This is a genomic window from Flavobacterium ammonificans (assembly GCF_020886115.1).
In the GTDB taxonomy this organism is placed as follows: Bacteria; Bacteroidota; Bacteroidia; order Flavobacteriales; family Flavobacteriaceae; genus Flavobacterium; species Flavobacterium ammonificans.
Genome location: NZ_AP025185.1, coordinates 1 through 461,373, shown reverse-complemented (window position 1 = coordinate 461,373; position 461,373 = coordinate 1). Strand labels below are relative to the sequence as shown.

The 461,373-nt window shown below is 33.9% G+C and carries 398 protein-coding genes and 13 tRNA genes (1 of these 411 only partly in view); 230 read left to right on the top strand and 181 right to left on the bottom strand.

The window, feature by feature from the left end; translation table 11 throughout:
* A protein-coding gene (locus LPC20_RS02050; RefSeq protein ID WP_229326002.1) for a helix-turn-helix domain-containing protein crosses the window boundary here: on the bottom strand, window positions 1–450 show its beginning. 768 nt of this gene lie to the left of the window's left edge; the window shows 450 of its 1,218 coding nt (coding positions 1–450); the start codon lies at window positions 448–450; its stop codon lies off the left edge, out of view.
* Window positions 451–555: 105 nt separating this feature from the next.
* Here LPC20_RS02050 and dusB point away from each other — a divergent pair, with 105 nt between their 5' ends.
* Entirely contained in the window at window positions 556–1,548 is a 993-nt protein-coding gene (gene dusB, locus LPC20_RS02045; protein ID WP_229327112.1) for a tRNA dihydrouridine synthase DusB, read from the top strand.
* Window position 1,549: 1 nt separating this feature from the next.
* Here dusB and LPC20_RS02040 read toward each other — a convergent pair whose 3' ends face one another.
* Together LPC20_RS02040 and rbfA are read right to left on the bottom strand one after the other, a co-directional pair.
* Complete coding sequence (locus LPC20_RS02040; RefSeq protein WP_229326000.1) at window positions 1,550–2,749, bottom strand: ABC transporter permease; 1,200 nt, start codon at window positions 2,747–2,749, stop codon at window positions 1,550–1,552.
* Between the two features lies 1 nt (window position 2,750).
* A complete protein-coding gene (gene rbfA, locus LPC20_RS02035; RefSeq protein WP_229325998.1) occupies window positions 2,751–3,143 on the bottom strand; it encodes a 30S ribosome-binding factor RbfA in 393 nt (130 codons plus the stop codon).
* A gap of 209 nt (window positions 3,144–3,352) precedes the next feature.
* Here rbfA and LPC20_RS02030 point away from each other — a divergent pair, with 209 nt between their 5' ends.
* From LPC20_RS02030 to LPC20_RS02015, 4 genes are all read left to right on the top strand, one after another.
* Window positions 3,353–6,505 (top strand): UvrD-helicase domain-containing protein, encoded by a 3,153-nt coding sequence (locus LPC20_RS02030; RefSeq protein ID WP_229327111.1) that lies wholly within the window; start codon window positions 3,353–3,355, stop codon window positions 6,503–6,505.
* 162 nt (window positions 6,506–6,667) lie between these two features.
* A complete protein-coding gene (locus tag LPC20_RS02025; protein ID WP_229325996.1) occupies window positions 6,668–7,324 on the top strand; it encodes a hypothetical protein in 657 nt (218 codons plus the stop codon).
* Between the two features lie 188 nt (window positions 7,325–7,512).
* Window positions 7,513–8,949, top strand: a complete 1,437-nt coding sequence (locus LPC20_RS02020; protein WP_229325994.1) for an OmpA family protein — start codon at window positions 7,513–7,515, stop codon at window positions 8,947–8,949.
* 63 nt (window positions 8,950–9,012) lie between these two features.
* Complete coding sequence (locus LPC20_RS02015) at window positions 9,013–11,778, top strand: PD-(D/E)XK nuclease family protein (protein ID WP_229325991.1); 2,766 nt, start codon at window positions 9,013–9,015, stop codon at window positions 11,776–11,778.
* Here LPC20_RS02015 and LPC20_RS02010 read toward each other — a convergent pair.
* From LPC20_RS02010 to LPC20_RS02000, 3 genes are all read right to left on the bottom strand, one after another.
* Complete coding sequence (locus tag LPC20_RS02010) at window positions 11,775–12,566, bottom strand: alpha/beta fold hydrolase (protein ID WP_229325990.1); 792 nt, start codon at window positions 12,564–12,566, stop codon at window positions 11,775–11,777. The two genes, LPC20_RS02015 and LPC20_RS02010, sit on opposite strands and share 4 nt — an antisense overlap.
* 142 nt (window positions 12,567–12,708) lie before the next feature.
* Window positions 12,709–14,001, bottom strand: a complete 1,293-nt coding sequence (locus tag LPC20_RS02005; protein WP_229325988.1) for an aminopeptidase P family protein — start codon at window positions 13,999–14,001, stop codon at window positions 12,709–12,711.
* A 28-nt stretch (window positions 14,002–14,029) separates the two neighbouring features.
* The gene (locus LPC20_RS02000) at window positions 14,030–15,391 is read right to left on the bottom strand and encodes a hydroxymethylglutaryl-CoA synthase family protein (protein WP_229325986.1); all 1,362 of its coding nucleotides are present in this window, start codon (window positions 15,389–15,391) and stop codon (window positions 14,030–14,032) included.
* Between the two features lie 349 nt (window positions 15,392–15,740).
* On the opposite strand from LPC20_RS02000, the gene LPC20_RS01995 reads away from it, so the two are divergent.
* From LPC20_RS01995 to LPC20_RS01985, 3 genes are read left to right on the top strand one after another with little or no spacing between them, the layout of a single operon-like run.
* Window positions 15,741–16,568, top strand: a complete 828-nt coding sequence (locus LPC20_RS01995; protein WP_229325984.1) for a succinate dehydrogenase cytochrome b subunit — start codon at window positions 15,741–15,743, stop codon at window positions 16,566–16,568.
* Between the two features lie 19 nt (window positions 16,569–16,587).
* Window positions 16,588–18,597 (top strand): fumarate reductase/succinate dehydrogenase flavoprotein subunit, encoded by a 2,010-nt coding sequence (locus tag LPC20_RS01990; RefSeq protein ID WP_229325982.1) that lies wholly within the window; start codon window positions 16,588–16,590, stop codon window positions 18,595–18,597.
* A 7-nt stretch (window positions 18,598–18,604) separates the two neighbouring features.
* Complete coding sequence (locus tag LPC20_RS01985; protein ID WP_229325980.1) at window positions 18,605–19,366, top strand: succinate dehydrogenase/fumarate reductase iron-sulfur subunit; 762 nt, start codon at window positions 18,605–18,607, stop codon at window positions 19,364–19,366.
* Between the two features lie 57 nt (window positions 19,367–19,423).
* Here LPC20_RS01985 and LPC20_RS01980 read toward each other — a convergent pair whose 3' ends face one another.
* Window positions 19,424–19,984, bottom strand: coding sequence for a hypothetical protein (locus LPC20_RS01980; RefSeq protein ID WP_229325979.1), 561 nt, complete (start codon window positions 19,982–19,984; stop codon window positions 19,424–19,426).
* Window positions 19,985–20,057: 73 nt separating this feature from the next.
* Here LPC20_RS01980 and LPC20_RS01975 point away from each other — a divergent pair, with 73 nt between their 5' ends.
* Window positions 20,058–20,822: an amidohydrolase gene (locus LPC20_RS01975; protein ID WP_229325977.1), complete on the top strand. Its 765-nt coding sequence runs from the start codon at window positions 20,058–20,060 to the stop codon at window positions 20,820–20,822.
* A gap of 74 nt (window positions 20,823–20,896) precedes the next feature.
* On the opposite strand, the gene LPC20_RS01970 is transcribed toward LPC20_RS01975, so the two are convergent.
* Entirely contained in the window at window positions 20,897–22,567 is a 1,671-nt protein-coding gene (locus LPC20_RS01970; RefSeq protein ID WP_229325974.1) for an Ig-like domain-containing domain, read from the bottom strand.
* A gap of 138 nt (window positions 22,568–22,705) precedes the next feature.
* Between LPC20_RS01970 and mce the strand changes: the two genes are divergently transcribed.
* The 8 genes from mce (at window position 22,706) to LPC20_RS01930 (ending at window position 28,870) form a co-directional block, all read left to right on the top strand.
* Window positions 22,706–23,110, top strand: coding sequence for a methylmalonyl-CoA epimerase (mce, locus tag LPC20_RS01965; RefSeq protein ID WP_229325973.1), 405 nt, complete (start codon window positions 22,706–22,708; stop codon window positions 23,108–23,110).
* A 119-nt stretch (window positions 23,111–23,229) separates the two neighbouring features.
* Window positions 23,230–23,303: transfer RNA gene (locus LPC20_RS01960), tRNA-Ile, on the top strand.
* Window positions 23,304–23,443: 140 nt separating this feature from the next.
* Window positions 23,444–24,334, top strand: coding sequence for a hypothetical protein (locus LPC20_RS01955; RefSeq protein WP_229325971.1), 891 nt, complete (start codon window positions 23,444–23,446; stop codon window positions 24,332–24,334).
* Window positions 24,335–24,415: 81 nt separating this feature from the next.
* Window positions 24,416–24,703 (top strand): helix-turn-helix domain-containing protein, encoded by a 288-nt coding sequence (locus LPC20_RS01950; protein ID WP_229325969.1) that lies wholly within the window; start codon window positions 24,416–24,418, stop codon window positions 24,701–24,703.
* Window positions 24,704–24,814: 111 nt separating this feature from the next.
* Window positions 24,815–26,005 carry a virulence-associated E family protein gene (locus LPC20_RS01945; RefSeq protein ID WP_229325967.1) on the top strand — a complete coding sequence of 397 codons (1,191 nt, stop codon included), beginning with the start codon at window positions 24,815–24,817 and terminating at the stop codon, window positions 26,003–26,005.
* Window positions 26,006–26,450: 445 nt separating this feature from the next.
* On the top strand, window positions 26,451–26,825 hold the full coding sequence (locus LPC20_RS01940; protein WP_229325965.1) for a plasmid mobilization protein: 375 nt from the start codon (window positions 26,451–26,453) through the stop codon (window positions 26,823–26,825).
* A 239-nt stretch (window positions 26,826–27,064) separates the two neighbouring features.
* Window positions 27,065–27,595, top strand: a complete 531-nt coding sequence (locus tag LPC20_RS01935) for a hypothetical protein (RefSeq protein WP_229325963.1) — start codon at window positions 27,065–27,067, stop codon at window positions 27,593–27,595.
* A gap of 279 nt (window positions 27,596–27,874) precedes the next feature.
* On the top strand, window positions 27,875–28,870 hold the full coding sequence (locus tag LPC20_RS01930; RefSeq protein ID WP_229325961.1) for an FRG domain-containing protein: 996 nt from the start codon (window positions 27,875–27,877) through the stop codon (window positions 28,868–28,870).
* 141 nt (window positions 28,871–29,011) lie between these two features.
* Here LPC20_RS01930 and LPC20_RS01925 read toward each other — a convergent pair whose 3' ends face one another.
* The gene (locus tag LPC20_RS01925; protein ID WP_229325960.1) at window positions 29,012–29,332 is read right to left on the bottom strand and encodes a hypothetical protein; all 321 of its coding nucleotides are present in this window, start codon (window positions 29,330–29,332) and stop codon (window positions 29,012–29,014) included.
* 456 nt (window positions 29,333–29,788) lie between these two features.
* Between LPC20_RS01925 and LPC20_RS01920 the strand changes: the two genes are divergently transcribed.
* From LPC20_RS01920 to LPC20_RS01900, 5 genes are all read left to right on the top strand, one after another.
* The gene (locus LPC20_RS01920; RefSeq protein ID WP_229325958.1) at window positions 29,789–31,357 is read left to right on the top strand and encodes a type I restriction-modification system subunit M; all 1,569 of its coding nucleotides are present in this window, start codon (window positions 29,789–29,791) and stop codon (window positions 31,355–31,357) included.
* On the top strand, window positions 31,341–32,564 hold the full coding sequence (locus LPC20_RS01915; RefSeq protein ID WP_229325956.1) for a restriction endonuclease subunit S: 1,224 nt from the start codon (window positions 31,341–31,343) through the stop codon (window positions 32,562–32,564). Before LPC20_RS01920 ends, LPC20_RS01915 begins: the two co-directional genes overlap by 17 nt.
* Window positions 32,565–32,591: 27 nt before the next feature.
* On the top strand, window positions 32,592–34,799 hold the full coding sequence (locus LPC20_RS01910) for an AAA family ATPase (RefSeq protein WP_229325954.1): 2,208 nt from the start codon (window positions 32,592–32,594) through the stop codon (window positions 34,797–34,799).
* A gap of 395 nt (window positions 34,800–35,194) precedes the next feature.
* Window positions 35,195–36,643 (top strand): ATP-binding protein, encoded by a 1,449-nt coding sequence (locus LPC20_RS01905; protein WP_229325952.1) that lies wholly within the window; start codon window positions 35,195–35,197, stop codon window positions 36,641–36,643.
* A gap of 184 nt (window positions 36,644–36,827) precedes the next feature.
* Window positions 36,828–40,016 carry a type I restriction endonuclease subunit R gene (locus LPC20_RS01900; RefSeq protein WP_229325950.1) on the top strand — a complete coding sequence of 1,063 codons (3,189 nt, stop codon included), beginning with the start codon at window positions 36,828–36,830 and terminating at the stop codon, window positions 40,014–40,016.
* Between the two features lie 205 nt (window positions 40,017–40,221).
* On the opposite strand, the gene LPC20_RS01895 is transcribed toward LPC20_RS01900, so the two are convergent.
* Window positions 40,222–41,439, bottom strand: a complete 1,218-nt coding sequence (locus LPC20_RS01895; protein ID WP_229325948.1) for a site-specific integrase — start codon at window positions 41,437–41,439, stop codon at window positions 40,222–40,224.
* A gap of 546 nt (window positions 41,440–41,985) precedes the next feature.
* Between LPC20_RS01895 and LPC20_RS01890 the strand changes: the two genes are divergently transcribed.
* Entirely contained in the window at window positions 41,986–42,564 is a 579-nt protein-coding gene (locus LPC20_RS01890) for a hypothetical protein (protein WP_229325946.1), read from the top strand.
* A gap of 178 nt (window positions 42,565–42,742) precedes the next feature.
* Window positions 42,743–44,515: an erythromycin esterase family protein gene (locus LPC20_RS01885; RefSeq protein ID WP_229325944.1), complete on the top strand. Its 1,773-nt coding sequence runs from the start codon at window positions 42,743–42,745 to the stop codon at window positions 44,513–44,515.
* A 422-nt stretch (window positions 44,516–44,937) separates the two neighbouring features.
* On the opposite strand, the gene LPC20_RS01880 is transcribed toward LPC20_RS01885, so the two are convergent.
* Both LPC20_RS01880 and LPC20_RS01875 read right to left on the bottom strand, forming a co-directional pair.
* On the bottom strand, window positions 44,938–45,612 hold the full coding sequence (locus LPC20_RS01880) for a hypothetical protein (protein WP_229325942.1): 675 nt from the start codon (window positions 45,610–45,612) through the stop codon (window positions 44,938–44,940).
* 70 nt (window positions 45,613–45,682) lie between these two features.
* Window positions 45,683–46,273, bottom strand: a complete 591-nt coding sequence (locus LPC20_RS01875; RefSeq protein ID WP_229325940.1) for a riboflavin synthase — start codon at window positions 46,271–46,273, stop codon at window positions 45,683–45,685.
* Window positions 46,274–46,334: 61 nt separating this feature from the next.
* Between LPC20_RS01875 and pdxA the strand changes: the two genes are divergently transcribed.
* From pdxA to mtgA, 8 genes are all read left to right on the top strand, one after another.
* A complete protein-coding gene (gene pdxA / locus LPC20_RS01870) occupies window positions 46,335–47,399 on the top strand; it encodes a 4-hydroxythreonine-4-phosphate dehydrogenase PdxA (RefSeq protein ID WP_229325938.1) in 1,065 nt (354 codons plus the stop codon).
* A gap of 66 nt (window positions 47,400–47,465) precedes the next feature.
* The gene (locus LPC20_RS01865; protein WP_229325936.1) at window positions 47,466–48,008 is read left to right on the top strand and encodes a YceD family protein; all 543 of its coding nucleotides are present in this window, start codon (window positions 47,466–47,468) and stop codon (window positions 48,006–48,008) included.
* Window positions 48,009–48,017: 9 nt separating this feature from the next.
* Window positions 48,018–48,212, top strand: coding sequence for a 50S ribosomal protein L32 (gene rpmF, locus LPC20_RS01860; RefSeq protein ID WP_031455170.1), 195 nt, complete (start codon window positions 48,018–48,020; stop codon window positions 48,210–48,212).
* 171 nt (window positions 48,213–48,383) lie between these two features.
* On the top strand, window positions 48,384–49,382 hold the full coding sequence (locus LPC20_RS01855) for a beta-ketoacyl-ACP synthase III (RefSeq protein WP_229325934.1): 999 nt from the start codon (window positions 48,384–48,386) through the stop codon (window positions 49,380–49,382).
* A gap of 23 nt (window positions 49,383–49,405) precedes the next feature.
* Window positions 49,406–49,894, top strand: a complete 489-nt coding sequence (accB, locus tag LPC20_RS01850; RefSeq protein ID WP_229325932.1) for an acetyl-CoA carboxylase biotin carboxyl carrier protein — start codon at window positions 49,406–49,408, stop codon at window positions 49,892–49,894.
* 97 nt (window positions 49,895–49,991) lie between these two features.
* Window positions 49,992–51,338, top strand: a complete 1,347-nt coding sequence (gene accC, locus LPC20_RS01845; RefSeq protein ID WP_229325930.1) for an acetyl-CoA carboxylase biotin carboxylase subunit — start codon at window positions 49,992–49,994, stop codon at window positions 51,336–51,338.
* A 206-nt stretch (window positions 51,339–51,544) separates the two neighbouring features.
* A complete protein-coding gene (locus LPC20_RS01840; protein ID WP_229325928.1) occupies window positions 51,545–52,012 on the top strand; it encodes a hypothetical protein in 468 nt (155 codons plus the stop codon).
* A 22-nt stretch (window positions 52,013–52,034) separates the two neighbouring features.
* Complete coding sequence (gene mtgA / locus LPC20_RS01835) at window positions 52,035–52,712, top strand: monofunctional biosynthetic peptidoglycan transglycosylase (RefSeq protein WP_229325926.1); 678 nt, start codon at window positions 52,035–52,037, stop codon at window positions 52,710–52,712.
* A gap of 34 nt (window positions 52,713–52,746) precedes the next feature.
* On the opposite strand, the gene LPC20_RS01830 is transcribed toward mtgA, so the two are convergent.
* Window positions 52,747–52,820 (bottom strand) — tRNA-Ala (locus LPC20_RS01830).
* 127 nt (window positions 52,821–52,947) lie between these two features.
* Between LPC20_RS01830 and LPC20_RS01825 the strand changes: the two genes are divergently transcribed.
* The 3 genes from LPC20_RS01825 to LPC20_RS01815 are packed head-to-tail and all read left to right on the top strand — an operon-like array spanning window position 52,948 to window position 54,972.
* The gene (locus tag LPC20_RS01825) at window positions 52,948–53,709 is read left to right on the top strand and encodes an enoyl-CoA hydratase/isomerase family protein (RefSeq protein WP_229325925.1); all 762 of its coding nucleotides are present in this window, start codon (window positions 52,948–52,950) and stop codon (window positions 53,707–53,709) included.
* A gap of 44 nt (window positions 53,710–53,753) precedes the next feature.
* On the top strand, window positions 53,754–54,206 hold the full coding sequence (locus tag LPC20_RS01820) for a 6-pyruvoyl trahydropterin synthase family protein (protein ID WP_229325923.1): 453 nt from the start codon (window positions 53,754–53,756) through the stop codon (window positions 54,204–54,206).
* A gap of 10 nt (window positions 54,207–54,216) precedes the next feature.
* Window positions 54,217–54,972: a UDP-2,3-diacylglucosamine diphosphatase gene (locus LPC20_RS01815; protein ID WP_229325921.1), complete on the top strand. Its 756-nt coding sequence runs from the start codon at window positions 54,217–54,219 to the stop codon at window positions 54,970–54,972.
* A gap of 9 nt (window positions 54,973–54,981) precedes the next feature.
* Here the strand turns inward: LPC20_RS01815 and LPC20_RS01810 are convergent, their stop codons facing one another.
* The 8 genes from LPC20_RS01810 to LPC20_RS01775 all read right to left on the bottom strand — a co-directional run bounded on the left by LPC20_RS01810 (window position 54,982) and on the right by LPC20_RS01775 (window position 62,197).
* Complete coding sequence (locus LPC20_RS01810; protein ID WP_229325919.1) at window positions 54,982–55,344, bottom strand: DUF2200 domain-containing protein; 363 nt, start codon at window positions 55,342–55,344, stop codon at window positions 54,982–54,984.
* A 23-nt stretch (window positions 55,345–55,367) separates the two neighbouring features.
* Window positions 55,368–56,027, bottom strand: a complete 660-nt coding sequence (locus LPC20_RS01805) for a hypothetical protein (protein WP_229325917.1) — start codon at window positions 56,025–56,027, stop codon at window positions 55,368–55,370.
* A gap of 132 nt (window positions 56,028–56,159) precedes the next feature.
* Window positions 56,160–57,431, bottom strand: a complete 1,272-nt coding sequence (locus LPC20_RS01800) for an MFS transporter (protein ID WP_229325915.1) — start codon at window positions 57,429–57,431, stop codon at window positions 56,160–56,162.
* Window positions 57,431–59,119, bottom strand: a complete 1,689-nt coding sequence (gene recJ, locus LPC20_RS01795; RefSeq protein WP_229325913.1) for a single-stranded-DNA-specific exonuclease RecJ — start codon at window positions 59,117–59,119, stop codon at window positions 57,431–57,433. Before recJ ends, LPC20_RS01800 begins: the two co-directional genes overlap by 1 nt.
* A 19-nt stretch (window positions 59,120–59,138) precedes the next feature.
* Window positions 59,139–59,483 (bottom strand): HopJ type III effector protein, encoded by a 345-nt coding sequence (locus tag LPC20_RS01790; protein ID WP_229325911.1) that lies wholly within the window; start codon window positions 59,481–59,483, stop codon window positions 59,139–59,141.
* 12 nt (window positions 59,484–59,495) lie between these two features.
* Window positions 59,496–60,551 carry a flavin monoamine oxidase family protein gene (locus LPC20_RS01785; RefSeq protein WP_229325910.1) on the bottom strand — a complete coding sequence of 352 codons (1,056 nt, stop codon included), beginning with the start codon at window positions 60,549–60,551 and terminating at the stop codon, window positions 59,496–59,498.
* Complete coding sequence (gene rsmI / locus LPC20_RS01780) at window positions 60,552–61,265, bottom strand: 16S rRNA (cytidine(1402)-2'-O)-methyltransferase (protein ID WP_229325908.1); 714 nt, start codon at window positions 61,263–61,265, stop codon at window positions 60,552–60,554. It lies immediately after the preceding gene.
* Window positions 61,266–61,297: 32 nt separating this feature from the next.
* A complete protein-coding gene (locus LPC20_RS01775) occupies window positions 61,298–62,197 on the bottom strand; it encodes a hypothetical protein (protein ID WP_229325906.1) in 900 nt (299 codons plus the stop codon).
* Between the two features lie 191 nt (window positions 62,198–62,388).
* On the opposite strand from LPC20_RS01775, the gene LPC20_RS01770 reads away from it, so the two are divergent.
* Window positions 62,389–62,979 (top strand): thymidine kinase, encoded by a 591-nt coding sequence (locus LPC20_RS01770; RefSeq protein WP_229325904.1) that lies wholly within the window; start codon window positions 62,389–62,391, stop codon window positions 62,977–62,979.
* 149 nt (window positions 62,980–63,128) lie between these two features.
* Here LPC20_RS01770 and rpoN read toward each other — a convergent pair whose 3' ends face one another.
* From rpoN to LPC20_RS01755, 3 genes are all read right to left on the bottom strand, one after another.
* Window positions 63,129–64,595, bottom strand: coding sequence for an RNA polymerase factor sigma-54 (rpoN, locus tag LPC20_RS01765; RefSeq protein WP_229325902.1), 1,467 nt, complete (start codon window positions 64,593–64,595; stop codon window positions 63,129–63,131).
* Window positions 64,596–64,679: 84 nt separating this feature from the next.
* Window positions 64,680–66,113: an asparagine--tRNA ligase gene (gene asnS, locus LPC20_RS01760; RefSeq protein WP_229325900.1), complete on the bottom strand. Its 1,434-nt coding sequence runs from the start codon at window positions 66,111–66,113 to the stop codon at window positions 64,680–64,682.
* A gap of 171 nt (window positions 66,114–66,284) precedes the next feature.
* The gene (locus LPC20_RS01755; RefSeq protein WP_229325898.1) at window positions 66,285–68,705 is read right to left on the bottom strand and encodes an efflux RND transporter permease subunit; all 2,421 of its coding nucleotides are present in this window, start codon (window positions 68,703–68,705) and stop codon (window positions 66,285–66,287) included.
* Window positions 68,706–68,895: 190 nt separating this feature from the next.
* Between LPC20_RS01755 and LPC20_RS01750 the strand changes: the two genes are divergently transcribed.
* A complete protein-coding gene (locus LPC20_RS01750) occupies window positions 68,896–71,166 on the top strand; it encodes a cation:proton antiporter domain-containing protein (protein WP_229325896.1) in 2,271 nt (756 codons plus the stop codon).
* Here LPC20_RS01750 and LPC20_RS01745 read toward each other — a convergent pair.
* The 3 genes from LPC20_RS01745 to pyrH form a co-directional block, all read right to left on the bottom strand.
* Window positions 71,155–73,641, bottom strand: coding sequence for a DUF5686 family protein (locus tag LPC20_RS01745; protein WP_229325895.1), 2,487 nt, complete (start codon window positions 73,639–73,641; stop codon window positions 71,155–71,157). The two genes, LPC20_RS01750 and LPC20_RS01745, sit on opposite strands and share 12 nt — an antisense overlap.
* A 93-nt stretch (window positions 73,642–73,734) precedes the next feature.
* Entirely contained in the window at window positions 73,735–74,298 is a 564-nt protein-coding gene (frr, locus tag LPC20_RS01740; RefSeq protein ID WP_229325893.1) for a ribosome recycling factor, read from the bottom strand.
* A gap of 82 nt (window positions 74,299–74,380) precedes the next feature.
* Window positions 74,381–75,088, bottom strand: coding sequence for a UMP kinase (gene pyrH / locus LPC20_RS01735; protein ID WP_229325891.1), 708 nt, complete (start codon window positions 75,086–75,088; stop codon window positions 74,381–74,383).
* 155 nt (window positions 75,089–75,243) lie between these two features.
* Between pyrH and LPC20_RS01730 the strand changes: the two genes are divergently transcribed.
* Entirely contained in the window at window positions 75,244–75,837 is a 594-nt protein-coding gene (locus tag LPC20_RS01730) for a thioredoxin family protein (RefSeq protein WP_229325888.1), read from the top strand.
* 17 nt (window positions 75,838–75,854) lie between these two features.
* Here the strand turns inward: LPC20_RS01730 and LPC20_RS01725 are convergent, their stop codons facing one another.
* The 6 genes from LPC20_RS01725 to LPC20_RS01700 all read right to left on the bottom strand — a co-directional run bounded on the left by LPC20_RS01725 (window position 75,855) and on the right by LPC20_RS01700 (window position 79,108).
* Window positions 75,855–76,187, bottom strand: a complete 333-nt coding sequence (locus LPC20_RS01725) for a type II toxin-antitoxin system RelE/ParE family toxin (RefSeq protein WP_229325886.1) — start codon at window positions 76,185–76,187, stop codon at window positions 75,855–75,857.
* Window positions 76,163–76,327, bottom strand: coding sequence for a hypothetical protein (locus tag LPC20_RS01720; RefSeq protein WP_229325884.1), 165 nt, complete (start codon window positions 76,325–76,327; stop codon window positions 76,163–76,165). The genes LPC20_RS01725 and LPC20_RS01720 overlap by 25 nt, the downstream gene beginning before the upstream one ends.
* 55 nt (window positions 76,328–76,382) lie before the next feature.
* On the bottom strand, window positions 76,383–77,090 hold the full coding sequence (gene truB, locus LPC20_RS01715) for a tRNA pseudouridine(55) synthase TruB (protein WP_229325882.1): 708 nt from the start codon (window positions 77,088–77,090) through the stop codon (window positions 76,383–76,385).
* A gap of 5 nt (window positions 77,091–77,095) precedes the next feature.
* Window positions 77,096–77,905, bottom strand: coding sequence for an undecaprenyl-diphosphate phosphatase (locus LPC20_RS01710; RefSeq protein WP_229325880.1), 810 nt, complete (start codon window positions 77,903–77,905; stop codon window positions 77,096–77,098).
* Window positions 77,906–78,151: a DUF3098 domain-containing protein gene (locus LPC20_RS01705; RefSeq protein ID WP_229325878.1), complete on the bottom strand. Its 246-nt coding sequence runs from the start codon at window positions 78,149–78,151 to the stop codon at window positions 77,906–77,908.
* Between the two features lie 81 nt (window positions 78,152–78,232).
* Window positions 78,233–79,108 (bottom strand): cell division protein FtsX, encoded by an 876-nt coding sequence (locus tag LPC20_RS01700; protein WP_229325876.1) that lies wholly within the window; start codon window positions 79,106–79,108, stop codon window positions 78,233–78,235.
* Between the two features lie 195 nt (window positions 79,109–79,303).
* Here LPC20_RS01700 and leuS point away from each other — a divergent pair, with 195 nt between their 5' ends.
* Window positions 79,304–82,171: a leucine--tRNA ligase gene (leuS, locus tag LPC20_RS01695; protein ID WP_229325874.1), complete on the top strand. Its 2,868-nt coding sequence runs from the start codon at window positions 79,304–79,306 to the stop codon at window positions 82,169–82,171.
* A gap of 104 nt (window positions 82,172–82,275) precedes the next feature.
* On the opposite strand, the gene LPC20_RS01690 is transcribed toward leuS, so the two are convergent.
* From LPC20_RS01690 to LPC20_RS01680, 3 genes are all read right to left on the bottom strand, one after another.
* Window positions 82,276–82,746 carry an Lrp/AsnC family transcriptional regulator gene (locus LPC20_RS01690; RefSeq protein WP_229325872.1) on the bottom strand — a complete coding sequence of 157 codons (471 nt, stop codon included), beginning with the start codon at window positions 82,744–82,746 and terminating at the stop codon, window positions 82,276–82,278.
* A gap of 242 nt (window positions 82,747–82,988) precedes the next feature.
* Window positions 82,989–83,738, bottom strand: coding sequence for a uroporphyrinogen-III synthase (locus LPC20_RS01685; protein WP_229325870.1), 750 nt, complete (start codon window positions 83,736–83,738; stop codon window positions 82,989–82,991).
* A gap of 13 nt (window positions 83,739–83,751) precedes the next feature.
* On the bottom strand, window positions 83,752–84,423 hold the full coding sequence (locus tag LPC20_RS01680; RefSeq protein ID WP_229325868.1) for a DUF4271 domain-containing protein: 672 nt from the start codon (window positions 84,421–84,423) through the stop codon (window positions 83,752–83,754).
* Between the two features lie 105 nt (window positions 84,424–84,528).
* On the opposite strand from LPC20_RS01680, the gene LPC20_RS01675 reads away from it, so the two are divergent.
* The 3 genes from LPC20_RS01675 to LPC20_RS01665 are packed head-to-tail and all read left to right on the top strand — an operon-like array spanning window position 84,529 to window position 87,065.
* Window positions 84,529–85,254, top strand: coding sequence for a polyprenol monophosphomannose synthase (locus LPC20_RS01675; RefSeq protein ID WP_229325866.1), 726 nt, complete (start codon window positions 84,529–84,531; stop codon window positions 85,252–85,254).
* A gap of 12 nt (window positions 85,255–85,266) precedes the next feature.
* The gene (locus tag LPC20_RS01670; protein ID WP_229325864.1) at window positions 85,267–86,607 is read left to right on the top strand and encodes a dihydroorotase; all 1,341 of its coding nucleotides are present in this window, start codon (window positions 85,267–85,269) and stop codon (window positions 86,605–86,607) included.
* 5 nt (window positions 86,608–86,612) lie between these two features.
* Window positions 86,613–87,065: a DUF4296 domain-containing protein gene (locus LPC20_RS01665; protein ID WP_229325862.1), complete on the top strand. Its 453-nt coding sequence runs from the start codon at window positions 86,613–86,615 to the stop codon at window positions 87,063–87,065.
* 33 nt (window positions 87,066–87,098) lie between these two features.
* Here LPC20_RS01665 and LPC20_RS01660 read toward each other — a convergent pair whose 3' ends face one another.
* Entirely contained in the window at window positions 87,099–90,380 is a 3,282-nt protein-coding gene (locus tag LPC20_RS01660) for a glycosyltransferase family 117 protein (RefSeq protein ID WP_229325860.1), read from the bottom strand.
* Window positions 90,381–90,606: 226 nt separating this feature from the next.
* Between LPC20_RS01660 and LPC20_RS01655 the strand changes: the two genes are divergently transcribed.
* Window positions 90,607–90,677, top strand: a tRNA-Gln gene (locus LPC20_RS01655).
* A gap of 33 nt (window positions 90,678–90,710) precedes the next feature.
* On the opposite strand, the gene LPC20_RS01650 is transcribed toward LPC20_RS01655, so the two are convergent.
* Window positions 90,711–91,712 (bottom strand): NAD-dependent epimerase/dehydratase family protein, encoded by a 1,002-nt coding sequence (locus tag LPC20_RS01650; RefSeq protein WP_229325858.1) that lies wholly within the window; start codon window positions 91,710–91,712, stop codon window positions 90,711–90,713.
* A gap of 224 nt (window positions 91,713–91,936) precedes the next feature.
* Here LPC20_RS01650 and tyrS point away from each other — a divergent pair, with 224 nt between their 5' ends.
* Window positions 91,937–93,232, top strand: a complete 1,296-nt coding sequence (gene tyrS / locus LPC20_RS01645; RefSeq protein WP_229325856.1) for a tyrosine--tRNA ligase — start codon at window positions 91,937–91,939, stop codon at window positions 93,230–93,232.
* 135 nt (window positions 93,233–93,367) lie between these two features.
* Here tyrS and LPC20_RS01640 read toward each other — a convergent pair whose 3' ends face one another.
* Window positions 93,368–94,711 carry a deoxyguanosinetriphosphate triphosphohydrolase gene (locus tag LPC20_RS01640; protein ID WP_229325854.1) on the bottom strand — a complete coding sequence of 448 codons (1,344 nt, stop codon included), beginning with the start codon at window positions 94,709–94,711 and terminating at the stop codon, window positions 93,368–93,370.
* A 188-nt stretch (window positions 94,712–94,899) separates the two neighbouring features.
* Window positions 94,900–95,283 (bottom strand): DUF3127 domain-containing protein, encoded by a 384-nt coding sequence (locus LPC20_RS01635; protein WP_229317761.1) that lies wholly within the window; start codon window positions 95,281–95,283, stop codon window positions 94,900–94,902.
* A gap of 163 nt (window positions 95,284–95,446) precedes the next feature.
* Between LPC20_RS01635 and LPC20_RS01630 the strand changes: the two genes are divergently transcribed.
* Window positions 95,447–96,601, top strand: a complete 1,155-nt coding sequence (locus tag LPC20_RS01630) for a sensor histidine kinase (protein WP_229325852.1) — start codon at window positions 95,447–95,449, stop codon at window positions 96,599–96,601.
* 21 nt (window positions 96,602–96,622) lie between these two features.
* Here the strand turns inward: LPC20_RS01630 and LPC20_RS01625 are convergent, their stop codons facing one another.
* Together LPC20_RS01625 and greA are read right to left on the bottom strand one after the other, a co-directional pair.
* A complete protein-coding gene (locus LPC20_RS01625) occupies window positions 96,623–97,012 on the bottom strand; it encodes an HIT family protein (protein ID WP_229325850.1) in 390 nt (129 codons plus the stop codon).
* A 10-nt stretch (window positions 97,013–97,022) separates the two neighbouring features.
* Window positions 97,023–97,499 carry a transcription elongation factor GreA gene (gene greA / locus LPC20_RS01620; RefSeq protein WP_229325848.1) on the bottom strand — a complete coding sequence of 159 codons (477 nt, stop codon included), beginning with the start codon at window positions 97,497–97,499 and terminating at the stop codon, window positions 97,023–97,025.
* A 168-nt stretch (window positions 97,500–97,667) separates the two neighbouring features.
* Between greA and LPC20_RS01615 the strand changes: the two genes are divergently transcribed.
* Window positions 97,668–98,081, top strand: coding sequence for a Rieske (2Fe-2S) protein (locus LPC20_RS01615; RefSeq protein WP_229325846.1), 414 nt, complete (start codon window positions 97,668–97,670; stop codon window positions 98,079–98,081).
* Window positions 98,082–98,120: 39 nt separating this feature from the next.
* Here the strand turns inward: LPC20_RS01615 and LPC20_RS01610 are convergent, their stop codons facing one another.
* The 5 genes from LPC20_RS01610 to LPC20_RS01590 all read right to left on the bottom strand — a co-directional run bounded on the left by LPC20_RS01610 (window position 98,121) and on the right by LPC20_RS01590 (window position 102,898).
* Window positions 98,121–100,256 carry a TonB-dependent receptor gene (locus LPC20_RS01610; protein WP_229325844.1) on the bottom strand — a complete coding sequence of 712 codons (2,136 nt, stop codon included), beginning with the start codon at window positions 100,254–100,256 and terminating at the stop codon, window positions 98,121–98,123.
* 272 nt (window positions 100,257–100,528) lie between these two features.
* Window positions 100,529–100,933 (bottom strand): alternative ribosome rescue aminoacyl-tRNA hydrolase ArfB, encoded by a 405-nt coding sequence (arfB, locus tag LPC20_RS01605; RefSeq protein WP_229325841.1) that lies wholly within the window; start codon window positions 100,931–100,933, stop codon window positions 100,529–100,531.
* A gap of 71 nt (window positions 100,934–101,004) precedes the next feature.
* A complete protein-coding gene (locus LPC20_RS01600) occupies window positions 101,005–101,634 on the bottom strand; it encodes an AAA family ATPase (protein ID WP_229325839.1) in 630 nt (209 codons plus the stop codon).
* The gene (pnuC, locus tag LPC20_RS01595) at window positions 101,586–102,218 is read right to left on the bottom strand and encodes a nicotinamide riboside transporter PnuC (protein WP_229325837.1); all 633 of its coding nucleotides are present in this window, start codon (window positions 102,216–102,218) and stop codon (window positions 101,586–101,588) included. The genes LPC20_RS01600 and pnuC overlap by 49 nt, the downstream gene beginning before the upstream one ends.
* A 2-nt stretch (window positions 102,219–102,220) precedes the next feature.
* On the bottom strand, window positions 102,221–102,898 hold the full coding sequence (locus LPC20_RS01590) for a 4'-phosphopantetheinyl transferase family protein (protein WP_229325835.1): 678 nt from the start codon (window positions 102,896–102,898) through the stop codon (window positions 102,221–102,223).
* Between the two features lie 244 nt (window positions 102,899–103,142).
* On the opposite strand from LPC20_RS01590, the gene ahcY reads away from it, so the two are divergent.
* On the top strand, window positions 103,143–104,459 hold the full coding sequence (gene ahcY / locus LPC20_RS01585) for an adenosylhomocysteinase (protein ID WP_229325833.1): 1,317 nt from the start codon (window positions 103,143–103,145) through the stop codon (window positions 104,457–104,459).
* A gap of 156 nt (window positions 104,460–104,615) precedes the next feature.
* On the opposite strand, the gene rpmA is transcribed toward ahcY, so the two are convergent.
* Both rpmA and rplU read right to left on the bottom strand, forming a co-directional pair.
* Entirely contained in the window at window positions 104,616–104,876 is a 261-nt protein-coding gene (gene rpmA / locus LPC20_RS01580; protein WP_007805051.1) for a 50S ribosomal protein L27, read from the bottom strand.
* A gap of 25 nt (window positions 104,877–104,901) precedes the next feature.
* Window positions 104,902–105,345, bottom strand: coding sequence for a 50S ribosomal protein L21 (gene rplU / locus LPC20_RS01575; RefSeq protein ID WP_229325831.1), 444 nt, complete (start codon window positions 105,343–105,345; stop codon window positions 104,902–104,904).
* Window positions 105,346–105,599: 254 nt separating this feature from the next.
* Between rplU and LPC20_RS01570 the strand changes: the two genes are divergently transcribed.
* Entirely contained in the window at window positions 105,600–106,925 is a 1,326-nt protein-coding gene (locus LPC20_RS01570; RefSeq protein WP_229325829.1) for a M16 family metallopeptidase, read from the top strand.
* 8 nt (window positions 106,926–106,933) lie between these two features.
* Window positions 106,934–108,982, top strand: a complete 2,049-nt coding sequence (locus LPC20_RS01565) for a M16 family metallopeptidase (RefSeq protein ID WP_229325827.1) — start codon at window positions 106,934–106,936, stop codon at window positions 108,980–108,982.
* A 49-nt stretch (window positions 108,983–109,031) separates the two neighbouring features.
* Here the strand turns inward: LPC20_RS01565 and LPC20_RS01560 are convergent, their stop codons facing one another.
* Complete coding sequence (locus LPC20_RS01560; RefSeq protein WP_229325825.1) at window positions 109,032–109,898, bottom strand: DMT family transporter; 867 nt, start codon at window positions 109,896–109,898, stop codon at window positions 109,032–109,034.
* A gap of 96 nt (window positions 109,899–109,994) precedes the next feature.
* Between LPC20_RS01560 and LPC20_RS01555 the strand changes: the two genes are divergently transcribed.
* Window positions 109,995–110,372: a heavy-metal-associated domain-containing protein gene (locus tag LPC20_RS01555; RefSeq protein ID WP_229325823.1), complete on the top strand. Its 378-nt coding sequence runs from the start codon at window positions 109,995–109,997 to the stop codon at window positions 110,370–110,372.
* A gap of 47 nt (window positions 110,373–110,419) precedes the next feature.
* Here the strand turns inward: LPC20_RS01555 and gldD are convergent, their stop codons facing one another.
* From gldD to mutY, 3 genes are read right to left on the bottom strand one after another with little or no spacing between them, the layout of a single operon-like run.
* Entirely contained in the window at window positions 110,420–110,980 is a 561-nt protein-coding gene (gene gldD, locus LPC20_RS01550) for a gliding motility lipoprotein GldD (protein WP_229325821.1), read from the bottom strand.
* Between the two features lie 24 nt (window positions 110,981–111,004).
* Window positions 111,005–111,418, bottom strand: coding sequence for a single-stranded DNA-binding protein (locus LPC20_RS01545; RefSeq protein WP_229325820.1), 414 nt, complete (start codon window positions 111,416–111,418; stop codon window positions 111,005–111,007).
* 31 nt (window positions 111,419–111,449) lie between these two features.
* Window positions 111,450–112,481, bottom strand: a complete 1,032-nt coding sequence (gene mutY, locus LPC20_RS01540; protein ID WP_229325818.1) for an A/G-specific adenine glycosylase — start codon at window positions 112,479–112,481, stop codon at window positions 111,450–111,452.
* Between the two features lie 134 nt (window positions 112,482–112,615).
* On the opposite strand from mutY, the gene LPC20_RS01535 reads away from it, so the two are divergent.
* Together LPC20_RS01535 and LPC20_RS01530 are read left to right on the top strand one after the other, a co-directional pair.
* On the top strand, window positions 112,616–112,906 hold the full coding sequence (locus LPC20_RS01535; protein ID WP_039112429.1) for an HU family DNA-binding protein: 291 nt from the start codon (window positions 112,616–112,618) through the stop codon (window positions 112,904–112,906).
* Window positions 112,907–113,296: 390 nt separating this feature from the next.
* Window positions 113,297–114,841: an Rne/Rng family ribonuclease gene (locus LPC20_RS01530; protein ID WP_229325816.1), complete on the top strand. Its 1,545-nt coding sequence runs from the start codon at window positions 113,297–113,299 to the stop codon at window positions 114,839–114,841.
* 166 nt (window positions 114,842–115,007) lie between these two features.
* Here LPC20_RS01530 and LPC20_RS01525 read toward each other — a convergent pair whose 3' ends face one another.
* Complete coding sequence (locus LPC20_RS01525) at window positions 115,008–115,451, bottom strand: nucleoside deaminase (protein ID WP_229325815.1); 444 nt, start codon at window positions 115,449–115,451, stop codon at window positions 115,008–115,010.
* Window positions 115,452–115,488: 37 nt separating this feature from the next.
* Between LPC20_RS01525 and LPC20_RS01520 the strand changes: the two genes are divergently transcribed.
* Both LPC20_RS01520 and LPC20_RS01515 read left to right on the top strand, forming a co-directional pair.
* Window positions 115,489–117,261, top strand: a complete 1,773-nt coding sequence (locus LPC20_RS01520; RefSeq protein WP_229325813.1) for a 1-deoxy-D-xylulose-5-phosphate synthase — start codon at window positions 115,489–115,491, stop codon at window positions 117,259–117,261.
* 19 nt (window positions 117,262–117,280) lie between these two features.
* On the top strand, window positions 117,281–118,222 hold the full coding sequence (locus LPC20_RS01515) for a DUF3078 domain-containing protein (protein ID WP_229325811.1): 942 nt from the start codon (window positions 117,281–117,283) through the stop codon (window positions 118,220–118,222).
* Here the strand turns inward: LPC20_RS01515 and LPC20_RS01510 are convergent.
* The 4 genes from LPC20_RS01510 to LPC20_RS01495 all read right to left on the bottom strand — a co-directional run bounded on the left by LPC20_RS01510 (window position 118,219) and on the right by LPC20_RS01495 (window position 121,531).
* Entirely contained in the window at window positions 118,219–119,199 is a 981-nt protein-coding gene (locus LPC20_RS01510) for a LuxE/PaaK family acyltransferase (protein ID WP_229325809.1), read from the bottom strand. The genes LPC20_RS01515 and LPC20_RS01510 overlap by 4 nt on opposite strands.
* Before the next feature lie 80 nt (window positions 119,200–119,279).
* Window positions 119,280–120,269: a glycosyltransferase family protein gene (locus tag LPC20_RS01505; protein ID WP_229325807.1), complete on the bottom strand. Its 990-nt coding sequence runs from the start codon at window positions 120,267–120,269 to the stop codon at window positions 119,280–119,282.
* A gap of 5 nt (window positions 120,270–120,274) precedes the next feature.
* Complete coding sequence (locus tag LPC20_RS01500; RefSeq protein ID WP_229325805.1) at window positions 120,275–121,096, bottom strand: UDP-2,3-diacylglucosamine diphosphatase; 822 nt, start codon at window positions 121,094–121,096, stop codon at window positions 120,275–120,277.
* A gap of 102 nt (window positions 121,097–121,198) precedes the next feature.
* Window positions 121,199–121,531 carry a T9SS type A sorting domain-containing protein gene (locus LPC20_RS01495; protein ID WP_229325803.1) on the bottom strand — a complete coding sequence of 111 codons (333 nt, stop codon included), beginning with the start codon at window positions 121,529–121,531 and terminating at the stop codon, window positions 121,199–121,201.
* Between the two features lie 259 nt (window positions 121,532–121,790).
* On the opposite strand from LPC20_RS01495, the gene LPC20_RS01490 reads away from it, so the two are divergent.
* Complete coding sequence (locus LPC20_RS01490) at window positions 121,791–122,135, top strand: toxin-antitoxin system YwqK family antitoxin (RefSeq protein ID WP_229325801.1); 345 nt, start codon at window positions 121,791–121,793, stop codon at window positions 122,133–122,135.
* Window positions 122,136–122,212: 77 nt separating this feature from the next.
* Here LPC20_RS01490 and LPC20_RS01485 read toward each other — a convergent pair whose 3' ends face one another.
* Together LPC20_RS01485 and LPC20_RS01480 are read right to left on the bottom strand one after the other, a co-directional pair.
* Complete coding sequence (locus LPC20_RS01485) at window positions 122,213–123,373, bottom strand: hypothetical protein (protein WP_229325799.1); 1,161 nt, start codon at window positions 123,371–123,373, stop codon at window positions 122,213–122,215.
* A gap of 166 nt (window positions 123,374–123,539) precedes the next feature.
* The gene (locus LPC20_RS01480) at window positions 123,540–126,308 is read right to left on the bottom strand and encodes a TonB-dependent receptor (protein WP_229325796.1); all 2,769 of its coding nucleotides are present in this window, start codon (window positions 126,306–126,308) and stop codon (window positions 123,540–123,542) included.
* Window positions 126,309–126,511: 203 nt separating this feature from the next.
* Here LPC20_RS01480 and LPC20_RS01475 point away from each other — a divergent pair, with 203 nt between their 5' ends.
* The 6 genes from LPC20_RS01475 (at window position 126,512) to LPC20_RS01450 (ending at window position 131,589) form a co-directional block, all read left to right on the top strand.
* Window positions 126,512–127,195, top strand: coding sequence for a response regulator transcription factor (locus LPC20_RS01475; protein WP_229325794.1), 684 nt, complete (start codon window positions 126,512–126,514; stop codon window positions 127,193–127,195).
* Window positions 127,196–127,261: 66 nt separating this feature from the next.
* Complete coding sequence (locus tag LPC20_RS01470; protein ID WP_229325793.1) at window positions 127,262–128,332, top strand: sensor histidine kinase; 1,071 nt, start codon at window positions 127,262–127,264, stop codon at window positions 128,330–128,332.
* 91 nt (window positions 128,333–128,423) lie between these two features.
* Window positions 128,424–128,705: a hypothetical protein gene (locus LPC20_RS01465; protein WP_229325790.1), complete on the top strand. Its 282-nt coding sequence runs from the start codon at window positions 128,424–128,426 to the stop codon at window positions 128,703–128,705.
* Between the two features lie 90 nt (window positions 128,706–128,795).
* On the top strand, window positions 128,796–130,436 hold the full coding sequence (locus LPC20_RS01460; protein WP_229325788.1) for a SulP family inorganic anion transporter: 1,641 nt from the start codon (window positions 128,796–128,798) through the stop codon (window positions 130,434–130,436).
* 33 nt (window positions 130,437–130,469) lie between these two features.
* Window positions 130,470–131,105 (top strand): carbonate dehydratase, encoded by a 636-nt coding sequence (gene can / locus LPC20_RS01455; protein WP_229325785.1) that lies wholly within the window; start codon window positions 130,470–130,472, stop codon window positions 131,103–131,105.
* 4 nt (window positions 131,106–131,109) lie between these two features.
* Window positions 131,110–131,589 (top strand): hypothetical protein, encoded by a 480-nt coding sequence (locus LPC20_RS01450; protein ID WP_229325783.1) that lies wholly within the window; start codon window positions 131,110–131,112, stop codon window positions 131,587–131,589.
* Window positions 131,590–131,645: 56 nt separating this feature from the next.
* Here the strand turns inward: LPC20_RS01450 and LPC20_RS01445 are convergent, their stop codons facing one another.
* The 3 genes from LPC20_RS01445 to LPC20_RS01435 all read right to left on the bottom strand — a co-directional run bounded on the left by LPC20_RS01445 (window position 131,646) and on the right by LPC20_RS01435 (window position 134,032).
* Window positions 131,646–132,899: an aspartate kinase gene (locus LPC20_RS01445; RefSeq protein WP_229325781.1), complete on the bottom strand. Its 1,254-nt coding sequence runs from the start codon at window positions 132,897–132,899 to the stop codon at window positions 131,646–131,648.
* Window positions 132,900–132,909: 10 nt separating this feature from the next.
* On the bottom strand, window positions 132,910–133,389 hold the full coding sequence (locus LPC20_RS01440) for a GNAT family N-acetyltransferase (protein ID WP_229325779.1): 480 nt from the start codon (window positions 133,387–133,389) through the stop codon (window positions 132,910–132,912).
* Window positions 133,390–133,600: 211 nt separating this feature from the next.
* Entirely contained in the window at window positions 133,601–134,032 is a 432-nt protein-coding gene (locus LPC20_RS01435; RefSeq protein ID WP_229325777.1) for a TerB family tellurite resistance protein, read from the bottom strand.
* 170 nt (window positions 134,033–134,202) lie between these two features.
* On the opposite strand from LPC20_RS01435, the gene LPC20_RS01430 reads away from it, so the two are divergent.
* On the top strand, window positions 134,203–134,796 hold the full coding sequence (locus LPC20_RS01430; protein ID WP_229325775.1) for a HupE/UreJ family protein: 594 nt from the start codon (window positions 134,203–134,205) through the stop codon (window positions 134,794–134,796).
* A 2-nt stretch (window positions 134,797–134,798) separates the two neighbouring features.
* Entirely contained in the window at window positions 134,799–135,230 is a 432-nt protein-coding gene (locus LPC20_RS01425; protein WP_229325773.1) for a deoxycytidylate deaminase, read from the top strand.
* On the opposite strand, the gene LPC20_RS01420 is transcribed toward LPC20_RS01425, so the two are convergent.
* The 3 genes from LPC20_RS01420 to LPC20_RS01410 all read right to left on the bottom strand — a co-directional run bounded on the left by LPC20_RS01420 (window position 135,231) and on the right by LPC20_RS01410 (window position 136,726).
* Window positions 135,231–135,854: an FAD-dependent oxidoreductase gene (locus tag LPC20_RS01420; RefSeq protein WP_229325771.1), complete on the bottom strand. Its 624-nt coding sequence runs from the start codon at window positions 135,852–135,854 to the stop codon at window positions 135,231–135,233.
* A complete protein-coding gene (locus LPC20_RS01415) occupies window positions 135,847–136,044 on the bottom strand; it encodes a hypothetical protein (RefSeq protein WP_229325769.1) in 198 nt (65 codons plus the stop codon). Before LPC20_RS01415 ends, LPC20_RS01420 begins: the two co-directional genes overlap by 8 nt.
* A gap of 100 nt (window positions 136,045–136,144) precedes the next feature.
* Entirely contained in the window at window positions 136,145–136,726 is a 582-nt protein-coding gene (locus LPC20_RS01410) for a MarC family protein (RefSeq protein WP_229327167.1), read from the bottom strand.
* A gap of 158 nt (window positions 136,727–136,884) precedes the next feature.
* Here LPC20_RS01410 and LPC20_RS01405 point away from each other — a divergent pair, with 158 nt between their 5' ends.
* From LPC20_RS01405 to aat, 4 genes are all read left to right on the top strand, one after another.
* On the top strand, window positions 136,885–137,451 hold the full coding sequence (locus LPC20_RS01405) for a DUF3109 family protein (RefSeq protein ID WP_229325767.1): 567 nt from the start codon (window positions 136,885–136,887) through the stop codon (window positions 137,449–137,451).
* Window positions 137,452–137,718: 267 nt separating this feature from the next.
* Window positions 137,719–138,696, top strand: coding sequence for a ribonucleotide-diphosphate reductase subunit beta (locus tag LPC20_RS01400; protein ID WP_229325765.1), 978 nt, complete (start codon window positions 137,719–137,721; stop codon window positions 138,694–138,696).
* 110 nt (window positions 138,697–138,806) lie between these two features.
* Complete coding sequence (locus LPC20_RS01395) at window positions 138,807–141,233, top strand: ribonucleoside-diphosphate reductase subunit alpha (RefSeq protein WP_229325763.1); 2,427 nt, start codon at window positions 138,807–138,809, stop codon at window positions 141,231–141,233.
* A gap of 125 nt (window positions 141,234–141,358) precedes the next feature.
* Window positions 141,359–141,994, top strand: coding sequence for a leucyl/phenylalanyl-tRNA--protein transferase (gene aat, locus LPC20_RS01390; RefSeq protein WP_229325761.1), 636 nt, complete (start codon window positions 141,359–141,361; stop codon window positions 141,992–141,994).
* A gap of 131 nt (window positions 141,995–142,125) precedes the next feature.
* Here the strand turns inward: aat and LPC20_RS01385 are convergent, their stop codons facing one another.
* The 6 genes from LPC20_RS01385 to rplM form a co-directional block, all read right to left on the bottom strand.
* Entirely contained in the window at window positions 142,126–142,686 is a 561-nt protein-coding gene (locus LPC20_RS01385) for a DNA-3-methyladenine glycosylase I (protein ID WP_229325759.1), read from the bottom strand.
* A 1-nt stretch (window position 142,687) separates the two neighbouring features.
* Window positions 142,688–143,344 carry a queuosine precursor transporter gene (locus LPC20_RS01380; protein WP_229325757.1) on the bottom strand — a complete coding sequence of 219 codons (657 nt, stop codon included), beginning with the start codon at window positions 143,342–143,344 and terminating at the stop codon, window positions 142,688–142,690.
* A 114-nt stretch (window positions 143,345–143,458) separates the two neighbouring features.
* Window positions 143,459–144,283, bottom strand: a complete 825-nt coding sequence (gene tsf / locus LPC20_RS01375; RefSeq protein ID WP_229325755.1) for a translation elongation factor Ts — start codon at window positions 144,281–144,283, stop codon at window positions 143,459–143,461.
* Between the two features lie 110 nt (window positions 144,284–144,393).
* Entirely contained in the window at window positions 144,394–145,188 is a 795-nt protein-coding gene (rpsB, locus tag LPC20_RS01370; protein WP_229325753.1) for a 30S ribosomal protein S2, read from the bottom strand.
* A gap of 240 nt (window positions 145,189–145,428) precedes the next feature.
* Window positions 145,429–145,815: a 30S ribosomal protein S9 gene (gene rpsI, locus LPC20_RS01365; protein WP_229317674.1), complete on the bottom strand. Its 387-nt coding sequence runs from the start codon at window positions 145,813–145,815 to the stop codon at window positions 145,429–145,431.
* On the bottom strand, window positions 145,815–146,270 hold the full coding sequence (rplM, locus tag LPC20_RS01360; protein WP_229317673.1) for a 50S ribosomal protein L13: 456 nt from the start codon (window positions 146,268–146,270) through the stop codon (window positions 145,815–145,817). The genes rpsI and rplM overlap by 1 nt, the downstream gene beginning before the upstream one ends.
* Window positions 146,271–146,572: 302 nt before the next feature.
* Here rplM and LPC20_RS01355 point away from each other — a divergent pair, with 302 nt between their 5' ends.
* The 4 genes from LPC20_RS01355 to LPC20_RS01340 all read left to right on the top strand — a co-directional run bounded on the left by LPC20_RS01355 (window position 146,573) and on the right by LPC20_RS01340 (window position 152,253).
* The gene (locus LPC20_RS01355; protein ID WP_229325751.1) at window positions 146,573–147,601 is read left to right on the top strand and encodes a LacI family DNA-binding transcriptional regulator; all 1,029 of its coding nucleotides are present in this window, start codon (window positions 146,573–146,575) and stop codon (window positions 147,599–147,601) included.
* A gap of 793 nt (window positions 147,602–148,394) precedes the next feature.
* The gene (locus tag LPC20_RS01350; protein WP_229325749.1) at window positions 148,395–148,712 is read left to right on the top strand and encodes a hypothetical protein; all 318 of its coding nucleotides are present in this window, start codon (window positions 148,395–148,397) and stop codon (window positions 148,710–148,712) included.
* Window positions 148,713–148,773: 61 nt separating this feature from the next.
* Window positions 148,774–149,598, top strand: coding sequence for a GLPGLI family protein (locus LPC20_RS01345; protein WP_229325747.1), 825 nt, complete (start codon window positions 148,774–148,776; stop codon window positions 149,596–149,598).
* A 108-nt stretch (window positions 149,599–149,706) separates the two neighbouring features.
* On the top strand, window positions 149,707–152,253 hold the full coding sequence (locus tag LPC20_RS01340) for a hypothetical protein (RefSeq protein ID WP_229325745.1): 2,547 nt from the start codon (window positions 149,707–149,709) through the stop codon (window positions 152,251–152,253).
* 66 nt (window positions 152,254–152,319) lie between these two features.
* On the opposite strand, the gene polA is transcribed toward LPC20_RS01340, so the two are convergent.
* Window positions 152,320–155,148, bottom strand: a complete 2,829-nt coding sequence (gene polA, locus LPC20_RS01335; protein ID WP_229325742.1) for a DNA polymerase I — start codon at window positions 155,146–155,148, stop codon at window positions 152,320–152,322.
* 142 nt (window positions 155,149–155,290) lie between these two features.
* Here polA and LPC20_RS01330 point away from each other — a divergent pair, with 142 nt between their 5' ends.
* The 5 genes from LPC20_RS01330 to infB all read left to right on the top strand — a co-directional run bounded on the left by LPC20_RS01330 (window position 155,291) and on the right by infB (window position 161,703).
* Window positions 155,291–156,526: a metallophosphoesterase gene (locus tag LPC20_RS01330; protein ID WP_229325740.1), complete on the top strand. Its 1,236-nt coding sequence runs from the start codon at window positions 155,291–155,293 to the stop codon at window positions 156,524–156,526.
* Window positions 156,527–156,600: 74 nt separating this feature from the next.
* A complete protein-coding gene (locus LPC20_RS01325) occupies window positions 156,601–156,897 on the top strand; it encodes a thioredoxin family protein (RefSeq protein ID WP_229325738.1) in 297 nt (98 codons plus the stop codon).
* A 216-nt stretch (window positions 156,898–157,113) separates the two neighbouring features.
* The gene (rimP, locus tag LPC20_RS01320) at window positions 157,114–157,578 is read left to right on the top strand and encodes a ribosome assembly cofactor RimP (RefSeq protein WP_229325736.1); all 465 of its coding nucleotides are present in this window, start codon (window positions 157,114–157,116) and stop codon (window positions 157,576–157,578) included.
* A 13-nt stretch (window positions 157,579–157,591) separates the two neighbouring features.
* On the top strand, window positions 157,592–158,839 hold the full coding sequence (gene nusA / locus LPC20_RS01315; protein ID WP_229325734.1) for a transcription termination factor NusA: 1,248 nt from the start codon (window positions 157,592–157,594) through the stop codon (window positions 158,837–158,839).
* A gap of 89 nt (window positions 158,840–158,928) precedes the next feature.
* The gene (gene infB / locus LPC20_RS01310; protein WP_229325732.1) at window positions 158,929–161,703 is read left to right on the top strand and encodes a translation initiation factor IF-2; all 2,775 of its coding nucleotides are present in this window, start codon (window positions 158,929–158,931) and stop codon (window positions 161,701–161,703) included.
* Window positions 161,704–161,757: 54 nt separating this feature from the next.
* Here the strand turns inward: infB and LPC20_RS01305 are convergent, their stop codons facing one another.
* Window positions 161,758–162,147 carry an SPOR domain-containing protein gene (locus LPC20_RS01305; protein ID WP_229325730.1) on the bottom strand — a complete coding sequence of 130 codons (390 nt, stop codon included), beginning with the start codon at window positions 162,145–162,147 and terminating at the stop codon, window positions 161,758–161,760.
* 217 nt (window positions 162,148–162,364) lie between these two features.
* Between LPC20_RS01305 and LPC20_RS01300 the strand changes: the two genes are divergently transcribed.
* The 10 genes from LPC20_RS01300 to queG all read left to right on the top strand — a co-directional run bounded on the left by LPC20_RS01300 (window position 162,365) and on the right by queG (window position 175,753).
* Window positions 162,365–163,684 carry a c-type cytochrome gene (locus LPC20_RS01300; protein WP_229325728.1) on the top strand — a complete coding sequence of 440 codons (1,320 nt, stop codon included), beginning with the start codon at window positions 162,365–162,367 and terminating at the stop codon, window positions 163,682–163,684.
* A gap of 29 nt (window positions 163,685–163,713) precedes the next feature.
* The gene (locus LPC20_RS01295; protein WP_229325726.1) at window positions 163,714–166,767 is read left to right on the top strand and encodes a TAT-variant-translocated molybdopterin oxidoreductase; all 3,054 of its coding nucleotides are present in this window, start codon (window positions 163,714–163,716) and stop codon (window positions 166,765–166,767) included.
* A gap of 38 nt (window positions 166,768–166,805) precedes the next feature.
* Window positions 166,806–168,206, top strand: a complete 1,401-nt coding sequence (nrfD, locus tag LPC20_RS01290) for an NrfD/PsrC family molybdoenzyme membrane anchor subunit (RefSeq protein ID WP_229325724.1) — start codon at window positions 166,806–166,808, stop codon at window positions 168,204–168,206.
* The gene (locus LPC20_RS01285) at window positions 168,199–168,723 is read left to right on the top strand and encodes a DUF3341 domain-containing protein (RefSeq protein ID WP_229325722.1); all 525 of its coding nucleotides are present in this window, start codon (window positions 168,199–168,201) and stop codon (window positions 168,721–168,723) included. The genes nrfD and LPC20_RS01285 overlap by 8 nt, the downstream gene beginning before the upstream one ends.
* A gap of 8 nt (window positions 168,724–168,731) precedes the next feature.
* The gene (locus tag LPC20_RS01280) at window positions 168,732–169,277 is read left to right on the top strand and encodes a c-type cytochrome (RefSeq protein ID WP_229325720.1); all 546 of its coding nucleotides are present in this window, start codon (window positions 168,732–168,734) and stop codon (window positions 169,275–169,277) included.
* A gap of 27 nt (window positions 169,278–169,304) precedes the next feature.
* Entirely contained in the window at window positions 169,305–170,714 is a 1,410-nt protein-coding gene (locus LPC20_RS01275) for a quinol:cytochrome C oxidoreductase (protein ID WP_229325718.1), read from the top strand.
* Window positions 170,715–170,734: 20 nt separating this feature from the next.
* Window positions 170,735–171,889 carry a cytochrome c oxidase subunit II gene (locus tag LPC20_RS01270; protein ID WP_229325716.1) on the top strand — a complete coding sequence of 385 codons (1,155 nt, stop codon included), beginning with the start codon at window positions 170,735–170,737 and terminating at the stop codon, window positions 171,887–171,889.
* Window positions 171,890–171,919: 30 nt separating this feature from the next.
* Window positions 171,920–173,704 carry a cytochrome c oxidase subunit I gene (locus LPC20_RS01265; RefSeq protein ID WP_229325714.1) on the top strand — a complete coding sequence of 595 codons (1,785 nt, stop codon included), beginning with the start codon at window positions 171,920–171,922 and terminating at the stop codon, window positions 173,702–173,704.
* 92 nt (window positions 173,705–173,796) lie between these two features.
* A complete protein-coding gene (gene ruvB, locus LPC20_RS01260; RefSeq protein ID WP_229325711.1) occupies window positions 173,797–174,819 on the top strand; it encodes a Holliday junction branch migration DNA helicase RuvB in 1,023 nt (340 codons plus the stop codon).
* A gap of 10 nt (window positions 174,820–174,829) precedes the next feature.
* Window positions 174,830–175,753 (top strand): tRNA epoxyqueuosine(34) reductase QueG, encoded by a 924-nt coding sequence (gene queG / locus LPC20_RS01255; RefSeq protein WP_420827836.1) that lies wholly within the window; start codon window positions 174,830–174,832, stop codon window positions 175,751–175,753.
* Window position 175,754: 1 nt separating this feature from the next.
* Here the strand turns inward: queG and LPC20_RS01250 are convergent, their stop codons facing one another.
* The 4 genes from LPC20_RS01250 to LPC20_RS01235 all read right to left on the bottom strand — a co-directional run bounded on the left by LPC20_RS01250 (window position 175,755) and on the right by LPC20_RS01235 (window position 180,912).
* Window positions 175,755–176,777 carry a LacI family DNA-binding transcriptional regulator gene (locus LPC20_RS01250; protein WP_229325710.1) on the bottom strand — a complete coding sequence of 341 codons (1,023 nt, stop codon included), beginning with the start codon at window positions 176,775–176,777 and terminating at the stop codon, window positions 175,755–175,757.
* 301 nt (window positions 176,778–177,078) lie between these two features.
* The gene (locus tag LPC20_RS01245) at window positions 177,079–177,960 is read right to left on the bottom strand and encodes a carbohydrate kinase family protein (RefSeq protein ID WP_229325708.1); all 882 of its coding nucleotides are present in this window, start codon (window positions 177,958–177,960) and stop codon (window positions 177,079–177,081) included.
* A 2-nt stretch (window positions 177,961–177,962) separates the two neighbouring features.
* Window positions 177,963–179,291 carry a sugar porter family MFS transporter gene (locus LPC20_RS01240; RefSeq protein WP_229325706.1) on the bottom strand — a complete coding sequence of 443 codons (1,329 nt, stop codon included), beginning with the start codon at window positions 179,289–179,291 and terminating at the stop codon, window positions 177,963–177,965.
* A 46-nt stretch (window positions 179,292–179,337) separates the two neighbouring features.
* Window positions 179,338–180,912 carry a glycoside hydrolase family 32 protein gene (locus tag LPC20_RS01235; protein WP_229325704.1) on the bottom strand — a complete coding sequence of 525 codons (1,575 nt, stop codon included), beginning with the start codon at window positions 180,910–180,912 and terminating at the stop codon, window positions 179,338–179,340.
* A 488-nt stretch (window positions 180,913–181,400) separates the two neighbouring features.
* Here LPC20_RS01235 and LPC20_RS01230 point away from each other — a divergent pair, with 488 nt between their 5' ends.
* From LPC20_RS01230 to LPC20_RS01120, 23 genes are all read left to right on the top strand, one after another.
* Entirely contained in the window at window positions 181,401–184,394 is a 2,994-nt protein-coding gene (locus LPC20_RS01230) for a SusC/RagA family TonB-linked outer membrane protein (RefSeq protein ID WP_229325702.1), read from the top strand.
* Between the two features lie 12 nt (window positions 184,395–184,406).
* On the top strand, window positions 184,407–185,942 hold the full coding sequence (locus LPC20_RS01225; RefSeq protein ID WP_229325700.1) for a RagB/SusD family nutrient uptake outer membrane protein: 1,536 nt from the start codon (window positions 184,407–184,409) through the stop codon (window positions 185,940–185,942).
* A gap of 194 nt (window positions 185,943–186,136) precedes the next feature.
* A complete protein-coding gene (locus LPC20_RS01220) occupies window positions 186,137–189,436 on the top strand; it encodes a CRTAC1 family protein (protein WP_229325698.1) in 3,300 nt (1,099 codons plus the stop codon).
* Entirely contained in the window at window positions 189,429–192,683 is a 3,255-nt protein-coding gene (locus LPC20_RS01215; RefSeq protein WP_229325696.1) for a VCBS repeat-containing protein, read from the top strand. Before LPC20_RS01220 ends, LPC20_RS01215 begins: the two co-directional genes overlap by 8 nt.
* 5 nt (window positions 192,684–192,688) lie before the next feature.
* Window positions 192,689–194,047, top strand: coding sequence for a vanadium-dependent haloperoxidase (locus tag LPC20_RS01210; RefSeq protein WP_229325694.1), 1,359 nt, complete (start codon window positions 192,689–192,691; stop codon window positions 194,045–194,047).
* Between the two features lie 13 nt (window positions 194,048–194,060).
* Window positions 194,061–194,972 carry a GyrI-like domain-containing protein gene (locus tag LPC20_RS01205; RefSeq protein WP_229325692.1) on the top strand — a complete coding sequence of 304 codons (912 nt, stop codon included), beginning with the start codon at window positions 194,061–194,063 and terminating at the stop codon, window positions 194,970–194,972.
* 137 nt (window positions 194,973–195,109) lie between these two features.
* Window positions 195,110–196,417, top strand: a complete 1,308-nt coding sequence (locus tag LPC20_RS01200) for an MFS transporter (RefSeq protein WP_229325690.1) — start codon at window positions 195,110–195,112, stop codon at window positions 196,415–196,417.
* A gap of 27 nt (window positions 196,418–196,444) precedes the next feature.
* Window positions 196,445–197,383: a carbohydrate kinase family protein gene (locus tag LPC20_RS01195; RefSeq protein ID WP_229325688.1), complete on the top strand. Its 939-nt coding sequence runs from the start codon at window positions 196,445–196,447 to the stop codon at window positions 197,381–197,383.
* Window positions 197,384–197,445: 62 nt separating this feature from the next.
* A complete protein-coding gene (locus tag LPC20_RS01190; protein WP_229325686.1) occupies window positions 197,446–197,871 on the top strand; it encodes a CBS domain-containing protein in 426 nt (141 codons plus the stop codon).
* A 124-nt stretch (window positions 197,872–197,995) separates the two neighbouring features.
* Window positions 197,996–200,266, top strand: a complete 2,271-nt coding sequence (locus LPC20_RS01185; protein ID WP_229325685.1) for an NADP-dependent malic enzyme — start codon at window positions 197,996–197,998, stop codon at window positions 200,264–200,266.
* 31 nt (window positions 200,267–200,297) lie between these two features.
* Window positions 200,298–200,879, top strand: a complete 582-nt coding sequence (gene ruvA, locus LPC20_RS01180; protein WP_229325683.1) for a Holliday junction branch migration protein RuvA — start codon at window positions 200,298–200,300, stop codon at window positions 200,877–200,879.
* A gap of 24 nt (window positions 200,880–200,903) precedes the next feature.
* Window positions 200,904–208,067 (top strand): T9SS outer membrane translocon Sov/SprA, encoded by a 7,164-nt coding sequence (sov, locus tag LPC20_RS01175; RefSeq protein WP_229325681.1) that lies wholly within the window; start codon window positions 200,904–200,906, stop codon window positions 208,065–208,067.
* A gap of 76 nt (window positions 208,068–208,143) precedes the next feature.
* Window positions 208,144–208,524, top strand: coding sequence for a glycine cleavage system protein GcvH (gcvH, locus tag LPC20_RS01170; protein ID WP_229325679.1), 381 nt, complete (start codon window positions 208,144–208,146; stop codon window positions 208,522–208,524).
* Window positions 208,517–208,921, top strand: coding sequence for a VanZ family protein (locus LPC20_RS01165; protein WP_229327165.1), 405 nt, complete (start codon window positions 208,517–208,519; stop codon window positions 208,919–208,921). Before gcvH ends, LPC20_RS01165 begins: the two co-directional genes overlap by 8 nt.
* Window positions 208,922–208,945: 24 nt before the next feature.
* The gene (locus LPC20_RS01160; protein WP_229325677.1) at window positions 208,946–210,085 is read left to right on the top strand and encodes an MFS transporter; all 1,140 of its coding nucleotides are present in this window, start codon (window positions 208,946–208,948) and stop codon (window positions 210,083–210,085) included.
* Between the two features lie 81 nt (window positions 210,086–210,166).
* Window positions 210,167–211,069, top strand: coding sequence for a heme o synthase (cyoE, locus tag LPC20_RS01155; RefSeq protein WP_229327164.1), 903 nt, complete (start codon window positions 210,167–210,169; stop codon window positions 211,067–211,069).
* 3 nt (window positions 211,070–211,072) lie between these two features.
* Window positions 211,073–211,654, top strand: a complete 582-nt coding sequence (locus tag LPC20_RS01150; protein WP_229325675.1) for a cytochrome c oxidase subunit 3 — start codon at window positions 211,073–211,075, stop codon at window positions 211,652–211,654.
* A 43-nt stretch (window positions 211,655–211,697) separates the two neighbouring features.
* Entirely contained in the window at window positions 211,698–212,675 is a 978-nt protein-coding gene (locus LPC20_RS01145) for a cytochrome c oxidase subunit 3 (RefSeq protein WP_229325673.1), read from the top strand.
* An 18-nt stretch (window positions 212,676–212,693) separates the two neighbouring features.
* Window positions 212,694–213,044: a cytochrome C oxidase subunit IV family protein gene (locus LPC20_RS01140; protein WP_229325671.1), complete on the top strand. Its 351-nt coding sequence runs from the start codon at window positions 212,694–212,696 to the stop codon at window positions 213,042–213,044.
* Window positions 213,045–213,117: 73 nt separating this feature from the next.
* Window positions 213,118–213,759 (top strand): hypothetical protein, encoded by a 642-nt coding sequence (locus tag LPC20_RS01135; protein WP_229325669.1) that lies wholly within the window; start codon window positions 213,118–213,120, stop codon window positions 213,757–213,759.
* Window positions 213,760–213,768: 9 nt separating this feature from the next.
* Complete coding sequence (locus tag LPC20_RS01130; RefSeq protein ID WP_229325667.1) at window positions 213,769–214,452, top strand: SCO family protein; 684 nt, start codon at window positions 213,769–213,771, stop codon at window positions 214,450–214,452.
* Between the two features lie 2 nt (window positions 214,453–214,454).
* Window positions 214,455–215,000 carry a DUF420 domain-containing protein gene (locus LPC20_RS01125; RefSeq protein ID WP_229325665.1) on the top strand — a complete coding sequence of 182 codons (546 nt, stop codon included), beginning with the start codon at window positions 214,455–214,457 and terminating at the stop codon, window positions 214,998–215,000.
* 4 nt (window positions 215,001–215,004) lie between these two features.
* A complete protein-coding gene (locus LPC20_RS01120) occupies window positions 215,005–215,241 on the top strand; it encodes a hypothetical protein (RefSeq protein WP_229325663.1) in 237 nt (78 codons plus the stop codon).
* A 2-nt stretch (window positions 215,242–215,243) separates the two neighbouring features.
* Here the strand turns inward: LPC20_RS01120 and LPC20_RS01115 are convergent, their stop codons facing one another.
* Entirely contained in the window at window positions 215,244–216,641 is a 1,398-nt protein-coding gene (locus LPC20_RS01115) for a DUF4403 family protein (RefSeq protein WP_229325661.1), read from the bottom strand.
* A 181-nt stretch (window positions 216,642–216,822) separates the two neighbouring features.
* Here LPC20_RS01115 and LPC20_RS01110 point away from each other — a divergent pair, with 181 nt between their 5' ends.
* From LPC20_RS01110 to tsaB, 3 genes are read left to right on the top strand one after another with little or no spacing between them, the layout of a single operon-like run.
* Window positions 216,823–218,187, top strand: a complete 1,365-nt coding sequence (locus LPC20_RS01110) for a TolC family protein (protein WP_229325659.1) — start codon at window positions 216,823–216,825, stop codon at window positions 218,185–218,187.
* 6 nt (window positions 218,188–218,193) lie between these two features.
* The gene (locus tag LPC20_RS01105; RefSeq protein ID WP_229325657.1) at window positions 218,194–219,474 is read left to right on the top strand and encodes an efflux RND transporter periplasmic adaptor subunit; all 1,281 of its coding nucleotides are present in this window, start codon (window positions 218,194–218,196) and stop codon (window positions 219,472–219,474) included.
* Window positions 219,475–219,480: 6 nt separating this feature from the next.
* A complete protein-coding gene (gene tsaB / locus LPC20_RS01100) occupies window positions 219,481–220,155 on the top strand; it encodes a tRNA (adenosine(37)-N6)-threonylcarbamoyltransferase complex dimerization subunit type 1 TsaB (protein WP_229325655.1) in 675 nt (224 codons plus the stop codon).
* On the opposite strand, the gene LPC20_RS01095 is transcribed toward tsaB, so the two are convergent.
* Window positions 220,133–222,154, bottom strand: coding sequence for a thioredoxin domain-containing protein (locus tag LPC20_RS01095; RefSeq protein ID WP_229325653.1), 2,022 nt, complete (start codon window positions 222,152–222,154; stop codon window positions 220,133–220,135). The two genes, tsaB and LPC20_RS01095, sit on opposite strands and share 23 nt — an antisense overlap.
* Before the next feature lie 52 nt (window positions 222,155–222,206).
* Entirely contained in the window at window positions 222,207–223,106 is a 900-nt protein-coding gene (locus LPC20_RS01090) for a NifU family protein (protein WP_229325651.1), read from the bottom strand.
* 117 nt (window positions 223,107–223,223) lie between these two features.
* On the opposite strand from LPC20_RS01090, the gene LPC20_RS01085 reads away from it, so the two are divergent.
* Together LPC20_RS01085 and LPC20_RS01080 are read left to right on the top strand one after the other, a co-directional pair.
* On the top strand, window positions 223,224–224,207 hold the full coding sequence (locus LPC20_RS01085) for a PorP/SprF family type IX secretion system membrane protein (RefSeq protein WP_229325649.1): 984 nt from the start codon (window positions 223,224–223,226) through the stop codon (window positions 224,205–224,207).
* An 18-nt stretch (window positions 224,208–224,225) separates the two neighbouring features.
* Window positions 224,226–224,741, top strand: a complete 516-nt coding sequence (locus LPC20_RS01080) for a gamma carbonic anhydrase family protein (protein ID WP_229325647.1) — start codon at window positions 224,226–224,228, stop codon at window positions 224,739–224,741.
* Between the two features lie 7 nt (window positions 224,742–224,748).
* Here LPC20_RS01080 and murI read toward each other — a convergent pair whose 3' ends face one another.
* From murI to LPC20_RS01040, 8 genes are all read right to left on the bottom strand, one after another.
* On the bottom strand, window positions 224,749–225,525 hold the full coding sequence (gene murI / locus LPC20_RS01075) for a glutamate racemase (protein ID WP_229325645.1): 777 nt from the start codon (window positions 225,523–225,525) through the stop codon (window positions 224,749–224,751).
* A gap of 108 nt (window positions 225,526–225,633) precedes the next feature.
* The gene (locus LPC20_RS01070) at window positions 225,634–226,131 is read right to left on the bottom strand and encodes an OmpH/Skp family outer membrane protein (RefSeq protein WP_229325643.1); all 498 of its coding nucleotides are present in this window, start codon (window positions 226,129–226,131) and stop codon (window positions 225,634–225,636) included.
* A gap of 20 nt (window positions 226,132–226,151) precedes the next feature.
* Complete coding sequence (locus LPC20_RS01065; protein ID WP_338083183.1) at window positions 226,152–227,357, bottom strand: OmpH/Skp family outer membrane protein; 1,206 nt, start codon at window positions 227,355–227,357, stop codon at window positions 226,152–226,154.
* A 34-nt stretch (window positions 227,358–227,391) separates the two neighbouring features.
* Complete coding sequence (locus LPC20_RS01060) at window positions 227,392–230,061, bottom strand: BamA/OMP85 family outer membrane protein (protein ID WP_229325641.1); 2,670 nt, start codon at window positions 230,059–230,061, stop codon at window positions 227,392–227,394.
* A 7-nt stretch (window positions 230,062–230,068) separates the two neighbouring features.
* A complete protein-coding gene (locus tag LPC20_RS01055) occupies window positions 230,069–230,809 on the bottom strand; it encodes an isoprenyl transferase (RefSeq protein WP_229325639.1) in 741 nt (246 codons plus the stop codon).
* Window positions 230,810–230,811: 2 nt separating this feature from the next.
* Entirely contained in the window at window positions 230,812–231,498 is a 687-nt protein-coding gene (gene porG, locus LPC20_RS01050; protein WP_229325637.1) for a type IX secretion system protein PorG, read from the bottom strand.
* Window positions 231,499–231,624: 126 nt separating this feature from the next.
* Window positions 231,625–232,509: an NAD kinase gene (locus LPC20_RS01045; RefSeq protein ID WP_229325636.1), complete on the bottom strand. Its 885-nt coding sequence runs from the start codon at window positions 232,507–232,509 to the stop codon at window positions 231,625–231,627.
* Between the two features lie 23 nt (window positions 232,510–232,532).
* On the bottom strand, window positions 232,533–233,192 hold the full coding sequence (locus LPC20_RS01040; protein WP_229325634.1) for a CBS domain-containing protein: 660 nt from the start codon (window positions 233,190–233,192) through the stop codon (window positions 232,533–232,535).
* A gap of 114 nt (window positions 233,193–233,306) precedes the next feature.
* Here LPC20_RS01040 and LPC20_RS01035 point away from each other — a divergent pair, with 114 nt between their 5' ends.
* From LPC20_RS01035 to serB, 7 genes are all read left to right on the top strand, one after another.
* Window positions 233,307–234,020, top strand: a complete 714-nt coding sequence (locus LPC20_RS01035) for a pyridoxine 5'-phosphate synthase (protein ID WP_229325632.1) — start codon at window positions 233,307–233,309, stop codon at window positions 234,018–234,020.
* A gap of 137 nt (window positions 234,021–234,157) precedes the next feature.
* Entirely contained in the window at window positions 234,158–234,919 is a 762-nt protein-coding gene (locus tag LPC20_RS01030) for an alpha/beta fold hydrolase (RefSeq protein ID WP_229325630.1), read from the top strand.
* Window positions 234,920–234,928: 9 nt separating this feature from the next.
* On the top strand, window positions 234,929–235,273 hold the full coding sequence (locus tag LPC20_RS01025) for a phage holin family protein (protein WP_229325628.1): 345 nt from the start codon (window positions 234,929–234,931) through the stop codon (window positions 235,271–235,273).
* A gap of 114 nt (window positions 235,274–235,387) precedes the next feature.
* Complete coding sequence (locus LPC20_RS01020) at window positions 235,388–236,713, top strand: trigger factor (protein ID WP_229325626.1); 1,326 nt, start codon at window positions 235,388–235,390, stop codon at window positions 236,711–236,713.
* Between the two features lie 122 nt (window positions 236,714–236,835).
* Window positions 236,836–237,507, top strand: coding sequence for an ATP-dependent Clp endopeptidase proteolytic subunit ClpP (clpP, locus tag LPC20_RS01015; protein ID WP_229325625.1), 672 nt, complete (start codon window positions 236,836–236,838; stop codon window positions 237,505–237,507).
* A gap of 97 nt (window positions 237,508–237,604) precedes the next feature.
* Entirely contained in the window at window positions 237,605–238,837 is a 1,233-nt protein-coding gene (clpX, locus tag LPC20_RS01010) for an ATP-dependent Clp protease ATP-binding subunit ClpX (RefSeq protein WP_229325623.1), read from the top strand.
* A gap of 156 nt (window positions 238,838–238,993) precedes the next feature.
* The gene (serB, locus tag LPC20_RS01005) at window positions 238,994–240,229 is read left to right on the top strand and encodes a phosphoserine phosphatase SerB (protein WP_229325621.1); all 1,236 of its coding nucleotides are present in this window, start codon (window positions 238,994–238,996) and stop codon (window positions 240,227–240,229) included.
* 59 nt (window positions 240,230–240,288) lie between these two features.
* On the opposite strand, the gene LPC20_RS01000 is transcribed toward serB, so the two are convergent.
* Window positions 240,289–241,800, bottom strand: coding sequence for a GH3 auxin-responsive promoter family protein (locus LPC20_RS01000; RefSeq protein WP_229325619.1), 1,512 nt, complete (start codon window positions 241,798–241,800; stop codon window positions 240,289–240,291).
* A gap of 198 nt (window positions 241,801–241,998) precedes the next feature.
* Between LPC20_RS01000 and LPC20_RS00995 the strand changes: the two genes are divergently transcribed.
* A complete protein-coding gene (locus LPC20_RS00995) occupies window positions 241,999–242,793 on the top strand; it encodes a DUF2797 domain-containing protein (RefSeq protein ID WP_229325617.1) in 795 nt (264 codons plus the stop codon).
* Between the two features lie 44 nt (window positions 242,794–242,837).
* Here the strand turns inward: LPC20_RS00995 and sppA are convergent, their stop codons facing one another.
* On the bottom strand, window positions 242,838–244,598 hold the full coding sequence (gene sppA / locus LPC20_RS00990) for a signal peptide peptidase SppA (RefSeq protein ID WP_229325615.1): 1,761 nt from the start codon (window positions 244,596–244,598) through the stop codon (window positions 242,838–242,840).
* Between the two features lie 124 nt (window positions 244,599–244,722).
* Between sppA and folK the strand changes: the two genes are divergently transcribed.
* Window positions 244,723–245,862, top strand: coding sequence for a 2-amino-4-hydroxy-6-hydroxymethyldihydropteridine diphosphokinase (folK, locus tag LPC20_RS00985; RefSeq protein WP_229325613.1), 1,140 nt, complete (start codon window positions 244,723–244,725; stop codon window positions 245,860–245,862).
* Window positions 245,863–245,864: 2 nt separating this feature from the next.
* Here folK and LPC20_RS00980 read toward each other — a convergent pair whose 3' ends face one another.
* The 3 genes from LPC20_RS00980 to LPC20_RS00970 form a co-directional block, all read right to left on the bottom strand.
* A complete protein-coding gene (locus tag LPC20_RS00980; RefSeq protein WP_229325610.1) occupies window positions 245,865–247,997 on the bottom strand; it encodes a T9SS type B sorting domain-containing protein in 2,133 nt (710 codons plus the stop codon).
* A 36-nt stretch (window positions 247,998–248,033) separates the two neighbouring features.
* On the bottom strand, window positions 248,034–248,570 hold the full coding sequence (locus LPC20_RS00975) for an RNA methyltransferase (RefSeq protein WP_229325608.1): 537 nt from the start codon (window positions 248,568–248,570) through the stop codon (window positions 248,034–248,036).
* Window positions 248,571–248,637: 67 nt separating this feature from the next.
* The gene (locus LPC20_RS00970) at window positions 248,638–249,066 is read right to left on the bottom strand and encodes a DUF1573 domain-containing protein (protein WP_229325606.1); all 429 of its coding nucleotides are present in this window, start codon (window positions 249,064–249,066) and stop codon (window positions 248,638–248,640) included.
* Between the two features lie 161 nt (window positions 249,067–249,227).
* Here LPC20_RS00970 and mutS point away from each other — a divergent pair, with 161 nt between their 5' ends.
* The 4 genes from mutS (at window position 249,228) to LPC20_RS00950 (ending at window position 252,582) form a co-directional block, all read left to right on the top strand.
* Window positions 249,228–251,834, top strand: a complete 2,607-nt coding sequence (gene mutS, locus LPC20_RS00965; RefSeq protein ID WP_229327163.1) for a DNA mismatch repair protein MutS — start codon at window positions 249,228–249,230, stop codon at window positions 251,832–251,834.
* Window positions 251,835–251,979: 145 nt separating this feature from the next.
* Window positions 251,980–252,055 (top strand) — tRNA-Gly (locus LPC20_RS00960).
* A 12-nt stretch (window positions 252,056–252,067) separates the two neighbouring features.
* Window positions 252,068–252,153, top strand: a tRNA-Leu gene (locus LPC20_RS00955).
* An 81-nt stretch (window positions 252,154–252,234) separates the two neighbouring features.
* Window positions 252,235–252,582 carry a DUF1508 domain-containing protein gene (locus LPC20_RS00950; protein WP_229325604.1) on the top strand — a complete coding sequence of 116 codons (348 nt, stop codon included), beginning with the start codon at window positions 252,235–252,237 and terminating at the stop codon, window positions 252,580–252,582.
* A gap of 105 nt (window positions 252,583–252,687) precedes the next feature.
* On the opposite strand, the gene LPC20_RS00945 is transcribed toward LPC20_RS00950, so the two are convergent.
* Entirely contained in the window at window positions 252,688–252,870 is a 183-nt protein-coding gene (locus LPC20_RS00945) for a hypothetical protein (protein ID WP_229325602.1), read from the bottom strand.
* Window positions 252,871–253,041: 171 nt separating this feature from the next.
* On the bottom strand, window positions 253,042–254,268 hold the full coding sequence (locus LPC20_RS00940; protein ID WP_229325600.1) for a 3-deoxy-D-manno-octulosonic acid transferase: 1,227 nt from the start codon (window positions 254,266–254,268) through the stop codon (window positions 253,042–253,044).
* 155 nt (window positions 254,269–254,423) lie between these two features.
* On the opposite strand from LPC20_RS00940, the gene LPC20_RS00935 reads away from it, so the two are divergent.
* The 3 genes from LPC20_RS00935 (at window position 254,424) to LPC20_RS00925 (ending at window position 256,872) form a co-directional block, all read left to right on the top strand.
* On the top strand, window positions 254,424–255,557 hold the full coding sequence (locus tag LPC20_RS00935) for a DegT/DnrJ/EryC1/StrS family aminotransferase (RefSeq protein WP_229325598.1): 1,134 nt from the start codon (window positions 254,424–254,426) through the stop codon (window positions 255,555–255,557).
* Between the two features lie 20 nt (window positions 255,558–255,577).
* Complete coding sequence (gene galE, locus LPC20_RS00930; protein WP_229325596.1) at window positions 255,578–256,591, top strand: UDP-glucose 4-epimerase GalE; 1,014 nt, start codon at window positions 255,578–255,580, stop codon at window positions 256,589–256,591.
* A gap of 86 nt (window positions 256,592–256,677) precedes the next feature.
* A complete protein-coding gene (locus LPC20_RS00925; RefSeq protein ID WP_229325594.1) occupies window positions 256,678–256,872 on the top strand; it encodes a hypothetical protein in 195 nt (64 codons plus the stop codon).
* 317 nt (window positions 256,873–257,189) lie between these two features.
* On the opposite strand, the gene LPC20_RS00920 is transcribed toward LPC20_RS00925, so the two are convergent.
* From LPC20_RS00920 to LPC20_RS00880, 9 genes are all read right to left on the bottom strand, one after another.
* Window positions 257,190–257,864, bottom strand: a complete 675-nt coding sequence (locus LPC20_RS00920; RefSeq protein ID WP_229325592.1) for a peptidoglycan DD-metalloendopeptidase family protein — start codon at window positions 257,862–257,864, stop codon at window positions 257,190–257,192.
* Window positions 257,865–257,945: 81 nt separating this feature from the next.
* Window positions 257,946–258,818 carry an ACP S-malonyltransferase gene (gene fabD / locus LPC20_RS00915; RefSeq protein WP_229325590.1) on the bottom strand — a complete coding sequence of 291 codons (873 nt, stop codon included), beginning with the start codon at window positions 258,816–258,818 and terminating at the stop codon, window positions 257,946–257,948.
* Window positions 258,819–258,914: 96 nt separating this feature from the next.
* On the bottom strand, window positions 258,915–259,631 hold the full coding sequence (locus LPC20_RS00910) for a pirin family protein (protein WP_229325588.1): 717 nt from the start codon (window positions 259,629–259,631) through the stop codon (window positions 258,915–258,917).
* Window positions 259,632–259,643: 12 nt separating this feature from the next.
* Window positions 259,644–259,967: a DUF6370 family protein gene (locus tag LPC20_RS00905; RefSeq protein WP_229325586.1), complete on the bottom strand. Its 324-nt coding sequence runs from the start codon at window positions 259,965–259,967 to the stop codon at window positions 259,644–259,646.
* A gap of 18 nt (window positions 259,968–259,985) precedes the next feature.
* On the bottom strand, window positions 259,986–260,240 hold the full coding sequence (locus LPC20_RS00900) for a Txe/YoeB family addiction module toxin (RefSeq protein WP_229325583.1): 255 nt from the start codon (window positions 260,238–260,240) through the stop codon (window positions 259,986–259,988).
* Complete coding sequence (locus tag LPC20_RS00895) at window positions 260,237–260,491, bottom strand: type II toxin-antitoxin system Phd/YefM family antitoxin (RefSeq protein ID WP_229325581.1); 255 nt, start codon at window positions 260,489–260,491, stop codon at window positions 260,237–260,239. Before LPC20_RS00895 ends, LPC20_RS00900 begins: the two co-directional genes overlap by 4 nt.
* A gap of 63 nt (window positions 260,492–260,554) precedes the next feature.
* On the bottom strand, window positions 260,555–262,417 hold the full coding sequence (locus LPC20_RS00890) for a peptidase U32 family protein (protein WP_229325579.1): 1,863 nt from the start codon (window positions 262,415–262,417) through the stop codon (window positions 260,555–260,557).
* Window positions 262,418–262,643: 226 nt separating this feature from the next.
* Window positions 262,644–263,831 (bottom strand): pyridoxal phosphate-dependent aminotransferase, encoded by a 1,188-nt coding sequence (locus tag LPC20_RS00885; protein ID WP_229325577.1) that lies wholly within the window; start codon window positions 263,829–263,831, stop codon window positions 262,644–262,646.
* 61 nt (window positions 263,832–263,892) lie between these two features.
* Window positions 263,893–264,990, bottom strand: a complete 1,098-nt coding sequence (locus LPC20_RS00880; protein ID WP_229325575.1) for a fatty acid desaturase family protein — start codon at window positions 264,988–264,990, stop codon at window positions 263,893–263,895.
* A 107-nt stretch (window positions 264,991–265,097) separates the two neighbouring features.
* On the opposite strand from LPC20_RS00880, the gene rsmG reads away from it, so the two are divergent.
* The gene (gene rsmG, locus LPC20_RS00875) at window positions 265,098–265,727 is read left to right on the top strand and encodes a 16S rRNA (guanine(527)-N(7))-methyltransferase RsmG (RefSeq protein ID WP_229325573.1); all 630 of its coding nucleotides are present in this window, start codon (window positions 265,098–265,100) and stop codon (window positions 265,725–265,727) included.
* 160 nt (window positions 265,728–265,887) lie between these two features.
* Here rsmG and pruA read toward each other — a convergent pair whose 3' ends face one another.
* From pruA to LPC20_RS00860, 3 genes are all read right to left on the bottom strand, one after another.
* Window positions 265,888–267,513, bottom strand: coding sequence for an L-glutamate gamma-semialdehyde dehydrogenase (gene pruA / locus LPC20_RS00870; protein WP_229325571.1), 1,626 nt, complete (start codon window positions 267,511–267,513; stop codon window positions 265,888–265,890).
* A 164-nt stretch (window positions 267,514–267,677) separates the two neighbouring features.
* Complete coding sequence (gene apaG / locus LPC20_RS00865) at window positions 267,678–268,064, bottom strand: Co2+/Mg2+ efflux protein ApaG (protein ID WP_229325569.1); 387 nt, start codon at window positions 268,062–268,064, stop codon at window positions 267,678–267,680.
* An 81-nt stretch (window positions 268,065–268,145) separates the two neighbouring features.
* A complete protein-coding gene (locus tag LPC20_RS00860; protein WP_229325567.1) occupies window positions 268,146–269,411 on the bottom strand; it encodes a type IX secretion system plug protein in 1,266 nt (421 codons plus the stop codon).
* Window positions 269,412–269,582: 171 nt separating this feature from the next.
* Between LPC20_RS00860 and LPC20_RS00855 the strand changes: the two genes are divergently transcribed.
* A complete protein-coding gene (locus LPC20_RS00855) occupies window positions 269,583–272,396 on the top strand; it encodes a M16 family metallopeptidase (protein ID WP_229325565.1) in 2,814 nt (937 codons plus the stop codon).
* Window positions 272,397–272,461: 65 nt separating this feature from the next.
* Here the strand turns inward: LPC20_RS00855 and LPC20_RS00850 are convergent, their stop codons facing one another.
* The 13 genes from LPC20_RS00850 to LPC20_RS00790 form a co-directional block, all read right to left on the bottom strand.
* Window positions 272,462–273,232: a class I SAM-dependent methyltransferase gene (locus LPC20_RS00850; protein ID WP_229325563.1), complete on the bottom strand. Its 771-nt coding sequence runs from the start codon at window positions 273,230–273,232 to the stop codon at window positions 272,462–272,464.
* An 81-nt stretch (window positions 273,233–273,313) separates the two neighbouring features.
* Window positions 273,314–273,688 carry a GxxExxY protein gene (locus LPC20_RS00845; protein WP_229325561.1) on the bottom strand — a complete coding sequence of 125 codons (375 nt, stop codon included), beginning with the start codon at window positions 273,686–273,688 and terminating at the stop codon, window positions 273,314–273,316.
* Between the two features lie 66 nt (window positions 273,689–273,754).
* Window positions 273,755–274,573, bottom strand: coding sequence for a type I methionyl aminopeptidase (gene map / locus LPC20_RS00840; RefSeq protein ID WP_229325560.1), 819 nt, complete (start codon window positions 274,571–274,573; stop codon window positions 273,755–273,757).
* A gap of 32 nt (window positions 274,574–274,605) precedes the next feature.
* Window positions 274,606–275,994, bottom strand: a complete 1,389-nt coding sequence (locus LPC20_RS00835) for a TolC family protein (RefSeq protein WP_229325558.1) — start codon at window positions 275,992–275,994, stop codon at window positions 274,606–274,608.
* Window positions 275,995–276,006: 12 nt separating this feature from the next.
* Window positions 276,007–277,353, bottom strand: a complete 1,347-nt coding sequence (locus LPC20_RS00830; protein ID WP_229325556.1) for an HlyD family secretion protein — start codon at window positions 277,351–277,353, stop codon at window positions 276,007–276,009.
* A 5-nt stretch (window positions 277,354–277,358) separates the two neighbouring features.
* Entirely contained in the window at window positions 277,359–279,023 is a 1,665-nt protein-coding gene (locus LPC20_RS00825) for a peptidase domain-containing ABC transporter (protein ID WP_229325553.1), read from the bottom strand.
* Between the two features lie 6 nt (window positions 279,024–279,029).
* Complete coding sequence (locus LPC20_RS00820; protein WP_229325551.1) at window positions 279,030–279,701, bottom strand: TetR/AcrR family transcriptional regulator; 672 nt, start codon at window positions 279,699–279,701, stop codon at window positions 279,030–279,032.
* Between the two features lie 2 nt (window positions 279,702–279,703).
* Window positions 279,704–280,414, bottom strand: a complete 711-nt coding sequence (locus tag LPC20_RS00815; protein WP_229325549.1) for a DUF2490 domain-containing protein — start codon at window positions 280,412–280,414, stop codon at window positions 279,704–279,706.
* A 7-nt stretch (window positions 280,415–280,421) separates the two neighbouring features.
* Window positions 280,422–281,117: a TerC family protein gene (locus LPC20_RS00810; RefSeq protein ID WP_229325547.1), complete on the bottom strand. Its 696-nt coding sequence runs from the start codon at window positions 281,115–281,117 to the stop codon at window positions 280,422–280,424.
* A gap of 11 nt (window positions 281,118–281,128) precedes the next feature.
* Window positions 281,129–281,761, bottom strand: a complete 633-nt coding sequence (locus tag LPC20_RS00805) for a leucine-rich repeat domain-containing protein (protein WP_229325545.1) — start codon at window positions 281,759–281,761, stop codon at window positions 281,129–281,131.
* Between the two features lie 139 nt (window positions 281,762–281,900).
* Window positions 281,901–283,418 carry a 2,3-bisphosphoglycerate-independent phosphoglycerate mutase gene (gene gpmI, locus LPC20_RS00800; protein WP_229325543.1) on the bottom strand — a complete coding sequence of 506 codons (1,518 nt, stop codon included), beginning with the start codon at window positions 283,416–283,418 and terminating at the stop codon, window positions 281,901–281,903.
* A gap of 120 nt (window positions 283,419–283,538) precedes the next feature.
* Window positions 283,539–285,959: a DUF5916 domain-containing protein gene (locus tag LPC20_RS00795; protein WP_229325541.1), complete on the bottom strand. Its 2,421-nt coding sequence runs from the start codon at window positions 285,957–285,959 to the stop codon at window positions 283,539–283,541.
* Between the two features lie 76 nt (window positions 285,960–286,035).
* A complete protein-coding gene (locus LPC20_RS00790; RefSeq protein WP_229325539.1) occupies window positions 286,036–286,485 on the bottom strand; it encodes a GNAT family N-acetyltransferase in 450 nt (149 codons plus the stop codon).
* A gap of 168 nt (window positions 286,486–286,653) precedes the next feature.
* On the opposite strand from LPC20_RS00790, the gene LPC20_RS00785 reads away from it, so the two are divergent.
* Together LPC20_RS00785 and LPC20_RS00780 are read left to right on the top strand one after the other, a co-directional pair.
* Window positions 286,654–286,726 (top strand) — tRNA-Gly (locus LPC20_RS00785).
* 48 nt (window positions 286,727–286,774) lie between these two features.
* Window positions 286,775–286,847, top strand: a tRNA-Gly gene (locus tag LPC20_RS00780).
* Between the two features lie 268 nt (window positions 286,848–287,115).
* Here LPC20_RS00780 and pepE read toward each other — a convergent pair.
* On the bottom strand, window positions 287,116–287,823 hold the full coding sequence (gene pepE, locus LPC20_RS00775) for a dipeptidase PepE (RefSeq protein WP_229325537.1): 708 nt from the start codon (window positions 287,821–287,823) through the stop codon (window positions 287,116–287,118).
* A 135-nt stretch (window positions 287,824–287,958) separates the two neighbouring features.
* Between pepE and LPC20_RS00770 the strand changes: the two genes are divergently transcribed.
* A complete protein-coding gene (locus LPC20_RS00770) occupies window positions 287,959–288,684 on the top strand; it encodes a carboxypeptidase-like regulatory domain-containing protein (protein ID WP_229325536.1) in 726 nt (241 codons plus the stop codon).
* A gap of 204 nt (window positions 288,685–288,888) precedes the next feature.
* On the opposite strand, the gene LPC20_RS00765 is transcribed toward LPC20_RS00770, so the two are convergent.
* Window positions 288,889–290,712, bottom strand: coding sequence for a hypothetical protein (locus tag LPC20_RS00765; protein WP_229325534.1), 1,824 nt, complete (start codon window positions 290,710–290,712; stop codon window positions 288,889–288,891).
* Window positions 290,713–290,759: 47 nt separating this feature from the next.
* Entirely contained in the window at window positions 290,760–291,455 is a 696-nt protein-coding gene (locus tag LPC20_RS00760) for a hypothetical protein (protein ID WP_229325532.1), read from the bottom strand.
* A 284-nt stretch (window positions 291,456–291,739) separates the two neighbouring features.
* Here LPC20_RS00760 and LPC20_RS00755 point away from each other — a divergent pair, with 284 nt between their 5' ends.
* From LPC20_RS00755 to LPC20_RS00740, 4 genes are all read left to right on the top strand, one after another.
* Window positions 291,740–292,243 (top strand): DUF6702 family protein, encoded by a 504-nt coding sequence (locus tag LPC20_RS00755; protein ID WP_229325530.1) that lies wholly within the window; start codon window positions 291,740–291,742, stop codon window positions 292,241–292,243.
* Window positions 292,244–292,301: 58 nt separating this feature from the next.
* Complete coding sequence (locus LPC20_RS00750; protein WP_229325528.1) at window positions 292,302–294,545, top strand: M1 family metallopeptidase; 2,244 nt, start codon at window positions 292,302–292,304, stop codon at window positions 294,543–294,545.
* A 106-nt stretch (window positions 294,546–294,651) separates the two neighbouring features.
* Complete coding sequence (locus LPC20_RS00745; RefSeq protein ID WP_229325526.1) at window positions 294,652–295,053, top strand: twin-arginine translocase TatA/TatE family subunit; 402 nt, start codon at window positions 294,652–294,654, stop codon at window positions 295,051–295,053.
* Window positions 295,053–295,619 carry a phosphatase PAP2 family protein gene (locus LPC20_RS00740; RefSeq protein ID WP_229325524.1) on the top strand — a complete coding sequence of 189 codons (567 nt, stop codon included), beginning with the start codon at window positions 295,053–295,055 and terminating at the stop codon, window positions 295,617–295,619. Before LPC20_RS00745 ends, LPC20_RS00740 begins: the two co-directional genes overlap by 1 nt.
* On the opposite strand, the gene LPC20_RS00735 is transcribed toward LPC20_RS00740, so the two are convergent.
* Window positions 295,596–296,237, bottom strand: a complete 642-nt coding sequence (locus tag LPC20_RS00735) for an O-methyltransferase (RefSeq protein ID WP_229325522.1) — start codon at window positions 296,235–296,237, stop codon at window positions 295,596–295,598. The two genes, LPC20_RS00740 and LPC20_RS00735, sit on opposite strands and share 24 nt — an antisense overlap.
* Window positions 296,238–296,343: 106 nt before the next feature.
* On the opposite strand from LPC20_RS00735, the gene rlmN reads away from it, so the two are divergent.
* The 3 genes from rlmN to LPC20_RS00720 all read left to right on the top strand — a co-directional run bounded on the left by rlmN (window position 296,344) and on the right by LPC20_RS00720 (window position 299,336).
* Window positions 296,344–297,384 (top strand): dual-specificity RNA methyltransferase RlmN, encoded by a 1,041-nt coding sequence (gene rlmN / locus LPC20_RS00730; protein WP_229325519.1) that lies wholly within the window; start codon window positions 296,344–296,346, stop codon window positions 297,382–297,384.
* A 63-nt stretch (window positions 297,385–297,447) separates the two neighbouring features.
* Window positions 297,448–298,425 carry a polyprenyl synthetase family protein gene (locus tag LPC20_RS00725; RefSeq protein WP_229325517.1) on the top strand — a complete coding sequence of 326 codons (978 nt, stop codon included), beginning with the start codon at window positions 297,448–297,450 and terminating at the stop codon, window positions 298,423–298,425.
* 134 nt (window positions 298,426–298,559) lie between these two features.
* Window positions 298,560–299,336, top strand: coding sequence for a response regulator transcription factor (locus tag LPC20_RS00720; protein WP_229325515.1), 777 nt, complete (start codon window positions 298,560–298,562; stop codon window positions 299,334–299,336).
* Window positions 299,337–299,671: 335 nt separating this feature from the next.
* Here the strand turns inward: LPC20_RS00720 and LPC20_RS00715 are convergent, their stop codons facing one another.
* Both LPC20_RS00715 and LPC20_RS00710 read right to left on the bottom strand, forming a co-directional pair.
* Window positions 299,672–300,028, bottom strand: coding sequence for a response regulator transcription factor (locus LPC20_RS00715; protein WP_229325513.1), 357 nt, complete (start codon window positions 300,026–300,028; stop codon window positions 299,672–299,674).
* Between the two features lie 10 nt (window positions 300,029–300,038).
* Entirely contained in the window at window positions 300,039–302,369 is a 2,331-nt protein-coding gene (locus LPC20_RS00710) for a PAS domain-containing sensor histidine kinase (protein WP_229325511.1), read from the bottom strand.
* A 235-nt stretch (window positions 302,370–302,604) separates the two neighbouring features.
* On the opposite strand from LPC20_RS00710, the gene dnaG reads away from it, so the two are divergent.
* Complete coding sequence (dnaG, locus tag LPC20_RS00705) at window positions 302,605–304,581, top strand: DNA primase (RefSeq protein ID WP_229325509.1); 1,977 nt, start codon at window positions 302,605–302,607, stop codon at window positions 304,579–304,581.
* A gap of 40 nt (window positions 304,582–304,621) precedes the next feature.
* Here dnaG and LPC20_RS00700 read toward each other — a convergent pair whose 3' ends face one another.
* Together LPC20_RS00700 and nadE are read right to left on the bottom strand one after the other, a co-directional pair.
* Window positions 304,622–305,251, bottom strand: a complete 630-nt coding sequence (locus LPC20_RS00700; protein WP_229325507.1) for a response regulator transcription factor — start codon at window positions 305,249–305,251, stop codon at window positions 304,622–304,624.
* Between the two features lie 88 nt (window positions 305,252–305,339).
* The gene (gene nadE / locus LPC20_RS00695) at window positions 305,340–306,146 is read right to left on the bottom strand and encodes an NAD(+) synthase (protein WP_229325505.1); all 807 of its coding nucleotides are present in this window, start codon (window positions 306,144–306,146) and stop codon (window positions 305,340–305,342) included.
* A 188-nt stretch (window positions 306,147–306,334) separates the two neighbouring features.
* On the opposite strand from nadE, the gene gldB reads away from it, so the two are divergent.
* Window positions 306,335–307,291, top strand: a complete 957-nt coding sequence (gene gldB / locus LPC20_RS00690; RefSeq protein WP_229325503.1) for a gliding motility lipoprotein GldB — start codon at window positions 306,335–306,337, stop codon at window positions 307,289–307,291.
* Window positions 307,291–307,626, top strand: coding sequence for a gliding motility protein GldC (gldC, locus tag LPC20_RS00685; RefSeq protein WP_229325501.1), 336 nt, complete (start codon window positions 307,291–307,293; stop codon window positions 307,624–307,626). The genes gldB and gldC overlap by 1 nt, the downstream gene beginning before the upstream one ends.
* A gap of 60 nt (window positions 307,627–307,686) precedes the next feature.
* On the opposite strand, the gene yihA is transcribed toward gldC, so the two are convergent.
* The gene (gene yihA, locus LPC20_RS00680; RefSeq protein WP_229325499.1) at window positions 307,687–308,307 is read right to left on the bottom strand and encodes a ribosome biogenesis GTP-binding protein YihA/YsxC; all 621 of its coding nucleotides are present in this window, start codon (window positions 308,305–308,307) and stop codon (window positions 307,687–307,689) included.
* Between the two features lie 20 nt (window positions 308,308–308,327).
* Window positions 308,328–309,101, bottom strand: a complete 774-nt coding sequence (locus LPC20_RS00675; RefSeq protein ID WP_229325497.1) for an alpha/beta fold hydrolase — start codon at window positions 309,099–309,101, stop codon at window positions 308,328–308,330.
* 301 nt (window positions 309,102–309,402) lie between these two features.
* Here LPC20_RS00675 and mraZ point away from each other — a divergent pair, with 301 nt between their 5' ends.
* From mraZ to LPC20_RS00575, 20 genes are all read left to right on the top strand, one after another.
* The gene (mraZ, locus tag LPC20_RS00670) at window positions 309,403–309,876 is read left to right on the top strand and encodes a division/cell wall cluster transcriptional repressor MraZ (RefSeq protein WP_229325495.1); all 474 of its coding nucleotides are present in this window, start codon (window positions 309,403–309,405) and stop codon (window positions 309,874–309,876) included.
* Entirely contained in the window at window positions 309,851–310,759 is a 909-nt protein-coding gene (gene rsmH / locus LPC20_RS00665; protein WP_229325493.1) for a 16S rRNA (cytosine(1402)-N(4))-methyltransferase RsmH, read from the top strand. Before mraZ ends, rsmH begins: the two co-directional genes overlap by 26 nt.
* A gap of 9 nt (window positions 310,760–310,768) precedes the next feature.
* Window positions 310,769–311,116 carry an FtsL-like putative cell division protein gene (locus tag LPC20_RS00660; protein ID WP_229325491.1) on the top strand — a complete coding sequence of 116 codons (348 nt, stop codon included), beginning with the start codon at window positions 310,769–310,771 and terminating at the stop codon, window positions 311,114–311,116.
* Window positions 311,107–313,107 carry a penicillin-binding protein gene (locus tag LPC20_RS00655; RefSeq protein WP_229325489.1) on the top strand — a complete coding sequence of 667 codons (2,001 nt, stop codon included), beginning with the start codon at window positions 311,107–311,109 and terminating at the stop codon, window positions 313,105–313,107. The genes LPC20_RS00660 and LPC20_RS00655 overlap by 10 nt, the downstream gene beginning before the upstream one ends.
* Window positions 313,104–314,567 carry a UDP-N-acetylmuramoyl-L-alanyl-D-glutamate--2,6-diaminopimelate ligase gene (locus tag LPC20_RS00650; RefSeq protein WP_229325487.1) on the top strand — a complete coding sequence of 488 codons (1,464 nt, stop codon included), beginning with the start codon at window positions 313,104–313,106 and terminating at the stop codon, window positions 314,565–314,567. Before LPC20_RS00655 ends, LPC20_RS00650 begins: the two co-directional genes overlap by 4 nt.
* A 5-nt stretch (window positions 314,568–314,572) precedes the next feature.
* The gene (gene mraY, locus LPC20_RS00645; RefSeq protein ID WP_229325484.1) at window positions 314,573–315,802 is read left to right on the top strand and encodes a phospho-N-acetylmuramoyl-pentapeptide-transferase; all 1,230 of its coding nucleotides are present in this window, start codon (window positions 314,573–314,575) and stop codon (window positions 315,800–315,802) included.
* Window positions 315,803–317,137, top strand: a complete 1,335-nt coding sequence (gene murD, locus LPC20_RS00640; protein WP_229325482.1) for a UDP-N-acetylmuramoyl-L-alanine--D-glutamate ligase — start codon at window positions 315,803–315,805, stop codon at window positions 317,135–317,137.
* 26 nt (window positions 317,138–317,163) lie between these two features.
* A complete protein-coding gene (locus tag LPC20_RS00635; RefSeq protein ID WP_229325480.1) occupies window positions 317,164–318,465 on the top strand; it encodes an FtsW/RodA/SpoVE family cell cycle protein in 1,302 nt (433 codons plus the stop codon).
* A gap of 10 nt (window positions 318,466–318,475) precedes the next feature.
* On the top strand, window positions 318,476–319,564 hold the full coding sequence (gene murG, locus LPC20_RS00630; protein WP_229325478.1) for an undecaprenyldiphospho-muramoylpentapeptide beta-N-acetylglucosaminyltransferase: 1,089 nt from the start codon (window positions 318,476–318,478) through the stop codon (window positions 319,562–319,564).
* 37 nt (window positions 319,565–319,601) lie between these two features.
* Complete coding sequence (gene murC, locus LPC20_RS00625) at window positions 319,602–320,951, top strand: UDP-N-acetylmuramate--L-alanine ligase (RefSeq protein WP_229325476.1); 1,350 nt, start codon at window positions 319,602–319,604, stop codon at window positions 320,949–320,951.
* Window positions 320,938–321,660, top strand: a complete 723-nt coding sequence (locus tag LPC20_RS00620) for a cell division protein FtsQ/DivIB (RefSeq protein WP_229325473.1) — start codon at window positions 320,938–320,940, stop codon at window positions 321,658–321,660. Before murC ends, LPC20_RS00620 begins: the two co-directional genes overlap by 14 nt.
* Before the next feature lie 6 nt (window positions 321,661–321,666).
* Complete coding sequence (gene ftsA / locus LPC20_RS00615) at window positions 321,667–323,046, top strand: cell division protein FtsA (protein WP_229325471.1); 1,380 nt, start codon at window positions 321,667–321,669, stop codon at window positions 323,044–323,046.
* A 54-nt stretch (window positions 323,047–323,100) separates the two neighbouring features.
* Window positions 323,101–325,041, top strand: a complete 1,941-nt coding sequence (ftsZ, locus tag LPC20_RS00610) for a cell division protein FtsZ (RefSeq protein ID WP_229325469.1) — start codon at window positions 323,101–323,103, stop codon at window positions 325,039–325,041.
* 214 nt (window positions 325,042–325,255) lie between these two features.
* A complete protein-coding gene (locus LPC20_RS00605) occupies window positions 325,256–325,705 on the top strand; it encodes a GatB/YqeY domain-containing protein (protein WP_229325467.1) in 450 nt (149 codons plus the stop codon).
* Between the two features lie 88 nt (window positions 325,706–325,793).
* Window positions 325,794–325,867 (top strand) — tRNA-Arg (locus tag LPC20_RS00600).
* A 125-nt stretch (window positions 325,868–325,992) separates the two neighbouring features.
* Window positions 325,993–327,306, top strand: coding sequence for a TolC family protein (locus tag LPC20_RS00595; RefSeq protein ID WP_229325465.1), 1,314 nt, complete (start codon window positions 325,993–325,995; stop codon window positions 327,304–327,306).
* 38 nt (window positions 327,307–327,344) lie between these two features.
* The gene (locus tag LPC20_RS00590) at window positions 327,345–328,427 is read left to right on the top strand and encodes an efflux RND transporter periplasmic adaptor subunit (RefSeq protein WP_229325463.1); all 1,083 of its coding nucleotides are present in this window, start codon (window positions 327,345–327,347) and stop codon (window positions 328,425–328,427) included.
* A 73-nt stretch (window positions 328,428–328,500) separates the two neighbouring features.
* Window positions 328,501–331,692: an efflux RND transporter permease subunit gene (locus LPC20_RS00585; RefSeq protein ID WP_229325461.1), complete on the top strand. Its 3,192-nt coding sequence runs from the start codon at window positions 328,501–328,503 to the stop codon at window positions 331,690–331,692.
* A gap of 133 nt (window positions 331,693–331,825) precedes the next feature.
* A complete protein-coding gene (locus tag LPC20_RS00580; RefSeq protein WP_229325459.1) occupies window positions 331,826–332,077 on the top strand; it encodes a hypothetical protein in 252 nt (83 codons plus the stop codon).
* A 16-nt stretch (window positions 332,078–332,093) separates the two neighbouring features.
* Window positions 332,094–332,279, top strand: a complete 186-nt coding sequence (locus tag LPC20_RS00575) for a YgaP family membrane protein (RefSeq protein ID WP_229325457.1) — start codon at window positions 332,094–332,096, stop codon at window positions 332,277–332,279.
* A gap of 53 nt (window positions 332,280–332,332) precedes the next feature.
* Here the strand turns inward: LPC20_RS00575 and LPC20_RS00570 are convergent, their stop codons facing one another.
* Window positions 332,333–332,962, bottom strand: a complete 630-nt coding sequence (locus LPC20_RS00570) for a Crp/Fnr family transcriptional regulator (protein WP_229325455.1) — start codon at window positions 332,960–332,962, stop codon at window positions 332,333–332,335.
* A 228-nt stretch (window positions 332,963–333,190) separates the two neighbouring features.
* Here LPC20_RS00570 and LPC20_RS00565 point away from each other — a divergent pair, with 228 nt between their 5' ends.
* A complete protein-coding gene (locus tag LPC20_RS00565; protein ID WP_229325453.1) occupies window positions 333,191–334,630 on the top strand; it encodes an NADP-dependent isocitrate dehydrogenase in 1,440 nt (479 codons plus the stop codon).
* Window positions 334,631–334,704: 74 nt separating this feature from the next.
* On the opposite strand, the gene rpe is transcribed toward LPC20_RS00565, so the two are convergent.
* The 5 genes from rpe to LPC20_RS00540 all read right to left on the bottom strand — a co-directional run bounded on the left by rpe (window position 334,705) and on the right by LPC20_RS00540 (window position 339,642).
* Window positions 334,705–335,364 carry a ribulose-phosphate 3-epimerase gene (gene rpe / locus LPC20_RS00560; RefSeq protein ID WP_229325451.1) on the bottom strand — a complete coding sequence of 220 codons (660 nt, stop codon included), beginning with the start codon at window positions 335,362–335,364 and terminating at the stop codon, window positions 334,705–334,707.
* A gap of 143 nt (window positions 335,365–335,507) precedes the next feature.
* Window positions 335,508–336,371, bottom strand: a complete 864-nt coding sequence (locus tag LPC20_RS00555; RefSeq protein ID WP_026707723.1) for a sigma-70 family RNA polymerase sigma factor — start codon at window positions 336,369–336,371, stop codon at window positions 335,508–335,510.
* 163 nt (window positions 336,372–336,534) lie between these two features.
* A complete protein-coding gene (locus LPC20_RS00550) occupies window positions 336,535–338,670 on the bottom strand; it encodes a polyribonucleotide nucleotidyltransferase (RefSeq protein ID WP_229325449.1) in 2,136 nt (711 codons plus the stop codon).
* 142 nt (window positions 338,671–338,812) lie between these two features.
* On the bottom strand, window positions 338,813–339,082 hold the full coding sequence (gene rpsO, locus LPC20_RS00545; RefSeq protein WP_229325447.1) for a 30S ribosomal protein S15: 270 nt from the start codon (window positions 339,080–339,082) through the stop codon (window positions 338,813–338,815).
* Between the two features lie 104 nt (window positions 339,083–339,186).
* Window positions 339,187–339,642, bottom strand: a complete 456-nt coding sequence (locus tag LPC20_RS00540) for a GAF domain-containing protein (RefSeq protein WP_229325445.1) — start codon at window positions 339,640–339,642, stop codon at window positions 339,187–339,189.
* 130 nt (window positions 339,643–339,772) lie between these two features.
* On the opposite strand from LPC20_RS00540, the gene LPC20_RS00535 reads away from it, so the two are divergent.
* From LPC20_RS00535 to LPC20_RS00520, 4 genes are all read left to right on the top strand, one after another.
* On the top strand, window positions 339,773–340,177 hold the full coding sequence (locus tag LPC20_RS00535) for an HYC_CC_PP family protein (RefSeq protein WP_229325443.1): 405 nt from the start codon (window positions 339,773–339,775) through the stop codon (window positions 340,175–340,177).
* A 71-nt stretch (window positions 340,178–340,248) separates the two neighbouring features.
* Window positions 340,249–342,258, top strand: coding sequence for a TonB-dependent receptor plug domain-containing protein (locus LPC20_RS00530; RefSeq protein ID WP_229325441.1), 2,010 nt, complete (start codon window positions 340,249–340,251; stop codon window positions 342,256–342,258).
* A gap of 45 nt (window positions 342,259–342,303) precedes the next feature.
* Entirely contained in the window at window positions 342,304–342,663 is a 360-nt protein-coding gene (locus tag LPC20_RS00525) for a heavy-metal-associated domain-containing protein (protein WP_229325438.1), read from the top strand.
* 84 nt (window positions 342,664–342,747) lie between these two features.
* Window positions 342,748–343,419 carry a DedA family protein gene (locus tag LPC20_RS00520; protein WP_229325437.1) on the top strand — a complete coding sequence of 224 codons (672 nt, stop codon included), beginning with the start codon at window positions 342,748–342,750 and terminating at the stop codon, window positions 343,417–343,419.
* A gap of 75 nt (window positions 343,420–343,494) precedes the next feature.
* Here the strand turns inward: LPC20_RS00520 and LPC20_RS00515 are convergent, their stop codons facing one another.
* The 8 genes from LPC20_RS00515 to miaB form a co-directional block, all read right to left on the bottom strand.
* Window positions 343,495–345,873, bottom strand: coding sequence for a hypothetical protein (locus tag LPC20_RS00515; protein ID WP_229325435.1), 2,379 nt, complete (start codon window positions 345,871–345,873; stop codon window positions 343,495–343,497).
* A gap of 238 nt (window positions 345,874–346,111) precedes the next feature.
* Window positions 346,112–347,737, bottom strand: coding sequence for a chaperonin GroEL (gene groL, locus LPC20_RS00510; RefSeq protein WP_229325433.1), 1,626 nt, complete (start codon window positions 347,735–347,737; stop codon window positions 346,112–346,114).
* 62 nt (window positions 347,738–347,799) lie between these two features.
* Window positions 347,800–348,075 (bottom strand): co-chaperone GroES, encoded by a 276-nt coding sequence (locus LPC20_RS00505; RefSeq protein ID WP_229325431.1) that lies wholly within the window; start codon window positions 348,073–348,075, stop codon window positions 347,800–347,802.
* A gap of 134 nt (window positions 348,076–348,209) precedes the next feature.
* A complete protein-coding gene (gene secG / locus LPC20_RS00500) occupies window positions 348,210–348,518 on the bottom strand; it encodes a preprotein translocase subunit SecG (protein ID WP_229325429.1) in 309 nt (102 codons plus the stop codon).
* A gap of 2 nt (window positions 348,519–348,520) precedes the next feature.
* Window positions 348,521–349,342: a tetratricopeptide repeat protein gene (locus tag LPC20_RS00495; RefSeq protein WP_229325428.1), complete on the bottom strand. Its 822-nt coding sequence runs from the start codon at window positions 349,340–349,342 to the stop codon at window positions 348,521–348,523.
* A 98-nt stretch (window positions 349,343–349,440) separates the two neighbouring features.
* Window positions 349,441–349,944: an LptE family protein gene (locus LPC20_RS00490; RefSeq protein WP_229325426.1), complete on the bottom strand. Its 504-nt coding sequence runs from the start codon at window positions 349,942–349,944 to the stop codon at window positions 349,441–349,443.
* A 45-nt stretch (window positions 349,945–349,989) separates the two neighbouring features.
* On the bottom strand, window positions 349,990–351,249 hold the full coding sequence (locus LPC20_RS00485) for a sigma-54 interaction domain-containing protein (protein ID WP_229325423.1): 1,260 nt from the start codon (window positions 351,247–351,249) through the stop codon (window positions 349,990–349,992).
* Window positions 351,250–351,342: 93 nt separating this feature from the next.
* Window positions 351,343–352,788: a tRNA (N6-isopentenyl adenosine(37)-C2)-methylthiotransferase MiaB gene (miaB, locus tag LPC20_RS00480; protein ID WP_229327162.1), complete on the bottom strand. Its 1,446-nt coding sequence runs from the start codon at window positions 352,786–352,788 to the stop codon at window positions 351,343–351,345.
* A gap of 272 nt (window positions 352,789–353,060) precedes the next feature.
* Between miaB and topA the strand changes: the two genes are divergently transcribed.
* From topA to LPC20_RS00445, 7 genes are all read left to right on the top strand, one after another.
* On the top strand, window positions 353,061–355,580 hold the full coding sequence (gene topA / locus LPC20_RS00475) for a type I DNA topoisomerase (RefSeq protein WP_229325422.1): 2,520 nt from the start codon (window positions 353,061–353,063) through the stop codon (window positions 355,578–355,580).
* A gap of 3 nt (window positions 355,581–355,583) precedes the next feature.
* Window positions 355,584–356,735, top strand: a complete 1,152-nt coding sequence (locus LPC20_RS00470; RefSeq protein WP_229325420.1) for a formimidoylglutamase — start codon at window positions 355,584–355,586, stop codon at window positions 356,733–356,735.
* Window positions 356,736–356,842: 107 nt separating this feature from the next.
* Window positions 356,843–358,246 carry a T9SS ring complex lipoprotein PorK/GldK gene (porK, locus tag LPC20_RS00465; RefSeq protein WP_229325418.1) on the top strand — a complete coding sequence of 468 codons (1,404 nt, stop codon included), beginning with the start codon at window positions 356,843–356,845 and terminating at the stop codon, window positions 358,244–358,246.
* A gap of 37 nt (window positions 358,247–358,283) precedes the next feature.
* A complete protein-coding gene (gene porL, locus LPC20_RS00460; RefSeq protein ID WP_229325416.1) occupies window positions 358,284–358,919 on the top strand; it encodes a type IX secretion system motor protein PorL/GldL in 636 nt (211 codons plus the stop codon).
* 50 nt (window positions 358,920–358,969) lie between these two features.
* A complete protein-coding gene (gene porM / locus LPC20_RS00455; RefSeq protein ID WP_229325414.1) occupies window positions 358,970–360,508 on the top strand; it encodes a type IX secretion system motor protein PorM/GldM in 1,539 nt (512 codons plus the stop codon).
* Between the two features lie 37 nt (window positions 360,509–360,545).
* On the top strand, window positions 360,546–361,436 hold the full coding sequence (gene porN / locus LPC20_RS00450; protein ID WP_229327161.1) for a type IX secretion system ring subunit PorN/GldN: 891 nt from the start codon (window positions 360,546–360,548) through the stop codon (window positions 361,434–361,436).
* Window positions 361,437–361,526: 90 nt separating this feature from the next.
* Window positions 361,527–362,576 (top strand): NAD(P)/FAD-dependent oxidoreductase, encoded by a 1,050-nt coding sequence (locus LPC20_RS00445; protein WP_229325412.1) that lies wholly within the window; start codon window positions 361,527–361,529, stop codon window positions 362,574–362,576.
* A 2-nt stretch (window positions 362,577–362,578) separates the two neighbouring features.
* On the opposite strand, the gene LPC20_RS00440 is transcribed toward LPC20_RS00445, so the two are convergent.
* Window positions 362,579–362,962, bottom strand: a complete 384-nt coding sequence (locus LPC20_RS00440) for a DUF983 domain-containing protein (protein ID WP_229325410.1) — start codon at window positions 362,960–362,962, stop codon at window positions 362,579–362,581.
* A 64-nt stretch (window positions 362,963–363,026) separates the two neighbouring features.
* Here LPC20_RS00440 and LPC20_RS00435 point away from each other — a divergent pair, with 64 nt between their 5' ends.
* Window positions 363,027–364,934 (top strand): ABC-F family ATP-binding cassette domain-containing protein, encoded by a 1,908-nt coding sequence (locus LPC20_RS00435; protein WP_229325408.1) that lies wholly within the window; start codon window positions 363,027–363,029, stop codon window positions 364,932–364,934.
* Between the two features lie 43 nt (window positions 364,935–364,977).
* On the opposite strand, the gene LPC20_RS00430 is transcribed toward LPC20_RS00435, so the two are convergent.
* The gene (locus tag LPC20_RS00430) at window positions 364,978–366,129 is read right to left on the bottom strand and encodes a peptidogalycan biosysnthesis protein (protein ID WP_229325406.1); all 1,152 of its coding nucleotides are present in this window, start codon (window positions 366,127–366,129) and stop codon (window positions 364,978–364,980) included.
* A gap of 172 nt (window positions 366,130–366,301) precedes the next feature.
* Between LPC20_RS00430 and LPC20_RS00425 the strand changes: the two genes are divergently transcribed.
* Window positions 366,302–366,460 (top strand): lmo0937 family membrane protein, encoded by a 159-nt coding sequence (locus tag LPC20_RS00425; protein ID WP_229325404.1) that lies wholly within the window; start codon window positions 366,302–366,304, stop codon window positions 366,458–366,460.
* Between the two features lie 17 nt (window positions 366,461–366,477).
* Window positions 366,478–366,708 (top strand): YtxH domain-containing protein, encoded by a 231-nt coding sequence (locus LPC20_RS00420; protein WP_229325402.1) that lies wholly within the window; start codon window positions 366,478–366,480, stop codon window positions 366,706–366,708.
* Between the two features lie 149 nt (window positions 366,709–366,857).
* On the opposite strand, the gene LPC20_RS00415 is transcribed toward LPC20_RS00420, so the two are convergent.
* From LPC20_RS00415 to LPC20_RS00395, 5 genes are all read right to left on the bottom strand, one after another.
* On the bottom strand, window positions 366,858–368,327 hold the full coding sequence (locus LPC20_RS00415) for a magnesium chelatase ATPase subunit I (protein WP_229325400.1): 1,470 nt from the start codon (window positions 368,325–368,327) through the stop codon (window positions 366,858–366,860).
* A gap of 16 nt (window positions 368,328–368,343) precedes the next feature.
* Window positions 368,344–369,462 (bottom strand): vWA domain-containing protein, encoded by a 1,119-nt coding sequence (locus tag LPC20_RS00410; RefSeq protein WP_229325398.1) that lies wholly within the window; start codon window positions 369,460–369,462, stop codon window positions 368,344–368,346.
* Between the two features lie 343 nt (window positions 369,463–369,805).
* A complete protein-coding gene (locus LPC20_RS00405; protein WP_229325396.1) occupies window positions 369,806–370,495 on the bottom strand; it encodes a nucleotidyl transferase AbiEii/AbiGii toxin family protein in 690 nt (229 codons plus the stop codon).
* Entirely contained in the window at window positions 370,488–371,009 is a 522-nt protein-coding gene (locus LPC20_RS00400) for a hypothetical protein (protein ID WP_229325394.1), read from the bottom strand. The genes LPC20_RS00405 and LPC20_RS00400 overlap by 8 nt, the downstream gene beginning before the upstream one ends.
* 161 nt (window positions 371,010–371,170) lie before the next feature.
* A tRNA-Met gene (locus LPC20_RS00395) sits at window positions 371,171–371,243 on the bottom strand.
* 118 nt (window positions 371,244–371,361) lie between these two features.
* Here LPC20_RS00395 and era point away from each other — a divergent pair.
* The 3 genes from era to LPC20_RS00380 all read left to right on the top strand — a co-directional run bounded on the left by era (window position 371,362) and on the right by LPC20_RS00380 (window position 374,673).
* Complete coding sequence (era, locus tag LPC20_RS00390; RefSeq protein WP_229325392.1) at window positions 371,362–372,243, top strand: GTPase Era; 882 nt, start codon at window positions 371,362–371,364, stop codon at window positions 372,241–372,243.
* 166 nt (window positions 372,244–372,409) lie between these two features.
* On the top strand, window positions 372,410–373,720 hold the full coding sequence (gene der / locus LPC20_RS00385) for a ribosome biogenesis GTPase Der (RefSeq protein WP_229325390.1): 1,311 nt from the start codon (window positions 372,410–372,412) through the stop codon (window positions 373,718–373,720).
* Between the two features lie 161 nt (window positions 373,721–373,881).
* Window positions 373,882–374,673 (top strand): SDR family oxidoreductase, encoded by a 792-nt coding sequence (locus tag LPC20_RS00380; protein ID WP_229325388.1) that lies wholly within the window; start codon window positions 373,882–373,884, stop codon window positions 374,671–374,673.
* Between the two features lie 41 nt (window positions 374,674–374,714).
* Here LPC20_RS00380 and LPC20_RS00375 read toward each other — a convergent pair whose 3' ends face one another.
* The 8 genes from LPC20_RS00375 to LPC20_RS00345 all read right to left on the bottom strand — a co-directional run bounded on the left by LPC20_RS00375 (window position 374,715) and on the right by LPC20_RS00345 (window position 381,464).
* Window positions 374,715–377,285, bottom strand: coding sequence for a TonB-dependent receptor (locus LPC20_RS00375; RefSeq protein WP_229325386.1), 2,571 nt, complete (start codon window positions 377,283–377,285; stop codon window positions 374,715–374,717).
* A gap of 221 nt (window positions 377,286–377,506) precedes the next feature.
* The gene (locus LPC20_RS00370; RefSeq protein ID WP_229325384.1) at window positions 377,507–377,920 is read right to left on the bottom strand and encodes an RrF2 family transcriptional regulator; all 414 of its coding nucleotides are present in this window, start codon (window positions 377,918–377,920) and stop codon (window positions 377,507–377,509) included.
* A 55-nt stretch (window positions 377,921–377,975) separates the two neighbouring features.
* The gene (locus LPC20_RS00365) at window positions 377,976–378,773 is read right to left on the bottom strand and encodes a TPM domain-containing protein (RefSeq protein ID WP_229325382.1); all 798 of its coding nucleotides are present in this window, start codon (window positions 378,771–378,773) and stop codon (window positions 377,976–377,978) included.
* On the bottom strand, window positions 378,773–379,210 hold the full coding sequence (locus LPC20_RS00360) for a TPM domain-containing protein (RefSeq protein WP_229325380.1): 438 nt from the start codon (window positions 379,208–379,210) through the stop codon (window positions 378,773–378,775). Before LPC20_RS00360 ends, LPC20_RS00365 begins: the two co-directional genes overlap by 1 nt.
* A 19-nt stretch (window positions 379,211–379,229) precedes the next feature.
* Window positions 379,230–379,823 carry a LemA family protein gene (locus LPC20_RS00355; RefSeq protein WP_229325378.1) on the bottom strand — a complete coding sequence of 198 codons (594 nt, stop codon included), beginning with the start codon at window positions 379,821–379,823 and terminating at the stop codon, window positions 379,230–379,232.
* A gap of 51 nt (window positions 379,824–379,874) precedes the next feature.
* Window positions 379,875–380,153, bottom strand: coding sequence for a GldL-related protein (locus tag LPC20_RS10740; RefSeq protein WP_420827828.1), 279 nt, complete (start codon window positions 380,151–380,153; stop codon window positions 379,875–379,877).
* Between the two features lies 1 nt (window position 380,154).
* The gene (locus LPC20_RS00350; protein ID WP_229325376.1) at window positions 380,155–380,487 is read right to left on the bottom strand and encodes a MerR family transcriptional regulator; all 333 of its coding nucleotides are present in this window, start codon (window positions 380,485–380,487) and stop codon (window positions 380,155–380,157) included.
* Window positions 380,487–381,464 (bottom strand): M23 family metallopeptidase, encoded by a 978-nt coding sequence (locus tag LPC20_RS00345; protein WP_229325374.1) that lies wholly within the window; start codon window positions 381,462–381,464, stop codon window positions 380,487–380,489. Before LPC20_RS00345 ends, LPC20_RS00350 begins: the two co-directional genes overlap by 1 nt.
* 196 nt (window positions 381,465–381,660) lie before the next feature.
* On the opposite strand from LPC20_RS00345, the gene alaS reads away from it, so the two are divergent.
* Both alaS and LPC20_RS00335 read left to right on the top strand, forming a co-directional pair.
* A complete protein-coding gene (alaS, locus tag LPC20_RS00340; protein WP_229325372.1) occupies window positions 381,661–384,297 on the top strand; it encodes an alanine--tRNA ligase in 2,637 nt (878 codons plus the stop codon).
* 132 nt (window positions 384,298–384,429) lie between these two features.
* On the top strand, window positions 384,430–385,383 hold the full coding sequence (locus tag LPC20_RS00335) for a GSCFA domain-containing protein (RefSeq protein ID WP_229325370.1): 954 nt from the start codon (window positions 384,430–384,432) through the stop codon (window positions 385,381–385,383).
* On the opposite strand, the gene ilvA is transcribed toward LPC20_RS00335, so the two are convergent.
* The 3 genes from ilvA to LPC20_RS00320 all read right to left on the bottom strand — a co-directional run bounded on the left by ilvA (window position 385,384) and on the right by LPC20_RS00320 (window position 387,509).
* Complete coding sequence (gene ilvA / locus LPC20_RS00330; RefSeq protein ID WP_229325368.1) at window positions 385,384–386,628, bottom strand: threonine ammonia-lyase IlvA; 1,245 nt, start codon at window positions 386,626–386,628, stop codon at window positions 385,384–385,386. It lies immediately after the preceding gene.
* An 89-nt stretch (window positions 386,629–386,717) separates the two neighbouring features.
* Window positions 386,718–387,278 carry a DUF4136 domain-containing protein gene (locus tag LPC20_RS00325; protein WP_229325366.1) on the bottom strand — a complete coding sequence of 187 codons (561 nt, stop codon included), beginning with the start codon at window positions 387,276–387,278 and terminating at the stop codon, window positions 386,718–386,720.
* 51 nt (window positions 387,279–387,329) lie between these two features.
* Complete coding sequence (locus LPC20_RS00320) at window positions 387,330–387,509, bottom strand: C1orf53 family protein (protein WP_229325364.1); 180 nt, start codon at window positions 387,507–387,509, stop codon at window positions 387,330–387,332.
* Window positions 387,510–387,611: 102 nt separating this feature from the next.
* Between LPC20_RS00320 and LPC20_RS00315 the strand changes: the two genes are divergently transcribed.
* The 7 genes from LPC20_RS00315 to LPC20_RS00285 all read left to right on the top strand — a co-directional run bounded on the left by LPC20_RS00315 (window position 387,612) and on the right by LPC20_RS00285 (window position 394,172).
* On the top strand, window positions 387,612–388,508 hold the full coding sequence (locus tag LPC20_RS00315; protein ID WP_229325362.1) for a 1-aminocyclopropane-1-carboxylate deaminase/D-cysteine desulfhydrase: 897 nt from the start codon (window positions 387,612–387,614) through the stop codon (window positions 388,506–388,508).
* Complete coding sequence (locus LPC20_RS00310; RefSeq protein WP_229325360.1) at window positions 388,501–389,304, top strand: glucosaminidase domain-containing protein; 804 nt, start codon at window positions 388,501–388,503, stop codon at window positions 389,302–389,304. Before LPC20_RS00315 ends, LPC20_RS00310 begins: the two co-directional genes overlap by 8 nt.
* Before the next feature lie 18 nt (window positions 389,305–389,322).
* On the top strand, window positions 389,323–390,609 hold the full coding sequence (hemL, locus tag LPC20_RS00305; RefSeq protein ID WP_229325358.1) for a glutamate-1-semialdehyde 2,1-aminomutase: 1,287 nt from the start codon (window positions 389,323–389,325) through the stop codon (window positions 390,607–390,609).
* Between the two features lie 216 nt (window positions 390,610–390,825).
* Complete coding sequence (locus LPC20_RS00300; protein ID WP_229325356.1) at window positions 390,826–391,191, top strand: hypothetical protein; 366 nt, start codon at window positions 390,826–390,828, stop codon at window positions 391,189–391,191.
* 124 nt (window positions 391,192–391,315) lie between these two features.
* On the top strand, window positions 391,316–392,110 hold the full coding sequence (locus LPC20_RS00295; RefSeq protein ID WP_229325354.1) for an MbnP family protein: 795 nt from the start codon (window positions 391,316–391,318) through the stop codon (window positions 392,108–392,110).
* Window positions 392,111–392,127: 17 nt separating this feature from the next.
* Entirely contained in the window at window positions 392,128–393,207 is a 1,080-nt protein-coding gene (locus LPC20_RS00290) for a cytochrome-c peroxidase (protein ID WP_338083180.1), read from the top strand.
* An 11-nt stretch (window positions 393,208–393,218) separates the two neighbouring features.
* Window positions 393,219–394,172 (top strand): transporter, encoded by a 954-nt coding sequence (locus LPC20_RS00285; protein WP_229325352.1) that lies wholly within the window; start codon window positions 393,219–393,221, stop codon window positions 394,170–394,172.
* Between the two features lie 63 nt (window positions 394,173–394,235).
* On the opposite strand, the gene LPC20_RS00280 is transcribed toward LPC20_RS00285, so the two are convergent.
* The 4 genes from LPC20_RS00280 to lysS all read right to left on the bottom strand — a co-directional run bounded on the left by LPC20_RS00280 (window position 394,236) and on the right by lysS (window position 398,452).
* Window positions 394,236–395,276 carry an alpha/beta hydrolase gene (locus LPC20_RS00280; RefSeq protein ID WP_229325350.1) on the bottom strand — a complete coding sequence of 347 codons (1,041 nt, stop codon included), beginning with the start codon at window positions 395,274–395,276 and terminating at the stop codon, window positions 394,236–394,238.
* 7 nt (window positions 395,277–395,283) lie between these two features.
* On the bottom strand, window positions 395,284–395,691 hold the full coding sequence (locus tag LPC20_RS00275) for a cupin domain-containing protein (RefSeq protein ID WP_229325347.1): 408 nt from the start codon (window positions 395,689–395,691) through the stop codon (window positions 395,284–395,286).
* Between the two features lie 126 nt (window positions 395,692–395,817).
* On the bottom strand, window positions 395,818–396,696 hold the full coding sequence (locus LPC20_RS00270) for a helix-turn-helix domain-containing protein (RefSeq protein ID WP_229325345.1): 879 nt from the start codon (window positions 396,694–396,696) through the stop codon (window positions 395,818–395,820).
* Window positions 396,697–396,742: 46 nt separating this feature from the next.
* Window positions 396,743–398,452, bottom strand: a complete 1,710-nt coding sequence (gene lysS / locus LPC20_RS00265) for a lysine--tRNA ligase (RefSeq protein WP_229325344.1) — start codon at window positions 398,450–398,452, stop codon at window positions 396,743–396,745.
* Window positions 398,453–398,749: 297 nt separating this feature from the next.
* Between lysS and LPC20_RS00260 the strand changes: the two genes are divergently transcribed.
* Together LPC20_RS00260 and lipB are read left to right on the top strand one after the other, a co-directional pair.
* Window positions 398,750–399,475 (top strand): hypothetical protein, encoded by a 726-nt coding sequence (locus LPC20_RS00260; RefSeq protein ID WP_229325342.1) that lies wholly within the window; start codon window positions 398,750–398,752, stop codon window positions 399,473–399,475.
* Window positions 399,476–399,574: 99 nt separating this feature from the next.
* Window positions 399,575–400,279: a lipoyl(octanoyl) transferase LipB gene (gene lipB, locus LPC20_RS00255; RefSeq protein ID WP_229325340.1), complete on the top strand. Its 705-nt coding sequence runs from the start codon at window positions 399,575–399,577 to the stop codon at window positions 400,277–400,279.
* An 80-nt stretch (window positions 400,280–400,359) separates the two neighbouring features.
* Here lipB and LPC20_RS00250 read toward each other — a convergent pair whose 3' ends face one another.
* The gene (locus tag LPC20_RS00250) at window positions 400,360–400,959 is read right to left on the bottom strand and encodes a ribonuclease HII (protein WP_229325338.1); all 600 of its coding nucleotides are present in this window, start codon (window positions 400,957–400,959) and stop codon (window positions 400,360–400,362) included.
* Window positions 400,960–401,153: 194 nt separating this feature from the next.
* Here LPC20_RS00250 and LPC20_RS00245 point away from each other — a divergent pair, with 194 nt between their 5' ends.
* From LPC20_RS00245 to LPC20_RS00215, 7 genes are all read left to right on the top strand, one after another.
* Window positions 401,154–404,195, top strand: coding sequence for a SusC/RagA family TonB-linked outer membrane protein (locus LPC20_RS00245; protein WP_229325336.1), 3,042 nt, complete (start codon window positions 401,154–401,156; stop codon window positions 404,193–404,195).
* An 11-nt stretch (window positions 404,196–404,206) separates the two neighbouring features.
* Window positions 404,207–405,754 carry a RagB/SusD family nutrient uptake outer membrane protein gene (locus tag LPC20_RS00240; protein WP_229325334.1) on the top strand — a complete coding sequence of 516 codons (1,548 nt, stop codon included), beginning with the start codon at window positions 404,207–404,209 and terminating at the stop codon, window positions 405,752–405,754.
* A 222-nt stretch (window positions 405,755–405,976) separates the two neighbouring features.
* Entirely contained in the window at window positions 405,977–409,111 is a 3,135-nt protein-coding gene (locus LPC20_RS00235; RefSeq protein ID WP_229325332.1) for a SusC/RagA family TonB-linked outer membrane protein, read from the top strand.
* 18 nt (window positions 409,112–409,129) lie between these two features.
* Window positions 409,130–410,569 carry a RagB/SusD family nutrient uptake outer membrane protein gene (locus tag LPC20_RS00230; RefSeq protein ID WP_229325330.1) on the top strand — a complete coding sequence of 480 codons (1,440 nt, stop codon included), beginning with the start codon at window positions 409,130–409,132 and terminating at the stop codon, window positions 410,567–410,569.
* Between the two features lie 113 nt (window positions 410,570–410,682).
* A complete protein-coding gene (locus LPC20_RS00225) occupies window positions 410,683–412,644 on the top strand; it encodes a putative porin (RefSeq protein WP_229325328.1) in 1,962 nt (653 codons plus the stop codon).
* An 87-nt stretch (window positions 412,645–412,731) separates the two neighbouring features.
* Window positions 412,732–414,021 (top strand): DUF2851 family protein, encoded by a 1,290-nt coding sequence (locus LPC20_RS00220; protein WP_229325326.1) that lies wholly within the window; start codon window positions 412,732–412,734, stop codon window positions 414,019–414,021.
* A gap of 12 nt (window positions 414,022–414,033) precedes the next feature.
* Complete coding sequence (locus LPC20_RS00215; protein ID WP_229325324.1) at window positions 414,034–414,261, top strand: PspC domain-containing protein; 228 nt, start codon at window positions 414,034–414,036, stop codon at window positions 414,259–414,261.
* A 50-nt stretch (window positions 414,262–414,311) separates the two neighbouring features.
* On the opposite strand, the gene LPC20_RS00210 is transcribed toward LPC20_RS00215, so the two are convergent.
* A complete protein-coding gene (locus tag LPC20_RS00210; protein WP_229325322.1) occupies window positions 414,312–415,889 on the bottom strand; it encodes an APC family permease in 1,578 nt (525 codons plus the stop codon).
* Between the two features lie 196 nt (window positions 415,890–416,085).
* Between LPC20_RS00210 and LPC20_RS00205 the strand changes: the two genes are divergently transcribed.
* The 19 genes from LPC20_RS00205 (at window position 416,086) to LPC20_RS00115 (ending at window position 433,628) form a co-directional block, all read left to right on the top strand.
* Window positions 416,086–416,973 (top strand): ComEA family DNA-binding protein, encoded by an 888-nt coding sequence (locus LPC20_RS00205; RefSeq protein ID WP_229325320.1) that lies wholly within the window; start codon window positions 416,086–416,088, stop codon window positions 416,971–416,973.
* Between the two features lie 36 nt (window positions 416,974–417,009).
* The gene (locus tag LPC20_RS00200; RefSeq protein ID WP_229325319.1) at window positions 417,010–418,179 is read left to right on the top strand and encodes an acyl-CoA dehydrogenase family protein; all 1,170 of its coding nucleotides are present in this window, start codon (window positions 417,010–417,012) and stop codon (window positions 418,177–418,179) included.
* Between the two features lie 73 nt (window positions 418,180–418,252).
* A complete protein-coding gene (gene rpsU, locus LPC20_RS00195) occupies window positions 418,253–418,447 on the top strand; it encodes a 30S ribosomal protein S21 (RefSeq protein ID WP_229317267.1) in 195 nt (64 codons plus the stop codon).
* 71 nt (window positions 418,448–418,518) lie between these two features.
* Window positions 418,519–419,415, top strand: a complete 897-nt coding sequence (locus tag LPC20_RS00190) for a tyrosine-type recombinase/integrase (RefSeq protein ID WP_229325318.1) — start codon at window positions 418,519–418,521, stop codon at window positions 419,413–419,415.
* Between the two features lie 32 nt (window positions 419,416–419,447).
* Window positions 419,448–419,750, top strand: a complete 303-nt coding sequence (hpf, locus tag LPC20_RS00185; RefSeq protein WP_229325316.1) for a ribosome hibernation-promoting factor, HPF/YfiA family — start codon at window positions 419,448–419,450, stop codon at window positions 419,748–419,750.
* A 91-nt stretch (window positions 419,751–419,841) separates the two neighbouring features.
* Window positions 419,842–419,915: transfer RNA gene (locus tag LPC20_RS00180), tRNA-Thr, on the top strand.
* Between the two features lie 35 nt (window positions 419,916–419,950).
* Window positions 419,951–420,031 (top strand) — tRNA-Tyr (locus tag LPC20_RS00175).
* A gap of 177 nt (window positions 420,032–420,208) precedes the next feature.
* A tRNA-Thr gene (locus tag LPC20_RS00170) sits at window positions 420,209–420,280 on the top strand.
* Between the two features lie 57 nt (window positions 420,281–420,337).
* Window positions 420,338–421,522, top strand: coding sequence for an elongation factor Tu (gene tuf, locus LPC20_RS00165; RefSeq protein ID WP_229317261.1), 1,185 nt, complete (start codon window positions 420,338–420,340; stop codon window positions 421,520–421,522).
* A gap of 61 nt (window positions 421,523–421,583) precedes the next feature.
* Window positions 421,584–421,654: transfer RNA gene (locus LPC20_RS00160), tRNA-Trp, on the top strand.
* Between the two features lie 16 nt (window positions 421,655–421,670).
* Complete coding sequence (gene secE, locus LPC20_RS00155; RefSeq protein ID WP_229325315.1) at window positions 421,671–421,868, top strand: preprotein translocase subunit SecE; 198 nt, start codon at window positions 421,671–421,673, stop codon at window positions 421,866–421,868.
* 11 nt (window positions 421,869–421,879) lie between these two features.
* Window positions 421,880–422,431 (top strand): transcription termination/antitermination protein NusG, encoded by a 552-nt coding sequence (nusG, locus tag LPC20_RS00150; protein WP_229325313.1) that lies wholly within the window; start codon window positions 421,880–421,882, stop codon window positions 422,429–422,431.
* Window positions 422,432–422,498: 67 nt separating this feature from the next.
* Window positions 422,499–422,936, top strand: coding sequence for a 50S ribosomal protein L11 (gene rplK / locus LPC20_RS00145; protein ID WP_066324992.1), 438 nt, complete (start codon window positions 422,499–422,501; stop codon window positions 422,934–422,936).
* 13 nt (window positions 422,937–422,949) lie between these two features.
* Entirely contained in the window at window positions 422,950–423,639 is a 690-nt protein-coding gene (rplA, locus tag LPC20_RS00140) for a 50S ribosomal protein L1 (RefSeq protein WP_229325311.1), read from the top strand.
* Between the two features lie 22 nt (window positions 423,640–423,661).
* Window positions 423,662–424,156 (top strand): 50S ribosomal protein L10, encoded by a 495-nt coding sequence (gene rplJ / locus LPC20_RS00135; protein ID WP_229325309.1) that lies wholly within the window; start codon window positions 423,662–423,664, stop codon window positions 424,154–424,156.
* 81 nt (window positions 424,157–424,237) lie between these two features.
* Entirely contained in the window at window positions 424,238–424,609 is a 372-nt protein-coding gene (gene rplL / locus LPC20_RS00130; protein WP_229325307.1) for a 50S ribosomal protein L7/L12, read from the top strand.
* Between the two features lie 258 nt (window positions 424,610–424,867).
* Window positions 424,868–428,680 carry a DNA-directed RNA polymerase subunit beta gene (rpoB, locus tag LPC20_RS00125; protein ID WP_229325305.1) on the top strand — a complete coding sequence of 1,271 codons (3,813 nt, stop codon included), beginning with the start codon at window positions 424,868–424,870 and terminating at the stop codon, window positions 428,678–428,680.
* Window positions 428,681–428,946: 266 nt separating this feature from the next.
* Entirely contained in the window at window positions 428,947–433,257 is a 4,311-nt protein-coding gene (rpoC, locus tag LPC20_RS00120) for a DNA-directed RNA polymerase subunit beta' (RefSeq protein ID WP_229325303.1), read from the top strand.
* A 71-nt stretch (window positions 433,258–433,328) separates the two neighbouring features.
* Window positions 433,329–433,628 carry a DUF3467 domain-containing protein gene (locus tag LPC20_RS00115; RefSeq protein WP_229325301.1) on the top strand — a complete coding sequence of 100 codons (300 nt, stop codon included), beginning with the start codon at window positions 433,329–433,331 and terminating at the stop codon, window positions 433,626–433,628.
* 41 nt (window positions 433,629–433,669) lie between these two features.
* On the opposite strand, the gene LPC20_RS00110 is transcribed toward LPC20_RS00115, so the two are convergent.
* Window positions 433,670–435,259: a peptide chain release factor 3 gene (locus LPC20_RS00110; protein ID WP_229325299.1), complete on the bottom strand. Its 1,590-nt coding sequence runs from the start codon at window positions 435,257–435,259 to the stop codon at window positions 433,670–433,672.
* Between the two features lie 411 nt (window positions 435,260–435,670).
* On the opposite strand from LPC20_RS00110, the gene LPC20_RS00105 reads away from it, so the two are divergent.
* From LPC20_RS00105 to LPC20_RS00085, 5 genes are all read left to right on the top strand, one after another.
* On the top strand, window positions 435,671–437,104 hold the full coding sequence (locus LPC20_RS00105) for a peptidylprolyl isomerase (protein ID WP_229325297.1): 1,434 nt from the start codon (window positions 435,671–435,673) through the stop codon (window positions 437,102–437,104).
* A gap of 84 nt (window positions 437,105–437,188) precedes the next feature.
* Window positions 437,189–438,142 carry an AAA family ATPase gene (locus LPC20_RS00100; RefSeq protein WP_229325295.1) on the top strand — a complete coding sequence of 318 codons (954 nt, stop codon included), beginning with the start codon at window positions 437,189–437,191 and terminating at the stop codon, window positions 438,140–438,142.
* 264 nt (window positions 438,143–438,406) lie between these two features.
* A complete protein-coding gene (locus LPC20_RS00095) occupies window positions 438,407–441,178 on the top strand; it encodes a bifunctional aconitate hydratase 2/2-methylisocitrate dehydratase (RefSeq protein ID WP_229327160.1) in 2,772 nt (923 codons plus the stop codon).
* A gap of 259 nt (window positions 441,179–441,437) precedes the next feature.
* Entirely contained in the window at window positions 441,438–442,907 is a 1,470-nt protein-coding gene (locus tag LPC20_RS00090) for a C40 family peptidase (protein ID WP_229325293.1), read from the top strand.
* A 135-nt stretch (window positions 442,908–443,042) separates the two neighbouring features.
* A complete protein-coding gene (locus tag LPC20_RS00085) occupies window positions 443,043–444,452 on the top strand; it encodes an APC family permease (protein ID WP_229325291.1) in 1,410 nt (469 codons plus the stop codon).
* 77 nt (window positions 444,453–444,529) lie between these two features.
* Here LPC20_RS00085 and ald read toward each other — a convergent pair whose 3' ends face one another.
* Complete coding sequence (gene ald / locus LPC20_RS00080) at window positions 444,530–445,642, bottom strand: alanine dehydrogenase (protein ID WP_229325289.1); 1,113 nt, start codon at window positions 445,640–445,642, stop codon at window positions 444,530–444,532.
* A gap of 209 nt (window positions 445,643–445,851) precedes the next feature.
* On the opposite strand from ald, the gene LPC20_RS00075 reads away from it, so the two are divergent.
* A complete protein-coding gene (locus tag LPC20_RS00075) occupies window positions 445,852–446,313 on the top strand; it encodes an Lrp/AsnC family transcriptional regulator (RefSeq protein WP_229325287.1) in 462 nt (153 codons plus the stop codon).
* Window positions 446,314–446,409: 96 nt separating this feature from the next.
* Here the strand turns inward: LPC20_RS00075 and LPC20_RS00070 are convergent, their stop codons facing one another.
* Window positions 446,410–447,858 carry a glyceraldehyde-3-phosphate dehydrogenase gene (locus LPC20_RS00070; RefSeq protein ID WP_229325285.1) on the bottom strand — a complete coding sequence of 483 codons (1,449 nt, stop codon included), beginning with the start codon at window positions 447,856–447,858 and terminating at the stop codon, window positions 446,410–446,412.
* Window positions 447,859–448,014: 156 nt separating this feature from the next.
* Window positions 448,015–449,415, bottom strand: a complete 1,401-nt coding sequence (locus LPC20_RS00065; protein ID WP_229325282.1) for a Do family serine endopeptidase — start codon at window positions 449,413–449,415, stop codon at window positions 448,015–448,017.
* A 129-nt stretch (window positions 449,416–449,544) separates the two neighbouring features.
* Between LPC20_RS00065 and dapF the strand changes: the two genes are divergently transcribed.
* From dapF to LPC20_RS00045, 4 genes are all read left to right on the top strand, one after another.
* A complete protein-coding gene (gene dapF, locus LPC20_RS00060) occupies window positions 449,545–450,327 on the top strand; it encodes a diaminopimelate epimerase (protein WP_229325280.1) in 783 nt (260 codons plus the stop codon).
* Window positions 450,328–450,336: 9 nt separating this feature from the next.
* A complete protein-coding gene (locus tag LPC20_RS00055) occupies window positions 450,337–450,864 on the top strand; it encodes a GNAT family N-acetyltransferase (RefSeq protein ID WP_229325278.1) in 528 nt (175 codons plus the stop codon).
* Between the two features lie 18 nt (window positions 450,865–450,882).
* Window positions 450,883–451,923, top strand: coding sequence for an endolytic transglycosylase MltG (gene mltG / locus LPC20_RS00050; RefSeq protein WP_229325276.1), 1,041 nt, complete (start codon window positions 450,883–450,885; stop codon window positions 451,921–451,923).
* A 234-nt stretch (window positions 451,924–452,157) separates the two neighbouring features.
* A complete protein-coding gene (locus LPC20_RS00045) occupies window positions 452,158–452,790 on the top strand; it encodes a peptidoglycan-binding protein LysM (protein WP_229325274.1) in 633 nt (210 codons plus the stop codon).
* Window positions 452,791–452,849: 59 nt separating this feature from the next.
* Here the strand turns inward: LPC20_RS00045 and scpA are convergent, their stop codons facing one another.
* The 8 genes from scpA to dnaA form a co-directional block, all read right to left on the bottom strand.
* Window positions 452,850–454,976 (bottom strand): methylmalonyl-CoA mutase, encoded by a 2,127-nt coding sequence (gene scpA / locus LPC20_RS00040; RefSeq protein WP_229325272.1) that lies wholly within the window; start codon window positions 454,974–454,976, stop codon window positions 452,850–452,852.
* 45 nt (window positions 454,977–455,021) lie between these two features.
* The gene (locus LPC20_RS00035) at window positions 455,022–456,386 is read right to left on the bottom strand and encodes a methylmalonyl-CoA mutase subunit beta (protein WP_229325270.1); all 1,365 of its coding nucleotides are present in this window, start codon (window positions 456,384–456,386) and stop codon (window positions 455,022–455,024) included.
* A gap of 38 nt (window positions 456,387–456,424) precedes the next feature.
* A complete protein-coding gene (locus LPC20_RS00030) occupies window positions 456,425–456,751 on the bottom strand; it encodes an FtsB family cell division protein (RefSeq protein ID WP_229325268.1) in 327 nt (108 codons plus the stop codon).
* 128 nt (window positions 456,752–456,879) lie between these two features.
* Window positions 456,880–457,491: a uridine kinase gene (udk, locus tag LPC20_RS00025; RefSeq protein ID WP_229325265.1), complete on the bottom strand. Its 612-nt coding sequence runs from the start codon at window positions 457,489–457,491 to the stop codon at window positions 456,880–456,882.
* A 152-nt stretch (window positions 457,492–457,643) separates the two neighbouring features.
* The gene (locus tag LPC20_RS00020; protein WP_229325263.1) at window positions 457,644–458,525 is read right to left on the bottom strand and encodes an SDR family oxidoreductase; all 882 of its coding nucleotides are present in this window, start codon (window positions 458,523–458,525) and stop codon (window positions 457,644–457,646) included.
* A 90-nt stretch (window positions 458,526–458,615) separates the two neighbouring features.
* A complete protein-coding gene (locus LPC20_RS00015; RefSeq protein ID WP_229325261.1) occupies window positions 458,616–459,338 on the bottom strand; it encodes an SAM-dependent methyltransferase in 723 nt (240 codons plus the stop codon).
* A 32-nt stretch (window positions 459,339–459,370) separates the two neighbouring features.
* Window positions 459,371–459,838, bottom strand: coding sequence for a low molecular weight protein-tyrosine-phosphatase (locus LPC20_RS00010; RefSeq protein ID WP_229325259.1), 468 nt, complete (start codon window positions 459,836–459,838; stop codon window positions 459,371–459,373).
* Between the two features lie 7 nt (window positions 459,839–459,845).
* On the bottom strand, window positions 459,846–461,273 hold the full coding sequence (gene dnaA, locus LPC20_RS00005) for a chromosomal replication initiator protein DnaA (RefSeq protein WP_229317207.1): 1,428 nt from the start codon (window positions 461,271–461,273) through the stop codon (window positions 459,846–459,848).
* Between the last annotated feature and the right edge of the window lie 100 nt (window positions 461,274–461,373).

The following is a 461,373-nucleotide window of genomic DNA, read 5'->3' as shown; positions in this document are numbered from 1 at the left end:
CTTTTGATACCAGTATTCAAAATCTTTGTCTATTCCATCTTCATAGAAAAAATAACCCTCAAAAATATATTTATCATAAACCCAGATGGCAAATGTGTATATTAGGTAAAGAGTACCAGGAAATAAATGAGCCGTTTCTTTTTTAGAAAACCTAAAATAAGGATTTAATAAACTTTGTGTATAAAAAAAGATAATCGGACCAATAAAGAATAAATGTTGAAATGGTATATAAAATAACAAATCTCTATATGGTTGATTATCATACCACCCAGCAAAACCAAGCATCCAAGGTGCAATGTATAGGCTGCATAGAAAAATAAATAAACTTAGCCAATAATCAGATTTATTTTCGTTTTTAATTGCCTTAGAAAGTAATAAAGCACTATAAATTATTCCATGTGTGAATGAAATAAGTAAAACCGAACTGTAAAACCCAAATTGGAAGAGCATATAGATTTTTTCGTAAAATTAATTATTAATCTCAAATGAAGGTTAGGCTAGGGTTTAAATTTCATAACTAAATTATCTTAACTATCTTTGCAAAAAAATAGCACCTTGATTAAGATTGGCAACATAGAATTACCTGATTTTCCTTTACTACTTGCGCCCATGGAAGACGTGAGCGATCCGCCGTTTCGTAGATTGTGTAAAACACACGGCGCCGATATGATGTATTCGGAATTTATTTCTTCAGAAGGGTTAATTCGCGATGCGATCAAGAGCCGTCAAAAACTCGATATTTTTGATTACGAGCGTCCAGTTGGGATCCAAATTTTTGGTGGCGATGAAGAAGCGATGGCAATGTCGTCTAAGATTGTTTCGACTGTTAACCCCGATTTGATTGATATTAATTTTGGTTGCCCTGTAAAAAAAGTGGTCTGCAAAGGCGCTGGAGCAGGTGTTTTGAAAGATGTGGATTTAATGATTCGGTTAACCAAAGCCGTAATTGATAGTACCGATTTACCTGTAACCGTAAAAACCCGTTTGGGTTGGGATGAAAATTCTATTAATATTGATGAGGTAGCTGAGCGTTTGCAAGATATTGGTGTACAAGCTTTGTCTATTCACGCGAGAACAAGAGCTCAAATGTACAAAGGCCATTCGGATTGGTCGCACATTGCCCGAGTAAAAAACAATCCTAGAATTACAATGCCTATTTTTGGAAACGGAGATATTGATTCTCCAGAAAAAGCCTTGCAATATAAAAACGAATACGGTATTGACGGCATTATGATTGGTCGTGCCGCTATTGGTTATCCTTGGATTTTTAACGAAATCAAACATTACTTTAAAACCGGCGAACACTTACCAGCACCTACCGTTATTGACCGAGTGGAAGCGGCTCGAAACCATTTAATTTGGTCGATGGAATGGAAAGGCGAACGATTGGGTATTGTAGAAATGCGTCGTCATTATACGAATTATTTCAAAGGCATTCATTCTTTCAAAGACTACAAACAAAAATTAGTTACTACTGATGAGGCAGAAGATTTGTTTAGCGTGATGAAAGAAATTGAAGAGGTGTATGCGGGTTATGAGTTTGTGTAAATTAATCCAATAACTTCTTACTCACACGGCTACTCGCAATTAAAGATGCGATAAATCCAAGCGAAATAATCGTTCCTAAAACAATCAAAACATTTTCTACAGTAAACACTACTGGATAGGCTAAAGTAGGCGTAATCATAATCAACTGAAATTGTTGTTGCAATACCACAATTCCAATCCCTAAAATGAGTCCGATTCCTCCCCCAAAAACACTCAACAAAGTGCCTTGCAGCAAGAATATTTTACGTAAATCTTTAATTTCGACACCCAAGTTGAATAAGGTTTTCAAGTTGCCTTTTTTGTCCAAAATCATCATAATGAGCGCACCAATTAAGTTGAAAAGCGCCACTACGATTACCAAAGTAAAAATTAAATAAACCGCAATATTTTCGGTATTCAGCATTTTATAAAGCGATTCGTTCAGTTGCGCTCTGTTTTTTACCGTGATCGTATTTTTGAAAATAGATTGTAATTGTTCTATAATAACTTTTTCATTGGCTCCTTTCTCAATTTTGATTTCCAATCCCGATACTTGGTTCGGCTGGTATTCTAACAATTCTTGGGCAAGACCCAAATCAGCAAAAACATATTTGGAATCCAAATCTTCGTTGACGGTATAAATCCCAATCGGCAATAAATCCGATTGATTGAAAGCTTGTTCTGGATTTTCGATAGCGCCTTTTCCGGGTTTTGGAACAAAAACTTCTAGCGGTCTGTTGAAGTCCAATAATCCCATAGAGAATTTCTGGGCAATGCCGTAACCCACCACTACTTGATTCGTGTTTGGAGCGAGCCATTGTCCGTTAAAAAGATTTTTTTCAATGGGGTTGACTTTGGTAAACAAACTGTCAATTCCTTTTAAGTAGGTTACTTCTTGTTTGCCGTCAAAGGTAAAAAGCACCCGTTCTTCAATAATTTTGGAATAGGAAACAAGTCCGTCAATTTGTTTGATTTGATGCTCTTGTTCGGGTGTAATCAAAATGGATTTCCCTAAAGTAGAATTGAGTTTTAAATCGGGGTCCATCGCATTGGTAAACGAAAGACTAAATTCTTTTAGTCCGCTAAATACCGACAGCACCACAAAAAGAGCTAGTGCGCCAATAATAATTCCCATACTAGCAATTCGATTAATGATGTTAATAGCATTGTTTTTACTAGTACTGATGCTGTATCGTTTGGCTATATAAAGAGGGAAGTTCAATTTAAGATTGTCTGCGTTTTTCTAAAAGTTCTCTGTTTTCAATTGGGTTATCTCTGTTGGCTAATGCCTTGTCAATTTTTTCGATATAATCCAAAGAATCGTCAATAAAGAAAACTAAGTTGGGCACTTTACGCAATTGTAAACGCACACGTTGCGATAAATCGTGTTTAATTAAAGTAGAATTCGACTTGATTGCCACTAAAGTTTCTTTGGCTTTCTCCTGCGGGAAAATACTTAAATATACTGTGGCAACAGACAAATCTGAAGTCACTGCGACTTTGGATACGGAAATAATCAAATTGGTTATTCCATTTTTTCTCACTTCACCTTGTAGGATATCCACCAAATCTTTTTGGATAACGCCACCTATTTTTTTCTGTCTATTTGTTTCCATGATGCAAAAATACTACTTTTAAACTTTATTCGAACAAATTTTAAATCGAACCAAAATTCCGAGAAGCTAATCCTGCTTTAAGCTATATCTTTTTATTGAGGACTTCGGGTGCCTCAGTCTTCAATAAAAAGGATGCCGCTTCTCCCGAAACTTCGGGAAGGGCTAGGAGTTTCGTTTTCAGTACCCGAATACAATTATAAACCCAAATGATGCAAAGACACTCCTTTTCGATTTACGACGCCTCAGCCGGTTCTGGAAAAACCTATGCCTTGGTCAAAGAATATTTAAAAATCATCTTGACTTCGCCCAAAAATGATGCATATCGAAACATTTTAGCCATTACGTTTACCAACAAAGCGGTACACGAAATGAAAAGCCGAATTGTGGGAAGTTTGTCCGAATTTGCTAAAGAAAATCCATCTTCAAAGGCGCAAGATTTAATGCAAGATTTGTCAGTGGACACAGGACTTTCCATTGCCCAAATTAAAACCAAGTCACAACAGATCATCAAGCACATCATTCATAATTATGCTGCTTTTGACATTTCAACTATCGATAAATTTACACATAAAGTGATTCGTGCTTTTGCACACGATTTGAATTTACCCATGACGTTTGAAGTGTCATTGGATACCGAAAATTTATTGATTGAAGCCGTAGATGCTATTATTGCAAAAGCAGGCGAAGACGAAATTTTGACTAATTTATTAGTCGATTTCACTATGGAAAAAACCGACGATGATAAATCTTGGGACATTTCCCGTGAAATTTTAGAAACCGGAAAATTAGTTCTGAATGAAAACAATCGAAATGAAATCACCCATTTTCAAGATAAATCGATTACTGAATTTCTCGAAATCAAGAAAAAACTAACGGCTGTTTGTGAGGATTTAGAAAAAGAAACCAATGTTTTAGGTGACGAAGCGGCCGCGCTTATTGAACAAAAAGGCATTGACGTAAAATCGTTTTCAAGAGGTACTTTTCCCAATCACATTGCAAGCATTCAAGCTGGGAAATTCAATCCCAAAAATAAAATGTTCAAGGAAGTGGACGATGTTGCCATCAATAAAACAGCAACTGATCGCGCAATTATTGAAGCTATTATTCCTGATTTGTTAGCTATTTTGTCTAAAGTCTATGCCTTATTTGAAAAGATTTATTTTTATAAAGCGTTCTTAAAAAACATTACGCCTTTGTCGTTGTTGAATACAGTCAGTAATGAATTGGCTAAAATTCAACAAGAACAAAATATTTTATCCATTACCGAATTCAATGCGTTAATTCATAGAGAAATTCAAAACCAACCGGCTCCTTTTATATATGAACGTTTAGGCGAACGCTACCGTCATTTTTTTATTGACGAATTTCAGGATACTTCCGAGATGCAATGGCAAAATTTGATTCCGCTTATTGATAATGCGCTTTCCGGTCAAGACGAATATGGAGTTAAAGGGACTTTGATGATTGTGGGCGACCCCAAACAATCTATTTACCGCTGGCGTGGCGGAAAAGCAGAGCAATTTATTGAGTTGAGTAAAGATGAAAATCCATTCAACAACCCAGATAAGAAATTAACTCAATTGGAATACAATTACCGTTCGTATTCCCAAATTATTGAATTCAACAACAGCTTTTTTAAATTAATGGCTAATGAATTTCAGCATCCTGATTACAAAGATTTGTATGAAAATCACAGTCATCAAAAAGTAAATTCCAAAACAGGCGGCTATGTCAATATTTCGTTTCTTCCAGACACATCGGAAACAGAAGAAGAAGCATTGGACAAAACCGAAATGTATGTGCAAGCTACTTTGGAGACCATAAATAAGGTACTTGAAAAAGGTTTTGAATATAAAGATATTGTCATCTTGACCCGCAAACGCGGACAAGGAATTGCAGTGGCAAATTATCTAACAGAGCAAGGTGTTCCTCTATTGTCGTCTGAAACTTTGATGATTCAAAATGCGACCGAGGTACGATTTATTATTCATTTATTAAGATATTTAAAAAATAGTACTGATGTAGATGCCAAAGCTCATTTCTTACATTATTTGGCTTTGCACGCTCAAGAACAACTACCAGTACATGATTTTATTGCTAAAGGCAAAGTGTTGGCTCAAGAAACCGAATTTGAAAATTGGTTGTTGCAATTTAATTTGGATTTATCCTTTCAAAATCTCCGAAAAAAATCCCTATACGAAGCAGTAGAAATTATAGTAAGTAAATTTATTTCACCAGCGCTTCGTACTTCTAGTTATGTGCAATATTTTATGGATATCGTATTAGAAAGAGACATTCGCAATCAGGCAGGTGTTGCTGATTTTCTGGATTTTTGGGATAAAAGCGCTGAGAAATTCAGCATTCCGTCACCCGAAGGTACCAATGCTGTACGAATTATGACCATTCACAAATCCAAAGGATTGGAATTTCCAGTGGTAATTATGCCTTTTGCTGAGGAAGATTATAGTCGAAAACCTAAAGATAAATTGTGGTTGAATGCCGAGGAAGAAACGGTTGGTTTGCCAAAAGTTTTAATTGACAATAGCACTGCCGTAGAAGGGTTTGGAGAGGATGCATTAGAGTTATACACTATTAAAAAGCAAGAAGAATTATTGGACAATATTAATGTGTTGTATGTTGCTTTGACCCGAGCTGAAGAGCAATTGTATATTATTTCAAGTAAAAATTTATCTAGCAAAGGCGAAGTGCCAAAGAATAATATGTGTGCTTTTTTTATCAATTATTTAATAGCGCAAGGTTTGTTTCAAGAGGATCGATTCGAATATGAGTTGGGGAACTCAGCAAAATTATCTTTAGAAGAAAAACACGAAGATAGCACTAAAACTATTCCTTTTGTGGCAGAAGTTTTAAACCCTAAAAATATCAAAATAGCAAAACGAGAATCTTTAATGTGGGGCACCCATCAACAAGAAGCTATTGAATATGGGAATGTGATTCACGAAATTTTATCCTTTGTAAAAACTAAAAATGATGTTGAACTTGCTATTACCAAAGCCCTTGAAAATGGGTTGATACAATTTAGCCAAAGAGACATTGTCCTACAAACAATCTTAAGTATTGTAGAACATGAGTCGTTATCGAATCATTTTGCAGAAGGAAATCAAGTATTAAATGAGCAAACTATCATTCAAAAGGAAGGACAATCCATCAAACCCGATCGAATGGTGATTGATTCTAACAATAAAGTTTTTCTTTTGGATTATAAAACAGGCGCTTCCAATCCGAAATATAAAATACAATTGGAAAATTACCAAAAAGCTATTGAAGATATGGGCTATAAAGTAATTCAGAAAGCATTAGTGTACATTGCAAAAGATATAACAGTTGAATTTGAGAATTAATTTATTATCAAGGAATCCATTTTTTTCCGAATTACTTTTAAAGAATAGCTTATTGTATAGAAGAATTATTGTCAATTGTTTTGATATTCTAAAATTTGATTCTACTTTTGTTAAAAATTTTAAAATAAAGCACAAATTATTATTAATTAATTTAAAATAACTATGAAACATTTAAACAAAATTGTAACGGCTGTATTGCTTGTAATTGGATTAAATTCTTTTGCACAAGACAGTAAAAATCCATGGGCTGTATCTTTTGGGGCGAATGCTATTGATACAAGAACAAGTGCAACTGGAGGAAACAATTGGTTGGATTACCACGTGTCACATCCATTTGCAGTTAAGCAAAATTGGAACATGCTGCCAACAATTTCTTACATTGGAGTATCGAAGTATATTGGAGACAACTTTAGTTTTGGTTTTTCAGGATCTGCTAACAAAATGAGTAAATTTGTTACCCTTAATCCAACATCACCAGAAAGAGATGCTAGAAATTATGTTGTTACTAATCCTGGAGATCTTTCTTATTTTGGATTGGACACTTTCTTGAAATATAGTTTTCAAAGTTTGATTAAATCAAAATCATTTGAGCCTACTGCTTCATTTGGAGCTGGATATTCTTTCCTAGGAGATTCTAGTTATGGAACTCTAAATACAGGTATTGGTGTAACTTATTGGATGACAGAGAATTTAGGTTTTGAATTAGCTTCAACTTACAAAAAATCTTTTGGGGAAAGAGCTATAGCTGAAATGCCTGATTCACCTTCATTTTTACAACATTCTTTTGGTTTAGTATTTAAGTTTGGAGAAACTAAGTAAGTAAATTAATATAATTTTTAAAAAACTCTAGTCGAAAGGCTAGAGTTTTTTTATGTAGAAAAATTGCTACCTTCCACAAAGTATTTAATTTCAATGATTTAGCACTACATTGTGGATTGAAATTTTGTAGTTAAATAATTTTATAGTACTTTTGATACAATTAACTAAAGTAATTTAAAAAATCAAGTATGAAACATTTCAACAAAATTGTAATTGCTATTTGTATGATTTTGGGTTTAAGCTCAAATGCGCAAGACAGTAATAATCCATGGGCTATCTCTTTTGGGGCAAATGCCATTGACACAAAAACAGGAGCTGATGGCGGCCACGAATGGTTAGATCGTCATTTTTCACAACCTTTTGCAGTTAAAGATAACTGGAATATTTTGCCTACAATATCGTATATTGGAGTTTCTAAATATATTGGCGACAACTTCACTTTTGGAGTTTCTGGTACAGTAAATAAGATTAGTAAATTTGTGAATTATAATCCAACAGCAGTTGGTGCAGATTCACGTGGTTATTTAGTATCTAATCCAGGCGATTTAGCGTATTATGGACTTGATGCTACTGTTAGATACTCATTCCAGTCACTAATCAAATCTAAAATAATTGATCCGTCTCTTTCAGTAGGTGGAGGATATTCATTTTTTGGAGATGCTAGTTTTGGTACTATTAATACAGGAGCTGGAGTTACATTTTGGGTAACAGAAAATCTTGGAATAGAATTAACTACAAAATATAGAAAATCCTTTGGAGAGAGAGTTGTTCCTGGAACCGCTACTCCTGATGCTCCATCATTCTCTCAACATACTGCTGGTTTAGTTTTTAAATTTGGTGGAACAGATACGGATAACGACGGAATCTATGACAAAGAAGACGCTTGTCCAGATGTTGCTGGTTTGAAACAATTCAACGGATGTCCTGATACTGACGGAGATGGAATTGTAGACGGAAGTGATGCTTGTCCTGAAGTTGCTGGTTTAGCTGCTTTGAACGGATGCCCAGATGCTGATGGTGATGGAGTTACTGATGCAAATGATGCTTGTCCACAAGTTGCTGGTTTGGCTTCTTTAAAAGGATGTCCAGATGCTGATAAAGATGGAGTTGCTGATAAAGATGACAAATGTCCATCTGTTGCCGGTCCTAAAGAAAATGCAGGTTGTCCTTGGGCTGATACTGACAAAGATGGTGTAGCTGATAAAGATGATGCATGTCCAGAAGTTGCAGGTCCTGCTAGCAACAAAGGATGTCCAGAAGTAACCGCAGCTGACTTAGATAAAGTTAGTGCAGACGCTAAAATGATCTATTTCAATAGCGGAAAAGCTACTTTCAGATCAGAAGATGTTCCAGTAAAAATTGAATCAATTTCTACTTTATTGAAACAATATCCTACAGCTAAATTTAGTATTGAAGGACATACTGATAGTGATGGTTCTGATGCATTCAACCAAAAATTATCTCAAGAGAGAGCAGACGTAGTTAGAAATGCTTTAATCGAAAGAGGTATGAAAGCTGAAAATTTATCTGCTGTTGGTTATGGAGAAAGCAAGCCAGTTGCAACAAATAAAACGGCTGCTGGAAAAGCTAAAAACAGAAGAACTGAAGTAGTATTACAAAAATAATATACTTTAAATATTTTTTAGAAAACGTCCTGATTTATCAGGGCGTTTTTTTATTTTTATAGAATGACAAATACTTCTTTTTTAGATAAAATTGCAGCAGTGCTTATTGACAATTATTCGGATAAATTATCCAATACAGTTGTTATTTTGCCTAATAAGCGAGCTAAGGTTTTTTTAATTGAGGCTATAAAGAATCAGCTAAGCCAAACAGTGCTTTCGCCTGAAATAATTAGCATTGAAGATTTTATTCAAAATATTGCCGGAATTCGTTCTGTGGATACTATCGAACAGTTGTTTGAGTTTTACGAAGTGTATTTGTCAATTACACCTACTGCTCAACAACAGTCTTTTGAATTGTTTGCCAATTGGGCCAAAACACTTTTACAGGATTTTAATGAGATTGATCGTTATTTATTAGAGCCACCTCATGTTTTGTCCTACTTAAAGGATATTGAAGATATTAAAAAGTGGGGAATTGAGGTTGAAGATAAAACACAGTTACTCGAAAACTATATTGATTTTTGGAAGTTATTACCCAACTATTACCAATCTTTATACGATCATTTACTTTCAAAAGGGATTGGTTACCAAGGATTGATTTACAGAGAGGCGGTTAAGAATTTAATTCATTTTTTAAATACCGTTCAAAATAAACAATTCATTTTTGCAGGATTTAATGCTTTAAATGCTGCCGAAGAAAAAATTGTTCAAGAACTCTTAGCCGTAGGTCAAGCCAAAATTTATTGGGATGCTGATCAAACTTTTCTGAACGACCCGTATCACGATGCAGGGCTGTTTTTACGCCGATTCAAAGAAAACTGGAAGCATTATAAATCACATCCATTTGAATGGATTGTAAACGATTTTTCTGGAACTAAAAATATTCAGGTAATCGGAACTCCAAAGTCAGTAGGACAAGCTAAAATTGCAGGGAGTATTTTGGAACAAACCATTCTAGAAAATCCTGATAAATCCTTAGATAAAGTTGCGGTAGTTTTAGGTGAAGAAAGTTTGCTGGTTCCGTTGTTGTATTCGTTACCGGCCTCGGTTGGCGCATTAAATATTACGATGGGGTATTCGGCAAAGAATAATCCCGCACAGATTTTGGTAGCCAAATTATTTAAAATGCACACCAATTCGTTGTCGAGAAACAACAAGGGATATGTGTTCTATTACAAAGAGGTTTTGGATGTTTTGACTCATCCTTTAGTGGAACCCTATGCGCAAACGCGTGAATTAGTGCAACTCATTAATGAGTATAATTATACCTTCATTACGCACCAAAAGTTATTGGATTTGAATCCAAATCCGAGTGAATTATTTTTAATGTTATTCAAAAAATGGGAGACGGGTGCCATTCCTGTTTTGGAAACCATTATTAGTTTGTTACAGACTTTGAAAAATAATTTAAGCAACGATAATGAAGAGGAAAAGATAACAAAAGCATTTGTTTTTGCTATTTTCAAAGTGATTAATAAATTGATTACGTACTATTCAAAACACCAACATATTGATAAGATTGAAACGCTATACGCCATTTATAAACAAGTGATAGATGTTGCTGAGGTTTCGTTTGAAGGAGAACCTCTAAACGGCTTACAAATTATGGGGGTTTTAGAGAGTAGGGTTTTGGATTTTGATACGGTTATTGTCACGTCTATGAATGAAGGTAAATTTCCTGCGGGGAAATCGTCCAATTCCTTTATTCCGTATGATGTGAAACGGGAATTAGGTTTGCCAACATTCAAAGAAAAAGATGCTATTTATACCTATCATTTCTACCATTTGCTGCAACGAGCGACTAACATTTATTTGTTATACAATACTGAAAGTGAAGGCTTGGATGCTGGCGAAAGAAGTCGATTTATCACCCAGTTGGAGGTAGAAAGACAAGCCAATCATAATTTATCGCAAGAAATATACAATGCAGTTTTGCCTGAGACAGCATATCTGCCTATGGAAGTCCCAAAGTCAGAATCTGTGATGTTGCGATTAAAAGAAATTGCACAAGCGGGTTTTTCTCCTTCAGCATTGACGGGTTACATCAGGAATCCGATAGATTTTTATTTTCAAAAAATTCTTCGCATTCGAGAAGTGGAGGAAGTGGAAGAAAGTATTGCTTTGAATACCTTAGGAACTATTATTCACGAAACCTTAAAAACGCTTTATGAACCTTTCATTGGAAGGTTGATTTCTGAATTTGATATACAAAATTGTTTTAAGCAAGTTGATACCGAAGTATTGAAACAATTCAAATTGGTATATAAAGAAGGCGAAATTAAGAAAGGACGCAATTTGTTAGCTTTTGAAGTGGCAAAACGCAATGTGTCAAACTTCTTGAAAGTTGAGTTGGAAACCATTAAATCGGGTGACAAAATCCAAATTATTGCTTTGGAACAAACCTATGAACGACTGTTAGAACATCCTAAATTACCTTTTCCGGTTTTGATTAAAGGGAATGTAGACCGAATCGAAAATCGTAACGGAACCATCCGAATTATCGATTATAAAACAGGAAAAGTAGAAAAAGGAAGTGTTGCTTTGTCCAGTTGGGACGGCCTGACTGAGGAGATAAAAAACGATAAAATTATTCAGGTTTTAGCCTATGCTTTTATGTTTCAAAATGAAGTGAAAGGTTTGCCAATAGAAGCTGGAATTATATCGTTTAAAAACTTAAAAGCGGGTTTTCTGCCATTCAATTTTAAAACAGGAAAAGAAGCTACCTCCATCATCACCCATGAAATTCTAGACGATTATTTGGAACAAATTGTGTTGTTGCTCACCGAAATTTTAGAAGAAACGATTCCTTTTGTAGAGAAAATCAATTAGGATTTCACCGATTTAAAAAATTGCAATAATTTGTCCTGTAAAGCTTCTTGATTTTCAATGTGCGACATATGTCCGTCTGGGAAACTCAACAATTGAACTTGCGTCTCCTCAATTTGTTCTTTCGTTTCCTCGTAATGTAAAACAGGATCTTTTTTGCCCAAAACCAATAATTTCGGATAAGGAGTTAAATGCAATAAAACTTCTCGGTCGATACGGATTTTCATCCCTTCTAATGAAGCAACAATACCTTGAAGCGGAGTTTTTAAAGCTTCTTGTTTGACGTTGTTAATTGCCTCCGAAAGACGTTCTCTGTTGTCTTCGCTAAATAAATTTGAGATGGATAACGAAATAAAATTTTGAAACGATTGTTTTACCGCTTTAATAGCACGATCCCGATTGGTTTTACGTTCGTCACTATCGGCTCTGGAAGTTGAGTTTAATAACACTAGACCTTTTACCGCATCTGGATACAATTCGGCGAAAGCCAAAGCAACATAACCACCCATAGAATGACCTACAAGGATCACTTTTCTTAGACGTAATTCAGAAAGAATTTCATGTACTACATCGGCGTTGTTTTCCATAGAATGAACGTAGCCCATACATTCCGTTTCACCATGACCCAATAAATCAATGGTGATGACACGAAATTTTTTGCTCCACTCAGGAATAAAAGTATCCCACATTTTTTTGTTTTCCAAAAACCCATGCAATAAAACTACAGCCGTTCCTTTGCCTTGGTCGGTGAAGCTAATGGTAGTGTTTTTAAAATGAAGCGTTTTGGTCATACTTTTTAAAGAAGCACAAAATTAGTCATTAAGGCTAAAGTTGTTATAACACAGATTGAAGAAATTATACTAATTTTTATAATTTCTCCAATCTGCGTTTAAAACATAGATGGTTTATTAATTGATCTAAGACAATTGCTGCTTAAGCGTTCATCAAACTTTCAATTTCCTCTACTTCAATTGGAATATTGCGCATCAAGTTGAACGGCGAACCCTTCTCTTGTATTGCTACATCATCTTCTAAACGAATACCAAAACCTTCTGCTGGAATGTAAATCCCTGGTTCTACAGTAAATACCATATTGGCCTGCATTGGCTCGGTTAAGATTCCGTAATCGTGTGTGTCCAATCCCATGTGGTGTGAAGTCCCATGCATAAAATATTTTTTATAGGCAGGCCAATCAGGATTTTCGTTTTGCACATCGGCTTTGTCAATTAACCCCAAACCTAATAGTTCAGACGTCATTACTTTGCCCACTTCAATATGGTATTGTTTCCACAAAGTGCCTGGAGTTAGCATTTGAGTAGCTTCGTTTTTGACACGCAAAACAGCATTGTAAACTGCTTTTTGTCTTTCGGTAAAACGACCCGAAACTGGAATTGTTCTGGTCATATCACTCGAATAATTTGCATATTCTGCTGCAACGTCTAGTAATATCAAATCACCCGCTTTACACGCTTGGTTGTTCTCGATATAGTGCAATACATTGGCATTATTTCCCGAAGCAATGATAGGTGTGTAAGCAAAACCTTTGGAACGATTGCGAAGGAATTCGTGCGCAAATTCGGCCTCGATTTCATATTCGGTTACGTCAGGTTGAACAAAAGATAAGACTCTTCTAAATCCTTTTTCGGTAATGTCGCAGGCTTTTTGGATTAACTCCAATTCTACATTTTCTTTTACCGAACGAATGCGTTGTAATATTGGATTGCTTTTAGCTACAGCATGTGCAGGGTATTTCTCTTTCCACCATTTTACAAAACGGGCCTCACGAGTTTCGGTTTCAACTGTGGCGCGATAGTGTTCGTTGGTGTTAATGTAGATGGTTTCAGAATGTGTCATCAATTCAAACAACACTTTTTCAAATTCAGTTAACCAATACACGGTTTTAATTCCAGATATTTCAAAAGCACGTTCTTTGGTTAGCTTTTCGCCTTCCCAAACGGCTATATGTTCGTTGGTTTCTCTTAAGAAAAGCATTTCTCTTTGGTGCTCGTAAGGTGCATCTGGAAAAAGCAACAAGATACTTTCTTCTTGATCCACACCACTCAAATAAAATATATCGCGGTGTTGTGCAAATGGCATGGTACTATCGGCACTGATAGGGTAAATGTCGTTCGAGTTGAAAACTGCTACACTTTTTGGCTTCATTAGAGCCGTGAATTTAGCGCGGTTTTTTATAAATAAATTGCGGTCTATTGGATGGTATTTCATAAAAAATAGAAATTATTAGATTACAAATCTAATCAATCCATTTGTAATATCTAGCACCAATTAAATTTGGATTTTCATTTTCTATACGATCTAAAACCCATTCGTTTTTAGGAGTTCGAACACTTTGTTTTTGTTCTTTTTTATGGAGTTTTTCGTAAGTAGTAAAGTCAATTTCATGGCTTACTTCCAATGTTTCAAACAATTGTGGTTTGGCTACAGCCAATTGCCAATCGGGTTGAATCGTACCTTCAAAAACTTTGGATTTTGAGCCACTTCCGTAGGCTAAGAAACCAAATTTCTTTCCTGAAATTGGTGCGTTTGTATTGGCAAAATGCGCCAAAGTAGACAGGAATCCCATGAAAATGGAACCTGTATATAAATTCCCAATTAGTGATGAAGCGATTTCGGCAGGTTGTAATTTTTGTGTTACAAAAGCACGATACTCATCTGATTTGCTTACTTCTTTCAATTTGTTTTGGTAGTCAGTAGGAGCTTCATTACCTGAAAGAATTGGAGTAGCGGCATCTAGCGCAAAAATTTCAGTCAACATGCGGCGTCCTTGAAACGAATACGGCAAGTGCATGATGATGCTTTCCCAAGTATTGTAAATTGTTTCGGTAGTGTTTTTTAATTTTTTGAATGAAAAATATGCATTGCGTGTACGATCCATATAGCATTGGTTGGAATATTGTCCGTCAAAAACCGGTTGATCTTTGTGAATTTCGATTTCGGCTTCTAAATTATTAAACCAAGTATCATTGGAGTTATTGCCCGTTATAGCTTCTTTAGAAAGAGTTCGGTAGGGCTTGAAAAAATCAAAAACCCCTTTGGTACTGGTTGCCCATTCGTTTTCAAACGCAATTATTTTAGGATTTGAAGTCACTAACATCGCTACAGCTCCTGCACCTTGAGTGTATTCGCCTGTCGAATTCAAATCGTATTTAGCAAAATCAGTGGTAACGACAATGGCTTTTTTATTTGGATTGAGTTGTACGAAGTCCAAGCAGTTTTGTAAAGCATCCACTCCGCCAATACAGGCAAAAGTAAAATCGACCACATCGCATTCGGCTAAAATTCCTTCACCAAATTTTTGCTCCATCAAGGCAATTAAAAAGGAACTAATGGGTTTTGAACTATCTATCGCACTTTCAGTACCGACATAAATTCTGGAAATTTCGTTTAGATTGATTTGGTTTTCTAAAACTAATTTGGTTAAGGCATTGGCACCGAAAACAACAGTATCTTGATGTACATCGGGCAATGTCATTTTAAGTAGGCCTAGCCCTTTTTCTAGTTTTTCGGGTTCAATATTTCGTCCTTTTGCCAAAGATTTTATCGGTAAATGTACTTGAGCAACGTCAAAAGCAATAGCGTCAATTCCTGTTTTCATTAGTTTTTTTAGTTTGTGTAAATTTAAAATTAGGGACTCAAAAAACAATTGTTTTTAACTATTAAAATCAGTGGTTTTATAATTTTTACGGATAATAAAATTAAAAGTAATTTAAACTACTAAATCTATAATTTTAGGCGCTTTCATTGCTGTATTTATAAGAATTATTAATTTAGATAGTTTTGTGAAATGTTTATGTATTGATAGGATTTAAGTCTTATTTTTATTGATTTGTTAGTATATTTTATAGAACACTTTAAAATCATTATAAATAAGAACGAAAAGGTTGTAGTTGAATTTGATTTCTCCTATTTTTGTACAACTTTTAATAAAATTTATATAAATTATTATGGCAAAATCTGCAATTCTTAAGTCTTCTATTGCTAAGAAATATTGGATGGCTTTTACAGGTTTATTTTTATGTGTGTTCTTATTAGGGCATTTAGCAGGGAATCTTCAATTAATATTTAGTGACGCATTACACTTTAATCAGTATGCGTTGTTTATGACGACCAACCCCGCTGTAAAAATTTTATCTTACGTTACCTATATTTCTATTTTATTCCATGCTATCGATGGAATTGTTTTAACTATTCAAAACAAAAAAGCAAGACCTGTTGCTTATGCGAAAACAGATGGTTCTTCCAGTTCATTTTCTTCAAGAAATATGGCGGTTTTAGGAACTATTATTTTGGTTTTTATAGTAACGCATATGGTCAATTTTTGGGCTGTAATGCATTTTGATAAAAATATGCCGTTGCAAACCATTTCGATTGGTGTTCAAGGCCAAGAGCAGGAGTACTATTTAACTACTGACGGAGGTTATCTTCCAAAAGCTCAAGTAGATCAAAAAATGATTAAGATTGAAAACAGAACTGAATTCTTTGATGCTGCTGCCAATGTTAAAATTAAAGAAGGATATAAAGATTTGCACAAAATTACTGTAGCGTTCTTTAAAGATCCAAAAACAGGATTGATTGCTACTATTTTATATGTTTTGGCAATGTTTACTTTAGCATTCCATTTATTACACGGATTTCAAAGTGCGTTTCAATCGATTGGTTTGAATAGTCCTAAATATACGCCAACAATCAAAAAAGCAGGAGTTTTATTTTCAATTATTGTTCCGCTATTGTTTGCTATTATTCCTGTTTACATTCACTTTTTCTTAAAATAAATCAACATCAGAAGATATTATGAAGTTAGATTCTAAAATACCAGAAGGTCACATTTCACAAAAATGGACTGATTATAAAGATCATTTAAAATTAGTTGCTCCAAACAATAGACCAAAAATTGATATTATTGTTGTAGGAACTGGTTTGGCAGGTTCATCTGCTGCGGCATCGCTTGCAGAAATGGGTTACAATGTTAAAGCATTTTGTTTCCAAGATTCACCACGTCGTGCGCACTCTATTGCAGCACAAGGAGGAATCAATGCAGCGAAAAACTATCAAAATGATGGAGATAGTATCTATAGATTATTTTATGATACCATTAAAGGTGGAGATTATAGAGCACGTGAGGCTAACGTTCACCGTTTAGCTGAAGTATCTGGAAATATTATTGACCAATGTGTAGCACAAGGGGTTCCTTTTGCAAGAGAATATGGCGGAATGTTAGACAACCGTTCTTTTGGAGGAACACAAGTACAACGTACTTTTTATGCTGCAGGTCAAACAGGACAACAATTATTACTAGGAGCTTATTCCGCTTTATCAAGACAAATAGGTTTAGGACGTGTTGAAATGTTCAATCGTCACGAAATGTTAGACTTAGTAAAAGTAGACGGAAAAGCTCGTGGAATTATCGCTCGTAACTTGGTTACAGGAGAAATCGAAAGACATTCAGCTCACGCAGTAGTAATTGCTTCTGGAGGATATGGGAATGTTTATTTCCTTTCTACTAATGCGATGGGAAGTAACGTTACAGCAGGATGGAAAGTGCACAAACAAGGGGCTTTGTATGCCAATCCTTGTTATGTTCAAATTCACCCAACCTGTATTCCTGTTCACGGAACTAACCAAGCTAAATTGACTTTGATGTCAGAGTCTTTGCGTAACTCAGGTCGTATTTGGGTACCTAAGAAAAAAGAAGATGCAGAAGCGGTAAGAGCAGGAAAGTTAAAGCCTTCAGATATCGCTGAAGAAGATAGAGATTATTATTTAGAGCGTAAATATCCTTCTTTTGGAAATTTAGCGCCACGAGATATTTCTTCAAGAGCCGCAAAAGAAGTGTGTGACGAAGGAAGAGGTATTGAATCGAACGATACTAATGAAGGGGTATTTTTAGATTTCTCTTCTGAAATTCAAAACAAAGGAAGACAAGCGGCTTTCGCCAAAGGAAATCATAACCCAACAGCGGAAGAAATTACTACTTTAGGAAAAGAATGGTTGAAAGAAAAGTACGGTAACTTGTTTACGATGTACCAAAAAATCACCGATGAGAATCCATATGAAACGCCAATGAAAATCTATCCAGCGGTTCACTATACTATGGGTGGTGTTTGGGTGGATTATAACTTACAATCTACTATTCCAGGATGTTTCGTTGCTGGAGAAGCTAACTTCTCTGACCACGGAGCGAATCGTTTAGGAGCTTCGGCTTTGATGCAAGGTTTGGCTGATGGTTATTTTGTATTACCTTATACAATCTCAAATTATTTAGCAGATGATATTCGTACAGGTAAAATCTCAACTGACTTACCAGAATTTGCTGAGGCAGAGAATAGAGTGAAAGAAACAATCAACCAATTCTTGAATAATAAAGGTTCTAAATCAGTGGATCATTTCCACAAACGTTTGGGATTAATTATGTGGAATAAAGTGGGTATGAGTAGAAATGAAGCAGGTTTGAAACAAGCAATTGAAGAAATATCAGCTTTGAAAGCAGAGTTCTACAAAGAAGTAAACGTACCGGGAAGTGCAGACGAGTTAAATCCACAATTAGAGAAAGCACTTCGTGTAGCTGATTTTATTGACTTAGGATTATTGATGGCTATGGACGCGCTACAACGTAACGAATCTTGTGGAGGTCACTTCCGTGAAGAATACCAAGATGCCGAAGGTGAAACACTACGTGATGATAAAAACTTCTCATTTGTAAGTGCTTGGGAATACAAAGGGGACGATATTACGAAGGCGGAGCTTCATAAAGAAGAATTGAAATACGAGTTTATCAAAATTGCAGCTAGAAATTATAAATAATAGAATTATGTCTTCAGCAAAAAACATCAATATAACCCTTAAAATTTGGCGTCAAAAAGACTCTAAAGCAAAAGGACAATTAGAAACGTACAAATTAAATGACGTTTCTACAGCAAGTTCATTCTTGGAAATGTTAGACCAATTGAACGAGCAATTAATCAATGAAGGAACAGAACCAATTGCATTTGATCACGACTGTCGTGAAGGAATTTGCGGTATGTGTTCGTTATTCATCAACGGACGTGCTCACGGACCCGATTCAGGTGTAACTACTTGTCAATTGCACATGCGTATGTTCAATGATGGCGATACTGTTTTTGTAGAGCCATGGAGAAGTAGAGCGTTCCCAGTTATTAAAGATTTAGTAGTAGACAGAAGTGCATTTGATAGAATCCAACAAGCGGGTGGTTTCGTATCTGTAAATACTTCTGGAAATACTATTGATGCAAATGCAACGCCAATTCCTAAAGAAGATGCAGATAAAGCGTTTATGGCAGCAGCTTGTATTGGTTGTGGAGCTTGTGTAGCAACTTGTAAAAATGGTTCAGCGATGTTATTTGTTGGTGCTAAAGTATCTCAATATGCATTATTACCACAAGGTAAAGTAGAAGCAACCACTCGTGTATTGAATATGGTACGCCAAATGGACGAAGAAGGTTTCGGTAACTGTACGAATACAGGAGCTTGTGAAGTAGAATGTCCTAAAGGAATTTCACTAGAGAATATTGCTCGTATGAATAGAGAATACTTGGTAGCAAGTGTAATCTAACTCAATACCGCTTACAATAAAAAAACGCATTCCGTAATTGGGATGCGTTTTTTGTTATTAGTCTTTCCAACCCCAAGGCGCGGGAGGATTCGGAACTGTTTTTGTCAAATCAAAATGCACTGTAAATAATCGATCTGAGCCTATGCGTCTCAGATTATAAGTAAATGAAGTTTCGCTTAGAGTAATCCACCAAACATTAGCAGCAGCATTTGGGATAGTGTTATACGTTTCCTGGTCTGCTGGAAAAATTTGTACCGAAGCCGAACCTGGATTTGTACTCGTACCGCCATATTGTGTTACTTTATCTTCTGACCCATCTTCATGACGGTGATCGTGTTTTAATTTGATTCGGTTGTTTTCTAATGTTAGCACCCATGTCCTAGATCTATCTTCACCAACAAAAAACGGAATTCGGATGGTTTTTGCATCACAATTTCGAACGTGCATAACGAGTTTTTTATCCTTAAAAGTGTCGTTGTTTCCTTCTTTCACTTCTCCTTCAAATGATTTTCCGCATTGTTTTTTTAGGTTTTCAAAAAATAATTCAGCACCTGATTTTTCTTGAGCAGTAAGAAATACAGTGCTTAACATTAGTAAAGCCAATAGTGTTTTTTTCATAGTGTAATTTTTTACTAATATAAGTAAGTTTTAGTTAGGTGACATTTCTTATTTTTATAGAAAATAAAAAAGTATGAAAGTAGCAGTCATTCAATCGCCATTGGCTTGGGAAGACCCACAATCCAATAGAAATTATTTCGAAGCCAAAATCAAGGGAATTGCCTCGGATGTCGATATAATTGTACTTCCTGAAATGTTTACATCTGGATTTACCATTAATCCTCAAGTTGTAGCCGAAACTATGCAAGGCGAAACGATTTTATGGATGCAATCTTTGGCGAAAGCCAAAAACTCTGCCATTACAGGCAGTTTAGTTATAGCCGAAGGCGCTACTTTTTATAATAGAATGGTGTTTGTTTTTCCTACGGGCGAAATCCAACAATACGACAAACGCCATTTGTTTACTTTGGCAGATGAACATAAGGTATATACGGCGGGAACACAAAAAAAAATCATTAACTATAAGGGATGGAGAATATGTCCGCTTATTTGTTACGATTTGCGTTTTCCTGTTTTCTCACGCAATGTCGAGAATTACGACTTACTGATTTATGTAGCCAGTTGGCCAAAAACCAGAATTGCCGCTTGGGATACTTTATTAAAAGCGCGCGCTATAGAAAATATGAGTTACACTATTGGCGTGAATCGTTTGGGAGTTGACGGTAATAATTTAGAATACCTTGGACATAGCCAAGTAGTTGATTATTTAGGGAATTCAGTACTAGAACCTCAAAAAGAGGAGGGTGTTTTTATTGCGGATTTAAAGAAAGAAGCGATGTTGGACACACGAAAAAAATTAGATTTTCTTAAGGATAAAGATACATTTGAATTAAAGTAAATTCGGATTTAAATACTACCGCAAATCACATAGCATGAAAAATTTGCGAATTTGCGGTTTATTTTAGCTCTTAATTATTTACGATTGGTATCTGTTTTCTTTTTCTCCGTTTTCTTTTTTGGTTCTGGAGCGTACGGAATACTTAAATCAAAAGCTTGCACGACATCCCAATTAGCCCGAACTTCTACCTCTTTGGAGAAGTAAATAACTTCTTCTGCGTATTGTTTTGCCAAGAAATTTCCTGGATCGTATTGCTTATTTTTATTGTCGTCATATATAGCACGCAAAGTATATTTAGCCGGCTGAATCAAGCTAAAATCTAGTGTAGTCTCTTTTTCAGTAAAGTTTGAAACGATAGTTTCGCCTTTGTCATTAGTTAATTCTACAAGAACAGGAAAGCGTTTCACGTTTTGAAGATTAACAATCAAATTACCATAGTTTTCTAAGGAATTAACATTGATTTTAAAATCCAAACTATCATTCACTTTATCGAATAAGTCAGTTACTGCTCCGGGTGATAATTTGAATTGGTAGGCCTCATCTGCTTCCCGTTTAAAATTCAAATAGAGTAATTGATGGAACTCATCGTATTCAGTGGTAAACGGGATGGCTTTTGACAGATTGTTTACTAAGCTCATTTTGCTTTTGTCAAATTGGACTAGTGGTGTTGCGCTTTCAAGAGCAAAACGTTCTTTAGGATTCAAGCTACCTTGTTGGTGTATCTTGATATCCAAAGTATCTTTTTTGAGTTCTCTGTATTTGAAAGTAAAACTATTTTTATATTTATTTTGTGTCACTTCCATGGTTAAAGAGTCAGCTTTAATAGGGCGGTACCAAACCTGTAATGAGTCTTTTTTAGGAAATTGAGTGATTATAGTTGGTATGATCTGGCCTTTATTTTTTAAAGTAATGCTGGGTCTATTTTCTTTTAGTTTTAAATTCCCTTCATAAGCCATAAGTAAACGATTTCCAGATGCTAGTGAAGGTTTGAATGCTTTAAATGGCAAATTCTCTTTGAATAATTCCAATTCGAAAACCGTATCATTCGGCACTGAAATGAATTGTTTCAAAAACCCAATTTTATCTTTTTTTGAATCGAATTTATTGTTGGAATTGTAATCCTTCATCGCGACCAAAAGGTATTTACCTGCTTTCAGATTTTCCAAACGAAATATCTTTAAACTGTCTAACGTATTGGTAACATAACGCGGCGTTTGTTTGTAAACAATTGAGTCGTTATAATTGGCATTTACATCATACAACATAACAGAAACAAAGGACTCTACTTCTTTGAAGTAAGCGTCTTTTACTTTGCCACTAATAGCGAGAGAGTCGATTGTTTTTCCAGTAGAAAAGACATATTTAAATTGGTTCAAGGCATTTCCCTCGTTGTTATCTGTAATTCCTTGACCAAAGTTAAAACTGTAGGTTGTATTCTCTTGTAAGGTATCTTTGATTGCAATTGTGATAATTTTACTTGCGGTACTAGGTAAAATCAAGGGCTCATTTTTCATGGGCGGCGAAATAATAAGCTGCTTTTTCAAGTCCTTTAACTTGATGAATTCATCAAAGGTTAATTTAATGGTATTGCCTTTAAATTCGGTAGTAAAGTTTTTTGGAAAACTGGCTTTCAATACTGGAGCAATAGTGTCTTTTGCACCGCCAGTAATGTTCCCTCTTTTGGCACAACTAGCCAGAAGAACTAACAATAAAGCAATACAGTAATTTAAAAAGGACTTGCCCATAACGAATTGAAAATTTGATGGCACAAAATAACAACTATATTTAATGGAATGGAAACTTTTTAGCGAAATATTATGGGGTTGTGATTCGGAATTTGGTTTGGAATTCTGTATTTTTAAACCGAAATAGAAGTCAATACCATGAGAAAAATAGAACATATCGGAATTGCAGTAAAAGATTTAGACGTTTCTAACGCGCTTTTTGAAAAGTTGTTTGGCGCACCAGCCTACAAAGCGGAAGAAGTTGCAAGTGAAGGCGTAACTACTTCGTTTTTTATGAACGGACCTAATAAAATCGAATTGTTAGCAGCGACTAATCCGGATAGTACAATAGCAAAGTTTATTGAGAAAAAAGGCGAAGGTATCCATCATATTGCGTTCGACGTAGAAGATATTGTATCTGAGATTGCCCGACTGCAAAAAGAAGGGTTTGTGGTATTAAATGAAACACCTAAGAAAGGTGCCGACAATAAGTTAGTAGCCTTTTTACATCCCAAAAGCACCAATGGCGTCTTGATTGAATTGTGTCAAGAGATTCCGCAATAGTAACCTCACAATCAGGAGGTTTCTTGTAGACCCCAATAGAATTAGTTAGTTTTTTTAAAACTGCTTTAAAAATAGTTGCGGCAAATTAAAAATAGTAGTAATATTGCACACTCTTAACCGGTCCTATAGCTCAGTTGGTTAGAGCACCTGACTCATAATCAGGTGGTCCCTGGTTCGAGCCCAGGTGGGACCACTAGTTAAACAAAGCCCTTGCAAATTTGTAAGGGCTTTTTTGTTTGTTTTTGACGAACATTTGACGAACATTTGAGTTGTCCTAAGTAAATAAAAAAACACGTTTTTCTTCTTATATTTGACTTTGTAAATTTTATACTTATGCCCTCAACAATCTCCTTTGCAATATATGTTTATATATTAGCCTTAATTGTACTATTCGAAATTTGTAATTTCTTAATTTTTTTTATTATACCGTCCAAAGTAAATAAATTGTACAAAGATGAAAGCCTTTTTATTTCACAATTTAATAGAAAGATTCTCGTAACAAGAGGATTGTTTTGCATTTCATTCGTAGCCCTATTTATAGTGGCCCTATTTTTTATGAATCAAAGTTCAAATAAGTATATACATTTTGTAGGGTTTGTTATTTTTATAATTTTCAATACCCTTTTGATTTCTAGCCGAAAAAAAGAATTAAGTAAATCAATTTATAAATGTGAAACAGAGAACACTACTTTTGAACGAAATACTGACTATGCTGATACTATTGTAGTTAATGATAAACATATAGAAATGGGTGATATTATGTATAATCCAAATAAAAGTTCAAAGACAAACTCTTCGATAAGTAATTCAAGCGATAATCGTTCTAGTAAACTTCTCCAAAATGTTCAAAATCGTTCAATCATACCCGCATCTATTTCTGATAGTGAAATTCTGAATAAGTACAATTACTTAAAAAACAGTTATGGAATTTTTTGTATTGAAGACGACTTCAGGAATATGCTTAAGGGTCAAAAAGTAAATGAAAAAATAGTGTTTTTAGATAATAATAAACTAGAGACAAAACTGTCTATAATTGAATATTTGGCTGTCTTAAATTTTATTGTTGATGGTAGTTTTGAAGCTATTAAAAGTAATGAAAAATTAATATATTGGATACACGAAAATTTCAATTTAGATAAAATAAAGAAAGGAAAGTTGACTTCAAAAAACATTTCAGACTTTAAAGACAGTCTTAAAACTGAAAAAAAAAGTAATTTTAGGTAATACTGCGTTACGTTTGGGAATCTTATTTTTTTTCTATTGCTTATAGTTTCCTTTGCTTCATAATTTTAAACAAAGAAAATCATGAGCAATTTCCAAATCGAGGAAAAGTTATTCCAAATCGAGAATAGTATTTCCAAATTAAACATCGCAGTTAAAACTATTCTTTCTTCAGAGGAGGCAGCTATTTTTTTGGGACTTACCCCATCGTATCTCTACAAGCTTACGTCTTCACGCAAGATCAAATTCTACAAACCGTTAGGAAAATTAAATTATTTCAAAAAAGAGGATTTAGAACAATTTTTATTACAAAATCCATCGGATTCTTCGGACAAACTTGAATCAGAAATATTTAATCATTGGAAAAAATAAAAAAAAGGTGTACCGACTTCGACATCATTTACACCTTATTAATTTTTTAAATTTTCAATAACTTGAAATACTCTGCAAATATAGAGTGTTTTCAACAATAATTATATTTCAATGAAGAAAAACATTCAAGAACTGTATAATACTAATACAGTTTCAAATACAATATTTGATAAAATCACCAATTATATTAACAACAAGTACAGGATTCGATTTAACATGATTTCACTTGATTATGAAATCAATCTAATTGACCAATCATTATGGGAGTCTTTAAACCTATATTCTTTATTAATAGAATTGAATAAAAATGGAATTGAAGTTAACTACAACAAATTAGAAATTTTTATTAAAAGCAATTTAATTGAACGTTACAATCCCATAAGAGAGTTTTTTCTTGAATTACCCAAATGGGACACAAAAGTCGATCATATAGAAAATTTGGCTTCTTATGTTACAACAAATGACAATAATGCTTTTGTGTATCATTTTAAAAAATGGCTTGCCAGAGCAGTTATTTGTGCAATGGAAAAAGACAAAATAAACAAGCATTGTTTAGTGCTTGCGAACGGGGACCAACATTCGGGTAAGTCCACCTATATTCAAAACTTAATACCTAAAAAACTATCTAGCTACATAGCAGAGGATATTGGTATGGACAAAGATTCGCGAATTAAAATGTGTAAAAATTTAATTATCAATTTGGAAGAACTCTCCGTTATTGGAAGAACAGAAGTGAATTTCTTAAAATCATTAATTAGTAAGGTTTTTATAAATGAAAGGTTACCCTATGAAAGGCGAGCCGAAAATCTTCCTAGAATTTGTTCATTTATAGGATCAACCAATATGGTTGATTTTCTTACTGATGAAACAGGTTCAGTTCGTTGGATCATATTTGATGTAATTGGAAGAATTGATTTTGACTATTCTAAAAAGGTTGATATAGATAAAGTTTGGTCGCAGGCCTACTATTTAGCTTATTTAGACAAACAATTCGAACCTGAGTTAACACAACAAGATATAATTGAAAATGAACTAAGAAATGAGCGCTATACTTCTTTTACTATTGAACAGGAGATGGTGTTAAAATATTTCGAGAAATCGGATGATTTAGATTATTTCAACACTCCTACTGATATAATGACTAAGCTTTTACCATTAGGTCTTAAATTAAGTAGAGAGAAGATTGGTAAAGCCTTGTCGGGTTATAGGTTTAAGCGAATAAAGCATCCTAAGAAACAAGTTTATGGATATTTAGCACAACCAAAATTTCATTCTAGTCCCTTTGATCTTAATAATCAATAATTCAATTTATAACCTACCTAACTTACCTACTTACCTAAACCCAGTAAAAATGGGAACAAATATTAGGTAAGTTACATTTAAAAAACCTACCTATCTTACCTAATAAAGAATAAAATCAGCAGGTAAGATAGGTAAGAAAAGGTAAGTGTTAAAACGGCAGTTGTATACTGTAAAATATAGATTAGGTAAGTAGGTAAGTACAAAATAGAAATACTTACTAAAAATAATTTTTATTCCCTTTTGTTCATATATACTTTAGTCAATTTAACATTGAAAAGAATAAACAAAAGGGGAAATAAATTTTTTGTTTTGAATTTAGCGAGGTGTGTTTGTATGCCGTGAAAAACCTTTCAATCTTCGATTTTATATTTTCACGGCATACAAACGCCTCGCCCTTCGGGAATAAAAAACTCCGAAGTCGTTTTTTTAATTTAATAAATAATTTATGTACAAAGGCGGCCGTCCCAACAAAGAAATAAAAAGAACTAAAGAGAAAAGAGTTTTATTTACAGAAGATGAATTCGAACAATTAAACAAGATGTTTAAAGATTCCATTTATCATAGTGTTAATGAAATGATACGAGATATTTTATTGAAAAAGGAATATAAAGTTGTTACACTAGATAATGAATTGAGAGAAGAAAGAAATATTATAATTGGAGAATGTAGGAGAGTTGGAAACAACTTCAATCAATTAATTAAAAATTTTAATCAAAAGAAGTTGGATTATTTCACTGATAAGGATATACATTTTTTAAAAATCAATATAGAACAGATTAAAATGCTATTTGGAAAGATTGAAGAAAATATTAAGAGGTAGCAGGGTATTAGCTACTATCAATATATAAAAATCAAAATCTCAATAAGCGGTATTACTAAATTTTAAAATGTCTTTACTATTAAATAAATTTAATATATTTGTTTTGCCCCTGTAACTGCAATAGACCCAAGTTTATTCCTCTTACGGATTTTAATGTCATATACAAATACTTACAATTGTTTGAAAATACTCTTTTGTATGATATTCATATAGTTGGAAAGTTACTTAAAATAGGAGAAATGAACGATTTCGAATTTTACAAATATATTTACGATAGAGAGTTAAATAGAAGGTCAAAATTGGATGAATCTATCAACATTATTATTGGTGTAATTTCTTTATTAGTTGGATTTGTCTCATATTTTTTTTCTAATGATTTTTTTTTCAAACACATAGAATGCAATATAACATTGTGGATTTTATTTTCAATTACTGTTTTATTCATTGCTTTAAGTATTCTATTTCTCGTAAAATCATATAATAATTATCTACGAGGTTTTAACTATCCAAATATTGCCAATTTAAAAAAAATTAGAGAATATCAAAAAATCACTATCCCAGGATATAATCAAAAAGTTGATAAAGAAAATATAATCACTTTTGAGGATGAATTAATAAATAGATTGATTCGAATTGCAGATGAAAACACAGAAATTAACGACAAACGAGCTTATGATTTATATCTTTCAAAAACATTAATTATTTCAACTTTAATAATTTTATTTATAATCTCGATAATTTTAATAACTAAAAACACTCAATTATGTTAGACGACGAAAAACCAACAACACAGCCGCAGGAAAGACCATCTTTTCCTGAGGATAGAAGAGAAAAATCTGAAGACAAAACCCCAAACCCTAAAGATTAAGCATACTGATAGCAGCCTTTTCGGTAGATTGTGATTTATGCTTTAAATTAAGTTGGTTTTAACTTGAAGGAAGTGTTTAACCGAAATTTAAGGCTTCTTTAATCGCCACATCGCCAAGCTGCCAAACGTTAGGCGCAAGCTTCCGAAAACCGAACAAATCAACATTTAAATAAGAACAAAAATGGCAGATATTCCAATATATAAAACATTAGAAGAGAAAAGCAAACTATTCGAAAAAAATGACTTTTTTGTAATCGATACAAAGGCTCAACTTGATTATTGGTTTGAATTTTATTCGTCTAATTTCAAAAAAGAACATAGTGTAGATTTTATTTTTAGAGGAATGTCAGACGCTAAATATAAATTATTTACGTCAGCGCAACGTTTTTGGATTACAGATAATATGGAACAATGGAAACCTAATTACGAGTATAAAGATTTTATTGAAGATTTAGTAAGTAAAGCAAAAGCTAATCCTCTATTAAGAAAAATTTTTGACCTTTATGGCTATTCAAATTCTGAACGAGATTTTCCGCTCTTAAGTTTGCTTCAGCATTATGGAGCTCCATCACCTGTTTTAGATTGGTCATATAATATTAACTGTGCTGCATTTTTTGCAATCGATGGTGTTAAACGAAATTTGTCCGCTGGGAATTCTATAGAAAATTATGTTTCTGTTTATTCAATTCATAAAAAAAAGCTTCATCAGAAAAAAGAACTTCTCTCATTATTAGATATTGCCGGAGAGATATATCCATCTATAACGGAGTTCAAAAATTTTGGTGATGAGGGTAATCCTAATTCAAATTCATTATTTATACTTTCCGATTTTGAAACTACAACACAAATAGACTATCGTGGCCCTTTGAGAGTTAAAACAACAAAACCAGTCACGTCTTTATATAATCAGAATATAATTCCGCAAGAAGGATTACTTATGTACAATCCTTTCAAAGATCGGCCTATAGAAAATCTATTTAATGTAAAGATGTATAGCCACGGACAAAACTTACATTTAGAGCCTTTCAAATGTTTTAATATTCATAAAGATCTCAGTGAATATTTGAGGAGATTAATTTCAACGAAACATAAAATAAAAAAGAGCCTCATATATCCTCACCTCTACGACGATTCAAAAGAAATAAAAGAAGCAGTTATGAATGGAATAATTCGATGAATTAAGCCAGCGCATAACAGCCATTTTAAGAAATGGCGAAAAATCTGCAAAATTCACATTTTTATTTCGCAAGAATTTTTTTTAGTGGAAAATATGCCGTTACGAAGTTCGCCACTTCTTGAAGCCGCCGAACTTTCAGGTTTAATTAAAATTGTTTTTGTTCACTTCGTTTTCTTCAAATTCACTAAGCTCATCCTGAATCCACATATAAACATCATTTCGAGCAATTTCTGCCAGTCCAGTAATGGGATAGCCTTGCATTCTGTATTTGCATTCTAAATCTAATTGCTTGATTATTTTAGGTTCAATGTAAGGCATTAGCACACCTTCTAAATACATTTTTTTATAAACTTTGGGGTATATTTCTTCCACATGACCTAATAGTATTTTGCCTTTTAGGGATTGTACTACTCCTACACTATAATCGTAGTTAAATTCAATTTCGGGAAATTCTTTGTGCATGAGATTTGGGATTTAATGTTAAAGTCCAAATGTATAAAATAATTATTAATTTGTAGTATTTTATGTGTTAATTATTAAATTGAATGTCTGGTTACTTAATTTATGAAAAGTCTACAAGATCCTAGTATTGGAGATATAAAAGGCAAACAATGGCTAAATAAGAGAAAATCTTTTAAAAATTTACTACACAATTATCTCACAAAAATCTTTTTTAATATCTTAGCAAAACTCAATTGCCCTAATAGATTTAATTATGACTTTCAAATCCTACCTACAAGAAAAAATTTCAATCTCTTCATATCATCAAATCTCTTTAATGAAGGTTTGTATCTTCAAATCAAGTCTTATTAATAAATAGATTTACTCCTACAAATCAGGGTTCCGTAGCCATTTTAAAGCTATCGGGAGACTATAAAATTTGTAGCTTTGAAGACTATAAGAATAATATATCAAAAAATGGCAAAAGCAGTTAAAGCAAAAAAAGAAAAAAGCATTGAAGAAACACTTTGGGATTCCGCAAATAAATTGCGTGGTACCGTAGAATCATCTGAGTATAAGCACGTTGTATTGGGTTTGATTTTCTTGAAATTTGCGAGTGATAAATTTGAAGAACGCAGAAAAGAGCTTATTGCCGATAATAAAGAGAAATTCCTAGAGATGAAGGAATTTTATAATATGTCCAATATCTTTTACTTGCCAGAAGAATCACGTTGGTCGTTTATTATTGAAAACTCAAAACAAGCGGATATTGCGTTGAAAATTGATACCGCATTACACACCATAGAAAAAAACAATCCCGCATTGAAAGGCGCTTTGCCTGATAATTACTTCTCTCGTTTGAATATGGACGTGAGTAAATTAGCGGCTTTACTCGATACCATCAACAACATTGACACGATTAAAGACAAACAAACCGATATTGTGGGGCGTGTGTATGAATATTTCCTTAGCAAGTTTGCTTTAGCCGAAGGAAAAGGAAAAGGCGAATTCTACACCCCAAAAAGCATTGTTAACTTAATTGCAGAAATGATTGAACCCTACAAAGGGGTAATTTATGACCCAGCTTGTGGATCGGGGGGTATGTTTGTGCAAAGTATTAAGTTTATTGAAAACCACCACGGAAACAAAAAGGAGATTTCCATTTACGGACAAGAATATACGGCTACGACCTACAAACTAGCCAAAATGAACTTAGCCATTAGAGGTATTGCAGCCAACTTAGGCGATGTGCCTGCCGATACTTTTGGCAAAGACCAACACCCCGATTTGAAAGCCGACTTCATCATGGCGAACCCACCTTTTAACCAAAAAGATTGGCGTGCTAGCGATGAACTCACCGACGACCCACGCTGGAGAGGCTACGATGTACCTCCAACCAGTAATGCCAATTACGCTTGGATTTTAAACATGGTGGCGAAACTTTCTGAAAATGGTGTGGCTGGATTTGTTCTTTCGAATGGTGCATTGTCTGGAGGAGGAGAGGAATATAAAATTAGACGCAAATTAATCGAAAATGGATTAGTTGAAGCGATTGTTATTCTACCAGGAAGTATGTTTTATACCACAGATATAAGTGTTTCTATTTGGATTATCAATAATAATAAGAGAGAACGAGTTGTAAAATTACCTGAAGATGACAGAAATTACAGAAATCGTGAAAAAGAAATTTTATTCATAGACTTACGTCAAATTGGTGAACCATTTGAAAAGAAATTTATTCAATTTAATGAAGAACATATTGGTCAAGTTGCCAAAACTTATCACCAATGGCAACAAAAAGATTCTGATTACAAAAATGTCCCAGAGTTTTGTTATTCAGCAAGTTTTGAAGAAGTAGTAGCTAAAGACTTCTCGTTAGTTCCAAGTAAATATATCGAATTTATAAATCGTGATGAAAATATTGATTACGATGTTAAAATGAAAGCTTTACAAAATGAAATTGGGACTCTTTTGAAAGAAGAAATTAATTCAAAAAATGATTTGTTAAATGTATTTAAAGAGTTAGGGTATGAAATCAAACTATAAAAGGCTTGGTGATTATATTGTGCCCTGTGATGAAAAGAATACAGGTAATATTATAAATAAACTTCAAGGAATTAGTAATCAAAAATATTTTCAAAAATCACATACTAATACGATTGGTGTTGATTTAGAAAAGTATAGAATTGTTAGGACTGGACAATTTGCTTTTAACCGAGCTACAACGAGGAATGGAGAAAAAATTTCCATAGCACTAAGACAAGGAAAAGATTGTATTGTTTCTCCTTCTTATCGTATTTTCAAATCAAAGGATGAAAATGTTCTTAATTCTGAATATTTGATGATGTGGTTTAAGCGTCCAGAGTTTGACCGTTTTGCAAGGTTTAAATCGCATGGTTCGGCTCATGAATTTTTTGATTATGGTGAAATGTGTGAAGTTGAACTTCCTATTCCATCCATAGAGAAACAACGTGAAATAGTCAGAGAATACAACACCATTCAAAACCGTATTGCAATCAACAACCAATTGATTAGTAAACTGGAAGAAACTGCACAAGCGATTTATAAGGAATGGTTTGTAGATTTTGAGTTTACAAATGAAAATGGCAAGTCCTACAAAAGTAATGGCGGTAAAATGGTTTGGTGTGCCGAGTTGGAGAAAGAGATTCCTGAGGGGTGGGAGTTAAAAAACATAGGCAATGTTGTTGAAACTTTAGGAGGTGGTACTCCATCGACCGATGAAATAGATTATTGGGTAAATGGAGATATTTTATGGTTTTCACCTACAGACTTAACAAAAGGAAATAGTATTTTTTTAAATGATACAGATAAGAAAATTACTAAGTTAGGATTACAAAAAAGTTCAGCAAAATTATTTCCAAAATTTTCTTTATTAATGACAAGCCGGGCTACAATTGGAAAATTAGCCATAAATACTGTTGAAGCTTCCACTAATCAAGGGTTTATTGTGTTATTACCAAATGAAAAATATTCTATATATTATTTATATGATTGGATTAAAACACAATTAGAAGAAATTAATAATTTGGCTTCTGGGAGTACCTTTTTAGAAATTAGTAAATCTGATTTTAGAAATTTAAAAATAATTGAACCTAGAGAATCTGTCTTAATACATTACGATGATAAGATCAAAATAGTTTTTGAAAATATTAAATTAAAAAATATTGAAAATCAAAAACTAGAGGAATTAAAGGAGTTGTTGTTGGCAAAGATGACGAGGGGGGAGAATTAATAATTACAGGAATTAAATATTAAAATTATGCTTGAAGCCATAAATATAAAAAAGGTAGCATCTTTTGATGATACTGGAATTCAAATCATTGGATTGAAAAAAGTAAATTTTATTTATGGAGCAAATGGATGTGGTAAGACAACCATTTCCAACTTTTTATCTAATCTAGCTAGTGATAAATATCTTCATTGCTCTAGCTCATGGGTAAACAATACATCCTTAAAAACATTAGTCTACAACAAAGAGTTTAGAGAAATAAATTTTGGTAAAGGTAAACTAGATGGTATTTTTACTTTAGGTCAAGCATCCACAGAACAAGTTGCCGTTATAGAAAATAAAACAGAACAATTAAAACAATTAAAAAAAGAGGGTGAAGGAATAAAATCGGCATTAGATAATTTAAAAGAGTCAAAAGCTAAAGTTGAAGAAGATTTTCGAGAAAATGTTTGGTCTGATGTATATAAAAAATACGAAGTTGTTTTTAATGAGGCTTTTGATAAACTTAAAAGAAAAGAAACTTTTAAGGATTATTTGTTGTCTGAATATACCGAAAACACTTCATTACTAAGAACCTTTGATGAGTTAAAAGAAAGTGCTAAGACAATTTTTGGAGATGTTCCCGTTGAACTTTCAGAAATACCAATAATTAATTTCGATCGGATAAATGAAATTATAAATAATCCTATTTGGAAAAAAATTATAGTTGGTAAAGCAGATGTTGATATTGCAAAATTAATTCAAAAATTAAACATTAACGATTGGGTTAATCAAGGTATTGAATATATTCAAGAAGATAATACTTGTCCTTTTTGTCAACAAAAAACAATTACAGAAGATTTTAAAAAACAAATTGAAAATTATTTTGATGAAGCTTATCTAGCTGATTTAAGTTCTTTAAATTTACTTAAACAAGAATATAATCAATTAATAGAAAACATTCTAAATGAGTTAAATATTATAGAAGATACTCAAAAAACTATTCCAAATACTAAATTAGATAATGATGTTTTTTCAGCATATCTTAAAACTTTAACTAGTCAAAATTCTACAAATACAGAAATTATTAATAGTAAATTAAAAGAGCCTAGTAGGAGTTTTGAACTAACTAGTTTAATTGGACAATTAGAATTAATTCAGGAATTAATTAATGTTGCAAATACTGAAATTGAGAAACACAATGCAATTGTATCAAATTTTAGAATTGAAAAGACAAAGCTAATTAATGAAGTTTGGAAATTTTTGGTTGAAGAATATAAAACTCAAATTATAGCTTATAATAAGGCTGTTTCAGGTATGAATGAAGGGATTGCTAATTTAGATTCTCAGCTTAATACTAAGAGGACTGCATACAGTACATTAAATTCAGAAATTATCGAATTAAGCAAATCTGTAACTAGTATTCAACCTACAATTGATGAAATTAATAGATTGTTGGTTTCTTTTGGTTTTTTAAATTTTAAAATTGTTCCATCAACTGAAGAAGGGTTTTATCAAATTCAAAGAGATAATGGTGAGTTAGCTTTGAACACATTGAGTGAAGGAGAAATTACATTTATAACCTTTTTGTATTATCTACAATTAGCAAAAGGAGGCAGTACAGAAGATAATGTGAATGATGAAAGAATATTAGTAATTGATGACCCTATTTCTAGTTTAGATAGTAATGTACTGTTTGTAGTAAGTACACTAATTAAAGAAATTATAAAGAACGTTAAAAATGATATTGGTAATATTAAACAGATAATCATTCTAACTCATAATGTTTATTTCCATAAAGAAGTTTCTTTTGAAGGAAATAATAGAGGGCCTGGTCAACGCGCACATTATTGGATTTTAAGAAAAAACAATAAAATTTCATCAGTGCATGCTTATAATGAAAATAATCCTATACAATCATCTTATGAGTTGTTATGGAGAGAAATTAAAGAATGGCAAAATAATTCTGGAACAACAATACAAAACACAATGAGAAGAATATTGGAAAATTATTTCAGTATTTTAGGTAAAAATAGAGATGATATTTTGATGGGTAAATTTGAAAATCAGGAAGAAAGAGATATTTGTAGGTCCTTATTAAGTTGGGTTAATGAAGGCTCTCACACATTACCGGATGATTTGTATATTGAGTTACCTGAAGGAATTATAACTAATTATCTAAAAGTATTTCAAGATATTTTTAGATTAACGGCGAATATTGGTCATTATAATATGATGATGGGTATTTCGGAAGAATAAACTTTAATGTCAAACCTAACCGCTATATTTTCAATCATTCGCTAGACACATCTTCAATAGAAGTTTTAGCGCAACAGCTTAGTGAAAACTATAAGTTATGTTGATGTATGCGTATTGATGTTATAACCATCTAAGTTTAAAAATTATGCAAGAAATTCAACAACTATTAGCCATAACAAAACGATTTATGTAATGATGCAATTTAAACCATCGTTTTCCCATCATCAGCAAAACGATATAAATAAACGAACCATTTTCCCGTCGTCAGCAAAATGGTCAAAAACAACAAATAAACATTTTTTAAATACAAAAAAACCTTATTTACCGAATTTTAACATAAATAGATAGATTTGAATCTACTTATTTTTACTATTTTTGCATAAATAAGATATATTATGAAAATTTCAACCCTTATTCCGCAAGAAAAAATAATAGAACGATTACGTTATGAGAATCCTTGGTGGGTAACTAAGGCTATTCCAGAGTTATACCGTACAATGTCTAAACGTTTGTATTTTAATCTTTTTTATCCGTTTGTCGTTGAAAAAGAGATTAAAAGAGCGGTGGTATTAATGGGACCAAGACGTGTGGGTAAAACTGTCATGATGTTTCATACAATCGATCAATTGATTCAGGAAAATGTAAATCCGCAAAAGCTATTTTTCATAGGTATTGATAATCCTATTTATATCAATTTGAGTTTACAAGACATTTTGGATTTATGCACAGAGGCTTTAAAAATTAAAAATCTAGACGATTGTTATATTTTCTTTGATGAGATTCAGTATCTGAAAGACTGGGAACGTCATTTAAAAGTATTGGTAGATACGTATCCAAAAACAAAATTTATCGTTTCGGGTTCTGCTGCTGCTGCCTTGCGCTGGCACAGTACCGAGAGTGGCGCGGGTCGATTTACTGATTTTATGCTGCCGCCTTTAACCTTTCAGGAATTCATTCATTTAAAAAATCGTTCCCATTTGATGGTAGAAGGTGCTATCAACTACAACGGAAAAGAAATAGCCTATCAGCTGACTAATAATATAGACGAACTCAACAAAGAATTTGTGAATTACCTCAATTTTGGAGGATATCCCGAAGTAGTTTTATCTGAAAAAATTCAGAGTGATATGGGTAGGTATGTTAAAAATGACATTGTAGATAAGGTATTATTGAGAGATTTACCAAGCTTATACGGGATTAAAGATGTGCAAGAACTCAACCGTTTTTTCACTTATATTGCTTACAACACAGGCAATGAGTTTTCGTATGAAACCATGTCAAGAGAAAGTGGTATTATAAAAGAAACCTTAAAAAAATATCTGGAGTATTTAGAGGCAGCTTTTTTAATTAAAGTACTCAACAAATTAGATATCAATGCTAAACGATTGAAAAGAGTAACCAGTTTTAAAGTGTATTTGACCAATCCATCATTGCGAACTGCTTTATTCTCGCCAATTTCAGAAAGCGATCAAGAAATGGGGAATATGGTCGAAACTGCTATACTTTCACAATGGATGCACCGTGAAAATTTGAATTTGAATTATGCCCGTTGGAAAGACAAAAAAGAAGGAGAAGTAGATCTGGTATTGCTTGATGATAAAAATTTCAAACCTATTTGGGGTATTGAAATAAAATGGAGCAATCGCTATGTTGAAAAAACGAATGAATTGAATAGCATGGTTCAATTTTGCGATAAAAATAAATTATCAAGTGCATTAGTAACCACAATTAATCAAGAGGGAAACAAAAACTTTAAAGAAATTGAGTTTACCTTTTTGCCAGCAGCTTTATATGCTTATAATGTTGGTGTCAATACATTAAAAATGAAAGGGAATAATGATTAACGGAAATAGTACAAATAAACATTTTTTTAAAGCGAAAAAATCTTAATTATTCCATTTCGACATAAATAGATTGATTTAAATCTGCTTATTTCGACAATTTATAAAATGATTAGCGAAACAAAAGAAAAAGCCAACTATACTCGATCATAATCGATATGTGGAGCTTGGAAAATAGAAAAACAGCATGAAATTCACAGAAGCACAATTAGAACAAGCCTTTATCCACTTATTACAAGACGAGCAAATGACGCATCTTGTAGGTGGCGAAGTGCGTAAAAACGAGTTTCAAGGTGTAGAAGAACCTCACGCACAATACGGTCATATCGTTACTGAAAAAGTGTTGATAGATGCAGATTTGCGACACTATTTGAAATCCAACTATGCGAAAGATAACATTACGGATGCTGAAGTAGATTCGATTATTCGTGATTTGGAACGTTTGCCTTCTTCCGATTTATATGAAACCAATAAAACTTTCATGAAAATGGTGAGTGATGGTTTTTTGCTAAAACGTGAAGACCGCAATCAAAAAGATATTTTTATACAACTAATTGATTATTCTGAAAAAGATCACAACACGTATAAAATCGTCAATCAACTAGCCATTAAAGGCTATGAAATGCGTATTCCTGATTTGATTTTATACATTAACGGATTGCCATTGGTAGTATTTGAATTTAAAACGGCGATTCAGGAAAACACAACCATCCATGATGCGTATGTACAATTAACTACACGTTACAAACGAGATATTCCTGAGTTATTTAAGTACAATGCTTTTTGTGTGATTAGTGATGGGGTAAATACCAAATCAGGTTCCTTTTTCGCGCCTTATGAATTCTTTTATGCTTGGCGTAAAATAGAAGGCATGCCTAATGGGGTAGATGGTATAGATGCTATGTTTACACTCATTCAAGGGATGTTTAATCGCAAGCGTTTAAGAGATATCATTCAAAACTTTATTTATTTACCTGATAGTTCTAAAAAGAACGAAAAAATCGTTTGTCGTTATCCGCAATATTATGCGGCAGTCAAACTTTTTGAAAATATAAAAAACCATCAAAAACCTTTAGGTGATGGTAAAGGTGGAACCTACTTTGGTACAACAGGTTGTGGGAAAAGTTACACCATGTTGTATTTAAGTCGTTTGTTAATGCGAAGCACGCATTTTGCTAGTCCAACAATTGTCATTATTACCGATCGTACTGATTTAGACGACCAGTTATCAGGTCAATTCACCAATGCAAAAGGATTTGTGGGTGACGAATCGATAATTAGTGTAGAAAGTAGAACGCATTTACGAGAGTTGCTACAAGGCAGAAATAGCGGCGGTGTTTTTTTAACCACCATTCATAAATTTACAGAAGACACAAGATTACTAACCGATAGAACGAATGTCATTTGTATTTCGGATGAAGCGCACAGAAGTCAAACCAATTTAGACCAGAAAGTAGTTGTTACAGAGCAAGGCGTTAAAAAAACATTTGGCTTTGCTAAGTATTTACATGATTCGTTACCCAATGCCACTTATGTTGGTTTTACAGGTACACCAATAGATGCTACTATTGATGTGTTTGGCGATATTGTAGATGCTTACACCATGAATGAATCGGTTAAAGATGAAATTACCGTTCGTATTGTCTATGAAGGAAGAGCTGCAAAAGTTTTATTAAACAATCAAAAACTAGAAGAGATTGAGGCATATTACAATAGATGTGCGGAAGAAGGAAGTAATGAAAACCAAATAGAAGAAAGTAAAAAAGCAATGGCGCAAATGAATGCCATTATTGGCGACCCAACACGTTTAAAAACTGTTGCTGAAGACTTTGTTACCCATTACGAAAACAGAATCGCTGAAGGGTCAACTGTTCGAGGCAAAGCCATGTTTGTGTGCAGTAGCCGACCAATTGCTTACGAATTGTATAAAAACGTTCTAGCCTTACGACCAGAATGGGGTGAAGTCAAAGTAGCCGCTGATGGGGTTGAGTTATCTGATAAAGACAAAAAAGAAATCAAACCAATGGAACGCATCAAAATGGTGATGACCAGAGGAAAAGACGATGAGGAAGATTTTTATAATTCATTGGGCACGAAAGACGATCGCAAAGAATTAGATAGACAATTTAAAAATGACAAATCTAATTTTAAAATTGCCATTGTAGTAGATATGTGGCTAACAGGTTTTGATGTACCTTTCTTAGATACCATGTATATTGATAAACCTATTCAACGTCATAATTTAATTCAAACAATTTCTCGTGTAAATCGAAAATTTGAAGGTAAAGAAAAAGGGTTAATTGTAGATTACATCGGCATCAAAAAGCAGATGAATATGGCCATGGCACAGTACAATAATTCAGATGGTCAAAATATTGAAGATATTGAGCAATCGATTGTTGTGGTTAAAGACCAATTAGATTTATTAGGCAAACTATTTCACAAGTTTGACACATCAGGTTATTTATCGGGTATTCCTTTAGAACAATTAAAAACATTGAATAAAGCATCCGAGTTTGTACAATTGACACAAGAATTGGAAAAACGATTCATGTACATTGTGAAACGATTAAAATCGGCTTATGATATTTGTTCTGGAAGCGGTGCATTTTCAGAAACGCAACGCGATGAAATTCATTTTTACTTAGCCGTTCGTTCCATTATTTTTAAATTAACGAAAGGCGTTGCGCCAGATACTGCTCAAATGAACAATCGTGTGAAGCAAATGCTTCAAGATGCTATTGAGAGTGATGGAGTAGAAGAGATTTTTAAACTTGGAGATGAAACCCAAACAGAGATAGATATTTTCTCTGATGATTATATGGCAAAAATTGATAAAATTAAGTTGCCAAATACCAAAATCAAACTATTGCAGAAGCTTTTAGCCAAGGCAATAGATGATGTCAAGAAAATAAACAAAATCACAGGTATCGATTTTTCTAAGCGTTTACAACAGATTGTTGAAAAATACAACGAGCGCAAAGAAAGTGATGTGTTGCGAAGTGAAGTGTTAGAGGACTTTACCGATGAAATTATTGATTTGTATTATGCGCTTAAAAAAGAAAAAGATTCTTTCAAAGATTTAGGAATTGACTTTGAAGAAAAAGCATTTTACGATATTTTGAAAGCTTTAGCAGTTAAATACGATTTCAGTTATCCAAATGATAAATTAATACAACTGGCTCAGAAAGTTAAAACAGTAGTGGATGATAAAGCTAAATACACTGATTGGAGTAAACGAGACGATATTAAAGCCGAATTAAAAGTTGATTTAATTATACTATTGGCTGAAAATGATTATCCACCCGTTGACAGAGACGAAGTGTATAAAGAGATTTTTGAACAGGCAGAGAATTTTAAGAAGTATAATAAGTAGCTAATTATTTATAATACGATTAACCTACAACCATTGATTAAACAATTTTAAAAACATATATAAATAAATAAATATTTATTTAAAAAAATAAAAAAATAAAAAAATAAAAAAATAAAAAAATAAAATTGTAAAAACACATAAATGTTTTTTGGTAGGACTTAGTTAGTTTTTTTAATTGGAAAAACGCTTTATTAAGAAGTAAGGTTTAAAATTTTTCAAATACATTATCCACAATTGTGTCTAATTTTTTGTTTGGCAACTTACTAAGATACGATTGTGTCGTTTTTATATTTGTATGTCCTAACATTTCACTTACAGCATCAATCGAAACATTGTTAAACTTCAGATAAGTAGCAAAGGAATGTCGTGCGGTATAAAAAGTGATATTTTTATTTATTTCTAACACTTGTAAAATTTCCTTTAAAGACTTATTTATCTGTCCTAGAATTTTGTGTTCCCTGTTTTTTAGTTGTAGAGGAGTCATGTTTTCATTTAAAAGCACGGGAAATAAATAGTTGTTAAATGATTTTTGGCTGTAATAATTTAGTATTTCTTGAGCTGAAGAGATCAATTTAAATTCAAGATGAACCCCTGTTTTTGTCCTTATATAAGAGATTCTATTTTCAAATAAATTAGTATGATTAAGTTTCATAAGGTCAATAAAATTCATACCTCTACAATAGAAGCTAAATAAGTACATATCCTTGGCAAATTGTAATTTTTTGTTTTGAATAAAATCTTTGTTTATAATCAGTTTTATTTCATTTTCGGTTAAATATTCTTTTTTGTTTTCATTTTTTAAATTAGAAATTTTGACAGTCTTGAATGGGTAAAATCTATCTGGAATTATTTTCCTTTGAATAGCTTTGTTGTAAATAGCTCTGATAGTTCTCATTTTGATTCCTATGCCGCTATCTATTCCTCCTCTACTTCTTAGGTAAGAATCGTATTTTTGAAGAAATTCTACATTTAGTTCTGTAAATTTTAATTGATCTTTTTGGTGGTATTTTTTTAATGAAGCCAATGTGTCCTTGTTAATCTTTGCTGAACCCGTCTTGCCAGAATTATTAAATTCATTTATGACTTCTTGATGAAAATTAAAGTAATCTAAGCTATTAGGTTTAGTATCTTCTCTTTTTATTTCATTTACTAAATCACTCAAAGAATAGGATTCTTCTAGCATTTTTCTTTCGTGCATAAAATCGTCTATTCTAAGATTTATTTTTTCAATAAACCTATTTATAGATCTGTGCTTTGTATTATTAGTTTTAAGTCTACAAGAATCAAAGCACCAGTCTTCTTTTTTACAAGTTTGTCCGATAGAAATAGAAGTGTTTTTACGGTCTTTTACTAGAACTAAAATTATTGAATACTCTTTGTTCTTATTTGGGATGTTTTTGAGGGTAAATTTTACAGTACTCATAATATAGTTTTGGCGAACATTTGACGAACAAATCTATATAAAAAAGAAATAAAAAGAAAATATAAACCAATAAAATTTATCGTAAACAATTGATTATCAATAAAAGTAAATCAAAGTGCAACAATAAGAAAACAAATAAAACCTATCTCATAATCAGGTGGTCCCTGGTTCGAGCCCAGGTGGGACCACAACAAAACCCTTGTAAGTATCAGTATTTACAAGGGTTTCTTATTAAAAAGTTGAGCAAAAAGTTGAACAAAACCTCTTGCTCAACTTTTTTTTGCTTTAAACGGGAGTTTTGAAACCTCATTTTATATGTTATAAAGTTAAGTATTTGATAAAGAAATAATTATTTGTTAGAATGATTATTATATTTGAGATGAATAATACGATACAAACCATCGTTAATCTACTCAAATTTGGGGTGATAGATGAATGTTTATAGCGCTATTAACTAGTTGTGTGTCAGTTTGGAGCGACAGAGAACTGAATAAAAAAAGAATAATCAATTTTAAACACGAATAAAAAACAAATCCATTAAAATTTATGAAAACAAATATTTCAACTAAAATGATAATTACTTTGTCAATTTGTTTATTTACATTTTTTTCAAAAGCACAAAACGCAAGTGTCGAAAAATCAACTTATGGAATTCAAATTGGAACTTTAGGAATTTGGGCACATCGAGAAGTAAAATTAACCAATGAAATTGCATTGCGTGCGGAAATAGGAATGGATGCTGGATTTTTTGGTGGAAGTTTTTATCCAAAAAACGGATATTTAATGACACCTGTTATAACATTAGAGCCACGATGGTATTATAATTTAGATAAGCGAGTTTCTAAATCAAAAAATATAAGCGGAAACAGTGCAAATTTCTTAACACTTCAAACAAGTTATCATCCTAATTGGTTTGTAATATCAAATTATGAAAATGTTAAAATTGCCAATCAAATTTCAATAATTCCTACTTGGGGTTTAAAAAGAAATATTGGAAAACATTTTACATATGAAACTGGAATTGGAATTGGATATAGATATATTTTCGCTGAAAGTGCTGGATATTCAAAAAATGAAGGAGAAGCGGCAGCTAACTTGCATTTAAGAATAGGATATAGATTTTAAATATAAAACCGAACGCACAACAGCAGTTTGCAAAAATGGCGGGTTTTGTGCTTAATTTAAAGTTGGTTTTGTACTTAAAAAGTAATTGTTTAACCGAAAGTTAAGGCTTACTTAAATTCGACACATCTGCAAGCTGCAAAACGTTAACAACAACCCAAAAAAAAAGAACTTCAAAAATATGAAACTCTTAAAACAAAAATTATACTTTTTAATTCTTCTAATTTTACCATTAATAGTTGAAAGTCAAAACAAATACAATTTAGACTTTAACGATTTTAAACAGGAAGAACAAAAAATGCCTACAGGATGGTTTAAATGGGGAAATTTTGAAAATTTGACAGGAGAAAAATTTAGCGATGGTAATTCTGTTGGGAAAGTTGTTTCCGATAAAAATGGAACATTTGGCTGCATTACTTATAGGATTCCAGCCAATTATGTTGGAGACACTATTGTACTTTCTGGTCGAATTAAATATGAAAATGTCAAAGATTATGTTGGGCTTGTGATGCGGATTGACGGACATTCAAAAAAAGGTTCTTTAGCATTTAAATCAATGCAAAATCAAAAAATAAGAGGTACAAGTGATTGGAGAGAATATGCCATAAAATTACCATTTCCGTCTAATGCAAAAGATATCTATGTAGGCGGGATATTAGGGAAAAAAGGTATAGCTTGGTTTGATGACTTTAAAGTTAGTATTGACGGCATAGACATTCAGAAATTAGAAGAAACAAAAAGATTAACTTTGGAGGATTACAATTCTGACAAACTTGAATCGGCATTATCAAAATCTTCTAGAAAATTGGACTTTTCGAATGAAGAAACTCTACGTAATAGTTTAGGCCCTTTGATAGAAAAAATAGGTGAAAAAAAAATAGTTGCAATAGGAGAAAGTACACACGGAACCTCAGAATTTTATCGACTTAGGGAAATAATAACAAAAAGATTAATAAAAGAAAAAGGATATCGTCTTGTGGTGCTAGAAAATCCATACGATGATATTGAAATCCTAAACAAAGACTTGCTTAAATCCCCATTAGATAGTTTAATGCATAAACACTTATTTTCCATTTATCAAACCCAAGAAATGAAATCTTTTTTACAATGGTATAAGGATAATAAATCGATATATAATATTGAGTTTAAAGGTTGCGATGATTCATATTGGGTTTTTTATGAACTACTAAAAGAAAACTTTAATTCAGTCAATGATAACGTATTGAATAAGCTCTTAAAAGAATTAAAATCCAATATTGAAAAAAGTTCAACGGATAAATTAAAAAAAGAACATAAAGTCAATAATTCAATTTGCAATAACATTTTAGATATAGAAAATTATTTAGAATCAACTAAAAAAACAACTAAATCAATTAGAGAAATTCTTTTCAATGGAAAGAACACATATATAAACTATTTAAACATTAAAAACCAAAAACCAGTTCAAAGTCGAGATGAAATAATGGCTGATAGAATATCATTTTTAGCAAAAAATTCTGATAGTAAAATTATTGTTTGGGCTCACAATGCACATATTTCTAACGAAATTATCACAGACAACGAAATAGGTATAATGGGTAGAGACCTCAAAAAAGAATTCGGGAGCGATTATTACACAATTGGGCTTACTACCTTAAAAGGAAGTTATGCATATATAGATGAAAAATTTATAAATGGAGACCACCTTTATACGGAGAAACTTAAAACAGAATTATTTCAACCTGTCAATAGCTTGTTTTGGGAAAAAAAACTATCTCAAAATGGTAACTCGTTTGTTATGGATATGTCGGATTTAAAAAATCAACTAACCACAAATGAAATAATCGGAGCTACAAGGTTAATTGGTTATTCAAAAGAATCGAAAGAGGATATTTATTATCTTCCATTAATCAAAAATTTTGATATGATGATTTTTATTGAGGAAACTAATTCAACCAAACCAATTTTCGAGTAAAAAGGACAGTTGCTAACAGGTAGTCCCACAAAAAAGCCTTTCAAGTAATTGAGAGCCTTTTTTTATTTCCCCCAACGGATTAAAATCCGTTGTTAGGACATGGGTCGTTGCCTTCGAGAGCCTCAGGCAACGCAGGAGAGCCATAGGCTCGATTGACTTTGGAAGGCTGGATTTTAGTCTAGTCGATACAAACAACTTTTGTCATGTTGAACTCGTTTGCTTCGCCTGTTCGCTACGCTCGAGCCAGCATCTCGTTTGCTTTGCTTAGGCACCAACGGATTGAAATCCGTTGTTAGGATATGGGTCATCCCTACGGGACTTGTAGGCTCGATTGATTTTGGAACCTAAAACGAGTTCAGGTTGACAAAAGTTATTTTCGGTCGAAATTACCTTATCAAATCCTATTTAAATTTCAGTTGAATCTACAGTGTATTTAAAAAATCAATTAATTCAATTAGATTAGATTCTTGACTAAATGATATTTTTTTATCAGTTAAAAACGATTCGATGGACACTTGATTGTTTGGAAAAAGTTTTAAAAGTTCTGATTTCTTTTTTGGAAATTCTGTTAGGCCATCTGGCATTGAAATATAATACTTGCTTTTGTCAATAACATATGAAGCAGGTTTTTCTTTACCATAAGTCGAATTAGGGATATATTCAGGAACAAATTTTACTTTTTCTTTTTTGTATAAAATATATTTTGGATCATTTAATTTATTTAAAATCATTAAATAACCACCCTTTTTCTCTTTACTGTAATTTTCAAAATATTTATAAGAGTTATTGCCTAACGAAATAATACAACTATCACTTTTTTTTACATAATACAATTTATCATCAAGAATAAACTCCATTTCTTCTTTAAAAACGTTGTAACGAATAGGAGGTGTTTTTTCTGACAAGCAAGAGATTGTCGAAGGCGAAAAATCTTTATTAATGTATTGGGAACCTTCTATATCACTTTTTGGTTCCTCAATTCCATTAGCGCTTATGAATGTTAAAAAATTTGATTTTTGAATCGCAAAAGTATTGTTTTGACTCCAAAGACTGTTCGAAAAAATAAATAGAAACAAAAACAAAAATTTATTGTACATACTAATGGTTTTTAGGGTGTTAATATTCAAATGTATAAATTTATTAATTAATTTTTAGAATTCACGTATTTTAAATCCGATTCCCATACAAACGACTTACATATTTCCCAATCACGTCAAATTCTAAATTAATAACAGTACCAATTTGAAAGGCATTGAAATTAGTGTGTTCATAGGTATATGGAATAATCGCTACACTAAATTGATTTTGCTTGGAATTAACTACGGTCAAACTTACTCCGTTTACGGTAATCGAACCTTTTTCGATAGTAATATTGTTCGCCGCTGAGTCATATTCAAAAGTGTAGTGCCAACTTCCGCCAGCTTCTTCAATTGCAATACAGGTTCCGGTTTGATCCACATGTCCTTGAACAATGTGGCCGTCCAAACGATCACCCAGTTTCATGGCGCGTTCTAAATTGACAGTATCGCCCACTTTCCAATGCGATAAATTGGTTTTATTGATGGTCTCTGCAATCGCGGTTACAGTATAGGTGTTGTCTTTAATCGCAACCACCGTTAGGCATACGCCATTATGCGCCACACTTTGGTCAATTTTCAACTCGCCAGTGATGCTTGATGCCACCGTAATATGAACATTGTCTTGGTCTTTTTGTATTTCTTGAACCCTTCCGAGTGTTTCTATAATCCCTGTAAACATTTCTTGTTTTATTTTACTAAATTTGCACTTCAAAATTAGTAATAAATAACCTCAGGGCAGTATGAAAAAAGCAGAAAATATAATTGTTGGAATTTCGATAGGAGATTTAAACGGTATTGGAAGCGAAGTCGTTCTAAAAACATTCGAAGATGCGAGAATGTTAGAATTGTGTACGCCGGTTATTTTTGCCAATGTAAAACAACTTTCGTTCATCAAACGCAACTTGGAATCAGAGATTCATCTTCACGGAATTGACCGTTTGGATCAATTGGTTCTTGGAAAAGTGAATGTACTCAACGTTTGGAGAGAAGGTTTTGATTTGAATTTAGGAATTAATGATGAAACGGTTGGCGAATATGCAATCAAATCATTTGTAGCAGCTACTCAAGCTTTGAAAGAAGGTAAGGTAGATGTTTTGGTCACTGCGCCAATTAACAAATACAACATACAATCAGATACGTTTAAATTTCCGGGTCATACCGATTATTTAGCACAAGAATTAGAAGGCGATGCGTTAATGTTCATGGTGCAAGACAATCTGCGCGTAGGATTATTAACGGATCATATTCCGGTGAGTGAAGTAGCTTCGCATTTGACAGAAGCCTTGATCACTAAAAAAATTGAAACGATTAAACAATCTTTGATTCAGGATTTTAGCATCAACAAACCTAGAATTGCAGTTTTAGGAGTGAATCCACATTGTGGTGATGGTGGAGTAATAGGGAATGAAGACGATGCGATTTTAAAACCTACTTTGAAAAAGATTTTTGAAAAAGGCACTTTGGTTTTTGGACCTTTCCCAGCTGACGGATTTTTTGGAAGCAACCAATATGAGAAGTACGATGCAGTTATTGCTACCTATCACGATCAAGGTTTAATTCCGTTCAAGACCTTGTCTTTTGGTAATGGGGTGAATTATACCGCAGGATTGAATAAAATTAGAACGTCTCCAGATCACGGAACGGCTTATGATATCGCTGGAAAAGGAATTGCAGATTTCAATTCGTTCAAAGAGGCGGTTTATTTAGCGATTGATATTTTTCATTCGAGAAATCAATACTATGAAATCAGCCAAAATCCTTTAAAAATAAGACCGAAACAAGAGTTTTCAAAAAAAGGAGAATAAGGCTATTGGATTTATAATAATTTTATATCTTTGCGCTCCCGTAGTTCAGGGTAAAATGTTGTTGAAATGAAGAAGACTAAAGAATATTTAATTCCATTTGTAGGATTAAAGCTAGGTAAACATCATTTTGAATATCAAATAGACAATGCGTTCTTTGACATCTTTGATTATGACGAATTTCAAAATTCAAATATCAAAGTAAATGTAGTTTTAGAGAAAAAATCCAACATGCTGGAAATCAGTTTTAAGCATGAAGGAATAGTAAATGTACCCTGTGATGTAACAGGAGAAGATTTTGATTTGCCAATCAAAAGCAAAATGAAATTGATTGTTCGTTTTGGCGAAGAATTCAATAATGACAACGAAGAGTTATTGATTTTGCCTTTCGGCGAATTTGAGGTCGATATTGCACAGTATATTTATGAGATGATTGTACTTTCAGTACCTCTAAGACGAGTTCATCCAGGAGTTAAAGATGGGACTTTAGAGTCAGAAGCTTTAAAAAAACTGAATGAATTAGCAGTCAAAGAAACCAAAAAAGAGAATAAACAAGAAGAAAATATTGACCCTAGATGGGACAAATTAAAGCAACTATTAACGGATAAATAATATAGTAAAATGGCACATCCTAAGAGAAAAATCTCGAAAACAAGAAGAGATAAGAGAAGAACACATTACAAAGCAACTGTAGCTCAAATCGCTACTTGTCCTATTACAGGAGAAGCGCACTTATACCACAGAGCGTATTGGCACGAAGGTAAAATGTACTACAGAGGGCAAGTGGTTATCGATAAATCAGAGGCTGTTGCTTAATACATTTTTGCAGCTAAAATAGAACTCTCACGATGTGAGAGTTTTTTTTGTTGCCTATTATTTTCTACAAATTAGACTGTTTAAAGATTCGGATTAGAAAATTTTTTGTAATTTTCAATTCTTTTACAATTTCTCAAATGCCCAGCATTTGATAGTAATAAATGAATACTAATGAGTACAATTACAGCCGCAATTACCGCTGTTGGAGCTTATGTTCCTGATTTTGTTTTGACCAACGATATTTTACAAACGATGGTAGATACAAATGACGAATGGATAACTGCTCGTACAGGAATTAAAGAAAGACGTATTCTTAAAGACGATAGCAAAGGAACTTCCTACCTTGCTATTATGGCTGCTAATGATTTAATGGCCAAAGCTAATTTAGATCCTTTGGAGATCGATTTAGTAATTGTGGCAACTGCCACTGCCGATATGCCCGTAGCCTCAACCGCTGCTTTTGTGGCAACTGAAATAGGTGCAACTAACGCATTTGGTTACGATTTACAAGCCGCTTGTTCTAGCTTCTTATTCGGAATGTCAACTGCCGCCGCCTACATTCAATCTGGAAGATATAAAAAAGTATTACTTATTGGAGCCGATAAAATGTCGTCTATCGTTGATTACACAGATCGTGCTACTTGTATCATATTTGGTGATGGTGCTGGTGCTGTTTTGTTTGAGCCTAACCATGAAGGTTTAGGTTTGCAAGACGAATACCTACGTTCTGATGGTGTGGGCCGTGATTTCTTAAAAATTACAGCTGGAGGTTCTCTAATGCCAACTACAATAGATACAGTAAAAGATAAAAAGCATAACATTATTCAAGACGGAAAAACTGTTTTTAAATATGCTGTGACTAATATGGCAGATGCCAGTGAACAAATCTTGAAACGAAATAACTTGACGAATCATGATGTTGATTGGTTAGTGCCACACCAAGCTAATAAGCGCATTATTGATGCTACTGCTCAAAGAATGAACTTAGAAGATAGTAAAGTGCTAATGAATATTGAAAGATACGGCAATACAACTTCAGCTACCCTACCGCTAGTATTGAGTGATTTCGAAAAACAATTTAAAAAAGGGGATACAATAATATTTGCTGCTTTTGGTGGTGGATTTACTTGGGGTGCTATTTACTTAAAATGGGCCTACGACAAAAAATAAATGTAAACTAAAAACAAATCATTATGGATTTAAAAGAAATTCAAAACCTAATCAAATTTGTTGCAAACTCAGGTGTTGCAGAGGTAAAGTTGGAAATGGACGATGTAAAGGTAACCATCAGAACCACTTTAGAAGGAAACACTACAGAAACTACTTATGTGCAGCAAATGCCAGCACAACCTGTTATTCAACAAGCTGTAATCCCTCAAGCGATTGCTCCAGCAGCAGCTGCTCCAGCTACTCCTGCCGCTCCAGCAGCCGAAGATTCAAAATATGTTACAATTAAATCACCAATTATTGGAACTTTCTACAGAAAACCATCTCCAGACAAACCAGTTTTTGTTGAGGTGGGAAGTACTATCGGAAAAGGAGATGTTTTGTGTGTAATTGAAGCTATGAAATTATTCAACGAAATCGAATCAGAAGTTTCAGGTAAAATCGTTAAAATTTTAGTGGATGACATGTCTCCAGTAGAATTTGATCAACCATTATTCTTAGTAGATCCATCATAATTTAATAGTTTAAAAGTTTAGGAGTATAGAAGTTTAAGTGTTTTTTAACCTATTTCTACTAAACCCCTAAGCCCATAAACTTCTAAACTAACAAAGTATGTTTAAAAAAATATTAATTGCAAATAGAGGAGAAATTGCACTTCGTGTTATTCGTACTTGCAAGGAAATGGGAATCAAAACAGTTGCTGTTTATTCTACTGCAGATGCGGAAAGTTTACACGTAAAATTTGCAGATGAAGCGGTTTGTATTGGCCCTCCACCAAGTAATTTATCCTATTTGAAAATGTCCAATATTATTGCGGCAGCAGAAATTACCAATGCTGATGCTATTCACCCAGGATACGGTTTTCTTTCTGAAAATTCAAAATTCTCAAAAATCTGTCAAGAGCACGGTATCAAGTTTATTGGTGCGGCTCCTGAAATGATTGACAGAATGGGAGATAAAGCTTCGGCTAAATCAACAATGATTGAAGCGGGTGTTCCTTGTGTTCCAGGTTCTGTAGGAATATTAGAATCGTACGAACAAGCAGCTGAATTAGCCAATCAATTTGGTTACCCAGTAATGTTGAAAGCTACTGCCGGTGGTGGTGGAAAAGGAATGCGTGCGGTTTGGGCAGAAGAAGATCTATTAAAAGCGTGGGAAAGCGCACGTCAAGAATCGGCAGCTGCTTTTGGAAATGACGGAATGTACTTGGAGAAATTAATCGAAGAGCCTCGTCATATTGAAATCCAAATCGTTGGAGATTCATACGGAAAAGCCTGTCATCTTTCTGAAAGAGATTGTTCTGTACAACGTCGTCACCAAAAATTAACTGAAGAAACCCCTTCGCCATTTATGACCGATGAATTGCGTCAGAAAATGGGAGAAGCTGCTGTGAAAGCAGCTGAATATATCAAATATGAGGGAGCTGGAACAGTAGAATTTTTGGTAGACAAACACCGTAATTTCTATTTCATGGAAATGAACACGCGTATTCAAGTAGAACACCCAATTACTGAACAAGTAATTGATTACGACTTGATTCGTGAACAAATATTAGTAGCAGCTGGTGTGCCAATTTCTGGTAAAAATTATTTACCACAATTACACGCTATTGAATGCCGTATCAATGCCGAAGATCCATATAACGATTTCCGTCCGTCACCAGGAAAAATTACCACCTTGCACATGCCGGGAGGACACGGTGTACGTTTAGATACGCACGTATATTCAGGCTATTCTATTCCGCCCAACTATGACTCAATGATTGCTAAGTTGATTACAACAGCACAAACACGCGAGGAAGCAATTAGTAAAATGAGAAGAGCTTTAGATGAATTTGTGATTGAAGGAATTAAAACAACTATTCCATTCCACAGACAGTTGATGGATGATCCTCGTTATATTGCTGGGGATTACACTACAGCGTTTATGGATACATTTAAAATGAATGATCCAGAATAAAAGACACTTATATTACATTTAAAAACCTTGCAGTAATGCAAGGTTTTTTGTTTTAAAGCATATTATTTTTGTAGTTTAAGTAAGCTTTTCAATCTTTTTGTTGTGTCTTGAGTTGCGATTGGATGACCGAATCAATTTTTCTTTTTTATATTCAACATTTTCGTATTTTTGATTGGTATACAAATCAATAGTTTACCAATTTTATTATGAAAAATAGCCTAGAATCACTAGTTGATGATGTAGCAACCTATATTCCAGGTTATACTTTTTCAAACGATCAAATTTCAAAAGTAGATATTGGTTGGCACATCGAACATATATTATTAACTATTAATGGTGTTATCAGTTCATTAGCACAATCGAACCCGACGAACTTTTCTTCTCAATTTAGTTTGCTCAAAAATATAGTTTTGTTAACCAATAGAATCCCAAGAGGAAAAGGTAGGGTGCCAAAAGTAGTAAAACCACAAGTAGCTTATACTGAAGATAGTTTGGAACAACATATAATGGCTACTAAAGAAAAAATCAGTCAATTGGAATTGATATCAGAAGATCATTTTTTTGAACATCCTTATTTTGGCAACATGAAGAAACGTCCAACCGTTCATTTTTTAGAAATACATACAAAGCATCATATTAATATCATTCGAGAGATTGTTGCTGCTATCAAATAAGAAAAACCAAACGCCTTTATTTATGATGAAATTGAAGCGAATTCTGTATACAACAATTGTCTGGTTTTTTGGACTCTCGGTGGGTTTAGTAGTCTTTTTTAAATTTGTTCCTGTACCATTTACTCCTTTGATGGGCATTCGAATTATTGAAAATAAGTTGGATAAAAAACCCATTTATTTTGAACACAATTGGGAGCCTATTGAAAACATTTCGATGAATTTGCAAAAAGCCGTAATTGCTAGTGAAGACGGAACTTTTTTACACCATCATGGATTTGATTTTAGTGCGATGCAAAAAGCATTTCAGAACAATGCAAACGGCAAAAGGATTAAAGGCGGAAGTACCATTTCACAACAAACAGCTAAAAATGTGTTTTTATGGCAAGGCCGAAGTTATTTTAGAAAAGCCTTGGAAGCTTATTTTACGGTTTTAATCGAATTGATTTGGGGCAAAGAACGCATTATGGAAGTCTATTTAAATAGCATTGAAATGGGCGATGGAATTTATGGTGCACATGCGGCTACCCAATATTGGTACGGTAAAGACGCTTCGAGTTTAACCAAAAGAGAAGCAGCCGGAATTGCCGCTATTTTACCCAATCCAAGAAAATACAAGGCTTCCAATTCTTCAGGATTTATCAACCGCCGAAAAGATCGAATTGTCAGGGTAATGCGTCACATTGGGACAATTAAGTATTAAAAAAGCCCTTCAATTACTTGAAAGGCTTTGAAAGTGGAGAAGATGGGGCTCGAACCCACGACCTCTTGACTGCCAGTCAAGCACTCTAGCCAACTGAGCTACATCCCCAATGCAGGCAGCAAATATAGGTTAATTTGAGTTTAATTTCTTGAATGTTTGAAAAAAACCAAGCCATTCTATTTAAAAAAAGAGCAAACTAACAGAATAGTTTTAACTTTACAGTAAAATTTCTGCTATGTCATTACAAAATGCAACAGGTACTATAACCGTTTCTATCGATGCAAAAATCGCCACGATTGAATTTGGCCATCCTGCTAGTAATTCATTTCCAGCACAGTTGTTACAAGAACTAACCAAAACTATTGATGATTTAGGACATAATTCAGAAGTGACTGTATTGGTTTTAAAGAGTCAAGGTACTGCTGCTTTTTGCGCAGGGGCTTCATTTGACGAATTGTTAGCGGTCACAAACGAATCCGAAGGGAAATCGTTTTTTTCTGGCTTTGCTCACTTGATCAATGCGATGCGGAAATGTTCAAAACTCATTATAGGCCGAGTGCAAGGAAAAGCAGTTGGTGGCGGAGTTGGTATTGCCGCAGCTTGTGATTATGTTTTGGCAAGCCAAGAAGCCAGTATTAAATTATCGGAATTGGCGATAGGTATCGGACCTTTTGTAATCGAACCTGCAGTGTCTAGGAAAATAGGGAAAACAGCTTTAGCCGAACTAACTTTAACCGCACAAGAATGGAAACCGGCAGCTTGGGCTCATGAAAAAGGGCTGTATGCCAAAACCTTTGAATCTATCGAAAAACTAGATAAAGCAGTACTAGAATTAGCACATCATATAGCATCCTATAATCCTGAAGCTTTATCGGCAATGAAAAAAGTGCTTTGGGAAGGAACAGATCATTGGGACAATTTACTGCTTGAAAGAGCATCGATTTCTGGGAAATTAGTACTTTCCGAGGCAACCAAATTGGCTTTAAAAAGAAACTAATAGCCCAATTATTTTCGTAAGTTTGCAGTCAAATACACAATGGAATGAGCAATATTAGAATCACCAAACAATTCAGTTTCGAAACCGGTCACGCTTTATATGGCTATGATGGCAAATGTAAAAACGTGCACGGACACAGTTATAAATTATCTGTAACTGTTATTGGGAAACCTATTTTGGATCGTTCCAACGTCAAATTTGGTATGGTGATTGATTTTACTGATTTGAAAAAAATCGTGAAAGAAGAAATTGTGGACCAGTTTGATCATGCTACAGTATTTAATGAAACAACTCCTCATATTGAGTTGGCAAACGAATTAAAAACCCGTGGTCATCACGTAATTTTAGTCGACTACCAACCTACAAGTGAAAATATGGTGATTGATTTTGCGCAACGCATTAAGAATAGATTGCCAGAAGGAATTGCTCTTTTTTCGTTAAAACTTCAGGAAACCGAGACTTCATTTGCAGAGTGGTTTGCCAGCGATAATTTGTAATTCTACACGGATGTCATTAACTAACAATAAAAAAATATATTTTGCTTCTGATCAGCATTTTGGAGCGCCAACAGCCGAATTGAGTTTTCCTAGAGAACAAAAATTTGTGGCTTGGCTAGACGAAGTAAAACAAGATGCCGAAGCTATTTTTTTATTGGGAGATTTGTTTGATTTTTGGTTTGAATACAAAACGGTAGTTCCCAAAGGATTTGTACGTATTTTGGGCAAATTAGCTGAAATTCGCGACAGCGGAATCCCAATCTATTTCTTTGTGGGTAACCACGATCTGTGGATGGAAGATTATTTTCAGAAAGAATTGAACATCCCGGTATACCGCGACAATCAAGAATTTACTTTTGGCGACAAAACTTTTTTGATAGGGCATGGCGATGGCAAAGGACCTGGCGATAAAGGGTACAAACGCATGAAGAAAGTGTTTACTAATCCAGTGGCTAAATGGTTTTTCCGTTGGTTGCATCCGGATTTAGGTGTGGGCTTAGCGCAATACCTTTCAGTGAAAAACAAATTGATTTCGGGTGCTGAAGATGTAGTATTCTTGGGCGAAGAAAACGAATGGCTGATTCAATATGCCAAGCGCAAACTCGAAACCAAACACTACAATTACCTTATCTTTGGTCACCGTCACTTACCGATGGTATTTCCTTTAGGTAATAATTCAGACTATGTCAATTTAGGCGATTGGATTTCCTATTTTACCTATGGCGTTTTTGATGGAGATACCTTCGAAATTAAAAAATACGAATAAGTCAGCGATTTACGCTCTTAGAATTTTTTCCATTTTTTTGCCTTTAGCCAATTCATCGACTAACTTATCCAAATACCGTACTTGTTTGGTTAAGGGATTTTCAATTTCTTCAATTTTATAACCACAAATGGTTCCTGTAATTAATTCTGCTTTTGAGTTCAACTGCGCTCTTTCAAAAAAGGTTTCAAAAGTAACTTTTTCATCTATCAGTTGGTGAAGTTTAGTATCTTCAAATCCCGTCAGCCAAGTAATTACTTGATGCAATTCTTCTTTGGCTCTTCCTTTTCGTTCCACTTTGGCAAGATATAGTGGATAGACTGAAGCAAAAGTCATCTTGGCAATTCTTTCGTTGTGTTCTGGTGTGGTGTTCATAGTTATTTATATAAATATAAAAGCTAAACAATTTCAAAAAATTCAACATAGACACCTAAAAGAATATGCCAAAAAAGGTAATGCCCAAGTCGAATAAAAAGACAGCTTAAAAAGCCATATTTTTTAAAGTAAATAGCTTGTAAAAAGTTCATTAGAAAACCTGTAAATAAAGAATATATTATGAGAAAAGTACCTTCTGATGGTAATTGCTCTAACGGTTCTCTAATTGCAGTTAATACAGCAGCAATCCAAAAGAAATAATTGGAATAGCTATTCTTTTTTATAACTAAAGAGAGCAATAAGATTAGTGATATCGGAATTAATCTATAAAAAACCTCAATTTCTAATGCGCCTGAAAAAAATAAAAAGAAAGAATAGGGAAAAGGCTGTAAGTAAGGAGGAAGAGATGAATAAGGCTCTGGATGCATTAAAACTTTTATCACAAAAATGTCAAGTAAGCCGAAAATAGCACCAATTGCAATTGGAAGATAAAGCTTGTGTTTGATTGCAATTTTGTTCTCCCAAAAATTTGGAATGTGCAAACGTTCAAATAAAAATAAAAAAGGAACTCCTAAAAGCAGCAACAGAATATTTGAAGTGTCCCAAATACGTAAAAATTCAAATTCGGTTTTAATGGAATTACCATAGAAAATACCAATAAGTGCAATTAATAAAAAACTCAAATAAACAAATAAATTCTTAGTTCCTTTTTCAGGAAGGTCCAAATTAAATTTCATAAATAATAATTTTTTAAGATTGTGCAATTAGTATTTCTTTACTACAAATTGTTACATTCCAACTAATTTTAAATCAATCTACTCCTCTTTTCGATGCTCTTCTAAGTCTTTTTCTAAATCCAATTTTCTAAAGGTAGGCGAAGATATTCCTGTAATCAAAACAGTCAGTAATGTCATGCTTCCGCCAAAAACCACTGCGGTAACTGTTCCCATTAATTTAGCTGTCAATCCACTTTCAAAAGCCCCTAATTCGTTTGACGAACCCACAAAAATAGAGTTTACTGCCGCTACTCGTCCGCGCATATGATCTGGAGTTTTGAGTTGTAAAATCGTTTGGCGAATTACCACAGAAATTCCATCTACCACACCGCTCATAAACAAGGCAAAAACAGATAACCAGAAAATAGTGGACAATCCAAAGACTATAATACATACGCCAAAAGCAAAAATGGCTACCAACAATTTCATCCCCGCATTTTTATTCATCGGTACATAAGCCGACACGAACATTGTTAAGAAAGCTCCAATAGCGGGTGCCGCACGCAAAATCCCAAAACCTTCTGAACCTACATTTAAAATATCTTGGGCGAAAATAGGCAATAAGGCTACTGCACCACCAAATAAGACCGCAATCATATCTAATGAAAGCGCGCCTAAAATCACTTTATTTTGGAACACAAATTTGACTCCTTCCTTCAAACTTTGCATCACTGGTTCGCCAATTTTTGGATTCATAATAGGTTTGGTGCCAATTTTTGCTAAAGCAATTAATGCAATTACCGAAAATCCTAATACAATACTCATCGACCAATGAATGCCAATCCAAGTAATCGAAAACCCTGCAATGGCAGGTCCTAAAACGGAAGCTATTTGCCAAACCGAACTGCTCCAAGTGGCCGCATTAGAATAGGCTTTTTTAGGAACAATTAACGATAGTAGTGAAAATATAGTAGGACCTAAAAAAGAACGAACTATTCCACCCAAAAAAACCAAGAAATAAATAGTGTACAATATAGTTTGATTTGACCAATCTTGAACAACTGCGGGCCATGTCACTAAAAATAATCCTAAACTAATTACCGAAAAACCCATAATACACTTGAAGAGCATGCTTTTTTTCTCCTTTTGATCGACAATATGCCCCGCAAATAAAGCCATTCCTATTGCTGGAATAATTTCCATTAGCCCAATAATTCCCAATGATAAGGCACTTTTGGTCAAACTATAGACCTGCCATTCAATGACAATAAATTGCATTGACCAAGCAAAAACCATGGCGAAACGCAAGATTAAAAAAACATTGAATTCGCTATAGCGTAAGGCTTCGTATGGGTCGTTTTTTACTTTCATTATTGTATATCTTTTAGTCGGAGTTGTAGGCTCAATTGGCCGTTCCATTCGTTTTCATCGATGCAATACGCCATTTGAAATGGGTTTCTATTGGCGACTAAATCTTTTTTATGGGCTAGGTTAAAACCAATGGCAGCAAAACCTTCTGAATTATTTTGCTTTACAAAAAGGCGAATGTGTTCTTGATTAGCGCCCATGAATTTTGGATAACCCGTATCAATTGCATTTTTAGTAACAAAAACGGGCGTCATATTTTCTGGTCCAAATGGCTCAAACTGTTTTAAAATCCGAACGAGTTTTGGAGTAATTTCTGAAAAATCAATTTCGGCATCTAGCTCGATTTCAGGAGTGAGCAATTCAGGATCAATGGATTCTTGCACCACTTTTTCAAAAGCATTTTTGAAAGCGTCATAATTCTCAGCCTTCAATGTCATTCCTGCGGCATACATATGTCCTCCAAATTGCTCCAAATGTTCGGAACACGCTTCTAACGCATTGTAAACGTCAAAACCTCGTACAGAACGCGCCGATGCTGCGTATTTATCGCCACTCTGAGTGAAAACTAAAGTAGGTCGGTAGTAGGTTTCTATCAATCGCGAAGCAACTATTCCGATAACACCTTTGTGCCAATTCTCTTGAAAAACCACTGTGGTAAAACGTTCTTGTTCTTGGTTTTCTTCGATTTGCAACAAGGCTTCTTGAGTAATTTGTTTGTCCAAACCTTTGCGTTCTGAATTGTAATCTTCAATTTCTTTGGCAAATTGTTGGGCTTGTGCCAAATTAAATTCGGTCAATAATTCTACTGCATGATTGCCGTGTTTAATACGTCCCGCTGCGTTAATTCGGGGAGCAATGACAAAAACCACATCGGTTATGGTGAGCGTTTGTTTTTTAATTTGTTGAATCAAGGCTTGAATTCCAGGTCTTGGCGCTTCGTTGATTACTTGCAAACCAAAATGCGCTAATACTCGGTTTTCACCTGTAATTGGAACAATATCGGCTGCAATAGCTGTGGCGACTAAATCCAAATACGGAATTAAATCGTCTATAGTTTGATTGCGATTTTGGCTCAAGGCCTGAATCAATTTGAAACCCACTCCGCAACCGCACAATTCGTCATAGGGGTAAGTACAATCGTCTCTTTTCGGATCCAAAATAGCAACGGCATCGGGCAAGGAATCTCCAGGTCTGTGGTGATCGCAAATGATAAAATCGATATTTTTTTCTTTGGCGTAGGCCACATGATCAATGGATTTGATTCCGCAGTCCAAAGCAATGATTAACGTAAAACCATTGTCTTCGGCAAAGTCAACGCCTTGAAACGAAATCCCATATCCTTCGGCATAGCGATCCGGAATATAGGTCACAATATTGGGATAAAAACTTTTTAAATAGGAAGAGACTAAAGACACTGCAGTAGTTCCGTCTACATCATAATCCCCAAAAATCAAAATATTTTCTTGATTGGCAATCGCATTTTCGATTCGGTTTACGGCAACCTCCATATCTTTCATCAAGAACGGATCATGCAAATGATCTAGCGATGGGCGGAAAAAAGTTTTCGCTTGGTCAAAAGTGGTAATGCCACGCTGAATCAATAAAGTAGCAACCAAAGAATCAACATTTAATTCTTGGGCGAGTTGATCTACTTGTTCTTTTGCAGGTTTTGGTTTGATTGTCCAACGCATGATGATTTGGGATTTGGGTTTACTTCAATGTTAATGCTTCTCCTTCAAATTGGATTCCGTTCCAGCCTGATTGCATAAAATTACGAATATTTTGGTGGTTGGTTCCTTCTGGGTCGCCCAAGACTTCTTCAAAATAATAGGCGCCAAAGCAAGCTAAAGTTTCCACTTGGGTCAATTTTTGGATTTTGGCGAAAGCAAATAACTTACAAGAACCTGAATTTTCTCCTGCGCCATTGTGTTGGTTGCCATTCTGAAAAGCAGTAGGCGTAAACTCATAATTACTTTCAATCGTTGCAATAGTCTCTGCAAAAGTAATGGCTTCAGGGGTTTGTTTTAGTTTTTCTAAAAAGGCTTGTATTGTCATGATTTCTATATTTTATGAAAATTGTGAGGCTATATTTTTTGCTGCAATTATCGCACCTTCCATATATCCTGGATGTTGCGTAGCCGTTTCGGAACCCGAAATATATAATTTATTATTTAAAAATGAATTTTGATAGAGTTGATGTCCGTTGTTTTGGTGGGCCATTACTAAATGTTCGTAATTACTAAATGTAAGCGGTTCATCGCGCCACACTTTTTCATGGTATGCCACAAAGTTCTCAGCATCTGAACCGAATAATTTTTTCAATTGTGCAATCACTTTTGTTTTTCTTTCTTCTACTGAAAGTAGGTTAGTAGCACCATTTAAAAATCCTTTCAACGCAAAACCTGAATTGTCAAATGTACTATGGTCATACATCTCGGTAATGATGCTGGCTTGGCTAAATAAGGTGCCAGAATGATTATTTTCTTTCCAAAATGGGGTGGCGTATTCTACAGCAAATTTTATAGATTCTCCCATCCAAGTATGGGTTTTTTTGGCCAAATTTACTAGGTTTTCTGGAAGTGGTGGGCTGAATGATAAGGTATTCACCATTAAGTTGGGGGGTAAAGTAGTGATCACACAATCAGTGATATAGTCTGTTCCGTTTTGATCCAACACTTCCATTTGGTTCCCAACTTCGTGTACAGCGATTACTTTTGTTTGTTTTTTTATATTTTCATGCCCAATGCTTTCAGCTAGTTTTTCAATTAAGTTTTGGGTACCTCCTTTTATGCGAAAAGAAGGTTCTTCAAATTCTGAAATTTCAAATTTTTGTGGGGGTACAAATGACATCGTTTCAAACAACGAAATACCTTGAGTATGTTGTTTAAAATAGCCTAATTCTAATTCGTCTAACAATTGAAAAAGGTTAGGGTGCAGTTTACTAAACCAGGTTGCTCCCATTTCAACTGTTGCGTCTGTTGAGCCTTTTCGAGTTTCGATACGTCCACCAATTCGTGTGTTGGCTTCCAAAAGGGTAACATGAATACCTTTTTTCTGTAATAAATAACCACATGTAAGTCCACTTAATCCAGCTCCTATGACGATTACTTTAGGGATATTCATTTATTCTTCTTCTGAAAATTTATTTTTCTTTGCTTCTTTCACTACTGGTTTTCCTCCCACCACCACAACGATTTCCCCTCTTGGTGCTGTTTTTTCGAAGTGCGTTAAGACTTCTCTAACCGTCCCTCTGACATTTTCTTCGTGGAGTTTGGATAATTCTCTTGAAACCGAAACAGGTCGGTCTTCGCCAAAGTAGGTAACAAATTCAGCCAATGTTTTTACTAATTTGTGTGGCGAAACATACAAAATCATCGTTCTAGTTTCTTCGGCCAAAGCCAAATAACGAGTTTGTCTACCTTTTTTATCAGGCAAAAAACCTTCGAAAACGAACTTGTCATTGGGTAAACCACTATTTACTAAAGCAGGTACAAAAGCGGTAGCACCAGGCAAACATTCAACTTCAACACCCTTTTCAATACAAGCACGGGTCAATAAAAAACCCGGGTCAGAAATGGCTGGCGTTCCCGCATCGGATATCAAGGCGATATTTTCTCCCGCTTGTAATCGCGTAATGATATTCTCCACCGTTTTGTGCTCGTTGTGCATGTGGTGGCTGTGCATATGGGTGCTTATCTCAAAATGCTTCAATAATTTGCCACTCGTACGAGTATCTTCGGCAAGAATTAAATCTACTTCTTTCAAAATGCGAATAGCACGAAAAGTCATGTCTTCGAGGTTGCCAATAGGCGTTGGAACGATGTATAATTTTGACATTCGTGGCTAAAAATTCAATTAATAAAAGGGAATTACAAGAATTTTTTCTCGATAATTTCCATAAAACGTTCTTCGTATTCTTCTTTTCCTTCCCAGTTATTGTAGTCTGGTTTTACCATATCTCTAATGAAATCTCGGGTTTCATAAAAGGTGTTAAAAGTGATTAATTGGTTCAACACTCGGTTGTAATCTTCAGGATCGTTCCCAAAAAGATGTTTGGTAAAAGCGATTCTATCATTCAAATCAATGTTGATTCCTTTGGCTAATTTTTCGTTTAGCGATACCGATTTAGACGTTTCTTCTTCAGGCAGTTCCATTTCGTCAAGATCAAATGCAACAGCTTCTATTTCTACCTCCTGCTCTTCTTCAATTGGAGTTTCAAAAGTGTTACTTTCTACTTTTACAAAAAGGTCGTCACTAAAGTCACCGCCAATTAATTCTTCGAAAGAAATTTGAACTGCTTCTTGTTTTGGCGCTTCTTCGATTAATTCTTCCTCTTCCTCTTTTTCTAATTCAAAAGCTGGGATGAATGGCATTTCGGTATCTTCTTCATCTTCATCATCTAAGGTTTCCAAATCTTCGCTTTCTTCAAAAACAGGCTCCTCCATTTCGGTCATTTCTTCTTGTTCCTCTTCTTCAAGAACCAATTCAGGAGTTTCCTCAATTTCAGGAATGTTAATTTCTTCTATGGTGATGGCTGTAGGCACTTCATTTTCAATTGCTTCAAAAGCAGCTTCTAATTTTTCTTCTATTGCTACTTGCCCAATGGTAGGTTTGCTATCGCCAAAATGCTCGTCAACAAAACGCAATAACGCTAGTTTTTCATATAATTTTTGCGATTCCAAATACAATTGATTGATATCAGACTTGTTTTTTAATTGTAAAATTCGGTGTGCAATGCTGATTAAATCGGCTTCCAATCTTTTTTTCATCTCGTAAAAATTAAACTATATGGCTTGTTTGGTTTGAGTACTATTTTTTGTTTTTATTTCGGTAAACTAGGGACGGTGCTTTAGAATTTTTTTTTACATTTGGAATCACGTAAAAGTATAAAATTTTACAATCAATTGAAATCCTAAATAGGAATTAAAACGATTCCTTTTTTAAGTTATAAAAATAGCGCATGTTTCTTGAAAATACAGTAAATCATAAAGAACAATTTGGTTGGATTGAAGTCATCTGCGGCTCTATGTTTTCGGGTAAAACAGAGGAATTGATCCGCCGATTAAAGCGCGCTCAATTCGCCAAGCAAAAAGTAGAGATATTCAAGCCTGCTGTCGATACTCGTTATCATGACGAAATGGTGGTGTCCCACGACTCTAATGAAATTCGTTCTACCCCAGTTCCAGCTGCAGCTAATATTGCGATTTTGGCTCAAGGTTGTGATGTGGTTGGTATTGACGAAGCCCAGTTTTTTGATGATGAAATTGTACGTGTTTGCAATGATTTAGCTAACCGCGGAATCCGTGTGATTGTGGCGGGTTTGGATATGGATTTTAAAGGAAATCCTTTTGGGCCTATGCCAGCTTTAATGGCTACTGCCGAATATGTAACCAAAGTACATGCAGTCTGCACCCGAACAGGGAATTTAGCCAATTATAGTTTTAGAAAAACCGATAATGATAAATTAGTGATGTTGGGTGAAACCGAAGAATACGAACCCTTAAGCCGCGCAGCCTATTTTCATGCGATGAAAAAAAATGAGGAGAAGTAAATAGTCTTCTTTTAATTATAATCAAATCTTGTACAAAAAAACTTAAAATTGTCATTCCGAATTTATTTCGGAATCTATAAATTACAATTAAATCAATTATTTATAGAAACTGAAACAAGTTCAGTTTGACAAGAATAATACTTTTCAGATTACATTTTCTTCCGCATTCTCGCCACTGGTATATCGAGTTGTTCACGATATTTCGCAATGGTTCTACGGGCAATAGGGTAGCCTTTTTCTTTTAGAATTTCAGCCAATTGATCGTCGGGAAGGGGTTTGTGTTTATCTTCTTCTTCAATGACATTTTGTAAGATCTTCTTGATTTCTAGGGTAGAAACATCTTCACCTTGATCGTTTTTCATTGCTTCAGAGAAAAACTCTTTGATCAATTTGGTGCCATAAGGTGTTTCTACATATTTACTATTGGCAACACGAGAAATCGTTGAAATATCTAAGCCTACTAAATCAGCAATGTCTTTTAAAATCATCGGTTTTAACTTGGTTTCGTCGCCCTCTAAAAAGAATTCTTCTTGATAATGCATAATCGCATTCATGGTCACAAAAAGCGTTTCTTGACGTTGGCGAATTGCATCGATGAACCATTTAGCCGAATCTAATTTTTGTTTGATGAACTGTACTGCTTCTTTTTGCTGATTCGATTTATCTTTGGAAACCTTGTACGTCTGTAACATTTCTTGGTAATCTCTAGAAACGTGCAGGGAAGGGGCATTTCTACCATTTAAACTCAATTCGAGTTTACCTTCTACAATTCGGATAGCAAAATCTGGGACTACATTTTCAGTTATTTTATTGTTTCCTGTGAAAGAACCTCCTGGTTTTGGATTCAGTTTTTCAATTTCGTGAATCGCTTTTTTCAGTTGGTCGTTAGAAACATTGTATTTCTGTAATAGTTTGTCGTAATGTTTTTTGGTAAAAGCATCAAATTGGTTTTCGATAATATCAGTGGCCAGTTCGATGTTTTCGGTTGGAGTTTTGTGTTTGAGTTGCAACAACAAACATTCTTGTAAATCACGTGCTCCAACACCAGAAGGTTCTAATTCGTGAATAACATGCAAGAGACGTTCTACCGTTTTTTCATCGGTGTACACCGCTTGGGTGAAAGCCAAATCATCGACAATATCAGAGATGCTTCTGCGAATGTAGCCCATGTCATCAATACTTCCTACCAAGAATTCTGCTATTTCTCGGTCGGATTCCGTTAGGATAAACGTATTAAGTTGGTTGATTAAATCTTGGTGAAAACTAATCGGTGCAGCAAAAGGCGCATCGTGGTCTTCATCGTCATCACTGTAGTTGTTCGTTTGTGTTTTGTAATCGGGAGTGTCACCGTTGCTTAAATAATCGTCTATGTTGATTTCTTCGGCATCGATGCGTTCCGATTCGGCTTCGTCATAATCGTCATAGTCTTCCGTTTCAAACTCGTCCTTTACATATTCCTCTTCTTCTTTACCCGCTTCAAGTGCTGGATTTTCGTTCATCTCTTCCAATAAACGTTGCTCAAAAGCTTGCGTAGGCAATTGAATTAACTTCATCAACTGAATTTGTTGAGGAGATAATTTCTGGGATAGTTTGAGATTTAGGAATTGCTTTAGCATTTATTTTGTTTAAAAGTTTATGGGTTTAAAAGTTTAAAAGTCTAGAAAAATTAAACTTATAAACTATTCAACTTTTACCTTTTTTTAGAACTCCGCACTACCTGGCGTTCTTGGGAAAGGAATTACGTCACGAATATTAGTCATACCCGTTACAAACAACACCAAACGCTCAAATCCAAGTCCGAAACCAGAGTGTACCGCTGAACCGAATCGGCGGGTATCTAAGTACCACCACAATTCTTCTTCGTCAATCCCCAATGCTTTCATTTTTTCGACCAAGACATCGTAACGTTCCTCACGTTGCGAACCTCCTACAATTTCTCCAATACCTGGAAAAAGGATGTCCATAGCACGAACGGTTTTTCCGTCTTCGTTCAAACGCATGTAAAAAGCTTTGATATTCGCCGGGTAATCAAATAAAATTACCGGGCATTTAAAGTGTTTTTCTACCAAATAACGCTCGTGTTCTGATTGTAAATCGGCACCCCATTCGTCAATGATATAACTGAATTTTTTCTTCTTATTTGGAGTAGATTCTCTTAAAATTTCGATAGCCTCTGTATAAGAAACGCGTTTGAAATTGTTTTCCAAGACAAAATTTAATTTGTCTAACAACGCCATTTCGCTACGTTCTGCTTGAGGTTTTTGTTTTTCTTCGTCTAGCAAACGACCTTCTAAAAATTTCAAATCATCTGGACATTTGTCCATCGTGTATTTAATTACATACTGAATGAAATCTTCGGCTAAATCCATGTTGTCATCCAAATCATTGAACGCAACTTCTGGTTCAATCATCCAAAATTCAGCCAAGTGGCGAGACGTATTCGAATTTTCAGCTCTAAAAGTAGGTCCGAAAGTATAAATTTGGCCCAAAGCCATCGCAAAAGTTTCGCCTTCTAATTGTCCAGAAACGGTAAGGTTCGTTTCTTTTCCAAAAAAGTCTTTTTTGTAATCTACTTTTTCTTCTTCAGTTCTTGGTGTATTGTCAAAAGGCAAAGCCGTTACTTTGAACATTTCTCCTGCTCCTTCTGCATCTGATCCTGTGATGATTGGTGTATTCACATACACAAATCCTTTTTCTTGAAAATAGGTATGAACGGCATGTGCCAAAACTGAACGCACACGCATAATAGCACCAAAAGCATTAGTACGAACTCTTAAATGCGCATTTTCACGCAAGAATTCCAAGGAGTGTTTTTTAGGTTGCATCGGAAATTTTTCTGCATCTGAGTCACCTAAAATTTCCAATTTTGAAACTTGAATTTCATATTTCTGTCCAGCTCCTTTGCTTTCTACCAAAGTTCCCGTAACCGACACCGAAGCGCCTGTTGTAATGCGTTTCAATGTTTCTTCAGCCGTGTTTTCAAAATCGACTACACACTGAATATTGTTGATTGTTGAACCATCGTTCAACGCAATAAATTGATTGTTTCTAAAAGTTCTTACCCATCCTTTTGCATTTACTTCTTGAAGTGTCGATGAACTGTTTAGTAAGTCTTTAACTTTTGTGTGTTTCATTTTTATGGTATTGATATTAAAAATCAGCTTTATAAGCTGCAAATATAATTGTTTTTGTTTTTTTATAGAAGCTATTTCCCGCTATCCGCTGTATCTTTTTATTGCGTAACCTTCGAGAACCTCAGTTTACTCAATAAAAAGGATACCGCTCCCGACGCTTCGGGATAGGGGCTAGCGTTCTTGTTTTTCGAGATTGTCTATTTCTTCGTCAGAATGTTCAATGATATCGATTTTGGGTTCAATAAACTCTTGTTCGTTGGCCAAGGTTTTATTTAATGTCAAAACCAATGCCGGTAACAACATTAAATTGGACAACATTCCGAATAGTAAAGTCAAAGAGATAAGTCCGCCTAAAGCAATTGTACCGCCAAAACTCGATAACATGAATACTGAAAACCCAAAGAACAACACGATCGAAGTATAGAACATGCTTAATCCAGATTCGTTAAAGGTAGCATACACCGACTTGCGAATTTTCCAATTGTTCTTTATTAATTCCTCACGGTATTGCGCTAAAAAGCGAAGCGTGTCATCTACGGAAAGCCCAAACGCAATTCCGAAAACTAAAATTGTTGAGGGTTTCAACGGAATGTCTAAAAAGCCCATAATTCCAGCCGTTAATAATAATGGTAATAAGTTTGGAATTATAGAAACCAAAACCATTTTGAACGAACGGAACATAAACGCCACCAAAAGGGCTGTTAAGAAAAAAGCAAAGATCAAGGAAGAAAGTAGGTTGTCTAAAAGATAACCCGTTCCTTTTTGGAACACCAATGCTTTCCCAGTGATTGTCACATGATAACGATCAGGTGGAAACAATTTATCTGCTTTTTTGCGAATTTCTTCTTCAATTTCAGGTATTTTGCCGCCATTCTCATCGCGCATAAATGTGGTAATACGAGCATATTGACCTGTGGAATCCACATAACTCTTCATCAAATTATCTTTGTTATTTTTAGTCGCATTTTTGGCATACGATAAAATAAACACCTGCTCTTGCGAAGTAGGCAATTCGTAGTATTCGGGATTACCGTTGTAATACGCTTGTTTCGAATATTTGACCAAATTGACAATCGACATGGTTTTGGATAATTCCGGAATTTCTTCAATGGTTTGTTCCAATTCTTCCATTCGCTTGAGGGTGGATAATTTCATTACCCCTTTTTTGCGTTTGGTATCAATCATTATTTCCAAAGGCATTACGCCGTCAAATTCTTTTTCGAAGAAAATAATATCTTCAAAGAAAGGTTCTTTTTTAGGCATGTCTTCAATCAAACTGCCTGAAATACGCATTTGGAACACTCCGATTATTCCGAAAATAAGCAACACAATTGCCGCTACATATATCGAAAAGCGATTGTATTTTACATTACGTAAAATCCAGTCCATAAAACGTTTTACTGAGCCTCGCTCTAAATGTTTGGTATGACGGTCTATAGGAGCTGGTATATAACTGTGAAAAATAGGAATTACAATAATGCACAAAAAGAAGAGTCCAATAATGTTTATCGAAGTTACAACTCCAAATTCTAATAAAAGTTGGTTGTTAGATGCTACAAAAGTGGCAAAACCGATTGCAGTAGTCACATTGGTCATTAAGGTAGCCATACCAATTTTGGTTGTAACCCGTTGTAATGCCTTGGCTTTATTGCCGTGAACCTTGTATTCTTGATGGTATTTATTGGTCAAGAAAATGCAATTCGGAATTCCGATTACAATTATTAACGAAGGAACTAAGGCCGTTAAAACCGTAATTTCATAATTGAATAGTCCTAAGAAACCAAACGACCACAATACGCCAATAATTACAATAATCATCGAGATTAGAGTAGCTCTAAAACTTCTAAAGAAGAAAAAGAAAAGTAATGAAGTTATCAATAAAGAAGCACCAATGAAAAGGCCAATTTCTTTTACAATTGTTTCTGCGTTTAAGGTTCGGATATAGGGCATACCCGATACGCGTAAATCAATATTGGTTTCTTTTTCAAAAGCTTCAACAGCAGGGACCAATCGCTCAATAACAAAATCTTTTCGCGCAGGCGTATTCACAATTTTTTTATCCAAATAGATTGCCGAACGAATACTACCTGATTTTTTATTAAAAAGAAGACCTTCGTAAAAAGGTAAATCGGTAAAAAGTTCTTTTTTTATTTGTGAAAGATAGGCTTCGTTTATGGTTTTGGAAGGATCAACAAAAGGTACTAATTCAAATTTTTCAAGAGAATCATTGCGTTGTAATTGTTGAAGATCGTTTATCGAAATGGCTAAATCAACTGCTTGGTCATCTTTTAATTGGTTCATTAATTTGGTCCAAGAAGCAAATGCTTTGGGCGTAAAAATCGCATCATCTTTGATTCCGATAATGATGAGGTTGCCTTCTTCTCCAAATTTATTTAGGAATGCATTGTACTCAATGTTGACGATATTGTCGTCTGGCAACATATTCGCTTCGGTATGAGTAAAATGAATGTTTTTCCATTGGGTTGCCAATAATCCCGTTATTACTAACACGATAGATAGCATTAAGACCCTATTTCTAAGGACAATTCGGGCAAACAATTCCCAAAAACCGATACTAAACCACTTGATCATTAATTTGTAATTTTAACGATGCAAATGTAGGCAAATAGGCTTGATTTTCTTTATTTTGATTGGTTTGATTTTATTCTTTAAAAGATTGTATAGTGTGTTGTATTAAATTTAGGTTACTATTTATATTACTATTATAATTGCTATATTTGATTTTTACATCTTTGTGTAGAATAAAGTAGTTTTAAGAGGTATGAAAAATTATAAAAACGGAGCATTTTATTTATTAGTTACTGGTGGTTTCTCTGCTTTGATATATTGGATTATCAATGAAGGTAAAAATCTAGAGGCAAATAAAACTATTATTAAATCTGGAATTGAAAATGGTTCTTGGAATGATTTTTTAGATTCTATGCTCCATAATTTAAAAGACCCATTGGCAATTCTTTTGGCTCAAATCGTAACGATTATTTTAGTAGCTCGTTTTTTTGGTTGGGTATTTAAAAAGATTGGTCAACCTACTGTTATTGGAGAAATTATTGCGGGAATTGTTTTAGGCCCATCCTTATTGGGGATGTATTTTCCGGAATTTTCAGCTACTTTATTTCCTGTTGAATCATTAGGTAATTTAAAATTTCTTAGTCAAATAGGCTTAATTCTATTCATGTTTGTTATTGGAATGGAATTGGACTTGAAAGTACTAAAAAACAAAGCAAATGAAGCTGTTGTAATAAGTCATGCCAGTATTATATTCCCATTTGCATTAGGAATTGGGTTAGCTTACTTTGTTTATGATAAGTTTGCGCCAGAAGGAGTTAAATTTATGTCTTTCGCCTTGTTTATGGGAATAGCGATGAGTATTACTGCTTTTCCTGTCTTAGCACGAATTGTTCAGGAACGGGGATTACAAAAAACCAGACTAGGAGCTATTGCAATAACATGTGCCGCGGCAGATGACATTACTGCTTGGTGTTTATTAGCTGTTGTAATTGCAATTGTTAAAGCCGGTACTTTTGTAAGTTCGTTATACATCATTGGATTAGCTGCAATATATGTGCTCACCATGTTGTTTGTGGTTAAGCCTTTTTTAAAGCGTATAGGCGAGCTGTATGTTACTAAGGATACTTTGGTAAAACCGGTAGTAGCTATTTTTTTTCTTACACTAATAATTTCTTCATACGCCACAGAAGTAATTGGTATTCACGCACTTTTTGGAGCCTTTATGACTGGAGCGATTATGCCAGACGTTCCTAAATTCAGAACCATTTTTATAGAAAAAGTAGAAGATGTTTCTTTGATTTTACTCTTGCCTTTATTTTTTGTTTTCACGGGTTTAAAAACCGAAATAGGATTAATTAATGATCCTTATTTGTGGAAAGTAACTGGTTTTATTGTCTTGGTTGCTGTAGTAGGTAAATTTTTTGGAAGCGCTTTAGCGGCGAAGTTTGTTGGACAATCATGGCGGGATAGCTTTACGATTGGAGCCCTAATGAACACTCGTGGTTTGATGGAATTAATCGTATTAAATATTGGATTGGAACTTAAAGTATTGACTCCTGAAGTATTTACTATGATGGTTATTATGGCTTTGGTAACTACTTTTATGACGGGTCCAGCTTTGGACTTTATTAATTTTATTTTCAAACAGAATGAAGCTGAAGTGCCTGAAATCATTGTGAATAGTAATAAATACAAAGTATTAATTTCTTTTGGAAATGACGAGAAAGGAAAATCATTATTGCGCTTGGCTAATTGTTTAACAAAAAAACAAAAAAAGACTACCTCAGTAACGGCGATGCATTTATACTTAAGTGACGAAATGCATACGTTTAATACTGAAGAAATTGAAAAAGAGAGTTTTGTAAGTTTGCTTGAAGAATCGAAATCGCTAAACCAAGAAATAGATACCTTATTTAAAGCGACATTGGATATCGAAAATGAAATTACAGAGGTTGCTAATCAAGGAGATTATGATTTGTTATTGGTTGGTTTAGGGAAGTCAATTTTTGAAGGAACGCTTTTGGGAAAAGTAATTGGTTTTACCACCCGAATTATTAATCCGGATAGATTAATAGACAAGTTTACAGGAAAAGAAGGGCTGTTTGAAAATTCTCCTTTTGATGAAAGAACCCGACAAATTATATCCAAAACGAAAATGCCTCTTGGTATTTTAATTGATAAAGATTTACAAAATGTAAATGAAGTTTTTGTGCCAATTTTTACTTCTGAAGATTCATTCTTACTAGATTATGCTCAAAAATTGATTTTCAATAACAGTTCTAAAATTGAAATTTTAGATGTTAATGGCGACGTTCAAAACAATTTTGTAATGCAAAGCGTTGTAGAGTCTTTAGAAAATAAATATCCCAATAATATCAAGTTGATGCAGGAAGATGGTGTAAAAAAAGAGTTTTTAGCTTCAAAGGATATTATGATAATTAGTCTTGAAAGTTGGAAATCACTAGTTGATTCTCAAAGTGATTGGTTGAGTGGAATTCCTTCGGTGTTAATTTTAAAACCCTAAATTCAAGACATAACTTATTTTTATAGCGATATTATCTTCGAATTTTGCCAAACCATTCGGGCCGTATCGATAAAAACCAACTAAACCAATTCCTTTATAAATTTGGTTTAATTCAATTCCGGATTCAAAATAACCTTGATTGAGTGTCTTAAAGTCTAGTCCAATATGACGCTCTGCATGATGCAAATTTCCCCACGCCATTCGGGTTACAAACACAAAAGAAGGTTTTACTTTCTTGAAAAGAGTGATGCGTTGAAAACCGTGCTTCAATTGAAAATAAACATATTCGCTGGAGAAAAATTCATTATAAAACATCGTTTCAAAACTGTTTTTACCAGCGAAAGTAACGCGTTGAATAATCGTTTCTCTTGTAATATTATTTGGTGAAATACTATATAAATGGGTAAGGGGTAATTCGCCAAAAGCATAGCCAGACTGAATAAATACACTGGTTTTTTGCCTATTGAGATGTTTTCTTTCCAACTCTGTTTTGAGGTCAATTTTTCCAAAAGAGAAATCGTTGAGTTCACCGTCTGCTATAGATTTAGTGAATTGAAAGGTAAAATTTGGAAATCGTTTTTCTACTTCCACTCTTCCATTTGGGGTTTGCATATAATCACTAAACGGACTCCATTTTAAAGAAACCATAGCCGTGGTCATGGCGAAGTTAGTGTATGTCTTTCCATTCAATAAATAGGCATAGTTGAATTTAGGCTCTACTTTAGCCGTGGCAATTTCCCAAATGCTTTCTGTCTTCGGAATGAATTTGGTTTCTACAAAAGCTTTCCAGCTTTTGGAATTATAAAAGGTGCTTATGTTTAATGGTCTTGGGTCATAGATTTTAAATCCTTGTTTGTCTATAGCGTAAACGGTACTTGCAATTTCCCTCACATCGTCTGTGTAGGAAACTCCAATCCAAGAATTAGTTGGTTCACTTAGTAGAGTCCCAACTCCTAAATGATATTTAAAATTACCGTCTTTTGTTCCGTAAGCGGTGTATCCATCTATTTTTAATCGTTTTGAGAAGCGATCATTAGTTACTCCTCCTAGACCAATTCGAAATCCTTCGTAGTTATTAAAACTAAACAATTTTCGCAAATCCAAATCGAAAGCACCCGTTGGTAGGAATCCATTTATTAGTCGGCGACCAATGGTAATTTTACGCTCTAGTTGATTTTTTATTGCAATACTATCTAATACAGTGTAAGTTCGTTTACTTCGAATGTCCAAGCTGTCTTTTCGGTAGGTATTCCAAAACTCATCTGTTCTGTTAATGGCATCTTTGCTAATTTCCAATGCAATAGCACCTTTTTTTAATTCGACTGGCTGATTCAATTGAATCTCGAAATTGGCGCTTTTAGAAAATAAATAAATATAATCCGAAGCTCCTTTTTTTCTTGGTTTAAAGTCTTTTTCAGTATCGCCTTCAAACTCAATAGTTCCGCCTAAAAGTTTTAAATCATCATCATTATTTCCCTTTACGATTTTAAATGATTTACTGGACGGGAACCAAACTTTCTCTTGAGGTAAAAAGTTAAAATCATGTGTGCCACTAATATCTAATACCCCTTTAATGCGCATTATAGCTTTGGCAATTCCGTAGGTATTTTGATCGATATACAGTACACCTTCAAGTCCTTGCGATTTATTTTTTTTCTTGTTTTTAAAATGAATTAGGTACACATTTCTTCCGTCAATTGCAGTAGAGTCAAGCAATTGGTACTTGTACTCTTTAATGGCATCATTTGCAATTGGACTGTTGTATTTTGTTTCAAAGAGTTCGTAATTGGAATCATAAATGGAAAAAGATTGGAGTTTAAAGCCTAAAATTTCATAAATAGGTTGTTTTAAACCGGCCATTTTAGAACCTAAAATAGTTTCTTTTAGGTGGTTATTTTTATATTGGTAAAGGGACACTTTTTCAGTTTGAAACAAATGTTGTTTCTGAATCATTTTTTTGAATTTGTAATTCGAAGAGTCCGCTTTGATGCTGTTTTTACTAGTGATTAAAGTGTCGATTTTAGCACTAATTGAATCAGGATTGGCTGTAATTACTAACGAATTATAACATTTGAATTCAAAAGCAGTTACGCGTTTTTGTGGATTGTTTTGCTCTTTTAAAGCAATTGTTTTTCTAATAATTGCTACTGCAGGATTTTCTCGCGGAATGATTACTTCTTGCAAATCATTGGTATTTTGTTGCAAGGAAACGAGATAAAATGACTTTCCATTTTCGATTAAAACTCTTTTTTTATCATAACCAATGTAGGAAATGGAAAACTCGTTTATTGGTGCTATGGAAGAAATAGAAAACTTTCCATCCACATCAGCAATGGTATTCTTGCCTGAAGGAGTTGTAATTGAGGCAAATGGCAATACTTTAGCAGTTGCTGCATCTTTCACAATTCCATTCAATTGAAATTGTGCATGGATAGACAACGAAAATAATATAATAATGCAATACCAATACTTCATAAACAGCGCTTTATATTTAAGCAGTACAAAAGTAAGCATAAAAAAATCCGCCTAACAACTCAGGCGGATTTTAATTTTACAGTAAAAAAGGGATTATACTTTCATGATTTCAGCTTCCTTTTCAACTAGAAGTTCGTCAATTTTTTTGATGAATGCGTTAGTTAAGTTTTGAACTTCGTCTTCGGCACTTTTGCAAATATCTTCTGAAGTCCCTTCTTTTTCTAATTTTTTAATATCAGTATTAGCGTCTTTACGCGCATTTCTAATTCCGATTTTTGCGTCTTCAGCTTCAGCTTTAGCTTGTTTCGCTAATTCTTTACGTCTTTCTTCTGTCAATGGCGGGACGCTAATAATTACCATATCTCCATTATTCATTGGATTGAAACCTAAGTTAGCAATCATAATTGCTTTTTCAATAGGCTGCAACATATTTTTTTCGAATGGCTGTAAAGTAATTGTTCTAGCATCAGGAACACTGATTTTAGACACTTGTGAAAGTGGTGATGCCGATCCGTAATAATCAACAAACACACTGCCTAACATAGCAGGAGAGGCTTTTCCTGCACGAATATTTTGAAATGCTTTTCCTAAGTGTTCTATAGAACCTTCCATAGATTCTTTAGTACTATCTAATATAAATTCAATTTCTTCAGTCATTTTTCAGATTATTTAGATTTATAGATTATTTAGATTTTTAGATTCTTTTGGTCTAACTATCTAAGAAGTCTATTCTATCTTATTAAATATTTACTACAGTTCCAATGTTTTCGCCTTCGCAAATTTTTATCAAGTTACCTTCTTTATTCATGTCAAAAACTACAATAGGTAATTGATTTTCCTGACTTAAAGTAAAAGCAGTGGTATCCATTACATTCAATCCTTTGCTCAATACATCTTCAAAAGAAATATAATCGAATTTTACGGCAGCAGCATTTTTCTCAGGATCACAATCATACACCCCATCCACACGAGTACCTTTTAAAATTACGTCAGCATTCACTTCAATTCCACGTAATACAGCTGCAGTATCTGTTGTAAAGTAAGGATTTCCTGTTCCTGCTCCAAAGATTACAATTCTGCCTTTTTCAAGGTGGCGAACAGCTCTTCTTTTGATATAAGGCTCTGCAATAGATTCCATTTTTAAAGCGGTTTGCAAACGCGTTTTCATTCCTTTGTCTTCTAAAGCGCCTTGCAAAGCCATGCCGTTAATAACAGTCGCTAGCATTCCCATATAATCTCCTTGCACGCGATCCATCCCAGAACTTACGCCAGCAACTCCTCTAAAAATGTTTCCTCCGCCAATTACAATGGCAATTTCAACACCTTTGTCATGAATCATTTTGATCTCATCAGCATACTCTGCTAATCTTTTAGGGTCAATTCCATAATTTAAATCGCCCATTAAAGCTTCACCACTTAATTTTAGAAGAATTCTTTTGTATTTCATGAGTTGGTTGAGTTATTTGCTGCAAATATAGTTATATTCTCATTTTTTGAAATAGTGTTTTAAAAAAATAATTGATGGTTTTTCTGTATAATGTAATAATTGTTACGGACAATATGAATACTATCGACTATCTTCGGTATATTAAAAGTAGAAAAATGAAAACATATATTGCCAAAGCTTTATTTAATAGCTATTCGTATTTAGAATACAGAAAATTAACGGCCGATTTATTGAAAGAAGGAAAATCTACAGCAACAGTACAAACAGAAGAAATGACTCATTATAGCGAATTGAATGAGTCTAGAATGCGCCGATTGGATAAGACCATTAAAATTTCCGATGCGACTATAGTTAAATTAAACAATTTAAACCATCATTACATTTGGCTTGTGCTTACTGAGAGTTGGTGTGGAGATGCAGCTCAGATTCTGCCAATTTTGAATAAAATGGCTGTAGCGTCTAATGGAAAAATCGACATGAAATTAGTGCTGCGTGATGAGCATGAAGAATTAATGAATCATTTTTTAACCAATAAAGGCAAAGCTATTCCAAAACTAATTTGTATTGATAAAGCAACAGGGTCAGTAGTTGCAGATTGGGGGCCAAGACCTCAAGGAGCCGTTAATTTGATTAAAGAGTACAAAGAACAATTTGGAACTATTGATGAAACCGCTAAAGCCGATTTGCAATTGTGGTATTTACACGATAAAGGGATAAGTACCCAGAATGAAATTATGGAATTAATATGAAATAATTTATCGGGACTTTATATTTTAATCTTTTTTACAGATTTAATACTTTTCGGAGAACGACTACCATGAAAAGCTCGAAGCACTTCAATTCGGCTAGGTTTAATTCTATAAATTATTAAATAAGCACCTAAAATAATATTCCGATATAATTTAGATTTGGTTTCTAAATGTCGACACTCTGGATGAAGGAGGTATTGAGTTTCGAGATTTTTAACGATTAATTTTAAATCTTCATAAAAATTTAAAGCTGCATTTTCGCCAAATGTAATTTCTCCATATTCAAAAATATCTTGTACATCTAATAAGTAATATTTGGAACGTATTACTTCTTTTTTTCCGATCTCCATTTTTTAAATCTTTCGTCAAACTCCTTTTCAGAAATAAACTCTCCTTCCTCCGCTTCTTTAATTAAAGAAACAAATTCGTCTTGGGACATTGGTTTGCCTGGAGTTGCTAGATTTTTGGGTTTTTTGATGGATGTTTTCATTGGGATGGAGTTTTAATAATAAAGTAAAAATAAGAAAAAACGTTTTACAAAGTTCTTATTCAGTGGATTTTAACTCATATTTTTTCTCAAACTCCTCAGGGGTTAATGCATTTTGGACATCGTAGTTGCCAATTTTTGTTCTTCGTAAAGCCGTTAAATGCGATCCAGATTGCATTGCTTTTCCAAAATCAAAGGCTAGCGAACGGATATAAGTTCCTTTGCTGCAAACGACTCTAAAATCAATTTCAGGTAATGCAATTCGGGTAATTTCAAATTCGTAAATCGTCGTTTTTCTCGAAGCAATTTCTACTTCAACACCCGCTCTTGCATGTTCGTAGAGGCGAACCCCCTCTTTTTTAATTGCTGAAAAAACAGGTGGTTTTTGGTCAATTTCGCCTAAAAATTGTTCTACCGTTTTATGAATAAGAATTTCATCAATATGAGAACTAGGGTAGGTTTGATCAATTTCGGTTTCTAAATCATAGGAAGGCGTTGTGGCTCCTATGAAAAAAGTACCCGTATATTCTTTAGCTTGTGCCTGGATTTCAGTGATTTTTTTGGTGAATTTTCCTGTGCAAATAATCAATAAACCCGAAGCCAAAGGATCTAAGGTTCCGGCATGTCCAATTTTGAATTTTTTGGGTAAATCAAAACGTCGCTTTAAAATGTATTTCAATTTGTTTACCGCCTGAAAAGAAGACCAAGTTAAAGGTTTGTCAACTAGTATAACTTGACCGTTTAGTACTTCTTCAGCTGTTTTCAAAGTGACTATTTTATAAATGAAAAATAAAACAATAAGAAAGTTCCAACTACAATTCGGTACCAACCCCAAGGTTTGAATCCGTATTGTTTGATAATTTCTATAAAGAATTTGATAGCTAAAATTGCGACAACAAAAGCCACAATATTACCAATTAGAAACAATTGAATGTGGTTGTCCGATTTTAAAATTAATTCATAGCCTTTCATTTGAGAAGCTTCGTATGTTTTTAAAAAAACCGAATAGCAAGTTACCGCAAGCATTGTTGGAACTGCAAGAAAGAAAGAGAATTCTGCTGCCGCATGACGACTTAAACCTTGTTGCATTCCGCCAATAATGGAAGCGGCAGAACGGCTGGTGCCTGGCATCATGGCTAAACATTGCCAAAAACCAATGGTAACCGCTTTTTTAATTGTAATATCTTCTTCTTGCAAAACAGTTGGGTTCTGAAATTTGGAATCGATAAAAAGTAATACGATACCTCCAATAATTAATACAATGGCAATTGGAATCGGGTTTCCTAAAACAGCTTCAATAGCATCGTCAAATAATTTTCCTAATACTAAAGCCGGTAAAACTGCAAAGGCTAATTTGATAAAAAAGTTGAATTTAGAAAAGTCAAAGAATTTTCTCCAATACAATGCAACAACAGCCAAAATAGCACCAAACTGAATAGAAACCTGAAAAAGTTTCACAAAATCATCTTCTTGGATTCCAAAATAGGAACTCATAAAAACCATGTGAGCGGTGGATGAAACCGGCAGGTATTCTGTTAAACCTTCAATTATAGCAATTAAAATAGCTTGTAATGTATTCATTTATGCTTTTTTTGGGTTTTTCAAAATAGCATAAATGGTAATTCCAAAACCAATTAAAACAGTAGTTGGAGCCAATCTAATGCGTCTAAAACTAAACACATCTTCGTTAAACACATTTGGATCATCACTTCCTCCGCCCGACATTAGAATAAATCCCAACGCAATTACGGCAATACCAATCAGTAAGATTTTATAATTTACTTTTTCAAAAAGAAATTCTTGTTTGTTTTCGCTATTGTTTTTCATTGACATTGAAAATTATTTTTTAAAAATAGTGACTAGAATTGGTTGAAATAACCAACTAACCCAATCAACAACTACACTTTTTTAGTACAAATCGTCTGTTCGTAAATTCAAGAAGCGTTGTGTTGCAAAATAGGTACTCAACCAAGTGATTAAAACCCCAATTGCAAATACAGCAACCAAAACTAGAGCAATAAGCAATTGGTCGTCAAGAAGTCCTAGGTTAGGGAAGTTGCTTTCCAAATAAATTAAAACTCCAATTAAAGCCAAAACAGCCAATCCAGCTCCAATCATTCCTAAACGAACACTTCGCAATACAAATGGTTTTCTAATAAACGCTTTGGTAGCGCCCACCATTTGCATGGTTTTGATGATAAAACGATTGGAATGAATAGACAATCTTAATGAACTATTGATTAATAAGACAGCAATTACTGTAAAAAATCCGCTGATGATTAGAATCCACATGCTGACTTTCTTGATATTGTCATTAACTAAATTGACTAATTGTTTGTCGTAAACAATATCTGAAATCATTGGGTTTTTTCGCAACTGACTTTCCACTTTTGCAATACTGTCTTTGTACACATAGTCGGCTTTTAAGTGAATGTCAAAGGAGTTTTGCAATGGATTTTCACCAAGAAAAGTCACAAAATCTTCTCCAATAATATCGGTATGTTGTTTAGCAGCAGCATCTTTTGAAACGTATTCGAAGGTTTTTGCAAATGGCGCTCTTTTTAGTTCGGCATTAAAGGATTTGATAATAGTATCATTTGCTTCATTTTTGAAAAATACAGTCATTGCAATATTTTCTCTAAAATCGTCGGCTAATTTTTTAGAATTGATAATGAAAAGCCCTAACATTCCTAATAAAAAAAGTACTAAGAATACACTTAACACTACTGAAAAATAAGAGGAAATTAAACGGCGTTTTTGAAATTTATCGTAAGAAGAACTCATAGTTTGTGAAAATTATGTGGTAAAAATAATAAAGAATTTCTTTATTTAAAGTTAATATCGTTCAAAGTTTTAACTTTCGTACAATAAACGTAAATTTGGCAGCTGAAATGGTAAAAGTAATAGCAACCTTTTCTTTTATATTTAAAAACCAACACATTTTTAGTTGACTCAACAACTGAGATAAATTGATATACAATGAAATACAATCCGAACGAAATTGAAGCGAAATGGCAAAAGTATTGGGCAGAAAATCAAACTTTTGCAGCGCAAAATAATTCTGATAAACCCAAACATTATGTGTTAGATATGTTTCCTTATCCATCAGGAGCAGGCTTGCACGTAGGACATCCTTTAGGGTATATTGCTTCGGATGTGTATTCAAGATACAAAAGACACCAAGGATTTAATGTGTTGCACCCAATGGGGTATGACAGTTTTGGATTGCCAGCAGAGCAATATGCTATTCAAACGGGACAACGTCCAGAAGATACTACTTCAGTAAATATTGATGGTGGTGTTGACAAAGAAGGAAATCAAATTGCGGGCTACAGAAAACAGTTGGACAAAATTGGATTTTCGTTTGATTGGAGTCGCGAAGTGCGTACGTCTAATCCCGATTATTACAAACACACTCAATGGATTTTTATTCAATTATTTAATTCTTGGTACAATAAAAATTCAGACAAAGCAGAAGATATTTCGACTTTAATAGCTGTATTCGAAAAAGAAGGGAATGCAAACGTCAATGCGGTATGTGATGATAACATTGCTCCATTTTCAGCTTCAGAATGGAATGCATTTTCAACAGAGGAACAACAAAAAATACTCTTGCAATACCGTTTAACCTACTTGGCAGAAACTGAAGTAAATTGGTGTCCAGGATTAGGAACCGTTTTGGCGAATGACGAAATAGTAAATGGCGTTTCTGAACGCGGTGGATTTCCGGTGATTCGTAAAAAAATGACCCAATGGAGTATGCGAATTTCAGCTTATGCTGAACGTTTATTGCAGGGTTTAGAAACCATTGATTGGACAGAAAGTATCAAAGAGAGTCAACGCAACTGGATTGGAAAATCGGTTGGGGCTATGGTCTCTTTTAACGTCATTGCGAGCGAAGCGAAGCAATCTATAGAGGTCTTTACTACTCGTCCTGATACGATTTTTGGTGTAACATTTATGACTTTGGCACCAGAGCATGAATTGGTTTCGCAAATTACCACTCCAGAGCAAAAACAAGCAGTTGAAGAATATATTGAAAAAACAGCCAAACGTTCCGAGCGTGAGAGAATGGCTGATGTGAAAACCATTTCAGGTGTTTTTACCGGAGCTTATGCTGAACATCCTTTTACAAAAGAGCCGATTCCAGTTTGGATTGGCGATTATGTATTGGCAGGATATGGAACAGGAGCAGTAATGGCAGTGCCTTGTGGAGACGAAAGAGATTATGCTTTTGCTAATTTCTTCAAAGGTCAAAACGGAATGCCAGCAATTAAAAATATTTTTAACAAAGACATATCAGAAGCGGCTTATGGAGACAAAGGCGGCTTTGAATTAGTAGATTCCGACTTTTTAAACGGTTTAGGATACAAAGAAGGAACGAAAAAAGTAATTGAAGCCTTAGAAAAAATTGGACATGGAAAAGGAAAAACAAATTACCGTTTGCGTGATGCTGTTTTTTCTCGTCAGCGTTATTGGGGAGAACCATTTCCAGTGTATTATGTCAATGGATTACCTCAGATGATTGACGCACAACATTTGCCTATTATTTTACCTGAAGTGGCTAATTATTTACCTACGGAAGATGGTTTACCACCTTTAGGGAATGCAACTACTTGGGCGTGGGACACTAATCAGTGTTCAGTAGTTAGTAATCAGTCGATAGACCATAAGACAGTTTTCCCTCTTGAGTTAAACACCATGCCGGGTTGGGCCGGAAGTTCATGGTATTGGATGCGTTATATGGATGCACACAACGAAAACGAATTTGCTAATCAAGATGCTTTGAAGTATTGGGAAAGTGTGGATTTGTACATTGGCGGAAGCGAACATGCAACAGGACATCTATTATATTCTCGTTTTTGGAACAAATTTTTAAAAGACAAAGGGTTTGCACCAACAGAAGAACCGTTCAAAAAACTGATTAATCAAGGGATGATTTTGGGGATGAGTGCTTTTGTATATCGTTTGGACGGAACGAATACCTATGTTTCGAAAAATCAGATTAAAGGTCAAAATGTACAACCCATTCACGTGGATGTTAATTTGATTAACAGCTCTGATGAGTTGGATATTGAAGCGTTCAAAAATTGGAGAGAGGATTATGCAAATGCTAAATTTATAACAGAAGAAAATGGGAAATACATTGTAGGTCGTGAGATTGAAAAAATGTCTAAATCCAAATACAATGTCGTTACGCCTGATTTGATTTGTGCCGAATATGGTGCTGATACTTTGCGTTTGTACGAAATGTTTTTAGGACCATTAGAACAAGCGAAGCCATGGAATACTGCTGGAATTTCAGGAGTGTTTGGTTTCTTGAAAAAACTATGTCGTTTGTATTTTGACGATAATGGTTTGATAGTAACGAATAATGAGCCAACAAAAGACAATTTAAAATCCTTGCACAAGACAATTAAAAAAGTAGCCGAGGATATTGAAAGTTTTTCATTCAATACTTCAGTTTCTCAGTTTATGATTTGCGTAAACGAATTGTCTACACAAAATTGCCATGAAAGAGCGATTTTAGAACCATTAGCGATTTTAATTTCGCCTTATGCACCACATATTGCTGAAGAATTATGGTCGTTATTAGGTCATTCAGATTCGATTGCAACGGTAGCTTTTCCAAAATTTGAAGCAGTTCATTTGGTTGAGAGTAACAAAGAATATCCAGTTTCTTTCAACGGAAAAATGCGTTTCACAATTGAATTGCCTTTGGATTTAACCAAGGAACAAATAGAAGAAATTATAATGAAAGACGAACGCACCTTGCGTCAGTTGGATGGAAGAACGCCAAATAAAGTAATTATTGTACCTGGAAAAATTATAAATTTAGTTGGGTAGAAAATTATAAGTTATAAATTAATCTGCGAATCTGTGGTTCAAATTTGACCGCAGATTCGTAGATTTTTTATTTTAAATTACCCATCAATCCATAACCCAATAACCTACAACTGGATTTGCCTGTCGATTTGTTGGTCCAAAGAAATAAAGGTTTCTGTTCTGGAAACGCCTTCAATTGCCTGAATTTTGGTATTTAATAAATGCATCAAATGTTCGTTATCCGAACAGATGATTTTAATTAAAATCGACCAGTTTCCAGTGGTATAGTGACATTCCAAAACTTCAGGAATTTTCTTTAAGTCGCGAACGGCCTCTGAATTTCGAGCGGCTTTGTCTAAATAGATTCCAACAAAAGCCATAGTATTGTATCCTAAAATTTTTTGGCTGACAACGAATTTAGATCCTGAAATCACCCCAGATTGTTCTAGTTTTCGCAAACGTTGGTGAATGGCAGCGCCTGAAATTCCTATTTTATTGGCAATTTGGAGAATGGGTTTTCGAGCATCTTCCATTAAATCGCGCAAAATTTCTTTGTCGATTCCGTCTATTTCTACTTGAAGTGAATTGATTTTCATAAATGTAAAAGTTATTGATTAGCGGTCATATGTTATCGCTTATTTATTTATTGGTGTTTGCTTGTGCAAACTTGTTTTTAATATAGATTTTACAAATTGATAATTGTAACCAAATTTCATTTTTTGGTTTGGATTGAAAATCAAAAGTAGATAATTTTAATGAAATATATTGTTATTGATCGTCTTAGCTTATAAAAAAAACCATCCGAAAGGGATGGTTTTTATATTGTATATGTGGATTTTTATTTTCCTTTATTTGCTTCAGCGACATATTTTTCTAGAGCCATTGTCATGGAAGGTGTTCCAGGAGTTGGAGCCATAATGTCAATTCGCAGTCCGTGATCTAATGCTTCTTTTTGAGTTGTACTTCCAAAAACAGCAATACGGGTGTCATTTTGTTTGAAATCAGGAAAATTCTTGAATAATGATTTTATACCTGTTGGGCTAAAGAATGCTAAAACATCATAATAAACGTCAGCCAAATCAGATAAGTCACTCATTACCGTCTTATAAAAAGTAGCTGGAGTCCAATCTACTTTTAAACCGTCTAAAGTAACCGGAATATCAGCATTCAATTGGTCTGAAGCAGGCAATAAGAATTTTTCGTCTTTGTATTTTTTGATTAGCGGAGATAAATCGGCAAAATCTTTTGGTCCTACGTAGATTTTACGTTTTCTGTAGACTACATATTTTTGTAGGTAAAACGCAATGGCTTCTGACTGACAAAAATATTTTAATCCTTCAGGAACTTTATAACGCATTTCTTCAGCCACTCTAAAAAAGTGATCTACTGCATTTTTACTTGTCAAAATAATCGCACTGTAATTATTCAAGTCAATTTTTTGCAGTCTAATTTCTTTTGCATTAACTCCTTCTACATGAATAAAAGGTCTGAAATCAATTTTTACTTTATGCTTTTGTTGCAGCTCAAAGTAAGGAGAATTCTCCACTTTAGGCTCTGGTTGCGACACCAAAATTGTTTTCACTTTCATACTATAACTTTTTCTATGCGACTCCTTTTGTAAACCAATAATAAATGAAATAGTAAGGAGCTATTTCAAGAGCGCAAAGATACAAAATAAAATAAAACAACTTGCTGAATATTAAATTTTGATAGTTTTTAATAGAAACCACGTAAGTTGCTAGGTTTGCAGCTATTACGATGCCAATAATTACAGTAGGTAACACTGTAGAAGTATTTTCGTAATAGAAAAATAACATATTAATTGGCAATAAAATAAGGCCAATATAAGTGCGGTAGGTTACCTTTTGATGATTGAATTGTTCTACAAATTCTTCAATATGGAAAGAGGTGGCTATTATTTTTTCGACTAACACTTTTGATAAAATGAAGAAAAGTAAAAAATTAGCAATCTGAATGTATTGCATCCAATCGTTTTTGTCTCCAAAACCAAAAATGTAAAGTGAAAGCTGAATGAAAAATGTAAATGAAATTATTTGAACAAAAAACAAGGCTATAGTGAAACCATTTTTTAAGTTGCTACTTTCTCGATGTATTTTAATGTATTTGTCTGAAAAAAGTAAGTTGGCAAAATCGCTAAATCGATTTTCAAAAACAGATTTTGTGATAGCGATAGTTGCAAAACAAATCAAAAACAAGAGTGTGACCCAGTCAGAGTTGTCAGTTAATCGGGGATGAAGTACATATTCATTCATAGTATCGCAAAATTACTAATTTTTTATTTCATTCTTTTTATTATAATTTTATTATGATTCAAATGGCATAAAAAGCTTACTTTTGCACTGAAATTACTCAAAATTATGAATGATTCCCTAGTTATAATCCCTACCTATAACGAAATCGAGAATATTGAAAGCATCATTAGAACGGTGCTCACGCTACATAAGCCTTTTCATGTTCTGATTATCGATGATAATTCGCCAGATCATACTGCGGATAAAGTCATTGCTTTACAGTCAGAGTTTTCAGGGAAGTTATTTCTAGAAAAAAGAGCTAAAAAATCGGGATTAGGTACAGCCTATGTTCATGGTTTTAAATGGGCTTTAGCCAATAAATACGACTATATATTTGAGATGGATGCTGATTTTTCTCATAATCCAACCGATTTAGAAAAATTATACCAAGCGTGTCACCTTGGAGATGCTGATTTAGCTATAGGTTCTCGCTATGTTACAGGAGTAAATGTGGTGAATTGGCCTTTAAGCCGTGTATTATTGTCTTATTTTGCTTCTGTATATGTTCGTTTTATAACCGGAATGAAAATTCACGATGCTACAGCAGGTTTTGTTTGTTACAAAAGACAGGTTTTAGAAAGTATTCATTTGGACCAAATCAAATTTGTAGGCTACGCATTCCAAATTGAAATGAAATACCGCACGTTTTGTAAAAAATTTAAAATTTCTGAAGTTCCAATTATATTTACAGATCGAACTAAAGGGCAATCAAAAATGAGCAATTCTATTATAGTAGAAGCCGTTTTTGGAGTTATTGCGCTTCGATTAAAAAGATTAGTCAACACATTATAAGAAAAAGATAGAATGAATAGGGTTTTAATTAAGAATGCCAAAATAGTAAACGAGGGAAGGATTTTTGAAGGCGATGTTTTAATAGAGGACGACTTAATTGTTGAAATCGCTGAAACAATTAGTGCTAAATCTGCTGATTGTAAAATTGTGGATGCCGAAGGGAACTATTTAATGCCTGGTGCAATTGATGATCAAGTACATTTTAGAGAGCCTGGATTAACTCATAAAGGAGATATAGAATCCGAATCTAGAGCTGCAGTTGCAGGAGGAATCACCTCATTTATTGAACAACCTAACACGGTGCCTAATGCTGTCACTCAAGAAATTCTTGAGGAAAAATATGAAATAGCTGCTCAAAATTCATTTGCGAATTATTCGTTTATGATGGGAGCAACAAACGATAATTTGGAGGAGGTATTAAAAACTAATCCAAAAAATGTAGCTGGAATTAAAATCTTTTTAGGTTCATCTACTGGGAATATGCTAGTAGATAATGAAGCTGTTTTAGAAAAAATATTCTCAAGTACACCCATGTTGATAGCAGTTCATTGTGAAGACGAAACAACTATAAAAAATAATTTGGCACAATACAAAGAAGAATATGGTGATGAGGTTCCGGTAACGGTTCATCATCTAATTCGAAGTACTGAAGCCTGTTATCTTTCGTCTTCAAAAGCAATTGCTTTAGCAAAAAAAACGGGAGCGAGATTGCACATATTTCATTTGTCAACGGCAAAAGAAATGGATTTGTTTACCAATAAAATTCCATTGGAAGACAAAAAGATTACTGCTGAGGTTTGTGTACATCATTTGTGGTTTACCAATGACGATTATGCTACCAAGGGTAATTTCATCAAATGGAATCCTGGGGTGAAAACGGCTAAAGATAAAGAAGCACTTTGGAAAGCGCTGTTAGATGACCGAATAGATGTTATTGCAACAGATCATGCGCCACATACGTTAGAAGAAAAACAACAATCGTATTTAAATGCTCCTTCTGGTGGGCCTTTAGTTCAACATGCAGTAGTTGCATTGTTTGAAGCCTTCCATCAAGGTAAAATAAGTGTAGAAAAGATTGTCGAGAAAATGTGTCACAATCCTGCTAAAATCTTCAAGATAGAAAAGCGCGGTTTTATAAAAGAAGGTTATTATGCCGATTTAGTAATTGTGAATGCTGGTTTGCCTTGGAGTGTAAAAAAAGAAAATATTTTGGCTAAATGTGGGTGGTCTCCTTTTGAAGGCTATACTTTTAAATCAAGAATTACGCATACATTTGTAAACGGACAATTGGTTTACAATGCTTTTAAAGTAAAAGACATTCGTGCTGGAAAGCGTTTGTTATTCAATAGATAAAATAGATGAAAAAGAGTATTTCATTATTGGCGATTTTAGCTCTTTTAGGGTGCAAAGAAGATTTGGTTAAAAAACCAGACCTGCTTATTGAGAAATCGAAGATGATGGAAATTATGTATGATTTAGCCTTATTAGAGGCTATTAAATACCAAAATCCAGCTGTTTTGGATTCAAATCAAATTCGGCCAAAACAGTTTATCTATAAGAAATACAAAATAGACAGCCTGCAATTAGCGCAAAACAATAGGTATTACGCTGCCGATTACAAAAGCTATAAGGTAATGTTTGAATCAGTAGTTAAGCGAATCGAAAGCGAAAAGAAACGAGCAAATGCAATTATTAAATTAGAAGAGAAAAAGAAAAAAATCAAAATTGCTCAACTAAAAAAGAAAAGACAGCTTGCTAAAAAAAGTAAAGATTCAATTGCAGTAGTTAAAACAAAAAAAGGCAGTATTTAAATACTGCCTTTTTTTGTTTTACAAGGATTTACCTTATTCTTTATCTCTTCCAAAGCGTTCAAAAATACTGATGTAATTGTTGAATGTCTTTTTCGATTTTTCGTATAAAGCAGTGTCGCCACTTTCTTTCATAATTTCTAATAAACCACGATAACGCTCTATATCGGTTACAATTTCTATAGCTATGTCCACTTGCTCTGTTGAAGACAAATGGCTGTAATAGTTTAAGTTTTCAGTGTATTTACCAATCAATTGATTTAATAACTTTTGCGCTTTAGCTTTTTCGCCCACATCATAATAGCCTTTTGCAAAAGGATCTACCAACGAATAGTATTCAAATTGATCTACAGGCATTTTTGTCATTGCTAAATCAATTACTTTTTTAGCCTTGTCCATTTTACCTTCTGCAATAAGTCTAGTCATTAATCGAGATAAATTCATTCGATAGGTAATGCTATTTCTTCGTGTTTCTGGATCATGATAAATAGATAAACTTTCACTGTTACCCCATTCCCATTGCATTACTTTATCAAACATGATATCAGTATCAATTTGACCCATGTCAATTTGGCTAGAACCTTTTGGTAATCGTGTTCTAACAGGAACTAATTTATAAACCATTCCTTCTAATTGAAGGAATTCTTTCATCCAAAGGTAATCCTCGTTATCAAAAGCGCCTCCGCTAAAATAAATTGGACGTTTCCAATTATTATTAGCCACAATATCTAACATCATTAACCTGTTTTTGTAAACAGCATTTCCTTTAATATCAATATCAATCGCCGATACGATAGAGTCATTGTATTTTGGATTCACCACTTTGTTTTTAATAATGGTGTTTTTATCAATTGGAATTCTAATTTTATTGGTTGGATAAAAATGGATAGTTTGCCCATTTTGCATTTCAACGGTTGACTTAGGGTTTTTAATAAACGAAATAAAATCTTTAACATCCCAGCGCGTTTCGATTTTTGGGATATGCGCTACATAATCTAATTTATCACCAACATATTCGTCATGCGTAAATGAAATTGGAAGCGGATCTGATTCGTAACTTTTCATTTTCATTTGGTCTATGTACCAATCAGTCATAAAAAGACTTGTATTGACAATCTTAACATCCGTTCTGAAATTTTCAATTTCTTGTGCATACCAAAGTGGAAAGGTATCATTATCTCCAATAGTAAATAAGATGGCATTTTTATCACACGAACTTAAATAGGCTTTAGCCATTGCAACTGCCGTATATTTATCAGAACGGTCGTGGTCATCCCAATTTTGGAATCCCATTAAAATAGGTGCAGCTAATAAACTACCAGCAATAATAACCGGTCCAGCAATTTTTGGTGCCAAATATTTTTTGGCGCTTTCATATAGTGAATACACACCAAAACCAATCCAAATAGCAAATACATAAAACGATCCTACTAAGGCATAATCGCGTTCACGAGGTTCGAATGGTCTTTCGTTTAAGTAAATTTTTAAGGCTATTCCTGTAAATAAGAATAAGGATAGTAATACATAAAAACTTTTTCGGTCTTTGCTAGCGTGGTACATCAATCCAATTAACCCTAGGATAAAAGGCAAGAAGAAATAAGTGTTACGTCCTTTGTTGTTCAAAATATCGGTTGGTAAATTGTCTTGAGAACCAAGATGTATGCTATCCATAAACGGTATACCACTAATCCAGTTTCCATTCAAATTGTCGTAACGCCCTTGAATATCATTTTGGCGACCTACAAAATTCCACATCAAATACCTCACATACATATAGCCAAATTGGTATTCAAACATAAAACGAAAATTATCAACCGTTGATGGTTTTTCAACAATCAAATAATCGCCATAGTTTTTTAAGAAGGCTACATAGCCTTCATTGTCAATTTCTTTTTGAGCGTAAGCTTGTCTAAACTCAAGCACTACTTTTTCAATTTCGCCTTTTAGTTGGGCTATGGCTTTATTGTACTCTTCTTCGCTTAATTGTCCTGCTTCGATTCCGTATTTGGCTAAATCCTCTTCGAAAGGATAGTCGTAATTAATTCTAAACTCAGGCGGATTAGTGAAGTTGATATAATTTTCTACATGATCTCCACTCCACAATCTTGGTAAAATGGTCTTGTGACTATCATCGCTATTTTGCACAGCATTTTTGAAATTATTAGTAATTTCATATTTGCCTGTGGTGTAGTCTCTTTCGTAGTTTGGCGCTTTATCTAAATACGGCTTGTCTTTATCTAAACCTGCAAAAGCTTCTGTGTATTGTGGTCCGTAAAAAAGTGGATTGACACCATATTGTTCTCTGTTGTAATAGGCAAGTACTTCGGCAGCATCCGAAGGTTTGTTTTCGTTAATTACAGTATTAGCATTAGCACGAATAGGTAACATCATCCAAGTGGAAAATCCAATTAAAATGAAAAGTGTACAAAGGATAATGGTATTATAGAAAACTAAACCTTTTTGTTTGGTGTAAAGCAATCCAAAATAGAAAAATGCAATTAGTAAAAGGGTTACAAATAGAGTTCCTGAATTAAATGGTAATCCCATTTCATTAACCATGAAAATTTCGGTTTTTCCAAAGAAAGCCATAGTTAACGGCAATAACATTTTGAAGATGAACAACAAAATAGAAATTACTACCACATTGGCAATGATGAAATTCTTAACGGTAACGGTTTTGTAATTTTTGAAAAAATATAAAAATCCAATCGCTGGAATTGTCAATAAAGCCATAAAGTGAACTCCAAAGGAAAGTCCGATAACAAGTGAAATGATCAACAGCCATTTATCGCCTCTTGGCGTATTCATTTCTTGTTCCCAACGCAATCCCAACCATAGCAATAAAGCAATTAATAAGGATGCCATAGCATACACTTCGGCTTCTACAGCATTGTACCAAAAACTATCAGAATAAGTATAGGCTAATGCGCCCACAAACGAACTTCCTAGAATAACAATCGAATTATCTTTATTAATTTCATTATACGAACCAATGATTTTTTTCAAAATCATACTCGATGACCAGAATAAAAACAAAATGGTGAAAGCACTAGAGACCACTGAGGTCATATTTACCATCAAGGCAATATGCTCATTGTCTATGGCAAACAGTGCAAAAAATGCCCCAATCATCTGAAATAAAGGCGCTCCTGGAGGGTGACCCACTTCTAGTTTTGCAGCTGTAGCAATGTATTCTCCACAATCCCAGAAACTCATCGTTGGTTCAACGGTTAGGGTATAGGTTACTAATGCTATTGCAAATGCAAACCAACCTAAAATAGTATTCCATTTATTAAAATTGAAATCGGCCTTATTCATGATTCAAATTGGGTTATTATTTTAAGATGCAAAGAAAATGTTTTTTTGCGTAATGAGACGAGCATTAACAAAAAATTCTATTATTGAAAATTGAGTAGTAATGAATTGGTTTTTAGTTGGTTTCTTCTTGCCTTTTGGCGAAGCCAAAAGTTTTTTGATAAAAACAATCCAAAAGTTTGCGCAAAATAAAATTTGTATTAAATTTGCACTCGCTTAACAGCACTGCTGGTCTATGGTGTAATGGTAACACAACTGTTTTTGGTGCAGTCTTTCTAGGTTCGAGTCCTAGTAGACCAACATAAAGCCTCTCAATTTCTTGAGAGGCTTTTTTTATTTAATAAAATGAATTGGAGCAATTGTTTCAATATATTCGGTTACCGATTTAAATTCAATATTCAAAACAGCTTTTATTTTAGAATTGTCATAGTTGCTTTTCGAAAACGAAGCTTTAGCACTATCTCGAGACAGTTTTCTTTTTTGAAAGAAAAAAGTAGATAAGAACCAATCGATTCTCCAAAATAGATTCACTAAAAATGGAGTAGCATGCCATTTAGGTCTATTTACTTGTAGGCAGTCAGCAATGCAATTCAGTATTTCTTGAAACGAATAATTATTTTCTATCAAGGTAAATCGTTCGTTTTTGATGTCACTATTCATCAATTGAATACTTGCTTTAATTACATCAGTAACGGCAATAAATCCTGTTGTTCCAAGAGTGTAAAATGATAATCCTTTGGCAACAGCCGAAAACAAAGCACCACTTCCTTGTTCTGGAAATCCAGGGCCTAAAATAATTCCTGGATTGACAATGATTACGTTTAAGCCTTCTTGTTGACCACGCCAAACCTCCATTTCGGCACCGTATTTAGAAATGGCATAATCGCTATGTGGTTTTTCGGGATTCCATTCGGTGGTTTCTGAAATAGTGGTTTCAACTGCATTTGGATCTCCCAAAGCGGCAATTGAACTCACAAATAGCATTTTTTTAATTCCGAATGCCAAGCAAAAATTAACGATGTTAGCCGTGCCTTCAATATTGGTTTTACGAATCGCATCTTCCTCTTTTGGATCGAAAGAAATCAAAGCAGCACAATGGTAAACGAATTCAATATTTTGAAAAGCGATTTCCAAAGAAGGAATGTCAAGAATATCCCCTTCGATCCATTCAATTTTTTCAAATAAATGGGATTTGTGGTAAAGGGAAAACAAATTTTTAGTTTTCTCAATGGAAGATACGTTTCGATATAAGGCACGAACATTTTCTCCTTGCTCCACTAAATGAAGTAAGAGATGTGCGCCTACTAAACCCGTTCCACCTGTGACTAAAATCATGTGGTAAAGATACTTTTTTTTTGCTATTGCCACGAAGCCACGAAGTCGCAAAGTTTTTTGTCATTGCGAGGAGAACCGACGAGGCAATCTTTTTAGTCACTGATTCACAGATTTTTATTTTAATTTTTACTATTGAAATTGATTTTTGAAATTGGCCTTGATTTTTGATGTTGCAATTGCCATTGCCATTGAAATTTCTATCTTTGCTCAAATTGATTATAAAAATGAAAAATTTAGTAGAAGAATTACAATGGCGTGGCTTGGTTCATGATATCATGCCGGGAACTGAAGACCAACTTTTGAAAGAAATGACAACGACCTATATTGGATTTGATCCAACTTCAGATTCGTTGCATATTGGTAGTTTGGTTCCGATTTTATTGTTAGTTCATTTGAAAAATTTTGGACATAAACCGATTGCTTTGGTTGGTGGTGCAACAGGTATGATTGGAGATCCATCAGGAAAATCAGACGAAAGAAATTTGTTGGACGAAGCTACGTTGGCACACAATGTAGAAGGCATCAAAGCAGTACTGTCTCGTTTCTTAGATTTTAATTCGAAGGATGTGAATGCCCCTGTTTTAGTTAATAATTACGATTGGATGAAGGATTTATCATTCATCAATTTTGCGCGTGATGTGGGTAAACGTATTACCGTAAACTACATGATGGCAAAAGATTCGGTTAAGAAACGATTGTCTGGAGAAGGCGAAGGAATGTCGTTTACCGAGTTTACTTACCAATTAATTCAAGGATACGATTTTTACCATTTGCACAAAGAATACAATTGTTTGTTGCAAATGGGAGGATCGGATCAATGGGGAAATATCACAACTGGAACCGAATTAGTTCGTCGTATGAATGCCGAAGGTGCCAAAGCATACGCCATGACTTGTCCGTTGATAACTAAGGCAGATGGTTCTAAATTCGGAAAATCAGAGGGCGGGAATGTGTGGTTAACGGCTGATAAAACTTCGGTGTATAAATTTTACCAATTCTGGTTGAACACTACTGATGTGGATGCTGAGAAATACATTAAAATTTTCACCTTTTTAGATAAAGCAACTATTGATGCTTTAATTGTTGAACATCAAGTAGCGCCTCATTTGAGAGTGTTGCAAAGAAAATTAGCGGAAGAAGTAACCACTTTGGTGCATTCTAAAGAAGAATTAGAGAAAGCGATTAAAGCTTCGAATATTCTTTTCGGAAATGCTTCGGCGGCTGATTTGAAGCAATTGGACGAAGCGACTTTCTTAGAAGTTTTTGACGGAGTGCCTCAAGCGGAAATTGCTAAAAATGAAATTGAAGCGGGATTGGATATTGTAACTGTTTTAAATGAAAAAACAGGTTTCTTTAAATCCAATGGAGAGGCGAGAAGAGCCTTGACAGCCAATTCAATTTCGGTAAATAAAGAAAAAATCACTGAAGAATACCAACTTTCAACTAACGATTTAATCAATAATCAGTTTGTGCTTTTACAAAGTGGAAAGAAAAATTATTTTATTGTAAGAGTGAAGTAATTCATTAGTTTGGTTATTTAACCACAAAGTGCACTAAGAAGGCACGAAGTTCGCTAAGTAAATTTTTTAAGAAATTGTCACACAGTTTTTAAAGAAATTTTAAATATTTGTGACTTTGAGCCTTAGTGGCAAATACTATTTCTTTGTTCCGTTTATCGTTTCAAATAATTCCAAGGCATTTCCATCAGTAAGCATCGAAACATAGTGACAAATGTGTAGCAATCTGTCGTATAGATTTTCTTTTTCTACATTGTGTTTCTCAGGCAACATTTTTAGAATTAATTGGTCGTAATTGGAAGCAGTTCCATTGAATTTATTGTTCATCGCCGAAATGAATTTATCCAATAAGGTTTGGATAATTTGGTAGCCCACAATTTCTTTTTCGATGACTTCGCGACTTTGATAAATGTTATTTACACTCAATTTAATGATGTCGTCCATTTGTGCTTTGTACTTGCTTTTGTTGGTTAGCGCATACGGAAATTTTCCAGCCAAAATAGCTTCTTCGTTTTCAATAAAAACACGAACCGCATCATTAATTAAACTGCCAATCGCTAATGCTCTCAAGTAACTGATTCGGTCTTCTTTTGTATTTAAAGTGCTGTATTTAGCACTGTCAATTGAATCTTTAACTAGTTTAATTAAATATTCTAAAGCATATTCTTCTTGGACTAAGCCTAAATTGATTCCGTCTTCAAAATCAATAATGGTATAACAAATGTCATCGGCAGCTTCAACCAAATAGGCAAGCGGATGTCTTTCGAATCCAATATCTTTTCCTGATTTATTTGGAATCAATCCCATGTCTGCAGCGACTTCTTCGAAGAATGCTTTGTCTGATTGAAAGAAGCCGTATTTTTTATCGGCAATATCTTTGGTTGGTTTTTTAGGTAAACTTTCTTTTGGGTATTTCATAAAAGCACCTAGGGTTGCAAATGAAATTCGCAAACCTCCTTCTATTCCTGGACGATCAGCTGTCAAAACTGAAAATCCATTGGCATTGCCTTCAAAATCAATTAAATCTTGCCATTGTTTAGGAGTGAGTTGGTCTTTGTATTGTTGTCCTTTTCCAATCGAGAAATATTCACCTATGGCTTTTTCACCGGAATGGCCAAAAGGTGGATTTCCGATGTCGTGTGCTAATGAAGCAGCGGCAACAATAGCCCCAAAATCATTCATGTGGTAGCCGTGAACTTCTTTTAAATGCGGGTATTTTTCTAGGATTTTTTTACCCACCAATCGGCCTAAAGAACGTCCCACAACCGATACTTCTAAACTATGCGTTAATCGGGTGTGAACAAAATCAGTTTTAGAAAGTGGGATAACCTGGGTTTTATCTTGCAAACTTCTAAACGCCGCTGAAAAGATAATACGGTCGTAATCTACTTCAAATCCCAAACGGGTATCGTCTTGTTCTACGCGCAATCTTTTGCCTTTGTCGCCTTGTCTTTTTAATGATAAAAGTTGTTCCCAGTTCATCGCTTGGTGTTAATTGTGAATTACAAATGTAAATAAAAAGAGACTGTCTAAAAAGCCTTGTTATTGTCAAACTGAACTTGTTTCAGTTTCTATAAATAATCGATACTATTTTATAGATTCCGAAATAAATTCGGAATGACAATTCTGGTGCTTTTTAGACAGCCTCTTAGAAAGTATATGTAGAAAGATTAAAACGGTAAATCGTCTGGCTCTTCTTCATTTAAATTAGTTGCTGGAGCAAAAGTTTCTGCAGCTGGCATTGGAGGAGTTTGTGGAGCAGCTGCTGGAGCCTCTGCTTGTACTTTTCCAATTCTCCATCCTTGGATAGTATTGAAATAAACGGTTTCTCCTTGTTGGTTGGTCCATTCTCGACCTCTTAGATTGATGTCGATTTTTACTTGGTCACCTACTTGGTAATTGTTTAATAAGTCACATTTATCTTGAACAAATTGCACCAAAATATGTTGCGGGTATTGTTCGTCAGTAGTAACAACAATATCTCTTTTTTTGAAACCACCAGAACCTACTTCTTTAGTTTGGTCAATCATTTTTACTCTTCCTGTAACTTCCATCTGTATTATTTTTTTAGTTTATTTCTACTTTAGATTTACAAATATACTAACTTCTTCTAATTTAGGCAATAGGTCTTTATTTGCCAATATTAATTTTTTCGTAGGCTTTGCACTAAAATTTTTTTCAAATTATTTCGTTACATTTATAATCTAAATTGAATCTATGTTTTTTTCGGATAAACGCAACACTACGCGCTGGTTCATTATCTTGGCTTCTTTTTGTATTATCTCATTAATACTTTGGAATACCTATACTTTTTTCCAAATATTTAAGAATGAAGAGCGTTTGAAAATGAATCTTTGGGCCAAAGCTCAGAAAACATTGATCAATGCGGATGAAAATACGGATGTGGAATTGCCGCTGCAAATTTTCAGCACCAATTCGTCTATTCCAATTATTTTAACCGAGAATAACAAGATCATTAATGCAGTAAATGTTGATGATAAAATTATCAAAAGCAAATCGGAATCAGCAAATTTTTTAGCGAATCTTAAAAATGAAAATGACCCCATTGTAATTGAATATGCTCCCGGAAAATTTCAGGAGTTGTATTATGGCAATTCGGCTTTATTAAATAAATTAAAATACTACCCAATTGCATTGTTGTTAATTATCGTTTTATTTGCCGCTTTGGTGTATAATTTTTATCGCAGTACCAAGATGGCGACTCAAAACAAACTTTGGGCGGGAATGGCTAAGGAAACTGCCCACCAAATAGGAACGCCTCTTTCGTCTTTGATTGGTTGGATCGAATTATTGAAAGCCGAAAATGTTGCTGAATCCACAACACTGGAAATCGAAAAAGATATTGAGCGTTTGCAAACGATTACGGATCGTTTTTCTAAAATTGGATCAGAACCCAAATTAGAGAATCAAGATATTATCGCAGCTACACAAGCAACCTTTGATTATTTACAATCACGTTTTTCAAAGCAAGTCGTGTTTTCTTTTCACGCGCCTGAGTTGCCTGTTTTTGTTTTGATTAATCCTACTTTGCACAGTTGGACTATTGAGAATTTGGTTAAAAATGCCATTGATGCAATGAAAGGTAAGGGAAATTTAGATTTGGTTATTGAGCAAGAAGGGGATTCGGTAAAAATTAAGGTTTCTGATACTGGAAATGGAATATTAAAAAGCCAATTCAAAAAGATATTTGAACCTGGTTTTACTACCAAAAAAAGAGGTTGGGGTTTAGGGCTTTCTTTGACTAAGCGAATTGTGGAAGAATACCATAAAGGGTTTATTAAAGTAGTTCTGTCCGAAATTGGAAAAGGAAGTACAATACAATTGAGTTATAAAAAAAGCGAATCCGTTTAAATTGATTCGCTTTTTTATATTTTACAAATGGCTCTGAATTTCTTTGGCTAAAGCCTCAAATTCATCTTTGCTCATTGTTACTTTATTTTGGAAACGCATTTCATCCATTTCGTTCAATGGAATTAGGTGAATGTGAGCGTGAGGTACTTCTAAACCTATTGCCGCCATTCCTATGCGTTTGCAAGCCACTGTTTTTTGCAAGGCTGTAGCTATTTTTTTAGAAAATTGCATCAAACCTAAATACAATTCATCGTCTATTTCAAAAAGTTGGTCAATTTCTTGTTTTGGAATGCATAGCGTATGTCCTTTTGCATTGGGATTGACATCCAAAAATGCCAAGAAATTAGCGTCTTCTGCAATTTTGTAACAAGGGATTTCTCCGTTTACAATTTTGGTAAAAATAGAGCTCATAGGATTCAATTTAGTCTCTGGTAATTTCTAAAATATCAAATTTTAAAACCCCATTAGGAACCGTAATTTCAGCCACTTCGCCAACCGATTTTCCTAATAAGCCTTTTCCAATAGGAGAGGTTACGGAAATCTTTCCAGTTTTTAAATCGGCTTCGCTTTCAGCAACCAAAGTATAAATCATTTCCATTCCGTTAGTTTGGTTTTTGATTTTTACTTTAGACAATACCAATACTTTGGAAACGTCTAAATGAGTTTCGTCTATCAAACGTGCGTTAGAATGGATTTCTTCTAATTTGGCAATACGCATCTCCAGCATACCTTGCGCTTCTTTGGCTGCATCGTATTCGGCATTTTCAGATAAATCTCCTTTATCTCTTGCATCAGCAATATCTTGTGATGCTTTTGGGCGCATCACATTTTTTAAATAATCTAGTTCTTCTCTTAATTTTTTTAATCCTTCTGCGGTGTAATAAGATACTGTGCTCATAACTTCATTGTTTATATAAAATAGAAAAAATCCCATCGGGACGGGATTTCTTTTCACAAAGATACTATAATTTTAATTAGTTCATAATTAAATTCTTTGTTACCATCTATATCAAAAGTAAATAATTTAAATTTGTTTCACTAATACTATGGTGCAAAAATGGTTGAAATGAAAAAACGCGTCTTATTGATCTATCTTTCCGTATTGTTTTTTTCTTGTTCAGATAATGGTCCAGTGAACAATAATCCATTCCTACAAAATGTTGCGTTTTCTGTAGATATCAATATGAATTTGCCGCTGTATTCTAATCTTTTATATCCTAGTAATGCAGTTTATGTTGCTGGAAGAGGAGTCAAAGGGCTAATTATTTTTAATACTGGCAGTGGCTATAATGCCTTTGACGCAGCTTGCCCAAACCAAACCCCAACAGCTTGTTCTACATTGACAATTAACGGAATTGAAGCTGTTTGCCCGTGTGATAATAAATCTTATAATTTATTTTCTGGACAAGGAAGTTTGCAGTATCCAATGAAACAATACCGTGTACAAGTAAATGGGAATGTGTTGCGAGTTTATAATTAAAAAAATCCTGACATTGCTGCCAGGATTTTCAAAAATAATCTAGAATTTAAAAGTAACTCCCGCCAAAAAATTAGTTCCTGCTTGAGGGTAGTAATAAGGATAGATGTCCCACATATAACCGTTAGATACATATTTTTGGTTGAAGATATTGTTGATTAAAGCATTGAATTCAATTGTTTTAAAGATCGTTTTCGGTTTTATTTCATAAGAAATGTTTAAATCGTTTACGAAATAGGCATCAAGTTTAGCAACTGATGATTCTATATTATTCATAAATTGTGAACCCACATATTTTTGCAACCAAACGATTTGAACTTGATTTACGGGTTTATAAATAATGCTATTTCCTGCAATTAATGAAGGAGAAAAAGAGATGTCTGTGGTGCCAAAATTTTGTCCGTCAACATTTAAGTCGATATTTTTATTGCGGCTTAGGGTAAAATTAGGACGCACACTAAGCTGCTCGCTGAACATCCAATTCGCATCAACTTCTAATCCTAAACGAAAACTTTTCTCACTATTAGAGCGAATCGGATTTCCTACATCATCAAGGGTTCCAGTTAAGATCAATTGGTCTCGGTACGCCATATAGTAGAAGTTAGAATTCAATTGAAATTTGTCTGAGGCAAATCGCCAACCTAATTCGTAATCATTTAATTGTTCTGGTCTCACATTGCCTCCAATATAATCTGATCTATTAGGCTCTCTGTTAGCTCTAGCAAATGAGAAATACAAATTACTATTACTATTTACAGTATAGTTTAATCCAGCCTTTGGATTAAAAAAAGTAAAGCTATCATTCACTAATCCTGTTTCAATAGCATTGGCTCTGTAGTGTACGTTTCTAATTTGTACATCACCAAATAGGCTTAATTTTGTAGTAGCTTGGTAGTTGATTTTGGAGTATAAATTACCGTCCGTTTTTGTTGCTACATCATCATAATAGCGATCGCCTAATTCTGATTGCGAAGCAAAGCGAGCCCAAATTACGTTTCCGAAGTGATCACCCTCATATTTATTAATTCCTCCCCCCAAAAACAAATCTACTTTTTCGGACTCATAATTGGCAGAGAATGTGGTTCCGTAAAAATCATTATCCAACCATTTTCGACGAACTAGGTCGGTTGTATTCATAGTTGAACCACTGATTGTAAAGGGATTTAAACCATATTCACTAAAATTAGCATCTTCTTTATAGTTTTCAAAGTAGCCTCTTCCTTTAGTGTAGTGAAATGCAAGATTCGTATTCCAGTTTTCGGATACTCTTTCATTCCAATGCAATTGGTAGTGATCTTGTTGGTAATTGTCCGTTTCATTGTCATAAAAACGTGTTTGTCCTGTTTCGTCAGTGAATATTCCAGCCGAATTAAAAGTTCTATTAGTCAACAATGTTTCTCCGTCTATTCCATTCCACGATTGGTAGGTTTTTTCATTTCCGCCAAAAACAAGTGCTTTTATCAAACTTGTTTTACCAACATAAGTTCCTTGTAAGAAATAGGATTTTAAATCCGAACTTGCTCTGTCAATATAACCATCTGATTCCAATTTAGACAATCGTCCGGCTATTTCAAATCGATCGTTGAGTAAGCCCGTGCTGAATTTCACAGTATGTTTCCTAGTATTGAAACTACCAAATGAATTCGAGATTTCCCCATACGCTTTCTCTGAATAGGAATCAGTTAGCATATTCAAGCTGGCGCCAAAAGCTCCTGCACCATTGGTAGAAGTTCCAACCCCACGCTGTAATTGAATGCTCTGAAGTGAAGAGGCAAAGTCAGGCATATTGACCCAAAATGTTCCATGACTTTCTGAATCGTTGTACGGAATTCCGTTGATGGTTACATTGACACGAGTTGCATCGCTTCCACGAACACGAATCCCGGTGTAACCCACTCCATTTCCAGCATCAGAAGTAGTTACCACTGACGGCATATAGTTCATTAAAATAGGAATGTCTTGCCCTAAATTACGGGTCTTAATTTCCTTTTGGGAAAGGTTGCTAAAACTAACAGGAGTTTTAGAGGTTACTCGAATTGCTGAAACTAATACTTCATCGAGTTGATTCACCTTTGTTGTGTCTTTTAGCTTTTCTTGTGAGAATGTTGCTAAAGCAAACAATAGGAAAGAGCCTAAAAATAATTGCTTTTGACTCGTTTTGAATAATACATTTTTCATTCGTAAAAAAAATTACGAATAACAGGGGTAAATTATTCTTAGTTAATAAATAAATTGGTTACTCCAAACCATAATTTAACGTGCACTTTAAATGTATGATTTGCTTTTCCCTTAGCAGCATTACCTGCCCAGGTTCATTGGGTATAATCTCAGCTCGTTATTTAGAGCACCCCGTGAGACGATGCAAAGATAAAACTAAAAACGGCAATTACAATATCAATTTAAAAATTCAAAATCAAACTTTGAGTCCTTGTGTCTTTGCGGCAAAATAGCTAATCTAAATCAGGTTTTCTCCTTGATTTTTTAATTTCGCCAAGACTTTTTTTGTCTTTTATTCTTTTTCGGATGGCGGCTTTAGGAATTTTGGTTGCTTTTCGCTCTTTGGGTACAAAAAGCCCTTTTTTTACTAATTCAAAAAAGCGTTTGATTACAATTTCCTTGTTTTTGAGTTGGCTACGGTCTTCGTCACAGTTTAAAATTAAAACGTTTTCTGAAGTTAATCGTGAACTGAGATTATTAGCCAATAGTGTTTTTTCTTCTTCTGAAAGTCCTTGTGATTTTGGAATATCAAAAGTTAGAACGACTTTTGAAGAAACTTTATTCACGTTTTGCCCGCCCGCTCCACTACTGCGAACGGCTTTAAAACTAAGTTCGGTAAAAAGTTGTTCTCTGTTCATTTTTTTTCTGCCACGAAGGCCCAAAGGCTCTAAGGATTTTATGCTTAATGTTTCTTAATTAAAAATAAGGATTATTTATTAATTCCGTTAAGATACATTTGAACAAATTCTAGTGAAGTTTGCCCATTTTGTAATGCAACGGTTAAGTCATCAATTATAGAAACTGCTTTTTTAAGTCGTAAACTAGCATCGCCAGAAAGGGTAATGAATGGTTTGTTGTTGTCAATTAAGGATTGTTTGAAAACGCTAAAAACTGTTTCACGACCTTCAGGTTTGTCTCGCAAATCATCTTTCTCCCACGGCACATCGATATTGGTTAAGAAAAACAAATCGTATTCGTGTTCGCGAGCTGCTTGGTCTAACAGAGGATCGCAATAGTTGTAATATACTTCGGAGAAAACTTTGGTCACCATTAAATTGGTATCGCAAAACAGATACTGATTGGCTGTTGCCATTTTTTCGTTTTCGAGTTGGGTTTGGCCGTAAGCAATAGGTAACATATCATTTACATCACAAATGGCTTGGTGTTTGTCCCATTTTTCTTGAAGATAGTCGCGTGCAAATTCAGGAACCCAATCAGTTTGGTAGTATTCTGCCAATTGTTTTGCCAAGGTTGTTTTGCCGGTACTTTCGGGACCAAATAAGGCAATTTTTAGTATTCTTTTAGCGCCTGTTGGGAGCTGTTTAAGGTTTTCTTCCATTCTAAATAGCCGTATACGGCAACAATTGTAAATACTACATATTGAAAACTTGTAAAGAATAATCCTTTACCAAAATATAAAGGAATTGAGACTAGATCTCCAATAATCCAAAATACCCAATTTTCTATTTTACGTTTGGCCATAAGCCACATTCCAATAAAGAAAATTCCGGTAACAAATGTATCTACATAGGCATACCATGTATTAAACTTATCAAAATAAAGATAAACCGCGACTACAAATGCGGTAGTAAAGATAAATATAAATAGGGACATACGCTTCTCGGCATTCGAAATGACAGAAATAGGAAATTCAACAATGCCATCTTTTTTTCGTGTCCAACAATACCAACCGTATACACTCATAGTAAAGTAGTAGCCGTTAATCATCATGTCTCCCCAAAGGGTCCATTTCCAAAGCAGATACACATAAATAAACGTGCTAATCATACCGGTTGGGAATACTAAAATATTATCCTTTTTAGCATACCAAACACTGGCAATTCCTAAAATAACGGCAATTATTTCTAAAACAATGTCGTAGGTTTGATAGTCTTTATATTGCGAAAAGAAGAATTCTATCATAATTAATGTTCTTGAATTGTGTCGTTATTCTCAAAAGCATATACTAGTGTAAAATTAGCATCCAATTCTGAAAAATGGATGTTGAATTTTTGTTTGGCTCCATTAAAATTTAAATCGGCTGTAGTTTGAGTTTGGTTTAATTCGAAAGGAACTACTTGAATATGGTCTTTAAAACTGATTCCTTTTTCATTTTTAATTTTAAAAAGAGCTTCTTTAGCTCCCCATTTTACGGTTAGTTTTTTGATATAATCGGTAAGGTCTGTTTTCTGAAGTCGGCTCAATTCTTCGTCATTGACAAATTTATGAGCGATTTTCAAAATTTTTTCGCGTTGCATTTCGATGTCGATCCCAACAGCTTCGTTACTTACAATGATGGCCGAAAAATGATGGGAATGGGTAATCGACACTTCGGTAAACTCAGTGTGACGATTTTTGGAATGTAAATGTGGTTTTCCAAATTCATCATATTCCAAATCAAAATCCGAATAACCTGCTAACTCTAATAATTTGCGCACGCTCAGAAAAGCACGTTGGTGCATCTCGGATTTCATACCGTTGAGTCGCAATTGACTTTTTTCGTTCAATTGGACTTCTTGGTTCAATTGTTCGAAGGATTCGGTGATGTTCCAAATCAGGATTTGTGTGTTGGAATTGTGTTGAATAGTTTTATACAATGGCATACCGAAAACGTGTTTTAGCCCCGACAGTAGCGACATCCTTTGTTGCTGACTGAGGCTCTTGAAGGCAGTAGCAAAGATAAAGCGAATGGCGGGAATAGCTCCAAAAAGAAATGAATTTCAATTATTTTGTTGATTTTTAAAAGATTAGCGCCCTAAACAATTCATAAATGTAGGGGAATGTTTTTAAAATCATAAGTTATTATGTAATTTTGCAAAAATTTTTACAATAACAAATATACTATAAATGAGTACAGCAACGATGCCTTATGTGGCTTACAAAGTAAAAGACATTTCTCTAGCGGCTTGGGGAAGAAAAGAAATTGAATTAGCAGAAGCTGAAATGCCTGGATTAATGGCACTTCGTGCAGAATATGCAGCCGAACAACCATTAAAAGGGGCTCGTATTGCAGGATGCTTGCATATGACCATTCAAACTGCGGTTTTGATTGAAACTTTAATTGCATTGGGAGCTGAGGTGACTTGGTCTTCTTGTAATATTTTCTCTACTCAAGATCAGGCTGCTGCTGCTATTGCTGCTGCTGGAATTCAAGTGTATGCTTGGAAAGGTTTGAATGAAGAAGATTTTGACTGGTGTATTGAACAAACTTTATTCTTTGGTGAAGATAGAAAACCATTGAACATGATTTTGGACGATGGTGGTGATTTGACTAATATGGTTATTGATCGTTACCCTCATTTAGTAGAAGGAATCAAAGGATTGTCTGAAGAAACTACAACAGGAGTACATAGATTATACGAAAGAGTAAAAGCAGGAACATTACCAATGCCAGCTATTAACGTAAATGACTCTGTTACTAAATCGAAATTTGACAACAAATACGGATGTAAAGAATCAGCTGTTGATGCAGTTAGAAGAGCAACTGATATTATGTTGGCTGGAAAAAGAGTAATTGTTTGCGGATACGGTGACGTAGGAAAAGGAACAGCAGCTTCATTTAGAGGTGCAGGTTCTATTGTAACGGTAACTGAAATCGATCCAATTTGCGCTTTACAAGCAGCAATGGACGGTTTTGAAGTAAAGAAATTGAATACAGTTATTGGAACTGCTGATATTATCATTACTACTACTGGAAATAAAGATATTGTTTTAGGTTCTCACTTCGAACAAATGAGAGACAAAACGATTGTATGTAACATTGGACACTTTGATAACGAAATTGATATGGCTTGGTTGAACAAAAACTTTGGTCATACTAAAAACGAAGTGAAACCTCAAGTAGATATTTACAACGTAAACGGAAAAGATATTATCATCTTGGCCGAAGGTCGTTTGGTAAACTTAGGTTGTGCTACAGGTCACCCAAGTTTTGTGATGAGTAACTCATTTACAAACCAGACTTTGGCACAAATAGAATTATGGAAAAACAGTGCGGCTTATAATAATGAGGTGTACATGTTACCAAAACATTTAGATGAAAAAGTAGCGGCTTTACACTTGGCTAAATTAGGCGTAGAATTAGAGACATTGCGTCCAGAGCAAGCAGCTTACATTGGTGTGGAGGTTCAAGGACCATTCAAACCAGAATACTATAGATATTAGTCAGACGGCTTAGACTTTTTATAAAGTTAGATTTTTAGATTGAAAAACCCTTACAGCAATGTAAGGGTTTTTTATTTTTGACACTGTTTTAATTTTAAACAAAAAAACCTGTTTCGTGAGAAACAGGTTTTTTAATGATCTATAAAATCGTACAGATTATGCTTCGAATGGAAGGATAGAAACGTATGATTTGTTATCTCTTTTCTTTTGGAACTTAACAACTCCATCTACTCTTGCGTGTAGTGTGTGATCTTTACTGATGTAAACGTTTTCACCTGGATTGTGTTTAGAACCTCTTTGTCTTACGATGATGTTTCCAGCAATAGCAGCTTGACCACCAAAAATCTTAACGCCTAAACGTTTTGATTCTGATTCTCTACCATTCTTCGAACTACCGACACCTTTCTTGTGAGCCATGACGTATTGGTTTTAATATTGTTAATTATTCTTTAGTATCTTCTTTTTTAGCTTTTGGAGCTGCCTTTTTAGCTTTTGGAGCTGGTTTAGCTTCCTCAGTTGCTGGCGCTTCAGCTACTACTTTTTCTTTTTTAGGTGCTGCAGCTTTTTTAGCTCCACCTACTGTAATACCTTCAATTACAATTTGAGTAAGATATTGTCTGTGACCGTTTCTCTTTTTGTACCCTTTTCTTCTTTTCTTTTTGAAAATGATAACTTTGTCTCCTTTTAAGTGTTGTAACACTTTAGCTTCTACAGAAGCACCTTCTATAGCTGGGGCGCCTAAAGTTACATTACCTTTGTCATCTACTAAAAGAACTTTGTCAAAAGAAACTTTTGAACCTTCTTCGTTAGCCAAACGGTGAACATAAACCTTTAAGTCTTTGCTTACTTTGAATTGTTGCCCTGCTATCTCTACGATTGCATACATACGAAATTGTTTTTATTAATTTTAAGGTTGCAAATATACAATTAATAATTTACTGTGCAATCTCTCTGAATAAAAAGTTTTTGGATCCTGTATTTGCTAAAAAACGGATGTTAATTATTTATCAAAATGGTTGAGTTTTAGAAATACTAAATAAAAAAAACTATTTTTGATGTAACAATAGTTTCTTGAGAGTATCTAATTAGAATTCCTTAGGAGTATTAAAACCTAAATCTAACTTTAAATTATTAATCTTTATGAAAAAATCTATCATGATGTTGAGTGCTGCATTGATGCTGGGAGGAGTTGCTTCTGCTCAGAAAGTTGCTTTTGAAGAGTACAACTTAGACAATGGATTGCACGTAATTTTGCACAACGATCCTTCGGCTCCGACGGTGGTTACTTCGGTAATGTACCACGTAGGTGCTAAAGACGAACAACCAGACCGAACCGGTTTTGCTCACTTTTTTGAACATTTGTTGTTTGAAGGAACTGAAAACATTAAACGTGGCGAGTGGTTTAAAATTGTTACCAGTAACGGTGGTGTAAATAATGCTAATACTACTGAAGATAGAACCTATTATTACGAGGTTTTTCCTTCTAACAATTTAGAGTTAGGTTTATGGATGGAAGCAGAGCGTTTATTACATCCAGTAATCAATCAAATAGGAGTTGATACTCAAAATGAGGTGGTTAAGGAAGAGAAAAGATTGCGTTATGACAATAGTCCTTACGGACAATTAATTCCGCAAGTAAAGAAGAATATGTTTAAAAACCATCCATACCGATGGACCACTATTGGTTCTATGGAACATTTAGACGCAGCTAAGCTAGAGGAATTCCAAGCGTTTAATAAAAAATTCTACATTCCAAACAATGCGGTTTTAGTTGTTGCTGGAGATTTCAAACCAGAACAAGCTAAAGAATGGATTCAAAAATATTTTGGGGTAATTCCAAAAGGAACACCAATTAAACGTGCCACTTTTGAAGAGGCACCAATTACCGAAACGATCAAAGCTAATTTTGAGGATCCAAACATTCAATTGCCAATGGTGGTAACTGCATACAGAACACCATCTATGAAAACTCGTGAAGCTAGAGTATTGGATATGATTTCGTCTATTTTGAGTGACGGAAAAAGTTCTAGAATGTACAAAAAGATTGTAGATGACAAAAAAATGGCGCTACAAATAGGAGCTTTCAATTATAGTCAAGAAGATTATGGAACATACATATTATATGGTTTACCTCAATCGCCATTTACTGCGGCTAATCTGTTGGGTGAAATAGACGAAGAAATAGTAAAACTTCAAACGGAGTTAATTTCTGAGAAAGATTTACAAAAATTACAAAATCAATTTGACAATCAATACGTGAATAGTAATTCAACTATTGAGGGAATTGCTAGTAATTTGGCAACCTATCATATGTTGTATGGAGATGTGAATTTAATTAATACTGAAATTGATATGTATCATTCTATTACTCGTGAAGAAATTAGGGATGTAGCAAAGAAGTATTTAAATCCAAACCAAAGAATGGTGTTGGATTATGTTCCAGTGAAAGATAAATCCCAAAACTAAGATACATCATGAAAAAATCAATTATAATTTTATCAAGCTTATTTATATCAGCGATAATGCAAGGACAAATCATCCCTCAACCCAAATCAGGACCCGCTCCAACTATTAAAATAGGGAAGCCAGAGTCGTTTCAATTAAAAAATGGGTTGAAAGTAATGGTGGTTGAAAATCATAAATTACCTAGAGTTTCATTTACACTTACTTTAGATAACGCACCCTATGCAGAAGGTGCTAAAAAAGGAGTGTCTGATTTGACGAGTAGTTTAATTGGAAACGGCACCAAAAAAATCTCTAAAACCGCTTTCAATGAAGAAATCGATTTTATGGGAGCAAGTGTTAACTTTAGTTCCAACGGAGCTTCTGCGAATGCTTTGTCAAAATATGCAGCTCGTGTTTTAGAATTAATGGCAGACGGAGCTTTAAACCCAAACTTTACCCAAGAAGAATTTGACAAAGAAAAAGCCAAAATCATTGAAGGATTAAAAGCAAGTGAAAAAAGTGTGCCAGATGTTGCCGGAAGAGTTAATGATTTATTGACTTTCGGAAAAGAACATCCTAACGGAGAATATGTAAGTGAATCAACAATCAAAAACGTTACTTTGGCTGATGTTCAAGCCAATTACAGTTCGTATTTTGTTCCGGAGAACGCTTATTTAATCATTGTAGGGGATGTTAAATTTGCAGAAACTAAAAAAGCAGTAGAGAAATTATTTGGTTCCTGGAAAAAAGCAGCTGCTCCAGTACAAACGTATGCCGAGCCAAAAGATGTTGCTTTTTCGCAAATCAATTTCGTAGACATGCCAAACGCAGTTCAGTCAGAAGTGGCTGTAGTGAATTTGGTTAATCTTAAAATGACAGATCCGGATTATTTTCCAGCTTTGGTAGCCAATCAAATCTTAGGAGGGGACTTCAACAGTTACTTGAATATGAATTTAAGAGAAGCACACGGATGGACGTATGGTGCTAGATCTAGTATTCGTGGTGAAAAACGTATTACAAAATTTGAAGCTTCTACTCAAGTTCGAAATGCAGTTACAGATAGTACAGTAGTTGAAATCTTTAAAGAATATAAAAAGATTAGAACTGAAAAAGTGACGGATGAAATGTTAGCGAGCGTAAAAGCAGGTTATATAGGACGTTTTGTAATGCAAATTGAGAAACCTCAAACTATCGCAGGTTATGCTTTGCGTATTCAAACACAAAATTTACCAGCTGATTTTTATGAAAACTATATTAAAAACATCAATGCAGTAACTGCTGATGATGTATTACGTGTAGCTAATAAATATTTTATGGCTGACAATAGTCGTATTTTGATTGTAGGAAAAGGAGCTGATGTAGTTCCGGCACTAGAAAAATTAAAAATTCCAATTTTGTTTTTTGATAAATATGGTAATCCTGTTGAAAAACCCGTTTTCAAAAAAGAAGTTCCTAAAGGAATGACTGCTAAAACAGTTTTGGACAATTACATTAAAGCTATTGGTGGAGAAAAAGCGGTGCTTGCAGTTAAAACAATTGCAATGACTGGATCTACATCTATACCACAAGCCCCGGCACCTTTGAGTTTTAAGTATAAAACTGATGTTAAAGGAAAGCTAGTTATTGAATTAGCCATGGGAGCAATGAGTTTGGTGAAACAAGTGGTTACTGAAAAAGGAGGCTTTGCAATTCAACAAGGACAAAAAATGGAATATACTGGAAAGGATTTAGAAGAGATGAAAGCGATTGCTACTCCAATTCTAGAATTGAATTTGTTGAAAAATCCAGCAGTAAGTTTGACAGGAATCGAGATGGTTAACGGAACAGAAGTCTATGCTTTGAAAAACGGCAAAACAACCTTATATTATGATGTTAAATCCGGTTTAAAAATTGCAGATGTGGATACTATCGAACAAGGTGGTAAAACAATGAATAAAACCAATTCGTATTTAGATTATCGTGAAGTAAAAGGAGTAAAAGTTCCTTTTAATATGATTCAAAATGTAGGTTTTGAATTAAATATAAAAATGACTGATGTTAAAATTAATGAAGGTGTAGCCGATGCAGACTTTCAATAATTAATAAACAATTTATATTCAAAAAGGCGGTCTTAGTTGACCGCCTTTTTTATTTTTTAGCGGATAGATAGACTCCAATTAATACAATAAATGCACCTAAAAATTGAATCGGGGTTAGCATTTCGTTGTCTAATAACCCCCAAAAGAAAGCAACAATTGGAATTAAGTAGGTAACCGAAGTAGCAAAAACAGGAGAGGACAACTGAATTAATTTAAAAAAAATAATATTGGCAATACCAGTTCCAATTACGCCTAAGATTACAATAAATAGCATTGAATGTTGAACTTGAGGCATACTTACAACATCTAAGAAGTCGGTAAAGAATAAGATCAAAGTAGCAGGAAATAGCATAACCAAAAAATTACCAGTTGTAATGCTTAATGGCGCCATACCAGATAAGTGCTTTTTAACTAAATTCACATTTGTGGCATAACATACTGAGGCAACAATAACTAAAAGGGCATAATAGTAGTTTTGCTCAGGATGGTTCATTGCGCCATTCAAGATCAGTAAGGCACTTCCAATTAAACCTATGATTACTCCAATAATTTGATTGCGTCTAAAATGCAATCCAAAGGCAAGGCTTCCTATGACTAAAGTGTTTAAAGGGGTAAGCGAATTTAAAATCGAGCTTACGGAACTATCGATTTCGGTTTGTGCTATTGCAAAAAGGTAAGCAGGAATAAATGTTCCAAAAAGCGCTGTAAGTGCAATAAACTTCCATTGTTGAAAGCTTATTTTAGATAGGCTTTTGAATCCAACTAGTATCAAAAAAAGTCCGGCAAAAATGATTCGTAACGAACCTAATTGTATCGGTGTTAAACCGATTAGGCCTTTCTTAATTAGAATAAACGAACTCCCCCAAATTAAAGAAAGAATAGAAAGAAGTACCCATTTAAGTTGTTTGGATTCCATAAATTAAATTTTGGCTCAAAATTCTACTAATTTTGTGAAATTGACCGCCTTTTTTTGATTAATTTTGTAATTATCAAAAAAATAAATTTACAGTATATGAAACTTACAAAAACAATATTTACATTAGCATTCGTTAGTTTGTTAACAGTATCATGCAAAAAAGAAGCCACTACAAAAGAAGTGACTGCTGAGAAAGAAGCGCGCGCGCCTAAAAAAGAAGTAGTAATTGCTGCTGAAAATGTTCAAACTGCTAGTTTTGAAATCGAAGGTATGACATGCGCTATGGGTTGTGCCAAAACGATTGAAGAAGAATTAGGCGCTATGGAAGGCGTACAAAAAGCAACAGTGGATTTCGATTCAAAAAAAGCAACAGTGATTTTTGATAAAACAATCCAAAATCAAGACAATTTGACTAAAGTGGTTGAAGCGACTGCAGATGGGAAAACCTATAAAGTAGTTTTGCCAAAATCATAAACGAGTTATAGCATAAATTAAAAGCATCCGGAAGGATGCTTTTTTTGTTATTTCCATTTCAAAGTTTCCATAAGTCGTTGCATATCATTTTTGATATAACTAGCAGCTGGCATAATGGAATCGAAATTAGGTTTAGCATAAAAGTATACTGACCCAGTAACAAAGTTTTTAGTGCTGTCGGTGACATAAAATTGTGAATTAGTTGCCGCATTTCCATTAACTTGGTAAAACATTCCAAATACTCTTTGTTGGGAATTCAAATAGGGTTGTTCTACAATATCATCAGCTTTGATTACATGTTCATAGGTTAATTTTTGCGCATCACGCAGTAAATTATTGATATTTCCATTGACACTTTTATGGGTAAGATAAATGGTGGCTTTCATCTTTGGATAGGTAATTGTAAATCCGCAATCTGTATTGCCTTTGATTATGGCATCGTTATTCATTTCGAAAGTAAATGGGCAATTACTTTCAAAATTAGCATAGCTGGCTTCAGGGTAATCTAAGCGTAAATGACTCGAAGGTTTTGGTAATACTTCTTTTTTACAGCTTGAGATAGTCAAGGCTACAAGAATAAGTATAAAAGAATTTATTTTTTTTGACATAACAAAGTGGAGCGTGTTTAACAATTAAAAAGGTAAATCGTTAATTGGTAAATTCGTATTTTGAGGTTCTGAAGGAGTTGTTTTATTGTTTTCAGAATCTTTTTTAGTGTTCAAAAAAGTAAATTCGACCACCTGAATTTCAGAAGTGTGTTTTGTAGTTTCGTCTTCGGCTTGCCATTGTCGCGATTTAATACGTCCTTCAATATATATTTTGTCTCCTTTAGAAAGGTATTTTTCACATAATTCAGCGGCTTTATTACGCACCACTATAGTATGCCATTCTGTAGAAGTGATTTTTTCGTTAGTCGTTTTATTAATGTATACCTCGTGTGTTGCCAATTGAAATCGGCCAATACAATTACCTCCTTCGAAATAATGCAATTTCACCTCGTCTCCAAGATAGCCGATAAGAATCACTTTATTTACTGTCCCATTCATAATATAGTATTTGAATCAAAGATAGGATTTTTTATTTTGCTTCGATAAAATTGTGAAGCACTATAGGGAAAGGAAACGTTTTTAAATCTTTTGCATTAATACCATTTGGAATAGTTCCGGTAATTTTCACATTCCAAAATTTAATGTGTAAATGTTGGTGCGAAAGTTTATGAATAATGCTTTTTGGATTTTCTTCTCCTATACTAATGATATTCCAATGTTGAAAGTCGGATTTAATTTGCTTAGATACAGTGTTGAAATCTTCTTCCTTTTCGGTTTCGATTAAAGGGAATTCATATAAATTATGCCAAATACCTTTATCTGTTCTTTTTTGAATAATGGTATTTTCAATTTCGTCCGAAAAGATAAGGTAATTGAAGAATCGGTTTCTGACTTTTAGTTTTTTCAATTTTACAGGAAGCTGATCTACTTTCTTTTTTTGCAAAGCAGCGCAACTTTGGTTGAAAATACAATCCGAACAATTAGGGTTTTTTGGAACACATTGCAAAGCGCCAAATTCCATTATAGCTTGATTGAATAAGGCTGGGTTATCTTTTGGAATTAATTCCAAAGCTATTGCGCTGAACTCCTTTTTGGCGGAAGCCGAAGCAATATCGGTCTCAATATCAAAATAACGTGACAGCACCCGAAAAACGTTTCCGTCAACTACAGGAACGACTTCGTTATAAGCAAATGAAGCGATGGCTGCAGCGGTGTACTCGCCAATTCCTTTTAATTGAAGTAAGTCTTTATAGTTGTTTGGAAAAATACCTCCAAGTTCATTAGCAATATATTGTGCGGTTTGGTGTAAATTTCTAGCACGTGAATAATAGCCTAATCCTTGCCATAATTTTAAAACTTGTTCTTCGTGAGCATTGGCTAAATCAAAAACGGTAGGAAAGGCATTTGTAAATGAAAAAAAGTAGGGCATTCCTTGTGCTACTCTCGTCTGTTGTAACATGATTTCTGAAAGCCAAATCGGGTATGGATTGGTGGTATTTCGCCATGGTAAATCGCGTTTATTTTGTAAATACCAATCTATCAATAACTTAGAAAAATCCATTGTTAACTATTTGTTTGCAAAAGTAAAAGTTTATGTGATTAAAATTTAATCAATTAGCTTGAATAATTGTTTTTTTAATTCATATATTTGCAAACTCAAAAAAAATAGTACAACATTTATAAATAAGGAAGAAAATGACGAAAGCAGATATCGTAGCGAAAATTTCAGAGAAATTAGGTCTAGAAAAAGGAGATGTTCAAGCAACTGTAGAAACATTTATGAATGAAGTTAAAACTTCATTAGAGACTGGAGATAACGTATATTTAAGAGGTTTTGGAAGTTTTATTGTAAAAACAAGAGCTGAAAAAACAGGTAGAAACATTTCTAAGAATACAACAATTAAAATTCCTGCACACAATATTCCTGCTTTTAAACCGGCAAAAGTTTTTGTAGAAGGCGTAAAAATCAATAACGAAGCAAAATAAAATAGTAATTAATCATAAAATCTACAAGATATGCCAAGCGGTAAAAAAAGAAAGAGACATAAGGTAGCGACGCACAAACGTAAAAAAAGAGCGAGAGCTAACCGTCACAAGAAGAAAAAGTAGTTTTAAACTACTTTTTTCTTTTTAAAAGTTCATTGAAATTGAGATTTAAGATTGTAGATTTTCGATTTAAGATGGCAGATATAAAAAATCTAAAATCAAGAATCAGAACTCGAAAATCTAAAATCTCCCCGGGTTCAATACCTGTTAAAAATATTGTTTAATCCATCCTTACTAAATAGTTGATGGTTGATAGTTGTTAGTTGAAGGATTTACCAACAGCCAAAAATTTAATATCAACAACCAAAAGTTCGGATAAAAATGTACAGCGTGAATAAAGAATTAATCATTCGATCAAGTTCTGAAGCCGTAGATTTTGCCTTATTAAAAGATGGAAAACTAATTGAATTACACAAGGAAGAAGAAAAAAGCAACTTTCAAGTTGGTGATATTTTTATTGCCAAAATAAGAAAGCCAGTTGCTGGATTGAACGCTGCTTTTGTAAATGTTGGCTTCGAAAAAGATGCCTTTTTACATTATCACGACTTAGGTCCAAATTTAGCTTCCCAACTGAAATTCATAAAACTTGTAAGCACAGGTAAATTAAAGGATTTCTCCCTAAAAACCTTTCAGTTTGACAATGAAATTGATAAAGATGGCACCATCATGGATGTTTTGAGTGCCAACCAATCGATTTTAGTGCAAGTCGTAAAAGAACCAATATCAACCAAAGGACCAAGAATTAGCGCTGAGCTATCTCTTGCCGGACGTTTTATTGTGTTAGTACCTTTTTCTGATCGTGTTTCTATTTCTCAAAAAATAGAAGACAAAAAAGAAAAGGACCGTTTAAAAAGACTTGTGCAATCAGTTAAACCAAAAGGATTTGGTGTTATTGTTCGTACAGTAGCCGAAGGCAAAAATACAGCCGAATTAGAAAAAGATTTGCAGAACCTGCTCAGCAGATGGAATGCAATGTGTAAAAAATTACCAACCGCTCATCATCCGTCAAAAGTATTAGGAGAACTCAACAGAGCTTCATCTATCTTACGAGACGTATTTAACGATACCTTTAGTGGTATTCAAATTGATGATGAAGAGTTGTACCAACAAACCAAGGATTATGTGCAAGAAATTGCGCCATCCAAAGAATCAATTGTGAAGTTTTATCAATCCAATGATACTCCCATTTTTGAGAAATACAATATAGAGAGACAAATCAAGACTTCGTTTGGAAAAACGGTTTCTATGAGTAAAGGAGCGTATCTTATTATCGAACATACCGAAGCTTTACACGTTATTGACGTGAATAGCGGAAATCGTTCCAATAAGGCTTCTAATCAAGAAGACACCGCAATGGAAGTGAATATGATTGCTGCCGCCGAAATAGCAAGACAATTGCGTCTTCGCGATATGGGCGGAATCATCGTAGTTGATTTTATCGATATGGCGAATCCTGAAAATCGCAAAGTATTGTTCGACTTCTTACGAGAAGAAATGAGCGATGATAAAGCCAAACACAAAATCTTACCGCCGAGTAAATTTGGATTAGTCCAAATTACACGTCAACGAGTAAGACCAGAAATGAATATTAAAACTAGAGAAGAAGATCCAAATAATGAAAGTGGCGAAATTGAAGCGCCAATTCTAATTATTGATAAAATAACTTTAGATCTAGAAAGAGTATTAAAAAGTCATTCAAATGTGGTGCTTAATGTACATCCATTTGTGGCTGCTTACCTTACCAAAGGTTTTCCATCGATACGTTCAAAGTGGTTCTTTGAACATAAAAAATGGGTGAAAATCATACCACGTGATGCTTACACGTATTTAGAATATCATTTCTTTGACAAAAAAGGGAATGGTATTTCAGAATAAAAAAGAAACCGCCTTTCGAAAGATTGGCGGTTTTTTTATGCTCTGTTATGAGACTTTTCTAGGAGCTAATTCCAGCTATCCGCTCTATCTTTTTTGATGCCTTCGAGAACCTCAGTCACCTAAAAAGGATGCCGCTTCTATCTGGGCTATGATTAATTAGTAAAAATCACTTCCTGCGCTCTGCAAAAAAGCGTTTCATCAATGCTCCTGCTTCTTCAGCTAATATTCCTGAAACTACTTCGGTTTTGGGGTGCAATTGGGTTCCCATTGAAACAAAACCACGTTGCTCGTCGCTAGCGCCATACACTATTTTGGATACTTGGCTCCAATACAACGCCCCAGCGCACATTTGGCAAGGCTCCAAAGTAACATACAAAGTACAATCTTTTAAATATTTTCCACCCAAGAAATTAGCGGCAGAAGTGATAGCTTGCATTTCGGCGTGAGCCGTTACATCATGCAGTAATTCAGTTAGATTATGACTACGAGCAATGATGGTGTTGTTGATTACAATTAGCGCACCTACGGGAATTTCGCCTTTTTCAAAAGCCATTTCAGCTTCTTGTAAGGCTTTCTTCATAAAGTAGGTGTCGTTGAAAGGGTTTTCCATGTGGCAAAAATAAGAATTCAATTTGTACATTTGCACCATGTCAAACAATTTACTTTCAAGCATTAACAGTCCCGTCGATTTACGTCAACTCGATGTCAATCAATTGCCGCAACTCGCACAAGAGTTGCGCGATTTCATTATAGATGTGGTTTCGGTAAAAGAAGGTCATTTGGGTGCTAGTTTGGGAGTAGTAGAATTGACGATTGCTTTGCATTATGTTTTTGATACGCCTAACGATTCTTTGATTTGGGATGTAGGGCATCAAGCCTACGGACATAAAATACTTACCGGACGAAGAGATCAATTTCAGACTAACAGACAACTTCACGGTATTTCAGGTTTTCCTAAACGAGACGAAAGTGAATACGATGCTTTTGGCGTAGGCCATTCATCAACCTCTATTTCGGCTGCTTTGGGAATGGCTATTGCTGCTAATTTGAAAGGGGATACCGGACAACAACATATTGCGGTTATTGGGGACGCTTCGATAGCCTCAGGAATGGCTTTTGAAGGACTGAATCACGCTGGAGTTACCGATGCTAATTTATTAGTGATTCTAAATGATAACGCTATTGGGATAGATCCAAGCGTTGGAGCATTGAAAAACTATTTGACTGCCGTAAAAGAAGGCAAAAATCCAAAGCAAAACAACATGATTAAGTCCTTGAATTTTGATTATTCAGGACCAATTGACGGACATAACATCCAGGCTGTAATTGAAGAATTAGAGCGACTTAAAAAAGTAAAAGGGCCAAAATTTTTGCACGTAATTACTACCAAAGGGAAAGGACTGCAGCAAGCCGAAGAAAATCAAGTGCAATACCATGCGCCTGGTAAATTTGACGCCAATACGGGAGAAATAATTCCTAAATCGGAAGCCAACTTGCCGCCAAAATACCAAGATGTTTTTGGTGAAACGATTTTGGATTTGGCACAAAAAAACGAAAAAATCATTGGAATTACTCCAGCAATGCCTACTGGAAGTTCGCTTAAGTTGATGATGGATGCCTTACCCAACCGAGCTTTTGATGTTGGAATTGCAGAACAGCACGCGGTTACTTTAGCTGCTGGAATGGCAACACAAGGAATGGTCGTTTTTTGTAATATTTATTCCACTTTTTTACAAAGAGCCTATGATCAACTGATTCACGACGTAGCTTTGCAAAATTTACCGGTTATTTTCTGTTTGGATCGTGCGGGATTGGTAGGAGAGGATGGCGCTACACATCATGGTATTTTTGACTTGGCTTACCTTCGTTGCATACCTAATATGATGGTGTTTTCGCCAATAAATGAAACTGCTTTACAAAATATTTTATATACGGCTCAATTGGGATTGGAACATCCTATCGCGATTCGTTACCCTAGAGGTCGCGGACAAAACACAAATTGGAAAAGTCCATATCAAAAAATTACCATTGGCAAAGCCAACTGTTTAAAAGAAGGAACAAAAGTTGCGGTTGTATCTAATGGAACAATTGGCAATAATGTGATACAAGCATTAGATAATTTAAATTATCCAAGTACAATTGCACATTATGATTTTCCTTTTGTAAAGCCACTTGATGAAGCACTTTTGCATACTATTTTTTCTAAATTTGAAACGATAATTACTATTGAAGACGGGGTTATTTCTGGAGGTTTTGGAAGTGCAATTCTGGAATTCGCGGCAGCCAATAATTATCACAGTAAAATTCAAATTCTTGGAGTTCCAGATGTTTTTATTGAACAAGGATCTGTTTTGGAATTACAACAATATTGCAAAATTGACGTTTTGAATTTAGAAAAGGTTTTTAGTCAATACCTATAATTCATTTTTTGTATTACATATGAAGCTTAAATTAAGTTGTTTGTTTTTTATTTTTTCATTGTCAGTCTTTAGTCAAGATACTATTCAATTACAACCTAAGGACTCTCTATCTCATTGGAGAAACAAAAACAAAGTTGGATTTGATATTTCGCAGATTGCCTTTGTGAACTGGAGTGCTGGAGGTAATAGTGCTATCTCAGGTTTAATAAAAGGAGATTTTTCTAGAGTGTACACCAAAGGAAATCAGAAATGGGTAAATGAATTAATGGTTCGCTATGGCCTCAATAAGCAAGATGGGGTTGATTTACGAAAAACGGATGATTTAATTCAATTGAGTTCCACTTTTGGTTATAGAAAAGACTCAATTACAAACTGGTATCATTCAGCTAAATTTAATTTTAACACGCAGTTTAGTAATGGATATGCTTATCCTAATACTGAGAAAGCAATTTCTAGATTGTTTGCACCGGCTTATATATTTTTAGGAGTCGGAGCTGAAAATGCAAGTAAATCGAAACATAGAATATTTTATATCTCTCCTTTTACTTTTAAAACTACCTTTGTATTGGATCAAGCCTTAGCCAATCAAGGCGCGTTTGGTGTAACTAAAGCTGTAGTAGATTCGAATGGTTTAATTATTACAAATGGAAAACAGACTAGGACTGAGTTGGGGTTTTTATTTACAAGTTATTACAAAACAGAGATTGCCAAAAATATTGTTTGGATTAATAAATTAGTATTGTATTCGGATTATATCAACAAATTTGGGAATATTGATATTGATTATGACTTTCGATTGGATTTAACCGTAAATCAACATGTAAAAGTAAATATTGGCGCGCAATTCATTTATGATGATGATATCAAAGCTAAAAAACAGATTGATGGCAAACAAGTAACATTGGGTCCAAAACTCCAGATAAGACAAATGTTAGGAGTTGGACTGGTTTATACTTTTTAAACCACCATTAAATTACACCCTCTTATATCAGAATGATCAAAGCGACCTAGAACTTCAAAACTTCCATTAGAGTATTTTTTTCCTAAGTCTTGAGTAGCAATAAATGAACAGGAATTAATGTTGGCTAAATCAATTACGTTAATACCTCCAGTTTTGCCTTCTCGAACATAAGATAATGCATCTTCAGTGTCTCGAACTAGAATTTGCATCCATGACGGACATTCGAAAATTCCTTCACCCAATGAATAAGCTTGTGACAATAGTTCGGTCATTCCATATTCGGAATGTATTGATTTAACACCAAATCCATTGCAGAGTTCTTGGTGCAATTCTTCGCGAATCATTTCTTTGCGCTTTCCTTTCATTCCTCCCGTTTCCATAATGATTGTGTTTTCTAATTGGAATGAATGTTTTTCAACCAAATCTAATAGGGCATACGTAACTCCAATTAAAATTACATTTTGTCCTGCATGATCTAATTGAATTAATTTTGCAATGAGTTCGTCATAATTGTGAAGGTAAAAACCGCTTTCATCTTGATTGGAAAGTTGAATTAAATCATCAACCATATGAATTAAGGAAGAGCTTTCTCTTTCTAAATAAGACGGAAGCAATGCTAATACTACATAATCTTCAATGTTGCCATAGAATTGAGAAAATCCTTTACGGTAGCTCTCTTCATAAATACTTAGGTCAGTAACTATATGTTTGCTCGTGATCATTCCTGTTGTGCCACTACTAGTAAAAGTAGTTTCTATAGGATTAGTAGAAGAAATCACTGAATGACTTTTGAAAAACTGAATGGGTAAAAACGGAATTTGCTCAATTGATTTTACTTTTTGGACATCCGTTTTTAAAAAATCACAAAATTCACGGTACACTAGATTATTCTCGTATTGAAAACGAAAAATTTTCAAAGCGATTTTGTCAAACTGCTTTTGATTACTAATGGTAAATATATCGTGAGATGAAATCAAGAATTATTTTTTCACAAAAGTAATTGAAATAAATGGGAAAATAAATGGGAATAAAAAAAGCCCCAAAAAGGAGCTTGATTTTAATCTTTATAGGTGTCAAATAGATATTGTAATGTTGCATTGATGTCATTGGCTTGAATCAAAGGCATTGGAGTATCTGTATTTAGCCAATTTTCAATTACACTATCAAAGTCATCACCGACTTCATAAACAACTGGTACGCCCATTTTTTTCAATGCCGCAGCATTACATTCTTGTTCGTAGTGTTTTTGAATTGGGATACTCAGTATTTTTTTTCTAAGGAATAATGCTTCTGCTGGAGTCTCAAATCCCCCGCCAGTGATTATTCCATGACAATTGATTAGACTTTCATTAAAATCGGCTTGATTTACAGGATAGTATGTGATATTTCCTAATTTTTGTTTTGTTTTGATGTCATTCAGAAACCAATGAAATTCTTGGTTTGGCATATTCTGGAATGCTTTTTCTAAACAGGATATGTCAAATGAAGGTAAGTAAACAGTAATATGTCCTAAGTTTTTCGGCTTAGCTTGCTGAATTTCTTCTTTAATGATAGGAGGAACAATAAACGAATCGTATTTTTCAAAATGCAATCCAATATTTTTGGGTGCGGAAGCATAATGTTTTAAAATCATTTCGCCCATTATACTTTTCTTATCGGGTCTTGGGGTGTTTTTAGATACAAAACTGGCTTGGTGTCCCAATTGAACGGAATGTACTTTTTGCATTTTGCAAGCCAAAGAAGTAATGGAGTCAAAGTCATTGATGATCACATCATATTTCTTTAATGGTAGTGATTTGGCTTCTTTAATCATTTGTAAAGGGCGAACGTTTTTTGCGATTTTCCAATAATCCAAACCGCCACAGGTACTGTAAAATAAACTACAACCTGCACTTTTATATTTTACTGGCAGATCAATAGCAAGACTTGCATTACTACCGCTCATAAAAAAATCGACCTCTCCGAATTTCTGTAAATACGGATAGAGTTGCATCGCTCTACTAATATGTCCGTTTCCAGTGGCTTGTATGGCGTAAAAAATTTTCATAATTGTTATGCTAAAATTTTACTAACAATATCATTTATAATGCTATCCTCAATTGAGTCTTGTGTTTGATTGGTATAATCAATTTTTTGATAGCGATAGATGCGCCACTTCTTTTTGTTGTATTCCAATGCACTCAAGTTTTCAACCCAGTCTCCACTATTTAAGTAAACTACTTTTCCGTTTTCGTTAGAAACCTCTTTCATTTGTGGTTTATGAATATGCCCGCAAACAACATAATCAAATTTCTTTTCGATTGCGATTTCTGCAGCAGTAGTTTCAAAATTAGAGATGAATGCCACCGCCTTTTTAACGCTGTCTTTGATTTTTTTTGAGAAGCTTCTTTTTTCTTTTCCGGTGAGAACTAATAACCAATTCACAAAACAATTGATGAGGATTAGTAAGTCATACCCTTTACCACCTAGTTTCGCAATTATTTTCGCATAGCCTTTAGTAGAAGAATCAAAAACATCTCCGTGAAAAATCCATACTTTTTTATCGTCAAGCTCTAAGATTAGTTTATCTACTAATTCAATATTACCTAAATTAGTGTCAGAATATTTTCGTAATGCTTCATCATGATTACCAGTAATATATACCACTTTGGTGCCTTGATTGGACATTTTTAAAATTTGTCGCAATACATTCATGTGAGCTGCAGGAAAATATCTTTTAGAGAAGTTCCAAATATCAATGATATCACCATTTAGAACTAGCATTTCAGGCTGAATGGATTTAAGATAATAGACTAATTCATTAGCATGACATCCATAAGTTCCCAAGTGTACATCACTTAAAACTACAAGAGGGAGTTTTCGTTTATTTTTCATGAGTTGTTTTTACGAATGTAAAAACATCATGTTAAAACTATGTTTTGTGAAGATTACTAAATCATTACAATTGTAACCTAATTGTTTAAGTTACTTCTAAATTTAGCGAATAATTAATTTTCGTGTAGCAGTATGATCTTCTTCTCTAATTTTTATGATATATACGCCAGGAGAAAGAGAAGAAAGATTTAATTCTTTTGAATTTAATTGGGTGTGTAATACTTTCTTTCCTAAAACGTCAAAAATTTGAATTTCTTTATCTAAATCATTTTTAGAAGAAATATATACTTTACCGTGAGTTACAGGATTAGGGTACAAGCTTAAACCTTCAATTGGTATTTCTTGAAGTTTAAATTGTTGTTTTGTTTCTTGAGCTACTATTTTTGAAGTAAACACAAGTAAAAACAAAAGACTTGATAAGTATATTTTTCTCATTGATTCAATTCTACAATATAAAAGTACTATTTTTTTAACACCAATACTAAAATGAATAAAAAATCGTTTGTCGATAGCATTATTTTTTTTGATAATTTAATGAATTAAATTACTGTAAATTAGTTTTTTATACTCACTAATTGAATATTTCATTAATTTTAAATCCCCCAATGTTACCAAATTGTTAAGTAAATGTTTGGTTAGTGTAAATTAATTTATATATTTGTTATGTAATTATTAACAATTAAAACCTAACAAAATGAAAAAATTAATGATGATCGCAGTGTTAGTGGTTTCTAGTGTAGCTTTTGCGCAAAATATAGAGCCTAAATTAGAAGATATTAATGGTACAGTTAAAGCAACTTATTACCATGAAAACGGTGAAATTCAACAAGAAGGATTCTTTATTGATGGAAAATTAGAAGGGAAATGGATATCCTATAATGCGAATGGTGTCAAAATTGCCATCGCTGAATATTCAAAAGGAGAAAAAGTTGGGAACTGGTTTTTTTGGAATAACGAAGGTTTATCTGAAGTAGACTACTCAAAAGATGCTATTTTATCAATTAAAAAATGGAGTAAAGGGTCTGTTGCTTCAAATTAATTTTATTTAAATCAAAAAGAAAACCCATTTAGACGTTTTGTCTAAATGGGTTTTTTATTTATTATATACTAAGTATATTATTTAATAAGTGTAGCACCATTTACAGTCGCCCAGTTACCAGCTGTTAAGCTTGCTCCAGTTGCACTAGCGTTAATAGTGTAATTAGCAGTTGGAAAGTTTACAGATAGAGTTCCAGCTCCTGCAAACTGACTAGTACCATCATTTATTTTAACTGAAGTTAATTTTATTTTACCAGTATTAACTTGGTTAGTATTAGTTCTAGCATCTTGAATTCGAACTGCTGTTGCGCCAGAAGTTGTATATCCAGTAATTGTGATGTTAGTAAAATCACCATTTCCATCTTTTTTGAATTGAATCGCATCATATTCAGCTGCAGATGAACCACCTTCTGTTACTGTTCCAGGAGCTCTTTTTAAAGTGATATTAGCAATCTTTGGGAAGTAAGCGTTATCATTGTTAGATGCTTCAATCTCCATACCAAAATTTCCAATTCCTTCTTGGTAAACATACCAGTTTGAGTTATTTTGACCTTGCCATCCGTCTTGCCAGTCGAAAGAGTCATCGTAATTACCAAATGAAATTAAGTTTGTCCCACTAACAGTTCCGCCATACCACTCAAATCCATCGTCAGCACCTTTGTAAGAAACTAAATGATCTAATACAGTTCCAGAACCTACTGAGTAAAATGAGAAACCATTCATTTCACTTGTTCCATCAGTGATTTTTTTACCAGCATATTCCACACGAACATATCGTAATGCTCCTCCATTATGAGTAGGGTTTGAACCTCCATAAGGTAAATTTAATCCGTCTTCTGAAGTTCTTGTTGTTGTAGCACCAGAACCATTTATTGGAGCATCGCCATACATAATAATTCCGCCCCATGAACCTGGAGTAGCAGAAGGCTCAGTAAATACTACTGGTTGAGAAGCAGTTCCATTAATAATCAATTTTCCTCCTGCTTTTACAACTAATGCATCCACACCATTGGCTGCATTGGCAGTAATTTTTGAACCTGCATCAAAAGTAACTGTAACACCTGATTCAATAGTAACGATTCCACTTAGTGTGTAGTTACCAAAAGCATAGGTTTTGTTACTTGTTATTGATCCTGTGATTTCACCTTCTACTGGTTGTAATGTTTCTTCGTCATCAGTAGTTGTACATCCTGTAAATGTCAAAGCTAAAATAGATAAGCTTACAATTAATTTTTTCATTTTTGTATTGTTTATTTAAATTTGTTAAGGCAAATGTATGTTGCTAATATTTCCTTTTGATATCGAAATAGTTATAAAATTGTTAGCAGGTAATCATCAAATAGTTAATTCAATGTTTTCAAATTGTAAATAAAAAAGAGCAGTAAGTGAACTGCTCTTTATATATTTAGAATGTATAAGAAACGCTCGTAGAAAACCCTACGCCTCTTTGAAACGATTGAAGAAGTAAAGACGCTTCATCTATAGCAATTTTATTTTTAGTTCCTAGTTCTCTTCTATAAACTGGGTTTAAAATGTTGTCCACTGAGAATTTTAAATTCCATTTTTTGTCAATAACACTACTCCAAACAAAGTCAAGTTTGTTAAATGGTTTTTCATAAATATGATCGTAACCAGCGACACCAACTGCAAATATTCTATCTCCATAAACACTGTAAACCAATGAAGCAGTATTTTTCCACTTATCATTGTTACTAAATTCGTATTTTAAATCAGAATTAATCAACCAATTAGAAGCACCTTGTAAATCTCTTTTTTCATAAGTATCAAAGTATCCTACACGATTTTTATTTACTACTGCTTCAGTAAGCATTAAAGAAGTATTGAACCCAAAAGACAACCCTTTTAAGTTTTCATTTATTCTTGACAATTGCAATAGTACTTCAAATTCAGCACCAAATAAAGTAGCGCTATCATTGTTAAAGTAGGTTATGGTTTGCCCACTTCCTGTTGCGCTTGCTTGAATGGTTCTTTCGATTGGATTGTCAATATATTTTGCGAATAAAGTAGCAGCAAACATTTCGTTTTTAGTTGGGAATAACTCAAATTTTAGGTCTGCATTGTAATTCTCACTATTAATTAAATTTGAATTACCAATTTCTGTAGTACCATCCGCATTAATAAGATTTATATCCAAGCTTTCAAATAAAACTGGTTTTGTGTAGGTTTTAGACGCAGCAAAACGAACATTGCTTTTTTCTGTCGCTTGGTATTTTATATTTAAAGAGGGTAACACATATAATTTGTCAAGATTTTTCTTTCTGTATGGACTTGAAATTGGATCTGAAATGGTTCTGTATTTAAATTCTCTGATAGTATTTTCTAATCGGATTCCAGTGTTGAATTCTAGTTTTTCATTTAAATGAATTAACAAGTTGGTATACACCCCATCCGCTCTTTGAAAAACTTTAGTTTTATACTCACTAGAAGATTCTTCTTGGAAATAAACTCTATTTGCAGCAATGTCTTTTTGAATTTCTGCATCGATATTGTTAGCAGCAACGTTGTAAGGAATAGATGCTCCATTTGGTTTACCAAAAGCAAAACGAAATTTAGAAATTAAATATTCTGCAAAACCATTATAACCAAAAGACAATTTGTTTTTTAAATCTTCTTTTTTACCAAATTTTAAATTGTATTCAAATTTTCCTGATAAGTGAAAATTATTATCAATATTAAAAAATTGTCTAATTAAATTATTACTTCCGTATTGGGTTTCGATTTGGTTTGCATTTACTAATTTACCAGTTACAAATTTTCTATCTGGCTGATTGTAATTTGTTCTTGTGTATGAAATACCAGCGTTTATAGAGTGCTTATCATCAGCCGTTATTTTATAATTACCAAATGCTTGGTTAGTAAAAAACTGTGTTTCTTCGTATTGATTTAGTCTAATAAATTCATTTGGATTTTGAACAGCAGTTCTTGTATAACCTACTTGATCTTGAATGATATTTTCGGTTGTTTTTAAAAACAAACTATTAGTAAACAAGTTTAAACGATCTGATTTGTACTGAAGACCAAATAAAGCAGAAGATTGTGTTTGAAATTTGAACTGTTTTCTATTTAAATTGTTATCATAAATTCCTTGTCCTTGAGAAAATGTACGATCAACACCTTCTCTAATTTGGTATTTATTTTCAAAGTTAGTAGCGAAATTATAGTACAATTTTTGATTGTTTTTGCCTATTTCAAATTTATCAGAATGACTTAAACCAAAACTTGTATTCAATGGCGACTGTTTTTTTGTTACGTCCCAAGTAGAGTCAAATTCATTGCTAATTCTAGCTGATGGAATTGTACCATATTCTTTTGGAATTGCTCTTTCTTGTCCCCCAAATCCAAAAAAACTTTTTGTGTTAGTTGCATCATTGGATAATAAAAAGTCACTTAAGTTATTGTTTGTTGTGAATCCGGTTCCAAATGAAATTTTAGTTTGACTTTCAGTTGGTTGAGATGTTGTTACATCGATTGTTGCACCTGAAAAATCCCCATAAATATCAGGATTGAATGTTTTGAAAACATCCATATAACCCACAACGTCTGTAGGTAATTGATCTAATGGAATAATTTTTTTAAATGGACTGTTAGATGGGACAGCTAAATAATTAATTAACAAGTTATTGTATCGATCTTCTAAACCTCTAATGAATAATCCTTTAGAATCTACTTTTGAAATCCCAGTAATTTTGGTTAGCCCTTCTTCTACATCGCTAATTCCTTTAGCTGATAATTCTTGAGCACCAATACTTTGTTTAATTGCAACGGCATTTTTTTGTTCTAGCAATAGAGCAGTTGCTTTTTCTCTATTTACTTTGGCACGTACTACAACATCTTTCAAGGTGTAATTCCCAGATCCCAAAGTTTTATTGATTACAACTGTTTCGTTTGATTTTATAGTTATTGGCACTTCAATATTTTCATAACCAACAAAACTAAATTGGATAATGTAATTTCCTTCATTAAGATTGATGGAATATTTACCATCCATATCTGTGTTTACGCCAATTGAAGTTCCTTTAATTACTACATTTGCAAATGGAAGAGGTTGGTTGTTGGATTCTTTATCAAGAATGGTTCCGCTAACTGTACCTTTAGATTGTGCCAAGCCTATGCTGCACATTAATAATGTAAATAATACAAATTTTAATTTCATTTTAAAGTCAATTTATTTTTTGCAAATAAACCGCTGCACTGTTATTTGTAAGTTACTAAGTTGTTATTTTTATGACAACTTAATATTACCAAATTGTTACTAGATTAAATTTAGGTTAATAAGATTTTCTGTATTTAAATTATCCTATATTTACACCACATTAAGTTTATAAAACAACAAATTTAACTGGAACCCACAACAAAATGACTAAGAGTAAAGCTAAAATCTTATTGGTAGATGACGAACCCGATATCTTGGAAATAGTTGGGTTTAATTTATCTCAAGAGGGATACAGAATAGTTACTGCAGCTAATGGCAAAGAAGCTATAACTAAAGCTAAAGCAGAACTTCCTAATCTAATCATTATGGATGTTATGATGCCTGAAATGGACGGAATAGAAGCTTGTGAGGCTATTAGAAAAATCCCTGAATTAGAGAATGTCATCATCACTTTCTTAACCGCTCGTAATGAAGATTATACTCAGGTTGCTGGATTTGATGCTGGAGCTGACGATTACATTAGTAAACCGATCAAACCAAAACTATTAGTAAGTAAAGTGAATGCTTTACTAAGAAGGTTTAATGAACAACAAAAAAGCACAGGTACATTAAGCGTGGGCGGAATCGAAATCAATCGTGAAGAATATAAAATAATTAAAAACGGTGTTGAGATTTCATTACCAAGAAAAGAATTTGAATTATTTTATTTATTAGCTTCTAAGCCAGGAAAAGTATTTAAAAGAGAAGAAATTTTGGATACAATTTGGGGAAATGATGTTATTGTTGGTGGTCGTACTATTGATGTTCATATTAGAAAATTGAGAGAAAAGATAGGAGATGATTTTTTCAAAACAATTAAAGGAGTTGGATACAAAATAGAAGTCTAAACCATTTTAAAAAATAGTAGTACTTTAGACAACGCATTTTTTGCGTTGTTTTTTATTTATATGGATATGGTTGTTAAAAAAAGTTTTAAAAGAAATTATCGTTTTGCATTAAGATCTGGCTCTTTAATAAGTATAGTAGCTGCTTTATTTGGAATGATTTTACTTCGATTCACTTTCAAAGAAGAAAAGAATGCGGTTTTATTATATGGATTAATTTTCTTCTTGATTTTGTTTTTCTTCTCTTTTTTAGTCTTGCAATACAGAATTGAACGGTTTATTTACAACAGAATTAGGAAAATTTACGACGATGTTGCAATGCTAGAATCGGCAACAGGGAATCAGCCCATAGCAACTGACATGGAGACGCTATCCAGAAAAGTAAAGAAATTTGCTTCGGATAAAAAATTAGAGATCGAAATGCTTCAGGTTAGAGAACAATACCGAAGAGAATTTTTAGGCAATGTTTCCCACGAATTAAAAACACCTCTTTTTACAGTTCAGGGTTACTTATCTACTCTTAATGAGGGTGCAATGGAAGATAAAGCAATTTTAAAAAAATACTTAGAACGCGCTGAAAAAGGAGTTGAGCGTTTAATATATATAGTTGAAGATCTTGATATGATTAGTAAGTTAGAATCAGGAGAATTGAATCTAGAATTTTCCGATTTTGACATCGTTGAACTAATTCAAAGCGTTATCGACATGCTTGAAATGAAAGCAGCAAAAAAGAACATTAGCTTAGTACTGGAGCAAAATAATAAGCCAATGTGGGTATGGGCGGACAAAGATAAACTCCAACAAGTGATTATCAATTTAATTGTAAACTCTATTAAATATGGTAAAGTAGATGGAGAAACTGAAATTTCAGTTACTGGATTTACAAGCAAAAAATTGTTAGTACGATTTACGGATAATGGGGAGGGAATAGAATCGCAAAATATACCCCGACTTTTTGAACGATTTTATAGAGTAAACAAGAGTGGCTCAAGGTCTGAAGGAGGTTCAGGGCTTGGACTCTCTATTGTCAAGCATATTATTGAAGCACATAAACAAAAAATTTATGTGGAAAGTGAGTTTGGCAAAGGTTCTGAATTTTCATTTACTGTCGATAGAGCGCACAAACAATTTAAAAAATAATTTAAGAATTAGCATTTTTTCATAAAATAATTTTATACTTATTTTAAATATTTTAAATGGTTTAAACAAGATTAATGTTAATTTTGTTTGAATGAAAAAACTGGCTAGTATATTTCTTTTTTTATTTGTTTTATTTTTAATTTCACCTACAGTTGTTAGTGCTATTGAAAATGATAGTAGTATTTCTATTGTCTGCGATTTTTCTGAAGAAGAACAAGTTCAGAAAGACATCAAGCTAGTTTTTTATTTTGAACAAATTCCTAACAGACTTTTTTTACCATCAACAATAAGCAAATTTGTATCCTCTGAAAACCCAATTAAACAAAAGGATGTTTCTTTAGGAATTTTTATACCACCTCCAGAACTAAGTTAAAATAGTATTTATTTTGAAACAAATCGTTTTAAAATCATTCTTTGCACTCTCAACCTGTGCTTTATTTTATCTATAATTTAGTTCAATATCATGTCAAAAAAAATTAATCTTTTTTCTCACTTTAAATCCGATTTTGCCTCTGGTCTAGTTGTTTTTTTAGTAGCTCTTCCATTGTGTTTAGGAATTGCGATGGCTTCAGGGGCTCCATTATTTTCAGGGATTATTTCTGGAGTAATTGGTGGTGTAGTAGTAGGCTTTTTAAGTCAATCACATATAAGTGTTTCTGGTCCTGCAGCTGGATTGACAGCAATTGTTTTAACTGCAATAACTGATTTAGGAAGTTTTAATTTGTTTTTGACGGCTGTATTTATTGCTGGAATAATTCAATTAATTCTGGGGTACATAAAAGCGGGTACAATATCGAACTTTTTTCCTACTAATGTAATTGAAGGAATGCTCGCCGGAATTGGAATCATTATAATTATGAAGCAATTACCCCACGCAATAGGATTTGATAGCGATTTTGAAGGAGACCAATCCTTTCTTCAGTCAGACGGGAACAATTCAATTACATCATTACTCTCTATTTTTGATTTTATCCAAATAGGTTCAATAATAATTGCTTTAATTTCATTATTTGTTTTGATTATTTGGGATAAAGTTCCAGTTTTAAAACGATTAAAATTAATTCCTGGAGCATTAGTGGCTGTAGTTTTAGGGATAATTATTAATGAATTGTTTATTCGTACTGGTAGTCACTTTGCCATTGGTAAAGAGCATTTAGTTTCTTTACCATCACCAGCTTCTTTAGACGACTTTCAACAAATTATTGTGTTTCCTGATTTCGCCGGAATTGTGAATCAAAAAGTTTGGTTAGTGGGAATTACAATAGCAATTGTAGCTTCAATTGAAACATTATTGTGTATTGAAGCAGCTGACAGAATGGATGTGCATAAGCGCTATACTGATACTAATGTAGAGTTGAAAGCACAAGGTGTAGGAAACATTTTAAGTTCATTAATTGGGGGGTTACCAATGACATCAGTTGTAGTTCGTTCTTCTGCAAATAGTACTGCTGGTGCAAAGTCTAAGCTGTCTGCTATCATCCACGGAGTTTTGTTATTTGTGAGTGTAATTACAATTCCTTTACTTCTCAATAAAATTCCATTAGCTACATTAGCAGCTGTATTACTTTTAGTTGGATATAAGCTAGCTAAACCAGCCACATTTATTCATTTTTGGAAAAAAGGAAAGTATCAATTTATTCCATTTATAGCTACTTTGATTGCAGTTGTTTTTACAGATCTTTTAAAAGGGGTAGTTCTTGGGATGATTATTAGTGTTATTTTTGTTTTGAAAGGAAATCTTAAACGGGCATATGTGTTTAGAAAAGAGGAGTATATCGACGGAGATGTTATTCATATTGATTTAGCACAAGAAGTTTCTTTTTTGAATAAAGCCGATATTAAAGAAACTTTAAAAAATATCCCAAATAATTCTAAGGTAATAATTGACGCATCAGATACCGTTTATATCGCTCATGACATATTAGATTTGATTCATGAGTTTAAGACAATTAGAGCTAAAGAAAATTCAATAAACGTTCAAATTAAAGGCTTTAAAAAGACTTATCAATTAGAAAACAGTGAAGAGAACCATGTCACTATTGAGCATTATTATGATGCTCTTAAAAGAAAAATGGTTGAAAAAAAAGTTGGTAATTTCAAATAGTAGGCTTTAAGTTTATTAATAACAACAATTATTATGATAGATTTTTATAAAAAGATTTTAGACAATAATGCCAAATGGGTTGAAGATTCACTTAAAAAAGACCCCAATTATTTTAAAGATTTAGCCAAAGGGCAAACCCCTCCATTATTATGGATTGGTTGTTCTGATAGTAGAGTGCCGGCTAATGAAATTATAGGAGCTAAACCAGGAGAAGTTTTTGTTCACAGAAATATTGCTAATATGGTAATTCATTCTGATATGAATATGTTAAGCGTTCTTGATTACGCGGTTAATGTTCTTAAGGTAAAACATGTATTAGTTTGTGGTCATTATGGTTGCGGAGGAGTAAAAGCCGCTATGGGTAATGATTCTATTGGAATTATAGATAATTGGATCCGACACATAAAAGATGTTTATCGTTTGCATAATGAATATTTAGACTCTTTTCTCGATGAAAACGAAAGATTTAATAAATTTGTAGAACTCAATGTTAAGGAACAGGTTTTCGATTTGGCTAAAACCTCGATCGTTCAGTCTGCTTGGAGAAAAGGACAAGAATTAACTTTGCATGGCTGGGTTTATGGATTGAACTCAGGATTTGTAACTGATTTGCAAGTTAATATAAGTTCAGAGAAAGATTTAGATAATGTGTATCAACTTAAATTTTAAGAAAATGAAAAAGACAGGTATTGTATTGAGTTGTATGGTGTCGTTTTTTATGTCCGCTCAAACTCATGATTTAGTAAAGCATAATGGCGAAAAAATGGCTGTTAATTTGATTAAGCAAGAAACCAATTTGGTATACTTTTCAATGCCAAATAGTACAGAAGTTGAAAAAATAAGCAAATATGCTGTTGCGTCACTCACAAATAAATCTAATGGAGAAGTCGCTACGATTTCAAATAGAATTAATTGTGAAGATAAAGCTAATTTTAACGAAGTTGTTTTCTTAGAACAGTCTCAAACTATAGGTTTAAAAAAAGGAGAATCAATTAACTCTTTTTTTGGCGTTACCAAAGGTCAAGCAGATTATGATGTGAAGAAGATGAAGAAAAGAAGACTTCAAGAAAAGGCAGCAAGTTTAAAAAGCCCTTTCGTAGTTATTTTATCTGAGAAACCTGACGAAACAAAAGCAGTTTTGTATCAGTATTAGTACATTTTCATAATTATAAAAAAAGCACCTTATTAGGTGCTTTTTTTATTAATGAATTATTCTTTAGTGACAATTTGCATTGTTTCTCTACTAATTTGTTTTAATAATACTGTTTTGTCTTTTTCAACAGTTGTAGCTGCCGATTCATCAAAGTGTCGAATGGTATACAAGGTAACATTTTCTTCAAAATCGACTTTAAACTTTTTAGAAAGTATAGCATTCAATTCATTGAATTGTCCAAATTTATCTTCGACACATACAGAAAAACTAATTGCCGAATTTTGAATTAAGTTCACTTTAATTTTGTGAGCATGAAATAATCCAAAAATTTCACTAATATTTTCTTCCATTATAAAAGAGAAATCAATGGAAGAAAGCGATATTAATAATTGGTTTCTTTTTACTATAAAACAAGGTAAATGCGGTTCTAGATCCACGCCTTTAGAAACACTTGTTCCTTTTAATAAAGGATTTAGAAATGACTTTACATACAAAGGAATTTCTTTTTTTTGTAAGGGCTGTAAGGTTTTTGGGTGAATTACAGATGCACCATAAAAAGCCAACTCGATAGCTTCACGATAGGAAATTTGATTCAGCAAACTTGCGTTTTCAAAATAACGTGGGTCGGCATTCATTACTCCTGGAACATCTTTCCAAATGGTTACACTTTCTGCATTCAAGCAATAAGCAAAAATTGCTGCGGTATAATCAGAGCCTTCTCTCCCTAAAGTAGTAGTAAAATTATTTTCATCAGACCCTAAGAATCCTTGAGTAATATTTAGAATTTTTGGCGCGATATTTTTTGAAATGTTTTTTTGAGTCAATTCCCAATCTACTCCAGCATCTCTATAATTAGCATCCGTTTTAATGAAATTTCTAACGTCTAACCATTGCGTTTTTATACCCATGAAATTCATGAAGTGACTTAAAATGGTTGTTGAAATTAATTCGCCATAACTTACAATTTGGTCGTAAACAAAATTATAATTTGGGGATTTGTTGTGCGCTAAAAAATATTCTAAGTCGGAAAATTGTTCATTTACAGCAGCAAAAACTGGATCGTTTTCGTTCTCAAACAAATCTAAAACAATCTGATTGTGGTACTTTTTTATTTCCTGAACGGATGAATTTAACTCATTCGATTTTTCGAAGTAATTTTTGATCACAACTTCCAATGCGTTAGTAGTTTTACCCATGGCAGAAACCACCAATAAAACATCTTCGTAACCTGCTTTTTGCAATACGTCATACACGTTTTTGATACCATCGGCATCTTTTACAGAAGCCCCACCAAATTTGAATATTCTCATAGTTTATTTGCTATTTTAATTTATTTTCAACAAAATAATGAATACTTTCCTCATCCATTTGTGCTATTTTCCACTCGTCATAAACCTTCGCTCCAGAGTTTTCATAAAACTCAATAGCCGGTGTATTCCAATCCAGTACAGCCCATTCAATTCGTCTTACTTTATCTATTTTTCCCTGTTTAATAATTTCTGAATACAATGCATATCCAATACCTGTTCCTCTAACACTTTGTTTGACTACTAAATCTTCAAGATGAATTGTTTTGCCTTTCCAAGTAGAATAACGGTAATAATACAAAGCAATGCCAACAATTGTTTGATCTACTTCGGCAACAAATACATGAAATAATGGATGAGATCCAAAACCGTCTCGGATTAAATCATCTACTGTAATCACTACAGCCTCTGGTTCTTTTTCAAATTCGGCTAATTCTTGGATTAAATCCAAAACCGCTTGCATATCCTCCGGTGTTCCTTTTCGTACGATCATTTTTTTTGGTTTTAGATTTAATTTTTAAAAACAAATTGCATCTTAATTGGAGTAACAAATATACAATGATAGGCCACTTCATACTATAATTTGTATCATTTTCACAAAAAACACACTATTTGTTACTTCCAATTTGAATTACTGCACTCGATTTCATTAAAAAAGCCCCTTAACTAAGGAGCTTTTGTTTTATATAATTTTTAAAATGGGATTATTTATACATATTTTTCATTTCGTATATAAAGGTATCTAAATCCGATTTTTTCTCAATTAGTTTCAATGCTTTTCTAACAATAAATTCTACGTTACTTGGAGTAAATCCTAAAGCAATTCCAAATTTTTCTAATAATTGTAATTGTCCTTCTCCTAATTCATCATCAATATAAACCATTCGGCCTAGATCAAATAAACGCTCCAATCGTTCATTGTAAGAATAAGGCGGATTTATTGGATACTTGGTTGGATTTTCTAAAATCTCCTCGTATTCTGAATTTGAAATTTCAAGATTAGCGGCTAGTTTGTCTAAAAATGTTTTCTCTTTAACTGATGAGTATCCATCAGCAAGTGCTACACGAGCTATTGCTGAAAAATGACCTTTGTTTCTTGTTTTGAATTCGCTATCAAATAAATCTGAAAATGACATAATAATTGTGTTTAATGATTACCATAAAGGTACAAATTTTTACAAAAAACAGACTACTTTCATTCGTAAATTCGGAATGTTTTTTATTTGTGAAACTATTTCTCGGGCTATTAAATTCACTTTTTCAAAATTAATTGTAAGTTTACCAATAATTAGAAATTTGAAAAAATATGTCAGAATTTTGGGTTTACTTTCAAATTGGGTTGCATCATGTTTTAGACATTCAGGCTTACGATCATGTTTTGTTTTTGATGGCCTTAGTAATTCCTTTTACTTTTAAGGACTGGAAAAAAATTATCCTCTCGGTTACTTTATTTACTCTTGGACATACGACTGCCTTGGTTTTTTCTGTGTACAAAATTTTAGTCGTCAAGGCCAGTTTTATTGAATTTCTAATTCCAATCACGATACTCTTAACCGCTATTTATAATTTAGCCAGTATTGGAAAATCAAATAAAAAAGGAAAAATTAATTGGGTTTTTTTAATTACGCTTTTTTTTGGAATCATCCATGGATTTGGTTTTTCTAATTACTTTAATACGTTGCTAGGAGGCAGTTCCAATTCTAAATTAGTTCCTTTGTTAGAATTTGCATTAGGAATCGAAGCGGCACAATTAACAGTTGTTTTGGCTGTTTTAGTATTGGCTTATATTGTGCAAACTGTCTTTAAATACTCTAGACGCGATTGGATATTAGTAGGTTCGGCATTTATCGTCGGAGTTGTATTACCGATGATTATAGAAAGTGAAATTTGGAATCAATAAAAATGGAAGATAAAAAATTAAACAAATACGATAAAGCGTATTTAAGGATTGCCAAAGAATGGAGTTTGTTGTCCTATTGTAAACGCAAACAAGTAGGTGCTATTATTGTAAAAGACCGCATGATTATTTCAGATGGTTACAATGGAACGCCTTCGGGTTTTGAAAATTGCTGCGAAGATGAAGAAGGTTTGACGCGTTGGGACGTTTTACATGCCGAAGCGAATGCTATTCTTAAAGTGGCACGTTCAACACAATCTTGTGAAGGAGCTACCTTGTATATCACTCTTTCTCCATGTAAAGAATGCAGTAAGTTAATTCATCAATCTGGAATTAAACGAGTAGTGTATCACAATGGATACCGTGATGATTCGGGACTTCAATTTTTAATTAAAGCCGGAATTGAAATTGAACAAATTCCTGTTTTAGAAGAATAATTATAGCTTTTTTTTAATGCTGTCATGTACTTGAACAGCTATACCATCATTCCATAGCGTTAGTAAATCGGTAGCTACTGCTGCTCCACTTCCTGCTGCAATTGTCAACTGACTTCGACAACCCGCTAAAGTTCCTATTACATAGATGCCTTCAGTTACTTTATGATCGGTATTTTGTAGTTGAATTCGTTGTTTTTCAGTCAAAGATTTTTGGTGTGGCACCACAAATTCAGTAAGACCTTTAATATCAAATGTATTGGCAGAACCAACACCTACAATTATATATTTTGTCTGGTAAGTGTTTTTATTTGAAATAACGGTAAATTCAGGAAATGCTCCTTGAATTTCAATTATTTTTTCATTTGGAATTTGAATAATATGCGGGTACAATTCAGAAAGATGTGCAGTACTTTCGTCTAATAATTCAGAACCTAATTTGCCTGGAGCAATTCCATAAGCATTATTGAAAACGGCTTCTTGTAATGCGGAAGATTTTTGGTGGGTGAAAATTCCAATTTTTTTATTTGAGGCAATAGGTTTGTTTTTTGCCGAGCCTAAAACAAGTGCGCAAGATATCCCTGAAACGCCACCTCCAATAATTAATGCGTCAAATTGATTATTCATTCATTCTTTTTTCAATATCCTTAGACATTCTGAAAATCAATAGAATTAGAATAGCACAGATTGAAGCTCCAATGCCGATTAAAGCATACATACTATCGCCTTCAAAAAAATGAGAAATATCAAGTCGGCTTATGTTAAACAATAGTAAAGCAGACGCTAAAAAAATCAAAATTGTTGTAAAAATCTTCATAAATAAAAAATTAGTAGTTAAAGATTGATGAAAATAAATCTGGGATAAACCAATTTATAATGGACTATCATCAAATACCGGTGTAAATTTATACTTTTTTTTATAAGACAAACAAACCTTTAACATTAGCGGCAAATAATTTAACAGCAATAGCCAAAAGCACTACCCCAAAAGCTTTACGTATAACTCCCAGTCCGTTTTTACCAAGCATCTTTTCTAATCTTGATGATAATTTCAATACTATATAGACTAATATTAAATTCAATATAATAGCAATAAGAATATTGACAGTGTGAAATTCAGAACGTAATGAAAGGAGTGTGGTCATTGTTCCTGCGCCTGCAATTAAAGGGAAGGCAATAGGCACGATAGAGGCAGAACTTGATTCTTCATCCCTGTAAATTCGGATACCTAAAATCATTTCCAAGGCAATGAAAAACAAAACAAAGGATCCTGCAACTGCAAATGAATGGACATCGATTCCGATAATTTTCAAAAACTCTTCTCCAATAAATAAAAAGACAATCATAATTATTCCTGCAACTATTGACGCTTTTTCAGATTCAATGTGACCGTGTTTTGTTCGTAAATCCACTATAATTGGAATACTACCTACAATGTCAATTACAGCAAATAATACCATTCCAACGGTTAGGATTTCTCTAAAATCAATTTCGAACATATCTTTTTTTTGCAAAGTTACACATTTAAAGAAATTAATGTATTGTGATACAATTAATTCACCCATAATTATACCATTTTTGTAATAGTGTTTATCAGGAGTATATTTCTTCGAGAGCTTTGTTTACCTTTGCATTTCATTTGTTAATTAGGTATTCAATGTTTCAATTAGGTAAAACCATCGTTTCTGAAGAAATACTCGAAAGAGATTTTGTTTGTAATTTATCCGCTTGTAAAGGCAATTGCTGTATTGATGGCGATGCTGGCGCACCATTGAGCGAAGAAGAAACAAAAATTCTTGAGGAAATTTACCCAAAGGTAAAACCTTATTTACGTCCGGAAGGAATTGCTGCTATTGAAGCGCAAGGAACATGGATTAAGGGTACAGACGGAGATTTGGAAACTACCTTAATTGAAGGCAAAGATTGTGCCTACGTTATTTTTGATGGCGCAACGGCTTTGTGTGGAATTGAACAAGCTTACAATGAAGGAATTGTAAGTTGGAAAAAACCAGTTTCCTGTCATTTATATCCTATTCGAGTGAAAGATTTTAGCGAGTTTACTGCTGTGAATTACGACAAATGGGACATTTGTGATGACGCTTGTAGTTTGGGCAAAGAATTGCAAGTTCCAGTCTATAAATTTGTCAAAGAAGCATTAGTTAGAAAGTTTGGCGAAGACTGGTATTTGGAACTTGAAAAAGTAGCAACAGATTTAAAAAAATAGATTATCTAACTCCTCTTTTTGCCGCTAGCTAATTGCTCAGAAATCCTATATTTTACGGCACTACAACGATTTTTATTGGTTTTAAAACATTGATTTTTAGCAAATTATGTTTTTGGTTCAAAAACCCAGTTATTTTTAACTTTGTTAAAAACTAGGGCTGATTGTGAATAAGTTTGACTTTTAATAACCGCAATATTTCACAATCTTTGTAAACCCCAAACAATCCCAAATTTCATTTATTTTCAATCAAAAAAACAAACCATAATTATGTCTGCTATTGAACCAATTTTACAAGAAAACAAAGATCGTTTTGTTATTTTTCCAATAAAACACCAAGATATTTGGGAATGGTATAAGAAACAAGAAGCGTGTATTTGGACAGCTGAAGAAATTGACTTGCATACCGATTTGAATGATTGGAACAACAAGTTAAATGACGATGAGCGTTACTTTATCAAGCATATTTTAGCATTTTTTGCCGCTTCTGACGGAATTGTAAATGAAAATTTAGCTGAAAATTTTGTGTCTGAAGTACAATATCCTGAAGCGAAGTTTTTCTATGGTTTCCAAATCATGATGGAGAACATTCATAGCGAAACCTATTCTTTGCTGATTGATACTTATGTAAAAGACGAAGCTGAAAAACACGAATTGTTTCATGCAATAGAAACGTTTCCAGCTATTAAAGAGAAAGCAGAATGGGCTTTAAAATGGATTAGCTCTGATTCTTTTGCAGAACGTTTAATTGCTTTTGCAGCTGTAGAAGGGATTTTCTTCTCTGGATCTTTCTGTTCTATCTATTGGTTGAAAAAACGTGGTTTAATGCCTGGTTTGACATTTTCAAATGAGTTGATTTCAAGAGACGAAGGAATGCACTGTGATTTTGCAGTTCATTTGCATAACCACCATTTGGTAAACAAAGTGCCAAAAGCTAGAATCACAGAAATTTTGACTGATGCTTTGGATATCGAAAGAAAATTTATAACAGAGTCGCTTCCAGCTAGTTTGATTGGAATGAATGCCAATTTAATGACGCAATACTTGGAGTTTGTTACCGATAGACTTTTAGTAGAATTAGGTTGTGAAAGAGTGTATAATTCATCCAATCCTTTTGATTTCATGGACATGATTTCGTTACAAGGAAAAACAAATTTCTTCGAGAAACGTGTTGGTGAATATCAAAAAGCAGGAGTAATGAATACCGATTCTGAAGCTCAAAAAATTACATTCGACGCTGATTTTTAATTCGAACTTGTTTCGATTCTAAATAGATTACCGCGCTGCGGCGCAAAAAAATAATAACAAATACTCGAAAGCAAAGAAGGGATTTTTTGTTTTCTTAAAACCACAAGATTATGTATGTAGTAAAAAGAGACGGCCATAAAGAGCCGGTAATGTTTGACAAAATCACAGATAGAATTAAAAAACTATGTTATGGTTTAAATGATTTAGTTGATGCTGTAAAAGTAGCAATGCGTGTGATTGAAGGATTGTATGACGGTGTTACTACATCAGAACTAGATAATCTTGCGGCCGAAACCGCAGCGTCGATGACGATAGCACATCCAGATTATGCACAGTTAGCAGCGCGTATTGCAATTTCTAACTTGCACAAAAATACCAACAAATCATTCTCTGAAACGATGAATGAGATGTACCATTATGTTAATCCTAGAACCAACCAGGCTTCTCCTTTATTGTCAGAAGAAGTTCATAAAGTAATCCAAGAAAATGCCGAATTTTTAAATTCGCATATCATTTACAATAGAGATTTTAATTACGATTACTTCGGATTTAAAACTTTAGAGCGTTCGTATTTGTTGCGTATCAACGGAAAAATTGTAGAGCGTCCACAACATATGTTGATGCGTGTTTCGGTAGGAATCCACATGAATGATTTGGATTCAGTGATTGAAACGTACGACTTAATGTCGAAAAAATTCTTTACGCATGCCACGCCAACATTGTTCAATGCGGGTACACCAAAACCACAAATGTCTTCTTGTTTCCTCTTGGCGATGCAAGACGACAGTATTGATGGAATTTACGATACCTTAAAACAAACCGCTAAAATCTCGCAATCGGCAGGAGGAATTGGATTGTCAATTCACAATGTGCGTGCAACAGGTTCTTACATTCGTGGAACTAACGGAACTTCAAACGGAATTGTTCCTATGTTGAGAGTGTTTAACGATACGGCTCGTTATGTAGATCAAGGAGGAGGAAAGCGTAAAGGAAGTTTTGCGATTTATATCGAAACTTGGCATGCTGATATTTTTGATTTCTTGGATTTGAAAAAGAATACAGGAAAAGAAGAAATGCGTGCGAGAGATTTATTCTTTGCAATGTGGACGTCAGACTTGTTCATGAAACGTGTGCAAGAAGATACTACCTGGACCTTAATGTGTCCAAACGAATGTCCTGGATTGTATGATGTATATGGAGACGAATTTGAAGCGTTGTATACTTCATATGAAACTCAAGGTAAAGGTAGAAAAACGATTAAAGCTCGTGAATTATGGGAAAAAATCCTAGAATCTCAAATTGAGACTGGAACCCCATACATGTTATATAAAGATGCGGCCAACCGTAAATCAAACCAAAAGAATTTAGGAACAATCCGTTCGTCTAACTTGTGTACCGAGATTATGGAGTACACTTCTAAAGATGAAATTGCGGTATGTAACTTGGCTTCGATTTCGTTACCAATGTTTGTTGAAAACGGAAGTTTCAATCACCAATTGTTGTTTGATGTTACTAAGCGTGTGACTCGCAACTTGAATAAAGTAATTGATAGAAATTACTATCCTGTAAAAGAAGCAGAAAATTCTAATTTACGTCACCGTCCAGTAGGTCTTGGTGTGCAAGGATTAGCAGATGCTTTCATCATGTTGCGTTTACCATTTACAAGTGATGAAGCTAAAAAATTAAACCAAGAAATCTTCGAAACATTATACTTTGCTGCAGTTACTGCTTCAATGGAAATGGCTAAAGAAGAAGGCCCATATTCTACTTTCAAAGGATCTCCAATATCTCAAGGAGAATTCCAACACAACCTTTGGGGAATGAAAGACGAAGAGTTATCTGGTCGTTGGGATTGGGCATCGTTACGAAAAGAAGTGGTAGAACACGGAGTTAGAAACTCATTGTTAGTTGCGCCAATGCCAACGGCTTCTACTTCTCAAATTTTAGGTAACAACGAAGCTTTTGAACCATATACTTCTAACTTGTACACTCGTCGTGTATTGTCAGGAGAATTCATTGTAGTAAACAAGCATTTATTACATGATTTAGTAGAGCGTGGCTTATGGAACGAATCGTTGAAACAGCAAATCATGCGTGAAAATGGATCTGTTCAAAACATTGATGTGATTCCGAAAGATTTGAAAGAATTGTACAAAACCGTTTGGGAAATGTCAATGAAAGATATTATCGATATGTCACGTCACAGAGGGTATTTTATTGACCAATCACAATCGTTGAACTTGTTTATGCAAGATGCGAATTATTCTAAGTTAACATCGATGCATTTCTACGCTTGGCAATCAGGTTTAAAAACAGGAATGTATTATTTAAGAACGAAATCAGCAGTAGATGCGATTAAGTTTACTGTAAACAATGATAAAAAACAAGAGCCAGAAGCAGTAGTTGAATTAGAAGTGAAGGAACAACCTGTTGCAGTAGTTAATGAAGCAGTTGAAATGACTGCCGAAGAATACAGAGCGATGATTGAACAAGCGCGTAACGCAGGTCCTGAAGATTGCGAAATGTGTGGTTCATAATAATTACAATCTGCTTAAGGGCAAATAAATAGTAAAACAGCTGTCATTTTTGATGGCTGTTTTCATTTCATCAAAAAAGCTTCCAGCCTATAAAGGTTTGTAGCTTTAAATCATTTATTTTCAAAATGCATTACCTCACTAATGAATTAGTATTTCCTCCCGTTGCTACAGCTAGCGAAGACGGCTTTTTAGCTATTGGTGGAGACTTATCCTCGGATCGATTAGTATTGGCATACAAAAGTGGTATTTTCCCTTGGTTTGAAGCGGGTGATCCTATATTGTGGTGGTCGCCCAATCCCAGAATGGTATTATTTTTTGATGATTTAGTAGTTTCCAAAAGTATGCGAAACATTTTAAATCGAAACACATTTAAAGTAACCTTTAATCAAGATTTTAGAGGTGTGATTTCCAATTGTCAAAAAATTAATAGAGAAGGGCAACAAGGAACTTGGATTACCAATGAGATGATTGAAGCCTATTGTAAGTTAAATGAATTAGGCATAGCCAAATCGGTTGAGGTATGGCAAGACGATGAACTAGTTGGTGGTTTGTACGGAGTTGACTTAGGAACTATTTTCTGTGGAGAAAGTATGTTTTCAAAAGTAGCCAATGCTTCTAAAGTAGCTTTTATTAATTGGTCACGCCATTTAAAAGCAAATAATTATAAGTTGTTGGATTGCCAAATTTACAATCCGCATTTAGAAAGTTTAGGTTGTCGTGAAATCGCAAGAGATGAATTCATTGAAATTTTGAAAAGCTGAATTTAATGGTAAATATAAATTTCAATATCAAATTGTGTTCTCGTAACTAGATGCTGAAACAAGTTCAGCATGACAAATGCGTAGTTTATACTTCACTTTGTACTTCGTATATCGTACCTCGTAAATCATACTTAGTTAGTTCTTTTCCAACAATCAGCAACGTGATCGTCTACCATTCCGGTGGCTTGCATATGAGCATAGACTACTGTCGAACCTACAAATTTAAACCCACGTTTTTTCAAATCTTTACTAATGGCATCCGAAAGGGGAGTAGTAGAAGGAATGTCTTTCATAGTCTGTGGTTGATTCACAATTGGCTTGCCATCTGTAAATTGCCAAATGTATTTACTGAAACTACCGAATTCTTTTTGGACTTCCATAAAAGCAATTGCATTAGTTATTGTTGCACGTATTTTTAATTGGTTACGAATAATGCCTGAATCTTGAAGTAGTTCTTTAATTTTTGTTTCGCTGTATAACGCTATTTTTTGGTAATCAAATTGATCAAAAGCCATACGGAAGTTTTCCCTTTTTTTCAGAATGGTGATCCAACTTAAACCTGCTTGAAAGGTTTCTAGAATTAGAAATTCAAATAATTTTTGGTCGTCATAAACGGGAACTCCCCATTCGTGATCGTGATAGGCTTCGTAAATCGGGATGCCTACGCACCATTTGCATCTGTTTTTATCCATTTTAAGCTGGTAGATCGCTATCTAAATAGTTTTTTATAATTCGGTGTCCTAAATAAATTAAAGGCGTTAAAAGTATCGCTATGCCTAATTTAAAAGTATAGCCTGTTAATGCGGAGCCCATAAACGTTTCAAAGTCAATTTTTCCAGGTAGCCAAAATGCAATTCCCAAAACAATAAATGAATCAAATAACTGTGAAACAACTGTTGATCCTGTTGCTCTAAGCCAAATCTTAGTATCACCAGTCTTGTTTTTGAAAAACCAAAAAACAGTTACGTCAATTAATTGCGAAACTAAGAAGGCTATAATACTTCCGACAATAATCCACATGCTTTGTCCGAAAACAGCTTGAAATTGTTCGTCACTTACTGGGCTAATTCCTTTGGCAGCCGGAATGGCAATTCCAAGTAGTAAAATGATAAAAGCATAAGCGATTAAACAAGCGGTAAGAATAGACAGTCGGCGAACGCCTTTTTCGCCAAAGTATTCATTGATTAAATCTGTAGTTAAAAAAACAATTGGCCAAGGTAAAATTCCGATACTCATTAAAAATGGACCAATTTGAATTAGTTTTCCCCCAATTAATTCGGCAACCACGGCATTGGTAATGAAAATACCTGCTAAGATTACAAATACGATGTCTTTTTTGGATTTGAACATTGGTGCAGTGTTTAGTATTTCAAACTTACTATTTTTATTTTTAATTATTGCTACAAAAAAATCCCATTCCGTTAGGAATGGGATTTTATATTGGAGATAAAAATCTACTTTAGATTATCCTAAAGCAGCTCTTTTAAATCCTGTAACAGTCAAGTTAGCATCTACTGATTTTACGTAAGCAGCAACATTCATAGCACCATCTTTGATATAATCTTGGTTTACTAATGTATTGTCTTTGTAAAAACGTTGGATTTTTCCTTTAGAAATGTTTTCCAACATTGCTTCTGGTTTTCCTTCAGCTCTCAATTGCTCTTTTGCGATTTCAATTTCTTTTTCAATAACAGCAGCATCAACACCAGCTTCGTTCAAAGCAATTGGGTTCATAGCAGCAGCTTGCATAGCTACGTTTCTAGCAGCTTCTTCAGCTCCAGCAACATTAGCAGATAATGAAACTAAAGTAGCGATTTTGTTTCCAGCGTGGATGTAAGAACCAACGAAGGCTCCTTCTAATCTTTCGAAAGAACTGATTTCAATTTTTTCTCCTATTACTCCTGTTTGCTCGATTAATTTGTCAGCTACAGTGATTCCGTGGAAATCAGTTGCTAAGAATGCTTCTTTAGAATCAAAGTTCAAAGCTAAAGCAGCTAATTCTTGTGCCAATTTCACGAAAGATTCGTTTTTACCAACGAAGTCAGTTTCACAGTTTAATGAGATAACAACACCTGATGTTTTGGCGTCGTTTACAACAGCGATAACAGCACCTTCTGTAGATTCTCTATCAGAACGGTTAGCTGCTACTTTTTGTCCTTTTTTACGTAAGTTCTCGATAGCTAAATCAAAATCTCCGTCAGCTTCAACCAAGGCTTTTTTACAGTCCATCATACCTGCACCTGTGATTGTTCTTAATTTATTTACGTCTGCAGCAGTAATTGTTGCCATAATTTTTTAAATTTAAAGATTAAAAGATTGAAAAATTTAAGGACTAAGTATCAATTGTAATAATTAATATTTTGTAATCTTTAAATCCTTCAATCTTTAAATGGTTTTATTTATTCTTCAGTTGCTGGAGCTTCAGCAGCAGGAGCAGCTTCTACTTCAACAGCAGCTTCTACTTCAGCAGCAGGAGCAGCAACTTCTTCAGCGTCTTTTTCAGATCCTCTATCAGAAAGACCTTCAACAACAGCTGCAGTAACTAAAGTTAAAATTTTATCGATTGATTTAGAAGCATCATCATTTGCAGGGATTACGTAATCAACCTCTCTTGGGTCTGAATTTGTATCCACCATTGCGAAAACTGGAATGTTTAATTTTTGAGCTTCTTTTATTGCGATGTGTTCTGCTTTGATATCAACTACGAACAAGGCTGCAGGTAGTCTAGACATGTCAGCGATAGAACCTAAGTTTTTCTCTAATTTAGCACGAAGACGATCTACTTGCAAACGCTCTTTTTTAGAAAGAGTCATGAATGTTCCGTCTTTCTTCATTTTATCAATAGTAGCCATTTTTTTTACAGCTTTACGGATAGTTACGAAGTTAGTCAACATTCCACCTGGCCATCTTTCAGTGATGTAAGGCATGTTTGCAGCTTTAGCTTTCTCAGCTACGATATCTTTTGCTTGTTTTTTGGTAGCAACGAATAAGATTTTTCTACCTGATGCAGCGATTTTTTTCAAAGCTTCATTAGCTTCTTCGATTTTTGCTGCTGTTTTATATAGATTGATAATGTGGATTCCATTACGTTCCATATAAATGTAAGGAGCCATGTTTGGATCCCATTTTCTAGTCATGTGTCCGAAGTGAACACCTGCTTCTAGTAATTCTTTTACTTCAACTTTGTTTGCCATTTTTTGTACTAGTTTACGTTCTGTTGATTAGCAATGTTTTTTTTAGATTTTTGGATTTTTAGATTTTTTGGATTTTTAGATTTTTCAATCTTTCAATCTTGCTTTCTAATAATCTAGTAATCAATAAAATCATTTAGATGCTAAACTATTCCCTACCTCGGTAGGAGCAACAATAACTGTGTTTTTAAATTCAATAATAAATGAACGATGTCTTGTTCCATTTGAACAAGACAGGTAATATTAACGTTTAGAGAATTGGAATCTCTTACGAGCTTTCTTCTGACCGAATTTCTTACGTTCAACCATTCTAGGGTCTCTAGTTAATAAACCTTCTGGTTTCAAGATAGCTCTGTTTTCAGCATTTACTTCACACATTACACGTGCTAATGCCATTCTTACAGCTTCTGCTTGACCAGTTGAACCACCTCCATAAACATTTACTTTTACGTCAAAATTGTTAGCGTTCTCTGTCATTGACATTGGTTGTAACACTTTGTACTGTAAAGTAGCAGTTGGAAAGTAAGTTGCGAATTCTTTTTTGTTTACAGTGATTACTCCTGTTCCTTCCGAAACATAAACACGTGCAACAGCGGTTTTTCTTCTACCGATTTTGTGAATAACTCCCATTACTTAAGATCGTTTAGGTTAACAGTTTTCGGTTTTTGAGCGCCTTGTTTGTGCTCAGAACCTACAACAACATTTAAATTTCTAAAAAGTTCAGCTCCTAATTTGTTTTTAGGTAACATTCCTTTTACAGCTTTTTCTACTAATAAAGCTGGGTTTTTTGATTGCAATACTTTTGCAGTCAAAGTTCTTTGTCCTCCAGGGTAACCAGTGTGACGGATGTATGTTTTCTCATCCAATTTGTTACCTGTAAGGTTGATTTTCTCTGCGTTAATAACGATTACGTTATCTCCACAGTCCACGTGCGGTGTATAACTTGGCTTGTATTTACCTCTCAAAATCATAGCGACTTTTGAAGCAAGACGACCTAAGTTATGACCATCAGCATCAACAACAATCCACTCTTTTGATACAGTGGCTTTGTTAGCTGAAATTGTCTTGTAGCTTAATGTGTTCACAATTTTTATTTTTAATTAAACATTCCATCCCCAATAAAGGGGATGCAAAAGTACAATTATTTTTCTGAAATACAAATAGTCCTAAAATATTATTTGGTTCTGATTATCAGTAGTTAAAGGATTTGTTTTTAGGCTTCTTTAAGTTTTGAATTTTTTTGAGCTTCTTTTTTGTTGAAATTGGCTTTGGTATTTCAAAAAGTATTGATTTCTCAGTACTTTTTCGAATTATAATCTTTTGGTCATTAGCCAAATCGCGTCATTCAACCAATTTTTTTCTTATTTTAGCATTTTAAACTCCACATATGAAAGCTAAAGCAACACTAAAACAAATCGCCAAAGAACTTAATGTTTCTGTTTCTACAGTTTCTAAGGCGCTGAATGATAGCCCAGAAATTAGCGAGCAAACTAAAATCAAAATAAAAGAATACGCTAAACTTAAAAATTATAAGCCAAACGTTATTGGTTTAAATTTAAAGAATAGAAAAACAAAAACAATTGGCGTTATTATTCCAAACATTTTGAATTCTTTTTTTGCAAAAGTTTTTAGTGGAATTGAAAAAGTGGCTGACGAAAAAGGCTACAATGTTATTATGTGTATTTCTAATGAGTCTTTGGAAAAAGAAGCACATACTTTAGAGATGTTGAGTAACGGAACTATTGATGGATTTATTTTGTCGGTTTCTGAAGAAGCTCAAAAACAAAATGAATACGGACATTTTAGAGACATCATCAATGACGGTACTCCTATAGTTATGTTTGATAGAATTGCCGAGGGTATAGATTGTGATAAAGTGGTAGTTGACGATTTTGATTCGGCGCTTGATTCTACTCAACGTTTAATTGATTTAGGATGTAAAAACATTGTTTTACTTTCATCAGTTGATAATTTAAGCGTTGGAAAATTACGTTTTGAAGGGTATTTAAAAGCGTTAGAAAAAAATAAAATTCCGGTTAACAATAACCTTATTATTAGAACTGACTCAGAAGAGGATTTGAAAGTACGTATGGAGACGGTTTTTGCCAATAATAAAATTGATGGCATCTTCGCTTTGGAAGAGAACGATTCAGTTGCGGCTTTAAAAATGGGATTGAAAAAAGGCTATAAAATCCCCGAAGAGCTTTGTATTATTGGATTTGCCGATGGTATTTTAGCTTCAAGAAGGCTTTCGCCAAGTTTAACTACGGTAAGTCAACACGGAATAGAAATTGGTGAAGAAGCGGCTAAATTATTGATTAAACGTTTAGAAGACGATTCGGAAGAAGAACCACCTTATGAAACGAAAGTCATTAAAACCGTTTTAAAAGAACGGGAGACTACTGCAAGAGTATAAAAAAGGTGTCTCTCTAAAAAGTTTGAATTTTGTCATTCCGTCGCGAAGCTTCGGGATATTTCGAAAACTCTAAAATGTTGTGAATTAACAAATTTATACAATTAAATTATGATTGAGTTTTTTTACATTAGTATTTTTGGTACATACTGTATTATATTAATTTACTCTTTGTTAAAGTTGATACAGACGAATATAGTATCTTCGAAAAATAGGTTAATTCTAGCTTTGTTAATTATTTTTTTACAGCCACTAGGTGTGATTGTATTTTGGTTATTTAAATTTTCAACAAAAGATAAAAATTTAGCTAACAATACAAATTCAAACTAAGATTTATCTTTCATTTACAGATGGTTGTATTATTGTGCGGAATTAAAGAAACATTTACACATGACTAGTCCTAAAAAAGCGATACAGATTTATTAGGACTAGTCATTTTGTCTTGTAAGAAAGTAGATTTGTATAATTGCTTGTTTAACAGGTTTTTTACTCTAAAAGTTAAAGCGTTTAGCGTGTTAAATTTTTGTTAATTTGTAAGATAAATCATTTTATTGTTTTTTTTCTCTCGTTATTGTATATCCAAACAATTAATAAAATTGTTTTCTAAGTTAGCAGAAAGTCTTTTAAAAACATTAGCTGAAATATAGTCGCGAATATAAAAAGCTAGCCTTGCAAAGATGTTTACTGAAGGAACAGAAGTTAATAGGGCAGAGTAAATCAAAAAAAATGCATGTAAATTTTCGTCTAAATGTGTATTTGCACAAAAATTATTATTAACATTAAAATTTAAAGTAAAATGAAAAATAAATTATTTCTAATTGTTTTCTTCTTGATTTCGTCAATATCTTTTGCAAGAACAGCGGAGGATCAAGTTTATTTAGTTTCAGTTCAGGAAAACGGGACTACCTTCAAAATAAAATTGGAAACTTTGATGTCATCGGAAAGCAATGAAGATATTTGTTCCGTTAGTTGTTACGCAGAGATTTATTATAATGGCGAACTTAGAACAACCTTATTTTCGTCTGCTACTGCTAGTGATTGTGTAACAGCAACGACCGATTGTTTAGTTAAGGCAAAAAAGAAAGCCGACACATACATTGCTGAGGCAAGTTAGCTATGAATTCAAGATTGATATAGAGGCTTTAATAGCCTCTATTTAACTTAAATGATGAAACATGAAAAAAATATTTATCACGGGTTTACTCTTTTTTTTTAGTGTTGTCACTTGGTCACAAAAAGATTCTGTTTTTGTAGTAAATATAAAATACAATTACGTCGTGCGGGGCAATGAAGCCAGAAATGTTACCTTTAAAGGAGCTTATGACTTATTTCTGCTTCCCGATTACGGTATATCTGTTTTTGATAAAGAGGAAAGTAAATCAGTAGTTCTGAATAAGTCAATTACTGATAGTAATATAGCCACTTGGATGCCAAAGGGAAACAATCTTTCAACATTGTTCAAGAATTATGTTAAAAATGAAATGTTTTTGAAAAGAGATATTAATTTTCGATTTTTTGTTCAAAAAGATTCCTTAACTATTTTTGATTGGGATATAAAAGAAGAAACAAAAACAATTCTAGGTTACACTTGTCAGGCGGCTAAAACAACCTTTAGAGGTCGTATTTATGAAGCATGGTTTACAACTGCTTTACCAGTTTCTGGTCCTTGGAAATTTGATGGTTTACCAGGGGCTATTTTAGAAGTAAATTCACTTGATGAATACGTAAATTGGACTGCTGTAGCGATTGTTGCAAAAAATCAGAAACCTGACTTTGCAGTACCGGATAACCCATTTCTTGAAGACAAAGCTTTAACGTGGTCTGAATTTAAAACTCTTTACAAAGAAAAAGCTATTGCAGCCAGTAAATATGTCACAAAAGAGGGAGACAAATTAAACATAGTTACTCCTAGGATGGGCATAGAACGTTACATTGAAGAAGATGATAAAGATTATCAAGCAGATAAGGTGCTGAAAAAAATTGGGAACGGAAGCAATTAATCATTTGTATAAATGAGATTACTAAATTTTTTGGTACTGTTATCATTTAGTTTTAATGTTTCAAGTCAAACGATAAATGGACGTGTTTTTGATCTTAATCAAAACCTCGTGAATACAGCAAATGTATTGTTTAAAGAGGCGTCAAATACTGCTGTTGTTAAGGAATTTACCACCGTGAAAAAAGGTCTTTTTACTATAGTTTTAAAAAAAAAATATGCCAATTTGGTGGTCGAGGTAAGAGTAAATGGTTATGTAATTCCTATTCAAATAATTGAAAATCCCGAATCTCTCAAGACTTATAGTTTAGAATTCATAGTAGAGAACCAGCAAAAAGTAAAACTTAAAGAAGTTGTCGTTTTTGCTAAAAAAAAAGCATTTGAAATAGCTGAGGATACTCTAAAATATAATGTATCAGCATATCGGGATGGAAATGAAAGAAAAATTAATGATATACTAAAAAAGTTGCCCGGTATAACTGTAGAGGCTAATTCCGGTAAAATAAAATATAACGGAAAAGCAATAGAGACTGTTACACTAGAAGGTGATAATTTGTTTGGACAAAATTATACAGTAGGTACTAAAAATATTAATGTAGATATGGTTGAACAAGTGCAAGCCGTTGATCATTATACTGAAAATCCTTTGCTCAAAGGAATAGAACAAAACGATAAGGTTTCTTTAAATTTGATCTTAAAAAAGGGACGCTTAGATTTTTCTGGTGATGCGACCATTGGAGCAGGTTTTTTTGACAATGGAAAGGTTGCCCACGATGACAGTGCTACACTTTTAGGAATTACTAAAAATTTAAAATCATTTGGTACGGTAAATTACAATAATATAGGCAAAAACATGTCGCCATTCGATTATTCAGGATTTAACTTGAATCCTGAAGAATTAAAAGAGCGAGAATTTAGTGCATCGAAAATAATACCTGAAAATTTGTTCACTAGTGCGCTGGGAAATGAGCGAACGAATAGTAATAAACAGTTTTTTAGTAATTTTAATAGCATTTTTAAAATTGGGAATCGATTAATAGTTAAAACTAATGGTTATTATGTTAAGGATCGAATACTCAGAAATGAATTAGTTGAAAATCAATTTCAAATTTATAATCAATCTTTTGTTACATTAGATTACACTTCCTTTACTAAAAAACCAGAGCAGTTTAGAGGTGATATAGAAATTAAATACAGTATCTCTAAAAATTCTCTACTACAATATTCATCTCGAATTAAAGAGGAAGGTTTAGTCACGCCAATCAGCACTCTCAGAAATGGTTTAGATGTTTTTGATTCTAATTTAAGGTCAAAGGATATGTTATTTACACAGCGCGTGTTATTCACAAACAGGTTTAATGAAAACAAAGCCATTCAAGGGTCATTCTTTCAGTCTACCAATTATCGACCGCAAGAACTCGTTATTTTATCGTCAATTCTTAACTCAGTAAATGGTATAGATACGCAAAAGAGCGCTTTCAGAAAAAACTATGTGGAGGGTTATTTAAAATTATTAGGTGCTGTAAACAAAAATAAATACGAGTTCAATATTGGTACCATTTTAGAAGAAAATCCTTTTAATTCTGTTTTTTCTGGCAATGATATTAAAAGTGAAAACAGATTCAATTATGAACAGCAATCTATTTTTGTTTCTGGTAATTATCATTTTAATATAGCCAAGTGGAGAATTTCTCCTCGTACCAGTTTTCGTTATTTGAGACAAAAAAGAGAAGATTATTTTACCGATAAAAGTGATTTGGTGCGTGATTTTATTTTTGAGCCTAATTTAAGTGTTACCTACCGTATTTCATCCCTTGCAAGTGTTAATGCATCATTAGGGTATAAAGGGTTAAATAATGCGGAAACGTTTTTATTTCAAAATCCAATTCTAGTTAATAACCGTGTTACTTATAGCAACACACCAACACTCGAATTGCAAAAAAGACAAATTTATAGTCTAGATTATACACTTAATGATTTGTTTAATCAATTTGAGCTGAGTATTGATATGAATTTTCAAAAAGTAAAAGGAAACTTCTTTTCGAATTCTTTTATCACAGAAAATACAACAATAATTAGTAATTTTTTTTTGCCAGAATGGACAAATGATTTCACAGCAAACACAAGAGTTTCCAAATACATTCCGTTACTTGAATCTACAATTAAACTGATAACTTCTTTTAATCATTCTAATTTTAAAAACATTGTAAATAATTCAGAATTAAGGAATAATAAAATTAATTTTTACAGAAATGAATTATTCTTTAAAACCGCATTTGATATAGCAGTAAATTTTGAAAGCACTTCTATTTTTCAAAATTCAGTTGCAAAGAGTGATGGTCAAAAACAACAATTTACTAATGCTAGCTTTCAAGAAACTTTTAAGGTGTTACTCCATACTGATAAGCGTTGGACAACTACTGTTTCTGCAGATTATTTTCTTCCAAATAGTAACAATAAGAGTATAGATTTTTTATTTTTAAATAGCAGCTTCGATTACAAAGCTAAAAAAAATAAATGGCGGTTTGGGATAGAATTAAAAAATTTATTTAATGAAAATTATTTTGATCAAATTCAAACTAATGATTATGCCACAACTATTTTCAGGAGTACATTATTGCCAAGATATTTTTTGATGAATTTCTCTTTGAATTTTTAGTTATTTATATATTGGTGTTAGGAAAAAATATAATCAGCTCAATTATTGTTTTTTATGTTGTTTGATTTAATGAGCTTCTAGCCAATCTTTCCCTATTCCAATTTCTACTTCCAAAGGAACATCTAATTTAAAAGCATGTTCCATTTCTTGTTTTATCATAGGTTTGATTTTTTCTAATTCACTATTGTGAACGTCAAATACTAATTCGTCATGAACTTGCAGTAACATTTTTGATTTCCAATTTTCTGCAATCAATCTATTGTGAATATTGATCATCGCTATTTTGATAATATCAGCAGCACTACCTTGAATCGGTGCGTTGACCGCATTTCGTTCAGCGGCACCACGCACAATGGCATTGGCCGAGTTGATGTCTTTTAAATAGCGACGACGACCTAAAATAGTTTGCACAAATCCATTCTCTCTTGCGCTTTCAATTTGATCCTGAATGTAGGATTTTAGTTTTGGATAAGTAATGTAGTAGGCTTCAATTAACGCAGCACTTTCAGCACGAGAAAGTGAAGTTTGATTGCTTAAACCAAAAGCTGAAACACCATATATAATCCCGAAGTTAACTGTTTTAGCATGGCTACGTTGTGCTGCAGTTACTTCTTCTAAAGGCACATTAAACACTTTGGCAGCAGTACTTTTATGAATGTCTTCTCCTTGCTGAAAAGCTTTGATCATATTCTCCTCTCCACATAAAGCGGCAATAATTCGAAGTTCTATTTGAGAATAATCGGCGGAGAGTAAAGTGTAATTTTCATCTCTTGGAATAAATGCTTTTCTGATTTGTTTTCCGCGTTCTGTTCGAATTGGAATGTTTTGTAAATTAGGGTTATTAGAACTCAAACGACCTGTGGCGGCAACGGTTTGCATATAATCGGTATGAACACGATTCGTTTTGGTATCTACTTGCAAAGGCAATGCTTCAACATAGGTGTTTTGTAATTTGATTAGTGAACGCCAATCTAAAATAGCACTTACAATTTCATTGTCTTTGGCCAAATAACTCAAAATTTCTTCACCAGTAGCATATTGACCTGTTTTAGTCTTTTTTTGTTTGGCACCGCCAATTTTAAGTTTGTCAAACAAAATGTCTCCCAATTGTTTTGGAGAAGCCAAATTGAATTTTTCTCCCGCAATTTCATAAATCCGACTTTCTAATTGAGCTATATCATCGCCTAATTCTTTTGAAAGTGATTTTAAAAATGGAACGTCCAAATTAATCCCTTCTTTTTCCATACTTGCCAATACACCAACTAAAGGAATTTCTATTTCTTCAAATAATTTTTTAGTCTGTGTTTTGTCTAATTCAGCATTAAAAATTTCTGAAAGTTGCAAAGTCACATCAGCATCTTCAACTGCATATTCTTTGATGTCTTCCAAAGGAACATCGCGCATCGATTTTTGATTTTTCCCTTTTTTACCAATTAATGCCTCAATAGATTGTGGGGCATATTTTAAATAGGTTTCAGATAAAATATCCATATTATGACGCATATCCGGGTTGATCAAATAATGCGCAATCATAGTATCGAATAATTTACCTTTTACAGTAATGCCATAATTAGACAATACTTTTAAGTCGTATTTTAAATTTTGCCCTATTTTTTCAATGTTTTCATTTTCGAAAAAAGGAATAAATTTCTCAATTAAGGCTTGAGCTTCTGTTTGATTTTCTGGGAACGGAACATAGAACCCTTTTCCTTTTTCATATGAAAACGAAATCCCAACTAATTCAGCATGTAAAGCGTCTAATCCAGTAGTCTCAGTGTCAAAACAAACTGATTTTTGGTTTTGCAGGTTTTGCAATAATAATTTGATTCCTAAATCGCCTTGAATAATTTGGTATGAATGTTCCGTATTCTCTAATGTATTATAATATTGATGACGCGTTTCTTCTGAACCTTCATCGATAGCACTACCAAAAAGGTCAAATTGATCTTCGCTTTTTGGTTGTGGTTTTTTATAAAGTTTAGCTTCGTCAACTGCAGGTAATGATTCTCCTTTTCTAAAAATAGCGTCAAATTGTTCTGCCATTCTACGAAATTCCAATTCGTTGAATAAAGCATCTGTTTTTTCTACATCGGGAGTAGATAATTCGTAATCCGTTTCGTTAAATTGGACAGGACAGTCTAATAAAATTGTCGCCAAAGTCTTGGATAAAAGCCCTTTTTCCTTATTGGCTTCAATATTGTCTTTCATCTTTCCTTTCAACTTGTCGGTATTAGCCAATAAGTTTTCCATGGAACCAAATTCCTTTAATAATTTTTTAGCAGTAACTTCTCCTACTCCAGGCAAACCAGGAATATTATCTGCCGCGTCGCCCATCATACCAAGAAAATCAATCACTTGCTCAGGTCTTTCGATTTCAAATTTTGCTAAAACCTCTGGAATTCCCCATATTTCGATTCCATTACCCATTCGGGCAGGTTTGTACATGAAGATATTTTCAGAAACTAATTGAGCAAAATCCTTATCGGGCGTCACCATAAATACTTGGTAATTTTGTTTTTCCGCTTGTTTTGCAATGGTGCCAATTAAGTCATCTGCTTCATAACCGCTTACTTCTATAATAGGAATATGCATCGCTCGAAGTAATTCTTGTATATAAGGAACCGCAATTTTAATGGCTTCAGGAGTTGCGTCACGATGTGCTTTGTACTCCGGATAAATATCATTTCGTAAATCACTTCCGCCTTTATCAAAAGCAACGGCTAGATGATCTGGTTTTTCTCTTTTTATTACATCCATCAAGGAATTCATAAACCCCATAATAGCAGAAGTATCAAGCCCTTTAGAATTAATTCTTGGGTTTTTTATGAAAGCATAATACCCTCTAAAAATTAATGCATAGGCATCAAGTAGAAAAAGACGTTTTTGAATTGACATTGAAAATTGATTCTAAAATTGAATTGGTAAAAATAAGTAAACCGAGCTTAAGTTTCCTTTAAGAGTTAAATTTTAATCAATAAAAATCTTTTTGAAAAAATTAAGTCGTTATTTTGTAAGCTAATTTTCGAAAATTATACTAATGGCTTTTGTAATGATCCTTTTTTTTCTCTTTTGGGGTGCAATTGAATGGTTTGCCTATCAATCTATTCGTACACTCTTGCAGCGAAAAAAAATACTAGTAGCATATCAAATTTTTTCCTTTGTTTTAGCTGTTTTCTTTTTGTACACTATATCGCAGTTCGATAGATCTGTAGGTCAAACTAGACAAACTATGCTGGTTTTAGCTGCTGCATTATTAGTTTACATTCCAAAAATGGTTCTATCAATAGTAATGATTGCAGAAGATTTTTTTAGAGTTGGAAAAGGCTCGGTAACCTATTTAGCTAAGAAAAATAGAGATCAACCATTTATGGCTTCCCGAAGAAAATTTGTAAGTCAAATGGGATTAAGCTTGGCTGCAATTCCATTTATCTCAGTGTTGTATGGAATTTTCGAAGGGAAATATAATTTCAAGGTAATTAAACAACCGATTTATTTTCCGGATTTACCTGAAGAATTTGACGGTTTTAAAATCACTCAAATTTCAGACATTCACAGTGGCAGTTTTGATAATCCTGATAAAATTAACTACGCTATTGATTTGATTAACGAACAAAATTCGGATATAATTTTGTTTACTGGAGATATAGTCAATACCCACGCTAAAGAAATGCTCCCATGGATTGGAACATTTAATCGAATTAAAAAACCTAAATTCGGGAAGTATTCAGTTTTAGGGAATCATGATTATGGCGAATATGTTAGTTGGCCAACACCCGAAGCTAAGGAAGCTAATTTTCAAGCGATTAAAAATTTATACGGTCAGATTGATTTTGAATTACTTCTAAACGAACATAGAGTTATAGAAAAAGGGGGACAAAAAATAGCACTCGTTGGAGTTGAGAATTGGGGGCATAATTTTAAGAGAGCAGGCGATATTAATAAGGCTTCAAATGGCCTGTCAAATACTGATTTTAAAATTTTAATGAGTCATGACCCTAGTCATTGGGACTATGAAGTACAACATCATGAGAAAAATTTCCATTTAACATTGTCAGGTCATACCCACGGAATGCAGTTTGGAATTGAAATTCCAGGATATTTTAAATGGAGTTTGGCACAATATGTGTATAAACAATGGGCAGGTCTATATGAAAATAAAGGACGATATGTCTATGTAAATCGCGGATTTGGCTTTCATGCTTATTCTGGAAGAGTAGGAATAATGCCAGAAATTACCGTGATAGAGCTAAAAAAAGGCAATAAATTAGTGTAATTAACTAAAAATACTACATTTGTATAATATTTGTTTCTTTTTAAGTGGATTATTATAATTAAATTTTTGGTTTTATGTCAAAATTTGGAGAACTTATAAATACTCAAATTCCAGTGTTAATCGACTTTTACACTGATTGGAATGAGTCTTCAGTATCAATGCATCCTGTGATAAGAGATGTGGCTGCTGCATTAGGAGACAAGGCTAAAGTAATTAAAATTGATGTTGATAAAAATCAAGAGCTTGCCGAAGCACTTCGTATAAAAGGGCTTCCAACTCTTATGATTTACAAGGAAGGTCAAATGGTTTGGCGTCAAGCAGGTGAATTAGATGCCAATGCTATTATCAATTTGGTACAAGAACAATTATAACATACGTTAAAGTAATATTTTTAAAAAAAGTTTTATGATGTATTTCGTAGAACTTTTTTTAGTTATGATTAGTTGTTGTTTTGAGATTCTGTTAGGTAGATTTTATTTTTAAAGTATTCGATTATTTTAAATATTAAAAAAAACACTATATTTGCATCGTTATTTATTTAAATCTAGATAATGAGGGGACTAATCGTCCCCTCTTTTTATACAACTATGACGTTCAAAGAAAAAGTAAATACGCTAGTAGAAGAATGCCTTGTAGATAAGCCAAGTCTTTTTTTAATTGACTTGACTATTACAGATGCTTTCAAAATCATTGTCAATATAGATGGAGACAATGGGGTGGCGTTGCAAGATTGTATCGATGTAAGTCGAGCGATTGAAGGTAATTTAGATAGAGAAGAGCAGGATTATTCATTAGAAGTAGCCTCTGTAGGTGTTGGTTCGCCATTAAAATTGGTGAGACAATATAAAAAAAATGTTGGTAGAACACTGATAGTGAAGACATCAACTGAAAATATTGAAGCAGAATTGGTAGAAGCTAATGATGAATTTGTAATTTTGTCTTGGCTAGCAAGAGAACCAAAGAAAGTGGGTAAAGGAAAAGAAACTGTTCAAAAGAGATTAGAACTTCCTTACTCGGATATTAAAGAAGCAATTGTTACAGTAACATTTTAAATAAAGATTTAGCATGGAAAATTTAGCATTAATCGATTCATTTTCAGAGTTTAAAGATGATAAACTTATTGATCGTGTAACGCTTATGGCAATTTTAGAAGATGTATTTAGAAATGCATTAAAGAAAAAATACGGTTCAGATGATAATTTTGATATCATTATCAATCCTGATAAAGGAGATATGGAAATTTGGAGACGACGAGTTATCGTTGCAGATGAAGATTTAGATTTTGAAAACGAAGAGATCACACTTACAGAAGCTAGAAAGATTGAAGCCGATTTTGAAATTGGCGAAGAGGTTTCAGAAGAAGTAAAATTAATTGATTTAGGAAGAAGAGCGATTTTAGCTTTACGCCAAAATTTAATTTCTAAAATCCATGAACACGATAATACTAATTTGTACAAACAATTTAAAGATATTATCGGCGAGATATATACTGCTGAGGTTCATCATGTAAGACCAAGAGTTGTAATTTTGGTTGACGATGAAGGGAATGAAATTGTTTTACCTAAAGAAAAACAAATTCCTTCTGACTTTTTCCGTAAAGGAGACAATGTTCGTGGAATCATTGAAAGCGTTGAATTGAAAGGAAATAAACCTCAAATTATTATGTCTAGAACTTCAGATGTGTTCCTAGAAAAATTATTTGAGCAAGAAATCCCAGAAGTTTTTGACGGTTTGATTATGGTTAAAAATGTAGTTCGAATTCCTGGTGAAAAAGCGAAAGTAGCTGTTGATTCTTATGATGATAGAATTGATCCTGTTGGAGCTTGTGTGGGTATGAAAGGATCACGTATTCACGGAATTGTTCGTGAATTAGGGAATGAAAATATTGATGTAATTAATTACACAAGCAATATTCAATTGTATATTACTCGTGCTTTAAGTCCTGCAAAAGTTTCGTCTATTAAAATTAATGAAGAAACGAAGAGAGCAGAAGTATTCTTGAAGTTAGAAGAAGTTTCAAAAGCAATTGGTAGAGGAGGGCATAATATTAAGTTAGCTGGGTTATTAACTGGATACGAATTAGATGTAATTCGTGAAGGAGATGTAGCTGGTGGCGAAGAAGACGATATCGAATTAACTGAATTCTCTGATGAAATTGAAGAATGGATTATAGACGAATTTGCTAAAATAGGTTTGGATACTGCAAGAAGTATTTTAAAACAAGATATAGAAGACTTAGTAAGAAGAACCGATTTAGAAGAAGAAACTATTCTAGAAGTAGTAAGAATATTAAAAGAAGAATTTGAAAATTAATCAAGTTCTCAAAATATCTCAGTCCCAATTGTAGGAAGTTATTAATGGGATTAAGAAACACAATAAAAAGATAATAATAAAAAGGTTTTATGTCTGAAGAGAGAGTAATAAGAATAAACAAGGTTTTAAGGGAATTAAATATTTCGTTAGAAAGAGCAGTAGATTATCTTAAGGATAAAGGAATTGCCATTGATGCAAATCCAAATGCTAAAATTTCTGAACGTGAGTTTGGTATCTTACAAAGTCAATTTGCGGGCGATAAGGGGAATAAAGAAGCTTCTAAAGAAGTAGGTGAAGAAAAAAGAAAAGAAAAAGAAGCTTTACGTATTCAACGTGAGCAAGAAGTAGAAGAAAAACGCAAACAAGAAGAGGAGCGTCAAGAAGTTATTAAAGCGAAAGCGGTAGTAACGGGTCCTATTCAAGTTGGTAAAATTGATCTTAATCCTAAGAAACCTGAAACCATTCCAACTCCTATTGAAGAAAAAGTACAAGTTTCTCCAGTAGCTGTTGCACAAGAAAAAACTACTTCAGACAAAAAAGAGGCAAAGCCAGTTGTGGTTAATGCACCGAAGGAAGCCAAAAAATCTACAGCAGAAGTTGCTTCAGACGATGCTCCTGTAGACGAGACGATTACAACTCAGTACCAAAAATTATCAGGTGCTACATTAACAGGTCAGACTATTGACTTATCTCAGTTCAATAAGCCTAAAAAGAAAAAAGAAGATCCTAAAATTACTCCAAATAAACCAGGTGCTCCAGGAGCAGCAGGTGCAGGAGCTAATGCGGCTAAAAATAAGAGAAAACGAATTGTTGCTAAGCCATCAACTCCAGGTGAGCCAGGTGCTCCTAATCCAAATAAAATTACGCCTAATTCAGGTGGTGGTTTTAATGCAAACAGAGGTTCTAAGCCTGGTTTTGTTAAAGGAAATAGACCTGCTATTGTTGCTAAAGTAGAACCTACTGAAGAAGAGGTTAAAAACCAAATCCGTGAAACTTTAGAAAAACTTCAAGGAAAAGGAGGAAAATCTAAAGCAGCAAAATATAGAAGAGATAAAAGAGATACGCACCGTCAGAAATCTGATGAAGAGCAAAGAGCTATCGACGAAGGAAGTAAAACAATTAAAGTTACTGAATTTGTTACAGTTGGTGAGATTGCGATTATGATGGATGTGCCTATTACAAAAGTAATTGGTACATGTATGTCACTTGGAATAATGGTAACTATGAATCAACGTTTAGATGCTGAGACATTAACCATTGTAGCTGATGAATTTGGATATGAAGTAGAATTCATAACTGTTGATATTGAGGAAGCAATTCAAGTTGTTGAAGATAAAGAAGAAGACTTGATGTATAGAGCGCCAATCGTTACGGTTATGGGGCATGTCGATCACGGTAAAACATCTTTATTGGATTACATTCGTAAAGAAAATGTTATCGCAGGAGAGTCCGGTGGAATTACTCAGCATATTGGAGCTTATGGAGTTACTTTAGACAGTGGTCAAAAAATCGCCTTTTTAGATACACCAGGTCACGAAGCCTTTACGGCAATGCGTGCTCGTGGTGCTCAAGTTACAGATATTGCTATTATCGTAATTGCTGCCGATGATGATATTATGCCACAAACTAAAGAGGCGATTAGTCACGCTCAAGCTGCTGGTGTTCCAATTATTTTTGCAATCAATAAAGTAGATAAGCCAAATGCTAATCCGGATAAGATTAAAGAAAGATTAGCGGGTATGAACTTACTAGTTGAAGATTGGGGTGGAAAAATCCAATCACATGATATATCAGCAAAAACTGGTTTGGGAGTTAAAGAATTGCTTGAAAAAGTATTATTAGAAGCTGAAATTTTAGATTTAAAATCTAATCCAAATAAAGCAGCTCAAGGAACCGTAGTTGAAGCATTCTTGGATAAAGGTAAAGGATACGTTTCTACATTATTAGTGCAGCACGGAACTTTAAAAATCGGAGATTATATGTTGGCTGGAAAGCATCATGGTAAAATTAAAGCTATGCATGATGAAAGAGGAAATGTTGTATTACAAGCAGGTCCGTCAACACCGGTTTCAGTTTTAGGTTTAGATGGTGCAGCAACTGCTGGAGATAAGTTCAATATTTTTGAAGATGAAAAAGAAGCAAAACAAATTGCATCTAAACGTTCTCAATTGATGCGTGAGCAATCAGTTAGAACACAGCGACATATTACTCTAGATGAGATTGGACGTAGAATTGCATTAGGTCAGTTTAAAGAATTAAATGTAATTCTTAAAGGAGACGTTGATGGATCTGTTGAGGCATTATCGGATTCGTTCTCTAAATTATCTACTGAAGAAGTTCAAATTAATATCATACATAAAGGAGTAGGGGCAATTACAGAAACTGATGTAATGTTAGCTTCTGCATCTGATGCAATTATTATTGGATTTAATGTTCGTCCAGCTGGTAACGCAAGACAACTTGCCGATAAAGAAGAAATTGATATCCGTTATTACTCTATTATCTATGCTGCTATTGATGACTTGAAAGATGCAATGGAAGGAATGTTAGCGCCAGAAATGAAAGAAGAAGTTCTTGGTACTGCAGAAATCAGAGAAATTTTCAAAATTTCTAAAGTAGGATCTATTGCTGGATGTATGGTTATGGATGGTAAGATTACCAGAAATGCTAAAGTTCGAATAGTAAGAGAAGGAGTTGTTGTTTTTGATGGTGAATTAGTAGCTCTTAAGCGTTTTAAAGATGACGTAAAAGAAGTAGCTAAAGGATATGACTGTGGTATTCAAATTAAAGGATACAATGACATTGAAGAAAGAGATGTTATTGAAGCGTATCATGAAGTAGCAATCAAAAAGAAATTGAAATAAAATTCTATAGCTATAAAAAAACCCCGATTTATCGGGGTTTTTTGTTTTTAATTTTTATTTGCCAGGCTTTATTAGCAAAACATTTTTATACTTCTTCTTGATTTCAATTAAATTTCTTTCAGCTTCAATTCTAGTTTTAAAACTGCCTACCCAAACTCTATAGTTGGGTGTTTTAAAAATTATGGTTGCGTCCATATTTTTAAATTCTTGTTTAAATTGAATTATTGTTTTTTTTGCCTTTTCATTTTCTCCGTTAAATATTTGAATTTTATATCTTTCATTTAATGATATGGATGGGTTGACTTTTCTTTTTTCATTCATTAATTGCTCCAAGAATAGACTTGTATTAATGTTAAATTTAGCATTTTGAGAAAGGCAAAAAGTACTTGTAAAAAAAGTAATTACAATAGTAAGAGTAGTGATTTTATTTTCTAAAATTCTCATAATCTGATAGTTTTATACAAATGTAATATTTCAAATGGAAATGGAAATCAATAAAATTATTTAGAATCAATATAAATTAAAAATATACCTATTCTAGGGTTTTGAGAATAGTTCTTAAGTCGTATTTTTGTGCAAGTTTAAAAAGAATGTATGTATTTTTTGAATTTTTTTCAATGAAAAATACAGCACAAATTTTAGTAGATAATCTTTATACCATATGAAAAAGGTGAATAACCATAATTCGGTCTTTAAGAAATTTTATTTCTGTTTAGCCTTGTTGCTAATTACTTCTTCAAATTCATTCGCTCAAGACGCGGCGTCACCTGCTGCTACGATGGGTGGAGATCCTGTTGCAGGTAAGGAACTTTTTAATGCTAATTGCGCTGCTTGTCATAAATTAGATGCAAAAGCAACGGGACCTGCATTGCGTGGCGTTGCTGATAAGTATGATATGTCATGGATATACAAGTGGGTTAAAAATAGTTCTGAATTAATCAAATCTGGAGACCCTCAAGCGGTTAAGATATTTGAAGAATATAATAAGTCTGTAATGACTGCTTTTCCTCAATTATCTGAAAGCGACATTGATAATATTATAGCGTATACTTCAACTCCAAAAGAGGAAGCTCCTGCAGCTGCTGCTGGTACTCCTGCTGTTGATGGATCTGCTCCTGCTGCTAATGAAAGTGGGGTTACTAATAATTTAATTTTAGGAGCATTAGTTTTAGTGTTATTGGTTTTAGTTGTTATGTTGTACTTGGTGAACAATGTGCTTCGAAAAGTAGCTAAATCAAATAACATAGAAATAGCTCCAAAAGAAATAAAAGCTGGTATGCCAATTTGGAAAGCTTTTGTTAAAAATCAATTCTTAGTTTTTGTATCTGTAGTATTTTTATTGTTATCAGGTGCTTATTTGGTTTATGGTTTCTTAATGCAGGTAGGTGTTGATCAAGATTATGCGCCAATTCAGCCAATTCATTATTCTCACAGAATTCATGCTGGTGATAATGAAATTGATTGTAAATATTGTCACTCTGCTGCTAGGGTAAGTAAGAATGGAGGAATTCCTTCTTTGAATGTATGTATGAATTGTCACAAAAATATATCTGAAGTGGCTGAATCTACTGCAACTCCTGAATACAGCAAAGCATTTTATGACGAGCAAATCCAAAAATTATATACAGCTGTAGGTTGGGATCAAGCTACGCAGACTTATACAGGAAAAACACAACCTGTTAAATGGGTTCGTATTCATAATTTACCTGACTTTGTTTACTTTAATCACTCTCAACACGTAACTGTAGCAGGCATCGAATGTCAGACTTGTCACGGTCCGGTTGAAGAGTATGAGATTCAAAAACAATTTGCTCCATTAACAATGGGATGGTGTATTGATTGCCATAGAAAAACTGACGTTAAAATGGAAGGAAATGAATATTATACTAAAATTCACGAACAGCTTTCTAAAAAATATGGTGTAGAAAAGTTAACTGCTGCACAAATGGGAGGTTTAGAATGTGGTAAGTGTCACTATTAATTAATTTATTAAGTTTTTAATATTTATATATGTCATCAAACAAAAAATACTGGAAAAGTGTTGAGGAACTAGACGGAAATAGTTCTATTGTTGAGGCGCTTAAAAATAACGAATTTGTTGAAGAAATTCCTACTGATGAATTTTTAGGGAATAGTGATTCTTTATCTGCTTCTACAACACGTCGTGACTTTTTAAAGTACGTTGGATTTAGTACAGCTGCAGCAACTCTTGCTGCCTGTGAGGGTCCTGTTCATAAATCAATACCTTATGTGTTACAACCGGAACAAATTATTCCTGGTGTAGCAGATTATTATGCAACAACTGTTTTTGATGGTTTCGATTTTGCTAATTTATTAGTAAAAACTCGTGAAGGTCGTCCAATTAAAGTTGATAACAATTCAATTAGCGGTGCTAAGTTTGCTGCAAATGCTAGGATTCATGCTTCTATATTGTCTATGTATGACAGTATGCGATTGAAAGAGCCTAAAATTGCAGGAGCTAATGCAAGTTGGTCTGATGTAAATTCTAAAATTGCATCTAGTATTGTTGAGGCTAAAACAAAAGGAGGTCAAGTAGTTTTATTGACTAATACTTTAGCTAGTCCATCAACTGAAAAATTGATCGCTGAGTTTGTTGCTAAAAATCCAAATGCTAAACATGTTGTTTATGATGCAGTTTCGTCATCTGAAGCATTAGATGCTTTTGAAACAGTTTATGGAGAAAGAGCTTTAGTTGATTATGATTTTTCAAAAGCTTCTTTAATTGTATCTGTTGGTGCTGACTTCTTAGGAGATTGGCAAGGTGGTGGTTATAATGGAGGATATGCTCAAGGAAGAATTCCTAAGAATGGTAAAATGTCACGTCATTTCCAATTGGAAGCGAATATGACTTTATCTGGTGCTGCTGCTGATAAGCGTTTGCCTATGTCAACAGCTAATCAAAAACAAGCATTAGTTCATATATATAATATTGTAACAGGTTCTTCTGTTGCGGTAAGTTTAGATGATCAATTCAAATCAGAAGTTACAAAGGCAGCACAACAATTAAAAGCTGCTGGTTCAAAAGGGGTATTAGTATCTGGAATTCAAGATAAGAATGCTCAATTATTAGTTTTAGCTATCAATCAAAAATTGGCTAGTGAAGCTTTTACTACTTCTGGAACGAGACAAATAAGAAAAGGATCTAACGAAAAAGTAGCTCAATTGATTAACGATATGAAAGCAGGAAGTGTTCATACGTTAATTATGAGTGGTGTTAATCCAGTTTATACATTGGCAGACAGTGCTTCTTTTGTAGAAGGACTTAAAAAAGTAACTACTTCAGTTGCTTTCTCTTTGAAAGAAGATGAAACGGCTTCGGTAACTACTATAGCTGCACCAGTGCCTCATTATTTAGAATCTTGGAATGATTTAATTTTGACTAAAGGTACTTATAGCCTTACTCAACCTACAATTCGTCCACTATTCAATACAAAACAATTTCAAGATGTTTTATTGTCTTTGAATGGTAATGCAGGAACTTATTATGATTACATCAAAGGAACTGCTACTTCAATAATTGCGGGTTCTACTTGGAATAAAGTATTACATGATGGTGTATATGTTGGAGCTGTTCCAACTTCAACTGCAGGTTCTGCTGACTATACTGCTGCAGCCTCAGCTTTATCAAAATCAAAAGCTGCTGAAGCATTAGAATTAGTTTTATATACTAAAACTGGTTTAGGTGATGGTCAACAAGCTAACAATCCATGGTTGCAAGAATTCCCAGATCCAATTACAAGAGTATCTTGGGATAACTATGTTACTGTTTCTAATGCTGATGCTAAGAAATTAGGTTTAACCAATGAAATTGTTGCTAATGGTGGTTTGAATGGTAGTTATGCTACTATTACAACTGCTGATGGGGATAAGTTAGAGAAAGTTCCAGTAATCGTTCAACCAGGTCAAGCTGTTGGAACAATTGGTTTGGCTCTAGGTTATGGTCGTAAAGCAGCATTAAAAGAAGAAATGGCTGTAGGTTTAAATGCTTACGCTTTATATAAAGGATTTAATAATGTACAATCTGTATCATTAGTTAAAGTAGATGGAGAACACGAATTTGCTTGTGTTCAAGGTCAAAAAACTTTGATGGGTAGAGGTGATATCATTAAAGAAACTACTTTAGAAATTTTCAACACTAAAGATGCCAAAGAATGGAATAAAGTTCCTATGGTTTCTTTAGATCACAAAGAGGTTGAAGCTACTAAAGTTGATTTGTGGGATTCATTTGATCGTTCAATCGGACATCACTTTAATCTTTCAATCGATTTGAACGCTTGTACTGGTTGTGGAGCTTGTGTTATTGCTTGTCATGCAGAGAATAATGTTCCTGTAGTTGGTAAGTCAGAAGTAAGAAGAAGTCGCGATATGCACTGGTTGCGTATAGATAGATACTATTCTTCTGAAAGTACTTTTGAAGGCGATAACGAAAGAAAAGAAAATATTGCAGGTTTGTCAAGTTCATTGTCCACATTTAACGAAATGGAAAAAGCAGGGGATAATCCTCAAGTAGCTTTCCAACCAGTTATGTGTCAGCATTGTAACCACGCGCCTTGCGAAACTGTCTGTCCTGTTGCTGCAACATCGCACAGCCGTCAAGGTCAAAACAATATGGCTTACAACAGATGTGTTGGTACTCGTTACTGTGCTAACAACTGCCCATATAAAGTGCGTCGTTTCAACTGGTTCTTATACAGTCAAAATGATGAGTTTGATTATCATATGAATGATGATTTAGGACGTATGGTAGTTAATCCAGATGTAAATGTTCGTTCTCGTGGTGTAATGGAAAAATGTTCTATGTGTATTCAAATGACACAAGCAACAATTCTAAAAGCTAAAAGAGAAGGAAGAGCAATTAAAGACGGTGAGTTCCAAACAGCATGTTCAAGTGCGTGTTCTTCAGGAGCTATGGTTTTTGGTGATATTAATGATACTGAATCTAAAGTGGCTAAGTTAGTTGCAGATGATAGAATGTATCATTTATTAGAGCATGTTGGTACGAAACCTAATGTGATTTATCACGTAAAAGTTAGAAATACTTAGTTATTAAAAATATTTATTAAGAAACAAGATAAAGGATTATGTCGTCTCACTACGAATCAAGCATTAGAAAACCTTTAGTTATAGGTGATAAATCATATCACGATGTAACGGTAGATGTTGCAGCTCCTGTTGAAGGTAAGGCAAATAAACATTGGTGGATTGTGTTTTCAATCGCATTAACAGCCTTCCTTTGGGGACTAGGTTGTATTGTATACACTGTATCTACAGGAATTGGAACATGGGGATTAAATAAAACCGTTGGATGGGCTTGGGATATTACCAACTTCGTTTGGTGGGTAGGTATTGGTCACGCTGGTACATTAATCTCTGCGGTACTTTTACTTTTCCGTCAGAGATGGAGAATGGCAATTAACCGTTCAGCTGAGGCAATGACCATTTTCTCTGTAATTCAAGCGGGTTTATTTCCAATTATTCACATGGGTCGTCCTTGGTTGGCTTACTGGGTATTGCCTATTCCAAATCAATTTGGATCTTTATGGGTTAACTTTAATTCACCATTATTATGGGACGTATTTGCGATTTCTACCTATCTTTCAGTTTCATTAGTTTTCTGGTGGACTGGTTTGTTGCCTGACTTTGCGATGTTAAGAGATAGAGCAATTACACCTTTCAACAAAAGAGTATATTCTATATTAAGTTTTGGATGGAGTGGTCGTGCGAAAGATTGGCAACGTTTTGAAGAAGTATCTTTAGTTCTTGCAGGTTTAGCAACTCCTCTTGTACTTTCTGTTCACACTATTGTATCGATGGACTTTGCTACTTCTGTAATACCAGGATGGCATACTACTATTTTCCCTCCTTATTTCGTTGCAGGTGCTGTATTCTCTGGATTTGCAATGGTAAATACCTTGCTTATCATTATGAGAAAGGTATCTAATTTAGAAGCTTATATTACTATTCAACATATTGAGTTAATGAACATTGTAATCATGATTACAGGTTCTATTGTAGGTGTTGCCTATATTACAGAGCTATTTGTAGCTTGGTATTCAGGTGTAGAATACGAACAATATGCATTTTTGAATAGAGCTACTGGACCTTATTGGTGGGCTTACTGGTCTATGATGACTTGTAATGTTTTCTCTCCACAATTCATGTGGTTTAAAAAATTAAGAACTAGTATTATGTTCTCATTTATCATCTCAATTGTCGTTAATATTGGTATGTGGTTTGAACGTTTCGTTATTATTGTTACGTCACTTCACAGAGATTATCTTCCATCTTCATGGACAATGTTCTCACCAACTTTCGTAGACATTGGTATTTTCATTGGAACAATAGGTTTCTTCTTTGTATTGTTTTTATTGTATGCTAGAACTTTCCCTGTGATTGCACAAGCAGAAGTAAAAACAATATTAAAAGCAACTGGAGATAATTACATTAAAGAAAGAGCAAATAAAGAATCACACCATGAGTAATAAAGTAATATACGCTATATATAATGATGATGATGTTTTAATGGACGCTGTAAAGAAAACACGTGCAGCTCATCATCACATTGAAGAAGTTTTTAGTCCATTTCCTGTTCATGGTTTGGATAAAGCAATGGGTCTAGCCCCTACACGTTTAGCAATTTGTGCTTTCTTGTACGGTTTATGCGGAATTTCATTTGGTACTTGGATGATGAATTATGTTATGATTCAAGACTGGCCACAAGATATTGGAGGTAAGCCAAGTTTTAGTTACATTGAAAACATGCCTGCTTTTGTTCCAATTATGTTTGAAGAAACTGTATTTTTTGCCGCTCACTTAATGGTTATTACTTTTTACATGAGAAGTAAATTATGGCCATTTAAAGAAGCAGAGAATCCAGATGTAAGAACTACAGATGACCATTTTTTAATGGAAGTTGCAGTTAATAATAATGAAGCAGAGTTAGTTTCATTCTTTGAAAATACTGGAGCTGTTGAAGTAAAAGTTATAGAAAAGCATTAATTAAAGTTATGAAAAGTATATTTAAAATAACGTTATTATTAGGTTTTGCCACAGTAATGGTATCGTGCCATGATAAAACTGCTCCTAATTATCAGTATTTTCCAAACATGTACGAAGCTGTTGGATATGAGACGTATTCTGAATCTGACGCTTTTAAAGATGGTAAAGAAGGTCAACTTCCTGCTACTGGTTCTTTAAAAAGAGGTTTTGATGTGTATGAATATGAAAATTCTACTGAAGGCTACGAATTAGCTAAAGCGAATTTAAAATCACCTTTAGATTCTATCCAAAAAGATATTGTTAAAGGGCAAGAGCTATATGAAATTTATTGTATCAGTTGTCATGGGGCATCTGGAAATGGCAAAGGGAAGTTAGTAGAGAGAGAAAAATTCTTAGGCGTACCTAGTTATGCAGATAGACCAATTACTGAAGGAAGTATTTTTCATGTAATTACTTATGGACTTAATTCTATGGGTTCTCATGCCAATCAATTGGATGCAAAAGAGCGTTGGTTAGTTGCTGACTATGTTCTTAAACTTAAAAGCGAATTATAATTGTTGAACAAACTGATCGTAAAAGATATGTATACATTTTCAAGTAAATTAAAAACTTTTTCTCTAATACTTATGGCTGTTGGTCTTTTAGGTATTGGGTATGGTTTTTATACTGCTCCTAAAGATATTAAAGAAGTTGAGAAACTTTTAGCTGCAGATAGTCATGGTAGTCATGATGTTGCTAAACATGAGGCAACTGATTCTCATCCTGCTAAGGCTGAAAGTCATGAATCAAATTCTCATGCTGCACCTGCTGCACACGAAGATAAAAGTCATGCTGCGGAAGCTCATGTGGTTGATGCTCATGCTGAACATGAAGCTCATTTGACTCATGTACTGCACCAATTACAAAATAAGCCTTGGGCTGCTTTATATGTTGCTTGTATATTTTTTATGTTAATTGCTTTGGGCGCTTTAGCTTTTTATGCAATACAACAAGTTGCTCAAGCAGGCTGGTCACCAGTATTGTTCAGAGTGATGCAAGGGATAACATCATACTTACCAGTTGGTTCGGTTTTATTTTTCATTTTATTGATATTATCAGGTCTACATTTTAATCATCTATTTGTATGGTTAGGTGAAGGTGTAACGGATCCTAATAGCAGTGCTTATGATCATATTATTGCTGGTAAAGCAGGGTATTTAAATTTTCCTTTTTGGATTGCTAGAGCTGCAATATTTTTATTAGGTTGGAGCCTTTATCAATACTATTCAAGAAAAAATTGTTTAGCACAAGATGAAGCTAATGATAACTTGTATTACAAAAAGAATTTTAAAATGTCAGCTGCATTTTTAGTATTCTTTATTGTATCTGAGTCAATTATGTCTTGGGATTGGATCATGTCTATTGACCCACATTGGTTTAGTACACTTTTTGGATGGTATGTTTTTGCAAGCTTCTTTGTAAGTGGTATTACAACAATTGCCATGGTTACACTATACCTTAAATCTAAAGGATATCTTGAACACGTTAACACAAGTCATATTCATGATTTAGCTAAGTTTATGTTTGGGATTAGTGTATTCTGGACGTACTTATGGTTTTCTCAGTTCATGTTAATTTGGTATGCTGATATTCCTGAAGAGGTTACTTACTATGTAACACGTATCCAATTGTATAATTTACCATTCTTTGGAGCAGTAGCTATGAACTTCTTGTTTCCACTATTAATTTTAATTAATACTGATTTCAAGAGAATTACTTGGGTATTGGTTATGGCAGGAGTTGTAATATTATTGGGTCATTATGTTGATTTCTTTAACATGATTATGCCTGGTACAGTTGGTGACCAATGGTTTATTGGTGTTCCTGAAATTGCATCTATTCTTTTCTTTTTAGGTTTATTTATTTATGTTGTCTTTACTGCATTGACTAAAGCACCTTTATTAGCTAAAAGAAATCCATTTATAGAAGAGAGTAAACATTTTCATTATTAATAATATTTAAATAAAAACAGATGACAAGTTTGTTGGTAATTATAGTTTTAGTTTTATTGGCTGTTGCAATTTGGCAGTTAACCAAGATATTTGATTTAACTCAGGTAGGTAATTCAAATTCGAATGACTCACAAATAGCAACTGATAATGATAATAATGTTCAAGGATATTTAATGTTTGGCTTTTTAGCTTTCATTTATATTTTTACTATTTATGGTTTATTAAAGTGGGGAGACTTACCTCTTCATACTCCAGCTTCAGAACATGGAACAGATGTTGATAGATTGATGAATATTACTTGGGTTTTAATATTTATTGTTCAAGCTGTTACTCAAGTTTTATTGCATTATTTTGCTTTTAAATACAGAGGTAAAAAAGATCAAAAAGCGTTATTCTTTGCTGATAATAATAAGTTGGAAGCAATTTGGAGTTCTATTCCTGCAATTGTTTTAGCTGGTCTTATATTATATGGATTGTATGCTTGGAACAATATTATGTTTGTTGATGAAGATGAGGATGTTATTGTTATAGAGTTGTATGCTAAACAGTTTGGTTGGACTGCGCGTTATGCCGGTGCTGATAACGTTTTAGGTAAAGCAAACGTAAGATTAATTGACGGAGTTAATGATGTAGGAGTTGATTTAGCTGATCCTAACGCACAAGATGATTTTGTTGCATCAGAGTTACATATTCCTAAAGGAAAGAAAGTATTGTTTAAAATACGTTCTCAAGACGTTTTACACTCTGCCTATATGCCGCATTTTAGAGCACAAATGAATTGTGTTCCTGGGATGGTTACTCAATTTGCTTTTACTCCTACTTATACTACTTTAGAGTATAGAGAATTACCTTTTATGGTTGAGAAAGTAGCGCGTATTAATAAAATTAGAACTCAAAAAAGTGCTGAATTAGTTGCAGCAGGTAACACTGCTTTAGACCCTTACACTTTTGACTATTTATTGTTGTGTAATAAAATTTGTGGAGCTTCACATTACAATATGCAGATGAAGATTGTTGTTGATACTCCTGAAGACTATAATAAATGGTTTAAAGAACAAGTATCATTAGTTCAGAAAGTTAAGGAGTCAAACGAGCCTGCTTCGGCTGCAGAGGGAACTGTTATTGATTCTACAGCAGTTTCTTTGGATACTGTTTCTAAGGTTGTAATGAAATAATTAATTTAAGAATATATAAAGTATATAATTATGTCAGTAGAAGGACACGGTCACGAACACGATCATCATCATAAAGAAACGTTCATTACTAAGTATATATTTAGTATTGACCATAAAATGATTGCTAAGCAGTACCTTATCACAGGTATCATCATGGGTATCATTGGTATTGGAATGTCTTTACTTTTCAGAATGCAATTAGCATGGCCAGAAGAGTCATTTAAAATTTTCAATGTTTTATTGGGTGACAAGTTTGCTCCTGATGGAGTAATGCGAAATGATATTTATTTAGCACTAGTTACTATTCATGGAACTATCATGGTATTCTTTGTACTTACAGCAGGTCTTAGTGGTACTTTCAGTAACTTATTAATTCCACTTCAAATCGGTGCACGAGATATGGCCTCTGGATTTATGAATATGATATCTTACTGGTTGTTCTTTTTGTCTAGTGTTATTATGATTTGTTCTTTATTTGTTGAAGCAGGTCCTGCTTCAGCTGGTTGGACAATTTACCCTCCATTAAGTGCATTGCCTCAAGCTATTCCTGGTTCAGGAACTGGTATGACACTTTGGTTAGTTTCTATGGCTATATTTATTGCATCTTCGTTAATGGGATCATTAAATTACGTTGTTACTGTAATTAATCTAAGAACTAAAGGAATGACAATGACTAGATTGCCTTTAACTATTTGGGCTTTCTTTGTAACTGCAATTATTGGTATTGTTTCTTTTCCAGTTTTATTGTCAGCTGCTTTGTTGTTGATTTTTGATAGAAGTTTTGGAACTTCATTTTTCTTATCTGATATTTATATTGCTGGAGAAGTTTTACATTATCAAGGAGGATCTCCTGTATTATTTGAACACTTATTCTGGTTCTTAGGACACCCTGAGGTGTATATTGTATTATTACCAGCATTAGGAATTACTTCTGAAATTATTGCAACAAATTCTCGTAAACCAATTTTTGGTTATAGAGCGATGATTATGTCTATTCTTGCAATTGCATTTTTATCTACAATTGTATGGGGTCACCATATGTTTATTTCAGGAATGAACCCATTTTTAGGGTCGGTATTTACATTTACTACTTTATTAATTGCAATACCTTCTGCTGTAAAAGCATTTAATTACATCACTACTTTGTGGAAAGGTAATTTACAATTGAACCCTGCTATGTTATTTTCTATTGGTTTGGTTTCTACTTTTATCACAGGTGGTTTGACTGGAATTATTCTTGGAGATAGCACATTAGATATTAATGTACATGATACTTATTTTGTTGTAGCTCACTTTCACTTAGTTATGGGTATCTCTGCTTTGTATGGTTTGTTTGCTGGTGTGTATCACTGGTTTCCAAAAATGTACGGTAGAATGATGGATAAAAATTTAGGGTACATTCACTTTTGGGTTACAGCTGTCTGTGCTTATGGAGTTTTCTTTCCAATGCACTTTATTGGATTAGCTGGTTTACCAAGACGTTATTATACCAATACTAACTTCCCTTTATTTGATGATTTGCAAAATGTAAATGTTTTGATTACGACTTTTGCATTAATTGGTGGAGCATTTCAGTTAGTGTTTTTATACAACTTTTTTGCTAGTATTTTTTACGGTAAAAAAGCCGAACAGAATCCTTGGAGATCTAACACTTTAGAGTGGACAACCCCTGTTGAACATATGCACGGTAACTGGCCAGGAGAAATTCCGGAAGTTCATAGATGGCCTTATGATTACAGCAATCCTGCTCATGACGAAGACTTTGTTCCGCAAACTGTTCCGATGAAACCAGGTGAAGTCGTTTTGAATCACTAGAATTATAAAAAAAGCCTCTATTGTAGAGGCTTTTTTATTTCAACTTATTACTTACTATAAATTTCTAAGTAATCTTTCTCTATCTTTGTGTTATGAACGAAAATTTAGATCCAACTACAAACGGATATAATCCAGAAGAACTTGATCTTGAAAAAAGATTAAGGCCGCTTTCATTTGATGATTTTGCTGGTCAGGATCAAATTCTTGAAAATCTAAAGGTATTTGTAGAAGCTGCAAATCAAAGAAATGAGGCTTTAGATCATACCTTATTTCATGGGCCTCCTGGTTTAGGTAAAACTACATTGGCCAATATTTTGGCTAATGAATTGCAAGTAGGTATCAAAATAACATCTGGACCAGTATTGGATAAACCAGGCGATTTAGCTGGCTTGCTAACCAATCTTGAAGAACGTGATGTCTTGTTTATTGATGAAATTCATCGTTTAAGTCCAATTGTTGAAGAGTATTTGTATTCTGCAATGGAAGACTTTAAGATCGATATTATGATTGAGTCGGGACCAAATGCTAGAACAGTTCAAATCAATTTAAATCCGTTTACATTAATTGGAGCGACTACCCGTTCTGGATTATTGACTGCGCCTATGCGCGCCCGTTTTGGAATTTCCTCTCGTTTACAATATTATACAACGGAACTTTTAACTACCATTATTGAACGTAGTGCTAGTATTTTAAAAATGCCTATTGATCTTGAAGCTGCAATTGAAATTGCAGGCAGAAGTAGAGGCACACCTCGTATCGCTAATGCATTGCTTCGTAGAGTACGTGATTTTGCGCAAATTAAAGGCAATGGAACAATTGACATAGAAATTGCCAGATATGCTTTAAAAGCACTTAATGTCGACGCGCATGGCTTGGATGAAATGGACAATAAAATTCTAAATACTATTATCGATAAATTCAAAGGAGGTCCAGTTGGTTTAACAACTTTGGCTACCGCTGTTTCAGAAAGTAGTGAAACAATTGAAGAAGTGTATGAGCCGTTTTTAATTCAAGAAGGTTTTATAATGCGAACTCCTCGCGGTCGTGAAGTAACCGATAAAGCATATCAACATTTAGGCAAATTGAAAATGAATATCCAAGGAGGTTTGTTTTAATTCTATTACTATTTCAAATAAATCAAAATATTCACAATTTATTAAATCTGAGGCCTTACGCCTGGGCTTTTTGTCCTGTGGTATATCCAAAGCTGATTTTTTGGAAGATGAAGCTCCCCGACTCGAAAATTGGCTTAAAAATAACCGTCATGGACAAATGTCTTATATGGAGAACCATTTTGACAAGCGTTTAGATCCTAGATTATTAGTAGACGGTGCCAAAAGTGTCATTTCGCTTTTACTCAATTACTATCCTTCTGAATTACAAAGAGAAGATTCGTATAAGATTTCTAAATATGCTTACGGGCAAGACTATCATTTTGTAATCAAAGAGAAGCTAAAAGAATTGCTAGATGCAATCCAAGACCAAATAGGTGAAGTTTCAGGTCGTGCTTTTGTAGATTCAGCACCTGTTTTAGATAAGGCGTGGGCTGCTAAAAGTGGCTTAGGATGGATTGGTAAAAACAGTAATCTCATTACTCAAAAAGTAGGCTCTTTTTACTTTATTGCAGAATTAATTGTTGATCTAGATTTAGATTACGACAATCCAACAACCGATCATTGTGGGACTTGTACTGCCTGTATTGATGCCTGCCCGACTCAGGCAATTATAGCACCTTATCAGGTTGATGGAAGCAAATGTATTTCGTATTATACCATTGAGTTAAAAGAAAATCTTCCTGAAGCAGCTAAAGGGAAATTGGACGATTGGGCATTTGGTTGTGATGTATGTCAAGACGTTTGTCCCTGGAATCGTTTTTCCAGAGCGCACAATGAACCATTATTCAATCCCAACCCAGACATATTATCTTTTTCAAAAAAAGATTGGGAGGAAATTACAGAAGAAGTTTTTTTGAAAGTCTTTAAAAATTCGCCAATTAAGCGTACTAAATTCGAAGGGATTAAGCGTAATATCAATTTCTTAAAAAATTGATTTAGCATTCACTTGATGTTCTTACCACAATATTGGTTTCAAGTTCAATTGTTTTTGGAACGAATTTCTCTTCCTCTTTTCTACAGGTCATTTCTTCTAAAAGTAGATTAAAAGCAGTGATGCCCATTTCATAACTAGGTTGTTCTATAGTGCTCAAATTGGGTTTAATTACTTGAGACATAAACCAATTACTAAATCCTATAATCTTTAGTTCCTCAGGGATTTTTATTCCTTTGGAGTTACAATAGTCGATGGCGCCAACGGCAACTAAATCAGTTATAGCAAAAAGGCCGTCAACATCTGGATGGTCTTCCAAGAGTTGTTTTGCAAATTCTTTACCTTCTTCAAAGGAAACTTTTTCACAAGTATAGACTAATTTTGAATCAAAAGGAATGTTGTTTCTTTCTAAAGCTTTTTTATAACCTAAGTAGCGATCTATTGAATTCTGTGGATTTAGAGGTCCGCGAATATGAGCAATTTTTTTACAACCACTATCTATCAAATGCTGCGTAGCGTCAAAACCTGCCTTTTGATCATCGATTATTACTTTTGAACATTTAGCTAGTTTGGCGATTTTATCAAACATCACAAGAGGAATTTTTCTATCTATTATCTCTTGGATGTGAGAATCATTGTTTGATTCATTGGATAACGAAATTAAAATCCCATCTACCCTTTTATTGATTAGTAACTCGACTTGTTTTTTTTCTAATTCAAGACTTTCGTTAGATTGTAAAATAATAACTAAATAACCATTCTTTTCTGCCTCTTCAATTATTGATTTAATAATGTTTGAAAAAAAATAATGGGATACTTCGGGTATGATTAAGCCTATTGTTTTAGACTCTTTAGTTCTTAAATTAACTGCAAAACTATTCGGCGTATAATTGAGATTCAACGCCAACTCCTTAACCGCTTTTTTAGTTGTTTCACTTACATCAGAATAATCTTTAAGCGCCTTTGAAACGGTCGTTATGGAAATTCCTAGAGTGGATGCAATTTCTTTTAAAGTGATGTTTTTCATTTTTCTTGATTTTGAATCACAACAAAGTAAGGATGCAATACTGCCAAAAATCGTTTAAAATTCATTGGCTATACTTTGGGTTCGATTGCCAAGGTATATATTTTTTTGAAATAAAATGTTCATTTTTAATACTAATTACAAATACTATTAATTATGTGAAATTTTACTGGTTTTAGTGAATAAAAATTAAAAAAAGCGACTTCAAATTGAATTGAAAATCGCTTTCTTCGAATGATTTTTTTTCTAAAAAGAATAAATAAGCATTGTTTAATTCTATAGTAAATAGTTTGGGCAATTTTAGTTATTGCATAAACGCCTTAATACTCTCTTTTGAAATTTTTGGATTTGCCCCTTCTTCTTGAGCTACTAATGCTCCTAAAGCACAGGCGAAATTAATGGCCTCTTGTGGTGCAATTCCTGCCAATAATTTGGACAACAATCCAGCCAAAAAAGAGTCGCCTGCACCCACAGTATCAGCCACCGTTATTTTGTAGCCGCTATTGTAAAATAGTTGATCGTTATAAAATAATACCGCCCCGTGACTTCCTTTAGTGACACAAATATGTTGGGTGTTTGTTTTCTCAGCAATAAACTGCATGTTTTGTTCCAATGAATGATATGGAGAACCTAAATTGGCGCTAATTTCATACAATTCATCATCATTAAATTTGATAAAATCAGCTTTGTTCATTAAGTCTGAAAGCAATTCTTTGGTATAAAAAGGCGCTCTTAAATTCACATCAAATATTTTGTATTTAGCAACGTTTAATAAGCTTAATAAACTTTGATAAGAAGCGGTGTCTCGACAAACTAAACTACCAAAAACGACTGCATCTGCAAAGGAAACAATATCGTGTGCTTCAGGGGTAGCTTCGATTTTGTCCCAAGCTACAGGATAATTGATAGTGTAAGAAGCGGATCCTTTTTCGTCAAGTTTTACAGTAACTTCCCCAGTTGAAAAGTGGCTATCGGTTTGAATATAAGTTGTACTTACATCATTTGCTTCGATAAAATCTAAAAGCTCCTTTCCTTTTGCATCCTGACCAATTCGACTAATTATTTGTGTTTCGATTCCTAGTGAAGCCAATCGTAAACCAACATTTAGAGGAGCTCCGCCAATTTTTGTATGAGTTGGGAATACATCAAATAAAACCTCGCCAAAGCAAACTATTTTAGTAGCCATTGTTATTTTGTATTAGATAAACTTTCAGACAATTCTTCCAATGTTCTTCCTTTAGTTTCAGGCATTTTAAAGAATACCCAAAGCAGTTGAAATACCATCATCAAGGAAAAGATAGCAAATACTGTTGTAGTTCCAATTTCTTTGAATAAAAATGGAATGAATGATGGGATTAAAGCGGCCAATACCCAGTGAACAGAGGTTCCAAATGATGTTCCGGCAGCTCTTAATTTATTAGGGAATAATTCTGAAATGAAAACCCAAATTACAGCTCCTTGACCAATGGCATGTGAAGCAATAAACAAGAAAAAGAAAATTGGGATTGCCATTCCCTTCCATTCAAAATAAAATGCTGTAGTTACAAGTCCCAAGGAAATAATATAACCAAAAGAACCTAAATACATCAGCGTTTTTCTTCCGTATTTGTCAATTAAAGAAATTCCAATCATTGTAAAAATTAAATTGATTATTCCAATTCCAATACTACTTAAAAAAGAAGCTGATTTTTCTAATCCAGCCAATTCAAAAATTCTCGGGGCATAATATAAAAAGGCGTTAATTCCTGAAAGTTGATTAAAAAATGCAATGAAAAAAGCCAATAGCAAAGGTTTTCTATATTTACTCATAAAAATGGATTCGTTTTTGGTTTCTTGAGCGGTTTCCTCTTCCATAGCGGCAATTTCTTCTTTCACTTGCTCGTCCGAATTGATTTGTTGTAAGATAGAAATAGCTTGCGCTCTATCTTTTTTATATTCAAAAATCCAACGCGGACTTTCTGGAATTCCAAATACCAATAGGGTGTAAACGAATGCTGGGAAAGCTTGAATTCCTAACATCCATCTCCAAGAATTTTCGCCAATATCTTGTAAGTAAAAATTAGATGTAAAGGCAATCAAAATTCCAAAAACAATATTGAATTGGTACAAAGCTACTAATTTCCCTCTGTCTTTAGCAGGAGCAATTTCAGACACATAAGTAGGAGCAGCTATAGTAGAAACACCAATTCCAATTCCTCCAAGGAAACGAAAAACAGCAAAAAACACGGCGTCTGTTGCAAAAGCTGTTCCAATTGCAGAAAGGAAGAATAAAAATCCAATAATAATTAAGGTCTTTTTTCGCCCTAAAATATTGGTTGGATAAGAACCAAATAAAGCGCCAATAACAGTTCCCCATAGTGCAGAGGACATAACGACTAACCCATGGTATAAATCGGAAGACCCCCAAAGTTGTTGTAATTGTTTATCGGCACCTGAAATTACAACGGTATCAAAACCGAATAAGAATCCTGCCAAGGCTACCACAATGGACCAGTAAAGAATTTTTTTGTTGTTCATTTTATTTTTTTTTGGTTGAGTTAATTTTGAATTGAAAAAATGCAATTTACCAAACTCCTTTTAGAGAGTCGATAGTTATATTTTTAATTTCTTGCTTGTCGTTAGACTCAATAGTAAGTTTGTTATAAGGTTGATTGGGGAAAATTTGTTCTGTTAGCGAATACACTCCTCCGTTTAAGAAAATTTCAATAGACGACCAATCCAAAATAATTTGAAAATCGATCGTTGCAGTGGTTAAATTTTCAGTGGGAGCGGTATGAATCTTTTCGCCAAAACTTTTTTCAAAATCCACTTTTCCTGACTGACGTCGATCAACAGAAAACAATTTGTTTTTTGCATCATATTCTAAAACCAGAGAGTCGTTTGCATCATTTGAAAAAATGATTTTAAGGTTTTTATTTTCTGCCGTTAAATGAATTTGAGATTGGTTTAAATTGTTGTAATTAAAAGTAGTTGCGTTTTCTTTGGATACAACTATTTTTTTGGCAGAATAATCAGTAGTCTTTATTGTGTTGATTTGTGCAACGGGTTTGCTTTGCAATACATAATCTCCATTTATTTTTGAAAGAGAAAGAGTTCTTGGCAAAGTCATAGCACTTCTCCAATTGCTGGTTGGTGTGTTTCGGGCATAATTCCAATTACTCATCCATCCAACAAACAGTCTCTCTCCGTTGGGAGCATCATTATAGGTAACTCCGGCATAATTGTCAGTACCATAATCCACCCATTTCGTTTCTTTTTGATTGGTAGTAAATTTTTTTCCATCAAAATCCCCTACAAAATATTGTGTGGCTGAGCCTCCATTAGGACCACCAGGATTGATACTAATTAAGAGTGCCCATTTTTCTTCTTTTGTACCGTTGATTTTAAGAGGAAATACATCTGGACATTCCCAAACACCTCCATGAGCACCTTTATCTTGTCCAAATTCACTTTCCAATTTCCATTGTAATAAATTGGAAGAAGTGTAAAATTGTGCGCGATCTCCAGCAACCAGGACCAAATTCCACTGTTTCGTTGCTGCATTCCAAAATACTTTTGGGTCTCTGAAATCCTTTAAAGCAGTATTATTGATGATAGGATTTGCTTCATATTTTTTCCAGGTTTTTCCTTCGTCTAAACTGTAAGCCAGTCCTTGAGTTTGAGTATTTATTTTACCTGCTTTTTCAAACTCCATATTATGATAGGTAAATACTGCAATCATCGCTGGATTTTCCTTAGTGCCAAGACCAGAGGTGTTTTCAATATCCATTACAGCACTCCCTGAGAAAATATAACCTAATTCATCTGGGTACAAAGCGATTTGTTGATGCTTCCAATGAATTAAATCAGAGCTAGTTGCATGTCCCCAATGCATAGGACCCCAAACAATGTCTTCGGGATAGTATTGATAAAATAAGTGGTAAACACCTTTATAGTATACCATTCCGTTAGGGTCATTCATCCATTTCTTTTCTGGAGAAAAATGAAACTGTGGGCGGTAAGGCTCTTTGTGCCATAGAGAGGAATCAGTAGCTATTGTATTCGAGCTTGAGATTTCTATGGTTCTATTTTTCTGGGCTGAAATGCAGTTTGTTAGTAGAGATAAAACAATCAAGCAATTCAATGTTAGTTTTTTCATGTTTAAAATTTAAAGTGTTTAAAAATAATATTCTTTTACATACAATTGACAAAACGAAATGAGTATCGTTTCATTACACAGTCGAAAACGTTGTCGAAATTGTCATTTGGATTCATTTTAGAAATGGATTGATTAGAACAAAAAATCAATACCTAATAATTTTCGTTTTTTTTACTTTAAGCACCTTTTTTTGCATTTTTGAAGAATTCGCAATAATCGCAACTATTTTATTGAATTGATAAAGAAAATTCATTGATTTGTCAATACATCTAAATAAATCTTATTAAATGTGTTTTTTTAGTCGTTTTTTTTTGCAATAAGTGTATTTTTAAAACTCTTTTTTTGCGATATCAATTTTTAATCGAAAACGTTTTCGATACAGCGAAATCGATATAGTTGCATTTTTCTTAATTTTTTCCCAAAAAATATAGTATGTTTGACTCCATAATTTAAAACAAACCATTTATTAACCAACTTATTTATTACGTATGAAAAATAGTCTACTTAAAGGCTTGATGGTTTTTCTAACCATGCTATGTACAAGTTTGACATACTCGCAAGATGTGTCAGGTACTGTTTCCGATGCTAGCGGACCTCTTCCAGGGGCTTCTGTATTAGTTAAAGGAACTACAAAAGGAGCACAAACTGATTTTGATGGAAAATTTACTATCAAAAATGTTGGCTCAAACGCAGTTTTAGTTTTTAGTTACATTGGTCTTAAAACTCAAGAAGTAAATGTAGCAGGAAGAAGTAATGTAAATGTTACTTTAAAAGAAGATTCAGCAGAATTGAAAGAAGTAGTCGTAATTGGTTACGGTTCTGTGAAGAAAAAAGATGCAACTGGTGCAGTTGATCAATTGAGTTCAAAAAGCTTTGACAATGTTGGAGCGCCTAACCCTGCTGACTTATTAAGAGGTAAGGTTGCTGGTGTTCAAGTAACACAGTCAAGTGGTGAGCCAGGAGCTGCTGCTAGCATCAGAATTCGTGGTAATTCATCTATCCGTTCTGGAAATGGACCACTTATCGTTGTTGATGGTGTGCCTTTGGATGGTGGTGATGTTTCTCCAGGAAATGATACTGGTTTAGGAACTCAATCAGCTAGAAACCCATTGAACTTTATCAACCAAAATGATATCGAAAGTTTGACTATCTTAAAAGATGCGTCTTCTACAGCTATCTATGGTTCTCGTGGAGCAAATGGTGTTGTAGTTATTACTACTAAAAAATCAAAATCGAAAGAGCCACAATTGACTTACTCTAATTCATTTACTTTCAGCTCATTGGCAAGTAATTTAGAGTTAATGTCTGCGGATGAATTCGTAGCTAATGGTGGAAAAGATAACGGGTCAAGAAGTTACAACTGGGAAGATGCGATCATGAGAAATGCATTTTCTTCTAACCATGATGTATCTTTCACTAAATCAACTGAAAACTCATCTACACGTGTTTCTATTGGTGCTTCTAACACAGAAGGGATCGTTAACAAAACTGGTTTAGACAAATACACTTTTGCTTTAAACAACTCAAACGATTTCTTTGGTGGTGCTTTAAAAGTAGATACTAAAGTAAATTATTCTAATTTGAGAGACCAGGCTGCTTTGATTTCAAATGATGCAGGTTTCATTGGTAACTTAATCGGTGCTGCAATGTACTGGAACCCAACTGATAAATTGAATAATGCAGATGGTTCATATAATATGTCACCTAATGGTGGAACTGGAATTAACAACTCTTTCTTAAATCCAGCCTTGTTATCTGATGCTTATACTGATTATACAAACACTAACAAATTGTTAGCTAGTATTAAATCTACTTTGAAAATCAACGATAACTTGAACTACCAATTCTTATTTGGTGTTGAGACTTCTAATTCTACAAGAAAATCTCAATTATCTCCAGGGATTCAAATTCAAAACGTTGCACAAGCGACTGCTCCAGGATCTTCTGTAGTTAAATTTGGTCAAGCTGGTGTAACTCAAATCGAAAGATTGAACAGAACATTTGAGCATACTTTGAATTATAGCAAAACATTCAACGATAACTTTATCTTTGATGCATTAGCAGGTTATTCTTACTATGACTATACTGTTAACGGTAGTAACTTCTCAGCGAGAGGTTTTGATCCAAAACAAACTAACTTAATCGATAACATCGAAGGAGGTTTACAAAATGAATTCCGTGCGTCTTCATTCAGAAATAGAAATGAATTACAGTCTTTCTTTGGTAGAGCAAATGCAACTTTATACAAGAAATTCTTAATTACTGCATCTTTACGTGCTGACGGTTCTACTAAGTTAGGAGCGAACAACAAATACGGTTCTTTCCCTGCAGTAGGTTTAGGATACAAAGTATTTGAAGATAAAGCAGGTTTAGTAAACAGTATTAAATTAAGAGCTAACTACGGTATCACAGGTAACCAAGAGTTTGCGGTGAATTCTGCTGTAGCTCGTGCTTCTTATGGAAACAATGGATCATTAAATGTTGATACCAATGCTAACGAAGATTTGAAGTGGGAAACTACTACATCTTCTGGTCTTGGAGTAGATTTTGCTTTATTGAATAACAGATTAACTGGTTCTGTTGATTATTTCATGAGAGATACTGAAAATTTAATTTTCCCAGTACCTGCTGCTGCTTCTCAGCCAGGTCCACCATCTCCACGTTTTGTGAATTTGCCAGGGAACTTAATTAACAATGGTGTTGAGGTGAGTGCTAATTACAAATTGATTGATACACAAGATTTAACTTGGGATATCTCTGCTAATGCTTCTTTCTTATCTAATAAAATGGAAAACTTTGCTGGATTTATCCAAGCTGGTGCTTTGAATGGTCAAGGTTTAACTGGAGCTTTTGCTCAAGTTGTAACTAATAATGAGCCAATTTACAGCTACTATATGTATGAGTTTAGAGGATATGATGCTGCAGGAGCTTCAATCTATGCAGATGCAGCTGGTGCAGATGCTACTTTAGGTTTAGCGGCTAAAAAATTAGTTGGAAAACAAGGTTTGCCAAAAATGAACTTAGGTTTCTCTACTAATGTAGCTTACAAAAACTTTGATGCAGCGGTTTCTTTCTACGGAGCTTTTGGTCACTATTTGTATAACAATACGGCTAATGCTTACTTTTTTAAAGGAGCTTTCAATGGTGGAAGAAACGTACCTGCTAGTGTAGCTACTTCTCCACAAGATGCTGGAGATCCAAACTCACCTTCTACTAAGTACTTAGAAAAAGGAGATTTCTTAAGAATGGGTAACTTGACTTTTGGATATACTTTTACAGGTGCTGCTTTAGAAAAAATGAAAATCAAATCAGCACGTTTCTTTGTAAACGGTCAAAACTTGTTGTTGTTCACTAACTATTCTGGATTTGATCCTGAGGTGAACACTGATAAATCATTAAATGGAGTTCCTTCTGCAGGTATTGACTACTTGTCTTACCCACGTTCAAAAGCATTTGCTTTAGGTCTTAATGTAACATTTTAATACTATTTAATAATGAAAAGAAATAATTTAATTAAAGGATTTTTATACTTAGGTATAGCTTCTTTTAGTATTGGTTGTACAAATCTAGATGAAGAAATCTTAGATGGTGTTCCCAATGCTACTACCGCAGGTGGTACAGTAAACACATCTGCTACATTACAATCTGCTTACGAGGGGTTGAGAGACTTTAACGGGCAAGGTGGTGTGTATGCAATGGATGAAATGTCAACTGACGCGATGGTTGGACCTACGCGTGGAGGTGACTGGGACGATAATGGTGCTTGGAGACAAATCCACACACATACATGGGCTCCTGATCATCCAGAAGTACGTAATGCATGGAATCATTTGTTATCAAATGCTTACAAATGTAATTTGATCATTGAAAATGGTGGTACTGCTGCTGAAGTAGCTCAAGCTCGTTTTTTACGTGCTTGGTACTACTATAATGTAATTGATTTGTTTGGACAAGCGCCTTACAGACCAGCTGGTTCAGCTTTAACTGACGATCCTAAAGTATGGACTCGTTCAGAAGCAACAGAATTTTTCATTAAAGAATTAGAGGCTATTGTTGGTGCATTACCTGCAAGAACTGCTAATGATGCAAGTATTGCTAACAAAGATGCTGCACATTTCTTATTGGCTAAATTCTATTTGAATAAAGCGGTATTTACTGCTGCTGATCCAGCAGGACCGTATACATTTGCTGCTGCTGATATGACCAAAGTAGTTCAAAATGTGGACGCTATTTCTAATACATTAGCTTCAAACTATTGGTTGAACTTTTCTCCTAACAACAATACTTCTTCAGAAGTTATTTTTTCTTCTAAAAATAACAAAGGAGGAGACGGTGGAAACATGCAGTCTAAATGGAGAATGGGTAATCACTACAACCAAACTCCAGACGGATGGAATGGATTTGCTACTGTAGCAGATTACTATAGTACATTTAATGCTGCTGATAATCGTGCACATCACGCTGTTTCAGGATATAAATTTACAGTTGATGCAGCTGGTAAAGGGATTGGTTTCTTAGAAGGTCAAATGTATAAAGACGGAGTTGTAAGTTCTGCAAATGCTTTGAAAGATAGAAACAATAATCCAATGGATTTTACTAGAGCTCTTACTTTGATTACTTCAGGTAAAACTCTTGAAACAGCTGGTGTTCGTGCTATTAAGTACATTCCAGATGCTGATAATCTTGGTCAACCAGATAATGACTTAGTTTTGATGCGTTATGCAGATGCTTTGTTAATGAAAGCTGAAGCAATTGCAAGAGGTGGTTCAGGATCAGTTGGAGACATCATGACTCGTTTAGCAACTAGAGCTGGCGTTGCTGCTGCTCCTGCTACTTTGGATGGTATTTATGCTGAAAGAGGTAGAGAATTATGGTGGGAAGGTTGGAGAAGAAACGATGCTATTCGTTTTGGAAAATTCCTTGCTGCTAGAGGTTTAAAACCATATACTTCTGATAAGAAATATGTTTTATACCCAATTCCTGCTGAGGCATTGTTTAATTCAAACATATCTCAAAACGCTGGTTACTAGTAATCTTGATTTTGATTAAATATTATGAGGAGGGTACTTACCCTCCTCATTTTTTTTTTAGAGCCTTAGGGCTCTTTTTTTATGCAGTTTAGTTTAATTTCAGTACTATTTTAAGCTATTTTTAATTTTTTTATCTACTCCTTTTTACATAAATTGCTGCATATTATAGTTATAAAATAAATCTGAATTTGACCATGTTGTACCGCCTGCTTTTGTTTGTTTCTTTATCTGTTTTTGTGAGTTGTTCTAAGGGCAATTCTGATTCTTTGTTTACGCTATTGGATGCATCTCAAACAGGTATCGATTTTACCAATGAGGTTAAAAATGGAGAGAATATGAATATTTTCAAATACCGAAATTTTTATAATGGAGGTGGAGTAGCTATTGGAGATATCAACAATGATGGTTTAGCGGATATTTTTTTTATTTCAAATCAGGGAGCTAATAAATTGTATCTCAATAAAGGGGATTTCAAATTTGAAGATATTTCAGTTGCATCAGGCATTCAAGGGAAAAAGGCTTGGTCAACCGGTGTGGTGATGGTCGATATTAATGGTGATGGGTTTTTAGATATTTATGTTTTGGATGCAGGCAATAATATTGATTCAATACGAAAAAGCCAATTGTATATTAACAATGGAAACAGCACTTTTACAGAAAAAGCGGCTGAATACAATTTAGCAGATACTGGAATTACTACTCATGCCGCTTTTTTTGACTACGATAAAGATGGTGATTTGGATTGTTATATTTTAAACAATAGCTTTATTCCAGTGAGTTCTTTGAACTATTCTAATAAAAGAGAGTTACGTGACAAAGATTGGAAAGTGGCTGACATATTAAAAGGCGGTGGAGATAAGTTACTTCGCAATGATAGCGGAAAATTTGTTGATGTCAGTGAGACTTCGGGTATTTTTGGAAGTTTGATTGGTTTTGGATTAGGAGTTACTGTTGGTGATGTCAATGGGGATTTGTATCCAGATATTTATGTATCCAATGACTTTTATGAAAGAGACTATTTGTATATTAATAATAAAAACGGAACGTTTTCTGAACAAATTCAAACTTGGGCAACACACCTGAGTCAGTCTTCTATGGGTGCTGATTTAGCTGATATCAATAATGATGGAAGAGCTGATATCTTCACTACCGATATGTTACCTGAAGGCGATGAACGTCTTAAAACGACTACTAGTTTTGAAAATTATGATTTATTACGACGAAAATTAAACATGGATTTCTTTAATCAGTACATGTCTAATGCTTTGCATATTAATAATGGAACTCATTTTACTGAAATCGCCAACTTTGCTGGAGTTGGAAAAACAGATTGGAGTTGGGGCGCACTGATTTTTGACATGGATAATGATGGGTACAAAGATATTTATGTATGTAATGGTATTTACCATGATTTGACTAATCAGGATTTTATGGACTTTTTTGCCAATGAATTAATGCAAAAAATGGTCGTGACGGGTCAGAAAGAGGATATTGAAACGATCATTGCTAAAATGCCAAGCACTCCTATACCTAATTATGCATTCAAAAATAACAGCAATTTGACTTTTACAAATAACGCTACAAATTGGGGCTTGGATACACCAAGTTTCTCTAATGGTGCAGCGTATGGCGATTTAGATAATGATGGCGATTTAGATTTAGTTGTGAATAATGTGAACATGGAATCTTTTGTTTACAGAAATAACTCAGAAAAAAATAAAGCCAATCGCTTTTTAAAAGTGAAACTTAAAGGTGATCTTAAAAATAAATTTGCAGTAGGAAGTGTTGTAGAATTGTATTCTGGTAAATCAATTATTCGTCAGGAGTTAATACCTTCAAGAGGTTTTCAATCGTCTGTAGATTATGTAATGACGTTTGGTTTAGGAACCAAAATAGTGGATTCAATGCAGGTTATTTGGCCAAATGGCAAAACGCAAATGATTAGAAAAGTTGCTTTAAACACCACTGTTAATTTATCAATTGCGAATGCTACATCAGATTATGTAGTTAAAACAACAACTACAAAACCACTATTAAAAGAAGTTGCTTCCAACTGGGTAGCGCACAAAGAAAATGATTTCATTGATTTTGATTATGAAGGATTGATCTCTAAAATGCTTTCTCAAGAAGGCCCTTCATTAGCTGTTGGGGATGTTAATGGTGATGGAAATGAAGATGTGTTTGTAGGCGGAGCCAAAGGACAATCTGGAAAACTATATATAAATAAAGGAACTAATTTTAGTCCAACTTCCCAAGCAGCTTTAGAAGCTGATGCCAATTTTGAAGATACTGCCGCTAGTTTTCTCGATGTAGACGGTGATGGTGATTTGGATTTAGTAGTAGGTTCTGGTGGGAATGAAAGAACTAGTCCAGAAAATTTTAAAAGCCGTTTGTATTTGAACAACGGAAAAGGAGTTTTTACAAAATCCAAAACTGCGATTCCTTCTGCAAGTGCCAATGTTGCCGTTATTGCTCCTTACGATTATGATCAAGATGGTGATGTAGATATTTTTATAGGTAGTAGAAGTGTTCCCGGAGTGTATGGTATCGACCCAAAACATTTATTATTAGAAAATGACGGGAAAGGAAATTTCATTAATGTTATTGATAAAAAAGCTTTTAAGCTTAATGCTACAGGAATGATTACAGATGCCGTTTGGGAAGACATTGATAATGACGGGAAGAAAGATTTAATCGTTGTTGGCGATTGGATGGCGCCTCAAATATTCAAAAATTCAGGAAAACGTTTGACTGTTTTTAAATCCAATTTAACGGACTACACTGGGTTTTGGAATTCAGTACAATGCGTTGATATAAACAAGGATGGCAAAAAAGATTTCATTCTAGGGAATAAAGGAAAAAATACATCGTACAAAGCAACAGCTAAAAATCCGATGCGATTGTTTACTAATGATTTTGATAGTAACGGAACGATTGAACAAATTACTACACGAACAATCGATGAAAAAGACATGCCGATTAATTTGAAGCAAGAATTGGCAAAACAAATCCCTTCTATCAAGAAGAAAAACTTGAGTTATAGCGATTATGCTAAGAAATCCATTCAAGAGATTTTTTCGCCAGAAGTGATTGCAAATTCTCTACAAAAAGTGGCAGTTATTCAAGAGAGTATCATTGCTATAAACAAAGGAAATGGTCAATTTGAAATACAGATAATGCCTCAAGAGGTACAGTTGTCAACTGTCAACACTTCTTGTGTGATGGATATCAACAAAGATGGAATTTTAGATATTGTTTTAGGAGGCAATCAATACGAATTTAAACCTCAATTTGGTCGTTTGGATGCCAGTCACGGAAGTGTTTTATTGGGAAATAAAAAAGGAAAATTTAGTCTTGTGTCGTATCCAAAATCAGGACTATTTATTACTGGCGAAGTGCAAAAGATGAAAACTATTCGAACTAAAAATAAAACCACTTCATTTATTGCTGTAGTAAATAATGGTTCACCTAAACTGTTTACTATCAATGAATAATTTCATCAAAATAGTTGTAGCCTCACTAATTATTTCGGGCTGTTCCAAAAAAGAAAATCAATTGTTTGACAAATTGTCCCCTGACGAAAGTAAGGTGCAGTTTGTGAACCAATTGGATGAGTCTAAAGGGATTTCTATTCTAGATTATCTGTATTACTATAATGGGGGCGGAGTGGCGCTAGGCGACATCAATAATGACGGTTTGGTAGATATTTATTTCACGTCTAACCAAGGAAAAAACAAATTGTACCTGAATAAAGGCGGAAATAAATTTGAAGATATTTCTATCAAAGCGGGTGTTGAAGGCGAAAGCGATTGGAACACAGGGGCTGTAATGGCGGATGTTAATGGCGATGGTTATTTGGATATTTATGTTTGTGCTGTAGTAGGAATCAACGGCTTTGAAGGGCACAACGAATTGTACATTAACAACAAAGACAATACGTTTACTGAACGTGCTGTAGAATATGGCCTAGACTTAGACAATTTCAGTACATCGGCTGCATTCTTTGATTATGATAATGATGGAGATTTGGATATGTATTTGTTGAATCATGCGATACATTCAGAGTCCTCTTATGGTAAAGCGGATATTAGAAATAAAAGAAGTTACGAAAGTGGCGATAAGTTGTTTCAAAACAACAACGGTCATTTTGTGGACGTAAGCGAAAAAGCAGGAATTTTTGGAGGAGCTAACGGATATGGTTTAGGAATTGCTATTGCCGATTTTAATTTAGATGGCAATCCGGATATTTATGTTTCTAATGATTTTCACGAAGATGATTATTATTATTTGAATAATGGTGACGGGACTTTTACTGAGTCTATGAAAAGTTATTTCGGACATACCAGCCGCTTCTCAATGGGAGTAGATGCTGCCGATATTAATCACGATGGATTTCCAGATTTAATGACTTTGGACATGCTTCCTGAGGACGAAACTGCTTTAAAATCATCTGCAGGTGATGACAACCCACAAATGTTAAAATACCGTACAGAAAAGTTAGGCTACCACTATCAGTATACTCGAAACATGTTGCAAATCAATCAAGGAGGTAAGCATTTTACTGAAACTGCGCTTTTGAGTGGTGTGGCAGCAACCGATTGGAGTTGGAGTACTTTATTTGCTGATTATGATCAAGATGGTGAACAAGATATTTTTGTATGCAATGGAATCCCAAAAAGACCAAACGATTTGGATTACATCAAATACTATTCGAATTCAAGTATAAAAACCAAGTTAAGTTCGACTAAATTATTAGACAAACAAGCTTTGAATAAAATGCCTTCGGCTAATGTTACTAATTACATCTTTCAAGGGTCTAAAGATTTACAATTTAAAAATCGTTCTAACGATTGGATAGAAAACGATTCCATTATTTCTAATGGAGGTGCGTATGCCGATTTGGATAACGATGGTGATTTAGACGTTGTGACTAATAATTTAAATAGTGTTGCCTCTATTTATATCAATACCACTAATGAAAAAGCAAATTATTTAAAAATTAAACTACAGTTTGGAGGGAAAAACACTTTTGGTGTTGGTGCCAAAGTCATTTCGTATGTAAAAGGACAAAAGCAATTTAAAGACATTCAAACGGCACGTGGTTTTCAATCCAGTTCAGAACCAATAGCCCATTTTGGTTTTGGAAATAGCACTCAGGTTGATTCTGTTCAAATCATTTGGCCCGATAAAACATACCAAACGCTCAAAAAGGTAAAAACGAATCAAACACTTACGGTTAATCCCAATAAGAATAGAAAATCATTTAATTATGCAACGTTACAAGCTGGAGTGCTACCTGTTTTTAAAAAATCAACCACCAATTTAGGAATTGATTTTATACATCAAGAAAATGATTTTGTTGATTTTACAGCCCAAAAATTGATTCCATACCAACGTTCGGATCGCGGACCTGCAACAGTTATTGGCGATTTAAATAATGATGGAAAAAGTGATGTTTTCTTTGGAGGGGCACAAGGAAAACAAGCGGCAATATACCTTCAAAATGGGAATGGATTTACAAGAAAGAATTTTTCTTCAATTATTTCGGATTCAATTTATGAAGATGCGTCAGCAGTTATTGCTGATTTTAATGGAGATCGTCAAAACGATTTGATAGTAGCCTCTGGAAGTGGACAATTTGCTGCTGATTTGGTTCATCGTATGTATTTAGGAGCTAGTTTGACTAAAAGTATTTTTCCAGAAACGAAGGCAATGAATGCATCGGTGATTAAAGCGTTTGATTACGATAAAGACGGTGATTTAGATTTGTTTATTGGGAACAATTCAAAGTACAATAGTTTTGGAAAGATGCCAGACTGTTATTTGTTCAATAACAATAAAGGCATTTTTACTATTGTGCAAGCGGCCACTTTTTCTGGAATTGGAATGGTTACAGATGCTATTGTAACTGATTTTAATAAAGATGGAAATCTAGATTTAATTGTTGTTGGCGAATGGATGAAACCTAAATTTTTCGCCAATAGTAAAGGGAATTTCAAAGAAATTACAGATAGTGTATTGCCTGAAAAATTGAATGGTTTATGGCAATCAATAGCTGCATTTGATATTGATCAAGATGGCGATCAAGATTATGTAGTGGGTAATTGGGGAATGAATTCCAAATTCAAATCATCAAAAGAATTTCCAATGAAGATGTATTATGATGATTTTGACCTTAATGGAACATTTGAAACCATAGTAGCCATAGAGAAAAATGGCAATTATTATCCCACAATGGGATTAGATGAATTAGTAGAAGAATTCAGTGGTATGTTGAAGAAAAAATTCAATAATTATAAATCTTTTGCAGGTAAAAAAGTCGAAGAAATTTTTGATGCAACGCTTTTAGAAAAAGCAGCCTTATATGAAGTGCATAATTTACAATCGGGATATTTGAGAAATGACAAGGGAAAATTTACCTTTGTGCCGTTTTCTAACAAAATGCAGGTAAGTCCAATTACAAGTTTTGTTGCATCAGATTTTGATGGTGATGGAAAACAAGAGATTTTTGCAGCAGGGAATTACTTTGGTGTAACGCCTTATCATAGTCGTTTCGATGGATTTTCTGGAGCTCTAATCAAAAGCCATAAAACCATTTATTTGGGTCACCAACTTGGAATAGATTTGTCTCAAAAAGCAGTACGCCATTTAGATATTATTCCGTTTAATGGTAAGAAATACCTTTTGGTAACTATCAACAATAAGAAAGCAGAAGTATACGAGCTGCCTCGAAATAAATAAATAATATGAAAATTAAAATTACTCTTTTGGGATTATTGTTGGTTCTTTTTAGTGCTTGTAAAAAAGACCAACCCATAGTAGTAACTACCGATGATTATTGTGCTGCGGTAGATACAGTAACCGGAATTATGGTTCATGATATTTTTTCTCCACCAGTAGCGGCTAGAGTATACGTATATCCCAATATTGCCGCTTATGAAATTATCGCTCAAAACAGTACTGAGTTTGAAAGTTTACAAGGACAATTGAACGGTTTAGATTCTATTCCAACTTTAGATAAAAAGTTAGGAGTGAATCAAAAGCTAGCGGCTTTAATTGCTCATATGGAAGTAAGTAAACAATTAATTTTTTCAGAACAAGCATTAGAACAATACAGAGACAGTTTGTATGAAAAGTGGACATCTGAAAATAAAAAAGAGTTTGAAGTTTCTAGAGATTACGCTTTGAAAGTAGTGGATAGAATTAAAATCTGGATGAGTAAAGATAATTACAAGCAGTCACGAACTTTTCCAAAATTTTCAGTTCATACGGATCAACCAGGCAGATGGCAACCTACTCCTCCTGCTTATATGGATGGAGTTGAGCCACATTGGGGAACAATTCGAACTTTAGTATTAGACTCTGCAGCACAATTCAAGCCAAAAGCACCACATCCTTTTTCTACAGACAAGAATTCGATGTTTTATAAAGAAGCCAAAGAGACCTATGATGTAGGAAATAAAATGTCTGAAAAATTAGTAGCAATTGAAAATGCAAAGTCGAACGAAATTCCTGAAGAGTCAGCAATTGCTACTTTTTGGGATTGTAATCCATATGCTACTGTCACACAAGGTCATATGATGTTTGCTAAAAAGAAAAATACTCCGGATGCGCATTGGATTAACATCGCTAAAATTGCATTAAAGAAGACAAAATCAAATTTTGAGACCACTGTTTTTACTTTTACCAAAACATCTATCGGGATATTTGAAAGTTTTATTAGTTGCTGGCATGAAAAATACAGAACGAATGTGATTCGTCCAGAAACTTATATTAATTTATACATAGACGAGGATTGGAAACCGCAGTTGCAAACACCACCATTTCCGGAATATACGAGTGGACATTCTGTAGTATCGTCTTGTTCGTCAATAATTTTAACTTCAATATTTGGAGATAATTTTAGTTATACTGATGATTCTGAAATTCCTTTTGGATTGCCAAAAAGAGATTTTAAGTCATTCAAGCAAGCTGCTTCTGAAGCCTCCATTAGCAGATTGTATGGCGGAATTCATTACCGTGCTGCAATAGAAAATGGCGTTGATCAAGGCACAAATATTGGGAACTACATCAACAATGAACTACGTTTTTTTAAATCAAAATAATTTTAAATTGAATATGAAGAAGAATATTTTAATGGTAATAGGAGTTGTTTTTATTTTGTTTATGGGCTGGTATTTTTTAATTAAATCAGCCGATTATACTATTACTTTTAATGTCAAGGCGGCCACTGGGCCAGTTTTTCAAGGAATAGAAGAATGGTCAACTGCCCAAACAAAAAATAATCAAGAGAATTATGAAGTAGTTGAAAAGAAAAATTATGAATTAATCCGTCAAAAAATTAGCAAAGGAAGTAACCAATTAGAATACACTTGGAATATTAAATCTCTTAATGACTCTACAACAAAAGTGGTAATTGATATTAAAGACCATAAAAATAGCTGGTATAATAAGTTAACAGTCCCTTTTATGGAGACACCTTTTAAACAATCTCAAATTAAGAGGATTAAAGAATTTAAAACTGGACTTGAAGATCATTTGAAGTTGTTTAAAGTTAAATTAGAAGGAGAGGGAGAGACTGCGCCAGTTTATGTGGCGTATTTAAGTTTGAAAAGTGTGATGCAACAAAAAGCACAAACTATGATTGCCAATGATGGAATAATTACTGGCTATTTGCACAATAATAATATCAAAATTATAGGAAAACCCTATGCTGAAATTACTCGATGGGATAGGGATAAAGAACTTGTCGAATTTAATTATTGTTTTCCTGTCTCAAAGCAGGCAAAAGTAGTTCCGCACCAACAAGTTAAATTCAAAACAATTGAGTCTGTTAAAGGTTTAAAAGCGACCTATTTCGGTAATTTTAGAACCTCTGATCGCGCTTGGTTTGCTTTGTTAGATCATGCTAAGAGAAATGGAATTGAATTGGAAAATAGAGTGCTAGAGAACTTTTTAGCAAACCCATTTAATGGAGGTAATGAATTAGAGTGGGAGACTAAAGTTATTATTCCTTTTTCAGCGAACTAGGTCATTATTTTTCCTTCAGTATAACAACATATCCGAAAACGTTTTCGCCTAAACCGAAAACGTTTTTTGTTTATTTTAAGTTCAAATTTGAGATATTACAATTACATTTATGAGCTAACTAATTAAACCAAGATCCAATGTTAAAAAAAATCAAACTCAATTTCTGGCAAATAATTAACATGAATGTTGGATTTTTTGGGATTCAATATAGTTTTGGTTTGCAACAAAGTGCGGTGAATCCTATTTATGATTTCTTAGGAGCCAATCCAGATCAAATTCCAATTTTAAATCTTGCTGGTCCATTAACTGGATTGATTATTCAACCCATAATAGGTGCTATGAGTGACAAAACTTGGCATCCACGTTGGGGAAGACGTAAGCCTTATTTTTTTATCGGTGCAATGATTTGTAGTGTTGCGTTATTACTCTATCCTTTTAGTAGTTCGTTATGGATGGCAGCTAGTTTGCTTTTACTTTTAGATGTCGGAAACAATACTGCGATGGAACCTTACCGTGCTTTTGTTGCGGATACATTAGATGAAGAACAGCAGCCAATGGGCTTTCAAGCGCAAAGTTTTTTCACCGGTTTCGGACAGTTTTTATCCTATATTTCACTTTTCTTATTTCCAATTGTTTTTGTAGGATATACGGGTTCATTGCCTAATTGGATATATGCTTCCTTTTTCCTTGGATCGGTATTGTCAATTACTTCTATATGGTGGAGTATGAGAAAAACCCCTGAAATTCCTCCCACACCAGAAGAGTTAGTACTTTTAAAATCAGAACCTTTAAATATTTTCTCACCTTTCATTGATATTTATAAGGCGGTATTAGAAATGCCAAAAGTAATGTGGCAGTTGTTCTTAGTGTATTTATTTCAGTGGTACGCTTTAATGTGTTATTGGCAAAATAATGCCAAAAGTATAGCGCTTTCTGTTTGGAATACTACCCCTAAAAACAAATCGCTTTATGAAAATGCCGTAGAATGGAACGGATTAATCGGAGCCTTTGGTTTCGTAATCACTTTTTCGGTTGCGTTTTATTTGGCTAAGTTGGCTAAAAGATACAGTCCAAAATTAGTTCATTTTGCTTGTCTAGTTTTAGCAGCAATTTGCTTTTTATTATTTCCAACGGTTCAAAATGAATACCTGTTTTTTGCAATCATAATTGGATACGGAATTGGTTGGGCAAGTATGATGGGAATTCCCTATTTAATAATTGTAAATCACATACCAAAAGAACGTTATGGAGTTTACATGGGAATAATCAATATGATGATTGTAATTCCAATGATATTTCAAAATTTGACTTTTGGCTATATTCTTAAAAACTTTTTAAACAACGATGCTCGATTGGCAATAACTTTTGCGGGTGTATTGTTACTAATAGGTGCGGCTTGTACTTTATTAATTCAATCCAAAAAAAGCACTCAATACAATAATTAGATTCAACTATTAAATAGAACGTTACAATTGAAAAAAACAGTAGACTTGATATGTGCAGGTGAAGTCCTTATTGATTTTATAGGGCATGAAGTGAATACCTCCATCAATAGAACTAAAGATTATCACCGTTTTCTAGGTGGGTCACCAACAAATGTTGCAGTAAATGCCACTCGATTAGGATTAAAATCGGTTATTGTTGCCACCTGTGGCGAAGATGGTTTGGGAGAATATATTGTGAGAAAATTGAAAGATAATCATGTGATCACATCGCAGGTTAGACGCTCAGAAACAGAACCCACTTCGGTTATATTTGTTTCAAAATCTACAGGAACTCCTGACTTTATTCCGTATAGAGAAGCAGATTATCAAATTTTACCTTCTCAAATTCCATTGGATTTAATTGAAAGTGCTAAAATTTTCCATACCACTTGTTTTGCATTAAGTAAAAATCCTGCCCGAACTACTATAGTTGAAAGCGCTAAAAAAGCTAAAGAATTAGGATTGTTAACGAGTATTGATATTAATTTTTCAGAGCGAATTTGGCCTGATAGAGAAGAAGCCAAGTTGGTGTTGAAAGAGTATTTGTCTACCAATCCACTTGTGAAGTTAAGCGAAGACGATTGTTACCGACTTTTTGCTGCATCTAAAACTGAAGACTATATTTTTGATTATTTTCATAATTTAGGTGCTTCCACCATTTGTTTAACCAAAGGTAAAGATGGAGTCGTTTTATCAGATAAAGAGTTTGGAATGGTGCACCAACAAGCAACTCATATAGATGAAATTAAAGATACCACAGGAGCTGGAGACGCTTTTTGGACGGGTTTTTTATATGCCCGTTTGTTAGGAAAAGACTTCGAAGAAACCATTACAATTGCTCAAAAATTAGCTGTTCTTAAGTTGCAAAATGTGGGTCGATTACCTGAGGGAATTAATATTAAAGAATACTTAGCTTCAAGTAATTAGTCGCAGTTTTGTGCTTCGAATGAATATTTTCTTAACTTTAGGGTTCACTAAATCTTAAAATTATGACTGTAAATCAAATTCTTAGTTCAAAAGGGAATGAAGTGTATGCTGTATTACCAACCAATACAGTGTATGAGGCCCTAACAGCGATGAGCGAAAAAAATATTGGAGCTATCCTAGTGATTGAAGACACAATCTTAAAAGGAATTTTATCGGAAAGAGATTATGCCCGTAAAATTGTGTTAAAAGAAAAAACTTCAAAAAACACTTTGGTTAATGAAATTATGGTGAGTGAGGTTATCTGTATAAAGCCCTCTGATAATCTTGATTACTGCATGGAATTAATGAATTCAAAGAAAATTAGACACCTACCTGTAATGGAGAATAATGTTGTGGTGGGAATAATTTCAATCAGTGATGTAGTAAAAGCAATTATTGAAATTCAAAAAGATACTATTAATCATTTGAATTCTTACATTTCTCAATAATGATTAAATTATTTTAAAAAAAGCTGCAATCGATGCAGCTTTTTGTGTTTTGAAAAGACTCTATTTAAAACCACTTTTTTTGCATAAGAATTCTATCTTTGCACATCTTTAAATTCAAATTGAAATGGATAAAAACAATAAAAAAAGCGACGCATTATTATATCATTCACACCCTCAACCAGGAAAAATTCAAGTAACCCCAACTAAAAAGTATGCTACACAAAGAGATTTGTCATTAGCTTATTCTCCTGGTGTTGCTGAACCTTGTTTAGAAATTGCGAAAGATGTTAATGACGTTTATAAATATACAACAAAAGGCAATTTAGTAGCTGTAATTTCTAATGGAACTGCAGTTTTAGGACTTGGCGACATTGGCCCTGAAGCTTCCAAGCCAGTAATGGAAGGAAAGGGAGTGTTGTTTAAAATATTTGCAGGAATTGATGTGTTTGACATTGAAGTAGACACTAAGAATGTAGAAGAATTTATCCAAACGGTTAAAAATATTGCGCCAACTTTTGGAGGAATCAATTTGGAAGATATCAAAGCTCCAGAGTCTTTTGAAATTGAGCGTCGTTTAGTTGAAGAATTGAATATTCCGGTGATGCACGATGATCAACATGGTACTGCTATTATTTCGTCTGCGGCTCTTTTAAATGCATTAGAATTAGCAGGAAAAAAAGCAGAAGATATGAAAATGGTGGTTTCAGGAGCTGGTTCTGCAGCCTTGGCTTGTGCCAATATGTATGTGCTTTTAGGAATTAAATTAGAAAACATCTTGATGTTTAATAGTAAAGGTTTGTTGACTAAAGACAATCCGTCTTTATCACCTTTACAACTTCAATATGCTAAAGATATGCCGCAAATGAGTTTGGCTGAAGCTTTAGTTGGTGCTGATATCTTTTTAGGTTTATCATCAGGAGATATCATGTCTCCAGAGATGTTGTTATCTATGGCGGACCATCCAATCGTTTTTGCTATGGCAAATCCGACACCTGAAATTGATTATAATCTTGCAATAGCAACAAGAAAAGACGTTATTATGGCTACGGGAAGATCTGATTTTCCTAATCAAGTAAATAATGTTCTTGGATTTCCCTACATATTTAGAGGAGCTTTAGACGTTCGTGCTACCAAAATTAATGAAGCTATGAAAATGGCGGCAGTAAGAGCATTGGCAGCATTGGCAAAAGAGAATGTTCCAGAGCAAGTTAATATAGCTTATGGAGTTACTAAACTTACTTTTGGTAGAGATTATATTATTCCGTCTCCATTTGATCCGCGATTGATTACGGTTGTAGCACCTGCAGTTGCTAAAGCAGCTATGGATTCAGGTGTAGCATTAAACCCAATTACAGATTGGATCGAATATGAGGAAATGCTTTTAGAGCGCCTTGGACATGATAATAAAATGGTTCGATTAATTACCAATAGAGCCAAGATAGATCCAAAACGTATTGTTTTTGCTGAAGCAGATCATTTAGATGTGTTGAAAGCGGCTCAAATCGTTCATGAAGAAGGAATAGGGTATCCGATTTTATTAGGAGACAAAGAAGTTATTTTGGAATTAAAGGCAGAGATAGGTTTTGATGCCGATGTAGTAATAATTGACCCAAAAGTGAATGAAGAAGAACGTAGAAATCGATTTGCTTCAGCCTACTGGAAAACGAGACAAAGAAGAGGTATTTCCTTTTTGGATGCTCAAAAATTAATGCGAGAAAGAAATTATTTTGCCGCTATGATGGTCAACGAAGGTGAGGCTGATGCACTTGTTTCCGGTCACTCTAGAAGTTATCCATCTGTTGTAAAACCGATGTTGCAGTTAATTGATAAAGCACCCAATGCTTCTATTGTAGCTACTACCAATTTAATGCTAACAGCTCGCGGACCTATGTTTTTGTCTGATACCGCAATTAATATCAATCCTTCAGCAGATGATTTGGCTAAAATTGCTGTAATGACAGCAAAAACTGCCAGAATGTTTGGTATTGAACCAGTAATTGCGATGATATCTTTTTCTAATTTTGGTTCTTCTACTAATGAAAGTGCTGCAAAAGTTAGAGAAGCGGTTGCTTATTTACATAAAAATCATCCAGAACTAGTTGTAGACGGAGAAATCCAAGCCGATTTTGCTTTAAATCAAGAGATGTTAGAGAAAAAATTCCCTTTTTCTAAGTTAGCTGGAAAAAAGGTAAATACTTTAATTTTCCCGAATTTAGAATCAGCTAATATTACGTACAAACTTTTAAAAGAACTAAATAGTATTGAATCTATTGGTCCAATTATGTTAGGAATGGGTAAACCAGTTCATATTTTTCAATTGGGTGCCAGTGTTGAAGAAATGGTAAATATGGCTGCAATTGCAGTAATTGATGCTCAAGAAAAACAGAAAAAATAGGTACTAATTCTATACAATTCCCCACTAAATTATGATAGCGCACATACAAGGAAAATTAGTTGAAAAAAATCCAACCGAAGTTGTAATTGACTGTGGTGGGGTAGGTTATCATATCAATATATCGTTACATACATATTCGTTACTTCCAAGTACTGACCAAATAAAATTGTTTACTTATCTTCAAATTAAAGAAGATGCACACACACTTTTTGGTTTTTTTGAAAAATCAGAACGTGAAATTTTCAAAATGCTATTATCGGTATCGGGTATAGGAGCAAGTATAGCAAGAACGATGCTGTCTTCATTAGAACCAAAGCAAATAATTCAAGCTATTGCCTCTGGAGATGTTGGAACTGTGCAGTCAATCAAAGGGATTGGTGTAAAAACGGCTCAGCGGGTTATCTTAGATTTACAAGATAAAGTGCTTAAACTATATGATTTAGATGAAGTTTCTATGGTTTTAAACAATACAAACAGAGATGAAGCGTTATCTGCTTTGGAGGTTTTAGGTTTTGTTCGTAAATCGTCTGAAAAAGTGGTTGAAAAAATCATCAAAGAAGATCCAGATGCTTCCGTAGAATCGATTATTAAAAAGGCATTAAAGAGTTTGTAATTGTTTAGTAAAAAGTTTAAATTAATGAATAAAATTTGTCATCTAGTGCTTTTGCTAATTGCGATAAACGCAGTTCAAGCACAAGAGACAACTTCTGTTCAAGATACTGTTAAAAAAGGGTTTTCGGTTGGTAAAATCGCAATTAAAAACCCCAAAAGCGTTCTGTCAGGTTACAGCTACGATCCTATCTCTGATAGGTACATTTACAAAAACTCTGTTGATGGTTTTACTATTGACTTCCCCATTATCTTAACTCCGCAAGAGTACGAAAAGTTAATGCTCAAGGAATCCATGCGTTCTTACTTTAGAACAAAAGCAGATGCTGTGGATGGCAAAAAAGAGGGAGCAGATGCTGCAAAAAAAGATTTATTACCTAGATATTACGTTAAGTCAGGTCTTTTTGAAACTATTTTCGGAGGAAATACAATTGATGTAAAACCAACAGGTTCAGTTGAAATGGACCTGGGAATTCGACATACAAAACAAGACAATCCCGCATTTTCGCCAAGAAATAGAACCAATACTACTTTTGATTTCAACCAGAGAATCAGTTTAGGATTAACAGGTAAAGTGGGTAAGAGGTTAAATGTAACCGGAAATTACGATACGCAATCTACTTTTTCATTTCAAAATTTATTTAAAATTGCTTACGACCCAACCTATAGTGCGAGTGATGATGCCATCATTCAAAATATAGAAATTGGAAACGTTACAATGCCGTTAAATAGCACATTAATTCAAGGCTCTCAAAGTTTATTTGGAGTAAAGACTAAATTGCAATTTGGAAGAACTTCAGTTACTGGTGTATTTTCTGAACAGCGTTCACAAACAAGAAGTTTGATAGCAGAAGGAGGTGGAACTGTTCAAAATTTTGATCTCTTTGCTTTAGATTACGATGCCGACAGACACTTTTTTTTATCGCAATATTTTAGGCACAAATACGATGCTGCTCTAAAGAATTATCCATTTATTGATAGTAGGGTCCAAATTACAAGGCTCGAAGTTTGGTTGACTAATAGACAAAATCGTGTCACGACTACGAACAATAATATTAGAAATATAATTGCAATACAAGATTTAGGAGAAGGTCGATTATCAGGAGTTCCCGATAACGAAATTGTAGTTTTAAATCCTTCTTCATCAATGTTTAACAACCCTGTTGATTCGCCTACAGACAATACTAATAATGATTATGATCCTGATTTAATTAAAGTCGGTTCGGGCTTGCTGAATTCAAATATTCGTGAAATGGCGACAGCAAATTTGGGCTTTAACGGAACTGTAAGCGAAGGTCAAGATTATTCAAAGTTAGAGAATGCCAGAAAATTAAATCCTAACGAATACAGTTTTCATCCACAATTAGGTTATATCTCTCTACAACAAAAATTAGCTAATGATGAGGTACTTGCTGTAGCTTACCAATATACTATTGGAGATAAAGTGTATCAAGTTGGAGAATTTGGAAACGATGGTGTTGATGCAACTACTGTTGTTGGAGATACTCCTGCAACACAAGCTATAATTACACAAAGTTTAGTGCTTAAAATGTTGAAAAGCAACTTAACTAATGTAAAAAATCCGATTTGGAACTTGATGATGAAAAACATTTATCAAATTCCTGGAGGTTATCAATTAAAGAAAGAAGATTTCAGGTTTAATATTTTATATTCAGACCCTTCGCCATTAAATTATATAACTCCTGTTGCGGGTTCGCCTTTTCCAGTAAATCCATCAATAGAGGACAGAATAGCCGAAACTCCATTGTTAAAAGTATTTAATTTAGATAAGCTAAATTTCAATAATGACCCTCAAGTTGGTGGTGATGGTTTCTTTGATTTTATGCCGGGCTTAACAATAGATGCGCAAAATGGCCGAATAATATTTACCGTTAAAGAGCCATTTGGAGAACTTTTATTTAAAAAATTATCCAATTCAGGATCGGGTGAAAGGTACAGTGATGTTGATAGTTACAACCCCAATCAAAAGAAATATGTTTTCCAAAACATGTATCGTAATACCCAAGCAGGGGCATTACAAGACAGTGAAAAAAATAAATTTTTATTGCGCGGTAGATTTAAATCATCAACAGGAGATGGAATACCATTAAATGCGTTTAACGTCCCACAAGGATCAGTGAGAGTTTCAGCTGGAGGAAGACTTTTGGTAGAGGGTGTGGATTACAGTGTAAATTACCAATTTGGTAGAGTGCAAATTCTTGATGCATCCCTCCAAGCTTCTAATACGCCAATTGAGGTTTCGTTAGAAAACAATTCTGTTTTTGGCCAACAAACAAGACGTTTCATGGGTGTTAATTTGGAGCACAAAATTTCAGAAAACTTTTTAGTAGGAGCTACTTTTTTAAAGTTAACAGAGAGACCATTTACTCAAAAGTCAAGTTTTGGTCAAGAGTCGGTTAATAATTCCATTTTTGGTTTCAACACTAATTTTTCTGCTGAGGTGCCTTTTTTGACTCGTCTAGCCAATAAATTACCGAATATTGACACTGATGTTCCTTCCAATATTTCAGTAAAAGGAGAGGTTGCCTTTTTAAAGCCAGATACGCCTCAAGCAGATAGGTTTGAAGGAGAGTCTACCATTTATGTAGATGATTTTGAAGGGTCCCAGTCAACAATTGACATGAGATCACCTCTAGCTTGGTCCTTGTCTTCAACACCTGCAAATGACGCCGAAAGTAGGTATAATTTTAACGAAAAGGCAAATGATTTGTCCTATGGATTTAAAAGAGCAAAGTTGTCATGGTATTCAATTGACCCAGTTTTTTATACGCAACGTCCTGCTGGTTTGAGTTTAGATGATTTGTCATTAAATGCTACTAGAAGAGTTTTTAGTCAAGAATTATTTCCATTAACCGATATTGCTCAAGGGCAAACCCAAGTAATTAATACTTTGGACTTAAGTTATTTTCCGAATGAGAGAGGACCTTACAATAACAATCCCAATTTTCTAGCAGATCCAAAATCTAATTTTGGGGGAATTATGCGAGCTATTAATTCTACTAATTTTGAGCAGGCTAACGTAGAATACATTCAGTTTTGGGTATTAGACCCTTATGTGGGAGAAGGAGCTACACCAATTTCAAATTCTGGTAAAATATATTTCAACTTAGGAGAGATATCCGAGGATGTTTTGAAAGATGGTAGAAAACAGTATGAGAATGGATTGGGCCCAGATCAGGTTTTAGCTAATCCAAAACCTATATGGGGAAATGCACCAGCATCGCAATCATTAATTTATACCTTTGATAGTAATCCTACAAACAGATCCAATCAAGATATTGGTTTAGATGGGTTGAAAAATGATGATGAGGCAACGGTTTATTCTAATTATGCAACAGAAACTGACCCGGCTGCGGATGATTATAATTTTTATTTGAATTCTTCAGGTGACGTAATCGAGCGATACAAAAATTACAACGGAACAGACGGAAACTCTGCAGTTTCAATCGATACGCCCAATAGAGGAGCAACTACTTTTCCAGATGCTGAAGACATCAATAGAGATAATACCATGAATACTATCAATGCCTATTACGAATACGGAATTGATATAAAGCCTAACATGCAAATAGGCGAAAATTACATTACCGATATTAGAAATACTGAGGTTGAATTACCAAATGGAGAGTCAACTCAAGCGAGATGGATTCAATTTAAAATTCCAGTAACGCAACCCCAAAACACAATTGGAAATATTTCTGACTTTCGATCGATTCGTTTTATGAGGATGTTTATGACTGAATTTTCATCTCCGTTAACAGTGCGATTTGGAGCCTTAGATCTCGTGAGGGGAGAGTGGAGACGTTTTACAAATACCCTTGATTTAAGAGATACCAATGTAGATGACGATAGAACAGAATTGGATGTATTAGCAGTTAATTTACAACAGAATAATGAAAGATGTCCAATTAATTATGTTACGCCTCCAGGAGTTGTAAGAGAACAATTATTCAACAATAATACTATAATTAATCAAGACGAACAATCGCTATCGTTGCGAATAGGTGGTGACGGACTAGAAACCGGGGACGCTAGAGCGGTATTTAAAAATGTAAGTGTGGACATGCGTCAATTTAACAAGTTGAAAATGTTTTTACACGCTGAATCATTACCTAATGAAATTGCAATTAGAGACAATCAAATGATAGGTTTTATTCGAATAGGAAATGATTTCACTCAAAATTTCTATCAAATTGAAATTCCGTTAAAAGTTACATTACCTTCTTCGTCAACAAATTCAAATTGTGCGCCTTCAAGTCCAGAAGCAGTTTGGCCTGAAGAAAATGAGATAGATTTAGCACTCGAGCTTTTGACTAAGTTAAAAATTCAATATATGAATATTGATCCGACCACCTTACCATTGGACGGAATTTATTATCAAACTGAGGATGAATTAGACCCTAGATTAAGTAATAAAACGAATAAACTACGATTAGGAATTAAAGGAAATCCCAACTTTGGGTTGGTCAGAACCTTAATGGTTGGTGTAAAAAGTAATGAAGATAGCCGACGTATTAAAGGTGAAGTTTGGTTTAATGAATTACGCTTGTCCGATATGGATAATAAAGGCGGTATGGCAGCCATTCTAAACATCGATTCCAATATGGCTGATTTTGCAACAGTTTCTGCTTCAGGTAGGAAAAGTACAATTGGTTTTGGTAATTTAGAACAAGGGCCTAATCAGCGATTACGTGAAGATATGTTACAGTACGCAATTGTCTCTAATTTTAATCTAGGAAAATTATTGCCGAAAACTTGGGGAATCAATTTACCGTTTAATTATGCAGTTGGGGAAGAAATTATTACTCCTGAATACGATCCTTTTAATCAAGATATCCGATTAAATCAGTTGATTGATAATACGCCAAATGAAGCAAGTGTGCGAAATATTAGAAATAGAGCTATTGACTATACTAAAAGATCTAGTATTAACTTTATTGGTGTACGTAAAGAGCGTGCTTCAGAAAAGAAAGCGCATTTGTACGATATTGAAAACTTTACTTTTTCTCAGTCAATAAATGAAGTTCAACGACACGATTTTGAAATAGAAGATCATGTTGACCAGCAAACTTCAACCTCTGTGGATTTTGCGTATACGTTTAATTCAAAACCTGTAGAGCCATTTAAAAAAGCTTCCTTTATGAAAAAAAGTAGTTATTGGAAGCTATTACAAGATTTTAACTTTAATTATTTACCCTCAAATATTTCGTTTAATACTGATATAATCAGACAATACAACCGCCAGCAATTTAGACAAGTTGAAGGTATTGAGGGTATAGGTTTAGATCCATTGTTTAGACGAAACTATGCATTTAATTACCAATACGGTTTTAATTTTAATTTTTCAAAATCACTCAAATTAAATTACACAGCAGCATCTGGTAATATTGTAAAAAGCTATTTGAATCCAGACAATACCTTAATTGAAGACCTAACGGTTTGGGATGATTATTGGAATATTGGTACGCCGAATCAGCATATGCAACAAATGATTATTAATTATGAATTGCCAATTAATAAAATACCACTTTTTAGTTTTATTAAGGCAAATTATGCTTACACAGCTGATTTTAGTTGGCAACGTGCCTCGGAGGCTTTGTCGAGAATTGAAATAGACGGAGCTACTTTTAATTTGGGGAACACCATTCAAAATGCTAGTTCCAACACCCTAAATACAACATTCAATATGGAAACGCTCTATAAGTATTTAGGTCTTACAAAATCTAAAGGGGTTTCCAATGCACGTCCGAGATCAGCGCCACCAAAGCCAGGAGAAAAAATTGTTAAGGCACCTGCAGCGCAACAAAGTAAAGAAAATGCTTTTATGGATGGATTGATAGGAGTCTTGACAAGTTTAAAAAATGTTCAAATGAATTACACCGTTAACAGCGGAACGGTTTTACCAGGTTATACTCCAGGTATTGGTTTTTTTGGAACTACTCGACCTTCATTGGGTTTTGTCTTTGGAAGTCAAGATGATATTCGTTTTGAAGCGGCAAAAAACGGTTGGTTAACAAATTATCCAGAATTCAATCAAAATTTTACTCAAGTTCAAAATAAAATTTTTAAAGCAACAGCCAATATGGATGTTTTACCCGATTTAAAAATTGATTTAAGTTTAGACCGATCGTATTCATCTAATTTTACTGAGCAATTTGATGTGGATAGAGGAGTCTATAACTCTCGATCTCCTTTTAATACCGGAATATTTTCTATTTCTACAGTACTAATCAAAACGTCTTTTTCTACAAGTGACGCTATTTCATCTGATGCATTTAATGATTTTAGAGAAAACCGATTAATAGTGGCCAATCGCTTAGCAACTGAAAGAGGTATTGATATTACAAATCCAATTAACATTGATCCTGACGGATTTCCATTGGGCTATGGTAAAAATAACCAAGCAGTTTTATTGCCGGCCTTTATTGCTGCTTATTCTGGAAGTAGTGCCTCTGACTCTTCTTTAGGAATATTTAAAAATATCCCTTTACCTAACTGGTCGTTAAAGTATAATGGATTTATGCGTTACGAATTTTTCAAGAAAATCTTCAGACGGGTTTCTTTACAACATAATTATAGAGCATCTTATACCATAAATGCATTTCGATCCAATTTTGAATACGATAAGGATCCAAATGGATTGGATAAGAATAATAATTTTTTTAATGCAACAATTATGTCCAACGTTAATTTAGTGGAACAATTTAGTCCGCTAATACGAATGGATTTTGAACTAAAAAACTCACTTAAGTTGCTAACCGAAGTTAAAAAAGATAGAGCTTTGTCAATGAGTTTTGACAATAATTTACTAACCGAAGTTAAAGGGGTAGAATATATAATTGGACTTGGATACCGTTTTAAGGATGTTATTTTCTCATCTCGTTTAGCGGATAATCCAACTGGAATTATAAAAAGCGACATCAATCTAAGAGCTGATTTTTCATTACGAGATAATCAAACTATCGTGAGGTATTTAGATTATGATAAAAACCAGTTAGCAGCAGGGCAGAATATTTGGACATTAAGATTAACTGCGGATTATGTTTTGAGTAAAAACTTAACGGCTATTTTTTATTATGATCATTCATTTTCACAAGCCGTGGTTTCAACAACATTTCCACTAACCAATATTCGATCTGGGTTTACATTACGATACAATTTTGGAAATTAAATTGAAAAATTAATTTAATTTTCCAATGAAGATGTTACCTTTGTTTTAGTTAAAAAATAAACAATTTAATACTATTATGAATATACCAGTACATTTAAAGTATACAAAAGATCACGAGTGGGTTAGCATCGATGGAGATGTTGCAACAGTTGGAATTACTGATTTTGCTCAAAAAGAATTAGGAGACATAGTTTATGTTGAAGTAGAAAGTTTGGATCAAACTTTAGCAAAAGATGAGGTATTTGGTACGGTTGAAGCTGTAAAAACAGTCTCTGATTTATTTTTACCTGTTTCTGGAGAAATTATTGAGTTCAACGATGCATTGGAGAGTGCACCTGAGAGTGTTAATTCAGATCCCTATGGAGCGGGTTGGATGATTAAAGTGAAAATTTCTGACATGACTGAATTAGATACGTTGCTTACTAGTGATTCTTACAAAGATTTAATTGGTGCTTAAAAATTATTTTTTTTGGATTGCATTATTTTGGTCCTTCCTAGTTAGTTATTTGTGTTTAACACCTTCTAGTGATATTCCAACTGTTTCGATTCCACATTTAGATAAAATAGTGCATTCATTTTTTCATTTTGTATTTACAGTGCTTTGGTATTTGTTTTTTGAAAAACAAGTTAAGAAAAGTAATCAACAGAAACTTCTTTTAGTATCAGTCGTATTTTCATTATTATTTGGAATAGTAATTGAAATTTTACAAACTAAAATAACTTTGACACGAAGCGGAGATATATATGATATAATGGCAAATTTTGTTGGCTCAATACTTGCTTTTGTATTTATAACTGTTGGTAAGCGTTCAAAATATATTCAAAATTTTTCCGATATAAAATCCCGCTTTTAAGTGGGATTTTTTAGTATTTATAAAATGAAAATTCATCCAAAATCAATTGTTTCGTTTTCACTTTTCTTAATCACCTTGGCGGTAAATATAGCTATGCCTCTTTTTAGACCGTATGCTGAAAATGACGGATTAAATAACGGACAAACCTCCCTAGTTTTAGCTACTTATATTTTAGGGATGTTGCCTTGTTATATTTTTTTAGGAGGTATTTCGGATAAATTAGGTCGGAAACCGGTTTTGTTGTTTAGTTTGGTTTTGGCATTTTGTTCTACTTTGATAATTACAATTTTTCCGTCAGTAATAGCATTGATCTTCTCTCGATTTTTTCAAGGAGTAGCTTTGGCTTTGAGTATGGGCACAGGAACAGCGTATATTGCAGAACTATTGAAAACAGACCCCAAAAGCTCTGTGAAAGCAGCTAATGCTACTTCTATGGCAACTGCAATAGGATTTAGCGGTGGGGCATTCATGACAAGTATCGCTTTACTAATTCATTTTTCACTTACGCCAATTACCTATTTCATAGCGCTTTTCATTACGGCTATTGGGATAATCCTTGCATTTTTTCTTCCTGCTATTCCGCCAATAGGCGGCTCTTTAGTTCGATTGCCTTATTTTCCAAAAGGTTATTTTCCGGTAAATTTATCTATTGCCATTTGCTGGGCTAGTACGGGAGTAGTAATCGCTATAATTCCATCTCAATTAGCTTTATTTAATCTTACTCCTTATGCGGGATTTTGTTTGGTTTTAATTAATTGGACTGGTGCTTTTTTACAGCCTTTTGTTCGAAAATATTTTCAACCCAAAACAAGTTTGAAACTTGGGTTTTTACTAATTCCACTTGGTTTTAGCTTGGTTATTCTAGGTTGCTACTTAGGGCAATTGGCTATTGTGCTGACCGGAACTGCATTAATTGGGTCGGCTGCATACGGGTTTAGTTACCAAGGCGGGTTGGCTATTATTGCTCATTTAGGAGGTGTTCAAAAAGCAAGATCGATATCAGGATACATGTTTTTTGGATATATTGGATTTGGCATTCCTGCAATATTTTTAGGGTATTTAGCCGATTGGATAGGCATTATCCAAGCCTTGATTTTTTTTGAGTTAGTAATAGTGATGTTGAGTGCTTATTTATATATCACATTTGATAAATCTACCGACTAAATATTTTGTTTTTTTTAACGTATAAATCTAAAATAGATGTGATTTATTTCACAATCTAATTTGTATCTTCGCGCCTGATTTATACAACAAACATTGAGTACCATTACAATTAAATCCGTTTATTTAGATTTCAAAGCGATCACGAAAGCAGGTCTTGCAGTGAGTGTTGTTTTCTCATCAATAGCTGGTTTTGTTCTTGGTTTGCCAGAATTTCACACTTCAGATTTTTTTGTTTTGTTGAAACTAGCAGCCGGTGGGTATTGTATGGTAGGTGCGTCTAACGCATTTAATCAAGTGATTGAAAAAGATATTGATGCATTAATGGATAGGACAAAAAATAGACCTATTCCCGCAGGAAGAATGAGTTCTAATGTTGCTGTTGCAATAGCTCTTTTGCTGACTATTATTGGTATTATTTTATTGTATACAATTAATCCGAAAACAGCCATGTTTGGTGCTATTTCGATATTTTTATATACTAGTTTATATACCCCATTGAAGACGGTTACTTCATTATCAGTTTTCGTTGGTGCATTTCCAGGAGCTATTCCTTTTATGTTAGGCTGGGTAGCTGCATCGGGTGAATTTGGTATAGAAGCAGGAACACTTTTTTTGATTCAGTTTTTTTGGCAATTCCCTCATTTTTGGGCTATTGGTTGGTTCTTATATGAAGATTATGAGAAAGCGTCCATTTTTATGTTGCCTACAGGGAAAAAAGATAAAGGAACTGCATTTCAAATAATTTTGTATACGGTTTGGTTAATTATAGCTTCATTATTACCTGTTCTAGGTTTTACAGGGCAATTGTATTTAACCCCTTGGGCCGCATTATTTGTTTTTTTATTAGGTATTTGGATGTTAGTTTACGCAATACGTTTGTATCAATTACGAACCCTAAAATCAGCAAGAACATTAATGTTAGTAAGTGTTGCCTATATTACGTTATTACAATTGGTTTATATAGTAGATAAATTTTTAAGATAAATTATGGAATTATCAGTTTTAGAAGAAAAAAAACGAAAAGAACGATCTGCCAAACTAATTTTATTATTTGCTATGGCAAGTATGACAATGATGTTTGCTGGAATTACAAGTGCCTTTGTTGTAAGTAAGTCAAGAGCTGACTGGTTGAAAGACTTTCAATTGCCAACAGCCTTTTATTGGAGTACTTTGGTAATAATTGGTTGTAGTGTAACATTTCACCTGGCTAAATTAGCAATTAAAAAAGATCAAAATAGTAAGACATCTATGTACTTATTGTTAACACTTCTTTTAGGTTGTTCTTTTGTGGGACTTCAGTTTTTGGGATTTAATCAAATTATTGCTGAGGGTTATTATTTTACTGGACAAGCTAGTTCAATAACTACAACTTTCCTTTACATAGTAACTTTAGTCCATTTGTTGCACTTGGCTGGAGGGATTATTTCACTTTTAATTATAATTTATAATCATTTTAAACAAAAATACAATTCAACTCAAACTATTGGAATTGAACTAGGTGCGATGTATTGGCACTTTCTTGATGTTCTGTGGGTTTATTTATTTTTATTTTTATTTTTCTTTAAATAAGAAAAAAACGTAAATTTGAAAACTTTTTAACGAATTAACTTTTATGGGAGCGACAGTTACTACTGCAAACAGTGAAGAAAAAACTTGGGGAGGCGGAAATGAGCCAATGGGAGCAAGTTATGGTAAATTAATGATGTGGTTTTTTATCGTATCAGATGCCTTGACTTTCTCTGGATTTTTAGCAGCTTATGGTTTTTCAAGATTTAAGTTTATAGAAACATGGCCTTTGGCTGATGAGGTGTTTACACACTTTCCTTTTTTACATGGAGTTACTGCTCCAATGTATTATGTTGCGTTAATGACGTTCATTTTAATATTTTCTTCTGTTACAATGGTTTTGGCCGTAGATGCTGGACATCAATTGAACAAAAAGAAAGTGACAATTTATATGTTTCTTACCATTATTGGAGGTTTAATTTTCGTTGGTTCTCAAGCTTGGGAATGGAAAAATTTTATCAAAGGTGAATACGGTGCAGTTGAAACTAAAGGAGGAAGTATTCTTCAATTTGTGGATAAAGATGGGCATAGAGTTGCTTTAGCAGATTTTGCCGTTACACTTCCTGAAGAAAGAGAGCAATTAACTAGAAACAAAGCCAAATGGTTTATGGAAGAGCCTACATTGCCTACTTATTCTGTGGCTGAAGTTCAAGCTGGTTTTGAAGCTCATCCAGATTTATTGATTAGAACGGAGACTATTACAAAAGAAAAAAAGAAAGAAGTTTTATCACGTCAAGAATCTATAGCTAGACTTAAAGATGCTACTTATGTAGTGGAAGGAGCTAACCTTATTCGTAATGAATATGGAAGTAAGTTATTTGCTGATTTCTTCTTTTTCATTACTGGTTTCCACGGTTTCCACGTATTTTCTGGAGTTATAATTAACATTATTATCTTTTTTAATGTTTTATTAGGAACTTATGAAAAGAGAAAAAGTTACGAAATGGTAGAGAAAGTAGGTTTATATTGGCACTTTGTTGATTTAGTTTGGGTGTTTGTATTTACAGTATTTTACCTTGTTTAATTTTTAATAACAATAACAATGTCACACGATCACGTATCAAATACAGCTAGAATTTGGAAAGTTTTCGGAATTCTTTCACTTGTAACTATAGTTGAAGTAATTTTAGGGATACTAAAACCAGATTCACTTTTTATGAATAATGTTTTAGGAATGAATTTATTGAACTGGATATTCTATGCATTAACAATTTTTAAAGCATATTATATTGTATGGGCTTTTATGCATATTGAAGGCGAGACAAGTTGGTTAAGAAATTCGGTAGTTTACCCAGTTGTTTTTTTAGTAATTTACCTACTCTTTATTCTTTTAACAGAAGGAGATTATATTTATGAAATATTTAAAAATTCTACAATTAAATGGAATTTTTAACATGATATTAATTAATGAAAGAGGTACGCATTGCGTGCCTTTTTTTATTTTTGTAATCTAAATTTAATTCAAGATGAAAAAAAATACTGTTCTCTTTATTCTTTTTATTTTACCTATAGTAGCTTATTTGTTTTTTGCTTCGGGAGTGAATAGCTATACTAAACTTCCAATAATTACTCCAAAAACAAATGATTTTGGCAACTGGACATCCTTAAGTGGAGATAAGGTAAGCTTAAATGGTAAGGTTACTATTTTAGGTTTTGGCGGAAACGATTTGCTTAAACACAGAGGTAATTTATTTAATTTGAACCAAAAGGTTTATCAAAGATACCACGGATTTAAAGACCTTCAGTTTGTCTATCTTTGTCCAATTGGGACCGAGAAAGATGCTGAATCAGTTTTGAAAGCTTTGGGGGCATTTACAAACACATCCCAATGGCAGTTTGTCTTTACTTCGCCAGAAGAAATCAATTCCTATTACAATCAACTGCGTTTAGCTGAAAAATTAGATGCAAATTTTGGCACATCAAATGTTTACATTTTAGACAAAGAAATCAATTTGAGAGGAAGAAAAGAAAAAAAAGAATATAAAGAAGGTTATGATACATTTCATCCAGCTGAATTGAGTAATGAAATGTTAGATGATTTTAAGGTGATTTTATATGAATATAGAGCGGCATTAAAAAAGAATAATAATGCTTCTAGAAAAATTTAATAAAACGAGATGAAAAACAAATCGTATATAGGGATATCATTTATAATTTTAGTTTTTGCGATTTTAGTAGTTCCTAAAATTGTTCAACGTATTCAAAATGGTTCAGTTACTTCGGCAGATCGATTGGATAAAGTCCAAATTGGAAATGTTGAAGATACAAGTTTGGTAAAAATTGGTCCTTGTCCAAAATTTGAATTGATTAGCCAAGACAATGCTTCTGTTTCTAATGCTACTTTCAAAGGAAAGGTTTTTGTATTAGAGTTTTTCTTTACTAGTTGCCCAACTATTTGTCCAAAGATGAACCAAAGTATGCTTGGGATTGAGAAACAATTTTTTGGCAATCCTAATTTTGGGATAGCTTCAATAAGCATTGATCCTGTTACAGACTCACCTAAGGTTTTAAAAGAACATGCAGAGGCTTTGGGTGTAAAGTCCTCTAATTGGTATTTTCTGACAGGAGATAAAGATTATATTTTTAATTTAGCCAACAAAGGTTTTAATTTGTACGCTGGCGAAAATAGTAAAGTGAGCGGTGGATTTGAACACTCTGGACTTTTTGCTTTAATTGATAAAAATGGAATTATTCGTTGTCGTCGTGACCAATTCGGGAATCCAATTTTATATTATGATGGATTAGAGGCTAAAGGAGTAAAAGATATTCAAGAAGACATTAAAAAATTATTAAAAGAATAGATATGAAAGATATTTCTAATGTAGATAAGAAGTACAATACGTTAATTGTGTTTGTTTCGGTTTTAATCCCTATAGTTGTGGCTATTTTGTTCACGGTTAAATTGAAAGACTTTGGCTTTGAAGTGGAGCCCCTTTCATTTTTACCTCCAATTTATGCAACTATTAACGGAATTACTGCTGTAGTTTTAGTTGCTGCTGTATTGGCTATAAAAAAAGGGAACAGAAAAGTTCATGAACGTTTGATGACTTTTGCAATTGCATTATCATTAGCATTTTTAGTAATGTATGTAGCTTATCATATGACTTCGGATTCTACTAAATTTGGTGGAGAAGGATGGATTAAATTTGTATATTTTTTTATATTGATTTCCCATATACTGCTTTCAATTGCGGTAATCCCATTAGTGTTATTCACTTATGTACGTGCGTTAGCAGCAAAGTTTGACCAACATAAGAAAATTGCAAAGATTACGTTCCCTATTTGGTTGTATGTTGCAGTAACAGGGGTTGTTGTATACCTAATGATTGCACCGTACTACACCCATTAAGTTAATGAATTTATTTACATTCAAAATGCGATATTTTAAATTCAAATTTGTTGTTCTATTTTTTTTGCTTTTTTCAAGTTACACCTATGCACAATGTGCTATGTGTAGGGCTTCATTAGAAAGCGAAGGCAATAAAACGAAGTCTGAAGCTGTAAATGATGGAATTGTGTATTTAATGGCAATTCCCTATTTATTAGTAGGCGGAATAGGATACGCAATTTATAGGATGAAGAAAAAATAGCTTTACTTAAAACCGTCAACGGTAATGTTTACCTCTCCGTTGATAGTTAAGAATGCAATAATTGCTTGGTTAGTTAATTGAATTTTATTGAATTCAAAATTATCGAGTCTTCCATTAACATATACCCCGGGAATTGGGCTGTAATTTTTCAAATATCCTGACAAATTTTTAACGCCTTCTTCTAAGTTTGGACGAATTGAATACTTACAGTTTGATTGGATATTTTTAAGAATCAATCCCTGAGCTAACCAACTGGCTGTTTGCAATAATTTGTTTTTAGTCTCTAAAGCAAAATCCATTTCGTCAAAATAAAGCTCTTTTGTTACTTCATTGTATTTTGGAATGCCTGTTAAATAGATTGTCCCATTAACATTACCTTTTACTTCTAGCGCAATTGACATTTTATTTTTTTTATGCCAAATGGTTGCATTGAGTACTTTTATTTTCCTTTTTCCAGAAGCAAATTCTTTGTCCCTAAAGTTTTGAGTGATTATTCTAGATGCATCCTGATAATTTGAAACAGCAACAACACTAGCCTTAATAGCACTGGGCATAGATGTCACGGGTTTCAAAATAAGAGTACTCGAATTGAATTTTGATTCCGGTTTTTTTCCAATTAAAGTCTCCATAAAACATTTTATACCCATGTTTATGTGTATTGAATTCCCTATCAATTCGGCATTGGTAGTGTAAATTTCTATGGGAGTAACTCTGAGCCAACTTTCGTATTCTTGACTCATTTGGAATGGCCTGCATATTTTTTCTAGCGCATCTAAAACATTAGGTTTAAAATCCATCGATTTTGCAATAGATTCATCTATTTTTTTTTCGATTTTTGATTTGAAAAGAGGAAGGCTAGAATTAACTAAAAAGGTAATTGGAATATTTTTACCTAATAAAGACATGGTTGGACTTTCGTTCCAATCTATAGACTGAAATTGAGTTTTAGTTTGTAATTTCCAATTTGTCAAGTTCACTTCACTTGTCAAAGTAACCACACCGTTCAAATTAAATTCTTTTGTATTATAGAGTTGAACCCCTAATTTTTTCGTGCCTATTCGGTAACGAATGGTTGCTTTTAATGGTAAAATAGTTTTTATTTTTCCTAGGTTATTTTCAAATTGAATTGACGCAAGCTTCCAAATTTTTATTTCAATATTATCATCTTCGATATTGGAATCGTCATAAATTAAGTTAGTTAAAGCACTATTTGTTTTATTTTCAATGTCCTTTAATTTTATTTTAATAGGTAAATTGAGAAACGATGGGCTATTGTCATACGCTAATGGAATGGCATCATCAGGTTCGGGTTGAAAATTAGCAATTTTGCTAGCGCTAGTACATCCAGTAACAAAGAGGTACATAGAAAGCAAAATAAAAGGGAAATTGATTTTTTTCATCGAACAACTTTTGAACGACAAAAGTACTAAAAGAAACAAAAAAATAATTTTATTTGTAACAATTGGAAAAAATTGGAGTCTAATTGTTTTTGATTGTTGTGAAAAATTTAAGATTCAAGAGTGACAATTGAGAAAACATAAAAATAGAATAGTATCTTTACCTCATACGATTTAATGAATTATGAAAAAAAATAATTGTTTCAGTCTTATTTTAATTGTCCTATTTGGAGTTGTAGCGCAGGCACAAACCAAGAAGTGGACTTTAGAAGAATGTGTACAATATGCATTAGAAAATAACATATCAATCAAGCAAACGGAATTAGATACCAAAACGGCTACTATAGATAAGCAAACTGCAGTAGGTAACTTCTTGCCTTCTTTAAATGTTGCCTCTAATCATTCTTGGAATATTGGATTGAACCAAGATATTACAACAGGTTTGTTAAGGAATCAAACCAATCAGTTTACTTCAGCAAGTGCAAATGTTGGAATTGATATTTATAAAGGTTTGCAAAATCAAAATAATTTGAGAAGAGCTAATTTGGCATTAGTTGCATCTAAATATCAATTATTGAAGATGCAAGAAGATGTAGCTTTGAATGTGGCTAATGCTTTTTTACAAGTGTTATTCAACAAAGAAAATTTAAAAGTGCAACAAGAACAACTTTTAAATAATGAAAAGCAGCTTAATCGCTCCATTGAACTCGTTAATGCAGGTTCAATTCCGAGAGGGGATATGCTAGATATCAAAGCAAATTTAGCTCAAAACCGTCAGAATTTAGTTGTTGCACAAAATAACTTATTAATTTCTAAATTGAGTTTAGCGCAACTTTTACAGTTAAAAGAGTTTGAAACTTTTGATGTTGTTGATGAGACTTCTATGGGTCAGAATAACACTATTTTAGCTCAATCACCTTCGGAAATTCTTGAAAAAGCTAAAGAGTCTAGAACTGATTTAAAAATAGCTCAAACGAATCTTGAAATAGCTCAAAAAAATCTTGCCATTGCAAAAGGAGCCTATTTACCAACGCTTCAAGGTTTTTATGGATTTAATTCTAGAATTTCATATGCTGATGCCGCCGCTATTGTTGGAGGTAATTTAGTAACAAGACCTGCAAATCCATTTTGGACACAATTTCAGGACAATAAAGGACAATCTTTTGGTGCACAGTTGACTATTCCGGTTTTCAATGGATTCTCTGTTAAGAATAATGTAGAGCGTTCAAAAGTGGCGCTTGAGCGATCTAAAAATAATTTACAACAACAAAATTTAGACTTGCAAAGGACTATTTATGCAGCATTTACAGATGCTAAAGGAGCTTTGAATGCTAATGAAACTGCTATTACTTCTTTTGAAGCTAGACAAGAAGCCTATCTTTATGCCAAAGAAAAATTTGATGTAGGATTATTGAATTCATTTGACTACAATCAAGCGCAAACTTTAATGATAAATGCTCAATCTGAAGTGTTAAGAACTAAATACGACTCTATTTTTAAAATCAAAATCCTTGAATTCTATTTTGGAATTCCAATCATTAAAAACTAATTTATTATGTCAAAAAAGACCATATACATCTTAATCGGTGCAGCAGTAGCTTTAATTACTTTACTAATTGTTTTATCTAAAACTGGTGCAATTGGTAATAAAGATGAAGGAAAAGAAATTGAAACAGCAAATGTTGATGCTTCGACAATTATCGAAACGGTTTCGGCAACAGGTAAAATTCAACCTGAAATTGAGGTTAAAATAGCTTCTATGGTTTCTGGAGAAATTATTGAATTGCCAATCAAAGAGGGGCAAGTTGTAAAGAAAGGGGATTTGTTAGTTAAAATCAACCCTGATTTATATACTTCTGGATTGAATAGAGCTCAAGCAAATTTGTCTGGAACTAAATCTGGTTTGCAACAAGCAGATGCTAGTTTCAACGAAGCCAGAGCCAATTATGAAAGAAACAAAGTATTGTTTCAAAAAGGGATTATTTCTAAAGCAGATTGGGATAGATCTATCGCTGCATTTGAAGTAGCTAAATCATCTAAGGAATCCGCTTATTTTAATGTAAAAAGCGCTTCGGCTTCTGTAATTGAAGCTAAAGATAATTTAGGTAGAACAGTAATTTATGCTCCTGCAGATGGAACTGTTTCTGTGCTAAATGTAGAATTGGGTGAGCGAGTTTTAGGAACGCAACAAATGGCAGGAACTGAAATATTAAGAGTGGCTAACTTGAATAATATGGAAGTGGAAGTTGATGTTAACGAAAATGACATTGTAAAAATCAAAGTAGGTGACGAAGCCAAAGTGGAAGTAGACGCGTATCTGAAAAAAGATTTTAAAGGAGTAGTTACGAGTATTGCTAATTCAGCAAGTTCTGCTTTGACAGCTGATCAGGTAACTAATTTTAAGGTGAAAGTGAGAATTTTAAAAGAATCGTACCAAGATTTATTGGAAGGAAAACCGTCAACATATTCACCATTTAGACCCGGAATGACTGCTACAGTTGATATTATTACCAAAAAGAAAAAGAATGTGTTAGCTGTGCCAATTAGTGCAGTTGTTGTGAAATCAGATACTGCTGCAGTAAAGGAAATAAAAGTAGACGATCCAGAGGCAGAAAAATCAGCTCCAAAAAGTGATAAAAAATTTGAATGTGTTTTTGTTAAAGTTGGAAATAAAGCTAAAATTCGTGTGATAAAAACAGGAATTCAAGATGATACTAATATTGAAGTTTTAACAGGACTTAAAAAAGGAGATGTTGTAATTACAGGTCCTTATACTATAGTTTCTAAAGAATTAAATTCTGGAGATAAAGTAAAGTTAAAAACAGATAAGAAGTAAATTGCATTGAGTTACATTTTAAACATTGAAACAGCTACCAAAAACTGTTCTGTTGCATTAGCCAAAAATGGAGAAACAATCCTTTGCAAAGAGATTGCAGAGGAAGGTTATTCCCATGCGGAACGATTGCATGTTTTTATTGATGAAGTTTGTAAAGAATCGGAAATTAGCTTTCAAGACTTATCCGCTATTGCAGTTAGTCAAGGCCCAGGTTCTTACACTGGACTTCGTATCGGTGTGTCAGCGGCAAAGGGCTTGTGTTATGCGTTGAATATCCCATTGATTGCAGTTGATACCTTACAAGTCTTAGCATCAAAAGCTACTATTGCTCAAGGATTGATCATTCCAATGCTTGATGCACGAAGAATGGAAGTATATAGTGCTATTTTTGATTTTAAGTTGGTAAAACAAAGAGAAGTTCGAGCGGAAGTCATCACAGAGAATTCCTTTGAATCCATTACTGAAACAGTCTATTTTGTTGGAGATTGCAGTGATAAATGTAAATCTGTTTTAATGAAATCTAATTTTAATTTTTTGGAAGAAGTTAAATACCCATCAGCAAATGAGATGAGTGCTTTAAGTTTTCAAAAATTCCAAAAAGAAGATTTCGAAGATGTAGCCTACTTTGAACCTTATTATTTAAAAGATTTCATGATAACTACTTCAAAACAAGCTGGCTAATTACCTCTTGAATAGATGTGTTAGGTAATTGACATGTTTTATTTTGACAAACATAGTAGTTGTTTTTACCCGCTACAAATCGGTCTTTTAGAAAAGGCAAATTCGAAGTCTTTTCAGTTCCTGCGATAATGACATTTGGTAAATACAAAGCTGTAATTATTTTGTTTGATTCTTTGGCATTAGGTCCGCAAATAGCCAACTCCTTATTTTGTTCTGAAAAAGATAATATCAAATCCAACCAATTGGAATAAGCAGAAGGGTAGTCCATATTAGGCACGAGTATGGAAAGCATTTTTTGGGCTACTTTTTCATAATAAGAGTTGTCAAAATAAATACTAAGTTGGTATAAATTTTTTGCCATAACTGAATTAGAAGCAGGAATTACATTATCTTCTGTTTCAAAATGAACACTAATTAATGCTTCATCTTTATCTGAGGTAAATCTAAAGAATGAATGTTGTTCATCATAAAAGTGTTCTAAAGTATAATCGGTTAGTTGCTTGGCGTCGTGAAGCCATTTTTCTTCAAAAGTGACTTCATATAATGCAATAAAAGCGGCAATCACAAAACAATAATCTTCTAAATAGCCATTAATGGTAGCTTTGTCATTTTTAAAATTGTGCCATAAGTTCCCATCATTTGACCAAAGTTTTTTGATTATAAAGTTTGCGTTTTCAAGCGCCTTAGTAAGGTATTCTTCGTTATTTAAGGCTTTATAAGCGTCAACATAACCTTTTAACATAATAGCATTCCAAGACGTCAAACATTTATCATCTAGTCTTGGTTTAGCTCTTTTTTCTCTTTTTAAATAAAGAGTTTGCTCCCAAACTCTCTTCTTTAGTTCTAATTCGACTGTAGTAATTTGATTGAGTTTGGCAATAGATTCAAGGTTTTGGTTTTGAATTAGCACATAATTTCCATTTTCCCATAAGCCAAATGAATTGATATTAAATACCTGGCTGAAAAGATCAAAATCTTCGTGGAGAATTGACTTTAATTCTTCCATTGTCCAAACATAAAAAGCACCTTCTTCTAAATGCTTTTCTATATTCAAACTATCTGCGTCAAGAGCAGAATAGAATCCTCCTTCAGAAGTTCTCCACTCCTTTGAAACAAATTGCAAGGTTTTTTCAATGACTTCCTTGTAAATCGGATTTTGGGTTAATTTATAGGCTTCACTGTATAAAGAAATCAATTGCCCATTATCATATAACATTTTTTCAAAATGCGGAACATGCCATTTAATATCGACCGAATAGCGAGAAAATCCGCCGTCAATGGTATCAAATATTCCGCCAAAAGCCATTTTGGTTAACGTCAAGTTTACAAATGATAATAACTCGGCATCTTGATTTTGATAGGCGTAACGAAGTAAAAATTGATAATTGTTAGGCATCATAAATTTTGGTGCTCGTGCCATTCCTCCAAATTCCAAATCAAAACTTTTTTTCCATTTAGAAATCAAATGGTCAAGTATTTCTTTCTGATTGGAATTTTCATTGTGCCCTTTTTGAATTATGGAAATAGCTTCAATTCCTTGATGTAATTTCTCGGCATAATCAATCATTTTTTCAGGAGCCGATAAGTACATTTTTTGCAATTGATCTAAAGTTTCTGTCCATTCTTCTTTTCTAAAATAAGTTCCGCCCCAAACTGGTCTTCCGTCAGGTAAGGCTACAATATTTAATGGCCAGCCGCCATGACCTGTCATAATTTGTACTGCTTTCATGTACACTGCATCAATGTCTGGACGTTCTTCCCGATCTACTTTTATGTTTACAAAATGAGCATTCATTACAGATGCAACAGCTTCGTTTTCAAAACTTTCGTGTTCCATTACATGACACCAATGACAAGCGGAATATCCAATACTAATAATGATAAGTTGGTTTTTTTCTTTGGCTTCAGCCAAAGAAAGAGCATTCCAAGCTTTCCAATGCACTGGATTATTGGCGTGTTGTAAAAGATAAGGACTTGTTTCTAAGTGAAGTTCGTTCATTTTGAGTAGCTAAAAAAAGCGTCTCATAAAGAAACGCTTTTTAGTGTAATGTTTAAGCGTTTGCCGCTTCGACTATAATACTGTCATCGTTAAGCATACTTTTGAGCAAGCCTTCAATGCCGCTTTTTAATGTGAATGTAGAAGATGGACAACCGCTACAAGCACCTTGTAAAATGACTTTCACGATTTTATTTTCTTCGTCAAAAGATTCGAAAGCAATATTTCCCCCATCAGCAGCAACGGCTGGTTTTACATACTCTTCTAAAATATTGATAATTTTCTGAGAAGTAACATCTAAGTTGTCGAATTCTTCTGTCTTTTTTGTTTCTTCAACAAGTGTTTCTTGAACAAAATTTTCTTCTAAAACAGTCCCCCCATTTTCAATGAATTGTTTAATGAAACTGCGAATTTCTAGCGTAATTTCATCCCAATTATTGATGTCGTATTTGGTTACCGATATATAATTTTCATCAATAAAAATCTCTTTTACATATGGAAATTTGAATAATTCTTTAGCAAGAGGTGATGAACTTGTTTGGTCTATATTTTTGTACTCAACCGCTGTTTTAGTCAACATTCTACTCACCACAAATTTTAATGCTGACGGATTTGGAGTTGTTTCTCCATAAACAGTAATGGGTTGTTTTTTTGTTTTGTTATCCTCTTGTTTAACAATAACACCACCTTCATTCACGTGTTTTTCAATTTGTTCTGCAACAGCTTCTTTCACATCATCCCATTCTACAATGCTAAAGCGTTCAATAGCTATAAAATTTCCTGAAATGTAAACTGTTTTAACAAATGGAAGATAAAAGAGTTGTTGCGCTAACGGAGAATTCCCCGCTTCGTCGATATTTTTAAATTCAAAGTTTTCATTTTGCGTAATAAAATCTGGGAATTCAAATTTTAGTATAGTTGGATTCTGAGTCTCTTTTATAGTAACTTTCATCATGAGTTTTATTTTTTTGCAAATTTACTAAAGTTATTTTCTTTGAATAGTTATATTTGGTAATTATATGCAATACTAACATACAATTAACGTTAGTTTAAGTATTTTAATACCATTAGAATGTACAATAAATTGAAATTTTTAATTTTATTTTTATTACTTTCATTTACATCTTTTTCACAGGATGGGATCCCTGTATATTCTGATTATTTAACGGATAATTATTATTTACTTCATCCATCTATGGCTGGAGCATCTAGTTGTGATAAATTAAGAATAACCGGGCGTAAACAATGGTTTGGTCAAGATGAAGCTCCAGAACTTCAAACTGCCAGTCTTAATATGCGGGTAACTGACAAATCAGGATTAGGTGTTATTATTTTTAATGACAAAAATGGATACCATTCCCAAAAAGGAGCTAAAGTAACCTATGCACATCATATTATGTTTTCCAGAGATGATATCGATTTGAATCAGCTTTCTTTTGGAATGAGTACGGGTATGGTTCAAAGACAATTAGACGAAACTAGTTTTACAGAATACGATCCATTAAATACAGGGGAGATACAAAGAAGTTCCAATTTTAATGTGGATGTAGGGGTTTCCTATAACTTTCTTAATTTTTATGTTCACGCAACAGTGCTGGGGGCAGTTGAATCTAAACGAAAAATATACAGTGATTTTGAAAGCAGGAATATTAGGAGGTATATTTTCAGTACTGGCTATGCCTTTGGGGATAAACAAAAAATACTCTGGGAGCCGTCTATTTTGTTTCAAATGATTGATGCTACAAAAGAGAAATTAGTTGATTTTAATTTGAAAGTACATAAAGATTTACTTCAAGGAATTGGATCTTTATGGGGCGGATTATCGTATAGACGAAGTTTTGAAGGAGCACAATATTTAAACGGAACAGCTGTTTCAAGTCAAAAACTGCAATACGTTACTCCTTTTTTTGGCGTAACTTACAAACAATTAATGATAGGATACACGTATTCAAGAGTTTCAGGGCCTATCTTATTTGATCAAGGGGCGTATCATCAAATTACTTTAGGTTTTAATTTTAATTGCAAACAAGAGTATTATATTGGAACCACTTTATAATTTTTATAATAAATTTTTATGTTAGTTAAATCCGTTAATGGGAAATCACCCGTAATTCCTGAAGATTGTTATGTTGCTGAAAATGCAACTATTGTAGGTGAAGTTAGTTTTGGACATTCGTGCAGCGTTTGGTTTAATGCCGTTATTAGGGGAGATGTTAATTTTATCTCTATTGGCAACAAAGTTAATATTCAAGATGGTGCAGTGGTGCATTGCACCTATCAAAAGCATCCAACAATTATTGGTAGTAACGTCTCTATTGGGCATAATGCAATTGTTCACGGCTGTGTGATTAAAGACAATGTATTAATTGGAATGGGGGCTATAGTGATGGATAATTGTGTTATTGAAAGTAATTCAATTGTTGCAGCAGGTGCTGTGATTACCCAAAATACTGTTGTAGAATCAGGGACGATTTGGGCGGGTGTTCCTGCTAAAAAAGTGAAAGATATTGATCAATCCGATTTTGCAGGCGAAATTGAAAGGATATCAAATAATTATGTAATGTATTCAGGTTGGTTTAAAGACGAATAATATTCGCTTAAAAGTCGATTTTTTCTATTCTAAAGTTATCCATTAAAATAGCTGATAAGACTTTAGGATCTGTATTTGAATAAAAAATCGGATCGGGTAATTTTAAACTAGAAAACCCAACTTTTTCTTCTAAAACTTTTTGAGTTTGCCTAGCAACAGCCTGTCCTGAATCAATAATTTGGATATGTGCTGGAAGTATTTTTTTAATTTGAGGAATCAGATAAGGATAATGACTACATCCCAGTACCAAATAATCGATATTAGCCTCAATCATCGGTTGAAGATAGGAGTGAAGTAGTTGTTCCATTTCTGTAGAGTTGATTTGTCCACCTTCAATAAGTTGAACTAAACCATGTCCTACTTGTTCCACTATTTTGGTATCCTGATACATTTCTGTTGCCTTATGGAAAAGCTCACTATTTAGAGTGCCTTTGGTAGCTAATATTCCTATTGTTTGTGTCTTTGAGTTAGTTGCCGCGGGTTTAATTGCAGGTTCTATGCCAATGAAGGGAATAGTGTATTTGGCTCTTAATTCTTGAATAGCATTAGTTGTAGCAGTATTACAAGCTACTACGATTAGCTTGCAATCCCTATTTAAAAGGAATTCTGTGTTTTTGCAACTTAAGTCAATTATTTCTTGCTTTGATTTTTGACCATAAGGAGCATTTATACTATCAGCAAGATAGATAGTTTTTTCATTAGGTAGTAATTGATGTATTTCTTGCCAAATGGATGTCCCTCCAATGCCTGAGTCAAAAATACCGATAGGTTGGTTATTCTCCATACAACAAAGTTACCTACTACAATTTAAATTTCCTATATATTTTATTAATGCATAAAAAAACTGCTCCTTGTTGTAGGGAGCAGTTGAGATAATAGTGTGAGGTTTAAATTAGAAACCTAAATCCTTTTTAACATCAGCAGTTAAGTTGGTACCATCTGCTAAAAGTAGAGAAGAACCATCTAGAACATATTGGAATCCTTTTGCTTTTCCAACTTTTTGGATAGATGCTCTCACTTTTTCCATTATTGGTTTTACGATATCCGATTCTTTTTGTTGTAATTCTTTTTGAGCATTATCTCTATAATCAACAATTCTTTTTTGCATGTCTTGTACTTCTTTAGAGCGCTCTCCATTAACAGCCTCAGTTACAGTAGCCGCTTCTGCTTCGTATTTTTTTAACTTACCTTGGTATTCCTCAACCATTTTTTTATACTCAGAATCGTAAGTAGTACTCAATTTTTCTAATTGTTTTTGAGCGTCTAACATAGCAGGCATTTTAGCCATAATTTCGTTTACGTCTACGTGAGCAGTTTTAGTTTGTGCCGAAATTTGATTAGCTCCTAAGAATACTATTGCTGCGATTAATAAAGTCTTGATTTGTTTCATTTTCTAAAAGTGTTTAATAATTAATTTTTGTTTGTATTTGATTTTAATTTTTCTTCTGCTGCTTTTTTTGCTGCAGCTCTTTCTTCAATAATTTTATTTCTTTTTTCTTCTGCTGCTTTTTTATTTTCCTCTAAAAGTTTTTTACGATCCTCAATAGCTTTTTGTTTTGCATTCGCTTGTTTGAGTTTAGCTTCTTCAATTTTAATTTTGGTTGAGTCAACTTTACTTACATCAGTTGTAACTTTTTCAGAAACCGTTCCATTTTTTTTATTTTCACGATCTTCAATCGCCTTTTTTCTTTTTTCCTCTAACGCTTTTTTGTTATCCTCAATAACCTTCTTACGTTCATCAAGAAGAATTTGTTTTTCTTCTGCTTGTTTTTTTCTTGCTAATTCTGCCGCTTGCAGCTTTTCTTTTGAAGCATTGTCATTAGCAGCTTTTTCAGTACCTGTATTCGAAGAAGTACTACTATTCTTTTTTGCTAGTTTTTCTTCAGCTAATTTTTTTCTTCGATCGTCAAACTCTTTTTTCTTTGCTTCTTGAAGTTGTTTTCGATCAGCAAGTATCTTTTCTCTTTCTTCTTTTCTGGCATCTAAAATCTTTTGTCTCTCTTTTAAAGTATCATTTTCATCAAGAGCATCTTCTTTATTTTCTTTTTCTTCTAGGTTTTTTTGTTGCTTTTTGGTTAACTGCTCCCGTTTTTCGGTTCGGTTAATTACACGTAACACCTGATCACTTATATCGAATTTCTTAGCAGCAAATAATATGGTTAAATCAGAAGATTTGTCAAAAATAAAATCAAATTGTTTGGCTTCAGCAATATCTTGTACCGTTGTAAAAACTTGATCTTGAACAGGCTTGGTTAAAATTAACTTTTGCTGCATTAAATCCCCATTGGCACCAAACCTTTTTTGTTGAAATTCTAAAACTTCTTTTTCAAGATAGTGTATTTCTGCTTCACGCTCTTCTATTAATTCTTTCGTTAAAAGAGCCTTTTCTGTTTTTAATTCATCAACAAGTTTTTGAATGCTATTCTTTTTTGTTTCTATTTCTTGTTTCCACTTAATTGCTTTCTCCTCTAATTGATTTTGTGCTTCTTTATAATTGGAAACATTTTGTAAAATATATTCCATATCTATATAACCAATTCTTGGACCTTTCACTTGTCCCGCTAGAGAAAAGAAAGCATTCAGGGTTAAAAATAGAAATAATATTTGTTTTCTCATAATCTTTTTAAAAAATCAAAACAGATAATTTAAATTAAAATTGTTGACCAATAATAAAGTGGGTTTCCCATCCATTTGGCGCGCTTTGTCCTGGCAATGCATCAAAACCTTTTGCAAAGTCAATACCAAGTAGACCAAAGGCAGGCATAAATACTCTTAATCCGACTCCTGCTGAACGGTTTAAAGCAAAAGGATTGTAATTTCTAAACGAATCATAAGAAGATCCTGCTTCTAAAAAGGCTAAGGCATAAATTGAAGCTGAAGCTTTCAATGTAATCGGATATCTCATTTCTAATGAAAATTTATTATAGATAGTTGCACCTAATTGTTCTCCATTACTATTAATTGGCGTAATTGAGTTGTTTGGATAACCTCTCAGCTGAATCGTTTCACGACCATCCATGGCAAACATTTGCATTCCATCTCCTCCAAGGAAAAAACGTTCAAATGGAATAGATCCTCTACTCTGATTATAAGCCCCTAAAAATCCAAATTCTGATAAACTTCTCATAACGAGTTTTCCAAATAGTTTAGTATACCAATCTGCTTTAAATTTAACTTTATAGTACTCTAACCAGTTAAATTTTTGTTGATCTACTTTTGAAGGATCAGCTGCTCCATCTTGAAATCTTGCTACTCTATTTGGGAATGGATTTGTTGAGCTTGGTAAACTTTCTAAATAGTCTCCTTCATTAACTAAAATTCCATTAGGTCCTGTATAAGGTGATCCAGTATACTTAAATTTATATTCTTCTTGAGAACCAATAGTGGCATAGTTAACATTATCAAATAAAGAATAGGGAGGTGTAAATTTAGCAGAGAAACTAAATTCTGAACCATAAGTTGGAAAGATTGGATTTACCCCTTTGTTATTTCTAGTTATTCCTATTGTATAGGCTAAATTTCTAGAAGTTCCATCGCCAAAAGTAAATAGTCCAGTATTGTAATTGTTCAATTCATAGTGTTGGTAACTTACAGACTGTGATAGTACAAAAAAGTCATCAGGTACGGTTAACCTTTTTGCAATTCCAACAGAAAGTGTAAGAATGTTAAAGCTTTTTGTTCTGTCTACTTCAAAGGTTATAAAATTATTCAAGTATTGTTGGCTATACGAAATCGAAGAATTGAATTGAACTGGTTTTTTTCCACCAAACCAAGGCTCTGAAAAAGAAGCGCTATAAGTTCTAAAGAAAGTACTTGCTTGTAGTCTTAGCGATACCTTTTGTCCGTCTCCCATAGGAAGAGGTCGGTAAGCGGACTTATTAAACATATTCTTTGCTGAAAAGTTATTAAAGGACAAACCAAGTGTTCCAATGAATCCACCGCCTCCATAACCTCCTTGGAGTTCAATTTGACTAGCGCCTTTTTCGGCTAGATTGTATTCAATATCTACTGTTCCTGCTCCTGAATCAACATTTTTAAACTTAGGATCTATGGTTTCAGGATCAAAGAAACCAAGTTGACCTATTTCTCGAATTGTTCTAACAAGCTGTTCTTTACTGTATTTTTCACCTGGTTTAGTTCGTAATTCACGATAAATAACTTGATCATTTGTTTTGTCATTTCCAACAACTGTTATTTTATTAAAATAGGCAATAGGTCCTTCTGTTACTCTGATTTCAAAATCAATGGTATCATTAGCTGTTTTAACCTCTACAGCGTTAATACTAGAAAATAAGTAACCGTTATTTTGATATAAATTAGTTATATCTTCTCCGTCAGGTTTAGTTTTATCTGCAATTCTTTTTTCAAGTAACACCCCGTTATAAACATCTCCTTTTCTTAGTCCTAGCGCTTTGCTCAAGCCTTGGTCAGAATACACAGTATTTCCTAAAAACTTAATATCTCCAAAATAATAACGATTTCCTTCCTCTACTTTAATTCCAACAGCAAGTGCATTTTTTTCTTTGTTGTAAGAGACAGTATCAGAAATTATACGCGCATCTCTGAATCCTTTTTCTTTGTAGACATCAATAACTTTTTCTAAGTCTGTTTTGTACTTGTCTTTTATAAATTTAGAAGCTTTAAAAATTCGTGTAAACTTCTTTTGTTTAGTATCTTTCATGGCTTTTTTAAGCGCCTTGTCAGAGAGTTTAGAGTTTCCTATAAAGTCAATTTTATCAATTTTGACTTTAGTTCCTTTATCAATGGAAACTAACATATTGACCTGATTTACTGTCGAGGTATCTTGAACGGTATTTACATTTACTTTAGTATTGAAAAAACCGTCTTTTTTGTATTTGTTTTCAATGTAGTTTTTAGTAGTTGTGATTAAGTTTTCGTTGACTACTTTATTTTCCGTCAAGCCATTATCTTTGATAAGTCCTTCAATTTTGTTCTTTTTAACACCGACAATTCTAACTTTATTTAATTTTGGAAGTTCCTCTAAGTGTAAGTCTAAATAAATACTATCATTCTCTACTTTATTAACGTAAAAAGAGATTTCATTGAACAAGCCTAGTTTACCTAGCTTTTTGATTGCCGAACTAATTTCTTCACCAGGAACGCTAATTTCGCTCCCTTTTTCAAGTCCAGTAAAAGTTACTACTGTTTGAGAATTAAAAGTAATCTTACCAACAACATTGACATCAGCAAGAAAATATTTTTTGCCTTGATCAAATGGGACTCTTTCTTGCGCACTAGCTTGGAAAAAAAATCCAAATAATAATAGGCTAAGAACTAATTGTATGCTTTTATGTAACACTAAAAAATTATTTAATTTGTTCGCTTGTTTTTCCAAATCTTCTCTCTCTTTTTTGATAACTTAGTATCGCCTCGTATAAATCACTTTCTTTGAAATCGGGCCATAAAATATCTGTGAAATATAATTCAGCATAAGCAATTTGCCAAAGAAGAAAATTACTTATCCGATGTTCCCCACTTGTTCTGATTAACAAGTCTACATCTGGGAGGTTTTGTGTGTAAAGATGCTCATTTATAACTGAATCGTCTATTTTGTCAACTGAAATTATATTATTTTTAACTTTATCACTTATATTTTTCACTGCATTTACTAGTTCCTCTCTTGAGCCGTAACTTAATGCAAGTGTTAAAACTAATTTAGTGTTTCCAGCCGTTTTATTGATTACATCTTGTAATTCTTTCTGAGCTTTTACAGGTAATTTTTCAAGATTACCTATGGCATTCAATTTAATATTATTTTTTTCAAGTGTAGGTAATTCTTTAATCAATGAATTAACTAATACTTTCATTAAAGCCTCAACTTCAATTTTAGGCCTGTTCCAATTTTCGGTAGAAAATGCGTAAAGTGTTAAATTTTCAATTCCAAGGGTTGCACAGGCTTCAATAATTTTTTTAACAGATTTAGTTCCGCTTTCATGACCTAATGTTCTAAATAGCCCATGTTTTTTAGCCCAACGACCATTGCCATCCATAATTATGGCGAGATGTTTTGGAAGATTATTTTTATCAATTAAATTAACTGTACTCATATTTATTCTGCGCAAAAACAGGGTTTTTGACCAAAGGTATAGGTTAAGGTTAAACCCGAAAACACATACCAATCATTGTTGTTTAAATTTCCGAAATTAGGCACTGAAATTGTTGTATTCTCACGAAAACTTCCATCAATTGCATCCGTAAACGCATAACGCGCGCCAATTTCAAAACCGACCACAAAATTAGAAGTTAAATTGGATTTTACACCTAAAATTATGGGCAATACTACACTTTTTTCATTTATATCCACATTAGGCTTCGATTTAGGTCTCAAAGTACCGTTATAAAAGCCCATGTTAATGCCTGTAAATACGTATGGAGTTAGCTTTCTTTCCAATGGATTATTGATGTCAAAATCGAAAAAGTTAAATTCAATTCCGCCACCTATTTCTTTAATTGTAGTATCAAATTCATAACCTCTTGCTTTTCTACTATTGTCATTAGAATTTGCATCTTTTGAAACTATATTGGACTGAGTGTAAGAAAATCTCCAAGAATGTCGCGGTGTTTTGTTCCATTTGTAAATGAACCCTATGGCAGGACTTTCAGGATGTATGTATGTGGTAGAGCCTACATCTCCAACAAAATTACTGCCGCCAACAAATAGTCCAACTTCATTAATTTGAGAATGACTATTAGAACTGTAAAGTAAAATTGTAAAAAGAAATAGAAATTTATTCATTATTTTAAATTGCAGGCAAATATAATTAAATCAGAAACAAGTCATTTAAAGATATGATTTGTTATTCGTCTTAGCTAAAGTTCTTATTTTAAACGCTAAAAATGAAGGATTCGTATTGACCTAATTTTAATTTCTTTTGTCTTCTCCCCAAAGTAGTTTGTTGCGTAAGGTTTTCAGAAATGTTTCTTCCTGAATTTCTACCATATTGATTTGGAATGGCGTTTTCTTAATTATTAAAATAGATTCATTTGCAATGGTAGTGACTCTAGAATCTAATGAAACTAAATAATTTTCTTCACGACCCGAAACGCGTAATTTAACTTCGGTATCATCTGGGATAACAAGTGGTCTGGCATTTAAATTGTGAGGTGCTATTGGCGCAATTACTAAACTTTTTACATTGGGAGTTAAAATAGGTCCGCCGCAACTCATAGAATATCCTGTAGACCCTGTAGGTGTGGAGATAATTAATCCGTCCGCCCAATAGGAGTTTAAAAATTCTCCATCTAAATAGGTTTCTATAGTGATCATCGAGGTAGTATCTTTTCTACTCACCGTGATTTCATTCATTGCAAAATTGATTTCTTTAATGGCATCGTTTTCAGGAGAACAATCCAAACTTAGTAGCGTTCGTTTTGAAATACTGTATTTTTTATCCATTACAAATTGCAAAAAAGAATCAATATTGTCTTTTTGAACCGAAGCTAAAAAGCCTAAACGACCAGCATTTATTCCTAAAATAGGAATGCCTGAATTCCGAACTAAAGTAGCGGCTCTTAAAATGGTTCCGTCGCCACCAATACTTATTAGCAAGTCAAAACTACTATCCAATTCCGTATGCGATGAAAATGTGTGGTAGGTCTCGTGAATTAGGTTTTTCTCGTAAAGCATTTCTAAAAAAGCTGCTTCAATAATCAATTCAGTATTGTTCTTTTTGAAAAAAACAAAAATGTCTTTAATAATAGGTTCGGTGCTATTAAGATAATATTGTCCGTATATTGCTATTTTCATTTTTTTGTAGTTCTAATGCAAAGTTAAATATTCAAATATTTATCTAAATAATCCGAGCGCTCTTTTAGCGTATTAATGTAATTATCATCATTATGCTCCGAAATAATTTCATAATTGTAGCGTCTAAAGGTTTGAATAATATCATTCATAACTCCTAAAGTTACCTTAATTGTAATTTCAATTGTATCATTATCGGACTTGGATACAAATAACCCTAATAATTTACCATTATTACTTTCAACTATTTGAGAGACTTGGCTCATTGAATAATCAACTAGTGCTTTTTTTACAATGATAATACCTCCTGCTTCTTTAATAAATGGGGTTTCATTTAAAAAACGCATACTATCGGTAAGTTCGTAATAACCTAAGTAATGGTTGTTTTCATCCAAAACAGGAACAATGTCTGTATGATTTTTTCCGAAAACTTCTAGAACATCCAGCCAATTCATCGAAGAACGAACAAAAAATGGCTCCAATGTATATTTGTAATTGCTTATTTTTTTATCAGTATCAAATGTTTCTATGTCTTCAGCAACGATGCTTCCTAAGTAAATTCCGTCTTCTAAAACAGGGAAATGAGAAAAAGATACATCCATAAAAAAATCTTGGGCAGCTAGAATAGTTTCTTCGCTGTCCATAGCCCTGAAGTCGTTATTGATGTAATCTGTAATTGTTGTCATAAAGTCAATACTCAATAGTTAACGCAAAATAATCAAAAAAAGGCAAAATCACCTACATTTAACTTTGTATTTTTGTATCCGAAAAATAGTTTTTCTAAAATCAATTCAATAATTATGACAAAGTTAAGTGTAAATATCAATAAAATAGCAACTTTACGAAATGCCCGAGGCGGAAATGTACCGGATCTATTAAAAGTTGCAACTGATATTCAAAAATTTGGCGCGCAAGGCATCACGATTCATCCTCGTCCAGACGAGCGTCACATCCGTTATCAAGATGCACGCGATTTGAAGTCTATCGTTTACACAGAATACAATATAGAGGGCAATCCGCAACATAATTTCATTGATTTGGTTTTAGAATGCCAACCAGAACAAGTGACTTTAGTTCCAGATGCCATCGGAGCAATTACGTCTTCGGCAGGTTGGGATACGGTAAAAAATCAAGCCTACCTGACCGAGATGATTCAAGAATTTCAACGCAACGGAATTCGAACTTCTATTTTTGTGGATCCTGTTCTCGAAATGATTGAAGGAGCAAAAAAAACAGGTACTGACCGAATCGAGTTGTACACAGAGGCCTTTGCACATCAATATGGTTTAGGCAACGAAAAAGGAATTGAGCCTTATGTAGCAGCTTCGGTTTTGGCTAATGAATTGGGATTAGGAATTAATGCTGGACACGATTTGAGTTTGGATAATATTCAATTTTTTAAACAAAACATTCCAGGTTTATTAGAAGTTTCCATTGGTCACGCATTGATTTCTGAAGCGTTGTATTTGGGTTTGGAAAATGTGGTTAATATGTATTTGAACAAACTGAAATAATCTTCGTTACCTAGATTTGTAACACAAATATGCGCTAAGATTTCACAGAGAAACTCAAAGTTTTAGTTTTAGAATCCTTAGTGCAACTTTGAGATTACTTTGTGAATCTTTGTGGAATAATTATTAAAATATCAAAAATGTTATATTCAAAAATAGAAGGTTCAGGCAAGCCACTTTTAATTCTTCACGGATTTTTAGGAATGTCTGACAATTGGAAAACGTTAGGAGTGCAATTTGCCTCTGAAGGATTTGAAGTCCATATTTTGGATTTGCGCAACCACGGACGTAGTTTTCAGTCCGAAGAATTCAGTTATGAGTTAATGGTGCAAGATATTGTGCAGTATTCTGAAGAACATCAGTTGGAGAAAATTAATGTAATTGGTCATTCAATGGGCGGAAAAACAGCGATGCTCCTAGCAACGCGTTACCCGGAATTGGTCGATAAATTAATTGTTGCCGATATTGGTCCTAAATATTATGCGCCACACCATCAGGATATTTTAGCGGGTTTGAACGCTGTTGATTTTTCTCAGAAACCAAGTCGTAATGAAGTAGAAGCTACACTTTCGAACTATATTCCTGATTTTGGGACTCGCCAATTTTTGCTTAAAAATTTATATTGGCAGGAGCCAGGTCAATTAGCGTTCCGATTTAATTTAGCTGTTTTCAATAAAAAAATCACCGAAATTGGAGTTTCTTTGCCCTCGGATTTAGTTTTTGAAAAGCCAACACTTTTTATTCGTGGAGGTAATTCGAATTATATTTTGGATGAAGATTTTGAAGCTATTAAAGTTCAATTTCCAAAGGCTAGTTTTGAAACTATTCCAAACGCAGGTCATTGGCTTCATGCCGAAAATCCTGTCTTGTTTTATCAATTGAGTTTGTCCTATTTAAATTAATATATAGTTATGAAGTTATTTATTAGAATATTGGTGACTGCCATTTTAGTGATGGTTTTGTCTTATTTTATGAAAGGTGTTCGCGTAGATGGTGTGTTAACTGCACTAACGGTTGCAATCGTTTTAGGATTATTAAATGCTTTTATTAAACCCGTTTTAGTGTTTTTTACACTACCCTTTACCATTTTTACGTTGGGTTTATTTTTAATTGTGATTAATGGAATATTGATCTTGGTGTGTACTAAGATTGTAGGCGGATTTCATGTAGACTCGTTCTGGACAGCTACCTTATTTAGCATCATCTTATCCCTTTCACAATCGATTATGTACAAAATTACAGGAGGTTCCAAATAATATGAAATACTAGGGTAGTTTTAGCCTAATGTATTGCTTAAATTAAAACTTGTTTGGGTTGTAAAATTTTTATAATTTTGCAACCCAATTTTATTATGTAAATTAAAGAACAAGATGGATATCAAAAGAGTAGCTATAGATGCTGTAAATGAAACGATTGTCATGACTGTGGTTCATATGGATTACAAAGGTCAAGTAGCAAAAAGAATCAATGAAAAAATGCCTTTGGCTACCGTAAAAGGATTTAGAAAAGGACAAGTGCCTAAAGATCTTGTAGAAAAACAATACGGAAAAGCCATTAAAAAAGAGGAAGTTAAAAAAGTAGTTGATTTGGCTTTAGAGCGTTTCATTCAATCAGAAAGATTGAACCTTTTAGGTACTCCATTAGCCAAAGAAAATGAAGAGTTGGATTGGGATGCTGAAGAATTGGTATTCGAATACGAAATTGGTTTAGTACCTAATTTCGAATTGGACTTAGAAGCAAAAAACAATATCATCAAGTATGTCGTTAAAGCTGATGACAAATTAATTGACGGTCAAGTAGCTCGTATCCAAAAACAATTTGGGAAAGCGATTCTTCAAGAAGTTGTTGCTGAAGGTTGTGATGTAACAGGAACTTTTTCGAATGAAGAAAAAGGAATCAACAATAAAACCGTTTTGGCTTTAGATGTTTTTAAAGATAAAAAGACAGCTAAAAAATTCATCGGGAAAAAAGTAGGTGATGTAGTTACTGTAAACACAAAAGGTTTATTTGAAGACGATCACCAATTAATGGACTACCTAAAAGTAGGACACGATGAGGTGCATTCTTTAGCAGTAGACGTTGACTTTACTATTGAGTCAATCAATTCAACTGAATTAGCTGAATTGAATCAAGAATTGTTTGATAAATTATTCGGAGAGGGAAGCGTAGCTACTTTGGACGAATTGAAAGCAAAAATCAAAGAAGATGCTGAAAACCAATTTGCGCAACAAGCAGATCAAAAATTATTAGGTGATGTAACGGAGTTTTTAATTGAAAATACCAAATTCGATTTGCCAGCTGAATTCTTGAAAAAGTGGTTGCAAACTGTTGGAGAGAAAAAATTAAATGCAGAAGAAGCGGAAGCAGAATATATTCGTTCTGAAAAAGGGTTGCGTTTTCAATTGATCGAAGGTAGAGCTTTGGCTCAAAGTAATATTCAAATTACTTTTGAAGATTTGAAATCATTCACTTCTAATGCCATTAGACAGCAAATGGCTCAATTTGGACAAACAAATCCAACTGACGAAGAAGTTCAAGGAATTGTAGCTAGAGTTTTATCGAACCAAGAAGAAGTAAAACGTTTATCTGATCAAGTTGTGGCAGCTAAATTATTGGAAGTATTCAAAGAAAAAGCAAACCCAACTACAAAAGAAGTAACTTACGAAGAATTTATTGCTGCATCATACGGAGAATAATTTCTAAAAAATTGAGTATATTTGAGCGTCAATTGAATTTTCTTTTGACGCTCTTTATTTTGTTTAAAGCTGAGGTTCAAGTTGAGCAACTTTAAACTTTTAAACTTTTTAAACTTAAAAAAATGAACTACGGTAAAGAATTTAGAAAATTTGCTACAAAGCACCAAGGAGTAAACGCCATGTATTACGATAAAATCGTAGGGGCAATGACGCCAAAAAATATGACTCCCTATATTATTGAAGAACGTCAATTGAATATTTCTCAATTGGATGTATTTTCAAGATTAATGATGGATAGAATCATCTTTTTAGGAACAGGAATTGATGATCAAATTGCTAATATTGTACAAGCACAATTGTTATTCTTAGAAAGTGCGGATGCTTCTAAAGACATTCAGATTTATTTGAATTCTCCAGGAGGTAGTGTATACGCTGGATTAGGAATTTATGACACTATGCAATACATCAAACCTGATGTAGCTACGATTTGTACAGGAATGGCTGCTTCTATGGGAGCTGTGTTGTTATGTGCAGGAGCACCAGGAAAACGTTCAGCATTACCACACTCTAGAGTAATGATTCACCAACCTTCAGGCGGCGCTCAAGGTGTTGCAACTGATATGGAAATCAACTTGCGCGAAATGTTGAAATTGAAAGACGAATTGTATAATATTATTTCACACCATTCTGGACAAACTTTTGATAAAGTGCATGCTGATAGCGAACGCGACTATTGGATGATTGCTCAAGAAGCAAAAGAGTACGGAATGATTGATGAAGTTTTAGTAAGATAGCCCCCTAACCCCCAAAGGGGGAACTAATAATTAACTTAAAAATATAGTTTCTTTCTCCCTCCCTTTTGGGGAGGGTTGGGAGGGGCTTTTAAAATAGATGGCAAAACAAGTATTAGAATGTTCTTTTTGTGGTAGAAAAAAGCCAGAAACCAATTTATTGATTGCAGGTATTGATGCACATATTTGTGATAAGTGTATTGAACAGGCGAACGGAATTGTTTTAGAAGAATTAAAATCGGGTGGAAGCTCAAAACTGGTTGGAGATTTAATTCTTAAAAAGCCAAAAGAAATCAGGGCTTTTCTAGATCAGTATGTTATTGGTCAAGACCAAACCAAAAAAGTAATGTCGGTTGCGGTTTACAATCACTACAAACGTTTGATGCAACAGCAATTAGACGATGAGGTAGAGATTGAAAAAAGCAATATCATTATGGTAGGTCAAACCGGAACAGGAAAAACATTGGTAGCTAAAACTATCGCTAAAATGTTGGACGTTCCTTTGGCAATTGTTGATGCCACAGTGCTTACGGAAGCAGGTTATGTGGGAGAAGATGTAGAAAGTATTTTAACGCGCTTGCTTCAAGCAGCGGATTATGATGTGGCTAAAGCCGAAAGAGGCATTGTATTTATTGACGAGATTGATAAAATTGCTCGTAAAAGCGATAATCCATCTATCACTCGTGATGTTTCAGGAGAAGGAGTACAACAAGCTTTATTGAAATTATTGGAAGGAACTGTTGTTAATGTGCCGCCAAAAGGAGGTCGTAAACATCCGGATCAAAAATTTGTTGAGGTGAATACCCAAAATATTCTGTTTATTGCAGGAGGTGCTTTTGATGGTGTAGAACGTATCATTTCGAAACGTTTGAACCGTCAAGCAGTGGGGTATAGTACTTCGAAAAATGTGGACAATATTGACAAAGACAATTTGTTGCAATACATCATTCCAAAAGATATCAAAGATTTTGGGTTGATTCCTGAGATTATTGGTCGTTTACCTGTATTAACGCATATGGATCCTTTGGATAAGGAAACTTTACGAGCTATTTTAACACAGCCTAAAAATGCTTTAATAAAGCAATATGCAAAACTGTTTTTGATGGATGAGGTGGAATTTACGATTACGGATGATGCATTAGACTTTATTGTTGAAAAGGCTTTGGAATACAAATTAGGCGCTCGTGGATTACGTTCGTTATGCGAGGCCATTTTAACCGATGCTATGTATGAATTACCAAGCTCTGAGGATAAAAAATTAGCGATTGATGTTGATTATGCTAAAGAAACCTTGAATAAAAATTTATTGAAGCGTTTGGAAATAGCTTCTTAATTTTTGGTTACAATAAAAATAAAACCTGCTACTGTATTGAAGCAGGTTTTTTTATGTCGAATTGTGACCCTTTTCTAGCTTATAAAAAAACAACATTATTCTTTTTTATCAGCGATAGAATGTCGATTTTTGCCTTTCTAACTAACAACACTACAAATGACCATAGAAGACAAAGAGATTATTTTGCTGAAAGTTTCGGGTCAAGATAAACCTGGAGTAACAGCGGGTTTAACTTCTATACTAGCTAATTATGATGCCGTTATTTTGGATATTGGTCAGGCGGACATTCACGATACGCTGTCTTTAGGAATTTTATTCCAAATAAAATCGGGGTCTTCTTCAGGACCTGTACTGAAAGATTTGTTGTTTAAAGGCTATGAATTAGGAATCAAAGTTAAGTTTATACCAATTTCTATTCCTGATTACGAAAATTGGGTAAAAGCGCAAATCAAGCAACGTTATAGTATCAATATTTTAGGAGAAGAGTTAACAGCTGCTCAATTGGCAGCGGTTACAAAAATCATGTCCAATCAACATTTGAACATTGATTCGATTATTCGATTAACTGGAAGAACTTCAGTAGTGGACAAAGAAGAATATCCGCGTTCCTGTGTCCAATTATCGGTAACAGGTATCATTGAGGATAAAACAGCAATGACAGCAAGTTTTATGGAAATTTCCCGAACTTTAAATGTCGATATTTCGTTCCAAGAAGACAATATGTACCGCAGAAACCGCCGTTTGGTTTGTTTTGATATGGATTCGACTCTAATTCAAACCGAAGTAATTGATGAGTTGGCTGATCTAGCAGGAGTAGGAGAGCAAGTACGTGCAATTACCGAATCAGCAATGAATGGCGAAATTGACTTTAAAGAAAGCTTCAAAAAGCGCATGGCTTTGTTAGAAGGTTTGAGTGAAGAAGTATTACATAATGTAGCTATCAATCTACCTATAACCAAAGGGGCACATCGATTGATGCGAGCCTTAAAATACTACGGTTATAAAACCGCTATTTTATCAGGAGGGTTTACTTATTTTGGAGAGTATTTGCAAAAAGAGTTAGGAATTGATTATGTTCATGCGAATCAATTGGAAATCAAAGATGGAAAATTAACGGGTAAATACTTGGGTGAAATTGTTGACGGTCAAAAGAAAGCCGAATACTTACAAGCCATTGCTGAAAAAGAAGGAATTCACATTAACCAAACGATTGCAGTGGGTGATGGTGCCAATGATTTGCCAATGCTAAATTTAGCAGGTTTAGGGATTGCTTTCCACGCCAAGCCTACGGTAAAAGAAAATGCAGCGAGTTCAATTTCTAGTTTAGGATTGGATGGGGTTTTATACCTTTTAGGCTATCACGATAGGCATATCGATATGATGGAGGAATAAAAATTCTATTGATTAAAATTATAAAAGCCCAACACTAGTTGGGCTTTTTTATTTATACTTTACTGTAATTCTTTCAACTGCTCCAAATACTCTCGTTGATTGGATAATCTAGGAATTTTGTGTTGGCCACCTAGCTTATCTCGCTCTTTAAGCCAATCATAAAATAGATGTGGTCGAGCTAAATTAATAATCAAAGGATTTAAAGTCATATTATTGTACCTTTTGGCTTCATAATCGGAGTTGAGACTTTGTAAGGTATCGTCCAAAACGGTTTGAAATTGATTTATGTCTTTCGGATTCTGTTTGAACTCAATCATCCATTCGTGAGCGCCTTTTTCTTTACCCTCCATAAATATTGGAGCTACGGTATAATCTACCACTTCTGTTTGGGTAAGTTGACAAGCTTTGGCGATAGCCTGATCAGTGTTTTCTACCATTAGTTCTTCGCCAAAAACGTTGATATGATGCTTGGTTCTGCCCGAAACACGTATTCGATACGGATTTAAGGAAGTAAATCGAACAGTATCGCCAATTAAATAGCGCCATAATCCAGAATTAGTAGTAATTACGATAGCATAGTTTTTAAATAATTCTACATCAGCCAAACGGATTATTTTTTGATTGGGAGTTCCAAAAGTATCCATTGGAATGAACTCATAGAAAATCCCGTAATCAAGCATTAATAGTAAATCACTTGAATCATTCAAATCTTGTATAGCAAAGAAACCTTCTGAGGCATTGTAGATTTCGTAGTACTTAAAATCAGATTTTGGCAGTAGTTTTTGATATTGTTCGCGGTAAGGTTCAAAACTTACTCCTCCGTGAAAATAAACTTCTAAGTTTGGCCACACTTCCAATAAATTGCCTTTTCCAGTTTCTTCGAGCATTCGGTTCATTAAAACCAACATCCAAGAAGGAACTCCTGCAAAGCTGGTAACATTTTCATTTTTGGTTTCGTTGATAATAGCAGTAAGTTTGGTTTCCCATTCGCTCATCAACGAAATTTTATTACTTGGCGTACTGCTAAATTCGGCCCAAATAGGCATATTTTCAATCAGAATAGCTGATAAGTCACCAAACAGCGTTTCTTTATCTTCGTATATCTGAGAGCTTCCGCCTAAGCGAAGGCTTTTTCCCAAAAACAGTTCAGAATCTTCATTGTTATTCAAATACAAACACAATAAATCTTTACTTCCTTTGTAATGACAATCTTCTAAAGCATCATTACTAACAGGAATAAATTTACTTTTAGCATTGGTAGTACCACTTGATTTGGCAAACCATTTAATTGAGGCATCCCAAAAAACATTTTGTTCACCTTGGCGTGTGCGTTCAATTAAAGGTTGTAAATCTTCATAACTAGAAACAGGAACTCGTTCTGAAAATGTGGTATAGGATGTTATGGAACTAAAATCGTATTGGGCTCCAATTACTGTATTTTCTGCTCGCCGAATCAAATTCATCAGTAATTCCTCTTGCACCTCATTAGGGTACTTCAAGAAAAGCTCGATTTGGTGAATCCGTTGCTTTAGAACCCAAGAGGCAATGGAATTGATTATTGGAATGGGCATAGCGATTTATAATTTTATAATGCTGATTCTAGATTTGGTTATAGATGGACAAATACTAACTTTGCATCAATATCAAAAATAGTGTTTTTTTTCATAAAAAATAGATTCTTATCAAAATCCGATTGAGATGAGTTGTAATAAAAAAAGTTATATTTCAAATCTGAATTCATAAATCGTTAATCTGAAATTTCAAATCATATGACATACGAAGGGGTTTTAACTAAAATGCAAACTGAATTTGGAGAGCCAATTCAATATTATCTTGTTTTTGAAGATAGCTTTTTGAATGTCAATCAATTATTGGGTAAACCAATGCAGATTAATTTTGTGGGTTTTCAATGTTTGAATTGTGGTAAGAAGAAAAAAATATTCCGACAAGGATTTTGTTATGATTGTTTTTATTCCAGTCCTGCTGTGGGAGATTGGATCATGAAGCCCGAATTGAGTACTGCACATCTTGGAATTGCTGATCGTGATTTAGCGTATGAAGAAAAAGTTCAATTGCAACCGCATATTGTGTATTTGGCTTTGTCAAGCGAAGTGAAAGTTGGCGTTACCCGAAAGACACAAATGCCTACACGATGGATTGACCAAGGAGCCAATCAAGCCATCTCGATTGTTGAGGTACCCAATCGTTATTTAGCAGGAATAACAGAAGTCGCTTTGAAAAATCATTATGCTGATAAAACGAATTGGCGAAAAATGCTTACTAATGCCATAGAACCTGTTGATTTAATTGCAGAACGGCTGAAAGTTGAACAATTAATTCCAACCGAAGTTCAGGAGTATTTTTACAATCAGAAAAATGATTTGTATGAAATGCACTATCCTGTTATAGAATATCCTAGTAAAGTAACAAGTTTAAGTTTGGATAAAACGCCTAATTTTCAAGGAAAATTAATTGGAATCAAAGGGCAATATTTACTTTTTGAAGGCGGAATAGTCTTTAATATTCGCAGTTCAGAAGGCTATATTGTAAAAATTGAGATTTAAAAAAACAGCTTCTAAAATTTAAAAGATTAGAAGCTGTTTTTTATTTATTGAATATTAATTTCAAATGGCATTCGGGCCTGAATTCCTTTGTAGTTTTGAGCTCGTTTTATTTGCTCTATCATTCGGTAATTTTCTTCGCCAATTTCCTCTTTTATAAAACGTTCTCTGGTTCTTGCAAAAGGGAAGTTTTCTAAAAACTCATCAAAATCCTTTTCAAATTCGGGATAATTTTTGGTACTGTAATTTTTGGTTTTAGACAAGCGCGCTGCTTCTGCTATAGCGTCATCTAAACCACCAATTTTGTCAACTAAGCCTAATTTCAAAGCCTCAGATCCCGTCCATACTCTTCCTTGTGCAATGGCATCGACTTGTGCAAAAGTCATTTTTCTTCCTTTGGCTACGTGCGATACGAATGTGGAGTACACTTTCTCTACTCCTTCTAATGTTACGGCTTTGAATTTTTCATCGATTGGTGAAAAAGGATTATAGTTTCCAGCATTTTGATGTGTATTCACTTGTTCGGAATAAATCCCCATTTTAGTGCTTAAACCGCTAAAGTTGGGTAAAATTCCAAAGACACCAATAGATCCTGTAATTGTATTATTTTCTGCAAAAATTTTGGAAGCGTTACACGCTATATAATATCCGCCCGAAGCAGCATAATTACCCATCGAAACTACTACAGGTTTTACTTTTTTAGCCAATTCAATTTCTCTCCAAATTAAATCAGACGTTAACGCACTTCCACCAGGGCTATCAATTCTGAGCACAATAGCTTTCACATCTTCATTATCACGAGCCTCAATTATTGAGCGTCGCATAGATCCTTCGCCAATGACATTAACATCGCCTTCGCCACTTTCAATATCACCTTGTGCATAGATAATGGCAATTTCATCCGATGTGTCAGTTGGAATGGATGTTGTGATGAAATTTTGTGTGTAATCTAATATGGAAACCGATTCATAATCTTCCTTTGAATCTACTTTTAATAATTTTTTAATAGCATTGTGGTACACATCTTCATAGGCAATTATATCTACTAATTTTTGCGCTTTTGCCATTTCGGGTGTCCGAGCTAAAAGACCGTTTGCTATTTCATTGAGTTTTTGTACAGATACATTTCTGCTTTTGGCAATGTCTACCACTACTGAATTCCAAATGGAATTCAATAAAGCCGTAATTTGTTCTCTATTGGCATCACTCATTTTATTTTCAAGGAAAGGCTCTACGGCACTTTTGTATTTTCCGTGACGAATCACCTCCATTTTAACGCCTGTTTTTTCTTGAAAATCTTTAAAGAATAAGACATCTGAAGACATACCTTTGAACTCCATTTCGCCTACTGGATTGAGATAAATAGTATTGGCTACAGAGTTTAAGTAATAATCTTGTTGGGAGTACGAATTGGCATAAGCCATCACAAACTTTCCTGATTTTTTGAAGTCTTCTAAAGCATCTCTAACTGCTTTGCTTTGAGCCATTCCAAGTGAAGAATAGTTGTTCAAAATAGAGATTCCTTTAATGTTTTCATCGTTTTTTGCAGCCTTAATGGCAGCAATAACATCGGTCAAGCCAATTTGTGTTTCATTAGAAAAGGCAGTCACCCAAGGATCTGAAAACTTTCCGGCATAATCGTATTGGATTTGTGATAAATTCAATTCAATTACTGAATTCTCTTTTACTTCGACACTTTGTTCATCGCCGCCAAAAACAGCACCAATAAATAGTATTCCGAAAAAGAATAATAAGGTGAAAACAAAAATTCCAACAATAGTAGCTAGTACATTTCCTAAAAATTTCATAACAATCTTTTTTTTATAAGTAGTATTTGGGATTAAAATGTTACATCACTTAATTTTTTTATTGAAATTTAGTTATGAACACCTCACACAAATATAATATTCTTTTAGTTAATTTGCAGCTGTTATGAAATCACAGCATCAAGTCGTTTTATCTATTGGATCAAATTATGGGAATCGTTTTGAAAACATCGAAAGTTGTTTGCAATTGATTCATCATCAAGTTGCTACTGTTGTTAAAGTTTCGAAAGTATACGAATCGCCTTCTTGGGGATTTGAAAGCGATCCTTTTTACAATATTGCAGTTGTTGTGCATACCTACGATTCGGCCGACATTATTTTGAATAAAGTCCTAGCAATTGAAAGTCAGATGGGGCGTGTTCGAAATGAAAATTCAGGATATCAATCACGTAGTATTGACATAGACATTATTGCGTTTGATAATGAAATTATTAAAACGGCTCAGTTGAAAGTCCCTCATCCATTAATGCAAGAACGAATTTTTGTGTTAAAACCGATGCTCGATTTGAATTTAGAATGGATTCATCCCATCTTAAATCAAACGGTAGCCGAGTTATTATTCGCTACAGATGATAAAAGTGATTGTATTGCCGTTAAAAGTATAGCAAGTCCGTTGCAGAGTATCGCCTTAGAACATTTTAATTATGTAGCTTTTGAAGGAAATATTGGCGCTGGGAAAACGACTTTGGCAACAAAAATTGCTGAAGATTTTAATGCAAAATCTGTCTTGGAACGTTTTGCAGACAATCCTTTTTTGCCTAAGTTTTACAAAGACCAAAATCGCTACGCCTTTCCGTTAGAAATGTCATTTTTAGCCGATAGGTACAAACAATTGTCAGATGACTTGTCCCAATTTGATTTATTTAAAGACTTTGTTGTTGCTGATTACCATATTTTTAAATCGTTGATTTTTGCTAAAATTACCTTGGCTGAAGATGAATACCGATTGTACAGTAATCTGTTTCATATCATTTATAAAGAAATGCCAAAGCCAGATTTGTATGTGTATTTGTATCAAAATTCAGAGCGTTTGTTGCAAAATATAAAAAAACGGGGTAGAAGTTACGAACAGGAAATCGAAGCGGACTACCTTGACAAAATTAATACAGGTTATTTGGATTACATTAAATCACAACCTGATTTGAATATTCTAATTATCGATGTTTCAGACCGAGATTTTGTTAAAAATCATGAAGATTATCTTTTCATATTAAGTGAAATTCAAAATAAGATTGAATCAAAATAGGACTATCTTTTTAATGTAAAATGACCTCTTTTTTCGGGTGAATTGGAATCACTTTTAAATACATACCAATAATCAGATGCGGGAAGTTGCTGCCCATTAAAAGTGCCATCCCATCCCAAACTATTGGGGTGTAACTCTTTCAGTAATTTACCATAGCGATCAAATATGCGAAGTTCGGCATTAGGATAAAATGACATTCCTTTTACTATCCAAAAATCATTATAGCTGTCGTTGTTAGGAGTAAAAAAGGGTGGTGCAAGTAGGATTACAAATTCTTTTGTGTCAATCCCACAGTTGTTAACTTCTCTAATTGATGCAGTTTGTAACCCTCCAGGTGTATTTAAGAATAATGGCGAAATTTGAAAATTGATGCCATCAATAGAATATTCAAAATAGGATTGTTGGTTTTTAGGAATGATTTCAACATTGGTTTCCTCTACTTTAACAGACATTATTTCTGGAATTTTATGCTCAATGACTATAATTTTTTTTGTGCTTGTACATAAGTACGAATTCGTGATGGCCACCTCGTAGTTCCCTGAAGAGCTTATGTTTATAGTTTTTGTCGTTTCAGAGGTTGACCATAGATAAGTCATTCCATTGATTGTCGCATTTAGTGTAAGATTGCTATTTTGACAAAGAATTAAATTTTCATCCGTTACTTCAGGCACAGGATTGATAATAGTGCTAATTGCAATTCGGTTAGGACTTATACAGCCATTATTATTCGCTTCAGCATAGAAAAAAGTATTGGTTGACAGTGATGGCGTTGTAAAAGTTGTACCTGATGAAATTGAAGTTCCGCCATTAGCCTCATAGAACCAGTTTACATTACCAATACTTGGCGTGGCTTCTAAAATAAGGGTGCCTGTTCCGCATCTAGGAACTATTGGTTTAATTGTGCTAATAGTTGGAGTAGTATTTATGGTAGCAGCAATTACCGTTCTAGTACTTGTACAACCTGAAACTTCGGCATAATAGTTTTTTGTACTTGATAAAATTGGGGTTGTAAAATTATTTCCAGAACCAATACTAGTTCCGCCTGATGCAACATCATACCAATAAATTGATCCAATTGAAGCGGTTGCGTTTAATGTAATTGAACCTGCATCACATCTTGATGCAGCTGTTGTAGTCAATATTTTCGCTATGGTTAAAGTAGTACTTGCGGATAATTGTAAATTGGGTTCTCCCGGCATGCCGCCATACTCCACAATATATCCTTTGGGTTGGTAATTACCACTTGTTGCACCAGTATTTGATAAATCATTCCACGAACCGGGAATACCTACTCCTGGAGCTGTTATGTGTGCATAATCTTCATCACCAGATTGATTGGGCTCATTAGAATTCCAAAAAGCAAAATTTGGAGAATTGCCATTGGCAGTCCCATTCCAAAAAATTGTTCCTGCTTCAGGTCCAGTTACCCATTTCCAAACTCCTTCAGTTTCTTCATCTGTTCCACCAATCCATCCTGTTCCAGGAGCTTGCTTGCCTGCTAATTGCGCTTCGTCGGCAGCAGTTAAAGTGGCTAAATAGCCTTGAAGCCCATAAAATGTTTTTAAAGCTGCAGCTGCTTTTGCGTTTGTCCAAGTAATCCCTAAATTAGGGACATATTCATAATAATGTCCATTTCGGGGAAGATAATTTGCTTGACCATTCCCCAAAGAAATAGAGAAATTTCGAGTTCCAGATGGAGAAGGATTGGAATTGTAATACATAACATCTCTAATCGCTTCTTCAAAATCTGAATAATTGACTTGAGTGCCTGTTGTGGGACTTGATAGTTTTAACTTTCCTTCTAAAGCATTCCAAAAAGCTTCAATAGATGGATGTGAAGCTTTATTTGTTAACAAAAGTTGGTCATCTCCAATAACATATCCTGAAGCAATCTGGATGTAAATAGCTTCAGTGGTTAAATCCGATGGATCATGTGTTATTGTAACTGTAGAAACTATTTTGGTTTCTGAAAGAGGACAATAAGTTAAATCTCCAGTTGCCGTAATTGAAGGGGCTGTAGTTGTTACTGTTTTTTTTGTAGGTGGATCTAAAGTGAGATGTGATGAATATCCCAATTGAATTCCAACTATTGTTATAATTAGCAAGAAGAGCGGTATGGTTTTTCTTTTCTTCATGCTATAAATATAGTATTTTCGGTTGATTAGTAGGATTTATTTGGTGAAATGTAACTTCTTAAACAAATCCCAAACTACAATTCCGGCACTTACTGAAATATTGAGTGAGTGCTTAGTTCCTAATTGCGGAATTTCAATAGCGCCATCACAAAGTGCTACCGCCTCTTGAGCGACACCAAAAACTTCATTACCGAATACCAATGCATATTTTTGATTTTGTTCTACTTCAAAATTTTGAAGAAAAATGGCGCTTTCTACTTGCTCAATAGCGTAAGTCTGAATTTTTTCTGCTTTCAGTTTTTGAATTACTTCCAAAACATTTTCAGCCTGTTCCCATACTACAGTCTCTGTAGCCCCAAGTGCGGTCTTGTGAATTTCTTTATTGGGTGGAGTGGCTGTAATTCCGCACAAATAGATTTTTTCAATCAAAAAAGCATCAGCGGTTCTAAACACTGATCCAATATTATGTAAACTGCGAATGTCATCTAAAACTAAAATCAAAGGTGTTTTTTCAGAAGCTTTGAAATCATCAATGGATTTTCTGTCGAGTTCGCTGTTTTCTAATTTTCTCATAGCAAATTAAATGTAAAAAAAAAGCTTCCGTAAAAGTAGGAAGCTTTTGAATGTATTGTAAACAAAATTAGCTTTTTGCTGTTGCAGCAACCACATTTCCTTTAATAGTCAAAACTTTAGTTGGCTGACCAGCTGCATTTGACGAAATTGTTACTGTTTTTGTAAATGGACCTACTCTGGTTGTATCGTATTTTACACCAATAGTTCCTTTTGCTCCTGGAGCAATTGGTTCTTTTGGAGTTGAAGGTACAGTACACCCACAAGAACCTTGTGCATTTGTAATCACTAATGGAGTAGTTCCATTATTTGTAAATACAAATTCACGTTTACCTTCTGCGTTTTGAGTAATTGTACCGTAATCAATCACTTCATTAGCAAAAACCATTCCTGCTCCAGTTACTTTTGCAGTTGCAGCTTTTCCTTTTTTAGATGTTTCTTGTGCGTTGGTAGCCACTGTTCCTAGAACTAATAGGGCTAAAACAAGTATTTTTTTCATAACGATTTAAGATTTAAATTTTGAAATACAAATTTATATAAATTTTCGAAAACAGCCGTGCAATTTCAACTAAAAATAGGTTTATGTCTAAGAACTGTTCTTTATTCGCTATAAAATCTATAAATTCGCTGACAGATTAAGAATTGATTAATACATCTGATTTGGCAGCAAAAGAAAAAGTAGCAAAGGAAACTCCGTTAATGAAACAATACAATGAAATCAAGGCAAAATACCCTGATGCTTGTTTGTTGTTTCGTGTAGGAGATTTTTATGAAACCTTTGGTGAAGATGCAGTAAGAGCTTCTAAGATATTAGGAATTGTTTTGACAAAGAGAGGAGCGGGGTCCGAAACCGAAACTGCCTTGGCAGGATTTCCTCATCACTCTTTAAACACCTATTTGCCTAAATTAGTAAAAGCGGGTTTACGTGTAGCTATTTGTGATCAACTCGAAGATCCTAAAATGACCAAAACCATCGTAAAACGTGGGGTGACAGAGTTAGTTACGCCTGGAGTTTCTATGAATGATGAGGTACTACAAGCTAAAGTTAATAATTTTTTAGCTTCCGTTTATTTTTTAAATAAATCAATCGGAATTTCGTTTTTAGATGTCTCTACTGGCGAATTTTTGACTGCTCAAGGGAATGCGGAATATATTGACAAATTACTTCAAAATTTTAGTCCTAGTGAAGTTCTAGTTCCAAAGAATAGCAAAAACGATTTCAAAGCTGCTTTTGGAGAAGATTACCATAGTTTTTATTTAGAAGATTGGTTGTACAAAGAAGATTATGCATTTGAGACTTTAACAAAGCATTTCCAAACGGTTTCTTTAAAAGGTTTTGGAATTGAAGAATTGAAAGAAGGTGTCATTGCTGCAGGAGCTATATTGTATTATTTATCCGAAACTCAACACAATAGAGTACAACATATTACTTCTATTCAACGTATTGCAGAGGATGCTTACGTTTGGATGGACCGTTTTACTATTCGCAATCTAGAATTGTATCATAGTTATAATCACAATGCGGTTACTTTGCTAGATGTTATAGACAGAACGCTTTCGCCAATGGGTGGTCGTTTGCTCAAACGTTGGTTGGCTTTGCCATTAAAAGATGCTGTTAAAATTCAAAGTCGTCACCAAGTAGTGGCCTATTTGAAAGACAATCAAGAAATATTAAAAAAGATACAATCGCAAATCAAACAAATTTCCGATTTGGAACGATTGATTTCGAAAATAGCCGCCGGAAAAGTATCGCCACGTGAAGTTGTATATTTAAAAGAATCTTTGGACGCAATACTGCCAATTAAAACCTTGGCTTTACAAAGTCCACAAGAAGCAGTAAAAGTGATTGGCGATAGTTTACACAGTTGTGATTTATTGCGCGAAAAAATTAAAACCACCTTAAACCAAGAAGCGCCTGTGGCTATTGCCAAAGGAAATGCAATTGCTGTAGGTGTGAATGCCGAATTAGACGAATTGCGTGCCATTTCTACTTCAGGGAAAGAGTTCTTGGAAGGAATTGAAAAAAGAGAATCGGAAAGAACAGGAATTTCGTCTTTAAAAATTTCCTTCAACAATGTTTTTGGGTATTATATTGAAGTGAGAAATACGCACAAAGATAAAGTTCCTGAAGAATGGATTCGCAAACAAACTTTGGTAAACGCAGAACGCTATATTACCGAGGAATTAAAAGAATATGAAACGAAGATTTTAGGTGCTGAAGAGAAAATACATAAAATAGAATCGGAATTATTTGAACAATTGGTCCAATGGATTGGTACGTATATCAAACCGGTTCAGATGAATGCCAATTTGATAGCACAACTGGATTGTTTGTGTTCATTTACCCAATTGGCCATTGAAAATAAATACGTTTGCCCTGAAATTGATGAAAGCTTTGAATTGGAAATCAAAGAAGGAAGACATCCTGTAATTGAAAAGCAATTGCCTGTTGGAACGCCCTATATTTCTAATGATGTGTTCTTGGATAGAGAAACGCAGCAACTGATTATGATTACTGGTCCCAATATGTCTGGTAAATCAGCTATTTTGCGACAAACTGCTTTAATTGTACTCTTGGCGCAAATGGGAAGTTTTGTTCCTGCAGAGAGTGTTCGAATGGGAATTGTAGACAAAATTTTTACTAGAGTAGGTGCAAGTGATAATATTTCGATGGGCGAGTCGACATTTATGGTCGAAATGAATGAAACGGCTTCTATTTTGAATAATATCTCCGACCGAAGTTTGGTGCTTTTAGACGAGATTGGAAGAGGAACAAGTACTTATGATGGAATATCGATTGCTTGGGCTATTGCTGAGTTCTTACACGAGCATCCGGCACAGCCAAAAACGCTTTTTGCAACTCATTATCACGAATTAAATGAAATGAGTGAATCGTTACCGAGGATTCAGAATTACAATGTAGCAGTCAAAGAATTAAAAGATAACGTTCTTTTTGTTAGAAAGTTAGTTAAAGGAGGAAGTGCTCATAGTTTTGGAATTCACGTAGCTAAAATGGCCGGAATGCCACAGATTGTAATTTTGAAAGCGCAAAAGCTATTGAAAAAATTAGAAAAAAATCATTCCAGTGATGCGCTCAATGGTATCAAGGAAGTTAAAGATGAAATGCAAATGAGTTTCTTCAATCTAGACGACCCGCTTTTGGAAGAAATTAAAGATGAAATTCTGAATTTAGATATCAATACCATCACACCAATGGAAGCTTTGATGAAGCTGAATGAAATAAAAAGAATGCTAAGCAAAAAATAGTTTTGATTTTAAAGTTTACGTTATCAGAAGATTACCTTTGTCGGGCTATTTTTTTATTGAAAAGGCTTGTGTAATTGAATTAATGTATTAAATTTGCATCCGCAATACAGAACAAGTATCGTGATTCTTTTATAGAATTGAAAATGCGAAAATAGCTCAGTTGGTAGAGCGCGACCTTGCCAAGGTCGAGGTCGCGGGTTCGAGCCCCGTTTTTCGCTCCAAAACCATACAATGCTCGGATGGTGAAATTGGTAGACACGCTGGACTTAAAATCCAGTGAACAGCAATGTTCGTGCGGGTTCAAGTCCCGCTCTGAGTACTAAAGCCTCTTCAATTGAAGAGGCTTTTTTTGTTTTATAAATATAATAAATGAGCGCTAATTGTTAGTGCGATCAAGAATATGGGGACTTTTGTAATTACGAAGCGATTTAACGACGAATACAAGTTTGTATTTGCTTCTAGAAAGGGCAAAACAATTTTTACAAGTTTGAGTTTTGAACTTAAATTTGAAGGAGAAGAAGCGATAGAAAAATTTAAAGCTAATACTGATTTGGCAACTTTCTTGAAATTCAGATCAACTAATGGAAGGTATTACTTTAAAGTATTGTTAGAGGGTGTTCACTTTGCAACAAGTAGAAAGTATACTACGGAACTTAGATTGGAAAAAGGAATCAATGAAATAGTCAAATATGCATCAACCTCAGAAGTGCTTGATTTTTCAGCTAATGATGTTATTTTTTCAGATTAAAAATAAATAACAATGTTAAAGGAGTTGTCAATTAAGATATAGCTATAAAATAAAAAAAGCCGTTACACCAAGTGTACGGCTTATTTTTTTCTCTGTAGTAATTAATTACTTTGCAGCAGCAGCAGTATCAACAGCAGCAGTATCAACAGCAGCAGTATCAACAGCAGCAGTGTCAACAGCAACAGCAGTAGTATCAGCAGCTACTTCTTCAGCAGGAGCTTCAGCTTTTTTACAAGATACAACAGTTAAAACAGCAACAACAGCTAAACTTAAAAATACTTTTTTCATCTTAATTTATTATAAAAGGTTAATTATTAATTCGTGGCAAAGATATAAAATTTTTAATATGTAAAATATTTTTTCATTTTTTTTTTAAATAATATTTGGCAATTTTCCTTCTTTTTATCAAAAACGGGCAAAAACCAGCAAAATAACCTCAATTTAATTTAAAAAGTACAACTAAACAGCACTCATTATTTTAGCAACTGCGCCTTTGTTTTTTTGAACAAATGAAGCGCTAATTGCACCTCTTGATTTTCGAATTTCAATATCGCCAATTAATTCATTTAATATTACTTCTAAACTATCATTATTATCTACAGAAATGCATCCTCCTAAGCGAACTAATTCTATAGCTTCAGCAAAATGAGAATAATTGGGTCCAATTACAATTGGAATTCCAAAAGTAGCAGGTTCTAGGATGTTATGAATTCCTGGATTACCAAAACCACCGCCAACATATGCGATATCAGCGTAACTATATATTTTAGTTAATATTCCTACTGTGTCTATAATAAAAACATCATAATCGGCTAAATTTTTGTTTTCTTTTTCTGAAAATAAAATTACTTTTTTGGTACAACTGTTTTTTAGTTGTTGTATTTGATCCGGTTTTATATTATGTGGAGCAATGATGAATTTAGTATCTGTAGTGTTGGAGTTCATATAATTCAGTAACAATTCCTCATCTTTTGTCCAAGTACTTCCAGCAACGATAGTTGTTTTATTGTTTTTAAATTCAGCAATAAAATCTAATGTATTGTCTCTTTCTAAAAGACTAGCTACTCTATCAAAACGAGTATCGCCAGAAATTATTGCTTTTTCTTTTCCTAGTTGATGGAGTAATTGTAAAGAATTTTCGTTTTGCACAAAAAAGTAAGTGAAGGTATCTAATGCTTTTCTGTAAAATCCACCGTACCATTTGAAAAAAGCTTGTTTTTCTCTGAAAATTCCAGAAATCAAGTAGGTTGGCGTATTTCGCTTTTTCAATTCGTTCAAATAATTCGGCCAAAACTCATATTTGATAAAGAATACCATCTCTGGATGCACTAAATCAATGAATTTAGCAGCATTTTTTTGTGTATCTAAAGGCAAATAAACGGTAGCGTCTGCCATGGGATTGTTTTTGCGGACTTCATAACCTGAAGGGGAGAAAAAGCTAACAATGATTTTGTGGGTGGGATATCTTTCTTTTATTCTTTCGATAACAGGCAATCCTTGCTCATATTCGCCCATGGATGCAGCGTGAAACCAAATGGTTTTATCATTTGGTTTGATTTTGGAAATTAAAGTTGGAAATACGTCTTTTCTTCCTTCAACAAAAAGTTTGATTTTTGGTACAAAAAAAGCGATGATTTGCAATAACAACCCTGCTATTGAAACAATTATATTATAAATAAAAAGCATACTCGATATTTTGGTGCTAAAATACAGTTTCTTTATTTTATTTTGATTGGTTAGAACTCATTAAATACCTATTTTTGTTTTTCGTTTTACAAATGGACTCATTTTAATTGGAATTTTAAAGTATTCAAACTTTCCAATCATTAAACAAAAAGTAAATGAAAAAAATACAAATGGTTGACTTGAAAGGTCAATACGATGCAATAAAAGAAACAGTAAATACTTCGATTCAAGAAGTTTTAGATACCAATGCCTATATCAATGGACCTCAGGTGCATTCTTTTCAAAAATCATTAGAAACTTATTTAGGTGTAAAACACGTAATTCCATGTGCTAATGGAACCGATGCTTTGCAGATTGCTATGATGGGATTGGGATTACAACCAGGTGATGAAGTAATAACGGCCGACTTTACTTTTGCAGCAACTGTTGAAGTTATTGCATTATTGCAGTTGACCCCTGTATTAGTAGATGTTGATATGTACAATATGAATATCAATATTGACAAAATTAAGAAAGCAATCACACCAAAAACAAAAGCCATTGTTCCAGTTCATTTATTTGGACGTGCCGCTAATATAGAGGCAATTATGGCATTAGCCAAAGAACATAATTTGTATGTAATCGAAGACAATGCGCAAGCTATTGGAGCGAATTGTAAATTTTCTGATGGCTCAAAAAAGAAAGCAGGAACAATTGGACATGTGGGTGCAACCTCTTTCTTTCCTTCTAAAAATTTAGGTTGTTATGGTGATGGAGGAGCAATTTTTACCAATGATGATGCTTTAGCGCATACACTTCGCGGAATTGTTAATCACGGAATGTATGAAAGATACCATCACGATGTAGTGGGTGTAAATTCTAGATTGGATAGTATCCAAGCTGCTGTGCTTAATGCCAAGTTACCGTATTTAGATCAATATAACAAAGCCAGACAAAACGCCGCAAGAAAATATACTGCAGCATTAGAAGGGCATAAAAACATTATCGCGCCAAGTATTTGTGATATCTGTGATTGCCATGTTTTTCATCAATATACATTACGTATTATTGATGCCGATAGAAACGGTTTGATGCAACATTTGTTAGACAAAGGAATCCCGTGTGCAATTTACTACCCAATTCCGTTGCATAGTCAAAAAGCCTATGCAGATGCACGCTATAAAGAGGAAGATTTTCCAGTTACGAATCAATTAGTAAAAGAAGTGATTTCGTTACCTATGCATACAGAATTAGACGATGAACAGATTAAATTCATCACGGATAGTATTTTAGAGTTTTTAAATAAATAGGCGCAATACAACAATAGCAGATGAAAGTACTAGTAACTGGAGGATTAGGATTTATTGGTTCGCATACCGTTGTAGAACTTCAAAACGAAGGTTTTGAAGTTATTATAATCGATAATTTATCCAATACTTCATTGTCTGTTTTGGACGGAATCCAAAATATAACTGGGAAAGTACCTGCTTTCGAAAAATTGGATTTGCGAGAGAAAGACAAAGTACAAGACTTCTTCAGAAGACATAAAGATATTGACGGAGTAATTCATTTTGCAGCTTCAAAAGCGGTTGGGGAAAGTGTAGGAAATCCACTGTTGTATTATGAAAACAACATCAATGTGTTAGTGTATATTCTACAAGAATTGGAGAAAAAGCCTACTGCTAATTTAATATTTAGCTCTTCTTGTACTGTTTATGGTCAAGCTGAAAAAATGCCAATTACTGAAGATTCATCGGTTCAAACTGCGATGTCTCCTTATGGCAACACGAAACAAATTGGAGAGGAAATTATCATTGATGCCGCAAAAGCGTCTAGTATTAATGCTATTTTGTTGCGTTATTTTAATCCAATTGGTGCTCACCCTTCAGCTGAAATTGGAGAGTTACCTTTGGGAGTTCCGCAAAATTTAGTACCATTTATTACGCAAACCGGAATCGGATTACGTCAAGAATTATCCGTTTATGGGGATGATTATCCAACTCCAGATGGAACTGCGATTCGCGATTATATTCACGTAGTGGATTTGGCGAAAGCCCACGTTATTGGGATGCAACGTTTATTGAGTAAGAAAAATCAAGATAAAGTAGAAACTTTTAACTTAGGAACGGGTACAGGAAGTTCGGTTTTGGAAGTGATTCATGCTTTTGAAAAAGTAAGCGGTCAAAAATTACCTTATAAAATTGTAGCACGTAGAGAAGGGGACATTACTGAGGCCTACGCCAATACGCACAAAGCCAATACCATTTTGGGATGGAAAGCACAATCTTCTTTGGAAGAAGCAATGGCTAGTGCTTGGAAATGGGAACAAAAAATTAGAAGTTAGATCTTTAATTTTTAATTCAAATTAATATAAGTGATCCCAAATGAGCAGTTTGGGATTTTTTGTACATTAGCTAAAAAAATAAACCCATGAATCCCAAACAGTCTAAGTCTAAAATTAATAAAGTAGAGGAACCAAGTGTTTCTTATCCTATCTCACCTTTAACTCAAAAAGGAATTAGTACAAAACCTTTTGATTTTGAAAAAGAAATTCAATCTGGATTATCGATTGAATCTGCAAAACAACAGTCTGTCAAGAGAATTAGGGGATGGTGGGAGAAATAAAAGTATTCATAAGTCCTGCCGTAGTTGATTATTTAGATACTTTAGTGTATCAACTATATAATAAAGAATATTTCGGATTTTTATCTTCAGCAGAAGAATATGTTATTTCGATATATGAGGCAATTAATTCCAACATTCATTTAAACAATAAATCCACCACCGAAACATTACTTTATCTAGGGAGTAATTATATTTTTTTAAGCCAAGTAAGAGAACTACTTGGTATATTTTCTTTGAGAAAAAAGACACTACTTATTTAGTTACAGGAATTTTAAATAATTACTCTGAAGAAATTCGACATATGTAATATGATAGGTTTAAATTTTTAAAAGCACATTCGGATCAGGACAATTTGTACTATAATGGTCAAGAGTTTTTGAACTACAAACCCCTGGGTAATCCCCAAACTTATTTTCCATATCAATAATAATCTGAAAATGTAAATGCGGAGCATAATCTCCGTTGATTGGTGGTAAACCTAAATTTCCGATTTGCTCACCCTTAGATACAGGATCGCCAATTTGTTTACCAATCAAACTTTCTTCGCTTAAATGTCCGTAAAGGGTGTGGAATGTTTGGTTTTCAATTATATGTTCAATAATTATTGTTGGGCCATAATCACCTAAAGCGGTATTGTTTTGAAAACTATGAATTCTACCCTCTAGTGCAGCATGTACGCTAGCCGATTCATTGATCCACAAGTCCAAACCAATATGAATGTTGCGTTCTTCTGTATTTTCAGCATTAAATACCGTACTTCTTTTATATAGATTTCGAATTTCTTGATAGCCTCCAAAAGCTATTTTTCCTTTGTTGTCATCCAAATACTCTTGAATGAAAACACCATAATCTTTTGCAGTTTCTAACTTTGATGAAAGAATTTTTCCGTTTGAAATGGATAAGTCGAGCGGCACATATTCTGAGTAAGAAATATGGGGTGCTATCACTTTTGAGGCTTCACAAAGCGTAAGTAGTTCGATTAATGCTGTCATATTTTTTATACTATTTTCAAAAATAAAAAACCCTCATAAAATGGATTCTATGAGGATTTAAATTTAATTTATAATGGCAAATTAAGCATTAGCAGTAACTGCTTCTTTGTCAATTTTACCAATTAAACCAGCTAATACTTTTCCAGGACCTACTTCGGTAAAACTAGTAGCGCCATCTTGAATCATTTTTTGAACAGATTGTGTCCATTTTACAGGAGCTGTCAACTGAATGATTAGGTTTTTCTTAATTTCAGCTGGGTCAGAAACAGCACTTGCCGTTACATTTTGATATACGGGACATATTGGAGTAGAGAAAGTAGTACCTTCTATTGCAGCTGCTAATTCTTCTCTAGCTGGTTCCATCATTGGCGAGTGGAAAGCACCACCAACAGGCAAGATTAAAGCGCGTTTTGCTCCCGCTTCTTTCATTTTTTCGCAAGCCAATTCCACCGCTTTGTATTCGCCAGAAATGACTAATTGTCCTGGACAATTGTAATTAGCTGCTACTACAACACCGTCTATGGAATCACAAATATCTTCTACGATTTTATCTTCTAAATTCAATACTGCTGCCATGGTTGAAGGAGTAATTTCGCAAGCTTTTTGCATCGCTAAAGCTCTTTGTGAAACTAATTTCAATCCGTCTTCAAAAGACAAAGCACCATTGGCAACTAAAGCTGAAAATTCTCCTAAAGAGTGACCAGCTACCATTTCTGGTTTGAAATCAGCTAAGGTTTTAGCTAAAATAACCGAATGTAAAAAAACAGCAGGTTGCGTTACTTTTGTTTCTTTTAATTCTTCGGCAGTTCCTTCAAACATGATGTCTGTAATGCGAAATCCTAAAATGTCATTGGCTTTTTCGAAAAGTTCTTTTGCCAAAGGCGAATTCTCATATAGTTCTTTACCCATTCCGGTAAATTGTGCTCCTTGTCCAGGAAATACATATGCTTTCATAACGTTTGTTTCAAGTTTAGTGTTGCGTATTTTGTTTGAATCACAAAAATAACAATTTTTTTAGCCGAACACTAAAATCCGAATACTGAATACTATTTACTGTTCCATTGGAATTTCCATGATTAAAAAACGAGAATCCGAATTGGCTTTAATTTCTAATTCATTGGTTTCCCAAATTCCAATAGCATCTCTTTTTTCTAGTTTTTCACCATTCACTTCGATTTCACCTTCAATATTCATAATATAGAAACCGTTCCCCTCTTTTTTTAAACCTAATTTTTTAGAAAAATCTTTATCGAAATCACTCAAATAAAACCAAGCATCTTGGTGAATCCAAACGCCTTCATCTTCTTCATTAGGAGATAGAATTTGAGCAAAATTATTTTTTTGTTTTGCAATATCTAAAGTAATTTGTTGGTAACGCGGCTCTACATTTCTGTGTTTTGGAAATAACCAAATCTGAAATAATTTTGTCTGTAAGTCTGCATTCGGATTAAATTCGCTATGTTGTATTCCAGTTCCAGCACTCATCACTTGCACATCGCCAGTCTTGATAGTAGACGAATTTCCCATACTGTCTTTGTGTGCCAAATCGCCTTCTAATGGAATAGTGATAATTTCCATATTATCATGTGGGTGGGTGCCAAAGCCCATTCCAGCCGCAACTGTATCGTCATTCAAAACGCGAAGCATTCCAAATTGAATGCGTTCTGGATTGTACCAACTTGCAAAACTAAAACTGTGGTAAGCATTCAGCCAACCGTGATCAGCATGCCCTCTTGAACTCGCTTTGTGTAAAATGAAATTCCCCATGTTAATTTGGATTTAATGTTGTTTTAGCGGTAGTAATTTAAAGTAAGTTACAACAAATTTGTTGTCTTTTATTTCACCAATTACCTCTGCTTTACGAATGCTAGCACAAAAACCATCATCGGCATGAGCGTCTCCATGTGAGTCTATATTGGTGCCTTCTACAAAATAGGATTTTCCATCAATTCGAACGGCTAAGTCGCAACTTTTTCCTTCCATTCCCAATTGGCATTGGCCACAAGAGGCTTCTACAATTTGAATTTTTGAATTTTCTTTTTTGTCTTGTGCCAATATCAGAGTGCTGCTTAAGACAAATAAAAAAGTAAGTAATTTTTTCATGGAATATAGTATTTGGTTTTAGTAATGATACCTACAAGAAACAATGATTATGTTGGATTCTCTAAAGGTGTAAACCAATCGGTGTTCTGAGTCGATTCTTCTTGACCAAAATCCTTGCAAATCATGTTTCAATCCTTCCGGATTTCCAATGCCTTCAAAAGGAGTTCGAATACACGATTTGATTAATTCGTTGATTCGTTTGAGTTTGGATTTATCGGTTTTTTGCCAATACAAATAATCTTCCCATGCCTGAAGTTGCCAAGAAACTATCATTCTTCAATTAACTCTTTTTGAACTAATGATTTGTTTTCTTGAATGTCTTTTACAGATTGAAGTAAGATGTCTCTGTTTTTTCCAGATAATAAATAGTTGGTTTCATTTAAAGCATTGTATTCTTCCAACGAAATCAAAACAAGGTCTTTGTTGTCTTTTCGCTTTACAATTATTTCTTCCATATCATCTGTAACGGAATCCATCCATTTTTTTAGATTCAATCGTAAATCAGTGTAATTGATGACTTTCATTTTTCAAAAAATTAGAATACAAAAGTATATAAAATAACGTAAATAAGTACTTAAAATAATAAATTATTCCTCTTCTTCAATTTCAAATTCGGCATCTTTCTCCCAAATCTCCATTTCACAAGGTTTACAGTTGAATTTGAGTTTGTATTCCAATTCGCCTTGTTTTAAAACCAACGGTTCTTTGACTTTTTTGTCGCGATGCTCTGGATGGTATTTTGGACAACGTTCTAGTTCATATTTGATACAATATTTGGTCGTCATCACGCGTGATTTGCCCGGATCCCATTGCAATTCAAAAGCTTTTTCGATTTCGGTAACGCCGTGACGTTCGTAGAATTTGCGCGCCATTTTATTGGCAACATTGTAGGTAAAATCCAATTGATCTACTGGAAACGGATGATCGGTTTTTACGATTTGGTGTTCCTCTCGTTTGTAATTCGCTAAACGAATTTCAGTCAATTGTTCGTAAACCGTTCTTCGCATTTCGTTTATTTTTGAAATCGGTAAAAACCAATTGTCTGAAAACTGAATCGTAATTTCGTCAGCGGTGTAGGGCGTAAAACCCGTTTTAGCTAATTGGGTTTTGATATTGTCTTCTATGGACAAATTATTTTTAGTTGGTTCTTTGGCGTGTTCCAAAAGGACGTTGCTTACATAACCATCTTCGTCCATGGCGGTCAATTCAAAACCGTTTTCATTTTCGGTTAATACTAAAGAGGTACTAATTTTTCGAACCGCACTGTCTTCACGCTCCACAATTTTGATGAAAGCCGCGTCGTTGTTGCGGTAAATGAACGTTCCGTCTTTGATTTCTTTGAGCACATTTGGGTAAATGAAACCGTTTTCGGCTTTGTTTACATAAATTCCGTCAGCTTCGTTGTTTTCGTTAATAAAACACAAACCATCACCGTTGTTGAGTAATTCTCCGTTTTCAATTTCGTACGAATTGCCAACGGTTTTGATCAATTTTCCAATGTACTGCCCTTTTGATTTTGGACTTTCCCAAGAACCTATGCTTTGATGTCTTTCGTTTACGAAATAATCAGTATAACCTCTGTTAAAAGTTCGGTTCAATTCCGAATCGAAAGTGAACGTACATTTTCCTGAAGAAGCTTTGGTATAATTGGGGTTTTGTTCTAAAAAAGCATCGATTTTCTTGCGAAGAAACGACACATTATTTTTGACATAAACGATATCTTTTAATCGACCTTCAATTTTGAAAGAAACGATTCCGGCTTCAATCAAGTTCGGAATTTGGTCGGTTACATCAAAATCTTTGATGGAAAGTAAGTGACTGTTTTTGATTAAAGTTTCGCCGTGACCGTCAATTAAGTTGTACGGCAATCGACAGTTTTGGGCGCACGAACCACGATTGGCAGAACGTTCACCATTGGCTACACTCATATAACAATTCCCGCTGAAGGAAACACATAAAGCACCGGTAACAAAGAATTCCAATTCGACATCCGTCGCTTCGCTAATTTCTTTGATTTGGTGTAAGTTTAATTCGCGTGCTAAAACCACACGCTTGATGCCTGCATCGGCAAGGAATTTAATATTTTTCGGATCACGATTATTGGCTTGCGTACTGGCGTGTAAAACAATAGGCGGCAATTCCATTTCCATGATCGCCATATCCTGAATGATCAAGGCATCGACACCAATATGGTACAATTCCCAAATCATTTGGCGACAGGTTTCAAGTTCGTTGTCGTATAAAATAGTATTCATTACCACAAAAACTTGGGCGTGATAGAGATGAGCGTAATTTACCAAAGCCGCCACATCTTCCATAGAATTGTGTGCGTTAGAACGAGCGCCAAATTGCGGAGCTCCAATATAAACTGCATCTGCACCACTATTGATAGCAGCCATACCGTGCAATAAGTCTTTGGCAGGCGCTAGTATTTCGATTTTCTTTTTCATTATAAGAGGGATTTCTTTTTAGGGAAATTAGTTTGTAAAGTTCTTATAAATAATTGAGATTTTTGGTAAATTTTTCAAAGTTTATACTCGTCTTTTTCTTAAACATATAAGTCATATAAGTTGATTTAAGAAGTTGTTTCGTGTCTATGAAATAAATATAGTTATTTTTAAAATAAGAAAAGCCCCAAGTTTCTTTGAGGCTTTCAGAGTTTTTATAAAAAGTGTTTCATGAAACCGCTTCTTTGATTCGGCGTAAGGCTTCTTTTAAAATGTCGTTGCTTGTAGCATAAGAGAAACGAATACAGTTTGGATTTCCAAAAGCGTCTCCCGTTACGGTAGCTACATTGGCTTCGGCTAAAAGGTACATAGAGAAATCATTAGCGTCTTTAATTTCGGTTCCTCTTAAAGTTTTTCCGAAGAAAGAAGAGACGTCTGGGAATACATAAAAAGCGCCTTCTGGCACGTTGATTTTCATACCTGGAATCTCTTTGATTAATCCCACCACTAAATCTCTACGGCTATGGAAAGCATCGACCATGTGTTTCAAAACCGATGGATCGGCATCTACTGCAGTAATCGTTGCGCGTTGAGCTACAGAGTTTGCGCCACTTGTAACTTGTCCTTGAATTTTAGTACAAGCTTTGGCAATGAATTCTGGTGCGCCAATGTATCCAATTCTATATCCAGTCATAGCGAAAGCTTTGGCAACTCCGTTAACAGTAATCGTTTTTTCTAACATACCTGGGATAGAAGCAATACTGCAAAAAGTTCCAGAAAAGTTAATATGCTCGTAAATTTCGTCAGCAACTACATAGACGTTAGGGTATTTTTCTAATACTTTAGCTATTGCAGTTAATTCTTCGCGGTTGTATACAGAACCACTTGGGTTACAAGGAGAACTGAACCAAATCATTTTAGTTTTAGGAGTGATTACTGCCTCTAATTGTGCTGGCGTAATCTTGAAATCAGTCTCCACAGAGGTTGGAACTTCAACCGGAACACCTCCTGAAAGTTTTACGATTTCAAAATAAGAAACCCAATACGGTGCTGGTAAAATTACTTCGTCACCATCGTTTAACATCACTTGTGCGATGTTGTATAAGGATTGTTTAGCTCCTGTAGAAACTACAATTTGAGACGGTTTGTAGTCCAAATCATTGTCGCGTTTGAATTTTCTACAAATCGCTTCTTTTAATTCTACATATCCATCTACTGGAGAGTAGGTGCTGTAATTTTCGTCAATTGCTTTTTTTGCTGCTTCTTTAATAAAGTCAGGTGTGTTGAAATCAGGTTCGCCCAAGCTTAAACTGATAATGTCTTTTCCTTGAGATTTTAATTCTCTGGCTAAAGCAGCCATTGCTAATGTTTGTGATGTAGCTAAGTTGTTAATTCTGTCTGAAAGTGGATTGCTCATTTCTTAGTTGTTGTAAAATCTAGTTTGTAGTTATTAATTGGGTATAGTTTGTATTTATTATTTATGCCGATAATTCCGGTTTCATTCCCAAATTTTTTAAATGAGTAAAATGAGATAGAATGGCTTCTCGAGTAGTTTTAAACTCATGGTATGGAAGGTTGCATTCTTTAGCAGTTTGTTTCACAAACTCGGCAATTTTACTATAATGAACATGAGAAATATTTGGAAAAATATGGTGTTCAATTTGGTGATTTAAACCACCTGTATAATAATTCACTAACCAGTTTTTTGGAGCAAAATTAGCTGTAGTATATAGTTGGTGAATAGCCCAAGTATTTTCAATTTCGCCTTCCTCATTTGGTATTGGATTGGCAGTTTCGTCTACCACATGTGCCAATTGGAAAACAATACTCAAAATCAATCCAGCGGTATAGTGCATTACTAAAAACCCCAGAATTACTTTCCACCAAGTAATACCTAAAACCATAGGAATTACCAACCAAATGGAGAAATAAATCACTTTAGTAATAATTAAAGTGGTCCAACGAATGACTGGTTTTTTGAATTCGCCATACGACAAATTGCGTTTTAGGTAGCGTTTCATTTGAAGAAAATCGGTAGTTATAGCCCAATTGAAAGTCAATAAACCATATAGAAAAACGGAGTAATAATGTTGGAATTTATGGTAATTGTACCATTTCGCTGTTTTAGAAAAACGTAAAATACGTCCTGCTTCTAAATCTTCGTCATGACCCAAAATATTAGTGTAGGTATGATGCAATACATTGTGTTGTACTTGCCAATTGTACACATTTCCGGCTAAAATATAGATACTTCCTCCCATGAATTTATTCACCCAAGATTTGTTAGAATAAGCGCCGTGATTGCCATCATGCATTACGTTCATTCCTACTCCAGCCATTCCTATACCTATGATTAGGTTGAGTAGGAGGTAAGTCCAAAAAGGCATATCCATAGCTAATAAAAAGAAATAAGGAGTTAAGAAAATAGAGAACATCACGATTGTTTTGAGATGTAATTTCCAATTTCCAGTTTTATTAAGATTGTTTTCTTTGAAATAATTGTTGACACGAGAATTTAAAATTCTAAAAAATTTTAAATCATCTTGTTTTGCAAATGTTGGAGCGGTATTTTTCATAATCTTGAGTAATAATCAACAAAGATAATTATTATAAATTTTCAATCTGCACATATGGACTACAATTTCCAATCTAAAAATACTACTTTTGTTAAAAAATTATAGAAATGGAAGAAATTCTGAAGCATTTTCCTAATTTAACGGATGTTCAAAAAGAGCAATTTCAGCAGTTAGATTCTTTATACCACGATTGGAACGAAAAAATAAACGTTATTTCTCGAAAAGATATTGATGCTTTGTACACTAAGCACGTTTTACACTCCTTGGGAATTGCTAAAATTCAGTCTTTTGAACCAGGAACTTATGTTTTGGATGTAGGAACTGGCGGTGGTTTTCCTGGAATTCCATTGGCGATACTTTTTCCGGAAACGCGTTTTTATTTGATCGATGTCATTGCCAAAAAAATAAAAGTGGTTAAAGCTGTTGCGGATGCGTTGGGATTAAAAAATGTAAAAGCAGAACAAATTCGTGCAGAAAATGTGAAAGGTGATTTTGATTTTATAGTTAGTCGTGCGGTAACCAATATGCCTGATTTTGTTTCTTGGGTAAAAACCAAAATCAAAAAGCAACACAAACACGAATTAAAAAACGGTATTCTCTACTTGAAAGGTGGCGACCTAACCGAAGAGTTAAAAGACTTTCCAAAAGCAACTTTGTATGACTTAGCTGATTTCTTTGAAGATGAATTTTTTGACACTAAGAAAGTCGTGCATTTACCACTAAAATTTACGATTTAAGATCCCGAAGCCATTCTATAATTCATAAAAACAAATAAGATTGCTTCGTTCCTCGCAATGACAATCAAAAATAAAAAAACCACAAATTGAAATTTCAATTTGTGGTTTTTTTAAATCGTACATCGTCCCGACGCTTCGGGATCGTACTTCGTAAATTGTCTTATCCTAAAAACGGATATCTGTAATCTTCAGGAGCTACTAAAGTTTCTTTAATAGTTCTTGGCGAAGCCCAACGTAATAAATTCAAGGCAGATCCTGCTTTGTCATTTGTCCCTGAAGCTCTGGCACCGCCAAAAGGTTGTTGTCCTACAACCGCTCCTGTTGGTTTGTCATTGATGTAGAAGTTTCCTGCTGCATTTTGAAGTGCTACAGTTGCTTCTTCAATTGCGTAACGGTCCGTACTGAAAACAGCACCTGTCAAAGCATATTCAGAAGTTGTGTCAACTAATTTTAGCGTTTCAGCCCATTGCGCATCTTCATACACATAAATAGTAATTACTGGACCGAACAATTCGGTTTCCATTGTCGTGTATTTTGGATTGGTCGTTACGATTACCGTTGGTTCAATAAAATATCCTTTTGATTTATCGTAATTTCCACCTACAATTATTTCCGCATCGGCATCTTTTTTAGCTTGGTCAATATAACTTGCTAATTTGTCAAATGAACCTTCGTGAATTACTGCTGTGATGAAGTTTGAGAAGTCTTCAGGAGATCCCATTTTCATTGATTTAACATCCTTAATTACTTGTTCTTTTATAGCTGGCCAAAGGCTTTTTGGAATATAAGCTCTAGAAGCTGCAGAACATTTTTGTCCTTGAAACTCAAATGCGCCACGAACAATTCCTGTCGCTACTTGTTTCACATTTGCAGAAGGATGAGCAATGATAAAATCTTTCCCACCTGTTTCTCCAACAATTCTTGGATAGGTTTTGTAATGGTGAATGTTCGTTCCAATTTTAGCCCAAATGTCTTTAAATACATGAGTTGATCCTGTAAAGTGAACCCCTGCAAAATCACGGCTTGCTAAAACTGTATCGGTTACCATTAATGCATCTCCAAAAACTACATTGATTACACCATCAGGTAAACCCGCTTCTTTGAAAATATCGATAATGATTTTGGCAGAGAAAACTTGGCTATCACTTGGTTTCCAAACTACTACATTTCCCATCATTGCAGCACTAGCTGGTAAATTAGCGGCAATAGCAGTAAAGTTAAAAGGAGTAATAGCGTAGATGAATCCTTCCAAAGGTCTGTATTCTAAACGATTCCAAACTGATGAGTCTGAAGTAGGTTGGTCACTGTAAATTTGAGACATGAATTCTACGTTGAAACGCAAAAAGTCAATCAACTCACAAGACGCATCAATTTCAGCTTGATGAATGGTTTTTGATTGTGCAATCATCGTCGCAGCATTAATTCTTGCACGGTAAGGACCAGCAATTAGTTCGGCCGCTTTTAAGAAAATAGCAGCGCGTTGTTCCCAAGCCATATTAGCCCAAGCTTGTCTTGATTCCAATGCATTTGCAATTGCTTTTTCTACATGTGACTTCTCCGCTAAATGGTAGGTTCCTACAATATGTTGGTGGTCGTGTGGTGCCGACATTGTTCTGGTATTTCCAGTTTTAATTTCTTCGCTTCCAATGTATAATGGAACGTCGATAGTGGTGTTCCACATTTTTTTGTAAGCCTCCAGTACAGCTGCTTTTTCAGGTGAATTAGGAGCGTATCCTTTTACAGGTTCGTTGACCGCTTTGGGTACTTTAAAAAATCCTTTTAACATAAAAATAGTATTAAATAATCTGTTGGTTTAACAGATTTGAATTAGCAATAAAATATACAGTTATTCGAAAACTTGCGAATAATTGAAACTAATACAAAAGTACAAAGGATAATTAAATAAAAAAGATAAATGAGCCTATTAAATTAAGATTTTATAAATGAAATTTAATTCAATGCAAAAGGTGCGCTCAGTCTAAAAGAAGGAACAATTACTTTAAAATTTTTAGTAGTTGTAAAGTTAATCATATTGAAGTGTCCTTTCATTGCGCCGTGAGGGGATGAAAGTAAACAGCCTGAACTATAGGTGTATAATTCACCCGGTTTAAGTACTGGTTTTTTTCCAATAACGCCTTCACCATCTACAATTTCTAATTCGTTTAACGAATCAAATATTTCCCAATGACGTGTGATTAATTGAACAGAATCTTTACTGTGATTTTCAATTTTAATTTGGTAACTAAAGGCAAAATGGATTCTATAGTTTTTGAAGTAAGTTCCTTCAAAACTAGTCAAAACCGAAATTTTAATACCTCTTGTTATTTGGGTAACCATTTTTTAATCTAAAAAATTCAAACTATTTCAACAAAAATACAAAAAAATAAAATTGGTTCAACTTTGAGTGAAGAAATGTTTTTAATTAATTCCATTCAATGAATTAGCAGTGCCTTTTCCTATAACTCGTTCGTATCGATCCATATTTTCTTTATAGTAGACCAAGACAGTATATTCGTTTTCCGTTTGAAAAAAATTACCATCAATTGCATTTTCTTGATCAATATTTCCTTTTGGATCAACAGCTACATATTCATAATTTGTAAATCCTTGTTTAATTAAAATGTATTTTTCATACAATCCACTTTCAGCATTGTAATCCATTTTATTTTCTGCATTTAAAGTATAATTATTGAACATTCCTGCAATATAGATAGCGCCATCAGAACTTCTAAAATTTGGAGCTGAGAGCGTGAAATGTATCCAACTATAATCAGATTCGATTTCATTATTTTCTGAAAATAATCTACGAATTACAAAATTTCCATTTACATCTTCCCAAAAGTAGTAAGGACTATTTGCCCTTGCATCATTTGTAAATAAGTGAGCGGTGTATATTTCTTTTTTATTATCCACTTTTGAAATTGAATTACTTGGCAATCTAATCTCTTTGTTGTCAAAAAAATGAAATTCGTTACCGGCCCAAAATTGTGTAGGCGTATCGTAACGATATACTAATTCATTTCCAATGGTGAATTGGGGAAGAATATTGGTTATAGCAGTTTGGAATTTTCCATTTTGAATCAATACTGTTTTTACATTTTTCAAAGCATTTTGAAAAACAATTTGGTTTGATTTTACAGTAAACTCCAGGTTATGTTTGAAATCCATCTGCTTAACATTTCGAGGTCTTCTCACTTGAATTGGGACAGAAACGGCATTTTCATACAAGATGAATTTTCGAGAGAAAACAACTTCTCTTTCTTCATTCAATACTTTAAGCATATAATTTCCACTGATTTTAAATTGCAGAGAAGAATTAGGGAAGTTCAACCTATAATGCGAATAACTTTGTAAGGTATTGAATGAGCTTAGCGATTCTAAAATACGTTGGTTATCTATTCCTTCAAGGTATTCTCTTTTTTGAATATCGGTAGGTTTCCAATTGTAGTCACAATGAATTATTTCATAATAAAAAGAAGCGTCGTTTCCATACAAATCATCAAACTGTAATTGAAATTGCTCACCCAATTGAAAAATGGGCACCACATTTTGGTTGTTTTGTACAAATGATACGGTTTTAATATGGTAAGGCGGTGCAACTTCATTTAGAGCTTGTGAATAAAGTAGTTCTGTAGAAAGAATGCCAAGTAAACTTATGATTAAGGTTAAATAAGGATTTCGCATTTTTGATTATTTGTGATGTAAATATACTAAACCTCTTTATTTTAAAGTTGATTTTCTTTGATAAATAGGAAGCCTTCATTTTTAACAGTATTTTCTGTTAAATATTTTGTAATACAATGTAATTGAAATGTTTAAAGTTTTAGTTTTACCCTATAATCAAAAAAAATATTTATGAAAAAAATGAACCAACTCGCTTTGAGCTTACTATTGTTTCCTTTAGCATTGTTAGCACAAACTATTGACTATGGACAGGTTATTCCATTTGATCCGAATGTTAAAACTGGCAAACTCGATAATGGGCTTACCTATTATATTAAAAAGAATGCCAAGCCAGAAAAGAAAGTAGACCTTAGATTGGTCGTAAATGCAGGTTCTATTTTGGAAGACGATGACCAACAGGGTTTGGCTCATTTTATGGAGCACATGTGTTTTAATGGTACGAAACGATTTCCAAAGAATCAATTAGTAGATTATTTACAAAGTATTGGTGTTAAATTTGGGCAACACTTAAATGCATACACAAGTTTTGACGAGACTGTTTACTTTCTTCCGATTCCATCTGATAATCCAGAGAAATTAGAAAAAGGATTTCAAATTTTGGAAGATTGGGCATTTAATACTGTATTGACTCCAGAAGAAATCGATAAAGAACGCGGAGTAGTTTTAGAAGAATATCGTTTAGGATTGGGCGCTGATAAACGTATGTTGGGGCATTATCTTCCAAAAATGATGCATAATTCTAAGTATGCTAATCGTTTGCCTATTGGTCAAAAAGAAATCTTAGAAAAATTCAAATATGAAACCTTAACTCGTTTTTACAAAGATTGGTATCGTCCGAATTTGATGAGCGTTATTGTGGTAGGAGATATTGATGTTGCCGAAATGGAAAAGAAAATAAAAGAGCATTTCGCTGCATATAAAAATCCAGCCAATGAAAAAGCGAGAAATGTTTTTGAAGTACCCAACCATAAAGAAACTTTTATTGCGGTAGAAAGCGATAAAGAAGCCACTGATACTCAAGTGCAATTATTCTATAAAGATTATACTGCACCAAAGAAAATAGTGAATGTGGGCGATTTTAGAAGTCAGCTTGTTGAAGGTTTGTTTGCAACCTTATTAAACAATCGTCTAAATGAATTGACTAATTCACCTAAACCACCTTTTACATTTGGATTTACCTATTATGGGGGTACCTATGCTAGAAATAAAAAAGCATATCAATCTTTTGCTATGATGGCTGAAAATCAACAATTAAGTGCTTTGAAAGTGTTGGTTACAGAGAATGAAAGAGCTAAAAAATATGGTTTCACATCAGGTGAATTGGATAGAGCTAAAGCAAGCTTTTTAGCACAAATTGAGAAAAGTTATAACGATAGGGCTAAAACTAATTCAGATAGATTTGTGGGAGAAATGCAATCGCATTTTCTTGAGCAAGAACCCGTTCCTGGAATAGAATGGACTTTCGAGACTATGAAAAAATTAATGCCAAGCATTATTTTGAAAGATGTAAATGATTTGATTAAAGATTACATAAAAGAAGATAACCGAGTGGTTGTTTTTACTGGGCCGGAAAAAGATAATCTGAAAAAAGTTACGGAACAAGAAGTATTAGAGGCATTAAAAGTAAATGAAGCCGATTTGAAACCATATGAAGATAAGGCGATAGCGACGAGTTTACTTAGAAAAGAGTTAAAAGTTGGAACAGTTGTAAATAGAGAAGCAAATGCTACTTTAGGAACCAAAACCTTAGTTTTATCTAATGGGGTAAAAGTAGTTTACAAAACTACCGATTTCAAAAATGATGAAGTGATTTTTGAAGCTGTAAGTTTAGGAGGAAGTAATTTTTACTCTAATGAAGTAATGAAAAAAGTACAATTTGCAAATGGAGCTTTAGCTGAAGCGGGATTCTCTGGGTTGAAATTAAATGATATCAATAAATTCATGACTGGAAAAATTGCACGAGTAAATCCATACATAAGTAATACCACAGAAGGGCTTAGAGGAAATACTACTCCAAAAGATTTAGAATATTTATTCCAGATGGTACATGCATATTTCACCGATTTAAATTTTGATCCAGAAGCATTTGAAGGCTTTAAACAAAAACAAGCTAGTTTCTTTAAAAATATGGCTTCGGAACCACAATATTATTTCCAACAAGAGTTTTACACGTTTTTAAATAAAGAAAACCCAAGGTTTAATGGAATAATGCCAACTGATAAATCCTGGGCAGAAACAGATTATAAGTTAGCCTATGATAAATACAAAGAGCGTTTTGCAAATGCAGCAGATTTCGAGTTTTTCTTTGTAGGAAATGTAGACGATAAAACTATCGAAGCTTTTGCTTCTAAATATTTGGCGTCTTTACCTACAACAGCAACCAAAGAAAAAACAGTAGACTTAGGTTACCGAATGTTAAAAGGTGATTTAAAGAAAGTAGTCAATAAAGGAACCGATCCTAAAAGTAATGTGACTATTATGTTTTATGGTGAAGCAAAATATTCTCCAAAGGAAGCTTTAGCTATGGAAGCTTTAGGTGAAGTTTTGACCATTAAACTAGTTGAGCAATTGCGTGAATCAGAAAGTGGAGTTTACGGTGTTTCAGCTCGAGGCACCATGAATAAAGTGCCTTACGGTATTTATAATTTTAATATTGGGTTCCCTTGTGGGCCTGAAAATGCTGAAAAGCTTACGGCATCTGCATTGAACGAATTGCAAAAAATTATTACCAATGGTCCAGATGAAAAAGATGTTGCCAAATACAAAGAAGGCGAATTGGCAGATTATAGAAAAGATAGCAAAGAAAACCGTTTTTGGTTGGCGAATTTCACTAAATCTTTTTTAAATAGTAGCAATCCTGAAAATGCATTGAAATATGAAGCTGAAGTGAATGCTATAACAGCTAAAGATATTCAAGAAGTGGCTAAAAAATATTTAACTAAAGATAAAGTAATTGGGATGTTGATGCCTGAAAGTAAAATATAGATAAGAAGAGAGTATTTATGATTAAAACCTGCTATTTCTATGGAGTAGCAGGTTTTTTTATTATGTTACTTAAAACAAACTGGTATAATTTCGCCAGGAGCCAAACAATATCGTGTTACTAATTCTGGGCTAATCTTTTTGGTGTAGTCTTCTTCCACCACAGTAAATCCAATGCTTCGTAATTTGTCAAAATAATCACGTCCATACACTCTAACATGATCGTATTGTCCGAAAATTGCAGCGCGCTCTTTTTCGTCTGTAATCGAATCATCAGAAAAAGTAGTAGCTCTATTTAAATCTTGTGGTATTTGAAGAATTGCCATTCCTCCAGGTTTTAAAACGCGATACAATTCTTGCATGGCTTTGGTATCATCAGGGATATGTTCCAATACATGGTTGCAAAAAATAACATCGTATTCATTGTCTTTAAATGGGAGGTCGCAAATATCTGCTTTAATATCAGCTAATGGCGAAAATAAATCGGTAGTCGTATATTGAATATTTTTTTGTTTTTTAAAACGCTTGTAAAATTCTTGTTCAGGTGCAAAATGAAGTATGTTTTTTTTCTCAGTTGCTGTAAAAAAATCGGTTTCATTTTGTAAATACAACCATAATAAACGGTGTCTTTCTAAAGATAATGTACTAGGCGAAAGTACATTATTTCTTTGCGTTCCATAGCCATACGGTAAAAACATGCGGAAACTTTTTCCGTCAATTGGGTCAGTAAATTTATTTCCTTTTAGTAGAAATGCCAAAATAGGTCGAGCCACAATACTCAATCGAATTAAGATAGGGCGAGGGATGGTATTAAGTATAAATTTAAATATTTTCTTCATAATGTATAGAACACGAATTTCACGAATTGGCACAAATTATTGAAATAAATTGTATGTCACCAATCTGTTTTTAATTGAAAATTATAATATAACTCTTTTGTATTTTAAGCTGTCTTCTCCAAAATTGACTAACAGTCCTAATTTATTTTTTGAAGCTGCTAAATAATTTAATGTTTGCTTTATTTCGCTACTTGATAAATTTTGAATTGCTTTAATTTCTAAAATCATTTCGTCAAATAAAACAAAATCAGCATAATAGTAATGAGGTAGAACGATTTCTTTGTATTCAATATTGTATTTAACTTCTCTAGAATAGGTAATGTTATTTTTTCTAAATTCATATTCTAAAGCATCACCATAAATAACTTCACTATGTCCTTTCCCTAGAATTTTATGGACTTCCATGCAAATTCCAACAATTTTATAGCACTCTTCTTTTAAATATAAATCTTCCATAAAATTGTATTTTGTGAAATTTTTTCTTTTTTAAATTCGTGCAATTTGGTGCAATTTGTGTTTTATTTAAATCAAAGTTGGATCTTTTCTAAACTCATTTTCTTCATTGCTTTTAATGCCTAAAGCATCATAAATGTATTTGAAAGTCGAAAGCAATTCGGGTTTTCCATCTACTAAGGCTACATCGTGTTCAAAATGTGCTGAAGGTTTGTTGTCTGCAGTAGTAATTGTCCAACCGTCTTTGTGTTGTTTGATGTTTTTGGTTCCCAGGTTAATCATTGGTTCGATGGCAACTACCATTCCTTCAACAAATAATTTTCCGCGACCTTTTTTGCCATAGTTAGGCATTTCAGGTTCTTCGTGCATTTTTTCGCCTAATCCATGTCCAACCAACTCTCTTACTACTCCATATCCATGAGCTTCGGTATATTTTTGAATGGCATTTCCAACATCTTCAACACGATTACCGGCTTTAAATTCCCGAATTCCAACATATAGGGATTCTTTAGTGATTTGCAATAACTTTTTAGTTTCAGTAGCGACATCTCCTATTTCAAAAGTATACGCATGATCGCCGTGAAAACCATTTTTGAAGGCGCCACAATCAACAGAGATGATATCTCCACTTTGTAATGGGGTGTTGTTTGGAATACCATGAACTACCTGAGTATTTGGACTCATACAGAGTGTGTTTGGAAATCCGTATAATCCTAAGAAACTAGGAACTGCTCCATGGTCCCTGATAAATTCTTCCGCTAATTTGTCTAGATGTAAAGTAGTTACTCCTTCTTTGATTTCAGAGGCAATCATTCCTAAGGTTTTCGATACAATTAAGGCGCTTTCACGCATTAATTCTATTTGTTCCTTCGATTTTACTATAATCATATCATAAAAATAAGGTTACAAAAGTAACATTATTAATCCGGATTTGCCATTATCTTAAATAATTCAGCATTTGAGTTGAAAAAACGATTTTCAAGGTTTAATTGAGATAATTGCGCAATGACTAGATTATTTTCTCTTGTATTTAAAAGAAAAATTGAGCTTTCGCCAAAAGAAAACAATCGTTCTTCAGATCGAAGCATGGTACTATTGTCTTTTACTAAATCAATAATAATTTTACGTTGCCTATCAATTGATTTTATTTCTGTTTGTTGTGCATTGATTTTGTTCTTAAGTTGCACTCTCTCTAATTCTAATGACAGTCTTGTATCTTGAATTTTGAATTTGGCTAATTGCAAAGCACCTCTCTCTTTTCTAAGAAAAATGGGAAAATTAAAATTCATCCCAATTTTATAATTATTAAAATTAGTAGAATTCCAATAACTAGGCTCAGATAAATAGTGATAACCTATATCAACTTTTGGCAATAAGCTATTCGCTTTCAACTTTCTTTCCACTTCTAAAATATCAAGCTTGTTTTGAATAGCATTTATTTTAGGATGATTTTCTATAGAAATCGTACTTACTAAAAGCTCATTTATTTTCAAGGTTTCTTCTATAGATTTATCAAGATTAAATTCGGGAATAATATTGTCCTGTAATTCTAACGGAATGTTATTGTCAAGCCACAAATAGTTGGATAGTTCTAGTTTTGCTTTGATTAATTTTAATTGTGATTCTTCAAGATTTAATCGTCTATTTTTCAAAACGATTCCTGCCTCAACGCTATCAATTTGAGGTTTGTCTCCATTTTGAATTAAACTTGTAATTCCTTTAAATCGAATCTCTGCATTATTTAAATATTCTGTGTAAAGTTGCACTTCATTGTAATTTCTTTTCCAGTTGAAATAGGCTAATGAAGCATTGTAAAGCACTTCAATTGCTTGAAGTCTCCTTTCGGCTTGACTTAATTGAATTTGAATTTTTGCTTTTCTAAGGTCGGCCATCCTTTGATTAATAAATAAGCCTTGCCCCAAAGGAATGTTGATACCCAAAGAGGTTAATCCCTGATTCGGCAAAACATGCTCTGGATTGACAAAAATCCCTTCGCTATTATCAAAACCAGCTTTAACTTCGATTCCATACCAAGTAGGAATTTTAAAGCTACTATTTAAAATCGAAAAGTACTCTTTGTTTTTATACTGCTTTTTGTCAAAATCGACTTCAATTTTTGGATCAAATCCACCTCTTGCCATCATCAAATTAGCTTGAGCCATGTTGATTTCGAGATTAGCACTTTTAGCTAATGGATGAAATTTTTTCACATACCCTAAGAATTCATTATAGCTGAGCTCTTTTAAGTTTTGATCTTGTGCCCATCCAATAGATACGGAAAGGGTTAAGATTAAAATTAATTGTTTCATATACATGAAATTTTATTTTTTTTCTTTAGTATTTCCCTCTTTGGGTTGGTAATAATTAGGAGGGAAGCCATTTAAGGTTCTCCATAGCTCAAACCAAATGGGTACATTGTCTAATAAAGCAAGGGTTTGAGCGCCAGATCCCATACTAATTTGTTTTGGCCAGGCCTCTTCCTCTTTATCTGGTGCAATTAAAACTCTAAATTTACCATTGGCACTAATAAAATTTTCTACGGCTACAATTTTTCCTCCAAATGTCCCATAACTTAAGTTAGGCCAGCCAGAAAAAACGATTGTTGGCCAACCATCAAACCAAATTCTTACTTTTTCACCTTTGTGAATTAATGGTAAATCATTCGGACTCACAAATGTTTCAACGGCAATATCGTATTTAGACGGCATAATGCTTACAATTTGCGTTCCTTCTTTTATAATTTCTCCAAGTCCAGATTGCAGCGCTCTATTGATATAACCACTTTGAGGTGCTTTTATAAAGTACATTTCATTACGAATCGAATAATTTACAAATTGATTCTCTAGCTTATTCACCTGAGCTTCTGTATCATATTGATTACTTAAAGCTGTAAATTGGTCACTTCTCGCTTTTGAACCTTTCTCAGTATATTCTGCAATGATTCTATTGATTTCAACTTTAGTATTGATATACTCATTCTTACTAGTAAGTAGTTTGTTTTCTTGGGTAATAATTTTAGCCTCTACTTCTTGTAGTTTCAATCTTTTTTCTTCGACATCTGTTAAGGGTTTTAATCCTTCTTTATTTAAAGTTACAGAACGATTGAATTGAGTTGTAGCAATTTTGATTTGTGTTTTTACCGCTTCTAAATCCATACTATCACTTTTAACTTTCAAAAGCGATTGGCGTATTTTATTTTTAGCTTGTTCTAGTTTTAGTTTTTTCTCACTCTCGATAGCATCGATTTGACTTCTAAGAACATCTACTTTGCCATCATAAGATGACATAGCCATCTTTTTAGCTTCCACTTGATTCTTGATATTCTTAATCAAATTGGGATCAATATAGTCTTCTTTAATCTCAGAAATGAACAATATGGTATCTCCTTTATTGACATAATCTCCCTCATTAACATACCACTTTTCGATTCTACCGGCAATAGCCGAATGAATGGTTTGCGGTCTTTGATCTGGTTTTAAAGTAGTAACCGCACCAGAACCAGAAATATTCTGAGTCCAAGGCAGGAATAGAATTACCAATCCTATCAATGAGACATATATAATAATCTTGTTTAGTATTTTATAATGTGGACGATTTGCCAAATTTTTAACAGTACTAAACTGGTCGATATTTTCCTCTATTGGATTTTTTTTAGAAATATTAAGCATAGTTATTATTTTTTCGAATCATCAATTATTTTACCATCTTCCATTGTAATCTTTCTCGAGCATTTTTCTGCCCAATAGTTGTTTTTTGAAGATACAATAATGGTCCATTTATTTTTTGAATCAGTTAAAAAGTCTATAATTTCATGAGTAGCTTTCTCATCCATTTTGTCTAATGGATCCTCTAAAAATAAAATTTTAGGTTTGTTAATTATACTTCTCGCTAGTAATATTTTTTGTGCATTAGATGACGATAATTGTCTGCCATCAGGATAAATTCTAGTTTCTAGTCCATCAGGTAAAGTTTTAATAAAAGAATCTAATTTCACGCATTCAATTGCCCATTTAATATCTTCATTTGATATATCGGGATTCTTGAGTGTTATGTTCTCTAAAATACTTCCGTCAAAAGGAGTTTCTCCCTGAGTGATAACACTAATCTGAGAACGATAGTGGTTCAGATCAATTTTTCGGTAGGTATCATCATTGATAAATATAGATCCCGATGTTGGCTCCATTATACCCGATAAAATTCTCATAAGAGTTGTTTTTCCAGACCCATTATTTCCATCTAAAAATATCTTTTCCGAAGGTTCGATGATCAAATTCACATTAGACAAAATTTCATCTGTAGAATCCGGGAATTTGAATTTAAGATTGTCTGTTGTTAATGCTATATTGGTAAAACAAAAATCTGATTTTTCAGCATTAAATTCTTCCATTTCAAGATCTACAATCTGTCCAATTTTTTCAACAGAAGTCAATACATCATACAAGCTTTCTAATCCAACAATAATTTTCTCTACTGAGTTTATTACTAGTAAAATAATGATTTCAGCAGCAACAAATTGTCCAATATTCATTTTTTGGTTTAATACCAAAAAGCCTCCAATTAATAATAAACTAGCTGTTATAATTACTTTAAATATGATAAGGTGTGTGTATTGTTGTTTAATTACCTTAAAATGTTTTTCTCTGTAATGCACGTATTCTGAAACAAGACTGTTGTTTTTATCAAGTGCAAAAGAAAAATTTTCCTGTTTTTTAAAACTGAAATTATTTCTAGCTATCTCTTGAAGCCAACCTACTACTTTATATTTGTATTTTGATTCCTTCATACTTGATGACAAACCTGGATAGTAGGAAAATTTGAAAATAAGATAGAGTAAAATTAACAGTAAAACTCCAAAAAAGATGAAGAAAGGATGGTATAGAGATAATAAAATAATACCAAATACAATTTGTAACAAAGCCGTTGAAAAATCAATTAATAGTTTTGAAGTTCCTTTTTGGATTGTTAATGTATCAAAAAAGCGATTGGCTAATTCTGGCGGATAATGATTGTAAATTTCTTCAAACTTTATTTTTGGTAAACGGTAACCAAATTCAAACGATGATCGTACAAATATTTTTTGCTGCAAATTTTCAGTAATTCGTAGTTGCATCAAAGATAATATTCCGACAAGTGCTACCCCAATAACTACTACCAATACTAAAATAATCCAAGAAATACTTACTCTTCCCGCTTGGATTAAATTGATAATAGCTTGAATTCCTAAGGGCAAAGAAAGACTTACTAAACCCGAAAATATGGCATAAAAAAATATTTGAGAGATATCTTTTTTATCTACTTGTAGTAAATTATAAAATCTTTGTAATGGTGTTGGACTCATAACTTTTTATTTTAATGTTTTTTCAACTAAATCAATGTAAAAATCAGTAACAGTATTGTTATCGTTACAATCAGTAATTGTTTTTAAATGGTCTTTTAAAAAATGTTGATGAAGCGCTCCCTCAACAATAGATGAGGCAAGACTTTTTTTGAATTCATAGTTCGGTTTTACTTCATTAATTATATCAATAATACGATTAATTATTCGTTTATACACTAAGAAAAAACCTTCTTTATTTTCTTCATCAACTTCTTTAGTTAGTAAAGTTTTAGTAAATTCTTGAATGATAATTTTATTTAAAATCGATTCATTAATATGTAAAGTGGCATTATCATCCTCTACTTTTTCTGTAACAACTATAATGGCTTTTTTGAGTTTCTCCATCGCATTTTCAATGTTGCTGGTGCCAAATACTAATTTGTATTCTATCCATCCCCAATACCAAGATGATAAATACAACATCAGTTTGTGCTTACTTTCAAAATAACGGTATATGGAGCTTTCATTAGAATTTATTTTTTCACCTAACTTTTTAAAGGTGAAGTTTTCAAAACCAATTTCGTCAATTAACAAAATACTTTGCTCAATTATTTTCTTTCCAAGTTCAGATGTCTCGGGATTTTTTACGTATAATTTGTTATTAACGGAAATGATTATATTTGAAAGTATACTCTGCATAATTAATCATGTATAATTGGGGAAAAATCATTTTTATTAGTCAAATCTAAAGTGTAAAGTACAGCTATATTTAGAAAATCTCTACCTGTTTCGTCATTTATTTTATAATCAAATTGATGAATGTAGCCTGATTGCACTGCGATTTTATTAGATAACTCATAGCCAATGCCCATGAAAAGTCGATTTCTTTCAAAAAAAGGTTCGTTGTCTGTAAAGAAAATTTCATTCCAGGCTGTAAAATAATAGGTTTTTGGAATAATTTTTTTGTTATTAATTGGAATTACAGTTCCTATTCTATACCTAAATCTGTTTCTAAAGCCATTGGATGTAAAACGTTGTTCAGCTCTATATCGATGTTCTATAGTGGCTAAGAGAAATTCATTTTTTAAGTTCAATTGAAACCAACTTCGAATTTCGCTATTTTGCATAGGCAACTCAAAATTTCCTCCTTCGCTATAGGTGTTGTATGAACCAAGTCCAGTAGTCATTGCAAAATTAGTATTTAATTTATAGGAAACTCCGCCTTTGTATTCATAGTAGTGAAATTGATTATAGAAAGACAAGCTCCTTAACTGAGTTTCAAAAAACACATTCCATTTTGGGCTAGTTTTAAATGTAAAATTTAACACATTCCAACTCCCAAGTTCATTTTGAGAGTGGATTGTTCCAAAAATCATAACAAATAAAAGAGAAATGTATCCTTTCAATTTCATATACTGATTATTCTTTTTTTGGTGTCGTTTTCATTTGAATTATATCTACTAAAAATGCAAATGCCATTGAAAAATAAATATATCCTTTAGGAATTTCAAAATGCAAGCCTTCTGCAATTAAAGACACTCCGATCATCATCAGGAAACATAAAGCTAAGATTTTAAAAGATGGGTGTTTGTAAATAAATTCACTGATTGGTTTTGATGCAAATAGCATAATTATTACTGTAACAATTACAGCAGTGTACATTACCCAAAGTTCATTTACCATTCCGACAGCCGTAATAATAGAATCAACTGAAAATACTAAATCTAATAGAATTACCTCGCCAAGTAACTTGCTAAATTTTCTGACTTTAGTATTGTTTTCTGTATTTGAGTTTGCAGCTTCTGTTTTGTGATGAATTTCTTTAGTACTCTTGTAAATTAAAAAGAGACCTCCAAGTATTAAAATAATTCCTTTTCCTGTAAATTCAGTATCAAGAATAGAAAATAAGGTTGTGTCAAGTTTTAAAATCCAAGAAATAAACCCTAATAAAATCAATCTCATTACCATAGCAAGTCCCATTCCCCAATAGCGTAGTTTACTTCTTTGGTCTTCAGGAAGTTTGTCAGCTAGTATTGAAATGAAAATAATGTTGTCTATTCCTAGAATTACTTCTAGTGCAATCAATGAAATTAATGGAATAATGGCATCTAACATATCTATATAAATTAAAAGTTTATTTTAAAACCGAAGTTGATATTTTGTAAATCTTGAAATTCAGGTTTAATCTTATTGTTACTTAAATCCAGAAACTTAAGGTGATTCAAAGGTTCAAGTCTTGGGATTTCTATGAACTTATTTTCGTTGAGGTATAGAAATTCTAAATTTTTAAAAAGCAACATTTCACTTGGCAAAGAAGATAAATTGTCGTTTTCAAGGTGAAGTGATTTTAAGTTGGGAAGTTTTGCTAAAACTTCTAATGTTTTTGGCAAATCAATATTTTTCTCGTCATTAAGATAGACTTCTTCTAAGTTAATTAAATTAGAGAAACTTTCAGGTAGTTTTTTAAAATCATTACCACTTAAATCAATTGTTTTTAATGATTTTATTTTAGTTAATCCAACAGGGATTTCTTTTAGATGGTCATTTTTTAAATTGATATATTCTAAATTTTTAAATTTAGACCAATCGATAGTGGACCATTTAATTTCTTGATTACTTAAGTTCAATCTGTACACCTTTTCTGGATTCTTTAAAGCTTCATTAATTTTTGTAAATTCTTTAGATTTATCCTCTGACTGCCCCAAGATGCTTTGAGAAATCAGAATGCATAAAGTAATAATGATGTTAATTTTTTTCATTGTATTCACATTTAAGATTGGTTATACAAATTTAATTGCAAATATAATAGTATTACTATCAATATTGAAAATTTAACTTTTAATTATAAAAAAAGCTGTTCTTTCGGAACAGCTTTTTTTTATAATTTAATTTCGTTTTTTATAATAACGAATGACTCGTCATAGCAGCAGGTTGAGCTACGCCCATCAATTCTAGAATTGTAGGTGCAATATCGCCTAACACTCCATCATTAATTTTCTTTAACTCTTTGTCAACCAAAATAATTGGCACTGGATTGGTAGTATGAGCCGTATTTGGCGATCCATCAGGATTAATCATAGTTTCACAGTTTCCGTGATCAGCAATAATGATAGTTGTATAATCATTGGCTAGGGCCGCTTCGACTACTTCTTTTACGCAAACATCCACAGCTTCACAAGCTTTGATAGCGGCTTCCATAATTCCGGTATGTCCCACCATGTCACCATTGGCAAAGTTCAAACAAACGAAATCTACTTCCCCTTTATGCAATTCAGGAACCAAAGCGTCTTTCAATTCGTAAGCACTCATTTCAGGCTGCAAATCGTAAGTAGCCACTTTTGGAGAGTTTCTTAAGATGCGCGTCTCACCCTCAAAAGGTGTTTCTCTTCCGCCAGAAAAGAAAAACGTAACATGCGGATATTTCTCTGTTTCGGCAATACGAATTTGCTTTTTGTTGGCTTTTTCTAAAACTTCTCCTAAAGTTTCTGTGATGTTGTCTTTATTATACACCACTTTAACATTTTGGTAGGTTTCGTCGTAATTAGTAAGCGTAACATAGTACAAATTTAATTTGTGCATGTTTTGCTCGTGAAAATCTTGTTGCGAAAGTGCTTCTGTCAATTCACGACCTCTATCGGTTCTAAAGTTGAAGAAAATAACGACATCGTCTTCTTGAATTACAGCTAATGGTTCGCCATTGACATCCACAGCAACCAAGGGCTGAATGAATTCATCCGTAACATCGTTGCCATAACTATTCGCAATTGAAGTAACTACATCAGTAGTTGCAGTTCCTGTTCCGTGAACTACTAAATCGTAGGCTAGTTTTACTCGTTCCCAACGTTTGTCACGATCCATTGCGTAATAACGCCCAATAACTGAAGCTATTTTTACCGGTGTTGGCGCAATATAATCTTGTAAATCTTGTAAATATTTTTTTCCTGATTTTGGATCCACATCACGACCATCAGTAAAGGCGTGTATGAATACTTTGTCTAGTCCGTATTCTTGAGAAGCATCAATCAAACCTCTCAAATGCGAAGTATGTGAGTGAACACCACCATCTGAAACTAAACCTAAAAAGTGTACTTTTTTATCGTTGGCTTTTGCGTAATTAAACGCGTCAATTAATACTTGTTCTTTAGCTAAGGTTTTATTGGCTACAGCCAAATTAATTTTGGCTAAATCTTGGTATACAATTCGTCCTGCCCCAAGGTTCATATGACCTACTTCTGAATTTCCCATTTGGCCTTCAGGTAAACCTACGTTTAAACCGTCTGTTCGCAATTGAGCACTTGGATATTTTGTATATAAACTGTTGATAAATGGCACGTTGGCATTGTCTATAGCAGATACTTTTGGGTCAGGTGATTTCCCCCAACCGTCTAAAATCATCAGGATAACTTTCTTGTTCATTGGAATTTATTTTAAGCAAAGGTAAGTTATTTCAAAAAATCTTTTTTAGTAAGATTTGTAATTTACAACTGTATTAGAAAGCATTAACAAATCCATTACAATTTGTTTGAAAAATTCGATTTAACTGGATTTTTTACTCTTAAGTGAGTTGTAATCGATAAAATAACGAACACTGATAGAGAATACATTGTCTAAGTTATTTTTATCAATTACTTTTCTAAGGTTACTGCTAATGCCTTGTTGGAATTCGTTTTCAAAAAGAGCAGCATTATTTCGATATAAAATAGAAATTTGACTCCCTGGGGCAAACCACCACGAATAGGATAAGTCCAGATTCCATGCATTAAAAATAGAATCACTATTTTCTGTAAAATTCAATGTCTTTTTTAAAGTACCATCATTATTCAAACTATAGTACTGGCTATAAATAGCATAACTCAAATAATGACGTAGCGATAAGTTTAAGTTCATGTCGCTATTGATTGTGAACTTACTTTGTATAGAGTTAACATAAGTGCTTCGATCTCTTCGACCCATAAAAATTTCTTTAGTACTACTGTTATTTCCAACATAACCTAAATTATTATTCTGATGACTATAATCAATAGTGTAATTCAAAGAAAATTGATTTGAAAATCGGTATCTTGGAGAGAACGAAAATCCATATCCAGTTCGGCCTTTTTCATTGGCTATTCCAAAAGAAGGATTTATATCAACTGCAAATTTATTATTGTAGTTAGATGAAAAATAAAGATAAGCATTAAATACTTCCGGAATCTCAAGAAAACGCATTTGGTTATGGGTTCGCGGTTCATAAAAATCATAGGTTTTTAAAGGTCTTGTATTAAATCCTCCTCCAAAATAATTGTTTTTTTTATTCATAGAATTCAAATTAAGATTCAACATTCCTTGTTGAATTCTTCCTGTTCTATTATCAAATTCAGAATAAAGATTGACATAGATGTCAAACATATTAAAGGTATTGGTGGGTTTTAAAAGGCGATAGCTCCAATTGGAATAAAGTGAATGGAAATTAGCTTGAAATTGAATTCCCATATCATCTTTGTCAAAATCTTTAGAAATGTATTCTGCTCCAAAACCATATTGAAATTTTCCACTAGTTTCTCCAAAATTCAATCTTGAAGTATATCCTATTTTAGTGTCAGAACTAGTTTCGTTTACTGTACTAAACTTGTAATCTCCGGATAAATTGTAGGTATTTTTTTTTGTATTTAAGTCAAATAAAACAGCAGATACATTGGCATCACGCCCACTTCCATTTCGGGTCACGTTCGTATTTACAAATGAGACGGACGAATTTGTTCCAAAACGCTGATCAAGTACCAAGGCATTATAATTTGCCAATGGTTCTACAATTGCTTTTCGTGTTTCACCAGTTAGATTATTGATAATAATTGCCTCTGTTTTTTCAGTGACAGCATTTAAAACTCCCACACCTAATCCGCCTTTTGTTCTTCCAGATATTTTTAAAGCATTTAGCAAATTTATTTTAGACGGGTTTGAAGAAACAACTTCATCATCAGATACTTGTGGGCTAATGGAAGGATTTCCTCCAATTCTTCTTGAATAAAATAAATCGCCTTTATTAAACAATTCAGTTCCTTCATTAAAAAAAGGACGATTTTCATTGAATTGTTGTTCAAAAGGCCCAAGGTTCAAAATCACATTATCAAAGGCAGCTTGCCCAAAGTCGGGAACTAAAATCGCATCTAATGTAAAGGCATCATTAAGGCCGTATTTAATATCCAATCCTCCTTTAAAATCATATCGTGTGCTTTGATTTGCTCTAGAATTTAAGTAAAACGAGGTGTACGGAATTAAAAATAATCGGGTAGGAGTTACAATATTTTCTATACCTTCCAAAATACCTTCTTGATTGCCTCTAGAATTAATTTTATTGTCAATTAGATTCCAAGAGTAAAATGTTCGAGCTCTTCTAAAGTCCCTTATAAAATTGACTCCCCAAGTTTGTTTTTTTTCAGAAGAAAATCGCAGTGCTGCATACGGGATTCTAATTTCAGCAGTCCAGCCAAAATCTGTAATTTGTGTTTTGCTTTCCCAAATGGCATCCCAAGAGGAGTCTTCGCCATTACTTTCAGTAAAAAGAAAATCTTCTTGAACTCCTGCAGCACTTACTAAAAAACTAAATTCTTGTTGTCCATCATTATAGCCATTTAAAAAAATCCCAATTCTATCAGCTATACCAGAATTATCACGTTGGCTAAGTTCTTTTAATATTTTTGCTGGCTCATCATCATACATTGTTGCTCCAAAATAAATGGCTTCGTTATCATAAACCACTTTCACTTCGGTACGTTTTTCATTGGGTTCAGCTGTTCCATTCCCGGGCATCCACATTACAAAGTCTTTTGCAGGAATTGCTTTCGCCCAAATACCTTCATTGAAAACGCCGTCAATCGTAATCTTTTCATTGCTATGAACTGAGGTTACACTCTTTTTCTGGGAGTATAGAAAAGAATACATAAACAGTAGGCTAATGCAAAAGATTACTTTTTTCATTAAAAGATTTTTAAACTAGGTTGAGGTATCATACCTTATTGTATGGTAAATTAGTTCGTAGAGTTTGTATGACAAGTTACTTTTTTGTTACAGCTTTGTACATTAAAAAATGAGGTCCGACATCTGTAATTTCAAATTCAGAACCAATTGTTACATAGCCCATTTTTTCATAGAAACCAACCGCAGAAGTTCGGGCATTGAACCAAATTAATGCTGCGTTTTGCGACAAACAAAAATCTTCAGCTTTTTGTACTAAGGCTTCTCCAATTCCTTGTTTTTGATGTGAACTCAAAACCGCCATACCTCTTATTTGATATGACTTTTGTTTTGAAAAGTGATCATTTCCAATTTCAAATAATGAGATAACGCCAACAAGTGTTCCGTTTAAATAATACCCAAAATGATGTGTGGTAGGTAAATCATCACCGTTAAAATGACAAGTTTCAATAGGTTTTCCAAAGCGTAAAACTAAATGTCTAACGGGATAAGTGTCAAATGGGGCAATTTTTTGAATTGAATAGTTCATTTAGTTAAGCTCATTTTTTTACAAATTAAAGAGATAATAATTTCATACTAAAATATTTATGAATTTAGTTGAGGTCATTTAGTATTATTTCTACTATCGTACTTTATATTTTTTTGAAAAAAACTTGCATTGATGGAAAGTAATTATTTATATTTGCACCGTTGTAATGCGAAAGTAGCTCAGTTGGTAGAGCTCCAGCCTTCCAAGCTGGTTGTCGCGAGTTCGAGCCTCGTCTTTCGCTCTATAAAGCCTCAAATCTGATTTGAGGTTTTTTATTTACTGTTTTTATGCGAAAGTAGCTCAGTTGGTAGAGCTCCAGCCTTCCAAGCTGGTTGTCGCGAGTTCGAGCCTCGTCTTTCGCTCTTTAAGCCGAAACTTTTGTTTCGGCTTTTTTATTTTCTACATTCAAATGGATGAACCACATAGCAACATAGGTCCTTTTGGTAAACAAAAAGAAAAGATAGAAATAATCGTATTTTTCACATAGCTATGTGAATAGTGAAACGTCTATCTATATCTTTTAAAAGCTATCCTTTATATGTTTCTATGTTTCTTTGTGGTAAAAAGTTTGAAATTAATCTGTGAATCTGCGGTTAAATATTTGCCACGGATTGCACGGATAGAACAGATTTATTTTATATAGCTTAAATCGGAACCGCTTTCTAATTCCTCAGGCTCTTGTTTTTGTCTAAAAAGACGTGCTTTGAGATTGCCTTTCAATGTAATTGCTTCTCCTTTTATCTCTAGCCAACTTCCTTCACGTAATCCTAAAACAGGAATAGAATTGAATGAATGAAATTCCTTAATTCGATCTTCTCGGGTTTCTCCCATGTGATTGGAGGGCTTGTCATTATCGATATAATGCGGATTTAAATTAAAAGGAATCATTCCTAAAGTTTGAAAGCTTTGCGGATAAACGATAGGCATATCATTTGTAGTTTGCATTGTCAATCCTGCAATATTACTTCCAGCACTAGTTCCTAAATAAGGTGTGCCACTTTTTAGTTTTTGAGCTAAAACTTCCATGACTTTGTATTTGTACAATTGCGAAACCAATACAAAAGTATTTCCGCCACCAGTAAATATTCCTTCCGCTTTTTCTATTGCCTCTATCGGATTTTCAAACTGATGAATGCCTTTTACGGTTATATTTATTTTGGCGAAAGCCAAAGCTACTTTGGTGGTGTATTCCTCGTGAGTTATTCCTCCAGATCGAGCATAAGGAATAAATAAAACCGTTTTGCAGTCTTTAAAATGAAGTTCTAATTCAGGAAGTAAGTATTCTAAATAATCACCTTTATAAAGAGTAGAAGTACTTGCTAGGAGTAGGTTTTTCATTATTTTAATTTTATAAATGAGTGTAAAGATACCAATCCGCTTTTTTAATTAACAAATAATTACCAACTTCTTAGTGACGAATTTAAGTCGTATCTATTATTTTTGTTGGTATTGTTTTAAGCAGTACTTCTTCGTATGGTAAAATTTTTTTGTAGCATCTTTTTCTTTATTATTTCTCAATTGTATTCTCAGAACCAAGTTCCAAGAAGAATTGAAGGGAAAGTAGCTGCTGATTTTTCTAATTTAGAAGGGATTTATGTGGTAAACACTTCTTCGGAAAAAAGTACTACCACTAATAGTGAAGGTCATTTTTCAATTGAGGCCAAAGTAGGAGAGACCTTATTGCTTTCGGCAATGAATTTTAAAGAAGTGAAAATTGTATTGTCTGAATCAGATTTCAGTAAAAAATGGTTGGTTGTTAGTATGCAACCCATAGTGAATGAGTTAAATGAGGTTATTGTTGGCAGTTCTTCTATTTCTGCTGAGTCACTTGGAATCATTCCCTACGGACAAAAAAAGTACACCCCTGCTGAAAGAAAAATTTTTACTGCAACATCTGGATTTGGAATAGATCCGATTCTAAATCTTATTTCTGGAAGAACCAATATGCTTAAAAAAGAATTGGAGATAGAAAAAAAAGAAGGCTACTTAATTCAGCTTGAAAATTTATTTCAACCCGAATTTTATATTCATTCTATGCATATACCACAGCTACACGTCAAAGGGTTTTTATATTTTCTGGTTGAAAACCCTAAGTTTATTAGTATCTTGAAAACAAAAAACCGAACAGCTATTGAGTTTTCAATGAGTGAATTGGCTACAAAATACATCGAAATCATTACGCCTAAAAAAGAGAATTAAATTCCTTCTATTTTGTCATTCCGACACAAGGAGTAATCTCATTAGTTATTCCCGTTATTTGATTTCTCCTTGTGTCGAAATGACAAGACAAAAAGTAAAATATAAATCTTGCTAAAAAAAAGCTTTTAATTTTGTTAATTATAACAACGAGCCACGCGAAGGGATTAGCTTCGCTGAATTACATTTCGCGCGGTAGCGGGGGTTTTATCGAATAGTTCGTCTTTTAAAGACATCAAAATAGTTTTTTTTAAAATCTTCTTCAGCATTTAAATATAAACTGAAAAAAATCTGAATTTCTCTTTCTGGTGTATATCCCCTTTCTCTTTCAAAAGAATCTGAAACATTGCTTATCTCCTCGAAAACCTTAAAATATTTTCTTAGCCAATAATGAATCTTATCATAATAAACCGCTTCTTGAGAATCAATTCCATATCTTTCATCATATTTTTTAATTTCTGCTTGTTCACTATTTGCTCTTTCACATAGTTTCGTAATTAATTCTCTTTTGACTTTAAATAATTGTCTGGCATCGTCTTCATAATCGCTATAATACCTGTAATTTGGGGATCTTAATGAATGTCTAAAATCACCAACAACTTCAACATTATCTTTAATGTGAGTGAAAATTATGTTTTTTTCAGGTTCTAATAATTCAAATATCTTAAAACTATATGCATTTAATATTTCAAAATTCAAAAATTGATGAATCTCATAGAAATGTTCCAACTTAAAATCACTTCTATTTAATACTTTTGGCCAGTTCCATTTGTCTGAAAATTTCAAAAGAATTTCATTTGTTATTGTCAGATATTCGTTAGAACTAATAAAATCCCATGATAATTTTTCTGCAAATGTTTCTAAGTGTAGAGGGGTTAAAAATTTATTTGAACTGAATTGATGCCATTCTCCTTCTCGTGCATCACTTTCTTTTTCAGTCCAATAAGGCTTGACGTAACCTCCAACTTCCCATTCTGTTGCTTTTTCAAGTAGAGTATGAACACCTATAGGAATATGTTTGTATCTAGATATAGGAGCAGGTTTGTATGAATAACTACCACATCCTGTCCCCCAAGTAATATAATCTCTATATTCATGTATAAACTTTTCATCAACACCAACAATGGTAAATTGTAGCACTTTGTTTAAGTCAATTTTATTAATGTATGATTTTATAAGATCTAAATTCCATTTAACACCAGAATTAGAGCTTAAACTATCAAAATCCCAACGAATTGCATATTTTTTAATTATTAAATCATCAAGTGGAATAATTTGATTTTTAGATAGTTCTTTAAAATCTAAAAGCTTTTCAAAGGTTGAAATGATTTTATTTGACCAATCAACATTATTGCTTTTACTTAGAATTTGAAAATTGAGTAATTCTTTGAATTCTTGTATTGTTTCATTTGTCCATAATAGATTGCTTGAAACCTGTAAATACTTAAAAATATCTTTGTTAAGTTGTTCTTTATATTTTTTTAAATCTTCAAAACTAAATTCTAATGTTTTAGCCTCTACAACTTCTCTGATCCAATACGATGTTGGGAAATCTATTATCATTTTTAGACTCCACTTTATATTATTTATAACTGAGAATTTTTGTAACCAAAATATTTTTGTCGATTCCTCTTCAGATTTTGATAATACAAATTGTACTAATTTTTCGTCCCAAAACATAGGGGAATGAGAAATTATGCAGCCTAACCATATTTTATCCCAATACTTATTTAATAACCTTTCATCCCATATAATTTTTGGGTTTTTTGAAATTCGAAACCAATCTATTTTATTAAAGTGAGTATCAATTAGGTCTTCATGCCAAGGTGTATAATAATTATAACATAATGTTTCCCAATTAAATTCATTAGGATGAAGTTTAATATACTCCAAATCTACATCAGCTTTTTTTTCAATATATTCAGCATTGAAAAAAAAGTTATCTTCATTTTTATTTGGAATTTTATATTGGACATATAAAAAATCAAGTAAATCAAAATTTGTGCTTAGTGCATTTATTATGTTTTCCATTATGTTTCGATTTATCCTTGGATTAACTGTGTTTATGTTAATGAATTTTATTTATAAATTACACTATTGACAAAATAAATATCGGCAATTTTCTCCTTGTAAAATGAAAAAAATAATTCTCTCCCATCTGGGAGATTTATTTTTGATTCATATTTTTTTTCAGATTTCATTATCAATTCTGCACAAAAGAAACCTTGAATTAGAAATTCGATAATTGATTTGGGATGATTAATTTCTTTATTTTCCTTTTTCGTTGAAAGAGGAATTCCTTTATATGTAAAGTGTTTAAATGAATGAAAAACTCCACCAGTGAATTCATTCTTTGATTCGTCATTTTTTAATTTATCTACTTGTCTAAATAATTCTATCCTTAAAACTTGAGAATTAACTCTTTCATCAACTAATTCCAAAATCCAGGCAAATTGTTCGGTTTTTAAAAAATTATAAAATTGATCAATTGTGCCCATATTTTCAATTTGATAAAGTGCTTGAAGCACTTTATTAACATCGTCCTTACCAAAATATTCAGGATATTTTTCGCATGCTTCAATAAGAACACTATTCAAAATTTGATAAAAAACGTTAGTACTAATAATGACAAATTTTCTTCCTGCATATTCTATTTCACTATAATGACTAATGTCAAAACCGCTTTTGGCAAACGATCTACTTTCGGACTTCATTAGAAGTATCGATTTATTGTTTATAAACTCTCTAATATTTGATTCTTCTTTTTGTGTCATTTTGATTATTTTGATAGAATAAATTAGAGTTATAATAAAAATATTTCAAGAACATATTCTATTTACGTAGTTTCTTTGCGTAACCAATAACTTATTTTTGTCCAAATAATATAACTCATAATTTGGCAAATAGATTAAAAAGGAGTAGTTTTATAGTAATGCTAAAATATAAAAAAATAGATTACAAATGGACATGGTAGTAAATTGGGTTAGGGAACTTTTTATAAAAAACAGTCTTTCAAATGGATCTTCTATCATTTCAAAAGAATTACTATTTTTGAAAGATGAAAAAAACAGTACTCCTTGCCTTTCTAAGTTTTTTACTATGCAGCTTTACGGCTTCTGAAATACATAAGTTTTATATGGCTATTTTTCAGGTCAACTATGCTCCTGAGAAAAAGATGCTTCAAGTGACGTCCAGAATTTTTATTGACGATTTAAATCAAGCTCTTGAAAAAAAATACGGTAAAAAAACCAATATAGGACATGAAAAAGAAGATGTTGAAGATATTGCAATACTCAAAAAATACTTTGCAGAGAATTTGTTTTTTAAAGTCAACGGTCAAACCAAACCTGTTCTTTTTTTAAGTAAGGAACAAGAAGGCGATTTGCTAATTTGTTATGGTCGTGTAGCTGATGTTGCGAAATTTAATTCGGTAGAAATCACCAATACAATCCTGACACATTGGAATTCAGATCAACAAAATATTTTGCATTTTAATGCATTTGGAGATAAAAAAACAGTACTTTTCACCTCCTCTAAAAAAACGGAGGTATTAAAATTTTAATTATTTTTATACGATTATATTTAAATTAACTATTTTCACAAGCTAAAAACTCCCCAAAATGAAAAAAATTGCACTTTTATTACTGTTTCCAGTAATTGCATTGGCTCAGGAGAAGCCTGCTACCGTAGCTCCAAAACAAACTGGAAGATACGACACCAATAAGTTCAGTCAGATGTACGATTTGTTGGCTACGCCAAACATGTATCGTTCGGCTTCAGGAGCGCCTGGACCAGCGTATTACCAACAACAAGCAGATTATAAGATTGATATTGAATTAGACGATAAAAATTCAAAATTAATGGGTTCTGAAACGGTAACCTACACTAATAATTCACCAGATACTTTAGAGTATTTATGGGTACAATTGGATCAAAACCAACAAGCAAAAACCTCTCAAACTCCATTGGCAGAAAGCCAAAGAATAGATCAGGTTCTACCTACTGAAAAATTTGCTTCGGATTATTTAAAGGAAAAACCAGATCGTGGATTTCATATTGAATATGTAAAAGACGTGAAAGGTGCACCATTATCGTATACGATTAATCAAACGATGATGCGAATCAATTTGCCTGTTCCAATGAAGCCAGGTACTAAATTTACTTTTTCTACTAAATGGTGGTACAACATCAATAATTATAGAAAAGAAGGCGGGCGTTCAGGCTACGAAGCTTTTGAAAAAGACGATAATAAAATTTATGTTATTGCACAGTTTTATCCAAGAATGGCTGTCTATAATGACGTAGAAGGATGGCAAAACATGCAATTCTGGGGAACTGGAGAGTTTGCATTGCCTTTTGGAAACTTTGATGTAAATATTACTGTTCCAGCAGATCACATTATTGAAGCTACGGGTGAATTAACGAACCGTGCAGAAGTATTTACACCTGAGCAGTTAAAAAGATATGAATTGGCTCAAAAAACCTTTGATAAGCCAGTTGTAATTGTAACTCAAGAAGAAGCAACTGCAGCTGAAAAAGGATTTTCAGACAAGAAAAAAACTTGGAAATTCAGTGCTAAAAATGTAAGAGATTTTGGAATTGCCTCTTCAAGAAAATTTATTTTCGATGCCATGGCGGTGAAATTAAGCACTAAAACAGTTATGGCAACTTCTGTGTATCCAAAAGAAGCAAATCCGCTATGGGGAGAAACTTCTACACGAACTGTAGCGCATACATTAAAAAGTTATTCATCTCATACATTTGATTATCCTTATCCAAAAGCAGTTTCGGTTTCAGCAGAAGATCAAGGGATGGAATATCCAATGATTTGTTGGAATTTCGGACGTCCTGACGAAAATGGTGTAACAAGTGAGCAAGTTAAAAACGGAATGATAGGTGTTATTATACATGAAGTAGGACATAACTTTTTTCCAATGATTGTGAATTCAGATGAGCGTCAATGGTCATGGATGGACGAAGGGTTGAACACGTTTATGCAATATATGGCAGAACAAGAAATGGGTACTAATTTCCCTTCAAGACGTGGTCCAGCTAAAAATATTGTTCCTTACATGAGTGGTGATCAAAAATTTTTGGAGCCAATTATGTCTAATTCTGAAACGATTTATCAATTTGGAAATAATGCTTACGGAAAACCAGCAACTGGATTGAATATTTTGAGAGAAACCATCATGGGACGTGAATTATTTGATCATGCTTTTAAAGTGTATGCTAACAGATGGAAATTCAAGCACCCAACTCCAGAAGACTTTTTTAGAACAATGGAAGACGCTTCAGCCGTTGATTTGGATTGGTTTGTAAGAGGTTGGTTTTACTCAACAGATTTCGTTGATATTGGTTTGGAAGATGTTAAACAATATTATGTTTCTGAAACTGCAACTTCTGATTTAAAAGATGTAAAAGTAAGACGAGGCCGTTTTGGTACTGAAAAAGGACCTTTTGTTTATTTAGTTTCTGGACAAAATACAGAGGTGAATCCAAAGGATAAGAAAGCTTTGAAAATTGAAGATGTTAAATTACTTTCTGATTATGTAGATCAAAATTTATCAGCTGAAGAGAAAGCAAATATGAAAGCACCTAAGTATTTTTACGAGGTAACTTTTAATAAACCAGGGGGAATGATAATGCCAATTTTAGTAGAATTGACTTACGAAGATGATACTAAAGAAAGCTTTAAATACCCAGCTCAGATTTGGAGAAAAAGTAATGATACAGCCCGTAAAGTATATGCTACTCAAAAGGCCGTTAAGAAAATTCAAATCGACCCAAAATTGGAAACAGCGGATATTGATGTTACCAATAATACTTGGCCTAAACAAGAAGAAAAATCTAAGTTTGAATAAAGAAAAAAATAAAGGCTCCAATTGGAGCCTTTATTTTTTTATGATATTTTTAAAATAGAAGGACCTGAAATTTGGTATATTTGTACTCAAGAAAAAATACAAAATTATGTTTGGAATAGGTGGAGGCGAATTAATTTTCATCATGTTTATTGTTCTAATGCTTTTCGGTTCTGATAAAGTGCCTGAAATAGCTAGAACAGTAGGTAAAACAATGGCCCAAATTAAGAACGCTACTAATGATATCAAATCTGAGATTCAAAAAGGAGCAGAGGCGAATGGTCTTGACAAACAATCGTTAGCTGATTTGACAGGGAATATTACTGCAGAAATTGACAAAGCAAAAGAAAATTTGCTAGGAGATACAAGTATAGTTACCGATTTTTCTAATTCAGTAAATTCGGAAATTAAACAAGTAGAAGAGGGGGTTGCGAGTGTTGAAAATGCAACAGCAGTTCCTGATTTGAGTCAAATTCCAGATATAGAAGGCCCAATTAAACGTCAGGGATAATGCTTGAGAAATTAATTCAGCTGGATGTTCAATTATTAGTTTTTTTGAACGGTTTAGGTTCCGCAACTTATGACGGACTTTGGCTTTTTATTACCAAGCAATCCAATTGGACTCCATTTTTTTTAGTGCTATTGTATTTGGTTTACAAAAAAATAGGGATAAAATCTACGCTTTATTTATTGTTGTTTGTTACACTTCTATTAGTTGTAACCGATCAAACAACCAATCTTTTTAAAGTTACTTTTCAACGTTTAAGACCCTGTAATAATCCGGAAATAAATTCCATTATCCGATTGGTCAAACCGAGTAATTCGTTCAGTTTCTTTTCAGGACATGCGGCTAATTCTTCGGCAACGATGACTTTCTTATTCTTGCTTCTAAAAAAGTATTATCGATTTGCTTTTCTTTTGTTTTTATTTCCTTTGATTTTTGCCTACAGCCGAATTTATTTAGGTTTACATTATCCTTTGGATATTGTAACTGGATATTTGTTTGGTTCCACTTTTGGTTTTGTAACCAACAAATTGTATCAAAAATACATTCTAAAGAATTCTCGAAACAGTTAATCCATCTCGAATAGGTAATAAAACCGTTTCTACTCTTGGGTCATTTTTAAGTAATTGATTGTATTCTAAAAGTACTTGAGTACTCAAATCGTTTTTTTGTAGCGGTTCCAAAACTTTGCCGCTCCACAACACATTATCTGATAAAATGATACCGCCTTTATTCATTTTTGGAACAATCATTTCAAAATAATTAATGTAGTTTTCTTTATCCGCATCAATAAAGACCAAATCGAATTTCATGTTAAGATTAGGGATAATATCAACGGCTTCACCCAAATGCTGGACAATTTGCTTTCCCCAAGTCGATTTATCAAAATGTTTACGCTGAAAATCAACTAATTCTTCTTTAATATCAATGGTGTGTAATTGTCCTTTGTCTTGCATCCCCTCGCACAAACACAAAGCCGAATAGCCGGTGTAGGTGCCAATTTCAAGAATGTTTACTGGTCGAATCAATTTAGACAACATACTCAAAACACGTCCCTGAAAATGTCCGCTCAGCATTCTGGGCAACAAAATTTTCTGATAGGTTTCTTTGTTCAAATCCGCTAAAAGTTGCGGTTCTTTTTCAGAATGTTGTTCGATATAATCTTCGAGTTCTTGAGAAATGAAGTGCATTGTATAGTTTTTTCAATTGGCGCAAAGTTATCAAATTATAGAATCCTACCCATGCATTTATTCGAATTGATGAAATAAATCAACAAATACTCCTTAAATTTGCACCATGCAAATCGAGAAAAAAGACATACGAGCCTTATCCAAAGAGCAATTGCGAGATTTTTTTGTTTCCAATGGGGACAAAGCCTTTCGTGGCAACCAAGTTTATGAATGGTTATGGAGCAAAGGCGCACATACTTTTGAAGATATGACCAATGTGGCTAAACCCACTCGACAGATGCTTGAAGATCATTTTGTTATCAATCATATCAAAGTGGACACGATGCAACGAAGTGAAGACGGAACGGTTAAAAATGCTGTTCGTTTGCATGATGGATTAATTGTAGAATCCGTTTTAATTCCTACTGAAACTCGGACTACGGCTTGTGTTTCCAGTCAGGTGGGTTGTAGTTTGGATTGTAATTTTTGTGCTACTGCTCGTTTAAAGCGAATGCGTAATTTGGAGCCAGGTGAAATCTATGACCAAGTGGTCGCTATTGATAGAGAAAGTCGTTTGTATTACAATCATCCCTTATCGAATATTGTTTTTATGGGTATGGGAGAGCCTTTAATGAACTATAATAATGTCATCAAAGCAATTGATATGATCACTTCGCCTGAAGGTTTAGGAATGTCTCCCAAACGAATTATGGTGTCAACATCGGGTGTGCCCAAAATGATTAAGAAATTAGCGGATGATGGTGTCAAATTCAAATTAGCAGTTTCTTTACACTCGGCAATTGATGAAATTCGTTCCCGAATTATGCCTTTCAGCGAAAATTTCCCTTTAGCAGATTTGCGTGAAGCCTTAGAATATTGGTATCGAAAAACCAAAAGTAAAATTTCTTATGAATATGTAGTTTGGAAAGGAATCAATGACGATAAAGCTTCGGTAGATGCCTTAGTTAAATTTTGCAAATATGTTCCTTGTAAGGTAAATTTAATTGAATACAATCCAATTGATGATGGCGAATTCCAGCAAGCCTCAGAAGAAGCTATCGCAGCTTACATAAAAGGATTAGAAGCGATTGGAGTAGTAGTTAAAGTAAGAAGAAGTCGCGGAAAAGATATCGATGCGGCTTGTGGACAATTGGCGAATAAATCCTAAATCATGATTATTAATTCCATTATTCAGACTGTAAAGATATAATCTTTAGTACCTTTGGAATCCATGAATATCACATCTCAAATAAAACAACCCATACTCAATGAAATGGAACTTTTTGAAAAAAAGTTCTTTGAATCGATGTCTTCTAATGTAGCGTTGTTAAATCGAATTACGTATTACATTGTCAATCGAAAAGGAAAACAAATGCGTCCGATGTTTGTGTTCTTGACGGCCAAAATGGTTTCTGATGGAATAGTAAATGAACGCACCTATCGAGGAGCTTCTGTAATTGAATTGATTCATACGGCGACTTTAGTTCATGACGATGTAGTAGATGATAGTAATCGTCGACGTGGATTTTTCTCATTAAATGCACTTTGGAAGAATAAAATTGCGGTATTAGTAGGCGATTATTTACTCTCAAAAGGATTATTGCTTTCAATTGATTATGGAGATTTTGATTTATTACGAATTATATCCGTAGCAGTTCGTGAAATGAGCGAAGGAGAATTACTCCAAATCGAAAAAGCACGAAGATTAGATATTACTGAAGCTGTTTATTACGAAATTATACGCAAGAAAACAGCAACCTTAATTGCATCTTGTTGTGCTTTGGGTGCGCAATCAGTTATAGAAGATGAAGTTCAGGTTAAGAATATGCACTTATTTGGAGAGCTGATTGGAATGGCATTTCAAATCAAAGATGATTTATTTGATTATACTGAAGATGCTATTGGGAAACCAACAGGAATTGATATTAAGGAACAGAAAATGACTTTACCCTTAATTCATGTTTTAAATAATTGTACTCCTAAAGAAAAAAGTTGGCTCATCAATTCCATAAAAAACCACAATAAGGACAAAAAACGAGTTAAAGAAGTGATTGCTTTTGTTAAGAATAATAATGGTTTGGCTTACGCCGAACAAAAAATGCTTCAATTCCAACAAGAAGCCTTACAACTGCTAGTTAATTACCCCGATTCTCCCTTTAAAGACGCTTTAATCTTAATGGTAAATTACGTCATAGAAAGAAAAATATAGTTTTCATAATTAGGATTCCATTTTAAGTCTATAAATAGCGTAATAATTTATAATTTATGACGGCTAATTATAAAAAATACTATAATTTTAAAATAAATGCGTATAATTTAAAATATTATTTTTAAATTCGTTTCGTGAAAATTTACAAAAGAAAAATAGTATTAATTGAAGATGATAAGGCTCTGGGAAATTCTATTTTAGAGTTGTTATTGTTCAATAATTTCGAAGTAACTTGGTTTGATGATAGCATCAAAGCATTGGATTATTTATCTCAAAATTTCCCAGATTTAATCATTAGTGATTTAATGATGCCTGGGATGAACGGCGAGGACTTATACCTAAATATAAGAAAGAATAAAAAATTCACCGTTGTTCCCTTTATAATTATTACTGCCAATATTGATGATGAAGTCAAATTACGCCAATTAGAACATGGGGTAAATGATTACATTATGAAACCATTTCAAATTAAAGAATTGATATTAAAAGTAAATAATGTTTTGGAGCTTAGAAAAAACATTGAAAAAAACTTTGGTATTGATCCGTTTTCAAAAGTCACAATAAAATTGTCCGAAAAGGATTTTCTAACTTCGCTCAACGAGGCTTTACTGAAAGACATTAAAGTTAGACCTAACTTAGATGAATTATCAAAAAACTTGTTTATTAGTAAGTCTACATTAGACAAGAGAATCCGAAAATTAACCAATAAAAATATAAGTCAATACATTCGTGAATTTAAAATTCAATACGCAATGAAATTAATTGACTTGGGCGAAAGAAACATACAGTTTTTAGTAGATCAGACAGGTTTTGGATCGTTTTCATATTTTTCAACAAGTTTTAAATCTTATTTAAATATTTCTCCAAGAGACTATATTAAATCCGTTCAATCTTCTCAAATAGAAGAATAATTTTTTTTCTTTTTTTAGTGTTTTATTTGCTGAATAATTCCTGGCTATTTATCTGGAAACAGAGGTGGTTTTTTACTTCAAAAATCGTAATTGATGCGGATATTAAATTATTGGTATTTTTTTTTAATTTATCAATTATATTGATTTTTTTCTAACAAAGTTGTTCTATCTTTGACTTAAGATTTGGGATCTTTCTTACCGGGCAGTCTGTTCAGAAAATTTATTGGGGGCAATGAATTTATGATTACAATTTAGTTAAAGCAGGCTGCTTCAGGTAAGATTCAACTTCACTTTATTCCCAGCTTTCATCATTTATTCCAAAACGTTGTATTAGTTTAAATATATTTCTCGACTATTTTTTTTAGTTCTTGAAACGAAAATGGTTTTTTAATATATTCTTTTGCGCCTAATTGTTTACCAATTAGCTCATCAGTTTCTTCTGTTTTAGCTGTTAATAGTATAACTGGTATGGAAGACTGTTTAGATGTTAAGTGAATTTTTAAAAAACCATAACCGTCAAGTCTAGGCATCATTACATCACATAGGATAAGATCGGGTTGATGTAAGGCAATTTTTTCTAAACCTTCTATTCCATCCTGCGCTTCAAATATTTCATAACCTATAAATGAGAATAATTCTACAAGTGCTTCTCTTAATTTAATTTCATCATCAATTATTACTATTTTCTTCATATCGCTCAACTTATAATTTTGGAAAATGTAAGCTAACTTGAGTTCCTTTACCTAGTTTACTTGTCACATTAATTGTTCCGGAGTTTCTCTCGGTAAATGTTTTAACTATGTAAAGTCCTAAGCCTGTTCCTTGGATCCCCTCCGTATTACTAGCTCTAAAAAAAGTATTGAATAATTTCGGAATATCTTTCTCTGGGATTCCAATTCCTTGGTCTATAATTTGAATTTCAATATACTCTTTATTTGAAAATAATGATAATGTTATATCTCCTGTTCCTTCAGAGTATTTGAACGCATTATTTAGTAAATTAAATAATGAATATTCCATTAAATTTTTATCGGCAAAAATGTTAAAGGTTTCGCCTACAAACTGTGTATTTACTTTTCTCCCTTTACTATGATTTGAATAGCTGGTTTCAATAACATCCAAACAAATTTGTTTCAAATCAAATTGTGTAGGATTAAAATTAGTTTTTCCAGCATCATCTTTAGAAATAGTCAAAACGGCATTCATCAGTTCTACAATACGATCGATTTCCTCTGTAATGGTGTTTATTCTTTTTTGAAGTTGAGGAGAATGAACAAAATTATGGCCTTCTATATACATTTCAATTAGTTCTGCGCTTGTTCTAATTGTAGTCATGGGGGTACGAAATTCATGCGATATTGTGGAAACCAAATTAGTTCTCAGCTCATTCAGCTCTCTTTCTTGAACTAATGCCTTTTCCATGGCATTTTGAACTTGCTTTTTCTGTGTAATATCTCTAGCGCTAGACTGAAAACTTACAGGCTCTCCATCTACAGTTACAATACTCGCTTTAATTTCAAACCAAACGTATTCATTGTTCTTATTTAAGAAACGAGCTTCAACATATGAATCGTCAGCTTTTACAATAAAGCTTTCAAAACGCTTTTGAAGTAACTCTAAATCGGTTGGGTGCACAAATTGCATCGGAGTTTGACCAATAAGTTCTTCAGGAGTATATCCCATCAGTTTCATTATTGATGGAGATACATATTCAAATGTGGTATCTAAATTATGCAGGCAAACCAAGTCAACCGTATTGTCTGCAAGCAAACGATACATATTTTTTGCTTCGTTTAGCTGAATATTTTTATTACGGTTATTTTCTTCAATTAACATTCTATTCTGTTCTTCAACCGTTTTTCTTTGAGTGATGTCTTGCATCGCTCCAATCATACGTATTGGAGTTCCATCTGAATTTCTAATTATGATAGCTTTATCACTAACATAAGCATATGAATTATCCGATTTTAAATAACGGTATTCATCATCCCACTTTAATGCAGTACTATTTAAAGTATCCTCATATTTTTTTAAATACCGCTCTCTATCATCAGGATGAACAAAATTTTCACAGGCTCCTGCCGTTATAACATTATTTTTAAAATGATGTCCAAAAAGGGCAGAGTAAGTTTCTCCAACGAAAATTTCATCGGTTAAAATGTTCCAATCCCACAAAGCATCAGAAGTCGCCTGACTAGCATAGCTAAAACGCTCATTACTTATTTTCAATGCAGCTTCAGCACTCTTTTGAGCGGTAATGTCTACACCAAAGCCCACCATCATTTCTAACAATCCAAATTTGTTGAATACTGGTGCGTACTTTCTAGTATAAAAAGCAGTACTTCCATCTTCTTTTTTTAATTCATCAATCCATTCAATTATTGAATTTGTTTTTGCAGCCGTTGTAAATCGATCTCTTCTTTCTTTTGCAAATAATGGGTCTCTTCCAGTATGTTTTGCATATTCAAAATCATCTTTACCAATAATAAATTTACGCAGTTCAGGGTTTTGAATGGCCGCAGGATTTACATACAAGTATTTATGATTGCTATCAAAAACGGCTACTTCAGTTGGTAGTCTATCTAATATTTTCTTATAAAATGCCTTTTGTTCCAATTCAAAATTTTGGATCTGCAAACGGAAAAAGGATCCTATTTGTTGGATTACATGATGAACAGTTTTTAATTGAATAGAGGTAAATTCTATTGGACGTAATCCATAAAAACAAAGATTAGCATGAAAATCCTCTACTTCAAACGCTATTTCAAATTGAGTTTTACTCGCGGAATCTTTACTATATTCTGTATTTTTTTCAAAATTAATTGTATCAGAAATCAATTGAATATCAGCAGTTGTAAAAGCGTTAGAGTTATCAACTTTAGCGATAACAGTTGTTGTTTTATTTTCGACATAATTGAAAATAACAACAGGTACTTCGCAAATTTCGGAGGCAAAAGTAAGTAGGTTTTGACATTCTTCTTGAAAATGGTCAGAGCTGACAATAGTTTTAATGGTTACACTATTTAAGGTCATAAGATTACGTTTTGGGTTTGAGTTGCAGTAGTAGATTGCAATTACGATTCGGGACGTGAGTGCAAAACACCATTATTGGTATAAAAATATAAGTTTATTGGGAAATAACTATTGAATTAGTCGTTTAATTTTTAAAGTCAATTTCTTTTTTATTTTTTTTACAGCTTAAATTCATTTTTAAATCATAAATAAATCGTGTTGAAACTTTGTATATTTGTGACTTTACTACAATTAAATGATTTCAAAAGCGACCATTGACACTGTTTATGAAACTGCTCGAGTTGAGGAGGTTATTGGCGATTTTGTACAATTAAAACGTGCCGGTAGTAATTTTAAAGGATTGAGTCCCTTTTCAGATGAACGCTCTCCTTCTTTTATGGTTTCACCAGTAAAACAAATTTGGAAAGATTTTAGTTCGGGCAAAGGAGGAAATGTAATTGCTTTTATTATGGAGCACGAACATTTTACCTATCCCGAAGCCATTCGGTATTTAGCTCGAAAATACAATATTGAAATTGAAGAAACGGAGCAAACTGACGAAGAAAAAGCCAATACTGATATCAAAGAAAGTATGTATCTGGTTTCGGAATTTGCTAAAAATTATTTTCACAATTCGTTACTTCATTCAGAAGAAGGAAAAGCAATAGGTCTTTCTTATTTTAAGGAAAGAGGATTTACGAATGAAACGATAACTAAATTTGCTTTAGGTTATTCGCCAGAAACTTGGGATGCTTTTACTAAAGAAGCACTTGGTAAAGGCTATAAATTAGAATTCTTAGAAAGTACAGGGCTAACTATTCCTAAAGAAGATAGGCCTTTTGATCGTTTTAAAGGAAGAGTTATGTTTCCTATCCAAAGTATGTCGGGAAGAATACTTGGTTTTGGAGGACGCATACTAACAAATGATAAAAAAGCAGCTAAATACCTCAATTCACCCGAGAGTGAAATTTATCATAAAAGCAAAGTATTGTATGGTATTTTTCAAGCGAAGCAATCCATTGCTAAATTAAACAATTGCTATTTAGTTGAAGGTTATACTGATGTAATACAGTTCAATCAAGCGGGCATAGAGAATGTCGTAGCTTCATCAGGAACGGCTTTAACACCAGATCAAATTCGTTTGATTAATCGTTTAACAAAAAACATTACTGTCCTTTTTGATGGAGATGCTGCTGGACTTCGGGCTTCTGTTAGAGGTATTGATTTGATTCTTGAAGAAGGGATGAACGTAAAAGTTTGTGCTTTCCCTGATGGAGAAGATCCGGATAGTTTTGCTAAAAAAACATCGTATGATGATTTAGTAGCTTACTTAGAAAATAATGCAAAAGATTTCATTCAATTCAAGGCTTCGCTTTTGATGAAGGATGCTCAAAATGATCCTATTAAGAAAGCCGATTTGATTCGGGATATGGTACAAAGTATCTCCAAAATTCCAGATCGTATTCAAAGAGAAATTTACATTCAGGAATGTTCCCGAATCATGGATATTTCTGAGCAGGTTTTATTAAGTACATTGGCTCAACTGGTTCAAAAAGACATTGCTGAAGTTGGAAAAAAACAAAAACAAGAGCAGAAAGCGTTTGACATTGTAAAAAATGAAACTCCAGTTCAAACTGAAAAGATTGATATTTTATATCATTTGGAACGAAAAATCATTGAGATTTTATTGTTGTACGGAAATAAAACGGAAGAGTTTGAAGATGTTCTTCTTAAAACCAATGATCTAGGCGAAGTAGAACAAATAGTAGAAAAGAAAGAATATAAAGTTTTCCAACGTATTTATTTAAGTTTACAAGAGGATGAAGTTGAACTTGCAAATCCTTTATTTAGAGGCTTGTTTAATGATTTAATTTCATATTATTTGCAGAATGAAAGTTTCGGAATTGAAAATTATCTAAAGCAACTACCAGATCAATTTGCTCAAGAAGTAACTGATATTTTGATGGATGACGAACGTCTTACCTTACACAAATGGGACGGTCAAAATATATTTGTAAAACAAAAAGCAGAAACAATCAGTCAACATACTTCAGAGATTATTATTTCTATGAGAGAATATTTAATCAACAAATTAATCCTTGATTTAATGCGAGAATTTGGCGAAAAGCCTGAGCCAGAACAAGAGGAATTAAAAATAATGATTAACGATTATAATAAATTAAAAGTGAATCTAACAGGAACTATTGGGAGAATTCGCTCTACTTATATTTAAAAAAAATGAAAGCTTAGGCTTTCATTTTTTTTAATTCAATTTATACAATTTCTAATGTTTTAGCTTTATTGACTAGATCCACTAGATTGGTGACATTTAGTTTAGTCAGTAATCGTAATTTATAAGTACTTATAGTTTTTTCGTTTAGTTTAAGAATATCGGCAATTTCGTGGTTTTTTTTGCCATCACTTAAATAACGTAATACCTCTACTTCTCTATTTGAAAGTTTTCTGTAAATACGTTCACTCTTACTTTTCTTTGCAATTAAAGCAAGATTTTTTTTGACAGTTTCATTCATTACAATTTTCCCGTCTGTAACTTGCTTAATCCCATCATAAACTACACTAAGTTTTTCTTTTTTATGGATGAATCCAGACACACCTGCTTTTATTGCATTAGGAGCATATATTTGCTCAGAGAGATTACTGTAAATAATTACTTTAGTTTCTGGAAATTCTTTTAAAATTGCTTTGACTTCAAAGATACTTTTTAAGCCTTCTAATTCAAGATCTAAAAGGAGTACATCTATCTCTTTACTTTGGAGTATTTCTTTAAGCATAGAAAAATTTCCTATGTTGGCAACTATTGAAATATCCGAATGGTCTTTAAAAAAAGACTTTATCCCATAGTGAACCACAGGAAAATTATCGGCTACACAGACCTTGATCATAATGTTGTTTTTAGAATTATTATTTGTTTTTGGAGAAGTAAAATTAATAAATTAATTCTGTAAACAATTGCAAATCAGATAAAATGTGTTATTTAATAGATTTAGGGATTATACACACCGGAATTGGCTGCATTTTATGTTGGTTTAGGGTGTTTAAACGATGATAAATTTCAAAAACTGTTTTCTCTCTTTCTGAAAAATCAGTACTAATTTTGCCATTCTCATTTTGTTGCATCGCCCATTCTAATTCATCGTAAGTAGCGCCCAGCTGATCTTCGTCGGTTCTATCATCTCCAAATAAACCGTCTGTTGGAGCAGCATTTAGAATAGATTGTGGAATTTGTAAAAAATCACCCAAAGCAAACACTTCTGATTTCATTAAGTCTGCAATTGGGCTAATATCAACCCCACCGTCACCATATTTAGTATAAAACCCAACACCAAAATCCTCTACTTTATTTCCCGTTCCGGCAACTAACAACCCATAAATTCCGCCATAATAATACAATGTAGTCATTCGAATTCGCGCACGAGTGTTAGCTAAAGTTAAGTTAAGTTGACTTTCTGTAGTGTCGTTTGGAAGTACTTTCTTGAACGATTCGAAAATTGGAGTTAAATCAGATTCGGCTTTAGAAACGTTAGGGAAGCGTTGCATTAATTGATCAATATGTTCCTTTGCTCTGCTTACATGACTTTCAGCTTGATGAATAGGCATAGTGACACAAACTACCTTGAGACCGGTTTGCGCACATAAGCTTGAAGTTACTGCTGAATCAACTCCGCCAGAAATTCCTATAACAAATCCGTTAACTTTTGCGTTAGTAGCATAAGCTTTTAACCAATTGACAATATATTCGTTTACTTTTTCTACTTGAAGAGTACTTTTTTTAGACATAATAATTGAGGTATTAAAAAGCAGGAATGTATATTTGTATTTATTTTTGAAATTTAATTGTTAATTGAAAAAATCAATAACAAATGTAACCAAAAATAGTAAACATAAAGAGTCAATCTATTTTGAATTATCAAAAACGATAGGTAAAGAAAGATGCCGAATCGAGTGTCTAAATCCAATTAATAAGTATGAGAATTTTTTTAGTATCCTGTATTTTGTCTTTAATGTTTTTTTCATGTAATAAGAAAAGTGCTGTTGAAAAAAAGATTGAAGCGCTTCCTGTACAAATAAAAATTGATCGTTTTGATCAAGTGTTTTTTGAATCTTCGCCAAAAGATTTACATACGATTAAAAAGCGCTATCCGTTTTTTTTTCCAGAGGGAATACCAGATAGTGTATGGGTTAATAAAATAAATAACCCACTTTGGAGAGAACTTTTTGCTGAAGTTCAAAAAAAATATAAAAAAAGTGAATCCATAGAGGCAGAACTGGAAAAAGTATTTAAACATATTAAATTCCATTTTCCAAAAACAAAATCACCAAAAGTTTATACAGTAATTGCTGAGATGGATTACGATAATAAAGTAATTTATGCAGATAGTTTGGTAATTATTTCTTTAGAAATGTACTTAGGGAAAGACCATAAATTTTATGAATTCCCGGCCTATATTCGTCAAAATTTTGAGCAAAGACAAATGATGCCAGATTTAGTTGCTAGTTTTGGAAAAAGCAAAATTACAACTGAAAAGGACAATACACTATTAAGTCAGATGATCTATCACGGAAAGTTATTGTATTTGAAAGACCTTCTTCTTTCAAATTATACAGATGACGAAAAAATGGGTTACACGCCCAAAGAAATCAATTGGTGTGAGGAAAACGAATCGTATATTTGGCGGTACTTTTTAGAAAATGAATTGTTGTATAGTAACGAGTTAAAACTCAATTCTCGTTTTATTGCACCAGCTCCATTTTCTAAGTTTTATTTGGAAATAGATAACGAATCACCTGGTCAAGTTGGGGCGTGGATAGGTTGGCAAATTGTAAGGTCATTTGTTAAAAATAACGATGTCCCTGTTGCTAAATTACTCGAGCTCAATGCAAAAGAACTTTTTAAAAAATCAAAATATAAACCTAAGAAATAATGTCAAATTCTATTACATCAGAAATTAAATTCGAAATTGAATTAGATCAAAATCGAGTTCCAGAAAAATTATTTTGGACCGCTGAAGATGGCGGTGTTGCAAAAGAGGAGGCCAAAGCTATCATGTTGTCAATTTGGGATAGTAAAGCCAAAGAAACCATGCGTATTGACTTGTGGACGAAAGACATGCCAGTGGACGAAATGAAAATCTTTTTTCATCAAACATTAGTGGCTATGTCAGATACTTTCAAACGCGCTACTGATGACGAAAAAATGACGAACACAATGAAAGATTTCTGCGATTATTTTGCTGAGAAGTTGGAATTGGTAAAATAAATTATTCAATAAAAAAGCCAAAACTTAAGTTTTGGCTTTTTTAATGTGTATCAATTATATTTAAAATTGATTGTTATTTTTAAAGACTTCTTGATTTACTTCGTCAATATAACTTAGCAACTCTTCTTTTCCAGTAAATTCAGTTGCTGAGGTAACAAAATACTGCGGCATTTCGGCCCAATTATTAGCAAACATTTTCTTTTTGTAGGCTGCAACATGCGAGTCGATTTTCACTTTACTTATTTTATCTGCTTTAGTAAAAATAATGCAAAATGGTATCTCACTTTCACCCATATACGACATGAATTCAATATCAATAGTTTGGGCTTCATGGCGAATATCAATCAAAACAAAGGCACAAACTAATTGTTCTCGTGTTTCAAAATAATCCGTGATGAATTGTTGAAAGATTGATTTGGTTTTTTTGGAAACTTTGGCATAACCATAACCTGGTAAATCTACTAAAAACCAATTTTTATTAATTAAAAAATGATTAATTAATTGCGTTTTTCCTGGTCTTCCTGATGTTTTTGCCAAACTTTTATGATTAGTCAACATATTGATAAGCGAAGATTTTCCTACGTTTGAACGACCAATAAAGGCGTATTCGGGTAAGAAATCTTTCGGACATTTATCAACCTGAGAGTTGCTAATTATAAATTCAGCAGTAGTAATTTTCATAAATATTTTTATAAACAGAATTAAGAAACAGGCTGGTAAACTTTCGTTAACCAATCTTCTAAAACGCTGTTGAATTCATCAGGGTGTTCCATCATTGCGGCATGACCACATTTGTCTATCCAGTATAAAGTGGAATTAGGTAAAAGGCGGTTGAACTCATCTGCTACTTCTGGTGGAGTCACTTTGTCGTTTCGTCCCCAAATGATGCAAGTAGGTACTGTCATTTTTGGAAGATCTTTTGCCATGTTATGACGAATAGCACTTTTGGCTATGGTAAGTGTTTTAATCAACTTGATACGATCGTTTACAGTAGCATAAACTTCGTCTACTAATTCTGGTGTAGCCACTTTAGGATCGAAAAAAACATCTTCTGCTTTTTTCTTGATGTATTCATAGTCGCCTCTTTTGGGGTAACTATCTCCCATAGCACTTTCATATAAACCAGAACTGCCAGTAATGACTAATCCAGCTACTTTTTCGGGATACATTTTAGTGTGGTAAAGTGCTATATGTCCTCCTAATGAATTACCTAATAAAATAACATTTTCCAGACCTTTAAATGCAATAAAGTCTTTTACATATTTAGCAAATGCTTTCACATTTGTTCTCAAAAGGCTTTGGGTGTAAATAGGTAAATCGGGGATGATTATTTTGTATCCTTTGTTAGAAAAGTAATTGGCAACACCATTAAAATTACTAAGTCCTCCCATTAATCCGTGCAGAATAACGATTGGAGTTCCTTCTCCTGCTTCAAAATAACTGTATTTACCTTCTTTTTTATAGTGTTGTTCCATTTTTTCGGATCCCTATTTTCAATTTTGACAAATATAGGATTTAATACAGAAATATAAATTTTTAAGCTTGTTTTTTAACTCTTTAATCCTTTTTCTTGTTAAAATCATTAGTTGTCACTGATTCTGACTCTAGTAGGATTCTCATTTATAAACAAGTTTAAACCGTATCTAAACTATTGACAGTCCATAAAGTAAGGGTTTTTAGTCACAAGTGGGTAAACTTATTAACAAAGTGGTAGATTGTGGTAAAATGTGGTAAAATATTTTATATTTTTGCTTAGAATCATTTAAATAAAATTTTTTGAACACAATTGTAGGAACATATGAATGTAAAGTAGATGCTAAAGGAAGGGTGTTATTGCCGTCTCCTTTGAAAAAGCAACTTGCCTCTTCATTGCAAGAAGGTTTTGTGCTGAAGCGTTCGGTTTTTCAGTCCTGTTTAGAGTTGTATCCAATGCAAGAGTGGAATTTAATGATGCAAAAAATCAATAAGTTGAATCGATTTGTAAAGAAGAACAATGATTTTATTCGTCGTTTTACAGCCGGTGTTAAGGTGGTTGAGATTGATGCTTTAGGTCGTTTGTTAGTACCTAAAGATTTAGTTGGTTTTGCAAGTATTTCAAAAGATGTTGTTTTTTCTTCGGCAGTAAATATTGTCGAAATCTGGGATAAAGAATTGTACGAGCAATCGATAAACGGAGAAGATATTGATTTTGCTGATTTAGCAGAAGATGTAATGGGTAATGTAAATGATGATGACAATGGAGTATCATAATCCTGTTTTGCTGCACGAGTCAGTTGGTGGTTTAAATATTAAGCCGGACGGAATTTACGTCGATGTTACTTTTGGTGGCGGAGGGCATTCCAGAGAGATTTTAAGTCGATTGGGTCCAAATGGTAAATTGTTTGCCTTTGATCAAGATGAAGATGCTTTGGCGAATGCCTTACAAGATGATCGCTTTGTTCTTATTAATGAAAATTTCAGATTTATAAAGCGTTTTTTACGTTTTCACAATATCAAAGAAGTGGATGGTATTTTGGGCGACTTAGGTGTTTCTTCTCATCAATTTGATGTTGCTGAAAGAGGTTTTTCTACTCGATTTGACGCTGAGTTAGATATGAGAATGAGTCAAAAAAATGATTTAAGTGCCTATCGAGTGGTTAATGAATATGACGAAGATAATTTGCGTAGGGTTTTCTTGGATTACGGAGAGTTGAAAAACGCGCCTGCTATTGCTAGAGTTATTTTGGAGGCAAGAGAAAAAATGCCAATCCGCAATACGGAACAGTTAAAAGAAGTATTGAGTCGGTTTTTGCCAGCGCATAAAAGTCATAAAATTTTGGCTCAAATGTATCAGGCAATTCGAATTGAAGTAAATCAAGAAATGGATGTTTTGAAAGAGTTTTTAGAACAATCATTGGAAATATTAAAACCATGTGGGCGATTAAGTATCATCTCATATCATTCTCTTGAAGATAGATTGGTGAAACGTTTTGTAAAAAACGGAATGTTTGAAGGAGAGCCAGAACGTGATTTTTTCGGAAATTTTTCTGTTCCATTTAAAACAATTGGAAAGTTAATTGTCCCAAATAACGAACAAATACGAGAAAACAATAGAGCACGTAGTGCGAAGTTGCGAATAGCTGAAAAAATATAATTAGTTGTAATGAAACACGGATTGTACGGCATATTAAAAGCTCGATTTTTATTAGACGAAGACGCAATTAAAAACTGGCGCTTTATCGTTTTTATAATTGGTTTAGCCATTGTTATGATTGCCAATACGCAGAGCTATGAGCAAAAAGTTTTTCGTATCGCGGAGCTTACAACTGAAGTGAAAGAATTGCGTTCTGAATTTGTAGACAGACGTTCGGAGTTAATGAAATTGAAAATGGAATCTACAGTAGCTAAACAAATGGAAGCAAGACAAATAGTTCCATCAACAGTACCTCCAATTAAAATTAAAGTAGTTAAAGAAGTAGAAAAAAGTTTTTTTGAAAAATTATGGCAGTAGAAGATAAAAATATCTCGTATCGTATCTATCTCGTAGCTTTTGCTATGTTTTTGATGGCGGTAGCTATAGTCTTCAAATTGACCAATATTCAATGGGTTCAAGGGGATCATTACCGCAAAAAAGCGAAGGAAAAAACGGTAAAAGAATTTACTATTAAAGCTAACAAAGGAAACATTTATTCGTCAGACGGGAGTTTGCTAGCAACTTCAATCCCAAATTATGAAATCCGATTTGATGCAGTGGTACCAAAATCTGAATTGTTTCAAAGAGCCGTTGATTCTTTATCAGATTCATTAGCCTATTTACTTGGCAAACCATCTAATTATTACGAAAGAGCTTTGCGCAAAGCAAGAGCTACAAATAACAGGTTTTTTTTAATTGCGCGTGGTTTAAGTTATACGGACTATGTAAAAATTAAAGAGTTTCCATTGTTTAAAGAAGGAGCAAATAAAGGCGGAATTATCGTAAAGCCTGAGCCGGTTAGAGAATATCCAATCGGACGAATTGCTGAACGAACCATTGGTTACGAAAGAATGAAACCGGATAGTACTCCTGATGGAAAAGGAATTGAATGGGCTTATAGAAAATATTTGAACGGTAAAGACGGTAAGATTTTAAAACAAAAAATTGCCAAAGGACAGTGGAAACCGATTCGCGATTTTAATGAGGTAGATCCTATTGATGGGTATGATGTTATTTCTACAATAGATGTTTTTATACAAGATATAGCGCACCACGCCTTATTAAAACAATTGGAAGAATACGAAGCAGAGCACGGAACTGTGGTTGTAATGGAAACTAAAACAGGACATATTAAGGCGATTTCAAATTTGGGCAGGCTAAGTGATGGAACTTATAATGAAACATTGAATTATGCTATTACAGAAGCGCATGATCCTGGATCCACATTCAAATTAGTAGATCTTATGGCGGTTTTGGAAGATAAAGTTGCCGACACCAGTACTGTTTTTGATGCTAGAGGTGGAGTAATAACTTATTTTGGGAAAAATGTTGTGGATTCACATAAAGGAATGGGAAGAATTTCTTTAGGACATGGATTTGAAGTTTCGTCAAATACGGTAATGGTTCAATCTGTATACAATAATTATAAAAATAATCCTTCAAAATTTATTAAGCATATTGAAGATTGGGGATTAGATAAAAAAATAGGTTTAGAGTTAAAAGGGGAAGCGTCTCCAATAATCCCAAAACCAGGTCAAGCAAGATGGTCCAAAATTTCACTTCCATGGATGGCGTTCGGATATGGAGTAAATATTACTCCTATGCAAACTTTGACTTTTTACAATTCTGTTGCAAACAATGGTGTAATGGTAAAACCACAATTAGTTTCTGAAATTAAGAAGTGGAATACAACGGTTAAAAAATTCGATACTCAAGTTATCAATCCAAAAGTTTGTTCACCTGAAACATTGAAAAAAGTACGTGCTTTATTAGAAAATGTGGTAAAACGAGGAACTGCCAAATCATTGTACACTAAAGAGTTTCCGATGGCAGGAAAAACAGGAACAGCGCAAATGAACTATGGTAATAAAACCGGATCTGGCATGTATTACGCCTCTTCGTTTGTTGGGTATTTCCCAGCTAATAAGCCGCAGTATACTTGTATTGTTATGGTGCATAGGCCAAACACAGCTCATAATAATTATTATGGTGCCGATGTAGCAGGACCTGTATTTAAAAGAATTGCCCAAAAAATATTTACAGACGCGCCATCTACCAATACAATTAAAAAAATTGATAGAAAAATTCCTAAACAAGAATTGGATTATGCATCTTATAATGCTAATTCTCATAAAAGGCAAAACACTATTCCAAATGTAAGAGGTATGTCTGGTATGGATGCTTTGGCTCTTTTAGAAAATTTAGGAATAAGAGTTAAAATAAAAGGCTTTGGCAAAGTGAAGAAACAGTCGCTACAAGCGGGACAAAATATAGCAAAGAACACAACAATAGTATTAGAATTATCGTGAGTATCCTAAAAGACATAATATACAAAGTAGCTATTGAAGCCATAAAGGGTTCGACAGACATAGTTATTGGAAAGATAGATTTTGATTCTAGAAAAATAGAAAAAAATGATCTTTTTGTAGCTATTCGTGGTACTATTTCGGATGGTCATGATTATATTTCAAAAGCTATCGACTTAGGTGCGTCAGCAATTATGTGTGATAGTTTTCCAAAAGATATAGCTGAGGGAGTTACCTATATTCAGGTAAAAGATACCAATGCAGCCTTAGCTGTTGTTGCGGCAAATTATTTTGGAAATCCTTCACAAAAACTACAATTAGTAGGGGTGACAGGTACCAATGGAAAAACTACAATTGCTTCTTTATTATATCAATTGTATAAGAAAGCGGGACATAAAGTAGGTTTGCTTTCAACGGTTAAAATCATGGTTGACGATGTGGAGTATCCAGCTACACATACTACACCTGACTCTATAACCATTAATAGTTATTTAGCTTTAATGGTTGAAGCAGGTGTTGATTATTGCTTTATGGAAGTGAGTTCACATGGAGTGCATCAAAAACGAACTGAAGCATTGCATTTTGTTGGAGGGGTATTTACTAATTTATCACACGATCATTTAGATTACCACCCCACTTTTGCAGAATACCGTGATGTAAAAAAATCATTCTTTGATCATTTACCTAAAACCGCTTTTGCACTATCTAATATCGACGACAAAAACGGTTCAGTTGTATTGCAAAATACGGTTGCCAAAAAGTGCAGTTATGCCTTAAAATCTTATGCAGATTATAAAGCGCAAATTTTAGAAAGTCAATTATCTGGACTGCTTTTGAAAGTTAATGGCAACGAAGTTTGGGTTAAGTTAATTGGAACGTTTAATGCTTACAATTTATTAGCTATTTACGGAACTGCTATTGAATTGGGAATGGAAAGTTTGGAAGCATTACGATTATTATCCGAGTTAGAAAGTGTTTCTGGTCGTTTTCAATACATTGTTTCTGCTGAAAATGTTACAGCCATTGTAGATTATGCTCACACACCTGATGCTTTAGAGAACGTATTGAAAACCATCAACGATATCAGAACAAAAAACGAACAATTGATTACAGTTGTGGGTTGCGGTGGAAACCGAGACAAAACCAAACGCCCAGTAATGGGAGGAATTGCTTCTGATTTAAGTGATAAGGCAGTATTTACCTCTGACAATCCTAGAAATGAAGATGCAGCAGTAATTATAAGCGAAATGGAATCAGGGGTAGCGCCACATAATTATAAAAGAATTCTATCAATCACAGACAGAAAGCAAGCCATTAAAACTGCCTGCCAATTGGCTCAGCCTAATGATATCATATTAATAGCTGGTAAAGGCCATGAAACCTATCAAGAAATTAATGGTGTACGTCATGATTTTGATGATATGAAAATTGTAAAAGAATTACTAGAACAACTCCATAAATAGAAATTATGCTATACTACTTATTTGAATATTTAGATAAAACTTTAAATTTATCAGGGACAGGAGTTTTCCAATACATCACCTTTAGATCAGGGTTGGCATTTTTACTTTCTTTATTGTTATCCACAATTTACGGGAAGAGAATTATTAATTTCTTACGCAATCAACAAGTAGGAGAAACGGTTCGTGAATTAGGTTTAGCTGGTCAAAATGAAAAAGCAGGAACGCCAACTATGGGGGGATTAATTATCATTTTTGCAACACTAGTTCCTGTAGTTCTCTTTGCAAAATTGGATAATATTTACATTGTCCTTTTAATAGTAACTACTCTTTGGATGGGTACAATTGGTTTTATTGATGACTATATCAAAATATTTAAAAAGGACAAACAAGGTTTAAAAGGAATTTTTAAAGTATTTGGTCAAGTAGGATTGGGTATTATTGTTGGGTCAGTTCTATACTTTAGTCCTGCAGTTACTGTTTTAGAAAACGCTTCAAACTCTCCAGTTTTAAAATCAACTTCAGTTACATCCATAGTAAAAGCCCCTGTTGAGGTAAAATCTACTGCAACTACGATCCCGTTTTTTAAGAATAACGAATTCGATTATGCAGAGGTAATTGCATGGACTGGTGAAGGCTATCAGAATTGGGCTTGGTTAATTTTCATTCCTGTAGTAATTTTTATCATTACTGCTGTATCAAATGGAGCCAATTTAACAGATGGTATAGATGGTTTAGCAGCCGGTACATCTGCTATTTCAGTATTTGCTCTAGGTATATTCACATTTTTATCTGGAAACATCATCTTTTCTAACTATTTGAATATCATGTATATTCCTAATTCAGGAGAAATGACTGTATTCATATCAGCATTTGTAGGAGCATTGATTGGGTTTCTTTGGTACAATTCTTTTCCAGCTTCAGTATTTATGGGAGATACCGGTAGTTTGACAATTGGTGGAATTATAGCAGTATTAGCTATAGCCGTAAGAAAAGAGATGCTGATTCCATTGTTTTGCGGAATTTTTCTAGCAGAAAATTTATCGGTAGTACTTCAAGTTGCTTATTTCAAGTATACAAAAAAACGTTTTGGCGAAGGGAGAAGAATTTTTCTAATGTCTCCTTTACATCATCATTATCAGAAAAAAGGATATCATGAAAGTAAGATTGTAACTCGTTTTTGGATTGTTGCTATCATGTTGTCTATTCTATCAATTGTGACATTAAAACTGAGATAGATGCGATTAGTTGTTTTAGGAGGAGGAGAAAGTGGAGTAGGTACTGCCATTCTTGGCAAGAAAAAAGGGTATGATGTTTTTGTATCTGATTTTGGTAAAATAAAGGAAAGTTATAAAGAAGTTCTTAATCATAATGGAATTGCTTGGGAGGAAGAAATGCATACAGAATCACTGATTCTAAATGCTGATGTGGTGATGAAAAGCCCGGGAATTCCCGAAAAATCACCGATAGTAAAAAAACTGTTTGAGAAAGGAATTAAAGTAATCTCAGAAATTGAATTCGCAGCTCCTTACACTAAAGCAATAACAATAGGAATAACTGGGAGTAATGGTAAAACCACTACTACAATGTTGACTTATCATTTGCTAAAATCAGCAGGCTTGAATGTAGGTCTAGGTGGAAATATTGGTAAAAGTTTTGCCTGGCAGGTGGCTGACAACGATTTTGATTCTTACGTTTTAGAGCTAAGCAGTTTTCAATTGGACGGAATTATTGATTACAAGCCACACATTGCAATTCTAACGAATATTAGTCCAGATCATTTGGATCGTTATGAATATAAGTATGAAAATTACATCAATTCTAAGTTTAGAATTACAATGAATCAAACCGAAGAGGATTATTTGATTTATGATGCAGAAGACGAAGCAATAACAAATTGGTTGAAAAATAATACAACAAAAGCAACACTAATTCCTTTTTCATTGAACCAAGTGTTCACTGAAGGGGCTTATATAAAAGACAATAAAATCGAAGTAAAGATGATGAATCACGAAGAATTTTCAATGGAAACTGAAACAATTGCGTTAGAAGGAAAACACAATATGAAAAACGCAATGGCGGCTACTTCAGTGGCTAAATTAATGCAAATTAGAAATGCAACCATCAGAGAGAGTTTGTCAAATTTTCAAGGAGTAGAGCATCGTCTAGAAAAAGTATTGAAAATCCAAAATGTACAATATATCAACGATTCTAAAGCAACAAATGTGAATGCTTCTTTCTTTGCTTTGGATAGTGTAACTACCCCAACAGTTTGGATTGTCGGTGGTGTTGATAAAGGAAATGACTATAACGAATTGATGTCATTGGTCAACGAAAAAGTGAAAGGAATTATTTGTTTGGGCGTTGATAATAAAAAAATTATTGAAGCTTTTGGTAATATAGTTGATGTTATGGTAGAGGTAGATAACATGCCAGATGCAGTTAGAATGGCGCAACGCATGACCGAAAAAGGAGATACGGTTTTGTTGTCTCCAGCTTGTGCTAGTTTTGATTTGTTTGAAAATTATGAAGATAGAGGCAAACAATTCAAACAAGCAGTATACAATTTATAGTTCGCACTAATTAGACTTTAAGGGATATGAAACTCAAACAGCTACTAAGCAATCTAAAAGGAGATAAGGTAATTTGGTCATTTTTGGCTTTATTGGCTTTATTTTCCTTTATGCCTGTTTTTAGTGCTAGTACAAATTTAGCTTTTGGTCGAGGTGGAGACGGAAATACATTAGGGTATTTAGTGAAGCATTCGGCTCATTTGGGAATGGGTTTTATGATTATTTACGTGGTTCATAAAATTCCATATCATTATTTTAGAGTGATATCCAGAATAGGTTTGCCCATAGTTTGGGGACTTTTAGTGCTCACGTTGTTTAAAGGAACCAATATTGGCGGAGCCAATGCAAGTCGATGGTTACAATTACCATTTATTGGAATTTCATTTCAAACCTCTTCTATAGCAGCTATCATTTTATACATTTATGTAGCTCGTTATTTATCTAAAACAAGAGAAATTCCAGTGACTTTTAAAGCCTCTTTTGTTGAGTTATGGATTCCGGTATTTATCACTTTAGCATTGATTTTGCCTGCGAATTTTTCGACTACTGCTTTAATGTTTGTGATGGTGGTTATGATTGCTTTTGTAGGACAGTATCAATTGAAATACATTGGTTACATTATGGCAATGGCTATAGCAGGATTATTAATTTTTGTGGTGTTGTCAAAAGCTTTTCCAGATTCAAAATTCTTTAGCAGGGTAGATACCTGGATTAGTAGAATTGAAAATTACGGTACTGATAAAGTAGGGGAAGATGAATATCAAATAAATGCTGCAAAAACCGCTATTGCTTCAGGAAATTTTACAGGGCTTGGGCCAGGAAAAAGTGTTCAAAGACATTTTTTACCTCAATCATCTTCTGATTTTATTTATGCCATTATTGTAGAAGAATATGGATTAGTTGGCGGGTTGGTAGTTTTAGGATTGTATCTTTTGTTGCTGTTCCGATTTGTAATTGCAGCACACAAGGCCAATACTTTGTTTGGAAAGTTAGTCGTCATTAGTTTGGGATTTCCATTAATATTTCAGGCATTAATCAATATGGCTGTTGCCGTGGAATTACTACCTGTTACAGGACAAACCTTACCCTTGATAAGTAGTGGGGGAAGTTCAATTTGGATGACTTGTTTTGCTCTTGGAATCATCATTAATGTGACTAAGAAAGAAGAGGAAATTGAGCAAGAACAAAAAGAAGCTGCGAAACGAGAAGAAGCACTTCAAAAATTAATAGACCAACAACTAGAATCAGACGAACAACACATAGAACCCAATAATTATTCCATTCAAGACAGCTCTAAAAATCCAATGAGTGCAGTAATAAATAAATAGTAATTTAACGATGAGAACATACAAATTCATACTAAGCGGAGGAGGAACAGGAGGTCATATTTACCCTGCAATTGCTATCGCTAATGAATTAAAGTCTCGATTTCCTGATGCTGATATTCTTTTTGTTGGCGCGAAGGATAAAATGGAAATGCAAAAAGTACCTCAGGCGGGGTACCCAATACAAGGACTTTGGATTGCAGGTTTGCAAAGACGTTTGACTTTTGATAATTCTTTGTTTCCAGTAAAGCTATTGAATAGTTTGTTAAAATCAAGACAAATTATTAAACAATTCAAACCAGATGTGGTAATTGGAACAGGAGGTTTTGCGAGCGGGCCATTATTGCAAATGGCTAATAGCGCAGGCATACCGACTGTAATACAAGAACAAAATTCCTATCCAGGAATTACCAATAAGTTATTAAGTAAGAAAGCCAATGCGATTTGCGTAGCTTATGAAAAATTAGAGCGCTTTTTTCCTAAAGAGAAAATTGTTTTGACTGGGAATCCAGTGCGACAGGATTTAATTGAAGTGCAAAGTAAAAGAGCTGAAGGTCTTGCGCATTACAATTTAGATCCCAATAAAAAAACGATTTTGATTTTAGGAGGAAGTTTAGGAGCAAGACGTATCAATCAATTGATTGAAAAAGAATTGGAATTCTTTGCTTCTCAAAATGTACAGTTGCTTTGGCAATGTGGGAAATTTTACTTGGATGAGTACCAAAAATGGAATTCAGATAATGTGCAAGTAATGGCTTTCATCGAAAGAATGGATTTAGTGTATGCTGCTGCCGACGTAGTAATTTCGAGAGCAGGAGCCTCTTCTGTTTCGGAGTTGTGTATTGTAGGGAAACCAGTAATTTTTATTCCGTCACCCAATGTAGCTGAAGACCATCAAACAAAGAATGCTAAATCGGTAGCTGATAAAAACGGTGCTATTTTGATACGCGAAAGCGAGTTAGATTCCAATTTCGAATCTACTTTTTCGGATTTGATTACTGATGAAAATAAGCAAAACGAATTGAGTCAAAACATTAACAACTTGGCTTTGCCTAATGCAACTAAAGCCATAGTAGAAGAGATACTAAAATTAATCAAATAAAAAACAGAACATTTAAGTGTTTTGTTGCAAGTAAGAAATGAATTTAAATCAAATACATAACGTCTTTTTTATAGGAATCGGAGGGATTGGAATGAGTGCTTTAGCGCGTTATTTCAAAACTATCGGAAAAAATGTTTCGGGTTACGATAAAACGCCTTCAATGTTAACCGATGAATTGATTGCAAGTGGTATTGATATCCACTTTGAAGATCGTATTGATTTAATTTCGAAAGAGTATTATGTGGAAAATACCTTGGTGATAATTACCCCGGCCGTCCCTGTAACACATTCGCAATGGAACTATTTTTTAGAGCGCGATTACGAAGTTAAAAAGCGCGCCGAAGTATTAGGAATTATAACTAAAGATACTTTTTGTTTTGCAGTTGCAGGTACACACGGTAAAACTACTACCTCAAGTATCTTAGGACATATTTTATTTGAAAGTGGTGCTGATGTCACTGCTTTTGTAGGTGGAATAGTTGAAAATTACAACTCTAATTTAATTGGAACTGGAAAAACAGTTACTGTGGTTGAGGCTGATGAATTCGATCGTTCGTTCTTGCATTTGCATCCCAATATTGCTTGTGTAACTTCTATGGATGCGGATCATTTGGATATTTATGGAACAAGTGAAGAAATTGAAGCGTCGTTTGTAGAGTTTGCGAATAAAGTAGAAGATAAGAGTCAATTGTTTATTACGAATGAATTGCCAATAGAAGGAGTGACTTGTGCAGTAAATGAGGAAGCGGTGTATAAAGCGTTCAATGTGAGGGTTGGAAACGGAAGTTATGTTTTTGACGTACAAACGCCAACAGAAACCATTCGTGATATTGCTTTCGGATTGCCAGGCAGACACAATTTGATGAATGCTTTGATGGCTTTGGCTATGGCCAAAACTTTTGGAACTTCATCGGAAGCGATTGCCAAAGCATTGGCTTCATTTCAAGGAATTAGAAGACGCTTTTCGTATCAGATAAAAACGCCAAATTTGGTGTATATCGATGATTACGCACATCATCCAACAGAAATTAATGCGGTACATCAAGCGGTTAGCGAATTGTATCCTAACCAAAAAGTACTAGCTATTTTCCAACCGCATTTGTTTAGTAGAACGAAAGATTTTGCAGATGATTTCGCGAAAAGTTTATCGCTTTTTGACGAAGTAATTTTATTGGATATTTATCCAGCTCGAGAATTGCCAATGGAAGGAATTACTTCGCAATGGTTGATGAATAAAATGACAAGTGAAAATAAAATATTGGTAACTAAAGAAGATTTGATTCCTTCAATTTTAGCTTCAGATGCACGAATTATAGTAACCATTGGAGCGGGAGATTTAGGAGAAATGGTACCGTCAATAAAAAACGCATTGTATGAAACGATTTAATTGGATAACGATTCGGTTAGTACTCATGTTTGGGTTGGTGATTTTCTTGTTTTCGTTTACTTCAAATAGAAACGGAAACCGAAAATTGACAAAAGCTAAGGTGGTTTTTGTTGGAGAAAATTCTAGTTTTCTTAAACAAGAAACGGTTAATAAATTGTTAATAGAAAATAATGACGATGCTTCAGCTATCCGAAAAGATAAATTAGATTTGAATAAGCTAGAAAAAGCCGTTAGTTCGAATCAAATGGTTGAAAAATCAGAGGTATTTGTAACAGTAGATGGTGTTTTGAAAGCGGTTGTAAAACAGAAAACTCCCGTTGCAAGAGTTTTTGATGGTAAGCGTTCTTTTTATATTGATTACAAGGGAAATACGATGCCGTTGTCGGCACATTTTACTGCCAGAGTTCCCCTCGTTTTGGGAGTAATACGTAAAAAAAATAGCGAAGCTTTAGCTGAATTATTTAGAAAAATTCATGACGATGCGTTTTTGAAAAAAAACATCATTGCTATTCAAATTATGCCTAATGGTAGCTTAAAAATGTTGAATAGAAATTTTGATTATCAAATTGATTTCGGAGGAACGGTAAATATGGATACGAAAATTCGAAATTATAAAGCGTTTTTTCAAAAAGCAGTTCTTGATAGTACTTTGTATAAATATAAAAAAATTGACCTTCGTTTCACCCAACAAGTAATTTGCACAAAATAAGAGGTAATGGAAAAAGAGAATATTGCAGTAGGTTTAGACATTGGAACAACAAAAATTGTTGCAATGATAGGCAAGAAAAATGAGTATGGAAAACTAGAAATTTTGGGTGTTGGAAAATCCAAAAGTCTAGGAGTAGCTAGAGGTGTTGTGAATAACATTACTCAAACTATTCAGTCTATACAACATGCTGTTCAAGAAGCTGAAGCTAATTCAGGATACAAAATTAAAGACTGTGTTGTAGGTATTGCTGGTCAACACATTCGTAGTATTCAACATACGGACTACATCAGCCGAAGCAATCCAGAAGAAGTAATTGGGGGTAACGATATTCAACAGTTAATTGACCAAGTGAATAAATTGGCCATGCTTCCTGGTGAAGAGATCATTCACGTTTTGCCTCAAGAATTTAAAATCGATGGGCAATCAGAGATTAAAGAACCTATTGGAATGTATGGTGGTCGTTTAGAGTCAAGTTTTCATGTAGTGGTGGGACAGGCTTCTTCAATCAGAAACGTGGGACGTTGTATTCACGATTCAGGGATTGATTTATCTGGATTGACATTGGAGCCATTAGCTTCATCTGACGCTGTTTTAAGCCAAGAAGAAAAAGAAGCTGGAGTAGCGCTAATTGATATCGGTGGTGGAACAACGGATTTGGCTATTTTTAAAGATGGTATTATTCGTCATACCGCAGTGATTCCTTTCGGAGGAAATGTAATTACAGACGATATTAAAGAGGGTTGTTCAATTATTGAAAAACAAGCCGAATTATTGAAAGTGAAATTTGGTTCAGCTTGGCCAGGAGAGAATAGAGAAAATGAAATTGTTTCTATTCCGGGATTGAGAGGAAGAGAGCCTAAAGAAATTTCGTTAAAGAATTTGTCTAAAATAATTCATGCACGTGTAGTAGAGATTATTGAACAAGTTTTTGTTGAAATCAAAGCCTACGGCCATGAAGACCCAAGAAAAAAATTAATCGCAGGAATTGTACTTACAGGTGGAGGTTCACAATTGCAACATATCAAGCAGTTAGTGGAATATATTACAGGAATGGATACAAGAATTGGTTATCCAAACGAACACTTAGCAGGTAATTCAAGCGAAGAAATCTCAAGTCCCTTATATGCAACTGCAGTTGGTTTAGTGATGAATAGCATCGAAAACAAAACGCAGAGTGCTGTTAGAATAGATCAGGTCCAAGCCCCGGAAATGCCTGTCTATAAAGCTCCAGTAATGGAGGCAGATGAAGTCGTTGCAGCTGAATCAGATTCAGTTGAAATTACAAAAGAAGAAAGTAAAGACAAATCGACAGAAACTCAAATTAGAAGATCCTTTTTTGATAAGTATGTAGATAAAATCAAGGATTTCTTAGATAATGCAGAATAGAGGCTATGCCTTTCACAATATTAAATTAACAACAAATAGCAAAAACCAAATAAAATGATGAGCAACTCAGAATTTGGAAGTATTTCTTTTGATTTACCAAAGAACCAATCAAATGTAATTAAAGTAATTGGTGTTGGAGGCGGCGGGAGCAACGCCATCAACCACATGTTTAAACAAGGAATCAAAGGGGTAGATTTTATTGTTTGTAATACAGATTCACAAGCCTTGCAAAATAGTGCTGTGCCTAACAAAATTCAGTTGGGAGTTCACTTAACAGAAGGATTGGGAGCTGGAGCAAATCCAGATGTAGGACAACAATCAGCTATCGAAAGTATTTCTGACATTGAAAAAATGTTAGATCAAAATACTAAAATGGTATTTATCACTGCTGGTATGGGAGGTGGAACCGGAACTGGTGCTGCGCCTGTGATTGCTCAATTGGCTAAAGAACGTGATATTCTTACAGTAGGTATTGTGACCCTTCCTTTTGTTTTTGAAGGTAAAGTACGTCAAGAACAAGCCTTAATTGGTATTGAAAAATTACGCAAACAAGTTGATTCGCTTATTGTAATTAACAACAACAAATTGAGAGAAGTGTACGGAAACTTAGGTTTCAAAGCTGGTTTCTCAAAAGCGGACGAAGTATTAGCAACTGCCTCAAGAGGTATTGCTGAAGTAATTACACACCACTACACTCAAAATATCGATTTACGTGATGCTAAAACGGTATTGTCAGATAGTGGAACAGCTATAATGGGTTCCGCAATAGCTGAAGGTGAAACTAGAGCGAAAGATGCTATTATTTCTGCTTTGGATTCTCCTTTATTAAATGACAATAAAATAACAGGTGCCAAAAACGTATTGTTGCTTATCGTTTCTGGAACTAACGAAATTACTTTGGATGAAATTGGTGAAATCAATGACCACATTCAATCTGAAGCAGGTTTCAATGCGAATATTATCATGGGAGTTGGTGAAGACGAAACTCTTGGTGATGCTATCGCAGTAACTGTTATAGCTACAGGTTTTGACTTGGAGCAACAAAACGAAATTGTGAATTCTGAGCCAAAAAAGATCATCCACGCTTTGGAAGATGAGCAAAAAATCACTCACAATTTATCCAATACTCCAGTTCCTGCATTTGATTTGAATACAGAAACTCCAGTGGCTAGTGAAGAAAGAATTGTTTTTGAATTATTGGAGGAGGAGCCAGCAGCTGCAATTGTAGCTGAAGCAGTTCCAGCTTACGATCCTATTACCAATGAAAATGATTTAATCGTAATGTCTGAATTTATCAAAAATTTAGATGTGACTTTCGAAATCGTTTCGCCAATTAATGATATTGATTTTACTTTCACAACGCCTGAAGCACATGCTATCGAAATAGCGCAGCCAAAAGCTATTCAAGTGGAAGAGCAAGCTGCACTATCCTTTGATTTACCCTTATTTAAATCAGAGCCAGTTGCAGAAGAAAATAAAATAGTTTTTGAATTGACTAATGAAATCAACGACATGCATGTTGTAGATCCTGTTGTTTTTGTACCTGTAACAGAAGTGGCTGAAAACGGAGTTATCCGTCACTCGTTAGAAGAATACATGGAAGTAGAAAATGATTTTGTAGCAACTAAAACTATTGAAAAAGTGGCTGAAGTTGTTCCAGAAGAATTGAATATCACCATGAAAAAAATGGATGAGTCAACAATTGCTTCTTCAGAGTTCGAGTCGATTTCTCCAATGGAAATGACCATAGAAGAAACCTTACGCGCGCGCGCCGACGAAAGAAGAAGAAAGTTGAAAGAATTCAATTATAAGTTTCACAACAACGTTTCTAAAATTGACGAATACGAGAAAGAACCTGCATATAAAAGATTGGGAGTAGAACTTTCTACCAATCAATCAAACACAAACAACTCGAGAATATCAGTGGGAACAGACAGCAATAATGATTTGCAGTTGCGTTCAAACAACTCGTATTTACACGATAATGTAGATTAAAAATTACAAACTAATCAAAACCAATTTAGCCCGAAAGTCAAACGATTTTCGGGTTATTTTTATCCATTCAGCTTAAGAATCAATCTTTTGTTTGTTCGGGTAAATTGTTCTAAATTTGCGAGCCATAGCACGACTGACATTGCTAGCTTTTTACTTAAAAAGACTATTTATTGTCCTCTGTTTCAAAAAATAAAACACACTAAAAACAAAATATATGAGTTTAGCCATACAAATCATGGACGAAATTAAAAACGCCATGAGAGCCAAAGATACGGTAGCATTAGAATCATTGCGTGCAGTGAAATCAGCTTTGCTTTTAGCACAAACTGAAACGGGTGCCAAAGAAGAAATTAGTGCTGAGGAAGAAATCAAATTGTTGCAACGTTTGGTCAAACAACGTAAAGACAGTGCCAATATCTATAATGAACAAGGACGCCCTGATTTAGCTGAACCAGAATTGTTACAAGCAGCCGTAATTGAGAAATTCTTACCAGTTCAATTATCAGAAACAGAAGTGGAAGCTGTAGTAGCTAAAATTATTGCAGATAATGGTGCTTCAGGAATGGCAGCGATGGGAAAAGTAATGGGATTGGCTTCAGCTGAATTAGCAGGAAAAGCCGATGGTAAAACCATCTCGACTATCGTTAAAAAATTATTGTCTTAATTTCCTAAATCGTAAATCGACCCGAGGCGAAGCCGAACGGAGCGAAGCTAATATCATAAATCGTTCATCGTACATCGTAAATAAATTTGACTGCGTAGTTCAACTGGATAGAATATCAGATTTCGGCTCTGAGGGTTGCAGGTTCGAACCCTGCCGTGGTCACAAAAACCTACTGTATAACAGTAGGTTTTTTTGTTTATATTATTCATATTCCCTTCACTGTGACATTTGTTACTGACTAGACACTACTACTAGTTTACTTTTGCTTCATTAATTAGAAAAAAATTATGAAGAAACTACATGTAGTAACACTTATGGGATGTTTGGCTTTCTCCAGTTTAGGATTTAGTCAGGACACTTTGACAATCTCTAAAAAAGAAATTGGTCAAAAAGCATTAGACAAAAATTTGCAGATTCGAATTGCAAACGAAAATTTCAAATCGGCTCAAGCTGATTTTAGACAATCGAATGCGCTGTTTTTGCCAAGTATTACAGCTTCGCACACAGCAATTTCTACTACAAATCCTTTAATGGCTTTTGGTTCTAAATTGAATCAGGAGATTTTAACTGCATCAGATTTTAATCCTGCATTATTGAATGATCCAACGAAAACTAAAAATTTTGCTACTAAAATTGAGGTATTACAACCTTTAATTAATGTAGATGGAATGTATGGTAGACAAGCAGCTAAGTCTAAAATGGAAGCTTTCCAATTACAAACAGAGCGAACTAAAGAATATTTAGAATTAGAAGTTAATAAAGCCTTTATGCAGTTGCAATTGGCATACAAAGCGGTAGCGGTTTTGTCAAAAGCAAATCAAACTGCCGATGCCAATTTAAAATTGATTACCAATTATTTTAATCAAGGCATTTTACAAAAAACAGATTTGTTATCGGTACAAGTTCGTGTGAACGAAATTAAAAACCAATTGCAATATGCTACAAGTAATGTGCAAAATGCATCGGATTATTTGGCCTTTTTGTTGAATGAAGACAATACAAATAAAATCTACAAGCCTTTAGAAACTTTGGATAATAGCATTGCTATTGATGCCATGAACACTGTTCTTTCTGGAAACAGAAAAGACATTCAAGCCATGGAAAAAGCGTCTCAAGCATACGAAAAAATGGTGTTGTCTAACAAAATGAGTTTCTTGCCTAGATTGAATGCTTTTGGAAGTTATGAAATGTATGACACGAGTTTTTTGGGTACGAATGCTAAAGGATATTTAGTGGGTGCACAATTGTCTTGGTCTGTTTTTGACGGTTTCAAAAGTATAGGTAAATTAGAAAAAGCCAAAGCCGATTACCAAAAATCAAGTTTTGAAAGTCAGCAATACAAAGCGCAAAGTCAGTTGGAATTGAATAAAACCAATCGCCAATTACGTGATGCTGAAAACAAAGTGAATTTATCCAAATTGGCTTTTGACCAATCCCAAGAGGCATATCGTATTCGCTCGAATCGTTTTACACAAGGATTAGAAAAAACAACCGATTTATTGCAGTCTGAAACTATGATGGCTCAAAAAGAATTAGAGTTTTTACAAGCCGTATTTGAGTATAACTTCACCAAAGAATATGTTCAGTTTTTAACTAAATAAAAAGCAATATTAAAAAGTAATTTCAATATATAAAAGACATGAAAAAGACAATAGCTATCCTAACCCTTTCTACATTCGCATTTTTATCGTGTGGAAAAGATAAACAAGAAGTAACAACTAACGAGCCTGCTATAACAGTACAACTTAGCGGTGTTGGTGCAATTAACAACGGTCAATTTGTAACTGCAAGTGGAAAAATTGAAGCTGAAAATAGTGCTAATTTAAGTACTCGTATGATGGGTTATGTAACCAAGGTTCATGTTCAAGTTGGACAACGAGTAAGTGCAGGACAACTTTTGGTAAGCATTAACAGTTCGGATTTACAAGCTAAAAAAGCACAAGTAGAAGCTTCTATTTTGCAAGCTACTGCAGGGTATAATAATGCTAAAAAAGATTATGATCGTTTTACCAATTTGTTCAAACAACAAAGTGCTTCTCAAAAAGAATTAGACGATATGACCGCTCGCTACGAAATGGCAAAAGCAGGTTTAGAAGGTGCTAAGCAAATGCGTAACGAAGTACAAGCACAATTTTCGTATTCTAATATTACCGCTCCATTTTCAGGAGAAGTAACGAATACATTTGTTAAAGAAGGCGATATGGCTAATCCTGGAATGCCTTTGGTGAGCATTGAAGGTGCTTCTCGTTTGCAAGTTACAGCTATGGTAGCTGAGAGTGATATTAATAGTATTACTAAAGGAATGCCCGTTACGGTTTTGGTAAAATCGAACAATACAACTATTAGTGGAAAAGTAGCCGAAGTGAGTGTTTCGGCCAAAAACACGGGTGGTCAGTATTTGGTTAAAATCAATTTAGCCAAAACATCCAACAAAATCCTTTCGGGAATGTTTGTGAATGTACAATTCCCAATTGAGAACAAGAATCAAACTACAGCCAAAACAACTACAGTTTTAGTGCCTCAATCAGCTTTGGTACACCAAGGTCAGTTGACAGGAATCTATACTGTTGGAACTGGTAATGTAGCTATTTTAAGATGGTTGCGCATTGGAAAAAGTACAGGAGATCAAGTAGAAGTTTTATCAGGACTTTCGGCAAACGAACAATACATTGTTTCAGCAGAAGGGAAATTATTTAATGGCGCTAAAGTTAGTGCTCAGTAAATAGTAGTTAGTGTTCAGTTTTAAGCATAGTCTTTTAAACTTTTAAACTCATAAACATTTAAACTAAGAAAAAATGCAAGAAGGTATATCAGGAAAAATAGCCAATTTTTTCATCAATTCGAAACTAACCATTTTATTGATGGTGGCGTTGATGATCATTGGTGTGTACAGTTCGTTTTTAATCCCAAGGGAAGAAGAACCACAAATTAATGTTCCAATGGCCGACATCATGGTGGGTTATCCAGGAGCAACTCCAGCAGAAGTAGAAAGTCGTGTAGCCAAACCATTGGAAAAAATCATTTCCAATATCAAAGGAGTGGAACACGTTCATACGATGGCAATGAATGGTCAAGCGATGTTGATTGTACAGTTTTATGTGGGTCAAGATGTAGAGCGTTCGTATGTAAAATTGTATGACGAATTAGCGAAACACGAAAATATGTTTCCGCAAGGGGTATACAAACCAATGGTGAAAACCCGTTCTATTGATGATGTTCCTATGTTGGGTATCACGCTTTGGAGTGACAAACAAGACGATTTTCAGTTACGTCAAATAGCTGAAGAAGTAACGACAGAAATTGAAAAAGTAAAAGATGTTGCCATTACCAAAGAAATTGGCGGAAGCAATCGCGAACTAAAAGTAATATTGGACAAAGATAAAATGGCCGAAAATGGTGTGGACGCTTTGGGAATTATGCAAATGATTCAAGCCAATAATGGCAGTTCACAATCAGGAGCTTTTGTTGAAAATGACCAAGAATACTTATTGAAAACAGGTCAGTTTTTAGAAAATGCTGACGATGTTGAGAATTTAGTAGTAGGTATCAATAGAAATATGCCTGTGTATTTAAAACAAGTAGCCAAAGTACAAGACGGTGCTGCTACGGCTCGTAGTTATGTATCACTTGGTTTTGGCAAAGCCAATGAAAAATTCAAAACAGCACCTTCTGAATATCCTGCGGTAACTATTGCGGTTGGAAAAGTGAAAGGAGCTGATGCGATGAAAATTTCTGAAAAGATTATCGAAAAAATCGAGCATTTGAAAAAAACGGTAATCTCTGATGATGTTCACGTAGAAGTAACGCGTAATTATGGAGAAACAGCCTCAGATAAAGTGGGAGAGTTGTTATTACACCTTGGAATTGCCATTATCGCCGTTACTGTTTTGGTAATGTTAGCCATGGGATGGCGTGGTGGATTGGTTGTGTTTTTCTCAGTACCCTTAACCTTTGCTTTGACCTTATTTGCTTATTATTTATTGGGTTATACCTTAAATAGGATTACACTTTTTGCCTTAGTTTTTGTGGTAGGAATTGTAGTGGATGATAGTATTATTATTGCAGAGAATATGCACCGCCATTTCAAGATGAAGCGTTTGCCATTCAAACAAGCGGCTATTTATGCGATTAACGAAGTAGGAAATCCAACAATTTTGGCCACTTTCACGGTAATTGCAGCGATTTTACCAATGGCTTTCGTATCCGGAATGATGGGGCCTTATATGAGTCCGATGCCTATTGGAGCTTCTATTGCCATGATTTTATCTTTATTTGTTGCCTTGACTGTAACGCCTTATTTGGGGTATCATTTATTGCAAGAGAAAGATGAGCAAGAACACAAAGAAGCTGAAGGGATGGAAACCAGCTGGATTTACAAAATATACAATAAAATTGAGCGTCCTTTCTTAGACAGCAGCCCAAAAAGAAGATGGCTTTTAGCTGTAACAGTAGTATTGTTGTTTGGTTCAGTGTTAATGTTTTTTACCAAATCGGTAATTGTAAAAATGTTGCCTTTTGATAACAAAAACGAATTCCAAGTGGTAATTGATATGCCAGAAGGAACTACTTTGGAACGTACTTCGGCAGTAACAAGAGAAATTGCGCAGTATTTGGCAACTAAACCTGAGGTGGTGAATTATCAAAATTATATTGGTACATCTGCTCCAATTACTTTTAATGGATTAGTACGTCATTATGATTTGCGTGGTGGAAGTAATATGGCTGATATTCAGGTGAATTTATTGCACAAAGAAGAACGTGATTTGCAAAGTCACGAAATTGCGAAAGCCATGCGTCCTGAAATTCAGAAAATCGCTAAAAAATATGGTGCCAATGTGAAACTAATCGAAGTGCCACCTGGACCACCTGTATTATCGACTTTAGTTGCTGAGATTTACGGACCCGATTACCAAGAACAGATCAAAGTGGCTAATCAAGTAAAAACGATTTTAGAAAACAGTTCAGATGTGGTGGATACGGATTGGATGGTAGAAGACAATCAAACCGAATACCGTTTGGAAGTGGACAAAGAAAAAGCCATGTTAAACGGAATTGCTCCGCAGCAAGTAGTTGGAAATTTGACGTATTTGTTAAAGGAATATCCAGTATCTAATTTGTATGACGAAAATTCAAATAACAATGTTGGAATAGTACTTTCGCTTGACGACAAAGATAAAACTAGCTTGAAAGATATTCAGAATTTGAAAATTAAAGGAAGTCAAGGAAATATGGTTGCCGTGAGTGATTTGGTAAAAGTGGTAAAAGATACTTTACAGAAAACCATTTATAGAAAAGACCAAAAACGAGTGGTGTATGTAACTGCTGATATGGCAGGAACATTAGAAAGTCCAGTGTATGCTATTTTGGGTATGAATGAAAAATTAGCCAAAATTAAAGTGCCTGCAGGTTATAAAGTGAATGAATTGTACATGGAACAACCCACAGATGAAAGTGATTTCACAGTAAAATGGGATGGAGAATGGCAAGTTACTTTAGAAGTTTTTCGTGATTTAGGAGTGGCATTTTTGGTAGTAATCGTCATCATCTATATGCTGATTGTGGGTTGGTTCCAAAACTTCAAAACGCCAATGGTAATGATGTTAGCGATACCACTTTCTTTAATCGGAATTGTTTTAGGTCACTGGTTGTTGAATGCCTATTTTACAGCTACTTCATTTATTGGAATGATTGCTTTGGCAGGAGTTATGGTTCGAAATTCGGTTTTACTGATTGACTTTATCGAAATTCGTCTGAATGATGGCGTTGCATTGAAACAAGCGATTATAGAAGCCGGAGCGGTAAGAACTACCCCGATTTTATTGACAACTGGTGCGGTAGTTATTGGAGCATCGATTATATTATTTGATCCAATTTTTCAAGGTTTAGCAATTTCGTTAGTAGCAGGGGCTATTGTTTCTACTATCTTAACATTAATTGTCGTGCCATTGATTTATTACATTACGGAAAGAAAAAAATGGGAGAATTAAAAGGTTGTTTCAGGTTTCTATTCTTCGAAGCCTTAAGCTTTTTAAATTCATAAACCCTTAACTTTTTTAAACTTATAAAAATGAAATTATTAATTATAACCGCAGTAGCAGCTTTTGAAAAAGACATAAAAAAATGTTACAACAAGCTGAGGTAAGCTCTTTCTCGTATAGAGATGTAAAAGGCTTCAAAGATATTTCTGAAGATGGAATTGAAAAAAATTGGTTTGGCTCTGAAGTAAACGAAACGAATTCTTTCCTTTTTTATGCCTTTGTTAAAAATGAAAATGTAGATGTAGTATTTGATTTAGTGTCTTCATTCAATGAAAAACAAGAAACACTGTCTAAATTACATCTAGCTGTTGTGAACATCGAAAAATCAAATTAATTTATAGAAGAATACAATGAAAAATAGAATAATAAGAGCAATTGCTGGAAGTTTTGTGTTATTGAGTGTGGTTTTGTCCATTTATGTGGATCAAAATTGGTTATGGTTTACCGCTTTCGTAGGAGCTAATTTATTGCAATCGTCCATTACTAAATGGTGTTTGATGGAAGATATTTTATCTAAGTTAGGAGTGAAAGACTAAGTAGTCTTGCACTTGTCTTAAACAAAAAAAACCAGAACATCTGTTCTGGTTTTTTATACTAAAACTTCCACCGAAGCTCTATTTAATTTGATTCGACCTTTGATTTCTAGTGCTTTTAATAGTCTTGAAATAACTTCTCTTGACGAATGCAGGTCGTATGCAATTTCCTTATGAGTACTGAATATTTCACGAGAGTGATTGATTTTACATTTTTCAAAAAGATAATTGAGTAATCGTTCTTCCATATTCATGAAAGCCAAACTATCAATAGCTGAAAGCATTTCTTTCAAACGGTTGTTGTAGTTATTAAAGACATAATTTCGCCAGCTTTTGTATTTGCCTAACCATTCTTCCATTTTGGTAACAGGAATCATGATTATTTTACCTTCTGTTTCAGCTACGGCTCTAATTTCACTTTTGGCTTCGCCAATACAACAGGCCATAGTCATGGCGCAGGTGTCTCCTTTTTCTATGAAATATAAAAGCATTTCACCTTCGTCAAAATCTTCTCGTAAAATCTTAATAGCACCTTCAATAAGCAAAGGCATTTTTTTGATATAATCGCCAAAGTCAATTAATACATCTCCTTCTTTAAATTCTACCAAGGTGGCAACAGCTATAATTTCATCAATAAGTGAATCTTCAAAAACAAATCCGTAACTGGCAGTAAGTAAATCTTTCATATTTTTTCGTTTGAAACAAAAATAAGCATTATAAAAATTAATGAGTTGTTTAGAAATTAAATCTTTTTATTTTCAAAATAAACATAAATTATATTTATTAAAAAAATTTAATATATAAATAAAAATTTATGAATTGTTAGATTTAAATTTGTCCTTTGAATTAAATGTTTTTTTAAAAATCAATTTGAAATCACTTATTAGTTGTTTAATCCAATTAAAATTATATTAATGAAAAAAATTACGATTGCAAAAGGAGACGGAATTGGTCCAGAAATTATGGATGCTGTATTAGACATTTTCCAGGCGGCTCAAGTTCCCTTGGAATATGAAACTATTGAAATTGGAGAAAAGCTATATTTAGATGGTTATGCATCTGGAATTAGTTCTGCTTCTTGGGAAAGCATTTTAAAAAATAAAATATTTTTGAAGTCTCCTATAACTACGCCGCAAGGTGGCGGGTACAAAAGTTTGAATGTTACTATGCGTAAGGCCTTAGGTTTGTTTGCAAATATCAGACCTACACAATCTTATTTTCCTTATGTAGCTTCTAATTTCCCTAAAATGAATGTTGTGATTGTTAGAGAGAATGAAGAAGATTTATATGCTGGAATTGAACACCAGCAAACAGATGAAGTTGTCCAATGTTTAAAATTAATTTCGCGACCAGGTTCAGAGAAAATTATTCGTTATGCTTTTGAATATGCAAAAAAATACAAGCGTAAAAAAGTAACTTGTTTTAGCAAAGACAATATTATGAAATTAACAGATGGATTATTTCATCAGATTTTCAAAGAGATTGCAGTTGAATATCCAGAAATTCAATCTAATCATATGATTATTGATATTGGAGCTGCACGTTTAGCAGCTCAACCGGAGTCATTTGATGTGATTGTTACTTCTAACTTATATGGTGATATTGTTTCTGATATTGCTGCTGAAGTAGCAGGCTCAGTTGGATTGGCGGGTTCAGTAAATATAGGAAGTTCATGCGCTATGTTTGAAGCAATACACGGCTCAGCTCCGGATATTGCAGGGCAAGACAAAGCAAATCCGTCTGGACTTTTACAAGCTGGTATTGCAATGTTATTTCATTTGGGATTAGTTGAGAATGCTATAGCTATTCAAAATGCATGGTTAAAAACTATTGAAGACGGGATTCATACCCCAGATATTTATAATGCTACTACAAGTTCACAGTTGGTAGGTACTAAAGCTTTTGCGCAAGCTGTTATTTCAAATATTGGACAAAAGCCGACACGTTTACAGGCTGTATCCCCTCCAAAAGACGCTATTATCATCTTACCAGAAGTTGCTCCTAAAACTCCAAAAACAAAAGGTTTGGTAGGCGTAGATGTATTTGTACACCAATCCAATAAAAATCCAGAAGTATTGGCTTCAAGGTTGCAAGATGCAACGCAAAATACAGGTTTAGTTTTGAAAATGATTACGAATAGAGGGGTGAAAGTGTGGCCAAATGGTTTTGACGAAACTTTTTGCACAGACCACTGGCGTTGTAGATTTGAATGGATTTTAGAAAAAAAACCTTCTTACTCCGAAGTCTTACTTCTATTACAAGAATTATTCAAGCATCAATTAGACGTGATTAAAACAGAAAATTTATACATGTTTGATGGACTTCCCGCTTATTCAATGGGGCAAGGACAATAATTTTTAAAAGTCTTTATATAATAAAACCACTCCTAAATGAGAGTGGTTTTGTCATTATTTAGTATGTTAAGTGGCTACTTAGTAATTAACTTTAAATTGGCAATCGTAGCCAATGGATTTTCAGCTTTAAAAACATAACTTCCTGCAACCAAAACATCAGCACCAGCTTCGGCTAGTTGTTTGGCATTTTGATTGGTCACGCCACCATCAATTTCGATTTGAGTCGCAGCTCCTTTTTTAGTGATCAATGCTTTTAGTTGGCGCACTTTTTCATACGTATTTTCAATGAATGATTGTCCACCAAAACCAGGATTTACACTCATGATACAAACCAAATCAATATCGTTGATTACGTCTTCTAATAAAGTAACACTCGTATGTGGGTTCAAAGCAACACCTGCTTTCATTCCAGCTGCTTTAATCGCTTGAAGCGTTCTGTGCAAGTGCGTACAGGCTTCGTAGTGAACCGTTAATACATTCGCTCCTAAATCAGCAAAGGTTTTGATATAGCGATCCGGATCTACAATCATCAAGTGTACGTCGATGGTTTTTTTAGCATGTTTTGAAATTGCTTCTAAAACGGGAATTCCAAAAGAAATATTGGGAACAAAAATACCGTCCATAATATCAATATGAAACCAGTCGGCTTCACTAGCATTAATCATTTCGATGTCACGTTGTAAGTTGGCAAAATCAGCAGCTAAAACGGATGGGGCGATAAGTGTATTTTTCATTTGTAATAATAATTTTTTGTTCAACATTCAAAATCCCAAGTTGAATATTCAAAATTAAAAAATAATGAACAATGAATTTTGAGTAACGAATTTTGAAATTAAGTTAAAAAAAACTCCGGAATGAAGCCGGAGTTTTGATAGGTTTACCCTAAATATGTTTTTAATATTTTACTTCTTGAAGTATGTTTCAATCTGCGGATGGCTTTTTCTTTAATTTGGCGCACACGCTCACGAGTAAGGTCGAAAGTTTCTCCAATTTCTTCCAAAGTCATTGGGTGTTGATCGCCTAGACCAAAATACAAACGAACTACGTCAGCTTCTCTTGGAGTTAAGGTTTCTAAAGAACGCTCGATTTCAGTACGTAATGATTCGTGAATCAATTCGCGGTCTGGGTTAGGAGATTCACCTGAACGTAAAACGTCATACAAGTTAGAATCTTCTCCTTCTACTAAAGGCGCATCCATTGATAAGTGACGTCCCGAGTTTTTCATAGACTCTTTTACGTCATTTACGGTCATGTCCAATTCTTTTGCAATTTCCTCTGCAGAAGGCGGACGCTCGTTAGATTGCTCCAATAAAGCGTACATTTTATTGATTTTATTGATAGAACCAATTTTGTTCAAAGGCAAACGAACGATACGAGATTGTTCAGCCAACGCTTGCAAAATAGACTGACGAATCCACCAAACAGCATACGAAATGAATTTGAAACCACGCGTTTCGTCAAAACGTTGAGCCGCTTTGATCAAACCTAAATTTCCTTCATTAATCAAATCGGGAAGTGTTAATCCTTGATTTTGGTATTGTTTAGCCACCGAAACAACGAAACGTAAATTAGCTTTGGTTAATTTCTCTAAAGCGCGTTGGTCTCCGGCTTTGATCTTCTGAGCTAATTCTACTTCTTCGTCAGCAGTAATAAGGTCAACTTTTCCAATTTCTTGTAAATATTTATCTAATGAAGCGGTTTCACGATTGGTAACCTGCTTGGTAATTTTAAGTTGTCTCATGTCTTTGTGTCCTCAATTTTTTAAGTGTACAAAGGTTATACGTAAGGAGTGTTTAAAAAGTTACAAAACTTTTAAATTATTTTCATAAAAACGAAAAATCCCGTTCTAATACTTTAGAACGGGATTTTTTCTATCAATAAACCTTTAGTAAACTAAGATTGGATTACTCTTTTTTCTCCTCACGTGGAGGTCTTGGTAAAAGCGCTTTTCTTGACACTTTTTCTTTTCTAGTTTTAGGGTCAAGACCAAGGTATTTCACTTGGAATACATCGCCCATATTCACTACATCAGAAACATTTTCAGTACGTTCCCAAGCCAATTCAGATACGTGTAATAAAACCTCGTTTCCTGGAGCAGCAGTATATTCTACAACAGCACCAAAATCTAACATTTTAATTACTTTTACTTCGTATGCTTCACCCACTTCAGGTTTGAAAATGATAGAATCAATTTTAGCCAATACTGCAGCAATTCCGTCTGGATCTGTACCTAAAATTTCAACTACACCTTGTTCGTCGACCTCGTTGATCACAATAGTACAACCAGTAGCTTTTTGTAATTCTTGAATTACTTTTCCACCAGGTCCAATTAAGGCGCCAATGAAGTTACCAGGAATTGTACGCATGATGATTTTTGGCGCATGAACTTTAACGTCAGCATTTGGTTTGTCTAATGTCTCCATTATTTTCCCTAAAATATGCAAACGTCCATCACGAGCTTGAGCCAATGCTTGCTCCATGATTTCGTATTTCAATCCATCAATTTTGATGTCCATTTGACAAGCTGTAATTCCTTCAGAAGTTCCAGTTACTTTGAAATCCATATCTCCTAAATGATCTTCATCACCTAAAATATCAGATAACACTGCAAAACGTTCTCCATCAGTAATCAATCCCATCGCAATTCCAGAAACGGGACGAATCATTTGAATACCAGCATCCATTAATGATAATGTTCCAGCACAAACAGTAGCCATTGAAGATGAACCATTCGATTCTAATACTTCAGAAACTACACGAATTGTATAAGGACAATCAGCAGGAATCATGTTTTTCAATGCTCGTTGTGCCAAGTTTCCGTGACCAACTTCTCTTCTTGAAGTTCCTCTTAACGGACGGGCTTCTCCTGTAGAAAATGGTGGGAAATTATAGTGTAAATAGAATTTTTCTTCTCCTTGTTCAGATGGCGAATCAATTTGGTTAGCTTCTCTAGATGTTCCTAAAGTTGCTGTTGCCAAGGCTTGAGTTTCTCCACGTGTAAATAATGCTGATCCGTGAACCGATGGTAAGTAATTTACTTCACTCCAAATAGGACGAATTTCAGTAGTTTTTCTACCGTCCAAACGAGTTCCTAAATCTAAAGTTACATTACGAACCGCTTCTTTGTTCACCTTATAGAAGTATTTAGAAACTAAATCTCCATTTTCAGCTAATTCTTCTTCAGTAAATAACGCTTTAACTTCTTCTTTTACAGCGTCAAATGCAGCTGAACGCTCATGTTTAGCCGAACCTTTACTAGCAATAGCGTAAATTTTATCATAAGCGGCCGCTCTTACTTTTTCGTAAATAGCGTCGTCATTTTTTTCAGTTTCGTAGGTACGAACTTCTTTTTTTCCAAATGCTTGCGCCAATCTTTCTTGAGCATCAATTTGTACTTTAATGTGTTCGTGAGCAAATTTAATAGCTTCTACCATTTCTTTTTCTGAAATTTCTTTCATTTCTCCCTCTACCATGGCGATAGAATCTTTAGAAGCACCAATCATCATATCAATATCTGATAATTCTAATTGTGCACGAGATGGGTTGATGATGAATTTACCATCAATTCTTCCAACTCTAGCCTCAGAAATTAAAGTTTCAAAAGGAATGTCAGACAATGCTAATGCAGCTGAAGCAGCTAATCCTGCTAAAGCATCTGGCATAACGTCTTCGTCATGAGACATTAACTGAATCATAACTTGTACTTCAGCATGGTAATCTGATGGGAAAAGCGGACGCAATACACGATCCACTAAACGCATCGTCAATACTTCGCTATCACTAGGACGTGCTTCTCTTTTGAAGAAACCACCAGGGAAACGACCTGCTGCTGCAAATTTTTCACGGTAATCTACCGTTAATGGTAAAAAGTCAATACCTGGACTGGCTTTTCTTGCGGAAACAACTGTACCTAAAATAACAGTTTTTCCAATTCTTACTACTACAGATCCGTCTGCTTGTTTAGCTAAACGACCTGTCTCGATTGTGATGTTTCTGCCATCACCTAAATCGATACTTTCTACAAATAATTGTGGAATCATAAACTTTTTTAATAATTGATTAAAACCTTGGAACTAGTTGTGTTGTTGTGTGTAGTTGTTTATAATCCCAATGAAAAACCAAACTTTTTTTGTTGTTTGTAAAAATAAAAAGAGGCACTTTCGCACCTCTTTTTTATATTGATTATTTTCTAATACCCAATACTTTGATAATCTCACGATATCTCACGATATCTTTTTTCTTCAAGTAATCTAGTAAAGATCTTCTTTTACCTACTAATAATACTAGTGAACGCTCTGTGTTATAATCGTGACGATTTTTTTTCAAGTGCTCAGTTAAATGGCTAATTCTGTGTGTGAATAAAGCGATTTGACCTTCTGCAGATCCAGTGTTTTCTGCTTTTCCTCCGTGTTTAGCGAAGATTTCTTCTTTAATTTCTTTAGTTAAATACATTCCAATATTATTTAAATGATTATTATGTATGTTACACAGCTATTGAGTAACGGCTGCAAAAGTAGTGTTTATTTTTTGAAAAGTATGTAGATTTTTGAAAAAACTTAATACAATGTGGCTATTTCCGAATTTACAAACTCTAAAAAACGCTCGTCTTCAGCTGTAAATGGATCTAAAACATGACTGTCAATATCAATTTGCCCAATATTGATTCCGTTGACAAATAAAGGTACCACAATTTCTGATTTCACGGTAAAGCTACACGCAATATAATTATCTTGAGCGGCAACATCTGGAACAACAAAATTTGCATTCGATTCAGCTACTTGTCCACAAATTCCTTTTCCAAAAGGGATTACAGTATGGTCAGTAGGAGCGCCAACATAAGGCCCTAAGTGTAAGGTTTTATCCTCGTGATTGGCAAAGTAAAAACCTACCCAATTGTAATGTGCGATATTTTCGTTGAGTAATTGACAAATACCTTGCAGTTTTTCGTCTCTTGACAATTGTGCGTCACTAATTATTTCTGAAACTTTGGGTTGTAATTCTTGAAATGTCATGGATTATAATTTTAAACAAAAGTATTGATTTATTTGTGATGTCAATAATTTTTATGGTACTGACTTAACTAAAATGTAACTTTAACATAAGTTTAATTCTAAAGGTGGGATTGTTGTGTAAATTTGCATTATGAAATGTAAAAAAGGCATCGGTTTACTCTTGGCTCTACTAATATTGGTTTCCAATGTTGGATTGGCTTTTTCGATGCATTATTGCGGGGGCAAATTAGCTTCAGTTTCTATTCAAATCCCTTCAAGTTCGCATCAACAAATGACAAGTTGTTGTGCAAAAAAAGCAGTTGAAAAAGACAGTTGTTGTAAAAACAAGAAAGTTGAAATCGAAAAAAAATCAGATCATGCAACACTTAAGGCATTTTCTTTTTATCCCTATGTTACCTGTATTGTCTCAATAAACAGACTACCAATAGTTGTTGAATCAACTAGTTTTGTTACTAAATCTATTGCATCCTACTATTGTGATGCTAATGCACCTCCTTTATTCAAGCTGTATAGTCAGTATGTTTTTTACGCCTGATTTATTGTTGTTGAAGTAAAGTTCAGTTGAACTTAAAAAATATTTTTTTACAACATTAAATCATTATATCAATGAAAAAAACAATCTTTATTTTCGGATTGCTTTTACTCATAATTCCTGTTTTTGCACAAGAAAAACTAGATGAAGTAAAAGTGGTCAAAAAACGAAAAGGACTTCAAAAATCATTCACTGTTACAGGAAATACTACTTTGGTGACAAGTAAAGAGTTGCTGAAAGCAGCTTGTTGTAACTTGGCAGAAAGTTTTGAAACCAATCCTTCAATTGACGTTAATTTTTCGGATGCGCTAACCGGAACAAAGCAAATCAAAATGCTGGGGCTAACTAGTCCGTACTTAATGATTACTGAGGAAAACATTCCTTCAGTTCGAGGAGCTTCGCAAGCCTATGGTTTATCATTTACACCTGGTACTTGGGTGGAAAGCATTCAAATTACTAAAGGTGCAGGCAGTGTGGTCAATGGCTATGAAAGTATTTCGGGTCAGATTAACACCGAACTAATTAAACCTATAAATGATGTTCCGTTTTTTCTAAATGCGTATGGTTCTACCGATTCTCGATTTGAGTTGAATACTCATTTAAATACTTCGCTTTCTGATAAGTGGAGTAGTAGTTTGTTCTTGCATGGCAATACTCGAATTGCTAAAATGGATCAAAATAGGGACGGATTTTTGGACAACCCTTTAACCAAACAGGTCAACATGTTAAATCGCTATCAGTATTACGATGCTGAAAAGGGTTTAGTGAGTTTTATCAATTTCAGGTACATGAATGATAAAAAACAGACTGGTCAATTGCAATTTAATCCCAATACAGATAGAGGCACCACTAATTCCTGGGGTTCTGAAATTGATACAGAACGACTCGACATTGCTACTAAAGTAGGCTATGTGTTCAAAGATTTGCCCTTTCAAAGTATCGGATTTCAAAACGCGTTTACTTCTCATAATCAACAATCGTATTTTGGTTTAAGGGGATACAATATCAAGCAAAATAGTTTTTATTCCAATTTAATTTTCAATTCGATTATCAATAATACGATGAATAAATTTGCAACAGGATTGAATTTTACCTTAGACAATTATCAAGAGTTGGTTCAACAAGTAGATTGGAGTAGAATCGACAATTCAGTGGGAGCATTCTTTGAATACACCTTTGATAATGATGATAATTTTAGTTTCATTTTAGGCGGAAGAGTCGATAACCACAACCGATTGGGGATTTTTGTAACGCCAAGATTGCATCTAAGATACAATCCATGGGAAAAAGCGGTAGTAAGATTTTCTGCGGGTAGAGGGAAGCGCAGTGCGAATATTTTTGCAGAAAATCAATCACTTTTTGCTAGCTCAAGAGTTTTTTCAATACTAAATACTTCGGGAGCTATCTATGGTTTGAATCCTGAAATTGCTTGGAATTATGGAGCCAGTTTTACGCAGTCTTTTCTTCTTTTTGGTAAAAATGCCGATGTAACACTGGATGTTTATCGTACTGATTTTCAAAACCAGGTAGTAGTAGATGTGATGCAAAGTCCACAGCAAGTGTTGTTTTATAATTTGACAGGTAGATCATTTGCAAATAGTGTACAACTGGAATTTAATTATGATTTCACAACTCGTTTTAAAATGCGATCGGCATATAAAATGTATGATGTTCAGACAGATTATCTTTCAGGGACTTTCCAAAGACCATTACAAGCACAAAACCGATTTTTTGCTAACTTGGAATATGAAACACTTCCGTTTTTAAATTCTAAACAATGGCGGTTTGACTTTACTTATAACTGGATTGGAAAGCAACAATTACCTACTACTAAAACCAATCCAAGTAATGATCAATTTCCTGAGTTTTCACCTGCATATTCATTAATGAATACTCAAATAACAAGAGTATTTTCATCTGTATTTGAAGTGTACATTGGTGGAGAAAATATTGGAAATTACACACAATCTAGAGCGATTATTGGAAATGAAAATCCTTTTGGAACTAGTTTTGATTCCTCGATCGTGTATGCACCCATATTTGGACAGATGTATTATGCTGGGTTACGATTTACAATTAAATAAAATACAATATCAATATCAATATTAACATCAAAAAATAAATAAATTATGAAAAAAATAATTACAATAGTGCTTTTAGTGTTCGTTGGATTTTCGACCCAAGCACAAGTCAAAAAAAATAAAAACGCAAAATATGTTACCGAAGTAAATGGAAATTGCGAACAATGTCAGAAAAGAATTCAGAAAGCAGCTTTCGGAGTGGAAGGGGTTAAATCAGCGATTTGGAATATTGAGTCACATCAGTTAACAGTCATTTTAAACGAAGAGAAATGTAGTCTTTTGGATGTGAAAAAAGCGATTGCTAAAGTAGGGCATGATACGGTTGAAGTTAGAGCTAACGATGAAGTATACAAAAACTTACATCATTGTTGTCTTTACGATAGAGATGATATTAAAAAAAGCAATTAGTTAATTAAAGTTTAAAACCGGAGTTTAAATTGTAGTTGACCTAAAATATGCCTATTTTCACGCCGTATTATAATTAAATTTTTTATGAATAATTTTGATTGGACACAATTACTTAATCCTGAGTTTTATATTACATTTTCAATAGGAGGAGTCCAAATAGGGCTGTATATAGTGCTATTTATCATTTTTGCTGAAACAGGACTTTTTGCTGGATTTTTTCTACCAGGCGATAGTTTGCTTTTCCTTTCTGGTATTTACAGCGGTGATTTAATTGCTAATGTAATGGTAATTGAAAATGATTTTATCAATGTTACTTTATTGGCCTTATTAATTGCTTTAGCGGGTATAGTAGGGAATACGGTTGGGTATTGGTTTGGATCAAAAAGTGGCTACTATTTATTTAAAAAAGAAGATAGTTTTTGGTTTAAGAAAAAGTACTTACTTCAGTCCAAAGATTTTTTTGAGAAATATGGCGGTAAGGCAATAATTTATGCTCGTTTCTTGCCAATTTTTAGAACTTTTGCACCCATTGTAGCAGGTATAGTATCTATGGATAAAAAGAAGTTTATGTTTTATAATACTTTGAGTTCTTTTGTATGGTCATTTACTCTAGTTTTTTCTGGACATTATTTATATGGTGTTTTTTTAAAATTCGGAATTGATTTAAAGGAGCACATTGAGATGATTGTTATTGCAATTGTATTAATTTCTACTTTTCCAGTCATTATGAAATTAGCAAAAAAAAGAGTTCAATAAAAGTTGAATAGTATTGAAACAAAAAAATCCGAAGTGAAAACTTCGGATTTTTTGTAGATAATATAAACATTTACTTTACGGATTTGATACGGGAATAATTTTGATTTCCGAGATTAATTGACCGTCAATGTTAACGCCTTCTATAAGTGCCTGAATTTCTTTTTGATTACCTACAACTGGGAATTGAATTTCAAATTTATTTTCTTCACGTATATTTAGATTAGACTCCCAAAATAGACATCCAAATAGATTAAATTCATTTTGATCTCTGTGTTTTATATTGTTGAAATTGAAATCATTTGATAATCCATTAGTAACAAAAAAAGGGCTGTATTTACTGTAGATACCGTTTTTTATAGTTCGTTCTTTTTTTAAAAATATTTTAATTGTTTCATAACTCTCACTAGATTTTTCAGACAATCCTGTTTTATCAATATATAATTCATCAATATCTTGCATGTTTAGATTAAATAACTCGTTAAAATCTAGAATCAAATAATTATCAATATAAATACTAGGATTAATGTTTCGTCCAGGGCGATTACTTTGAATGTATACTGTATTATCCCGAGGATTAATTCCAGTACGATAACCTTGAGTTTTCAAGAAGTCAAGAAAACTATTGTGTTGTTTATCACTTATTTTGTAAGCGGTAGCCATAAGACTCATTTCACGGCTATGTTTAAAAATTTCTTTTTTATTTTTTTTGATTATTACCTCATTTAAATTTACAATACTCTCTTCATTATTGGTTTTGCTAAAATAAAAACTATTGGTTTCGCTTTTTTCAATCGGACAATCGTTGTGTATTGACTGCAAAGGATAATTTAATACCATTTCATTGTCTGAAATTTGACCTTGAATTTTAGTTGGTATAATTGAATTCTTTTTGTCAACAAGTTGAAATAGATAAAGAGTCGAATCTTTCGCAATTATATTTTCAAATTTAAACTCGTTGTTTTGATCTACACCTGTTTCATCTAAAACGTTATCTTTTAATGAAACGAGGGAAATTTTATATTTAGAACCTGGTTTTATTGATTTATCTATTTGACCATTAAACGTTATACCTTTTTTTAACGGATGAGTTGGTTGAGGAGGATTTGATATAATGTTTTTCCAAATGTACTTACTATGCGATTGGCTCAACATCAACATTTCCATTTCTCTTTTTCTATTGGAATTATTTGGATCAAAGTAGCTGTAATTATCAATAACTGGATTTTTTAAGAAGGCATTTAAGTAGAAGGTACCTAAAATAGAATTGGTATTTTTTATGCATTGATTTTTTTCAGGAAGAATACTTATGCTCAAATTTGCATTATTAAAATTCGTTTCTGCTTTAATTTTAATGGTATCCTTGGTTATGAATTTTGTATTTATATTAGTAGTGTTAAAATTTTTAGGGTAATTAAAAATTAATCTTTCGGATATTTCATTTAAATTCTCATCTATTAATCGAATACTATTTACTCCTGTAGATAGATACTTCTTATCGAAAATAAATTCAGTTTCAGTATCGTGATTATTAAAATTTATTTCATTTTGAATGCAATTTCCATCTTGTTGAACAAGTAAAATAAACTTTTTATTCTGGTAAATATTAAGTCCTTTTTTATTTGTTTTTATTGCGACAGCAACTCTATCATTATTTAAATTATTATTATATGATATAAGTATACCGCTATCCTGAATTTGAGGCAAAGACTCAATTAGTTTTAATTCTTTACTATCAATTTTTAATGTATATTTTTCGTTTTTATTAGGAAGAAAGTAAAATAAACCATTCCCCATTTTATTGGTAGAAAAACTAGAAACAATGTTCGATTTAGAATCTAGTAAATAGATGTTATTAAGTTCAATTCCTTTTTTGTTGCAATCTTCAATTTTGACTGCAACCGTTGTGAAGATGTTATCTATAATTTTACCACATTCTGGAAAAAAAGTTACTTGCGCCGTCTTCCAATTTATTTCATTTGATTTAAGGGAAAAAGGTTTATCTCTATCTATGATTTCTATGGTTTGTACAAATGAATCATTTTCTATAAAATTATTCATCCAGTTTGTAAAAAACTGAAAATTGTATTTTCCTGATTTGAATTTATCGTTAAGATGAATTCCTCCTGTAAAAATTCCATTTTTACATAAAATGAGTTGCTTGTCAATGATTTGCTTCTGATTGTCGTAAATTATTAATTGAACGTTGAAAGTGTTTTCTTCTAAAGCTTTCTTATTTTTATTGAACACATAACCTTTAAATGTAATGTCTTCATTGTTTATAAATAGTTGTTTGTTAAACTGGACGTGAATTATTTGTCTGTCCAGATAAAAATAATTTTGTAAATATTTACCAACAATCTCGTTTTTAGACGTTAAAGAAGAGTTGGATTGTGCATGTAGATTTTGAAAAAATCCTACGCAAAAGGAGGCAATAATGGTAATGTAGATTTTCATAAATATTGAGTTAACATAAGTGATATTAGTTCTATCAATGTTTGTGCCATCAAAGATGAACATAGTCCTTTTTTATCAAATTTTTTAGATTGGATATGCGGTAATTTTCTTAAAAAATGAATTACCAATCTTTTTTGACATGAAAATAAATATATAATAAAAATCCGAAGTGAAAACTTCGGATTTTTTTATTTAAAAATGTACTTCGTACTTCGTATGTCGTACTTCGTAAATGGAATTACATCATTCCTGGCATACCTCCGCCCATTGGACTTGGTGCCGATTCTTCTTTGATGTCTATTAAAGCACATTCTGTAGTCAAGATCATTCCAGCAACCGAAGCAGCATTTTCTAATGCTACACGAGTTACTTTCTTAGGATCAATAATACCTGCTTTTAACATGTCTACGTATTCGTCAGTTTTAGCATTGTAACCAAAATCACCTTTTCCTTCAGCAACTTTTGCAACTACCACAGAACCTTCTAGACCAGCATTTTCAACGATAGTTCTTAATGGCGCTTCTACAGCACGAGAAACGATTTGGATTCCAGTTGCTTCGTCAGCATTATCTGATTTAATTTTACTTAATACAGCTTTTGCTCTTAATAAAGCAACACCTCCACCAGCAACGATACCTTCTTCAACTGCTGCGCGAGTAGCGTGAAGTGCATCATCTACACGGTCTTTTTTCTCTTTCATTTCTACTTCAGAAGCAGCTCCAACGTATAAAACAGCTACACCTCCAGCTAATTTAGCCAAACGCTCTTGCAATTTTTCTTTGTCATAGTCAGAAGTAGTAGTTTCCATTTGACCTTTGATTTGGTTCACACGGTTTTTGATGGTATCCGCGTCACCTGCGCCACTAACAATAGTAGTGTTGTCTTTGTCAATGGTTACTCTTTTTGCTGTACCTAACATTTCGATAGTTGTGTTCTCCAAAGTATATCCTCTTTCTTCAGAGATTACTGTTCCACCAGTTAGGATTGCAATATCTTCTAACATCGCTTTTCTCCTGTCTCCAAAACCAGGTGCTTTAACAGCAGCAATTTTCAAGGCACCACGTAATTTGTTTACTACTAAAGTAGACAACGCTTCACCGTCAACATCTTCAGCAATAATCAATAATGGTTTTCCTGATTGCGCTACTGGCTCTAATACAGGTAGTAATTCTTTTAAAGAAGATACTTTTTTATCGTATAATAAAATGTACGGACTTTCTAATTCCGCTTCCATTTTTTCAGGATTAGTTACAAAGTATGGAGAAAGATAGCCTCTGTCAAATTGCATACCTTCTACTACGTCTACAAAAGTATCTGTACCTTTAGCTTCTTCAACAGTGATAACACCTTCTTTTCCCACTTTTGCGAAAGCATTAGCGATTAATTCACCAATAACTTCGTCATTGTTAGCAGAAATAGAAGCAATTTGTTTGATTTTTTCAGAATCACTTCCTACTACCTTAGCTTGTTTAGTTAAGTCTTCAACAATAGCTTCTACCGCTTTGTCAATTCCTCTTTTTAAATCCATTGGATTCGCGCCAGCAGCAACGTTTTTTAAACCTTCTTTTACGATAGCTTGTGCCAAAACAGTTGCAGTTGTAGTTCCATCTCCAGCTAAATCATTGGTTTTAGAAGCTACTTCTTTAACCATTTGCGCTCCCATATTTTCTAATGGGTCTTGCAATTCGATTTCTTTAGCTACGGTAACACCATCTTTCGTTACGTTGGGTCCACCAAAAGCTTTTCCAATAATTACATTACGTCCTTTAGGTCCTAAAGTTACTTTTACTGCATTAGCTAATGCATCTACACCACGTTTTAATCCGTCACGTGCTTCAATATCAAATTTTATATCTTTTGCCATTTTATTGTTTATTTGTTTAAATTATTAATCTTAATACTTAAATACTCAAATCTCAATACTAATTAAATGATTGCTAGTATATCGTCTTCGCGCATGATTAAATAATCTTTTCCCTCTAATTTTAATTCGGTACCAGCATATTTTCCGTAAAGAACGGTATCTCCAACTTTTACGGTCATTGTGTGGTCTTTTGTTCCGTTACCTACGGCAACAACAGTTCCTTTTTGAGGTTTTTCTTTTGCAGTATCTGGAATAAATATTCCTGATGCAGTTTTTGTTTCTGCAGCAACTGGTTCTATAAGAACGCGGTCTGAAAGTGGTTTAATGTTTAATCCCATGATTCTATATTTTTAAATTAATTTAATTAACGCTTATTGTATTTCAGAAATTATGCCATACCATTTTAACTGACATTTTTTCCTAAAAAAAATGCCAGCTTTGACAGGCTGGCATTTCGTATACTTGTATTTATTTATTTTGTAGCAGGTGTTGCTGGCATTGCAGCAGGTGCTTCTGATTTTTCAATGATTTTAGAATCAGTATCGCTTAATGTACCTGTAAAACTTAAACTAGATAGTAAAATTAGCACAATTAAAATTGTAGCTAATGTCCAAGTACTCTTGTCTAAAAAGTCAGTGGTTTTTTGAACGCCACCTAGCATTTGAGATCCTCCAATAGTAGAAGATAAACCGCCTCCTTTAGGGTTTTGTACCATGATTACTACTACCAATAGAAAGCAAACTATTGTAATTAAAACTAAAAAAATTGAAAATGTGCTCATTGTTATTTATTGTTATTTTGTTGTAAAATCTTGATGTCCGAAATACGGTCTGCAAAGAAACTAATTTTTTCTGGATATTTCAAAATTAATATTTCATACGCTTGAATTGCTTTTTGATATTTTTTTTGTCCCAAATAGACTTTAGCTAAAGTTTCGGTCATTAACATGGAATGGTCTTCTTTGTTCAAATCGAAATTTGTACTTGGAACAAAATCTTTTTTAACGGCAGGAATTTTCGGATTGGTTTCGATAAATTTATCAATTAATTCCAGTTTTTGAGTTTTGTTTATTGATGCGATTTGAGTTTCCTCTTGATTTTCTCTAATGATTGGCTGAATTCTTGATAATTGAAGCCATTCTTGGAAAGAGTGTTTTTCATTGGTAGAAAAATCCAAAGGTTTTCCAATTTCTAATTTTTCTTCTACAGTTGATGCACTAGTTGTTTCTGGGTTAGATTCAATATCAGAAGTAGCAGCTTCATTTTGTTGATCGTTGAGTTTATTGGTAATTATGACCTCACTATCAATTACATTAATATCAAGTAGTTCCAATACCTTTTTATCGTAATATCCTTTCTGAATTGCCGTAAAAGTATCGGATGTAATAAAATCAAACAAAACGGTTCGGTCTGTGGTATGAGCCGCGGTAACCTTAAGATCATAATTGTATTTAAAACTATTTTGGTTGTAAATACCTTTTAATCGTAGGGCTCTAGCACTTTGAAAATAAGGGAAATCCTCTAATACTTGATGTAAAGCTTCAGTTTGCTTTTCATTGATAGTATCGGGTTTGTTAATTAAAAAAGTGTAATCAGTAACGTTCATAAATGTTATTTTATTGAGGATTGGGCTAGCTGTTTATTCGTTTTTTTGTTTTTTTTTCATATAACCAAATCTACGAATCTCCGAATTTTCATTTTAATCTACCATTTAGCCAGCGACTCATTAAAAATATCTTGTGTTATTCTTTCGAAAATTTCATCTAAAGCCTTGTTCAATGTATTTCCATTCAGTTGTGCAGTAGCCGGATAATCATAAAAAAATTCAAAAGTTTTTTCAAAATTATCTTTCTCTGTTTTTTGATTGATAAATCTAACATTGACTCTTATTTTCAATCGGTTTTGAGAGGCTTGTTGGTCTGCAGTTGCAGTCATCGGACTAATTCGATAATCTACTATTTCGCCTTCATAAGTTAGGTCGCCTCCATTTTTAACTAAGTTTAAATTAGTTTGATTCTGAATTAAATCTTGTAATGTTAATGTAAATGTTCTGTCAATACCAGGTTCAATTAGCTCAGCATTATTTTGAAAAAAATTAACCTGAAATGTTTTAGCATCTATTTTTCCTGTTCCTGTAAAATTATATACAGAACAACCTGAAAAAAGTAGTGCAATTAGAATACTATATATATAATGTATGTTTTTCATTTTTTTATTTACTAATCAAAGATATTCAAAAACGATTGATATTTATTAAAGGTCAAATTGTTTTATTTTTCTGTATAATGTTCGTTCTGAAATTCCTAACTCATCTGCAGCTGCTTTGCGTTTACCTTTATTTTTTTCCAAAGAACGTTTAATCATTTCAATTTCTTTTTGTTCGAGCTTTAAAATTTCTTCCTCAGCTTCAATAGTTTCTGCAAAAAGGTAATTATCGTCGGCCTCGTCATATTCTTCCTCTTCTTCTGGTGCATTTAATATGGCTGCTCTAGGGGTTTCTTCAAAATGAATTTCGTTATCGCTTTCTTGATTCCCGTAGATTTTCTTGATGAGATTCTGATTCGTTTCTTGCACTTTAGACGTGCCATTTTTCATCAATTCTAATGTCAATTTCTTTAAATCATGCAAATCGCTTTTCATATCGAAAAGCACTTTGTATAAAATCTCTCTTTCGGTATTAAAATCGCTATCACTTTTTTTATCACTTACTACTGAGGGTAAATTACTGCCTTCTGAAGGCAAATAGGATTGTAGCGTAATTGCATTAATGTCGCGACTAGTTTCCAAAACAGAAAGTTGTTCGGCTACATTTCGTAATTGACGAATATTTCCACTCCAGCGAAATTTTTGTAATAATTGAATGGCATTCTCATCCAGTTTTAATGGTGGCATTTTGTATTTGTGAGCAAAGTCAGCTGCAAATTTTCTAAACAATAGGTGTATGTCATCTTTTCGTTCGCGTAATGGTGGTAATCCAATGTCAACTGTGCTTAAACGGTAATATAAATCTTCTCTGAATTTTCCTTTTTCGATAGCATTGAATAAGTTCACATTAGTAGCTGCTACAATTCGAACGTTAGTTTTTTGTACTTGTGACGACCCCACTTTGATAAACTCACCATTTTCCAAAACGCGAAGCAAACGAACTTGAGTTGTTAATGGTAATTCTCCTACTTCATCTAAAAAAATGGTACCGCCATTGGCTACTTCAAAATAGCCTTCGCGAGTATTTGTAGCTCCTGTAAAGGCTCCTTTTTCGTGTCCAAAAAGTTCGCTATCAATTGTTCCTTCAGGAATAGCACCGCAGTTTACAGCAATATATTTACCATGTTTCCGATGCGAAAGGGAATGGATTATTTTTGGAATACTTTCTTTTCCAACTCCACTTTCCCCAATCACCAGTACCGAAATATCGGTAGGAGCTACTTGAATTGCTTTTTCTATGGCGCGATTTAATTTTGGGTCATTCCCAATAATTTCAAATCGTTGTTTTATTGTTTGAACTGTTTCCATAATGTCATTGCGAGGCACGAAGCAATCTCTTTTTGTTAACCCTGTCCCAAAGTTTCGGGATGCAGATTTATTTTAACTATTCTATAACCTTATTTAATTCATTTCACTTAACCCAACAGCTTCCCCTTTTAAAGTTCCGCTGGTACAAGATTTGATTTTTACATTCACGAAATCTCCTATTTTATAATTTTCTTTCGGAAAAACTACTGTAATACTCTGTGAATTACGTCCAGAAAATTCTTCATCTGATTTTTTTGACACTTTTTCAACTAAAACTTCTACAGTTTGGCCAATGAATTCTTCAGATCGGAACCAAGCGTGCTTTTGTTGTAAATCCACAATTTCTTGTAAACGTCTGGCTTTTGTTTCTTCAGGTACATCATCTTCCATTTTGCGTCCAGCCAATGTGCCTGGGCGTTCCGAATACGAATACATATAGCCAAAGTTATATTTTACATATTCCATTAAACTCAAAGTGTCTTGATGATCTTCTTCGGTTTCAGTTGGAAAACCGGCAATCATATCTTGGGAAATCGAACAATTTGGAATTAGTCTTCTGATTTTGTCAATCAATGTCATATATTCTTCACGTGTATGCAAACGGTTCATTTCCTTTAGAATACGGTTACTTCCAGATTGCACAGGTAGGTGAATGTGTTTGCAGATGTTTGGGTATTTGGCAATGACGTGTAACACTTCTTCGTACATATCTTGCGGGTTGGATGTCGAAAAGCGGATGCGCATTTTAGGAAAAGTAACTGCTACCGTTTCTAATAATTGATCAAATTTAATAGCTGTAGCTTTTTGGATTTCGCTAGCGTTTTCAAAATCTTTTTTCAATCCGCCACCATACCATAAATAGCTATCTACATTTTGTCCTAAAAGAGTAATTTCTTTAAATCCGTTATCCCACAAGTCTTGGATTTCTTTCATTATACTTTGTGGTTCACGACTACGCTCACGACCACGAGTGAAAGGGACTACGCAAAACGTACACATATTGTCACACCCACGAGTGATAGAGACCAAAGCCGTTATACCATTGCTCATTAAACGAACTGGAGCAATATCTCCATAAGTTTCTTCTTTAGAAAGTATCACATTGATAGCATCACGTCCTTCTTCGACTTCGGCCAGCAAGTTGGGTAAATCTTTATAGGCATCAGGACCAACTACTAAATCTACTATTTTTTCTTCTTCTAAGAATTGACTTTTCAAGCGTTCAGCCATACAGCCTAAAACGCCCACTTTCATTTTGGGATTGATTCGTTTTACAGCATTGTATTTTTCTAAACGTTTGCGGATGGTTTGTTCAGCCTTGTCGCGAATGGAACAGGTATTGACTAATACCAAGTCAGCTTCTTCTAATATTTGTGTAGTATTAAAACCATTGTCAGATAGAATTGAAGCTACGATTTCACTATCTGAGAAATTCATAGCACAACCATAACTTTCTATAAAAAGTTTTTTAGTATTCTCTTTTTTTTGTTCTAAAACGAGGCTTTCACCTTGTTTACTTTCTACAATTACTTTTTCCATGTTCATTTTTCAAAGTGCAAATATACGTCTATTTTAAGAAATATGACAAGATGGCAGTCTAGTTTTAACAGTATTTTAGAGGTTGTTTTGAAATGAGAAATTTTGGGAGTAATTTAAAAGTACGGAAATAAATAGTCATTTCAGAACAAATCCAGTTATATAAATGAACTGTCGTTAAAATGCGTTTTTAGTCGGTAAAATTTACATTTAAAATTTAAAAAACTTAAAATTTAAAAAAATCCCATACTTTTGCACCTTCAAACAAATGGTATATGGCAAAGAATTTAGTTATAGTGGAATCACCTGCAAAGGCTAAAACAATCGAAAAATTCCTAGGAAGTGACTTTCAAGTTGAGTCAAGTTATGGTCATATTGCCGACTTGCCTTCCAAAGAAATTGGTGTAGATGTTGAAAATGGTTTCAAACCTAAATACGAAGTTTCTGCCGATAAAAAAGCATTGGTTAGCAAACTAAAAACATTGTCAAAAAATGCTGAAATGGTTTGGTTAGCTTCCGATGAGGACCGTGAGGGAGAAGCGATTTCTTGGCACTTATCCGAAGAATTAAAATTAGACAAAAAGAAAACGAAACGTATCGTTTTTCACGAAATTACAAAGACGGCTATTCTAAAAGCCATTGATAATCCTCGCGAAATTGACTACAATTTAGTAAACGCACAACAAGCGCGTCGTGTTTTAGACCGATTGGTTGGGTATGAATTGTCACCAGTTTTATGGAGAAAAGTAAAAGGAGGTCTTTCAGCTGGTCGTGTACAATCTGTTTCTGTTCGTTTGATTGTAGAACGCGAACGCGAGATACAAAACTTTAAACCAGTTGCCAGTTATTCAGTTACTGCTGAGTTTACTAATGAAGCAGGAAAAATTGTTAAGGCGAAGTTGCCTAAAAATTTCAATACCAAAAAAGAAGCAGAAGATTTTTTACAAAAAAACAGTGCTTCCAACTATAAAGTAGGTGAGTTAGAAACTAAGCCTACAAAAAAATCACCAACTGCGCCATTTACTACTTCTACTTTACAACAAGAAGCCGCTCGTAAATTGTATTTACCTGTTGGAATTACGATGCAGTTAGCGCAACGTTTGTATGAGGCGGGGTTAATTACCTATATGAGAACGGATAGTGTCAACTTGTCCAAAGATGCAATGGACGCAGCACAGGCTGAGATCATTAAGTCTTACGGTAAAGAATTTTCAAAACCACGTACGTTTGCCAATAAGAGTAAAGGCGCTCAAGAAGCCCACGAAGCCATTCGTCCAACAGATATGTCACGTCACACGGTAAATATTGACCGAGATCAAGCGCGTTTGTATGATTTGATTTGGAAACGAACTTTAGCTTCGCAAATGAGTGATGCCGAATTAGAACGCACCAATGTTAAAATTGAAGCCAATAATCATAGTGAAGTCTTTACAGCTTCGGGAGAAGTTTTACTTTTTGAAGGTTTCTTGAAAGTGTATTTGGAAGGAAATGACGAAGATGATGAAGAACAAGAAGGCATGTTGCCAGCACTAAAAGTAAACGAAAGATTAGATAATAATTATATTACAGCTACCGAAAGGTATTCAAGAGCTGCAGCTAGATATACGGAGGCTTCTTTGGTTAAAAAACTAGAAGAATTAGGAATTGGTCGTCCTTCAACCTACGCGCCAACAATTTCTACAATTATCAATAGAAATTATGTTGAAAAAGGAAATTTAGAAGGACAAGAAAGAAAATACACTCAACTAACTTTGCAAGCTGGTAAAGTAGTGGAGAAAGTATTAAAAGAAAATACAGGTTCTGATAAAGGAAAATTAGTTCCAACAGATATTGGAACTATAGTCACCGATTTCTTGGTTAAAAATTTCGGAGCAATTTTAGATTATAATTTCACAGCAAAAGTGGAGCAAGATTTTGACGAAATTGCTGAAGGAAATATTGAATGGGCAAAGATGATGCAGGAGTTTTACGATAAATTTCACCCGAATGTGAAAGACGTAGAAGCGAATGCTGATAGAGAAAGCGGTGAACGAATTTTGGGTACAGATCCAGCTTCAGGAAAACCAGTTTCTGTTCGTTTAGGAAAATTTGGACCTATGGCTCAAATTGGAGATGCTGAAGACGAAGACAAGAAATTTGCGAGTTTAAAAATCGATCAAAATATTGGAAACATTACTTTAGAAGATGCCTTGAATTTATTTTTATTACCTAAAAATTTAGGTTTGTACAAAGGAGAAGAGGTAGAAGTGAGTAATGGTCGTTACGGACCATACGTTCGTCATGGTTCTGCTTTCATTTCGTTGCCAAAAGGCGAAGATCCATTAGATGTTTCAATGGTAAGAGCTCAGGAATTGATTGATGAAAAAGCTCAAGCCGATGCTCCAATTGCTACTTATAAAGGCTTAGGTGTGCAAAAAGGTGTTGGACGTTTTGGCGCTTTTATTAAATGGGATGGTCTTTTTATTAACGTAAGTAAGAAATACAATTTTGACAACTTATCTCAAGCTGATATCGAAGAATTGATTGAAGATAAATTGCAAAAAAATATAGATAAAGTACTTCACAATTGGACCGAAGAAGGGATTTTAGTTGAAAAAGCTCGTTGGGGACGCTCTGTGATTACTAAAGGTAAAATCAAAATTGAATTGAGTAAAGATGTTGATGCAAGTAAATTGACATTGGAAGAAGTTCAGGAAATGATTGCCAAAAAAGCGCCTGCAAAGAAAGTAGCAGCCAAAAAAGCTCCGGCAAAAAAAGCGTCGGCTTCAAAAAAACCGATTGCTAAAAAGAAGTAAAAAATGGAATTTGATTTTCTATCTCCTTTAGACAATGAAATTGTCGCCTTTAGAAACGAATTGTCTTCTCAACAATTGGGGAGCAAAATTGTTTTGCATACTTCCCAAGATTTTCCTGAAGTGACTAAAGTATCAATTGGTATAATTGGAGTGCTAGAAAATAGAGGGAATAGTTTTGGAAATCAAGACATTGATTTGACAGCAGTTCGCCATGAATTGTATCAATTATATCCTGGGAACTGGGATGTTTCTATAGCTGATTTCGGAAATATCCAAGCTGGAGACTCAATACAAGATACTTATTTTGCACTTAAAAAAGTAGCAGCGCAATTAATTAAAAATAAAGTAATTCCAATTGTTATTGGTGGCTCTCAAGATTTGACCTTTCCACTTTACAGGGCCTACGACGATTTAGAGCAAATGGTTAATTTAGTTGCGGTTGATAGCAAATTTGATTTCGGAAAAGAAAGCGATGCAATTACGTCTTCTTCTTATTTGACTAAAATAATTATTGAAGAGCCTAATAACTTATTTAACTATTGCAATATTGGTTACCAAACCTATTATAATTCTCAGGAAGAAATTGATTTGGTGGAGAAATTGTTTTTTGATGGGTATCGATTAGGTGAAGTAGCAAATAATATTGCAATTGCAGAACCTGTTTTTCGTGATGCAGATTTAGTAAGCATCGATATGAATTCTGTAAAGTCATCCGATTCAGGTAATTTCAAACAATTTATCCCAAACGGTTTCAACGGAAAAGAAATATGTGCCTTGTCTAGGTATGCAGGAATTAGTGATAAAGTAAGCTCGTTTGGCATATTTAATCATTATGATACTGAACATGAATCAGTTTTAATTGCACAAATTATTTGGTATTTTATTGAAGGATATCATTATCGTTCTAATGAATACCCTTTCGGTAGTAGAGAAAACTATCTAAAATATTTGGTGCCAATTGAAGACGAGGAATTGGTTTTTTATAAGAGCGATAAAACAGATCGCTGGTGGATTGAAATTCCGTTTACAGTGAATGGTAACAATAAATTAAAACGAAATACGTTATTACCCTGTTCTCATGAAGAATATTTAATGGCATGTGATCAAGAACTGCCAGAACGCTGGTGGAAAGCACAACGAAAAAACACAATTTAAACAGCAGGATTGTAGTAAATTACTTTCTAAATAAAAAAATTGCTTTTTTAAAAAATTATAAATAGGTTTACACATTGAAAAATAAAGAAAACATAAGACAAATTTACATGAAGAATTTCATTGCATTTATAGCAATTATAACACTATTTGTTGGTTGTGGAAAGTCGGGTGATAAAGGTGAGTTAGTGGGAGTAAAAGGCACAAAGTGGCATCCTGAAAAACCTTACGGAATGTCACTAGTTCCTGGAGGTTCCTTCATAATGGGTAAGTCTGATCAGGATCTTGCAGGTGTTGAAGATGCACCTACAAAAACAGTTACTGTGCCCTCGTTCTACATGGATGAAACAGAGATTACTAATAATGAATACCGTCAGTTTGTTGAATGGGTTAAAGATTCAACTATGCGCATGCGTCTTGCTATTTTGGCTGATTTGAATGGTCAAAAAGCAGGTGCTAATGGTAAAGGTAAAAATTCTGGTAGTATTAGTGATTACGCATTTAATGATGCTGATCCAACTAAAATGAATGCCTATGATAAATATATGTATGATAATTATTATAGTTTAGGTACTGGAGATAATGAATATGCAGGACGAAAAATAAATAAAAAAGCAAAATTAATTAAAGACACTAAGAAATACCCTGATGAATATTATTCAGAGGTTATGGATTCTATGTATTTACCATTAGAGGCATCATTTAATGGTGTTAGAACAATCGATGTTGATAAATTAAAATTTCGTTATTCTTGGTTGGATATTCATGCTGCTGCAAAATCAAAAGGAGGCAAAAGACAAGACTTCATTAAGACAGAACAAGTAAAAGTATATCCAGACACTACAGTTTGGATTAAAGATTTTGCCTACTCCTACAACGAACCGATGCATAATGACTATTTTTGGCACAAGGCCTATGGTGATTATCCAGTGGTTGGAGTAAAGCACTCTCAAGCAGTTGCCTTTTGTGAGTGGAGAACTTTATATAAAAATTCTTACGTTAAATCAAAAAAGAAAGGTAGAGATACTGTTAATAAATTCAGATTACCTTCTGAGGCAGAATGGGAATATGCTGCAAGAGGAGGTTTGCAATCAGGTTCCTATCCATGGGGTGGACCTTATACCAAAAATGATAGAGGATGCTTCTTAGCTAATTTTAAACCTAGCAGAGGAGATTATGCTGCAGATAATGCATTGTATACAGTCGAAGCAAAGTCATTTGATCCTAATGGTTACAATTTATACAATATGTCTGGGAATGTTGCTGAATGGACCGCTACAGCTTATGATTCTGGAGCTTATGAATATGTTTCTACAATGAGTCCAAATATTATTGATAATAAAAACAAAAGAAAAGTGGTTCGTGGAGGATCTTGGAAAGATGTAGCTTATATGTTACAAGTTTCTACTAGAGACTATGAATATGCTGACTCTGCAAGAAGTTATATAGGTTTTAGAACGGTTCAAGACTACATGGGAACTCAGAAAATTTCAACAAAAAAAGCTAAAAAATAAAAACCAAAATAATAATAATCCCCTTAAAAAGAATAAAATGGCACTAATTAACAAAAAAGTAATGAATTTCGCTTACGGTATGGGAGCGGCAGTAGTAATTGTTGGAGCATTATTTAAAATACAGCACTGGACTGGGGCTAGTGAATTATTAATTGTCGGACTTTTAACTGAGGCCTTTATTTTTGCCTTATCTGCATTTGATAAAGTGGATGATGAATTAGACTGGACTTTAGTGTATCCAGAATTAGCTGGTGGTGAAGCAAAACCAAAAGCAAAGAAGAAGGAAGACGCATCTGATGCAGATGGATTACTTTCTCAAAAATTAGATACGATGTTAAAAGAAGCTAAAATTGATGGTGAATTAATGGCTAGTTTAGGGAATAGTATCAAAAATTTCGAGTCGGCTGCAAAAGGAATTGCTCCAACAGTAGATTCTTTGGCTTCTACTAAAAAATATAGTGAAGAATTGACAAAAGCTGCAGCTCAAATGGAGTCTTTAAACAATTTGTATAAATTACAATTAGAAAGTGCTTCGGTAAATGCTGAAGCTAATAAAGATATCGCTGAAAATGCGGCCATGTTGAAACAACAAATGCAATCTATGACTGCAAATATTGCTTCTTTGAATGCAGTGTATGGTGGAATGCTTTCTGCAATGAGTAACAAAGCATAATAATTAGTTTTTAAACTAAATTACTTTACTAACTAATTATTTAAAATACAATGGCAGGAGGAAAATTAAGTCCTAGACAGAAGATGGTAAACCTGATGTATCTGGTTTTCATCGCAATGTTAGCTTTAAACATGTCCAAAGAAGTTTTATCGGCTTTTGGATTGATGAACGAAAAATTTGATGCTGCAAATTTAAGCGCAGAATCAATGAATGCAAGTATGTTACAGGCTTTAAATAAAAAAGCAGGAGAAGATACACGATTCGCACAAGCAAGTGAGGATGCCAACAAAGTAGCGGCAATATCTAAAGAATTTTATGACTATCTAGGCACTTTAAAGGCAGATGCGTTAGACGGAGTAGAAGTTGATGAAGAGACGGGTAAATTACCTTATGAGTCAATGGATAAAGGTGCAGCTATTGATGAGGGATGGTTTGAAGGTGATGGCTATTCAACTAAAGGCAATGAAATAGTGGAACGTTTCACTAAATATATTGCTGATATGAAAGCTGCTGCTGGTAACAATAGTAAGCTCAAAGGCGTTATAGATGAGATTAGTTCAAAATTCACTACTGCTGATGTTGTTGATGGTGAAGGCACTACCAAAAAATATTTAGATTATCATTTTAAAGGATTTCCTGCAATTGCATCTTTAACAAAAATCACTTCATTTCAAAATGATGTTAAGAAAGCAGAAGCCGATATTTATAGTATTTTATTAGGTAAGGCGGCTGTTGAAGCTTCGTCAATGAAAAATTTCACGGCTTTGGTAATTTTGGATAAGAATGCTTATTACCAAGGTGAAAAAGTAACAGGTAAAGTAGTATTAGGTAAATATGATGCTAATACAAAACCAACTTCTTTTCAAGGTCCGGGTAAACTAGAAAATGGCCAAGCTATTATTTCTATGACTGCTGGAGGTATTGGAGAGCAAAAAATCAATGGTAAGTTTACTTTTGTTCAAGACGGGGAGACTATTCCTTTGGCATTTGAAGGAAAGTATGTGGTTGTTCCTCGTCCAAATTCAGCTACTATTTCTGCTGACAAAATGAATGTAGTGTATAGAGGGGTTTCCAATCCAATGTCTATTTCGTTTGCAGGAGTTGCAGCAGATAAAGTTAATGCGAGTGGTCCAGGGTTACGTTCTGTTGGGGCTGGTAAATATGTTATGAATCCTGGCGCTGGAAATGAAGCAGTAATTAATGTTACAGGTAAATTACCTGATGGTTCTACAGTATCAGATAAAAAGACTTTTAGAATTAAAGGAATTCCAGGTCCAGTAGGAACTATAAGAGGTGAAATGGGTGTGGTAAAAGGACCTAAATCAAGCTTAGAAATTTCTACAGTGGGAGCTAAATTAGTTGATTTTGATTTTGAAGTAGGGCTTGATGTAGTTGGATTTAATTTTAAAGTAACTGGACAGCCAACTGTTGTAGTTCCTGGTAATAAGTTGAATGCCCAATGTAAAGCTGTTTTAGCTAAAGCTGGAAGAGGGGATCAAGTTACTATTTCTGAGATTAAAACAAAATTAGTAGGCGCTGGTAGCTATATGTTGCCAAGAACTGCTCCAGTAATTTATGAAATACAATAATTAGTAGTAAAACTAGCTACTCAATATTTTCAATATGATGAACATTAAAAGCTTTTTAATAGCCGTTTTTTCACTAAGTTGTGCTATATCCAGTTTTGGTCAGTCGAATTTGCTTAACGCAAAATCACCAAGCCAAATTGGAATTAAAACTGAAGCACAAAAAAAATCAGATAATGATAAGCCTTTAGCCTATGGCTATGTTCACGACAGAGATATTTTAATGAGCAGAACTACTTGGGAAATTATTGATTTAGCTGAGAAAATTAATTTTCCATTGTACTTTCCTATTGATACTGCAAATGTTGGTCCTGAAAGACGTTCTTTATATGATGTATTGATTAAAGGAATCAAAAAAGGTAAAATAACTGAAGTGTATACCGATAGTTATTTCAATACTAAAAAGTCGTTTAAAGACATCAAAGCTTCCCTGTCACGAATTGATACAACTGATGCTGGTAGAGAACAATTGAATGCAGGTATGAAAATATCCCCTGAGTACATTGTTCAACAAGATTTAACTTCTCAAGACGTAACTCAATACAAAATTAAAGGAGTTTGGTATTTCGATAAACGACAAGGCGAGTTAAAATACCGTTTGTTAGGAATTTGTCCTGTAACTCCAGACGTATACACTATGAACAGTGAAGATCCAGATTACATTGAATTGTTTTGGGTATTTTTCCCAGATGCGAGAGAAACATTATTTAGATCTACTGCTTTCAATGAAAAAAATTCTTCAATGCCAATCACTTTTGATCAAATATTGAATTCACGTCGATTTAATAGTATGATATACCGTGAAGAAAATGTATATGGTGATAGAGATATTAAGGATTATATGAGAGATAATGCACAAAGTCAATTGTTGGAATCGGATCGAGTGAAAGACAAAATTCGCAGTTTCGAACAAGATATGTGGAATTATTAAGAAATTCTTTTTTTAATATAAAAAAACTCTTACCGAAAGGTAGGAGTTTTTTCTTTTTAGCATTTACTTTGTAGCATTCAAAATTGGAGTATGATTGATTATTTAATTGTGGGTTGTGGATTGGCAGGAATTTCTTTTGCCGAAAAAGCCTTGCAGCACAATAAAACGATATTGGTTATCGATAACGATTCGCAAAGCTCTTCCAAAGTTGCCGGAGGTTTGTACAATCCAGTCATTTTAAAGCGTTTTAGTGAAGTTTGGGAAGCGCAATCTCAGTTGCTAACTATGAATGCTTTTTATGCGCAATTAAATTCTAAAATTGATCGACAATTTGATTTCAAAAAGCCTATTCTAAGGAAGTTTTTTTCAATAGAGGAACAGAACAATTGGTTTTCGGCTTCTGACAAACCAAACTTAACCCCTTTTCTTTCTTCAGATTTGCATTTCAAAGAATACAAAGGCATTACTGCTCCATTTGGTTATGGTGAAGTTTTGCATACGGGTTATGTTGATACGGCTTCATTATTAGAATCGTATAGAAATTATTTGGTTGATACTGATCGGTTTCGACAAGAATCATTCGATTATACTGCTATTAATTTCGAAGACAACTGTTGTATCTACAAAGACATTAAATCCAAGCATATCATTTTTGCAGAAGGTTTTGGACTACACCTTAATCCGTATTTCAATCATTTGCCAATAGACGGTACCAAAGGAGAGCTGTTTATCATTAAAGCTCCTGGACTGGATTTGGATGTAATTCTAAACACCAGCGTCTTTATTTTGCCATTAGGCAATGATTTATTCAAGGTGGGTGCTACTTACAATTGGAAAGACAAAACCGATTTACCCACTGAGGAAGGTAAAACGGAATTGGTAGCGCGAATTCAAGAAATTATTGATTGTGATTTTGAGATTGTATCTCATTTTGCTGGAGTGCGCCCAACTGTTAGAGATCGAAGACCGCTAGTAGGAACACATGCCGTTCATAAAAGAATACACCTGCTGAATGGTTTAGGTACCCGAGGGGTAATGCTTGGGCCGGCCATGGCAGACGCCTTATACAATGCAATTGAACATCAAATCCCTTTGGTTAAGGAAATTGATATTCAGCGATTTGCTAATAAAAATAAGTAGATTTATTGCTTAGCTGCGTTTGGATCATATGAAATAAACATATTAATGTAGATATTTCTTGCCCAACGCACCACAAATGGGAATGCTAGTACTACCATTCCAATGATGGCGAAAAAACTTTGCACTAGGTCCAAGCTTAAAAACACATTTGCTATAATAAATGCCGCAACACCTACCGCTACATTCAAAGCATAACTGACATACATAGCGCCATAAAAGAAAGAAGGTTCAATTTGATATTTCAAACCGCAATGGCTGCAATTTTCATTCATTTTGAGGACTTTTCCAAGATGTAGCGGATTTTTATCCACATACATGCTTTCATTTTGACATTTAGGACAACTTCCTGTTAAAATACTATTTAGTTTGGATCCTTTTTTTAACATTTGCAAAAATTTTTAACAAAGGTACATTATTTTAAAAGTACCAATGTAACATTAGTCACAAACTATGCTTAATATTCACAATTTATCCGTTTCATTCGGAGGTTCTTATTTATTTGAAGAAGTTACTTTTCGCCTTGGTGCCGGAGACCGAGTTGGTCTTGTAGGTAAAAATGGCGCTGGAAAGTCGACCATGCTAAAAATTTTAGCACGCGATTTTGCTCCAGATTCAGGAAGTATCGCCCAAGAGAAAGAAATTCGAATGGGTTTTCTGCGTCAAGATATTGACTTTGAACAAGGAAGAACGGTTTTGGAAGAAGCCTACGAAGCGTTCACCGAAATTAAAATTGTAGAAAAAAAGCTAGAAGAAATCAATCATCAATTGGTTACTCGAACCGATTATGAAAGTGAAGAATACTCCCAGATTATTGAAGATTTATCTGACTATACGCACCGATTTGAATTGTTAGGCGGCTACAATTATGTGGGCGATACCGAAAAAATTCTGTTGGGTTTAGGATTTAAAAGAGAGGTTTTCAATAATCAAACTGAAACTTTCTCTGGAGGTTGGAGAATGCGTATTGAGTTGGCTAAATTATTATTGCAATCCAATGATATTTTACTACTTGATGAGCCAACGAATCACTTGGATATTGAGAGTATCATTTGGCTAGAAGGATTTTTACGCAATTTTCCTGGTGTGGTGGTAATTGTTTCGCACGACAAAATGTTTTTGGACAATGTGACCAATAGAACCATCGAAATTTCGTTAGGGAAAGCCTACGATTTCAATAAACCGTATTCGCAGTATTTGGAATTACGTCATGAAATTCGCGAAAAGCAATTGGCTACCCAAAAAAATCAAGCCAAAAAAATTGAAGAAACGGAAAAACTAATTGAGAAGTTCCGTGCCAAAGCATCCAAAGCGTCAATGGCGCAATCCTTAATTAAAAAATTGGATAAAGTAGAACGTATTGAGGTGGACGAAGATGATAATTCTGTGATGAATATTTCTTTTCCGGTTTCGAAAGAGCCTGGTAGAGTAGTAGTAGAGGCAGAGAATGTGACTAAAAGCTACGGAGATAAAACGATTCTAAAAGATATTAATTTACTCGTTGAACGCGGAAGTAAAATTGCTTTTGTTGGGCAAAACGGACAAGGAAAATCGACTTTTATTAAGGCGATTGTAAATGAGTTTGAATACGAAGGCACCATTAAATTGGGACATAATGTGCAGTTGGGTTATTTTGCTCAAAATCAAGCGGAGTATTTGGATGGAGAAATTACTTTACTTCAGACGATGGAAGATGCCGCTATGGATACGAATCGCTCTAAAGTACGCGATATGTTGGGTTCTTTCTTGTTTCGTGGTGATGATGTAGAAAAGAAGGTAAAAGTGCTTTCTGGAGGTGAAAGAAACCGTTTAGCGTTATGTAAATTGTTGTTGCAACCGATTAACGTGTTGTTGATGGATGAGCCAACGAACCACTTGGATATCAAATCGAAGAATGTGTTGAAGGCCGCTTTGCAAAAATTTGGAGGAACCTTATTGTTGGTTTCTCATGATAGGGATTTCTTGCAAGGGATGTCAAATATTGTGTACGAATTCAAAGATCAAAAAATAAAAGAATATTTGGGAGACATCAACTATTTCTTGGAGCAACGCAATTTAGAAAACATGCGTGAAGTCGAGAAAAAAGACATCGCTAAAAAAGAGGCTCCTAAAGAAAACAAAAAAGTATCCTACGAAGACCAGAAAAAAGGAAAAACACTTCAAAATAAATTAAGTAAGATTGAAAGCCAAATCCAGCAATTGGAAAAAGACATTCAACACGACGATAAAATGTTAGCGTCAAATTACGACAAACATATTGAAGACGCTTCATTCTTTACTGCTTATAATAAAAAGAAAGCCGACTTAGATCAATTGCTTTTGGATTGGGAAATCGTTCAGGAAGAGATTGATAATTTGTAGTTCAATTTGTTTGGGGCTTAGCGTCTTTGTGGCAAAACAAAATTTAATCCTGAAAAGGATGGCGCTCTTTCCAAATCGTTTCTGGCTCTAAATAGCGAAAAAAGAAATCCAAACGTCTGTTGATGAATTTGTTGTCGTGGCGCATCATGCCATACATTTTCAAAGGAGTTGCGCCAACCGAACTTTTAATTTCAAGTGCTGTTCGGGCAAAAATAATAGTCTTAAATTGCTCTTTGATGGCATAGCCAATCATATCGTACAACATATTTAAATACAGCATTTTTTCTCTTTGAACGCTGTCGTCATAGCCTAAAAAATAAGTATCTAAATCACTTCCGTTTTTGATTAGGGTATTAAATCCAATTAATTTTTCGTTTTCAAAATACCCATAGAACAAAAAGTTTTCTTGAAGTTGTTCTTTGAAAACCGCAAAATGATTTTTAGGCAGAAAAAAGGTATTGAAAGGCGCACTTTGGGCTACATGGTAATACAAATCATAGATTACTTCTTCTTGCGCAATAATTTCTTCTAAAGACAATTGTCTTTTGGTTAATCCAGCAGCTTTTTTTCTAGCACGTTTGTATTGGTCCCGGTATTTTTTGGATAAGGCTGCTACATAATCTTCTTCAGTTTTCCATTGGTCACGCACCGAAAAAAGCATATTAGGTTGGGTAGTAAAACGCAAATAGGGATCAAATTCTGGTATTTCAAAAAGAGGTAATTCGTTTTCGAAAAAATCTTTTAACGAACATAGATGTACTTTCGTTCCTCTTTTTTTGAAAATTTCTTTGAGCGCTAAGACAGCTTTCTTTAAAGTTTTTAAAACCTCAGTTTCGTTGGCGTTTTCCGAAATTATAAAAGCGTTTTGTCCTGTTAAGGTATTGTTGCCTATTAATAATATATGGGAACAGAAATTCTTAAAGGCAATATTACGAAGGGATGATTTGATGCATTGATCTCGATCTCCAAAAGATTCCAATTGGTTCAAATCTAAAAATTGAGAAACGGCTATCCCAACTAAATTTTCGTTCTCAAATAAACCTATAAATTGGCAGCTCATATTAGCAGGAGCAGATTTTTCAAGAATGCTAAGGTACTCTCTCGATAAAAAAATTGTAGTAACAGCTAATTCGTTCCATTTTTCAGGAAGTTGATTAGTGGAGGAATAGATTTGATACGAATAATTACTTTTCAAAAGGAAAGAGATATTTTTTCAAAAATACTAATTAAGAACTAAAAAATATCCGATTTAAATACTTCTTTTTTGAATATAATCGGATAATCATGTTTGTTTAACGAAATAGATTTCTATTCTTGAAAATAGGAGTTACTTTTAATTTAGTTGAACAGCAAACTAGTAAAATATCATGGGAAATTTTTTATACATTTTAGCCTTAGTGCTTATATTATTATGGATTATTGGGTTTTTAGGATACGGAGTAGGTGGTTTGATACACGCTCTTTTGGTTATTGCCATAATCTCTTTCTTATTGCGATTTATTCAAGGAAATAAATATAAAAGTTAATTTAATACATTATAATCATGGAATCAAACAAAGTAGTAGTAGGTGTAATAGCAGGAGTTGCTATCGGGTCCTTAGTGGGAGTTTTATTTGCACCAGCTAAAGGATCTAAAACCAGAAAAAAAGTAATGAATAAAGCTACGGCTTATAAGGATGAATTGCAGTCAAAAATAGAAGATTTAGTTCATGGAGTTTCGGAACAATACGACTCTTTATTGACAGATGCTCATAGTGCAAATTCTAGTCTTTAATTGTAATTGTCGTTAAGTGGAATTGTATTTGATACAAATACTAGATCTATTGGTTTAGATGTACCTATTTGTGTTAGATGTAAAAAACCCTCAAGAGTTTTCTTGAGGGTTTTTATTTTGTACTTAATAACCAGTATGGTTGAATTATTTTAACTATTCAATTTGTTGATGTAATTACTATACAAGTCTTTTATTTGGTAGCCTTTTTCAAAGCGGTCTTTGCTTAATTTATCGTATTCAACCAATCCCCATAAAATAAATTCTTTTAAAAAGTAGCGATCTTCTTTTGGGAAATCAGCTTGGTATTTCTCAATTAAATCATTCAATGGTAGAATAGCGTCTAAAGTTTTTTGATACTCTTCATCTGAGGCATTGTCCAATAATTCAAAACCGGTTTCGGCAAAAAACCATTCTAGTAGTTGCGCATACGGACTTGACTCCACATCGCGTTCCAGTTTTTCAATTTTTGGAAAAAAAGCAGGAAAGAAAGTGTGAATCGCATCGCCAATTAAATGCTGGGCAACAGCTGCAGCTCCCTCTTGTTCTCCTTCGTAGACCAATTCTACTTTTCCAGTAATAGCCGGAATGATTCCCATAAAATCAGATAATCGAACGGTAGTCGTTTCTGTACCTGATTGTAGTGCTCTGCGTTCTGCTGTACTCAATAATGTTTCATATGCAGTGATGCTTAAACGAGCACTCACGCCACTTTTACTATCAATGAATTCACTTTCTCTGGCTTCAAAACTAATTTGTTCTAATAGATCTTTCGCTAAGGACGGCACGTGAATTGTTTCTGATTGTTGGCTAAGCAATTTTGCTTCTTGTTGGGTAATCGTTCGCGCAATGGCGATTGTTTCTGGATAATGCGTCAGAATTTGGGAACCAATTCTATCTTTAAGCGGAGTTACGATACTTCCACGATTGGTGTAATCTTCAGGATTTGCAGTAAAAATAAATTGTAAATCTAATGCTAATCTCAATTTAAACCCTCGTATTTGAATATCACCTTCTTGTAGAATATTGAACAAGGCTACCTGAATGCGCGCTTGTAAATCAGGTAATTCATTGATAACAAAAATACAGCGATTGGCTCTCGGAATCATTCCAAAATGAATCACACGATCATCAGCATAAGAGAGTTTTAAAGTTGCCGCTTTGATAGGGTCAATATCACCAATAAGATCTGCTACGGTAACATCTGGAGTAGCTAGTTTTTCGAAAAATCGTTCCGAACGATGCAGCCATTGAATAGGAGTAGCGTCACCTTTTTCGGCAATGAGATCTTTGGCAAAACGAGAAAGAGGATTCAAAGGATCGTCATTAATTTCTGAACCTGCCACCACTGGAATATATTCGTCCAGCAATTCAATCATTTTACGTGCCATGCGTGTTTTGGCTTGACCACGTAGTCCTAATAAATTAATATTATGTCTCGACAAAATGGCACGTTCCAATTCTGGAATTACGGTGTTTTCAAATCCGTGAACACCTTCAAAAGCCGCTTCTCCAGCTTTAATTTTGTTGCGAAGGTTGTCTCGTAATTCGTCTTTTATGTTTTTCGATTGGTAGCCGTAGCGTTTTAATTCGCCTAAGGTATTGATGTTGTCTATTGTCATATTGCTGTTCAGTTGTCTAATTAATTTTCTTTTTTCGGTTGGTTTCGTAATCTTCAAAAATCATTTCTCCCAAACCTTTTAAGCCGGTATAAAACGCTTTTCCTTGGTTGGCTTCGGTAAACTGATTTACAAATTGTTGTAAGTAAGGATCATTCGCAATCATAAAAGTGGTAATAGGAATATGCAATTTTCTTGCCTGAGCCGCTTGATTGTAGCATTGCTCTGTAATGTACGGATCCAATCCATTGCTGTTCATGTAATAGTCGCCGTTTTTCTCTCTTACACAACTTGGTTTCCCGTCAGTGATCATGAAAATTTGTTTGTTGGTATTTCGTTTTCTGCGCAGGATATCCATTGCCAATTGCAATCCAGCAACCGTATTGGTATGGTAAGGACCCACTTGCAAATACGGCAAATCTTTAATTTTAATTGGCCAAGCATCATTCCCAAAGACTAATATGTCAATGGTGTCTTTTGGGTAGCGCGTAGTGATTAACTCAGCCAATGCCATGGCGACTTTTTTAGCAGGAGTAATTCGGTCTTCGCCATACAAAATCATACTATGACTGATGTCAATCATCAATACGGTACTCATTTGTGCTTTGAATTTGGATTCTTCCACAATCAAATCGTTCTCGGTGAGTTTGAATTCGTCAAGGCCGTTGTTGATTTGCGCATTGCGTAAACTCTCGGTTATCGATATGTTTTCCAATCCATCTCCAAAGCGGTATTCTCTGAATTCTCCAGTTTGTTCGTCGCCTTTTCCTGATGATTTGGTATTATGACTTCCTGTTTTGGATTGCTTTAGGTTACCGAAAATTTGATCTAAGGCTTGTTGGCGAATCGCGCGTTCCGTTTTGGCGGTGATTTTAGTACCCGAGTTGCCGTCTCCATCGACTTCTTCTTTGATATAGCCTTTCTTTTTTAAATCTTCTACAAAATCATCAATCGTATAGTTGGCATCAGTTAGTTTGTATTCTACATCCAATTGGCGCAACCAATCAATAGCTTCATCAAAATCGCCAGAGGTATGTGTGATTAATTCCTTGAAAATTTTAAACAGCTTTTCAAACGGAGTCTCAAAGGGAGCTTCGTAGGGCTTGAAGAAAAAACCTTTTGTACTATTCTTTTTCATAATCGTTAAAATTAAAGTTTATTCCACAGAATAAAATACAACGACTATTAATTTTTAGTTAAAAGCAAGATTTCTAAATCGGTAATTAAAGGCATAAAAAAAACCTCAAAATTGCTTTTGAGGTTTTGTCTTAGTAGACTATTCAGACCAAAAAATCGAATCCTTAGTTGACGAAATGGAAGATTTTATAGACTTATTTGAGTCTATAAAAAAACCTCAAGATTTCTCTTGAGGTCATTGGTACGACTAGTAGTAAATTCAGACAAAACAATCGAACTGATAGTTGATGAAATAGACAAGTTTTTGGCTTTATTTGAGTCCATAAAAAAATATTGAACTTCATTTAGCTTAATATATTATCAATTTTTTCTTTTAAGATTTTAAAACGTTCCTCTCTGATTAAAGGGTGGATATGCATTGCTAAAATTTCATCAGATTGTTTGTTGTTTTTAATGGCGGTTAACTCCCTTTTAATAAATTGTTTTACTTCTTCATCTGCTTCCAGAATTTCGCAAACGATTCTAGTTCTGTTGTCAATTAGATAAATAATATCTTCAAAATCATGACTACCATAAAAATCATTTTTCCCTCTGTCTTTGAACGCTTCTAGTTTTGTTGCAAGGAAATAAGGTGCTGGTAAAATTTTGATATCAACATTTTCTTCAAGTTGTACTTTCTGTAAGTTTTTGAAACCTGGTTTATACCATTTATTTGAAATTCCTATACTACTATCTTCAGCTGGCATAATATCAATAGCTATATCATGGTATTTATAGGAGCAAATTGATTGACCTTGTGGGTCGGGATAAAAGTTAAGTTCTGCCAAACGTTCTTGCATTTTTGCCCATTCGGCATAGTTCGCTAAGTTTATGGTCATATCAATATCAGAGGTAGGACGAATTTCATCAGCAGATGGATCATCCGTATATAAACTAATTACTGCCCCGCCTATAAAGACCATTTTATCTTTTAATTCTTTCAATCCTTTAGCTACTTGTGCAACCAAAGCAAGGTTTATGACTTTATTATGCATCTAATATTCTTTTTTCTAGTTCTTTTTTTGCTAATTCTTTTTCACGAATTTTCCCAACACGTATTGCGTCTACTAAAGTAAGTAATTCATATAATTCAGTATCGTTTTTTATAGCTTCTACTACAGAACTGTATAGTGGCTCAACTGCTTGACCTCTGTCTGAGCCTTTAGCGTAAGGCCAAACGTATTTTTCAGTTGCAACAATTATTTTATTTAAAGGTGCGGCGGAATGCGCTGTTGCTATTCCTCTTACCATAGCTCCAGGTTGTTGAGGGAACGCATAAGTAACCCCATGAAGTAAAAATTCTGTAAATGCTAATTTGTTTACTTTTTTTCTTTCTCCATCAATCAATCCTGAATATTTAGAACGATTTAGAGATTGACTTACCTCGGATTGACTAATTCCTAATTCGTTTGCAATTGTATGGTGGAACCAAGGTTTTTCCCCTAGAGCTATAATTTTCAATAGAATTACTACGTCTTGCGGTTTGAGATTATTTTTAGTTTGTATCATAGCGTATTTCATATTGCGATATGCAATATTACAAATTTGTTTGATGTTTAACAATAATTTATACTATTATATTTCATATTGCGATATACGATATAAAATATAGCCTAAAATAACACATACAAAAAAACCTCAAGATCTCTTGAGGTTTTTGGTTCAACTCGTAGCGGGAACAGGACTCGAACCTGTGACCTTCGGGTTATGAGCCCGACGAGCTGCCTACTGCTCTATCCCGCGATGTTTCGAGTGCAAATATACAACCAAATTTGACTATTGCAACAAAAAAAATTAAAAAATCTTTTATTTCTTCTATTAGCTTGATATAACTACCTTTGCAAAAAATAAAAAGCAGTAAATGGCACACAAAGCAGGTTTTGTAAACATCATTGGAAATCCAAACGTAGGAAAATCAACCTTAATGAACGCTTTCGTTGGCGAAAGGTTATCTATTATCACCTCTAAAGCGCAAACGACACGTCACAGAATTTTAGGTATTGTTAATGGAGAAGATTTTCAATTGGTTTTGTCAGACACACCTGGAATCATCAAACCCGCTTATGAAATGCAGGAATCGATGATGAACTTTGTGAAGTCGGCTTTTGAAGATGCAGATATTTTGATTTATATGGTCGAAATTGGCGAACAAGAATTAAAAGACGATGCCTTTTTTAATAAAATCATCCACGCCAAAATTCCAGTATTATTGTTGTTGAACAAAATCGATAATTCGAATCAAGAACAACTGGAAGAGCAAGTCGCTTTTTGGACGGCGAAAGTGCCTAACGCAGAAATTTTCCCGATTTCAGCTTTGCAAAATTTCAATGTACCCGAAGTTTTTGGACGCATCATTGAATTGCTTCCAGAATCGCCAGCCTATTATCCAAAAGACCAATTGACCGATAAACCGGAACGTTTCTTTGTGAACGAAACCATTCGTGAGAAAATCTTGTTGAATTACAGCAAAGAGATTCCGTATGCGGTTGAAATCGTAACCGAAGAATTCTTTGAAGATGAGAACATCATTCGCATTCGTTCTTTGATTATGGTGGAACGCGATACCCAAAAAGGAATTATCATTGGTCACAAAGGCGCTGCTTTGAAAAAAGTAGGAATGGATTCCCGTGCCGATTTAGAGAAGTTTTTTGGCAAACAAATCCACATCGAATTGTATGTCAAAGTCAATAAAAATTGGCGAAGCAATGCCAATATGTTGAAACGTTTTGGGTACAACCAATAATTTTTTTGGCGTGACCACAAGGGTCAGGCTATCCGTTTCAATCTTTTTAAGTTGCCTTCGAGAACCTCAGTCAACTTAAAAAGGATTTCCACTACTATCCTTCACGCACCACCATAGTAGCATATAAAATAATAGCGTACCTTTGCAAAATATTTCAAATTAGATTATGAATAACATAGTAGCCATAGTAGGAAGACCTAATGTAGGAAAATCGACCCTTTTTAACCGATTAATCCAAAGAAGAGAAGCTATCGTAGATTCAGTTTCGGGGGTAACCCGTGACCGAAATTATGGAAAAAGTGAATGGAATGGAAAAGAGTTTTCTGTTATTGATACAGGTGGATATGTTCGTGGATCGGATGATATTTTTGAAGGAGAAATCCGCAAACAAGTCGAGTTAGCTATTGATGAGGCTGATGTAATCATTTTTGTGGTGGATGTCGAAGAAGGCATTACGCCAATGGATGATGCAGTAGCCAAATTGCTTCGAAAAGTAACTAAGCCTGTATTATTAGCCGTGAATAAGGTGGATAATGCAATGCGCGAAAAAGATGCTATCGAATTTTACAACCTAGGTTTAGGAGATTATTATACATTTGCCAGTATATCTGGAAGTGGAACAGGAGATTTATTGGACGCCTTAATTGATGCGTTTCCAATCAAACCAGAACCAACAGGAGAAGAAATTGTATTACCTCGTTTTGCTGTAGTAGGTCGTCCAAATGCAGGTAAATCAAGTTTTATCAATGCGTTAATTGGTCAAGACCGATACATTGTAACTGATATTGCAGGAACGACTCGTGATGCCATTGATACTAAATTTGACCGTTTTGGTTTTGAATTTAACTTAGTGGATACCGCTGGAATTCGTCGTAAAGCGAAAGTAAAAGAAGATTTAGAATTTTATTCGGTGATGCGCTCGGTAAGAGCCATTGAACATGCCGATGTTTGTATCTTAATTATCGATGCTACTCGCGGATTTGAAGGACAGGATCAAAGTATTTTTTGGTTGGCTGAGAAAAACCGTAAAGGAGTTGTGATATTAGTAAACAAATGGGATTTGGTTGAAAAAGACACCATGTCTACACGCGATTACGAAGAAAAAATTAGAAAAGAATTAATGCCGTTTACGGATGTGCCTATTCTTTTTGTTTCGGCTTTGACTAAACAACGTTTGTTAAAAGCATTAGAAGCTACGGTTCAAGTATATGAAAATAGACAACAACGTATTCCTACTTCTAAATTCAACGAATTCATGTTGAAAGTGGTAGAAGCCTATCCGCCACCAGCTACTAAAGGAAAATATGTAAAAATTAAATATTGCATGCAATTGCCAACGCAAACGCCGCAGTTTGTATTCTTTGCTAACTTACCTCAATATGTAAAAGAACCGTACAAAAGGTATTTGGAAAACAAAATCAGAGAAAAATGGGACTTCTCCGGAGTGCCAATCGATATTTATATCAGAGAGAAATAAAAAAAAGTCCCGAAAAATCGGGACTTTTTTTTATGTATAACAAGTTTTCTCAATAATAAATATTCAATAATTAAACAATAATTATATATAGGGTCGTTTTATTACATTGAAATAGTTAATTATGATTAAATATTAATTCTTAATTTTATAAAAAAAATAAAATGAGTTTTAACAACAAAGTCATTTGGATTACGGGAGCTTCGAGCGGAATAGGTGAGGCTTTAACAGTTGCATTAGCTAACCAATCATCCCTATCGTTAATTATTTCTGCACGAAATGAAACCGCTTTAAATGCAATTAAAGAGCGTCTTCCTTTAGTCCAAATTGCGGTTTTGCCCTTTGATTTATTAGATTATCAAAATGCTCCTGCGGTTGTTGAAAAAGCCATTTCTTTTTTTGGTAAAGTAGATATTCTAATAAATAATGGTGGAATTAGTCAACGGTCTTTAATTGCTGAAACGGATTTCAACGTTGATAGAAGAATTATGGATGTGGATTATTTTGGAACCATTGCATTGACCAAGGCACTTTTACCTCATTTTATAAAAAATCAGTCGGGTCATTATGTAACGGTTACTAGTTTGATGGGAAAATTTGGAGCACCATATCGTTCTGGCTATTGTGCAGCAAAACACGCTTTGCACGGTTATTTTGATGTATTGCGCATGGAACACGAAAAAGATGGTATAGAGGTGACTCTAGTTTGTCCAGGATTTGTTCAAACTAATGTAGCGATTAATGCCTTAACCGCCGATGGTAGTCCTCAGGCTAAAAATAGTGAATCAACTGAAAACGGAATGGAATTGTCTGAATTCATACCCAAAATGATTCGAGCGATAGAACAAAAGAAATTTGAAGTTTATATTGCTAAAAACGAGATATTAGGAGTCTATTTGAAACGTTTTTTACCGAAGTATTTACATAAACTAGTTGTTAAAAGTAAAGTTCGATAATAAATAAAAAGTGCTACTCTAGAGTAGCACTTTTTGTTATATTATAAATTATAACGAAGTGTGAGTCCGAAGGTTCTTTGATCTCCCAATACTCCGGCATAATGTCCTGCATTTCCTGAGGCTGGCAACAACTGTTCAAAATAGTTTTTGTCCAATAGATTTCTACCCCATAGGTACACAGACAACCCTTCTGAGGCTCTAAATCCAATTCGTCCGTTAAAGATACTATACCCTTGGATATTCAAATATTTTGAAGGAGTGGCACTGGATGAAAAGCTAGATCTTGAATACGAATCAATTGCTAAAAAGAATCGTCCTTGGTTTCCGAAAAATTGACCTTCTTTAGACAAATCTCCTCCAAGAGAGCCAATCCATTTTGAAATACCTGGTAATTGACCCCCCGAAACATCTTTGGAAAAAACAGAAACCCCATTCACTTTCAAACCTGTTTCTTCTAAAGGTAAAGGTGCGTTTTTGAAACTAACATAGTGCCCTTCATTATAGGTTAATGCCGCATTGAACGATAAATATTGGCTGATAGTGATTCTTGAATCGGCTTCAAATCCACGAACTCTTACTTTTTCTGCATTAGCAAGATATCCACGGTTTAATGTAGGGTCTTCACTTTGCACTAAGGTTTGGTAGTTGTCAATATCGGTATTAAAAACAGTCAAGTTGATTGTAGTGTTGTTAAAAGGTGTTGATTTAATTCCAATTTCATAATGATTTACTTTTTCTGGTTTTATTTTAGCCAATGCTATAATTGGACCGTTTGCGTCTGATGGAATTCCACCCAAGTTGATTCCTACTGGTTTGTAACTATTGGCAAAAGTGGCAAAAGTGTTGATTTTCTCTGATACTTTGTACGCTAAAGTTAGGTTGCCTGAAAAGTTAGTGTCTTCTACATCCACTTTAAAGGCTTGATCAGAATATACTTTTTTCTTTAAGGCTAATAATGCAGTATTTGTTGTTTGAAGTCCGCCGTACGTAGTTCTACTATAATCAATTTTTTTCGAATCATAGTTATAACGCAAACCAGTTAACAAGTGTAACTTATCCGTAATCTCCCAATCAGTTTGACCAAAAATAGCTCCACTCACAGTATTTAAAGTAGATTTAGTTTTGATTCCATAGCCATTAAATAAACCAGCGGTTTGCCAAAGCGGATCTGTTGAATCTTGTGAGAAACGCCATTGTGCTGAACCTGATTCTTCAATATGATACGGATCTGTTTTTAAATCTTGTCCAATTCCAAAAACACCTATAACTCCTGTTACTTTGGGTAAAAATGTTCCTGCATAGCGAATTTCTTGTGACCATTGTTGGTGTTTTGAAGTAGCTTGCGACAAACGTAATACAGACAATCCTGTAAAATCTCTATCGTTTGACGGATCCCAATTCCAGAAACGCCAAGCTGAGGTGGCTGTTAATTTTCCATTTCCAATTTTACTATTAATGTTCAAAGAGGCACCACCTAAATCCTGCCCAGAACGCCATGGTGTATCGTGATCGATTTTTCTGTCAAACGGATTAGTACTTGGTAAACTATAGCCTAACGAACTGATGATGTTATTGAATTGGCGGTAAGCAGCTCTGTTAGTTTGTACCACTCCTGCAACTACTTGCGCATACCCATCGGGTCTTTGTTTTGAATAATCTACTGCAAATGTAATATCCGTATTCTCAGTTGGAGTAAACAACAATTGGCCTCGTATTCCTTGGTTGTTTAAATCGTTAACCGATTTTCCGGTTACTACGTTTTCCAATAATCCATCACGTTGTGTACCTGAAAAAGATAATCTAGCGGCAATTTTTTTACTTAAAGCGCCCGTAATAGATGCTTTAGCCTGAATGAAACCGTAATTTCCATAGCTCAATTCAAAGTTGGCACCTGATGTAAAACTTGCTTTTCTACTAGTAATATTAAAAGCACCAGCAGTAGTGTTTTTACCAAAAAGTGTTCCTTGTGGTCCTCGTAGAACCTCAATTTGATCCACATCAACAAAATCAAGGGTGGTTGCAGCAGGACGTGCATAATACACTCCGTCTACATAGAATCCTACGCCAGGATCAATTCCGTCATTTGTCAGTCCGAACGTCGAACCAAGTCCCCTAATATTGATGCTTGTATTTCTTGGATTGGAAGAATACAATTGAACAGACGGTACTAGTTCTTTCAAACGATTCACATTGAAAGCACCTGCTTGCTCTGCTTGTCTACCGCCGACAACAGAAATTGGAATAGGTACATTTTGTGCTTTTTCAATTCGACGTCTAGATGTGATGACCACATCATTCAATTGATTTTCACTTTTCAAAATGATTTCAATGGGACTAGTTGGTAATGATGTAAATCGAACCTCAGCGGTTTGGTGTCCCACATATTGAACAATTAAAGTAAAAGGTAATCGTTCACGTGTGTCAATAGTGAATTTTCCATTGGCATCTGATACGGTATTATACTTCGTACCTTTAATCAGTACATTGGCTAATTCTAAAGGTTGGTTGTTTTTATCTTTCACTATTCCTTCTACATCAGCTTGCCCAAAAAGAGTAGTGGTAATTAGTAAAATAAGACTTGAAATTAAGTTTTGTAAAGTATTGGTTTTCATTGTATTTTAATTATATGTAAATAGTCGAGTTTTAAAATATTTTTTTTTGTACTAGCTTAAGCACATATAATTGTTAGAATAGATTAGGTTACTTTGATATTTTCTGATTTTTTTCTTACTTATTAGTAGGATAACACTTTTCATAAACGAATATAATTTTTAATTCGGATGCAAATGTATAATTAATTCTATAAAATTAGTAGAGTTTAAAAAAATATTTTTTATTTTTTTACTAAAGAAGCTATAGTAATGCCTTGCATAGCTTTTAAAGTTTCTTCTCGAATAGCAATTAAACCGTGCCTTAAGCCACATTCTGACTCACTTTTACAATCGGAACAAGGTTCATAAAAATTCAAAGAAGCGCATGGGAGTAATGCTATAGCGCCATCAAATAATCGATGAATATCAGCCATAGTAATTTCATTTGAGGATTTAATTAAGTAATATCCACCAAATTTTCCTTGTTTACTACCAACCAAATGAGCTCGTTTTAAATCCAATAAAATTTGCTCTAAAAACTTTTTTGGTATAGCAGCTGTATCTGCAATTTCAATGGTACGCGCAATATATCCAGGCTCTTGTTGAGCAAGAAATAACAAAGCTTTAAGTGCGTATTTGGTTTTGTGTGAAAGCATCTAATACAGTTATTGGTACAAATATAGTTGGCAATTGATTAGAAATCAAAATAAATTACCAACTTCCACTAGAACCTCCGCCAGAGAATCCGCCTCCGCCAAAACCTCCTCCGAAGCCTCCGCCACCAAATCCACCACCTGATGAACCTCCGAAACCGCCTCTGTTGCCGCTAGCTAAGCTGCTTAAAACGAGAATGTCTAAAAAACTCGGGCCTCCGCCAAAACCGCCTGATCCACCTGAATTGCCTCCTCCTTTTTTATTTCTTGAGAATAAGATTAAGACAATAACTATGATAACTATAAATGGAAGTATTGGAAAATCTTCGCCTTTCTTTTGTTTTCGTGTTCCTTTGTACTTGCCTTTAAAAACATCAATAATGGCATCGGTACCTTTGTCTAGACCATTGAAATAACTTCCCGCTTTGAATTCGGGAATGATGATATTTCGAATGATTTCACCACCAGTTCCTGCGGTTAATCGATCTTCCAAACCATAACCAGGATTGATGGCTATTTTCTTTTCGGCTTTTGCTAATAAAATAATGACACCATTGTCTTCTTTGGCTTGACCGATTCCCCAAGTTTGCGCCCAGTTGGTAGCTAATTGGCTCACGTCTTCGCCTTTCAAACTTTCAATGGTAACAATGATAATTTGGGTAGTGGTAGAATCAGAATAACGTATTAGTTTTTCTTCTAATTGTGATTTTTCTGTCTCGCTTAGCACTTTGGCATAGTCATAGACCGAAGTTTGAAATTGGGGTTTTTTAGGAATGGTAAATTGCGCCCAACCTATTTGCGTTATGAATAAACAAACGAATACTTTAAAAAAGGGGGTAGTTAAAAATGCTTTCATTATCCTTTTGAGATTTCGTTTGATAATTCGTTAGTGTCGTCAGTTTGCCAAGGGAAATAGGTTTTCAATTGTTCGCCTGCTTTCGCAATTCCGTCAATTAATCCTTGTTTGAATTGCCCTTGTTTGAATTGAGCTGCCATAATTTCTTTGGTACTGTCCCAAAAATCAGTAGCTACCACCTCATTAATTCCTTTATCTCCGCAAATGACAAATTTTTTGTCGGCTATAGCCAAATAAATCAAAACGCCGTTTTGTAATTGCGTTTCATTCATTTTTAATTCATAAAAAACTTCCAAAGCCCTATCAAAAGGCGCTTTGGAAGTCGTTTGTTCTATGTGAACTCGTATTTCGCCAGAAGTATTTTTTTCGGCCAAACGAATGGCTTCAACAATTTCGTTTTCGTCTTCTTTGGTTAAAAAAATAGTATCTGGTTGCATAGGGAGTTATTGTTTAGAATTAGAATTTTACTTCTACCGGTTTGTCAGCTCCAACAGCAGCTTCAAAATAAGGTTTTTCTTTAAACCCAAACATCCCTGCAAAAAGAGAATTTGGGAACGTTTTGATATGTGTATTATACGGCTTTACCGCTTCGTTGAAACGTGTTCTAGCCGTTAAAATTTGATTTTCCGTGCTTGCTAATTCGTCTTGTAATTTCAAGAAATTTTCATTCGCTTTCAAGTCAGGATATTTTTCCACTGAAACTAATAATTTAGACAAAGAACTACTCACACCGCTTTGTGCTGAGTTGAAGGCTGCCAATTGCGCAGGACTTACATTAGTTGGGTCAACAGTAATTGAAGTCGCTTTAGCTCTCGCTGAAATAACGGCAGTCAATGTACTTTTTTCAAACTCAGCTGCACCTTTTACCGTATTTACTAAGTTGCCAATTAAGTCATTTCTTCTTTGATAGGCCGTTTGTACATTTCCCCAAGACTCATTAATGTCTTGCTCATATGTTACCGCTGTGTTGTTGATTCCTTTTACCCAGCTGAAAAGCCCAATAACTAGTACAGCCACTATAATCCAAGGTAAGAATTTTTTGAAGTCCATTTTTAATTTAATTTAAGGTTGATTGTTAATTTATTTGTTTTATTATTAATTTTAAACGATTCTCTTTCTAGCTGACAAAATGTATACCAAACTTGTAATACTGCTAATAAAAATTAATCCGAAGATCCACATGAATTTTTCCGATTGATTAATTTTGGTTGAAGATCTTATTTCAGAGATAGCTACAAAACAAAAAACAAGCATTGCAATGAATCCTGAAGCTAAAAATAATTGAGAATATGGGTAATGCAATATTTTGAATAGCGTTCCAACAATTACAATTATTACTGAAAACAGTAAACTGATATTTAAAATTTGCTTGTTTTCCATTTTATAGATGGTTTTTTATGTTAATTAATTCCAATTTAATTCCTTCTAGTTTAGTAATAATATCAAATTTATCTAAAGTTTTCTTTTGACCTTCTTTCAAATGTGTTTTGGCACCTTCTAAAGTGAAGCCTCTTTCTTTGACCAAATGAAAAATTAATTGAAGATTTTTCACATCTTCAGGGGTAAACATTCGATTGCCTTTGGCATTTTTTTTCGGCTTTAAAATGTCGAATTCGCTATCCCAAAAACGAATAAGTGATGCATTTACTCCAAAAGCTTTAGCGACTTCGCCAATGCTATAATACCTTTTGTCTGCTGATAAATTGATGTGCATTAATCTAACGATTGATTTTCTTGATTAGCTAATTTAGAAATGGCAACATATTCCACTGCTGAAATGTTTCCATAATAAAAATTGAGCGGATTTACTACTCTGTTGTTCTTGTGTACTTCATAGTGTAAGTGTGGCGCTTCCGATCGACCAGTGCTTCCTACATACCCTATAATATCTCCTCTTTTTACTCTTTGACCTCTGCGCGCTTTGTATTTGCTCAAATGCGCATATAAGGTTTGATAGCCGTAACCGTGCCGAATCACAATATGATTTCCAAATCCCGAAGCGGTGTTGTCAGCTCGAGCTATTACACCATCACCCGTGGCATAAATTGGAGTTCCTGTTTTGGCTGTGAAGTCCATCCCTTCGTGCATTTTTCTTGCTTTAGTAAAAGGATCCGAACGGTAACCAAATCCAGATGCTATGCGCTTCAAATTTTCATTTTTTACCGGCTGAATAGCTGGAATGGCACTTAGTAAATTATTTTTTGCCTTGGCAAGTTGTACTATTTCATCCAGCGATTTCGACTGCACTGCTAATGCTTTGGTTAAAATATCGATTCGTTGAGTTGTTTTCTGTACTAATTTTGAGTTGTCATACCCTTCCAATTCAGCATACCTATTTTTTGATTTCATACCCGATTTTCTCTCCTCATCAGAAATAGGTGCGGTATTAAAATACGTTCTATAAATAGTATTGTCTCTTTCTTCTATGGCAGCTGCAACTGCATTTAACTCGTCAATTTTTTTATTTAAAATTGAATAATTCAATTTTAAATTGTCAATTTCTCTTGCTTGTAATCGATCTTTGGGAGTTTCAAAATAAGGTGTGTTTAATAAAATAACGAAACTTAAAAAACCAAACAATGCTGAAGCCAACAAAAACAGTATAAAAAACCCAAATTTCTTAGTTTTTTTAGTTTTTATTTTTCGATATGCTAGATTTTCAGAATCGTAATAATATTTTACTTTCGACATATTTTAAAATACCCTATTTTTGCACTTCTTAACAAAGTTAGTCGAACAAATTTAATAAATGTTTCATAGGTTCTTTTACTTTTTAGGAATAAAATAACAATTCGAGTTTTGAATATTAACTTAATTGGAGCTCTTACTGAAATAGTAAAGAACGACCAATTTGATTTTAATTTCAAATAATAATTTCAATAAACAAATGAAATCACAAGACGTACGTAAACAATTTTTGGACTTTTTTCAAAGTAAAGGACATCTTATCGTTCCTTCAGCACCTATCGTTCTCAAAGACGATCCAACCCTAATGTTTAATAACTCAGGGATGGCCCAGTTCAAAGAGTACTTTTTAGGTAACGGAACTCCAAAAAGCCAACGAATTGCCGATACGCAAAAATGTCTTCGTGTTTCGGGTAAGCACAACGATTTAGAGGATGTAGGTTTTGATACCTACCACCACACTATGTTCGAAATGTTAGGGAACTGGTCTTTTGGAGATTATTTCAAGAAAGACGCAATCAATTGGGCATGGGAATTATTGACAGAGGTGTATAAAATTCCAAAAGAAAACTTATACGTTTCTGTTTTTGAAGGAAACCCCGACGAAAATGTACCTTTTGATCAAGAAGCTTGGGATTTATGGAAGGAATTGATTGATGAAGACCGTATCATTTTAGGAAACAAAAAAGACAATTTCTGGGAAATGGGTGATCAAGGACCTTGCGGACCTTGTTCTGAAATCCATGTGGATTTGCGTTCAGAAGAAAAGAAAGCTTTGGTTTCTGGTAAGAGTTTGGTGAACAATGATCATCCACAAGTGGTTGAAATTTGGAACAATGTATTTATGGAATTCAACCGTAAAGCGGATGGTTCTTTAGAAAAATTACCAGCGCAACACGTTGATACCGGAATGGGATTTGAGCGTTTGTGCATGGCCTTACAAGGAAAAACGTCGAATTACGATACTGATGTTTTCACTCCGTTAATTGAAAAAGTAGAACAAATTACAGGTTTAAAATACACATCCAACGAAATTCAAGATGTTTCAGAGGAACAAAATAAAACCAACATTGCTATCCGTGTGGTGGCAGATCACGTTCGTGCTGTAGCTTTCGCTATTGCGGATGGTCAATTGCCATCAAACACAGGTGCGGGTTATGTTATTCGTCGTATTTTACGTCGTGCCATCCGTTATGGATTTACGTTCTTAAATACGAAAGAACCTTTTATTTATGAGTTGGTTGCAGTATTGTCTAACCAAATGAGTGAATTTTTTCCTGAAATTAAATCGCAACAAACCTTGGTTACCAATGTGATTCGTGAAGAAGAAGCATCATTTTTAAGAACCTTAGATCAAGGATTGCAGTTATTGGAAAATGTAATGAATCAAACTGCTGGAACTGAAATTTCAGGAGAAAAAGCGTTTGAATTGTACGATACTTTCGGATTCCCAATTGACTTAACGGCTTTGATATTAAGAGAAAGAGGCTACCAATTAGACGAAGCTGGTTTTGAGAAAGCGATGCAGGAGCAAAAATCACGTTCCCGTGCTGCTTCAGAAGTTTCAACCGAAGATTGGTCGGTTTTGATTCCTGGAAATGTAGAGAAATTTGTTGGTTACGACCAAACAGAAAATGAAGTTAAAATTTCGAGAATCAGAAAAGTTGATAGTAAAAAAGACGGGGTTTTGTACCAAATCGTTTTGGATGCTACGCCTTTTTATCCAGAAGGCGGAGGACAAGTGGGAGATAAGGGAACTTTAGTTTCGGCTAACGAGACTATTGTAATTATCGATACCAAAAAAGAAAATAATTTGATTTTGCATTTGGCGAAGCAATTACCCAAAAATGTAACGGCTAGTTTTGTGGCAAAAGTAAATACGGATTTGAGAACTTTATCGTCTCGCAATCACTCGGCTACGCACTTGATGCACCAAGCCTTGAGAAGTATTTTAGGAACGCATGTGGAGCAAAAAGGATCTTTGGTTAACCCAAATTACTTGCGTTTTGACTTTTCACATTTTTCTAAAATGACGGACGAAGAATTGCAAGCGGTAGAAGATTTTGTTAACGCTCGTATTCAAGAGCAATTGCCTTTGATAGAAAGAAGAAGCATTCCAATTCAACAAGCCTTAGACGAAGGTGCGATGGCCTTGTTTGGTGAGAAATATGGAGATAACGTTCGTGCGATTAAATTTGGCGAAAGTATGGAATTGTGTGGAGGAATCCACGTGAATAACACGGCTGAAATCTGGCATTTCAAAATTGTATCTGAAGGTGCGGTGGCTGCAGGTATCCGTCGTATTGAAGCGATTACAAGTGATGCTGTAAAAGCGCATTTTGCTTCGTATGAAACTACTTTGAATGAGATTAAAGGAGCTTTGAAAAACCCTCAAGATATATTGAAAGCCGTTCATAATTTGCAAGACGAAAATGCGAAATTGGCAAAACAAATTGAAGCTTTGATGAAAGACAAAGTGAAACATTTGAAAGCGAGTTTGGCTCCCCAAATACAAGAAGTAAATGGCGTTCAATTCTTGGCTACACAAGTCGAATTAAATCCAGAGGGTGCTAAAGATTTGGCTTACGAATTAGGTAATTTAGGTATTAATCTGTTTTTAGTTTTGGCTACAGCCGAAGAAGACAAACCGATGTTAACTTGCTATATTTCGAAAGAATTAGTAGCTGCTAAAAACCTGAATGCCGGACAAGTAGTTCGTGAGTTAGGTAAATTTATTCAAGGTGGAGGAGGAGGACAGCCGTTCTTTGCTACTGCCGGTGGAAAAAATGTAGCTGGAATTGCTGAGGCTTTATCTAAAGCAGTTGATTTCATAAAATAATATACTACAATAGTTCATTTAAGCCCTTTTAAAGTACTTCTTTTTAAGGGCTTTGTTATGAAGTAGAATAGTTGAAGTTATGTCGCAATTAGTTATAAAAAAATCGTACATTGTAGTAACAAAATACAGAAAATGAAATTCACTACTCCTATACCTATTCCAAATTCAACCAATCCAATTGACTTCAATGCTAGTATGTTGTCTTTAGGGTCATGCTTTGCAGTGAACATGGGAGGGAAATTAGACTATTTTAAATTTAATAATACGACTAATCCGTTTGGGATAATTTTTAATCCAGTATCTATTGAAAAATTAATCGTTCGAGCTGTCAATCAAATCAAGTTTACTGAAGAGGATATTTTTTTTCATAACGAACGGTTTCATTGTTATGAAGTCCATTCTGATTTGAGTTCTGACAATAAACTGGAGTTTTTAGAGGGTCTTAATGCAAAATTAGAATTGACTCATCAAAAAATTAAAGAAGCCACTCATGTAATGATCACTTACGGAACATCATGGGTGTATCAAGAAAAAAAATCAGGAGCTGTAGTGGCAAATTGTCATAAAATGCCACAATCGCATTTTGACAAACGTATTCTATCAGTAGCATCAATAGAAATTTCAATGCAAAACACGGTAGATGCTATTCGGAAATTGAATCCCAATTGTTCGTTTGTATTTACCATTTCGCCAGTACGACATATCAAGGATGGTTTTGTGGAAAATCAACGAAGTAAAGCCCATTTGATAACAGCTTTACAGAATTTACTTTCGGATCATTTGTTGGACAAAGCCTATTACTTTCCGGCCTATGAAATTATAATGGATGAATTGCGTGATTATCGTTTTTATGGAGAAGATTTATTGCATCCAAGCACCATGGCAATAGATTATATTTGGCAACGATTTAAAGCTACTGCCATTTCTGAAACGGTATTGTCTACATTAGATGATATTGATGCTATACAAAAGAGTTTGTTGCACAAACCCTTTAATCCAACATCCGAAAGTCATCAAAAATTCTTGTCAAAACTGCAAGAAAAAATCACGAAATTACAGGAAAATTACCCAACGGTACAGTTTTAATTATCCAATCAATTGATTGAATAGATCTTGTTTTTCGTTGATGTAATTGTATTGAAAGCCTCTTTCTGTCATTTTCGATTTAATGGCGTGAATGTCATTTTTGTTTTTCAATTCTAATCCCACGACAACTGGAGCTGATTCTCGATTGTTCTTTTTAGTAAACTGAAAATAGGTGATATCATCTTCCGGGCCTAATATCTCACTAACAAATTCTTTGAGTGAACCAGGTCTTTGTGGAAATTGGATAATAAAATAATGCATTAAACCTTCATATAATAAAGAACGTTCTTTAATTTCAGCAGTTCGTTCTATATCATTGTTACTACCACTCACGATACAAACAACGGTTTTTCCTTTAATTTTATCTTTGTAAAAATCCAAAGCGGCGATAGTTAAAGCCCCCGCAGGCTCTACTACCATGGCCTCTTCGTTGTACAAACGCAAAATGGTTGTACACACTTTTCCTTCAGGAACTAAAATGATATCATCAAGATAATTTTTACATATTTCGAAAGTCAAATCTCCCACTTGCTTTACTGCAGCGCCATCAACAAACTTATCAATTGAGGCTAGAGGGGCATTATTTCCAGCTGCTATAGCAGTTTTCATTGTTGGAGCACCTTCAGGTTCTACCCCAATAATTTTAGTATTTGGACTTAATTTTTCAAAAACAGTGGATAGTCCAGCCGATAAACCTCCGCCTCCAATAGGGACAAAAACATAATCGATAGGTTCTTTATGTGATTCTAAAATTTCTAATCCAACAGTAGCTTGTCCTGCAATAACTTTATAATCATTGAATGGATGAATGAAAATTTTGTTAGCTTCTTTTGCATCGGTGACGGCTTTAGCGTAAGCGTCATCAAAGGTGTCTCCAATTAGTTCAATTTCGATATACGATTTACCAAATAGTTGAACTTGTTTGATTTTTTGTTTTGGAGTGGTTTTAGGCATGTAAATTTTGCCTTTAATTTGCAACATATTACAGGAAAAAGCCACGCCTTGCGCATGGTTTCCAGCACTAGCACACACAATACCTTGCTCTTTTTCGGAGGGGGTTAACGAATTAATTTTATTAAACGCACCTCTAATCTTATAAGATCTTACTTTGTGTAAATCTTCTCGTTTCAACAAAATAGTAGCAGCAAATTCTTCAGAAAGAATACTGTTTTCTAGTAATGGCGTAGGAGAAATTACACTTTGAAGTTGCTGTTGGGCAATTACGGCTTCGTCAAAAAGATTCATTGTTTATTAATTTTAATTCAAAAATACAATTTGTTTCTTTCTTTTGATTGTATTTTTAATAAAAAACCTCCAATTAAGGAGGTTGGTATTTATTTACTTATTGTTGGCGGGTATTGGGATAGAATAGTAGTTACAAATTCTTTAATTCGTTGTTCCTTTTTTGGGCTATTCTTTGTTAATACGCCAGAACCTTCTCCTTGCCAAATCAATTCTTTTTTAGTAGCATCGATAAAATCGATATATAAGGTTCCTTCGGTAGAAGTAGATACTGCGGTTTGTTGACCACCCATCATGAATGGATTCCAACCCCAACCCCAGCCCCAACCCCAGCCAAGACCCCATCCCCAGCCAGTATTGAACTGATTTACATTTACCTGTTCACGAGACTTTGTGAATATAGAAATCAAAAGATCAGATGTTTCGCTTTTTACAAATCCTTTCTCAAGCATTTTTTCGTCAATAGCTCTTAAAATTCTTCGTTTGTCTAAATCAGAAATTTCTACTTTATCGATTCCTGGTTTGTAATAAGCGTAACTTTTGTATTTTGAAAAGTCAACATTGGTATCATAATCTGCACTAATACTTACCATAGGACCACAAGATACTATCGTAAAGAGGAGAAAAATCGAAAATAATCGTATTGTTTTCATAATTATATAATTTTTAATTATTAAATAATAATCAATTAATATGCCTAAAATTTATTTTTTCCGAATGGTGTTCGTTTTTTTATCAAACCCGTAAGGACAATGTCGACAACCGCTTTTGCAGCAATATCCACGTTTGAGATGGAATTTTTCCGTAAAACATTTATATCCTTCAGGGGTGTAATAGAAATCTTCTTCTGCTGTTAATTTATTTTCATTACTTTGCCTATCCATAAATCAATTGTATACAGTAATTAGTTTGTAAACAAATTTATAAATTAAATAGAGGTCATTGTAATTCTTACTAAATAATTAACATTTTATATTTCAATTTTTTTGAATCAATCTATTGCCATCGATTTACCAAACGGAATTTCTCTTGTTATGAAACGAGAAGATTTGATTCATCCATTTGTGTCAGGCAATAAATTCAGAAAATTAAAGTACAATTTGCTTCAAGCAAAAGCCGAAAGCCAAACGACACTATTAACTTTTGGAGGAGCTTATTCCAATCATATTGCGGCTGTCGCCTATGCAGGAAGAGAAAATGGATTTCAAACTATAGGAATCATTCGTGGGGATGAATTAGCAGACAAAATAGCGTCTAATCCTACGCTTAAATTTGCTCAAGAATGTGGAATGCAATTCGAATTTGTTTCCAGAGAGGACTATCGTTTGAAAACGGAAGCTGCTTTTTTGGAACAATTGAAGCTTAAATTCGAGTCATTTTATCTAATTCCTGAGGGAGGAACAAATGCACTTGCTATAAAAGGGTGTGAAGAGATATTGACTCAAGAAGATGGTATCTTTGATTATGTGGCTTGTGCCATTGGAACTGGCGGGACAATTTCGGGTATTATAAATAGTGCATTACCACATCAAAAAATTTTAGGATTTCCTGCGCTAAAAGGGGACTTTTTACAAGATGAAATTCGTAATTTTGTGCAAAATGAAAATTGGGAATTAATAACCGATTATCATTTTGGAGGATATGGAAAAGTAAATACGGTCTTGGTTGATTTTATTAACCGATTTTTAGAAAAAACTAAAATTCCTCTAGATCCGATTTACACCGGGAAAATGGTTTTTGGGATAGTGGATTTAATTGAGAAAAACTACTTTCCTAAAAATTCAAAAATTCTATTAATTCATACCGGAGGCCTGCAAGGGATTCAAGGCATGAATTTAAAATTAAAAAATAAAGGTGTACCAATACTACATACTCATGATTAAAAAAATAGCTCTTGTTTTCGTATTACTACTTTTGGTGGGTTGTCATGCTAAGAAATCGGTGATAGTCACTCAAAAAGACGATCGTTACAATTCGAATCGAAACAAAAAAACCACCGTATCAAAACCTACGAAACCCATTACGGTGAATGGAACGGTCAATGACTATATTGCCAATTACAAAGATGTAGCAATGAGCAATATGAAAAATTATGGTATTCCAGCGAGTATAATTCTAGCCCAAGGGATTTTGGAATCGGGTGCTGGGAAAAGCTCGCTAGCGGTAACTGCTAATAATCATTTTGGGATCAAATGCCATAATGATTGGAAAGGTGAAAGTGTATTGAAAGATGATGATGCGGCTCAGGAATGTTTTAGGAAATACAATGATCCTTCAGAATCCTTTAAAGATCATGCCACATTTTTAACAGGAAGAAATCGCTATGCTACTTTATTTGAATTGCCAAAAGATGATTATGAAGCTTGGGCAAAAGGATTGCGATTAGCAGGCTATGCCACTGACCCAAACTATCCTCAGAAGTTAATATCCTACATTGAAAGTTATGAGTTATACCAATTCGATAGTCAGGTTTTGGGCAAAAAATTTACTTTAAACAAAAAGAAAATGGAGTCGGCCCCCGTTGCTGATAGTCAAGCTCAAGGGGAGTACGAAGTACAAAAAGGAGATACTTTATTTTCTATTGCCAAGAAGTTTAATTTGGATGTAGAAACCGTAAAACAAAAAAATAACATAATCGATAACTCACTTTATGTGGGTCAAAAACTTCGATTAAAATAAATACAAAATTCAATAACAATGATATACCAAAGAAGCAGTCAGCTGTTTGCTGAAGCCGAAAAAGTAATTCCAGGAGGTGTAAACTCACCTGTGAGAGCATTTAAAGCGGTGGGAGGAACTCCTATTTTTGTAAAAAGTGCTAAAGGTGCCTATTTGTATGACGAAGACGGTAACCGATTAATTGATTATATCAATTCATGGGGACCAATGGTGTTGGGTCATGCATTTGAACCTGTAGTAGATGCAGTTGTGGCTAAAGCCAAATTGGGAACTTCGTTTGGTATGCCTACCGAATTAGAAACGCAAATTGCTGCTTTAGCGGTTTCGATGGTGCCGAATATTGATAAAATTCGTTTTGTAAATTCAGGAACGGAGGCCTGTATGAGTGCCATCCGATTAGCGCGTGGTTATACTAAAAGAGATAAAATTATCAAGTTTGCAGGTTGTTATCACGGTCATTCGGATTCGTTTTTAATTCAGGCAGGAAGTGGAGCCATTACTTTTGGTTCGCCCAATAGTCCTGGAGTAACCGAAGGTACAGCCAAAGATACTTTATTGGCTCGTTACAATGATTTAGAAAATGTAGCGACTTTAATTGAGGCCAATAAAAATGAAATTGCCGCCATTATTGTGGAGCCTGTTGCAGGAAATATGGGTTGTATTCCGCCACAAAAAGGATTTTTAGAAGGCTTACGCCAATTGTGTACTGAGAATGGCATTCAGTTGATTTTTGACGAAGTGATGACCGGCTTCCGTTTGGCAAAAGGCGGTGTGCAAGAATTGTATGGTATTCAAGCGGATATTGTTTGTTTCGGAAAAGTAATTGGAGGCGGTTTGCCAGTGGGAGCATTTGCAGCTCGATCTGAAATTATGAATCATTTAGCACCATTAGGTCCAGTCTATCAAGCCGGAACTTTGTCTGGAAATCCATTGGCTATGGCTGCTGGATTAGCGATGTTACAAGCTTTGAATAACGACCCTGCAATTTTTCAACGATTGGAAGAAAAGACCGCGTATTTAGCGGCAGGAATTGACCGTGTTTTAAAAGCGAATAATGTTGTTTTTACCATTAATAGAGTAGGTTCTATGATTTCGGTTCATTTTGATGCCAATCCTGTAGTTGATTTTCAATCAGCTGCCAAAGGAGATAATGATACCTTCAAGAAATTCTTCCATGGTTTGTTGCAAGAAGGAATTTATATTGCGCCATCTGCATACGAAACCTGGTTTATTACTGATGCGTTGACTTACGAAGATTTAGATGTTACGATTCAAGCCATTGAAAAAGTGTCTAAAACTTTTTAATTTTAAAAATGAAACCGCAGATTCGCAGATTATCATTAATCTGCGAATCTGCGGTTTTTTATTACATGCTAAAAAATAGCATTCTCAACTTTTTTTGAATTAATCCCTTTTTCATAATTTTATTACAATACTACTTTGGCAAATCTATTTCAAAAAATAGTAGGCAATAAATTAAAATATAAATGGATTATTGATTAATTTTGCATCGTGAAAAAAATGATATTCATAGTATTAATCGCCTTATTTCTAAAGCCAATTCTCCCGGTTGTAGATTATCTTATTAACTATGAATACATTAGCAAAGTACTTTGTGAAAACAAAGACAAACCCAAACTACAATGTAATGGTAAATGTCAATTAATGAAAGGATTGGCCAAAGCCATAGATACAGAAAATCCTGTTTCATCAGACAAAAAATCCTTTTCACCAATTCAAGAAGTCTTATTTTTTAATGACATTAAATCATATAACTTAGTTTCTTGTGATTGTTCTAAACAAAGTAAGAACAGATCGTCTTATTTAAATTTGTATTCCTATTTGAATGCAAATTCAGAATTTCACCCGCCCACAATCCTTTCTTAAATTATAGTTGGCATTGAGTTGCCATTCATTCGTTTTACTTACGAATGTAAATCAGTGTGTTCATTTTAGATTGATCTAAAACGAACAGACTGCTAGTATTTAGTATTTACATAAAATTTAAGAAATGAAATTTCAATTAAAAAATATCGCTGCGATTGTTGTAATCGCAATCAGTTTATTCTCTTGTTCTAATGATGACGAAGTAATTTCAGGAGAAGGTAATTTAAAATTAGAGTTTGATAACACTTACGGATCAGCAAATTTTGCCTTCAATACCGAATATACGAATTCTAATGGAGAGAAAGTTAAGGCAACACAATTAAAATACATTGTGAGTAATATCGTTTTGACAAAAGCTGATGGTACTACTTTTACCTATCCTAAATCAACTAGTTACTTTATTGTAGACGAAGCTACAACTGCAAGTCAAATTTTAAACTTGGCTAAAATTCCAGCAGCAGATTATAAAAGTGTAAAATTTGGAATAGGTGTAGATAGAGCACAGTGGGAGTTAGGTGCTACAGGACAAGGAGACTTTTTAGCAGCAGCCCAAACTGCGTCAATGATGTGGAATTGGACAGGTGGATATAAGTTTGTAAATTTTGAAGGAAATGCTACATCATCAACTTTAACTACTCCACGTAATTTTAGAGTGCATACTGGAAAAGTGGTAGTCAACAATGTTGAAACCTACAATTATGCTGAAATCACTATTCCATTTCCTAGCGTAGCCAAAGTTCGAACTACAATTACACCTCAAGTTCACATTTTGGCAGATGCTAAAAAAATAGTAGATGGTGAAAATAAAATTGCTGTAACAGCAGGAACTTCAGGAGATATTATGAGCGGTGATAGACTAGCTTTAATTACAGCTAACGTGTCTAAAATGTTCACTATTGATCACGTACATAACGATTAAATTCAATTAAAAAGCGGTTGGTACAACCACTGACCGCTTTTTTAAATCTTTTTAGAAATGAAAACAAAAATACTGTTGTTGCTCATTTTACCTCTGTTTTGGAATTGCAAGACGATCAAGACGATCTGTATCAAAACATTCCTTTGGAATTTAAAGTGTCTTCTAACTTTCCGCCATTAGCGTATAATTTGGCGAATAATCCACCCACTGAAAAAGGATTTGAATTGGGTAAAAAATTATTCTACGAAGGGCGATTGGCTTCTGATGGCACTGTTTCTTGTGGTTTTTGCCATATACAAGAAGATGCGTTTACGCACCATGGACACACTTTTAGTCATGGTGTAGATGATTTGGTTGGAACAAGAAACACCCCTTCTATCCAGAATTTAGGCTATCAAACTGCTTTTATGTGGGATGGTGCTGTGACTCATTTGGATTTGCAATCCATTTTGCCATTTACTAATCCTATAGAAATGAATGGCGATTTTAGTAAAGCCATTGCCATGATGAAAGGCGATGCCGAATATCAAAAGTTGTTTAAATTGGCTTTTGCCGATGGAGAAATCAATTCGGAAAACATGCTCAAAGCATTGGGGCAATTTATGTTGATGGTGACTTCATCCAATTCTCGTTTTGATAAATACCGACGCAATGAAGCGGGAGGTACAATGTCACAACAAGAATTAGAAGGATATGCCGTTTTTAATCAAAAATGTGCCAGTTGCCATGCTACGGATTTATTTACGGATTATTCGTTTCGAAATAATGGTTTGCCAGTAAATCCAGCCTTGAATGATGTAGGCCGATTTAGAGTAACCGAATTAGCCCAAGATTTGCACAAGTTCAAAGTGCCTAGTTTACGTAATGTCGAAAAAACAGCTCCGTACATGCACGACGGGCGATTGTATACTTTGGAAGCGGTTTTAGATCATTATAGTTCAGAGGTGGAAAATTCATCAACATTGGATCCTATTTTAAAACGGAATGGAATGTTAGGAATTGCATTAACTGCATCGGAGAAGTCACAACTAATAGCTTTTTTGAAAACCTTAACGGATACGCAGTATTTAACCGATAAACGATTTTCTGAATTTTAATTTATTTTAAAATGAAAAAAATAACCTTAGTATTGATAGTTCTTTTTCAATTGGCCAACGCCACCGAAAAAGACAGCTTACAGTTTAAAAATCCGTTTACAAAATTCCATAATTTTATGGAAGATGATTGTTATGCTTGTGGATGTTCTGCAAGTGGAGGCAGCATGGGTTTTGCTTCAATGTTGAATTCTAATTTTGTTGGGGTACGTTATTTCAATCAACAATACCAATCGACAGATGGTTTGTACAGCAATTCGCTTTGGTACAAAGAAAATTTCAATACCACTCAAGTTTGGGCTCGAATTCCCGTAAAGGAAAATGTGCAGCTTTCGGTTTTACTTCCCTATCATTCGCACAATAGAGACACTCCAGTAGGAGAGCAATCGATACGTGGTATTGGAGATATTACGTTATTAGCCATGTATCGTTTGTATCAAACCCATAAAGACAGCACCTATTTAGTTCACACTTGGCAATTGGGAGGCGGATTGAAACTACCCACAGGAAAATTTAACGAAAACAATTCAGGAGCAATTAACCCGAGTTTTCAAGTTGGAACTGGAAGTTGGGATTATCTTTTGGCTACAGAATATATCGTTAAAAGAAAACAATTTGGCTTGAATACCATGCTGAATTACGTGATTAAAACCGAAAATCAGAAAAACTACCGTTTTGGAAACCAATTGAATTATGCGACTACATTTTTCTATTTATACGAAAAAGAGGCCTTGTCTTTTGCGCCTCAATTGGGATTGGCTGGCGAAACGTATGAAAGCAATTACCAACACGGAATTCAATTAAAGGAAACTTCAGGCAATGCTTTGTTCGGTAAAATTGGTTTTGAAGTAGGACGAAATGCTTTTTCATTTGGCGCCAATGCCATGTTACCCATCAAACAAAATTTAACGGGCGGCAATGTGGAAGCCAATTACCGCTGGAGTATTAATTTGAATTATTCGTTGTAAAACTAATAAAGGAGCTTCATTGAAGCTCCTTTATTTAAATATTTATAGTATAATTTTACTTTACTATTTTAAATTTTCTTTAAAAAAAGCAGATAATTTTTCAAATGGAATTTTATCAAGTTTATCATATAAATCTACATGTCCTGAATTCTTAACTTTAAATAATTCTTTTGGTTCAGCTGCAGCATTATAAGCATCTTCTCCAAAATATTTTGAAAAAGCATTTTCGCCAACAATAATTAAAACTGGTCTGGGAGAGATTTCCTTGATGTTTGTTAAAAGAGGGAAATTCATAAAAGGGAATGCAGATGTATTTGCCCAGCTGCCATTTGAATTTATTGCTCTTTCATGAAATCCTCTTGGGGTTTTATAATATTGCCAATATTCGTTTGCGATTGGATTTGTTGGTTCAGGCTCATTTTTTGTGCTTGGTCTATAAGAAGTCCTTCCTGTTTCAGCATCATTCCATCTTTGAAGACTCATTCTTTCTAAGTTTTTTGTTCTATCCTCTAAGGTGCCTTTATCTTCCCATCCCTTTGACATAACTCTTGACATATCGTACATACTCGTTGTTGCAACTGCCTTAATTCGTTTGTCAACTGCAGCTGCACTCAAGCTAAAACCTCCGAAACCACATATTCCAATTATACCAATTTTATTGCGATCTACATTTTTTTGTAAGCCCAAAAAGTCAACTGCAGCACTGAAATCTTCAGTGTTGATGTCAGGAGATCCTATGTTTCGAGTTTCTCCTCCACTTTCACCCGTGAAAGAAGGGTCGAAAGCAATTACAATAAAACCACGTTCTGCCATTTGATTGGCATACAATCCAGATGATTGTTCTTTAACGGCTCCAAATGGTCCACTAATTGCTAAAGCTGAAAATTTTTCATTTTCTGAATTTTTTGGGATGTATAAATCTCCAGAAATTGTAATTCCATAACGGTTTTTAAAAGTTACTTTTTGCCTAAGAACTTTTTGGCTTAATTCAAAAGTATAATTATTTGTTTTTTCTAATTGGATAATTACGTCATTTTTAGATTGTGAAAATGTTTGTCCATATGTTAGTATAAATATGACTAGTGTAGTAATGATTTTTTTCATCTTTTTTTTATTTTAAATACTCTTCTTCAGTTACTTTTTCGTTCCATTCAACAATTCCTTTTTCTGTATTTGGAATTATATATAATTGTTGCATACCAGTCTCAGCACTTGCTCCGTGCCAGTGCTTAACATTGGGGGGACATTTTATAACATCTCCTTTTTTAATAATTTCAATGGATTTACCTTCTATTTGATGATAACCAATTCCATCAGTGATAATTAAAATTTGACCGGCTGGGTGGCTATGCCATTTTGTTCTGGCTTTAGGTTCAAAATACACATTTCCAACTAAAGTATTATAGATACTATCTTCATCAACGAGAGCTGTTGGATAGGCATTCCCAGTAAAAAAGTCATCAGTTCCTTTTTCTCCTTTAGGAAAAATAAAAGTCAATTCTGGTGTTTTGTTTTTCATATTATTTTGATTACGGTAAATTTTTTCTTTCAATTTACATTTTGTTAGAATAAAAAAATTATTTTGACAAAACTACATTGATGGTTTAAAATATTTTAAAAGCAATCAAATAGTAACTAACAGAAATCAAACATTTGATTGTCTGTGTTCTGTAGGTGTAACACCACTTATTTTTTTGAATAAAGAATTAAAATGGGAAGGGTATTCAAAACCAAGACTATAAGCAATTTCAGAAATGTTCCAATCAGTAAACTTTAACAGATTTTTAGCTTCGTTAACGATTCGTTCTGAAATATGATAAGTTGTAGATTTTCCGGTAATAGATTTAATAGAACGATTGAGATGGTTCACATGAATAGAAAGTGAATTTGCATAATCTTGAGGGGTTTTAAGATGCAATGGTCTTTCGGATGTTTCTATTGGAAATTGTCTTTCTAAAAGTTCCATAAAAACCGTTGTAATTCGAGTAGAAGCATTTTTATTTGAAGTAATTTCTTTTGCAGGATTTATTTTTAAAGCCTCGTGTATTAAAATTTGAATATAATTACGTAACAAATCTTTTTTATGATTGTAATCAGAATCTTGTTCAGTAATCATTCGTTGAAATAAATTACACAAAAATACTTTTTGATTCTCATTAACTGAAAAAATTGGAGTTCCACCAAGGTGAAATAACGGCGAATTTAGTAAACTCTCTGTTCTTTCATTTAGGCTTAAAAAATCTCTTGAAAAAATACACGCAAACCCGTAATTTTTTTTTGATTTTATTTCCCAAGCATAAGGTATATTAGGGTTACCAAAAAATAAAATTGCGCCATTAACTTCATAACTCCTATCGGCATAGTGCACCACATTGTGGCCAATATCAATACAAATTTTAAAAAACTCTTTACGATTGTAGGAACGAATAACATATTTTTCGCTTTCAATAGCAAATACTTTAAAGCCTTTTACTCTTAATTCACTGTTGAAATCAGAAAATCTATTTATGTTTGTCTTGTTCATATTAGGTTTTCAGCAAAAATATTTTGGTTGAAAAATTCAAATTAATTTATCCAATCAATTCCATTATTTTACTTTCGCCAGCAACACTTACTTTGATCAGTTTGTGTTGAGATAAACCTTTAGTAGCAGCATCCCATTTTTTACCGCTCAATTCTGATTTGGCTTTCAATGCACCCAAATCCATTTGGTTGTTGTTCGCTTTTAATAAATCAACGATTAATTTTTCTTCATCAGTCAATTCGATTTGAACTTGTTTTTTCTCTGGTCGCATTTGCGGGAAGAACAACACTTCTTGAATCGACGCATTGTTCGTTAAGAACATCATCAATCGATCCATCCCAATTCCTAATCCAGAAGTGGGTGGCATTCCGTATTCCAAAGCTCTTAAGAAATCTTCGTCGATAACACCATTCGCTTCATCGTCACCTTTTTCAGCCAAACGCATTTGGTCTTCAAAACGTTCTCTTTGGTCAATTGGGTCGTTCAATTCAGAATAGGCATTGGCAACCTCTTTTCCACACACCATCAATTCAAAACGTTCAGTCAGTTCTGGATTGTCGCGGTGTTGTTTACAAAGCGGACTCATTTCTTTTGGATAATCCGTGATGAAAGTTGGCTGAATATAATTTCCTTCGCATTTAGCGCCAAAAATTTCGTCAATCAATTTTCCTTTACCCATGGTTTCGTCCACGTCAATTCCCATGCCTTTAGCAGCTGCAAACAATTCCGCTTCTGATTTGCCAGAAATATCAAAACCGGTAAAGTGTTTGATAGCATCAGTCATAGTCACTCTTGCATACGGCGCTTTGAAATTGATTTTGTGTTCGCCAAAAGTCACTTCACTTGTTCCGTTAACCCCAATAGCACAGTGCTCTAGCAGGTTTTCGGTAAAGTTCATCATCCAGTTGTAGTCTTTGTAGGCTACATATATTTCCATAGCGGTAAATTCTGGGTTGTGTGTTCTGTCCATTCCTTCGTTACGGAAGTTTTTCGAGAACTCATACACCCCTTCAAATCCACCCACAATCAATCTTTTTAAATACAATTCATTCGCAATACGCATGTACAAAGGAATGTCAAGCGAGTTGTGGTGCGTGATAAAAGGTCTAGCTGCAGCACCACCCGGAATCGGTTGTAAAACCGGCGTTTCCACTTCCAAATACCCCTTGTCGTTAAAAAACGAACGCATGGAGTTGAACAATTTAGTTCTTTTGATAAAAGTATCTTTCACATGGTCGTTCACCGTTAAATCCACATAACGACGACGGTATCTTTGTTCAGGATCAGCAAAGGCATCGTGGATTTTTCCATCGGCATCCATTTTTACAACTGGAAGTGGTTTCAAGGCTTTCGCCAAAACCGTTAATCCGTAAACATGAACGGAAATTTCGCCTACTTGTGTTTTGAAAACCGTTCCGCGAACCCCAATAAAATCGCCAATGTCCAATAGTTTTTTGAAAACCACATTGTACATCGTTTTTTCTTCATCATCCGAAATGTCATCTCTCGAAACATAGACTTGAATACGTCCTTCAGCATCTTTCAATTCTGCAAACGATGCCTTTCCCATGATGCGTTTCCCCATCAATCGTCCCGCTAAAACCACTTCTTTACCTTCGTATTTCTCAAAGTTGGCTAGGATTTCGCTCGAATAAGCGGTGGTGGTAAACTCGGCTGCTGGATAAGGCTCAATACCTAAATTGCGTAATTCGGTAAGTGCTTCTCTACGTAAAATTTCTTGTTCGGATAATGCCATTGTATTCTGATTTTAAGAGCGCAAAGATAGTTAAATTTAAAAATGTAGCAATTTCAATATTTGAAAATGATTTTGGTTTTTTTAAGAGCAGCCATTTTCGGTTTTTCATCCCGTTTTGTCCTGCTATCCGCTCTATCTTTTTAGTTCTGCTGGCTGAGGTTCTCGAAGCCAGCACAACAAAAAAGGATGCCGCTTCTCACGAAGCTTCGGGAAGGGCTAGAAAAGGCGATTTTGTTTTCAAAACCTATAAAACCTTTTGTATATTTGAAAAGCCCAAAACCCAAAACCCAAATCAAAATGAAAAAAATCTTTTTTGCTTTCTCAATTATCATTTTTCAAAGTTGTCAAGTTACCGAAACAATTCACTTACATACTGATGGAAGTGGAAGTATTCTGCTTGAAATGTTACGAGATGAACAATCGTATCAGTTTATTGCAGGCGAAAATTATTCTAAAGAGGAAGAATATCAAGATGCGACTTATATATTTCAAGATTATGCCAAGAAATATCGAGAAACCTTTGCAAAATTAACACCTTTTGAAAAATCGGTTTACGAAAAGCACTTTCCAGTTGAGGTCAAGATCAAGAAAAGTTCCTATGAAAAAGAGTTTCGTACTCAGATTTCGCAGCAATTCAAAACTATTTCGGATGTCGCCGATTTGTATAAAACAGAAAATTATGCCGATAACATTCAAAATAATTATGCTTTAAGTGCCGAAGAACATTATTATTCAGTTGCATTCTCATTTGATGGAACCCGATTTCATCGCATCGTCAAAATAACTGATCCTGTTGAACTCAAAAAACAGCAGGACGAGTTGGCTACTATCAAGGAGCGTATTTCTAAATTTCCATTGAAACAAAGCTTTGAGTTGAGGTATTATTTTCCAAAACCAATTCAATCCGTTTCTAATCCTAAAGCTAGCATTAGTGCTGACAAAAAATCTTTAGTATTGACGTTTTCTCTTATTGAAGCCGTAACCAATCCCGAAAGCACTAATTTGGAAGTCATTTTACAATAGACTTATTTCTGAGAAAAGTATATCTATAAAACTTTGTACCTTTGGCACACAAACAAAAAAAGGAACGACTAAAGATGTTTTCGTGCCGGGCAATGACAAATGAACAAACAAATCCAATTATACGATTTAGGGAACAAAGATTACAAGGCCACTTGGGAATACCAAGAGGAATTGTTCAAAGGTATTGTCGATCTTAAAATCCAAAATAGAAAAGACGAAACCAGTTTACCTATACCTAACTATTTGCTTTTTGTAGAACATCCGCATGTGTATACTTTAGGAAAAAGTGGCGATTTGAGTAATTTGTTACTTTCGGAAAAACAATTGGAAGCCAAAGGGGCTACCTTTTATAAAATCAATCGAGGAGGAGATATTACCTACCATGGTCCAGGACAAATAGTTGGCTATCCAATCTTGGATTTGGAAAATTTCTTTACCGATATTCATAAATACTTGCGATTATTGGAAGAAGCCATTATTTTAACCTTAGCCGAATACGGTTTGAATTCTACCAGAAGCGAAGGCGAAACTGGAGTTTGGTTGGGAGTTGGAACACCTTTTGCTCGAAAAATTTGCGCTATGGGTGTTCGCGCGTCTCGTTGGGTTACTATGCACGGATTTGCGTTAAATGTCAATGCTGATTTGGGGTATTTTGACAATATCATTCCCTGTGGTATTCGCGGCAAAGCAGTAACTTCATTGAACGTCGAATTAGGAGTTGAAAGAGTAGATGAAAACGAGGTGAAAGCTAAAATTCTTAATCATTTTACTCAATTGTTTGAATGTTCGCTTATTAGATCATAAGATCAATAGATAATTAGAAAGTTAGATTTTTAGATTATAAGATTCCTATTAAAATCTAAAGATCTAATAAGTCTAAAACTCTATATTTCCAGTTTCAACTGTTCTGGCAACAATCTAAAACTCATACGGTGGTATTTGGTTACCCCAAATTTTCGTATCGCTTCTCTGTGTTCTTGAGTGGGATAACCTTTATTTTGTTTCCAATTGTACATTGGAAATTCTTCATGAATTTTGTTCATATATTCATCTCGGTAGGTTTTGGCTAGGACCGAAGCTGCGGCAATACTCATGAATTTTGCATCCCCTTTTACAATACAACTGTGCGGAATATCTAAAACAGGTTTAAACCGATTCCCATCTACAATAATGTAATCAGGTTTTGGATTCAATTTCAAAATACTTTCTTGCATGGCTTTGATAGAAGCATTTAGAATGTTGATTTCGTCAATTACTACAGGTTCTAAATGAGTTACTGCAAAAGAAACGGCTTGTTCCTCTATAATAGGACGTAATTGTTCTCTAGCTTTTTCAGACAATTGCTTACTATCGTTGAGGATTTTAATTTCAAAATTTTCTGGTAAAATAACGGCAGCAGCAGTTACAGGTCCTGCAAGGCAGCCACGACCCGCTTCATCAGTACCGGATTCAATTGAAAAATGGGAGAATTGTAGTTGTAACATCTAACTAAATTTAAGTGATAAAATTAAGTAAAAATAATTGTATTAATATTTAAAAAATATTTTGGATTTAAAATTGGATTTAATGCATTTTAATTTTGTAAACACTTGTTAAATGTGATTTTATTTTTATAATTATTTGTTAATTAAGAAATAATTAAGATATTTGTTTAAACTAATTCAAAATTAATTGTATTATGAAATTTAAAATCAAGTGGATTTACACGCTTTTATTGGCGTTATCTATGCAGTTTTCTTTTGCTCAAGAGAAAACAGTTTCTGGGGTTGTTTCAGATGGAACAGGACCCATTCCTGGAGCTAACGTAATTGTTAGAGGAACAAAAAATGGTGTTCAAACTGATTTTGATGGTAAGTATGCTATCAAAGCTAAAGTTGGGGATGTTTTATTAATTACTTATGTTGGAATGAATGAATCAAGGGTAACCGTTGGTGCTTCCAATACAATTAATGTAAAACTTCAAAGCGGAGTAAGTTTGAAAGAGGTTGTTGTTCAAGGGTATAGAACTATAACTAAAAAGCAAGCGGTAGTATCTGATGCTACAGTTTCAAGTAAAACTATTGAAAACAGACCTAACGCGAATGTTATGAACACGCTACAAGGTCAGTTAGCGGGTGTTAACATTACAGCTTCTACAGGTCAGCCTGGAGCTAAATCAACAGTTATTATTAGAGGGGTTGGTACTATTACAGGTAACTCAGACCCATTGTACGTGATTGATGGTTTTCCATCTAATAGTGATAACTTTAGATCTATTAACCCCAATGATATCGAGTCTACTTCTGTATTGAAAGATGCGGCTGCTCTTGCTGAATATGGTAACAGAGGTGCTAATGGAGTTATTGTTATTAAAACTAAAAAAGCTCAATTTGGAGAGTCTAAAACTACATTTAGATACAGTTCTCAATATGGTGTTGGAGAGCTTCAATTGCCAAAATACCAATATGCAACGTCAAAAGAGTTGTTGCAAATTGAGAAAAACTTCGGTTCAGGTAGAGGTGCTACTTTAACTGATGCTCAAATTAATGCATTCGATATTGATACGGATTGGGTAAATTATTTCTTTAGACAATCTACTACTACATCACACAACTTAAGTGTAGAAAATAGCAGTAAAAATGTATCTTCGTTTACTTCATTTGGATATTTCGAACAAGATGGTATCTTAGAAACTACAGGTTTACAAAGATTCACTTTGAGAAACAATATCAATGGTAAATCAACTAATGAGAAGTTTAAATACCAAGTGAACAGCTCATTCGGTTTCAGTAAAAACAATGAGGCTACCAACTTAGGTGAAGGTGCTATTAATAGAAACTATGTTTTAGGTGCTTTTATTTCAGCTCCTTATGTGCCGTTAAGTGTGTATACTGGTCCAAGATCTGCATTAAACTATTACAATACAACTCCTGGACTTTTGGCTACTCCAATTATGTTGGTTGATAAATTACAACAGTATGCAAATCAAACTGACGAAGTTCGTGTTGATGTTGCTTCTGATTTTTCTTACGATTTAGCCGAAGATTTAGTAATTCGTACCAGATTGAATGGTCAATTGCTAGATACTAGATTTTTTCAAAATGAATTTGCAGGTTCATTTAATGGATTATTATTCCAAGCTGCTGGACAAGATTTTACCGGTTTCGAAGATATAAACCAAAGAAGAGAATGGTATTTTAACAACCTATGGCAAATAAATTATGGTAAAAAGTACAAAGAACATACTTTTAATGTAAACGCCAACATGGAGTACAATCATTCACGTTTGTACACAAATAACTTCAGACAAAGAGGTTTAATTCAAGGAATTAATGTGCCGAACACGGGTGCTGGATATGCAGCAGATACTGGGACTAATGATTTTTATGTGCCTACAATATCCGCATCGAATTTGAGAAATGATTTAATTTCTTATTTTGGTTCTTTTGATTATGATTTCAAAAGCAAGTATGGAGTAGTTGCTACAATAAGAAGAGATGGTTCTTCTCGTTTTATTGACGAAAAGCAATGGGGTAACTTCTGGTCAGTAGGAGGTAGATGGAATATAGATGAAGAATCGTTTATGGATAATTTAACTTTTATTGATGTTTTGAAATTAAGAGGTTCTTATGGAACTGTTGGTAATCAAAGAGTAGTAGGTGGTACTGTTTTTGCAGGTATCGTTCCTCCAGCTTTTGCTGATATTTATTCTATTTCAAACAATACTTATAATGGTGGTACAGGTTACGGAATTAGTTTTGGTTTCCCTGAATTACAGTGGGAGATTACTACTCAATGGAACTCTGGTTTGGATTTTGAGTTATTTAAAGGAAGGCTTAGAGGAACTGTTGATTATTACAGCAGAGCTACATCAAAACAGTTTTTAAGTAATCCAGTTTCATCTACTTCTGGAACTTCAACTTTGACACAAAACGTTGATGTAACCGTTACTAATAAGGGTCTTGAATTGAACTTAGCTTATGATTTGATCAGAAATCCTGAAAATGATATGCGATTGACTATTAGAGCTAATGGTTCAAAAAACACCAATCTTGTAAGTGATATTCCTGGTACAGGTGAAATTTTCGCTGGAGGTGGTTTATATGTTTCAAAAAATGGAGGTAGTATTAACGAGCCTTTTGTATACAATTACTTGGGAGTTAATCCTGCAAACGGTAGATTGTTGTTTGAAAATGCTGCTGGTTTACCAACTGAAACTCCGGTACAAGCGGATAAAAAAGCAGCTGGAGTAAATAATATTCCAGTATACCAAGGAGGTTTTGGTTTCGACTTTAGTTATAAAGGGTTTTATGCATCCACTTTGTTTACCTATGCTTTCGAAGTATATCGTTTTGACAGTGATTTAAGTACTCAATACAGTACAGGTAACATAGGTCAATTTAGAGTATCTCCGGATATGTTGAATGCTTGGACTCCAACAAATACTAATACAGATGTGCCTTCTCTTAGAGCTAGTAACTTAGGATTGTCTGGAGAGTCTAATCGTTTTTTACAAGATGCATCATACATTAGAATGCGTAACATTCAGATTGGATACAATGTTCCTCAAAAGTTCTTGAAAAATACTTTTATGACTGCACTTTCTTTTTCACTTCAGGGTGAGAACTTATTAACTTTTACTAAATGGCAAGGTTTTGATGTAGAAAGTAGTAGAACATTAGATGTTTATCAATACCCAACACCTAGATTATACACTTTAGGTGTAGATATTAAATTTTAATAATAGAAATTATGAAAAAAATATTTGGAATTTTGTTAGCATCATCGATGCTATTTGCTTCTTGTTCGGAAGAACTTTTGGAGCCTTTTACTCCTGGATCACTTACTGAGGATGTAGCAATACAAAAAAGTAGTGATTTAGTTAATTTAGTTAATTCTTCAATGAATATTTTAACTAATAGAACAGAGTATGTATTTAGTTCAGTATTCACAGATGAGGCAGCACCTGGATCTCAAAATGGAGGTCAAGGTATTACTTCTGATTATATCTTTTTGATGAACGTGGATAATGGTTCTGCTGCTGCAATCTGGCAAACGCAATATTTTGCACTAGCACGATTGAACAGAGTTATAGCTTTTGCTGATAAAGTAATTGCTACCAATGCTGCAGATCAGCAAATTATTAATAGAGCAAAGGCTGAAGCTTTAGTTTTAAGAGCGTTAGCTCATATTAAAATTGTATCTTATTTTTCTCCAAACCCTAAAGATGATGCATCTTTAGCAGGAGTTTTAGCGGATAAAATTATTGCAACTACAGAAAAACCAGTACGTGTTACTAATGCTGCTTTTTATAGATCAATTCACGCAGATTTAGATGCTGCTATTACAATTTTTAATTCTAATACGGCTACTTATGCTGCTGCAAGTAGAACATTTTATCCTTCTAGAGCTTTAGCGCAAGCATTAAAAGCACGTGCTTTTGCATTGAAAGGGGATTACACCAATGCTGAAGTTTTTGCTAATACTGTGATTAATTCTTCTGGAATTTCTTTAGCGACTACTCAGGCACAATATGATGCCGTTTTTCATACTCATAATGAGTCACCAAACACAGAAGTTATATTTAGATTGAAAAGAACTGTTCAACAAAATGCTCAAGCAAGTAATTTGAACAATGGTTGGGTTTCTGTTGCTAATAGAGTGAATGGTTCTCCTTTTTATGAGGTGAGTAGAGCGTTATATAATAAACTAGTTGAAGTACCAGGTGATTTTAGATTAAATACTACGGTTCATTTAACAGGTACAAGTCCTTCGCTTATTAATCCTAATTATGCTACTGCTACAGATGTTAGAAACACTGATATCATTGTATTACATAAACATGGAGGTCAAGCTGCAGTAACAGCAACCAACGGTTATAATCCTGATTTTATGGTAGCTAGGCTTTCTGAAATGTATTTCATTAGAGCTGAAGCTAGAGTAGCTGCAGGAGATTTAGCGGGCGCTGCAACTGCTATAAAAACTATTAGAGATGCGCGTTTTGCTACACCTCAACCAGCACCTGTTTATGCTTCTGCACAAGCAGCTTGGAAAGGAATTCTTGATGAAAGAAGATTGGAATTGTCTTTTGAAGGGTTCAGATTTATTGATTTGAAACGTATTGGTACTTTAGCTGGTGCAGGACTTGATAGAGATGCTTCAGAGTACGCTTCTAGTTCATGGTCTTTCCCTGCGGCTAACCCAAGTAATTTACCTTTAACTAGCACTAAATTTGCTTTGCCAGTTCCGCAAGTAGAAATAGTTGGTAATCCTGCAATACAACAAAATCCAGGTTACTAATAATTTAACATTATTTTTATGTATAACAGCAGTAAGCGAAAGTTTACTGCTGTTTTTTTTATGTAAATAGTTAAATATCAGTTAATTTTTAAAATTCCGTATTTTTAAATTATAAGTAATTTGCTGTTTTTTTTGTTAAATATTTAGTTTAATTTATATATGTGCTTTGTTTATTGCATTTTATTCCACATATTTGTGCATATTAATTAAATTAACTTAACTATGAGATTAAAAATCAAATGGATTTACACGCTTTTATTAGCGATGGTAATGCAGTTTTCTTTTGCACAAGAGAAAACAGTTTCAGGAGTTGTTTCTGATGCTTCGGGCCCTATTCCAGGCGCTAACGTTGTCGTTAAAGGAACAAAAAATGGTGTTCAAACTGATTTTGATGGTAAATATGCCATTAAAGCTAAGGTTGGAGATGTATTAGTAATCACTTTTGTGGGAATGCAAGATGCAACTGCTAAAGTAGGAGCTTCTAATACCATCAATGTAAAATTGCAAGGAGGAAATACTTTAGATGAAGTTGTTGTTGTGGGGTATGGTACTCAGAAAAAACGCGATGTGAATGGTGCTATTTCAAAAATTACCGGTGCTGCTATTAAAGATATTCCTGTTCAAAGTTTTGATCAGGCACTTTCTGGTGCAGCAGCAGGGGTTAATATTTCTCAACCTAATGGAGTTTTGGGTAACCAAGCCGTTATTAGAATTCGTGGAGTTAACTCAATTAATTTAAGTTCGTATCCTTTAATTGTTGTTGACGGAGTTCCTTCTTTCAACGGAGACAACTTAAATCAAAATAATGCTAATAATAATCCATTGGCTAATATTAACCAAGCGGATATTGAAAGTATTGAAGTATTGAAAGATGCTTCATCTGCAGCTATCTATGGTTCTCGTGCTGCAGCTGGGGTTATATTGATTACTACTAAAAAAGGTAAAGCGGGTAAATTCTCTGTAAACTTCGATACTAATGTGAGTTTTACTAAGCCATTTAATTTAATTGATGTTTTAGATGCACAACAATTTACAGATATCAAAAATGAAGGGTTAAGAAATGCTGGTACTCCAGCTAATGGTACAACAAGAGGTTTTTACACCATGAACGATGCTAATGGCAAATTAGTAGACACTAATTGGTATGATTTAATTTATCGTACTGGAGTTGCTACTAATCATAACATAAGTATTTCTGGTGGAACAGAAACTACTAAGTATTTTCTTTCTGCTGGACAGTTAGAGCAAGAGGGAATGTTTAGAAATAATGACTTTAGACGTCAAACGGCTCGTTTTACTATAGATCAAAAAGTAACGAGTTGGTTAACTTTAGGTGGAACGATGAATTATACAAATTCTCGTAATAACGGATTAAGTACGGGTTCTACTTTCGGGACTAATTTTTCTTCTTCTGGAGCAGCACGTTTGGCTTTTGCTCAAGCACCAAACGTTGGTCCGTTTAATGCAGATGGTAGTTATAATTTGAATGCTACTGCAATTGGTCAAGGAAATAACAAAACAGCTCTTCAGTGGGTTAATCCACAATATATTTTAGATACTAATACCTTTGTCTCTCAAAATGATCAGATTGCATCTAATTTTTATGTTAATCTAAAGTTGGCTAAAGGATTGAACTTTAAATCATTGTATGGAATTGATAATTTAATTGCAGAGAATAGGGATTTCTTAGGTCCATTAAATGGAGATGGACAATCTTTAGGTGGAGCTGCAACAAATACTATGAATCGCTATACAAGAAAAAACATTCAAAATGTGTTAGACTACAACGCTGATTTTTCTGAGAATCATGGTTTAAGTGCTTTAGTAGGTTCAGAAAGACAATATACTAATGTTAATGCATGGGGAGCCTCAAGGCGAGGAGTTTCTGATCCTTTCTTTAATGAGTACCAAGGAAATTATAGTACAATAGTTTCTGCAGGAAATTTATTGACAGAGAATTATCTAGAGTCATATTTTGGTCGTATTAATTACGATTTCAAGAAAAAATATTTTGCTTCTGTTAACGCAAGACGCGATGGATATTCAGCTTTTGCTCCAGACCAAAAATGGGGTAATTTCTGGGGAGCTTCTTTGGGATGGAATATTGTTGAAGAAGGTTTCTTTAAAAATTTAGTAAGTCCTGAGGTTGTTAATCAATTAAAGTTACGTGCTAGCTATGGTGTTGTGGGTAATAATCAAGGATTAAATGATTTTGCTGCTAGTAGTTTTTATGATGCAGGTGTGAACAATGCAAGTGGGACTTTATTTTTTAATAGAGCAGGTAATCGAAATTTAACTTGGGAGACTAGTAATAAATTAGATCTAGGTTTGAACTTTGGATTGTTCAACGATGTTATTTCAGGAGAGTTTGGTTACTATAAGAATGATATTGATGGTTTGATTTTAAGTGTACCTCAATCTCCTTCAGCTGGTATTCCAGGTAGTTCTATTTTATCTAATGTTGGAAGCATGAGAAATACTGGTTATGAATTGACTTTAAATGCTAAAATATTAGAAAAAGGGAGTTTCAAGTGGAATGCAAGCTTTAACATTACTACACAAGAGAATGTAGTTACTGCGCTAGATGCTAACAATTCTGATATTATTGTAGCTACTCAATTGGAAAATACTAATATTATTAGAGTGGGTGAGTCTATAGGTAATTTCTTCATTGTTCAAACTGGTGGAGTAAATCCAGCTAATGGTAGAAGAATATTCTTCCATGGTGATGGAACGGCTGTACAATACGATCATTCTGCTCCAACTGCAACAAGATGGACTAAAGTTAGTGATGGAACTCCTACTAGAGCAGCAAACCAAGCTTTAGATGCAAAAGTGATGGGGCCAGCCTTACCAACATTCTTTGGAGGATTAAATAATACTTTTTCTTACAAAGGTTTTGATTTGAATGTAAATGTATATTTTTCAGGAGGAAACTATGTGTATAATGGTACTAGAGCAGGATTGTTAGATCAGCGTGTTTGGAATAACTCAGTTGAAGCAATGACACGTTGGCAAAATCCTGGTGATGTGACTGCTGTTCCAAGAATTGTATGGGGAGATAATGTTTCTAATGGTTCGTCAATGCCAATTTCGGATAATTTAGAAAAAGGTGATTTTCTTAAATTTAGAAATATCGCTTTAGGATACAGTCTTTCTAAGAGTTTGTTAGATAAAATGGGTTTAACTAATTTTAGATTTTATGTAAGCGCTCAAAATGCATTTACAATCACTAATTATTCAGGATTTGATCCAGAGATTTCATCGAATGGAAATGCAAATGGTTCTCCAAGTGTAGATAGAAACTCTGCTCCGATGGCAAGAACTATTTCATTTGGTTTAAATTTAGGTTTATAATTTTAAAAATATACAAGTATGAAAAATTTATGTTTACTAATAATGGCATCTTTGGTTATTATTTCTTGTAGCGATACTGAAGCATTAAATCCGGTTAATCAAACTAGGATTAGTGATGCTAATGCCTTTGCAACACCAGAAAGAATAGAGCAATTAGTATTAGGTGCTTATTCTGGTGTGAAGGTTGGAAACTTTTACGGTGGTCGTTTTATGAATTACCAAGATGTACGTGGGCCAGAGTTTCTTAATGAAAGAAACAATGGAGTTACTAATCTATTTACCTGGAATTTTGGAGTTCAGTCTGCAACTAATGAAGTTCAGAACTTATGGTCTGCTGCTTACACTGCTATTAACAGATGTAATATACTAATAGAAGGAGTTAAAACAGCCCCAGTTTCTGACGCATTGAAAGCTAGATATACAGCCGAAGCACAATTTTTAAGAGCGTTGTCTTATTATTCTTTAGTGACTTTGTATGCTCAGCCATATACATTAAACAATGGAACATCCTTAGGTTTACCATTAAGGTTGAAACCAGAGACTAGTGGTGGTAACAATGATTTAGTTAGATCAACAGTAGCAGATGTATATAAGCAAGTAATTGAAGATTTGAATGCAGCTGAGGCTAATTTGCCTTTGACAAATTCTAACGCTTTAAATAATACTACAAGAGCTCATAGAAATACAGCAATAGCTTTAAAGACTAGAGTATATTTGAGTATGGGTAAATATCCAGAAGTAATTACTGAAGCAAATAAAATTGTTTCTACTTCGGCTCCATTCTCAGCACCAACAGGAGTTGCTAATGCATTAGCTTCTTCCATAGCTACTATTTTCGGCAAATCTACTACTGCAGAAAATATTTTTTCTTTTCCTTACAGTGCAAATGATGTTCCTGGAACTCAAAACAGTTTAGTTTTTTACTACAATGCAAGTGCTGTAGGTGGACAGGAGTATTCATTAAATCCTTCTGGGATTATTGCTAACACAGATTGGAAATCAACGGATGCTAGAAGAACTTTTAATGTAGTGACTGGTGGTAAAGCTTATGTTCATAAATGGACTGCTCCTCAAACTGATCCTGATTTTGTTCCTGTGATTCGTTATGCTGAAGTACTTTTGAATTTATCAGAAGCAATTGCTAGAAGTACTAATTCAGTTGACGCTAGAGCTGTAGCCTTATTGAATGCTGTAAGAGGTAGATCGGATGCTACAACAGTTTTTACAACTTCTTCTTTTGCAACTGCACAGAATTTGATTGATCAAGTTTTAACTGAAAGAAGAATTGAATTATTGGCTGAAGGTTTTAGTTCTCCAGATATCATGAGATTGGGTCAAAATTTCCCAGCAAAAGGATTAGCTCCAGCCGTATCAAAAACAGATACTCAATATTTATGGCCAATACCATTAAATGAATTATTGTATAATAAATTGGCTGTTCAGAATCCAGGACACTAATTATTATTTTTTTAATTATAAATTACAGCAGTAAGCATTCGTTTACTGCTGTTTTTTTTATACCCTACTATCTGTTATCTTTGTCTCCTATTTGACAATCTATTTACTAGCTGATGAGAATTTATATCCTTTTTGTTTGTTGCTTGTTTTCCGTTCTACTTTCTGCTCAAGGACGCAAACCAAAAGTACTTGACCTCAGTACTAATACTACTCAAAATGACAATCTTTCTCCTGTTCCTTCTTCAAAAAAAATAGCCACAATAGATTTGTATCGATTTATTTCTTTGGATCAAGATACTACCTATATTGATACTTCATTAACTATTCAAAAGGAATACAGTCATAATTACTTACGACGTGATACTTTTGGGTTGTTACCTATGCCTAATGACGGACAGTCTTATAATACATTGCAGTATACTAGTGCTACAAATTCTATGTTTCCTGAATTTGGTTTCAAAGCCAAACATTTTAATTTCATTGAAGCACACCAAGTTCGCTATGCTTCTGTAGCAACTCCTGTAACCGAATTGTATTTCAAGTCCACACAATCAAGAGGACAGTCTGTTGATTCGTATTTAACATTAAACACTTCTCCCAATCTCAATTTTTCGATTGCTTATAGAGGGTTACGTTCCCAAGGGAAGTACATTAATCAATTAGCGAGTACAGGTAATTTTCGTTTCACGATGAGTTACAATACCAAAAACTTAAGGTATTTTAATAAATTTCATTTTACCCAACAGGATATATTGAATCAAGAGAATGGCGGTATTACCAACTTAAATGATTTTGAAAGCGAGAATATTGATTTTAATAATAGACAACGATTAGAAGTTTTCCTGACAGATGCGAAGTCCTTATTGAAAGGGAATCGAATTTTTGTAGATCACTCTTTTCGAATTAACCCAAAGAGTCGCGCTTCTAATTTGTATTTGAATCACCAATTCAATTACGAGAATAAGTTTTTCGAATACGGTCAAGCAACGGTACTTTCTTCTTCTAATGGAACTCCTGTAGCTCGTTTTGGAGAATCTTTCCGATCTATTGAAATTAATGACAAAACTCGATTTAATAAAATGTACAATAAATTGGGAATTTCTTTCGAGAATACTAGACTTGGTCGCTTTCATTTTTTTATGGAAGATTTTAGGTCCAATTATTTTTACAACCAAATTTTAATTTTTGACCGAGGAATAGTACCTAGTCTACTCAATTATAGCATCAATACAGTGGGTGGTCAGTATGCAGTTCAAAAAAAGAAATGGAGAGGAAATTTCAGATACACCACCTCCTTAACTAATGATGGGTTGTCTGATGTAGAAGCTTCTGTAAACTATGATTTAAATGACCAAAACCAATTTGTTTTTCAATACCAAAATAGTAACAAATTACCGAATGCTAATTTTAATCTGCACCAAAGTAGTTATGTGCAATACAATTGGTTTAATAATTTCAACAATGAGAAAATAAATAGGCTTTCGGCTACAGCAATTACTCCTTTTGTTACTGCTTCAGCTGAATATACTGTTTTAAACGATTATTTGTTTTTTAAAGAAGTATCAACTGCTTCTCAAAAATTAAATCAAACCCAAATCGTAGCGCCTTTTCAGTATGGAGGAACGATAAATCATCTGTCCATTAAATTGAATAGAGAATTTAAATTTGGAAAATTTGGTTTGGATAATACTATTCTGTATCAAAAAGTAGTACAGGGCGAATCGGTCTTAAATGTGCCTGAAGTTGTGGCGCGAAATTCCATATTTTTTTCCAATCATTTTTTCAAAAAAGCATTGTATTTACAAACGGGTTTTGTGTTGAATTATTTTACTTCCTTTTACGGTAACGAATACAATCCAGTTATTGGAGAGTTTTTTGTTCAAAGAGATACTAAAATAGGTAACTTCCCTTTGTTAGATTTTTTTGTAAATGCTAAAATTCAAAGAACCAGAATTTATTTTAAAGCAGAACATTTTAATTCCTCATTTACAGGCAATTCATTTTATTCTTCTCCCAATAATCCCTACCGTGATCTAACAATCCGTTTTGGTTTGATTTGGAATTTCTTCGAATAAATTAACCAATAAAACCGTGATTTGTTAATTTAAGCAATTGATGGTGTTTTTTTTGTATCTTAGATTTTCATTTAAAAAGCCCCCTGAATGAAAGAAGATTTTCTACATTATTTATGGAAATTCAAAAACTTTGAATGTTCCAGTCTAACAACTACCTCCCGTTTACCTATTACAATTATACAAAGTGGACAGTATTTGGAACAAGCAGGTCCTGATTTTTTCAATGCGCAACTGATCATTGGGAATCAAAAATGGGCCGGCAATGTAGAAATTCATTTAAAGTCCTCTGATTGGTATGTACATCATCATGAAATGGATTCAGCTTACGATAATGTCATTTTGCATGTAGTATGGGAACATGATGTGGAAATATACCGAGCTGATAATTCAGAAATTCCGGTATTGGAGTTGCAACAATTTGTAGCCGAAAGTACAATTGAGAATTATGATAGTTTACGCACTGCTAAATCTTGGATTTTTTGTGAAAAACAATTACGGTCTTTGGATCAATTTCTATTGAATAATTGGCTAGAACGTTTGTTTTTTGAGCGTTTAGAACGAAAGTCTGTTTTGGTTACAGCATTTCTACAGCAATCTACTTCTGATTGGGAAGCTGTTTTATTTTGTTTGTTAGCGAAGAACTTCGGTTTGAATACGAATGGTGATTCTTTTCTAGAATTGGCGCAATCGATTCCTTTTTCAATAATCAGAAAAGAATCTTTTGAGGTTGAAAATCTAGAGGCCTTATTTTTTGGAATGGCAGGTTTGCTTGATTTGGACCATCAAGAGGTGTATTCAAAAGATTTAAAACTCAGGTATGCCTATTTGACTAGTAAATACCAATTGGCACAACCGATTATGAGACCACTTCAGTTTTATAAGCATCGTCCTGATAATTTTCCGACTATTCGCTTGGCGCAATTCGCAATGCTATACCATCAAATTGCTAATTTATTCTCTAGGGTAGTAGAACTTACTACCATGGATGGAATGTATGATGTATTTCGAATCTCGCCTTCCAATTTTTGGAATACGCATTATGTATTGGATAAACAAAGTCCTTTTAAATCCAAGCTAGTTTCCAAGTCATTTATTGATTTAATTGTACTCAATACAATTATTCCTATTCGATTTGCTTACAATCAATCGGTAGGTATTGAAGACACAGAGTCTTTAGTCCAAATCGTACAATCAATTGCGCCAGAAAAGAACACTATAATTGATAAATTTGATTCTTTTGGCGTAAGTGCTCAAAATGCCTTTCAGACCCAAGCATTATTGCAATTGAAGAAAGAGTATTGTGATAAAAGTAGGTGTTTGGAATGCCAAATAGGAATTGAATTGATAAAAGGGAATCCAAAATGTAATTTGTCGTAAATTTGCAGCATTATGAAAATCTTCAATCATTTAAAATTCTTTTTTGAGAAACATGGATTTCATGTTTCATCGCGTTTAGCAGATGCTTTAGGAATGCGCGCCAGTAGCGTACGAATATTTTTTATCTATTTGTCATGTGTAACGGTAGGTTTGTGGTTTGTAGTTTACTTGATTTTAGCTTTTTGGATACGTTTGAAGGATTTAATTCGAGCGAAACGATCTTCAGTTTTTGATTTATAGTCATAAAAAAAAGCTCCTAAACAGGAGCTTTTTTTATATCATTGTATTAACTATTCTTGATTTTCATTGTTTAATTTTGAACGACTTTTACTGTAGCCAAAATAAACTAAAACTCCTATAAGAAGCCATACTCCAGAGAATATTTGAGCTTTGTAGCTTAAATTAACCATTAAATAAGTATTGATTAAAATTCCTAAAACTGCAATAACTGGTAATGCAGGAACTTTAAATGTTCTCACTAAATTAGGTTGTTTTACTCTTAAAATCCAAACAGCGATACACACCATTGTAAACGCAAATAAAGTACCAAAACTAGTCATGTCTGCTAGTTCATTAATTGGTGTAAAAGCAGCTACTACTGCTATAATTCCACCTAAAATCATTAAGTTGGTTTGTGGTGTTCCAGAAATTGGGTTAACTCTTGAGAAAACTTGAGGAATTAATCCGTCTTTAGACATTCCTAAAAATATACGAGATTGTCCCATAATCATTACCATTAAAACAGATACTAAACCTACAGTAGCTGCAATTGTGATAATTAATCCAGCCCAACCTTGACCTGCAATATCAAAAGCATAGGCTACAGGGGCTTTAATAGCATCAGGATATTTTCCTAGCGGATTAAAGTCTTGGTAATTCATCATTCCTGTTAATACTAACGATACTAAAATGTACAAAGTAGTACAAATTAATAAAGAAGCAATAATAGCAAAAGGCACATCTTTTTTAGGATTAATTGCTTCACCCGCTTGAGTGGAAACTGCATCAAATCCTACATAAGCGAAGAAAATAGCCGCCGCTCCAGAAACAATTCCAGCTAATCCATAAGCATTATGAGTAGAATCTTTTTCTACAATTTGAGTAGCTTCTGGTATAAAAGGAGACCAATTGTCTACATCTATAAAAAAAGCACCTGCAATAATTACAAACAATACAGCAGAAACCTTTAAAAGAACAATTAGGTTATTCGCTTTAGCAGCACTTTGGGTACCTTTAATAAGTATAGAGATTACCAATAAAACAATCAAAAAGGCTGGGAGATTCATGAATATTTTAAAATTAAAAATCTCTGGTGCGGAATTAAAATTATTAACTATCTCTTGAAAGCTTGTAAGTTTATCCTCTGTTAAAGTTCCTGATGCAATTTGACTTGAAGCTTCTCCGAATGCTTTGTTAGCTGTGCCTGGGTCAGTTGTCATCCAATAAGGTAGTTCTAAATGAAATATTTTAAGCAACTTATTAAAATAGCCGGACCAGGAAACGGCAACCGTCATCGAACCCATAGCATACTCTAATATAAGTCCCCAACCAATAATCCAGGCGAATATTTCTCCAATAGTTCCATACGCATAGGCATAAGCTGAGCCTTCAACAGGTAATATTGATGCAAATTCTGAATAACAAAGTGCAGCAAAGACACAGGCGATACCTGCAATTATAAATGATATAGCTAAAGCTGGACCAGCATGGTAGTAAGCTCCTGTTCCTGTAAGAACAAAAATCCCTCCTCCAATAATCGCTCCAACTCCAATAGCAGTTAAGCTCCATTTTCCTAGAACTCTTTTTAAAGTACTTTTTTTCATATCAGCCTCAAAAGCCGAAATAGGTTTAACTCTCCAAATTGACATGGTTATTTTTTGTTTTAGTTATTAGGTTTCAAATGTATCGATTTTTATAAAAAATAAAAACAATAATTGCTTTTAAAGTTGTAAAAAATAGAAGATGTTTTTTTTATTCCATGTTTCACAGCATTTTTTTTATTTTTTGAAAGCATAATTCAGGTATTTATTTAAATTTATAGTTCCAAATTCTAACCCCCAAATCATGAAATTTTCAAATTTTGTATCGTTTTTTATTTTCTCCAAAGCTCAAGCAAAGGGCATTCTACTTTTGTTTAGCATTATAATTATCCTCCAACTGTTTATTTTTTTCTTCGATTTTCGGATGCCCTTAAAATCGGATCCTGAAAAGGAAAAATGGATGGCTATTCAATCGGAATTAGATGTAGAAAAGAAGAATTTAAATAACCAGAAAAAGAAAATATTTCCATTTAACCCCAACTTTATTTCGGATTATAAAGGCTATAAGTTAGGGATGTCTGTGGCTGAAATTGACAGGCTTCATGCTTTTAGGAGAAAAAATAGTTATGTGAACTCAGCTGAAGAATTTCAAAAAGTAACTTTGGTTTCAGACTCCCTTTTAAATGAATTAGCTCAGTATTTTAAATTTCCCTCTTGGGTGACAAAAAGAACTACTGAAACTAGAGGCTCCTATAAACAGGCTTATTCAAAACAACAGCATCTTTTTGTTCAACAAGATATCAATCTTGCTTCTAAAGAAGATTTAATAGCGGTCTATGGAATAGGAGAGAAGCTTGCAACAAGAATATTGCTTGAAAGAGAACGCTTTCAGGTTTTTTTGAGTATGGAACAGTTTCAATTTATTTGGGGTCTTAACCCTGAAGCTATTCAAGACTTGCAAAAAAAATTCACTATTAAATCTTCCACAACAACTTCTTTCAAGAAGATTGCAATTAATGAGTTGTCAGTTAAAGAGTTATCGCAATTTCCCTATTTCAATTATAATCTAGCAAAAGAAATTGTGAAGTACAGATCAATGAATGGAGATATTAAAGAAATTGCGGATTTAACAAAAATTAAGGGAATGCCTAACGATAAAATAAAAATAATCGCACTATATTTGGAATTCTAATAAAAAGAATCAATTCTTAAATTTTAATTTTCACTAATGAATTCAATATATTTTTCAGAAGAGCATCAATTATTTAGAGCAAGCTTCCGTGATTTTTTACAAAAAGAAGTAGTTCCTCACATTGAACAATGGGAAAAATCCGGAACCATAGATCGCTTTATATGGAAGAAAATGGGAGAAATGGGCTTCTTCGGAATTAATTATCCAACCCAATATGGCGGACTGAACTTAGATTTGTTTTACACCGTAATCTTTTTGGAAGAATTACAAAAAATTAAATCTTCTGGTTTTGCTGCGGCAATGTGGGCACATGCCTATTTAGCCATGACGCATTTAAATGCTGAAGGAGACGAGCGTATTAAACAAGAGTATTTAGCTCCCAGTATTGCAGGTGATAAAATAGGAGCCCTATGTGTTACAGAGCCTTTTGGAGGTAGTGATGTTGCGGGTATGCGTACAACAGCTGTAAAGTCAGGTGATACATATATAATTAATGGTTCTAAAACTTTTATTACTAATGGTGTATACGCAGACTATTATATAGTAGCAGCAAAAACGCAACCCGAACTAGGGAATAAAGGAATAAGTATTTTTTTAGTAGACACTACTACACCAGGAATTTCAGCAACCAAATTGGATAAATTAGGTTGGAGAGCTTCTGATACTGCTGAAATAGCTTTTGATAATGTTGAAATTCCTGCTGGAAATTTAATGGGAGAGTTGAATAAAGGCTTTCCTTACATTATGCAACATTTCGCCTTTGAACGTTTAATAATGGCTATTAACGCACATGCAAGAGCTGAATATGCTATTGATTATACTATTGAATATATGGAACAACGCCAAGCTTTTGGTACGACCATTAATAAATTCCAAGCATTACGCCATACCTTAGTGGAACATGCGACTGAGGTAGAGCATTGTAAGATATTTAATTATGCAGCAATTGCCCGTTTGGATAAAGGGGAGTATGTAGTTAAAGAAGCTACCATGGCCAAGTTAAAATCTACTAAAGTAGCAGATGACGCGATTTACAGTTGCTTACAGATGTTAGGAGGTTATGGTTATATGGAAGAATATCCTTTAGCTAGGTTGTTTAGAGATAGTCGATTAGGGCCAATAGGCGGTGGAACTTCTGAAATTATGAAGGAAATTTTATCTAAAATGATATTGGACAAACAAAATTATAAGCCAGCAGTAGAATAATTATAGTTTTTAATTTTTAATTCATAATTATTTGTATACATTTGCAGCCTTAACGAGAGGAGGTGTCTATATTATGTTAATTATACCAATTAAAGACGGAGAAAATATCGATAGAGCATTAAAGCGCTATAAAAGAAAATTTGATAAAACAGGAACTGTTCGTCAGTTGCGTGCACGTCAAGCTTTCATTAAGCCATCTGTAACGAATAGAATGAAATTCCAGAAAGCGGCTTACATCCAAAACATGAGAGATAATTTAGAGAGTTAATATCTAAATTTAATCAAATACTAACCGTTAGTCATTGAAATTATATAATTTTGATGCTAACGGTTTTTTTTATGAAGAATAATAAAGAAGCATTTCGAGATTACCTGCAGTTGGAGAAAAAATATTCTCCACATACTGTATTGGCCTATTGGAATGATATTTCTTCTTTTGAATTGTTCAATTCGGTTCATTTCGACCAATCAACCATTGAAAAAGCCAATTACAGTCAAATTAGGAGCTGGATTGTTTCTTTAGTAGATGCTGAAGTGTCTGCTACTTCGGTAAATCGAAAAATTGCGTCACTTAAGGCGTTCTATAAATTTCTTTTAAAAACCCAACAAATTGAAGTCAGTCCGCTTACCAAACACAAAGCGTTAAAGACGCCAAAAAAAATCCAAATTCCTTTTTCTGAAAAAGAAGTGAATGCTGTTTTGGATGGAATGCAAAATCCAATTGGGTTTGAGGCTATTCGAGATAAGTTGATTATCGATTTATTTTACACAACTGGAATGCGAAGAACGGAGTTGTTGCATTTGAAAATAGCAAACATTAATTTGGCAAATAAAACAATCAAAGTTTTAGGAAAGCGAAATAAAGAGCGAATACTGCCGCTTTTACCTGTAATCACCTCACTATTGGAGCGTTATCTTCTAGAAAGGGCTGCGATTATAAACGATATGAATGTTGATTGTCTTTTTCTTTCTAAAAAAGGAGTTAAATTAAATGATTCTTTTGTGTACCGATTGATAAATTCGTACTTTAGTACTGTGTCCGAAAAAGTAAAAACGAGTCCGCATATATTACGTCATACGTTTGCTACTCATTTACTGAACAACGGTGCCGATTTAAATTCAGTCAAGGAATTATTAGGGCATTCTAGTTTGGCGTCAACTCAGGTGTATACACATAATAGTTTGTCTGAACTAAAAAAAGTATACCAGGAGGCTCATCCAAGAAATTCAAAATAATTTCAAATGTTTAATTATTAATTTATTTGATTATGAAGGTAAGTGTTCACGCGGTTAACTTTTCAGTTGACAGAAAGCTAGTTGATTTTATTCAGGAAAGAATGGATAAATTGGAGAAGTACTATGATAAGATTGTCTCATCGGATGTTTTTTTAAAAGTAGAGAATACTAGTGATAAAGAAAATAAATTTGTTGAAATCATCGTCAATGTTCCGGGAGATGATTTTATTGTAAAAAAACAATGTAGAACATTTGAAGAAGCAGTCGATTTGACCGCTGAATCTTTAGAGCGATTATTGGTAAAAAGGAAAGAAAAAACGAAATCAACTGTTTAAAGTAATTTTTTTTAAAAAAATGTTTTGAAACAGAGATAAAATCTATACATTTGCAGTCCGTTAGAAATAGCGGACTTTTTTTATTGAATTTGCCAGCGTAGCTCAGTTGGCTAGAGCAGCTGATTTGTAATCAGCAGGTCGTGGGTTCGAGTCCCTCCGCCGGCTCTATGTCGGTTGACGTCAAATAAATAAAAAAAGTAGGGGAGATACTCAAGCGGCCAACGAGGGCAGACTGTAAATCTGCTGTGTGAACTTCGCAGGTTCGAATCCTGCTCTCCCCACAAAATTTTCAGTAATGAAATTTTTATAAAACTTGTTTTAATAAAAATTTGATTTGAAAATTTAGTAAGGGTTCACCCTTACGGATCATAAGCTTGCTTGTAATCCTAATATGTCTTATGTTTTGAATCTAAATTGATTCAAAATTTAAGGTCGCCGGTGAAAACTTTACAATCCTTGCCGGTGTAGCTCAGGGGTAGAGTGCTTCCTTGGTAAGGAAGAGGTCACGGGTTCAATTCCCGTCATTGGCTCAAAAAAAGAATATTTGAACACTAATAAATATAAACTAAGATTAAAAATTAAGTAAAATGGCAAAAGAAACCTTTAACCGTTCGAAACCACACTTAAATATTGGTACGATCGGACACGTGGATCACGGTAAAACAACTTTAACAGCAGCAATCACGAAAGTATTATCTGATGCTGGTTACTGTCAAGCAAAATCATTTGATCAAATTGATAATGCTCCAGAAGAAAAAGAAAGAGGTATTACAATTAATACTTCACACGTAGAGTATGAAACAGCTAACCGTCACTACGCTCACGTTGACTGTCCAGGTCACGCGGATTACGTTAAGAACATGGTTACTGGTGCTGCTCAAATGGATGGTGCTATCTTAGTAGTTGCTGCTACAGATGGTCCAATGCCACAAACACGTGAGCACATCCTTTTAGGACGTCAAGTAGGTATTCCAAGAATCGTTGTATTCATGAACAAAGTGGATATGGTTGATGACGCGGAATTATTAGAATTAGTAGAAATGGAAATCAGAGATTTATTATCTTTCTACGAGTATGATGGAGATAATGGTCCTGTTGTTCAAGGTTCTGCTTTAGGTGGATTGAACAATGATCCAAACTGGGTTCCTAAAATCATTGAATTGATGGAAGCTGTTGATGCTTGGATTGAAGAGCCAGTTCGTGATACTGAAAAACCATTCTTGATGCCAATCGAAGATGTATTTACAATTACAGGTCGTGGAACTGTTGCTACAGGTCGTATCGAAACCGGAGTTTGTAACACTGGAGATCCAGTTGAAATCATCGGTATGGGTGCTGAGAAATTGACATCTACTATTACAGGTATCGAAATGTTCCGTCAAATCCTTGATAGAGGTGAGGCTGGAGATAACGCAGGTATCTTGTTAAGAGGTGTTGCTAAAGAAGATATCAAAAGAGGTATGGTTATTGTAAAACCAGGTTCTGTAAAACCACACGCTCACTTCAAAGCTGAGGTGTATATCTTGAAAAAAGAAGAAGGTGGTCGTCACACACCATTCCACAATAACTACCGTCCACAATTCTATGTTCGTACAACAGACGTAACAGGTGTAATTACTTTACCTGCTGGTGTAGAAATGGTAATGCCTGGAGATAACTTAACTATTGAAGTTAAATTATTGAGCGAAATTGCTATGAATGTAGGTTTACGTTTCGCTATCCGTGAGGGTGGTAGAACTGTAGGTGCTGGTCAGGTAACTGAAATTCTATAGTACTTTTTAAGTATAAAAATGAAAAGCCAGTAGTGGAAACATTACTGGCTTTTATTAACAAACGGGCGTAGTTCAAGGGTAGAATAGCGGTCTCCAAAACCGTTGATGGGGGTTCGAATCCCTCCGCCCGTGCAAAATATATATCATAATGACAAAAGTTGTTAATTACATATCGGAAGCATTTGAAGAGTTAAAATCAAATGTAACTTGGCCAGCTTGGTCTGAAGTACAACGTCTAACAATTGTTGTTGCTGTTTTTTCAGTGGTATTCGCCTTGGCAACTTGGGGAGTAGATGAGGCTTTTGCAAAAGCATTAGCTGGATTTTTTAACTGGTTAAAAGCTTAATTTTTTTTGTAATGACAGATAATAATATCAAGAAGTGGTATGTCGTTCGTGCAGTAAGCGGTCAAGAGAATAAAGTGAAAGCTTATATCGAGACTGAAATTACGCGTCTAGGGATGGGAGATTATGTTTCTCAAGTTCTAGTACCGACAGAAAAAATAGTTACTGTTAAAGACGGTAAAAAAATAGCTAAGGATAAAGTGTATTTTCCTGGCTATGTTATGATTGAAGCTAACTTAGTTGGTGAGATTCCGCATATTATTAAGTCTATTACTAGTGTAATTGGTTTTTTAGGTGAAACTAAAAATGGTGAGCCAGTTCCTTTGCGTATTGCTGAGGTAAATAGAATGTTAGGTAAAGTGGATGAGTTAGCTGTTACAACAGATACTCAGTCTATACCTTTCAACTTAGGAGAGACTATTAAGGTTATTGATGGACCTTTTAATGGTTTCAACGGTACAGTTGAAAAAATAAATGAAGAAAAGCGTAAACTTGAGGTAATGGTGAAAATTTTCGGAAGAAAGACTCCATTAGAATTAAGTTTCATGCAAGTTGAAAAAGTATAATTTTTGTTACATCTATAATAACCATTATTCTCGCTTCCATTGAGTGTAATGTTAAATTTTTTAAAAAATGGCTAAAGAAATTAGTAAGGTAGTTAAACTACAAGTTAAGGGAGGTGCTGCGAATCCGTCGCCACCGGTTGGACCTGCTTTAGGAGCTGCTGGGGTAAACATCATGGAGTTCTGTAAGCAATTTAATGCTAGAACTCAAGATAAACCTGGCAAAATTTGTCCAGTGCAAATCACTGTGTACAAAGACAAATCATTCGATTTTGTCGTTAAGACTCCTCCAGCAGCAGTTCAGTTATTGGAAGCTGCAAAGCTAAAATCTGGTTCAGGAGAGCCTAATCGTAAAAAAGTAGCTAGTGTTACTTGGGAACAAATTAGAGCAATTGCTGAAGACAAAATGCCTGACTTAAATGCTTTTACAATTGAAAAAGCAATGAGTATGGTAGCTGGAACAGCTAGATCTATGGGTATAACTGTATCAGGAGACGCTCCTTTTTAATTAAGAGAAAGACATGGCAAAATTGACAAAAAAGCAAAAAGAGGCTGCTTCAAAAATTGAAAAGAACAAATTGTATTCATTGAAAGATGCTTCGGTATTGATTAAAGCAATTGCTTCTGCAAAATTTGATGAGTCTGTTGATATCGCAGTACGTTTAGGAGTTGATCCTAGAAAAGCGAATCAAATGGTTAGAGGAGTGGTAACATTACCTCATGGAACTGGTAAAGATGTAAGAGTTTTGGCTCTTGTAACTCCAGATAAAGAAGCTGAAGCTAAAGCGGCTGGTGCAGACCACGTTGGTTTAGATGATTACCTTCAAAAAATTAAAGACGGTTGGACTGATATTGATGTGATCATCACTATGCCTGCTGTTATGGGTAAATTAGGTCCATTAGGTCGTGTTTTAGGACCTAGAGGTTTAATGCCAAACCCAAAAACAGGTACGGTAACTATGGATGTTGCAAAAGCAGTTCAAGAAGTTAAAGCTGGTAAAATCGATTTCAAAGTTGACAAAACTGGTATTGTACATGCAGGAATAGGTAAAGTATCTTTTGATGCTGATAAAATCTATGACAATGCACACGAAATTATTCAAACATTAATCAAACTTAAACCAACTGCTGCTAAAGGTACCTACATTAAAGGTATTCACCTTACAAGCACAATGAGTCCTGCTATTGCATTGGACCCTAAAGCAGTATAATTGGTAGTTAATAATTTTTAGTATGACTAGAGAAGAAAAATCAATCGCGATTGAAGAATTAACTGCACAGTTAGCTGGTACAAATATTATTTATGTATCTGATATTTCTGGATTAAACGCAGAAACTACTTCAGACTTGAGAAGAGCTTGTTTTAAAGCAGGTATTAAATTAGAGGTTGTAAAAAACACGTTGCTTGCAAAAGCAATGGAAGCTTCTGATAATGATTATGGTGACTTACCTTCAGTATTAACTGGAAACAGCGCTATTTTTATTTCAGATATAGCTAATGCACCTGGAAAAATCATTAAAGATTTCAGAAAAAAATCAGATAAGCCTGTATTAAAAGGAGCTTTCATTAATTCTGAAATTTACATTGGAGACGATCAATTAGATGCTTTGGCAACTATCAAATCGAAAGAAGAACTTATTGGCGAAATTATTGGATTACTTCAATCACCAGCACAACGAGTTATTTCTGCTCTTCAAAACCACTTCAAAGACGAAGAGGTTGCTTAATTAAGCTTTGCTTGATTAAGTGTAGATAACGCGCACAATAATAAATTATATTTTACAAATCATTTTAAAACGATAGAAAAAATGGCAGATTTGAAACAATTCGCAGAACAATTAGTTAACCTAACAGTAAAAGAAGTTAACGAGTTAGCAACAATATTAAAAGATGAGTATGGTATCGAGCCTGCTGCTGCAGCTGTAGTAGTTGCTGCTGGTGGTGGTGATGCTGGTGGAGCTTCTGAGCAATCAGAATTTACAGTAGTATTGAAAGATGCAGGTGCTTCTAAATTAGCAGTTGTTAAGTTAGTAAAAGAACTTACAGGTTTAGGTTTGAAAGAAGCTAAAGATGTAGTTGACGGTGCTCCAAGCAACGTTAAAGAAGGTGTATCTAAAGAAGAAGCTGAAGGGCTTAAAAAATCTTTAGAAGAAGCTGGAGCTGTTGTTGAGTTAAAATAACTTTTACATAGTTTTAGAACAAGGTTTAGGTCTTGAGTAGTAACTCAATGACCTAAACCATTTTTCGTATAATAAAATTATAGCCAATTTTATTATAAATTAGTTTAAAATACGAAAAAGTTTTTGATCAATACGAAGAAAAAGAGTGCACTGTTTTAGTTTGCTTTTAAAGATGTGTTGGTTACAAAAAAGAAAGTATAAATTAAACAGTGTTTTACACAAAAAATTACTTTTTTTAAATCAAAATTTTGTCCATCGATGATAACGAATCAGACTGAAAGATTGAATTTTGCCTCTACTAAAAATATTCCTGCATATCCAGATTTTCTAGATGTACAGGTTAAATCGTTTAAGGATTTTTTCCAATTGGAAACTAAATCTGACGAAAGAGGCGACGAAGGGTTGTATAATACCTTCATGGAAAACTTCCCAATCACAGATACAAGAAATAACTTTGTATTAGAATTTCTCGATTATTTTGTAGATCCACCACGTTATACAATTCAAGAATGTATAGAAAGGGGTCTTACGTATAGTGTGCCTTTAAAAGCGCGTTTAAAACTGTACTGTACAGATCCAGAACACGAAGACTTTGAAACTATTGTACAAGATGTATATCTTGGAACAATTCCTTACATGACTCCAAGTGGTACTTTTGTTATCAATGGTGCTGAACGTGTAGTTGTTTCTCAATTGCACAGATCACCTGGTGTTTTCTTTGGACAATCATTCCATGCTAATGGAACTAAATTATATTCTGCCAGAGTAATTCCTTTTAAAGGTTCTTGGATAGAATTTTCTACTGATATCAATAGCGTAATGTATGCTTATATCGATAGAAAGAAAAAATTACCAGTAACTACTTTATTTAGAGCTATTGGTTTCGAAAGAGATAAAGATATCCTTGAAATTTTTGACCTTGCTGAAGAAATTAAAGTTTCTAAAACAGGACTTAAAAAATATATTGGTAGAAAATTAGCGGCACGTGTATTGAACACATGGCACGAAGATTTCGTTGACGAAGATACTGGCGAAGTTGTTTCTATCGAACGTAACGAGATTATCCTTGATAGAGATACGATTATCGACAAAGATAATGTAGAAGAAATCATCGATTCTAATGTTAAATCTATTTTGTTACATAAAGAAGATGCTAATCAAGGTGATTATGCTATCATTCATAATACGTTACAAAAAGACCCAACAAACTCTGAAAAAGAAGCTGTTGAGCATATTTACAGACAATTGCGTAACGCAGAACCGCCTGATGAAGAAACTGCTCGAGGCATTATCGATAAATTGTTCTTCTCTGACCAACGTTATAACTTAGGTGAAGTAGGTCGTTATAGAATGAACAAAAAACTTGGTTTGGATATCCCAATGGAAAAGCAAGTGCTTACCAAAGAAGATATCATTACCATTGTAAAATATTTGATTGAATTGATCAACTCTAAAGCAGAGATTGATGATATTGATCACTTATCAAACCGTCGTGTTAGAACAGTTGGAGAACAATTGTCTCAACAATTCGGTGTTGGTTTAGCTCGTATGGCTAGAACTATTAGAGAAAGAATGAACGTTAGAGATAACGAGGTGTTTACACCTATTGATTTGATTAATGCTAAAACATTATCATCAGTAATCAACTCTTTCTTTGGAACTAACCAGTTGTCTCAATTTATGGATCAAACGAATCCATTAGCTGAGATTACACACAAAAGAAGATTATCTGCACTTGGACCAGGTGGACTTTCAAGAGAAAGAGCTGGTTTCGAGGTTCGTGACGTTCACTACACGCACTACGGACGTTTATGTCCAATTGAAACTCCAGAGGGACCAAACATTGGTTTGATTTCATCTTTAGGTGTTTATGCAAAAGTGAATGGTATGGGATTCATTGAGACTCCTTACCGTAAAGTAACTAATGGTGTAGTTGATTTAGAATCTACTCCGGTTTACTTGAGCGCAGAAGAAGAAGAAGGTATGATGATTGCGCAAGCAAACATTCAAATGGATAATTCAGGAAAAATTACTGCTGATAACGTAATTGCACGTCAAGAAGGTGATTTCCCTGTAATTGAACCATCTAATGTTCATTATACAGACGTTGCTCCTAACCAAATTGCATCGATTTCGGCTTCATTAATTCCTTTCTTGGAACATGATGATGCGAACCGTGCGTTGATGGGATCTAACATGATGCGTCAAGCTGTACCATTAATTCGCCCAGAAGCTCCAATTGTAGGAACTGGTTTAGAGCGTCAAGTGGCTTCTGATTCTAGAGTTTTAATAAATGCAGAAGGCCATGGTGTAGTAGAGTACGTTGATGCTAACATCATTACTATTAAATACGATCGTTCTGAAGAAGAGCGCATGGTAAGTTTTGATACGGATGAGAAAACATACAATTTAATTAAGTTTAGAAAAACCAACCAAGGAACAAGTATTAACTTGAAACCTATCGTAAGAAAAGGGGATAGAGTAGTTCCAGGTCAAGTTTTATCTGAAGGATATGCAACTCAAAATGGAGAGTTAGCTTTAGGTAGAAACCTTAAAGTAGCCTTCATGCCTTGGAAAGGGTACAACTTTGAGGATGCGATTGTAATTTCTGAGAAAGTAGTTCGCGACGATATCTTTACCTCTATTCACGTTGATGATTATTCATTAGAAGTGAGAGATACTAAATTAGGTAACGAAGAGTTAACGAATGATATTCCTAACGTTTCTGAAGAGGCTACAAAAGACTTGGATGAAAACGGTATGATCAGAATTGGAGCCGAGGTGAAACCTGGAGATATTCTTATCGGAAAAATTACGCCAAAAGGAGAATCAGATCCTACTCCAGAAGAGAAATTGCTTCGCGCCATCTTCGGAGATAAAGCAGGTGATGTAAAAGATGCTTCATTAAAAGCGTCTCCATCTTTACACGGTGTTGTTTTAGACAAAAAATTATTCGCAAGAGCGGTAAAAGATAAACGTAAGAGAACGCAAGATAAAGATGCTTTAACAGCACTTGAATCAGAATTCGAAACCAAATTTGTTGAATTAAAAGACAAATTAGTTGAGAAATTGTTCGTAATCGTAAACGGGAAAACATCTCAAGGTGTAATGAACGATTTGGGTGAAGAAGTTTTACCAAAAGGTAAAAAATATACTCAAAAAATGTTATATGCTGTTGAAGATTTTGCTCACTTAAGTAAAGGTCAATGGGTTGCTGATGATGCAACTAATAAAATGGTTAATGATTTGATTCATAACTATAAAATTAAATTGAACGACTTACAAGGAGCTTTACGTAGAGAAAAATTCACGATTACTGTTGGAGATGAATTGCCAGCTGGAATCTTGAAATTAGCGAAAGTATATATCGCTAAAAAACGTAAGTTGAAAGTTGGGGATAAAATGGCGGGTCGTCACGGTAACAAAGGTATTGTTGCTCGTATCGTTCGTCATGAAGATATGCCTTTCTTGGAAGACGGAACGCCAGTAGATATCGTATTGAATCCACTTGGGGTACCATCTCGTATGAACATTGGTCAGATTTATGAGACTGTTTTAGGATGGGCTGGAATGAACTTGGGTAGAAAATTTGCTACTCCAATTTTTGATGGTGCTTCTTTAGACGAAATCAATGCCTTGACTGATGAAGCAGGTGTACCACGTTTTGGACATACACATCTTTATGATGGAGGAACTGGAGAACGTTTCCACCAAGCTGCAACTGTGGGTGTTATCTATATGTTGAAATTAGGACACATGGTAGATGATAAAATGCACGCACGTTCTATCGGACCATACTCGTTGATTACTCAACAACCATTGGGTGGTAAAGCTCAATTTGGAGGTCAACGTTTTGGAGAGATGGAGGTTTGGGCTCTTGAGGCGTATGGCGCATCAAGTACTTTAAGAGAAATCTTGACTGTGAAATCAGATGACGTAATTGGTAGAGCTAAATCTTACGAAGCTATCGTTAAAGGTGAATCAATGCCAGAACCAGGATTGCCAGAATCATTCAATGTATTGATGCATGAATTAAAAGGTCTTGGTTTAGATATCAGATTAGAAGAATAAAACAGAATGCTGTATTCAGTTCCATTTTTTTGGAACTGAATACTTATTTATAATAAGTTTTTAAGGATTTATACCCGTAAACCGTTCCGATTTTTTATTGAAGCCTTTAGGTTTTTATAACTAGCACTTCAAATAGAGTTTGAAGTTTAGAGAAGTAATTCGAGGTATTAGCTGAATGATTTGTTTTGAAGAGTTTAACCACAAATTGAAACATATCATAAATCTAAATCAATTTTTTAATTGCAATTAAATCAATAGTAAAAACTATGATGAATAATAGAAATAACAATAAGGATAAGAACCCAGTTAAAAGGTTCAATAAAATTTCGATAGGACTTGCTTCTCCTGAATCCATCTTAAAAGAATCAAGAGGTGAAGTGTTAAAGCCTGAAACTATCAACTACAGAACGCACAAACCAGAGCGTGACGGACTTTTCTGCGAAAGAATTTTTGGTCCTGTTAAGGATTTTGAATGTGCTTGTGGAAAATACAAAAGAATTCGTTATAAAGGAATTATTTGTGACCGATGTGGTGTAGAAGTTACGGAGAAAAAAGTACGTAGAGATAGAGTAGGACACATCAACCTTGTTGTGCCAATTGCTCATATCTGGTATTTCCGTTCGCTTCCAAACAAAATTGGATACATCCTTGGATTACCGTCTAAGAAATTAGACATGATTATTTACTACGAAAGATACGTAGTAATCCAAGCGGGTATTGCTCAAAATGCTGAAGGAGAACCAGTACAACGATTAGATTTCTTGACAGAAGAAGAGTATTTGAATATTTTAGATACACTTCCTGCTGACAATCAATATTTAGACGATTTTGATCCAAATAAATTTGTTGCCAAAATGGGAGCAGAGTGTATTATGGATTTATTAGCACGTATCGACTTAGACGAGTTATCATACAGTTTACGTCATAGTGCTAACAATGAAACGTCTAAACAACGTAAAACAGAAGCATTAAAAAGATTACAAGTTGTAGAATCTTTCCGTGAGTCTAACTTGAACCGTGAGAACCGTCCTGAGTGGATGATTATGAAAGTAGTTCCAGTTATTCCACCAGAATTACGTCCGCTTGTGCCACTAGATGGAGGTCGTTTTGCTACTTCTGATTTGAATGATTTATACCGTCGTGTAATTATACGTAACAACCGTTTGAAAAGATTGATGGAGATTAAAGCTCCTGAAGTTATCTTGAGAAACGAAAAACGTATGTTGCAAGAATCTGTGGATTCACTTTTCGATAATACTCGTAAAGCATCTGCAGTAAAAACAGAATCAAACAGACCATTAAAATCATTATCTGATTCATTGAAAGGTAAGCAAGGACGTTTCCGTCAAAACTTACTTGGAAAACGTGTTGATTATTCTGCTCGTTCGGTAATTGTTGTTGGACCTGAGTTGAAATTATTTGAATGTGGTATCCCAAAAGATATGGCATCTGAATTGTACAAACCTTTTGTAATCCGTAAATTGATTGAAAGAGGTATTGTTAAAACGGTAAAATCAGCTAAAAAAATAATTGACAAAAAAGAGCCTGTAGTTTGGGACATCCTTGAAAATGTAATTAAAGGACACCCAGTATTACTGAATCGTGCTCCTACTTTGCACCGTTTAGGTATCCAAGCGTTCCAGCCAAAATTAATTGAAGGAAAAGCAATCCAATTGCACCCTTTAGTGTGTACGGCATTTAACGCGGATTTTGATGGTGACCAGATGGCGGTTCACTTGCCATTAGGACCAGAAGCAATCTTGGAAGCACAATTATTAATGTTGGCTTCTCACAATATTTTGAACCCTGCTAATGGAGCGCCTATCACGGTACCTTCTCAGGACATGGTTTTGGGTCTGTATTATATGACCAAAGAACGTTTATCAACTCCTGAGCATAAAATTTTAGGTCAAGATTTGACTTTCTATTCTGCTGAAGAGGTAAACATCGCATTAAACGAAGGACAATTAGAATTGAATGCTCGTGTAAAAATTAGAGCAAAAGATTTTAACGAAAATGGAGAGTTGGTTTACAAAATAATCCAAACTACTGCGGGTCGTGTCTTGTTTAATGAAGTAGTTCCTGAAGCTGCTGGATATATCAATGATGTATTAACTAAGAAAAACTTAAGAGATATTATTGGTCACATTTTAAGTGTAACTGATGTACCTACTACAGCTGCTTTCTTGGATAATATGAAAGATATGGGGTACAAATTTGCCTTTAAAGGTGGATTGTCATTCTCATTAGGAGATATTCGTATTCCAGATCAAAAACCACAATTAATTGCAGATGCTAGAGCGCAAGTTGAAGGTATTTCTGCTAACTATAACATGGGTCTTATCACCAATAACGAACGTTATAACCAAGTTATTGATGTATGGACTTCAACCAATGCTCAATTGACAGAGGCAGCAATGAAAAACATTAGAGAAGACCAACAAGGTTTCAACTCTGTGTATATGATGCTTGATTCTGGAGCAAGGGGATCTAAAGAACAAATTCGTCAGTTGACTGGTATGCGTGGTTTGATGGCTAAGCCAAAAAAATCAACTGCTGGTGGTGGTGAAATTATTGAAAACCCGATTTTATCTAACTTTAAGGAAGGTCTATCGATCCTTGAGTACTTTATTTCTACTCACGGTGCTCGTAAAGGTCTAGCGGATACCGCTCTTAAAACTGCCGATGCAGGGTACTTGACAAGAAGATTACATGACGTTTCTCAAGATGTTATTGTAAACATTGATGATTGTGGTACTTTAAGAGGTGTTGAAGTTTCTGCTTTGAAGAAAAACGAAGAAATCGTAGAATCTTTAGGTGAAAGAATTCTTGGACGAGTTGCATTACAAGATGTTATTAATCCTTTGGATAACGAAGTATTAGTTGCATCTGGAGAACAAATAACAGAAGCAATTGTTAAAGCAATTGAAGCTTCGCCAATTGAAAAAGTTGAAGTTCGTTCTCCATTAACTTGTGAGGCTTTAAAAGGAATCTGTGCTAAATGTTACGGTAGAAACTTAGCTACTGGAAAAATTACGCAAAGAGGAGAAGCTGTTGGTGTAATTGCTGCTCAATCTATTGGAGAGCCTGGAACACAATTGACACTTCGTACATTCCACGTAGGTGGGGTTGCGGGAGGTATATCTGAGGAGTCAAGTATTATTGCTCGTTTCCCAGGTAAACTTGAAATCGAGGATTTAAAAACAGTTAAAGGAGAAGATAGCGAAGGAAACGCTGTGGATATTGTTGTTTCTCGTTCTACTGAATTGAAATTAATCGATGAAAAAACAGGTATTTTATTAAGTACAAATAATATCCCTTACGGTTCTAGTATTTTTGTAAAAGACGGACAGTCAGTTGCAAAAGGAGAAGTAATCTGTAAATGGGATCCATATAATGGAGTTATTATTTCCGAGTTTACTGGTAAAATTGCTTATGAAGATTTAGAGCAAGGACAATCGTTCATGGTAGAAATTGATGAGCAAACTGGTTTCCAAGAAAAAGTAATTTCTGAGTCAAGAAACAAAAAATTAATTCCAACTTTATTGGTTTACGGTAAAGACAATGAATTGATTCGTTCGTACAACTTACCTGTTGGAGCTCACTTGATGGTTGATGATGGCGAGAAAATTAAAGCCGGTAAGATTTTAGTTAAAATTCCACGTCGTTCTTCTAAATCTGGAGATATCACTGGAGGTTTACCAAGAATTACCGAGTTGTTAGAAGCTCGTAATCCATCAAATCCAGCTGTAGTGTCTGAAATTGATGGTGTTGTATCTTTCGGAAAAATCAAACGTGGTAATCGCGAAATCATCATCGAATCTAAATTTGGTGAAGTGAAGAAATACCTAGTTAAATTATCTAGTCAAATCTTGGTTCAAGAAAATGACTTTGTAAAAGCAGGTGTTCCTTTGTCTGATGGTGCTATTACTCCTGATGATATTTTGAGAATTCAAGGGCCAGCTGCTGTACAACAGTACTTGGTAAATGAAATTCAAGAAGTATACCGTTTACAAGGGGTAAAAATTAACGACAAACACTTTGAAGTAGTTATTCGTCAAATGATGCGTAAAGTACGTGTTCAAGATCCAGGAGATACTTTGTTCTTAGAAGATCAATTAATCCATACTAAAGATTTCATCTTAGAAAACGATAAGTTATACGGAATGAAAGTGGTAGAAGATGCAGGTGATTCTGATACATTGAAACCAGGACAAATTATCACACCGCGTCAGTTGCGTGATGAAAACTCATTGTTAAAACGTACAGATAAAAACCTAGTTGTAGCACGTGATGTAATTACAGCAACTGCTACGCCAGTACTTCAAGGTATAACTAGAGCATCTTTACAAACGAAATCATTCATTTCAGCAGCTTCTTTCCAAGAAACTACTAAAGTATTAAACGAAGCTGCAGTAGCAGGTAAAGTTGATTACTTAGAAGGTCTGAAAGAAAATGTAATTGTAGGTCACAGAATTCCAGCAGGTACAGGTATGAGAGAATACGATCATACTATTGTTGGATCTAAAGATGATTACAATGAAATGATGGCTAACAAAGAGGAGTATATTTATTAATTCAATTCATAAATTTTCAAAGTCTGTAGGAATACAGACTTTGATTTTTTTACTTTTTTAATTTTTTTATTATGGAGCAACAAGAGCAAATCAATATTGAATTAGATGAGCAAACAGCTGAAGGGATTTATTCTAATTTGGCTATAATTAATCATTCTTCTTCAGAATTTGTTTTAGATTTCGTGAGCATTATGCCGGGAATTCCTAAAGCAAAAGTTAAATCAAGAATTGTTTTAACTCCACAACATGCTAAAAGATTATTAAAAGCTATTGGAGAAAATATACATCGTTTTGAAATTGCTCATGGCGAAATTAAAGATACAGAGCAAGTTCCAATTCCACTGAATTTTGGTCCTGCGGGACAAGCATAAAAAAAAAGAGGCTCCAATATTTGGAGCCTCTTTTTTTGTATCTAATCAAATTCTGAAGTGAAAAATAATTTTACAGTAGGGTATTTACTTTGCGTCATTTGAATTGTAAAATCAGAATCAGCTAAAAAAACTAATTGTCCGTATTTATCGTGTGCCAAAAACTTTTGTTTGATGCGTTTGAATTCTTTGAATTCCTCATTTTTAGCATCATCTGGTTTTACCCAACAAGCCTTGTGAACGGGAAAGTTTTCATAGGTACATTTTGCACCATATTCATGTTCTAAACGGTATTGAATAACTTCGTACTGAAGTGCCCCTACCGTTCCAATTACTTTACGATTATTCATTTCTAATGTAAACAACTGCGCCACTCCTTCGTCCATTAATTGGTCTACTCCTTTGTCTAGTTGTTTCGCTTTTAATGGGTCAGCATTATTAATGTAACGGAAGTGTTCTGGTGAGAAACTCGGAATACCTTTAAAACTCATCGCTTCTCCTTCGGTTAAAGTATCACCAATTTTGAAGTTTCCGGTATCGTGCAATCCCACAATATCACCAGGGTAGGAGATATCTACAATTTCTTTTTTTTCAGCAAAAAAGGCGTTGGGACTTGAAAATTTTAAATTCTTCTTTTGCCGTACGTGGAAATACGGTTTGTTGCGTTCAAAAGTTCCCGAAACAATTTTGATAAATGCTAAACGGTCACGGTGTTTTGGATCCATATTCGCGTGAATTTTGAATACAAAGCCCGACATTTTTTCTTCTTTTGGATCCACTAAACGCGTTTCTGAATCTTTAGGTCGAGGTGAAGGAGCAATGGCTACAAAGCAATCTAGCAATTCTCTAACCCCAAAATTATTCAAAGCTGAACCAAAAAATACAGGTTGCAATTTTCCGTCTAAATAGTCCTGACGGTCAAATTTTGGATAAACCTCGTCGATTAATTCTAGTTCTTCACGTAATTTATCAGCGGGTTTCTGGCCAATTATTTTTTCTAATTCCGGACTTTGCACGTCTGAAAAAGCTATTGTTTCTTCAATATTTTTACGACTATCTCCGCTAAACAAGTTGATGTTTTGCTCCCATAAATTATAAATACCTTGAAAGTCATATCCCATTCCGATTGGGAAACTCAAAGGTGTAACCGTCAAACCTAACTTTTGCTCCACTTCATCCATCAAGTCAAAAGCATCTTTTCCTTCACGGTCTAATTTATTGATGAAAACAATAATTGGGATGTTTCTCATTCGGCAAACCGAAACTAATTTTTCAGTTTGTTCCTCGACCCCTTTGGCAACGTCAATCACAACAATTACACTATCTACTGCAGTTAACGTTCGAAATGTATCTTCAGCAAAATCCTTATGCCCGGGTGTGTCAAGAATGTTGATTTTTTTCTCTTTATAATTGAATGCCAAAACCGAAGTCGAAACCGAAATCCCTCTTTGACGTTCAATCTCCATAAAATCGGAAGTTGCACCTTTCTTGATCTTGTTGTTTTTCACAGCACCCGCTTCCTGAATCGCCCCTCCAAAAAGAAGTAATTTTTCAGTTAGCGTAGTTTTCCCGGCATCGGGATGGGAAATAATTCCAAATGTTCTCCTGCGTTGTATTTCTTCTAAAAAACTCATAATTGCTATAATGGATTGCAAAAATACTATTTACTTCACTAAATAACTAATTACAATTTTATTTCTATGATGTATTTCAAGGATTGAATTTAAATCAATTTAGTTCAACTCAATAGTAACACTTTAAATGATGTTAATACTGTTAAACTTCAATAGAATGTAGTTTTCCGATAACCAGGATTAATAGCACTTTAATTAAAAAAGCTATTCTAGCAAGCATCGTAATAATTTTTTGTTAATAGTACTCACTTCACTTGTATTCTCTATTGTATTTGTTATTTTTGTTGGCAGTTATGGAATTTAAGTTAATTTTGATTTCTAAACTAAATTTTCGACTTTACTATTTTAAGTCTACAAACTAAGTCAGTCTTTGTATTGCTTTGGATTTGTTCATTAAATAAACCAATAAAAATGATTTTTCAATTTCCGTTTATCTCAAGTTTTTTAAACAATAAAAAACATATTTTAACTTTACTACTTATTTTTTCAGTTGCCTTGGTTTCTGCTCAAGAAATTATCAAAGACAATCCCGTAAAAGAAACTCCAAAAGTAGATTCTTCTAAAAAAATTAAAATAGATGGAATTATTGCTACAGTGGGGGAATATATCATCCTAGATTCAGATATTGACAAAGCTTATTTAGAAATTTCTAGTCAAGGTGGTTCTGTAAAAGATATAACAAGATGTCAGATGTTAGGTAAACTAATGGAAGATAAACTGTATGCGCATCAAGCAGTTCAGGACAGTGTCAAGGTTACAGATTCAGAGGTGAAAACTATGATGGATGAACGTTTGAATTATATGACAGAGCAGTTGGGTTCTATGGATAAAATTGTGGAATACTACAAGAAAGATAATGAAGAAGACTTTAGGACATATTTTTTTGATATTCTAAAAGAGAACAAGTTAACGACTGAAATGCAAAAGAAAATTGTAGATGATGTTGAAATTACTCCAGAAGAAGTTCGAAATTTTTTCAAGAAAATACCAAAAGATGAATTGCCTGTTTTTAGTGCTGAAATGGAGGTTGCCCAAATTGTGGTTAAACCTAAAATTTCGGATGCTGATAAACAGAAAGTTATAGATCGATTGAATGGGTTCAAAAAAGAGATTCAAGAGGGGTCAAGTTTTGCAACCAAAGCGGTACTTTATTCTCAAGATCCAGGATCAAGATCCAGTGGTGGTTATTACAAAATGAACCGAAAAACTCCATTTGTAAAAGAATTTAAAGATGTTGCATTTAGTCTTGATGAAGGAGAAATATCAGAGCCTTTTGAGACAGAATATGGGTATCATATTATTTTTGTTGAAAAAGTTAAGGGGCAAGAAGTTGAATTGCGTCACATTTTATTAGCACCAAAAGTTACAGAGGAAGCCTTACTTGAGGCTAAAGAGAAAATCACTTTAATTCGTAAACGAATTTTAGATAAAGAAATTACTTTTGCGGAAGCAGCCAGAACCCTTTCTGATGAGAAAGAAACTAGAACTAATGGTGGAGTTTTAATTAATCCAAAAACACAAGACACCCGTTTTGAATTGACAAAAATGGATCCGAGTTTGTATGCTCAAGTTTCTAATTTAAAGGAAAATGAATTGTCAAGTCCATTTGTTGAGGAGCCGCAAGAAGGAAAAAAACAATTTAAATTGGTTACCGTAACTAATAGAATTAATGAGCATACCGCTGATTATGCCAAAGATTATACTAAAATTAAAGAATTAGCTTTAAAGGAGAAGCAAATCAAAGCTATCGGAAAATGGTTTGATGATAAAATTAAAGACACCTATATAAAAATAATTGGAGAATATAAAGATTGTTCATTTACAAATAATTGGTTGAAAAAATAATTTTTTAAAATAAATCAAAAAAGAGTTAGCTTTATGAATTCAAATCATGTTGCTAACTCTTTTTAATTTAAATCGTCCTATACTATGTCAGATGTAACCGCTATTCATAACTTAGTTCAAAAAAGAGCTGCTCTTAAAAATGAAATTGCCAAAATTATTGTTGGGCAGGATGCGGTTATAGATCAAATTTTACTGGCTGTTTTTTCTGGAGGTCATGCTTTATTAGTAGGCGTGCCAGGTCTTGCAAAAACATTAATGGTGAATACTTTGGCCCAGGCCTTAGGTTTGGATTTCAAGCGCATTCAATTTACACCAGATTTGATGCCTTCAGATATTTTAGGAAGTGAAATTTTGGACGAGAATAGGCAATTTAAATTCATTAAGGGACCTGTTTTTACCAATATTGTTTTAGCGGATGAAATTAACAGGACTCCTCCAAAGACACAAGCTGCTTTGTTGGAAGCGATGCAAGAACGTTCGGTTACTGTAGCGGGCTATAAACACCAATTAAATTTACCTTATTTTGTTTTAGCTACTCAAAACCCAATTGAGCAGGAAGGAACTTATCCTCTGCCAGAGGCGCAATTGGACCGATTTATGTTTGCTATCAAATTAGAATATCCCACTTTTGAAGAAGAAGTTCTAGTTGTAAAACAAACGACATCAGACAAGAAATGGGAAGTTCAATCCTTATTTTCGGCTCAAGAAATTATCGATTTTCAACAATTGATTCGTCGAATTCCAGTTGCGGATAATGTAATTGAATATGCCGTAGGTTTGGTTGGTAAAACACGCCCAGACAGTTTGTTGTCAAATGACTATGTGAAAAATTATTTAGATTGGGGAGCTGGTCCTAGAGCTTCGCAAAATTTAGTTTTAGCAGCTAAAACACATGCGGCTTTTAATGGGAAATATTCTCCTGACATTGAAGATGTAAAAGCGGTTGCAGTTGGTATTCTTCGTCATCGAATTATAAAAAACTATAAAGCAGATGCTGAAGGGATTACAGAAGAAGAAATTATAAGTCAAATTCTGTAATTAACCCTAGTTATGTTCTAAATTTCATGAATATTCTATCCATTAGAATTATTCTTATTTTACTAATTGTTTTTTGATAATTATCTAGCAACTATTCAATTAAATTATTGTTTTAATAATTTAATCTATCTTAACTCGTTTTTTTATAATAATAATTGTTAGTATCCCGACTTTTGTTAAATTATTTTTAATTCTCGTCGAGAATACTTAAATTTGTGATAGAAAAATAATTATAACAAATATATTATGAGTTTAGATAATACAATGCATCTTTACAATGACTACATCAAAGAAATTGAAGAACGTAAAGGTCAAGGATTACACCCAAAACCAATTGATAGTGCAGATCTACTAAGTGAAATTATCTTACAGATTAAAGATGTAAATTCGCCGAACAGAAAAGATTGTCTCAACTTTTTCATATACAATACATTGCCAGGAACCACAAGTGCTGCTGGTAAAAAAGCCTATTTCTTAAAAGATATTATTCTTGGAAAAGAAATAGTTAATGAAATTACTCCTGATTTTGCATTTGAATTATTGTCTCATATGAAAGGTGGAACTTCTATTGAAGTTTTACTTGATTTGGCTTTAGGTAATGATATTGCTATTGCAAAACAAGCAGCGGATGTGCTTAAAACACAAGTGTATCTTTATGATGCTGACACGGCTCGATTGAAAGAAGCATACACAAATGGGAATGCTACAGCTACAGCTATTTTAGAAAGCTATGCAAAAGCGGAGTTTTTTACAAAATTGCCAGAAATTGCAGAAGAAATCAAAGTAGTTACTTTTATTGCTGGAGAAGGAGATATTTCAACGGATTTATTATCACCAGGTAATCAAGCGCACTCGCGTTCAGATCGTGAATTGCACGGTAAATGTATGATTACGCCTCAAGCACAACAAGAGATTCAAGCCCTTCAAGCGCAACATCCAGATAAAAGTGTGATGTTAATCGCTGAAAAAGGAACAATGGGTGTTGGATCTTCTAGAATGTCAGGAGTGAACAACGTGGCACTTTGGACAGGAAAGCAAGCTAGTCCGTATATTCCATTTGTAAATATTGCACCAATTGTTGGGGGGACTAATGGTATTTCTCCAATTTTCTTAACTACTGTTGATGTAACAGGAGGTATTGGAATTGATCTAAAAAACTGGGTTAAGAAAACGGATGACAATGGTGAATTAGTTCGCGATGAAAATGGAGAAACCGTATTAGAGCAAGTATATTCTGTTGCTACAGGTACAGTTTTAACGATTAATACAAAAACTAAAAAATTATACAATGGCGATCAAGAATTGATTGATATTTCAAGATCATTTACACCACAAAAAATAGAGTTTATCAAAGCGGGTGGATCTTATGCTATTGTTTTTGGTAAAAAAATTCAAACCTTTGCTTGTAAAGTTTTAGGAATTGATATTCCTACTGTTTTTGCGCCTTCAAAAGAGGTTTCGAATCCAGGACAAGGACTTACAGCTGTTGAAAAAATATTCAATAAAAATGCAGTTGGAAATACTCCAGGTAAAGTATTACATGCCGGTTCAGATGTTCGTGTAGAAGTAAATATTGTTGGTTCGCAAGATACAACAGGATTGATGACTGCTCAAGAATTAGAATCTATGGCAGCCAAAGTGATTTCGCCAATTGTTGATGGAGCATACCAATCTGGATGTCATACTGCTTCAGTTTGGGATAAAAAAGCACAAGCTAATATTCCAAAATTAATGCAATTTATGAATGATTTTGGATTGATTACAGCTCGTGACCCAAAAGGTGTTTATCACGCAATGACAGACGTTATTCATAAAGTATTGAACGATATCACTATTGATGACTGGGCTATCATTATTGGTGGTGACTCTCATACAAGAATGTCAAAAGGGGTAGCTTTTGGTGCTGACTCAGGGACTGTAGCATTGGCTTTAGCTACAGGTGAGGCATCAATGCCAATTCCAGAATCAGTTAAGGTTACCTTCAAAGGAACTATGAAATCGTATATGGATTTCCGTGATGTAGTTCACGCTACTCAAGCGCAAATGCTACATAAATTTGGTGGCGAAAATGTGTTCCAAGGTAGAATTATCGAAGTACATATTGGAACTTTAACAGCCGATCAAGCCTTTACTTTTACAGATTGGTCTGCTGAAATGAAAGCAAAAGCGTCTATCTGTATTTCAGAAGATGATACCTTGATTGAATCATTGGAAATTGCCAAAGGCAGAATCCAAATCATGATTGATAAGGGAATGGATAATGCTACTAAAGTGCTTCAAGGTCTTATCAATAAAGCTAATAAGCGAATTGAAGAAATTAAAACGGGAGATAAACCTGCTTTACGTCCTGATGCTAATGCAAAGTATTATGCTGAGGTAGAAATAGACTTAGATATTATCAATGAGCCTATGATTGCTGATCCAGATGTAAATAATAAAGATGTTTCTAAACGATATACGCACGATACCATTAGACCTCTTTCTTTTTATGGAGGAACTAAAAAAGTAGATTTAGGATTTATCGGATCTTGTATGGTGCACAAAGGCGATATGAAAATATTAGCTCAAATGCTTAAAAATATTGAAAAACAAGAAGGTAAAGTGGAATTTAAAGCACCTTTAGTGGTTGCGCCACCAACTTACAATATTGTTGATGAATTAAAAGCGGAAGGCGATTGGGAAGTATTACAAAAATATTCAGGATTTGAATTTGATGATAATGCCCCTAAGGGAGCTGCACGTACAGAGTATGAAAATATGTTGTATTTAGAGCGTCCGGGTTGTAACCTTTGTATGGGTAACCAAGAGAAAGCTTCTAAAGGAGATACCGTTATGGCAACTTCTACTCGTTTGTTCCAAGGAAGGGTAGTGGAAGATTCTGCTGAGAAAAAAGGAGAGTCATTGTTGTCTTCTACTCCAGTTGTAGTTTTGTCAACAGTTTTAGGAAGAACGCCTTCTATAGAAGAGTACAAAAAAGCAGTAGAAGGAATTAACTTAACTAAGTTTGCACCTTCTCATAAATTACTAGTTGGATAACATTTAATGGTGTTATAACTAATAAAAAGCCTAAGTTTATCTTAGGCTTTTTTTGTAAGCAACCTACTTTTTAATAGATAACTGATTAATCAGAAATGGCTTTTGTATTTAGTGTTAAACAATTTTATAATTGCATTAACTTATTAAGTTAGTAAAAAGGCCTACCTTTGTAATCCTTAAAATAATCTCATTAACGTTTTTTTCAATGCGTAGCTATTTAAATTTTAGAATTTGAATTGAGATGAAAATTAATGAACAAATGAAATACTACCTATTATTATTTATTTTTACACTTGTTAATTCTTCGTTGGTTTTTTCTCAAGAGAAGTTGATAAAACATACTGTAAAAAAAGGAGAAACAATCACTGCCATTGCTCAGAAATATAAAATAGAACCTAGTGCTATTTATGAACTTAACCCGGATTGCAGTCGAACATTAAAAGTAGAATCCATTATTTTAATTCCACGCACGACATCTAAGGTTATTAAATCAAAAACAGAATCAAAAACTGTAATTGTTGAAAACACTCACGAAGTTCAGCCTAAAGAGACTTTATTTGGTATTGCAAAACAATATGAGATTTCTTTAGAAGAACTTAATGCCGCCAATCCAGAATTAGTAGAAACGGGTTTAAAGGCAGGACAAAAAATAAAAATACCTTCTAAAGTTATTACAAAGATTGTTACAGAGAATAAGAAAGAAACAGCAAAATTAGAACCTATAAAAGAAGTAGTTCTAATAGAAAAAAAAGAAAAGAGTGTTACTTTACCTCATACTAAACAAACCGAATCAACAATACATCAAGTTGTAGCATCAGAAACAAAATTCGGAATAGCAAAACAATATGGAATTTCAGTAAATGATTTGGATAAAGCTAATCCGATATTAGAAAAGGAAGCCCTAAAGGTGGGACAGAAAATCGTGATTCCCATAAAAGAAGGTGTTGCAGCAGTTACTACAGTTGTAAAGCCAATTGAGACTGTGCCAGTAAAATCAATTGGAGTTCAAGAAAATACCAAAGTCAAAGAGGAAGTTGTAACAGTTAAAAAGGAAGCAATTGAAGAAAATGTAGCGACTATTTCGTATGAAGTGCTTCCAAAAGAAACTAAATATGGAATTGCCAAAAAGTATGGAATTTCGGTTTCGGAATTAGAAATACAGAATCCTTCTATTGCTAAAAATTTATATGTTGGCGCTAAATTGAAAATTGTTGGTGCAAAAGCGATTCAAGAAGAAGTTTCAGATGATACTAAATTAATTGCTGAAACGACGAATCAAACAGATGCAAATCAAGAGAATTTAACCATTGCGAGTAGTTTGGCAAAATGGAATACGAGCGAGGAACTTGCTGATGAATTAATTCGAATGGCATCAGATAATTTGGGATCAAGATACCGTTCAGGAGGAACTTCAAAAAATGGTTTTGACTGCTCCGGTTTAATGTATGCTACTTTTAGTTCTCTGGATATTAAATTACCTAGATCCTCACATCAGATGGCTACCATTGGTACTGTAGTCGATCCTAATCAAGCTCAAAAAGGTGATTTGATATTCTTCAAGACTAGAGGAGCTAATCAAATTAACCATGTGGGGATGATAGTAGAGGTAAATGATGGCGAAATAAAATTCATTCACTCTGCTACTCATGGCGGTGTAATAATATCATCTACAAAAGAAAAGTATTATGAGAAGAATTTTACTCAAATAAATAGGGTGCTTCAGCAGTAAATACTATAAAAAAAACTCCTCATTTGAGGAGTTTTTTTATGGCATAATACTTAGTTTAATTTGTTAGAAATATTTTTTTGAAAAAATGTATATCTTTAACCAACCAAAATTTAACCTAAACCTATAAATATAAATATGAAAGAAAATCAACCTGAAGATTTTAAGCGCGAATTAGGATTATTAGACGGAACAATGTTAGTCGTAGGTTCAATGATAGGATCTGGGATTTTTATTGTCAGTGCTGACATTGCAAGACAAGTTGGATCGGCAGGTTGGCTAACTTTAATTTGGTTGGTTTCTGGAGTTATAACAATGATTGCTGCGGTAAGTTATGGAGAGTTGAGTGCTATGTTTCCTAAAGCGGGTGGCCAATATGTATATTTAAAAGAGGCTTATAATAAATTAATTGCTTTTTTATACGGTTGGAGTTTCTTCGCAGTTATTCAAACAGGAACCATTGCGGCTGTTGGTGTTGGTTTTTCCAAATTTGCAGCGTATTTAATTCCTTCGCTTAGTGATGAAAATATACTATTTGAATTTAGTTCGTTTCAATTAAATGCAGCTCAAATTGTATCAATAATCACAATTGTTTTGCTTACTTATGTTAATAGCAGAGGCGTTAAGAATAGTAAAACATTACAAACAATTTTGACTGTTATTAAAATTCTGTCTTTATTTGGTTTGATAATTTTCGGATTGTTGTTAGCTGCAAAAGCAGAAGTTTGGAATGCGAATTGGTCTGACGCCTGGAATACACGTTCATTTAATTCCGATACTGGTTCGTGGTTGCCAATAGGTGGAACTGCTTTGTTAACTGGTATTTCTGCAGCTATGGTTGGGTCTTTGTTTTCGAGTGATGCCTGGAATGGAGTAACTTTTATTGCTGGAGAAATTAAAAATCCAAAACGCAATGTAGGTTTGAGTTTGTTTCTTGGAACTTTTATAGTTACTATTATTTATGTATTAACTAATTTAATGTATTTAGCAGTAATTCCTCTTGAAGAAATTGCAACTGCTAAATCCGATCGAGTAGCAGTAGTATCCTCTCAATATACTTTTGGGGATATGGGAACAATTATTATTGCTGTAATGATTATGATTTCCACATTTGCTTGTAATAATGGTTTGATTATGGCAGGTGCTAGAGTTTATTACACGATGGCTAAAGATGGTCTTTTTTTGAAAAAGGCAGCTAATTTAAATTCGGCTAGTGTTCCAGAATGGGCGCTTTGGGTACAATGCGTTTGGGCTTCGCTTTTATGTTTAACGGGGAAGTATGGAGATTTATTAGACTTTGTAATCATAATAGTTTTAATATTCTATATTCTTACTATTTATGGAATTTTTATACTTCGTAAGAAAATGCCAGATGTTGAGAGGCCTTATAAAGCTTTTGGTTATCCATTCTTACCAATGCTATATATTGTGATTGCTACGGCAGTTTGTGTTTCATTATTGTTCACTAAATTTTCAACTTGTGGTTGGGGTGTATTAATTATGTTGACTGGAATACCGATTTACTATTTTACAAAACCTAAGGAATAAATTGTGTTTAAAATAAATAGAAAAGCCGGCTTGTAGATTCAAGCCGGCTTTTTGGATTATGTGGGGAACTTAATATTTTATAAAATACTACTTACTTCTTCATAAGGCAATCCCCATGCTTCAGCAACTCCTTGGTAAACAATTTTACCATTGGCGATATTTAATCCTTTTTTCAATTCTTCATTTTCAGAACACGCTTTTTTCCATCCTTTGTTTGCCAATTGAATTGCGTATGGCAAGGTAGCATTAGTCAAAGCTAAGGTAGATGTGTAAGGTACTGCTCCTGGCATATTAGCTACACAATAGTGAACTATTCCATCAATAATAAAAGTCGGATTTTCATGAGTTGTTGGTGTACAAGTTTCAATACAACCTCCTTGATCCACAGCAACATCCACTACAACAGTGCCAGGACTCATTAATTTTAACATGTCTTTTGTGATCAAATGAGGTGCTTTTGCTCCAGGAATTAACACGGCTCCGATTACTAAATCAGCATTTGCAATCGCATCACAAATATTATAATGGTTAGACATTAATGTGGTTACATTAGGTGGCATTATATCCGATAAATAACGCAAACGCGCTAAGCTTACATCCATAATTGTAACATTGGCACCAAAACCAGCAGCCATTTTAGCTGCTTGAGTTCCTACGATACCACCTCCTAAGACAACTACTTTTGCAGGGTTTACACCTGGAACTCCTCCTAAAAGAATTCCTTTTCCTTGCATAGGTTTCTCTAAATATTTGGCACCTTCTTGAATAGACATTCTTCCGGCAACTTCAGACATTGGCACTAATAAAGGCAAACTGCGGTCTGTTTTTTCTACGGTTTCGTAAGCCAAACAAATTGCATCGCGTTCAATCATTGCTTTAGTTAATGGTTCAGAGGAAGCAAAGTGAAAATAGGTAAACACCAATTGGTCTTTTTTAATCAAAGGATATTCAGAAGCTATTGGTTCTTTTACCTTGATAATCATTTCGGCAATTTCGTAAACAGCTTCAATAGTTGGCAAAATTTGCGCTCCAGCATTTACATAAGCACCATCATTAAAACCACTATTTTCTCCTGCGGTTGATTGAATATAAATTTGGTGACCGTGCTTTTTAAATTCAGCTACTCCAGCAGGAGTAAGTGCAACACGATTTTCATTGTTTTTGATTTCTTTTGGAACACCTATTATCATAAATTGTAGTTTTTAAAAGTTAGTTCTAAAATTGATTAACAAATGTATTGATTAAGAAAAAATTATTGTAATATTGGATATAATTTAGTATTTTTTTCTTTTATATTATAAATTAGTTGTTTATTTTTCTTTATTTATTCTATTAAGTAGTAGTAAAAAGAAAAATTAACTACTTACTGAATCAAGTTTAATTTTATTACATAATTATTATGACTATCGACACCATTGATAAAAAAATACTTAGGTTATTACAAGAAGATGCACATTTGACTTTAAAAGATATTTCAAATAAAATCAACTTGTCCTTAACTCCTGTTCATGATCGAGTCAAACGTTTAGAAAAGGAAGGGGTTATTGAAAAATATGTATCCATCGTAAACAAAAAGAAACTAGGGATTCATTTAACGGTTTATTGTCAAGTTACCTTGGTGAAACAAACTCACGATGTTTCTGAAGAGTTTAACAAGTCTATTCTAAATATGCCTGAAGTAGTGGAATGTAATTTTGTTTCAGGTAATTTTGACTACTTACTCAAAGTGGTTTTGGCTGACATGGATAGTTATCATTATTTTCACCAACAAAAATTATCTGTTTTACCTGAAGTGTCTTTGATTAACAGTTTCTTTATTATCTCGGAAGTAAAGTCGACTACAGTTATGCCAATTTCTTAAATATAAAATCCGTTTCAAATTCGAAACGGATTTTAAAATAACTCAGCTTAAAGAAAACAAACTAAAAAACTAAAAACTATAACAAAAAGCTGAGTATTAATAATAAGTAAATCGTCTTACTTTAGCAATGTATTTAGCTAAACGAATTACTTGATGACTGTAACCATATTCATTGTCATACCAAATGTATAACACAATATTTTTACCATCTTTAGAAACAATTGTTGCGTTACTATCATAAATCGATGGTGCAGAGGTTCCAACAATATCAGTTGAAACTAATTCATTATTTAGCGAATATTTTATCTGTTCAACTAATTCACCTTCTAAAGCAGATTTCTTAATAATTGCATTAATAGTTTCTATAGTAGTAGTTTGATTAACCTCTAAATTTAATACTACCAAAGAACCGTTGGGTACTGGAACTCGTATGGCATTTGAAGTTAATTTTCCATCCAAAGAAGGGATTGCCTTTGCTACCGCTGTTCCAGCTCCCGTTTCTGTAATCACCATATTTAATGCAGCTGCACGACCACGGCGGTATTTTTTGTGCATATTGTCAACTAAATTTTGATCATTGGTATAGGCATGAATCGTTTCTAAATGACCTTTTACAATGCCTAAAGAATCTTCTATTACTTTTAAAATAGGCGTTATTGCATTGGTGGTGCAAGAAGCAGCTGAAAAAATATCAATCTCGTCTGGATTGTATTCGTTTTGATTTACTCCATGAACAATATTAGGAACTCCTTTTCCTGGAGCTGTTAGCAATACTTTATGCGCTCCTTTAGATTTTAAGTGACGACTTAACGCTTCTTGCGTTGTAAATGCGCCAGTATTATCTATTACTAAAGCATTTTTAATATTCCATTTTGTATAATCTATTTCTTCAGGACTACTAGCAGATATAACATGTACAGTTGTACCATTGATGATAAGGGCATTATTTTTAGCATCTGCAACCACAGAACCCATAAAATCTCCATGTATAGAATCATATCGTAATAGAGAAGCCCTTTTTTCTAGTGTAATTGCGTCATTTTTTTCACGAACCACAATGGCTCTTAATCGAAGTTGATCGCCTTTTCCTGTTTTCGAAACCAACTCACGTGCTAAAAGCCTTCCAATTCTTCCAAAACCATAGAGAACTACATCTTTTGGTTTTATTTCTTTAGATGATTTAGCTTTTTTTAACTTCTCCATTACAAAATACCTTGCATTTGGGTATTTATCTTCTTCTAAACCAAACTCGTAGGTTAGTTTTCCAAGATCCAATTTGGATGGTGGTAATTGAATTTCTGATAAAGCACGGGCAATATCAATAGAATGAAAAATGGATATTGGTTTTCCAACAAAAGCTCCAGCATATTCGTGTAGATTTAATATTTCACTTACATTCTTATCAATTAATTGGTTTCTGAATAAAACAATCTCTATTGATTTTTCGTACCATAAGTCACTAATTATTTTGATTAATTCGGCACTTATTTGCCTTCTATCTGCTTGTAGAGTAACTTCTTTTTGATATAAATGTGTAGTTTTCATTAAAATTTATAGATTATGCCTTTTTACTGATTAAAAATTATTTATTTTTCAAAAATATAAAATTTCAATCGATTTCGTAAATTTATTTATTGAAAAATTAATAAAAAAGCCATCTTGAATTTTCAAGATGGCTTTTTTAAAAAACTACAAGTAAAACTAAATAATAATTCTGAAAATTTCTCCGTTCTGGTTGATCATTTCAATGCGAATACTTTGACCTTCTTCTTTGTTATTTAATAATTTAGAAACAGTTTCAATATCGGTTGCCTTTAAATTATCAATACTTAAAATAATATTGCCTAAAAGTTCTCTTTCATAGGCTTTTAAATTCTCATTTGTTATAGCTTTAATTTTCACACCATAATTTAAACGGAATCTTTTTTTGTCATTTGAATCAATATTTTCTAATTCGAGGCCTTTAAACTCGGTGTTGAAATTATCGTTCTTACTTAGAATTACAGGTATTACTTTATTTTTACCTTCTCTAATTATTGTAACAGCTACTTTGTCATTAGGTCTTTTGGTATTGATATAACCGGATAAATCTGCAAAAGTTGCTACCGATTGATTGTCTAGTTTTATAATAACGTCACCTTTTTGAAGTCCAGCTTTTTCTGCTCCAGATCTTTTAGTTACTTTATTTACATAGAATCCTTCTGTTTGAGATATGCCTAATTCTTTGGACGACTTTGAATTTAATTCGCCCCCTTCAACTCCTAGTATTCCTCGCTGTACATTGCCATACTCCATAATATCTTCTATTATTTTCCGTGCAATGTTGGATGGAACAGCAAATGAATAGCCGGTGTAACTTCCAGTAGGGGAACTGATCATAGTGTTAATCCCAATTAATTCACCACGAGTGTTTACTAATGCACCACCACTATTTCCAGGGTTCACCGCCGCATCGGTTTGAATAAAAGATTGTATTCCGCTTGTATCTAAATTTCGTGCCTTTGCAGATACAATTCCGGCAGTAACTGTAGAAGTTAAGTTGTACGGATTTCCAACAGCTAATACCCATTCTCCAATTTTTACTGAATCAGAGTTGGCGAAAGCTGTGTATGGTAATTTTTCATCGGCATTGATTTTAAGCAAAGCAATATCCATTTTAGAATCGGTACCAATAAGTTTTGCTTTATAGGATTTTTTATTATTTAAAGTAATTTCAATTTCGTTAGCATCTTTTACTACGTGGTTATTAGTTACTATATAACCATCCTCTGAGATGATTACTCCAGAACCAGTACCAATTTGTTCTTGTTGTTGGCTACCGCCATATCCATAAAAGAATTCCATAATTGGATTGGTAATGGTTCTTCTTGAAACGTTTTTAACGTGAACTACTGTATGAATAGTTTTTTCAGCAGAGGTGGTAAAATCAACATTCTCTGGTGAATACCCAACCCTTTTTCCATAAAAATCTGAGGCTTCAGTTACCAGGCCGTTGGTGTTTTTAGAAAAATAACCATTAGGTTCAAATAATAATTTGTATGCACTTAGTGTCACAGCGCCACTTAAAAGCGATACTAAAAATAGACTTGAAAAGCGATTCATAATGATTTTGGTTTAAAATTTACGTGTAAATTTATAATAGAAATTCTTTTGTAAAAAACAGTTTAACGCACTTTAACAGTGATTAACATTTCATTAATAGTTCGTACTTTTGTTTCATAATTTATATTTATGCAAATAGAATTTTATAAATACCAAGGAACGGGAAACGATTTTGTTATGATTGACAATCGCGCTGGTATTTTCCCAAAAGAAAACACAGAATTAGTTGCGCATTTGTGTGACAGACGTTTTGGAATTGGTGCCGATGGATTGATTTTGTTGGATACTGATGCAGATACCGATTTCAGAATGGTGTATTACAATTCAGATGGTAATTTGAGTTCTATGTGTGGTAATGGTGGACGCTGTTTAGTCGCTTTTGCAAAAAAACTGAATATAATTCAAAACGAGACTACATTTATTGCTTCGGATGGTTTGCATTATGCGACAGTTTCTGAAGAGAATATTGTATCATTACAAATGATTGATGTGACTGAGATTAAAAATACATCCGAATATTCTTTTTTGAATACAGGTTCTCCTCATCATGTTCAATTGGTAGCAGATCTAGAAAATTACAATGTCAAAGAAAATGGCGCTACCATTCGATATGGAGACTTGTATGGGAAAGAAGGTAGTAATATCAATTTTGTAAAAAAAATTAACGAGAACACTTTTTCTTTGCGAACCTATGAAAGAGGAGTAGAGGGAGAAACCTTAGCTTGTGGTACAGGAGCAACTGCTGTTGCAATTGCTATGAATGCAACTGGACAAACAAATTTAAACGCTATTAATTTGAATGTTGAAGGTGGCAAATTATCAGTTTCATTTGATATTGAAAATGGAAAATATACTAACGTATTTTTGAAAGGGCCTGCAGAGTTTGTTTATAAAGGAAGGATTGAAATATAAATTCAAGACATGATCACTCTAAAAGGCAAGAATATCTATTTACGTGCATTAGAACCCAATGATTTGGAGTTTGTTTATGCTATGGAGAACGACCAAAGTATTTGGGAAGTCAGTAATACTCAAACGCCATACAGCAGGTTTTTAGTGAAACAATACCTAGAGAATGCCCATCAAGATATTTATGAGGCCAAACAGTTACGATTGGCCATTTGCCAAGACGAAGATTTTCCTGCTTTGGGTCTAATCGATTTGTTTGACTTTGATCCTCAGAATAGACGAGCTGGAATTGGTATTGTAATTCAGTCTATAAATGATAGAAATAAAAATATTGGTTCTGAAGCATTACATTTGATGATCCAATATGCATTTCATAATTTGAATTTACATCAATTGTATGCAAATATTGCAACAGATAATTTAGCTAGTTTAGCACTTTTTACTAAATTTGGCTTCCAGGAAATAGGAGTAAAAAAAGATTGGACGTTAGTAAATGGAACGTTTAAAGATGAAGCACTATTTCAATTACTAAATCAATAATTTAAATTAAGTATTATTTTGAATTTCAAAAAAGCTATAACTACAGTTACTATTGTTCTTATTTCAGGTCTTATTATTTATGGTTTAATTTTAGTAAACCAAATTTTCTCTTCAAATACTAAATTCGAAGAAGCTGAAATGTATGTTTATATTCCAACGGATTCGGATTACGAATCAGTTAAAAAGATTGTAGCACCTTATGTAGATGACATTGAAAGATTTGATGCTGTAGCATATAAAAAGAAATATCCGAATAATGTAAAGCCAGGTAAGTTTCTATTCAAGAAAGGAATGAATAGCAACGAATTAATTAATGCTTTACGAATCAATACTGAAGTAAAACTCTCGTTCAATAATCAAGAGCGTTTGGAAGATTTTGCTGGAAGAATAGGTTCTGAAATAGAAGCAGATAGTCTTTCATTATTGACGGTTTTTAAGGATGCTACTTTTTTGGCAGAAAATGGATTTAATGAAGACAATGTTTTAACAATGTTTATTCCGAATACCTATGAATTGTATTGGAATACTACAGCGGTAAAATTCCGAGATAAAATGATTAAGGAATACCGCAATTTTTGGAATGAAGAGCGAGTTGCTAAAGCTAAAGCGCAAGGATTGACTCCTATTGAGGCCACTATTTTGGCTTCTATTGTTCATAAAGAATCGGTTAAAAAGGATGAAAGACCTAGAATTGCAGGGGTATACTTGAATCGTTTACACAGAGGTATTTTGTTACAAGCAGACCCGACCGTAATTTTTGCAGTTAAAAAGAAATCCAATGACTTTAAGCAGGTAATTAAAAGAGTATTGAATAAAGATTTACAAGTTGCTTCGCCTTACAACACTTATTATAGTGCTGGCTTACCACCAGGTCCAATTGCAATGCCAGATATATCAGCAATTGAGGCGGTTTTAAATCCAGAAAAACACAACTTCATTTATTTTTGCGCGAGCGTAACTCGTTTTGGGTATCATGATTTTGCCGTAACCCAAGCTGAACACGAACAAAATGCCAAAAAATATTACAATTGGATTAATAGTCAAGGAGTGAAAAGATAAAATAAAAAAAGCGAAAATAATTTTCGCTTTTTTTATTGAGTTTAAAGTTTTGATTCTCTTTTTCATTTTAAAACCCTTTACTTCTGTTGCATCTTAGCTGTTTTGTATGTTTCTAAATTGTTAATAAATCGTTTAACAAAACTTTAATACACTGATTTTAAGCACCGTATTTTTTGTTGTATATTTGTACCGTAGAAATTTCTGAGGGTGACAGCTTTAGAAGAAAAACAATTTATGATAAAGAAATGGCATTTTTATTCCACTTTACTACTGATTATTGCTTTTTTAAGCCTAGGTTTTAAACCTTTTAATTTAGATTCCAATCCTTGGTTTCTAACAGATGGATCTAATGAATCCTACTATCTTTTCCCTTCACAACGCCAGGAAGATTACGCAAAACTAAATATTCCTTACACTGGAAATTTTTTCATAGGCTATAAAGAAGCTATTGCTTTTAAAGAGTCGCAAGGAAAGTACAGAAGAACCAATTCTTTAGGATATTTAGGAAAATATCAATTCGGTTCTAGTACTTTAAGAACCATTGGGATTTACAACACGAGAGCTTTTTTAAATAATCCAGAATTACAAGAGAAAGCTTTTGTAACCTTATTAGCTAAAAACAAATGGTTACTCCGAAAAGAGATAGAAAAATACGATGGAACTGTTATTAATGGAATTCATATTACAGAATCTGGGATTTTAGCTGCAGCACATTTAGGTGGTGTGCGTACGGTTAAAAGATTTTTTAGATCCAACGGGAAGCGTTATTTCAGGGATGCTTACGGAACTTCAATTGTTAGTTATATGAAAGCATTTGGTGGATATGACACCTCATTTATAGAAGCAGATAAACACGCTTCAATCTAATAATTATTTAAATTACAAATAAAATGGCGGTCAATTTTGACCGCCATTTTTAGTATAAATTAATCTATTAAAATTTCCAATATTTTAATGGCAGCATCACTAATTTTAGTTCCTGGACCAAAAACGGCGACTGCGCCAGCATCAAATAAGAACTGGTAATCTTGTGCAGGAATAACACCTCCTACCACAACCATAATATCTTCTCGGCCGTAGTTTTTAAGTTCTTCAATCACTTGTGGTACTAAGGTTTTGTGACCCGCAGCCAAAGATGATACACCTAGGATATGAACATCATTTTCCACGGCTTGTTTTGCTGCTTCTGCAGGAGTTTGAAATAAAGGACCAATGTCCACATCAAAACCTACATCGGCATAACCTGTTGCTACTACTTTGGCGCCACGATCATGTCCGTCTTGTCCCATTTTAGCAATCATAATTCGAGGTCTTCTACCTTCTTTTTCGGCAAAAACATTGGCTAACTGTTTTGCTTTTTCAAAACTTTCGTCGTTTTTTATTTCTTTACTATACACACCGCTAAACGATTTAATTTGTGCTTTGTATCTACCAAAAATAGTTTCTAAGGCATCACTGATTTCTCCTAAAGTAGCTCTGTTTCTAGCTGCTTCAACAGCAATTTCTAATAAATTACCCTCTCCTGATTTAGCACAATGGATTAATTTTTCTAGACTTTTTTTAACCTCTTCATTATTTCGAGAAGATTTAATGCGATCCAATTGTTCTAATTGTTGTCTGCGCACCATTTGATTATCTACGTCCAAAATTTGTAGTGGATCTTCTTTCTCTAAACGGTATTGGTTTACGCCTACAATGATATCTTGTCCGCTATCAATTCGAGCTTGCTTTCTCGCAGCAGCTTCTTCAATTCGAAGTTTAGGGATTCCAGACTCAATCGCTTTAGTCATTCCACCTAATTCCTCAACCTCTTCAATTAATTTCCAAGCACTCTGAGCAATTTCATGTGTTAGATTTTCTACATAATAGCTTCCAGCCCAAGGATCAACGGTTTTGGTGATTTTAGTTTCATCTTGTAGATACAATTGGGTGTTTCGAGCAATTCTAGCAGAAAAATCAGTAGGCAAAGCAATCGCTTCGTCTAAGGCATTGGTATGTAATGATTGCGTTCCACCAAAAGCTGCCGCTGCCGCTTCAATACAAGTTCGAGCAACATTATTAAAAGGATCTTGTTCGGTTAAACTCCAACCTGATGTTTGACAATGGGTACGTAATGCTAGCGATTTGTCGTCTTTAGGTTCGAATTGTTGTACTAATTTAGCCCAAATCATTCGTCCCGCACGCATTTTTGCAATTTCCATAAAATGATTCATTCCAATTGCCCAAAAGAAAGAAAGTCTCGGCGCAAATTCATCTATTTTCATTCCTGCAGCTAAACCAGTTCGAATGTATTCTAAACCATCTGCTAAAGTGTATGCTAACTCAATATCAGCAGTAGCTCCAGCTTCTTGCATGTGATAACCCGAAATGGATATGGAGTTAAATTTAGGCATATTTTTGCTCGTAAACTCAAAAATATCAGCGATGATTTTCATCGAAGGAGTAGGAGGGTAGATATAGGTGTTTCGAACCATAAACTCTTTCAAAATGTCGTTTTGAATTGTACCTGAAAGTTTGTCTGGAGTAACACCTTGTTCTTCGGCTGCTACTATATAAAAAGCCATAATCGGTAACACAGCACCATTCATCGTCATGGAAACTGACATTTCATCTAATGGAATTTGGTCAAACAAAACCTTCATATCTTCAACAGAATCAATCGCTACTCCTGCTTTTCCAACATCGCCCACAACACGTTCGTGATCTGAATCGTAGCCACGGTGCGTTGGTAAATCAAAAGCAATAGAAAGTCCTTTTTGCCCTGCTGCTAAATTACGTCTGTAAAAAGCATTACTTTCTTCGGCAGTAGAAAATCCTGCATATTGACGCACTGTCCAAGGGCGTCGTACATACATTGTAGCATAAGGACCACGTAAATTAGGCGCAAATCCAGCACCAAAATCCAAATGCTCTAATTGTTGAATATCTTGTTCAGTATAAGTTTGCTTCAAAGCAATTCCCTCAGCAGTTTGAAATTCAGCCTTTGCTTTTATTTCATTTTCTAACTTTTCTACAGATTTGATTTGAATATGTTGCAGGTCTTTTCTTTTCATTTTTGGTGACAAATTTCTATTTGACATTATTTGGATACTAAACAATTACTCTTTTTCTAATCGTTCTTGTTCGATTTTCTCTGCGAGACGCCGCTCAATAATAGGAGTGATGAGCGTTTTCCTTGGTTTTATTTTAACGAAAGGGAAAAGTTCCAAATCGTGTTTCATTCGATCGTCTTTGTTAGCGTGTTTGTTTGTTCCCAATAAAATTTCTTTTCCAGAATCAAACAAATCTTGTTCTTTATCGGCGCTTTCTTGAATTTTTCTTTTGATGATTCCTTCATTCAGTTGCTTTAAAAAGCCTCCATTAGCTTCAATATCTTTAAATAATACTAAAGCTTTATCAGCTAATTGCTGTGTCAAACTTTCTATGTAATAACTTCCATCTGATGGATTATTAACTTTATCAAAATAGCTTTCATTTTTTAAAATCAGTAATTGGTTTCGAGCTATTCGATCTCCAAATTCATTGTCTTTGTGATATAAAGCATCATAAGGTAGATTCGCAATAGTATCCGCACCTCCAAGAATTGCGCTCATACATTCAGTAGTTGTACGAAGCATATTCACGTTGTAATCATACAGTGTTTTATTTCTTTTGGTAGGTGTAACGACTAAATTACAATTCCAATTTTGATTGTACTCCTTCGCAATTAAATTGAAAAGTAAACGGATAGCTCTTAGTTTAGCGATTTCAAAAAAGTAATTGGTTCCAACAGCAATTTCTAAAACCATAGTTTGGGGTTTAGAAAGTTCGATGTGATTGAAATACTCATTAGCGTGAGCTAAAGTATACGCAATTTGCTGTACAATAGTAGCCCCAGAATTCTGATATAAAGCACCATTTACACTAATAAGTGAAAGAGCGTTGTCTCTTTTGACAAGATTATTTAGGGTTTCAAAATTATTTTTTTCTGATGTAGTGAACCAATTTCCCTCTTTTGCTAATTGCCCAATCGGATCTATATTGCAATAGATAGTGGCTTTTCTTTTTGTTGCAATTGATTCGATCTTTTGAACGAAATCGATTGAAATAAAATTCAAATGAAAGAATATAGGTGTGCTTTCTAAAGGTAATTTTTCTAGTAATTTTTCAATAGCTATAGTTTCGTCTTCAATTGAGAAACGGATACTTTCAGCACCTCTTGCTAAACTATCTAAAGCACGTTCTATTGATTTATTGATGTCGTGGACAAAAATATTTTGACAAATTTTAAATTCAGAAGCTTTTGTAGTTACTGAGATTACTTCTTTTACATCTTCTTTGTCATAAAATGGTTTTACCTTGATGTCGTCAGGGGAATTCCAAATAAGTGTTTCATTGTAATCAGCACCTTTCAGTTCAAACTGAATTTTTTGTTTCCATTCTTTGGCAGAAACAGGAGCGAAATTTGTAAAAAGAGGTTTCATTAGCGTTGTTGTTTCGAATTAAAAATAGAAGAGATAATTTATTTTGTTTTGATGGCACTGTCTCCTTCAAACTCTATGATATAAATGTCTTCACTATCTTTCTTCATATAATATTTTTCACGTGCATATTTCTCAACATATTCAATATTCTTGAGTTCTTTTATATGCCTTTTGTCTTTCTTGATTTCTTCTTGGTAATACGATTTATTGTCTTCTAATTCGTCGATTTGATTGTCTAAGAAGCGATGATCGAAATACGAATAGTTGTCTAAAAAAAGCATCCAGCCCGTAAAAAACACTAATACTAAAATGTATTTGTTGCTCAATAGTTTAAACCAAGATTTGTTTTTAAGCGGATTTGTCATTGTTTCTATATTTTAGCCCCGATTGCAGTGAAAATCCCATTCTTTTTAGAATGGATTGTAACGTAAAGCGGGAAAAAGCTCCAAAATAAAATTGTGTTACAATTGGATTTTAGATAAATATTATTTTATTAAACGTTTAATTTTTGATTAATTACGGCACGAACTACATCGATCGCTACAGTGTTGTATTTGTCGTTAGGGATGATAATATCGGCAAATGCTTTTGTAGGTTCAATAAATTGCTGGTGCATTGGTTTTAAAGTAGTTTGGTATCTGTTGAGTACTTCATTCATATCTCTACCACGATCTGCGATATCTCTTTTTAATCTACGAATTAGACGCTCGTCTGGATCAGCTTGAACATAAATTTTTACATCAAAAAGGTCTCTCAATTCGGGATTGGTTAAAATTAAAATTCCTTCAACAACCATTACTTTTCTAGGATGAGTAAAAACAGTGTCGCTTGTTCTATTGTGAGAAACAAAAGAATAAACGGGTTGATTGATGTTATTACCTGCTTTTAATTCTTTAAGATGCTCTACCAATAACTCAAAATCTATTGATCTAGGATGATCAAAATTAATTGCAGCTCTTTCTTCATAAGTCATTCCAACATTCTCTTTATAATAAGAATCTTGTGAAATAATCCCCACTTCAGTTTCTGGTAATTCATTTACGATTTGATTGACTACAGTTGTTTTACCACTTCCAGTTCCTCCTGCAATTCCTATAATGAGCATAAATTGTGATTATAATGTTTACCTAACAAAAATAGGAATTTTATTCTGAGTGATTTCCTTTTTTACTAAATGTTTGCTAAATTGATATATTTAATTTTTTTACAGAATAAAAAAAAGAGCAACTAAAAATAGTGCTCTTTTAATGTTTTGATTTATTTGTTTTTCTTTGCTTTAATCATCATTTCTAGCATATCCCACATTTCAGCAGGAATATCCTCTAGAAGATTAAATTGTCCGGCACCTTTTAACCATTCACCTCCGTCAATGACTACCACTTCTCCATTAATATAGGCAGAAAAGTCAGAAACTAAATAGGCAGCTAAATTGGCTAATTCTTGATGATCGCCCACACGTTTTAAGGGTACTTTTTTAGCCATATCAAATTTTTCAGCTAAATCACCTGGTAATAATCGATCCCAAGCTCCTTTAGTTGGAAATGGCCCTGGCGCAATGGCATTGGTACGAATCCCGTATTTTGCCCATTCTACGGCTAAACTTTTTGTCATAGCCAATACTCCTGCTTTTGCAGTGGCGCTTGGTACAACATAAGCTGAACCTGTCCAAGCATAGGTAGTAACAATGTTAAGTACAGTTGATGAAGTTTGTTTGGTATCAATCCAATGCTTTCCAAAAGCGAGCGTACAGTTTTTGGTTCCCTTTAGAACAATATCAATGACGGTGTCAAATGCATTTGATGATAAACGCTCTGTAGGCGAAATGAAATTACCTGCTGCATTGTTTAATAAAATATCTACTTTGCCAAACGTTTTCAATGTTTCTTGAAGCATGTTTTCTACTTCTTCATAATGACGAACGTCACATTGAATAGGTAAACAAGTTCCGCCAGTTTGTGTTTCTAATTCGGCAGCAGTGTTTTTTAGTTTGTCTAAATCACGAGAAGTAATGGCTACTTTGGCTCCTAATTCCAAAAAATATTTAGTCATAGCTTTGCCCAAACCGCTTCCGCCACCTGTAACCACAATTACTTTTCCTTTTAATGCGTCATCGCGCAGCATTTTATCTGTATAACTCATAGTTTCATTTGTTTAATGAAGTAAATATAAGTAATAAATAGTATGCATGCATAATATTTTAAGAAATATGCTTAAAATTTTTATAACAAATTAAAATTTATGAATAATAAAAATTGTAGGTCGGTTGTGCAAATCTACTTTTGTCTTTTTCCAATCGGAAGCGCGTAAAGTTTTGATATATTCTGTTGGTAAGGTAATATCAGTTGCAATACAAAGGTGTGTTGAAGGTTGTAAGGCTTGTAGAATATCTTCTAATAATTTATTGTTGCGGTAGGGTGTTTCAATAAAAATTTGCGATTGATTTTTGTCAAAAGACAATTTTTCTAAATTTTTCAAAGCTGATTTTTTATCACTTTTGTCAATGGGTAAATATCCATTAAAAGTAAAACTCTGTCCATTCATTCCTGAAGCCATCATAGCTAATACAATAGAGGAAGGTCCAACAAGTGGAATGACTTGAATCCCTTTTTCGTGAGCCAATTTTACAATGACTGCACCAGGATCAGCTACACCAGGACAACCTGCTTCACTCATTAATCCTACGTTTTTGCCTTCTAACAAAGGTTGGATAAAACTAAGGTGTTCTTTCGCATCGGTATGTTTATTCAATGCGAAAAGTACGAGTTCAGACTGCTTTTTTTCGGGAAGTACTGCTTTTATAGACTTACGAGCTGTTTTTTCATTTTCTACTATATAACAGTCGATTAACTCTATGGCTCTTTTTACTGTTTGAGGTAATACATCCATAGGATCGCTTTCTCCCATAGTAACCGGAATTAAATACAGTTTTCCTAAAGATGTCTTTGTATTCATAACAGTGATTTTTAGATTCGGAAAAATAGGGTTTATTGATGTTTGGTAATCAACTTTTGAGCAATACTATCGCAAACTTCATCCAACATGTTATAAACAATGTCAAATCCGTTGTGCATTCCAAAATAGGGATCAGGGACTTCCTTGTTTTGTGACGGATGTAATTCATTCATGATAAGTGTTACCTTTTCTTTTTGTTCTTTGGTCTCTGCCAAAGCGATAACATTGTCATAATTGGAATTATCCATTACAAAGATGTAGTCAAAAGTATCAAAGTCGGCACTGCTGAATTGTCTCCCTTTTTGGTTGGAAATGTCTAGTCCGTTTTTTTTGGCAACGGCCACGGAACGTTCGTCAGGCGATTGACCTATGTGCCAAGAACCAGTTCCTGCAGAATCAACAGTAAATTTGTCTTTAGGTAATTTAGAAGCTAATATTCCTTCGGCCAAAGGTGACCGACAAATATTTCCCAAACAAACCATTACGATTTTTACGGACATTTGCTGCCTATAAGGTTAATTTTTTGTGGATATCTTCAACAAACTTTTTGAATTGTTTATCAGTAGATACTAGATTATCAACAGTTTTACAAGCGTGTAATACAGTAGCGTGGTCGCGATCTCCAATTTGAGATCCAATGTTTGCTAAAGAAGCTTTGGTAAATTTCTTAGCAAAAAACATCGCTAATTGTCTAGCTTGAACAACGTGTCTTTTTCTAGTTTTTGATTGTAGTGTTTCTAAGTCCAATTGGAAATAGTCGGAAACAATTTTTTGAATATAATCGATAGAAATTTCGCGTTTGACATTCTTTACGAATTTCTCTACGATGCTTTTCGCTAATTCAATGGTTACTTCTTTTTTGTTGAAAGAAGATTGAGCGATTAGAGAGATGATTGCACCTTCTAATTCTCTAACATTCGTTTTGATATTACGAGCAACATATTCAATTATTTCTTCTGGCATTTCAACACCATCACGATACAGAATATTCTTTAAGATAGAAACTCTAGTTTCGTAATCAGGTTGGTGCAATTCAGCAGACAATCCCCATTTGAAACGAGACAATAAACGTTGTTCAATGTCTTGCATGTCAACAGGAGCCTTGTCAGAAGTCAAGATAACTTGTTTTCCGTTTTGGTGTAAGTAATTGAAAATATGGAAGAATACATCTTGAGTTCCTGATTTTCCAGAAAGGAATTGAACATCATCAATAATTAAAACATCAATCAATTGGTAGAAATGAATAAAATCATTTCTAGTATTTTTCTTAACAGAGTCAATATATTGTTGCGTAAAAATTTCAGCAGAAATATACAAAACTGTTTTTTCAGGGTATTTGTCTTTAATTTCTACACCAATAGCGTGAGCTAAGTGTGTTTTTCCTAAACCAACTCCTCCAAAAATCAATAGTGGATTGAAAGAAGTTCCTCCTGGTTTGTTGGCTACAGCCATACCAGCAGAACGTGCCAATCGGTTTGAATCTCCTTCTAAGAAATTGTCAAAACTATAGTTGGCATTCAATTGAGATTCGATTTTTAAATTACGAATTCCTGGAATTACAAACGGATTTTTAAGTTCAGGGTTTAAATTTTTTAACGGAGCATCAACATCTTGCGGTTTCATTTGCGCTCTGTTAGCACTTGGTAATTGTTCCGTGTAGGGTTGTTTATTACCATAAGTGTTCTCCATTTTAATTTTATAGAGTAACTTTGCGTTTTTCCCGAGTTCTTTGGTAAGCGCAACTTTTAATAATTTAACGTAATGTTCTTCTAACCATTCGTAGAAAAATTTACTTGGTACTTGAATATATAATGCGTTATCGGTAAGCTCAACTGACTTGATTGGTTCAAACCAAGTTTTGTAGGCTTGGTCTTGAATATTATCTTTTATGAAAGATAAACAGTTTTCCCATACTGATTGAGCAGTTTTGTTCATATATTCGGTTAAATTATTTAAGTTTGGTTACTATTTTATTACAAAAAAAGGTGGGGCTATTCTTGTATTTTTCTGGGACAACAAATATGTGAACAAATTT

Coding starts and splice junctions, on each gene's coding strand:
- LPC20_RS00950 (WP_229325604.1), top strand. CDS start 252,235: ATGGGGACTTTTGTAATTACGAAGCGATTTAACGACGAATACAAGTTT.
- LPC20_RS01220 (WP_229325698.1), top strand. CDS start 186,137: ATGTTGTACCGCCTGCTTTTGTTTGTTTCTTTATCTGTTTTTGTGAGT.
- mraY (WP_229325484.1), top strand. CDS start 314,573: ATGCTATACTACTTATTTGAATATTTAGATAAAACTTTAAATTTATCA.
- LPC20_RS00605 (WP_229325467.1), top strand. CDS start 325,256: ATGAGTTTAGCCATACAAATCATGGACGAAATTAAAAACGCCATGAGA.
- ftsA (WP_229325471.1), top strand. CDS start 321,667: ATGGAAAAAGAGAATATTGCAGTAGGTTTAGACATTGGAACAACAAAA.
- LPC20_RS01750 (WP_229325896.1), top strand. CDS start 68,896: ATGAAAAATTATAAAAACGGAGCATTTTATTTATTAGTTACTGGTGGT.
- LPC20_RS00885 (WP_229325577.1), bottom strand. CDS start 263,831: ATGAGCAATCCACTTTCAGACAGAATTAACAACTTAGCTACATCACAA.
- accC (WP_229325930.1), top strand. CDS start 49,992: ATGTTTAAAAAAATATTAATTGCAAATAGAGGAGAAATTGCACTTCGT.
- LPC20_RS02005 (WP_229325988.1), bottom strand. CDS start 14,001: ATGAAATACCATCCAATAGACCGCAATTTATTTATAAAAAACCGCGCT.
- LPC20_RS01555 (WP_229325823.1), top strand. CDS start 109,995: ATGAAACTTACAAAAACAATATTTACATTAGCATTCGTTAGTTTGTTA.
- LPC20_RS00075 (WP_229325287.1), top strand. CDS start 445,852: ATGACTATCGACACCATTGATAAAAAAATACTTAGGTTATTACAAGAA.
- rpsI (WP_229317674.1), bottom strand. CDS start 145,815: ATGGGAGTTATTCACAAAATCGGTAGAAGAAAAACCGCTGTTGCACGT.
- LPC20_RS02025 (WP_229325996.1), top strand. CDS start 6,668: ATGAAACATTTAAACAAAATTGTAACGGCTGTATTGCTTGTAATTGGA.
- LPC20_RS01425 (WP_229325773.1), top strand. CDS start 134,799: ATGGAAGATAAAAAATTAAACAAATACGATAAAGCGTATTTAAGGATT.
- LPC20_RS01815 (WP_229325921.1), top strand. CDS start 54,217: ATGTCATTAACTAACAATAAAAAAATATATTTTGCTTCTGATCAGCAT.
- LPC20_RS01065 (WP_338083183.1), bottom strand. CDS start 227,357: ATGAGAAAACAAATATTATTTCTATTTTTAACCCTGAATGCTTTCTTT.
- LPC20_RS00945 (WP_229325602.1), bottom strand. CDS start 252,870: ATGAAAAAAGTATTTTTAAGTTTAGCTGTTGTTGCTGTTTTAACTGTT.
- LPC20_RS00240 (WP_229325334.1), top strand. CDS start 404,207: ATGAAAAAAATATTTGGAATTTTGTTAGCATCATCGATGCTATTTGCT.
- clpX (WP_229325623.1), top strand. CDS start 237,605: ATGGCAAAACAAGTATTAGAATGTTCTTTTTGTGGTAGAAAAAAGCCA.
- LPC20_RS01095 (WP_229325653.1), bottom strand. CDS start 222,154: ATGAACGAACTTCACTTAGAAACAAGTCCTTATCTTTTACAACACGCC.
- LPC20_RS01355 (WP_229325751.1), top strand. CDS start 146,573: ATGAAAGCTAAAGCAACACTAAAACAAATCGCCAAAGAACTTAATGTT.
- LPC20_RS01935 (WP_229325963.1), top strand. CDS start 27,065: ATGAACGATTTCGAATTTTACAAATATATTTACGATAGAGAGTTAAAT.
- LPC20_RS00655 (WP_229325489.1), top strand. CDS start 311,107: ATGGCAGTAGAAGATAAAAATATCTCGTATCGTATCTATCTCGTAGCT.
- LPC20_RS01300 (WP_229325728.1), top strand. CDS start 162,365: ATGAAAAAGGTGAATAACCATAATTCGGTCTTTAAGAAATTTTATTTC.
- LPC20_RS01385 (WP_229325759.1), bottom strand. CDS start 142,686: ATGGATAAAAACAGATGCAAATGGTGCGTAGGCATCCCGATTTACGAA.
- clpP (WP_229325625.1), top strand. CDS start 236,836: ATGAACTACGGTAAAGAATTTAGAAAATTTGCTACAAAGCACCAAGGA.
- nrfD (WP_229325724.1), top strand. CDS start 166,806: ATGTCGTCTCACTACGAATCAAGCATTAGAAAACCTTTAGTTATAGGT.
- LPC20_RS01025 (WP_229325628.1), top strand. CDS start 234,929: ATGAAGTTATTTATTAGAATATTGGTGACTGCCATTTTAGTGATGGTT.
- LPC20_RS00675 (WP_229325497.1), bottom strand. CDS start 309,101: ATGGAACAACACTATAAAAAAGAAGGTAAATACAGTTATTTTGAAGCA.
- LPC20_RS00440 (WP_229325410.1), bottom strand. CDS start 362,962: ATGTTAAAAAAAGGATCCAAACTAAATAGTATTTTAACAGGAAGTTGT.
- ilvA (WP_229325368.1), bottom strand. CDS start 386,628: ATGAATCTTTTTGACGAAGCCGTAATTGCCCAACAGCAACTTCAAAGT.
- LPC20_RS01840 (WP_229325928.1), top strand. CDS start 51,545: ATGAAAAATAGCCTAGAATCACTAGTTGATGATGTAGCAACCTATATT.
- LPC20_RS00405 (WP_229325396.1), bottom strand. CDS start 370,495: ATGCATAATAAAGTCATAAACCTTGCTTTGGTTGCACAAGTAGCTAAA.
- LPC20_RS00970 (WP_229325606.1), bottom strand. CDS start 249,066: ATGAAAAAAATACTTGTTTTAGCCCTATTAGTTCTAGGAACAGTGGCT.
- LPC20_RS01825 (WP_229325925.1), top strand. CDS start 52,948: ATGTCATTACAAAATGCAACAGGTACTATAACCGTTTCTATCGATGCA.
- LPC20_RS00380 (WP_229325388.1), top strand. CDS start 373,882: ATGAGTTTTAACAACAAAGTCATTTGGATTACGGGAGCTTCGAGCGGA.
- LPC20_RS00350 (WP_229325376.1), bottom strand. CDS start 380,487: ATGCACATCAATTTATCAGCAGACAAAAGGTATTATAGCATTGGCGAA.
- LPC20_RS00105 (WP_229325297.1), top strand. CDS start 435,671: ATGATTTTTCAATTTCCGTTTATCTCAAGTTTTTTAAACAATAAAAAA.
- LPC20_RS01400 (WP_229325765.1), top strand. CDS start 137,719: ATGTCTGCTATTGAACCAATTTTACAAGAAAACAAAGATCGTTTTGTT.
- lysS (WP_229325344.1), bottom strand. CDS start 398,452: ATGGCATTATCCGAACAAGAAATTTTACGTAGAGAAGCACTTACCGAA.
- nadE (WP_229325505.1), bottom strand. CDS start 306,146: ATGTCTAAAAAAAGTACTCTTCAAGTAGAAAAAGTAAACGAATATATT.
- LPC20_RS01265 (WP_229325714.1), top strand. CDS start 171,920: ATGTCAGTAGAAGGACACGGTCACGAACACGATCATCATCATAAAGAA.
- dapF (WP_229325280.1), top strand. CDS start 449,545: ATGCAAATAGAATTTTATAAATACCAAGGAACGGGAAACGATTTTGTT.
- LPC20_RS01755 (WP_229325898.1), bottom strand. CDS start 68,705: ATGATCAAGTGGTTTAGTATCGGTTTTTGGGAATTGTTTGCCCGAATT.
- LPC20_RS00750 (WP_229325528.1), top strand. CDS start 292,302: ATGAAAAAAATTGCACTTTTATTACTGTTTCCAGTAATTGCATTGGCT.
- hpf (WP_229325316.1), top strand. CDS start 419,448: ATGAAGGTAAGTGTTCACGCGGTTAACTTTTCAGTTGACAGAAAGCTA.
- LPC20_RS00400 (WP_229325394.1), bottom strand. CDS start 371,009: ATGATACAAACTAAAAATAATCTCAAACCGCAAGACGTAGTAATTCTA.
- LPC20_RS01855 (WP_229325934.1), top strand. CDS start 48,384: ATGAGTACAATTACAGCCGCAATTACCGCTGTTGGAGCTTATGTTCCT.
- LPC20_RS01295 (WP_229325726.1), top strand. CDS start 163,714: ATGTCATCAAACAAAAAATACTGGAAAAGTGTTGAGGAACTAGACGGA.
- LPC20_RS01970 (WP_229325974.1), bottom strand. CDS start 22,567: ATGGGCAAGTCCTTTTTAAATTACTGTATTGCTTTATTGTTAGTTCTT.
- LPC20_RS00835 (WP_229325558.1), bottom strand. CDS start 275,994: ATGAAACAATTAATTTTAATCTTAACCCTTTCCGTATCTATTGGATGG.
- aat (WP_229325761.1), top strand. CDS start 141,359: ATGCATTACCTCACTAATGAATTAGTATTTCCTCCCGTTGCTACAGCT.
- LPC20_RS01245 (WP_229325708.1), bottom strand. CDS start 177,960: ATGGCTACTAAAATAGTTTGCTTTGGCGAGGTTTTATTTGATGTATTC.
- folK (WP_229325613.1), top strand. CDS start 244,723: ATGAAATCACAGCATCAAGTCGTTTTATCTATTGGATCAAATTATGGG.
- topA (WP_229325422.1), top strand. CDS start 353,061: ATGGCAAAGAATTTAGTTATAGTGGAATCACCTGCAAAGGCTAAAACA.
- LPC20_RS01280 (WP_229325720.1), top strand. CDS start 168,732: ATGAAAAGTATATTTAAAATAACGTTATTATTAGGTTTTGCCACAGTA.
- scpA (WP_229325272.1), bottom strand. CDS start 454,976: ATGAAAAGAAAAGACCTGCAACATATTCAAATCAAATCTGTAGAAAAG.
- LPC20_RS00855 (WP_229325565.1), top strand. CDS start 269,583: ATGAAAAAAATGAACCAACTCGCTTTGAGCTTACTATTGTTTCCTTTA.
- LPC20_RS00585 (WP_229325461.1), top strand. CDS start 328,501: ATGCAAGAAGGTATATCAGGAAAAATAGCCAATTTTTTCATCAATTCG.
- LPC20_RS00285 (WP_229325352.1), top strand. CDS start 393,219: ATGAAAAAAATAACCTTAGTATTGATAGTTCTTTTTCAATTGGCCAAC.
- LPC20_RS01875 (WP_229325940.1), bottom strand. CDS start 46,273: ATGTTTACAGGGATTATAGAAACACTCGGAAGGGTTCAAGAAATACAA.
- LPC20_RS00770 (WP_229325536.1), top strand. CDS start 287,959: ATGGTAAAATTTTTTTGTAGCATCTTTTTCTTTATTATTTCTCAATTG.
- LPC20_RS00015 (WP_229325261.1), bottom strand. CDS start 459,338: ATGAATACAAAGACATCTTTAGGAAAACTGTATTTAATTCCGGTTACT.
- LPC20_RS01080 (WP_229325647.1), top strand. CDS start 224,226: ATGTTAGTTAAATCCGTTAATGGGAAATCACCCGTAATTCCTGAAGAT.
- LPC20_RS01680 (WP_229325868.1), bottom strand. CDS start 84,423: ATGAATGAATATGTACTTCATCCCCGATTAACTGACAACTCTGACTGG.
- LPC20_RS00485 (WP_229325423.1), bottom strand. CDS start 351,249: ATGGAAACAGTTCAAACAATAAAACAACGATTTGAAATTATTGGGAAT.
- rpoB (WP_229325305.1), top strand. CDS start 424,868: ATGATAACGAATCAGACTGAAAGATTGAATTTTGCCTCTACTAAAAAT.
- LPC20_RS01925 (WP_229325960.1), bottom strand. CDS start 29,332: ATGCACAAAGAATTTCCCGAAATTGAATTTAACTACGATTATAGTGTA.
- LPC20_RS01905 (WP_229325952.1), top strand. CDS start 35,195: ATGAAAATTTCAACCCTTATTCCGCAAGAAAAAATAATAGAACGATTA.
- LPC20_RS01440 (WP_229325779.1), bottom strand. CDS start 133,389: ATGATCGTACGAAAAGGAACACCGGAGGATATGCAAGCGGTTTTGGAT.
- LPC20_RS01570 (WP_229325829.1), top strand. CDS start 105,600: ATGAAAAAATCTATCATGATGTTGAGTGCTGCATTGATGCTGGGAGGA.
- LPC20_RS01070 (WP_229325643.1), bottom strand. CDS start 226,131: ATGAAACAAATCAAGACTTTATTAATCGCAGCAATAGTATTCTTAGGA.
- LPC20_RS01650 (WP_229325858.1), bottom strand. CDS start 91,712: ATGATTTTAGTCACAGGTGGAACGGGTTTAGTAGGCGCACATCTCTTA.
- LPC20_RS01800 (WP_229325915.1), bottom strand. CDS start 57,431: ATGAAAGTAAAAAACGACCCATACGAAGCCTTACGCTATAGCGAATTC.
- LPC20_RS00085 (WP_229325291.1), top strand. CDS start 443,043: ATGAAAGAAAATCAACCTGAAGATTTTAAGCGCGAATTAGGATTATTA.
- LPC20_RS00090 (WP_229325293.1), top strand. CDS start 441,438: ATGAAATACTACCTATTATTATTTATTTTTACACTTGTTAATTCTTCG.
- LPC20_RS01665 (WP_229325862.1), top strand. CDS start 86,613: ATGAAAAAGAGTATTTCATTATTGGCGATTTTAGCTCTTTTAGGGTGC.
- LPC20_RS01020 (WP_229325626.1), top strand. CDS start 235,388: ATGGATATCAAAAGAGTAGCTATAGATGCTGTAAATGAAACGATTGTC.
- LPC20_RS01230 (WP_229325702.1), top strand. CDS start 181,401: ATGAAAAATAGTCTACTTAAAGGCTTGATGGTTTTTCTAACCATGCTA.
- LPC20_RS01110 (WP_229325659.1), top strand. CDS start 216,823: ATGAAAAAAAATAATTGTTTCAGTCTTATTTTAATTGTCCTATTTGGA.
- LPC20_RS01945 (WP_229325967.1), top strand. CDS start 24,815: ATGAAGAAAAACATTCAAGAACTGTATAATACTAATACAGTTTCAAAT.
- LPC20_RS00230 (WP_229325330.1), top strand. CDS start 409,130: ATGAAAAATTTATGTTTACTAATAATGGCATCTTTGGTTATTATTTCT.
- LPC20_RS01480 (WP_229325796.1), bottom strand. CDS start 126,308: ATGAAATTAAAATTTGTATTATTTACATTATTAATGTGCAGCATAGGC.
- LPC20_RS00360 (WP_229325380.1), bottom strand. CDS start 379,210: ATGCAACCAGATACTATTTTTTTAACCAAAGAAGACGAAAACGAAATT.
- LPC20_RS01450 (WP_229325783.1), top strand. CDS start 131,110: ATGAAAAAGACAGGTATTGTATTGAGTTGTATGGTGTCGTTTTTTATG.
- rpsU (WP_229317267.1), top strand. CDS start 418,253: ATGTTAATTATACCAATTAAAGACGGAGAAAATATCGATAGAGCATTA.
- LPC20_RS00745 (WP_229325526.1), top strand. CDS start 294,652: ATGTTTGGAATAGGTGGAGGCGAATTAATTTTCATCATGTTTATTGTT.
- LPC20_RS00190 (WP_229325318.1), top strand. CDS start 418,519: ATGAAGAATAATAAAGAAGCATTTCGAGATTACCTGCAGTTGGAGAAA.
- LPC20_RS01090 (WP_229325651.1), bottom strand. CDS start 223,106: ATGATGAAAGTTACTATAAAAGAGACTCAGAATCCAACTATACTAAAA.
- era (WP_229325392.1), top strand. CDS start 371,362: ATGGCACACAAAGCAGGTTTTGTAAACATCATTGGAAATCCAAACGTA.
- LPC20_RS01465 (WP_229325790.1), top strand. CDS start 128,424: ATGAAAAAACTGGCTAGTATATTTCTTTTTTTATTTGTTTTATTTTTA.
- LPC20_RS01040 (WP_229325634.1), bottom strand. CDS start 233,192: ATGACAACAATTACAGATTACATCAATAACGACTTCAGGGCTATGGAC.
- mutY (WP_229325818.1), bottom strand. CDS start 112,481: ATGGATTTTTCTAAGTTATTGATAGATTGGTATTTACAAAATAAACGC.
- ftsZ (WP_229325469.1), top strand. CDS start 323,101: ATGATGAGCAACTCAGAATTTGGAAGTATTTCTTTTGATTTACCAAAG.
- rsmI (WP_229325908.1), bottom strand. CDS start 61,265: ATGTCAAAATTATACATCGTTCCAACGCCTATTGGCAACCTCGAAGAC.
- gpmI (WP_229325543.1), bottom strand. CDS start 283,418: ATGAACAAGAAAGTTATCCTGATGATTTTAGACGGTTGGGGGAAATCA.
- LPC20_RS01615 (WP_229325846.1), top strand. CDS start 97,668: ATGAAAAAACGCGTCTTATTGATCTATCTTTCCGTATTGTTTTTTTCT.
- LPC20_RS00850 (WP_229325563.1), bottom strand. CDS start 273,232: ATGAAGAAAATATTTAAATTTATACTTAATACCATCCCTCGCCCTATC.
- rbfA (WP_229325998.1), bottom strand. CDS start 3,143: ATGGAAACAAATAGACAGAAAAAAATAGGTGGCGTTATCCAAAAAGAT.
- der (WP_229325390.1), top strand. CDS start 372,410: ATGAATAACATAGTAGCCATAGTAGGAAGACCTAATGTAGGAAAATCG.
- LPC20_RS01395 (WP_229325763.1), top strand. CDS start 138,807: ATGTATGTAGTAAAAAGAGACGGCCATAAAGAGCCGGTAATGTTTGAC.
- LPC20_RS00550 (WP_229325449.1), bottom strand. CDS start 338,670: ATGATTCCACAATTATTTGTAGAAAGTATCGATTTAGGTGATGGCAGA.
- LPC20_RS00490 (WP_229325426.1), bottom strand. CDS start 349,944: ATGAAAAACATACATTATATATATAGTATTCTAATTGCACTACTTTTT.
- LPC20_RS01865 (WP_229325936.1), top strand. CDS start 47,466: ATGAAGAAGACTAAAGAATATTTAATTCCATTTGTAGGATTAAAGCTA.
- LPC20_RS00555 (WP_026707723.1), bottom strand. CDS start 336,371: ATGAGACAACTTAAAATTACCAAGCAGGTTACCAATCGTGAAACCGCT.
- LPC20_RS00295 (WP_229325354.1), top strand. CDS start 391,316: ATGAAATTTCAATTAAAAAATATCGCTGCGATTGTTGTAATCGCAATC.
- LPC20_RS00925 (WP_229325594.1), top strand. CDS start 256,678: ATGAATCCCAAACAGTCTAAGTCTAAAATTAATAAAGTAGAGGAACCA.
- LPC20_RS01610 (WP_229325844.1), bottom strand. CDS start 100,256: ATGAAAAATGTATTATTCAAAACGAGTCAAAAGCAATTATTTTTAGGC.
- LPC20_RS01035 (WP_229325632.1), top strand. CDS start 233,307: ATGACAAAGTTAAGTGTAAATATCAATAAAATAGCAACTTTACGAAAT.
- LPC20_RS01250 (WP_229325710.1), bottom strand. CDS start 176,777: ATGAAAAACATCACTTTAAAAGAAATTGCATCCACTCTAGGAATTTCC.
- LPC20_RS00275 (WP_229325347.1), bottom strand. CDS start 395,691: ATGAAAAACAAAACACCAGAATTGACTTTTATTTTTCCTAAAGGAGAA.
- LPC20_RS01930 (WP_229325961.1), top strand. CDS start 27,875: ATGGCAGATATTCCAATATATAAAACATTAGAAGAGAAAAGCAAACTA.
- LPC20_RS01775 (WP_229325906.1), bottom strand. CDS start 62,197: ATGAAAAAAAGATTGGAAGCCGATTTAATCAGCATTGCACACCGAATT.
- LPC20_RS00900 (WP_229325583.1), bottom strand. CDS start 260,240: ATGATAGTTTCTTGGCAACTTCAGGCATGGGAAGATTATTTGTATTGG.
- fabD (WP_229325590.1), bottom strand. CDS start 258,818: ATGAAAGCATATGTATTTCCTGGACAAGGAGCACAATTTACCGGAATG.
- LPC20_RS01430 (WP_229325775.1), top strand. CDS start 134,203: ATGTCAGAATTTTGGGTTTACTTTCAAATTGGGTTGCATCATGTTTTA.
- LPC20_RS01915 (WP_229325956.1), top strand. CDS start 31,341: ATGAAATCAAACTATAAAAGGCTTGGTGATTATATTGTGCCCTGTGAT.
- LPC20_RS01350 (WP_229325749.1), top strand. CDS start 148,395: ATGAAAAATAAATTATTTCTAATTGTTTTCTTCTTGATTTCGTCAATA.
- rlmN (WP_229325519.1), top strand. CDS start 296,344: ATGCAAATCGAGAAAAAAGACATACGAGCCTTATCCAAAGAGCAATTG.
- LPC20_RS00325 (WP_229325366.1), bottom strand. CDS start 387,278: ATGAAAACAATACGATTATTTTCGATTTTTCTCCTCTTTACGATAGTA.
- LPC20_RS01490 (WP_229325801.1), top strand. CDS start 121,791: ATGAAAAAATTAATGATGATCGCAGTGTTAGTGGTTTCTAGTGTAGCT.
- LPC20_RS01410 (WP_229327167.1), bottom strand. CDS start 136,726: ATGTTCGAAATTGATTTTAGAGAAATCCTAACCGTTGGAATGGTATTA.
- LPC20_RS01000 (WP_229325619.1), bottom strand. CDS start 241,800: ATGCCCATTCCAATAATCAATTCCATTGCCTCTTGGGTTCTAAAGCAA.
- LPC20_RS01470 (WP_229325793.1), top strand. CDS start 127,262: ATGGTTGTTAAAAAAAGTTTTAAAAGAAATTATCGTTTTGCATTAAGA.
- gcvH (WP_229325679.1), top strand. CDS start 208,144: ATGAATATACCAGTACATTTAAAGTATACAAAAGATCACGAGTGGGTT.
- LPC20_RS01640 (WP_229325854.1), bottom strand. CDS start 94,711: ATGAACTGGGAACAACTTTTATCATTAAAAAGACAAGGCGACAAAGGC.
- dnaA (WP_229317207.1), bottom strand. CDS start 461,273: ATGAACAAAACTGCTCAATCAGTATGGGAAAACTGTTTATCTTTCATA.
- LPC20_RS01730 (WP_229325888.1), top strand. CDS start 75,244: ATGAAAACATATATTGCCAAAGCTTTATTTAATAGCTATTCGTATTTA.
- LPC20_RS00830 (WP_229325556.1), bottom strand. CDS start 277,353: ATGCTTAATATTTCTAAAAAAAATCCAATAGAGGAAAATATCGACCAG.
- rpe (WP_229325451.1), bottom strand. CDS start 335,364: ATGAAAAATACACTTATCGCCCCATCCGTTTTAGCTGCTGATTTTGCC.
- LPC20_RS00790 (WP_229325539.1), bottom strand. CDS start 286,485: ATGAACTATTCAATTCAAAAAATTGCCCCATTTGACACTTATCCCGTT.
- LPC20_RS00065 (WP_229325282.1), bottom strand. CDS start 449,415: ATGAATCGCTTTTCAAGTCTATTTTTAGTATCGCTTTTAAGTGGCGCT.
- LPC20_RS00235 (WP_229325332.1), top strand. CDS start 405,977: ATGAGATTAAAAATCAAATGGATTTACACGCTTTTATTAGCGATGGTA.
- LPC20_RS01225 (WP_229325700.1), top strand. CDS start 184,407: ATGAAAAGAAATAATTTAATTAAAGGATTTTTATACTTAGGTATAGCT.
- LPC20_RS00435 (WP_229325408.1), top strand. CDS start 363,027: ATGCTTAATATTCACAATTTATCCGTTTCATTCGGAGGTTCTTATTTA.
- LPC20_RS00620 (WP_229325473.1), top strand. CDS start 320,938: ATGAAACGATTTAATTGGATAACGATTCGGTTAGTACTCATGTTTGGG.
- LPC20_RS00410 (WP_229325398.1), bottom strand. CDS start 369,462: ATGAAAAAGAATAGTACAAAAGGTTTTTTCTTCAAGCCCTACGAAGCT.
- LPC20_RS01705 (WP_229325878.1), bottom strand. CDS start 78,151: ATGAAAAACAATAGCGAAAACAAACAAGAATTTCTTTTTGAAAAAGTA.
- LPC20_RS00250 (WP_229325338.1), bottom strand. CDS start 400,959: ATGTTACAACTACAATTCTCCCATTTTTCAATTGAATCCGGTACTGAT.
- murD (WP_229325482.1), top strand. CDS start 315,803: ATGCGATTAGTTGTTTTAGGAGGAGGAGAAAGTGGAGTAGGTACTGCC.
- pruA (WP_229325571.1), bottom strand. CDS start 267,513: ATGTTAAAAGGATTTTTTAAAGTACCCAAAGCGGTCAACGAACCTGTA.
- LPC20_RS00700 (WP_229325507.1), bottom strand. CDS start 305,251: ATGATCAAGGTCTGTGTAGCCGATAATTTTCCTGTGGTTCACTATGGG.
- LPC20_RS01055 (WP_229325639.1), bottom strand. CDS start 230,809: ATGAGTACAGTTAATTTAATTGATAAAAATAATCTTCCAAAACATCTC.
- LPC20_RS01515 (WP_229325811.1), top strand. CDS start 117,281: ATGAAGCTTAAATTAAGTTGTTTGTTTTTTATTTTTTCATTGTCAGTC.
- LPC20_RS00755 (WP_229325530.1), top strand. CDS start 291,740: ATGAAAAAAACAGTACTCCTTGCCTTTCTAAGTTTTTTACTATGCAGC.
- LPC20_RS01240 (WP_229325706.1), bottom strand. CDS start 179,291: ATGAACAACAAAAAAATTCTTTACTGGTCCATTGTGGTAGCCTTGGCA.
- rplA (WP_229325311.1), top strand. CDS start 422,950: ATGGCAAAATTGACAAAAAAGCAAAAAGAGGCTGCTTCAAAAATTGAA.
- LPC20_RS01955 (WP_229325971.1), top strand. CDS start 23,444: ATGCCCTCAACAATCTCCTTTGCAATATATGTTTATATATTAGCCTTA.
- LPC20_RS00565 (WP_229325453.1), top strand. CDS start 333,191: ATGAAAAAAATTACGATTGCAAAAGGAGACGGAATTGGTCCAGAAATT.
- LPC20_RS00580 (WP_229325459.1), top strand. CDS start 331,826: ATGTTACAACAAGCTGAGGTAAGCTCTTTCTCGTATAGAGATGTAAAA.
- LPC20_RS00445 (WP_229325412.1), top strand. CDS start 361,527: ATGATTGATTATTTAATTGTGGGTTGTGGATTGGCAGGAATTTCTTTT.
- LPC20_RS01885 (WP_229325944.1), top strand. CDS start 42,743: ATGAAACTCTTAAAACAAAAATTATACTTTTTAATTCTTCTAATTTTA.
- LPC20_RS01880 (WP_229325942.1), bottom strand. CDS start 45,612: ATGTACAATAAATTTTTGTTTTTGTTTCTATTTATTTTTTCGAACAGT.
- LPC20_RS01125 (WP_229325665.1), top strand. CDS start 214,455: ATGAAAGATATTTCTAATGTAGATAAGAAGTACAATACGTTAATTGTG.
- LPC20_RS01545 (WP_229325820.1), bottom strand. CDS start 111,418: ATGAATGGGACAGTAAATAAAGTGATTCTTATCGGCTATCTTGGAGAC.
- LPC20_RS01415 (WP_229325769.1), bottom strand. CDS start 136,044: ATGAAGATTTTTACAACAATTTTGATTTTTTTAGCGTCTGCTTTACTA.
- LPC20_RS00765 (WP_229325534.1), bottom strand. CDS start 290,712: ATGGAAAACATAATAAATGCACTAAGCACAAATTTTGATTTACTTGAT.
- miaB (WP_229327162.1), bottom strand. CDS start 352,788: ATGGAAAAAGTAATTGTAGAAAGTAAACAAGGTGAAAGCCTCGTTTTA.
- LPC20_RS01190 (WP_229325686.1), top strand. CDS start 197,446: ATGACTGTAAATCAAATTCTTAGTTCAAAAGGGAATGAAGTGTATGCT.
- LPC20_RS00470 (WP_229325420.1), top strand. CDS start 355,584: ATGGAATTTGATTTTCTATCTCCTTTAGACAATGAAATTGTCGCCTTT.
- greA (WP_229325848.1), bottom strand. CDS start 97,499: ATGAGCACAGTATCTTATTACACCGCAGAAGGATTAAAAAAATTAAGA.
- LPC20_RS01285 (WP_229325722.1), top strand. CDS start 168,199: ATGAGTAATAAAGTAATATACGCTATATATAATGATGATGATGTTTTA.
- apaG (WP_229325569.1), bottom strand. CDS start 268,064: ATGGTTACCCAAATAACAAGAGGTATTAAAATTTCGGTTTTGACTAGT.
- LPC20_RS00505 (WP_229325431.1), bottom strand. CDS start 348,075: ATGGGATTAAACATTAAACCACTTTCAGACCGCGTTCTTATAGAACCA.
- LPC20_RS01625 (WP_229325850.1), bottom strand. CDS start 97,012: ATGAGCTCTATTTTTACCAAAATTGTAAACGGAGAAATCCCTTGTTAC.
- serB (WP_229325621.1), top strand. CDS start 238,994: ATGACCATAGAAGACAAAGAGATTATTTTGCTGAAAGTTTCGGGTCAA.
- LPC20_RS00825 (WP_229325553.1), bottom strand. CDS start 279,023: ATGAGTCCAACACCATTACAAAGATTTTATAATTTACTACAAGTAGAT.
- LPC20_RS00220 (WP_229325326.1), top strand. CDS start 412,732: ATGAAAGAAGATTTTCTACATTATTTATGGAAATTCAAAAACTTTGAA.
- tuf (WP_229317261.1), top strand. CDS start 420,338: ATGGCAAAAGAAACCTTTAACCGTTCGAAACCACACTTAAATATTGGT.
- LPC20_RS00035 (WP_229325270.1), bottom strand. CDS start 456,386: ATGAAACCTCTTTTTACAAATTTCGCTCCTGTTTCTGCCAAAGAATGG.
- LPC20_RS00890 (WP_229325579.1), bottom strand. CDS start 262,417: ATGAAAAAGAAAATCGAAATACTAGCGCCTGCCAAAGACTTATTGCAC.
- LPC20_RS00860 (WP_229325567.1), bottom strand. CDS start 269,411: ATGCGAAATCCTTATTTAACCTTAATCATAAGTTTACTTGGCATTCTT.
- LPC20_RS00020 (WP_229325263.1), bottom strand. CDS start 458,525: ATGAGTTATACAGATAAAATGCTGCGCGATGACGCATTAAAAGGAAAA.
- LPC20_RS01200 (WP_229325690.1), top strand. CDS start 195,110: ATGTTAAAAAAAATCAAACTCAATTTCTGGCAAATAATTAACATGAAT.
- LPC20_RS01975 (WP_229325977.1), top strand. CDS start 20,058: ATGAAAGTAGCAGTCATTCAATCGCCATTGGCTTGGGAAGACCCACAA.
- LPC20_RS00905 (WP_229325586.1), bottom strand. CDS start 259,967: ATGAAAAAATTACTTACTTTTTTATTTGTCTTAAGCAGCACTCTGATA.
- LPC20_RS01275 (WP_229325718.1), top strand. CDS start 169,305: ATGTATACATTTTCAAGTAAATTAAAAACTTTTTCTCTAATACTTATG.
- LPC20_RS00110 (WP_229325299.1), bottom strand. CDS start 435,259: ATGAGTTTTTTAGAAGAAATACAACGCAGGAGAACATTTGGAATTATT.
- LPC20_RS01210 (WP_229325694.1), top strand. CDS start 192,689: ATGAAAATTAAAATTACTCTTTTGGGATTATTGTTGGTTCTTTTTAGT.
- LPC20_RS01770 (WP_229325904.1), top strand. CDS start 62,389: ATGTTTCTTGAAAATACAGTAAATCATAAAGAACAATTTGGTTGGATT.
- LPC20_RS00715 (WP_229325513.1), bottom strand. CDS start 300,028: ATGAAGAAAATAGTAATAATTGATGATGAAATTAAATTAAGAGAAGCA.
- LPC20_RS01135 (WP_229325669.1), top strand. CDS start 213,118: ATGAAAAAAAATACTGTTCTCTTTATTCTTTTTATTTTACCTATAGTA.
- LPC20_RS00215 (WP_229325324.1), top strand. CDS start 414,034: ATGAAAATCTTCAATCATTTAAAATTCTTTTTTGAGAAACATGGATTT.
- murI (WP_229325645.1), bottom strand. CDS start 225,525: ATGGAGAATAACCAACCTATCGGTATTTTTGACTCAGGCATTGGAGGG.
- LPC20_RS00820 (WP_229325551.1), bottom strand. CDS start 279,701: ATGCAGAGTATACTTTCAAATATAATCATTTCCGTTAATAACAAATTA.
- LPC20_RS00310 (WP_229325360.1), top strand. CDS start 388,501: ATGATTAAAAAAATAGCTCTTGTTTTCGTATTACTACTTTTGGTGGGT.
- nusG (WP_229325313.1), top strand. CDS start 421,880: ATGACAGATAATAATATCAAGAAGTGGTATGTCGTTCGTGCAGTAAGC.
- LPC20_RS00710 (WP_229325511.1), bottom strand. CDS start 302,369: ATGACCTTAAATAGTGTAACCATTAAAACTATTGTCAGCTCTGACCAT.
- asnS (WP_229325900.1), bottom strand. CDS start 66,113: ATGAAACACACAAAAGTTAAAGACTTACTAAACAGTTCATCGACACTT.
- LPC20_RS00095 (WP_229327160.1), top strand. CDS start 438,407: ATGCATCTTTACAATGACTACATCAAAGAAATTGAAGAACGTAAAGGT.
- porM (WP_229325414.1), top strand. CDS start 358,970: ATGGCAGGAGGAAAATTAAGTCCTAGACAGAAGATGGTAAACCTGATG.
- murG (WP_229325478.1), top strand. CDS start 318,476: ATGAGAACATACAAATTCATACTAAGCGGAGGAGGAACAGGAGGTCAT.
- porK (WP_229325418.1), top strand. CDS start 356,843: ATGAAGAATTTCATTGCATTTATAGCAATTATAACACTATTTGTTGGT.
- LPC20_RS00535 (WP_229325443.1), top strand. CDS start 339,773: ATGAAATGTAAAAAAGGCATCGGTTTACTCTTGGCTCTACTAATATTG.
- LPC20_RS01145 (WP_229325673.1), top strand. CDS start 211,698: ATGGGAGCGACAGTTACTACTGCAAACAGTGAAGAAAAAACTTGGGGA.
- accB (WP_229325932.1), top strand. CDS start 49,406: ATGGATTTAAAAGAAATTCAAAACCTAATCAAATTTGTTGCAAACTCA.
- groL (WP_229325433.1), bottom strand. CDS start 347,737: ATGGCAAAAGATATAAAATTTGATATTGAAGCACGTGACGGATTAAAA.
- murC (WP_229325476.1), top strand. CDS start 319,602: ATGAATTTAAATCAAATACATAACGTCTTTTTTATAGGAATCGGAGGG.
- LPC20_RS00660 (WP_229325491.1), top strand. CDS start 310,769: ATGAAACACGGATTGTACGGCATATTAAAAGCTCGATTTTTATTAGAC.
- LPC20_RS01820 (WP_229325923.1), top strand. CDS start 53,754: ATGAGCAATATTAGAATCACCAAACAATTCAGTTTCGAAACCGGTCAC.
- LPC20_RS01505 (WP_229325807.1), bottom strand. CDS start 120,269: ATGAAAATTTTTTACGCCATACAAGCCACTGGAAACGGACATATTAGT.
- LPC20_RS01205 (WP_229325692.1), top strand. CDS start 194,061: ATGAAGAAGAATATTTTAATGGTAATAGGAGTTGTTTTTATTTTGTTT.
- rplU (WP_229325831.1), bottom strand. CDS start 105,345: ATGTATGCAATCGTAGAGATAGCAGGGCAACAATTCAAAGTAAGCAAA.
- LPC20_RS01985 (WP_229325980.1), top strand. CDS start 18,605: ATGTCTTCAGCAAAAAACATCAATATAACCCTTAAAATTTGGCGTCAA.
- LPC20_RS00270 (WP_229325345.1), bottom strand. CDS start 396,696: ATGAACAAGACAAACATAAATAGATTTTCTGATTTCAACAGTGAATTA.
- gldC (WP_229325501.1), top strand. CDS start 307,291: ATGTCAAATTCTATTACATCAGAAATTAAATTCGAAATTGAATTAGAT.
- LPC20_RS01910 (WP_229325954.1), top strand. CDS start 32,592: ATGCTTGAAGCCATAAATATAAAAAAGGTAGCATCTTTTGATGATACT.
- LPC20_RS01330 (WP_229325740.1), top strand. CDS start 155,291: ATGGCTTTTGTAATGATCCTTTTTTTTCTCTTTTGGGGTGCAATTGAA.
- LPC20_RS01345 (WP_229325747.1), top strand. CDS start 148,774: ATGAAAAAAATATTTATCACGGGTTTACTCTTTTTTTTTAGTGTTGTC.
- LPC20_RS00810 (WP_229325547.1), bottom strand. CDS start 281,117: ATGTTAGATGCCATTATTCCATTAATTTCATTGATTGCACTAGAAGTA.
- LPC20_RS01630 (WP_229325852.1), top strand. CDS start 95,447: ATGTTTTTTTCGGATAAACGCAACACTACGCGCTGGTTCATTATCTTG.
- rpsO (WP_229325447.1), bottom strand. CDS start 339,082: ATGTATTTAACTAAAGAAATTAAAGAAGAAATCTTCGCTAAACACGGA.
- LPC20_RS00795 (WP_229325541.1), bottom strand. CDS start 285,959: ATGAAAAAAGTAATCTTTTGCATTAGCCTACTGTTTATGTATTCTTTT.
- udk (WP_229325265.1), bottom strand. CDS start 457,491: ATGCTCATTATAGGAATTGCAGGAGGAACTGGAAGTGGTAAAACAACT.
- leuS (WP_229325874.1), top strand. CDS start 79,304: ATGAAATACAATCCGAACGAAATTGAAGCGAAATGGCAAAAGTATTGG.
- LPC20_RS01445 (WP_229325781.1), bottom strand. CDS start 132,899: ATGAGAATATTCAAATTTGGTGGGGCTTCTGTAAAAGATGCCGATGGT.
- LPC20_RS01565 (WP_229325827.1), top strand. CDS start 106,934: ATGAAAAAATCAATTATAATTTTATCAAGCTTATTTATATCAGCGATA.
- LPC20_RS01085 (WP_229325649.1), top strand. CDS start 223,224: ATGTACAATAAATTGAAATTTTTAATTTTATTTTTATTACTTTCATTT.
- LPC20_RS00590 (WP_229325463.1), top strand. CDS start 327,345: ATGAAAAAGACAATAGCTATCCTAACCCTTTCTACATTCGCATTTTTA.
- LPC20_RS00995 (WP_229325617.1), top strand. CDS start 241,999: ATGACATACGAAGGGGTTTTAACTAAAATGCAAACTGAATTTGGAGAG.
- LPC20_RS00595 (WP_229325465.1), top strand. CDS start 325,993: ATGAAGAAACTACATGTAGTAACACTTATGGGATGTTTGGCTTTCTCC.
- LPC20_RS00415 (WP_229325400.1), bottom strand. CDS start 368,327: ATGACAATAGACAACATCAATACCTTAGGCGAATTAAAACGCTACGGC.
- LPC20_RS01045 (WP_229325636.1), bottom strand. CDS start 232,509: ATGAAAATAGCAATATACGGACAATATTATCTTAATAGCACCGAACCT.
- yihA (WP_229325499.1), bottom strand. CDS start 308,307: ATGAAAATTACTACTGCTGAATTTATAATTAGCAACTCTCAGGTTGAT.
- LPC20_RS02000 (WP_229325986.1), bottom strand. CDS start 15,391: ATGAAAACAGGAATTGACGCTATTGCTTTTGACGTTGCTCAAGTACAT.
- gldD (WP_229325821.1), bottom strand. CDS start 110,980: ATGTCAAAAAAAATAAATTCTTTTATACTTATTCTTGTAGCCTTGACT.
- LPC20_RS01185 (WP_229325685.1), top strand. CDS start 197,996: ATGGATAAAAACAATAAAAAAAGCGACGCATTATTATATCATTCACAC.
- LPC20_RS00030 (WP_229325268.1), bottom strand. CDS start 456,751: ATGACAAATCCGCTTAAAAACAAATCTTGGTTTAAACTATTGAGCAAC.
- secE (WP_229325315.1), top strand. CDS start 421,671: ATGACAAAAGTTGTTAATTACATATCGGAAGCATTTGAAGAGTTAAAA.
- LPC20_RS00055 (WP_229325278.1), top strand. CDS start 450,337: ATGATCACTCTAAAAGGCAAGAATATCTATTTACGTGCATTAGAACCC.
- rpoC (WP_229325303.1), top strand. CDS start 428,947: ATGATGAATAATAGAAATAACAATAAGGATAAGAACCCAGTTAAAAGG.
- alaS (WP_229325372.1), top strand. CDS start 381,661: ATGAAATCACAAGACGTACGTAAACAATTTTTGGACTTTTTTCAAAGT.
- LPC20_RS00725 (WP_229325517.1), top strand. CDS start 297,448: ATGAATATCACATCTCAAATAAAACAACCCATACTCAATGAAATGGAA.
- infB (WP_229325732.1), top strand. CDS start 158,929: ATGTCTGAAGAGAGAGTAATAAGAATAAACAAGGTTTTAAGGGAATTA.
- LPC20_RS01745 (WP_229325895.1), bottom strand. CDS start 73,641: ATGAAGTATTGGTATTGCATTATTATATTATTTTCGTTGTCTATCCAT.
- tsf (WP_229325755.1), bottom strand. CDS start 144,283: ATGGCAACAATTACTGCTGCAGACGTAAATAAATTAAGAACAATCACA.
- LPC20_RS01790 (WP_229325911.1), bottom strand. CDS start 59,483: ATGACAATACAAGCCTTTTTAGAAAAACTAAAACAAACCCCTGAAGCC.
- LPC20_RS01460 (WP_229325788.1), top strand. CDS start 128,796: ATGTCAAAAAAAATTAATCTTTTTTCTCACTTTAAATCCGATTTTGCC.
- LPC20_RS00895 (WP_229325581.1), bottom strand. CDS start 260,491: ATGAAAGTCATCAATTACACTGATTTACGATTGAATCTAAAAAAATGG.
- LPC20_RS00300 (WP_229325356.1), top strand. CDS start 390,826: ATGATATTCATAGTATTAATCGCCTTATTTCTAAAGCCAATTCTCCCG.
- LPC20_RS00375 (WP_229325386.1), bottom strand. CDS start 377,285: ATGAAAACCAATACTTTACAAAACTTAATTTCAAGTCTTATTTTACTA.
- LPC20_RS01475 (WP_229325794.1), top strand. CDS start 126,512: ATGACTAAGAGTAAAGCTAAAATCTTATTGGTAGATGACGAACCCGAT.
- LPC20_RS00115 (WP_229325301.1), top strand. CDS start 433,329: ATGGAGCAACAAGAGCAAATCAATATTGAATTAGATGAGCAAACAGCT.
- pyrH (WP_229325891.1), bottom strand. CDS start 75,088: ATGAAATACAAAAGAATTCTTCTAAAATTAAGTGGTGAAGCTTTAATG.
- LPC20_RS00845 (WP_229325561.1), bottom strand. CDS start 273,688: ATGGAAGATTTATATTTAAAAGAAGAGTGCTATAAAATTGTTGGAATT.
- LPC20_RS01995 (WP_229325984.1), top strand. CDS start 15,741: ATGGCAAAATCTGCAATTCTTAAGTCTTCTATTGCTAAGAAATATTGG.
- LPC20_RS01120 (WP_229325663.1), top strand. CDS start 215,005: ATGAATTTATTTACATTCAAAATGCGATATTTTAAATTCAAATTTGTT.
- ruvB (WP_229325711.1), top strand. CDS start 173,797: ATGAACGAAAATTTAGATCCAACTACAAACGGATATAATCCAGAAGAA.
- LPC20_RS01720 (WP_229325884.1), bottom strand. CDS start 76,327: ATGAAAACATCCATCAAAAAACCCAAAAATCTAGCAACTCCAGGCAAA.
- LPC20_RS00495 (WP_229325428.1), bottom strand. CDS start 349,342: ATGAACGTTACTGATTACACTTTTTTAATTAACAAACCCGATACTATC.
- LPC20_RS00100 (WP_229325295.1), top strand. CDS start 437,189: ATGTCAGATGTAACCGCTATTCATAACTTAGTTCAAAAAAGAGCTGCT.
- LPC20_RS01725 (WP_229325886.1), bottom strand. CDS start 76,187: ATGGAGATCGGAAAAAAAGAAGTAATACGTTCCAAATATTACTTATTA.
- ald (WP_229325289.1), bottom strand. CDS start 445,642: ATGATAATAGGTGTTCCAAAAGAAATCAAAAACAATGAAAATCGTGTT.
- LPC20_RS00935 (WP_229325598.1), top strand. CDS start 254,424: ATGAAAAAAATACAAATGGTTGACTTGAAAGGTCAATACGATGCAATA.
- lipB (WP_229325340.1), top strand. CDS start 399,575: ATGAACAAACAAATCCAATTATACGATTTAGGGAACAAAGATTACAAG.
- LPC20_RS01325 (WP_229325738.1), top strand. CDS start 156,601: ATGTCAAAATTTGGAGAACTTATAAATACTCAAATTCCAGTGTTAATC.
- rplJ (WP_229325309.1), top strand. CDS start 423,662: ATGACTAGAGAAGAAAAATCAATCGCGATTGAAGAATTAACTGCACAG.
- LPC20_RS01710 (WP_229325880.1), bottom strand. CDS start 77,905: ATGAATACATTACAAGCTATTTTAATTGCTATAATTGAAGGTTTAACA.
- mce (WP_229325973.1), top strand. CDS start 22,706: ATGAGAAAAATAGAACATATCGGAATTGCAGTAAAAGATTTAGACGTT.
- LPC20_RS01140 (WP_229325671.1), top strand. CDS start 212,694: ATGTCACACGATCACGTATCAAATACAGCTAGAATTTGGAAAGTTTTC.
- hemL (WP_229325358.1), top strand. CDS start 389,323: ATGATATACCAAAGAAGCAGTCAGCTGTTTGCTGAAGCCGAAAAAGTA.
- galE (WP_229325596.1), top strand. CDS start 255,578: ATGAAAGTACTAGTAACTGGAGGATTAGGATTTATTGGTTCGCATACC.
- LPC20_RS00370 (WP_229325384.1), bottom strand. CDS start 377,920: ATGCTTTCACACAAAACCAAATACGCACTTAAAGCTTTGTTATTTCTT.
- LPC20_RS00815 (WP_229325549.1), bottom strand. CDS start 280,414: ATGAAATTGAAAGGATACATTTCTCTTTTATTTGTTATGATTTTTGGA.
- LPC20_RS00205 (WP_229325320.1), top strand. CDS start 416,086: ATGAAATTTTCAAATTTTGTATCGTTTTTTATTTTCTCCAAAGCTCAA.
- LPC20_RS01130 (WP_229325667.1), top strand. CDS start 213,769: ATGAAAAACAAATCGTATATAGGGATATCATTTATAATTTTAGTTTTT.
- LPC20_RS00740 (WP_229325524.1), top strand. CDS start 295,053: ATGCTTGAGAAATTAATTCAGCTGGATGTTCAATTATTAGTTTTTTTG.
- can (WP_229325785.1), top strand. CDS start 130,470: ATGATAGATTTTTATAAAAAGATTTTAGACAATAATGCCAAATGGGTT.
- LPC20_RS00530 (WP_229325441.1), top strand. CDS start 340,249: ATGAAAAAAACAATCTTTATTTTCGGATTGCTTTTACTCATAATTCCT.
- LPC20_RS01635 (WP_229317761.1), bottom strand. CDS start 95,283: ATGGAAGTTACAGGAAGAGTAAAAATGATTGACCAAACTAAAGAAGTA.
- LPC20_RS00805 (WP_229325545.1), bottom strand. CDS start 281,761: ATGAAAAAAATTAACATCATTATTACTTTATGCATTCTGATTTCTCAA.
- LPC20_RS00320 (WP_229325364.1), bottom strand. CDS start 387,509: ATGGATAGGCAAAGTAATGAAAATAAATTAACAGCAGAAGAAGATTTC.
- LPC20_RS02010 (WP_229325990.1), bottom strand. CDS start 12,566: ATGACCAAAACGCTTCATTTTAAAAACACTACCATTAGCTTCACCGAC.
- LPC20_RS01950 (WP_229325969.1), top strand. CDS start 24,416: ATGAGCAATTTCCAAATCGAGGAAAAGTTATTCCAAATCGAGAATAGT.
- LPC20_RS01215 (WP_229325696.1), top strand. CDS start 189,429: ATGAATAATTTCATCAAAATAGTTGTAGCCTCACTAATTATTTCGGGC.
- LPC20_RS00010 (WP_229325259.1), bottom strand. CDS start 459,838: ATGTCCGTAAAAATCGTAATGGTTTGTTTGGGAAATATTTGTCGGTCA.
- polA (WP_229325742.1), bottom strand. CDS start 155,148: ATGTCAATTCAAAAACGTCTTTTTCTACTTGATGCCTATGCATTAATT.
- porG (WP_229325637.1), bottom strand. CDS start 231,498: ATGAATAAATTTCTATTTCTTTTTACAATTTTACTTTACAGTTCTAAT.
- LPC20_RS01380 (WP_229325757.1), bottom strand. CDS start 143,344: ATGTTCAAATCCAAAAAAGACATCGTATTTGTAATCTTAGCAGGTATT.
- LPC20_RS00355 (WP_229325378.1), bottom strand. CDS start 379,823: ATGGACTTCAAAAAATTCTTACCTTGGATTATAGTGGCTGTACTAGTT.
- LPC20_RS00525 (WP_229325438.1), top strand. CDS start 342,304: ATGAAAAAAATAATTACAATAGTGCTTTTAGTGTTCGTTGGATTTTCG.
- LPC20_RS00245 (WP_229325336.1), top strand. CDS start 401,154: ATGAAATTTAAAATCAAGTGGATTTACACGCTTTTATTGGCGTTATCT.
- dnaG (WP_229325509.1), top strand. CDS start 302,605: ATGATTTCAAAAGCGACCATTGACACTGTTTATGAAACTGCTCGAGTT.
- LPC20_RS00200 (WP_229325319.1), top strand. CDS start 417,010: ATGAATTCAATATATTTTTCAGAAGAGCATCAATTATTTAGAGCAAGC.
- LPC20_RS00280 (WP_229325350.1), bottom strand. CDS start 395,276: ATGAAAAAAATCATTACTACACTAGTCATATTTATACTAACATATGGA.
- LPC20_RS00980 (WP_229325610.1), bottom strand. CDS start 247,997: ATGAAGAAAAGAAAAACCATACCGCTCTTCTTGCTAATTATAACAATA.
- LPC20_RS01670 (WP_229325864.1), top strand. CDS start 85,267: ATGAATAGGGTTTTAATTAAGAATGCCAAAATAGTAAACGAGGGAAGG.
- mtgA (WP_229325926.1), top strand. CDS start 52,035: ATGATGAAATTGAAGCGAATTCTGTATACAACAATTGTCTGGTTTTTT.
- LPC20_RS01115 (WP_229325661.1), bottom strand. CDS start 216,641: ATGAAAAAAATCAATTTCCCTTTTATTTTGCTTTCTATGTACCTCTTT.
- pepE (WP_229325537.1), bottom strand. CDS start 287,823: ATGAAAAACCTACTCCTAGCAAGTACTTCTACTCTTTATAAAGGTGAT.
- LPC20_RS00575 (WP_229325457.1), top strand. CDS start 332,094: ATGAAAAATAGAATAATAAGAGCAATTGCTGGAAGTTTTGTGTTATTG.
- LPC20_RS00520 (WP_229325437.1), top strand. CDS start 342,748: ATGAATAATTTTGATTGGACACAATTACTTAATCCTGAGTTTTATATT.
- LPC20_RS01030 (WP_229325630.1), top strand. CDS start 234,158: ATGTTATATTCAAAAATAGAAGGTTCAGGCAAGCCACTTTTAATTCTT.
- rsmH (WP_229325493.1), top strand. CDS start 309,851: ATGATGATGACAATGGAGTATCATAATCCTGTTTTGCTGCACGAGTCA.
- LPC20_RS00045 (WP_229325274.1), top strand. CDS start 452,158: ATGATAAAGAAATGGCATTTTTATTCCACTTTACTACTGATTATTGCT.
- LPC20_RS01660 (WP_229325860.1), bottom strand. CDS start 90,380: ATGAATAAGGCCGATTTCAATTTTAATAAATGGAATACTATTTTAGGT.
- LPC20_RS01890 (WP_229325946.1), top strand. CDS start 41,986: ATGAAAACAAATATTTCAACTAAAATGATAATTACTTTGTCAATTTGT.
- rpmA (WP_007805051.1), bottom strand. CDS start 104,876: ATGGCTCACAAGAAAGGTGTCGGTAGTTCGAAGAATGGTAGAGAATCA.
- LPC20_RS00735 (WP_229325522.1), bottom strand. CDS start 296,237: ATGCACTTCATTTCTCAAGAACTCGAAGATTATATCGAACAACATTCT.
- pnuC (WP_229325837.1), bottom strand. CDS start 102,218: ATGATAGAATTCTTCTTTTCGCAATATAAAGACTATCAAACCTACGAC.
- LPC20_RS00425 (WP_229325404.1), top strand. CDS start 366,302: ATGGGAAATTTTTTATACATTTTAGCCTTAGTGCTTATATTATTATGG.
- LPC20_RS01810 (WP_229325919.1), bottom strand. CDS start 55,344: ATGAACACCACACCAGAACACAACGAAAGAATTGCCAAGATGACTTTT.
- LPC20_RS01700 (WP_229325876.1), bottom strand. CDS start 79,108: ATGAGTTCTTCTTACGATAAATTTCAAAAACGCCGTTTAATTTCCTCT.
- LPC20_RS01485 (WP_229325799.1), bottom strand. CDS start 123,373: ATGAAAAAATTAATTGTAAGCTTATCTATTTTAGCTTTGACATTTACA.
- LPC20_RS01560 (WP_229325825.1), bottom strand. CDS start 109,898: ATGGAATCCAAACAACTTAAATGGGTACTTCTTTCTATTCTTTCTTTA.
- LPC20_RS00635 (WP_229325480.1), top strand. CDS start 317,164: ATGAAACTCAAACAGCTACTAAGCAATCTAAAAGGAGATAAGGTAATT.
- LPC20_RS00335 (WP_229325370.1), top strand. CDS start 384,430: ATGAAATTCACTACTCCTATACCTATTCCAAATTCAACCAATCCAATT.
- LPC20_RS02015 (WP_229325991.1), top strand. CDS start 9,013: ATGACAAATACTTCTTTTTTAGATAAAATTGCAGCAGTGCTTATTGAC.
- LPC20_RS00880 (WP_229325575.1), bottom strand. CDS start 264,990: ATGAAAAATACCGCTCCAACATTTGCAAAACAAGATGATTTAAAATTT.
- LPC20_RS00070 (WP_229325285.1), bottom strand. CDS start 447,858: ATGAAAACTACACATTTATATCAAAAAGAAGTTACTCTACAAGCAGAT.
- LPC20_RS01590 (WP_229325835.1), bottom strand. CDS start 102,898: ATGCCATTGTATAAAACTATTCAACACAATTCCAACACACAAATCCTG.
- sppA (WP_229325615.1), bottom strand. CDS start 244,598: ATGAAATTTTTAGGAAATGTACTAGCTACTATTGTTGGAATTTTTGTT.
- LPC20_RS01305 (WP_229325730.1), bottom strand. CDS start 162,147: ATGAGAATTTTAGAAAATAAAATCACTACTCTTACTATTGTAATTACT.
- rplL (WP_229325307.1), top strand. CDS start 424,238: ATGGCAGATTTGAAACAATTCGCAGAACAATTAGTTAACCTAACAGTA.
- rplK (WP_066324992.1), top strand. CDS start 422,499: ATGGCTAAAGAAATTAGTAAGGTAGTTAAACTACAAGTTAAGGGAGGT.
- LPC20_RS00420 (WP_229325402.1), top strand. CDS start 366,478: ATGGAATCAAACAAAGTAGTAGTAGGTGTAATAGCAGGAGTTGCTATC.
- LPC20_RS00910 (WP_229325588.1), bottom strand. CDS start 259,631: ATGGGGAATTTCATTTTACACAAAGCGAGTTCAAGAGGGCATGCTGAT.
- LPC20_RS01895 (WP_229325948.1), bottom strand. CDS start 41,439: ATGAGTACTGTAAAATTTACCCTCAAAAACATCCCAAATAAGAACAAA.
- LPC20_RS01690 (WP_229325872.1), bottom strand. CDS start 82,746: ATGAAAATCAATTCACTTCAAGTAGAAATAGACGGAATCGACAAAGAA.
- LPC20_RS01150 (WP_229325675.1), top strand. CDS start 211,073: ATGGAATTATCAGTTTTAGAAGAAAAAAAACGAAAAGAACGATCTGCC.
- LPC20_RS00210 (WP_229325322.1), bottom strand. CDS start 415,889: ATGTCAATTTGGAGAGTTAAACCTATTTCGGCTTTTGAGGCTGATATG.
- LPC20_RS00760 (WP_229325532.1), bottom strand. CDS start 291,455: ATGACACAAAAAGAAGAATCAAATATTAGAGAGTTTATAAACAATAAA.
- tyrS (WP_229325856.1), top strand. CDS start 91,937: ATGAAAAATTTAGTAGAAGAATTACAATGGCGTGGCTTGGTTCATGAT.
- LPC20_RS01105 (WP_229325657.1), top strand. CDS start 218,194: ATGTCAAAAAAGACCATATACATCTTAATCGGTGCAGCAGTAGCTTTA.
- LPC20_RS00940 (WP_229325600.1), bottom strand. CDS start 254,268: ATGCTTTTTATTTATAATATAATTGTTTCAATAGCAGGGTTGTTATTG.
- LPC20_RS01535 (WP_039112429.1), top strand. CDS start 112,616: ATGACGAAAGCAGATATCGTAGCGAAAATTTCAGAGAAATTAGGTCTA.
- LPC20_RS00920 (WP_229325592.1), bottom strand. CDS start 257,864: ATGACAGCATTAATCGAACTACTTACGCTTTGTGAAGCCTCAAAAGTG.
- LPC20_RS01675 (WP_229325866.1), top strand. CDS start 84,529: ATGAATGATTCCCTAGTTATAATCCCTACCTATAACGAAATCGAGAAT.
- LPC20_RS01785 (WP_229325910.1), bottom strand. CDS start 60,551: ATGAATATCCCTAAAGTAATCGTCATAGGAGCTGGATTAAGTGGACTT.
- LPC20_RS01520 (WP_229325813.1), top strand. CDS start 115,489: ATGTCAAACAATTTACTTTCAAGCATTAACAGTCCCGTCGATTTACGT.
- ruvA (WP_229325683.1), top strand. CDS start 200,298: ATGATAGCGCACATACAAGGAAAATTAGTTGAAAAAAATCCAACCGAA.
- nusA (WP_229325734.1), top strand. CDS start 157,592: ATGGAAAATTTAGCATTAATCGATTCATTTTCAGAGTTTAAAGATGAT.
- frr (WP_229325893.1), bottom strand. CDS start 74,298: ATGACTGAAGAAATTGAATTTATATTAGATAGTACTAAAGAATCTATG.
- LPC20_RS01420 (WP_229325771.1), bottom strand. CDS start 135,854: ATGAATAATCAATTTGACGCATTAATTATTGGAGGTGGCGTTTCAGGG.
- rpsB (WP_229325753.1), bottom strand. CDS start 145,188: ATGGCAAACAAAGTTGAAGTAAAAGAATTACTAGAAGCAGGTGTTCAC.
- LPC20_RS01405 (WP_229325767.1), top strand. CDS start 136,885: ATGTTTCAATTAGGTAAAACCATCGTTTCTGAAGAAATACTCGAAAGA.
- LPC20_RS00345 (WP_229325374.1), bottom strand. CDS start 381,464: ATGTCGAAAGTAAAATATTATTACGATTCTGAAAATCTAGCATATCGA.
- LPC20_RS01900 (WP_229325950.1), top strand. CDS start 36,828: ATGAAATTCACAGAAGCACAATTAGAACAAGCCTTTATCCACTTATTA.
- gldB (WP_229325503.1), top strand. CDS start 306,335: ATGAGAATTTTTTTAGTATCCTGTATTTTGTCTTTAATGTTTTTTTCA.
- rimP (WP_229325736.1), top strand. CDS start 157,114: ATGACGTTCAAAGAAAAAGTAAATACGCTAGTAGAAGAATGCCTTGTA.
- LPC20_RS00260 (WP_229325342.1), top strand. CDS start 398,750: ATGAAAAAAATCTTTTTTGCTTTCTCAATTATCATTTTTCAAAGTTGT.
- porN (WP_229327161.1), top strand. CDS start 360,546: ATGAACATTAAAAGCTTTTTAATAGCCGTTTTTTCACTAAGTTGTGCT.
- LPC20_RS01235 (WP_229325704.1), bottom strand. CDS start 180,912: ATGAAAAAACTAACATTGAATTGCTTGATTGTTTTATCTCTACTAACA.
- LPC20_RS01920 (WP_229325958.1), top strand. CDS start 29,789: ATGGCAAAAGCAGTTAAAGCAAAAAAAGAAAAAAGCATTGAAGAAACA.
- LPC20_RS01435 (WP_229325777.1), bottom strand. CDS start 134,032: ATGTCATTTTCAGATTTATTTGATAGCGAATTCAAAACAAGAAACAAA.
- LPC20_RS00515 (WP_229325435.1), bottom strand. CDS start 345,873: ATGAAAATCTACATTACCATTATTGCCTCCTTTTGCGTAGGATTTTTT.
- LPC20_RS02030 (WP_229327111.1), top strand. CDS start 3,353: ATGCAAAGACACTCCTTTTCGATTTACGACGCCTCAGCCGGTTCTGGA.
- rsmG (WP_229325573.1), top strand. CDS start 265,098: ATGGAAGAAATTCTGAAGCATTTTCCTAATTTAACGGATGTTCAAAAA.
- sov (WP_229325681.1), top strand. CDS start 200,904: ATGAATAAAATTTGTCATCTAGTGCTTTTGCTAATTGCGATAAACGCA.
- pdxA (WP_229325938.1), top strand. CDS start 46,335: ATGAAAAAAGCAGAAAATATAATTGTTGGAATTTCGATAGGAGATTTA.
- LPC20_RS01525 (WP_229325815.1), bottom strand. CDS start 115,451: ATGGAAAACCCTTTCAACGACACCTACTTTATGAAGAAAGCCTTACAA.
- LPC20_RS01270 (WP_229325716.1), top strand. CDS start 170,735: ATGACAAGTTTGTTGGTAATTATAGTTTTAGTTTTATTGGCTGTTGCA.
- LPC20_RS01990 (WP_229325982.1), top strand. CDS start 16,588: ATGAAGTTAGATTCTAAAATACCAGAAGGTCACATTTCACAAAAATGG.
- LPC20_RS00540 (WP_229325445.1), bottom strand. CDS start 339,642: ATGACATTTCAAGAATTACAACCCAAAGTTTCAGAAATAATTAGTGAC.
- LPC20_RS01940 (WP_229325965.1), top strand. CDS start 26,451: ATGTACAAAGGCGGCCGTCCCAACAAAGAAATAAAAAGAACTAAAGAG.
- LPC20_RS01495 (WP_229325803.1), bottom strand. CDS start 121,531: ATGAGAAAAATATACTTATCAAGTCTTTTGTTTTTACTTGTGTTTACT.
- ahcY (WP_229325833.1), top strand. CDS start 103,143: ATGAGTACAGCAACGATGCCTTATGTGGCTTACAAAGTAAAAGACATT.
- LPC20_RS01600 (WP_229325839.1), bottom strand. CDS start 101,634: ATGGAAGAAAACCTTAAACAGCTCCCAACAGGCGCTAAAAGAATACTA.
- LPC20_RS01160 (WP_229325677.1), top strand. CDS start 208,946: ATGAAAATTCATCCAAAATCAATTGTTTCGTTTTCACTTTTCTTAATC.
- LPC20_RS00570 (WP_229325455.1), bottom strand. CDS start 332,962: ATGAAAGATTTACTTACTGCCAGTTACGGATTTGTTTTTGAAGATTCA.
- LPC20_RS02020 (WP_229325994.1), top strand. CDS start 7,513: ATGAAACATTTCAACAAAATTGTAATTGCTATTTGTATGATTTTGGGT.
- LPC20_RS10740 (WP_420827828.1), bottom strand. CDS start 380,153: ATGGAAAACAAGCAAATTTTAAATATCAGTTTACTGTTTTCAGTAATA.
- arfB (WP_229325841.1), bottom strand. CDS start 100,933: ATGAACAGAGAACAACTTTTTACCGAACTTAGTTTTAAAGCCGTTCGC.
- LPC20_RS00365 (WP_229325382.1), bottom strand. CDS start 378,773: ATGAAAGCATTTTTAACTACCCCCTTTTTTAAAGTATTCGTTTGTTTA.
- LPC20_RS00975 (WP_229325608.1), bottom strand. CDS start 248,570: ATGAGAAAATTAGAAAACAGCGAACTCGACAGAAAATCCATTGATGAT.
- LPC20_RS00225 (WP_229325328.1), top strand. CDS start 410,683: ATGAGAATTTATATCCTTTTTGTTTGTTGCTTGTTTTCCGTTCTACTT.
- LPC20_RS01980 (WP_229325979.1), bottom strand. CDS start 19,984: ATGAAAAAAACACTATTGGCTTTACTAATGTTAAGCACTGTATTTCTT.
- map (WP_229325560.1), bottom strand. CDS start 274,573: ATGATTATAGTAAAATCGAAGGAACAAATAGAATTAATGCGTGAAAGC.
- secG (WP_229325429.1), bottom strand. CDS start 348,518: ATGAGCACATTTTCAATTTTTTTAGTTTTAATTACAATAGTTTGCTTT.
- rpoN (WP_229325902.1), bottom strand. CDS start 64,595: ATGCTAAAGCAATTCCTAAATCTCAAACTATCCCAGAAATTATCTCCT.
- porL (WP_229325416.1), top strand. CDS start 358,284: ATGGCACTAATTAACAAAAAAGTAATGAATTTCGCTTACGGTATGGGA.
- LPC20_RS01685 (WP_229325870.1), bottom strand. CDS start 83,738: ATGAAAGTGAAAACAATTTTGGTGTCGCAACCAGAGCCTAAAGTGGAG.
- rpmF (WP_031455170.1), top strand. CDS start 48,018: ATGGCACATCCTAAGAGAAAAATCTCGAAAACAAGAAGAGATAAGAGA.
- recJ (WP_229325913.1), bottom strand. CDS start 59,119: ATGCGTTGGACAATCAAACCAAAACCTGCAAAAGAACAAGTAGATCAA.
- LPC20_RS01500 (WP_229325805.1), bottom strand. CDS start 121,096: ATGAAAAATAAACGAAAACTCCCTCTTGTAGTTTTAAGTGATGTACAC.